A 452800-nucleotide genomic window follows, 5' to 3' on the forward strand; every position below is an offset into this window, starting at 1 on the left:
GATGCACCTGGCCCTGGGCACCAAGGCCCGCACCCGCCAGCTCGCCTACATCCGCGAGCTCATCGGTGGCTACCGCCACCAGGTGCTGATGGGCGACATGAACACCCATGCCAACGACCTGCTGCAGAACTCGCCCCTGCGTGACCTCGGGCTGCTCGCGCCACAGGTCGAGGCCACTTTCCCGAGCTGGCGCCCGCAGCGCTGCCTCGACCACATCCTGCTCAGCCCCAGCCTGACCCTGGAGCGCGTGCAGGTCCTCAGCCAACCCATCTCCGACCACCTGCCAGTGGCGGTGGACATCCGCCTGCCCACGTCCCTTACCGGGGATGCGTTGCCGGCCCTGGTGGACACTCCCGACGGATCACCTTCATGAGCGACGACGGCCAGCGCTGGAAAGAAAAGTACCTGCAGAGCCTCGAGCAGCAGGAGAAGCTGGAGCGTCGCTGGGACGCCCGCCTCGATCTCCTGCGCCGTGGCCTGGTGCGCAGCTCCCTCGCCGCCGAAGGCAGCGACAAGGCCGTCGACCAGTGCATGCAGGAGCTGCGCGAGATCATCCGTGGCGACCAGATAGACGCCGGCCTCTCCGCCCTGATCCCGCGCCTGGAAAAGGCCGTGCTGGATTCCGAGCAGCGTCGCCAGCAACGGATCGACCAGAACGTCGGCGCCCTCACCGGGCTGACCAACCAGCTGCTCAAGCTGGATGTGCCGCGTGACGTGCGCAAATCCCTCAAGCAGTTCGCCAAGCGCATCGACGAGCGCGCCAGCCAGGCGCGTGAGATGCCTGCCCTCCTCGGCGAGCTCAGCGGCCTGCAACAGCGTGCCCTCGACGAGATCGCCAACACCGACCCTGCCGCGCCCAAGCCCGGCCTGCTGCAGCGTCTGTTCGGCAGCCAGGGTGACGCCACCGAAGACGCCCAGCCCGCTGCCGCCGCGCTGCCGACAGGTGATGCCCTGGCTCCACCACCGGCCGTCCCGGCACCTGCCGCATTGCAGGCCGCGCCCCCGCTGGACGACGAGCCCGCACCGCCGGCCCAGGCGCTCGCTGCCGCCCCGGCTCCTGTCGTGCCAGCTCCCGACGTGCCGCCTACCGTTGAGCCGGCCCCCGTGGCTGCGGCTCCCGCTCCGGCGCCTGCCCCAGCTCCTGCCCAGGCCCCCGTACCTACCCCGGCAGCCGCCACCGAGCAGTCTGCCTCGGCCCAGGTGGTCGCCGAAGCGGCGCCGGTGGTTGCGCCCCTTGTGCCCGAGGTTGCTCCTGCCGCCCCGGTCGAGCCACTCGCTGCAGCCGCTCCGGCGCCTGTCACCGCGCTGGCCGATGGTGTCAGCCCAAGCCTGACGCCGCGCCTCGACAGCCTGCCATTGCCGGCGGCGCTGCTCACCGGCGAAGGCGACCCGGGCTACGCGCTGCCCACGCCGCCCGAACCCGGCTACAGCGCCGTCGCGCCCCACGTCGCCGCCAGCCTGCGCGGGCTGCTGGACGAGCTCGACCTGCCCGAGCGCCACAAGCCCCAGGGAGAAGCCCTTCGCGAGCGTCTGGTAGGTGGCCTGAACTGGTACGAACTGGTGCCCGTGCTGGACGACCTCGCCGTGCTGGTGCTGGCCGTCACCAACAGCGAGCACCGTGACTTCGCCATCTACCTCAAGCAGCTCAACGAGCGCCTGGTCGCCTTCGTCGCTTCCATTTCCGCCGCCCAGGAGGGTTACAGCGAGACCCTGGAAAGCGCGCGCGTGCTCGACGACCAATTGCGTGAGCAGGTCAGCGACCTGCAAAACAGTGTGCAGGACGCCACCGACCTGGACGACCTCAAGCGCGCCGTGGAAAAGCGCCTCGACGGCCTGCTCAGCACCATGAACGACTACCAGCGCCAGCGCGCTGCCCGCGAAGAAGAAGTCGGCGGGCGCCTCAAGGTGCTGGTGGATCGCGTCGCCACCATGGAACAGGAAGCCAGTTCCTTCCGCGACCACCTGGAAGAACAGCGGCAGAAAGCCCTCAGCGACCCGCTCACCGGCCTGCCCAACCGGGCCGCCTGGAGCGAGCGCCTGGAACTGGAAGTGGCGCGCTGGAAGCGCTATGGCGGCGAGCTGCTGCTGGCGGTGCTGGACATCGACCACTTCAAGCGCATCAACGACAACTACGGCCACCTGGCCGGCGACAAGGTGCTCAAGATCATCGCCGGCGAGATCGCCAAGCGCCTGCGCAAGACCGACTTCATCGCCCGCTTCGGTGGGGAGGAGTTCGTCCTGCTGCTCCCCGCCACGCCGCTGGAGGGTGGCCAGCAATTGCTCGACACCCTGCGCTCGGCCATCGAGCAATGCCCCTTTCACTTCAAGGGCGAGCCGGTGACCATCACGCTGTCGGGAGGGCTGGTGTCCTTCGTCGAGGGCGAGAAGGACGAGCAGGCGTTCGAACGCGCCGACCAGGCGCTCTACCGCGCCAAGCGCGAAGGTCGCAATCGTATCGAACTGGGCTGAGCCGCCTCAGGCGGCGTGGGTCAGGTAGGGCTTCCAGTCTTCCGGCACGTGCTCCAGGCGCGGGTAGTCCAGGGCGTCCAGCTGCAGGCGCGAGAGCTGGAAGGGTGTATGCCGCAACGCCTGGGGCAGCGCTCGCAGCTCTGGCAACCACAGGCTCACATAGGTCGCATCCGGGTCGTAATGCCGGGCCTGGCGCAGCGCGTTGAAGGCCTGGCTGCGCCGTGGATCGCTGGCCACGCCGGCCAGGTAGGCCCAGTTGCCCCAGTTGCTCGCCGGGTCGTAATCCAGCAGGTGTTCTTCGAACCAGGCGGCGCCATGGCGCCAGTCCTGCTCCAGGTCGTGCACCAGGTAGGCGGCCACCACCTGGCGGCCGCGGTTGGACATGAAGCCCGTGGCTGCCAGCTCGCGCATGCTGGCGTCCACCAGCGGCATGCCGGTGCGGCCCTGGCACCAGCGTTCGAAGCGTTCGTCCAGCTGCTGCGGTGCGCGCACCGTGGCCTTCAGGCCGCCGGCTTCGAACAGCGCGCGGCCATGGCGCAGCAGGGTCCAGCGGAAGTAGTCACGCCATAGCAATTGTTGCCACAGCTGGTGGGTGGAGGCGTTGGCGCCGTACTGCGCCTCGTGGCGGCGCAGCTCGGCGGCGACGCGGCGCGGCGAGAGGCTGCCGTTGGCCAGCCAGGGCGAGAACTTGGAGGAGTACTCGCTGCCCACCATGCCGTTGCGATTCTCCTGGTAGGTGCGGACGCCCTGGGTCGCCCACAGGTAATCGCGCAGTCGCGCCAGTGCCGCGACCTCGCCGCCGGAAAAGGGGAAGGCGCTGATGGGCAGGCCGACCGGCTCACCCAGACCCAGGCGGGTTGGCGTCGGCAGGGGTTCGAAGAGCGGCTCCACCGCTTCGGGCAGGGGCGGCAAGGCCGCCGGGGCCGAGCGTGGTTGATAGACGCTGGGGCGCTGCTCCACCTGCTCGCGGAACTGGCTGAACACCGCCGGCAGGTGCTCCACCGGGGTCGGCAGCTCCTCGCGGCGCAGCAGGCTGTTGCCGGCCAGCTCACGCAGCGGAATGTCGCCGAGTGCCTGACGCAGCTCCTCCACCAGGGTGCGTTCCTGGGGCGCCACCTCCTCCAGGGTCAGTACTTCGTTCAGGTCCAGGTGTTCCAGCAGCGCCGGGATCACCTGCGCGGCGTTGCCCTGCACCACCAGCAGGCGCGAGCCGCGCTGGCGCAGCTCGGCGTCCAGGGCGGTGAGGCTCTCCAGTTGGAAGCGCGCACGGTGCACGCCCATGCGGCGGATGCCGAGGTCGCCCGGGCGCAGCAGGGTCGGGTCGAAAACGAACAGCGGCAGGACGCAATCGGCCGCCAGCGCCGCTTGCACGGCGGGGTGATCATCGAGGCGCAGATCCTGTTTGAACCAGAGCAGAGTACGACGCATGACGTAAATCCTCGGCAGGCATTTCCCTATGCCAACTGATTCCGCTGGCTTCTAGACGTTATAGGCTTTTCGCCGGGCTTGAACAGTGCCGCCGGGAGGATGACCGGTGGCGTTGCTGCCGTCGGGCCGGGAGCTGCGTATAATCCGCCCCTTTTTTCGCGGGCCCTGCCTGCATTCACCTGTGGAGACATCGTCAATGCGTCTTTCCTTTTCCCGTATCGCCAGCTGGTTGGGTGGTTTTGCCCTGACCTTCGGCGCCGTTCAGGTCGCCGGCAACGAATTGCTGCACCTGCAGGACAGCAACCTGCAGTTCTCCACCCTGCCCTATTCCGCCGGCGAGAGCTTCCTCAGCTTCGCCACCGAGCGCCCGGCCTTCACCGCCGGCCTCTCGCCCAAGGCCCTGGCGGAGCTGCCCGGCCACACCCCGGCGCCCCTGCAGATGCGCCTCAGCGGTGCCCAGGCGGCCCCGGCGCCTGGCCAGGGCGGCAACCTGCTCGGCCCGGCCTTCGACCTGCAGGCCCCCGGCTTCGACTACCTGACCCTAAGCCTCTACGACCGCGACGACCAGGACGAACCCGGCCACAGCGTGCAGTTCAGCGGCGCCTGGGCCTATGCCTTCCGCCTCGGCGAGGCCAGCTGGATGCTCGATGGCGGCCTCGACTGGGCCGGTGCCGAAGGCGACCGCGAACAGGGCCTGAGCTTCAGCCCGCAGCTGAGCTTCGATGCCGGCGACTACTTCTTCGCCCAGGGTCGCCAGCTATTCCTCGGCATCCAGTACCTGCAGCAGAGCGGTGGCTACAGCGAGCTGGACGACGTGCGCGGCAACGCCTCCCGCGAGCAACGCGCGGTCAACGGCACGCTCAAGTACCACTTCTGACCCCGATCGGCACGGCGGCGAGACGTCGCCGCCAGCGCCCTTTACACTTCGTCCTTCAGTTGAGGAGCGCCCATGGAAATTCTCGGCATCGCCGTGCTGATCTTTCTGGTCACCGACCCATTCGGCAACATCGCCATCTTCCTCGCCGCCCTGAAGAACGTGGCGCCGGAGCGCCGGCTCAAGGTGGCCCTGCGTGAGCTGGTGTTCGCCCTCGGCCTGCTGCTGCTGTTCCTCACCTTCGGCGAAAACATCCTCAGTGGCCTCGGCCTGTCCCGCGAGGCGATCGCCATCGCCGGCGGCATCATTCTCTTCATCATCGCCCTGCGCCTGATCTTCCCGCGGCCCGAGGGCGTGCTCGGCGACCTGCCGGACGGCGAACCCATGCTGGTGCCCCTGGCCACCCCGGCAGTGGCCGGCCCCTCCGCGCTGGCGGTGCTGATGACCCTGCGCAACACCCACCAGGGCGAGCTCTGGGAGCTCTACATCGCCGTGCTGGTGGCCTGGGCCTGCACCGCCCTGATCCTGCTCCAGGCAGCCTTCCTGCAGCGCTTCCTCGGCCAGCGCGGGCTGATGGCGGTGGAGCGCCTGACCGGCATGTTGCTGATCATGCTCAGTGTCGACATGCTCCTGGACAACCTGCAAAGCGTGCTACACATCACCCCATGAAAACCCTAGCCCTCGGCCTGTTGCTGGCCCTGCTCGCCGGTTGCACCAGCGGCCCGCGCATCGATCGCAGCCAGACCTCGGTCAACCAGAACAGCCGCGTGCAATACGTCGTGCTGCACTACACCTCCACCGACCTGCCGCGCTCCCTGGCGCTGCTCACCCACGGCGAGGTCAGTGCGCACTACCTGATCGGCGCCCAGCCGCCGACCATTTACCAGTTGGTGGACGAGAACCGCCGCGCCTGGCACGCCGGACAGAGCGAGTGGCAGGGGCGCACCTGGTTGAATGCGAGCACCATCGGCATCGAACTGGTCAACGAGGGCTACGAGCAGACCCCCACCGGGCGCAACTGGCAGCCCTTCGACGACCAGCAGATCGACGCGCTCATCGTGCTGCTCAAGGACATCGTCAAACGCCACAACCTGCCCCTGGGCAGCATCATCGGCCACAGCGACATCGCCCCCCAGCGCAAGGTCGACCCGGGCCCACTGTTCCCCTGGAAACGCCTCGCCGAGGCCGGCCTGGTGCCCTGGCCGGAAGCCTCCGCCGTGGCGGCCGAGCAGGCGCGCTTCGCCCAGGCGCTGCCCACCGTCGGCTGGTTCCAGATGCAGCTGGCCCGCCAGGGTTATCCGGTGCCGCGCAACGGCCAGCTGGACGAGGCCACGCGCAATGTCATCGCCGCCTTCCAGATGAAGTACCGCCCCCACCTGTTCGACGGCCAGCCCGACGCCGAGACCGCCGCCCTGCTGCTGGTGCTCAACCGCATGCCGGGCGAGGCACTGCCGCTCCGTCCCGTTACGTTCTACTGACGCTCGAATCGCGCCTAGCACCGGTCGGTGGCTGGCGTGATGACGGTGGGCTTTACCTGAGTGATCTCGCTCGGACGCGACCCTCCTCATCGTGCAGCCCCCTTCGCCTGCTGGCGCCGCACCCTCTACCCGCCCCTGCCGCGACGAGGTGATGGGTTTCGCTTCGCTCTACCCATCCTCCAAATAGCGTTCAAGCCCGCCGCTAGAGCGGCAGCGCCAGGTAGAACTGCGCGCCTTCGCCGGGGCGCGAGTAGATGCCGATGCGGCCGCCGTGGAGCTGGACGATCTCCTTGCACAGCGCCAGGCCGAGGCCAACGCCGCCGCCGGTGTAGCTGCCCAGTTGCACGAAGGGCTCGAAGATGCGCGCCTGCTGGCTGTAGGGCACGCCTTCGCCGTTGTCCTCGACGCTGAGGATCACCCGCTCGCCATGGCGCCGCGACTGCAGGCGGATATGCCCGCCATTGGGCGTGTGGCGGATCGCGTTGCTCACCAGGTTGTCCAGCACCCGCTCCACCTGGGGGCGGTCGATGGGCACGCGGGGCAGCGGCTCCTGCAGGTCCAGCTCGATGCTGATGCCCTTGTTCTGCGCCGGCTCCTGGAAGCGCGTGCGCAGGGCGCCGAGCAGGTCGTCGATATCGCAGGGCGCCAGGGTCAGGGTCTGCATGCCGTTCTGATAGCGGGAGAAGTGCAGCAGGTCGTTGATCAGCCGCACCAGGCGCTGCATCTCCTCGTCCACCGTCAGCAGCAGGTCGGACTCGCGGGACTCCTCGGCGAAGACCAGGCGTTCGCGCAGCAGCCCGAAGGCCATCTGCATGCCGGTCACCGGGGTGCGCAGCTCGTGGGAGGCGCGCAGCACGAACTCGTTGCGCACCCGCTCGAAGGCGCGCTGCTCGGTGACATCGCGCAGCACCATCACCGCACCGAGGATGCGCTCCTCGTCCAGGCTCACCGGGGTCAGGCGCCAGCTCAGCAGGCGGCTCTCGCCCTCGACCTCGATGGCCAGGTCCGGCGGCACCTGCTCCAGAGGCTGGCCGCGCAGCACCTGCTGGGTAGGCGCCTCCATGGCCGGGTCGCCCAAGGCCTGGCTCAGGGGTTGGCCGAGCTGCTCGGTCTCCCAGGCCAGCTGGCGCTGGGCCACCGGGTTGGCGTGTTCGATGCGGCCCTGGCGGTCGAGGATCAGCAAGCCGTCGTCGATGCTGTCGAGCACCGCCTTCAGGCGGCGCTGCTCGGCCAGCAGCTTCTCGATATTGGTTTCCTTGAACAGCCGCAGGCCCTCGGCCATGAGGCCGAAGCGGCGGCTCAGGGAGGCCATCTCGCTGACCGTGGAAATCGGCAGGGTCACCTGGAAGTCACCCTGGCCGATGCGGTCGGCGGCGCGGGCCAGGGCCTCGATGGGCTGGCCGAAGCGCCGGGCGATGCCGTGGGCGGTGACGAAGCCGATCAGCAGTACGGCGATGCCCAGCAGGCCCAGCAGGGTGGCCACCAGGCCGGCGCGCTCGCGGGCCGACTGCTCGGCCTCGGCGGCGCTCTGCAAGGCGTGCTTCTGCAGCGCCAGCATGGCATTGCGGGTGTCGTTCAACGCCTGGCTGAAATCATCGTCGCGGCGGTCGGTGTTGCGTTCGCTGACCCGCAGGAACTCGCCGTAGCTGTCGGCGATGGCCTGGAAGCCCTGACGGGTCTGCTCGTCGCGGGCGTTCATCAGGCCCTGTTGCACCACGGCGAGGAAACGTTGCTGCGAGGTGAGCAGTGCCTGGATATCCGGCTGTTCGCGGGTCAGGTTCACCAACTGGTCGCCCAGGTGTGTGCGCAACTTTTCGCCCAGGTCGATGGTGGCGAAGTTGTAGGAGATCAGGCGTTCCTGGGAACGGGCCAGCTGCATGACGCTGGTCAGCCCCAGCAGCAGCCCCAGGAGGGCCACGGTGATCAGCGCCGAAATGCTGAGGAAAAGCCGCGTCCGCAGCTTCATCGGCAGCTTCATAGACCGTACTGCTTGCGTTTGCGATAGAGCGTCGAGGCGTCGATTCCGAGGGTCTTGGCGGCCTGGTCGAGGGTTTCGCTGGCCGCGAGCACGGCTGCGATATGGGCCTTCTCCAGGTCCTCCAGGCTCATGGAGGCTCCTACGCGCGGGGCGTTGTTGGACGGCGCTTCGCTCAGCCCCAGGTGGGCGATTTCCACCAGCTCCTGGCCGCAGATGATGCTGGCGCGCTCGATCACGTTGCGCAGCTCGCGCACGTTGCCGGGCCAGTGGTAGCCCAGCAGGGCACCCCGTGCCGCGTCGCTGAAACCGCGTGCCGGGCGCGCGTAGTCCTTGACGAAGCGGGCGAGGAAGCGCTCGGCCAGGCCGATCAGGTCCTCGGTGCGCTCGCGCAGGGGCGGCAGGTGCAGGGTGATGACGTTGAGGCGGTAGAGCAGGTCTTCGCGGAAGCGGCCCTCGCGGACCATTTCATCGAGGTTGAGGTTGGTGGCGGCGAGGATGCGCACATCGGCGCGGCGGGTCACCGCGTCGCCCACCCGCTCGTATTCCTTGTCCTGGATGAAGCGCAGCAATTTGGGTTGCAAGGTGAGGGGAAAGTCGCCGATCTCGTCGAGAAACAGCGTGCCGCCGTCGGCCTGGTTGACCCGACCCAGGGTGCTCTCGCTGGCCCCGGTGAAGGCGCCGCGGCTATGGCCGAACAGCTCGCTTTCCATCAGCTCCGCCGACAGCGACGGGCAGTTGATGGTCACGCAGGCCTTCTTCGCCCGCTTGCTCCAGCCGTGGATGGCCCGGGACAGCTCGCCCTTGCCGGTGCCGGACTCGCCGAGGATGAGGATGTTGGCGTCGGTGCCCGCCACCTGGCGAGCGGTTTCCAGCACCGCCATCATCGCCGGGCTCTGCGAATCCAGGCCGTCGCCCGGCTTGCGCACCTCGCCCTCCAGGGCCTCCAGGCGCGCGGTGAGCTGGCGCACTTCCAGCTGCTTGGCGGCTGAAAGGCGCAGCTGGTCGGGGCTGCAGGGTTTCACCAGGTAGTCGGCCGCGCCGGCCTGCATGGCGTCCACGGCGGTGTCCACGGCCGAGTGGGCGGTGACGATCACCACCCGCATCCAGGGGGCCTGCACGCGGATCTGCGCAAGCACATCCAGGCCGTTGTCATCGCCCAGGCGCAGGTCGAGGAAGCACAGGTCGAACACCTGGCGCTGCAGGATGGCCTCGGTCTGTGCCGCACTGCTGGCGGTGGCCACGCTGTAACCCTCGTCTTCCAGGCAATAACGGAAGGTGCGCAGGATCGCCGACTCATCGTCGACCAGCAGGATGCGTCCCTTGGTTTCCGTTGCTGATGCCATTTTGTCGCTCCGCATTGTTCAGTCGTATCGCTTAGTCCAGGAATTATCGTGCAAGTTGCAAGGTCCTTTCATACATGTATTGCAGCCTGCACGCAGCGGGTATTTGCACGTCTACAATAACCAATTGATTTTAAAGGAATAAACGCCACGAAAAGGCCTGGCACAGGCCTTGCGATAACCCCTGCATCTGGAGGCGCCGAGCGCCGAAGTGGACGACAGGAGGTTTCCATGCCGCACTTGCACAGCCTGGCGCTCGCCATGGCCGGTAGCGCCTTGCTGGGGTTGGTCGCCCTGCCGGCGGCCGCCGGGGACGGCTTCAGCGAACAGATTCGCGAAGCCCGCCAGGAAGGCAGCATCTGGACCGCCTTCGCCTTCAACCATCACCTCGGCCCCTTCTCCCTCAACGTCGATGTCGAGCATGGCCTGGCCACGCTCACCGGCACCGTGGCGAATGAAGTCAACCGCGAGCTGGCCGAGCAGGTCGCCCTTGGCGTCGAGGGTATCGACGCTGTGGATAACCTCATCCGGGTCGACCCGGGCGTTCGACCCCGTTTGCTGTCCATTGCCGCCGCCGACAGCCACCTCGACGACGCCACCGTCACCGCCAAGGTGAAGTCCAAGCTGCTGTGGAACACCACCACCCAAGGTCTCGACATCGGTGTGGAGACCTGCGAAGGCCTGGTCACCCTCAGTGGTCGCTCCGCCAGCGCCGAGGCCCGTGAGATGGCCGGCAAGCTGGCCGCCAGCACCGAGGGCGTCGAGCGGGTGGACAACGCCATTCACCTCAGCGCCGACCCCGGCACCGCCCAGCGCGACGGTGAACAACGGGCCGAGGCCGGCAGCCTACTGGGCGACGCCTGGATCACCGGCAAGGTGAAGACCCGCTTCCTCTCCAGCGACAACCTCGCCGCCCTGGATATCTCCGTGGAAACCGACGACGGCGTGGTGCGCCTCGCCGGCAACGTGGCCACGGCGGCAGAAAAGGCGCTGGCGGTGGAAACGGCCAGAAATGTTCGCGGCGTGCTCGATGTGCACGCCGCATCCCTCAAGGTCGCCGGCTGAACGCGCGACCCGTACCCCCAAGGAGAAACGCCATGACCAATACCACTGCGCAACTCAACGAGCTGATCGAGATCACCCGTGACGGCGAGCGCTTCTACCAGCACGCCATCGACGAAGTGAAGGACCCGGCCCTGCAGGGCCTGTTCCGCGACATGGCCCAGGCCAAGACCCAGGTCATCCAGGCCCTGGCGGTCCGGGTCGCGGCCAACCACGAAGACCCGTCCACCGGCGGCACCTTCGTCGGCAAGTTGCGCCAGGTCTATGCGGACACCCGCGCCACGCTCTCCAGCGACGAGAAGGCCACCTATGTGAGCCAGCTGGAGGAAGCCGAGGACCGCATCCTCCACGCCTTCGAAGACGCCCTGGAAAGCGCCGAGCCCGAGGTGCGCGGCCTGCTCGCCCAGGAAATGCCCCGGGTCAAGGCCTGCCATGACCGCATGCGCAGCCTGAAGCTGGCGATGAAGTGAGCCCGGATCGGACAGGGATGTCCGGCCATGCAAAACGCACGACGCAGCGCTGGCGATCATGCAAGTTGCCAGCAGATCCAGTGATCAATCAATTCGTAAGTTATTGAATTTAAATGGATTTAACTGATTAGAAAAACTGGCATGCGCTCTGCAACCAATACATCAGGAAAAGCAAATCGCCAGCCGGCGATGACCGCAAGGACAGGCAGGGGCGCTTCGGTTCCCTTGATCGATCAACAGCCCAGGAGGTGTTACAGGATGAACCGTCGTCATGCGCGTCTCGCCCTTGCGGGCAAGGTACTGCTGGCCTCCCTCGCCGTGGTGTTGATCCTCCTGGCCGAACACCAGCTGCGCCAGAGCCTGCGCAGCCACGAGCAGCAGCCCCCGCTGCCGGCCCGCCTGGATATCGCGCCCACCCCGGCCGCTTTCCATGCCAACGGCATGCTCCACGACGGTTCGCTGCAGAGCGTTGCCCAGCAGCGCTGGAACGATCAACCGCAGCAACCCCGCTGGGTGTTCTGAGTACATAAAGGAGATACGAAGATGTGGACCATCGCCCTGTTCCTGACCGCCCTCCTGATCCTCCCCGTATTGATGCTCGGCAGTGCCCTGGCGGTTGGCCAGGCGCTGCAGGACAGCAACGACTTCAGCGATATCGATTTCATCAATCCACCGGCGGACGAGGCCCTCGCCTCGCAGCCGGCTCAGCACGACCCGGCCTGGTCGCCGGCGCACTGAGAACCCGACAAACCGAAGCAGGAGAAACCATCATGCTCAGCTGGGCACTTACCTTCCTCGTCATCGCCATCGTCGCTGCCGTTCTGGGCTTCGGTGGTATCGCCGGCACCGCAGCAGGTATCGCGAAGATTCTCTTCGTGCTTTTCCTGGTCCTGTTCGTGGTGTCCTTCATCTTCGGTCGCCGCAGGGGCTAGGGAGGCAGCATGCGCATCCTGCGTGATCTCTGCGCCGCCGCCGCGTTCGGCTTCGCCAGCACCCTGGTGCTGGCGGCCGATACCGACGCGCAGCACAGGCTCAACGAACTGCTGGGCACTGACCCGCAGTACCGCGAGACCTGGCAGGCGCTGGTCAAGGACGAAAGCCGTCTGCCCGAATGGGTAATGAACCTGAGCGGGACGGCACCGCCGATGAAGGCGGTTGACCAGGACGGCGATAAATACCTGGTTGGCGAGTTGTGCGAACCGCATGCCTGCGCCAGCCAACGACTGCTCGTCGCCTTCAGCTGGGACAAGGACGACGCCTACGCCCTGCTGGTGCAAGTGCCGGAAGGCCTGCCCCAGGACAAATCACCGAGCCGCCACGCCAGCAAGCGCTGGCTGGGCGAACCGGATGACGAGGTGAAGGCGATTCTCGAGGACCAGCTGAAAAGCGATCCGAACTGGTACTGAAGCCATTCAGACCACAGGCCCCGCAGGCGGGGCCATGACCATGGGGCCGGGTTGTTCCGCGTCGGCAGAGCGGCATGACCTAGGGGTAAAGGGGTTACCTCCGCGAACGCGGGCCGGGTCAGGCGAAGCCGCCACCGGGAAGCTGTGATCCAGCTTCTCGGTGGTAGCGTTAAAAGCAGCTGGAAGAGAAAAGCAGCTGGAAGCTGGAAGACAAAAGCCGGGAGCTGGAGTCTTCTTCAAGCTTCAAGCAGTGACTCAATAGCCCCAGCTCGGGCGGACCTTGTCGCTGACCAGCAGGCCGTTCACATAGAGGCTGAGCGCGTGGATGGCGCCATCCACTGTCTGGGTGCCGTTCGCTTTCGACGGGTCCAGCAGATAGACCTGCTGATTCCCCGGTGCCCAACCGCCGTTGCCGGTGTGCAGCGTCCCGGCGCACCCTGCGAGCAGGGTGAGCCCGGCGAAGAGGGCCAGCGTCCTGCCGGCCTTGGTTATCTTCTTTCCCGTCATTGGAGTCGTGTCGCCAACTTGGCTACGTGTGCGCCCTGGAATCTGGCGAGCGCGAGTTCCTTGTCGGTCGGCGTGCGTGAGCCGTCGGCGCCGGCGAGGGTGGCGGCGCCGTAGGGCGAGCCGCCGCGCACGTCGCTGATGTCGGTCAGCTCGGGTGCCGCGTAGGGCAGGCCGACGATGAGCATGCCGTGGTGGGCCAGGGTGTTCCAGAACGAGGTGATGGTGGTTTCCGAGCCGCCGCCGGTGCCGGTGGAGGTGAACACGCTGCCGAACTTGCCCACCAGGGCGCCTTTCACCCAGAGGCCGCCGGTTTGGTCGAGGAAGGTGCGCATCTGCCCGGCCATGTTGCCGAAGCGGGTCGGGGTGCCGAAGAGGATGGCGTCGTAGTCCGCCAGCTCCTGGGGGCTGGCCACTGCGGCGGGTTGGTCGAGCTTGGCGCCGGCGTTGCGGGCGATGTCCTCGGGGATGGTCTCGGCGACGCGCTTGAGGGTCACCTCCACGCCCGGCACGCTGCGCGCGCCCTCGGCCACCGCTTCGGCCAGGCGTTCGATATGGCCGTACATGGAGTAATAGAGCACCAGGACCTTCTTCATCGTCATCTCCCAGGACAGAGGTCGTCATCGACCGACCCGGTTCAGCCTAGATGGCTTTCATGACATTGCCGGGGTGGCTTCCTGGCGCGCGCCGTGCCGCCGCCGCTATCATCCGCCCATCGTTTTCGGGGGGATCGTTCATGCTCAACGGCCTTTGGCTCGGCTTCTTCGTGGTGGCCGCGACCGCGGCGCTGGTGCGCTGGCTCGGCGGTGACCCGGGTGTCTGGGCCGCCATGGTGGAAAGCCTGTTCGCCATGGCCAAGCTTTCGGTCGAGGTGATGATCCTGCTGTTCGGCACCCTGACCCTGTGGATGGGGCTGCTGCGCATCGCCGAAAAGGCCGGGTTGGTGGAGGTGCTGGCGCGCCTGCTGGGCCCGCTGTTCGCCCGGCTGATGCCCGAGGTGCCTCGGGGCCATCCCGCGCTGGGGCTGATCACCCTCAACTTCGCCGCCAACGGCCTGGGCCTGGACAACGCCGCCACCCCCATCGGGCTCAGGGCCATGCGCGCGCTGCAGGAACTCAACCCCAGCAGCACCACGGCGAGCAATGCGCAGATCCTCTTCCTGGTGCTCAACGCCTCGTCCCTGACCCTGTTGCCGGTGTCCATCTTCATGTACCGCGCGCAACAGGGGGCCGCCGACCCGACCCTGGTGTTCCTGCCCATCCTCCTGGCCACCAGCGCTTCCACCCTGGTGGGCCTGCTGACGGTGGCCTTCATGCAACGCCTGAAACTGTGGGACCCGGTGGTGCTCGCCTACCTGGTACCCGGCGCCCTGCTGCTGGGCGGCTTCATGGCGCTGCTGGCCGGCCTCTCCGCCACGGCGCTGGCGGCCCTGTCGTCGCTGCTGGGCAACCTGGTGCTGTTCGGCCTGATCATGCTGTTCCTGCTGGTGGGCGCGTTGAAGAAGGTGCCGGTGTACGAAACCTTCGTTGACGGCGCCAAGGACGGATTCGATGTTGCCAAGAGTCTGCTGCCCTACCTGGTGGCCATGCTCTGCGCCGTGGGCGTGCTGCGTGCCTCCGGCGCCCTGGACTTCGGCCTCGATGGCATCCGCGCGCTGGTGGAATGGTCCGGCCTCGACACCCGCTTCGTCGACGCCTTGCCCACCGCCCTGGTCAAGCCATTCTCCGGCAGCGCCGCCCGCGCCATGCTCATCGAAACCATGCAGACCCAGGGCGTGGACAGCTTCCCCGCCCTGGTGGCCGCCACTATGCAGGGCAGCACCGAAACCACCTTCTACGTGCTGGCGGTGTACTTCGGTGCCGTGGGCATCCAGCGCGCCCGCCACGCGGTGGGCTGCGCCCTGCTGGCCGACCTCGCCGGCGTCATCGCCTCGATCCTGGTGTGCTACTGGTTCTTCGGCTGACCCCGGCCCCGGGCTGAAGCCCGGGCTACCGCCGGCGCTGAACCGGTGGGAGCGAATTCATTCGCGATCGGGGGTGGCGGGTTGTACCCGCCCTACGGCCCGCGTCCAACCCTGTAGGGGCGAATATTGGCTCTGTCTGCGTTAAGTGTTGCTAGAAGATTTGAGCCCAGCTGATTGCCGAGCTCTGATGATGTTTCTGGTTTCGCCCCCCCGGGCGAGTCCCTTTTAACAATCGTCGGGATGCCGAACCACAAAAAAGGAACCAAAAGGGCTTGCCCCATCATCCGGCCCCGGCTTCGCCGGGGTTCCCTCACTCCATCGTTGCTCTGGGGGCCGGCGCGATGGGCCATCCATGGCCTGGCGCGCCTCTCGCGGCATCCATGCCGCTCGTCCCCCGGCGCAGCGACTGCGTTCGGCCTCCTGGAGGGGCGTTGGCGGCTGCTCCAACTTTCTTCGTCCAGCGCATCACCACAGGTGCGCACAGGCTTTCGTAGGATGGTGTAGAGCGAAGCGAAACCCATGCGGTGGAGGTGGCACAAACCCTCAAGCGCCCGGAAAGTACGGTGCTTGAGCGCCTGCATTAAAACCACAACAGCTAACGCCGACAGAGCCAATTCATTCGCCCGGCACCGCCCGGGCTCAGAACCCGTTGGCCTTGGCGAAATCCAGCTTCGGGTCGCGTACGTTGGTGACGTTCACCGCCGCGCCGGACCAGCCGCCCTCCATCTCCTCGGTCATGTGATAGCGCAGCAGGTTGTACTGGATGGCGGTGCCGCCCAGCTGCTGGTGGCCGATTCGCGAGATCACCGTTTCCAGCAGGCTGGAGATCAGGTACTGCAGCGGCGTATCGGAGGTCTTCAGGGCCAGGCCATAGTCGAAGCGCGCGTTTTCGTTGGCCCGGAAGTTCGCATAGAACGCCTGCTTGCCGAGGTCGGTGTTCATCGCCTGGTTGAACGACTGGCGGCAGGCCTCGAGGTCTTCCGCTCCCGCATGGGGCAGCTGCAGGAAGTTGCTGAGGTTCTTCAGGCTCACGCAGCCCTGGGTGGCGATCACCTCCGGCATCAGCGTGATATCCAGCTCACCGGCGCTGTTGGGCACGTTGTGCCAGCGGTTCAGGCTTCCGCGCAGGTCCTCCAGGCTGTTCTCGGTATAGCCGCGGTAGCCGTAGACGTAGGTCGGCGGCAGTACCAGGCCCATGAGCGAGTTGTACTGGGGGATGGAGAGCTCCGTGTGCGGCTTGCCGAAAACGCGGGTGCTGTAGTCGTCCAGCGAGGCCTTGAGCAACGACGGCCGCAGGTTGCGCACCGACCTGCCGTTTTCCAGGGCTTCGACCAGGGACTTGTCGTTGAGCTGCGACTTGACCTCCACCGTGGCGACCACGCCTTCGATCAGGTACACGTCCGCCGAGCCGAAGGTGCGCAGGGTGGGGAAGTCGTTGCGATAGATGATCAGGTCGATCTGCTTGGAGATGCCGCCTTCGTTGTCGACGATCTGCCCCGAGCCGATGCTGATGTTGCTCGGCAGGAAGCGCTTGAGGACATCGCGGATGAAACTCTCGCGTGCATCGCCGAGTACGGTCGGGTGATTGGCGATGCTGCTGCTGACGCTGAAGCTGGTTTCCAGCACCCGGGCGATGGACTTCGCCCAGTTGTTGATGATGGCCATGGTTCTTCCTTGAGGGGGTTGAGCGTCCGCAATCTACAGGCACTGAGCCCGTGGGAGAGTTCATTCGCGACGCTCTTGCATCGGCGCGTCGAGGTACCTGTAGGGGCGACTTCAGTCGCCAAGCGGTGCGTAGCACCGCCAAAGGCTTCGCGAGCAGAGCTCGCTCCTACGGTCATGGCTCCGCTGCGCCAAGGTCAATGCGGCTTGGGCGACAGCGGGTCGTCGGTGACCTCGAAGCGCAGGGTGCCGATCATCTGCCCGGCTTCGGTGACCACGCGCACCTGCCAACGGCCCACCGGGTTGGCGGGGAAGTTCTGCTTGTGGGTCCAGGCGCGGTAGCCCTTGTCGCGGCCGCCGTGGATGTCCAGGGCGATGCGGTCCACTTCCTTCCCCTCGAAACGCCACAGGTGGTAGATGCGCTCGTTCAGCCCGCGCGGCGCGTTGATCGCGGTGTAGGCGTAGAGGCCATCGCTGCGCAGCTCGGCGGCGGTGACGGTTTCCACGCCCTTGCCCGGGGTGCGCTGGTGGTCGTCCAGTTCCGGGGTCACCGCCACTTCAGTCAGCCACAGGGTGGCCGGCGGCACCATCACCCGGGTCAGCCAGCCGGTGGCGCCCAGGGCCAGGGTCAGGCCGACCAGGGCCAGGCCCCGCCACCAGCGTTGCACGCGGATGGTGCTGTAGAGGCTGAGGAAGGACAGCAGCACGGCGATGCCGAGGGACCACTCGAAGCTTTGCGCGGTGGTCAGGTGGAGGATGATCGGCAGTGCCGTGAGCAGCACCGCGAACAGGGTCAGGGTGTGGTAGGCGAGGAACAGCCAGCGGTGCGGCGCGAGGAAGCGGTTGTACAGCGGGTCGACGATGGAGATCACCGCCGCCACCGCCAGCAGCCCGGTGAACAGCGACTGGCCGCTGTTCCAGCTGGTGGTGATGAGGAAGAAGGGCAGCACGAAGAACAGGCTTTCCTGGTGGATCAGCTGGGTCAGGAAGCGCGTCAGCGGCGGTGGCAGCTCGATCTTGAACAGGCGCTCGATGCTGCTGCGGAACAGGTTCTCCAGCAGCAGCCAGACCCAGCTCACCAGCATGACGATGGCGATCACCTTGGCCAGGCGCGCGCCGCGATCCACCAGCAGGAAGCTGCCGACGCCCGAGCAGAAGCCGTAGAGCGCGATGAGCCGCGGGTGGCGCTGGATCAGCGCGATCAGGGCGAGCAGGCGGTTTTTCCAGATCGACATGGGCACGTCGGCGAAAGCTGCGGGGGCCGCAGGATACTGCCCGCCCGCCGGCCTGAGAAGGCGCCAGGCGCCGCAGCCGACGGCCAGTGTCTCAGGCGGGCGCGGCGCGCGTGCCCGGGCGCCGGCCGCGCCACAGCAGGACGGCGAGCAGGGCCAGGCCCAGCAGGGCCGGCAGCAGCCAGGCCAACTGGTCGTAGCCCAGCAGGGGCTGCTCGATGCGGATGTAGCCCGGTTCGTGGAACAGCTCACGGGCAATGGCGTTGACCTGCTGCAGGGTCACCGCACGCAGGGCGTCGGCCTCGTTGCCGAAGCGGCCCTCCTGGTAGTCACCCAGGGAGTTCCAGTAGTAGTCGGCCAGCGCCGAGTTGCCCTGTGCCGCCCAGGCCTGACGGCTGATGGCGAGGTTCTTCAGGCGCTCGAAGCTGTCGCGGTCCAGCCCCTGGTCGCGCAGGCGCGTGGTGAGTGTGCGCAGCACCTGCAGCGCCGGTTCCACGTCGCTGCGCTCCAGGTCGGCGTTGAGGCTGAGGAAGGTTTCGCCGCCGAAGGCGCGGCGCTCGGTCCAGGGCCCGTAGGAGAGGCCGTTCTGGATGCGCAGCTGCTGGTAGAGCTCCCAGTCCAGGTAGTCCTTGAGCAGCTCCCAGGCGGCGTAGTCGGCGCCGTCTACCTCCGGCTCGCGGTAGATCCAGTGCAGCGTGGCGCTCTGGCCCACCAGGCCGCGGCGCAGGGTGCGGCGCTCGGTGGCGTTGTCGTTGCTTTCCGGCAGGGCCGGGTGCTCGCGTACTTCCACCGGCGCCAGGGCGCCGAAGCGCCGCTCGATGAAGGCCGGCAGCAGGCGGTCGAGGTCGCCGACCACGATCAGGCTCATGTTGTTGGGGGCGTACCAGTCGCGACGCAAGGCCTCCAGGGCCTCGCGCTGCAGGTGCTCCACCTGGGGGCGCTCGGCGCAGGCCAGGCCCAGTTCGACGGCAAGCTGGTCGTGGGCTTCGCGGCCGAGGTCCTGGCGGTCCAGCAGGCGTTCCAGGTGCGAGTAGTGGCCGCCGCCCTCGCGCTGCACCACCTGCTTGGCGGTGGCGATGCGGGCGTCGGTCAGTTGGGTGTCGTCGAGCACCTGCAGCAGCAGGTCGAGTACCTTGCGCTGGTTCTGCGCCGGCGCCTCGATGACGAAGGCGGTGTCGCTGGCGCTGGTGAAGGCGTTCCATTCGCCGCCCAGGGCCTGCATGCGCGCTTCCAGGTCCGCCTCGCCGGCGCCGCCCAGGCCGCTGAAGAACAGGTGTTCCAGCAGGTGCGGCAGCTCCTTGTCCGGGCAGGCGAAGTCGTCGAAACCGACACCCACCACCAGGCGGATGGCGACATGGCCGCGCTCGGGGGTGGGCTTGAGGATCACCTGCAAGCCGTTCTGCAGGTCGTAGCCCTCGACCCGGTCGCGGTCGAACGCCTGTGCCGAGGCACCGAGCAAAAGCAGCAGGCAGAGCAGGTAGCGCATGGCGAGGGTCTGGCTGGGAGGAAGCGCCGAGCATAGCGGATCGCCCCCGCCCTTGCGCAATCACCCCAGGCCGCGGCGGCTGCTCCAGAACTGCAGGGCCAGCTGGCGCAGGTCGGCGGCCAGGCCGGCCACCTCGCCAGCGCTGCGCTGGCTGCACAGGCCGCTGTTGGCGTTGTCGTCGGCGGCGCGGCGGATGGTGGCCAGGCTGCGCTGGATCTCCTCGCTGGCGGCGCTCTGCTGCTCCACCGCGCTGGCGATCTGCAGGCTCATGCCGTTGATGGCGCCGACCTGCTGGTTGATCCGCTCCAGGGACTCGGCCGCGCGCTGGGCCTGGGCCAGGCTGCTCTCGGCCTGGGCGCAGCTGCGCTGCATGGCCGCGACGGCCTGCTCGGCGCCGCTCTGCAGGCTGTTGATCATCTGGTTGATCTGCGCGGTGGACTGCTGGGTGCGCCCGGCCAGGGCGCGTACCTCGTCGGCGACCACGGCGAAGCCACGCCCGGCGTCACCGGCGCGCGCGGCCTCGATGGCGGCGTTCAGGGCCAGCAGGTTGGTCTGCTCGGCGACGCCCTGGATCACGTCCAGCACCTGGCCGATCGCGCTGCTGTGGTCCTGCAGCTCGCGCACCACGCGGGTGGCGTTGCGCACGTCCTCGTCCAGCTCGGCGATGCGGGCGCGGGTGGCGCTCACCTCGTGCTGGCCGATGCGCGCGGCGTCGTCGGTCTGGTCGGCGGCGCAGGCGCTCTGCTGGGCGCTGCGCGCCACTTCCTGGACGCTGCCGGCCATCTGCCCGACGGCGGTGGCCACCTGGTCGGTCTCCTGCTGCTGGCGGTGGCTGCCGGCACTGCCGTGGGCGACGGCGGTGGCCAGCTCCTCGGCGTGCTCGGCGAGCTGGCGCGAGGATTCGGCGATGCGCCCGACCAGCGCGCCGGTTTCCATCTCCAGCATCTGCAGGCAGAAGCCGAGCTGGCCGAATTCGTCGCTGCGCTGGCCGTATACCGCCTGGCTCAGCGGGTTGTCGGCGATGGCCCGGGCGTGGCGCAGCAGTGCACGCAGGGGGCGCAGCTGGCGGTGCAGGAACAGGCCCGCGCAGCCCAGGGCGACGACCCAGGACGCGGGCCCGGCAAAGGCACCCCAAGGGGCCAGCGCCTGGTACAGGAACAGGCCCAGCGCACTGCCCAGAGCGGGCCCGGCGAGCAGGCGCAGGTGCAGCGGCAACTGCGGCGCGCGCAGGCGGAGGGGCGTACGGCCGGCCTGCAGTTGCGCGTAGAGCTGTTCGGCGCGGTGGATCTGTTCGGCGTTGGGGCTGGTGCGCACGGATTGGTATTCCAGCACCTGGCCGTCGTGCACCACCGGGGTGACGAAGGCGCTGACCCAGTAGTGGTCGCCGTTCTTGCAGCGGTTCTTCACCAGGCCCATCCAGCTGCGCCCGGCCTTGAGCGTCTGCCACAGGTGGGCGAAGGCAGCGGCGGGCATGTCCGGGTGGCGCACCAGGTTGTGGCTGTGGCCGATCAGCTCCGGGCGGCTGAAGCCGCTGACGTCGACGAAGTCCTGGTTGACGTGGGTGATCACGCCCTTGAGGTCGGTGGTGGAGAGGATGTTGGCGTCGGCGGCGAAGGCGATGGCGCGGCCGCTGACCGGCAGGTTGCGTTTCATGAGGTCGCTCTCGTGGTGGCTTCGGGCAGCAGGCACCAGTGCCCGTCGAAACATTCTTCGCCGTTGAACAGGCGTTCCAGGGCCTGGGGCGGGCGCGGCCGGCTGAACCAGTAGCCCTGGGCGTAGTGGCAATCCTCGGTGGCGAGGAAGTCCAGGTGTGCGGGGTGCTCGACGCCTTCGGCGATCACTTCCAGGCCGAGGCTGGCGCCCAGGCCGATGATGGCGCGGGAGATGGCGCGCAGCTCGGGGTCTTCGGGGGCGCCGTCGATGAAGCTGCGGTCGACCTTGAGGATGTGCAGCGGGAAGCGCTTGAGGTAGCCCAGGGACGAGTAGCCGGTGCCGAAGTCGTCCAGCGCCAGGCGCACGCCCTGGCAGGCCAGCTCGCGCAGGCAGGCGAGGGTGTCGGCGCCGTCCTGCATGAGCAGGCTTTCGGTGATCTCCAGCACCAGGCTGGACGGTGCCAGGCCGGATTCCTGGAGTATCGCCTTAAGCCGCCCGGCGAAGCCCGGCTGGTGCAGCTGGCGGCTGGAGAGGTTGACCGAGCAGCGCAGGTGCTGCTGGCCGTCCAGCTGCCAGGCGCGGGTCTGGCGGCAGGCCTCGCGCAGCACCCAGTCGCCGACGGCGATGATCTCGCCGGATTCCTCCAGCGCCGGGATGAATTGCGCCGGCTGCACCAGGCGGTCGCCCTGGCGCCAGCGCAGCAGGGCTTCGACGCCTACCAGCAGCGGCGGGCCCTGGTCGATGCGGCAGATGGGCTGGTAATGCAGCTCGAACTCGTCGCGTGCCAGGGCCTGGGCCAGGGCGCTTTCCAGGTCGAGGCGGTTCTTCGCCGCGGCCTGCAGCTCGCTGCTGTAGCGGGCGATCTGCGCCTTGCCGGCTTCCTTGGCGCGGTACAGGGCGAGGTCGGCAGCCTGCAGGGCGTCGATGGTCTGGCCCTCGGCCTGGAGGCCGGTGATGCCGATGCTGGCGCTGACCACCAGGGTGCGCTCGTCGAGGTGCAGGGGCTGGTGCAGGCTGTCGAGCATGCGCTGGGCGACCACTTCGGCATCGCCCAGGCAGGCGAGGTCGTCCAGCAGCACGACGAACTCGTCGCCGCCGAAGCGTGCCAGGTGGTCGCCTGGGCGCAGGCAACGCTCCAGGCGGTGGGCCACTTCCACCAGCACGCGGTCGCCGACGGCGTGGCCGAGGCTGTCGTTGATCAGTTTGAAGCGGTCGAGGTCGATGAACAGCAGCGCCGCCTGGCGCGCGCCGGGTTTGAGCTGGCGCTGCAGGGCGTGCTGCAGCAGTTCGTCGAGGCGCAGGCGGTTGGCCAGGCCGGTGAGCGGGTCGTGGCGCGCGGCATGGTTGAGCTGGTGCTCGGTGGCCTTGCGCTGGCTGATGTCGGTCTGCGAGCCGGCCATGCGCTGGCCCTCGGCGACGCCGCGCACCAGCACCCAGAGGTAGCTGCCGTCCTGCTGGCGCATGCGGTACTCGTGGCTGAGCCAGGGGCTGTCGCCCCGCAGGTGGGTGTCGATGGCCTGGCGTAGGGCCGGCAGGTCGTCGGGGTGGACGCGGGCGAACCAGCCGGCGCTGCTCTCGCCGAAGGCATCGCGTGAGCGGCCGAGCATGCTCGCCCAGCGCTCGGAGATGTACAGCCGGTCGTGCTCCAGGTCCCAGTCCCAGAGGCCGTCGTTGGCACCGCGCAGGGCCCGGGCGAAGCGCGCCTCGCTGTCCTCCAGGGCTTGGTGCTGGGCGGCACTGTAGGTGTCGATGGCCAGGGCGATGTCGAAGAACACCACTTTCATGAGGCTGCCCAGGGTGCGGGTGGTTTCGCTGTCGCCGAGCAGGCCGGTGAGCATCTGGTCGAGGTACAGGCGGTAGGCGCCCAGGTACCACTTCAGCTCGACGCCCACGCGCTGGTGCACCAGGCCGACCTTGAGCCGGTGCAGGACGTAGTCGCGGTCATAGGGGCCCTTCCACAGGCGCTGGTAGTAGTCCAGCTGGCTGGCCTTCAGGCGCGCCAGGGTCGCCGGGTCGCGGAGGATGCTGGCGGTCGGCTCGAAGTGGTCGAGGTGCGCGTAGAGGCGCTCGACGAACACCTCATGCAGGGCCTCGACCGCCTCAGCCTGGCGGTTCAGGCGCGCGGCGTCGAGCGCCTGCCAGTCCAGGTAGCGGCAGCGCTGGTCGATTTCGCGACGGCCGAGGCCGATCCTGCCGAGCATCCCTTTGAGTTGTGTTTCCAGCCCCATCCCTCGTCCCCCGTGAAAACCTGCAGGCAATAAAAAAGGCGCCACGGGTGGCAGTTCTGGGTGAACTGCCACGCGTGGCGCCTTGTCTTGCAGGCCCTTGCGTCCTGCCCGGCAAAGCCGGTTCCCGCCCTTGGCGGAACCTTGCAGCGCGAGGTTGTACACCAGTCAGGCCGGGCCCGACAACTCTTCCAGCGCCTGTTCCAGGCGCCGGCGCAAGCGTCCGAGTTCACGGGACTTGAAGGCGTGGCGGGTGCGGTCGAGCACCGTCACCGTCTCGTCGAGGAGCATGCGCAATCGGGTCGTCTCGCTGAGGGGGGCGTCCTTGAGCCATCGGCACAGGGGGGCCCGTTGGCATTGGCCGGTCTCGGTGAGCACTTCGCAGACGACGCCCATGGCGGGCAGCATCTCGCGCAGCAGGCAGGCGAGCGCAGGATCGGTGATGGCGGCGATCGGCGGATCGGAGCTGTCCATGGTCGGGGGCTATGGCTGATGGCAATTGGCTATGAACTCTAGCCATCGCCCGGTTGGCGGGCATTGACCGGCGTCAGTCTGTCGCGAATCGCCACGCCGCCTGGCGGGCTCGGCCACTGCCGGTGCGCCGTGGCTGCCGCTAAAGTGGCGGCCATAACAAGAACCACGGGCGCCTTGCCATGAACTACGACGCGAACCAGCAGCTCATCCTCGGGCTGGTGCTGGCGGTAATGATCTTCGGTGTTTCCCTGGAACTGCGCATCGGCCAGTTCCTCGCCGTGCTGCGCCAGCCGCAGCCGGTGCTCGCCGGCATGCTCGGGCAGTGCCTGATCCTGCCCTGGGCCACCCTGGCGGTGACCCTGCTGGTGGACCTGCATCCCGGGCTGGAGCTGGGCCTGCTGCTGGTGGCCTGCTGCCCGGGGGGCAACCTGTCCAACGTGATGACTCACCTGGCGCGCGGCAACACCGCGCTGTCGATGAGCATGACGGCGCTCTCCAGCCTGCTGGCGCTGGTGCTGCTGCCGCTCAACTTCGCCCTCACCAGCGGCCTCAACCCGGAAGCCTCCGCCTACCTGGCCGGGCGCCTCAGCGCCTTGCAGATGGACCGCGGCAGCATTCTCGTCAGCGTAGTCCTGCTGCTGGGCCTGCCGCTGCTGGCGGGCATGCTGGTGGGCAACCTGTGGCCGCGCCTGGCCGAGCGGGTGATGCCCTGGTTCAAGCGCTTCTCGCTGCTGGCCTTCGTGGTCTTCGTCGGCGGCGCGGTGGCCAGTAACTGGCGCCTGTTCGTCGACAACCTCGGCCTGGTGTTCTTCATCGTGGTGCTGCACAACGCCAGCGCCATCGTCCTCGGCTGGGGCATGGCGAAGCTCGCCCGCCAGCGCGGCGCTAACCTGCGGGCCATGGTCATCGAGATCAGCATGCACAACTCCGGCCTCGCCCTGGGGCTGATCTTCGCCCAGTTCGGCGGTGAGCCGAACATGGCCCTGGTGGCGGCCTTCTGGGGCACCTGGCACCTGGTCAGCGGCCTGCTGCTGGTGGCCTTCTGGCGCAACCGGCCATTGCCCGTCGCCGAGGAGGGCGTGCCATGCGCGTCCTGATCACCGGCGCCGCCGGCTACATCGGCCATCAGTTGCTGGAGGCGCTGGCCGCCCGCCACCCCGACTGGCGCCTGGTGGCTGCGGACATCCGCCCGCTGCCGGCGTCCGCCCGCGCGGCGAACGTCGAGGAGGTGCAGCTGGACATCGCCCAGCCCGAGGCGGTGGACGCTTGCATCGCCCATTGGCAGCCCCAGGCCATCGTCCACCTGGCCTCGGTGGTGACGCCGCCGCCGGGCATGAGCGAGGCGACCCTGCACGCCATCGACGTCGAAGGCACCCGCGCGGTGGTCACGGCCGCCGCCGCCCACGGCGTCGGGCAACTGGTGGTGACCAGCTCCGGCGCCGCCTACGGCTACTACCCGGAAAACGCCGAATGGATCGACGAAGCCGACCCACTGCGCGGCCATGACGCCTTCGCCTATGCCCGCCACAAGCGCGAGGTGGAAGAGCTGCTAGCCGAGGCACGCGAACGCCACCCGCAGCTGCGCCAGCTGGTGCTGCGCCCGGGCACCATCCTCGGCCGGCGGGTGGACAACCAGATCACCGCGCTCTTCGACAAACCTTCGGTGATGGGCGTGCGCGGCCATGACAGCCGCTTCGTGTTCATCTGGGACCAGGACGTGGTGGCGATCATCCTCCAGGGCCTGGAGCGCGGTGCCGAAGGCATCTACAACCTGGCCGGCGACGGTGCGCTGAGCATGGCCGAGATCGCCGCCATCCTCGGCAAGCCCTACCGGCCACTGCCGGCGACGCTGATCCTCGCCACCCTGGCGCTGCTCAAGCCCCTCGGCCTGACCCGCTACGGCCCCGAGCAACTGGACTTCCTGCGCTACCGCCCGGTGCTCGACAACCGCCGCCTGAAGGAGGAGTTCGGCTACCAGCCGCAGTACTCCAGCCGCGAAGCCTTCCTGGCGTTCCTCGATGCGCGGGGCGTGTTGCCGCGTACCTGACTCCGGCGGCGCGCAGCGCTCCCTAGGTCCTGGCCGAATCAGCCACCAGCTGCTGGCGATATTCCCCCGGCGTCTTGCCGGTCCACTGGCGGAAGGCGCGGAAGAACACGCTGGGTTCGGAATAGCCCAGCAGCACGGCGATCTCGGCGATGGGCAGGCTGCCCTCCTGCAGGTGGCGCTCGGCCAGTTGCAGGCGGGTGTCGCTGAGCAGTTGCTGGTAGCTGCTGCCCTCCTCGGCCAGGCGCCGTTGCAGGGTGCGCTCGCTGAGGCCGAGGCCGGAGGCGAGGGCGCCGCGGTCCGGCTCGCCATGGGCCAGCTGGGCGCTCAGCAGGGCCACCACGCGGGCCCGCAGGCCTTCGCTGGGCAGCCGCGCGAGCAGGGCTTCGGCGTGCTGGCGCAGCAGCGCCTGGAGGGGCGGGTTGGCCTGGCGCAGGGCGGCGCCGCGCAGTTTCAGCGGCAGCACCAGGGCGTAGTCGGTGGCGTCGAACTCCAGCGGGCAGGCGAAGCAGTCTTCATAGGCGGCCAGGCTTTCCGGCTGCGAATGGATGAAGCAGGCGCGCAGCAGGCGGAAGTCATCCAGCAGCGGTTGCATCAGGCGCATCCAGAAGGCCATCAGCGCCAGCACCCGCGCGCGGGTGGCGGGCAGCTGCGGGTGCAGCGGGCGGTAGAGGGTCCAGAGTTCGTCGCCACGGTTTTCCACCGCCAGGGTGCCGCCCTCGCCCACCAGGCGCTGGTAGCGCAGTTCGGCCTCCAGGGCGTCCCCCAGGGTCGGGCTGCTCTGCAGCAGGTAGCCGAGCACGCTGAATTGGCCGGGCGCCAGGGCCTGGCCCAGCACCAGGCCGGGCTCGGGATGGGCGAGGCGCGATTCGATGGCGCTCCACAGCGCCTCCTGGGCGGGAAAGGGGATGCGCGCGTCGGGGTCGCGCAGCTGGGCGTCGTCCAGGCCGCTGGCGGCCAGCAGCTCGGCGCGTGGCAGGCCAAGGCTTTCGGCGGCGTGGAGGATGGCCTGGGTCAGGCTGGCGCTGACCGAGGCCTGGTCGGGTGCTGCGGCGGTTGGGCTCATGGGGGGGATTCTGCCCAAGCCGCCGTGACTCAGGAAGAGCCCTGTTCAGCGATGGGAGCCGACATCCGGCTGATAGTCCACATCGTCCTCCACCAGCGGCTCGACGCCACCGTCCTCCAGGGCCACCGGCGGCGCGTCGGGGTTGTCCAGCACCGCATAGGAGATGGCGCAGAACAGCGAGTTGAGGCGCTTCATGTCGCTGATCAGGCCCAGGTGCAGGGCGCTGGTCTCGATGCTCTGCACCACCTGGTGGTGCAGGCGCTCGACGTGGGCGTGGGACAGGCGCCGCTCGAGGATGCGGAAGCGCTGCTTGGCACGACGCAGGCGCTTGGCGTTCTCCAGGTCACCGTTGAGGAACACCGACAGGCTCAGGCGCAGGTTGTTCACCAGTTGCTGGTGCAGCTCGGCGATGTCCGCCAGGCCGGCTTCGGAGAAGGAGCGCTGCTGCGAGGTCTTCTTGTGCTGCACGTCGCCGACCATGCGCTCGATCAGGTCGCCGGCCTGCTCCAGGTTGATGGTCAGCTCGATGATCTCGGCCCAGCGGCGGCTGTCGCGCTCGCTCAGGTCTTCCCGGGGCATGCGCGCCAGGTACAGCTTGATGGCGGTGTAGAGGGCGTCGATGTCGTCGTCCAGGCGGTGGATCTCCTTGCCCAGCAGGGCGTCGCCGCCGCGCATCAGCGTGAGCAGGTGGTGCAGCATCTGCTCGACGATATCGCCCAGGCGCAGGGTCTCGCGCACGGCGTTGGCCAGGGCCAGGCTGGGCGTGTCCAGGGCGCTCTTGTCCAGGTGGCGGGGTTTGGCCACGTCCGTGGCCTGCTCGCGGTCCGGCAGCAGCCAGTCGCAGAAGCGCGCCATGTAGGGCGTCAGCGGCAGCATCAGCAGGCAGCGCGCGCTGTTGTAGAGAACGTGGAAGGCGATCACCAGCTCGGCGGTGGAGAAGCTCCAGCTGTCCAGCCACTCCGCCGCCGGCCCCACCACCGGCAGCACCAGCAGGCAGCCCACCAGCTTGAACAGCAGGCTGCCGAGGGCCACCCGGCGGCCGGCAGCGTTCTGCGAGGTGGCGCTGATCATGGCGAGGATGCCGCTGCCGACGTTGGCGCCGATCACCAGGCACAGGGCGACCTTGAGCGGGATGACCTTGGCCGCGGCCAGGGTCGCGCTGAGCAGCACGGCGGCCAGGCTGGAGTAGGTGACCATGGCGAACAGCGCGCCGGTCAGGGCGTCCAGCATCACGTCGCCCGTGAGTGAGGAGAACAGCACCTTCACGCCCTTGGCGGTGGTGATGGGCTCGGCGGCGGCGACGATCAGCTGCAACGCGAGGATGATCAGCCCCAGGCCGATGGCCACGCGGCCGAGCTGGCCGATGCGGGTCTGCTTGCGCGAGAGGAAGAACACCACCCCGAAGAAGATCAGCAGCGGCGACAGCCACGACAGGTCGAAGGTCAGCACCCGCGCCATCAGTGCCGTACCGACGTCGGCGCCGAGCATGATCGCCAGGCCCGAGGACAGCCCCATCAGCCCCTGGGCGACGAAGGAGGTGACCAGCAGGGCGGTGGCGTTGCTGCTCTGCACCAGGGCGGTGACGCCGATGCCGGCGGCGAAGGCCAGGGGCGCGCGCTTCATGCTGTGGCTGAGCCAGCGGCGCAGGTCGCTGCCGAAGACCCGGAGGATGCCGGTGCGAACGATATTGGTGCCCCACACGAGCAAGGCCACGGCGGAGAGCAGGTTGAGCAGTGTCAGCATCGGTTCCCTCCTTAAGGTAACGACATGAGCCGCTCCTGGAGGTGGGGCGGCTATCTGGGGGTGGGGTTGTAACATGTTCGTCATATTCTGACTTGCCAGCCCGCGTCCCGTTCACCCGTGCCCGTCACCTTTTCTACCTGCAAGTTAAGTCGTAAAACCGCAGCCTTGCCTTGCCCATCGCAGGCGACAGGCCCTGTCGCCCGCTGCCTGTAGCCTCGTCGAACTGATAACCTGTACCGACCCGGCGGACGCGACCTTTCGATGCTTAACCTCTACCACGCCAATGACCTGGAAAGCCTCGGCGAGCTGGCCTGCAGCCTGCTCGTGCAGCCCCAGCGCGACCCGCTGGCGCCGTCCCGCGTGGTGGTGCCGAGCCAGGGCATGGGGCGCTGGCTGACGCTGCAACTGGCCCGGCGCCAGGGCATCGCCATGCAGCTCGATATCCAGCTGCCGGCGCGCTTCATCTGGGACCTCACCCGCCAGGCCCTCGGCGAACTGCCACCGCAATCGGCGTTTAACCCGGTGACCCTGACCTGGCGCCTCTACGACTGGCTGTGCGAGCCGGACAATCTCGAACGTACCCCGCGTCTCGCCCAGTACCTGGAGGGCGGCGACGAGCGCCGGCGCCTGACCCTGGCGGCGCGCATCGCCGACGTGCTCGACCAGTACCTGCTGTACCGCGACGACTGGTTGGCCGCCTGGGAGCGCGGCGAGCTGCTCGGCCTGGGCAACGACGAACAGTGGCAGGCGCTGCTCTGGCGCGAACTGACCGCCGACGGCCACCCGCACCGCGCGCGCCTGCTCGGCGACCTGCTGGCGCGGCTGCACGACGACGCGCCCATCGAGGGGCTGCCGGAGCGCCTCATCGTTTTCGGCATCAGCAGCCTGCCGCCGCACCACATGCGCGTGCTCGAAGGGTTGGCGCGGCATTGCGAAGTCATCCTCTTCGCCCTCAACCCCTGCCGTGAGGCCTGGGGCGATATCCGCGACATCCGCGAGCTGGCCGCCCTGCCGGAGCCCGGCATCGACGACTGGTACCTCGACGTCGGCCACCCGCTGCTGGCCAGCCTGGGCAAGCAGGGGCGCGACTTCTTCGACGCCCTGTTCACCCTCGGCGGCCAGGAAGTCGGCATCTATGCCGAGAACGAAGACCTGGCCGACGGCAGCCTGCTGCAGGCCATCCAGAACGACATCCTGCGGTTGCGCACCCGCCACGCCGACGAGCGCCTGGCCCTGCGCGAGGACGACCGCTCCCTGGAAGTGCACGTCTGCCACTCGCCCCTGCGCGAAGTGGAGGTGCTGCACGACCAGCTGCTGGCGCGCTTCGCCGCCAACCCCGGGCTGACCCCCGACCAGGTGGTGGTGCTGACCCCCGACATCGAGCGCTACGCCCCCTACATCGAAGCGGTGTTCGCCCCCCGCGAGGGCGTGCCGCGCATCCCCTTCAGCCTCGCCGACCGCAGCCTGCGCGCCGAGCTGCCGCTGGTGGAAGCCTTCCTCGCCCTGCTCGACCTGGCCCAGAGCCGCTTCGCCGCCGAGGAACTGCTCGGCTGGCTGGAGCAGCCGGCCCTGGCCGTGCGCGCCGGCATCGAGGCCGAGGACCTGCCGCTGGTGCGCGACTGGCTGCGTGAGGCCGGCGTGCGCTGGGGCCGTGATGGCCGCCACCGCGCCCGCCTGGGCCTGCCGGAAGAGGACGCCTTCAGCTGGCGCCAGGGCCTGGAGCGCCTGGTGCTGGGTTTCGCCGCGCCGCCGCGACTGGCCGGCGATGCTCCGCCCCTGCTCGGCGACAGCTGGCCGCTGGATGCGCTGGAAGGCGCCCGTGCCCAGCTGCTCGGGCGCCTGGCCGGTTTCATCCAGCGCCTCGGCCATCTCGCCGACGACCTGGCCCGCCCGCGCCCGCTGGCGGACTGGGCCGAGACCCTGCAGGGCCTGATCGACCAGCTGTTCGACGAACGCGAAGCCGGCGACACCCTGCTGTTGCTGTCCCAGGCCTGCGGCGACCTGCGCAAGCAGGCCGAGGCGGCGGGCATCGAACGGCCCATCGACATGAGCCTGGTGCGCCAGCAACTGGTGGCCGCGCTGGACGCCGGCAGCGGCGCCTCGGGCTTCCTCACCGGCGCGGTGACCTTCTGCACCATGGTGCCCATGCGTAGCCTGCCGTTCCGCCTGGTGTGCCTGCTGGGCCTGGACGATGGCGCCTTCCCCCGGCGCACCCCGGCCGCCGGCTTCGACCTGATCACCCGCAAGCCGCGCCGGGGTGACCGCGCGCGGCGCCTCGACGACCGCTACCTGTTGCTGGAAACCCTGCAATCGGCGCGCGATGGCCTCTACCTCAGCTACGTGGGCCGCGACCCGCGCGACAACGCGCACCTGCCGCCCTCGGTGCTGATCAGCGAACTGCTGGAAACCATCGACCTCACCGCCACCGCCGGCGAGACCAAGGCCAGCCAGCGGGTGCTCATCAGCCACCCGCTGCAGCCCTTCGCCTCCGGCAACTTCGCCGGCGGAAGCCATGCCGGCTTCTCCGCCCCCTGGTTCCGCGCGGCCCAGCGCCTGGCGGAGGTGCCCCGGGAGCCGGATGCACCCTTCGCCCTGCCCTTGCCGGAACCGGACGCCGACTGGCTGACCCTGGAGCCGGCGCAACTGATCCAGTGCTTCCGCCACCCGGCGCGCTTCCTCCTCGAACAGCGCCTGGGCCTGCGCCTGGCCGAAGCCGAGGAGGCCCTGGCCAGCGACGAGCCCTTCGCCCTGGAAGGCCCTGCCTGGCGCGGCCTGCGCCAGCTGGCCCTGGACGCGGTGGAGCGCGGCTGGTCGGAGCTGGACGAACGCCGCATCGCCCGCGCCGCCGGCTGGCTGCCCACCGGCGAGCTGGGCCATGCGCTCTGGGGCCAGCTGCGCGGCCCGGTGCGTGCCTTCGCCCCGCGCCTGTTCGAGGCGCGCCCGGACAGCGCGCCGCAGCCGCTGCTGGTGGACGTCAGCCTGGCCGGCGTGCGTATCCACGGCTGGCTGGATGGCGTCACCGAGGACGGCCTGTTCGGCTGGCGCCTCAACCGCCTCGGCGAATGGGAGCTGGCGCCCTTCTGGCTGCGCCACATGCTGCTCAACCTTTCGGCCACCCCCGGCATCGCCCGTGAAAGCCGCCTGCTCTCGCCCGCCGGTGACTGGCAGGCCGGCCCCCTGGCCAATGCCGCCGCCCTCCTCGAACCTTGGCTGCATGCCTACCGCGAAGCCCTGTGCGAACCCCTGCCGCTGCTGACCAAGGCCAGCCACGGCTTCGCCTCCGGCTGGCGCAAGCCCGGGCGCAAGGAGCCCCTCGACGCCGCCCGCAGCAAGGCGCGCATCGCCTGGGACGGCATCGACTTCGGTCCCGTGGGCGAATCCCGCGACCCCTGGTACGCCCTCGCCTTCCGCGACCGTGATCCGCTGGACGAACGCTTCGAACGCCTCGCCGAAACCCTCCTCGGCCCGGCGCTGGATGCCCTGGCGAACGACGAGGAGGACGACGCATGAGCCGTGTTGATAGCGATGCGTTTGTGCATATCCCTATGCAGGTCAGACGCGACATGTATAGGAATCGGCCCTTTTCTATACGTATGTGTATTGATATGCCGGAAAATCGCGACTTCCTATGCATGAAGGGAGTCGGTCGTCATGACTGATCTGCGCGGGTTGCACGAACTCGATCCGCTCCGTTTCGAGTCTCGGTCGATACTTCGCAAGCTGACCACGGCCAGCCGAGCGTTGGCCGAGCTCAAGGGTGTCGCCTCTTCCATTCCCCACCAAGGCATCCTCATCAATACGCTGGGCATGCAGGAAGCGAAGGACAGCTCGGCCATCGAGAACATCGTCACTACCCACGACGATCTTTTCCGGGACGATGCATTTCCGGATGCCTCCAACAGCCCTGCTGCCAAGGAGGTCCTGCGCTATCGACAGGCACTCCATGTCGGCTATGCGTCCGTGCGCGATACCGGGCTGCTGACGACCAACCAGATCATCGATATCCAGGCTGAGCTGGAGCGCAACAACGCAGGGCTGCGTCGCCTCCCGGGGACCACGCTGAAGGACGGACTGGGAAGAGTGGTCTATACGCCGCCGCAAGATGCCGAGCGTGTAATCGAATTGATGCGGGACTTGGAGCGTTTCATCAACGACGATGAGCTGTTCGACGCCGATCCGCTGGTGAAGATGGCACTTATCCATCACCAGTTCGAAAGCATCCATCCTTTCTACGATGGCAATGGCAGGGCAGGTCGCATCGTCAATGTGCTCTACCTGCTCAAGTGCAAAATGCTCGACATCCCGGTGCTCTACCTGAGCCGCTACATCGTTCGCCACAAGGCCGAGTACTACCGCTTGCTGCAGGCGGTGCGTGATGAGGAGCAATGGGAGGACTGGGTGCTGTTCATGCTGGCTGCCGTCGAGGAAACCGCGCGCCAGACAATCGGCACCATTGAGGCGATCAAGGTGGCATTGCTCGATTACAAGCATCGGATAAGGGCGCAGCACAGGTTCTACAGCCAGGACCTGATCAACAACCTGTTCACTCATCCGTACACCAAGATCGAGTTCGTCATGCGCGACCTTGGGGTCTCTCGCCTCACCGCCACTCGTTACCTGCAGGAACTCGCCGATAGCGGTTTCCTTGAGAAGCGCCGAATCGGCCGCTCCAACTACTACAGCAATCTGGCGCTCAACGCGGTACTCACCGGCGACGATCTGAGGGATGGAGCATGAGCCTCGACCTGCTCAACGACCCCTTCACCGGGCGCAGCCTGATCGAGGCCAGCGCCGGCACCGGCAAGACCTGGACCCTCACCGCGCTCTACGCGCGGCTGCTGCTGGAGCGCAAGCTGGGCGTGGGGCAGATCCTGGTGGTGACCTACACCACCGCAGCCACGGCCGAGCTGCGCGAACGCATCCGCGCGCGACTGGCGGCGTTGCTGGCCATGTACGAAGGCGCGCCGGCGCCCGACCCGGTGCTGGCCGGCCTGCATGCGCAGTACCCGGGCGAGGACGCCCACCGCCGCCTGCTGCTGGCGGTGCACGGCTTCGACGAGGCGGCGATCTTCACCATCCACGGTTTCTGCCAGCGCGCCTTGCAGGACGCGGCGTTCGAGGCCGGTGGCGATTTCGACAGTGAGCTGACGGCAGACGACCGCGAGGTGCTCGACGGCCTGCTCGCCGACCTCTGGCGTGCCGAGCTGGCAGCCGCCGAGCCGGCCTGGGCGCGCTTCCTCGCGCAGAAGCGCCTCACCCCGCAGGTCCTGCGCCAGCGCCTGCGTTCGCACCTGGGCAAGCCCTACCTGCGTATCGAACCTCGGGAAACCGAGCTGGGCGACCTGGGCGCGGCCGGCGAGGCCTGGAACCACGCCCGGGATACCTGGCTGCGCGATGCCCAGGCCTGCCTCGCCGACCTGGCGGCCTTCGACGGGCTCAACAAGCGCAGCTACGACGCCGCCAAGTTCGCCCTCTGGCAGGGTGAGCTGGACGCCTATTTCGCCGACCCGGCGGCGCTGTTCGCGGCGCCCACAGGCCTGGAAAAGCTCGGCCGTGAGGCGCTGCTAAAGGCCTGCAAGAAGGGCTTCGAGCTGCCCGAGCACGCCCTCTGCGCTGCGCTGCAGGGGCTGTTCGATGCATTGGAAGAGGCCAAGCCCGCCGGTGAGGCGCGGCTGATCGACCTGCAGGTGCGCCTGCTCGACACCCTCAACCGCGAGCTGCCGGCGCGCAAGGCGGCGCAGCGCATGCTGGCCTTCGACGACCTGCTCAACCGCCTCGACCAATCGCTGCAGGGCCCCGCCGGCGAAACGCTGGCCGCCGCCCTGCGCGAGCGCTACCCGGTGGCGCTGATCGACGAATTCCAGGACACCGACCCGGTGCAGTACGCCATCTTCCGCTGCATCTACCCGGGCGGCGAGCAAGGCGGCGACCTGTGCTTCGTCGGCGACCCCAAGCAGGCGATCTACGCCTTCCGTGGCGCCGATCTGGCCACCTACCTCAAGGCCCGTGACGAGGCGGCGCGGCAGTACAGCCTGAACACCAACCACCGCTCGGTGCCGGCGCTGATCGCTGCGCTCAATCAGGTGTTCGACCGACCCCTGCCCTTTGCCGAGCCGGGGCTGACCTACCCGCCTGTGGGCGCCAGCGACAAGGCCCGCGCCCAGCTGGTACTGCCTGAAGCGGGGGCGCCGCTGGAGCTGGTGTGGCTGGGCGACGAACCCTTGGGCAAGGGCGAGGCCGGTAACGCCGTGGCCATCGACACCGCCCGACGTATCGCCGCCCTGCTGGCCGCCAGTGGCCGGGGCGAGGCCTATTTCGACGAGGCCGGCGTGCGTGCGCCCCTGCGCGGCGGCGACATCGCCGTGCTGGTGGCCAGCCACCGACAGGCTGGCGATGTGGCCGAGCAGCTGGCCGCGCGCGGCGTGCCCAGCGTGCGCCGTGGGCGTGACAGCGTCTGGCACAGCGCCGAGGCCGAGGAGCTGGCCGCCGTGCTCGCCGCCTACGCCGAGCCCGGCCGCGAAGGCGTGCTGCGCTATGCCCTGGCCACCCGCCTGCTGGGCCGCGACGCCCAGGCCCTGGCGCGCTGCCAGGACGACGAGCACGCCTGGGACCAGGAGCGCGAGGACGCCGAGCGCTACCACCAGTTCTGGCAGCAGCAGGGCTTCATGCGCGCCTTCCGCGCCTGGCTCGACGAGCAGCGCGTGGCCGAACGGCTGATCGCCCTGCCCGATGGCGAACGCCGCCTGACCAACCTCCTGCACCTCGCCGAGCTGTTGCAGGCCGAGAGCCTCCAGCGCCCCGGCCTGGAACCGCTGCTGGCCTGGTTCAACGCCCAGCGCGCGGCGGAGAGCCACGGCGACGACGCCCTGCTGCGCCTGGAAAGCGATGCCGAGCGGGTGCAGATCGTCACCGTGCACACCAGCAAGGGCCTGGAATACCCGCTGGTGTTCTGCCCCTACCTCTGGGACGGCGCGCTGCTGCGCCGCGACGAAGACATCACCTGCCACGCCGAGGACGGCACCCCGTTGCTGGACCTGGGCGGCGCCGACTACGACGACAACCGCGAGCGCGCCCGCCGCGAGCGCTTCGCCGAGCGCCTGCGCCTGGCCTATGTGGCGCTGACCCGCGCCCGCGACCGCCTGTGGCTGCACTGGGGCCCGGTGGCCCTGCCCAAGGCGAAGAAGGACGGTGAGCTGCCCGAGGACGGCCTGCACAGCAGCGCCCTCGCCTGGCTGCTGCACGGCCGCGAGCTGCCCGGCGATGCCCTGCTCAGCGAGCTGGGCAGCCACCTCGCCGCGCTGGATGGCGCCGGCCTGCGCCGCGAGCTGCAGGGCCTGGCCGATGCCAGCGAAGGCACCATCGCCCTGGTGGCCTGCCGCGAGGCCGAGGCCAGCGCCCAGGGCGAGACCCGCGCTGCGCCGCCGGCCGCCCTGGCGCACCTGCAGCGAGGCCTGCACAGCGCCTGGCGGGTGGGCAGCTTCTCCGGCCTGGCCGCCGGCATGCACATGGAGGCGCCAGACCGCGACGCCTTCTTCGTGCCCCCGGCCACCGACCCGGGAGCCGGCTTCTACGGCTTCCCCCGGGGCGCCCGTGCCGGTACCTGCCTGCACGCCATCCTCGAGGACTGGGTGCGCGGCGAGGGCGAGCTGGAGGACCTGGTGCCGCTGCACCTGCTGGGCCACGGCCTGCCCGAGGACTGGGCGACGATCGCCATCGAGCAGCTGCGCAAGGTGCTCGACGCCGACCTCGACGGCCAGGGCCTGAGCCTGGCCGCCCTGGAGCCGAGCCGGCGCCTGCCGGAGCTGGGCTTCACCTTCCCCGTGGCGCAGCTGGATATCCAGGGCCTGCGCGCGGTGTTGGCCGACCCCGCCCACGGCCTGCCGGAGCCCATGCGCCTGGCCGCCGAGCGCCTGGAATTCGATCAATTGAACGGTTTCATGAAGGGCTTCATCGACCTGACCTTCGAGCACCAGGGGCGCTGGTACATCGCCGACTACAAGTCCAACTGGCTCGGCCCGGACGCCAGCTACTACGGCGGCGAACGCCTGGAGCAGGCCATCGCCGCCGAGCACTATCACCTGCAGTACCTGATCTACCTGGTGGCGCTGCGGCGCTTCCTGCGCCTGCGTCTGGATGGCTTCGCCAGCGAGGGGCTGGGCGGCGCCTACTACCTGTTCCTGCGTGGCATGCCGGAGGCCGGCGTGTACTTCCACCGCCCCGACGACGCGCTGCTCGACGCCCTGGACCGCCTGTTCGAGGAGGGCCGCCCATGAAGCTCGCCGAATGGCCCCTGGGCCCGCTGGAGCGTTTCTTCGCCGAGAGCCTGCTGCGCCTCGACCCGGATGCCGGCGAGGCGGTCACCGCCGCCGCCGCGCTGTGCTGCCAGGCCCTGGCCAATGGCGACGTGTGCCTGCCCCTGGCGCGCCTGGCCGGGCAGCGGGTGTTCGACGAAGGCGCCGCCGGCCTCGACCTGCCAGCCCTGCCCACCTGGCTGGCCGCCCTGCGTGCCTCCCCCCTGGTGGCGGAGCCCGGCGGTTACGCGCCATTGACCCTGGATGGCGAACGCCTCTACCTCAGCCGCTACCATGCCTACGAGACGCGCCTGGCCGCCAGCCTGCTGGCCATGGCCGGCGCCCGCCCGCCGGTGGACGAGGCGCGCCTGGCGGAATCCCTGGCGCGGCTGTTCGCCCGCAACACCCAGCAGCCGGACTGGCAGCGCCTGGCCGCCGCCCAGGCGGTACGGCGCAACCTGGCGGTGATCTCCGGCGGCCCCGGCACCGGCAAGACCACCACCGTGGTCCGCCTGCTCGCCGCGCTGCTGGAACAGCCCGGTGGCGAGCGCCTGGCCATCGGCCTCGCCGCGCCCACCGGCAAGGCCGCCGCGCGCATGGCCGAGGCCATCCGCAATGCCAAGGCCGAGCTGCCGGTGGACGACGCCATCAAGGCCCTGCTGCCCGAGGAGGCGCGCACCCTGCACCGCCTGCTGGGCAGCCGCGGCGACAGCCCGCAGGTGCGCCACCACGCCGACAACCCGCTGCCGCTGGACGTGCTGGTGGTGGACGAGGCCTCGATGGTGGACCTGGCGCTGATGGCCAAGCTGCTCGACGCCCTGCCGCCGGGTGCACGCCTGGTGCTGTTGGGCGACAAGGACCAGCTCTCGGCGGTGGAGGCTGGCGCGGTGTTCGCCGAGCTCTGCGAAGGCCGTGGCCTGGACGCCGCCGCCAGTGCCGACCTGGAGCGCATCACCGGCCAGCGCGTGCCGGTGGAGCAGCCGCGCTCGCGCCTCGGCGATGCCGTGGTGCTGCTGACCCACAGCCACCGCTTCGCGGGCGACAGTGGCATCGGCGAGCTGGCGCGGCGCATCAACGCGGGCGACGCGCGCGGCACCCTGGAGTTGCTGCGCGAGGCGCGGCCCGATCTCGGCTGGAACCCCGGCCCGTTGCAGGGCCCGTTGCTGGAACGCCTGGACGCCGGCTACGCGCCCTTCATCGTCGCTGCGCGCACCGGTGACGCGGAGGCCGCCTTCGCCGCCTTCGCCGACTTCCGCGCCCTCACCGCCCAGCGCGAGGGGCCTTGGGGGGTGAACGGCATCAACGAGGCGCTGGAGGCGCGCATCAAGCGGCGCCTGGGTATCGCCAGCCGCGAGCGCTGGTACCCGGGCCGCGCGGTGATGGTGCGGCAGAACGACTACGCCCTGGGCCTGTTCAACGGCGACATCGGCATTTGCCTGCCCACGCCCCATGGCTTGCGGGTGTTCTTCGAGGGGGAAGGCGGCCACCGGCCCTTCGCCCCGGCGCGCCTGCCCAGCCATGACAGCGCCTTCGCCATGACGGTGCACAAGAGCCAGGGCTCGGAGTTCCGCGAGGTGCTGCTGGCGCTGCCGGAACAGCCGAGCCCGCTGCTCAGCCGCTCGCTGTTCTACACCGGCATCACCCGCGCCAAGCAGCGGGTGGAGATCTGGGGCCTGCCGCAGCGCCTGGGCGAGGCGGTGAATACCCGCGCCGAGCGCGCGGCCGGGCTGGCCGCGCGCCTGGCCAGCGCGGAGCCGGCACCCGTCATGGCGCCGCCACCCGCCGCACCGCCCGCGCCTCCGGCGGGTGGGCAGCTGGACCTGTTCTAACGGCCTCCTTCACAGGGTGACGAAACGCTGCAGGCCGCCAGCGAAGCTGGCCTGGATGTAGCTGTACACCGCCCCCGCGCGCTTGTAGCCGCCATGGTTGGAGACCACCTTCTTGCAGTTGGCGACGAACACCGTGCTGGTGGCCACTTCGATGTAGGTCTTGTCTTCGGGGCCGTAGAGGCCCAGGGCCAGGTCCTGCTCGGAGGAGGCGTAGGCGAAGCGCAGCACCTCGTCCCGCGAGGAGTGGAAGATGTACACCCGCTCGCAGGAGGGGATGGCGTCGGCGAACTCCTCGTCGCTTTCGAAGCATTCGTTATCCACAGCCGGCGCGGTGCAGAAGTAGTTGCGCACGATGCGCCCGGGCGAGCCCTTGAGGGCCTTGAGGGTGACCCGCGCGCCGAGGCTGTGGGACATCACGTCCACGGCGGCGGCATCCCCGTAGAGGTTGTCCAGCAGGAAGCGGAACATCCGCGCCACGGCATTGGCGCGCTTCTTCGCCTGCCACCAGTCGAGCTTCTGGTCGCCGCCGGGCCAGGAGTAGCCGAGCACCATGTCGTAGGCGTCGGCGAGGTGGACCATGGCCTGTTGCTCGATCACCTGGTAGGAGTCGAACACCTCGAACTGCTCGTTGTTGTAGCCGTGCACCAGCAGGAGCAGGCGCTTGCCCTTTACCAGGTGCAGCAGGTCCTTGAAGTCCAGCACCGCCGTGACCGTGTCGTTGGCCAGGTCCACCTCGCGTATCAGGTGGCCGGTCTCGGAGAGCTGGTCCGGGTTGGAGAAGTCCTTGCGTGAACTGATGATGATCATGAGCGACTCCGCGTTCCTTGCGGCGAGGGGCCGGCCACGGCCCGGCGATGTGCGGCCGTGACCGGAACCCGTGAGACACCGCAGCGTTGATGAGGGGGATTCAGCACGGGAGGCCGACGGCATCGCACGCCAGCGCCGGGGTTCAGGGACCAGGCGCAAGCGAAACGGCGGGTGCAGGTGAACTCTAGATCAGGGAAGGGCGGTCGGGGGGAGGTTGAGGTGGGGGATCGATGGAGAGCGGTGGGCTGAAGCGGAGCGCCGCCCGGCCCATCCTACGCCGCACCTACGCCCATCCTGTGCCCAGGCGGGAACGAGAACGGGGCCCGTGGGCCCCGTTGTTCGTAGCGAGTGGTGGATCAGTCGATGCTGACCACCTTGGCGAGGACGATCTTCGGACCCTTCATCTTCTTGACGATGATGCGCAGCCCTTCGGTCTCCAGCACTTCCTCTTCCTCGGGGACGCGGTTGAGGGTTTCGTAGATCAGGCCGGCGAGGGTGTCTGCCTCGACGTGGTCGAGGTCGATGCCCAGCAGGCGCTCGACCTTGAACAGCGGGGTGTCGCCGCGCACCAGCAGCTTGCCGGGCTGGTAGGCGAGGATGCCGCGTTCGGTCTTGCGGTGTTCGTCCTGGATGTCGCCGACCAGCACTTCGAGCACGTCTTCCATGGTCAGGAAGCCGACCACCTTGCCGTCGGCCTCCTCGACCAGGGCGAAGTGCGCGCCACCCTGGCGGAACTGCTCCAGCAGGCGCGACAGCGGCATGTGCTTGGTGACGCGCTCCACCGGGCGGGTCAGCTCGGCCAGGTCGAAGGACTCGGGCAGGCTGTCCAGGGCGGAGAGGGCCAGGAGCAGGTCCTTGATGTGCAGCACGCCGATGAACTCGCCGCTCTGGGCGTTGTGCACCGGGTAGCGGCTGTACTTGTGGCGACGGATCACGCTGAGGATGTCGGCCAGCGGGGCGTCGTGCTCCAGGTAGATCAGGTCTTCACGGGAGTTGGCCCAGTCGACCACCTCCAGTTCGCCCATCTCCACGGCGGAGGCGAGCACGCGCATGTCCTGGTCGCTGGGGTCGCGGGCACGGCTGGAGTGGAGGATCAGCTTGAGCTCGTCGCGGCTGTAGTGGTGCTCGTGGTGCGGGCCGGGCTCGCCCTGGCCGGCGATGCGCAGGATGGCGTTGGCGCTGGCGTTGAGCAGCCAGATGGCCGGGTACATCAGCCAGTAGAAGAGGTACAGCGGCACCGCCGTCCACAGCGACAGCAGCTCGGGTTTGCGGATGGCCCAGGACTTGGGCGCCAGCTCGCCGACCACGATGTGCAGGTAGGAAATGATGAAGAAGGCGGTGAAGAAGGAGATGCCGTGGGCCAGCTTCTCCGACTCGATGCCGAAGGCGCTGAGCAGCGGGCCGAGCAGGTGGGCGAAGGCCGGTTCGCCGACCCAGCCGAGGCCGAGGGAGGCCAGGGTGATGCCCAGCTGGCAGGCCGAGAGGTAGGCGTCCAGCTGGTTGTGCACGGTGCGCAGGATGCTGCCGCGCCAGCCGTGCTTGTCGGCGATGGCTTCGACGCGGGTGGCGCGCAGCTTGACCATGGCGAACTCGGCGGCCACGAAGAAACCGTTGAGCACGACGAGGAACAGGGCGAACAGAACGAGGCCGAAGTCGGCGAAATAGGAAGACAGTGAACTAGCGGGGGACGGGTCCATTGGGGGCTTTGGTCAGCGAATGATCGGCTAAGGGTGAGGGCTGGGACCGCAGTTTGCAAGACGCCGGGCCCTGCCCGGGCCCGGTGCCGCGTTCAAGCGCGCGGCGCGACCTGGCTGGGCGGGAAATGGCAGGTGAAGGTGCTGCCGTGGTTGAGCACCGAGCTGATGTCGAGGCGGCCGCGGTGGCGGATCAGCACGTGCTTGACGATGGCCAGGCCCAGGCCGGTGCCGCCGGTGTTGCTGGCGCGGCTGGAGTCGACCCGGTAGAAGCGCTCGGTCAGGCGCGGCAGGTGCTTGCTCTCGATGCCGATGCCGGAGTCCTGCACCGCCAGGTGCGCGCCCAGTTCGTCGCCCCACCAGCGGATGCGTACGTCGCCGCCATCGGGGGTGTATTTGACGGCGTTGAACACCAGGTTGGAGAAGGCGCTGCGCAACTCGGCCTCGCTGCCGCGCAGCTGATAGCTGGCGTCGGCTTCGAGGGTGATCCTGTGCTGGCGGCTGCCGGACAGGGCGACGGCGTCGTTGCGGATGGTCTGCAGCAGGGTGTCGACGGCGATGGGCTGGTTGTCCGAGGGGTAGTCGGTGGCTTCCAGCTTGGCCAGCAGCAGCAGGTCGTTGAGCAGGTTCTGCATGCGCCCGGCCTGGGAGTTCATCTGCTGCAGGGCACGGGTCCAGCGGGGGTTCACGTCCTCGACGTTGTCCAGCAGGGTTTCCAGGTAGCCGGCGATCACCGTCAGCGGGGTGCGCAGCTCGTGGGAGACGTTGGCGACGAAGTCCTTGCGCATCTGTTCCAGCTGGTGGATGCGGGTGACGTCGCGCACCAGCATCAGGTGCTCGCGGTTGCCGTACTGGGTGATGTGGAATTGCAGGCGCAGGCGGTCGTTGACCGGCGACGGCAGGTCGAGGGACTCGCGGTAGTTTTCCTGCTCGAAGTATTCCTTGAAGCGCGGGTGGCGGATCAGGTTGGTCACCGGCTGGCCGCTGTCCTGGGGCGTCTTCAGGCCCAGCAGGTTTTCCGCGGCGCGGTTCCACCAGTCGAGGTTGCCCTCGCTGTCGAGCATGACCACGGCGTCCTTGAGGGCGGCGGTGGATTCCTGCACGCGGTCGATCACCGCTTGCAGGCGGCCGCGCACGCGCTGATCACGGCGCTGCAGGTGATAGATGCTGTCGAACACTTCGCCCCAGAGGCCGTAGCCATCCGGCGGCGGCTCGTCGGGTTTGTGTTCCTTGAGCCACTTGTGCAGGCGCAGGAGCTGGCTGAGGGTCCAGCCGAGGTAGCCACCGAGGCCAACGGCCAGAGCCCAGCCGTATTCGCCGGAGAGGGCTCCGGCGATCAGGCAGACGGCTAGCAGGAGGAGCAAACGGCGGATTACGGCGCGACGCCAGTCCTGGTTCAACGGGTGCGTCCTTGTGCGGGGTCAGCCTTTGGTGGAGAAACGATAGCCGGTGCCGCGTACCGTCTGCACCAGGTTTTCGTAGGCATCGCCCAGCGCCTTGCGCAGGCGGCGGATGTGCACGTCGACGGTGCGCTCCTCGACATAGACGTTGCCGCCCCAGACCTGGTCCAGCAGCTGGCCACGGGTGTAGGCGCGCTCCTGGTGGGTCATGAAGAACTGCAGCAGGCGGTACTCGGTGGGGCCCATCTCGGCGGGCTTGCCGTCGATGGTCACGCGGTGGCTGATGGGGTCCAGCAGCAGGCCGCGGATTTCGATCGGCGCTTCGCTGTCGGTGGGGCCGGCGCGGCGCAGCACGGCCTTGAGGCGGGCCACCAGCTCGCGGGGCGAGAAGGGCTTGGTGATGTAGTCGTCGGCGCCGACTTCCAGGCCCTGGATCTTGTTGTCCTCTTCGCCCTTGGCGGTGAGCATGATGATCGGGATGTCGCCGGTCAGCTCATCGCGCTTCAGGCGCCGGGCCAGCTCGATGCCGGAGGTGCCGGGAAGCATCCAGTCGAGGAGGATCAGGTCGGGTTTGCGGTCGACGATGATGGCGTGCGCCTGCTGGGTGTTCTCCGCTTCCAGGCAATCGTAGCCGGCCATTTCCAGGGCTACCGCGATCATTTCGCGGATGGGCGCTTCGTCGTCGACTATCAGGATGTTCTTGCCAACCATGTATCCGCCTCGGGTCGCTTGTTCAGCTGGTTTGCGCGCATTAGATAACGGAATTATTGCAGCTATATGACACCGGCATGTAGCGGGAAGGCCTCGCCCGTGCAGCGACGGGCGGCGCGATGGCCTCGACTATGCTCAACGGGCCACCGGCGCACAGCCGGAGCCGGCCTGACGCGGTGCCCTGCCAGGGCACCGGCTGCCTGCCCGCCGCACCCCGTCCCGGGCCGGTGGTTGCCGGGCCGAAGCGGACCCTTGCGAGGAGAAATGCGATGAGCAGAACTTATCCACAGGCGCTGGCCCTGCTGGCCGGGGCATTGCTGTCCTGGCCGCTGCTGGCGGCGGAGCCGGCGATGGAGAAGGATGGCGTGCTGGTGGATCACCAAGGCATGACGCTGTACACCTTCGACAAGGACGCCATGGGCATGTCCCACTGCAGCGGCGAATGCGCGAAGAACTGGCCGCCGCTGATGGCCGAGGCCGGTGCCAAGGCCGAGGGCAAGTGGAGCCTGGTCAAGCGCGATGACGGCACCAGCCAGTGGGCCTACGACGGCAAGCCGCTCTACACCTTCGTCATGGACAAGCAGGCCGGCGACAAGACCGGCGACGGCAAGATGCAGGTCTGGCACCTGGCCAAGCCCTGAGCCTGGCCCTGCACCCGCGCCCCGCGTTGCGCTGGTTCAGCGCAGCGCGTAGTCGGCCACCAGGCCGATGAAGATCGCCATCCCCGCCCAGTGGTTGTGCAGGAAGGCCTTGAAGCAGGCCTGCGGGTCCCGCGTGCGCGTGCTCCAGGATTCCCAGGCGAAGCAGGCGGCGGCGCCGAGCAGGCCGAGGTGGAACCACAGGCCCAGCTCGAAGCGGCTGCCGGCCAGGAGCAGGCACAGCAGCGCCAGGCCCTGGAGGGTGGCGATGATGATGCGGTCGGCGTCGCCGAAGAGGATGGCGGTGGATTTCACCCCGATCTTCAGGTCGTCCTCGCGGTCGGTCATCGCGTAGTAGGTGTCGTAGGCCACGGTCCACAGCAGGTTGGCGATGTACAGCAGCCAGGCCGCTGCCGGCAGCTCGCCGGTCTCGGCGGTGAAGGCCATGGGCATGCCCCAGGAGAAGGCCGCGCCGAGCACCACCTGGGGGTAGAAGGTGTAGCGCTTCATGAAGGGGTAGCAGGCGGCCAGGGCCAGGCCGCCGAAGGACAGCCAGATGGTGGTGGCGTTGGTCAGCAGCACCAGGCCGAAACTGAGGGCCACCAGCACGGCGAAGAACACCAGTGCCTCGCGCGGCTTGATCGCGCCGCTGGCCAGGGGCCGGGCCTTGGTGCGGTTGACGTGGCCGTCGAAGTTGCGGTCGGCGTAGTCGTTGATCACGCAGCCGGCGGCGCGCATCAGCACCACGCCGACGACGAATACCAGCACGTTCTTCAGGCTCGGACGGCCCTCACCGGCGACCCACAGCGCCCAGAGGGTGGGCCAGAGCAGCAGGTAGATGCCGATGGGCTTGTCCATGCGCGTCAGCTGGATGAAGTCCCAGGCGCGGGGGTGCAGGCGGTTGAGCGATTGCAGGAGCTTGAGGTACATCGGCGGTCTCCGCTGGGCGTGGGCGGATTATAGGGTTTCGATGCCGGCGTGCTGCCACAGGGTTGGCAGGAATATCTCGGCCACCAGCACCGCCAGCTCGCCACGGCGGAAGCAGGAGCGACGCCCCCACAGGCGCTCGGCGCGCACCTCGGCGGGCAGCCAGGCAGCGGGATAGCGGGTGACCTCGATGGTGCCGCGGGCGAAGGCGCGGTCGCTGAACAGCAGCTCGCCCAGGGAGCGGCTGCCCAGCTCGCCCAGGGCCAGGCCGGAGCCTTCCAGGGCGCTGCGGGCCGCGACGCTGCGGGCGAATACCCAGGCTTCGCCGTGCCCGCGCAGGTAGACCTCACGGACCCAGCCCTGGCTGCCGTCGGGCACGCCGAGGGCGATGCATTCGTCGTTGCGCAGCACCTGCCAGCCTTCCACCAGCGGGGTGACGCTGAAGGCGTCGGCCGAGAGGGCGGTGAGGCGGCGGGTCAGCGAGCCCTGGTCGAACAGCCAGTCACGCAGGCCGGCGGGGGGCGCGGGATGCAGTTGCGTGGCGCTGAGCCAGCGGGGCGGATGGGCGAGGGCGGCGTCTGGCACGATGGTCCTGGCGGTTTGGGCGGCGCGGGAGTCTAACACGGCGCCAGGGGCGTTTCGTGGGGCGGCGGGTTGCCGCAGGCGGGCTTCATCCCGTCGCCCGGCGTCTTGGCGCTGTGCCGCGTTTGGTATAGGTTGCGCGCCAAACCGTGAGTTCCGCCGAGGACGATAATGAAAAAGTGGCAATGCGTGGTCTGTGGTCTGATCTATGACGAATCCCAGGGCTGGCCGGATGACGGCATCGCGCCGGGCACCCGTTGGGAAGACGTGCCGGCCGACTGGCTGTGCCCCGACTGTGGCGTCGGCAAGCTGGACTTCGAGATGATCGAAATCGGCTGATCCCTCCCGGGCCCCCTCGTCCTGTGGCGGGCCCGTATCCCCTGCTTCCGGCCCGTGCGACCGAATAGGCGCTCCAGGCCCTCGCCCTGCTTGCCCACCGCGAAGCCCTCGGGTTCATCGCCGTCCATGGTGTCTCCTTGCTCACCGCCACCCGAGCCCAACCTCCGTCGGGCGGGCCGCGCCAAGCCTTGGCGAGGGGTTCGCAATTGGAGTAGGGTCTCAACGGTTTTTCCGCCGGGCGGAGGTGCTTATGCGCAAGTGGCAATGCGTGGTTTGCGGCTTCATCTACGACGAGGCCCAGGGCCTGCCGGACGAGGGCATCGCCCCGGGCACGCGCTGGGAAGACATCCCGCCGGACTGGGTCTGCCCCGATTGCGGCGTGGGCAAGGTCGACTTCGAGATGATCGAGATCGCCTGATCCGCGACAACCCCCGATATTCAGCGACGGCCCGTGGGCCGTCGCGTCGTTTTGCAGCTGAGGAGTGAGTGATGAGTGCACCCGTGGTGATAGTCGGGACCGGCCTGGCCGGCTACAACCTGGCCAAGGAATTCCGCAAGCTGGACGGCGAAACCCCGCTGTTGCTGATCAGCGCCGACGACGGCCGCTCCTACTCCAAGCCGATGCTGTCCACCGGCTTCGGCAAGAACAAGGACGCCGACGGCCTGGCCATGGCCGAAGCCGGTGCCATGGCCGACCAACTGAAGGCCGAGATCCGCACCCACACCCGCATCACCGGCATCGACGCGGGCCACCGTCGCCTGTGGATAGGCGAGGAAGCGGTGGAGTACCGCGACCTGGTGCTGGCCTGGGGCGCCGAGGTGATCCGCGTGCCGGTGGAAGGCGACGCCGAAGACGCGGTGTTCCCGATCAACGACCTCGAAGACTACGCCCGCTTCCGCGTGGCGGCGGCGGGCAAGAAGCGCGTGCTGATCCTCGGTGCCGGCCTGATCGGTTGCGAGTTCGCCAACGACCTGACCCTGGGTGGCTTCGAAGTGGAGCTCGTGGCCCCCTGCGAGCAGGTCATGCCCGGCCTGCTGCACCCGGCGGCCGCAGCGGCGGTACAGGCCGGCCTCGAAGGCCTGGGCACGCGCTTCCACCTGGGCCCGGTGCTGGCCAGCCTCAACCACGCCGGTGACGGCCTGGACGCGCACCTGTCCGATGGCACCCGCATCGCCTGTGATCTGGTGATCTCGGCGGTCGGCCTGCGCCCGCGCATCGCCCTGGCCGCCGCGGCCGGGCTGGATGTGAATCGCGGGGTGATGGTGGACCGCCACCTGAAGACCTCCCACGCCAACGTCTACGCCCTGGGCGATTGCGCCGAAGTGGATGGCATCAACCTGCTTTATGTGATGCCGCTGATGGCCTGTGCCCGTGCCCTGGCGCAGACCCTGGCGGGCAATGCCACGGCGGTGAGCTACGGGCCGATGCCGGTGACGGTGAAGACCCCGGCCTGCCCCCTGGTGGTATCGCCGCCGCCCCGTGGCACGGAGGGGGCCTGGAGCGTGGAGGGCTCTGGCGCCGACATCAAGGCGCTGTGCCGCGATGCCGGCGGCCGCCTGCTGGGCTACGCCCTGACCGGCGCGGCGGTGCAGGAGAAGCTGGCCCTGAACCGGGAACTGCCTCCCCTGCTGGCGTGAATCGCCGTCCTTCTGTCGGATTAGCCCTCGGGTTCGCGCCCAAAACTGTCGGACAACACTGGCGCGGCCCTTTGCAGCATGCCATCCTCCCTCTGGTCTGCCGCAGCGCAGAGCTGTTGCGGCGCCTTGGGCGCTGTTCTGGATGAACAGCACGGACACAAAAACAACAAACCGTCAAAGAGGCATCTATGCGTAAACCGGAACTCGCCGCCGCCATCGCCGAAAAGGCCGATCTCACCAAGGATCAGGCCAATCGTGTACTCAACGCCGTTCTCGAAGAAATCACCAGCGCGCTGAACCGCAAGGACAGTGTGACCCTGGTCGGTTTCGGCACCTTCCTGCAGCGCCATCGCGGTGCTCGCACTGGCAAGAACCCCCAGACCGGTCAACCGGTCAAGATCAAGGCCAGCAACACCGTTGCCTTCAAACCGGGCAAGTCCCTGAAGGACGCGGTCAACTAAGGCCATGGACGCCCGGGGCCGCCAGGCTCCGGGCGTGATCTGACAGCCCTTTCACCCATCCCAAGTCTGGCTGTAGTCCCGCTCGCAAACCGCTACAATGCGCCGCCGTTCCATTTTCAGCCGAGGCTCGTGCGCATGAAATTCCGTCTTCTCCTCTGGATGCTGGGCCGCCTGATGGCCAAGGCCAGCCGTGACAACGCCGCTTTTCAGGAGCAGCTCGCCGGCAAGGACCTGGTGTTCCAGTTGCACACCCTGGACGGCAAGGTCGCGCGGCATTTCATCGTCAAGGACCAGCGCGTGACCAGCAAGCGTGGCACCGCCGAGGCTCCGGCCTTCGCCATCGGCTTCAAGGATGGTGCCTACGGTTTCGCCACCATGAACGCCAAGAACAAGCAGCTGGCTTTCATGCAGGGCATCCAGAACAAGGACATCCAGATCCAGGGCAACCCTGCGCTGGTGATCTGGTTCCAGGGCCTGACCAAGTACCTGGTGCCGAAGAAGAAGGCCGCCGCCAAAAAGGCTGCCTGATCCGCATTCGGTCGCTGCGCTGCTGGTCGGCGCGCGGCCCTTTCGCTAGGCTGATCCGTATGCGCCCTTCTCTGGCGAGGGCGCTCGTCCTGACGGAATCCAGTCCATGCGCGCCCTTCTCGCTCTTCCGCTGCTGCTTGGCAGCCTCGCCGCCTTTGCGGCCCCGAAACCCGATGATCTGACCAAGGCCTTCGAACTGGCCGGCGTGCGCCTGCTCTGCGAGCAGAGCGGGCCGCTGTTGCAGCGCAGCGCACCGGAGCGTTACCTGAAGCAGCTGAACAAGGCCTTCGAGGCCGATGCCCTGTGCCGTGACCTGGCCAGCGCCATTGCGCCGAAGGTGAGTGCCGAGCAGCTCGCCCAGGTGGAGGCGGCCCTCGACAGCCCCCTGGCGCAACGCTTCACCGCCGCCGAGCGCGACGTGGGTGAAGGCCTGGCCGCCTACCGCACCCAACTGGCCGACAAGCCGCCCCGGGCCGACCGGCTGGGGCTGGTACGCCGGCTCGACAAGGCCGCACGCACCACCGACCTGGCGTCCTTGCTGCGCTATGAGGTGGGCAAGACCCTGGCCATGCTGACCCTGCGCCAGCGTGGCGAGAAGATCAGCGAGAAGGCCCTGGCCGAGCAGACCGCCAAGCAGGCCGAAGGCATCCGCGCCAGCAGCGAGCAGGCGGTGGAGTCCTTCATGCTCTATGCCTATCGGCAGATGCCCAGCGACCAGGTACAGGCTTACGCGGAGCTCTACGAGCGCCCGGCGGTCAAGCAGCTGCTGGCATTGAGCCTGGAGGCCTTCCCCGGTGTCTTCGCCAAGCGCCGGGCGTTGTTGAAGTAGTGCGGGACGGGCTGCGGGGTGCAGCCATGGAACTGAACCCATGAAAAAGGGGCCGCGAGGCCCCTTTTCTACAACCGCTTCACGCCACTCAGTGGGGCGTGAACTGGGAAGCCAGTTCGCGCAGTGCGGCTTCGGCTTCCAGCACCTTGCTCACCGATTCCTCGGCCTTGTCGCGGGAGAGGCCCAGGCGCTCGAACAGCTCGTCAGGGATTTCCTCCACCGGGCCGGTGCCGATGCCACGGGAGCGCAGCAGGCTGACCGCCAGGCACACCAGGTTCGGGTAGGCGGCATGGTCGCCGTCGTAGTGCGGGTCGTGCTGGAAGCGCAGGCTGGTGGCCAGTTCTTCGGGCATGTCCCAGAAGCGCATCAGCCAGCTGCCGATCTGCTCGCGGGTGATGCCCAGCAGGTGCTGCTCGACATAGCCGTGGGCCAGGTGCGGGTTGACCTCCAGGTGACGGCAGATCAGCGAGAAGTGCGGCGGGAAGACGTGGGCCAGCACCAGGTAGCCGAAGTTGTGCAGCAGGCCGCCGAGGTAGGTCAGGCCGGCTTCGGGACGCTGGGCGCGGGGAATGGCGCGGGTCAGGCCTTCGATCACTGCAGCGGTGTAGATCGCCTGGTGCCAGTAGGGCGTGGCGTGCTGCGGCTGCTCGCGCGGCAGGCTGAGGGTCTTGCCCAGGGCCAGGCCGAGGGCCAGGTTGATCACCAGGTCGAAGCCCAGCACGCGGACGATGGCGTCTTCCACCGAGCGGATCTTGCCGGGGGCCGCGTAGTAGGGCGACGCGGCCCAGCTCACCACCTGGGCGGCCAGGGCCGGGTCGGTTTCGACCACGCCGGTGATGTCGTCGACGGTGGCGTTGGGATCGACCCGCAGCTTGATGATCTTCTGCGCGGTTTCCGGCAGCGGCGGAATCTCGATGGTCTCCTCGAGGCGCTGCTGGATGCGGCGGGCGGTGAAGGCCTGGACCGCCTGGGTGATTTCGGCGCGGTCGTCGTCAGGGCGATCGAGGTTGAGGCGGATGCTGCTCAGCGGCACGCCGAAACGGGCGGCGCTGGCCTTGCTGAGCAGCTGGCGGAAGTCTTCGGCGGCCAGTTCCAGCAACACGCCGGCGTGCCCGGACTCGATCAGCAGCAGCGGCTCCTGCAGCAGGCGCTCGTCGTACAGGCAGGGCGAGCTGGTCAGCGGCGGCAGGGCCGGCAGGGTGTTGAGGTCGTGCTTGCCGAGCATGCGCTCGAAGCGCTCCGGCTTCACGGCCACCAGCTTGCGCCCGGTCAGTTCGGCGAGGCGGTTGAGGTCCAGCAACTGGTTGCGCGGGTAGAACACCAGCAGGGTGCCGACGGCGTCTTCCAGCAGAACTGCCTGTACGCGGCGGGCCGGCTCCAGGGAGGGCTCTTCGAGGCGTATCTGGTAGGGCAGGCCCAGCTTGTCCAGCAATTGCAGGATCACCGACGGGGCTTGGGGTTCTGTATCTGGAGCGAGAGCGACTTCGGTCATGGGTAGCATCCAGCGAAAAAACGACTGCCCGGAGTATAACGAGCGGCCTGGGTGACTGATGGGTCAGGCGACCAGCGCAGTGTGCGCTGCGTCACACTTGACCGTATTGCTGGCCGTGTCGCAACCAGCGCTCCAATAACGGACTCACATGCTGCGGCCAGCGTTCCATCAAGGCTTGCGCGGCGTCGCGCACCGCCGGCAGCAGGTCGGCGTCGCGCATCAGGTCGGCAACCTTGAACTGCAGCAGCCCGGTCTGCCGGGTGCCGAGCATTTCGCCGGGGCCGCGCAGTTCCAGGTCCTTCTCGGCGATGACGAAGCCATCGCTGGTTTCACGCATGATGCCCAGGCGCTCGCGTCCGAGCTGTGACAGCGGCGGGTGATAGAGCAGTACGCAGTGGCTGGCGGCGCTGCCCCGCCCGACACGCCCGCGCAACTGGTGCAGCTGGGCGAGGCCGAGGCGCTCGGGGTTCTCGATGATCATCAGGCTGGAGTTGGGCACGTCGACGCCCACCTCGATGACGGTGGTGGCCACCAGCAGTTGCAGCTTGCCTTCCTTGAACTCGTTCATCACTGCCGCTTTTTCCGGTGCCTTCATGCGGCCGTGGATCAGCCCCACGCGCAGCTCGCCGAGGGCGGAAGACAGCTCTTCGAAGGTGGTTTCCGCCGCCTGGCAGGTGAGCTCTTCGGATTCTTCGATCAGGGTGCAGACCCAGTAGGCCTGGCGGCCTTCCTGGCAGGCGGCGCGAACGCGTTCGATCACTTCGATGCGGCGGTTGTCGGCCACCAGCACGGTGTTCACCGGCGTACGCCCGGGGGGCAGCTCGTCGAGGATCGAGGTGTCGAGGTCGGCGTAGGCGCTCATGGCCAGCGTTCGCGGGATGGGCGTGGCGGTCATGATCAGCTGGTGCGGGCTGAGGCGGCCGTCGATGCCCTTCTTGCGCAGGGCCAGGCGCTGCTGCACGCCGAAGCGGTGCTGTTCGTCGATGATCACCAGGGCCAGGCGCTTGAACTGCACCTCGTCCTGGAACAGCGCATGGGTGCCGACCACCATGGGGGTGCCGGCGGCGATCTGCTCCAGCGCGGCGGCGCGGGCCTTGCCCTTGAGCTTGCCGGCGAGCCAGGCGACTTCGATGCCCAGCGGCTGCAGCCACTTGCTGAAGTTGAGGAAGTGCTGCTCGGCGAGGATCTCGGTGGGCGCCATCAGGGCGACCTGGTAGCCGGCCTCCAGGGCCTGCAGGGCGGCCAGGGCCGCGACTACCGTCTTGCCGGCGCCGACGTCGCCCTGCACCAGGCGCAGCATGGGTTCGGGCTGGGCGAGGTCGTAGGCGATTTCGGCGCCGACCCGTTGCTGGGCGCCGGTGGGCGTGAAGCCGAGATTCGCCAGGTAGCGCTGCGGCAGCTTCTTCGCAGGCGGCAGTTGCGGTGCCTGCTGGGCGCGCTGGGTTTCCCGCAGGCGCTGCAGGGAGAGCTGGTGGGTGAGCAGCTCTTCGAAGGCGAGGCGGTGCTGGGCCCAGTGCTGGCCTTCGGCGAGTTCGTCGAGGTCGGCGTCCGGCGGCGGCCGGTGCAGGTAGCGGATGGCTTCGTCCAGCGGGCCCAGGCGGTAGTCGCGGGCCAGCTCCTCCGGCAGCCAGTCCGGTAGGCTCTCTGGCCCCAGGCGCGCCAGGGCCAGCTGGCTGAGCTGGCGCAGGCGCTGCTGGGTCAGGCCTTCGGTGGTCGGGTAGATGGGCGTCAGGGTCTGCTCCACCGGGGCCGGTTCCTCGCCATTCAGCGCGCGGTACTCGGGGTGGTAGATCTCCAGGCCCGAGGCGCCGGGGCGGGCTTCGCCGTAGCAGCGCAGCTGGGTGCCGCGCTTGAGGCCTTCCTTCTGCGCATTGCTGAAGTGGTAGAAGCGCAGGCTGAGCGCGCCGGTGCCGTCGTGCAGGCGTACCAGCAGGCTGCGGCGCTTGCCCATGACCACGTCGGCGCCGGTGACGGTTCCTTCGACCACCGCGTCCTGGCCCGGGCGCAGGGCGCCGATGGGCACCACGCGGGTGCGGTCCTGGTAGCGCAGCGGGAGGTGGAAGAGGATGTCCTGAAGGTTTTCCAGGCCGACCTTGGCGAGCTTTTCCGCCAGGGCGTCACCGACGCCCTTGAGCACGGTGACGGGAACTTGCGCGAGCTCGGTCATGCCGGTTGCGGTTCGGCCTGTGCCTGCTCCGGACGTGCGACCGAGCAGAGGCGGATGGAGTCGGCCAGCACTTCGATGGCGCGCGGACGCGGGAAGCTGGCGCGCCAGGCGATGGCGACGGTGCGGAACGGCACCGGCGGCGTCAGCGGGCGGATCTCGATCACGCCGGGGGCGTAGTGGTGGCTGTCGACGGCGGAGAACGGCAGGATCGAGACGCCGAGGCCGGAGGCGACCATGTGGCGGATGGTTTCCAGGGAGCTGGATTCGACCGTCGTGTGCTTGGCGCTGTCCTCGCCGCCCTTGCGCAGGGTGGGGCAGGCTTCCAGCACCTGGTCGCGGAAGCAGTGGCCTTCGCCGAGCAGCAGCAGGCTCTTGTCGTTGAGCAGCTCGCTGTCGATGGTCTTCTTCGCCGTCCAGGGGTGGTTAGCCGGCAGCAGCACGTAGAAGGGTTCGTCGTAGAGCGGTTTGGTCAGTACATCGGCTTCGGCGAAAGGCAGCGCGATGATGATGGCATCCAGCTCGCCGGTGCGCAGCTTGTCGCGTAGCACGTGGGTGAAGTTTTCTTCGATGTACAGCGGCATCTGTGGTGCGACGCGGTGCAGCTGGGGAATCAGGTGCGGGAACAGGTAGGGGCCGACGGTGTAGATGGCGCCGACCTTGAGCGGTGCGGTGAGCTGGTTCTTGCCAGCCTGGGCCAGTTCGCGGATGCCCTGGGCCTGTTCGAGGACCTTTTGTGCCTGGGTGACGATGCCCTCGCCGACCGGGGTCAGGCGCACGGCGCTCTTGCTGCGCTCGAAGATCAGCACGCCCAGCTCGTCCTCGAGCTTCTTCACACCCACCGACAGGGTCGGCTGGCTGACGTGGCAGCGTTCCGCTGCACGGCCGAAGTGCTGTTCCTGGGCGAGGGTGACGATGTAGCGCAGTTCGGTGAGGGTCATAGTCTTATTCCATTGGAGTGGCCCAAGCATAGCGGCTGCTCTCAATGGAACCAACAGCAGCCGCCCCCTTTGCGGGGGCGGATTCACTCAGCGGCGACGGTCCAGCGAGTAGACGAAGGGCGCCGTCACTTCCAGCACGCCGTTGGTCAGCAGCTCCGGCGGTGGCGGCGGCAGCGGCTGGGCGCGGCGGATCATTTCCAGGGTGGCGCGATCGAGCGAGGCGCTGCCCGACTTGCCGGTGATGCTGTAGGCGGTGACCTTGCCTTCGCCATCCACGGTGAAGCGCAGGCGGTTGACGCCTTCGAAGTTCCGGCGACGGGCGTCTTCCGGGTACTTCTTGAAGCGGGCCAGGTGAGCCATCAGCTTGCTCTGCCAGGTTTCCTTGGCCTGGGAGGGCGCGCTGGCCATGCTCTGCTGCGGTGCGGCCGGCTTGTCGTCACTGGGGGCGGCGGTGGTCGGCGCGGAGACCGTTTCCTTGACCGACTCCTGCTCCTGGGGCTTCTGCTCGGGCTTGGGCTCCGGGGGCTTGGGTTTCGGCGGCTTCGGCTTGGGTTTCGGCTTGGGTGCGATGGCGATGGTCGGCTTGGGCGCCTCGGCCAGCTTGGGCAGCGGGTCCGGCTCCGGCTCGACGCGCGGGGGCGGCGGCGGAGTGGGCATCGGGGCTGGTGCGGGCAGCGGCTCCAGCTCGATCATCATGGCCGCCGGCGGCAGTTCGATGGGTTCGACTGTGGCATGCCAGAACAGCGCCCACCAGAACACCAAGGCATGGATGCCAAGTATCACGAGGAAGCTGGTGGACCACGAGAGGGTGCGTTTGACCTCGCTCATTTACTTCCCGACCGTCTCGAGTCCCACCAGGCCGATTTTCAGGTAACCGGCGCCACGCATGGCGTCCATCACTTCCATCAGCTTGCCGTAATCAACCGACTTGTCGCCGCGGACGAAGATGGTCTTGTCCTTGTCGGCGTTGGTCAGCTTGTCGAGTTCGGCGCCCAGTCTTTCCTGCGGGACCTGGATGTTGTCCAGGTACAGGCTCTGGTCTTCCTTGATGCTCAGGTAGATCGGCTTGTCCGGACGGGGCGCGGGTTTGGCGGTGGAGGCCGGCAGGTCGACCTTGATGTCGACCGTGGCCAGGGGCGCCGCAACCATGAAGATGATCAGCAGCACCAGCATGACGTCGATGAATGGGGTGACATTGATCTCGTGGGTTTCCTGGAGATCGTCACCGCCTTCGTTCAGATGCAGGCCCATTGGATCAGCTCACCTTGACCATGTGCGGGGCCTGGCTGCGGTCGGCAGGCAGGTGGTCGAGGTCGCGGCTGACCAGCAGCAGGACCTGGGCGGACGCGTCGGCCACCTGGGCCTTGTAGCCGGCGATGGAGCGAGCGAAGACGTTGTAGATGACGACCGCGGGGATGGCCGCGACCAGACCCATGGCAGTGGCCAGCAGGGCCTCGGCGATACCGGGGGCGACCACGGCGAGGTTGGTGGTCTGGGATTTGGCGATGCCGATGAAGCTGTTCATGATGCCCCACACGGTGCCGAACAGGCCGACGAAGGGTGCGGTGGAGCCGATGGTGGCAAGCACGCCGGTGCCTTGGCTCATCTGGCGGCCGCTGGCGGCGACCAGGCGCTCCAGGCGGAAGCTGACGCGTTCCTTGATGCCTTCCTTCTCGCGGGTATTGGCCGAAAGCTTCATTTCTTCCAGGGCGTCGTGCACCAGGACACGCGACAGGCTGCCTTCGCGGCTGGCGCTTTCGGCGGCTTCCGGCAGGTTGCGGGCGGCCTTCAGGTTGGCCAGCTCCTGGCGCAGGCGACGCTTGGCGCCCAGCAGTTCGATGCCTTTGGCGACCCAGACAGTCCAGGTGAGGATCGAGGCCAGTGCCAGGCCGATCATCACGCCCTTAACCACCATGTCGGCGTTCTGGTACATGCCCCAGGGCGACAGGTCGTGGCCCAGGCCGTTGTCGGCTTCCTCGCCAGCCAGCGCGCCGTCCAGGGCACCGCCACTCAACGCGGCGGCCAGGTCCTGGCCGAGCTTCTCGCCTTCGGTGAGGCGGTCCATGGTGGTGGTGATTTCCTCGGGGGAGGCGCCACGTTCCTGCATCTTCTGGCGGGTCGCTTCGCGGATCTGCTCCGGGGTGGCCTGCGGGCCGAGGGTTTCGATCGACTCACGCAGGGCGGTCAGGCCGATGGACTCGGGGGCGGCAACCGGTTCGCCAGCCACCGGCGTGGCGACGGGTGATGCAGCGGGGGCCTGGGCTTCGGCAGCGGCCGGTGCCGGGGTGGTCGGCTCCTCTGCGAACGCCGCGCCAGCCGGGAGCAGCATCAGGCTGATCATCAGTGCCGCAACGGGGCGGGAAAAGCGGGAGACGATGGTGGGCTGGGCGAGGGATGCAATAGGTTTCATGGCCGGACCTGACGAGAAAATTGCGGTTTCGTCCGTATTCGATGGAGAGGTCACGGACAAAAGGGCGAACATTATTGCAAGTAATTCTTGTTTATAAAAGTGACAATGTAACTTTATTACCTTTGTTCGGCCGGGCGGCAGGGGTTTGGCGATTGGTCCGCCGGCCCCTATGCTCTGCACTTTTCCCTGGAGTACGCCCCCTATGTCCGCTTCTCCCTCCTTGCTGATCGCCGGTTGCGGCGATGTTGGCAGCCGTCTCGCCCTGCGGATGCTCGAGGCTGGCTGGCCGGTCCATGGGCTGCGACGAAATGCCTCGGCGTTGCCCGATGGCGTGCTGCCGGTGGCCGGTGACCTGGAGGTGCCCGAGCGCCCTACCGCCTGGCCCGAGGGGCAGCTGGATTACCTGGTGTACTGCGCCGCCGCCACCCAGCACGATGAGGCCGGCTATCGCTCCGCCTACGTCGAGGGCCTGCGCCATGTGCTGGCCTGGCTGGAGCAGTCCGGCCAGCGCCCGCGCCGCCTGTTCTTCGTTTCCAGCAGCGGCGTGTACGCGCAGAAGGATGGCGAGTGGGTCGACGAGACCTCGCCGGCCGAGGCCGAGGGCTATTCCGGTCGCATCATGCTGGATGCTGAGCGCCTGGCCCGCGAGAGCGGCATTCCGGCCACTGTGGTGCGCCTGACCGGCATCTACGGTCCCGGCCGCGAGTGGCTGCTGAAGCAGGTGCGCATGGGTTACCGCGTGGTCAGCGAGCCGCCGCTGTTCGCCAACCGCATCCATGCCGAGGACGCCGCCGGCCTGCTGGCCTTCCTGCTCCAGGCCGATGCCCGTGGCGTCGAACTGGCCGAGGACTACCTGGGCGTCGACGACGCACCGGCACCGCTGCACGAAGTGGTGGGCTGGTTGCGCGAGACCCTGGGCGTCACCGAGTGGGCGGAGGAATCCACCGTACGCCGCTCCGGCAGCAAGCGTTGCAGCAATGCCCGCGCCCGCGCCCTCGGCTGGGAGCCGCTCTACCCCAGCTACCGCGAAGGCTATGCCGCCGTGCTGAAAGGCGCCTGAGGCTGGACGCCAACCGCATGCTCGCCCGCCCCTGGCTGCCAGGGGTGGAGCTGTTCCATGCGGATTTCTCCGGGCAGCCCTTCGGCCGCCACAGCCATGATGCCTTCGCCATCGGCGCCATTCTCGAAGGCGTGGGTGGCTATCAGTGCCGGGGTGCCCGCCATGCGCTGGCCGCTGGCACGCTGTCGCTGATGAACCCCGAGGAGCCCCATACCGGGCACGCCATCAGCGAGCGCCTGGTCTACCGCATGCTCTACATCGAAGAGTCCCGGTTGCCGGCGTTGCTGGGGCGCAAGCGCCTGCCTACCGGTTTCACCACGCTCAACCCAGGGGACGATGGCGCCGTGGCGGCGGGGCTGGCGCGCCTGGCCGAGGAGTTCGGGCGCAATGACCCATTGGCCCTGGAGAGCGAGCTGCTGGCGCTGCTGGAGCGGGTCTTCGTGCGCCATGGCGGGCTGCGTGCGGCAGCGCCGGCAAGCCGGGATGGCGGCATGACCGCCTTCCTGCGGGACTATCTGGAGGCCCACCATGCCGAGGCGGTGAGCCTGGAGCAGCTGGCGGCCCTGGTGCAGCGCCACCCGCGCCACCTGATCGAGGCCTTCCGCCGCGCCTATGGCGTGCCGCCCCATACCTACCTGCTGCAACGCCGGGTGCGCGAAGCCAAGCGCCTGCTGCTGGGTGACCAGTCACCGCTGGAGGTGGCGCTCGGCCTCGGTTTTTACGACCAGGCGCATTTCTCCGGCACCTTCAAGCGTTTCACCGGCGTGACGCCGGGGCAGTTCCGTCGCGCCGCGCGCACCTGAGTTTTCTCCAAGACCGGGCCGCCACCGGGCCACGACACTGGCGCCTCGTTCCCTGGAGGCCCCGTCGATGTTCGCCCTGTTCCTGCTGGTTGCCGGCACCCATTTCGCCGCGTTGCTTTCCCCGGGCCCGGATTTCTTCCTGCTGCTGCGTGCGGCGCTGACCCGTGGCCGCCGCCATGCCGATGGCTGTGCGGCGGGCATCGCCCTGGCCAATCTGGCGAGCATGCTGCTGGTGCTGCTGGCGTTGAGCTTTCTACCGGCCGATGGCAGCTGGCTGTGGCGAGCCCTGCAGTTGCTGGGCGGCGCCTATTTTCTCTGGCTCGGCGGGCAGGCCCTGATGGCGCACCGGCGCCTGCAATTGCCGGAAGGCGGCGAGGCCGGGCACGAGGGTTGCTGGCGGCAGGGGCTGCTGGAGGGGCTGGCGGCGAGCAGCCTGAATCCCAAGCTGCCGATCTTCTATGCAGGGCTGTTCGGCGTGTTGCGCAACTCGGCCATGCCCGCGTGGGGGCTGGGGCTGTCCATGTTGTGGATGACCCTGGTGGTGCTGGGCTGGGACATGGGGTTGGTGCGCCTGCTGGGGCACTCGCGCTGGCGGCTGTGGCTGCAACGCCGGGTGGCGCTGCTGGACAGGGCCTGCGGGGCCTTGCTGGCGGCGCTGGGCGCCTGGCTGGTGGCCAGCGCCTTCTGAGTCGGCTGGTTACTGGCGTTCCAGCAACCAGGCGCGCTTGCCGGGGGCGTACTCGGGCATCTCGTCGATCTGTGCGCGGTTGCCGGCTTCGAGGATCTCCAGGCGATTGCCGTCGTGGACGAAGATCCACGGGCTGCCCTGGGTGCCCAGTTGCAGCCAGATGCTGTCGTTTTCGCCACTCATGGCCGCACAATCACCGGCTAGACACAGGGCGAAGCGGTCGGCGCCGGGCAGGCCTTCGAGGCTGCCGTCGGGGTGGAACAGCACCAGGCCACCCTGGCCCATGCCTTCGAGAATCTTCCAGGTTCCACCGAGGTAGGCCTCGTAGAGGGCGTACTCGAAGCTGCTGCCTTCGGGGGCATCGGCTGCGGCGGGCTTGGCCGGGTGGACGAAGCGCTGCTCGGGCAGGTTCTCGCTGGATTTCTGCACCAGCTCCTTGCCGTCGAGGCCGAGTTGTTCGTGGAATTCATCGCCATAGAAGTCGACGCGCCAGTTCGCCTTGCCCTGGCTGACCAGGCGGCCTTCGCCCAGCTCGAAACCGTTGCTGTAGTTGGCGGTGCCGGCCTTGGCGTCGATCTGCCATTCCAGGTTGGGGCCGTAGGCGAGAAGGGATTCGCGCAGCTTGCCTTCCTTCGCCGCTTCATCGATGGCGGCCTGGTTGATCCAGATGCCGCTGGGATCGGAGGGGGCGCTGGAGCAGCCGGCGAGTGCGGCTGCGGCGATCAGCAGGGCGAGGGTCGAGCGCATGACGGGTTCCTTCATGAAACGGTGGAGCGGCGGGGCCGGAGCCCCGCACGGGTGATCGTTATTCGATCACCAGGATGGCGTCCATTTCCACCTGCGAGCCGCGCGGCAGGGCGGCGACGCCGATGGCGGCACGGGCGGGATAGGGCTGTTCGAAGTAGCGGCCCATCACTTCGTTGACCTTGGCGAAGTGCGACAGGTCGGTGAGGAAGATGTTGAGCTTGACGATGTCCTTGAAGGAGCCGCCTGCGGCTTCGGCCACGGCCTTCAGGTTCTCGAAGACCTGAACGGTCTGGGCTTCGAAGCCTTCCACCAGTTCCATGGTCTTGGGGTCGAGGGGGATCTGCCCGGACATGTAGACGGTGTTGCCGGCCTTGATCGCCTGGGAGTAGGTGCCGATGGCGGCAGGGGCCTTGTCGCTGTTGATCACGGTCTTGCTCATGCGGAACTCCTTGGTCCTGAGGGTTCTGCTACGCGCGCACCCGGGTGATGCGGATCACCCCCTTCAGCGCACGCAGCTTCTTGATCACGCGGGCCAGATGCACGCGGTCGTGCACGCTGACCACCAGCTGGACGACGCTGATGCGGCCGTCGCGCTCGTCCATGCTGATCTTCTCGATGTTGCCGTCGGCGGCGTTGACGCTGCTGGCCAGCAGGGCGATCAGGCCGCGCTGGTGTTCCAGCTCGACGCGCAGTTCGACGTTGAATTCGCCCGCGACATCCTTGGCCCAGGAGAGCTGGATGCACTTCTCCGGGTTATGGCGGATGTCGCCAATGTTCTTGCAGCTTTCCAGGTGCACGACCATGCCCTTGCCGGCGGACAGGTGGCCGACGATGGGGTCGCCGGGGATCGGCGTGCAGCACTTGGCGTAGCTGAGCACCAGGCCCTCGGTGCCGCGGATGGCCAGCGGGCCTTCGGCGCTGGGCAGCTGCTCGCCTTCGCTGGCCAGCATGCGCCGGGCGACCACATAGGCCATGCGGTTGCCCAGGCCGATGTCTTCCAGCAGGTCCTCGATGACGTCGAGGCGGTACTCGGCGAGCACCGCCTGCACCCGTTCCGGAGCGATGCGGTCGAGGCCGCTCTCGAAGCCGGCCAGCACCTTGTTCAGCAGGCGCTCGCCGAGGCTGATGGACTCGGAGCGACGCTGCAGCTTGAGGGCGTGGCGGATGTGGGTGCGGGCCTTGCCGGTGACCACGAAGTTGAGCCAGGCCGGGTTCGGGCGCGCGCCGGGGGCGGTGACGATCTCCACCGTCTCGCCGCTCTGCAGCGGTTCGGACAGCGGCGCCAGGCGACGGTTGATGCGGCAGGCGATGCAGGTGTTGCCGACGTCGGTGTGAACCGCGTAGGCGAAGTCGACGGCCGTGGAGCCTTTGGGCAGCTCCATGATGCGGCCCTTGGGGGTGAAGATGTAGACCTCGTCCGGGAACAGGTCGATCTTCACGCTCTCGATGAATTCCAGGGAGTTGCCAGCACGTTGCTGCAGCTCCAGCACGCCTTTCACCCACTGGCGGGCGCGGGCGTGGGTGCCCTTGGGCTGGTCGTCCTCGGCGGACTTGTACAGCCAGTGGGCGGCGATGCCGTTGTTGGCCATCTCTTCCATCTCGCGGGTGCGGATCTGGATCTCGATGGGCACGCCGTGCATGCCGAACAGCGTGGTGTGCAACGACTGGTAGCCGTTGGCCTTGGGAATCGCGATGTAGTCCTTGAAGCGGCCGGGCAGCGGCTTGTACAGGTTGTGCACGGCGCCGAGCACGCGGTAGCAGGTATCGACCTTGTCGACGATGATGCGGAACGCGTAGACGTCCATGATCTCGTTGAAGGCTCGACGCTTGCCGCGCATCTTCTTGTAGATGCTGTAGAGGTGCTTCTCGCGGCCGATCACTTCGCCTTCCATGCCTTCGCGGGCCAGGCAATGGGTCAGCGACTCCTCGATCTTGTTGACGATTTCCTTGCGGTTGCCACGGGCGCGCCGGACCGCGGCGCGGATGCGCTCGGAGCGCATCGGGTGCATCGCCTTGAAGCCCAGGTCCTCGAACTCGATGCGCATGCTGTGCATGCCCAGGCGGTTGGCGATGGGGGCGTAGATCTCGAGGGTTTCCTTGGCGATGCGCCGACGCTTCTCGCCGGACAGCACTTCCAGGGTGCGCATGTTGTGCAGGCGGTCGGCCAGCTTGACCAGGATCACGCGGATGTCGCGCGCCATGGCCATGGCCATCTTCTGGAAGTTCTCGGCCTGGGCCTCGGCCTTGGTCTCGAAGTTCATCTGGGTCAGCTTGCTGACCCCGTCCACCAGCTCGGCGACTGTGTCGCCGAATTGCGCGGTGAGCGCTTCCTTGGCGATGCCGGTGTCCTCGATCACGTCGTGCAGCATCGCGGCCATCAGGCTCTGATGGTCCATGTGCATGTCGGCGAGGATGTTGGCGACGGCGAGCGGGTGGGTGACGTAGGCCTCGCCGCTGCGGCGGCGCTGCCCGTCATGGGCTTGCTCGGCGTAGAAATACGCTCGGCGGACCAGGTTGACCTGGTCGTTGCCGAGGTAGGTCGAAAGGCGTTCGGCGAAGGCCTCTATGCTCGGCAAGGCGTTACTCCTTCCCGGCTGCTGCGGCCCTGCGCCGTACGACGTCGACCCGGCATGGACTTAGAGGGCCTCGTTGGCCTCGTCATCGAATGCAGCGAACAGCGGCTCGTCTTCGACGATGTCGTCCTGGGCGATCACGTCATAGTCCACAAGGCCGGCAGCGATTTCACGCAGGGCCACAACGGTGGGCTTGTCGTTTTCCCAGGCTACGCGGGGCTCTTTGCCGCCGGTAGCGAGCTGACGGGAACGCTTGGTCGCGAGCATGACCAGCTCGAAGCGGTTATCGACGTTGTCCAGGCAGTCTTCAACGGTAACGCGGGCCATGGTGTTCCTCGTAGCACTAGATTGGGATGCGGAAGCTTTTGCCCGAGTGGGCGAGCGGACTGGATAGTCTAAAAAATCACCAGCATTTATGGAAGCGCTGATTTAACAGCGCTTCCAGGCGGTCAGTCCAGCAACTGCGCCAGCAGCGTGCCGTGGGCCAGCTGTTGCTGCGGCTGCTGCAGGCGGTTGGCGCGGAAGATCGCCTTGAGGTCTTCCAGGGCCACGGTGAAGTCGTCGTTGATCACCAGATAGTCGTACTCGACGTAGTGGCTCATCTCGCTGACGGCCTCGCGCATGCGCCGGTCGATGATCTCGGCGCTGTCCTGGCCACGGTTGTCCAGGCGCTGGCGCAGGGCTTCCTGGCTCGGCGGGAGGATGAACACGGACTTGGCCTGGGGCATCAGGTGGCGCACCTGCTGGGCACCCTGCCAGTCGATCTCGAGGATCAGGTCGAAACCTTCGGCGAGGGTCTTCTGCAGCCAGCGCTGGGAGGTGCCGTAGAGGTTGCCGAAGACCTCGGCGTGCTCGAGAAAGTCACCGTGCTCGAGCATCTGCACGAACTGTTCGCGGCTGACGAAGTGGTAGTTGACGCTGTCTACCTCGCCCGGGCGCATGTCGCGGGTGGTGTGGGAGACCGAGACGCGGATCTGCGGCTCGGCGTCGATCAGGGCCTTGACCAGGCTGGTCTTGCCGGCGCCGGAGGGCGCGGAAACGATGTAGAGGGTGCCGGGAGTGACGCTCATTTGTCTGTCTCTTACTCGATGTTCTGCACTTGTTCGCGCATCTGCTCGATCAACACCTTGAGGTTGACCGCTGCTTGGGTGGAGCGCGAGTCGAAGGCCTTGGAGCCCAGGGTGTTGGCTTCGCGATTGAGTTCCTGCATCAGGAAGTCCAGGCGACGGCCCGCCGCACCGCCTGCCTTGAGCACGCGACGGACTTCGCTGACGTGGGTGCTGAGGCGATCCAGCTCCTCGGCGACGTCGCTTTTCTGTGCCAGCAGCACCAGTTCCTGCTCCAGGCGTTGCGGGTCCAGCTCGGCCTTCATCTCGCCGAAGCGGTCGAGGATCTTCTGGCGCTGGGTGGTGAGCATCTGCGGCACCAGCTTGCGCAGGGCTTCGACCTCTTCGAGGATGCCGTCTAGCCGCTCATTGAGCAGGCGAGCCAGGTCGGCACCTTCACGGGCGCGGCCGTTGCGCAGTTCGTCGAGGGCCTTGGCGAAGAGCTCCAGGGCGGCGGCATTCAGTGCTTGCGGGTCGGCCGCATCGGCCACCAGCACGCCGGGCCAGGCGAGGATTTCCATGGGGTTGAGCGGTGCCGGCTGCTTGACCAGTGCGGCGACGGCTTCGGCGGCTTCGACCAGCTGGGCGGCGCGTTCGCGATCGACCTGCAGGGATTTGCCGGCGTTCTCTTCGGCGAAGCGCAGGGTGCACTCCACCTTGCCGCGGGAGAGGCCCTGACGCAGGGCTTCGCGCACCGCGCCTTCGAGGTCGCGGAAGGATTCGGGCAGGCGCAGGTGGGGCTCGAGGTAGCGGTGGTTGACCGAGCGCAGTTCCCAGCTCAGGGTGCCGTGGGTGCCGGCCTGCTCGACGCGGGCAAAGGCGGTCATGCTGTGCACCATGGGGTTTCCTCTCGGTGATGGCAGGTTCGAAGAGGGCGATTGTAGCCCAGAGCGGCGGCCCTCCCAACGCGGCGATGTCCCAGTGGCCGGCAGCCCTCTATAATGCCCGGCAGTTTTCCCCCTGACAGGTATACCCAGATGAAACGTCCCAGTGGCCGAGTGGCTGACCAGCTGCGTTCGATCCGCATCACCCGCAACTACACCAAGCATGCCGAAGGCTCGGTGCTGGTCGAATTCGGGGATACCAAGGTGATCTGCACCGCCAGCGTCGAATCCGGTGTCCCGCGTTTCCTCAAGGGCCAGGGCCAGGGTTGGTTGACCGCCGAGTACGGCATGCTGCCGCGCGCCACCGGCGAGCGTAACCAGCGCGAGGCCAGCCGTGGCAAGCAGGGTGGTCGCACTCTGGAGATCCAGCGCCTGATCGGCCGTTCGCTGCGCGCTGCGCTGGACATGAGCAAGCTGGGCGAGAACACCATCTACCTGGATTGCGATGTGATCCAGGCCGACGGTGGCACCCGCACTGCCTCCATCACGGGTGCCATGGTGGCCCTGATGGATGCGCTGAAGGTTCTGAAGAAGCGTGGCGCGCTGAAGGGCGAGCCGCTGAAGCAGATGGTTGCCGCCGTGTCCGTTGGCATCTACCAGGGCGAGCCGGTCCTGGACCTCGACTACCTGGAAGACTCCGCGGCCGAGACCGACCTGAACGTGGTCATGACCGATGCCGGCGGTTTCATCGAGGTACAGGGCACCGCCGAAGGCGCGCCCTTCCAGCCGGAAGAGCTGAACGCCATGCTGGCCCTGGCCAAGAAAGGCGTCACCGAGCTGTTCGAGCTGCAGCGCGCCGCGCTGGTCGACTGATCACCCACCCGAGGAAACCCGCATGAATGAGCCAACCCAAGTTCCACAGCCCAACCAGGAAGTTAGGCAATGGGCGATGTTCTGCCATTTCGCCGCTTTCCTCGGTGTGGTGCTGCCCTTCGGCAACCTGCTGGGCCCGCTGATCCTCTGGCAGGTGAAGAAGGACGTCGATCCCTTCATCGACCAGCAGGGCAAGGAAGCGCTGAACTTCCAGATCACCGTCACCCTCGCCGGCCTGGTGTGCATGCTGCTGATGCTGGTGCTGATCGGTTTCGTGCTGCTGCCCCTGGTGGGTCTGGTTGCGCTGGTGCTGACCATCATCGGTGGCATCAAGGCCAACGAAGGCCAGGCCTATCGCTATCCCTTCACCTGGCGTCCGGTGAAGTAGGAGCGCGAGAAACGAAAAAGCCGGCATCAGCCGGCTTTTTTACGGGTGCGACGTCTCAGATGCTCAGCAGCCAGTCGTAGTCGACGATCAGCGGCGCGTGCTGGGAGAAGCGCGGCTGGCGCGGCAGGCGAGCGCTGCGCACGGAGCGACGCATGCCCGGCGTGAGGATGTGGTAGTCGAAACGCCAGCCGAGGTTGAGCATGTCGGCCTGTTCACTGTCGGGCCACCAGCTGTACTGGTCGCCTTCGCGGCTGACTTCGCGCAGCGCGTCCACGTAACCCATGGTGCCGAACACTTCGTCCATCCAGGCGCGTTCGGGCGCGAGGAAGCCGGGCAGCTGCTGGCAGTCGCGCCAGTTCTTCACGTCCAGCTTCTGATGGGCGAGGTAAAGCGAACCACAATAGATGTACTCGCGGCGCTTGCGGCGCTGCTTGTTCAGATAGTGGGTGAAGTCGTCCATGAACTTGAACTTGTGGTTCAGGTTCTCATCGCCGCCCTGGCCCGAAGGCAGCAGCAGGGTAGCGATACTCACTTTGTCGAAATCCGCCTGCAGGTAGCGCCCATAACGATCACAGGTCTCGAAACCGAGACCCCAGATCACTGCCTTGGGTTGCAAACGCGAATAAAGCGCCACGCCGCCTTGGCTTGGCACTTCAGCATCGCTGGCATAGAGGAAATAGCCGTCCAGTTGGAAGGCTGGGTCGTCCAGATCAAAGGCAGAGGCACGGGTGTCTTGCAGGCAGATCACGTCGGCATTCTGTGCTTGCAACCAACTGAGGAGTCCTCGTTCGGCTGCGGCATGAATACCATTCACGTTCACACTGATGATCCGCATAAATGGCCCCCAAAAACTCGTGCGTGTATGATACCCGAGCTCTTTCTATTTAGCTAAATCCGTGCCGTCCGGGGCTTTTACATGCAGGCGTATCAACGCGATTTCATTCGCTTCGCCATCGAACGCGGTGTGCTGCGTTTCGGTGAGTTCACTCTCAAATCCGGGCGTACCAGCCCTTATTTCTTCAATGCCGGCCTGTTCAATAGCGGGCTCGCGCTGTCCCAACTGGGCCGCTTCTATGCGGCGGCAGTGGTCGACAGCGGCATTCCCTTCGATGTGCTCTTCGGGCCCGCCTACAAGGGCATCCCGCTGGCTGCGGCCACGGCCGTGGCTCTGGCCGAACATCACGCGATCGATATCCCCTGGTGCTTCAACCGCAAGGAAGCCAAGGACCATGGCGAGGGCGGCACCCTGGTGGGCGCGCCGCTGGCCGGCCGCGTGCTGATCATCGATGACGTGATCACCGCCGGTACCGCCATCCGCGAAGTCATGCAGATCATCCAGGGCCAGCAGGCCCAGGCCGCCGGCGTGCTCATCGCGCTGAACCGCCAGGAGCGCGGCAAGGGCGAGCTGTCGGCGATCCAGGAAGTCGAGCGTGACTTCGGCATGCCGGTGGTGAGCATCGTTTCCCTGGAACAGGTGCTGGAATATCTCGCAGGTGATGCTGAACTGAAGAAGTATCTGCCGGCAGTGGAAAGCTACCGCGCGAACTACGGAATCTGATTCGCCAACAACGACAGGGTGTCTTCATGCCGAAATCGGGTGCAGTCCGTTTTGCCTTGCTCATGGGTGTGCTGATGCCTGCTCTGGCGCAAGCCGAGCTCTATCGCTACACCAATGACAAGGGCGTGATTGTGCTCGATCGCCTTGGCGTGCCCTCGCAGTACATCGACAAGGGCTATGAAGTCCTCAACGACCAGGGCCGGGTGACCAAGACGGTACCGCCGGCGCCCACCCTGGAAGAGCGCAAGCGCATGCAGGAAGAGAAGGCCCGTGCCGGCTCCGACGCCCAGTTGCTGCGCCTGTACACCAGCGTCGAAGACGTCGACCGTGCCCTGCAGCGCAAGCTGGCGGAGCTCGACGGGGTGATCAGCGTCGCCCGTGGCAACCAGCAGTCCCTGCGTACCCAGCAGGCCAACCTGCAGGCCCAGGCCGCCGACAACGAGCGTGCCGGCCGCCAGGTTCCCGAGCATCTGGTGGCGCAGATCAGCGACCTGCGTGCCGAGCAGCAGCGCCTGGAGCAGGACATCGCCCGCTACCAGCAGGATCGCAAGAACGCCCAGGCCGGCTTCGCCGCCGACCGCGCCCGCCTGGCCCAGCTGCTGCAGCGCTGAGCTTCATTCCTCGGCGGGGTGCCGCTCGAATGCCCTGACTTTCTCCCGCAGCCAGTCCGGCAGCCGCTTGCTGCTGCGGCTCGCATCATCCGCGTGGACATAAACGATCTCGCCGGCCGTCAGCGCCGCTTCGCCGCGCCAGATGCCGATATTGAAGGTGAGGCTCGAGCCACCCAGCCGCCCTACCCTTACGCCGATGGAAAGCTCATCGTCGAAGCGCGCCGGCGCCAGGTATTCCAGCAGCGTGCGCACGGCGAAGAAGTCGCCACCGTCCTGCGCCAAGTCCTCCGGGTAGCGCACGCCCAGGGCGCGGAAGTACTCGGTGATGCCGACGTCGGCGTAGGTCAGGTAGTGGCCGTTGAAGACGATGCCTTGCGGGTCCACTTCAGCCCAGCGCACGCGCAGCGGCATGAAGAAGGTGAAGTCGTTCAGGGAGGGGGGTGCGGCCATCTCGTGCTCCTTGCCGTGAGCAGTCAGCTTCTGCGCAAGGAGGCGGGCCGGCAAGAGCGGTATGGCTGGATCGCGGATGTGAATAAGCCGGATCGCTCCGGCTTATTCGGGTACCGCCTGGGCCTGCTGAAGACTCAGTGACGCTTGCGGTTGCTGATCAGGGTGCCGACGCCGCTGTCGGTGAAGATCTCCAGCAGCACCGCGTTGGGCACGCGGCCATCGATGATGTGCGCGCTGGTCACGCCACCCTGCACCGCTTCGAGGGCGCAGCGGATCTTCGGCAGCATGCCGCCGTAGATGGTGCCGTCGGCGATCAGCTCGTTGACCTGCTCGGTGGAGAGCCCGGTGAGCACCTGGCCCTGCTTGTCCATCAGGCCGGCGATGTTGGTCAGCAACATCAGCTTCTCGGCTTTCAGCGCTTCCGCCACCTTGCCGGCCACCAGGTCGGCGTTGATGTTGTAGGACTCGCCTTCCGGGCCAACGCCGATGGGGGCGATGACCGGGATGAAGTTGCCCTTCACCAGCATGTTCAGCAGCTCGATATTGACCCCGGTGACCTCGCCCACGTGGCCGATGTCGATGATTTCCGGCTGGGTCATCTCCGGCGTCTTGCGGCTGACGGTGAGCTTCTTGGCGCGGATCAGCTCCGCGTCCTTGCCGGTCAGGCCGATGGCGCTGCCGCCATGGCGGTTGATCAGGTTGACGATGTCCTTGTTCACCTGGCCGCCGAGGACCATTTCCACGACGTCCATGGTCTGCGCGTCGGTGACGCGCATGCCGTCGATGAAGTGGCTCTCGATGGACAGGCGCTTGAGCAGATCGCCGATCTGCGGCCCGCCACCGTGCACGACCACCGGGTTGATGCCCACGGCCTTCATCAGGACCATGTCGCGGGCGAAGCCGGCTTTCAGCTCGTCGCTTTCCATGGCGTTGCCGCCGTATTTCACGACCAGGGTCTTGCCGACGAAGCGGCGAATGTACGGCAACGCTTCGGACAGGACCTGGGCGACTTGGGATGCGGCGTCACGGCTGAGGGTCATGCAGGGCTCCGGTGGATCAGAACGGCAGGTTGATATCGGGGGCTACGGTGTAGAGCTGGGCGCGGAACACTTCCTTGATGCGCTCGAGCTCCTCCTCGGTGTCCGCTTCGAAGCGCAGTACCAGCACCGGCGTGGTGTTGGAGGCGCGCACCAGGCCCCAGCCCTTGGGATAGTCGACGCGCACGCCGTCCAGGGTGGTGAGGTTGGCGTCGCCCCAGGTGCCGTCGCGCTGCAGGCGCTCGATCAGGCGGAACTTGCTCTCGTCGGTAACGGTGATGTTGATCTCCGGCGTCGAGATGTCGCTGGGGAAGGCGGAGAACACGTGCTCGGCGTCGCGCTTGTCCTGGCTGAGGATCTCCAGCAGACGGGCGGCACTGTAGATGCCGTCGTCGAAGCCGAACCAGCGCTCCTTGAAGAAGATGTGGCCGCTCATCTCGCCGGCCAGCAGTGCGCCGGTTTCCTTCATCTTTTTCTTGATCAGCGAATGGCCGGTCTTCCACATCACCGGGCGGCCGCCGTAGCCACTGATGAGGGCGGTCAGGCGGCGGGTGCATTTGACGTCGAAGATGATGTCGGCGCCCGGGTTGCGGGAAACCACGTCCTTGGCGAAGAGCATCAGCAGGCGGTCGGGGTAGATGATGGTGCCCTGGTTGGTCACCACGCCGACGCGGTCGCCGTCGCCGTCGAAGGCCAGGCCCAGGTCGGCCTTCTCTTCCTTCACCTTGGCGATCAGGTCGACCAGGTTCTCGGGCTTGCCCGGGTCCGGGTGGTGGTTGGGGAAGGTGCCGTCCACGTCGCAGTAGAGCGGGATGACGGTGCAGCCCAGGGCTTCGATCAGTTGCGGGGCGATCACGCCGGCCACGCCGTTGCCGCAGTCCACCACCACCTTCATGGGCTTGGCCATGGCGATGTCGTCGCGGATCTGCTTGAAGTAGCGGTCGAGGATTTCGACCTGCTCGACACTGCCGACGCCGCTGGCCAGGTCGTTTTCCTTGATGCGGGTGTGCAGCGCGGTGATCTGCTCGTTGGCCAGGGTCTCGCCGGCGACGACGATCTTGAAGCCGTTGTAGTCCGGCGGGTTGTGGCTGCCGGTGAGCATCACGCCGGATTTGCCGGCCAGCACGTTGGCGGCGTAGTAGAGCACCGGGGTCGGTACCATGCCGACGTCGGTGACCTGGCAGCCGCAGTCCAGCAGGCCCTGGATCAGTGCCTGCACCAGTTCGGGGCCGGACAGGCGGCCGTCACGGCCGACCGATACGGCGGGCTCGCCGCGGGCGAGGCTTTCGGAGCCAATGGCACGGCCTACCCAGTAGGCGGTTTCGGCGGTCAGGGTGTCGCCGACCACGCCACGGATGTCGTAGGCGCGGAAGATGCTGGCGGGCAGGTTGGGTGCGGCTTGCGGGGTGCTCATGACGGGGGCTTGCTCCAATCCCAGGAGGTCCTGGTCTTCGTCGAGGATGTCGATATCGAGGATGTCGGTATCTTGGAAAAGCGGATCGGCCAACACGGGTGGCTCGATCATCTTGGCCGGGGCAGGGGTAACCGCCTGGCCGGGTTGCCGATCGCCGTTAGCGCTGCCCGCCGCCGGCTCCGGCTTGCGCCGTGACTGCCGGGTGAGCGACTGGGCCAGGGCGTCAAGCGCCGACAGGCGCAGACTGAAGGCTTTGACGCTTTTGCCGCTGGAGAGTTCTTGCACCAGTTGGTTGAGCTGGATCACATCTGCATGCAGCTTGCGATTGAAGCCGCCACGCAGCAGGTACAGGCCAATCAGGGCGCCGGCCAGGGCCAGGAGCGCGGCCACCGCCAGCAGGAGGGGGGACATGCCCGAATCGCTCAGTTGCGGGCCGGGAATGAACGACAGCTTCCAGTTGGGGTTGCCGGTGTTCAGGGCGATGGGCACGCCTTCGGCCTGGGCGCCACGCAGGGTCAGGGTCTGGGCCGGGGCGTTGCCGAACTGCTGGGTGAACTGCAGCTGGCCGACACCGTCGGGCAGCGGTGCGAGGGCGCCGAGCAGGCGGTCGAGGTCGACCACCAGCAGCAGGGTGCCCTGGATCGGCGAACTGTCGGTCAGGCGCAGCGGTGCGGCGCTGTAGACCAGCCAGCGCTGGCCGACCCGGTAGGCTTCCGGCGCGGGCTTCTGGCCGGCTTCGACACGGCGCAGCATGTCCAGGGCGGCGAAGTTCATCGGTGCCGCGCGCTGGCTGTTCTGCTGGGCCTGGCCGGGCAGGTTGAGGTGGGCGTCGACCACGGCGTTCCAGTAGCCGAGGCCGCGCTCGGCCGCCTGCACCTGGGCGGTGTCGGCGCTGTTGAGCGCTTCGGCCAGCGCCGGGTTGCGGGCGGCGGCGGCGGTGTCGGCGACCAGTTGCGCCAGGGCCTGGCGCAGGGCGCTGGCCTGGCTTTCACCCCAGGCCTGGCTGAGCTGGTTGCGTTGGGTCTGCTGGGCGCCGTTGATCAGTGCGGCCCAGAGCAGCACGCCGGCGGCGGCCACGCCCAGTGCCGCAGCGATGGCGCCGGGCAGCAGGTCGCCCAGGCCCTTGTCACGGACAGGTTTGTTCTTTTCGGCAGGGCTGGCCAGGATCTCGGTGTCGGCATCCTTGGCGCTGCGCTTGAAGAGTTTCACTGAAGGTCTCCCCCGCGGATCATCCTGAAGTCGTTCCGGATCAGTGGCTGCCGGAGTGCCCGAAGCCGCCCGCGCCGCGCTGGCTCTCGTCGAACTCGTCGACCAGCTCGAAGTGCGCCTGCACGACTGGCACCAAGACTAGCTGAGCGATGCGCTCGCCGATGGCGATGGTGAAGGCGCTCTGGCCACGGTTCCAGCAGGAGACCATCAGCTCGCCCTGGTAGTCGGAGTCGATCAGGCCGACCAGGTTGCCCAGCACGATGCCGTGCTTGTGGCCCAGGCCCGAGCGCGGAAGGATCAGCGCGGCGAGGCCCGGGTCGGCGATGTAGATGGACAGGCCGGTGGGGATCAGCACGGTCTGGCCCGGTTCCAGGGTCAGGTCTTCCTTGAGCATGGCGCGCAGGTCGAGGCCGGCGGAGCCCGGCGTGGCGTACTGGGGCAGCGGGAAGTCGCGGCCGATGCGGGGGTCGAGGATCTTGGCTTGCAATGAGTGCATGGGGTCTCAGGCCTGGTTGAGGCGATCGGCGATGAAGGCGATCAGCTGGCGGGCGATCTTGCCCTTGCTGGTCTGGGCGAAGCTGTTCTGGTGCAGCGCGCGATCGATGATGGTGATCGCGTTTTCCTCGCTGTTGAAGCCGATGCTGGGGTTGGCCACATCGTTGGCGACGATCAGGTCGAGGTTCTTGTCCTTGAGCTTGCGCGAGGCGTACTCGAGCAGGTTCTCGGTCTCGGCGGCGAAGCCGACGCTGAAGGGGCGATCGGCGCGCCCGGCGAGGGTCGCGAGGATATCCGGGTTGCGCACCAGTTGCAGCAGCAGGCCTTCGCCGCTGGTGGGGTCCTTCTTCATTTTGTGCGCCGCGACCACTTCCGGGCGGTAGTCGGCCACGGCGGCCGCGGCGATCAGCAGGTCGCAGGGCATCGCCGCTTCGCAGGCCGCGAGCATGTCGCGGGCACTGACCACATCGATGCGGTTGACCCGGTCCGGCGTCGGCAGGTGCACGGGGCCGGTGATCAGGGTGACCTTGGCGCCCGCCTCCACCGCAGCTTCGGCGAGGGCGAAGCCCATCTTCCCGGAGCTGTGGTTGGTGATGTAGCGCACCGGGTCGATGTTTTCCTGGGTCGGGCCGGCGGTGATCAGCACGTGGCGGCCGGTCAGGGCCTTGTGCTGGAACAGGTCGGCGGCCAGCTGGGCGAGCTGGTCGGCTTCGAGCATGCGGCCGAGGCCGACGTCGCCACAGGCCTGGCTGCCGGATGCCGGCCCGAACAGGTGCAGGCCACGCTTGGCGAGGGCTTCGGCGTTGGCCTGGGTCGCCGGGTCGCGCCACATGGCCTGGTTCATCGCCGGGGCCAGGGCAACCGGTGCGTCGGTGGCCAGCACCAGGGTGGTCAGCAGGTCATCGGCCACGCCCTGGGTCAGGCGGGCCATGAGGTCGGCGGTGGCGGGGGCGATGAGCACCAGGTCGGCCCAGCGTGCCAGCTCGATATGGCCCATGGCCGCTTCGGCAGCGGTGTCGAGCAGGTCGAGGTGTACCGGGTGGCCGGAAAGGGCCTGGAGGGTCAGCGGGGTGATGAATTCGCGCCCGCCATGGGTCATCACGACCCGTACTTCCGCGCCCTGGTCGCGCAGGCGGCGAACCAGCTCCGCGCTCTTGTAGGCCGCAATGCCGCCGCCCACGCCCAGTACGATGCGTTTCCGATAGAGCCGCTGCATAGGCCTGCCTTATGGATGTTTAGATTGCGCAGCGGCGACGACGCCTCCCCAGGCCAATCGCCGCGCAAAAAAGGTGGATTAAGATAGCACAGCGACCGCATGGGAACAGCGGTGCGCTCAACCACGGAGGTGCCATGAGCATTCGTCACTGGCCTGCGGCGGAGCGGCCGCGGGAGAAGCTTCTAGAGCAGGGCGCGGCGGCCCTCACCGACGCCGAACTCCTCGCCATATTCCTGCGTATCGGGGTGGCCGGGCAGAGCGCGGTGGACCTCGCCCGCCATCTGCTCAATGACTTCGGTGGCCTGCGCCTGCTGCTGGAGGCGGACATCGATTCCTTCTGCAGCCGCCTCGGCCTCGGGCCGGCCAAATACGCCCAGCTGCAGGCCGTGCTGGAGATGTCGCGTCGGCACCTGGCCGAAGGGCTGCGCCGCAATTCGGTGTTGGAAAGTCCGCAGACGGTGCGCGATTACCTGAAGGCGCAGCTGCGCCATGAACCCCATGAGCTGTTCGGTTGCCTGTTCCTCGACTCGAAGCACCGGGTGCTGGCCTTCGAGGTGCTGTTCCATGGCTCCATCGACGGAGCCAGCGTCTATCCGCGCCAGGTGGTCAAGCGGGCCCTGGCGCACAACGCGGCCGCGCTGATCCTCACCCACAACCACCCTTCCGGGGTTGCCGAACCCAGCCAGGCGGATCGCCTGCTGACCCAGCGTCTGCAGGAGGCCCTGGCACTGGTCGAGGTGCGGGTGCTCGACCACTTCGTGGTGGGAGATGGCGAGCCGCTGTCGATGGCCGAGTACGGCTGGCTCTAGCGCGTGTCGTCGACCCGGCGCTGGATGGCGGCCAGCAAACGCCGGCGGATCAGTCCGCTGGCCGGGCGTATGGCCAGCCAGTAGGGCGTGAACAGCAGGCGGCTGCGCCGATCCGGGCAATAGACCCGGGTTTCGGTGTGCAGGGTCGTGCGGCCATCCGCGCCGGGGCTGCAGTGAAAGCTCAGAACCAGCTTGGCGACGCCGGGCTCGGCATAGGCGTCGAAGGCACTGGCGTCGCTGACCGGCTGCAAGCCGAAGTCGCTGCGCCAGAAGCGCCCGATGAGCCCATAGGCCAGGGCGCGATCGGCGTCCCGTTCCAGCAGGGTGAATTCGTGCAGGCCAAAGGTGGCGCGGCCCTTGAGGCTGTTGCGCCACCCAAGTGCGCCGGCCAGGCGTGCCGGCGCTTCGCGGATATACAGCAGGGTGCGCACCAGCGGGTCGTCATGCACGGCGAGTTCGCCGACCGCATCCAGTGCCTGGCGTGGCGTTGCCCGCAGTGGCAGCTGGTGCCGCTCGACGAACTGGAACTGCGGCAGGTAGCGCTGGCTCAGCTCCATCAGGGTTTCACGCTGACGTGGGAAAAGTCCTGGCGACCGAAGGGATTGGCCTGGTAGCCCTCGACGCCGGCGCGGGTCAGGGCGAAGGCGGTGGGATGGGCCAGCGGCAGCCACAGCGCCTGTTCCTGGATGATGCGCTGCGCCTTTATATAGAGGGTCGTGCGTTCGGCTTGGTCAGCGAGGCCCTTGCCGTCGCTGATCAGCTTGTCCAATTCGGCGTCGCAATAGCGTGCGAAGTTGAGCCCCGATTGCACCGAGGCGCAGGAAAACTGCGGGGTGAGGAAGTTGTCCGGGTCGCCGTTGTCGCCGGCCCAGCCCATGAACAGCAGATCATGCTCGCCGGCCTTGGCGCGGCGGATCAGCTCGCCCCATTCGATCACGCGGATCTCGGCCTGGATGCCCACCTTGCCCAGGTCCGCCTGCAGCAGCTGGGCGCCGAGGCTGGGGTTGGGGTTCAGCAGGCTGCCGGAAGGTCGGGTCCAGATCGTGGTCTTGAAACCATCCTTGAAGCCGGCCTCCGCGAGCAGCGCGCGTGCCTTCTCCGGGTCATGGGCGTAGCCGGGCAGGTCTTTGGCATAGCTCCAGGTATTGGGCGGATAGGGGGCGTTGGCGGCGCTCGCGCTGCCTTCGAACACGGCTTTGAGGTAGCTCTGCTTGTCGAAGGCCAGGTTGATGGCCTGGCGCACCTTGGTCTGGTCCAGCGGCGGGTGCTGGCTGTTGATGCCGATGAAGGCGGTCATGAAGGCCGATGTCTGCACCACCTTGAGCGCGGCGTCCTTGCTCGCCGCCTGGACATCCAGCGGCTTGGGCGACAGGGCGATCTGGCATTCACCGCGGCGCAGCTTCTGCAGGCGCACATTGGCGTCCGGGGTGATGGCGAAGATCAGGCCGTCCACCGCCGGCTTGCCGGCGAAATAGTCCGGGTTGGCGCTATAGCGCACCACGGCGTCCTTCTGGAAGCGCTTGAAGACGAAGGGGCCGGTGCCGATCGGCTGGGCGTTGAGCTTCTCCGGCGTGCCGGCCTTCATCAGTTGCTCGGCGTATTCGGCCGAATAGATGGAGGCGAAGCCCATGCTCAGGGTGGCGAGGAAGGTGGCGTCGGGCTTGTTCAGGGTGAAGCGCACCTGCAGTGGCGCGACCTTGTCGATGGACTTGATCAGTTGCGGCAGCTGCATCGACTGGGCGTGGGGGAAGCCGCTCTGGGCGACCTTGTGCCAGGGGTTGGCCGCATCGAGCATGCGCTGGAAGCTGAACAGCACGTCATCGACATCCAGCTCGCGGCCGGGCTTGAAGTACTCGGTGGCGTGGAAGCGTACACCGGGGCGCAGGGTGAAGGTGTAGGCCAGGCCGTCGGGGGAGACCTCCCAGCTCTGCGCCAGCCCGGGCACCAGCTCGCCACGCTGGGCATCGAACTCCACCAGGCGGTTCATCAGCACATCGGCGGATGCATTGGTGGTGGTCAGCGAGTTGTACTGCACCACGTCGAAGCCTTCGGGGCTGGCCTCGGTGCAGACGCTCAGGCTGGCCGCCTGGGCGAACAGCGGGGCGAGCAGCAGGGGAAGGGCGGCGAATCGCATGGGCAGGCTCCATTTGCGGTGGCCCTGGCCGGTGGCGGCGGGCGGAGGCCCTACGCTAGACCATGGCCAGGAGCGGGGCAATGCGCTTCTGGCGACGAGCGGTTATTTTCTGCGCGGCCCGCGTCGCTGCGGTTGCAGGCCCCTCGCGGTAGGGCACCGCTTTCGGCAAAGTGGTGCAGTCCTTGCTGCACTAGGGGGTTTCTGATATAAAGCAGCGCTCTTTTCTAGGGGCCCGGTCTTTCGCAGTCTGTGTGTGGCCGGTAAGACCCTGACGAGACGGGCGCTAAAACGCCCACAAGTGAGAGTTCAAGCGGCCAACCCATGCCGGGTTGGGCATGAGGTTTAGAGGGCTGAGGCATGTCTAGAGTCTGTCAAGTAACCGGTAAGGGTCCGGTTACCGGGAACAACGTTTCCCACGCTAACAACAAAACCCGTCGTCGTTTCCTGCCGAACCTGCAGCACCACCGCTTCTGGGTCGAGTCCGAGAAGCGCTTCGTGCGTCTGCGCGTTTCCGCCAAGGGCATGCGCATCATCGACAAGCGTGGTATCGACGTAGTCCTGTCCGAGCTGCGTGCTCGCGGCGAGAAGGTATAAGGAGCTAATCATGCGTGAACTGATCCGTTTGGTGTCCAGCGCCGGTACCGGCCACTTCTACACCACCGACAAGAACAAGCGCACTACTCCCGACAAGATCGAAATCAAGAAATTCGATCCGGTCGTGCGTAAGCACGTGATCTACAAGGAAGCCAAGATCAAGTAATTGATCCGGCCCTTGCCGAAGAAGCCCGCCTACATGGCGGGCTTTTTCATGCCCGCGATTTGTCGTCCGGCCTTTCCCGCGCCCATAAAAAAGCCCGCTTGCGCGGGCTCAAGGGGATTACGAGCTTCTGGAGGTGAAGCGGTGGATCATTTGGCCTGTTCGAAGATCACGTAGACCTTGCGGCAGGCCTCGAGCACTTCCCAGGTGCCGGAGAAGCCGGCGGGAATGACGAAGCGGTCACCGGCGCGAACGGTCTTGGCGTTGCCGTCGGCGTCACGCAGGACGGAAACGCCCTGGAGGATCTCGCAGTATTCGTGTTCGGTGTAGCTGACGGTCCAGTGGCCGACTGCGCCTTCCCAGATGCCCACGTTGAACTGCCCGCAGGGGCTGCCGTAGTGGTTGCGCACGCTCTGCTCCGGGTCGCCCTTGAGGACTTTCTCGGGGGCTGGGCGGTAGCGCTCGGCGGCGGCTGGGCTGTTGGCGAAGTCGACGATGGATTCGATGTTCATGGCGGTTCCGTTGCAGCTGGCGGGTGGTCCGCGCCCGGCGGACCTGTTTTTTATTCTGCCCGGTTGTCGGCAGCTTTCCCTCTCCCCTTGGGAAGCAAGGAAAACGCCAGGGCGATCCGATCCGCAGTCTATGTTTAATAAAACGAACATGACAAGGGCGTTTGCTGGAATTTTGTCAAAAATATTGAAAACCCAGGGCCCTCTGGTTTAGGGTTGCGATCAGGTTCGGCCGCATGCTGGCCTTGCAGAATTCTTGACAGTGCCGGAGCCAGGATCCGGCACTTTTCTACTAATAAGAGGAATGCCCCATGACCATCCTGACTCGTGCCGACTGGGAACAGCGCGCCAAGTCCCTGCAGATCGAAACCCGTGCCTTCGTCCATGGCGAGTACACCCACGCCGTCTCCGGCGCGACCTTCGACTGCATCAGCCCGGTGGATGGGCGCGTGCTGGGTCAGGTCGCCAGCTGTGACCTGGCCGATGCCGAGCTGGCGGTGAAGGACGCCCGCGCCGTCTTCGAGTCCGGTGTCTGGTCGCGCCTCGCGCCCACCGCGCGCAAGGAGGTGATGATCCGCTTCGCCGACCTGATCGACGCCCATGGCGAAGAGCTGGCGCTGCTGGAAACCCTGGACATGGGCAAGCCGATCAGCGACTCGCTGAACATCGACGTCTCCAGCGCTTCCCGCGCCATCCGCTGGAGCGGCGAGGCCATCGACAAGATCTACGACGAAGTCGCGGCCACCCCGCACAACGAGCTGGGCCTGGTGACCCGTGAGCCGGTCGGCGTGGTCGCCGCCATCGTGCCCTGGAACTTCCCCCTGCTGATGACCTGCTGGAAGCTCGGCCCGGCGCTGTCCACCGGCAACTCGGTGGTGCTCAAGCCGTCCGAGAAGTCGCCGCTGACCGCCATCCGCATCGCCCAGCTGGCCATCGAGGCCGGCATCCCCGCCGGCGTGTTCAACGTGCTGCCGGGTTTCGGCCACACCGTGGGCAAGGCCCTGGCCCTGCACATGGACGTCGACACCCTGGTGTTCACCGGCTCCACCAAGATCGCCAAGCAACTGATGATCTATGCCGGCGAATCCAACATGAAGCGCGTCTGGCTGGAAGCCGGCGGCAAGAGCCCGAACATCGTCTTCGCCGACGCGCCTGACCTGCAGGCCGCCGCCGAGGCCGCCGCGGGCGCCATCGCCTTCAACCAGGGCGAGGTCTGCACCGCTGGCTCGCGCCTGCTGGTGGAGCGTTCGATCAAGGACAAATTCGTGCCCATGGTGGTCGCGGCGATCAAGACCTGGAAGCCGGGCAACCCGCTGGACCCGGAAACCAACGTCGGTGCGCTGGTCGACACCACCCAGATGAACAACGTGCTGTCCTACATCCAGGCCGGCCATGACGACGGCGCCAAGCTGGTGGCCGGCGGCAAGCGCGTAATGGAAGAGACCGGCGGCACCTACGTCGAGCCGACCATCTTCGACGGCGTGGACAACGCCATGCGCATCGCCAAGGAAGAGATCTTCGGCCCGGTGCTTTCGGTCATCGCCTTCGACGACGTGGCGGATGCCATCGCCATCGCCAACGACACCGTCTACGGCCTGGCCGCTGCGGTCTGGACCAGCAACCTGTCCAAGGCCCACCTGACCGCCAAGGCGCTGCGTGCCGGCAGCGTCTGGGTCAACCAGTACGACGGTGGCGATATGACCGCGCCCTTCGGCGGCTTCAAGCAGTCGGGCAACGGCCGCGACAAGTCGCTGCACGCGTTCGACAAGTACACCGAGCTGAAATCCACCTGGATCAAGCTCTGAAAAAGGGCGGCATGACCGCCTGACAAGGTCCGCCTTCCTTCGGGAGGCCGGCTCCCCTGGAGCCACACCTGCGGCCGGGTTTCCTTCACAGGAGCCCGGCCGCTTTTGCTTTTCTGCCTGCCAGAATCCCCCGGGATGCTGGCCCATGGAACGGAGGACACCGCCATGCGTTGGGGGACCTACTTCGCCGTCTGCGGCGCGGTGATCAGCATCGGGCTCGCGCTGGGCGTGACCATGCCCCTGGTCTCGTTGCGCCTGGAAAGCTGGGGCTATGACGCCTTCGCCATCGGCGTGATGGCCGGCACCCCGGCGGTGGGCGTGCTGCTCGGCGCTTCCCTGGCCGGGCGCCTCGCCGCGCGCTTCGGCACCACTCCCCTGATGCAGCTGTGCCTGCTGGTCAGTGCCGTTTCGGTGGCGATGCTGGCGCTGGTGCAGAGCTACCCCATCTGGCTGGCCCTGCGCCTGTTCATCGGCGTGGCGCTGACGGTGGTGTTCATCCTCGGCGAGAGCTGGATCAACCAGTTGGCCGTGGAAAAGTGGCGCGGGCGCCTGGTGGCGCTCTACGGCACCGGCTACGCCCTGAGCCAGCTGTCCGGGCCGCTGCTGCTCAGCGTGCTGGGTACCGGCAACGACCTCGGCTTTTGGACAGGTACCGGCCTGCTGGTGGGCGGCTCGCTGTTGCTGCTGGGACGCACTGGTGCGCCCAGCGTGGACGCCCACAGCGCCTCGGGGCGCGGCCTGCTGACCTTCTGTGCACGGTTGCCGACCATTGCCTGGGCGGTGGTGCTGTTCGCCGCCTTCGAGGCGATGATGCTGACCCTGCTGCCCATCTACGGCCTGCGCCAGGGCTTCAACCAGGAAGTGGCGTTGCTGATGGCCAGCGTGGTGGTGGTCGGCGATGCCGCCTTGCAGCTGCCCATCGGCCTGCTGGCGGACCACATGTCGCGACGTACGCTGTTCCGCGGCTGCGGGCTGGCCCTGCTGCTGTCCAGCCTGAGTATTCCCCTGTTCCTGCACACGCCGCTGATCTGGCCGATCTGGGTGATATTCGGTGCCAGCGCGGGCGGGCTCTTCACCCTGGCGCTGATCCTTATCGGCGAGCGCTACCGGGATGACGAACTGGTCCGCGCCAACGCCCATGTCGCCCAGCTCTGGGGCATCGGCTGCCTGATCGGCCCGCTCGTCACCGGTGCCGCCAGCCAGTGGATCAGCGGCCATGCACTGCCGCTGATGATGGCCATAGGCGCAGCCGGTTTCGTCTGGCTGGCCTGGACCCGCGAGCTGTTCGACGACGAGGGTGGCGAGCCGGCCGTGACCGGCAACCCCTGATTCAGAGCATCCGCTCCAGGCCCACGCGCTCGGCGAACCAGGCGTTGAAATGCCGCCACAGGCTGCCCGGCTCGCGTCGCAGCACCTGCTGGCGGCCGCCCTCCTCCGTCACCCACTCCATGCCGCCATCCGGCCGCAGGCGCACCTGGTAGCTGCGCCCGGGGCTCATGCCCTCCAGGGCCAGGCGGCGCAGGTGTGCGCTCAGTTCCGGGCTGTCGATCAGCACACCGACCTCGGTGTTCCACAGCACCGAGCGCGGGTCGAAGTTGAAGGAGCCGATGAAGGCGTGGCGCTGGTCGAGGATCATCGCCTTGCTGTGCAGGCTGGAGTTGGAAGAGCCGCTGAAACTGTACTCGCCGCTGCCGGCGCCATCTCCGGCCTGGCGACGCAGCTCGAACAAGCGGACGCCATGCTCCAGCAGCCGCTGGCGATAGGGTGCGTAGCCGCCATGCACGGCGGGCACGTCGGTGGCCTCCAGGGCGTTGGTCAGCAGGCGGATATCGACGCCGGCGTCGGCCTTGCCGACGAGGTAGTCCATGCCCTCCCGGGCGGGCACGAAGTAGGCCGAGATCAGCACCAGGTCCTGCTTCACCCCGGCCAGCACCGGTTGCAACTGGTTGGCCAGCAGCAGATGTGGATCGGGCGTGCCGCTGGCCAGCACCTTGCTCGGCGCGTCCCACAGGGCGCTGGCCGGTGCCCAGATCAGTTCGCGCAGCCAGAGGTCGATGCGCGGGTCGTCACGGTAGGTATGCAGCCGGTCGTACAGGGTCTTCTGCTGTACTCGCGCTTCGGCCAGGTAGCCCCGCAGGCGCTGGCGCGCCTCGTCCAGCTCCTGGCGTTGCGGCTGGCGCCAGAGGAACTGCTGGATGGGCTTGCTCAGCGCGCTGTTCCAGTACTGGTCGAAGCTCTGCCCCAGCTGTTCCGCCACCGGGCCGATGGCCAGCAGGTCGATGTCGGTGAAGTGGAGGCTGGGCTCGGCGTCGAAGTACTCATCTCCCAGGTTGCGCCCGCCGACGATGGCCGCCGCGTTGTCGGCCAGCCACAGCTTGTTGTGCATGCGACGGTGCTGCTGGCCTAGGTCCAACGCCCGGCCGAGGGTCCGGGTGGCACCGGTGACGCGGCCAAGATGCAGGGGGTTGAACAGCCGCACCTGGATGTTCGGGTGCGCGGTCAGCAGCGCGATGCTGGCGTCGCGGCCGTCGCTGCTGGTGTCGTCGAGCAGCAGGCGCACACGCACGCCGCGGTCGGCAGCGCGTAGCAGTTCGTCGAACAGGGCGCGGGTGGAGAGGCCGTCATGGACGATGTAGTACTGCAGGTCGAGGCTGCTGCGGGACGAGCGGATCAGCTCGGCGCGGGCGCTGTACGCCTCGTTGCTGGCGGGCAGCAGGCGGAAGCCGGATTGCCCTGGGTGCGCTGCTGCCAGCGCTTGCAGGCGCTGGCCGAAGGGCGACTCGGCAGCGGCGATCGCCTGGCTGGGCGGTGCCGGGGGCGGGCTGGCGCAGCCGCCGAGTGCGGCCAGCAGGCAGATGAATAGCAGGGGGATGCGCACGTCGGCCTCCGACTCGCCGGGTCCTTGAGCTCAGACGCCAGCGCAGCCGGAAGATTCAGGCAGCCCGCGCGTAGCGCGGGCCGAGGGTCATTTGGCCAGGCTGTTGCCGACGCTTTCCTTGATCCGGTACCAGAGCATGCCGAGGGCCAGCAAGGGCGAGCGCAGCAGTTTGCCGCCGGGGAAGGTGATGTGCGGCACCTTGGCGAACACGTCGAAACCGTTGCTCTGCTCGCCGCTGATGGCTTCGGCCAGCAGCTTGCCCGCCAGGTGGGTGGCGTTGACCCCGTGGCCCGAGTACGCCTGGGCGAAGTAGACGTTGGGTTGGTCCGGCAGGCGGCCGATCTGCGGCAGGCGGTTGGCACCGATACCGATCATCCCGCCCCACTGGTAGTCGATGCGCACATCGGCCAGCTGGGGGAAGACGTCCAGCATCTTTGGCCGCATATAGGCGGCGATATCCGCGGGGTCGCGGCCGGAATAGTGGCAGGCGCCGCCGAACAGCAGGCGGTTGTCGGCGGAGAGGCGGTAATAGTCCAGGGCCACGCGCTGGTCGCACACCGCCATGTTCTGCGGCAGCAGCTGCCGGGTGAGCGCCTCGGGCAGTTGCTCGGTGGCAATCACGTAGCTGCCCGCCGGCAGCACCTTGCCGCCGAGTGTGGGGTTGAGGTCGTTGAGGTAGGCGTTGCAGCCGAGCACTAGGGTCTTCGCGCGGACCTGGCCCTGGGCGGTGTGCACCTTCACTTCCGGGCCGTAATTGATGCGCAGTACCGCCGAGTGCTCGAAGATGCGCACGCCCAGCGAGCTGGCGGCGGCGGCTTCGCCCAGGGCCAGGTTGAGCGGGTGCAGGTGGCCGGACCCCATGTCGATCAGGCCGCCGGCGTAGCGATCGGAGCCCACCACGCTGCGCATTTCGCCCGGTTGCAGCAGGCGCATTTCGTGGCGGTAGCCGAGGGTCTTCAGGTCTTCCAGGTCTTCGGCGAAGCCGGCAAGGTCACGGGCGGTGTTGGCCAGGTCGCAATAGCCCCAGGTCAGGTCGCAGTCGATGGCGAATTCTTCCACCCGTTGGCGCACCAGTTCCACCGCCTCCAGGCCCATCAGCTTGAGGGCGCGGACGCCGTCCTTGCCCACCACCGATTCGAAGTGCTCGACATCATGGCCGACCCCGCGGATCAGCTGGCCGCCGTTGCGCCCGCTGGCGCCCCAGCCGACCTTGTGCGCTTCCAGCAGCACCACCGAGAAGCCGCGTTTGGCCAGTTCGATAGCCGTGTTCAGCCCGGAGAAGCCACCGCCGACGACGCAGACGTCGGCCACCTCCTCGCCCGCCAGCGGCGGATGTTCGATACGACGGTTGGCGGTCGCGGCGTAGTAGGAGGGGGCGTGCTGGTCGCTGTGGACCGGATGGCGAACGCGGGCGTTCATGTGCGGAATCCTGATTATTGTGTTTGGAAAATTTGACGGAGGATAAGCACGAAGCACGCCAACCGCCAAGGGGCGCCCAGGAAAAATCCCTGTGCCTCGCAGGCAACTATCGGCAGGGGCGTCGGCGCCCCCGGCTTCACTCGGGAATGGGCAGGTTGAGGGATTCCTTGACCTCTTCCATCACGATGTAGGACTTCGACTCGCGCACGTGCGGCAGCTTCAACAGGATGTCGCCGAGCAGCTTGCGGTAGGAGGCCATTTCGTTGATCCGCGCCTTCACCAGGTAGTCGAAATCGCCGGAAACCAGGTGGCATTCGAGTACATGGGGCAGCTTCAGCACGGCGCGGCGGAAGTCCTCGAACGTATCGCCGGACTTGTAGTCTAGGCTGATCTCGACGAACACCAGCAGGCTCGCCTTGAGGTGCTGCGGGTTCAGCCGGGCGTTGTAGCCCATGATGATCCCCTCGCGCTCCAGGCGACGTACGCGTTCGGTGCAGGGAGTGGTGGACAGGCCGACCCGTTCGCCCAGCTCGGTGAAGGAGATACGTCCGTCTTCCTGGAGAATTCGTAAAATATTCCGGTCTATCTTGTCTAACTCACGACGCGATTGATGCTGGGTACGCATGGTGGATGCCCCTCCGCAAAAGCCGTATTGGCCAAGAATTATCGCCAAATATAGCTGGCTATATAGTGAATATCACTGGGGCGCTCTTCATATACTGCGCGGCATCTACGCTCAAAATAACAAACGCAGCGGTTACCCCGTTTGCGCTGGAGGCAGACATGCGAGTGATGGTGCTGGGCAGCGGTGTGATCGGTACGGCGAGTGCCTACTATCTGGCCCGGGAAGGCTTCGAAGTCGTGGTGGTCGATCGGCAGAGCGCCGTCGCCATGGAAACCTCCTTCGCCAACGCCGGCCAGGTCTCCCCCGGCTATGCCTCGCCCTGGGCCGCTCCCGGCGTGCCGCTGAAGGCCATCAAGTGGCTGCTGCAGAAGCACGCGCCCCTGGCCATCAAGGCCACTGGCGACATCGGCCAGTACCTGTGGATGGCGCAGATGCTGCGTAACTGCACCGCCGCCCGCTACGCGGTGAACAAGGAGCGCATGGTGCGCCTGTCCGAGTACAGCCGCGACTGCCTCGACGAACTCCGTGCCGAAACCGGCATCGCCTATGAAGGCCGCCAGCTCGGCACCACCCAGCTGTTCCGCACCCAGGCCCAGCTCGATGCCGCCGCCAAAGACATCGCCGTGCTGGAAAGCTCCGGCGTGCCCTATGAAGTGCTCGACCGTGCCGGCATCGCCCGTGCCGAGCCGGCCCTGGCCAAGGTCACCGAAAAGCTGGCCGGCGCCCTGCGCCTGCCCAACGACCAGACCGGCGACTGCCAGATGTTCACCACCCGCCTCGCCGAGATGGCCCGTGGCCTGGGCGTGGAATTCCGCTTCGGCCAGGACATCCAGCGCCTGGACTTCGCCGGTGATCGCATCAACGGCGTGTGGATCGACGGCAAGCTGGAGACCGCCGACCGCTACGTGCTGGCCCTCGGCAGCTACAGCCCGCAGCTGCTCAAACCGCTAGGCATCAAGGCGCCGGTGTACCCGCTCAAGGGTTACTCGTTGACCGTGCCCATCACCAACCCGGACATGGCGCCCGCCTCGACCATCCTCGACGAGACCTACAAGGTCGCCATCACCCGCTTCGACGACCGCATCCGCGTGGGCGGTATGGCCGAGATCGCCGGCTTCGACCTGTCGCTTAACCCGCGTCGCCGCGAAACCCTGGAAATGATCACCGCCGACCTCTACCCCCAGGGCGGCGACCTGACTCGCGCCGAGTTCTGGACCGGCCTGCGCCCGGCGACCCCGGACGGCACGCCGATCGTGGGCGCGACCCCGTTCCGCAACCTGTTCCTGAATACCGGACACGGTACCCTTGGCTGGACCATGGCCTGCGGTTCCGGCCGCCTGCTCGCCGACCTGATGGCGCGCAAGCGTCCGCAGATCAGCGCCGAAGGCCTGGACATCTTCCGTTATGGCAACACCAAGGAGAGCCAGAAACATGTCACTACAGCGCCTGCGCACTGAAGCCCGCTACAGCGAGATCGTCATCCACAACGGCACCGTCTACCTGGCGGGCCAGCTGGATGAAGCGCTTAACCCGGGCATCGAGCGCCAGACCCGCGAAACCCTGGATGCCGTCGACCGCATGCTCGCCGAAGCCGGCACCGACAAGAGCCGCATCCTCTCGGTGACCATCTACCTGAAGGACATCGACGCGGACTACGCCGGCATGAACGCCGTGTGGGACGCCTGGGTCGCCAAGGGCGCCGCCCCGGCCCGTGCCTGCGTCGAGGCGAAGATGTACTCGCCCGAGGTGCTGGTGGAAATGACCGTGGTCGCCGCCTTGCCCTGAACCCTTGCTCTGCCCGGCGTCCGCGCCGGGTTTTTCATATAACCAGAAGAAGCCTTTGCCATGCGTCCCGCCCGTGCCCTGATCGACCTCGAAGCGCTGCGCCACAACTACCGTCTCGCCCGCGAAACCACCGGTGCCAAGGCACTGGCCGTGGTCAAGGCGGATGCCTACGGGCATGGCGCGGTGCGGTGCGCCCAGGCGTTGCAGGCGGAAGCCGACGGTTTCGCCGTGGCCTGCATAGAGGAAGCACTGGAGCTGCGCGATGCCGGCATCGTCGGCCCCATCCTGCTGCTGGAGGGTTTCTTCGAAGCCGATGAGCTGTCGCTGATCGAGCGCTACGACCTCTGGTGCGTGGTGCATTCCACCTGGCAACTCGAGGCCATCGAGCGCGCCAGCCTGAGCCGCCCGTTGACGGTGTGGCTGAAGATGGATTCGGGCATGCACCGCGTGGGCCTGCACCCGGCGGAATACCGCGACGGTTACCAGCGCCTGATGGCCAGCGGCAAGGTCGGCAAGATCGTGCTCATGAGCCACTTCGCCCGTGCCGACGAACTGGACAGCGACAGCGCCGCCGAGCAGGTGGCGGTCTTCGAGCAGGCCCGTGCCGGCCTCGCCGCCGAGATCAGCCTGCGCAACTCGCCCGCCGTGCTCGGCTGGCCGCAGGTGCCGAGCGACTGGGTGCGCCCCGGCATCATGCTCTACGGCGCAACGCCCTTCGAGCAGGCCCATGAGCTGGCCTCGCGCCTGAAGCCGGTGATGACCCTGGAGTCCAAGGTCATCAGCGTGCGCGAACTGCCCGCCGGCCAACCGGTCGGCTACGGCGCGCGCTTCATCACCGAGCGCCCGACGCGCGTCGGCGTGGTCGCCATGGGTTATGCCGACGGCTATCCCCGCCATGCGCCCACCGGCACCCCGGTGGCCATCGACGGGCAGCTGTCGCGGCTGATTGGCCGAGTGTCCATGGACATGCTCACTGTCGACCTCACCGACCTGCCCCAGGCCGGGCTCGGCAGCCGGGTCGAGTTCTGGGGTGGCCAGGTCCTGGCCAGCGATGTCGCCATCCAGGCCGGCACCATTCCCTACCAGATCTTCTGCAACCTGCGCCGGGTGCCGTTGATCTACCGCTGAAGCGGCTCTGAAAGAGCCATCTACGCAGCTGATGATGGTTCAAATAATTGATTTTCCTCGGGGTTTTCCGGGGTGGTGAAAGTTTGCGCAGGATTTACGGCCGAAGTGTTGTAAATACTGAACGCTGGCCGCATCATACGGCCACCGTGACCACCCCCCTCAACAAGAATCCCAAGGAGGATCCCACCATTGGACGTCGGTGTTCGACTGCAATCCATCCGCAAGCTCAAAGGCCTCTCCCAGCGTGAACTCGCCAAACGTGCAGGCGTAACAAACAGCACGATTTCCATGATTGAAAAGAACAGCGTCAGCCCCTCCATCAGTTCGCTGAAGAAGGTGCTCGGGGGCATCCCCATGTCGCTGGTGGAATTCTTTTCCCTCGATCTGGAACAGGACAACCAGACCCAGGTGGTCTACCGGGCTTCCGAACTTACCGATATCTGCAGTGGTGCGATCACCATGAAGCTGGTGGGCAAGGCCCATCCGAGTCGCGCGATCGCCTTCCTCGACGAAACCTACCCGCCGGGCACCAACACCGGTGACGAGATGTATGCCCATGAGGGCGAAGAGGCCGGGATGCTGGTGGAGGGCCGTCTCGAGCTCACCGTCGGCAACGAGCTGTTCATCCTCGAACCGGGCGACAGCTACTACTTCGAAAGCAGCAAGCCGCACCGTTTCAGCAATCCCTTCGACGTTCCGGCCCGCCTGATCAGCGCGACCACGCCGGCCAACTTCTAGTCCGTTCCAACCTCCGGCGCGTGGCTTCGTGAGCCACTGCGCGGTCTTCACCCGAGCCGGTCATCGGACCGGCGCCGGCATGCTAGGTTTGCGCCCGCGTCGCCGGGCGGCGTGCTCATCCACTCAAGGCCGTGCCCAGCGCAACGGCGCATGACAAGGAAGGTCCCGTGGCTGCCTCGAACAAATGGTTGATGTCCTCGCTCGCCTATTACCTGGACTTCTTCACCGCTCCGTTATTCATCCTCATCGCCCTGTTCGTCGGCCCGATCCTGCCCTGGCAGCTGCTGGCCGGCCTGCTGCTCTGGTCGCTCATCGAGTACGGGGTGCATCGCTTTCTGTTCCACTCGCTGTATCGCCGTGAACACTGGACCCACCATCTCGACGTGCTGGCGTTCATCGGCATCTCCAGCTGGAAGACCAGTGCGGTCTATGCGCTGCTGCTGCCGTTGTGTGCCTACCTGGGTCTGGCTTCGCTGTTCGCCGGGCTGGTTGCCGGCTACTTTCTCTATATCTCGCTGCATTACGTGATGCACCGCCCCGGGCATTGGTTCTACCGTTTCATCCCTGGGCTGGTGTTCAACCATGACCTGCACCACCAGAAGGGCGTGGAGAAGAACTTCGGGGTTTCCTCGCCGCTCTGGGACCACGTCTTCGGCACCTATGTGCGTGCGGTCGAGAGGGCGAAGGTATCGGGCTGATCAGCCTCTGGTCGCAAGGCGCTCATGCTTTAGTCGTGCGACAAGTAGGGTTGTTTCAGCATGGCGGGCTAACCGTTATACTGGCGCCCGCCCGCGAAACCGTGGCCGCGGGCGTCACTAGCCAGGATGAGGGTGTAAGGGTGAACCTGATAAATAAGATGCTGGCAGCGCATGTTGCCGTATTGGCCCTTTGGGCTGTTAGCGCCCAGGCCGCGACCGATGACGCCATCGCCGAGCGTATCAAGCCGGTAGGCGAAGTCTGTGTCCAGGGCCAGGAGTGCAAGGGTGTGGAAGCTGTAGCAGCCTCCGCAGGCGGCGGCGCCAAGACGCCGGACGACATCATCGCCAAGCACTGTGGCGCCTGCCACACCGCCGGCGTTCTCGGCGCTCCGAAGATCGGCGACACCGCCGCCTGGAAAGAGCGTGCCGACCACCAGGGCGGCCTCGACGGCATCCTGGCCAAGGCCATCACCGGTATCAACGCAATGCCGCCGAAAGGCACCTGCGCCGACTGCACCGATGATGAGCTGAAAGCGACCATCAAGAAGATGTCCGGCCTGTAACAGGGACCCGGCATCAACGAAAAAGCCGCCCTCGGGCGGCTTTTTCGTGTCTGGCTGCTGCGGCTTATTGTCGCAGCGCCGGGCACTTAATCGATGAAGGTCACGGTGCCGTTGGCCAGGGATTGGACCCGCGCCAGGGACTCGACCCGGTAGCCTTCGCTTTCCAGCAGGGTGCGGCCTTCCTGGAACGACTTCTCGATGACGATGCCCATGCCGGCGATGCTCGCGCCTGCCTGGCCGATCAGGTCGATCAGGGCCTTGGCGGCGTGGCCGTTGGCGAGGAAGTCATCGATCACCAGCACGTGGTCGGATGCCGTCAGGTGCTTGGCGGAGATGGCGATGGTGCTCTCGGTCTGCTTGGTGAAGGAGAACACCTTGGAGATCAGCAGGTCGTTCTTCAGCGTCAGCGACTGGAACTTGCGGGCGAAGATCACCGGGATGCCCAGCTCAAGGCCGGCCATCACCGCGGGGGCGATACCCGAGGCTTCGATGGTGACGATCTTGGTGATGCCCTGGCCACGAAAGCGTTCGGCGAATTCATGGCCGATGTGCTTCATGAGCTGCGGGTCGATCTGGTGGTTGAGGAAGGCGTCTACCTTCAGCACCTGGTCGGAAAGCACGATGCCTTCGGAGAGGATCTTTTCTTTGAGAATGTTCACGGGAGGGGCTTCCTGCGAAGCTGCTGTCGCTGATGAAGCGCGGCATTCTACCTCGGCGCGGGGGCATCGCGCGATGCCCTTCTGACAGGTCGCGCCACGGCCCCCGGTTGCCTGTTGGCCAGCGGCCTCAGGGCTTCTTGAGCATGGCGCGGATGTCCGCCAGCGCCGTGTTGCCGCGCACCGCCTTGACCTCCACCGGCGTGTCTTCCATGCCTTCCCATTGCAGGTCTTCCTGGGGCAGTTCGTCGAGGAAGCGGCTCGGCGAGCAATCGATGATCTCGCCGTACTGCTTGCGCTTGGCGGCGAAGGTCATGGCCAGGTTCTGCCGGGCACGGGTGATGCCGACATAGGCCAGCCGGCGCTCCTCCTCGATGGTGTCGGCCTCGATGCTGGAGCGGTGCGGCAGGATGTCTTCCTCCACGCCCATGATGAACACGTAGGGGAATTCCAGGCCCTTGGACGCGTGCAGGGTCATCATCTGCACGCCGTCAGCGCCCTCCTCCTCTTCCTGCTGGCGCTCCAGCATGTCGCGTAGCACCAGCTTGGCGATGGCTTCCTCGATGGTCATCTCGCCTTCTTCGTCGCGCTCCAGGGTGTTCTTCAGGGCGTCGATGAGGAACCAGACGTTGCCCATGCGGAACTCGGCGACCTTGTCGCTGGAGGCGTTCTGGCGGATCCAGTTCTCGTAGTCGATGTCCATCACCATGCTGCGCAGGGCGGCGATGGGGTCGGTCTGCGCGCAGTCCTGGCGGACCTTGTCCATGAAGCGTTTGAAGCGCTGCAGGCGCTCGGTGTAGCGGCTGTCCAGGTGCTCGCCGAGGCCGATCTCGTCGGCGGCGGCGTACATCGAGATCTTGCGCTCGGTGGCGTAGTTGCCGAGCTTTTCCAGGGTGGTGGAGCCGATCTCGCGGCGCGGCACGTTGATCACCCGGAGGAAGGCGTTGTCGTCGTCCGGGTTCACCAGCAGGCGGAAGTAGGACATCAGGTCCTTCACTTCCTGGCGGCCGAAGAAGCTGGTGCCGCCCGACAACCGATAGGGGACCTGGTGGTGCTGCAGCTTCAGCTCCATCAGCTTGGCCTGGTGGTTGCCGCGGTAGAGGATGGCGAACTGGCTGTAGGGCCGCTCGGTCTTCAGGTGCAGCGTGAGGATCTCCATGGCGATGCGCTCGGCCTCGGCGTCCTCGTTGCGGCAGCGGATCACCCGGATCGGGTCGCCGACGCCCATCTCGCTCCACAGCTGCTTCTCGAACACGTGGGGGTTGTTGGCGATCAGCACGTTGGCGCACTTGAGGATGCGGCTGGTGGAGCGGTAGTTCTGCTCCAGCATCACCACCTTCAACGAGGGGAAGTCCTCCTTCAGCTGCATCAGGTTCTCCGGCCGCGCACCGCGCCAGGCGTAGATCGACTGGTCGTCGTCGCCCACCACTGTGAACTGCGCGCGGTGCTGCACCAGCATCTTCACCAGCAGGTACTGGCTGGCGTTGGTGTCCTGGTACTCGTCCACCAGCATGTAGCGCACGCGCTGCTGCCATTTTTCGAGGATGTCCGGGTTCTCCTGGAACAGCTTCACCGGCAGCAGGATCAGGTCGTCGAAGTCGACCGCGTTGTAGGCCTTGAGGGTGCGCTGGTAGTGCAGGTACACCACCGCCGCCGTCTGCTCCTTGGGGTTGCGCGCGTTGGCCAGCGCTTCCTCGGGCAGGATCAGGTCGTTCTTCCAGGAGCCGATGTAGTTCTTCACCTCGTCGGCGCCATCGTCCCCGGCGTACTCCTTCTGCATGATGTCCGTCAGCAGCGCCTTGATGTCAGTCTCGTCGAAGATCGAGAAGCCCGGCTTGTAGCCCAGCCGCGCGTGTTCCTTGCGGATGATGTTCAAGCCCAGGTTGTGGAAGGTGGACACCGTCAGCCCACGGCCTTCGGCGCCGTGCAGCAGGGTGCCGACGCGGGCCTTCATCTCGCGGGCGGCCTTGTTGGTGAAGGTCACGGCGACGATGTACTGGGCGCGGATGCCGCATTGCTGGACGAGGTAGGCGATCTTGCGGGTGATCACGCTGGTCTTGCCGGAGCCGGCACCGGCGAGCACCAGGAGCGGGCCGCCGACATAGTTCACGGCTTCCTGCTGCCGGGGATTGAGTCGGGACATGCGGGTCGATTTTTCGCGGGGGAATGGCCGCGCATTCTAACAGGCCGGCCCCGATCTGCCGATGCGCGCCGAACAGTGTGACGTAGCGCCCTTTGGTGAAGCTTGGCGCTTGGCTATTTCGAACCATCAAGTACGATTGTTCCGACACACACTGTTGATGGCTGTTCACATTTGGCGCAAAGTTCGCCAAGTCGCCTCAAAAGCACACCTAAAAGAACGACGTCGATCACGACGCGAATTGGGCCAATTGCCCACTGTTTTTGTGACCCCGGGGAGGTCATTTGTCCGCGCTTGCCGAGCCCATGCGCATGCTCCTGCTGGCGGAATCGCCTGGCTGGGCGGAATCCTTACGCGAGCTGCTCAGCTCGCTGGGCAGCCTTTCACCCCTGATCACCGCCCCCTCCTGGGAGGCCGCCAGCAGCCTGTTCGACGACAGCGAGGGCGGCTTGCTGCTCTGCACCCCGCAATTGCTGCCGGCCCCCGGCCGTTGCCACCTGCCCACCATCCTGCTGCTGGAACAGGAGCCCGATGAAGCGCCGGCCGGCGTCTGCGATTGGCTGGTGCGTGACCAACTGGGCCCCGACGTGCTGCGCCGCAGCCTGCGCTACATGCGCGAGCGCAGCGCCTTGCAGAACACCCTGCAAAGCCTCGCCGAGCAGGACCCGCTCACCGGCATCGCCAACCGCCAGGGCTTCCAGACCCTGCTGGCGGGGCGCCTGGCCGAATTCGCCGGGCGCGGCCTGGCCCTCGGCCACCTGGACCTGGACAATTTCCGCCACGCCAACGACGCCCTCGGCTACCAGGCCGGCGACCGCCTGATCCTCCAGGTGGTGGCGCGGCTCAAGGGCGAACTGGCTGCCGGCGACCAGCTGGCCCGCCTGGGCAGCGACGAGTTCGCCCTGCTGTTGGACACCCGCCGCGACCCGTCCCGTGCCGAGAAGGTCGCCGAACGCATCGCCGAAGCCCTCGGCGAGCCTTACTGGGTCGACGGCGAGAGCCTGCTCATCGGCTGCAGCCTGGGCATTGCCCATGCCCGCTCCGACGAAGGTGCCGACCCGCTGATGTGGCATGCACACATCGCCATGCAGCAGGCCAAGGCCGTGCAGGGTTGCACCTTCCATGTGTTCGACGAGCGTATCAACCGCAGTGCGCGCAGCCTCGCCGACCTGGAAAGCGAGTTGCGCCGCGCCCTGCGCCGCGACGAGCTGGAGCTGCACTACCAGCCGCGCCTGTGCCTGGAGACCGGCCGCATCGTCGGCCTCGAGGCTCTGGTGCGCTGGCGCCATGCCGAGCGTGGCCTGCTGTCGCCCAATGAATTCGTGCCCCTGGCCGAGGAAAGCGGGCTGATCGTCCCCCTCGGCTACTGGGTCATCTCCCGAGCCCTGCGCGACATGCAGTGGCTGCGCGGGCGCGGCCTGCCGGCCCTGCACATGGCGGTGAACCTGTCGTTCCGCCAGTTCCAGGACAGCCAGCTGCTGCCGACCCTGAACCGCCTCATCAGCGAGCGCGGGGTCGACGCCCAGTGGCTGGAGTTCGAGCTGACCGAGACGGCGGTGATGCGCCGCAGCGAACAGGTGCAGCAGACCATGCAGGCCCTGGGCAAGGTCGGCGTGCGCTTCTCCCTGGACGATTTCGGCACCGGCTTCTCGTCCTTCGTCCACCTCAACAGCCTGCCCATCACCCTGCTGAAGATCGACAAGAGCTTCGTCGGCGGCATGCAGGATCGCCCCGAGAACCGCCAGTTGGTACGCGCGATGATCAACCTCGCGCACAACCTCAACCTGGAGGTGGTGGCCGAAGGGGTGGAAACCGCCGAGCAACTGGCCCTGCTGCGCCAGTTCGGCTGTGACCAGGTGCAGGGCTACTGGATCAGCAAGCCGCTGCCCCTGGCCGACCTGGCGCGCTTCCTGGTATTCGGCGTGCGCCAACCGCTGTTCAGCAGCCAGCCCAACCTCTAGCGCACCCCGCTCAGCCCGCCTTGCAGGCGTCGCCGAGCGGTGCCTGCGGGCGCAACATGCGCAAGGTCTTCCACTCGAACCCCAGGGTCAGCCCGACTGCGGCGCAGGCCAGGCCCGATGCCAGGCCCCACCACACGCCCTGGGCGCCCATTCCCAGGGGGAAGGCCAGCAGCCAGGCCGTGGGCGCGCCCACCAGCCAATAGCAGCCGAGGCCGACGAGGAAGGTGGTCTTGGCGTCCTTGAGGCCGCGGATGGCGCCCATGGCGATGGTCTGGATGCCGTCGAACAGCTCGAACAGTGCGGCGATGGCCAGCAGGCTCACCGCCAGGGCGACCACCTCCTGGTACTCGCCGGCAGTGCGGTCGAGGAACAGGCCCACCACCCATTCCGGCGCCAGCCAGAACAGCGCGGCGAAGCTGAGCATGCAGCCGGCGCCCACGGCGATGCCCAGGCGCCCGGCGCGGCGTGCGTCTTCCAGGCGACCGGCGCCAAAGTGCTGGCCGATGCGGAAGGTCACCGCGTAGGAGATGCCCACCGGCACCATGAAGGCCACGTACACCGACATGATCGCGATCTGGTGCGCCGCCAGCGACAGGCTGCCCAGGGCGCCCATGCACAGCGCGGCGAAGGCGAAGAGGCCGGACTCCACCGCATAGGTGCCGCCGATGGGCAGGCCCAGGCGCAGCAGCTCGCGCAGGTCGTCCAGGCGCGGCTGGAACAGGCCCTGGCGCAGGGAATAGGCGGCGTAGGCCGGGTGGCGGGTGACGTGCCAGGCCAGCAGCAGCGCCATGACGTTCATCACCAGGGCGGTGACCAGGCCGATGCCGGCCAGGCCCAGCGACGGCAGGCCGAACCAGCCATGGATCAGCATGTAGTTGAGGGCGAAGTTGGCCAGCGCGCCGCCGATGCTGATGGCCATCACCGGGCCGGGGCGGCCGATGGCGCTGGTGAAGCCGCGCAGGGCCATGAAGCTCATGTAGCCGGGCAGGGCGAACACCAGGGTGGAGAGGAAGCGCATGCCGCCCTCGATGTTGTGGGCCTCCTGGCCGAACAGCGTCAGCAGCGGGCCTAGGTTCCACAACAGCAGCCCTGCGCCCAGGGCCAGGCCCCAGCCCAGCCACAGGCCGGCCTGGGTCAGGCGCGCGGCGCCGGCGATGTCCCCGGCGCCGTGGCGGATGGCGACCAGGTTGCCCACGGCGGCGATCACCCCGACGCAGAAGATAGACACGAATGAATAGCTCGCCGCGCCCAGGCCGCCGGCCGCCAGCTCCGCCGGGCCGAGCAGGCCCATCATCACCGTGTCGGTGAACACCATCAGCACGTTGGCCAACTGCGCCGCGATCAGCGGGCCGGCGAGGCGGAGGATGGCCAGGAGTTCAGAGCGGATCTGCTGTGGCATGAGTCTGGATCACTTGTCATGGCGGGCCCGAAAACGCATCGGGCCAGAGACGGTGGATTCTCCAGCGCTTGAATCCGCGCCACAAAGGGAAAAAAATGATGCCTTCCATGACTCTGACTCATGAATGGGCTCAACCATGACGCGTCGCCTGCCACCGCTTTACGCCCTGCGTGCCTTCGAAGCCGCGGCGCGCCATGCCTCCTTCACCCGTGCCGCCGAGGAGCTGGCCATCACCCAGAGCGCGGTGAGCCGGCATATCCGCACCCTGGAGGAGCATTTCGCCTGCCGCCTGTTCGAGCGCAAGGGGCGCAGCCTCCAGCTCACTGAGCCGGCGCGGATGATCCTGCCCGGCCTGCGCGAGGGCTTCGACTCCCTGGAGCGTGCCTGCGCCACGCTGCGGGTGGACGACAGCATCCTCTGCCTCAAGGCGCCCTCGACCTTGACCATGCGCTGGTTGCTGGCGCGGCTGTCGCGCTTCCGCCTGCAGAACCCGGACGTGGAGGTGCAGCTGACCAGCGCCTGGATGGATGTGGACAAGGTCGACTTCAACCACGAGCCCTTCGACTGCGCGGTGCTGCTGAGCAGCGGCGGCTTCAGCGATGAATGGGAGAGCGTCGAGCTGTTCGCCGAATGGCTGATCCCGGTCAGCGCGCCCTCGGCCGCCGCCGAGGGGCCTTGGGACCTGGCGCGACTGCGTGGCGCCGAGCTGCTGCACCCCACGCCGGATCGCCGCGACTGGCGGCGCTGGTTGCACGCCATGGGCCTGGAACAGGACGTGCCGCTCAAGGGCGGCCAGGTGTTCGACACCCTGGAGCTGGGCATAGTCGCGGCGACGCGGGGCTACGGCATCTCCATCGGCGACCTGGTGATGGTCGCCGAGGATGTGGAGGAAGGGCGCATCGGCCTGCCCTGGCCCAGCGCCGTACCCAGCGGCCAGAGTTACTACCTGGTGTGGCCGAAGGCACGCAGCGGCCAGGATCGCCTGCGTCGCCTGCGGGATTACCTGCTGGCCGAAGTAGCGGCGATGCGTTTGCCGCCGGTGAGCTTCAAGCGCTAGAGCGGCGTGGCCTGCGCTTACACAATTTTCCGGTGCTTTCGGCAGATGCGTCCTATACCTCAGTAAGGCGGTCAAGTATTCTCGCCGCCCGCCGAAGGAGCCCCAGAAGCTCCTCGTCAGCCCTGCCTGCAAAAAACTGGAGAAACCCCATGAACCCGCCCAGGTCTCGTATCGCCTGGCAGCTCGCCGCCGCCCTCGCCCTGATCCTCGTGTTGCTGATCAGTGGCAGCACGCTCTTCGCCCTGCGCTCCCTGGACCAGGCCAACCTGGCCACCCGCGAAGAGCACCTGGCCAGCGAGGCCCGCCTGCTCGCCGACCAGCTCAGCACCTTCCACGGCAGCCTGCGCGAAAGCACCCAGCGCCTCGCCAGTCTGTTCGAGCAGCGCTTCGCCAGCGGCCTCGCGCTGCACGCCGACGAGCGCGTGCCGGTCGCCGCACTGAGCCCGCCGGCCCTGTACCTCAACGGCCAGGTGCTGAACAACGATTTCACCCTGGTGGACGAGTTCCGCCACCTCACCGCCGGCGTGGCCACGGTGTTCGTCCGCGATGGCGCCGACTTCGTCCGCGTCACCACCTCGCTGAACAAGCAGGACGGCACCCGCGCCATCGGCACCGTGCTCGACCACGCCCACCCTGCCTACCAGCGCCTGCTGTCCGGGCAGAACTACGTGGGCCGCGCGCTGCTCTTCGACCGCTACTACATGACCCAGTACACGCCGGTGCGCGACAGCGGCGGCCAGGTCATCGCGGTGCTCTTCGTCGGCTTCGACTACACCGACGCGCAGAATGCCCAGTTCGCCAACCTGCAGCGCTTCCGCATCGGCAAGACCGGCTCCCTGGCGCTGATGGACGAGACCGGCAAGTGGCTGGTGACCCCGGCCGGCGTGCGCCGCCCGGAAGCCATCGGCGACACCCTCGCCGCGTTGGCCCGCGAGCCCGGCCATGGCCGTTTCTGGAGCGATGGCGAAGAGGATTTCTTCAGCGTTGCCGTGTCTTTCGCCGATGGCCCCTGGCAGGTGGTGGCGAGCATGCCCAAGGCGGAAATCCGCGAGGTGACCTGGAGCGTCGGCGGCCAGCTGGCCTTCGGCAGCCTGCTGGCCATGGTGCTGGCGGTAACCTCGGTGATCTGGCTGCTGCGCAAGCGCCTGCGTCCGCTGGGCGAACTGGTGGAACAGGCCCGGGCGCTGGGCGCGGGCGACCTTAGCGTGCGCCTGGATGTATCCAGCAACGATGAGATCGGCGAGCTGGCGCGCAGCTTCAACCAGATGGGCGAGGCGCTGTCGACCATGGTGGCGCACATCCGCAGCTCGGCGCAGCAGGTCGGCAGCCGCTCCCAGGTGCTGTCGGGTCTCTCCAGCGGTGCCTATGAAGGCATGGAGCAGCAGTCCGGCGAGATCAGCAGCATGGCCGGCGCGGTGGAGGAGTTCAGCGCCACCTCGCTGAACATCGCCGACAACATGCGTGCCACCGAGCGCATGGCCAGCGACAACGCCCAGCAGACCCGCATCGGCCAGAGCTCCATGGGCGAGGCCTCTGCGGCGCTGGAGCAGATATCCACAGCCCTCAACGGCACCGCCGAAGTGATCAACACCCTGGGCCAGCGCTCCCAGGAAATCGGCGGCATCGTCGGGGTCATCACCGCCATAGCCGACCAGACCAACCTGCTGGCACTCAACGCTGCCATCGAGGCGGCGCGTGCCGGCGAGCAGGGCCGGGGCTTCGCCGTGGTGGCCGACGAGGTGCGCAACCTCGCCGCCCGCACCCGCGAGGCGACCACCGAGATCTCCAGCATGATCGGCAGCATCCAGGATGAAACCGCCAGCGCCATCAGCACCATGGAGCACGGCAAGGCGCTGATGCAGGACGGCCTGGAGCGCAACGCCAAGGTCGCCGCCGCCCTGGCGCAGATCGCCCAGCAGAGCACCGCCGCCGGTGAGCAGTTCGCCGCCATCACCACCGCCACCCAGGAGCAGAGCAGCACCGCGACCCTGCTCAGCAGCAACCTGCAGAGCATCGCCCTGGCCAACAGCGAGCAGCGCGAAGTGGTCGCCAACCTGGCGCAGACCGCCCAGGAGCTGGACCGCCTGGCCGAGGAACTGCGCCAGGAAGTGGGGCGCTTCCGCTGAGTCCGGCCGTTCCGCTGCAATGAAAAAGGCGCCCCGATGGGCGCCTTTTCTTTGGGTCGCGTTCTGCCCGAGTGCTCTCTCGGTGGCTAAATTCTCTCTTGCTTGAACTGGCGCCGCCAAACCGCCAGCAACAATGTATCGATGGTCAGTTCGCTGAGCATCCATGGCTTCATCGACCATCCAAACACCTGACAGATCCTGCACCACCGCCAAGTACATCCAGCCTTCATAGGTACTTTGCTCGGCTCGCTAGCAGTGAACTGATGCCTCAAGCGATTGGGTAGTGCTGAAGGCGTACTTCAGCCAGACTCTTTGCAGAGTGCGCGGCGGCCTTTTTCAGGATGTCTCGCTCTTCGTACACCCGCTTGCATTCTTCGCGCAGACGGCGCAGCTCGGCTTGCTTATCACCCGCAAGCCGGGGCTTGCTGTAGCGCTGGATCCAGGCGTCCAGGCTATTCGCGGGCACGCTTGGTCACTTGCTGGACTGCTTCGGTTTTGAGTTCTTAAGAGTAACGCGGGTTGTTCGTCGCACCCCTGATGGGCCTTGGCATGAGGCTCGAAGGTGACTACGAAGCCAGGGGTGACTCAAAGCAAAACGGGCAGGATCCGGTTCAAGGGAGGCGTATACCCTGCCATTGCAGGTCGCGCGCTAAAAATTCCCACCTGTATGAAGTCTCTATAACTCATGTAGGTAGAGTGCCACAGGTGAAGCTCTCGCCTTGTAATATTGGAAAAGTTAAATAAATATCCAGTGAGGAAGCTAGCTGACACTTTATTAAATCAGTTAGCGCCAGTAGTTATTTTAATTTGCGGCGTCTCCAGTCTTGCGCCCAGACCTATCAGAAACGATGCGAAGCTAAAATTCATAGGAACTGAGCTTCTACCCACTGCAGCATTTCGCGGGTGGAACGAAAAGACAAGGACTCCCACGATGCCTCGTACCCTCGCCAGATCTGCAAGCACTAGCTCTATTTCTTGCCATTTGCAATGCACTCATGGCCAGGAGGACACGGTTCTCGAACTGTCAGTTGATTAGCTCTAATAAGGCTTTGCCCTGCTTTGCGAAGAGGGCTTGGTTGCCAATTATCACGAGCGATGGAGTTGCACTACTATGTTGGCGGAGTTGGGGCTTCACAATGTCGGTAATACCCGAATGCATCGGGTAATAAGCGCCAGTGCAAATGGTAATAAGATTTTTGCAAAATGCGAATTTATGAATCCAACAGGAAGCCATAAAGATAGAACATTTTTGCACATGGTTGCTGAACTTGAGTCCGCAGGAAAAATAGCTCCTGGAATGACCTTGGTCGACTGCTCCACAGGAAATGGGGGAGCTGCTCTGGCATGGGTTGGAAAGATGAAAGGGTACAACGTTGTAATTTTTATGCCTGAGGGAATGACCGAAGAGCGCAAGCGTCAAATTCGTGAGTTTGGTGCTGACATCATCGAGACAAACAGAAATGAGTTTCTCAATGGCTCGGTGCAGGCGGCAAGAGATTACGTAGCGGACAAGCCCTCCGATAAGTTTTATTTTTTGGATCAGGGCTCCAGTTTGCTAAATAAATCTGCATGGATCCAGTGTGGTAATGAAATCGCTGCTCAGCTAGAAGAGCAGAAAGAAATACCTGATTATTTTGTGTGTTCTATTGGGACTGGTGGGACCTTCTCTGGAATATCTGAGGTTCTAAAAGCTAAATACCCTAATATAAAAACTATAGGCATTGAGGTAGATAGGTCTGCGCCGCTTTACGCTAAAAAGAACAATTTGGAGTTTTGTCATAGGCCACACAATATGATGGGCCTTGGTGCAGGCGTGCTGTCTTGCAATACTAATGAGCAGGTCATCGATGAGGTGGTTGTCGTCGATGGGGCTTACTCGTGGAACCGAATGAAGAAATTCATCGAAGAAGAGCAGCTTGGTGTTGGGCCTACATGCGGAGCTAATCTGTATGTCTGTGAGCAGCTCTCTAGGGCGGTCACGGGTAAGACGATAGTTACCCTGTTCTTTGATTCTGCATGGAAGTATAAGAGTCGTTGGTCAGGGGTTTACCCGGAATACAATGGTGGCTAATCCATTTTTATTGAGCGCTAAGGAGAGACATATGCTTCTCAAGGACGTTTAAACATCTGCCAAAGTAGTAAGGTCAGGAAGCCATTTCACTACCGTCAACGAGTTCACGGATCAGTTGCCTGCACTTCGCCCCAAGGTCCTCTGGGAAGCGGCCTTAGCGGTGGTTAAGGCTGGCAATTTCACTGTGGATAAAATCGTGACAGAGGAGGATAAAGGTGCGCCATTGGCCACTTTGGTCTCTGTCATGACAAACACTCCGCTGGCTATTGCTCGCTGGTACCCCTATAGCTTAGGCACTCATAATGAGGTAAAGGTAAAAATTGATTCTGAGTACTTTCGCGGTGATTTGTACTTGAATGGTGTTCTCCCGGGCGACACAGTCGCAATTATTGATGACACTATAAGCACAGGCGGTGCTTTGATCGCTTTGATTAAAGCTATTCGTGAAGCTGGTGGAACTGTTGGTGAAGTCGTCTGCGTGGTAGAGAAGGTCGAAAACCGTGGAGTTGAGCGGGTTCTCAATGAGACCGGAATCGCCGTTAAAACGATAATGAAGATATCTGTAGCAGAGGCTGGTGTGGAGGTACTAGCCAATGAATGAGGTAGTTAGTAATTTTCGAGTTGTCAGTAGTGAGATCGACTCGGAACTCCAACGCCGTGCGGAGCAAGATAGGAAGGTGCAGTTAGTCGTAGTTTCAAAATTTCACGGTGTTGAGCGGATCCGCCCCTTGCTTGAAGATGGTCATCGCACCTTCGGTGAAAGCAGGTTGGAGGAGGCGCGGGAAAAGTGGTCAACCCTTGCTGCGGAATTTAATGACGTTAGCCTTCATTACATAGGAGCAATGCAGTCAAAGAAAATTAAAGATATCGTCAAAATTTTCGATGTGATTCAGTCTATAGATAAGCCAGAGACTGCAATGCGAGTCGCTAAAGAAATTGATCGGCAAAATAGAAGCGTGAGCTGTCTTATTCAAATAAATATCGGTCGGGAACCACAAAAATCCGGCGTGTCGCCGGAAGATTTTGAAAAATTATTCCGTCTGTCTACGGAGGAGTACTGCCTGAATATATCAGGGGTTATGTGTATTCCTCCCGCTGGAGTTGACGCGTCTCCATATTTCTTGCGTATGAAAAAAAATCAGAGATACCTATGGATTGCCTGAGCTTAGCATTGGCATGAGTGATGACTACGTGTGCGCAGTTTCGCATGGGGCAACTATGGTGCGGGTTGGAGCAAGAATTCTCGGGGCGAGAAATTAGCTCCTTGTACAAGCAAGCACATAGATGCATGGTGGGGTTATGCCGCAAAAAAATTACAAGACACCAATAATCGCCTATTTCTGCCTTGCTCTCTCAATGTGTATGGTCGGTAGTAATATCGGTATTGGTAAGATAGTTGTAGCAGAACTGCCGGTTTTTCTCTTCGCTGCGTTGCGCTTTCTAATTGCAACTCTCATTCTTGCCCCTGGTATGATCAGGCCCTCATTTCGACATGGGCTTAATTCGTCTAGCTGGGGTGGGCTTTTTATGCAGTCTTTCTTTGGCTGCTTTCTTTTTAGCCTCTTTATGCTCTATGGCGTGATCTACACTTCGGCGACAAGTGCCGGCATCATCACGAGCGCACTTCCGTCAGTCATAGCACTTTTAGCATGGCTATGGCTTCGTGAAAGAGTAGATGGCCGGGGTGCAACTGCTATCGCGCTTGCTGTGCTGGGCATCGCGTTGCTAAACGTGCACGACGCAAGCTCTTCTGAAAAGAGCAGCATGCTGGGTAATGTGCTGGTACTTTGTGCGGTTCTTGCTGAGGCGCTATTTGCGGTTTTCTCTCGTCGGCTTTCGTTATCTGTTCACCCGTGGGCTATGGCGTTTGGAGTTAACCTCATAGGTGCACTGCTTTTTCTTCCTCTCGCTATTCCCCAAGCAATTGCTTTTGACTGGAGCACGCCTAGTGTAGAGCTATGGTGTTGGGTTTTGCTGTACTCCATTACTGCTAGCGTGCTCTCCTTTCTTCTGTGGTACAGAGGTATCTCAGAGGTGCCAGCCAACGTAGCAGGCCTGTTCACTGGGGTTATGCCCGTCAGTGCAGCATTGATCGGCTTGCTAGTACTGGGGGAGTTGATGTCGACAGGTCACCTGATCGGCATGGGGCTGGTTCTGGCGTCAATTTTATTCGGCGCTAAGACGAGGCCAGATTCCTCGCGAGGTCACTCAGAAAGTGCGAGCGAGGTGTCCGAGTGAGCTGTTCCTGACGCTGGCGTTTACCTCCGGCCAGGGTTTAGAAGCTTCTAGTTGGGCTTTAGCTTCGGTAGTCATCCTTTGGAGCTTCTGCATCGGCAAGGTCTGCTCCCTGGCGTTGATGAGCGAAACCTCCCCCGAGTCCATTGACGACAATTTGGGCGGGTTTGCCCGCGAGCCCGACCATGGCCGCTTCTGGAATGACGGTGCGTAAGATTTCTTCAGCGTTGCCGTGCCCTCTGCCGACCGCCCAGGAGCTGGACCGCCTGGCCGAGGAACTGCGCCAGGAAGTGGGGCGCTTCCGCCGAGTCCGGCCGTTCCGCCGCAATGAAAAAGGCGCCCCGATGGGCGCCTTTTCTTTGGGTCGCGTTCTGCTCGGGCGCTCACTCGGTGGTCAGGCTCTCCAGCTCACGGCTGAGGCTGGCCCGGGATAGTTCGCCCATGTGGCTCTTCAGCATCCGCCCCTGGCCGTCGTAGAACAGTGTGGTCGGCAGGCCGTAGGAACCGGTCAGCGCGCCGAAGCGGTTGCCGCCGTCGATCAGCACGTCCTGCACCTCCAGGCCCTGCTCCTGCAGGAAGCGCTTCACGTGTTCGGCGTTCTCGCCCTGGTTGATCAGCACGAAGCGCAGGTCGGGGCGGGCCTGCTGGGCCGCTTGCAGGGCCGGCATCTCGCGGCGGCACGGCGGGCACCAAGTGGCCCAGAGGTTGATCACCAGCGGCCGACCATCCAGTTCACGGATATCCACAGGCTTGCCGTCGAGGTCGCTCAGCGCCACGTCCGGCAGTTGGCGGCCGCTCTCCAGGGCTGCCAGCAGCGCGCTGCCGCCGCCCCAGAGCGTGGCGCCCACCAGCAGGGCGATACCCAAGGGGCGGCGTACGGCTGGGTGGCGACGGACATGGAGAATGCCCACCAGTGCCGCCAGCGCCAGGCCGGGCAGGAGGAGGAAGCCGCCGTCGCGGATATCCAGCATGCGCCAGGGCTCGGTGCGGTACTCGGCGAAATAGAAAGCGACGAAGGTGAGACGCGCCGCCAGCACCCCGGCGACCAGCATGGCGAACAGGGCGCCTTCGGGGTTGGCGCCTCGTTTGCGCCCCAGCCACCAGCCACAGCCAAGAGCGACGAAGAAGCCCAGGTAGAAAAGCGCCTGGGAGGCGGAAAGGGCGACAGGGCCGATTTGCAGGCTGTTCATCGAGGTGGACCAGGTGGCTTGGCGGGTGGGGCCGCAGTATGCCATCGGCCCTGGCGTGGCCCGGCGGCGCAAGTGTTTCCCTGCTTTACGGGGCTCAGGGCTCAGGGCTCAGGGCTCGGTGGCCGGGCGGTACTGCAGTGCCTCGGCCAGGTGCTGGCGGGCAATGGTCGGGGTGCCGTCGAGATCGGCGAGGGTGCGGGCGACCTTGATGATGCGGTGTGCGGCGCGCAACGACAGGCCGAGGCGTTCGCAGGCGTTTTCCAGCCAGCGACGGTCCTCCACCACCAGCGGGCAGTGGCGACGCAGGCCCTGGAGGTCGAGAAACGCGTTGGCGCAGCCCTGGCGATCGAGCTGGCGCTGGCGGGCCTGGGCCACGGTTTTCGCGGCGCTGGCACTGTCCTGGCCACCGGGCTTGGGGTCGTCCAGGGAGGTGGCTTCGCGGGCGACGGTGAGGTGCAGGTCGATGCGGTCGAGCAGCGGGCCGGAGAGCTTGGCGCGGTAGCGCTGGATCTGTTCCGGGGTGCAACGGCACGGGTTGGTGACGTCACCCAGGTAGCCACAGGGGCAGGGGTTCATGGCGGCGACCAGTTGGAAGCGCGCCGGGAAGCGCACCCGGTCGTTGGCCCGGGCGATGACGATCTCTCCGTTCTCCAGGGGCTCGCGCAGGACTTCGAGGACCTTTCTGTCGAACTCCGGCAGCTCGTCGAGGAACAGCACGCCCTGGTGGGCCAGGGTGATTTCGCCAGGGCGGGGCTTGCTGCCGCCACCCACCAGGGCGGGCCCGGATGCACTGTGGTGCGGCTGGCGGAAGGGGCGTTGCGGCCAACTGTCCAGCGGGGTGTTGCTGGCCACCGAGTGGATGGCGGCGACTTCCAGTGCCTCCTGCTCCTGCAAGGGCGGCAGCAGGCCGGGCAGGCGGCTGGCGAGCAGCGTCTTGCCGGTGCCGGGTGGCCCGGAGAGCAGCAGGTTGTGGGCACCGGCGGCGGCCACCAGCAAGGCGCGCTTGGCGGCCACCTGGCCCTGTACTTCGGCAAGGTCCGGGTAGGCGTCGGCGCGGTTCGGCAGGCCGGCGGAGGCATAGGGTTCGAGGGGCGTTTGCCCGGTGAGGTGCGCGGCCAGTTCCAGCAGGTGGCCGACGGCGATCACCCGCAGGCCGCTGGCGAGGCTGGCTTCTTCGGCATTGTCCTTCGGCACCACCAGGGTGCGCCCTGCCGCGCGGGCGGCAAGGGCAGCGGGGAGGACGCCCTGGACCGGGCGCAGCGCGCCGGAGAGGGCCAGCTCACCGAGGCATTCCACCTCGGCCAGGCTGGCGACCGGCACCTGGCCGCTGGCGGCGAGGATGCCGAGGGCCACGGCCAGGTCGAAACGCCCGCCGTCCTTGGGCAGGTCGGCCGGTGCCAGGTTCAGGGTGATGCGCCGCAGCGGGAATTCGAAGCCGCTGGTGAGGATGGCGCTGCGCACGCGGTCCTTGCTTTCCTTGACCGCCGCTTCCGGCAGGCCGACCAGGGCCAGGGACGGCAGGCCGTTGGTGAGGTGCGCTTCCACGGTTACGGCAGGCGCTTCGACGCCTAGCTGAGCGCGGCTGTGAACGAGGGCCAGGGACATGATCGCTCCTTGATCGCGTCACCCGCCCGCCGGGTCACTCGTTCGGCGGAGGGGTGGGCGTGGCTTCCAGCTCGGCGACCTTGGCTTCCAGGGCCTCGAGGCGGGCGCGGGTACGGGCGAGGACGGCCATCTGGCTGTCGAATTCCTCGCGGCTTACCAGGTCGAGCTTGCTGAAGGCGCTCTGCAGCAGGGCTTTGAACTGGGTTTCGAATTCGGCGCGGGGCAGCGGGGTATCACCGCTGAACAAGCGGGAGGCGTGGGCGCCGAGGGCGTCTAGCAGGGCTTTGGGTGGCAGCATGATGGGCTTCCATAGTCAGGCGGCGGGCAGTCTACCACGCGGGGTGAATGGCCGATCCCGATGGGCGGCGCACAATTTTTGAGCAATGGTCATTCGTCAGATGCGCCATCTTGGTGCGCGATGCCGGGGCATCTTCCGGCGCCGAGGGGGCATACGGCCAGTATCTGCTTGAAAAACTGCGCTTTTGGTGGAGCTGGCAAGCTTTCTGCTTTAGGCCATACGACGCATGCACCGATGCAGTACCGGTGTGTCGGGCGAGGCGGGGGAGTGTTTCGCCGGAAGCGGTTGGTCTGCGTTCGAAGTGGCCGAGCCAGGGCGGTTCGACGCGTTACAAAGCCAGACACTGCGCTTAGACTTGAGCCGGGTTCGTTTTTCCTGGGGCAAGTCCACCAAATACGGGAGAGAGTTTCATGAAGCTAGTCACTGCCATCATCAAGCCGTTCAAACTCGATGACGTGCGCGAGTCGCTGTCCGAGATCGGCGTGCAGGGCATCACCGTTACTGAAGTCAAAGGCTTCGGTCGGCAGAAGGGTCATACCGAGCTGTACCGTGGCGCGGAATACGTGGTCGATTTCCTGCCCAAGGTGAAGATCGATGTCGCCATCGCCGACGATCAACTGGATCGTGTGATCGAGGCCATCACCAAGGCAGCCAACACCGGCAAGATCGGTGACGGCAAGATCTTCGTCGTCAATCTGGAACAGGCCATCCGCATCCGTACCGGCGAAACCGGCACAGACGCGATCTAAGCCTCCGAACCCCAACGCCCCAGGAGAAAACAACATGACTCTGCGTAAAGCCGCAGGGCTAGGAGCCCTTTTGTCCCTCGTTACCCCCGGCCTCGCCATGGCCGCTGACGAGGTCGTGCTGAACAGCGGTGATACCGCGTGGATGCTGACCGCTACCGCGCTGGTGCTGTTCATGACCATTCCCGGCCTGGCGCTGTTCTACGGCGGCATGGTGCGTTCCAAGAACATCCTCTCGGTGATGATGCAGTGCTTCGCCATCACCGGCCTGATCAGCATCCTCTGGGTCGTCTTCGGCTACAGCCTGGCCTTCGACACCACCGGGATGGAGCAGGGCGTCGTCAACTTCAACTCCTTCGTCGGTGGCTTCGGCAAGGCCTTCCTGTCCGGTCTGACCGTCGACAGCCTGACCGCTGCCTTCCCTGAAAGCGTGTTCATCACCTTCCAGATGACCTTCGCCATCATCACCCCGGCCCTGATCGTCGGTGCCTTCGCCGAGCGCATGAAGTTCTCCGCGATGCTGATCTTCATGGCCATCTGGTTCACCCTCGTCTATGCACCGATCGCCCACATGGTGTGGAGCGGCAACGGTGGCCTGATGTGGGACTGGGGCGTACTGGACTTCGCTGGCGGTACCGTGGTGCACATCAACGCCGGTGTCGCCGGCCTGGTGGCCTGCCTGGTACTGGGCAAGCGCAAGGGCTACCCGACCACTCCGATGGCCCCGCACAACCTGGGCTACACCCTGGTCGGCGCCGCCATGCTGTGGATCGGCTGGTTCGGCTTCAACGCCGGCTCCGCCGTTGCCGCCAACGGCACCGCCGGCATGGCCATGCTGGTCACCCAGATCGCCACGGCCGCCGCTGCCCTGGGCTGGATGTTCGCCGAGTGGCTGACCCACGGTAAGCCGAGCGCCCTGGGCATCGCTTCCGGCGTGGTCGCCGGCCTGGTCGCCATCACCCCGGCTGCCGGCACCGTCGGCCCGATGGGCGCCCTGATCATCGGCCTGGCCGCTGGCGTCCTGTGCTTCTTCAGCGCCACCAGCCTGAAGCGCAAGCTGGGCTACGACGACTCCCTGGACGCCTTCGGCGTACACGGCATCGGCGGCATCATCGGTGCCCTGCTGACCGGCGTGTTCGCGGCCCCGGCCCTGGGTGGCTTCGGCGCCGTCGAAGACATCGCCAGCCAGGTGTTCATCCAGTTCAAGGGCGTCGCCTTCACCGTGGTCTACACCGCCATCGTCACCTTCGTGATCCTCAAGGTACTGGACCTGGTGATGGGCCTGCGCGTCAGCGAAGAGGAAGAGACCGTAGGCCTCGACCTGGCTCAGCACAACGAGCGCGGCTACAACCTGTAAGCGCCATGGCCCGGCTCCGCGCCGGGCCCTGTCGAGGCGGCCATGGGCCGTCGTACCTGGGGCTCTGGCTCGCTCGAGGTCGCTGTCGCCGCAAGGCGTCTGCAGAAGATGCAACACGAGCCGCAAAGGGCGCCCGCAAGGCGCCCTTTGCTTTTTCTGGAGCCGCGCTAGAATGCGCGCCGACGAGTTCGAAGCGGGAGACGTGCATGTGGCAGCAGACCCTGATCAGCCTGCGCGCACGGCCACGCGGCTTTCATCTGGTGACCGATGAGCTGCTGGCGAATTTGCCGGAACTGCGACGCTGTCGCGTCGGTCTGTTGCACCTGTGGTTGCAGCACACATCGGCATCACTGACCGTCAATGAAAATGCCGACCCCTCGGTGAGGCGCGATTTCGAGCGATTCTTCAATCGCCTCGTGCCCCAGGGCGAGGGTGGCTACGAACATGACTATGAAGGCCCGGATGACCTTCCGGCGCATTTCAAGTCGAGCCTGCTGGGCTGCCAGCTGATGCTGCCGATACAGGAAGGGCGGCTCGCGCTGGGAACCTGGCAGGGGATTTACCTGGGCGAACACCGCGATCATGGCGGCGTGCGCCGGGTCGTCGCCACGCTCAACGGCGAGGCGATCTGATTTTTTTCCAGTGGCGTTAGCACGCTGGCGCGGCTGGGCTATAACTAACCTGCTTTGGCAAGACAAGAGGTAGAACATGAGCGACGAAGATCTGGAACAAGACGAGCTCGAGGCATCCGACGAGGATGAGGGCGAGGAGCTTGCGGCGGCCGAAGACAGCGATGACGGCGATAGCGAGAGTGACAGCGAATCCCCAGCGTCCGGCGGCAAGAGCAAGGGCAAGAAGGCGGCGGTAGAAGTCGAAGAACTACCCAGCATCGAAGCCAAGCAGAAGGAGCGCGATGCGCTCGCGCGGGCCATGGAAGATTTCCTGGCGCGCGGTGGCAAGGTGCAGGAAGTCGAGCCCAATGTGGTTGCCGACCCGCCCAAGAAGCCGGACAGCAAGTACGGCAGCCGCCCCATCTAAGGCTTGCCGTCACATGAAAAAGCCCGCTATCAGCGGGCTTTTTCATGGCTGGCGAACGCTCAGCCCGGGTTGTTCCAGCGGCCGAGCAGGGCCGGCAGCTCGGCCAGGTTGCGGATCTCCGCATCCGGCGCGCTTTCGCCATCCCAGGCCTTGCCCTGGGGGTTGAACCAGATGGCGCGCATGCCGGCGTTACGGGCGCCGTGGATGTCGTCGCTGGGGTGGTCGCCAATGTGCACCGCCTGCGCGGCTGCGACGCCTGCGCGTTTCAGCGCCTCCTCGAACGGGTGCGGGTCGGGTTTGCCGACGCCCAGCTCCTCGGCGCACAGGGCGAACTGGAAGTAGTCGGCCAGGCCCAGGCGGCGCACGTCGGCGTTGCCGTTGGTGATCACCGCCAGGCGATAGCGGTTGGCGAGTATCTCCAGGGTCGGGTGCACCTCGGGGAACAGGTCGATGCGGTGACGTGCGTCGAGGAAGACGTCGAAGCCCCGGGTGGCCAGGGTGCCCGCTTCGTCCCGGGGGTAGCCGGCCTCTTCCAGGGCATGGAACAGGATGCGCTGGCGCAGCTCACTGAGGCGGTGCTTGAGTGCCGGCTCGGCCGCCAGCAGGCGCGCGCGGATAGCCCACAGGTGCTCGATGGGCACCGGCCCGAGCTTCGGCGCCTGCAGGGCCAGCCACTCACGCAGGGCCGCTTCGGCGCCGTGCATCACGGTGGCGACGTCCCAGAGGGTGTCGTCGAGGTCGAAGGTGATCAGCTGGATGCTCATTCGTCGTTCGCCTTGTTGCGCTTGGCCCGTGGGTGGGCCTTGTCGTAGACCGCTGCCAGGTGCTGGAAATCCAGGTGGGTGTAGATCTGCGTGGTGGAGATGTCGGCGTGGCCGAGCAGCTCCTGCACCGCGCGCAGGTCCTGGGAGGATTCCAGCATGTGGCTGGCGAAGGAGTGGCGCAGCATGTGCGGGTGCAGGTGCTGGCCCAGTTCGCGGACCCCGGCGGCCCGCACCCGCAGCTGGATGGCGCGAGGCCCCAGGCGGCGGCCGGTGCGGCCGACGAATACCGCGCCGTCCTGTGGGTTGGCCAGGGCGCGCAGTGGCAGCCATTGCTCCAGTGCCTGCCGCGCCATGCGGCCCACCGGCAGTTCGCGCACCTTGTTGCCCTTGCCGTGCACGCGCACGCTGCCGTCGCTCAGGTCCAGGCCGTCTAGGTTTAGCCCCACCAGCTCCGACAGGCGCAGCCCTGAGGAATAGAAGAGTTCCAGGATGGCCTGGTCGCGGCGGGCGATGAAGTCATCTTCCACGGCGCCATCCAGCAGTTGCTGGGCGCGGTCGGCATCCAGGGTCTTGGGCAGGCGGCGCTCGCCTTTGGGGGCGCTAAGGCCGCTGGCCGGGTCGTGGCGGCAGACGCCTTCACGCACCAGGTAGCGGTAGAGCCCGCGTACCGCCGAGAGCAGGCGCGCCAAGCTGCGGCTTGACTGCCCCTGCTGGTGCAGGCGGGCGACCATGCTGCGCAGGGTGCGCGGGTCGAGGGCGGGCCAGTCGGCGATGGCGAAGGTCTCGCACAGGGCGACGACCTTGCCCAGGTCACGGCGGTAGCCGTCGAGGGTGTGGGGCGAGACCTGGCGTTCGCTGCGCAGGTGTTCGATGTAGCGGTCCAGATCGGCGTTCATCCGTCTACTCCTGCCGCTGTGCGTCGCCCGCCGCCTACCTCACGGAGCGCAGCGGGGAGGCGAAGAGGGGCAGCACGCGGGCCAGGACTTCGGCGATGTAGCCGAGGAACAGGGTGCCCAGCGAGCTCTTGTAGTGCTGCGGGTCGTGGCTGCCGATGGCGAGGACGCCATGCTGGCCCTGGTGGTTGAGGGACACCACGGCGGCGGAGCCGACCTTGGGGCCTTCGTCCTTGCCAAAGAGGAATTCCAGCTCGTGGGCGCGGAGCACCCCGCAGATGGTCTTGCCGGCCACCAGCAGGCCGCCGATGGCTTGCTGGGCCTCCACGCTGGTGACGCTGCGGCCGACCGGGAGGGTGCTGTCGCTGAACAGGATGAGGCTGACGAAGGGCACCTGGAACTCGTGGCGCAGGCTGTCTTCCACCGCGCTGACCACTTCTTCCAGGGTGCCGGCGTCGAGCAGGTCGAGCACCAGGCGACGGGTCTTGTCGAACAACCGGTCGTTGTCCCGGGCCACGTCCATCAGCTGCGACAGCCGATGGCGCATCTCGATGTTGCGCTCGCGCAGCAGCTTGACCTGGCGTTCCACCAGGGACACGGCTTCGCCCGGCTGGTGCGGGATGCGCAGTTCGGGAATCAGCTCTTCGTGGTCGACGAAGAACTCCGGGTGGTGCCGCAGGTAGGCGGCGACCGTTTCGGAGTCGAGGTGCTGAGGCGGTTCCTGGTGCTTGTCACTCATGCTCGCTGCTCGCTCATAGGCGGACCTGCCCTTCATACACGCGCACGGCGGGTCCGGTCATCATCACGGACTGGTCGGGGCCGGCCCATTCGATGGACAGCTTGCCACCCGGCAGCTCCAGTTGCACGGGCGAGTCCATCCAGCCCTGGCGGATGGCGGCCACGGCGGCGGCGCAGGCACCGGTACCGCAGGCCTGGGTTTCCCCGGCGCCACGCTCCCACACGCGCAGGCGCGCCTGGTTGCGGTCGATCACCTGGAGGAAGCCGACGTTGACCCGTTGCGGGAAGCGCGAGTGGTGTTCGATCTTCGGGCCCAGCTCGTGGACCGGCGCCTTGTCGATGTCCTCGACGCGCAGCACCGCATGGGGGTTGCCCATGGACAGGGCGGCCAGTTCGATCGGGCGGCCTTCGACCTCGACGCTGTAGTTCAGCGCCTCGCCTTCGGCGACGAAGGGAATCTGCTGGGGCGCCAGGCGTGGCGGGCCCATGTCGACGCGGACCTGGCCGTCGGCGCGGACGTCCAGCTCGATGATGCCGCTCTTGGTCTCGACGCGGATCTGCTTCTTCACCGTCAGGCGCTTGTCCAGCACGAAGCGGGCGAAGCAGCGCGCGCCGTTGCCGCACTGTTCGACCTCGGAGCCGTCGGAGTTGAAGATGCGGTAGCGGAAGTCGACGTCCGGGTTGGTCGGCGCTTCGACGATCAGCAACTGGTCGAAGCCGATGCCGGTGTTGCGATCGCCCCATTGCTTGGCGTGCTTGGGCTGAATGTGCGCGTGCTGGCTGACCAGGTCGAGGACCATGAAGTCGTTGCCCAGGCCGTGCATCTTGGTGAAACGCAGCAGCATGGGTTTACTCCGGTAGCAGGCTTTCGCCGGCGTAGAGTTCCTCGACGGTCTCGCGACGGCGGACCTCGTATGCCCGCTCGCCATCCACCAGCACCTCGGCGGCGCGGCCGCGGGTGTTGTAGTTGGAGCTCATGACGAAGCCGTAGGCACCAGCGGAACGCACCGCCAGCAGGTCACCTTCGGCCAGGGCCAGGTCGCGGTCCTTGGCGAGGAAGTCGCCGGTTTCGCAAATAGGGCCGACCAGGTCGTAACGGCGCTTCTCGCCTTCGCGGGGCTCCACCGGCACCACGTCCATCCACGCCTGGTACAGGGCCGGGCGGATCAGGTCGTTCATGGCCGCGTCGATGATCGCGAAGTCCTTGTGCTCGGTGTGCTTGAGGTACTCGACTTGGGTCAGCAGCACGCCGGCGTTGGCGACGATGTAGCGGCCCGGCTCGAAGACCAGCGCCAGCTTGCGCACGCCGATGCGCTCACGCACGGCCTTGATGTAGTCGCCGGCCAGCGGCGGCTCTTCATCCTTGTAGCGCACGCCGAGGCCGCCACCGAGGTCCAGGTGGCGGATGTGCACGCCCTGTTCGGCGAGGCGGTCGATCAGCGCCAGCAGGCGGTCGAGGGCATCGAGGAAGGGCGCCAGGGTGGTCAGCTGGGAGCCGATGTGGCAGTCGACGCCGACCACTTCCAGGTTCGGCAGCGAGGCGGCGTGCAGGTACACGGTTTCGGCAGCGGCGATGGCGATGCCGAACTTGTTTTCCTTGAGGCCGGTGGAAATGTACGGGTGGGTGCCGGCGTCGACGTCGGGGTTAACCCGCAGCGAGACCGGTGCCTTCATGTCCATTTCGGCGGCGACGACCTGCAGGCGCTCGAGCTCCTCGGTGGACTCGACGTTGAAGCAGTGCACGCCGACTTCCAGAGCGCGACGCATGTCGTCACGGCTCTTGCCGACGCCGGAGAAGACGATGCGGTCGGCCGCGCCGCCGGCGGCGAGCACACGCTCCAGCTCGCCGCTGGAGACGATGTCGAAGCCCGAGCCCAGGCGGGCCAGCAGGTTCAGCACGCCGAGGTTGGAGTTGGCCTTGACCGCGTAGCAGACCAGGTGCGGTACGCCTGCCAGGGCATCGGCGTAGGAGCGGTACTGGGCTTCGATGTGGCTGCGCGAGTAGACATAGGTGGGTGTGCCGAAGCGCGCGGCGATGGCGGACAATGCCACGCCCTCCGCGAAGAGCTCACCATCGCGGTAAGTGAAGGCGTCCATCAGCGCCCCCTTAGTGCGAATGTTCGGCGGAAGACGGCTTGGATTCGTCCGGCAGGTACAGCGGGCCCTTCTGGCCGCAACCGGCGAGCAGGCAGGCGACGGCGACGAGCGCGACGAGAGGGGTGAGCAGTCGCTTCATGGCGAAATCCTTGAAGAAAACGTGAATTGCCCGGGAGTATACCGACCGCCCGGCGCCTTGCCTATGCGCTGGAAAAGCCGCCGGACGTGGCTTTCGGCTAGCCAATCGAGCCTTCCGAAGCCTAGGATTGGCGCCCAAAAACGGAGGTCCGATGGAACCATCCACGCCCATGGCCAGCTCGGTTTCGGTGGCCTACCTGCAAGGCCTGGTCGACCACCTGGCACGCCAGGGAATCGAACCCGCCGAGCTGCTGGCGCACGTCCAGCTGACGCCCGCCATCCTCGGCCAGCGCGACCAGCGCATCGCCGCCAGTGCCTACCTGGAGCTGCTCGCCCAGGGCATCCGCCTGACCGGTGACACGCGCCTCGGCCTGCACCTGGGCGAAGCGGTGCGGCCCGGTTATTACGGTGTGCTCGGTTACCTGCTGATGAGCTGCGCGACCCTCGCCGATGCCTTGCACCGGCAGGCCCGCTATGCGGCGCTGGTGGGCAACCTGGGGCGGGTCGACCTGGCCGACGAGCCGGAGCGGCCCGGCCATGAACCGCTCGTCGTGCACAGCTGGGAGCCCTTGCTGCCCCAGCAGCGCGAGCAGGTGGCGGAGGAGTCCCTCGCCGGCTGGGTGACCTTCGGCCGCTGGATCAGTGGCCTGGACATCCCGCCCACCGAGGTGCGTTTCCAGCACCCGGCGCCGGCCGACCTCAGCGAGTACCAGCGGATCTTCCGTTGCCCGGTGCTGTTCGGCCAGGCCGACAATGCCCTGGTGTTCCCCCGCCGATTGCTGGCCACGCCGCTCGGCCAGTCCGATGCGCAGGTGCGGCAGATGCTCGATGCCTACGCCGACCGGCTGCTGGGCGAGATCAACCGGGGCAACAGCGTGCTCGACCGGGCCCGGGTGGTTCTCGCCGGCCAACTGTCGGAGCAGGGGCCGGACCTGGAGCGCCTGGCCGAGGCATTGGCGCTGAGTCCGCGTACACTGCAGCGTCGATTGCGCGAGGCTGGCCTATCGTTCAGCCAGTTGGTGGACGAGACGCGCCAGCAGCTGGTGCTGCATTATCTGCGCGACCCGGCGCTGGAACTCGCCGATATCGCCTTCCTTGTCGGCTTCAGCGAGCCCGGTTCGCTGGCCCGCGCGTTCCGCCGTTGGACCGGGCAGAGCCCCGGCGAATATCGGCGTCACCTGTCACCCTTTCCCTGAGGACCCCCCCAATGAGTTTGAGCGAAGCGCGTTTCCACGATCTGGTCGATGCCGCCCAGGAAGCCGTCGAAGACATCTTCGACAGCAGCGATCTGGACGTTGACCTGGAAAACAGCGCGGGCGTGCTGACCATCCGTTTCGAGAATGGCACCCAGGTCATCCTCAGCCGCCAGGAGCCCTTGCGCCAGCTGTGGGTGGCGGCCCGATCCGGTGGCTTCCATTTCGACTACGACCAGGCCAGCAGCCTGTGGATCTGCGACACCAGCGAAGAGCCTCTCGGCGAGCTGCTGGGCCGCGTAACCCGCGAGCAGGCGGGCGAAGACCTTGAGTTCGAAGAACTCTGAACCCCCTGCCCCTCCTTCCCCGGGCTCGCCCTGCATCCGCAGGTGCTGCCTGGATGACGCCGACGTCTGCGTCGGATGCGGTCGCACCCTGGGTGAGATCCTGGAATGGAACGAAGCAGGCGCGGATCGCCGCCGGCAGATCCTTGAGCAGGCCGCTCAGCGCGTGCGTTCCAGGCCGCGCTGACCGGTCGGTCTTGCCAACAGCGCATCCACTGACGTAGTGTCGGTCGGGCTGGTGCCGAATGCACCGGCCCACAATTCTGAAACCCCGCCTTCGGGCGGGGTTTCGCTTTTTCGAGCCAAGGATTCAGGAGTTCCGGATTTGCCATGAGCACTCAACCGTCAATCATCATCACCCGTCTCGACCTGCAGCGACTGGAGCGACTGCTCGATGAACTGGAGGATTTCGGTCCCGGTGCCCAGGCACTGGAGAGCGAGCTGGCGCGCGCCCAGGTGGTTGGTCATGACGAAGTGCCGCCGGGCGTGGTGACCATGAATACCCGCGTGCATTGCCGTGAAGAGGCCAGCGGCAAGGACTACCACCTGACCCTGGTCTATCCGAAGGACGCCGGTGGCGAAGGCACCGTCTCCATCCTCGCGCCCATCGGCAGCGCCCTGCTGGGCCTGTCCGTCGGCCAGCACATCGACTGGCCGGCGCCGGGTGGCAAGACCCTCAAGCTGCAACTGCTGGAAGTGGAGTACCAGCCCGAAGCGGCTGGCGAATACGACCGCTGATCCACGACCCTGACCGCCTCCCCGGCGGTCAGGCCTTGTTCAGGGCCTGGTTGAGCTGTTTCTCCAGCTCGGCCTTGTAGCGCAGGTAGTGCACCGTCTGCGCATGGCCCTCGCCGAGGACCCGCGACAGGTCCAGGTCGGTGATGTAGCAGGGGTAGCGTTCGGCCTCGCTGCGCTGGGCGAGGATGTGCCGGGCCACGGAGGCGAACAGCTCGCCGCCGTATTCCAGTTCCGAAAATTCCCGATGGTTGCAGTAGAGCGTGACATGGACGCGATCGGCGTCTGCCGGCTCGACGATCGCCTGCACGTCGTAGAACGGATGGCTCACCGGCGCCTGGGGCGCGGCGCGGCGTTCTACCTGCTGGGCACGCTGCGGCGGTGACGGCAACACTTCGTAATAGAGAATTTCCAGGTTGCTGGGTGGCGTCGGGCTGTCCAGCGGCAGCAACGCGTTGCGCCGGTAGAGCACCGACTGCAGGAAGCGTTGCAGCGGCGTGAGCAGGCTCTGCTGGTCGCGGAACGGCTGGCGCTGGCGCCAGAGCGCGTTGTGCTCGTCGAGCAGGGTCAGCTCGGCGCTGTCGCCCTCCTGACGGAAGAACACCTGGATGCAGTTCGGCCGGCCCAGCGGCAGGATCAGCGCCAGGTCCTCGCCTTCCAGGGCGTAGCGGTCGAGGAACAGCGGGCTGTAGGCCGGCAGGTCTTCGCCCAGGTGTTCCAGCAGCGTCGGCAGGTCGTCCAGGGCGGTGTGGCTGACCTGGCCGGGGAGCAGTTCGAGCACGTGGTATTGCTGGCGCACCTGCAACAGGTAGCGGGTGGTGTCCGGGCTGCCCAGGTGCGCCAGGGCGTCGCGGAACAGTTCCTCGATGCGCTGGGCGATGGCCTGGGCCCGGTTGCGGCAGAAGCAGCGCACGCGCAGGTTCGGCAACTGGTCCACGGGGGTGGCGTTGAGGAAGTCGCGCAGGCAATCCAGCGGCGCGAAGGGGCCGTCGTAGCGGGTCACCAGCAACTCGTTCCAGCTGTTCAGGGTGACCTGGTCGATGGTCAGCACCAGGTTGTCACGCACGCCGGAGTAGCCGAGGGAATCGGTGCGCTCGGTGGTCATGTGCACGTTCATCTGGCTGTGCTGCTTGAGCGGGTCGACACCGACGTTGATCAGCAGCAGCACTTCGCTGGGGGCGCTGGCGCGCAGCAGCGCCGCTTCGCCCACCGGCGGCAGTGGCAGCGGGATGCTTTGCTGCAGGCTGCTGATCAGGTTGGACAGCTCGAACTCGGTCAGGTCGCTGCTGCCGGGGTTCAGCGACAGCCGCGTACTGGGGTCGATCACGCCGTTGCGGTGGCACCAGGCGAGCAGCTCGATCAGCTCGCGGGCCCGCTTGATCGGCGCGAAGTCGCGCCATTCCTGGGCATTCAGGCTGCCGGGGAACAGCGCCCACTGGGTCTCGTTCGGTGCTTCCGGGCTGGGGTGCTGCACCAGGGTCAGGGTGTCTTCGGCCAGGTCCGGGGCGATGCCGGGGTTGATGAACTCCACCTTGCCGGCCTTGCGCTCGAAGGCGGCGTAGAGGCGCCGGCCAAGCACGCCGAGGTCGCGGCTGTTGAGGGAGCTGATCGCGTGCTGGCTGCGGCCGAACTCGGAGAGGAAGCGGTAGCTGTAGGTCAGCTCGTTGACCAGCGCGCGGCGCTCGGCGCCCACCTGGCGGACCTTCCACTGGCTGCGGCTGTCGAGCATGACCAGTTGGCGCGAATCCCATTGCCACTCCCGGGTCAGCCGCTCGAAGAGCAGGCGCTGCCAGCTCTTGCGGCGATTGCGCGGCGGTCGGCTGAGCTTCTTGTTGACCTTCAGGTACAGGCAGCGCCGGATCAGCTCCAGGCGCTCGCGGTCGCCGCGGGCGGTGAGGTATTCCTCCAGGCGGCGGTACACGACTATGTAGGGGTCGAGTTCATCGAGGTCCAGATGATTGGCGTAGACCGCCTGCTTGAAACGCAGCGACAGGCAATGCACCTGGGGATGCTCGCTGGCGTAGACCTCGGTGAGCAGCAGCTTGAGCACCGACTTGTAGGGCGACTCGATACCCTTGAACAGCTGCCACATGCCCGCACCGATGAACTCGCCTACAGGGATATGCGCCAGGTGCCCCAGGTCGAGCACTTCGTCGGCGCGGATGAAACGGCGCGACAGCAGTTTCTCGGTGTACTCGGCGTAGCGCCCTTCCTCATAGACCGGCACCAGCCACCACAGGGGCGTGCGCCCGGCCAGCCAGATGGCGGTGCGATAGAACTCGTCCAGCAACAGGTAGTGCTGGGTGGTGCCGCAATCGTCGGAGGTGAGCTGCGCCTCGCGGTCGCCGACCACGAAGCGCTTGGGGTCGATGAGGAAGAAGTGCGCCTCGGTGCCCAGGGTCGCCGCCCAGGCCTCCAGCAGCTCGCACTTGCGCCGCAGTTCGGCCACTTCGCTGGCGGAGAGGTCCGGTGCATGGCAGACCCACAGGTCCATGTCGCTCTGCTCGGCCTGCGCCACCGTGCCCAGGCTGCCCATGAGGAACAGGCCGTGGATGGGCATCGGCGGGTTGCCCCGGCGGGCCTTGTAGGCAAAGGAGCGGGTCAGCCGCTGGACTTCGGCCAGCTCGTTCTCATCCGGCTCGTAGTTGGCCAGGCCGGCCGGGGTCTGCCCCGAGACGTAGCCGGGCAGCAGCGGGTGGTTGACGTGGAACAGCAGCGGCAGCAGGCGCAGGACCAACTGCTGGCGCGTGGAAAGGCCCTGCATGGCGCGTTCCAGGCGACCGCTGTTGACCTTGAGGAAGCGCGCACGCAACTGCGCGAGGACCTTGCGGTCGATGCCGTCATCGATGTCGGGGCGGATTTCCTGGGTGCGCGTCATGGAGCTTCTGCCGGATGGATGGGCACAGCCTACCAGCCGGCGAAGCGGCCGGGCAGGGTTGTGCCCGGGTTATCGGCGCGGACGCGGTTCAGCTTGAGGTAACGGGTTCTGTGGTGAGGATGGTGAGCAGGCTTTGGGCGTGTTCGGCGGCATCCAGCCCCAGGCTGGTGAGGTAGCCGCCATCGGGCAGGGTGATCAGTTTTTTCTGGTGCAGGCGGGTGACCGCGCCTATGACCGCGGATGAGGCGGTGTTGTGCACCTTGAGTCCTTCCTGGGTGTTGTCCAGGTTGAACAGGGTCAGCAGTTCCAACTCGGCGATCAGCTCGGGGGTATACGACATGGTGACTCCTGGGCTTCTGGTGGGCCCGCCTTCGTGCGGGCGGGTGTGACGGATCAGTGTAGTCCGCCCGGCTCAGTCTGCCGGGTAGATCGGCTCGCCGTATTGCCAGCGGTCAAGGATTGCCTGGTAGCGGCCGTCTTCCTGGATGCGCTGCATGCCCTGGTCGAAGCGCTGCAGCAAGCGGTCGGCCCCCGGGGCCTGGCGCGAGAACGAGAGGAACAGCTCGGGCCGGTGCACGGTGCCCACGGCCTGGAAGGCGCCGACGAGCTCGGGGTATTCGCGCAGCAGCTCGGCGGTGGTGGCGCGATAGGCCACCACATAGTCGACACGCCCGTGCTGGAGCATGAGGAAGCCATTGATGTCCTTGCGCACCGGGACCCGCTCCAGGCCACGCAGGGCATCGAAGGGCGCGCCGTACTCGTAGCCGATGGTGACCGCCACCCGTGCGCCTTCCAGGCGCTGCAGGTCGTCCACCGGGGTGGCCTTGTCGACGCGGGACCAGAGCAGGATGTCATCGCGGAACAGCGGATGCCGGGGCAGCCGATAGGCCTCGGCGATGCGGGCGTCCGGTGCGGTATTGAAGCAGCCGGCCAGCTTGCCCTGGAGGGCCAGCTGCATGCAGCGGGAATAGGGATAGGGGACCAGCTCCACCGGCGTGTCGGCGGCAGCGAACGCGGCCTGGACGATCTCCACCGACATCCCCCGCACCGCACCGTCGCGGAAGGCGGTGAAGGGGTACCAATTGTCCTCGGCGCCGATCTGCAGCGTCTCGGCCAGGCTGGCTGCGGGCAGCAACAGCGCCAGGGCGAACAGCAAACGGCGGAGCGGTGGAGCGATGCGCAGCGGACTCGGGCTCATGGGGCTGGACCTCTACGGCGCTCGGGTGGTTGGCGCGATGCTAGTGCCTGTCGTAACGGCGGAACCCGGCGTGGATCAAGTTTCCTCTTCGTCGTCCGGCAGCTCGGGCAGCGCCCTCAGGGCGGCTTCGTACCAGGCCAGGTCGAAGGGTTGGTCCTGCTCCAGCCGGCTGATGGCCCGTGCCAGCACCAGTGCCATGAGCTGGACGCTCTCCTCGCGCTCGTAGCCCACCAGGGTCAGCTTGTTGAGGGTCGCCTGGGCCGCCGCCGGGTTGCCGGCCTCCAGCTGGTTCTCGATGGCCTGGATCAGGGTTTCCTCGGCGAAGGCTTCTTCGCTGTCGTCATGCTCGCTCATGGGGGTTCCTCGTTGTGCAGGCCCGCAGTTTGCCACGGCGTGCCGCTGCATTCACTGCCTTGATCCAGCTGGCGCTGGCCGGGTACCCGGGTCTATAACGACGGACGCCCACCCCGCACGGCCAGGAGGCCCCCGATGCTCAAGCTCCACGGATTTTCCGTCAGCAACTACTACAACATGGTCAAGTTGGCGCTGCTGACCAAAGGCATTCCCTTCGAAGAGGTGCTGGTCCACGGCAGCCAGGAGCCGGCCTTCCTCGCCATCAGCCCGCGCGGCAAGGTGCCGGTGCTGGAGACCGAGCAGGGTTTCATCAACGAGACCGGCGCCATCCTCGAATACCTGGAAGAACGCTTCCCCCAGCGCCCGCTGCTGCCGGCCGACCCCTACCAGCGTGGCGTGGTCCGTGCGCTGGTGCGCGAGATCGAGCTGTACATCGAGCTGCCGGCGCGCAGCTGTTATCCACAGGCGTTCTTCGGCATGCCGCTGCCAGAGGCGATCCGCGAGAAGGGCAAGGCCGAGCTGCTGGCCGGCGTCGCCGCCCTGGCGCGTCATGGCCGCTTCGCGCCCTATGTGGCGGGGGATGCGCTGAGCATCGCCGACCTGTACTTCCTCTACAGCATCGACCTGGCCGGCGAAGTGGCGCAGAAGCTGTTCGACACCGACCTGCTGGCCGAGCTGCCGAGCGCCCGCGCGCTGCTGGCGAAGCTGGGCGCCGAGCCGCACGTGCAGCGTATCGCCGCCGACAAGGCGCGGGAGATGCCGAGCTTCCTCGAGGCGGTCAAGGCCCGGGCACGGGGCTGAGGCTGCGTTTCAGCCGGGCAGTTGGTCCAGCCAGGCGTCGAGCTCCGCCCTAGAGCCGAGCCTGATGAAGCGGATGCCGGCGTTGGCCGGGTCCGCCCGCTCAGCGCCGAAGCGCTCGCGGTAGAGCGCATGGCGCGTCCAGGCCCAGAGGATGATCGAGCGCTCCGGGTCCAGGCTCAGCAGGTTGCGCAGGCTCTCGCGGTTGCCGTTCCAGAGCGCCTTGCGCAGCAGCAGGCGGCCCAGGGTGCGGGTGATGATCTGGCGCATCACCACCGGGCGCGGCAGGTCGAGCCAGATCACCGTGTCGGCGCGGGAAAGCGTCAGCGGGCGCACGGCCGAGTAGGCGCCTTCGACTATCCAGCGCGGCGCCTGCAGGGCCGTCTCGACCCGCTCGCGGAATTCGGCGCGGGGCAGAGGCTGCCAGCCGGGCTGGTGGAAGATGGCGTCGAGCTCGATGTGCGGGCAGCCCAGGCGCGCGGCCAGGTGCTGTGCCAGGCGCGTCTTGCCGGCGCCCGAGCAACCGACGATGGAAATGCGCTGGCCGACTTGCGTCGGCCAGTTATCGGGGGTGTGGTCCTGCATGGGCATCCCTGCCGGTCGCCGGGGCGACCCTGTAATCAGCGTGCGGCGAGCAGCGCCTTGCCACGGGTGACGGCGGCGCGGACCTGGTTCGGCGCGGTACCGCCGATGTGGTCGCGGGCGTTGACCGAGCCTTCCAGGGTCAGCACGGCGAAAACGTCGTCGTCGATCTGGTCGCTGAATGTGCGCAGCTCGTCGAGGCTCATCTCGGCCAGGTCCTTGCCGGACTCGACGCCGTACTTCACCGCATGGCCGACGATCTCGTGGCAGTCACGGAAGGGCAGGCCCTTGCGCACCAGGTAGTCGGCCAGGTCGGTGGCGGTGGAGAAGCCGCGGCGGGCCGCTTCACGCATCACCGCATGGCGCGGCTTGATCGCCGGGATCATGTCGGCGAAGGCGCGCAGGGAGTCCCGCAGGGTGTCGGCGGCGTCGAACAGCGGTTCCTTGTCTTCCTGGTTGTCCTTGTTATAGGCCAGCGGCTGGCCCTTCATCAGGGTCAGCAGGCCCATCAGCGCGCCGAACACGCGACCGGACTTGCCACGCACCAGCTCGGGTACGTCGGGGTTCTTCTTCTGCGGCATGATCGAGGAGCCGGTGCAGAAGCGGTCGGGCAGGTCGATGAACTGGAACTGGGCACTGGTCCAGAGCACGAGCTCTTCGGAGAAGCGCGACAGGTGCATCATCGCCAGGGAGGCGGCGGCGCAGAATTCGATGGCGAAGTCGCGGTCGGACACGCCGTCCAGGGAGTTGCCGCCGACGGCGTCGAAGCCCAGCAGGCGGCAGGTGACTTCGCGCTGGATCGGGTAGGTGGTGCCGGCCAGGGCAGCGCTGCCCAGGGGCATGCGGTTGACGCGCTTGCGGCAGTCCACCAGGCGCTCGTGGTCGCGGCTGAGCATTTCGAACCAGGCCAGCAGGTGGTGGCCGAAGGTCACCGGTTGCGCGGTCTGCAGGTGGGTGAAGCCGGGCATGATGGTGTCCGCTTCGCGCTCGGCCTGCTCCAGCAGGCCCTGCTGCAGGCGGGTGATCTCGCCGAGGATGATGTCGATCTCGTCGCGCAGCCAGAGGCGGATGTCGGTGGCCACCTGGTCGTTGCGCGAGCGGCCGGTGTGCAGCTTCTTGCCGGTGATGCCGATGCGGTCGGTCAGGCGTGCCTCGATGTTCATGTGCACGTCTTCCAGGTCGACGCGCCAGTCGAAGGTGCCGGCCTCGATCTCGGCCTGGATTTCCTTCAGGCCCTTCTCGATGGCGTCGCGCTCATCGCCGGTCAGCACCCCGGCTTCGGCCAGCATGGTGGCGTGGGCGATGGAGCCCATGATGTCGTGGCGATACAGGCGCTTGTCGAAGTCGACGGAGGCGGTGAAGCGGGCGACGAAGGCGTCGACGGGCTCGCTGAAGCGGCCACCCCAGGACTGGTTGGTCTTGTCGGTGCTCATGAGTGGGCTCGGTGTTGGCGGTGAAAGAAGGCCGATGGCCGAAAAATTACCGGCGATAATAACAGCGTTGCTCATAAAACCGGCGTGTCCCGTCCGACTGACCTGCCGGTCGGCGATTGTCGCCTGCTTCACAGTTTTTCATCGCCAACAGCATTTCAGTGCTTTATTTCGCCCGGCCGGAGCGCTCTGGCTTGCCGCCCGGCGGGCGCTTACGGAAACTGGCCGGATGCCTCCAGACAATCGCAACAAGGCGCGCGCCGCCGCGTCCATCGATGATTTCTTCCTGCCGGAGCTGTGCCTGCCCGAGGCGCTGCTGGGCCTCGTGCTGCTCGCCGAGCTGCTGGTGATGGTGCTGGTGCTGGCCGAGCCCATGCTGCCGAATTTCGACTGGATACGCCTGGCGCTGACGTCGCTCTTCGTGCAATGGATCGTGCTGCTTTCCGCCGCGCTGCTGTGCCAGCTGCGCCCCTTGCTGGCCCGTATCCGCGCGGCGCTGGCCGGGATCATCTGCTGCCTGATCGTGGTCGGGCTGACCCTGTCCTGCACCGCCGTGGCCGACTACTACGACCTGGGCGGGCCGTTGCCGCGCGCCGGCGAGGTCAACCTTTACCTGCGTCATGGGCTGATCAGCCTGATCATGTCGGCGCTGCTGCTGCGCTACTTCTTCCTGCAGAGCCAGTGGCGGCGGCAGCAGCAGGCCGAGCTGCGGGCGCGCATCGAATCGCTGCAGGCGCGCATCCGCCCGCACTTCCTGTTCAACAGCCTCAACAGCATCGCCAGCCTGGTGGTCATCGACCCCTACAAGGCCGAGCAGGCGGTGCTCGACCTTTCCGACCTGTTCCGCGCCAGCCTGGCCAAGCCCGGCACCCTGGTCAGCTGGGCCGAGGAGCTGGAGCTGTCGAAACGATATTTGTCGATCGAGCAATATCGTCTCGGAGAACGGCTACAGTTGGATTGGCAGGTTGATGATGTGCCCGATGATTTGCCGATTCCGCAACTGACCCTGCAACCCCTGTTGGAGAATGCCCTGATCTATGGCATTCAACCGCGTATAGAGGGTGGGCTGGTCAGGGTGGAAGCGGAGTACAGGGATGGTGTGTTCCTGCTCTGCGTGAGTAACCCCTTCGATGCGGGTGCGGAACCCCAGCCTTCACGCGGAACCCATCAGGCACTGACGAATATCGATGCTCGACTTACGGCACTTTTCGGCTCCAGAGCCAGTCTCAGCGTGGAGCGCCGTGACGGTCGCCACTTCACCTGTCTACGCTATCCTTGTGCGAGACTCACGCAGGAAGCCCGAGCAATATGAATGTCCTGATCGTCGATGACGAACCCCTTGCCCGAGAGCGTCTCAGCCGCCTGGTCTGCGACCTCGACGGATACCGAGTTCTGGAGCCCGCCGCCACCAACGGCGAAGAGGCTCTGACCCTGATCGACAGCCTGAAACCGGATGTCGTGCTGCTCGACATCCGCATGCCAGGGCTCGATGGCCTGCAGGTGGCCGCGCGGCTCTGTGAAAAGGAGGCACCGCCTGCGGTGATCTTCTGCACCGCCCATGACGAATTCGCCCTGGATGCCTTCCAGGTCAGCGCCGTGGGTTACCTGGTCAAGCCGGTGCGGCCGGAGTCCCTGGCCGAAGCCCTGAAGAAGGCCGAGCGCCCGAACCGGGTGCAACTGGCGGCGCTGACCCGTCCCGCTGCCGAAAGCGGCACCGGGCCCCGCTCCCACATCAGCGCGCGGACCCGCAAGGGCATCGAGCTGATCCCCTTGGACCAGGTGATCTACTTCATCGCCGACCACAAGTACGTGACCCTGCGTCACGAGCACGGCGAGGTGTTGCTGGATGAACCCCTGAAGGCGCTGGAAGACGAATTCGGCGACCGCTTCGTGCGCATCCACCGCAACGCCCTGGTCGCTCGCGAGCGCATCGAGCGTCTTCAGCGCACCCCGCTGGGGCACTTCCAGCTGTTCCTCAAGGGCCTCAACGGCGATGCCCTGACGGTGAGCCGCCGCCATGTCGCCGGCGTGCGCAAGCTGATGCACAACCTCTAGGACGGATAGCCGCAGGCGCCGGGTTTTCCACCCGCGCGCCGGCGGCTGTCTTGCCTGTTATCATTCCGGGCAGTCCTGCTTCCGGAAGTCATCATCCATGTCCCGCGAGATTCGCATCGCCACCCGCAAGAGTGCCCTGGCCCTGTGGCAGGCCGAGTTCGTCAAAGCCAGCCTGGAGAAGGCCCATCCCGGGCTCAAGGTCAGCCTGGTGCCCATGGTCAGCCGCGGCGACAAGCTGCTCGACGCGCCCCTGGCGAAAATCGGCGGCAAGGGCCTGTTCGTCAAGGAACTGGAAACCGCCCTGCTGGAGGACGAGGCCGATATCGCCGTGCACTCCATGAAGGACGTGCCCATGGACTTCCCCGATGGCCTTGGCCTGTTCTGCATCTGTGAGCGCGAAGACCCGCGCGACGCCTTCGTCTCCAACACCTTCGACAGCCTCGACGCGCTGCCCGCCGGTGCCGTGGTCGGCACCTCCAGCCTGCGTCGCCAGGCCCAGCTGCTGGCGCGCCGCCCGGACCTGAAGATCCAGTTTCTGCGGGGCAACGTGAACACCCGCCTGGCCAAGCTCGATGCCGGCGAATACGACGCCATTATCCTCGCTGCCGCCGGCCTGATCCGCCTCGGCTTCCAGGACCGCATCCGCTCCTCCATCAGCGTCGACGACAGCCTGCCGGCCGGTGGCCAGGGCGCGGTGGGCATCGAGTGCCGCACCGCCGACACTGAGATCCATGCCCTGCTGGCGCCGCTGCACCACCGCGATACCGCCCTGCGCGTCACCGCCGAGCGCGCCCTGAACAAGCGCCTCAATGGCGGCTGCCAGGTGCCCATCGCCTGCTACGCGATCCTCGAGGACGACCAGCTGTGGCTGCGCGGCCTGGTCGGCCAGCCCGACGGCGGCACCCTGCTGCGCGCCGAGTCCCGCGCGCTGGCCAGCGATGCCGAAAGCCTCGGCGTGCGCGTCGCCGAGGATCTGCTCGGCCAGGGCGCCGAAGCCATCCTCCAGGCTGTCTATGGTGAGGCCGGTCATCCGTGACCGGCTGGCGCCTGCTGCTGACGCGCCCCGCCGACGACAGCGCGGCATTGGGCGAGACCCTCGCCCAATGCGGCGTGCACAGCGCCAGCCTGCCGCTGCTGGACATCCAGCCGCTGGCTGAAACCCCCGAACAGCGCACCACCCTCCTCGGCCTCGACCGCTACGCTGCGGTCATCGTGGTCAGCAAGCCCGCTGCCCGCCTCGGCCTGGAACGTCTCGCCCAGCATTGGCCGCAGCCGCCTGCCGCCGTGCGCTGGTTCAGCGTCGGCGCCGCCACCGGCGAGCTGCTGGTAGCGGCCGGCCTCGGCACCCACTGGCCGGAAGGCGGCGATGACAGCGAGGCCCTGCTGGCGCTGCCAGCGTTCGCCGAGGCACTGGCCTCGCCGCGCAAGCGCGTGCTGATCATGCGGGGCGAGGGTGGCCGAGAATTCCTCGCCGAGCGTTTGCGCGGCCAAGGCGTTGCAGTGGACTATCTGGAACTCTACCGCCGCCGCCTGCCCGACTACCCGCCGCGCAGCCTGCAGCGGGTGATTCAAGCGGAACGCCTGAACGGGCTGGTGGTCAGCAGTGGGCAGGGTTTCGAGCACCTGAACACATTGGCCGGTGATGATTGGCCCGCCCTGGCCCGTCTACCCTTGTTCGTACCGAGCCCGCGCGTGGCCGAACTGGCCCGCGATGCGGGCGCGCAAATCGTTGTGGACTGCCGGGGCGCCAGCGCCTCGGCTTTGCTGGCGGCGCTGGAAAATCATCCGGCCCCGGCCCCCTGATGCAAAGGATGGATACGTGAGCGAAGCAGAACTGGCGAAAACCGAGCAGCAACCCCCGGCTTCCGAGCCCGTCATTCCTCCCACCGCCAAGCCGGTTTCCCGGGGTGGTGGCCTGGCCATCCTGGCGTTGCTGGTCGGCGCCGCCGGTGTTGCCGTCGCCGGCTGGAGCCTGTGGCAGATCCGCAGCCTCGAAGCCCGTGACCAGCAGCAGCTGAGCCTGGTCGAGGACGCCCGTGGCCAGGCCCAGTCGCTGCAGCAGCGCGAGAAGAAGCTCACCGAGCGCCTCGACCAGTTGCCCAGTGCCGAGGAACTGGATGAGCGCCGCCGCCTGCTGGGCAATCTGCAGGGCGACCAGCAGCGCCTCAGCCAGCGCCTGGAAACCGTGCTCGGTGCCAGCCGCAAGGACTGGCGCCTGGCCGAGGCCGAACACCTCTTGCGCCTGGCCAGCCTGCGCCTCTCCGCGCTGCAGGACATCACCAGCGCCAAGGCCCTGGTGGAAGCGGCCGATGACATCCTCCGCGACCAGGACGACCCCGCCGCCTTCGCCGCCCGCGAGCAACTCTCGCGCAGCCTCGAAGCGCTGCGCACCACGCCGCAGCCGGACCGCACCGGGCTGTTCCTGCAACTCGGCGCGCTGCGTGAGCAGGCGGCTCAGCTCAACCCCCTGGCCCCGGCCTTCGAAGACAAGGGCGGCGTGCTGCGCAACATGGCCGCCGAAGGCGATGGCGGCAGCTGGTGGGCCGAGTGGCTGGAGAAGCTCTCCCACTACTTCCGTATCCAGTTCGACGCCGATCAGAACATCAAGCCGCTGCTCGCCGGCCAGGGCCTGTCCCAGGTACGCCTGGCCCTGTCCCTCGCCCTCGAGCAGGCCCAGTGGGCTGCGCTGCATGGCCAGACCCAGGTCTATCGCCAGTCGCTGAAGCAGGCCCGCGAGGTGCTGGATTCGCAGTTCAACGCCGAGAACCCCGAAAGCCGTGCGCTGCTGGCGCGCATCGATGAACTCGCCACCCAGCCGGTGGAAGTGAAGACGCCCGACCTCGGCGCCTCCCTCGAAGCGCTCCAGGCCTATCTGCAACGCAGCCAGCGCCTCGCCGAGCCCAAGGCCGCCAAGGCCGCCGCCGAGCCCGAAGTCGATGCCTCCCAGGACCCTGAAGCCGCACCGCCGGTGGAGGGCCAGGGCCAATGAGACGCACCCTCCTGATCCTGTTGCTCCTGGCCGCCGCCGGCACCCTGATCGGCATGGCCGTCGTCCAACACCAGGGCTATGTCCTGTTCGCCTACAAGGGCTTCCGCTACGAATCCAGCCTCTGGGCTTTCCTCGCCCTGGTGGCCGTGGTCTGGCTGCTGCTGTGGCTGGTGCGCGCGCTGCTGACCCTGGTGTTCGTCTCCAGCGGCGTGGTCAACCCCTGGTCCCGGCGTAACGCCCGGCGCCGTGTGCGCCTGGCGTCCGAACAGGGCCTGCTGGACCTGGCCGAGGGCCGCTGGGCCCGCGCGCTGCGCCACCTGCGCCGTGCCGCCGAGGCCGATCCGCAACCCTTGATGTACTACCTCGGCGCCGCCCGGGCGGCCAACCGCATCGGCCAGTACGAGGAGAGCGACCAGATGCTCGAACGCGCCCTGGAGCGTCAGCCCCAGGCCGAGCTGGCTATCGCCCTGGCCCACGCCGAGCTGCAGCAGGAGCGCGGTGAAACCGACGCCGCGCTGGAAACGCTCAAGGTCATGCACGAGCGTCACCCGCGCCATCACCAGGTATTGCGCCAGCTGTTGCAGCTGCATCGCCAGCGTGGCGATTCGGCGGCCCTGGTGGGCCTGCTGCCGGAGCTGCGCAAGAACAAGGCGCTGCCTGAGTCCGAGCTCAACCAGCTGGAACTGAGTGTATGGAGTGATCGCCTGGTGCACGCCGGGCAGGCCGGTCTCAACGAGGGCGAGACCGCGCTCAATCCGTTGATCCAGGCCTGGCAGCATCTCTCGGCTGCGCAGCGTGCCGAGCCACGCCTGGTGCTGGCCTTCGCCAATCAGCTGCGCCAGCTGGGCGCCGAGCCCGAGGCCGAAGAGGCGGTACGCATCGCCCTCAAGCGGAGCTATGACGAATCCCTGGTGCGCTTCTACGGGCGCCTGCGTGGTGCCGATCCGGCCCGCCAGCTGCAGACCGCCGAGGCCTTCCTCAAGGACCATCCGACCGACCCGGCGCTGTTCCTCACCCTGGGCCGTTTGTGCCTGCAGAACAGCCTGTGGGGCAAGGCACGGGAGTATTTCGACACCGGCCTGAGCTTCTCCCGCGAGCCGGAACTCTGCGCCGAGCAGGCCCGCCTGCTGGCACAGATGGGCGAGATGGAACGCAGCAACCAGCTGTTCCAGGAAGGTCTGGTGCAGCACCTGCCGGCCCTGCCCCTCCCCGGCGAACGCGTCGCCTGATGCCGCGCCGCCGTCCTGGCGGCGCGTTTCTCACGAGCCCTGGTAGCTGATGCGGTAGATGGCTCCGGCCTGGTCGTCACTGACCAGCAACGAGCCATCCGGCGCTACCAGCACATCCGCCGGGCGCCCCCACACCTCGCCATTCTCCAGCCAGCCCTCGGCGAACACGCTCTGGCGCTTGAGGCTGCCGTCCTCGTTCAGCTCCACATGCTTGATGCGGTAGCCGATCTTCTCGCTGCGGTTCCACGAGCCGTGCTCGGCGATGAACAGGTTGTCGCGGTACTCGGCCGGGAACTGGCTGCCGGTGTAGAAGCGCAACCCCAGGGGTGCCACATGGGGGCCGAGCTTGGCCACCGGGGCGACGAATTCCTTGCACGGGCGCTTGCCGAACTCCGGGTCGGCGACGCTGCCGGCATGGCAGTACGGGAAGCCGAAATGCGGGTTGGGCCCGGTGATGCGGTTGAGCTCGCAGTCCGGGGTGTCGTCACCCAGCAGGTCGCGGCCGTTGTCGCTGAACCACAGCTCGCCGGTCTTCGGGTGCCAGTCGAAACCCACGGTGTTGCGGATGCCCCGGGCCACCAGCTCCAGGCCGCTGCCATCGGGGTTCATGCGGTGCAGCGCGGCGTAGGTGTCGGGGTCGCGCTCGCAGACGTTGCAGGGCGCGCCCACCGGCACGTAGAGCTTGCCGTCGGGGCCGAAGGCGATGAATTTCCAGCCGTGGTGGGTCTCGGCGGGGAAGGCCGGGCCCACCTGCTCGGGCTGGGGCGGCGCGTCCAGCTGCGACTCGATGTCGCGCAGGCGCAGGATGCGGCTGATCGCCGACACGTACAGGTCGCCCTCGTGGAAGGCCACGCCGACCGGCATCTTCAGGCCGCTGGCCAGGGTGCGGACCTTGCCGCTGCGGGTGTCCAGGGCATACACCTTGCCGGCGGCATTGCTGCCCACGAACAACGTGCCCTCGGCGCCCCAGGTCATTTCCCGGGCGCTGGGCACCTGGTCGCTGAGCACCTCGATACGGAACCCCGGAGGCAGGCGGATCTTCTCCAGGGGCGCTTGGGCAAGGGCGATGAGGGGCAGGAACAACAGCAGTGCCAGTAACCGACGCATGGCAGTCTTCTCCGGATGGGTACCCGCAGCAGACTAGCCGGTCGTCTTGAAAGGCCAAGGGGCTTCCTCTACCGTAGCGGCCTCTCATCACTCCTCGGAGCCGCCATGACCCTGGCCAGCCCGCGTTCCCTGTTCTTCGCCGCCTTCCTCGCCTGTGTCGCCGTCATGGGCGGTGCGCTCTACCTGGAGCACGCGATGGGCCTGGAGCCCTGCCCGCTGTGCATCGTGCAGCGGATCTTCATCATCCTCTTCGGCGTGGTCTGCCTGATCGCTGCGCTGCACGCCCCTCAGGCCCGTGGCCGTCGCGTCTACTCCGGGCTGGCGCTGCTGTTCGCCGCCGGTGGTGCCGCGACCGCTGGCCGCCAGGTGTGGTTGCAGGGCGTGCCCGCCGACCAGCTCCCGGCCTGCCTGCCGAGCCTGGAATACATGATGGATGCGCTGCCCTTCCAGGAAATCATCAAGCTGATGCTGCACGGCACCGCCGATTGCGCAGAAGTCACCTGGACCCTCTTCGGCATGAGCATTCCCGAGTGGAGCCTGCTGGCCTTCGCCGGCTGCATCCTCTTCTCGCTCTACCAGATGCTGCGCCGCAGCTGACCGCCTCCCGCGCCGCGCCCGGCTCCTGTCCGGGCGCGCGTCCTTGCCGCACCTCCCCGCCTCTGATGCAGAAGCCATGCCGGCTGCGGCGTGACGATTAAACGCTCGTATGAAATTTTCCCGACCAGGTGCCTTGCTGGCAAACAGTCACGGGCATAATCTGGCCCGCACGTGACGCCGGAAAGCTGCCGTTTCCGCGTCGCCTTCCCCGTTTTTGCACCGATCGACAAAAAACCGTCTCGGAGCAGACGAACAAGGCATTACCGAAAGGGAAGCGAGGACATCATGCTCGAGAGTTGCCAGAACGCTCAGGAACGTTGGGGTGGGGTGCACCAGTTGATCGATCGCTGGTTGCTGGAGCGCCAGGAACTGGTCCGGGTCTTCACCAGTGTCAACGACAGGCCACAAGCGCCTGCGGTGGAAGACCTGCAAGGATTCTGCGAAGTACTGGTCGACTACGTGTCGGCGGGCCACTTCGAGGTCTACGAACAGCTGCTCAACGAGGCCAAGGCCTTCGGTGATCAGCGCGGCCTGGATCTGGCCAAGCAGATCTACCCCCGCATCGAGGCCATCACCGAGGTCGCGCTGGGCTTCAACGATTGCTGCGATGGCAGCGACAGCCGCGAAGTCTGCCTGGCCACCGAACTCAAACGACTCGGCCCATTGCTGCACGAGCGCTTCGAACTGGAGGACTGCCTCATCGAAGTGCTGCACAACGCCCACCAGAACCAGGGCGCGCAGCTCGCGTGAGTCACCGGACCTCGAGCAATTCGAGGTCGAACACCAAGGGGGCGTAGGGCGGAATCAGATCCCCTGCGCCTTCTTCGCCATAGGCCTGGGATGATGGAATCACCAGGTGCCACTTGGCCCCCACCGGCATCTCCTGCAAGGCGCTTCGCCAACCGGCTATCACGCTGTCGAGGCGGAACCATTGGGGCTTTTCGCTCGCATCGAAAACGCTGCCGTCTGCCAGCTGCCCGCGGTAGTTGACCCGCACCTGCGAGTGCGCACCCGGCTTCGCTCCACTGCCGGCGCGCAACTCGGTCACCAGCACGCCGTCGGTCAGCTCGCGCACACCGTATTTGCCACGCTCCAGGGCGATGAAACGCTTCTCGGCGGCGATGGCTTTCTGGGGGGCTTGGCCGCTCTGTTCCATGCTCGCTTCATGGGCATCGAGCAGGTGCTCCATGCGCTGTGCATCCAGCTCCAGCTTCTCTCCGCGATAGGCCTGGGTAAGGCCCCGCAGCAAGGATTCGAGCTGCAGTTGCGGTGCTTCTTCGCGCAGCCGCTCGCCCAGTTTTACGCCCATGCTGTAGGCGAGATCCTTCTCTTCATCAGCGGCTTGGGCGGTGAGCGCAAGCAGGCACAGACACAGTGAAACGACAGCGCGCATCGGGCATTCTCCCAGGGTGAAATGCCGGCGAGTATGCCAGCCATGCAGTTTGGAATAACGGGGAACTAGCGACGGCTCAAACAGGCGACTAGTATGGGCGCAACCACGTCCGCCCGGAGGCGCACCATGTCGGCCAAGAAGAAGCCCGTAAGCACCCCGCTGCACCTGTTGCAGCAACTTTCCCACAGCCTGATCGAACACCTCGAAAACGCTTGCAGCCAAGCGTTGGTCGATGCCGAAAAACTGCTCACCAAACTGGAGAAGCAGCGCGGCAAGGCCCAGGAAAAACTCCACGGTGCACGGACCAAACTGCAGGACGCTGCCAAGGCCGGCAAGGCGAAAGCGCAGAACAAATCCAAGGAAGCCATCGCCGAGCTGGAAGGCTTGCTCGATGCGCTGAAGGCACGTCAGGCCGAAACCCGTGCCTACATCGCCGACCTCAAGCGTGATGCCCAGGAAAGCCTGAAGCTGGCCCAGGGCGTTGGCAAGGTGAAGGAAGCGGCCGCCAAGGCGCTGGTCACCCGTGAAGCCAAGGCCAAGGCCGCTGCTGCCAAACCGGTTGCCAAGCCTGCCGCCAAGCCGGCTGCCAAGGCCGCTCCGAAAGCGGCAGCCAAACCCGCTGCCAAGCCTGCTGCGAAAGCACCGGCCAAGGCGGCTGCCAGCAAGCCCGCCGCTGCCGCCAAATCGGCTGCCAAGCCCGCCGCCAAACCGGCTGCCGCCAAGGCCGCTCCGAAGGCTGCTGCCAAACCGGCTGCCAAGCCTGCCGCGAAAGCGCCGGCCAAAGCTGCCGCCAGCAAGCCTACCGCTGCCGCCAAGCCGGCTGCTAAACCGGCCGCCAAACCTGCTGCCAAGGCTCCGGCGAAAGCCGCTGCCAAACCCGCAGCCGCCAAGCCCGCCGCCGCCGCTAAACCGGCTGCCGCCAAGCCCGTCGCGGCCAAACCGGCTGCTGCGAAGCCGGCTGCCAAACCCGCTGCCAAGCCGGCACCCAAGGCCGCTGCCAAGCCTGCTGCGAAAGCGCCGGTCAAGGCGGCTGCCAAGCCCGCCGCCCCGGTGAACGCTCCGGCTGCCAAGCCTGCTGCACCGGCTCCGGCTGCCGCCCCCGCTGCTCCGGCGCCGTCGACCGCCAATGGCGCGGCCGCACCGACCACGCCGTCGGCTTAAGCCTCGATAGCCGCGGCGCGCAGCGATTGCAGCGCGTCGCGGTCTTCCCTCGCCGTTCCGGCGAGCACGTCCAGCCAGCTCCAATCCTGCCCATTGGCTTCCGGCCAGGGTGCAGCGATCTCTTCCAGACGCGCCAGCAGGCGTCGCTCTGCGTCCAGCTCCAAGCGCTTCACGCCGTCGCGCAGCTCGCACAATCCCGTATCCGTCGCCGCTGCTTCACGCCATGCCTGCCTGAGCCTGCGCAAGGGTTCCACCACATCCCGTTGCCAGGGGCCGGCGATGCCTTGCAGCTGTTCCGCGCAAACGGGGTCGTAGTGGACGCCGCGCCTTCCAAGCCAGGCTGCAGCCAGTAACAGGCACACATCGGCACCCTGTTCCTGCAGGCGCAGGCAGGCGTTTTCGACGCCGGGGCGGGCGTAGAGGTCGAGGGCGAAACTCCATAGATCGGGGGGCATGGCGCATACCGGGCGGTGGGGGAATGAAGCTGATAAACTCCGCCGCCATTATGATCCGACTCCAGAACCTCACACTACAGCGTGGTCCTCAGCGCCTGCTCGAAGGCGCCGAACTGACCCTGCACACCGGCCAGAAGGTCGGCCTCATCGGCGCCAACGGTGCCGGTAAATCCAGCCTCTTCGCCCTGCTGCGCGGCGAGCTCGGCCCTGACGCGGGCGACTGCTTCGTGCCGGCCGACTGGCGCATCGCGCACATGCGCCAGGAGGTGGACACTCTCGACCGCCTGGCGGTGGACTACGTCCTCGATGGCGACATGCACCTGCGTCGCGTGCAGGCCGAGCTGGCCGTGGCCGAGGCGGGCCATGACGGCACCGCCATCGCCCGCCTGCACATCGAACTGGACAGCGCCGACGGCTACACGGCCGATGCCCGCGCGCGCAAGCTGCTGGCCGGCCTCGGCTTCACCAGCGAGCAGATGGACCGCCGCGTCGGCGACTTCTCCGGCGGCTGGCGCATGCGCCTCAACCTGGCCCAGGCGCTGATGTGCCCGTCCGAACTGCTGCTGCTCGACGAGCCCACCAACCACCTCGACCTCGACGCCATCCTCTGGCTCGAAGAGTGGCTCAAGGGCTACCTGGGCACCCTGCTGCTGATTTCCCACGACCGCGACTTCCTCGATGCGGTGGTGGATAACGTCGCCCACCTCGAGCAACAGAAGCTGACCCTTTACCGGGGCGGTTACTCGGCCTTCGAGCGCACCCGTGCCGAGCGCCTGGCGCAGCAGCAACAGGCCTACGAGAAACAGCAGGCCCAGCGTGCGCACATGGAGAAGTACATCGCCCGCTTCAAGGCCCAGGCCACCAAGGCCCGCCAGGCCCAGAGCCGGATCAAGGCCCTGGAGCGCCTGGAGGAGCTGGCGCCCGCCCATGTGGATTCGCCCTTCGACTTCGTCTTCCGCGAGGCCGACAAGATCTCCAGCCCGCTGCTGGATGTCGCCGAAGGTCAGCTCGGCTATGGCGACAAGGTGGTGCTGCAGCAGGTCAAGCTGCAGCTTGTTCCCGGTGCGCGCATCGGCCTGCTCGGTCCCAACGGCGCGGGCAAGTCGACCCTGATCAAGACCCTTTCCGGTGAGCTGGCGCCTGTCGCCGGGCGCCTGTCCCGGGGCGAGAACCTCGCCATCGGTTACTTCGCCCAGCATCAGCTGGACTCCCTCGATCCCAAGGCCAGCCCGCTGCTGCACCTGCAGCGCCTGGCCCCGACCGAGCGCGAGCAGACCCTGCGCGACTTCCTCGGCGGCTTCGACTTCCGTGGCGACCGCTGCGACGAGCCGGTGCTGAATTTCTCCGGTGGCGAGAAGGCGCGCCTGGCCCTGGCGCTGATCGCCTGGCAGAAGCCCAACCTGCTGCTGCTCGACGAACCGACCAACCACCTGGACCTGGAAATGCGCCTGGCGCTGACCATGGCCCTGCAGGATTTCGCCGGCGCGGTGCTGGTGGTTTCCCACGATCGTCATTTGCTCAAGAGCACCACCGACGAATTCCTCCTGGTGGCGGACGGGCGCATCCAGCCCTTCGATGGCGACCTCGACGACTACGCCCGCTGGCTGGTGGACTACCGCGCCCGTCAGGCGCCGGTGAACAGCCAGGCCGGTGGCAGCGGTGCCGGCACCGACAAGCGTGCCCAGCGCCAGGCCGCTGCGGCGCTGCGCCAGCAACTGGCGCCGCACAAGCGCGAAGCCGAGAAGCTGGAGAAGGAACTGGGCACCCTGCACGAGAAACTCGCTGCCGTGGAAACCCGCCTGGGCGACGCCGGTGTCTACGAGGCCTCGCGCAAGGACGAGCTGCGCGACCTGCTCGCCGAGCAGGCGAAACTCAAGACCCGTGAGGCCGAGCTGGAAGAGAAATGGCTGGAGGCCCTCGAGCTTCTGGAAAACCTGCAGAGCCAGCTGGAGGCCAGTGACTGATGGAAGACCTGGTCCTGTTGACGGCCTGGAGCGAGCCGCTGATCCGTGCGGCGCAGGTGCTCCTGGTGCTGTTCCTCGCCTGGCTCGCGCAACGCGTTCTCACCCGGGGCATCACCCGCCTCGGCGCACGTTATCCACAGCTGCCCCAGGAGCTCCTGCTGCCCCTGCGCGGCCTGCTGCGCTGGCTGATCCTCGGCAGCGCCTTCATGCTGGTGCTGGAGCGCCTCGGCGTCTCGGCCGAAGTCCTGTGGGCGGCGCTGACCGGCTTCACCGCCGTCGCCGCAGTGGCGTTCTTCGCCATCTGGAGCGTGTTGTCCAACATGTTCTGCGCGGTGCTGATCTTCTCCCTCGGGCCGTTCCGCATGGGTGACGTGGTGGAGGTGGTGGAGAGCGCCGACAAGCCCGGTGTGAAGGGGCGCGTGGTGGCCATCAACCTCTTCTACACCACCCTGCAGGACCTCAGCGAGAACGCCGACGGCGCGCTGGTGCAGGTGCCCAACAGCCTGTTCTTCCAGAAGGCGGTACGCCGCTGGCGCTGAGGCGCCGGCCGGGGCTGTGCAGCGCTAAGCGCAGCGGGTAGTCTGCTGGCCCCCCTTCCGTATTTCCGAGGACCACGCCATGGCCATGCACACCTGGCTCGCATTCCTGGTCGCCTGCTGGGTGATCAGCCTTTCCCCTGGCGCCGGCGCCATCGCCTCCATGTCCTCGGGGCTGCAGTACGGCTTCCTGCGCGGCTACTGGAACGCCATCGGCCTGCAACTGGGCCTGGCCCTGCAGATCGCCATCGTCGCCGCCGGCGTCGGTGCCATCCTCGCCACCTCGGCCCTGGCCTTCAGCGCGATCAAGTGGTTCGGCGTCGTCTACCTCGTGTACCTGGCCGTGCGCCAATGGCGTGCGCTGCCCAGCGACCTGGCCGCCGACTCCGCCGAGCGCCCCCTGGGCCGGCCGCTGACCATGGTGCTGCGCGGCTTCCTGGTGAACGTCAGCAACCCCAAGGCGATCGTCTTCATGCTCGCCGTGCTGCCGCAGTTCATCGACCCGCACGCGCCGCTGGTGCAGCAGTACCTGGTGATGGGCGCGACCATGATCACCGTCGACCTGATCGTCATGGCCGGCTACACCGGGCTCGCCGCCAAGGTCCTGCGGGTGCTGCGCTCGCCGCGCCAGCAGCGCTCCATGAACCGTGGCTTCGCTGTGCTCTTCGTCGGCGCCGCCGCGCTGCTGGCCACGGTGCGCCGCGTCCCGGCGTGACCCAGTCGATGGCCTGAACGTGACCCGGCGCCGCGACAGCGCGGTGCATGGGCAATAGGCTGCCGGTCTTCCCACAAGGAGCATCGGCATGCCGCCATCCAACAGCCGGGACGGGGTCTACGGCGACTCGCCGGACCTCGCCATCGCACCCCTGCGTCACCCTCCGCTGGAGCAGGCCTTGAGCGCCGCCTGCAGCGAACTCGATATCCACGAAGCCTTTCTCGCCGCCCTGCGCGACCCCGCGCTCGGCCCGCAGCCGCGCTTGCTGCTGGGCGTTTCCGGCACCGATCTCGCCGGGCGCCGCCGCCTCGCTGCGCTGGTCGCCGAACTGCTGCCCGACGACCTCGAACTCGATCTCATCGAACTGGACGACGACAGCCTGTCCCGCGCGTTGCGCGAGCGCTGCGAGGCGTTCTACCAGCGCTGAGCCCAGGTTGCGGCAAAAGAAAAGCGGCCCGCAGGCCGCTTGGTTCAATGCAGTATCTTCGCCGGCTCATCCGGTGGCAGCGCGCCGTAGCGGCCCTTGCCGGTGACCGCTGCCGGGCCGACGCCGAGCTGTTCCTGCAGCTGTCGCGCGACGTCTTCGCCGAGGGCCTTCGACACCTCGCGCACCACGCGCCCGCGGTTGGGGGTGACGCGCCTGTCGTTGCCCTTCACCAGCTTCACGTCCTGGGCTTCGCCCATGGCGGTGAACGCCGCCTTCACCTCGTGGGTGCGGGTGTCGATGAGGCTGAAGTCGGCCACCAGGGTCAGGCCCAGCACCGTCGAGTAGCTGTCGGTGTTGTCGATGGCGTTGACGTCCTGGCGGAAGTCGGCGTCCGAGACCGAGCCGAACAATACATAGTCCGCGCCCTGGAACTGGCCCTGGGCGATGCGCCCGATCACGTCGTGCAGGCCTTCGTTGTCGCTGGCGAAGGGGCGGCCCTGGATCAACTGGAAGGTGCCGGACTTGAGGATCTCGCCCTTGATGTCGCCGGTGAATTTGCGCAGCTCGCCGCGTTCGATGTAGCTGTAGGTACCTTCTTCTTCCGCGTAGCTGCTGGAGGCGCTGCCGGAGAAGCCGCTCACCTGCGAGGCGCTCTGGGCGTTCACCGTGTGGATGTACTCGCGGACGCGTTCCTCGTAGGCGAGGTCGGTCACCGCCACCTTGGGGGCCGCCTGGCTGGCGAATGCCAGGCTGGCGACGAACAGGCCGATCAATGCGCGCATATCAACGCTCCGTGGTCTTGCGGATTTCTTTCTCGTCCATCCACTCGGCCAGGCCGCTTTCGACGTCGACCAGTTGCAGGCTGAATTTGTAGAAGACGTCCTTGTAGTCACTGCTGCGCTTGACGATTGAGCTGATGGAGCCCTCCAGGCGGTACTTGGCGGCGATCATGTTGCCGGTCTTGGCCACGGTGGAGTTCTTGTACAGCCCGCTCTGGTTCTGCAGCTTCAGCTGGTCGACCTGGCTCTGCATGTCGGTGTTGTCGCTGGCGAAGCGGGCGGTGCCGGTCTTCATCAGCTGGGTCTTGATCGAGGTGGTGATCTCGCGGGTATCGATGTACTCGCTGGTCTTGTTCTTCACGTCGTAGACCTGGACCACCGGGCGACCCTGGAGCACGCCGGACTGGGCCAGGGAGCGGGTCATGGATTCGGCGATCATCTGCAGGTCGGTGGAGCCGAACTCGTTGGTGATCAGTTCGACGGCCTTGCTGTCGCCGTAGCTGATGTTGCCGCCACCGAGCACCGGCGACGGGTTGTTGGAGCAGCCGGCGGCGGCCAGGGCCAGGGCGGCGATGCAAGTGGTGCGGACAAGGCGCATGGGAATACTCGCTTTCTCGTGATCAGTCGGGGGTGTTCATTTCCAGGCGGAAGTCGGTCGCCTTGGGCACCGGCGCGATGGCCGGCAGGTAGGTGGTCTGGGTGCCGTAGATGGGCAGGGCCTTCCAGCTTTCCTCGTCGGCGACGGGGAAACCGTCGCTGTCCAGCCAGGCGAAGCGGTAGTAGAGGGTGCGGTTATGGCTGGAGGTGTTGGTCAGCTTCACCTTGACGGTGAGGAAGCCGTTCTCGCGGGCGACCCGCATGGTGTCCACTTCGATGTCTTCCACATCGCCCATGGGCGCCACCTTGCTGGAGGCGGTTTCGCGGCTGGAGCAGCCGGCGAGCAGGGCCAGGGCGAGCCCGGCGACGAGCAGCTTGCGCATGTGTGTTCCTCAGGGAGTCTGGTTGCTGGCCAGGGTACGTGGGCCAGGTAGGGTCGGGGTGACGGCGCCTTGGGCGTAGACCTGGCCGGCCACCATCCGCAGCGGGACCACCTGGTGGGGCCGATCGATCTTCAGGGTGAATTCGCGCACGCCATAGGCGGTAGGCAGGGCCAGGCGGTGTTCGCCCATGGCCAGGCGCACCCGCGCGACGCTGATGCTGCCGGGCAGGGTGCGCCAGGTGCGTTCGTCGGCCCCTTCGCTGGCCACCGACATGATGCCCACGGCCAGGCTGGCCAGGGGGTTGCCGTTGTCGTTGAGCTGCTTCTGCAGGGCGCCCCGGGTCACCGCGCGGATGGTGGTGCGGAGGATGATGCCGGGCATGTCGTCGCGCAGGGCACGGTGCGACATGGCGCGCAGGCTGCTGAGTTCGGTGAGGGCGGCGGGCGCGCCATCCACCTCGATGAAGCCCGGTGTCAGGGTGCTGGTGTCGTCGCGCAGCAGCGGGAAGGACAGGGTGCTGATGATCATCCCGGAGTCCAGGGGCACCGGCAGCGGGATGCGCAGCGAGTCGCGGGCCGGCGCCAGGCCGCTCTGCAGCACCAGCAGCACGTCGCTGCCGGCGTCTGCGGCGGGCGTGGCGTCCAGGTCCAGCAGGGCCTGTTCCAGCAGCGGGGTGCCGGGGCGCAGTTCGGCGGCCTGGCGGTAGCCGGGAGCGGCCAGGCCCTTCTCGCCCAGGGCCTCGTAGACGAAGCCGGCGAGGTAGTGGCTGAAGGCGCTCTGGTAGCTGTTCTTCAGGTTGACCACCTCGGGGGCGTCGAGGGAGGCCACCGGGTAGCCGCGCAGGTCTTCGAAGCGGGTGCTGATGCCCTGGCGCTCGGCTTCCTCTTCGCTGTCGAGGTACTGCTGGTCGCGCAGTTCGGCGATCAGCGCTTCGCGTTCGTGGGTCTTACGGATCTCGGTGCGCGCGGCGTCGAAGTCGTTCAGCGCCAGGTCGTTGAGGGCCATCTGAGTGGTGAGCATCACCTTCTCGTAGTCGTAGCCCTGGTAGCGGCGGACCCGGTCGTTGGCCAGGTAGGCGCCGGCTTCGGCCAGGTAGCGGCCGGGGTCGGCCTTCATCGCCTCTTCCCACTGGAAGATGATGCCGTCGGCCTGGCGCCAGGCCTTCTGGCTGGCCGCCAGGTCACCCTTCGAGCGCAGCAGTTCGCCCTTCTCGAACCAGTAGAGAAGGTCCTTGTCGGCGCTGTCGTTGTTGGCTTCCAGCACGCCCAGTGCGGCATCGACTTCGCCGCGAGCGAGGTGCTGGCTGGTCTCGGTGAGTTCGTGTTCGTAGCTGCGGAAGGCCGAGCAGCCGGCAAGCTGCAGGGCGAAGCAGACCGCCAGGGCGGTAACGGCGCGGGATGCCATGTGTTCCTCGTCGAGTCCTTGATACTGCCAACCGTTTCCGGCTGATCCAGGCGTGCACTGGCATGTAGCGGCGTCCTGCCAATCCCCCGTGGGGCCTCCCTCGGGACCCGAAGGTGCGGGAAGGGCGGGCGATTATAGGGGGATTTCGGCGAAAATAGCTGGCGCAATGAGATCATTTTGACTTTGCCCAGGCTGCGGCATGGTGGCGCAGCGAGCGGGCCAGGATGGCGGCTGGCATACTGCGCGCCCGCCACTTTTCCGGAGCCCAAGCCCATGCGTGTGTGGATCGACGCCGACGCCTGCCCCCGTGCCGCCAAGGACCAGGTCATCAAGTTCGCCCTCAAGCGCAAGTTCGAGGTGGTGCTGGTGGCCGGGCAGAGCCAGGTGAAACCGGCCTTCGCCTGCGTGCGCCTGGTGGTGGTGCCGAGCGGGCCGGATGCGGCGGACGATCACCTGGTGGAGCAGGCCGAGCCCGGTGACCTGGTGATCTGCAGCGATGTGCCGCTGGCCGATCGCCTGGTGAAGAAGGGGGTGGCGGCGCTCGACCCCCGTGGCCGGGAGTTCGACGAGCGCAACATGGGTGAGCGGCTGGCGGTGCGCAACCTGTTCACCGACCTGCGCGACCAGGGGCAGATGGGCGGCGGCCAGGCGGCCTACAGCGAGAAGGACCGCCAGGCCTTCTCCAATTCGCTGGATCGGTTGCTCACTCGCCTCAGCCGGGGCTGAGGCCGGAATCCCTCAGCCGCAGAGGTAGGTGCCGGTGCCGACCGCCACCAGGGTGCCGTCGTCGGCGTGCAGTTCCGAACGCACCACCGCGACCTTGTTGCCCGAGCGCAGCAGCACCGCCGTGGCGGTGAAGGAGCGGCCCCGCCCCGGACGCAGGTAATCGATACGCAGGTCGATGGTGCCCAGCTTGGACAGGCGCTCCATGCGCTCACCCGTGGACAGGCCTTGATGCCGCTCGAAGGCGCCGATCAGCGCCATGGCGCCGCCGGTGACGTCCAGCAGCGAGGAGATGACCCCGCCGTGAAGGATGCCGTGGACGAAGTTGCCGATCAGTTCGTCTTTCATCGGCAGGTGCATGGTCACCTGCTCCTGCGACAGCTCGCCCAGCTGGATGCCGAGCACCTGGTTGAAGGGGATGCGTTCGAAGAAGCGTCGGACCGCCTGTTGCAGTTCCGGGGTCAGGACGAATTCGTTATCGCTCATGCTGCACCTGCATCTCGGTCGAAAAGGCGACGCTGACGCAGCGCGGGGCGCTTGAACAGGGGCGCGGCCCAAATGGCACGCGGATTGGCGGGAGCGGCTTGCAGAGGCGGGCGACCGGGGCCGCCCGCCTGCACCGTCAATGGTCGGCGTGGGTCAGTTCCAGCACGCGGTCGACCAGCTTGTAGATGCCCGAGGCGGCTTCGCTGATGGACTGGGCGAGCATGTAGGCGGGGGTGGTGACCAGCTTGCGCGGCTTGTCCTCGACTATCTCGCTGACCACGCACTCGACGTGTTCGGCGCCCATCTTCTGCAGCGCGCTGGCGGTGTCGGCGTCGTCGCCGATGGTGCAGATCACGCCTTCGCCGTAGATCTTCGCAGCCATGGCCGGGGCGATGCAGATCAGCCCCACCGGCTTGCCGGCGGCGGCGAAGCCCTGGGCGGCGGCCAGCACGTCGGGCTGCACGCTGCAGTCGGTGCCGTTGATGGCGAAGTCGGAGAGGTTCTTCGCCGCACCGAAACCGCCGGGGATGATCAGCGCATCGAAGTCCTCGGCCTTCAGCTCACGCACGTCCTTCACCGCGCCACGGGCGATGCGCGCGGATTCGGTGAGCACGTTGCGGCTCTCCGGCATCTCTTCGCCGGTGAGGTGGTTGATCACGTGGTGCTGGGCGATGTTGGGCGCGAAGCACTGCGCCTGTGCGCCCCGTTGGTCCAGGCGCAGCAGGGTGATCACGCTTTCGTGGATCTCCGCGCCGTCGTACACGCCACAGCCGGAAAGGATCACAGCAACTTTTTTGTTCATAGCGTTCTCCGCTTCACTGGGCCGCCTTCAGGGTCTCCTGGAGGAATGCCTGGGCATGCTGGTGGGCATCCTTGGCCAGCCTGGGTTGGTAGGTATTCAGGTCGCTGCGCTGATCGAAAACATGGTCGGCTCCGCCATATTGCACCAGTTGCAGTTGTTCGAAATCGAGCGCGTCCATAGCTGATAGACACTGAAGGTGGTCAGTGATTCTGTCCTTGCCACCGAGAAACATCAGCACCGGCAGGTCACGTCCCTTGCCCTGGCGCAGGTGCGCGGGGAACCCACAGTAAGGGTAGAAGGCGATGGCGCCGCGCACACCGTCCAGCGCCTGCTGGCCGATGCCGGGGAAACCGTGGCCGGCGGCGCCGTCGTAGGCCAGGGCGTCGAGGATGCTCCAGCCGCCGTGGGAGTAGCCGAGCAGGGCCATGCGCTGGTGGTCCAGCTGCGGCATGGCGCGGGCCAGGTCGAGGGCGGCGTAGACGTCCAGGGCGCGTTCGTTGCCCCACAGCCGCTTGCCGTCGCACACCGGGTGCCAGTCGTCGATGCCCCGGGCGGCCAGGCTGTCGACGAACAGCAGGGCAAAACCCTGGGGCAGCAGCCAGTCGCTGACGTTACGCACGAAGCCGGGGCTCTGCCCGCTGCAACCGTGGAACACCAGCACGGTGGGGAACGGGCCGTCACCCTCGGGGGTGAACAGGCTGACGTGGGGCGCCAGGCGGGTTTTCGCCGCCGCCAGGTCGTCGGCGGCCGGCAACAGCGCGGCGCGATAGGGATAGAGTCCCAGGAGGGCGGCTGCGGCGATCAGGATCAACAGGATGGAGAGCGTGCGTCTTGTGGTTATGCGCATGTGTCGTCATATGCCGGTTGGGCTGGCATGCGGCGCCAGGGGCTCCGGGGAGGCACGGGCGTAGCATCGAGCCTGGCAATCCTAGTCCCTTGATCGGCATAACGATACGGCTGACATCATGAATTACGTCCTCTACGCGGTCCCTTTCTTCTTCCTGCTGATCGGCATCGAGCTGTTGGCCGATCGCTGGCGCGGGGTGCGTACCTACCGCACCGCCGATGCCATCAACAGCCTCAGCGCCGGCGTGCTGTCCACCACCAGTGGGCTGCTGACCAAGGCGGTCGGGTTGCTCACCTACACCTATGCCTGGCAGCACCTGGCGCTGTTCGAGCTTCGCGCGGACAGCCTCTGGGTCTGGCTGTTCGCCTTCGTCTTCTACGACTTCTGCTACTACTGGAACCACCGCCTGGGCCATGAGCGCAACGTGCTCTGGGCCGCCCATTCGGTGCACCACCAGAGCGAGGAGTACAACCTCTCCACCGCCCTGCGCCAGACCAGCACCGGCTTCCTCTTCGGCTGGATCTTCTACCTGCCGATGGCGGTGGCCGGCGTGCCGCCGCTGGTGTTCCTGACCGTCGCCGCGCTGAACCTGCTCTATCAGTTCTGGGTGCACACCCGCCACGTGCCCAAGCTCGGCTGGTTCGAGTGGTTCTTCATCAGCCCGTCGAACCACCGCGTGCACCATGCGCAGAACGCGGTGTACATGGATCGCAACTACGGCGGCGTGTTCATCCTCTGGGACCGTCTGTTCGGCACCTTCCAGGAGGAGCTGGACGAGGAGCCGGTGGTGTTCGGCGTGACCACGCCACTGGCCAGCTGGAACCCGCTCTGGGCCAACCTGCAGTTCTACTCGGTGCTGTGGCAGGACGCGGTGCGCGCCGAGTCCTGGTGGGATCGCCTGCGCATCTGGTTCATGCGCACCGGCTGGCGCCCCGAGGACGTGGCGCGCAAATACCCCCAGGCGAAGCCGGACCTGAGCCGCTTCGCCAAGTTCGAGGTGCCGCTGTCAGGCGGTCGCACCCTGTATGCGGCGTTGCAGTTCGTCGGTTATGTGGTGGGCGGCAGCTACCTGCTGGGCGCGGGCGAAGGCATGCCTCTGGGTGCCGTGCTGCTGGGCTGGGGCTGGATGGCGTTCGGCCTGTTCGTCATTGGGGCCTGGCTGGAAAACCGCCCCTGGGCACTGCGCCTGGAGCTGGCGCGGCTGGCGCTGAACCTGCCGGTGCTCTGGCTGGCGGACGCCCTCGGCATGCTGCCGGCCAGCCCGTTGGCCTGGCTGGTGCTGGGTGTGTATGGTCTGGTCAGTGTGCTGGCGCTGGTCGCCCTGGGACGGCGGCAGGCAGCGCTGGCGGTCTGAAGCGGGGGTGTTTCCGGGCTGAGGCCCGGGTTACGGCTGCGGCGGTTGCTCGGCGTTCGCCTTGGCTTCGCGGCTGTTGCGCAGGCGGCGACGCAGCCAGAGCAGGCCGCCGATCACCACCAGCGCGCCAAGCACCATCAGCTCGTAGCGCTTGAGGTTGCCCAGCATGCCTTCGAGCACGGCGCCGAAGTGGAAGGCGGCGAAGCCCAGGGCCAGGGCCCAGACGATGGCGCCGATGCCGTTGAGGATCAGGTAGCGCAGCGGCGGGTAGCCCGACAGGCCGATGGCCACCGGCATCACGGTGCGCAGGCCGTAGACGAAGCGGAAGCTCAGCACCCAGATGTCGGGATGGCGGCGGATGTGCTCCAGGGCCTTGTCGCCCATGGCCTGCCAGCGCGGGCGCTTGGCCAGGATCTGGCGGCCCTTCTGGCGGCCGAGGTAGTACCACAGCTGGTCGCCGGCATAGCTGCCGAAGAACGCCGTCATCACCACCAGATTGATATCCATGTAGCCGCGGAACGCGAGAAAGCCGGCCAGGACCAGGATGGTCTCGCCCTCGAAGAAGGTGCCGAGGAAGAGGGCGAAATAGCCGAAGTCCTGGAGAAATTGTTGCAGCATCAGTTTGGCAGCGCGGCAAAAATGAACGCGAAGCCTAACCGGGTTGAACGCGCGGGAAAAGCTCTAAAGGGTGGCGAACCGCCAGTCGAGGGTCGACTGGTTCACGGCCAGCCCTAGTGGGGCCTCGGAAATTTCCTTTAACGCGACAGAGCGTCGCTGTCACGCATTGTTACCATTCGGTCATAATTGCCGCCTATAAATGTCGCACTGTGTCCTCCTTTGGACCCTGGAGTCTGTCGTGAGCTTTACCCCCGCCAATCGCCTGTTCCCCGCCACCCGCCTGCGCCGTAACCGCCGTGATGATTTCTCCCGCCGCCTGGTGCGTGAAAACACCCTGACCGTCGACGACCTGATCCTGCCGGTGTTCGTGCTGGACGGCGAGAACCGCCGCGAGGCGGTGCCGTCGATGCCGGGCGTCGAGCGCCTGTCCATCGACCTGCTGCTGGAAGCGGCGGCTGGCTGGGTGGCGCTGGGCATCCCCGCGCTGGCACTGTTCCCGGTGACCCCGCTGGAGAACAAATCCCTCGACGGCGCCGAGGCCTGGAACCCCGAAGGCATCGCCCAGCGCGCCATCCGCGCCCTGCGCGAGCGCTTCCCGGAGCTGGGCGTGATCAGCGACGTGGCCCTGGACCCCTTCACCACCCATGGCCAGGACGGCATCCTCGACGCCGACGGCTATGTGCAGAACGACATCACCGTGGACGCCCTGGTCAAGCAGGCGCTGTCCCACGCCGCCGCCGGTGCCCAGGTGGTGGCGCCCTCGGACATGATGGACGGCCGCATCCAGGCGATCCGCGAGGCCCTGGAGCTGGCCGACTTCCCCAACGTGCGGATCATGGCCTACTCGGCCAAGTACGCCAGCGCCTACTACGGCCCCTTCCGCGATGCGGTGGGCTCCGCCGCCAACCTCGGCAAGGCCAACAAGGCCAGCTACCAGATGGACCCGGCCAACGGCGACGAGGCCCTGCACGAAGTGGCGGCAGACCTCGCCGAAGGCGCCGACATGGTCATGGTCAAGCCGGGCATGCCCTACCTGGACATCGTCTGGCGCGTGAAGGAAGCCTTCCGCGTGCCGACCTTCGCCTACCAGGTCAGTGGCGAGTACGCCATGCACATGGCGGCCATCCAGAACGGCTGGCTGAGCGAGGCGGTCATACTCGAATCGCTGACCGCATTCAAACGTGCGGGCGCTGATGGCATCCTTACCTACTTCGCCGTGCGTGCCGCAGAAATGCTCAAAGCGGGAGCCTGACTCCCCAGCAGGAAACCAGATGAACACCGATGGTCTGAACCAAGCGTCGAACCCCGAACAAGAGCCCGTACCGGAGCAACCGGTCGCCGAGGCCCCCGCTCCGGCCCCCGTCGAAACGCCGCCGCCCGCCCCCGTGCCGGCGCCGGTGGTTCCGGGCCTGGATGACAGCAGCCTGTACATCCACCGGGAGCTGTCGCAGCTGCAGTTCAACATCCGTGTCCTGGAGCAGGCGCTCGACGAGTCCTACCCGCTGCTCGAGCGCCTGAAGTTCCTGCTGATCTTCTCCAGCAACCTGGACGAGTTCTTCGAGATCCGTGCCGCCGGGCTGAAGAAGCAGATCACCTTCGCCCGCGAGCAGGCCGGTGCCGACGGCCTGTTGCCGCACCAGGCCCTGGCGCGCATCAGCGAGCTGGTGCACGAGCAGGTGGCGCGCCAGTACAGCATCCTCAACGACGTGCTGCTGCCGGAGCTGGCCAAGCACCAGGTCAACTTCATCCGCCGCCGCTACTGGACGCCGAAGCTGAAGACCTGGGTGCGCCGTTACTTCCGCGACGAGATCGCGCCGATCATCAGCCCCATCGGCCTCGACCCGACGCACCCCTTCCCGCTGCTGGTGAACAAGAGCCTCAACTTCATCGTCGAGCTGGAGGGCGTCGATGCCTTCGGCCGCGACTCCGGCCTGGCGATCATCCCGGCGCCGCGCCTGCTGCCGCGGGTGATCCGCGTGCCGGAAGACATCAGCGGCCCCGGCGACAACTTCGTGTTCCTGTCGTCGATGATCCACGCCCACGCCGACGACCTGTTCCCAGGCATGAAGGTCAAGGGCTGCTACCAGTTCCGCCTGACCCGTAACGCCGACCTCTCGGTGGACACCGAGGACGTCGAGGACCTGGCCCGCGCCCTGCGCGGCGAGCTGTTCTCGCGCCGCTATGGCGATGCAGTGCGCCTGGAGGTGGCCGACACCTGCCCGAAACACCTGTCCGACTACCTGCTCAAGCAGTTCGGCCTGGCGGAGAGCGAGCTTTACCAGGTCAACGGTCCGGTCAACCTGACCCGCCTGTTCAGCATCACCGGCCTCGACAGCCACCCCGAGCTGCAGCACCCCACCTTCACCCCGGTGATCCCCAAGCTGCTGCAGAAGGCCGAGAACCTGTTCAACGTGGTGGGCAAGCAGGACATCCTGCTGCTGCACCCCTTCGAGTCCTTCACCCCGGTGATCGACTTCCTGCGCCAGGCGGCCAAGGACCCCAACGTCCTGGCCATCAAGCAGACCCTGTACCGCGCCGGTGCCAACTCGGAGATCGTCGACGCCCTGGTGGAAGCGGCGCGCAACGGCAAGGAGGTCACTGCGGTGATCGAGCTACGCGCGCGCTTCGACGAGGAATCCAACCTGCAGCTGGCCAGCCGCCTGCAGGCTGCCGGCGCCGTGGTGATCTACGGCGTGGTCGGCTTCAAGACCCACGCCAAGATGATGCTCATCCTGCGGCGCGAGGACGGCGAGCTGCGCCGCTACGCCCACCTGGGCACCGGCAACTACCACGCCGGCAACGCGCGCCTGTACACCGACTACAGCATGCTCACCGCCGACGACGCGCTCTGCGAGGACCTGCACAAGCTGTTCAACCAGCTCATCGGCATGGGCAAGACCCTGCGCATGAAGAAGCTGCTGCACGCGCCCTTCACCCTGAAGAAGTCGCTGCTGGACATGATCGCCAAGGAGGCCCAGCACGCCGCCGAGGGCAAGCCGGCGCACATCATGGCCAAGGTCAACTCGCTGACCGACCCGAAGATCATCCGCGCGTTGTACAAGGCCAGCCAGAGCGGCGTGAAGATCGACCTGGTGGTGCGTGGCATGTGCTGCCTGCGCCCGGGCATCCCCGGTGTTTCGCACAACATCCAGGTGCGTTCGATCATCGGCCGTTTTCTCGAGCACAGCCGCATCTACTACTTCCTCAACGAGGGCGACGAGCTGCTCTACCTCTCCAGCGCCGACTGGATGGAGCGCAACCTCGACATGCGCGTGGAGACCTGCTTCCCGGTGGAGGGCAAGAAGCTCATCACCCGGGTCAAGAAGGAGCTGGAAACCTACCTCGCCGACAACACCCACAGCTGGGCGCTGCAGGCCGACGGCCGTTACCTGCGCAACAGCCCCAGCGGCAACCAGAACCCGCGCAATGCGCAGGCCATCCTGCTGGACAAGCTGCTCAACCCGCCGATCAGCGCTCGCTGATCGGTCACGGGGCGGCGTGCTGCCGACAATACCGCCGCAATGAAAACGGGGCCCTTGAGGCCCCGTTTTCATGTCCGCTCGCCGCGTTGTGCTTCAGCTCACCTGCAGGCTGAAGTCGATGCGCTTGAGCCATTCGGCTTCCTGCTCGAAGTCGGCCTGGGTCAGCGGGTTGGCCGCCAGCCAGTCGTCGGGGAACTGCACGGCGAGGCTCTGCGGGCCGACCTTCAGCTGCACCGCCGGGGTCTCGTGGCTGGTGCGGATGTGGTGGAAGAGAATGGCGAAGCGCAGCAGCACGCAAAGGCGGATCAGCTTGACGCCTTCGTCGCCGAACTCGGCGAACTTGTCCTTGGGGATGTTGCGGCGGTGGCCGCGAACCAGCAGCGCCAGCATCTGCTGGTCCTGGCGGGAGAAGCCCGGCAGGTCGGAATGCTCGATCAGGTAGGCTCCGTGCTTGTGGTACTGGTAGTGGGCGATGTCCATGCCGATCTCGTGGACGCGGGCGCCCCAGACCAGCAGGTCGCGGTGCCACTCGTCATCCAGCTGCCAGTCGTCCGCCACCTGCTCCAGGGCCTCCAGGGCCTTGGCTTCGACCCGGGCGGCCTGCTCGGTGTCGGCGTGGCAGCGCTCCATCAGCGCGCTGAGGGTGCGCTCGCGCACGTCCTCGTGGTGGTGGCGGCCCAGCAGGTCGTAGAGCACGCCTTCGCGCAGGGCGCCTTCGGAGTGGGTCATGTGCTTGAGTTCGAGGGCGTCGAAGATCGCCTCGAGAATCGCCAGCCCGGCCGGGAAGATGGCGCGGCGGTCGGGCTTGATGCCGTCGAGGTCGAGTTTCTCCACCTCGCCCAGCTTGAACAGTTTGCGCTTGAGCCAGGCCAGGCCTTCCGGGTTGACCTCGCCGCTGCCCATGCCCGCCGCCTGGATCGCCAGGCCGACGGCGCGGATGGTGCCCGAGGCGCCCACCGCCTGCTGCCAGCCGAGGCGGCGCAGGCTGTATTCGATGCCCATCAGCTCCAGGCGCGCTGCGGTGTAGGCCTGGGCATAGCGGGCGGGGGTGATCTTGCCGTCGCGGAAGTAACGCTGGGTGTAGCTGACGCAGCCCATCTGCAGGCTTTCGCGCAGTTGGGATTCGAAGCGCTGGCCGATGATGAATTCGGTACTGCCACCGCCGATATCGGCCACCAGGCGCTTGCCGGGGGTGTCGGCGATGCTGTGGGACACGCCCAGGTAGATGAGGCGCGCTTCCTCGCGGCCGGAGATCACTTCCACCGGGTGGCCGAGAATGGCCTCGGCGCGGCGGATGAAGTCCGCGCGGTTGCGGGCCTCGCGCAGGGCGTTGGTGCCAACGACGCGCACGGCGCCTTCGGGCAGGCTGTTGGTCATCTGGGCGAAGCGACGCAGGCAGTCGAGGCCGCGTTGCATGGCCTCCTCGCTGAGCATGCGCTCGTCATCCAGGCCGGCGGCGAGCTGCACCTTGTCGCCGAGACGCTCGAGGATGCGGATCTCCCCGTGATCGGCCTTGGCCAGGACCATGTGGAAGCTGTTGGAGCCCAGGTCGATGGCTGCGATCAGGGAAGGTGTTTCGGCGCGACGGGTCGAGGGCATGGTCTTGGTGTCTCGTTTCTGAACGGCGCCATCCTGCCACGATCGTCACGTTGCGCCAACGCGAGTCGTGGAACGCTCGTGCAAGGGAAAGGAAGGCGGCTGCGCAGAATGCCACGGTGAAGTTTCCGCTTCATGACGGCCGCCTCCTTACTATAGGCGGCGTGCAGGCATCGGCGCAGGGGCATTCGCGATGGCTGCCGAGCGAGGCGATAAATGGCCGCGGCGGATTGACGCGGAACCGGTTATCCATCAGTTTTCCCGGGTGCGTCCATAGAAAGGCTCAATTGCCAGCGGCTTTCGGTCCGGGAAAAGCCGGGCTATGATGGCCGCCAATTTCCGCATCCGAACCCACGGAGAACATCCATGAGCGAACTCATCTCCCACGTTAGCGACGCCAGCTTCGAGCAGGACGTGCTCAAGGCCGAAGGCGCTGTGCTGGTCGATTACTGGGCCGAGTGGTGTGGCCCGTGCAAGATGATCGCCCCCGTCCTCGACGAGATCGCCAAGGACTATCAGGGCAAGCTGAAGATTTGCAAACTGAACATCGACGAGAACCAGGACACCCCGCCGAAATACGGCGTACGCGGTATCCCGACCCTGATGCTGTTCAAGAACGGCAACGTCGAAGCGACCAAGGTCGGCGCCCTGTCGAAGTCCCAGCTGGCGGCCTTCCTCGACGCCAACATCTGAGCCTGGCCGGGCCTCCGGCGAGCTTTCGGACAGTTTCGAGAAACCCCGCACTTTGCGGGGTTTTTTGATGAATCGGCACTAGACTCCCCCGAATGCTGGTGTTAAATTCGGGTCCGCAACGCTATTCCGTTGCCCTTCGCAAGCCGCCGCCGACGCATTCCAACTCGAATAAGCACAGCGATCCTGTCGCATCTCTGCGGCGCGGCCTCTAAAGCTCAACGCTTTCCTTCCTATCATTTCTGATACTTACGTCATTCCTATGAATCTGACCGAACTCAAGCAAAAGCCGATTGCCGATCTGCTGGAAATGGCCGAACAGATGGGCCTCGAGAACATGGCCCGTTCGCGCAAGCAGGACGTGATCTTCGCCCTGCTGAAAAAGCACTCGAAAGGCGGCGAGGAAATCTCCGGTGACGGCGTGCTGGAGATTCTCCAGGACGGTTTTGGCTTCCTGCGCTCCGCAGACTCTTCCTACCTGGCCGGCCCGGACGACATCTACGTCTCGCCCAGCCAGATCCGCCGCTTCAACCTGCGTACCGGCGACACCATCATCGGCAAGATCCGCCCGCCGAAAGAAGGCGAGCGTTACTTCGCCCTGCTCAAGGTGGACTCGATCAACTTCGATCGTCCGGAAAACGCCAAGAACAAGATCCTGTTCGAGAACCTGACGCCCCTGTTCCCGAACGAGCGCCTGAAGATGGAGGCCGGCAACGGCTCCACCGAAGACCTCACCGGCCGCGTGATCGACCTCTGCGCGCCGATCGGCAAGGGCCAGCGCGGCCTGATCGTCGCCCCGCCGAAAGCGGGCAAGACCATCATGCTGCAGAACATCGCGGCCAACATCACCCGCAACAACCCCGAGTGCCACCTGATCGTCCTGCTGATCGACGAGCGCCCGGAAGAAGTGACCGAGATGCAGCGCACCGTGCGCGGCGAAGTGGTTGCCTCCACCTTCGACGAACCGCCGACCCGCCACGTGCAGGTCGCCGAGATGGTGATCGAGAAGGCCAAGCGCCTGGTCGAGCACAAGAAGGACGTGGTCATCCTGCTGGACTCCATCACCCGCCTGGCGCGTGCCTACAACACCGTGATCCCGAGCTCCGGCAAGGTGCTGACCGGTGGTGTCGACGCCCATGCCCTGGAGAAGCCCAAGCGCTTCTTCGGTGCCGCCCGTAACATCGAGGAAGGCGGTTCGCTGACCATCATCGCCACCGCGCTGGTCGAGACCGGCTCGAAGATGGACGAGGTGATCTACGAGGAGTTCAAGGGCACCGGCAACATGGAGCTGCCGCTGGACCGCCGCATCGCCGAGAAGCGCGTGTTCCCCGCCATCAACATCAACAAGTCCGGTACCCGCCGCGAAGAGCTGCTGACTGCCGACGACGAGCTGCAGCGCATGTGGATCCTGCGCAAGCTGCTGCACCCGATGGACGAGATCGCCGCCATCGAGTTCCTGCTCGACAAGCTCAAGGACACCAAGACCAACGACGAATTCTTCATGTCCATGAAGCGCAAGTAACGTTTGGTTCGCAGCAAAAAGGCCGGGGAAACCCGGCCTTTGCGTTTGCGCGATTCGCCCGGCCTTCTGAATAACCCAGTTCGGCGCTAAACTTTGCGCCCCGACCTGCACGCCCCATGCGAGGCTCAAGCATGCAGTATCGCGATCTGCGCGACTTTATCCGTGGCCTGGAAGAGCGCGGCGAGCTGAAACGCATCGCCGCCCCGGTGTCCCCGGTGCTGGAGATGACCGAAATCTGCGACCGCACCCTGCGCAAGCAAGGCCCGGCGCTACTCTTCGAGAAGCCCACCGGCTACGACATCCCCGTGCTCGGCAACCTGTTCGGCACGCCGCGCCGCGTGGCCCTCGGCATGGGCGCGGACGACGTCTCCGAACTGCGCGAGATCGGCAAGCTGCTGGCCTTCCTCAAGGAGCCCGAGCCGCCCAAGGGCCTCAAGGACGCCTGGTCCAAGCTGCCGATCTTCAAGAAGGTCATCAGCATGGCGCCCAAGGTGCTCAAGGATGCCCCCTGCCACGAGGTGATCGAGGAAGGCGACGACGTCGACCTCGGCAAGCTGCCCATCCAGCACTGCTGGCCGGGCGACGTGGCACCGCTGATCACCTGGGGCCTGACCATCACCCGTGGTCCCAACAAGGAACGGCAGAACCTCGGCATCTACCGCCAGCAGGTGATTGGCCGCAACAAGGTCATCATGCGCTGGCTCAGCCACCGTGGCGGTGCGCTGGACTACCGCGAGTGGTGCGAGAAGCACCCCGGCCAGCCCTACCCGGTCTGCGTCGCCCTCGGTGCCGACCCGGCCACCATCCTCGGCGCGGTCACCCCGGTGCCGGACACCCTTTCCGAATACGCCTTTGCCGGCCTGCTGCGCGGCCACCGCACCGAACTGGTCAAGGCCATCGGCTCAGACCTGCAGGTGCCGGCCAGCGCCGAGATCGTCCTCGAAGGGGTGATCCACCCCGGCGAGATGGCCGATGAAGGCCCTTACGGCGACCACACCGGCTACTACAACGAGGTGGACCGCTTCCCGGTGTTCACCGTCGAGCGCATCACCCGCCGCCGCGACCCGATCTACCACAGCACCTACACCGGCCGCCCGCCGGACGAGCCGGCCATCCTCGGCGTGGCGCTCAACGAAGTCTTCGTGCCGATCCTGCAGAAGCAGTTCCCCGAGATCACCGACTTCTACCTGCCCCCCGAAGGCTGCTCCTACCGCATGGCGGTGGTGACCATGAAGAAGCAGTACCCCGGCCACGCCAAGCGCGTGATGCTCGGCGTCTGGTCCTTCCTGCGGCAGTTCATGTACACCAAGTTCGTCATCGTCACCGACGACGACATCAACGCCCGCGACTGGAACGACGTGATCTGGGCCATCACCACGCGCATGGACCCCAAGCGCGACACAGTGATGATCGACAACACGCCCATCGACTACCTCGACTTCGCCTCGCCGGTTTCCGGCCTGGGCTCGAAGATGGGCCTGGACGCCACCCACAAATGGCCGGGCGAGACCACCCGCGAGTGGGGTCGTGTCATCGTCAAGGACGAGGCGGTGACCCGTCGCGTGGACGAACTCTGGTCCAGCCTGGGTATCGACTGATGCGGGTCACGCTGCAACCATCCGGCGCGGTGCTGGAGATCCAGGCCGGCGAGAACATCCTCGCCGGCGCCCGTCGTCTCGGCTACGAATGCCCGCAGAGCTGCCGTAACGGCAACTGCCACATCTGTGCCGCCCTGCTGGTGGAAGGCCGGGTGCGCCAGGCCGGCGCCGAACTCGACCACGGCGAACTCTTCACCTGCCTGGCCGAGCCCCTGGAAGATTGCGTGCTGCACTGGGATGGCGTGCTCGCCCCGGGCGAGCTGCCGCTGCGCAAGCTCAATTGCCAGGTCAGTGCCTGCATCGACGCCGGTGGCGACGTCTGGCGCGTGCGCCTGCGTGCCCCGGCCGGCAAGCCGCCGCGCTACCACGCCGGGCAATACCTGCTGGTGGAGCGCGAGGGCGGCGAATCCTCGGCCTTCTCCCTGGCCTCGGCGCCCAGCGAAGGGCGCGACATCGAACTGCACATCCTTGCTCGCGAGCCCAGTGCCCTGGCCCTGCTGGAGCAGCTGCAGCGCACCGGCATCGCCCGGGTCCAGCTGCCCTTCGGCGATACCCACCTTGCCGAGCTGCCCGACGGCCCGCTGGTGCTGATCGCTGCCGGCACCGGCATGGCGCAGATGCACAGCCTGATCGAGCACTGCCGCGCCACGGGTTTCCCCCACCCGGTTCACCTGTATTGGGGCGCGCGGCGGCCGGAGGACTTCTACGAACTGCCGCACTGGGCGGACTGGCAAAGCCTGGCCAACCTCACCCTGCACCAGGTGGTCAGCGACCAATGTGGCTGGCAAGGCCGTTGCGGAATGCTGCACGAAGCGGTGAGCGAGGACTTCCCCGACCTCAAGCCGCTGCACGTCTACGCCAGCGGCTCGCCCGCCATGGTCTACGGCACCCTCGACGCCCTGGTGGCGGCGGGGATGGACGCCCACCAGATGCGCGCCGACGTCTTCGCCTACGCCCCGCGCTGAGGGCTGTGCGCCAGTTCCGGTACGGCAGTGCATGATCCGCAGTTGAGCCACACCGCCCGCGCCTGCCCCCGATAACGAGAGGCAGCGCACGGCGGTCGATGGTGTCGTCCCTAGAATCCGCGACTTTTTTCGTGGACTTCATCGGACGAGCCCCATGGCGTTACCCCTTCCTCCCCTGCGTCTTCCCCGCCACCTGCTGGCCATCGCCCTCGGCACCTGCATCAGCGCACCCGCCTGGGCCACGCCCTTGCCGCCGGTCGAACTGCCCGGGGCCATCCAGAACGAATTCGTGCGCCTCTACCAGCTGCCGGACGACATGCTGCGCCTGCAGTTGGAGCCGGCCCTGGAGATCTTCCCCGAGTACCGCGAGCAGTTGATCCGCTACCTGGGCGAGGAAGCCGGCCCCGAGCGCCAGTCCCTGCTGGGCGATATCGCCCACGCCACGCCCAAGGAGCGCCTGGCCTGGTTCCGCACCACCCCGGCCAAGGTGACCCTGGCCGTCGCTGCGGTGGGCGCCGTCGCCGTGGCCCGCTCCGGTGGTGGCGGAGGTGGTGGTGGTTCCAGTGCCCCGGCCAGTCCGCCTGCCCAGCAGCCGGCACCGCAGCCGCCGACCCAGCCGGTACAGCCTCCGGTCCAACCGCCTGTGCAGCCTCCAGTTCAACCACCGGTCCAGCCACCCGTGCAGCCTCCGGTTCAACCGCCGATCCAGCCACCTGTGCAGCCTCCGGTCCAACCACCGGTTCAACCTCCCGTCCAGCCAGAGCCTCCGGTACAGCCGCCCGTGCAACCGCCGGTCAACCCGGTGGACCCGGCGCAGTTCCGCACCGCCGAGTTCCGCGCCACCTGGGGCCTGGGCAGCATCAAGGCCGAGCACGCCTATGCCCGGGGCGCCACCGGTGACGGCGTGACCGTGGCTGTGGTGGACACGGGCGTGGATGTGGACCACCCCGAGCTGCGCGACCGCATCGTCGCCGGTGGTGATGGGGTGCGTGCCGGCGGCCCGCGCATGACCGACGGCAATGGCCATGGCACCCACGTCGCCGGCACCATCGCGGCCGCCCGGGACGGCCAGGGCATGCATGGCGTGGCGCCGGACGCCCGCATCCTGCCGGTGAAGTTCCTCGACGACGGTGTGCAGGGCAACGAGACCCTGGGCACCCGCGACGCCTTGCGCCGGCAGGTGGACCTCGGCGCCCGCGTCTCCAACAACAGCTGGGGCGAGCGGACCAACGTCGCCAGCGGTGGCTACCGTTCGCGCACCCTGGCCGACCTCGACGAGAGCCAGCGCGCCTACTACCGCGACACCCTTGCGCCGCTCTACCGCGAGGCACAGCGCGCCGGCCTGGTGTTCGTCTTCGCCGCCGGCAACAACGCCACCGGCGACACCGGCCTGGCCGCGCAGCCGAGCCTCTATGCCGCCCTGCCGATCCTCGCGCCGGATCTCCAGGGCCAGTGGCTGGCGGTGGTCAACATCCAGGACAACGGCAGCATCTCCGACGGCTCCCACCGCTGTGGTGACGCCCGCGCCTGGTGCCTGGCGGCGCCGGGCAGCTGGGTCTACTCCAGCGTGCCGGGGGGCGGCTACGGCCATATGAGCGGCACCTCCATGGCCGCGCCGCATGTTTCCGGCGCCCTGGCGCTGCTGATGGACCTGTTCCCCACCCTCAGTTCCGCCCAGGTCACCCAGCGCGTGCTGGTGTCGGCGGACAAGACCGGCCGATACGCCGACCAGGACGTCTATGGCCAGGGCCTGCTCGACCTCGACGCGGCCAGCAGCCCCATCGGCGGCTTGATGATCAACACCGCCAGCGGCGAGGTGATCGCCCTCGACCGCGCCGGCCTGGCGGAAAGCCCGGCCCTCGGCAACGCCCTGCGCCAGTCCCTGGCCAAGGTCGACCTGGTGCTCAAGGACAGCCTCGACGCGCCCTTCCTCGCCAGCGGCGCCCTGCTCGGCGAGCAAGACGGCAACCGCCAGGCGCGCCTGGACACCGACGCCTATCGCCAGCGCCTGGAGGACGAGTACCGCATGACCGAGGTCAGCGATGGTCGCGGCCTCAACCTGCGTTTCAGCGAAGGCACCGAGGGCAGCGGCATGCAGTCCCTCGGCCAGGTGCAGGCCTTGCAGCAGCTGGACGACCTAGCCATCAGCGCCAGCCTCAACACCGACCCGTCCTGGAGCCAGGGCCTGACCCGCCTCGACCGGCGCCTGGGCCAGGACGGCACCACCCGCGCCTTCGCCAACCCCTACCTGAGCCTGGAGCAGCAGGCCAGCGGCGCCGGCCTGCACTGGCAGGCGTCCTCCAACTGGAGCGGCGGCGTGCAGGTGCAGATGGCCGAGGCCGAGCAGCGCTTCGTCGATCGCTCCGACCATGCCCGCCAGCACAGCGTGCTGGGTGAATGGCGCTACCAGGGCGAGCAGGGCATCGGTCTCAGCCTGCAGGGCGGCGTGCTGAACGAGCAGCAGCGCCTGCTCGGCAGCCAGGGCGAGCAGTGGCTGGGCAAGGGCAATACCCGCACCTGGTTCAACGGCCTCAACCTGAGCTTGACGCTGAACGAGCAGTGGCAGCTGTTCGGCCGCTACAACACCGGCCTCAGCCAGGTCTCCGGCGGGCGCTGGCTGGAGTCGGCCAACCTGCGCAGCGACAGCTTCAGCCTTGGACTGGTGGGCCAGCCGGATCGCCAGTGGCAAGTGGGCGCGCTGGTCTACCAGCCCCTGCGCGTACGCGGCGGCGACGCCTCCATGCAGCTGCCCACCGGCCTCAATGCCGACAATAGCGTGGCCTGGCGTTCCACCAGCCTGGCGCTGGACGCCGAAGGGCGGCACATGGAATACGAGATGTTCTTCCGCTACGAACTGCCGCGCTGGCCGATGACCTTCAAGGGCAGCCTGCTGCACGTGCGCGACTACCAGAACCAGCCGGGCAACAACGACTCCATGGTGCTGATCAACACCAACCTGCGTTATTGATCTACAGGTCCCGCCTCTTGCGTTGCTCGTAGGATGGGTAGAGCGAAGCGAAACCCATGCGGTAAGCCCGGGCAGGGTGCTCGCCGGGAAGGCCGCTTGATGGGTTTCGTACCTCTACCCATCCTACGGTCAACCGGCCGGGGATCACGCCAGCTCGGGGAATTCCGCGCGCAACTCGGCCGCCAGCCAGCCGAGGAACCACTGGATATCGGCACTGACCTCTTCGGTCGACAGCAGCGCCTGGTAGCTCTCCAGCGGCGCCTGCCGCTGCACGGGGCGTACGAGGAGGCCGGCAGCCAGCTCCTGGCTCACCAGCACCTCGTTGGCCAGGGCGATGCCGTGGCCCTTCTCGGCCATGCTCAGGGCGTGGTCGTTGCTCACGTAGAGCACATCGGAACTGACCCGTACCTTGCAACCTACCGCGGCGAACCAGGCATTCCACCATTCGCCGTCGTCCACGTGGATCAGCTTGTGCCGCGCCAGTTCGTCCGGTCCGGCGATGGGGCCGTGGGCGGCGAGGTAGTCCGGCGAGCACACCGGGAACACATTGGGTTGCAGCAGGGTGGCCTGGCACTGCGGGTACTGCCCGGGCATGCCGTAGACGATGCCCAGGTCGGCACCCTGGCCGTCCACTGCGGTGAAGGTGGGGTTGGGTTCGATGGCGATCTTCAGCCCCGGCCGCAGCTGGCGCAGCGACTCCATGCGCGGCATCAGCCAGCGCTTGGCGAAGGCCGGCACGGCGAGAATGCGCAACCAGCGCGGGGCGTCGCTGGCCGCCACCTCGGCGCCGGCCTCGGCGATCTGCCGCAGCGCCCGCGACACCTTGGCGTGGTAGCGCCGCCCGGCCTCGGTGAGCACCACGCCACGCGGCGTGCGCTCCAGCAGCTGCACGCCCAGCCAGTCCTCCAGCAAGCGCACATGACGGCCGATGGCCGGCTGGGTGACATGCAGCGCCCGTGACGCGGCGACGTAGCTGCCGAGGCGTGCGGCCGCTTCGAAGGCGCGCAGGGCGTTGAGCGGCGGCAGGCGTGGTTCGGCCATCACGTGCTCCTGGCTGTTAATTTTCTTAACAGCCAATGTAAGGAAATTGAAGTTTCCTGTCGCGGGTATTTGGCCGAGTATCCGGCCCAGGCAGCGCCATAACGACAACCCGCGCGCCCGCTCCACCCGCTCGCCACGAGCCCTCAGTCCTGCCCAGAACAACGAGAAGTCCCGCCAGCGGACAACACGCGGCGAGGACACGGAGGTAAGGCCATGAACGCCCTGCATGCAGTGCAGACCGCAGCGGTATCCATCCGCGCGGTACGCAAGGTCTACGGCGATCCGCAATCCGGGCCCGTCGCCCTCAAGCACGTCGACCTGGAAATCCGCGACAACGAGTTCTTCACCCTTCTCGGCCCATCCGGCTGCGGCAAGACCACCCTGCTGCGGATGATCGCCGGCTTCGAATACCCCAGCGCCGGCAGCATCCACCTCTACGGCGAAGACATCGCCGACCTGCCGCCCTATGAGCGCCCGGTCAACACGGTGTTCCAGCACTACGCGCTGTTCCCCCACATGACCATCGCCGAGAACCTCGCCTTCGGCCTCGAATCCCGGCCGCTGGGCAAGAGCATGAGCCGCGCGCAGGTCGCCGAGCGCGTGGCCGAGATGCTCGCCCTGGTGCAGATGGAGCGCTTCGCCGACCGTCGCCCGACGCAGCTTTCCGGCGGCCAGCAGCAACGTGTGGCCCTGGCCCGCGCCCTGGCGCCGCATCCCCGCGTCCTGCTGCTGGACGAGCCGCTCTCGGCCCTCGACCTCAAGCTGCGCCAGGCGATGCGCGAGGAGCTCAAGGCGATCCAGGCCAATACCGGCATCACCTTCATCTTCGTCACCCACGACCAGGAAGAGGCCCTGACCCTGTCCGACCGCATCGCGGTGTTCTCGGAGGGCCAGGTGCAGCAGGTGGGCACCCCGCAGGAAATCTACGAGCGCCCACGCAACCGCTTCGTCGCCGACTTCATCGGCGAAACCAATTTCCTCGATGCCCAGGTGCTCAGCCTCGATGGCACCCGGGCGTTGTGCCAGGGGCCGGGCGGGCAACCGTTCCAGGCCGAATCCGTCGACGGCGTGCTGCCGGGCAGCCGGGTCAGCCTGTCGATCCGCCCCGAGCGCGTGCACCTGGGCGGCGTCGATACCGCCGGCGCGCTGCCCTGCCGGGTGGAGGCGCAGGTGTACCTGGGCACCGACCTGCAGTACCGGGTGAGCCTCGACGACGGCACCCGGCTGACCGTGCGCATGCCCAACAGCCTGGAGCGCCACCAGCGCTTCGGCGTCGGTGAACGGGCCGCGCTGCAGTTCGAGAACGGCAGCGCCAGCGTTCTGCTGGACTGAGCCCGGAGGCAGACATGCATCGATCGACACGCTCCGGCGCTGCCCTGCACGAGCGCCGGCAATCCCTGCGCAACCTGCTCGGCGTCAGCCCGGCACTCCTGGCCATCGGCCTGTTCCTGATCGTCCCCATCCTGCTGGTGGTCGGTTATTCGCTGATGGAGGCCAACCCCTACGGCGGGGTCGAGCCGGTGTTCAGCACCGAGGCCTACCTGTCGCTGCTGTTCGAGCGGCAACTGGACGACAGCCTGGCCTTCGTCGACGCCTACCTGCTGATCGCCCTGCGCTCCATCGGCATCGCCGCGGCAACCACGCTGGTGACCCTGCTGATCGGCTTCCCGGTGGCGGTGTGGCTGGCCATGCAGCCGCCGCACAAGCGCGGCCTGCTGATCTTCCTCATCACCGTGCCGTTCTGGGCCAACCTGCTGATCCGCACCTACGCCTGGATCCTGCTGCTGCGCGAAACCGGCGTGGTCAACGGCACGCTGGTGGGCCTGGGGCTGATCGACCAGCCGCTGCAGTTGCTCTACACCGACGGCGCGGTGCTGCTGGGGCTGGTGTACACCTACGCGCCCTTCGTGGTGCTGCCCATCTACGCGACCCTGGAGAAGATGGACATGCGCCTGCTGGAAGCGGCCCAGGACCTCTACGCCGGCCGCTGGCGCACCCTGCGCAAGGTGGTGCTACCCATCGCCCGGCCGGGCATCCTCGCCGGCGCCATCCTCACCTTCGTGCCCTGCCTCGGCGCCATGGTGGCCCCGGAGCTGCTCGGTGGCGGCACGCGGATGATGCTCGGCAACCTGATCTTCCGGCAGTTCAGCGACGCCCGTAACTGGCCCTTCGGCTCCGCCCTGGCGCTGGTGCTGATGGCCGCGGTGATGCTGGTGCTGACCCTCTACGCACTGCGCGCCGAGCGCGTGCGCATCGCCCGGGGAGGTGTGTGATGAACCTGTTCAAGCGCCGCCTCGGCGTCCACCACTTCCCTGGTTTCGGCGGCTTCAGCCTGCTGTTCTATCTCTACCTCTACGCGCCGATCCTGGTGCTGGTGGTGCTGTCGTTCAACGCCAACCAGTCGGCCACGGTCTGGAGCGGCTTCAGCCTCGACTGGTACCGCGCCGCCTTCGCCAACCAGGCGCTGCGCCAGGCCGCCGGCAACAGCCTGCTGATCGCCCTGTGCGCCAGCCTGATCGCCACCGTGATCGCCACCCTGGCGGCCCTGGCCACCTCGCGCGGCGCACGCTTCAAGGGCCTGCGCCTGTCGATGGGCACCATCATGCTGCCGCTGGTGCTGCCCGAGATCGTGGTCGGCGTCGCCACCCTGGCGCTGTTCTCCACCCTTGGCCTGTCCCTGGGCTACGGCAACCTGATCATCGCCCACACGGTATTCTGCATCCCCTTCGCCTACCTGCCGATCCGCGCCCGCCTCAACGACATGGACCTGTCCCTGGAGCAGGCCGCCGCGGACCTCTACGCCGGGCCCTGGCGCACCCTGCGCAAGGTCACCCTGCCGCTGCTGATGCCGGGGATCTTCTCCGGGCTGATGCTGGCCTTCATCGTCTCGCTGGATAACTTCGTGATCTCGATGATGGTCTCCCAGGCCGGCACCACCACGCTGCCGATCTTCATCTTCGGCCTGCTGCGCATGGGCGTGACGCCCGACGTGAACGCCGTGTCGACGCTGATCCTCGGCGTCTCCGTGCTCTTCGTGACCCTGTCCTACCTGCTTGGCAGGCAAAGAACCTGACCCTGGAGAATTGACGCATGAAAAAGCTGATCGCTGTTCTGGGCACCTCGCTGGGCCTCGCCCTGGCCGCCAATGTGCAGGCCGCCGGCACGCTCAACGTCATCAGTTGGAGCGGCTACTTCTCGCCGCAGATCCTGGAGAAGTTCGAGAAGGAAAGCGGCATCAAGGTCACGGTGGACTCCTACGATTCCAACGAGACGCTGCTGGCCAAGCTCAAGCAGGGCGGCGCCGGCTACGACGTCGCCATCCCCTCCCACCAGTTCGTGCCGATCCTCATCCAGGAGCAGTTGCTGGAGCGCTTCGAGCCCGGCAAGGAGGCCTACTACCAGGGCTTCACCGCCAACCTGCAGAAGCCCGCCTGGGACCCGCAGGGTGCCTACGCCGCGCCCTTCATCTGGGGCACCACCAGCGTGGTGGTCAACCGCGAGCGCTACCAGGGCGAGGCGGACAGCTACGCACTGCTGTTCAAGCCGCCGGCGGAGCTGCAGGGGCGCATCAACATGTTCGACTCGGTCAGCGAGGTGATCGACACCGCCAGCCTCTACCTGGGCATCCCGCTGTGCAGCGAGGACCCCAAGCAGATGCAGCAGGTGCTGGCGCTGCTCAAGGAGCAGAAGCCCCATGTGCGCACCTACAGCTCCAAGGCCGGTGCCATCCGCGAGAGCCTGGCGGCCGGCGAGCTGGACATGTCGATGTTCTGGGGCGGTTCCTCGCTGCGCGCACGGGAGATGAAGCCGAGCCTCGAATACCTGTACCCGAAGGAAGGCGTGATGACCTGGGTAGATAATCTGGTGATCCCCAAGGGCGCGCGCAACCTCGATAACGCCAAGGCCTTCATCGCCTTCCTCAGCCAGCCGGAGAACGCCGCGCTGACGCAGAACTTCCTCAAGCACCAGAGCCCGGTGCAGGGCGTCGAGCCCTACCTCGAGCCGGGCCTCAAGGACGCGCCGGAGCTGCACATCCCCGACGGCACCAAGGTGGTGTTCAGCCAGACCTGCGGCGCTGGCGCCATCCGCCTGGCCGACCGCCTGTGGACCAACCTGATGCGTTGATGAACACCGCCCCCGCCGGTGCGGGGGCGCATAACCAGAACGAGACGGAACGAGAACACTGCCCATGAGTCATGCAACCCCGATCAGCGAACTGGTGCGGCTGCCGGCCGCCGAGCTGGCCGAGCGCATCCGCACGCGCGATGTGTCCTGCCGCGAGGTGATGCTGGATTACCTGGCCCATATCGAGCGCTTCAACCCGGCGGTCAATGCGCTGGTCAGCCTGCAGCCGGCGGACGCGCTGCTGGCCCAGGCCGACGAGCGCGACGCCGAGCTGGCGCGTGGCACCCACTGGGGCTGGATGCACGGGCTGCCCCACGCGGTGAAGGACCTCTCGGCAGTCAAGGGCATCACCACCACCTACGGCTCGCCGCTGTTCCGCGACCATGTGCCGGCGCGTGACGGCATCATGGCCGAGCGCCTGCGCGCCGCTGGGGCGATCTTCATCGGCAAGAGCAACACGCCGGAATTCGGCCTCGGCTCACAGAGCTACAACCCGCTGTTCGGCGCCACCGGTTGCGCCTTCGACCCGAGCCGCACGGCCGGCGGCAGCAGCGGCGGCGCGGCGGCGGCCCTGGCGCTGCACCTGGTGCCGGTGGCCGATGGCAGCGACATGATGGGCTCGCTGCGTAACCCGGCGGCCTTCAACAACATCATCGGCTTCCGCCCGTCCCAGGGCCGCGTGCCCTTCGACGACAGCGCCGACCTGTTCTTCGACCAGCTCGGCTACGAGGGGCCGATGGGCCGCAGCGTGCGCGACGTGGCCCTGCTGCTCTCGGTGCAGGCGGGCGGCGATGCCCGTGCGCCGCTGTCCATCCCCGGCGATGGCGCGGCCTTCGCCGGCTCGTTGCAGCGCGACTTCAAGGGCGCGCGGCTGGGCTGGCTGGGCGACCTCGACGGCCAGTTGCCGATGCAGCGTGGCGTGCTGGAGCTGTGCCGCACCGCCCTGAAGGACTTCGAGGCGCTGGGCTGCGTGGTGGAGGAGACGAGCCTCGGCTTCCCCCGCGAGCGGCTCTGGGACACCTGGCTGACCCTGCGCCACTGGCTGGTGGCCGGCGGCCTGGGGGCGGCCTACGACGACCCGGCGACGCGCGCGCAGCTCAAGCCGGAGGCCTGCTGGGAAGTGGAGAACGGCCTGCGCCTGACCGGCCAGCAGGTCTACCGCGCCTCGGCGGCCCGCAGCGACTGGTACCGCGCCATCAGCCGGCTGTTCGAGCGCTTCGACTACCTGCTGCTGCCCAGCGCCCAGGTGTTCCCCTTCGACAAGACGCAGCACTGGCCGCAGGCGATCGAAGGTGTGGCGATGGACACCTACCACCGCTGGATGGAGGTGGTGATCCCCGGCACCCTGTCAGGCTGCCCGGTGGCCAATGTGCAGGCGGGGTTCAACGGCGACGGCCTGCCCATGGGGCTGCAGATCATCGGCCCGCACCAGAAGGACATGGCGGTGCTGCAACTGGCCCACGCCTATGAGCAGGCCAGCGACTGGTTCCGTCGTCGTCCGGCAACGCTGCTGGCGGCCGGGTAAGGCAACCGGAAAGAAAAGGGCCCGCCCCCGTTTCGTGGCGGGGGCGGGCCCAGTACTGCTCGTTTGACTAGCGGACCTTCACGACCACCTTGCCGACGGCCTTGCGCTGGCCGAGGGCGTTGATGGCGTCGGCGGATTTCTCCAGCGGGAACACCTGGGAGACCAGCGGCTTGAGCTTGCCTTCGGCGTGCCAGGCGAACAGTTGCTGGAAGTTGGCCAGGTTGTCCTGGGGCTGGCGCTGGGCGAAGGAGCCCCAGAACACGCCCACCACTGCGGCACCCTTGAGCAGGGTGAGGTTCACCGGCAGCTCGGGGATGCGGCCGCTGGCGAAGCCGACCACCAGCAGGCGGCCGTTCCAGGCGATGGAGCGGATGGCTTCGTCGAACAGGTCGCCGCCCACCGGGTCGTAGATCACGTCCGCGCCCTGGCCACCGGTGAGTTCCTTGACCTTCTCCTTGAGGCTCGACTCGCTGTAGTTGATCAGCTCGTCGGCGCCGGCGGCCTTGGCCACTGCCAGCTTCTCGGCGCTGCTGGCCGCGGCGATCACCTTGGCACCCATGGCCTTGCCGATCTCCACCGCCGCCAGGCCGACGCCACCGGAGGCGCCGAGCACCAGCAGGGTCTCGCCCGGCTGCAGGTTGGCGCGCTGCTTGAGGGCGTGCATGGAGGTGCCGTAGGTCATGCCGAAGGCGGCGGCGGAATTGAAGTCGATGCCCTTGGGGATCGGCATCACGTTGTAGCCGGGTACCGCCACCTGCTCGGCGAAGCTGCCCCAGCCGGTCAGCGCCATGACCCGGTCACCGGGCTTGAGGTGGGTGATCTTCTCGCCGACGGCGGCAACGGTGCCGGCGGCCTCGCCACCCGGGGAGAAGGGGAACGGCGGCTTGAACTGGTACTTGCCTTCGATGATCAGCGTATCGGGGAAGTTGACCCCGGCGGCATGCACGTCGATCAGCACTTCGTTCTTCTTCGGCTCGGGGCTGGCAACCTCTTCGAGCACCAGGGTTTCGGCTGGGCCGAAGGCTTTGCACAGGACGGCTTTCATGGACGCTTCCTCAACGTGGATGCCGGCGCGAAGGGCGCGGCAGGTTGGCCTGATGGCTTGGCAGTGTAGGTAGCCCGCCCGGTGGGTCAACGAGCATGGCCTGGCCTGATAGCCGTGCATAAGCGTCGGGCTTGGGCCGGCGAGCAGGTCTGGCTATGCTAGTCGCACGCTTATTCAGGAATCACACCCGTGAAAACCACCCTCGCACTGTTGCTGGCCCTGCTCATCCCCTTCGCCGCCCTGGCCAACGAGGAGAAGGAAGAACCCAAGGAGGGCGAAGCCCCGAAGATCGCCTACGTCGGCCTGACGCCAGCGCTGGTGGGCAATTACGGGGCGGGCCCCAAGCTGAAGTACTACAAGGCCGATATATCCCTGCAGGTGGCGGGCGCGGACGCGGCCAAGTCTGTGGAGTACCACGAGCCGCTGATCCGCAATCAGCTGGTGATGCTGTTCTCCCAGCAGACCGACGACAGCCTGGCCACGCCGGACAGCAAGGAGAAGCTGCGCCAGGAAGCGCTCAAGCAGGTGCAGCAGGTGCTGCAGCAGGAAGAAGGCAAGCCCCTGGTGGACGACCTGCTGTTCAACAACCTGATCATCCAGCCCTGAGCTGACCGGGCCTGGGCTCGCGCTCAGCGCAGCGTGAGCACCGCCTGCCATTCCTCGTCGCGCACCGGCATCACCGAGAGGCGCGACCCCTTCTGCACCAGCGGCATCGCTTCCAGTGCCGCTTGCGCCTTCAGCGTCGCCAGCGGGATGACCCTGGGGAACGCCTCGACAAACTCGACGTCCAGGGCGCTCCAGGGGTTCTTCTCGGGGCTGGCCTTGGCGTCGAAGTAGTGGCTTTGCGGGTCCAGGGCCGTCGGGTCCGGGTAGGTGGCGCCGACGATGCGGGCGATCCCGGCGATGCCCGGTTCCGGGCAGCTGGAGTGGTAGAAGAAGAACAATTCGCCCTCCTGCATGGCACGCATGAAGTTGCGCGCCTGGTAATTGCGCACCCCATCCCAGCGTGCACGACCCAGTCGTTGCAGGTCATGGATCGACAGTTCGTCGGGTTCCGATTTCATCAACCAATAAGGCATGAACTTTGCTCCTGCCGTCCGGTCCTTGTCGCGGACGAAAAATCACCAACGGGCCGACGGTCGGCTGGCGTCATAAATTGCGTGTTCTCCATCGTTGCCGGAGAATGCCGCACTTTAAAGCGGATGCCGCCAGGCAGCCCATAATTAAAAGCACCCGCCGCAAGTCATCGCGGCACGTTTGCCTTGAAGGGGGAGGCAATCCGATGAAACGCAAACCCGATCTTCTCTGGGTACTGGTCATACTCTTCGGCCTGGGCGTGGTTACCACGGGTTACACCCAGAGCCTGTGGGAACAGCGCCAAGGCGCGCCGGTCAGCATCCAGCAGCCCTGATTTCCGAGGGCGCCGCAAGGAACGCGGCGCCGCTTCAGTTTCCGCGATACCAGTCCCCGTCCGTCACCGTCGCCTGCAGGCGCACATCCCAGCTGGCCAACGGCAAGCGATCCACCTTCTGGCATTCATGGGCCAGCCCCAGCAGCGTCGGCTTCTGCCAATTTTTGCGCCGCGCGCGGTATGCCAGGCTGCGGTCATAGAAACCGCCCCCCATCCCCAGGCGCCCGCCTTCCTCGTCGAAACCCACCAGCGGCAGCAGCACCAGGTCGAGTGTCCAGACCGGCCGTTGCTGCGACTGATTGGCGCGGGGCTCAAGGATGCGGAAGCGGTTGCGCACCAGGCGCTCGCCCGGGCGCAGGCGCTGGAACACCATGCGCGTCGGCGGCCAGGCCTTGAGCACCGGCAGGTAGGTGGCCTTGCCGCGCTTCTGGGCCTCGCGCAGCAGCGGGCGCGGGTCGATCTCGCCGTCGGCCGGCAGGTACAGCGCCACATGGCGCGCACGGCGAAACAGCGGATGCTGGGCCAGTTGGCGATAGAGGGCGCGGGCGGCGCGTTGCTGTTCGAGGGGGGAAAGCGTGCGACGTGTCTGCCTGAGAAGGCGCCGCAGGGCCGGGCGGGAAAGAGTGCCGGCGCTGATCATGAAGGGTACGACTCCCCGGTTATGCCGCTGTCGGTTTAGCCCTTGAACCCGAAAGTTCAAGGTGGAGGTTGCAGGAGGCGTTAAGGCTTTCCGTCAGGCGGACATGCACACCGGCCCCACTTACAACCCCCGTGGTTGTGCGTATCGGCTCAGGGACATCACCGACTGGCAAACACACCAGGGAGCTGCCGGCGAGTATACCCCAACAGAAGGCTCTGGCGTCAGGCTTCGTGTCCATCCGGATCAGCGGCGAGCGCATGATCGACACGCTCCAGCAGGTCACGCACGCGTTCGCGGGTCGAGGTGGCTTCCTGGTCGAGGCGTTCCTGCTTGTGCAGCAGTTCGTGGGTGATGTTGAGAGCCGCCATCACGGCGACGCGGTCGGCGCCGATGACCTTGCCGCTGGTGCGGATCTCGCGCATCTTGCCGTCCAGATAGCGGGCTGCGCTCTCCAGGTTGGCGCGCTCGTCCGAGGGACAGGCGATGCAATATTCCTTGTCCATGATGTGGACAGTGACGGTATTCGGCTGGGTCATGAATCCTGCTCCAGGGCTTTCAGGCGCGAAATCATCGCTTCGACCTTCTGCCGGGCCATTTCGTTCTTTTCGATCAGATGGGCGCGTTCTTCTTTCCAGGCTTTTTCAGCCGCCTGCAGTTGCCGGTTTTGCGACTTGAGCTGCTCAACGCGCTGGATCAGGAGCTCCAGCTTGGCGGTGAGGGCTTGCAGTTCCGCGTCTTCCATGGGCTCTCTACTTGGGCGATGAAGGGTCGGACTATATAGGAACGGCCCGATCCAGGGTCAAACCCGTCGGCGGCGGTCGATGGTCTTGGCGCGCGTGCCGATGCTAGGATACGAGGCCGTCATTCTAGTGATTGCGCCGTCTGGCGCCTAGCCACCCATGCCCAGTTCCAATTCCCCGTATTCCGCCTTCGCCACCCTGCTCGCCACCAGCGGTCAGCCCGTCTCTCCCGCCGAGCTTCACGGCCTCCTGCTGGGGCGCAGCTGCGCCGGCGCGGGCTTCGAAGCCGAGCCCTGGCTGGAGGATGCCGCCGAGCTGCTCGGCAGCGCCCCGCAGGACAACCTGCGCCAGGCCCTGATCGGCCTGCAGGAGATGGTCAAGGACGAACTCACCGGCAGCGAGATGGCTGTCGTGCTGCTGCTGCCCGACGACGAAACGCCGCTGGCCGATCGCGCCGCCGCCCTTGGCCAGTGGTGCCAGGGCTTCCTCGGCGGCTTCGGCCTGACCGCTCGCGAAGGCGCGCTGTCCGGCGAGGCGGTCGAAGTGCTTCAGGACCTCGCGTCCATCGCCCAGGTGCAAAGCGCCCTGGAAGATTCCGAGGACGGCGAGACCGACTACATGGAAGTGATGGAGTACCTGCGCGTGGCGCCCCTGCTGTTGTTCAGCGAGTGTGCCCGCAAGCCCGCGCCGGTGGCTCCAGCGCCGAAAACCTCTCTGCATTGAACCCGCGTCACGGGCGCATGGGCGCCCCTTGGTAAGGAGCGCGCATGACCCGTATCCCGAAGTCCGAATTCGCCCGTCGCCGCAAGGCGCTGATGGCGCAGATGGTGCCCAACAGCATCGCCATCCTGCCTGCGGCGCCGGTTCACATCCGCAACCGTGACGTCGAGCACGTGTACCGCCAGGACAGCGACTTCCAGTACCTCAGCGGCTTCCCCGAGCCCGAGGCGGTGCTGGTGCTGATCCCCGGGCGCGAGCACGGCGAGTACGTGCTCTTCTGCCGTGAGCGTGATCCCGAGCGCGAGCTCTGGGACGGCCTGCGTGCCGGCCAGGACGGCGCTATCGGCGAGTACGGTGCCGACGACGCCTTCCCCATCGGCGATATCGACGACATCCTCCCCGGCCTCATCGAAGGCCGCGAGCGCGTCTACTACTCCATCGGCACCAACCCCGAGTTCGACCAGCACCTGATGGAGTGGGTCAACGTGATCCGCTCCAAGGCGCGCCAGGGTGCGCAGCCGCCGAACGAATTCGTCGCCCTCGACCACCTGCTGCACGACATGCGCCTGTACAAGTCGGCCGCCGAGGTCAAGGTCATGCGCGAGGCCGGCGAGGTCTCCGCCCGTGCCCATGTGCGTGCCATGCAGGCCGCCCGTGCCGGCCTCTACGAATACAGCCTGGAAGCCGAGCTGGAATATGAGTTCCGCAAGGGCGGCGCGAAGATGCCGGCCTACGGCTCCATCGTCGCCGCCGGCAAGAACGCCTGCATCCTTCACTACCGCGAGAACGACGCGCAGTTGAAGGACGGCGACCTGGTGCTGATCGACGCCGCCTGCGAGCTGGACTGCTACGCCAGCGACATCACCCGCACCTTCCCCGTCAGCGGCCGCTTCAGCCCCGAGCAGAAGGCCATCTACGAGCTGGTGCTGGCCTCCCAGGAAGCCGCCTTCCTCGAGATCGCCCCCGGCAAGCACTGGAACGAAGCCCATGAAGCCACCGTGCGGGTGATCACCGCCGGGCTGGTGGAGCTCGGCCTGCTCCAGGGCGATGTCGCCGAGCTGATCGCCAGCGAAGCCTACAAACCCTTCTACATGCACCGTGCCGGCCACTGGCTGGGCATGGACGTGCACGACGTCGGCGAATACAAGGTCGGCGGCGAGTGGCGCGTGCTCGAACCCGGCATGGCCATGACCGTCGAGCCTGGCATCTACATCGCCGTGGACAACCAGAACGTGGCGAAGAAGTGGCGCGGCATCGGCGTGCGCATCGAGGACGACGTGGTGGTGACCAAGAAGGGCTGCGAGATCCTCACCGGTGGCGTACCCAAGACGGTCGCCGAAATCGAGGCCCTGATGGCCGCCGCACGTACCGAGGCCGCATGATGCAACGCACCCAACTGGCAATCATCGGCGGCGGCCTCGTAGGCGCCAGCCTGGCCCTGGCCCTGCAGGAAGGCGCCAAGGCGCGTGGCTGGAAGATCACCCTGATCGAACCCTTCGCCCCGGGCGACAGCTACCAGCCGAGCTATGACGCCCGCTCTTCCGCACTGTCCTTCGGTACCCGGCAGATCTACGAGCGCCTCGGCCTCTGGCAGGCCATCGCCCGCCGCGCCGAGCCGATCCTGCAGATCCACGTGTCCGATCGCGGCCGCTTCGGCGCCGCGCGCCTGGCGGCCATCGAGGAGGGCGTCCCGGCGCTCGGCTACGTGGTGGAGAACGCCTGGCTCGGCCAGTGCCTGTGGCAGGCGCTGGATGCCGATGTGGTGACCTGGCAATGCCCCGCCGAGGTGGTGCGCATGGAGCCCCTGGCGGACGGCTATCGCCTCAGCCTCAACGATGACACCCAGCTCGATTGCGACCTGGCGGTGCTGGCCGATGGCGGCCGCTCCGGCCTGCGCGAGCAGCTGGGCATCGGCGTCAAGCGCAACCCCTATGGGCAGACCGCGCTGATCGCCAACGTCAGCCCCATGGAGGCCCATCGTGGCCAGGCCTTCGAACGCTTCACCGACGAAGGCCCGATGGCCATGCTGCCGGTGGCGGACAACCGCTGCGCGCTGGTCTGGACCCGCCCCGGCGCGGACGCCGAGCGCCTGTCGCGCCTCGACGACCGTGCCTTCCTCGCCGAGCTGCAGGAAGCCTTCGGCTACCGCCTGGGCGCCTTCAACCAGGTGGGTGCGCGGCACCTCTACCCGCTGACCCTGGTGGAAGCCGAGGAGCAGGTGCGCGCCAACCTGGTGGTGCTGGGCAACGCCGCCCACAGCCTGCACCCCATCGCCGGGCAGGGCTACAACCTGTCCCTGCGCGACACCGTGGCCCTGGCCGAGACGCTGCTGGCCAGCGAAGCGCCCCTGGGCGACTTCGCCACCCTGCAGCGCTACCTCGACAGCCAGCGCCTGGACCAGGACCTCACCGTCGGCTTCTCCGACCAGGTGACCCGCCTGTTCTCCAACAAGGAGCCGTTGCTGGCCAGCGGGCGCAACCTGGGGCTGCTCGGGCTCGACCTGCTGCCGCCCGCCAAGCGCTGGTTCGCTCGCCAGGCCATGGGCCTGGGCACCCGCCCCATCTGAGCCGCGTCATGCACGACCGTTCAATGGCGCGCAAGGCGCGCTTCCTGCGCTGGGCGCTGAACATCTACCCGCCCTACCTCGGGGCGGGTGTTCGCGTGCGGCAGATCAGCGCAGACTTCCGTCTGGTACGAGTCAAACTGGCGCTGGGCTGGTACAACCGCAACTACGTCGGCACCCAGTTCGGCGGCTCGCTCTACAGCATGACCGACCCCTTCTTCATGTTGATGCTGATGAACCTGCTCGGGCGCGATTACATCGTCTGGGACAAGGCCGCCAGCATCGACTTCGTCTCCCCCGGCAAAGGCCCGGTCTACGCCGAGTTCCGGGTCGACGACGGGTTGCTGGAGCGCATCCGCCAGCACACCGCTGACGGTGACAAATACCTGCCCGAGCTGCACGTCGATGTGCATGACGGCGAAGGCACCCTGGTCGCCAGGGTGCACAAGACACTCTATGTGCGGCTCAAGCCGCGCGCGCGGCAAGCCGCCTAAGGAATGCACATGCAAGCGGATCTGATCATCGTCGGTGCCGGCATGGTGGGCAGTGCCCTCGGCCTGGCGCTCAAGGACAGCGGCCTGGAGATCATCCTGATCGACGGCAGCCCCCTGAGCATCAAGCCCTTCGACGCCGAGGCCGCCTTCGAGCCCCGGGTCAGCGCCCTGTCCGTCGCCAGCCAGCGCATCCTTCAGCGCCTCGGTGCCTGGGACGGCGTCGCCGCGCGCCGCGCCAGCCCCTATGGCGAGATGCAGGTCTGGGACGGTTCCGGCACCGGCAACATCCACTTCTCCGCCGCCAGCGTGCATGCCGAGGTGCTCGGCCACATCGTCGAGAACCGGGTGATCCAGGAGGCCCTGCTGGAGCCCCTGCACGACAGCGGCGTCGGCCTGCTGCCCAATGCCCGCCTGGAAAACCTGCGCCGCTCCGGCGATGACTGGCTGCTGACCCTGGTGGACGGCCGCGAACTGCGCGCCCCGCTGGTGATCGCCGCCGACGGCGCCAACTCCGCCGTGCGCCGCCTGGCCGGCTGCGCCACCCGCGAGTGGGATTACCTGCACCACGCCATCGTCACCAGCGTGCGTTGCGAGCAACCGCACCGCCGCACCGCCTGGCAACGCTTCACCGACGACGGCCCGCTGGCCTTCCTGCCCCTGGACCGCCAGGGCGACGAGCACTGGTGCTCCATCGTCTGGTCCACCACGCCCGAGCAGGCCACGCGCCTCATGGCGCTGGACGACGAAGCCTTCCGCGTCGAACTGGGCAAGGCCTTCGAGCATCGCCTCGGGCGCATCGAGGCCGCCGACCCGCGCCTGTGCATCCCGCTGCGCCAGCGCCATGCCAAGCGCTACGTGGAACCGGGCCTGGCACTGGTCGGCGACGCCGCCCACACCATCCACCCGTTGGCCGGGCAGGGCGTCAACCTCGGCTTCCTCGACGCCGCCGTGCTGGCCGAGGTGCTGCTGCACGCCCATGGCCGTGGCGAGCGCCTGGCCGATGAACGTGTGCTCAGCCGCTTCGAGCGCCGCCGCATGCCGCACAACCTGGGGATGATGGCGGCGATGGAAGGCTTCCAGCGTCTGTTCCAGGCCGACCCGCTGCCCCTGCGCTGGTTGCGCAACGCCGGGCTGGGCCTGGTGGACGGCCTGCCCGAGGCCAAGGCGCTGTTCGTGCGCCAGGCCCTGGGCCTGTCCGGCGACCTGCCGGAACTCGCCCGCGTCTGATCGCGGGCCGCGCTCGCGGCCCGGGCGAAACACCTCGTCATACAAAGCGGAGCCGGATGCCAACTGAGGTTGATTATCATCTGGCTCCTTTTTGGCTACCGCGAGGCATTCGCAAATGAAGGCGCGCAACTCCCTGCTCACGCTCCTGGCCATCGGCCTGGGTGCCACCTCCGTCCAGGCGGCCGATGAAGTGGTGGTCTACTCGTCACGCATCGACGAACTGATCAAGCCGGTGTTCGACGCCTACACCGCGAAGACCGGCGTCCCCATCAGGTTCATCACCGACAAGGAAGCCCCGCTGATGCAGCGCATCAAGGCCGAGGGCGAGAACGGCGTGGCCGACCTGCTGCTCACCGTGGACGGCGGCAACCTCTGGCAGGCCGAACAGATGGGCATCCTGCAGCCCTTCAGCTCCCCCGCCATCAAGGCCAACATCCCCGCGCAATACCGCTCCGGCAGCGACAGCTGGACCGGCCTCTCGCTGCGCGCGCGCACCATCGTCTACTCCACCGACCGGGTGAAACCGGAAGAGCTCTCCACCTACGAGGCCCTGGCCGACGCCAACTGGGAAGGCCGCCTGTGCCTGCGCTCCTCGAAGAAGGTCTACAACCAGTCGCTGACCGCCACCCTGATCGAGGCGCGCGGTGCCGCCGAGGCGGAGAAGGTGCTCAAGGGCTGGGTCAACAACCTGGCCACCGACCCCTTCGCCGACGACAACGCGGTGATCCAGGCGGTGGACGCCGGCCAGTGCGACGTCGGCATCGTCAACACCTACTACTACGGGCGCCTGCACCAGCAGAACCCGCAGCTGCGCGCCAAGCTGTTCTGGCCCAACCAGGCCGACCGTGGCGTGCACGTCAACCTCTCCGGCATCGGCCTGACCCGCCATGCGCCCCATCCCGAAGCGGCCAAGGCGCTGGTGGAGTGGATGACCACCCCCGAGGCGCAGAGCCTGTTCGCCGGGGTCAACCAGGAATTCCCCGCCAACCCGGCGGTGAAGCCTTCGGCCGAAGTGGCCGCCTGGGGGGCCTTCAAGGCTGATGACGTACCGGTGGAAGTCACCGGCAAGCGCCAGGCCGAAGCCATCCGCATGATGGACCGGGTCGGCTGGCACTGACCCCTCCACGGGGCGCTCACCCGGGCGCCCCGTGTCATCCCCCTTCCCGCTCTGCCCGAGAGTTCCGCTTGAAGCGTCCCGCCCAGCGCCGCTGGTACCCCGCCACTTTCGCCATCGCCGCCCTGGTGCTGTTGCCGCTCTGCGTGCTGGTGCTGTCCTGGCACGAAGTGGACCGCGAGATCTGGGCGCACCTGTGGGACACCCAGCTGCCGCGCCTCCTGGGCAACAGCCTGGTGCTGGTGTTCGGCGTCGGCCTCGGGGTGACGCTGCTGGGCGTCAGCCTGGCCTGGCTCACCAGCCTCTGCGAGTTTCCCGGCCGGCGCTGGCTGGACTGGGCGCTGATGCTGCCCTTCGCCATCCCCGCCTACGTCCTGGCCTTCGTCTTCATCGGCCTGTTCGACTTCGCCGGGCCGGTGCAGAGCCTGCTGCGCGAGTGGTTCGGCAGCGGCGTGCGCCTGCCCCGGGTGCGCTCCACCGGCGGCGTGATCACCGTGCTGGTGCTGGTGTTCTATCCCTACGTCTACCTGCTGGCGCGCAGCGCCTTCCTGGCCCAGGGGCGCGGGTTGATGGAAGCTGCACGCACCCTCGGGCTCAGCCCCTGGCAGGCGTTCTGGCGCGTGGCCCTGCCCATGGCGCGGCCAGCCATCGGTGCCGGGCTGGCCCTGGCAATCATGGAGACCCTGGCCGATTTCGGTGCCGTCTCGGTGTTCAACTTCGACACCTTCACCACCGCCATCTACAAGACCTGGTACGGCTTCTTCAGCCTTGGCACCGCAGCCCAGCTGGCCAGCCTGCTGCTGCTCGGCGTGTGCCTGGTGCTCTACGGCGAACGCCGCGCCCGGGGCGTGACCCGGCCGGCCAGCGAACGGCCCCGTGGCGCCGCCCTGTATCACCTGCGCGGCGTCCGCGCCTGGGCGGCCAGCGCCTGGTGCGGCCTGGTGTTCGCCTGCGCCTTCGTCATCCCCCTGCTGCAGCTGCTCGCCTGGTGCTGGCAGCGTGGCCGTTTCGACCTCGACGAGCGCTACCTGGGCCTGGTCCTCCACAGCCTCTACCTGGGCGCCATGGCCGCGCTGATCACGGTCTCGGTGGCCTTGCTGCTGGTATTCGCCCGGCGCCTGGAGCCGACCCGGCCGATCCGTGCCGCCGTGGGCCTGGCCAACCTGGGCTACGCGCTGCCGGGCTCGGTGCTGGCGGTGGCCATCATGCTCGCCTTCAGCTGGCTCGACCGCGAGTTGGTGGTGCCGCTTTCCGGCTGGCTCGGTGGTGCCGGCAAGCCGCTGTTGCTGGGCAGTCTGACGGCGCTGCTGCTGGCCTATCTGGTGCGCTTCATGGCGGTGGCCCACGGGCCACTGGAGGGTGCCCTGGCGCGCATCCGCCCGTCGCTGCCGGAGGCTTCGCGCAGCCTCGGCGTGGGTGGCCCACGGCTGTTCCTGTGGGTCTACCTGCCGCTGCTGGTGCCCGGCGCCCTGAGTGCGGCGCTGCTGGTGTTCGTCGACGTGCTCAAGGAAATGCCCGCCACCCTGCTGATGCGCCCCTTCGGCTGGGACACGCTGGCGGTGCGCATCTTCGAGATGACCAGCGAAGGCGAATGGGCCCGCGCCTCGCTGCCGGCCCTGAGCCTGGTGCTGGTCGGGCTGCTGCCGGTCATCGGCCTGATCCGCCGTTCCGCCCGGGGCTTCGGGCGCTGAAACATGACGTGACCGCTGGGTCAGCCGTCGGGTGTCCAGTCTTCCGCCTTGCGGCTACAATGCGCGCCATTCGTTGCGGCGCGTCTGCTTGAAAGGGCGTCACGACCTGCCGTCGAGGCCACGGAAAGCCAGGCCCGACAAGGGTTCCAGCGCCCGTCCGCATCTTCGCCAAGCCCGGAAGGAGAAACCCATGGGACAGCGTACCCCCCTCTACGATCTGCACCTGGCGTTGGGGGCCAAGATGGTCGATTTCGGCGGCTGGGACATGCCGCTGCACTACGGCTCGCAAGTCGATGAGCACCATCAGGTGCGGACCGATTGCGGCGTCTTCGATGTGTCCCACATGACGGTGGTGGACGTAGCCGGCAGCCAGGCCCAGGCCTATCTCCAGCGCCTGCTGAGCAACGACGTCGAGCGCCTCAAGACCCCCGGCAAAGCCCTCTACAGCGCGATGCTCAACGAGCGTGGCGGCGTGGTCGACGACCTCATCGTCTACCTCACCACCAGCGGCTACCGCCTGGTGGTCAACGCCGCCACCCGCGACAAGGACCTGGCCTGGATGCACCAGCAGGCCGACGGCTTCGACGTGCGCCTCGACGAGCGCAGCGAACTGGCCATGCTTGCCATCCAGGGCCCCGCCGCCCGCCACCGCACCGCCGAGCTGGTGAGCAGCGCCCGCGCCTCCCTGATCCACGAACTCAAGCCCTTCCAGGGCCTGCCCGAGGGCGACTGGTTCATCGCCCGCACCGGCTACACCGGCGAGGATGGCCTGGAAATCATGCTGCCCCGTGACCAGGCGGCCGGTTTCCTCAACGAGCTGGTGGGTGCCGGTATCGCGCCCATCGGCCTCGGCGCCCGCGACACCCTGCGCCTGGAAGCGGGCCTGAACCTCTACGGCCAGGACATGGACGAAGACAATTCGCCCCTGGCCTCGAACCTGGCCTGGACCATCGCCTGGGAGCCCGCCGGCCGCGACTTCATCGGCCGTGACGTGCTGGAGGCCCAGCGCGCCGGTGGTGCCCTGCCCAAGCTGGTGGGCCTGGTGCTGGAGGAGCGCGGCGTGCTGCGCGCCCACCAGGTGGTGCGGGTGGAAGGCGTGGGCGACGGTGAAATCACCAGCGGCAGCTTCTCGCCCACCCTGGGCAAGTCCATCGCCCTGGCCCGCCTGCCGGCGGGGACCTGCGAGCGCGCCGAAGTGGAAATTCGCGGTAAGTGGTACCCGGTTCGCGTCGTCCAGCCGAACTTTGTACGCAATGGCAAAGCCTTGATCTAAATTTTCCTGGCGGGCCGACCGCCGCCGTCCTTGAGGAGCCTGAACAATGAGCAATATCCCCGCCGATCTGCGTTACGCCCCCAGCCACGAGTGGGCCCGCCTGGAAGCCGATGGCAGCGTTACCGTGGGCATTTCCGACCATGCCCAGGAAGCCCTGGGCGACGTGGTCTTCGTCGAGCTGCCGGATGTCGGCAAGACCCTGGCTGCGGGCCAGGAAGCCGGCGTGGTCGAGTCGGTGAAAGCCGCTTCCGACATCTACTCGCCGGTTTCCGGTGAGGTGATCGCCGTCAACCAGCTGCTGACCGACTCCCCCGAAGAGGTCAACAACGACCCCTACGGCGCCTGGTTCTTCAAGCTCAAGCCGGCCAACACCGCCGAGCTGGACAAGCTGCTGGACGCCGCCGCCTACAAGGCGTCCGCCGACTCCGACGCCTGACGCTACAGCGGCTCGCCGCCCCGCCCGGGGTGGTGACCGATGCCCCTCCGGCCGGTCCTCCGACCAGCCGGCCGGCCATCCTGGAAATGCTTGCCTAAGCTTATTGGGCCATTTCCAGAGGCCGATCCCATGTCGCACATCCCCCCGTTGTCCCAGCTGCAACAGCCTGACGCCTTCCTCCGCCGCCACCTGGGCCCGGACCCGGCCGAACAGCAGGCCATGCTCGAAGCCCTCGGCCTCGCCGACCGCGATGAGCTCATCGTGCAGACGGTGCCACCGGCGATCCGCCTCAACCGCCCCCTGGAATTGCCCGCCGCCCTGGACGAAGAGGCTGCCCTGGCGAAACTGCGCGCCCATGCCCAGCGCAACGAGGTGTGGACCAGCCTGATCGGCATGGGCTACCACGGCACCCTGACCCCGGCGGTGATCCTCCGCAACGTGCTGGAGAACCCCGGCTGGTACACCGCCTACACGCCCTACCAGCCGGAGATCGCCCAGGGCCGCCTAGAAGCGTTGCTGAATTTCCAGCAGATGACCATCGACCTCACCGGCCTGGAGCTGGCCAGCGCCTCGCTGCTGGATGAAGCCACCGCCGCCGCCGAGGCCATGGCCCTGGCCAAGCGCGTGGCCAAGGCCAGGAGCAACCTGTTCTTCGCCGACCAGAACTGCCACCCGCAGACCCTCTCCGTGGTGCGCACCCGCGCCGAGGCCTTCGGTTTCGAGCTGGTGGTGGACGCGGTGGAGAACCTGCCCTCGCACCAGGTGTTTGGTGCCTTGCTGCAATACCCGGACACCCACGGCGAGATCCGCGACCTGCGCCCGCTGATCGAGCACCTGCACAGCCAGCAGGCGCTGGCCTGCGTGGCTGCCGACCTGCTCGGCCTGCTGCTGCTGACGCCCCCCGGCGAGCTGGGTGCCGACGTGGTGTTCGGCTCGGCCCAGCGTTTCGGCGTGCCCATGGGCTACGGCGGCCCCCACGCGGCCTTCTTCGCCACCCGCGACGAATTCAAGCGCGCCATGCCCGGGCGCATCATCGGCGTCTCCAAGGACGCCCGTGGCAACCTCGCCCTGCGCATGGCCCTGCAGACCCGCGAGCAGCACATCCGCCGCGAGAAGGCCAACTCCAACATCTGCACGGCCCAGGTGCTGCTGGCCAACATCGCCGGCTTCTACGCCGTCTACCACGGCCCCGAAGGGCTCAAGCGCATCGCCCAGCGCGTGCACCGGCTCACCGCCATCCTCGCCGAGGGGCTGGCACGCAAGGGCATGCAGCGGCTCAACCAGCACTACTTCGACACCCTCACCCTGGAGGTGGGCGGCAGCCAGACGGCGATCATCGAATCGGCTAAGGCGGCGCGCATCAACCTGCGCATCCTCGGTCGTGGCCGGCTCGGGCTGAGCCTGGACGAGACCAGCAGCGCCGCCACCGTCGAGCAGCTGTGGAGCGTCTTCCTTGGCGCCGACCACGGCCTGTCGGTGGACGAACTGGACGCCGGGGTGCTGGTGCCTGGAATTCCCGCCGAGCTGGCACGCAGCTCGGCCGTGCTGCAGCACCCGGTGTTCAACACCCACCACAGCGAGACCGAGATGCTGCGCTACCTCAAGCAGCTGGAGAACAAGGACCTGGCGCTCAACCAGTCGATGATCCCCCTCGGCTCCTGCACCATGAAGCTCAACGCCACCAGCGAGATGATCCCCATCACCTGGCCGGAGTTCGCCGCCATCCACCCCTTCGCGCCGCTGGAGCAGACCCAGGGCTACCAGGCGATGATCGCCGAGCTGGAGGAATGGCTACGGGCGATCACCGGCTTCGACGCCATCTGCATGCAGCCCAACTCCGGCGCCCAGGGCGAATACGCGGGGCTGCTGGCGATCCGCAAGTACCATGAGAGCCGGGGCGAGGCGCACCGCAATATCTGCCTGATCCCCGCCTCGGCCCACGGCACCAACCCGGCCTCGGCGCAGATGGCGAGCATGCGCGTGGTGATAGTCGAGTGCGACAAGGCCGGCAACGTCGACCTCGACGACCTCAAGGCCCGGGCGGCGGAGGCGGGGACGCAGCTGTCCTGCCTGATGGCCACCTACCCCTCGACCCACGGCGTGTACGAGGAGGGCATCCGCGAGATCTGCGAGGTGATCCATGCCCAGGGCGGGCAGGTCTACATGGACGGCGCCAACCTCAACGCCCAGGTCGGCCTGGCGCGCCCGGCGGACATCGGCGCCGACGTCTCGCACATGAACCTGCACAAGACCTTCTGCATCCCCCACGGTGGTGGTGGCCCGGGCATGGGGCCGATCGGCGTGCGCGCGCACCTGGCGCCCTTCGTCGCCAACCACCCGGTGATCGAGCTCAAGGGGCCGAACCCGGAGAATGGCGCGGTCAGCGCGGCGCCCTGGGGCAGCGCCAGCATCCTGCCCATCAGCTGGATGTACATCGCCATGATGGGCCCGCAGCTGGCGGATGCTACCGAGCTGGCCATCCTCAACGCCAACTACCTGGCCAAGCGCCTGGGGAGCGCCTACCCGGTGCTCTACACCGGGCGCAACGAGCGGGTCGCCCACGAATGCATCCTCGACCTGCGCCCGCTCAAGGCGGAAACCGGCATCAGCGAGGAGGACGTGGCCAAGCGCCTGATGGACTACGGCTTCCATGCACCGACCATGTCGTTCCCGGTGCCGGGCACCCTGATGGTCGAGCCCACGGAGAGCGAGTCCAAGCACGAGCTGGACCGCTTCATCGAAGCCATGCTCGGCATCCGCGCAGAGATCGCCAAGGTGCAGGCCGGCGAGTGGCCGGCCGAGGACAACCCGCTCAAGCGCGCGCCGCACACCCTGGCCGATGTGGTGGGCCTCTGGGAGCGGCCCTACAGCATCGAGCAGGCGGTGACGCCCACCGCCCACACCCGGGTGCACAAGTACTGGCCGACGGTGAACCGCGTCGACAACGTCTACGGCGACCGCAACCTGTTCTGTGCTTGCGTGCCCCTGGAGGACTACCGCGAGTAGTGCATCTCTTTTAGAGGTGCCCAGCAGTCACTCCTGGGCGCGGAGTTCACTCGGCCTTGAGCTGCAGGCGCCCGAGCAGGCCGATCAGCAGTACGTTGAAGACGATCAGCAGCAGGCTGCTGGCCAGGCCGACGACGCTGATCAGCTTGGACGGGAGGAAATCGAAGACGCTGAAGTCGATCAGGGAAAGCACGCGCTCGCTGAACCAGAACAGGTCGATGACGATCATCAGGATCAGCACGATCTTCAGCGTGGGGATGGGGTTACCCATGGGGGACGTCCTTGTAGGTGAGAAGAAGGGGGCCGGTAGCGGTGACGCCGGCAGGAAGGTTGTGCCCGAGCGCCGGACTTCCCGCAAGCCCGGCGTTCACTGGATGCGGCCTGGGTAGCGCTTTCGAACCCCGGACAAGAAAGGGCCCCCAACCTGGCCGGGCTGGGGGCCCTCGATGCATTCCATGCCGCGCTGCAAGCGCCCGCGCCTGCGGGTTTCCCTTTATTCGTTGGCGAGGATGGCGGTCGCCAGTTCCTCGTCGCTGGCCTGGATGCCGGGGTTGTCGGCACGCACCTGCTTCAGCGCTGCTTCCAGGAAGGGGCCACGGATGGCGCCGTCGCTGGCGACGAAGCTGCTGGCATCTTCGCGGGCGGCGACGATCAGCTTGTGGTCCTTGAAGGTCACGTAGGTGGAGGCGGTGGTGGCGCCGGAGGACAGCACGTTGCGCCAGAAGGTATCCGCCATGGCCGAGCCAGCAGGGATGGCGGCCAGGGCGATGACAGCGGCAGCTACTGTGGTACGCATGGGATGACTCCAGGTTGTTGTGGGGGACCTGCAACTGAGATTCCGGGCGGCCCCGGGGAGTTCCGTATACAGGCCAAGTGGCCGCCGACCGGTCATGGCAGCTGGCCAGTGGTTCGGCCCGGCGGCCGCTATTCCCGCTTCAGCGCCGGGTCGTCGGGGTTGAGCTGCTCCAGCTCGGCGAGCAGGGCCTGCACCTTCTGGATCTGCCCCGCTTCGCGCCAGTAGCCGATCAGCGCCAGGCGTGCCTCGCGGTTGACGGGGTTGCTCTCCAGTACCAGCTCCAGGCGGCGGCAGGCTTCCTCCAGCTTGCCGTCATCGTGCAGCGCGGCCGCCAGGGCGTGGCCGTAGCGGGCGTTGCCGGGCTCCAGGCGCACCGCTTCGCGGAACGCGGCGATGGCGGCCTGGCGCTCCCCCTTGCGCAGGGCCGCCAGCCCCTGGGCGTGGTGCAGCAGGGCTGCCTCGGGGTGTTCGCGCAGCGCCTCGGCCAGCACCTTCTGGCCCTCTTCCCAGCGGTAGTTGGCGTCGAGCCATTGCACCAGGGCGACCCGCGCGGGGAGGAAGTTGGGGTCGCGTTCGATGGCGGTGCGCAGGCGCCCTTCTACCTGGTCGGCGCGGCCGTTGCCCTGGTAGAGGGACGCCAGGTTGAGGTTGGCTTCGGCGCGCTCGGCCAGGCTCAGTTGTACCGCCTCGTATTCGGCGATGGCTTTGTCCCAGGCCTTCTCGTAGTTGCCCAGGCCGGTGCTGCCCATGCCCAGCAGGCCACGGGCGGCGATGATGCGCACGGCCCGCACCGGGTCGGTGAGCAAGGGCGCCAGCAGGTCGCGGCGCTGCTCGGGCGGCAACAGGGCGTTGACCGCGCGCACCGCCGCTTCGCGTACCTGGGGCGCGGCGTGGTTGAGGTCGTTGGCGGCCAGGTTCAGCGCGCGCTCGCTGGGGTAGCCGGGCAGCTCGGCGAGAAGGGTGGCGCGGCGGATGGCCGGCAGGTCGCCACGCTCCAGTTGCTGGAACAAGGCCCGCGAGGCGCCCGGGCGGCCGTTGCGTATCAGCGCCAGGCTCTCGTCGTAGCGGGGGGCCGGGTCCTTGCCCTGGGCGTACCAGTGTTCGAACTGCTCGGCCACGGCCTGGCCGGCGACATCCTTGTGGCAGCCCAGGCAGGCATCGGGGGTGCCCAGCTTCAGCGCGCGGCTCGGGTTGGGCAGGCTGAAGCCGTGGTCGTGGCGGTAGTCGTTGCCCAGCAGCGTCTTGCCCGGCATGTGGCAGTCCACGCACTGGGAGCCGGGTTGCCCGGCGGTATGGTGCAGGTGTTCGGGGGCCTCGTAGTCGCGTGCCTTCAGGCCCCTGTCGTCGATGCCGGCCACGGTGCTCTTGCCGCTGGGGTTGTGGCACTGGGTGCAGAGGCCGTTGCCCTCCACCCGCACGCCGCCGCTGTGGGGGTCGTGGCAGGTGCTGCAGCTGAGCCCGCGCGCGTACATGCGGCTCTGGGTGAAGGAGCCGTACTCGTAGACCTGCTCCTTGAATTTGCCGTCCAGCTCGTACAGCTCGCGGGTCAGCGCGCTGGGCAGGTAGTCGTCCATCAGGCGCTTGCCGAAGGCGTGGTCACCATCCAGGGGGACGCGGCGGGCGTGGCAGCGGGCGCAGGTTTCCACCTGCAGGCGGTTGCTGGTGCGGGCCAGGTCCAGAGTGAAGCCGGCCTGGGAGTGCAGGCCCTTGAAACGCGCCCATTCCAGGTGCAGGGAGGCCGGGCCGTGGCAGGCCTGGCAGCCGACGCCGGGGGCGGCCCAGTGGCTGGCGTAGGTACCGGTGGCGTCGTCATAGCCACGGACGTAGCCGGTGCTATGGCAGTCGATGCACTGGAAGTTGGCGTTCTGCGACGGCTTGCTCCAGTGCTGCGGGTTGCGGAAGTCGATGCCCTGGCCGGAGGCGAGGTGGAACCAGGCCTTCTTCTGCGTATCCCAGGCGATGCCGAAGGCCTGCAGGCGCCCGCCGGGGAGCTCCAGCAGATACTGCTGCAGCGGCTCCACGCCAAAGGCGTAGGCCACCTTGAAGTCCGCCGGCTGGCCGTCGGGGCCGGGGGTGTTGACCCAGAAGCCGTCGTCCTTGCGGAAGAAGCGCGTGCTTTCCCCTTCGGCCTCGAAGCGGGCGTCGTCGAAGTCCCCCTGCACCGAGCGCGGCGAGGCGTCCTGCATCGCCAGCTGATGGTGCGAGCCCTTCCAGGCCTTCGCCTGGGGCGCGTGGCAGGTGCCGCATTGCTGCTCGTCGACCATCTGCGCCGGCCCCTGGTCCGCCAGGCTCGGCCCCGGACCCCGCGTCGGCACGTAGGGCTTGCCGCCCTGCACCCACAGCCAGCCGCCCAGGCCCACCAGCAACAGCAGCGCGGCGAGCACGGGCAGGACGTAACTGGGGCGGCTGGGCGGACTCGCGGGGGAATCGGGGGCGTTCGGGTGTTTCGGCATGCAGACGTCCGCTGTGGTGCATGGACTCACGGAAGCACGCAGCTTCCGTGAATGCGCCCGAAGCTGTCAAACCAGCGCCGCTTGGCGCCCTGCCTTCCTTGCCGGCCAGGGCGACGCTCAGTGGCAGAGGCCCAGCAGGTGCGGCCGGTAGTGGCTGCCGGGTTCTGCGCTGATGGTGCAGAGGAAACTCAGCGTGGCCGGGGCATTCAGCCAGGTCATCTGCTCGAACAGGCGGGGTTCGGCGGTCACCTGCTGCACCAGGTAGCCCCGATGCTGGTCACGCTCATCCTCGTTCTCAGGCTGCCTGGCGATGACCGCATAACACTGGTCCTGCCCCTCGACGACGTGACGATAGATACCGAGGCATAGAACGGTGAGTTGAAACTGCATGTCGCATCTCCTTATTGCGCGAGGGTGCCTTCGGGCACCTGCCCATCCGGGCCGATAGCACGTGAAAAACCTCCCCCCGCCCTGCGCGTCCATGTGGGGGCCATTGGACCGAGCCGACGGCCTGCGCTCTTCCTGGCGCTTGGCCGTTCTGGCGGCCGGGCCACAAGTGGATCATGGCCGCGCGCTCGGGCGGAGGGAGGGAAACCCGGGGCATCCCGCGAGCCACCGTCGGAGCGGCGTCCGAACGCTGGCGCAGAGAAGTGCCCTGGGGGCGCATACTACTATATAGTAATTACGTCCTATAGCCTGTATTACATTGGGTTACTGGCCGCCGGCAATACGGCGCGTAATGTCGCGCCCATGAAGAAATGGAACCTGCTGGCCAAGGCCAGGATGAAAGATCTCGGTGTCACCCAGGAGCAACTGGCCGAACGCCTGCACGTGACCCAGGGCGCCGTGGCGCACTGGCTGGGAGGGCGGCGGGAGCCCGGGTTGACCCGTATCAACCAGATACTCGGCGCGCTGCACATGCCTCCGCTGAGCATTGGCGGGCAGGCTGTGCAATCGTCCACGGCGCCCGACGATGGCAGGCAGGACGCAGACGCCCCGGATGGCGTGGCCCCTATGACCATCAGAGAATCGGATTCATCCCGCTACGAGTACGAGATCGAGCTTCCGCTGCTGCGCGAGGCCGAGGGCGATCCGGACCCGGCCACCGCGCTGGAGGAATTGGACTACTCGGGAATTCGCTTCAGCCGACATGCCTTGAAGCAGCGCCAGATAGAACCTGAACAGGTGGCCTGCGTCATCGTCAGCGGCGACAGCATGGAACCCGTCTTTCCCGACGGCGCGGTCCTCGGCATCGACCGTGGGCGTTGCGAGGTGGTGGATGGCAAGGTCTATGCCCTGGTCGACGAGGGCATGCTGAGGATCAAGGTCCTGCACCGCCTTCCGGCCGGGCAGATCCGCTTGCGCAGCTACAAGCGCGAGGAATACCCCGACGAAGAGCGCCCCCTGGCCGGAATCCTGGTGATCGGGCAGGTGTTCTGGTCCTCGGTGCTCTGGTAACCCGCCCGCCCATCCCGCGCAACCGCTGCGCCTCCCCCTGCGCCCCGGCCTGCCTCAGCGGGCGTGATCCAGCAGCGCGTCATTGCGTTTCTTCAGCCCCGGGATACTGACCTGCAGTTGGTGCTTCACCCAGTTGCTGAAGGCCTGCACGGCAGGCCGTTCGGCTTTCAGTGGGTCGGCCACCAGGTAATAGCCGCGGTGGGAGTCGATGCTGGTTTCGAAGGGGCGCACCAGCAGGCCACGGGCCAGGGCGTCGCCGCTGAGCAGGTTGTCGCCGATGGCCACGCCCTGGGCGGCGATGCAGGCCGACTGCGCGCAGTGGGCATCGGAGAAGACGATGCCGGTGGAGGCGTCGATGTTCGAGGCGCCCGCCGTGGCCAGCCAAACCCGCCAGTCGGTGTGATCGTTCATGTGCAGCAAGGGCAGGGCACCCAGCTCCTGGGGGCTCTTGAGCCCGCCCTGGGCGTTGATCAGGCGCGGGCTGCACACCGGGAAGAAGCGCAGCGCGACGATCTGCTCCACCCACTGGTCCGGCCAGTCGCCGATGCCGTAGGCGATGAACAGGTCGGCACTGGTGTTGCTGGTGTCGTCTGGCGCCCGGGGCGAGATCACCTGCAACTGCACCTGGGGGTATTGGCGGTGGAAGGCGCCGATGTGGTGGCACAGCCAGTAGGTGGCGAAGCCCGGGTTGCAGCTCACGCAGAGCCGGCCGGAGACCTGCTGCTCGTCGAGCCCCAGGGCCGCCTCCTGAAGCGTGGAGAGCGCCCGGTGCACTTCCCGGGCGTAGCGCACGCCCTGGTAGGTGAGGCCGATGCCGCGGCCGATGCGCTCGGTCAGGGCGAAGCCGAGGCTCTGCTCCAGGCTGCTGACCTGGTGGCTGATGGCGCTGCGGGTGAGGCTCAGCTCGCGGGCGGCGGCGGAGACGCTGCCCAGCCGGGCGATGGCGTCCAGCGCGCGAATGGCGGTCATCGAGGGGAAGCGCATGGGGTCTCCTTCCGGGAGCGTGGCCAGGGGTCTGAATGTTGAGCTGAATTGAACAATACGGCAAAAACAATTCGATTGTTGTAGCGCGATATTCACCAATACTGGGGGCCATTCCGCCGCGCCTTTTTGGCCCGGCTTGCCCTCCGGCCCTGCGTCGGGAGCCCATACCCATAACAAGAGGTGCTCGCATGACCAGTTGCGCCCAGGCGCTCGTCCAGTTGCTCGAAGGCTATGGCGTGGAGACCGTTTTCGGCATCCCCGGCGTGCACACGGTGGAGCTCTATCGCGGCCTCGACGGCAGTCGCCTGCGTCATATCAGCCCGCGCCACGAACAGGGCGCCGGCTTCATGGCCGACGGTTACGCCCGTGCCAGCGGCAAGCCGGGGGTGTGCTTCATCATTACCGGCCCGGGCATGACCAACATCCTCACCGCCATGGGCCAGGCCTATGCCGACTCGGTGCCGATGCTGGTGATCTCCACCACCAGCCGCCGCGAGCACCAGCGCCTGGGCCACGGCTTCCTCCACGAGCTGCCGGACCAGCGCGCCATGGTCGCCGGCGTCTGTGCCTTCAGCCACACCCTGCAGCGCCCTGCGGAGCTGCCGGAAGTGCTGGCCCGGGCCTTCGCCCTGTTCCGCTGCGCCCGGCCCCGCCCGGTGCATATCGAAATCCCCCTGGATGTACTGGAGCTGCCCGCCGACGGCCTCGACCTGCGCCCCCGCGCGCTGCCCCAGGCCGCCGCCCCGGCCCCCGCTGCCGTGGCCGAAGCCGCTGCCCTGCTGCAGCAGGCGCGCAAGCCACTGATCCTCGCCGGCGGTGGCGCGCGCGGTGCCGGCGATGCCCTGCGCACCCTGGCGGAGCGCCTGCAGGCACCGGTGGCGCTGACCACCAATGCCCGTGGCCTGCTGGCGCCGACCCACCCGCTGCTGCTCGACGGCGTGCAGTCATCCGCCCATGGCCGCGCCCTGTTCGCCGAGGCGGATGTGGTGCTGGCGGTGGGCACCGAACTGGGCGAGACCGACTACGACTTCTTCGGCCTCGGGCCCTTCTCGCTCGCTGTGCCGGTGATCCGCCTGGACATCGACCCGCTGCAGATCCTCGGTGTGCAGCGGGCCGAAGTCGGCCTGCTGGGGGATGCCGCTCTCGGCCTGCGCGCGCTGCTGGAGGCGCTGCCCGAAACCCTGCGCGACAGCGCTTGGGCCCTTGCCGGCGTGCGCCGGGTGAATGCCGCCGAACGGGAGGGCTGGAGCCCCCGGCAGCGGGCCATGCAAGCGCTGCTCGATACCCTGCGTGACAGCCTGTCGGCACCGGTGCTGGTGGGGGACTCCACCCAGCCGGTGTACCAGGGCGCGCTGGGTTACCGGGCCCCGGTCCCCGGCAGCTGGTTCAACGCCGGCACCGGCTACGGCACCCTCGGCTACGCCCTGCCGGCGGCCATCGGCGCCAAGCTGGCGCTGCCTGCGCGCCCGGTGCTGGCCCTGGCCGGCGATGGTGGCGTGCAGTTCTCCAGCGCCGAGCTGATCGCCGCCCGCGAAGCGGGGATCGGGGTGCTGCTGGTGCTGTGGAACAACCACTGCTACGGCGAAATCCGCGACTACATGGTGGCCCGCGAGGTGCCGCCCCTGGGCGTCGACATCCTCGCCCCGGACTTCCCCGCCCTGGCCCGGGCCTGCCACGTGCAGCACCACGCGGTGCGCAGCCTGGATGGCCTGCGCGAGTTGCTCGGCAGCCTGGCCGACACCCGCGAACCGCACCTGATCGAGCTCGACGCCGCCGACTTCCTGCCGGCCTGAGCCCGTCGCCCTGACAACGAGGATTCCGCCCATGCCCCACAAGCAGTTCGCCCTGGACTGGGTCGAGCGCCACGGCCAGCAGCTGTCCGACTGGCACCAGGTGATCTGGCATTTCGCCGAGCCGGCCTTCCGCGAGTACAAGTCCTGCGCCTGGTACGTCGAGAAGCTGCGCGAGGAAGGCTTCACCGTGGAAGAAGGCAGCGGCGGCATGCCCACCGCCTTCTGCGCCACCTTCAGCAATGGCGAGGGCCCGCTGCTGGCGACCTACGCCGAGTACGACGCGGTGCCGGGCAACTGCCAGGCCGCCACCACCCGGCAGATGCCCAGGGACGGCCTGTCGCGCTTCGCCCCCGGCCACACCGACCCGCATTCGGCGCTGGGCATCAGCGCCCTGGGTGGGGTCCTGGCGGCCAAGGCGGCGATGCTGGCGTTCGGCATCCAGGGCACCCTCCGCTTCTTCGGCGAGCCGGCGGAAAAGCTGCGCGCCTCCAAGCCGGTGCACGCCGCCAAGGGCTATTACGACGACCTCGACGCGGCCATCAGCTTCCACCCCACCTACATGCTGCCGCTGAACAACACCACCACCTGGGACACCCACTGCGGCATCGCCTACGCCTACATCTACAGCTTCACCTGCGCTGACCCGCAGAACTGGATCGCCGCCGACAGCTACAGCCCGATCCCGCAGAACCACCTGGCCGCGCGGGCGCCGGGCGCCAACGACGCGCTGGTGCACTTCTACACCCTGAACGAGAGCCTGCGCCGCTCGACCCTGCCGTTCACCGGCCTGTGGAGCTACAACGAGGCGATCCTCACCGCCGGCCAGGCCACCGCCGACAACCTGCCGCCGCACCTGGCGCAGATCCAGTACCTGCTGCGCTGCGATTCCATCGAGCAGGCCGAGACCGTCGCCAAGGTGATGGACAACAACGCCGCCGCTGCCGCGCTGGCCACCGGCTGCCAGTGGAAGAAGACCTGGGTGTGCAAGTCCCGTGGCGGCCTGGCCAACCACGTGCTGGCCCAGGCCACCTACGACAACCTGGCCGCCATCGGCGCGCCGCGCTGGGGCGAGGAGGCCATAGCCGTGGGCCGCGAGATCCAGGCCAACCTGGGCCTGGAGCCCATGGACCGGCCCTTCCTCCCGGCCACCGAGGAACTGATCGAGCCCCAGGAATGCGAACGCCAGCTGCGCCTGCAGATGCCGGCCTGGCAGCAGCACCTGACCTCGGACGACTACCCCGAATACACCTGGCATTGCCCCACCGTGCGCCTGCTGGTGGCCCGGCCGATGCTCTCGGCCCCTGCGGGCTACGTCTACCCGGACTGGGTCGCCAATGCCCTGGGCGGCATCCGCGAAACCATCGACCCGATGGTCCAGGTGGCCGCCAGCACCATCGCCGCGACCCTGGTCGACCTGTTCACCCGGCCCGAGCTGCTGGCGGCGGCCAGGGCCGAGTTCGAGCAGCGCACCGGCGGCGGCATCGGTGGCGAGCAGTGGCAGGCGCCGCTGCTGCCGAAGGACTTCCAGGCACCCCATCGCTTCCGCTGGCCGGAGTACATCCGCACGGTGCGGGGCGAAGAGTGGTGGATTCCCGCACGGGACGACGAATGATGGGGAACAACGAGATGAACCCGATACCTGCCGCCGCCGTGGCGCCGACCTCACCCGTGGTCGCCATCGACGACCTGCACAAGAGCTACGCCGAGCACCATGTGCTCAAGGGCATTTCCCTGGAGGCCCGCGAGGGCGACGTGGTGTCGTTGATCGGCGCCAGCGGCTCGGGCAAGAGCACCCTGCTGCGCTGCATCAACCTGCTGGAGATCCCGGATGCCGGCAGCCTGCACATCAACGGCGAGAAAGTGGCGCTCAAGCGTGACCGCGCCGGCCACGGCCGCATCGGCGACCCGCGCCAGGTGGAGCGCCTGCGCACCCGCCTGAGCATGGTGTTCCAGAACTTCAACCTGTGGCCGCACCGCACGGTGCTGGAGAACGTCATCGAGGCGCCGGTGCATGTGCTCGGCGAGAAACGCCAGGACGCCATCGGCCACGCCGAGCACCTGCTGGAGCGGGTCGGCCTGGCGGAGAAGCGCGACGTCTACCCGGCCTTCCTCTCCGGCGGCCAGCAGCAACGCGTGGCCATCGCCCGGGCGCTGGCGGTACGGCCGCAGGTGCTGCTCTTCGACGAGCCGACCTCGGCCCTCGACCCCGAGCTGGTGGGCGATGTGCTGCGGGTGATCCGGGGCATCGCCGAGGAGGGCCGGACCATGATCCTGGTCACCCACGAGATGGCCTTCGCCCGGGACGTTTCGAGCCAGGTGGTGTTCCTCCACCAGGGCCGCATCGAGGAACAGGGCCCGCCTTCCCAGGTGCTGCTGGACCCGCGCAGCGAGCGCTGCCGGCAGTTCGTGATGGCCCAGGACAACCGCTGAACCCTTAGCCAATACAAAAAACACAACGAGGGACCCCCCATGAAAAACAGCCTTCTCGCTTTTTTACAGGCCGCCTTGCTGGCCAGCGTCGCAAGTGCCGCCGTGGCCCAGGAAAAGATCGTCTTCGGCATCGCCCTGGAGCCCTACCCACCCTTCTCCTTCAAGAGCGGCAAGGGTGAGTGGAGCGGCTTCGAGCCGGAGCTGATCCGGGCCGTGTGCGAACGCCTGCAGGCGCAGTGCCCGCTCAACGAGATGGCCTGGGACGGCCTCATCCCCGCGCTCAAGGCGCAGCAGGTGGATGTGGTGCTGAACTCGCTGTCGATCACCCCCGAGCGGCGCCAGGTGGTGGACTTCAGCGAGCCCTATTTCTTCACGCCCGCCCTCTGGGTCGCCGACAGCAGCCTGGACGTGCAGCCCACCCCCGAAGGCCTGAAGGGCCTGATCATTGGCGTGCAGGGCTCGACCACCCACTCCGCCTACGCCAAGCAGTACTTTGGCAAGGACTCCACCGTGCGCTACTACAACGACCAGGACGACATCCTCGCCGACCTGCGCAGCGGCCGCATCGACATCATGCTCGCCGACCAGTTGGCCGTGGAGCCGCTGCTCGACCTGCCGGACAACGCGATGCTCGCCAGCAAGGGCGTGGCGCCCCATGACCCGCTGTTCGGCGAGGGCGTGGGCGCTGCGGTGCGCAAGGGCAACGACGCCCTGCGCGAGCGCCTGAACCAGGCCCTGCAGGCACTGCGCGACGACGGCACCTACGACGCCATTCGCGGGCGCTACTTCAAGGCCGACATCTCGGCCCGGCAGTGATGCGCACTCGGTCCTTTTCCTCGCAGGTGCATTCATGACCGCTATCGAAATCCAACGGCTGCTGTTCGCCGAAGGCTGGCTGCAGGCCCTGGCCCAGGGCGCCGTGAAGACCCTGGGCATCTCGGTCGGGGCCTTTGTGCTCGGCCTGTCCCTGGGCCTGGTCGTCGCCCTGGTCAAGCTCTGGGGGCCGCGCTGGCTGGTGATCTGGGCCAACTGCTACACCACGCTGTACCGCGCGGTGCCCGAGCTGCTGCTGATCCTGCTGCTGTACTACGCCGGCTCCGACCTGCTCAACCTGCTGATGGCCTCCATGGGCCAGCCGCCGGTGGAGGTCAATGGCTTCCTCGCCGCCATCGTGGTGCTGGGCATCGTCCAGGGCGCCTATTCGGCGGAGATCATCCGTGGCGCCATCGAGGCCATCCCCGTTGGCCAGATCGAGGCCGGGCGGGCCTATGGCATGAAGCCCTTCATGGTGCTGCGCCGGGTGCTGGTGCCGAGCATGCTGCCCCACGTGGTCGCCGGCCTGTCCAACCTGTGGCTGGTGCTGGTCAAGGACAGCGCGCTGATCAGCGTGGTGGGCTACAGCGAGCTGTTGGGCGCCGGTCGCCAGGCCGCCGCCTCGACCAAGCACTACCTGATGTTCTACCTGGCGGTGGCGGCCTTCTATTACCTCATCACGCTGGTCTCCAGCCTGGTGTTCCGGCGCTTCGAGGCACGCTTCGAACGCTGGATGCCCCGGCTCGCCTAGGAGGGCTCATGGACTTCACCTGGTTGAATGGCTTTACCGGTGAGCTGACGCGCGGCGCGGTGCTGACCCTGCAGTTGCTGCTGATCTCGGCCTTCTTCGGCTTCCTGCTGGCGATGGCCGTGGCCCTGGCACGGCTGTCGCGCAACCCGCTGTTGTCGGGTGGTGCGCGCTTCTACACCAGCGTGCTGCGGGGCACGCCGCTGCTGGTGCAAATCTACATCCTCTACTACGGCGTCGGCAGCGTCTTCGCCACCTTCCCGCTGATCCGCCACAGCCTGCTCTGGCCCTACCTGCGCGAGGGCTTCTGGTATGTCGCCTTCGCCCTGACCCTGAGCGTCGGCGCCTATGTCGGCGAGGTGTTGCGCGGCGGCCTGCGCGCGGTGCCCCGGGGCGAGTTGGAGGCGGCGCGGGCCTATGGCATGCGGCCCTGGCAGGTGCTGCGCCGGGTGTGGATGCCCCGCGCGCTGCAGATGCTGCGCCCGACCCTGGCTGGCGAGAGCGTGATGTTGCTCAAGTCCACCGCCCTGGCGTCCACCGTGGCGGTCACCGATCTGCTCGGCGCGGCCAACCTGGTGCGCTCGCAGACCTTGCGCGTCTACGAGCCGTTGCTGGTGGTGGCGGTGGTCTACATCGTCCTGGCCTTCCTTATCGAACAGGCTTTCGCGCGCGTCGGCAGGACGCCGCAGCGCCAGGCCTGAACCCCTTTGCACGCCGGCGCGAGCCGGCGAGGAGCACTGCATGAACTACTCATCCCTGGTCCAGCGCATCAGTGGCGAAACCGTCAGCGCCTGGGATATCCACTACGCCGCCTGCGAAGCCCAGGAGCGGGGCGAGGGCGCCATCGTGCTGAGCATCGGCGACCCGGACTTCGCCACCGCCGAGCCGATCTGCGCCGCCGCCGTCGAGGCCCTGGGCCAGGGCGACACCCACTACAGCGCGGTGATCGGCCGCACGCCGCTGCGCGAGGCGATCGCCGCCAAGCAACGCACGCTGTTGGGCATCCCCGTGGAAGTGGACAACGTCGCCGTGGTCGCCGGGGCGCAAAACGGCCTCTACGCCACCTCCATGTGCCTGTTCGAGGGCGGTGACGAGGTGCTGGTGCCGGAACCGATGTACCTGACCTACGCCGCCAGCATCCAGGCGTCCGGCGCGCGCCTGGTGAGCATCGCGCAGCCGGCGGAGGGGGACTTCCGCCTTACCGTCGAGGCGCTGGAGGCGGTGCTTAGCGAACGCACCCGGGGCATCGCCCTGGCGACGCCGAACAACCCCACCGGCAACGTCTACACCCTGGAGGAGCTGGAGGCGGTGGCGGAGGTCGCCCGGCGCCATGATCTCTGGGTGCTGTCCGACGAGGTCTACGGCCAGCTCACCTACGACCGCCCGCACCGCAGCATCGCCACCCTGGAGGGCATGGCCGAGCGCACCGTGGTGCTCAACAGCCTGTCGAAATCCCACGCCATGACCGGCTGGCGCGTGGGCTGGGTGGTGGCCCCCAGCGAGCTGATCGGCCACCTCGACAACCTGATGCTGTGCATGATCTACGGCCTGCCGGGCTTCATCCAGGCCGCCGCGCTGAAGGCCCTGGAGCTGGACGAGGAGATCGTCGGTGCGGCCCGCACGCTGTATCGCCGCCGCCGCGACCTGGTGGCCAGCGCGCTGGCCGATGTGCCGCTGCTGCACTGCAAGGTGCCGGAGGCCGGCATGTTCATGCTGGTGGACGTGCGCGGCACCGGCCTCTCGGGGATGGACTTCGCCTGGCAGCTGTTCCGCGAGACCGGGGTCTCGGTGCTCGACGCCGAAGCCTTCGGCGCCAGCTGCCGGGGCTTCGTGCGGCTCTCGTTCACCGTCTCCGATGCCGAACTGGAAGAGGCCTGCCGACGCATCGCCGGCTTCATCGAGCGCCTGCAACGCCAGCGCTGACCCACCGCAACCCCTGACCGAACCAGGCTCACGGCGCATTTCTGCGCCGGGCCTGGCCACGCCCGAAAATCACAAGGTGCCGCCATGACTGACGCCGACAACTTCACCTCGACCCATTCGGCCACTGGCCATTTTGCCGACCTGATCCTCGATAACGGTCGCATCTGCACCCTGGACCCGGCGCAGCCCTGGGCCGAGGCGGTGGCCATCCGCGATGGCCGCCTGCTCGCCGTGGGCAGCCGCGCCGCCGTGCAGGCCTACAAGGGACCGGCCACCCGCGTGCATGACCTCGGCGGCGCCTTCTGCATGCCCGGCCTGCACGACATGCACACCCACCCGGACCTGGCCCTGGCGCCGCGCTACAGCGATGACCTGGACGTCGGCATCGAAGACCCGACGCCCGCGCAACTGGAGGCGGCGATCCATGCCTACGCCGATTCCCACCCCGGTGATGGCTGGATCCACGGCCAGTACTGGGTGCGCTACACCTTCCGCGAGGCGGGGCTGGTGCCCGGGCGGGCCTGGCTCGACCAGGTGATGCCGGACCGCCCGGTGGCGCTGCTGGACCGCATGTGGGGCACCATGATGGTCAACTCCAAGGCCTTGCAGCTGGCCGGCATCGATCGCCACACCCCCGACCCGCGCAACGGCTACCTGGAGCGCGATGAGCTCACCGGCGAACCCACCGGCCTGATGATCGATGGCGCCTACGCGATGATCCACGCCGCCATGCCGCCGACCCCGGTGGCGGTGCTGCGCCAGGCCTACCGCGATGGCGTGCATTTCCAGAGCACGCGGGGGGTGACGGCGAGCAAGTACGTGCACGTCTGCGAGCACCGCCTGCAGGCGCTGAAGGAACTGGATGACGCCGGTGAGCTGACGGTGCGCATCGAGGCGGCGATCAGCTGGCAGGACGATATCTTCCCGGTGCGTCGGCGCTGGGAGCTGCTCAGCGGCGAGCGTCACTACTACCGCAGCGCCCGCCTCAGCGCCAACGCGGTGAAGTTCCACTTCGACGGCACCGTGGAGCCGCGCTCGTCCTTCCTGCTCACGCCCTGGCCCAACGAAGCGGACTGGCGCGGCAAGCTCAACCTCACCCCCGAGCACATCACCGACATGCTGGTGGACATGGACAGCCGCGGCATCCGCGTGATCGCCCACTGCACCGGCGATGGTGCCTCCGATGTGTTCCTCGATGCGGTGGCCGAGGCGCGCCGACGCAACGGTTTCAGTGGCGTGCGCCACCAGTGCGCCCACAGCACGCTGCTGCACCCCGGTAACCTCAAGCGCTTCCAGGAGCTGCAGGTGATCGCCGAGTTCTCGCCCGCCGCCTGGTACCCGACGCCCTTCGCCACCGGTGCACGTTCGGGCTATGGGCAGGAGCGCCTCAAGCGCATCTACGACTTCAAGGGCGTGCTGGAGGCGGGCGGCACGGCGGTGTTCGGCACCGACTGGCCGGTGGCGTCCATCGACCCCTGGCTGGCGCTGGAAACCATGGTCACCCGGCAGAACCCCTGGAACGACGACCCGGCCTGCTTCGGCGAGCCGATCACCCTGCAGCAGGCGCTGCGCGTGGCCACCCGCAACGGTGCCATCGCCATGGGCCTGGAGGGCAGCACCGGCAGCCTGGAAGCGGGCAAGGCGGCGGACCTGATCGTGCTCGACCGCGACCTGTTCGCCCAGCCGCCGCGCAACTACATCCACCGCACTCGGGTGCAGCTGACCTTCGTCGAGGGGCAGCTGGTCTATGATCGCGAGGAGGCGCTGGCCGGGCTTGGCCTGAAGGCGGTGTGGAGCGGTGAGCCACCGGTGATCGAGGCACAGCCATGATGGACGAGCGCATCGCGGTCACGGTGGTGGCGGGCTTTCTCGGTGCCGGCAAGACCACCTTGCTCAATCGCATGGTGCAGCGCGCGGGGGGCAGCCGGCTGGCAGTGATCGTCAACGACTTCGGCGCGCTGAACATCGATGCGGCGCTGGTGGCCGAGGTCACCGATGCGGTGTACAGCCTGCAGAACGGTTGCATCTGCTGCACGGTGCAGGAGGACCTGCTGGCCCAGCTCGCCAGCCTGGCGCGGTTGCAGCCGCGCCTGCAGCGCATCGTCATCGAGTGCAGCGGCGTCTCCGACCCGCAACGCATCGTGCAGACCCTGGCTTATCCACAGCTGCGCAGCCTGCTGCGGCTGGACCTGGTCATCACCCTGGTGGACGCCACCCGGCACCTGGAGCTGGACGGCGAATACGCGCGGCTGGCCCGCGCCCAGGTGGCGGCAGCCGATGTGCTGCTGCTGAACAAGACCGACCTGGTGGATGCGGAGGAACTGGAGCGTCTGCGCGAAGCACTGCCGGCGCGGGCGTTGCTGCATGTCGGGGTGCAGGCCGATCTGCCGGATGCGCTGTGGCTGGACGCTGGCGCGCCGAGCCGTACGCCCGGCGCACTGACGCCGGTGGCGACGGCGGACCATGGGCAGTTGTTCGAGTCCTGGGTCTGGGAAGGCGAGGGGCGCTTCGAGGCCCAGCGCCTGAGGGCCTGGCTGGCGGGCCTGCCGGATGCGCTGTTCCGCCTCAAGGGCTGGGTGCGCCTGGAGGCTGGCGAGGGGCCGCTGTGGTTGCAGCAGGTGGGCCGGCGCAGCCAGTTCAGCCCGGTGAGCGGGACGGTGGACGACGGCATGCGCCTGGTGTTCATCGCCCGGCGTGGGTTCGCCGGGCGCGAGGCGCTGGAGAGCGGCTTGCGCGCCTGCCTACGCTGACGGGTATCAGTGCCCGTCGCGGAAATCGGCCCAGACCTGGTCACGGGTGGCGCCGAGCTTGTCGGGCAGGGATTCCAAGGCGAACAGGCGGCGCTTGGTTTCCTTGTCCGGGTAGAGGCCGGGCTGGTCACGCAGGCCGGCGGCGAGGAATTCGCGGGCGTCGGCATTGCCGTTGGGGTAGAGGGTTTCAGTGGTGATCTGCGCGGCGACCTTGGGCTGCATCATGAAGTCGATGAAGCGGTGGGCGAGGTCGGCGCGGTTGGCGCTGGTGGGGATGGCGAGGTTGTCGATGAACAGCACCGAGCCCTCGTCGGGCACCACGAAGCGCACCGGCTGGCCGGCGGCCGCGGCGTTGAGAGCGTCGCCGACCCAGGCCATGGCGACGCACAGCTGGCCCTTGTTGAGGTCTTCGATGTAGCGCTCGCTGTCGATGTAGCGCAGGTTCGGGCGCAGGCCGGTGAGCAGCTCGGCGGAGCGCTTGAGGCGGCTGGGGGCGGTGCGGGCGAGGGTGCGGCCCTGGTAGGTCATGAGGATGGACAGGGCCTCGTCCGGGGCGTCGAGCACGCTCATGCCGCAGCTGGCCAGGCGCTTGCTCTGCTCCGGCTCGAAAAGCACGCTCCAGCTCGGCGGCAGCGGGCCGCCATAGGCCTTCTCGGCCTGGGGCGTGTTCACCGCGAGGCCCACGGCGCCCCAGAGATAGGGCACGGCGTGCTGGTTGTTGGGGTCGACGGCGGCGAGCTTGCTCAGCAGCTGCTTGTCCAGGTGCTGGCGGTTGGGCAGGCGGCTGAAGTCCAGGGCCTGCAGGCGCCCGGCCTTGATAAGTTCGGGGAGGTTGTTGTGGGAGGGCACGACGATGTCGATGGCCTCGCCGCTTGCCATGATCTTCTGCAGCTCTTCGGCGCTGGAGAAGGTGTGGTAGTCCACGCGGATGCCGGTCTGCTGCTCGAAGTCCTTGAGCACCTGGGGGGCGATGTAGTCGTTCCAGTTGTAGACGCGGATGGTGTCTTCAGCGCTGGCCAGGGTCGGCAGCAGCGCGAACAGCAGCGGTGCGAGGAAGCGGGGCATGGAGTCCTCCCTGATGGTTGACGCCGCATTATTGCGGCGCAAATGTTTCAGCAGGTTGATGCATGTCAGCGGCTGGGCCTCTCTGGAACGGGCCTTTGCGCGGTTCTCACAGCGCCCTTCCGAGATCGCGGGTGGGAGGAAGGGATGAATCGCAGACAAAAAAACGCCGGCCCTGGGGCCGGCGTCTTTCGACTCGCTTACACGGTATGCAGGTACCAGTTGTATTCGAGGTCGGAGATGGAGTGTTCGAACTCCTCCAGCTCGCTTTCCTTGCACGCGACGAAGATGTCGATGTAATCCGGGCTGATGTACTTGGCCAGGATTTCGCTGTCGTCCAACTCGCGCAGGGCATCACGCAGGTTGTTCGGCAGGCTCTGCTCCAACTGCTCGTACGAGTTGCCTTCGATGGGGGCGCCGGGTTCGATCTGGTTGGTCAGGCCGTGGTGCACGCCCGCCAGGATCGACGCCATCATCAGGTACGGGTTGGCATCGGCACCGGCTACGCGGTGTTCGATACGCACCGCATCCGCGCTGCCGGTGGGCACGCGCAGGGCGACGGTACGGTTGTCCAGGCCCCAGCTCGGTGCGTTCGGCACGTAGAACTGCGCACCGAAGCGACGGTAGGAGTTCACGTTCGGGCAGAGGAAGGCCATGGAGGCGGGCAGGGTCTCGAGCACACCGCCGAGCGCATGGCGCAATGCGGCGTTCTGCTCGGGATCCTCGCTGGCGAAGATGTTCTTGCCATGCTTGTCCAGCAGCGAGATGTGGACGTGCAGACCGTTGCCGGCCTGGCCCGGGTAGGGCTTGGCCATGAAGGTGGTGTCCATCTCGTGGTCGTACGCGATGTTCTTCACCAGGCGCTTGAGCAGCACGGCGTAGTCGCAGGCCTTGATGGGGTCCGCCACGTGGTGGAGGTTGACCTCGAACTGGGCCGGGGCGCTTTCCTTGACGATGGCGTCGGCCGGGATGCCCTGGACCCTGGCGCCTTCGAGGATGTCCTGCAGGCAGTCGGCGTACTCGTCGAGATCGTCGATCAGGTAGACCTGGGTGGACTGCGGACGCTTGCCGGAGATCGGGGAGCGCGGCGGCTGCGGACGGCCGTTCACGTTCTCCTGGTCGATCAGGTAGAACTCGAGCTCGAACGCGGCGCAGATGGTCAGGCCGAGATCGTCGAACTTCGCGACGACCTGGCGCAGCACTTCGCGCGGGTCGGCGAAGAAGGGCTCGCCTTCCATCTCGTGCATGGTCATCAGCAGTTGCGCGGTGGGGCGCTTCTGCCAGGGCTCGTCGCACAGGGTGCCGGGGATCGGGTAGCAGATACGATCGGCGTCGCCGATGTCCAGGCCGAGGCCGGTGCTTTCAACGGTAGAGCCGTTGATATCGAGGGCGAATAAGGAAGCGGGGAGGTTGATGCCTTTTTCGTAAACTTTGTGGAGGCTGGCGCGTTCGATTCGCTTGCCTCGGACTACTCCATTCATATCTGCGATCAGGAGGTCGACGAACTGGACCTCAGGATGTTCCTTAAGGAACTCGTTCGCTTCTTGAAGCTGAACGGCACGCGGGGGTACCGACATGATGCAACACCTTTCTTGTTAAAAATATCAATCACACGTTCGCTAGGGTGAGAGTCAATCGGAATCCCCTAACGATGTCAATAGCGCCCCATTTTGCCCTAAAACAGGGCCATATGGCCAATTTTGGGGCGTTTGAGGGGCATCTGACCCCTCTCGGGGCCATGGCGCACGCGGCGCTCAGCGAGGTGTGTTCGATTTTTTACAGCCCTATTGTGTAAAAAAATGAACAACGCTAAGCTCGGTCGCAACCCATAACAGCAATAAAACGGGTGTCTCATGTCTCGCCTGCCGTTCATCGGCGTCACCGCCTGCACCAAGCAGATCGGTCTGCATCCCTACCATATAGCGGGTGACAAGTATCTTCGTGCGGTAGCCCTTGGCGCCGGCGGGGTTCCGCTGATTATTCCGGCTCTCGGCGAGCTCCTCGACACGACATCCCTTCTGGCCAGTCTAGACGGCTTGCTGTTCACCGGTTCACCTTCCAACGTCGAACCCCATCTTTATTCAGGCCCGGCCAGCGAGCCCGGCACCCTCCACGACCCGCAGCGCGATGGCACCACGCTTGCGCTGATGCGCGCCGCCGTGGCCGCCGGTGTGCCCGTGCTCGGCATCTGCCGGGGCTTCCAGGAAATGAACGTGGCCTTCGGCGGCACCCTGCACCAGAAGGTGCATGCGGTCGTAGGCCTCATGGATCACCGCGAGCCGGCCGATGAGCCGCTCGACGTGCAGTATGCAACCCGCCACCCCGTGCAGATCCAGCCGGGTGGCATCCTCGCGGGCATCGGCTTGCCCGCGGAGATTCTCGTAAATTCCATTCATGGCCAGGGCGTTGAACGTCTGGCGCCGGGCCTTCACGTAGAAGCGCTGGCGCCTGACGGGTTGGTCGAATCCTGCTCGGTCGTCGGCGCGAAGAGTTTCGCGCTCGGAGTACAGTGGCACCCCGAGTGGCAGGTTCGTTCCAATCCCGATTATCTCGCCATCTTCCAGGCCTTTGGTGAGGCTTGCAGGAAGAGGGCGGGGCAACGCTGAGCTCAGCTATACCAGTTGCAGCTCTCACACCCTGAGGTCTTTATGACTACCAAGTTGGACCAGCTCACAAGCTGGTTGAAAGAACGCAAAATCACCGAAGTTGAATGCTTGATCAGCGATCTTACCGGCATTGCCCGGGGCAAGATTTCGCCGACCAACAAGTTCCTCGACGAGAAGGGCATGCGCCTCCCCGAGAGTGTGCTGCTGCAGACCGTCACCGGCGACTATGTCGAGGACGACGTTTATTACGAGCTGCTGGACCCTGCCGACATCGACATGGTCTGCCGCCCGGACGAGAACGCCGTGTTCCTCGTGCCCTGGGCGCTGGAACCCACCGCGATGGTGATCCACGACACCTTCGACAAGATGGGCAACCCCATCGAGCTGTCGCCGCGCAACATCCTCAAGAAAGTGCTCAAGCTCTACGCCGACAAGGGCTGGCGCCCGATCGTCGCGCCGGAGATGGAGTTCTACCTGACCAAGCGCAGCGACGACCCCGACTACCCGCTGCAGGCGCCGATCGGTCGTTCCGGCCGTCCGGAAACCGGCCGCCAGTCCTTCTCCATCGACGCGGCGAACGAATTCGACCCGCTGTTCGAGGACATGTACGACTGGTGCGAAGCCCAGGACCTGGATCTGGACACCCTCATCCACGAGGAAGGCCCGGCGCAGATGGAGATCAACTTCCGTCACGGCGAAGCCCTGTCCCTGGCCGACCAGATCACCGTGTTCAAGCGCACCATGCGCGAGGCCGCGCTGAAACATAACGTCGCCGCCACCTTCATGGCCAAGCCGATCACCGACCAGCCGGGCAGTGCCATGCACCTGCACCAGAGCGTGGTGGACATCAAGACCGGCAAGAACATCTTCTCCAATGAAGATGGCTCCATGAGCGAGCTGTTCCTGCACCACATCGGTGGCCTGCAGAAGTTCATCCCCGAGCTGCTGCCGCTGTTCGCCCCGAACGTGAACTCCTTCCGCCGCTTCCTGCCCGACACCTCGGCGCCGGTGAACGTGGAATGGGGCGAGGAGAACCGCACCGTGGGCCTGCGCGTCCCGGATGCCACCCCGCAGAACCGCCGCGTGGAGAACCGCCTGGCCGGTGCCGATGCCAACCCCTACCTGGCGATCGCCGCCAGCCTGCTGTGCGGCTATATAGGCATGGTCGAGCAGATCAAGCCGAGCGCACAGGTGAAGGGCCGTGGTTACGAGCGTCGCAACCTGCGTCTGCCGCTGACCCTCGAAGACGCCCTCGAGCGCCTGGAGAACTGCAAGCCCCTGGAGAAATTCCTGGGTGCCAAGTTCATCAGCGCCTACGTCGCGGTGAAGCGCGCCGAGCACGAGAACTTCAAGCGGGTCATCAGCTCCTGGGAGCGTGAATTCCTGCTGCTTTCCGTCTGATCCAAACGGCGTGCCGCGTTCGTGGCGCGGCACGCCAACCCAGATTTGCATAGAGGTGTAGATAATGAAGAGCCAAGTGACCAACCCCCAGACCCTTGAGTGGCAGGCACTCAGTCGCGACCACCACCTGCCGCCGTTCACCGACTATCAGGCGTTGAATGCCAAGGGCGCGCGGATCATCACCAAAGCCGACGGCGTCTACATCTGGGACAGCGAGGGCAACAAGATCCTCGATGCCATGGCCGGCCTGTGGTGCGTCAACGTCGGCTACGGCCGCGAGGAACTGGTGCAGGCGGCCACCCGCCAGATGCGCGAGCTGCCCTTCTACAACCTGTTCTTCCAGACCGCCCACCCGCCCGTCATCGAACTGGCCAAGGCCATTTCCGAGCTGGCGCCCGAGGGCATGAACCACGTGTTCTTCACCGGTTCCGGTTCCGAAGCCAACGACACCGTGCTGCGCATGGTCCGCCACTACTGGGCGACCAAGGGCCAGCCGAAGAAGAAAGTGGTCATCGGCCGCTGGAACGGCTACCACGGCTCCACCGTCGCCGGCGTCAGCCTCGGCGGCATGAAGGCGCTGCACGAGCAGGGCGACCTGCCGATCCCGGGGATCACCCACATCGCCCAGCCCTACTGGTTCGGCGAGGGTGGCGACATGGCCCCCGAGGAGTTCGGCGTCTGGGCCGCCGAGCAGCTGGAGAAGAAGATTCTCGAAGTCGGCGAAGAGAACGTTGCCGCTTTCATCGCCGAACCCATCCAGGGCGCGGGTGGCGTGATCGTGCCGCCGGAAACCTACTGGCCGAAGATCCGCGAGATCCTCGCCCGCTACGACATCCTGTTCATCGCCGACGAAGTCATCTGCGGCTTCGGCCGTACCGGCGAGTGGTTCGGCAGCCAGTACTACGGCAACGCCCCGGACCTGATGCCCATCGCCAAGGGCCTGACCTCCGGCTACATCCCCATGGGCGGCGTGATCGTCCGTGACGAGGTGGTCGAGGTGCTCAACCAGGGCGGCGAGTTCTACCACGGCTTCACCTACTCCGGTCACCCGGTTGCCGCCGCGGTGGCGCTGGAAAACATCCGCATCCTCCGCGAAGAAAAGATCGTCGAGAAAGTGAAGGCGGAAACGGCACCGTATTTGCAACAACGCTGGCAGGAGCTGGCTGACCATCCCCTGGTTGGCGAAGCGCGTGGGGTCGGCATGGTTGGCGCCCTGGAACTGGTCAAGAACAAGAAGACCCGTGAGCGTTTCACCGATCTGGGCGTGGGCATGCAGTGCCGCGAGCACTGCTTCCGCAATGGCCTGATCATGCGCGCGGTCGGGGACACTATGATTGTGTCGCCGCCGCTGGTGATCAGTAAGGACGAGATCGACGAACTGGTGACCAAGGCCCGCAAGTGCCTCGACCTCACCGCGAGTGCAGTTCTGGGTTGAGCAATTGGGCGAGTTTGCAAACAATCGCATCCCGCGAGCTGTTGTAAGCGCGCCCCTGACCTTGCCAGACTGCGCCAGTGCGTTGGCCAGGCTCACCGGGCGGTGGCGACGCCGCTCGGACACTTAAACAACAAATGGAGCTACCCGCATGTTCAAAACCTTCGGCAAGACCTTGCTCGCCATGACGCTCGCTGGCGCTGTGGCTGGTGTGGCGCAGGCAGAAGACAAGGTGCTGCACGTCTATAACTGGTCTGACTACATCGCCCCGGACACCGTCGAGAAGTTCACCAAGGAAACCGGGATCAAGGTCGTCTACGACGTCTTCGACTCCAACGAGACCCTGGAAGCCAAGCTGCTGGCCGGCAAATCCGGTTACGACATCGTGGTGCCGTCCAACAACTTCCTGGCCAAGCAGATCAAGGCCAAGGTCTATCAGCCGCTGGACAAGTCCAAGCTGCCGAACTGGAAGAACCTGGACCCGAACCTGCTGAAGACCGTCGAAGTCTCCGACCCGGGCAACCAGTACGCCTTCCCCTACATGTGGGGCTCCATCGGCATCGGCTACAACGTCGACAAGGTCAAGGCCGTGCTCGGCGACAAGGCCCCGGTGGATTCCTGGGACCTGCTGTTCAAGCCCGAGAACATCGAGAAGCTGAAATCCTGCGGTGTTTCCTTCCTCGATTCGCCGACCGAAATCCTGCCGATCGCCCTGCACTACCTGGGCTACAGCCCGGTCAGCCAGGACCCCAAGCAGCTCAAGGAAGCCGAGGCGCTGTTCCTCAAGATCCGTCCGCACGTGACCTACTTCCACTCCTCCAAGTACATCTCCGACCTGGCCAACGGCAACCTCTGCGTGGCCGTGGGCTACTCGGGTGACGTGTACCAGGCCAAGTCCCGTGCCGACGAGGCCAAGGCTGGCGTGAAGGTCGCGTACAACATTCCGAAGGAAGGTGCCGGCACCTTCTTCGACATGGTCGCGATCCCTGCCGACGCCGCCAACCCGGACGCCGCCTACGCCTTCATGAACTTCCTGATGAAGCCGGAAATCATGGCCGAGATCACCAACTTCGTGCAGTTCCCGAACGGTAACGCCGCCGCCACCCCGCTGGTGGACGAGGCGATCCGCACCGACCCGGGCATCTACCCGAGCAAGGAGACCATGGCCAAGCTCTACGCCTTCCCGGACCTGCCGGCCAAGGTGCAACGCGTAATGACCCGTACCTGGACCACCATCAAGTCGGGCAAGTAAGCCGCCACCCACCCTCCGGCGCTCGCCGGAGGGTGAACCACCCCAAGAGGACCTCCTCATGCGCAATCGCCCCTGGCTGTACGGGTTGCTGGCCAGTTTCTTCGTCGTGTCCATGACACAGGCGCAGGAGCGTGTCGTGCACGTGTACAACTGGTCCGATTACATCGCACCGGACACCCTGGAGAACTTCCAGAAGGAAACCGGGATCAAGGTGGTCTACGACGTCTTCGACTCCAACGAAACCCTCGATGGCAAGCTCGCCACCGGGCAATCCGGCTACGACGTGGTGGTCCCCACCAACCACTTCCTGGCCAAGCAGATCAAGGCCGGCACCTACCAGAAGCTGGACAAGTCCAAGCTGCCGAACCTCTCCCACCTGGACCCTGCCGTGCTGAAGAACCTCGCGGGCGGCGATCCGGGCAACGAATACTCCGTGCCCTACATGTGGGGCACCAACGGCATCGGCCTCAACGCCACCAAGGTGCGCGCCATCCTCGGTGCCGATGCCAAGCTCGACTCGTGGTCGCTGCTGTTCGACCCCGAGGTGGTCAAGCAGCTCACCCAGTGCGGCGTCGCCCTGATCGATTCCGGCGATGAAGTCATGCCGCAGATGGTCAACTACCTCGGCGGCTCGCCCCACACCCACGAGCGTGCCGACTACGACAAGGCCACCGCCCAGCTGCTCAAGGTGCGCCCGTACATCACCTACTTCCACTCCTCCAAATCCATCGGCGACCTGGCCAACGGCGACATCTGCATCGCCTTCGGCTACTCCGGCGACATGCTCCAGGCCGCCAGCCGCGCCGAAGAGGCCGGGCGCAAGGACGAGATCATCTACGTCATCCCCAAGGAAGGCACCGCCATGTGGGCGGACATGCTGGCCATCCCCCGGGACGCCAAGCACGTGGAAGAAGCGCATATCTTCATCAACTACCTGATGCGCCCGGATGTGATCGCCAAGATCAGCGACTACGTTTCCTATGCCAATGCCAACAAGGATGCGACCGCGCTGGTGGATGCCAGCGTGCGCGAGAACCCCGGCGTCTACCCCTCGCCGGAAGTGATGGCCAAGCTCTACGTGGCCCGGGAGCGCCCGCGCGATGTCCAGCGCTGGCTGACCCGTGATTGGACCCGGATAAAAAGCGGTCGTTGAAGCGACAACCCGATAAGAAACTCCGCAGCGCGCCCCGGTGCGCCAGCGGCCCGGCATATCAAGAGGATTAAAGTGTGCGAGTTTCCTTCTGCAAAACCCTGATCACCGCCGCCGTGCTGACCCTGGCTTCACAGGCCCATGCCGAGCAGACGGTGCACATCTACAACTGGTCCGACTACATCGGCGAGACCACCCTGGCGGACTTCCAGAAAGAGACCGGCATCAAGCCCGTCTATGACGTCTTCGACTCCAACGAAACCCTCGAAGGCAAGCTCCTGGCCGGTCGCACCGGGTATGACGTGGTGGTCCCCTCCAACCACTTCCTCGGCAAGCAGATCAAGGCCGGCGCCTTCCAGAAACTGGACCGCAGCCAGCTGAAGAACTGGGACAACCTCGATCCCGCGCTGCTCAAACGCCTGGAAGCCAACGACCCCGGCAACCAGTACGCCGTCCCCTACCTCTGGGGCACCAACGGCATCGGCTACAACGCCGAGAAGGTCAAGGCCGTGCTCGGCGTCGACAAGATCGACTCCTGGTCGGTGATCTTCGAACCCGAGAACATCAAGAAGCTCAGCCAGTGCGGCGTGGCCTTCCTCGACTCGGCCGACGAAATGATTCCGGCCATGCTCAATTACCTGGGCCTGAACCCCAACAGCAAGAACCCGGACGACTACAAGAAAGCCGAGGCCAAGCTGATGGAGGTTCGTCCCTACATCACCTACTTCCACTCCTCCAAGTACATCGGTGACCTGGCCAACGGCGACATCTGCGTCGCGGCGGGCTTCTCCGGTGACATCTTCCAGGCCGCCGCGCGCGCCGAGGAAGCCGGCAAGGGCGTGGAAATCGCCTACGCGATCCCCAAAGAGGGCGGCAACCTGTGGTTCGACATGGTCGCCGTGCCGGCCGATGCCGCCAACGCCAAGGAAGCCCACGCCTTCATCGATTACCTGCTGCGCCCCGAAGTCATCGCCAAGGTCAGCGACTACGTGGGCTACGCCAACCCGAACACCAAGTCGGGCGAATTCATGAATCAGGAAGTGCGTGACGACGCGTCCGTGTACCCGCCACAAGCGGTGCTGGACAAGCTGTATGTCTCGGAGGAACTGCCTCCGAAGGTGCAACGGCTGATGACCCGGAGCTGGACCAAGGTCAAGTCGGGCAAGTGATCGGGGGCGAGCCGCGCGGCCTGGGGTTGCGCGGCTTCGCACCAGAGCGGGCGACGAGCGGGTCTGGACGCGCGTCTCGCGCCTAACGAGCGATACTCAACGCAACCGGCCATAATGGCCGGCTAGCAAGAATTGGGAGTGTGGTAATGGCAATAGCCTCCGGTGCCTACAAGAAAGCCCTCGAGGGCAACCAGCAACCCAAAGAGGTGCTGGTCAAGATCGACCGGGTGACCAAGCAGTTCGACGAGACCCTTGCGGTGGACGACGTCTCGCTGACCATCAACAAGGGCGAGATCTTCGCCCTGCTGGGTGGTTCCGGCTCGGGCAAGTCGACCCTGCTGCGCATGCTGGCGGGTTTCGAACGTCCCACTGAAGGTCGCATCTTCCTCGACGGCGTCGATATCACCGACATGCCGCCCTACGAGCGGCCGATCAACATGATGTTCCAGTCCTATGCGCTCTTCCCGCATATGACTGTTGCGCAGAACATCGCCTTCGGACTCAAACAAGACCGTCTCTCCAGCACCGAGATCGATGAGCGTGTCAGCGAGATGCTCAAGCTGGTGCAGATGACCCAGTACGCCAAGCGCAAGCCGCACCAGCTCTCCGGTGGCCAGCGTCAGCGCGTGGCCCTGGCCCGTTCGCTGGCCAAGCGTCCCAAGCTGCTGCTGCTCGACGAGCCCATGGGCGCCCTGGACAAGAAGCTGCGTTCGCAGATGCAGCTGGAACTGGTGGAGATCATCGAGCGCGTCGGCGTGACCTGCGTCATGGTGACCCACGACCAGGAAGAGGCCATGACCATGGCCCAGCGCATCGCCATCATGCACCTGGGCTGCATCGAGCAGATCGGCAGCCCGGTGGACATCTACGAGACCCCCATCAGCCGCCTGGTGTGCGAGTTCATCGGCAACGTCAACCTGTTCGACGGCGAAGTGGTGGAGGACCTCGAGGCCCACGCCCTGATCGCCTGCCCCGAGCTGGAGCGCCCGATCTACGTCGGCCACGGCGTGACCACCTCGGTGCAGGACAAGCGCATCACCTACGCCCTGCGCCCCGAGAAGCTGCTGGTCACCACCGAGCAGCCCACCTGCGAGTACAACTGGTCGCGCGGCAAGATCCACGACATCGCCTACCTCGGCGGTCACTCGGTGTTCTACGTCAAGCTGCCCGGCGGCTCCATCGTCCAGTCCTTCGTCGCCAACGCCGAGCGTCGCGGCGCGCGTCCGACCTGGGACGATGAAGTCTTCGTATGGTGGGAGGACGACAGCGGGGTGGTGCTGCGCTCATGAAAATCTCCAGACTGAAGAAGCGCCTGCCCACGGGCCGGCACGCGGTGATCGGGATTCCCTTCGTCTGGCTGTTCCTGTTCTTCCTGCTGCCCTTCGCCATCGTGCTGAAGATCAGCTTCGCGGAAGCGGACGTGGCGATCCCGCCCTATACCGAAATCTACACCTGGGCTGAAAACCAGCTGCAGATCGCTCTCAACCTCGGCAACTACTTCATGCTGAGCGAGGACGAACTCTACCTGGCCGCCTACCTGGGCTCCCTGAAGATGGCCTTCTTCAGCACCCTGCTGTGCCTCTTGATCGGCTACCCGATGGCCTACGCCATTGCCCGTGCCGGCAAGGAAGCCCAGACCGTGCTGCTGCTGCTGATCATGATGCCGACCTGGACCGCCATCCTCATCCGCGTCTACGCCTGGATGGGCATCCTCAGCAACAACGGCCTGCTCAACAGCTTCCTGATGGGCATCGGCTTGATCAGCGAGCCGCTGCAGATCCTCAACACCAACACCGCGGTCTACATCGGCGTGGTCTATTCCTACCTGCCGTTCATGATCCTGCCGCTGTTCGCCAACCTGGTGAAGCACGACCAGAGCCTGCTGGAAGCCGCATCGGACCTCGGTTCGAGCAACTTCAACAGCTTCTGGAAGATCACCGTGCCGCTGTCCAAGAACGGCATCATCGCCGGCAGCATGCTGGTGTTCATCCCGGTGGTGGGCGAGTTCGTCATCCCCGAACTGCTCGGCGGCCCGGAGACCCTGATGATCGGCAAGGTGCTGTGGCAGGAGTTCTTCAACAACCGCGACTGGCCGGTGGCGTCCGCGCTGGCAGTGGTGATGCTGGCGATCCTCATCGTCCCGATCATCCTGTTCAACCGTAACCAAGCCAAGGAACTGGAGGGCAAGGTATGAAGCGCTTCAGTTTCTCCAACGTGATGCTCTGGGTCGGCCTGCTGTTCATCTACCTGCCGATGCTCATCCTGGTCATCTACTCGTTCAACGCCTCCAAGCTGGTCACGGTCTGGGGCGGTTGGTCGGTGAAGTGGTACGTCGGCCTGCTGGACAACTCCCAGCTGATGAACTCGGTGATGCGCTCCCTGGAGATCGCCTGCTACACCGCCATCGCGGCGGTGGCGCTGGGCACCCTGGCGGCCTTCGTCCTGACCCGCATCCCGCGCTTCCGTGGCCGCACGCTGTTCGGCGGCCTGGTCACCGCGCCGCTGGTCATGCCCGAGGTCATCACCGGTCTGTCGCTGCTGCTGCTGTTCGTGGCCATGGCGCAACTGATCGGCTGGCCCCAGGAGCGTGGCATCGTCACCATCTGGATCGCCCACACCACCTTCTGCTCGGCCTACGTGGCCATCGTGGTGTCGGCGCGCCTGCGCGAGCTGGACCTGTCCATCGAGGAGGCCGCCATGGACCTCGGGGCGCGTCCGTGGAAGGTGTTCATCCTGATCACCATCCCGATGATCGCGCCGTCGCTGGCAGCGGGCGGCATGATGTCCTTCGCCCTGTCCCTGGACGACCTGGTGCTGGCGAGCTTCGTTTCCGGCCCCGGTTCCACCACCCTGCCGATGGAAGTGTTCTCCGCCGTGCGCCTGGGTGTGAAACCGGAGATCAACGCCGTGGCCAGCCTGATCCTGCTGACCGTGTCGCTGTTCACCTTCTTCGCCTGGTACTTCAGCCGCCAGGCCGAAGAGCGCCGCAAGCGCGCCATCCAGGAAGCCATGGAGTCCATGGCCGCCGAAGCCGCGTCCAGCAACAAGCGCGGTGGGGCCAGCCAACCGGCCTGAGCCTCGCGGTAACGGAAAAGGCCACCCTCGGGTGGCCTTTTCATTTCCGTTCGCCGCGCCAGCCGTAGCACGGGCTTCAGCCCGGGAACCACCGGCACGGCCTAGACCGCCGCCAGCGCTACATCCTCCACGGCTTCCGCCTCGGCCTGCCCGCCCTGCAGGATCATCTGCGCGGCCTTCTCGCCGATCATGATGCACGGCGCATTGGTGTTGCCGCTGACCAGGGTCGGCATGATCGAGGCATCGGCCACGCGCAGGCCCCTCACGCCGCGCACCCGCAGCTGCGGGTCCACCACGCTCATGGCGTCCACGCCCATCTTGCAGGTGCCCACCGGGTGGAACACCGTGGCGGCGTGCTCACGGATGTACGCCAGCAACTGCTCGTCGCTCTGCACCTCGGCGCCGGGCAGCATCTCCTGGCCACGCAGGCCATCGAAGGCGGCACCGGCGAGGATGCGCCGCGCCAGGCGGATGCCCTCCACCAGCACCCGGGCGTCCTGGGGGGCGGCGAGGAAGTTGTAGTCGATCTCGATCTCCCCCCGCGCCTTCACCCGCAGCTCGCCGATGCTGCCGGGGCGCAGCACGCAGGTGTGCACCGCGTAGCCGTGGCCCCACTCGAACAGGCGGCCGCGGTGGCTGCGGTAGCCCGGCACGAAGTGGAACTGCACGTCCGGCAGCGCGCCGGCCAGGGGCGTGCGGGCGAAACCGCCGGCCTCCACGTAGTTGGTGGTCAGCCAGCCCTTCCGCTGCGCCAGGTACTTGAAGGGCGACAGCAGCACGCTGGGCAGCGAGCCCCAGGAGAAGCCCAGGGTTAGCGGGCTCGGCGAGCGCACGGTGACCAGGCCGTCGAGGTGGTCCTGCAGGTTCTTGCCGACGCCGGGCAGGTCGTGATGCACCTCGATGCCGGCGGCCTCCAGCTCCGCCCTGGGGCCGATGCCGGACGCCAGGAGCACCTGCGGCGAGCCGATGGCACCGGCGGCGAGTATCACCTCGCGCGCGCACTCCAGGCGCTGCTCCACGCCGTCACGTTCGATCAGCACGCCCTTGGCGGCGCCGTCTTCGAGCAGCAGCGACAGCACCTTGCAGCCGGTCAGCACCTGCAGGTTCGGCCGCTCGCGCACCGGCGCGACGAAGGCGCGGTAGCTGGACAGCCGCCGTGCCTCCTTCTGCGTCAGGTTGTAGATGCCGACGCCTTCCAGCTGGCCGCCGTTGAAGTCGTCGTTGCGTTTCAGGCCGATGGCTTCCGCCGCCTTGATGAACAACGACGACAGCGGGTTGGGATCGCGGGGGCGGTCCACCAGCAACTCGCCCCGGGTGCCGTGGTAGGCCAGGTCCTGGCCCAGGCGGTTGCCCTCGGACTTCCTGAACAACGGCAGCACCTCGCGCCAGCTCCAGCCGTCGCAGCCGAGTTCGGCCCAGCGGTCGTAGTCGGAGGCGTCGCCACGGATGTAGATCATCGAGTTCATCGAGCTGGAGCCGCCCAGTGCCTTGCCCCGTGGGCAGTGCAGCTGGCGGCCGTTGAGGCGTGGCTGGGGCGCGGAGAAGAAGTTCCAGCTGAAGCGCCGGCTCTTGTACAGGGTGATGGTGCCGGCCGGCGTCTGCACGCGCGGGCTGGCGTCGCTGCCGCCGGCCTCGATCAGGCAGACGCGCACGCCGGGGTCGGCGCTGAGGCGGTTGGCCAGGACGCAGCCGGCCGATCCGGCGCCGACCACCAGGTAGTCGTAACGCTGGGGGGATGGAGTCGAAGCGGGCATGGGGCCCTCCTTGCGATGGTGCCGGGGCGGGCGCGCCGCCCCCGGACGGTCAGTGCATCTCTTCGAGGTCGTCGTGGAGCAGGCCGAGGATCTCGCGCTTCATCTCGATGAAGGCGCGGTCCATCACCATGTCCAGCTCGCGCGGGCGGGGGATGGGCACGTCGAGCTCGCGCTTGATGTGGCCGGGGCGGGCGCCCATGACGTAGATGCGGTCGCCCAGCAGGATGGCTTCGTCGATGTCGTGGGTGACGAACACCACGGTCTTCTTGCTGTGCTCCCACACCCGCAGCAACAGCTTCTGCATCTGCATGCGGGTCTGGCTGTCGAGGGCGCCGAAGGGCTCGTCCATCAGCAGGATCTGCGGGTCGTTGGCCAGTGCGCGGGCGATGGCCACGCGCTGCATCATGCCGCCGGAGAGCTGCTTGGGGTAATGCCCGGCGAAGGGCGCCAGGCCCACTTCGGCCAGGTAGAAGTCGACGATCTCCTGGCGTTCGCCCTTGGGCATGCCCTTGCGCTTGAGGCCGAACTCGATGTTCTCGCGCACGTTGAGCCAGGGGAACAGGGTGTAGCCCTGGAACACCATGCCGCGATCGGCGCCGGGCCCGTCGACCCGCTTGCCGCCGACGTAGATCGCCCCCGAGGTGGGTTCGGCCAGGCCGGCGGTGAGGTACAGCAGGCTCGACTTGCCGCAGCCGGAGGGGCCCACGAGCACGGCGAACTGCTGGTCCGGCACGCTCAGGGAGACGTTCTCCAGCGCGGCGAAGGTCTTGCCGCCCGGGCTCTGGTAGCGCAGGCAGACGTTCTCCACCCGCAGGCGTTCAGTGGGGGTTGCGGCCGCAGCGGGGGCGGCCAGGGTCTGATCGTGCATGGCTGCTACTGCGCCCATGAGGCCACCTTCAGTCGGAGGAGTCGGAACAGTTGATCGGTCACCAGCCCGAGCAGGCCGATGATGGCGATGGCGAGGAAGATCACGTCCACCTGGAAGCCGCGCATGGCCTTCAGGCTGATGTAGCCCAGGCCGCTGCTGGCGGCCACCAGCTCGGCCACCACCAAGTAGGTCCACGCCCAGCCCATGGTCACCCGCAGGGTGTCCAGCACGCCGGGCAGGGAGGCCGGGCCGAGCACATGGAGCACCACGTCGCGGCGGCTCGAACCCAGGGTGTAGGAGGCGTTGATCAGGTCCCGCGAGACGCCCTTGGAAACGTCCGCGATCATCACCAGCTGCTGGAAGAACACGCCGAAGATGATCACCGTCACCCGCTGCTCCAGGCCGATGCCGATCCACAGGATGAACAGCGGCACGAAGGAGGTCACCGGCAGGTAGCGGACGAAGTTCACCAGCGGCTCGAGGAAGGCCTGGACGATGCGGAAGCTGCCCATCAGCAGCCCCAGCGGCACCGCCACCAGGGACGACACCGCGAAGCCGATGAGCACCACCTCGACACTCGCCAGCACGTGCTTGCCGAGGGTGCCGTCGCCGGCCAGCCGCGCGGCCGCCTCCAGCACCGCGCCGGGGGTGGGCAGGAACATCGCCGGCACCACGCCGCCGTAGGAAAGCCCGGCCCAGAGGCCGAGCACCAGCAGCCAGCCGAGGCTGCCCGCACCGAGTATCAGCTTCGCCGGCAGCTCGACCTTGGGGGTCAGGCAGCGGTTCAGCCAGGAGTGTCGAGAAGGCATGGTCGGCTCCCTTACTGGCTGACGAAGCGGGTGTCGACGAGGTCGTCGTAGCTGACCTCGTAGCGCTTGCCCTGCAGGGCACTCCAGGTCTCGTTGGCCAGGCGGATCACGCCCTTGATGTCACCGGGCTTGCCGGGCACGCCAAGCAGCTTCTCGCTCATGGCCTGGTCGTAGAAGCGCACGCCCTTGGCGGCGTTGGCCAGCTCCACCGGGTCGGCCAGGTAGCCGCCGACGCCCTTGGCCATGATCTCGTGGGCCTTCTCGGGGTTGTCCTGGGTGAACTGCACGGCCTTGTACAGGCCCTTGACCAGCGCCTTCACGTCCTCGGGCTGCTTGTCGATCACATCGCAGGACAGCGCCACCACGTCGACGATCACGCCGGGGGTCGTGCTGCTGTCCACCAGCACCTTGCCTTCGCCCTTCTGGCGCACCAGCGACAGGTGCGGCTCCCAGGTCACGGCGGCGGGCACGCGACCGGCGATGAAGGCAGTGGCGGCGTCGTCGGCCGTCATGTTCTGGATATCCAGGTCGGCCATGGTCATGCCGTTGTGCTTGAGCAGGTAGGACAGCCAGAACTGCGAGACCGAGCCCTCGTTCACCGCCACCGACTGGCCCTTGAGGTCCTTCAGGCTGGTGACCTCCTTGCCCACCAGCACGCCGTCGCCGCCGTAGCTCTCGTCCAGGGCGGCGACCGCCTTGAAGCAGAAATCCTTGGAGCGGTACTTGAGCACCTCGTCGATGGTGGAGGCGGAGCCGGACAGCTTCCCGGAGGCCTGGGCGGCCATGTACATCGAGGCTTCCTCGATGGTGGTCAGCTCCAGGTCCAGGCCCAGCTCCTTGAAGTAGCCCAGGTCGCGGGCCAGGTACAGCGTGCCGTAGCCGACCCAGGTGGTATGGCCGATGGACAGGGTGCCCGCCTGGGCGCCGGCGGCGCCGACCGCCAGCACAGTGCAGGTGAGGGGAAGGGTGAAGCGACGTAGCAAGGACTTGATCATGGAACACTCCCGCATTAGTTGTTGGAATTGCTGGGCAGTACGGGCCATTGGCCGAATTCGTTCCGCGCCCCGGGCCTGCGTGGGCTCGGGGTCCTGTTCTGCTGCGGCCCCTTCCATGGGCCCTGTGTCGTTGGGTGCGTCTGATGCGGCGCATCGCCGTGGAGCGGGACCGGGTCATCGCGGCGCCGGCCCCTTTTGGCCGCCACCTGCTCTGGTCTCTCTTCGTAGGGTGGGCTTCAGCCCACCGCCACCTCCTGCACCGGGGCCTGGATATGGCCCCGGTTCATCTGCTGCATCGCTGGTGGGCTGAAGCGGAGCGCCGCCCGGCCCACCCTACGGTGCTACCTACGGTGCTACCTGGAGGTCAGCCGCGGCCGATCTCCTGGGCCGTGCGCTCCACCGCGCGGCGGGTCTTGTCGATCAGCTCGTCGATGTCCGCGCGGGTCGCCACCAGGGCGGGCGCCATGATCATCCGGCCCAGGGTGGAACGGATGATCACGCCCTCCTCGAAGCCCAGGGTGCGGCAGCGCCAGGCGATGTCGTTCTCGTTGTCGAAGCGCTTGCGCGTGGCCTTGTCCTCGACGAACTGCAGGGCCGCCACCAGGCCGGTGCCCTGGATCTCGCCGATCAGCGGGTGCTTGCCGAACACCTCGCGCAGGCATTGCTGCAGGTAGGGGCCGGTGTCGTTCTTCACCTGGGTGACCACGCCCTCGTCGCGCAGCGCCTTGAGGTTGGCGATGGCCACGGCGGCGGCCACCGGGTGCCCGGAGTAGGTCAGGCCGTGGGCGAACACGCCGCCCTGTTCCACCAGCACCTCGGCGATGCGCTTGCCCAGCACCAGGCCGCCCATGGGGATGTAGCCGGAGGTCAGGCCCTTGGCGATGGACAGGGTGTCGGGCTGGAAGCCGAAGTGCTGGTGGGCGAACCATTCGCCGGTGCGGCCGAAGCCACCGATCACCTCGTCTGCGCACAGCAGCACGTCGTACTGGCGGCAGATGCGCTGGATCTCCGGCCAGTAGCTCTCCGGCGGGAAGATCATCCCGCCCGCGCCCTGGAAGGGCTCGGCGATGAAGCCGGCGACGTTGTCGGCACCCAGTTCGAGGATCTTCTCCTCCAGCTGGCGGGCGCAGCGCAGGCCGAACTCGGCCGGGGTCAGGTCGCCGCCCTGGGCGAACCAGTAGGGCTCGTCGATGTGGGCGACATCGGGAATCAGCCCGCCCATCTCGTGCATGAACTTCATCCCGCCCAGGGCGGTGGCCGCCAGGGTGGAGCCGTGGTAGCCGTTCCAGCGGCCGATCATCACCTTCTTCTGCGGCTTGCCGAGGATCTGCCAGTAGCGGCGCACGGTGCGGATCAGCACCTCGTTGGCCTCGGAACCGGAGTTGGTGTAGATGGCGTGGCTGTAGTGGGCCGGCAGCAGGCTGAAGAGCAGCTCGGAGAGCTCCACCACCGCCGGGTGGGTGGTGTGGAAGAACATGTTGTAGTACGGCAACTGCTCCAGCTGGGCGCTGGCGGCGGCGGCCAGGTCCTTGCGGCCGTAGCCCAGGTTGGTGCACCACAGGCCGGACATGCCGTCGAGGTAGCGCTTGCCGTCGTTGTCCCACAGGTGCAGGCCTTCGCCGCGCACCATCACGCGCGGGCCTTCGGCGTTCAGCGCCTTCTGGTCGAGGAAGGCGTGGATGTGGTGCGCGGCATCGGCTGCCTGGTAGTCCTGGGTGCTGCGCTGCGGGGTGATGGGAGCGGTCATGGTCTTCTCCTGCTCGTCAAAGGGGGTCGGGGGAAAGGGCGGCGCGGATGATTGGCGCCGGCTCGGAAGGGGTCAGCGGCTCGGGCACGAACAGCGGCTTGCGCATCACCCGCTTGATCCAGGCGATGGCGATCACCGAGATCAGGCCGAGCACCACGCCGGCGGTGCCGAAGATCTTCGTGGTCATCTCCGGGGCCGGGGAGACGTGGTAGATGGCAAAGAGCATGCCGACGATGCCGAGCACCTGGGTCCAGGGGTAGAAGGGCGAACGGAACGGCCGGGCCATGTGCGGGTAGCGGCGGCGCAGGGCGATCACGTCGACGTGCACGATGATGTAGGCCAGCAGCCAGGCCAGCGCGGCGGCCAGCAGCAACAGGCTGATGGAGTCCGGGTCCTGGCCCAGCAGGAGGATCGGCAGGCCGGTGATGCCGGCGATGAACAGCACTGCCACCCAGGGCGTGCGGGTGCGTTGGCTGAGGCGCTTGAACTGCGGGAAGGCCTGGCCGTTCTGGGCCATGCCGTAAAGCATGCGTGGCAGGGCGGCGAGGGAGGAGTTCACGGTGCTGCAGGTGGCGGTCACCGCAGCGGCCACCAGGAACAGCTTGCCGGCCTCGCCGAATACGGTGGTGGCGAAGAGGAAGTGTGGCAGCGGGTCGGCTGCCAGTTGCTCGCGGGGGATGCACAGCAGCGCGCCCAGGCAGTAGAGGATGATGATGCCGAAGATCAGGGTCAGGCCGATGATCATCGAGCGCGGGATGTTGCGCTCCGGGCGACGGGTTTCCTCCACCAGCGGGCAGACGAACTCGGCGCCGACGAAGCCCCAGATGGCCATGGCCGCCAGGGTCAGCGCGCCGGCTTCCAGCGGGTTCCAGCCCTGGTCCAGGGGCGTGGCCAGGGTGGCCATGTCGCTGCTGATGGCGCCCAGGCCGAGGGCCAGCAGGGTCACCACCATCACCAGGGCCAGGGCGCTCTGCAGGCGGGCGAAGACGTCGATGCCCAGCAGGTTGAAGACGGTGAACAGGGTGAGCACGCCGTAGGCCACCAGCATCGGCGGCAGCGCGCCGGGGTAGACCTTGCCGATGATCAGGTCGAGGAGCAGCAGTTCCGCCGAGAGGGCGAACATGGCCACCACCATGTAGCCGGAGAAGGTGGCGAGGATGGCCGGGAAGTGGCCGATGGCGACCTCGGTGTAGCTGCTCAGGCTGCCGGCGCGGGGGATCATCAGCGACAGTTCGGAGAACGACAGGGCATAGGTCAGCGCCAGCAGGTAGGCGATGCCCAGGGGAATGATGAAGCCCAGCCCGGCCAGGCCGGCCCCTTGCAGCATCAGCACCATCACGCCCTGGGACACCACCAGGCCGACGGCCACCGCCACCAGCGGGCCCAGCCCGAGAACGCGGCGCAGGCCGCTGGTTTGTCCCGTGGCAGGGATGGAAACACTCGCACTCATGATGCTCTCCCGATCTTCTTGTTATCCGCCGGCGGCTCAGGGGCCGCCGGCTGGTGTGACGGGGTGCACCCGTCGTTCAGCCCCGCCCGCGCACGGCTTTCCCGGCGCGGACGGAACCATGGCTCAGCGCGCCGCCCAGGCGTTGAAGCGTTCCTCCAGCTCCTCGCCGTGGTTGACCCAGAATTCCGCATCCACCAGCTGGGCTTCGGCCAGGTTCGCCGGTGCGGTGGGCAGTTGCGCCTGGGTGGCGGCGGGCAGCTGCGCCAGGGCGTCCTTGTGCACCGGGCCGTAGGGGATCTGGCTGGAGAAGCTCTTCTGCGGCTCGGCCTGGCTGGCGAAGGCGATGAAACGTTCGGCCAGGGCCTTGTTCGGGCTGCCACGGACGATGGCCCAGTGGTCCGGGTCGTAGAGGTTGCCGTTCCACACGATGGCGAGCTTGGAGCCCTCCTTCTGCGCGGCGGCGATGCGGCCGTTGTAGGCGGCGGACATCACCACGTCGCCGGCCGCCAGCCACTGCGGCGGCTGGGCACCGGCCTCCCACCACTGGATGTTCGGCTTGATCTGGTCGAGCTTGGCGAAGGCGCGGCTGACGCCCTCCGGGGTCGCCAGCACGGTGTAGAGGTCCTCGCGCTTCACCCCGTCGGCCAGCAGCGCGGCTTCCAGGGTGTACTTGGCGCCCTTGCGCAGGCCGCGCTTGCCGGGGAAGCGCTGCACGTCCCAGAAATCGGCCCAGGAGGTGGGCGCCGTCGCCAGCTTGCCGGCGTCGTAGGCCAGCACCATGGACCACACGTAGCTGGCCACGCCGCACTCGCTGAGGGTGCCGGGGATGAAGTGCGCGGCATCGCCGAGCAGGGCCGGGTCGATGGGCTCGAACAGGCCCTCCTCGCAACCGCGCAGCAGTTCGGGGCTTTCCACTTCCACCACGTCCCAGCTGACCTGGCCGATGTCGACCATGGCCTTCACCTTGGACAGCTCGCCGTTGTATTCGCCGGCCACCACCTTGGCTGCGCCGCTTTGTTCGAAGGGGCGGAAATAGGCCGCGTCCTGAGCGGCCTTGGTGGCGCCGCCGAAGGAGATCACGGTGAGCGTCCCGGGCTGGGCCTGGGCCGCGCCGATCGTGGCCAGCAGGGCGAGGCCGAGGGTGGCGGGCAGGGTGGTACGCAAGGATCTGGACATGAGAACTCCCTCACTACTTTTCAGTTGTGTTCAGTTGTCGAGGCAGTTGTGGCCTGGTGGCCGGGTATCCGCGCGTGCACGGGCGCGGATGGTTTTCTTGTCATGGCGGCCGCGCGGCGAGGCGCGGCCGGGTCGTCGTCGCGACCTCAGCGCAGCTGGAACCAGGTGGTCTTCAGCTGGCTGTACTTGTCGAAGGAATGCAGCGAGAGGTCGCGGCCGAAGCCCGACTGCCTGCCGCCGCCGAAGGGCACGGTGACGTCCAGCGCGTCCACGGTGTTCACCGATACGGTGCCCGCCTTGAGTGCACGGGCGACGCGGTGGGCGCGGTGCAGGTCGTCGCTCCACAGCGAGGCGGCCAGGCCGTAGACGCTGTCGTTGGCGAGGCGGATGGCTTCCTCCTCGCTGTCGAAGGCACTGATGGCCAGCACCGGGCCGAAGACTTCCTCGCGGGCCAGGGTCATGTCGCCGCGCACGTCGGCGAAGACGGTGGGCTCGACGAAGTTGCTCGAGCCGTTGAAGGTCAGGCGCCGGCCACCGGCCAGCAGGCGTGCGCCCTCGCCCTGGGCGCCTTCGATGAAGCCCATGACACGGCCGGTCTGCGCGGCGTCGACGATGGCGCCGGCTCGGCTGGCGGGGTCCAGCGGGTCGCCGGGCATCCAGTCGCGGGCCTTGGCCAGCAGGCGTTCGATGAATTCGTCCTGGATGGAGCGCTGCACGTAGAGGCGCGAGTTGGCGGAGCACACCTCACCCTGGTTGAAGAAGATGCCGAAGGCGGCCTTCTCGGCAGCGAGGTCGAGGTCGCGGCAATCCTCGAACACCAGGTTCGGGCTCTTGCCGCCGCACTCCAGCCACACCTGCTTGAGGTTGGACTGGGCCGAATAGCCCATGAAGTACTTGCCCACCTGGGTGGAGCCGGTGAACACCAGGCAGTCCACGTCCGGGTGCAGGCCCAGGGCCTTGCCGGCGCTTTCGCCCAGGCCCGGCACCACGTTGAGCACGCCCTCGGGGATGCCGGCCTCCAGGGCCAGCTCGCCCAGGCGCAGGGCGGAGAAGGGCGACTGCTCGGCGGGCTTGAGCACCACGCTGTTGCCGGCGGCCAGGGCCGGGGCCAGCTTCCAGGCGGCCATGTCGAGGGGGAAGTTCCAGGGCACCACGGCGGCGACCACGCCCAGCGCTTCGCGGGTGATGGTGGCCAGGCTGCCGGGGGCGGTGGGCGCCACCTGGTCGTAGAGCTTGTCCAGGGCCTCGCCGTACCAGGCGAAGACGTTGGCGGCGCCGGGCACGTCGATGGTGTAGGCGTCCATCACCGGCTTGCCCATGTCGAGGGAGTCCAGCAGGGCCAGCTCCTCGCGGTGGGCCATCATCAGCTCGGCGAGGCGCAGCAGCACCTTCTTGCGCTCCACCGGCGCCATGCGTGCCCAGGGGCCCTGGTCGAAGGCGCGGCGCGCGCTGCGCACGGCCAGGTCCACCTCGGCCTCGCCGCAGGCGGCGACGCGGGCCAGCAGCTGGTTGGTCGCGGGGTTGATGGAGTCGAAGGTGGCGCCGGATGCGGCCGAGACCTGATGGCCGCCGATCAGTGCCTTGTCGATGAATGCCTGCCGGGCAGCTCGCTGCTGCCAGTAATCGAGATCGAACACGCTGCACTCCCACTCGACCGTCTTCGCGGTCTGGTTGTTATTCGTGACTGGGCTTGATGGTGCGACAGAGTTCGGCTTAGGAAAATTATTAAAAATATGCTCGGTGGATAAGAAAAAGCTCGGTAGCGGAAGCACTCATGCAGCGCCCTCTCGCCCTCGGCTCCAGCCTGGGGCGGGGGGCCTGCAGGGTGCGCCATCGGGGTGCGGAAACACCGGGAAAAAAGCGCCCGGACGGGTGAATTCATTGGTTCTGTCTGCGTTAAGTGTTGCTAGAGGATTTGAGCCCAGCTGATTGCCGAGCTCTGATGGTGTTTCTGGTTTCACCCCCCCCCCCCCGGGGCGAGTCCCTTTTTTCAATCGTCGGGATGCCGAACCACAAAAAAGGAACCAAAAACGCTTGCCCCATCATCCGGCCCCGGCTTCGCCGGGGTTCCCTCAATCCATCGTCGTTACTCGCTACGCTCGCCCTTCGGGCCGCACTGAAGTGCGTTCGCCGCAAGCGTCGTCTGGGGGCCGGCGCGAAGGGCCATCCATGGCCAGTCGCGCCTCTCGTGGCATCCATGCCACTCGTCCCCCTGCGCAACGACTGCGTTCGGCCTCCTGGAGGGGCGTTGGCGGCTGCTCCAACTTTCTTCGCCCAGCGCGTCACGACGTGGTGCGCACGGCTTTTCGTAGGGTGGGTAGAGCGGAGCGAAACCCACGCGGTGGAGGTGGCTGATTCATTCGCCCGCAACCTACAGGCTGCACTGTGGGAGCGGATTCATCCGCGATGGGCTCGCCGGTGGGCTGAAGCCCACCCTACGGTTGCGGGTGCGTGAAAGTTGGATCAGCCCGGGTTCTCCAGGTAGTCGGCCAGGCGCAGAAGCATGGCGTCGCAGGCGTGGAGCTGTTCGAGGCTGATGAATTCGTCGGGCTTGTGCCCCTGGTCCATGCTGCCGGGCCCGCATACCACGGTGGGGATGCCGGCCTGGTCGAACAGCCCGCCCTCGGTGCCGAAGGCGACGGTGCCGAATGCGCTGGAGCCGGCGAGCCGCGCCAGCAGCCGCGCGGCGTCGCTGTCGGGTGGGGTGGCGAGGCCGGGGTAGGCGCTCAGGGGCTGCAGCTGGATGCCGGTGTCGGCCTGCACCGCCTGCATCTGCGGCAGCAGCTCGCCTTCGGCGTAGCGCTGCAGCTCGTCCGCCACCTGCTGGGCATCGAAGCCGGGCAGGGCGCGCACCTCGAAGTCGAACTCGCATTCCGCCGGGACGATGTTCAGTGCCCGGCCGCCCTTGATCACCCCGGTCTGCACCGTGGAGAAGGGTGGGTCGAAGCGCGGGTCGTGGTGCTCGACATGGGCCAGCCGCGTGCCGATATCGCCCAGCTTGCCGATCAGCCGCGCGGCGTATTCGATGGCGTTGACCCCATAGGGCGCATAGGCGGAATGGCAGGCGGCGCCGCGCACCTGGCAGCGCATGGCCAGCTTGCCCTTGTGACCGAGCACCGGCTTGAGCTCGGTGGGCTCGCCGATCAGGCACAGCAGCGGCTTGTGCGGGCGCTTTTCCAGCTCCGCTAGCATGGGCCGCACGCCGAGGCAGCCGATCTCCTCGTCATAGGAGAAGGCCAGGTGCAGCGGCAGCTTCAACGGGCGTTCGAGAAAGCGCGGCACCGCCGCCAGCACCGAGGCGATGAAGCCCTTCATGTCGGCGGTGCCGCGCCCGTACAGGCGGCCGTCGTGCTCGCTGAGGCGGAACGGCTCCACCGTCCAGGCCTGGCCGTCCACAGGCACCACGTCGGTGTGGCCGGACAGCACCACGCCGCCCCGGTCGCGGGGGCCGAGGGTGGCGAAGAGGTTGGCCTTGGTGCCTTCGGGGTTGTGGAACAGCTCGCTCTCTACCCCGTGCGCGGCCAGGTAGTCGCGGATGAAGGCGATCAGCTCCAGGTTGGAATCCCGGCTGACCGTGGCGAAGCCGATCAGCCGCTCCAGCAGGTCGCGGCTGTTCGTCTCATTCATCGCCGGGCACCCCGTAGCTGGGCGCTGCGGTGGGGTCCAGGGCGCGGGTTACGTAGTCCTGCATCTGCGGGCGGTAGGCCTGCCAGAGGCCGTCGAGCTGGCCGATGGGGTCTTCGTCGGCCCAGTCCACGCGCAGGTCGACGATGGGCCAGGTGAGGTCGTCCACCACCTTGAGCGCCGCCGAGTGCACCGGCCCGGCTTCGCCACCGGCGGCCATCGCCGCGTGCATGGCCGCCAGCAGGCGTTCGGCGAGCAGGCCCGGGGTCTGCTCGAAGGCGTGGACCATGGCGTCGATCACCTCGGTGCCGGAGAGCAGGTTGCCGGCCGCCACGCACTGCTCGCCGGCCACGGCGTTGTGCAGGCCGAGGGCCTCCTTGCCGCTGAACAGGGCGGTGCGCCCGGTGCCGTCGATCACCGTTACCTGGCGGTACTGGCTCCAGCCGTTGCTCCCGAGCGCCTTGCTCAGGGCCGCCTGCGGTTCCAGGTGCTGGTGCTCCAGCAGGTCGAGAATCTGCGGGCCCAGGGCCGGCAGGGTGATGTTCTGGGTGGCCACGGCGCCGACGCCGGCGCGCACCCAGGGGCAGCGCGCGCCGACGGCGATGCTGGAGGAGCTGATGGCGATACCCAGCTGCCCGGTTTCCGCGCAGCGGCCAACGATGGAGAAGGTCATGGTTCGCTCCTCAGCCCTTGGGCTGCCAGTCGTCCGGGATCACCGCGATCACATCGATCTCCATCAGCCACTGGGGCTGGCCCAGGGCCGAGACCACCAGGCCGGTGGAGATGGGGAACACGCCCTTCAGCCATTTGCCCACTTCCTGGTACACCGGCTCGCGGTAGCGCGGGTCGATCAGGTAGGTGGTGGTCTTGACGATGTGCGAGAGGTCGCTGCCGGCTTCCTCCAGCAGCTGCTTGAGGTTCTTCATGGCCTGCTCGGTCTGCGCGCGCGGGTCGCCCAGGCCCACCAGGTTGCCTTCGAAGTCGGTGCCGACCTGGCCGCGCACGTACACGGTGTTGCCGGCACGCACAGCCTGGCAGAGGTCGTTGTCCAGGGTCTGGTTGGGGTAGGTGTCCTTGGTGTTGAACATGCGGATGCGGGTATGGGTGGGCATCAGCTGACTCCCATGATGCTGGCTTTAGGGGTTTGCGGCTCGCGGTAGCCGTCCTGGCTGCTGCCGTTGAGGCCGGCATCTGCCTGGCGCTGCGAGGCGTCGCGGTAGTCGAGGTACTTGCGTTGCGTGGCGATGTGGCCAGCGATGTGCTTGGCGTCGTGCCACACGCCCCAGATGAAGGTGGAGCCACGGCGCGACAGCCAGGGCAGGCCGAGGAAGTACACCCCCGGCTCGCTGGAGACGCCGCGCTGGTGCTTGGGCTTGCCTTTGTCGTCGAAGGCGTTCACCTGCAGCCAGCTGAAGTCCACGGCGTAGCCGGTGGCCCAGATGATCGAGGTGATGCCGGCCTCGGCCAGGTCCAGTTCGAGGATCGGCCGGGTGATGCATTCCGGGTCCGGCAGCATGCGCCGTGCTTCCGGCTCTTCCGGCAGGTCGAGGCCGTTGCGGGCGATGTAGGCGTCGGCGGCGTCCAGCAGCGACAGGTAGTTTTCGTCGCCCCGGGCGATGTTCTCCGCCAGGTCCGCCTGGAAGCGCACCTTGCCGCCCGCGAAGGACTGGGTCAGGCCGACCAGGGTGATGCCTTGTTGGGCCAGGGCGCGGAAGTCCACGGTGTGGCCGCCGCGGGCACCGCTGACGGCGATGGTGACGTGCTCGCGACCCGGCTGCGCGGCTTCCGCGTCCCACAGGCCGAGCACCCCCAGCCACCAGCAGAAGTCGCGGTTGCGGTAGGAACGTGGCGGGCGGTCGTGGGCGCCCACCGAGAGGTAGACCTGGCGCCCGGCGCGCTGCAGCTCGTCGGCGATCTGCACGCCGGAGGAGCCGGCGCCCACCACCAGCACGGCGCCGGCGGGCAGCTGCTGCGGGTTGTAGTAGGCGGCCGAGTGGAGCTGGTGGATGCTGCCTTCCGCCGGTGCGATGGCGGGGATCACCGGGCGCTGGAAGGGGCCGGTGGCGGAGACCACGCGGTTGGCCTGGATCACGCCGATGGAGGTCTCGACGGTGAAACCGGGGCGGTCGGGGTTGCGCACCACCTTCTTCACCTCGACGCCGGTGCGGATCGGCGCGTTGATCTGCTGGGCATAGGCGACGAAGTAGTCCGCTACCTGCTCCTTGCCGGGGAAGTCGTCCGGGCCGACGTTGAATTCGCGCCCCGGAAAGCGGTCGTGCCAGGCCGGGCCGTTGGCCACCAGGGAATCCCAGCGGCCCGTGCGCCAGGCTTCGGCGATGCGCTTGCGCTCCAGCACCAGGTGCGGCACGCCGAGCTTGCCCAGGTGTTCGCTCATGGCCACGCCGGCCTGGCCCGCGCCAACCACGAGCGTATCGATTTCTATGGTTTCAACTGTCATGTCTCTGTCCTTCTGCAGGCGATTCGCGGTGGTCGGGTCGGTGCTGCGTGCACGCTGTTCAGTGCCGGAAGCGGGTTCGACGGTGACGCGGGCCGGGGGCGGGAGTAACGACGGGGCGCGGGTGGGGGCATGCTGCACGTCCTCGTCGACCGTCTGCGCGGTCCAGGCTTTGTGAGTCGAGTGCAGTGGATGGTGCGATAGAGCGGTGCCGAGGAAAATTATTAAAAATATGCTCGCTGGATAAGAAAAAGCTCGGCAGGGCAGACCCTTCCGCAGCGGCGCCTGGGGTATGTTTCACCGAGGGATTGCTCCCACCCATAAGAACCAGCCGCGCGGCCATGACCGAGGCGGCGAGCGACATGCCGAGGTGCCCCGTGGCGAACTACACCCTGCGACAACTCAAGTACTTCGTGACGACGGTGGAGTGCGGCAGCGTGGCCGAGGCCTCGCGCAAGCTGTACATCGCGCAGCCGTCCATCTCCACCGCCATCAAGGGGCTGGAGGAAAGCTTCGGCGTGCAGCTGTTCATCCGTCACCACGCCCAGGGTGTGTCGCTGACCCCCAGCGGCTCGCGCTTCTACCGCAAGGCCCAGGACCTGCTGCGCATGGCCTGGGAGTTCGAGCAGAACGCCCTGGCGGTGAACGACGTGGTGGCCGGGCAGATCGACATCGGCTGCTTCGAGACGGTGGCGCCGCTGTACCTGCCGGGGCTGATCGCGGGCTTCCGCGAGCGCTACCCGGGGGTGGAGATCCGCATCGGCGACGGCGAGCAGCAGGAGTTGGTGCAGGGGCTCACCGCCGGGCGCTTCGACCTGGCGATCCTCTACCAGCACGAACTCGACGCCACCATCGAGACCGACCCGCTGATGCCGCCGCAGCGGCCCTATGCGCTGCTGCCGGAGAACCACCGCTTCGCCCGCCAGGCCGAGGTTTCCCTGCGTGACCTGGTGCTGGAGCCGATGATCCTGCTGGACGTGCAGCCCAGCCGGACCTACTTCGTCAGCCTCTTCGAGGAGCTCGGCCTGACCCCGAATATCGGCTTCAGCTCGCCCTCCATCGAGATGGTGCGCGGCATGGTCGGCCAGGGTTTCGGCTTCTCGGTGCTGGTCACCCGGCCCCATTCCGAATGCACCTACGACGGCAAGAAGGTGGTGATGGTGGACATCGCCGAAGCCGTGACCGGCTCCGGCCTGGTGGCCGCCTGGCTCAAGCGCGCCCAGCTGACCAAGCCGGCGCAGATGTTCGTCGACTACTGCAAGGAACACCTGCCCGGCGGCAGCGCGCCGGTGCCCTCCCCGGGCTGAAGCCCGGGCTACCGGTTGACCATTGGTGGGAGCGAATTCATTCGCGAAAGCGGCGTCTTGCGGTTTGTAGGATGGGTAGAGCGAAGCGAAACCCATGCGGTTACGGGTCGCTCCGCATCGATGGGTTTCGTACCTCTACCCATCCTACGAAGAGCGCCGGTGCCTGGGGCTAGGCCTCAACCCGCCCCGCATCCTCCAGCAACGCCTTCAACCGCTCGCCGTCCAGCGCCGGGCAGATGCCTGCGGGCTTCTGCATCACCGCATCCTCGGCGGCGAGCATGGCGTTGAGGATGGCCTCGTCCGTGCTTTCCACCGCCGCCAGGTAGAGGGCGTCGATGTGCTCGTCGTTGAGGCATTCCAGGCTGAAGCGCCCACCGGGGGTGAGCTGGGGCAGGGCGCGCGGGTTGGCGACGCTGAAGGCGAGGAAGATGTCCCCTGAGTTGTTGCCCCCCGGGGTGCCGCCCAGGCCGACGCCGAGGCCGGCGCGCTGGGCCAGGCGGCGCAGCTGGTGGGGCAGCAGCGGGGCGTCGGTGGCGAGCACGACGATGATCGAGCCGCGCTCGCGGTCCAGCCCCCGGGGTTGTTCGCCCAGGGCCTTGCCCACCGGCACGCCGAGCACCTTGAGCCAGTCGCGCTGGCCGTGGTTGGCCTGCACCAGGGCGCCCAGGGTGTAGGCCTGGCCGTCGATCTCCAGCACCCGCGAGGCGGTGCCGGTGCCGCCCTTGAAGCCGTAGCAGATCATGCCGTTGCCGCCGCCGACGTTGCCCTCGGCGATGGCGCCGTCGCGGGCGTCGGCCAGGGCGGCCAGGGCATCGGCCTCGGTGACGTGCTGGCCGTTGATGTCGTTGATCACCCCGTCGTAGGTCTCGGCCACCACCGGCATCGCCCACAGGTGGTTGGCCTCCCAGGCGCCGGCGTAGTGGTCGATGGTCCAGCGTGCGGCGGCGTGGTGGACGATGCCGACGCTGTGGGAGTTGGTGATGCACAGCGGGCCGACGAAGTAGCCGCCGTGCTCGATCCAATGGGTGCCGGTCATCTCGCCGTTGCCGTTGAGGGCGTGGAAGCCGGCCCACACCGGCTGCGGTTCGGGCTCCAGGCCACGTGGGAGGATGGCGGTGACCCCGGTCTTGATGGGTTTGCCGTTGGCGGCGACGCCGTCGAGGGTGCGATAGCCGACGCGCACGCCGGGTACGTCGGTGATGGCGTTGTTGGGGCCGGGCCGGCCGGGGACGGCCAGCCCGAGTTCACGGGCGCGTGGTTTAGCCATGGGCATTCTCGGCAGGGGAAGTGGCGGGCTTGCGGTTGCGCAGGTAGAGCCCGAGGGAAGCGATGACCAGCGAGGCGATCAGCAGCAGGGTGGCGATGGCGTTGATCTCGGGCTTGATGCCGCGGCGGATCATTCCGTAGATGAAGACCGGCAAGGTGGTGGAGTCGACCCCGGAGATGAAGTAGGTGATCACCAGGTCGTCCATCGAGATGATGAAGGCCAGCAGCGCACCGCCGAGCACGCCGGGGAGGATCTGCGGCAGGGTGATGCGGCGGAAGGTGGTCCAGGGCGAGGCGCCGAGGTCGGCCGAGGCTTCTTCCAGGCGCGTGTCCATCCCCGCCAGGCGGGCGCTGACGATGAGGAACACGTAGCTGATGAGGAAGGTGCAGTGGCCGATGATGATCGACGTCTTGCCCAGGGGGATGCCGCTGTTGACGAAGAAGATCAGCAGGGCGATGCCGAGGACGATGTCCGGCATCAGCATCGGCAGGAACAGCAGCACCCGGTAGAAACCCTGCAGGCGGAAGCGGTAGCGCGCCAGGGCGAGGGCGGTGAGGGTGCCGAACAGGGTGGAGATCACCGTGGTGCTCAGGGCCACCGTGAGGCTGGTGCGCAGGGCGGCCACCAGTTGGTCGGTGGATTCCACGTAGAGCGCGTTCTCGTTCAGCGAGCTGGAGAAGCCGAACAGGGTGCGGTACCAGTCCAGGCTGGCGCCGCTCCAGATCATCATGTTCACCGGGTTGGCGTTGAACGAGTAGGCGACGATCAGGGCGATGGGCAGGTACAGGAAGGCGAAGAAGGCCAGGCTGTAGCCGCCGAGCAGGCCGCGCCCCAGGCGGGCGATGAGGGCATTCATACCAGCCCCTCCTTCACCTGGGCGCGTGACTGCCAGCGCACGTAGAGCAGCAGGAACACCAGCATCGCGGCCATGATCAGCATCGCCAGGGCGGCGCCGAAGGGCCAGTTGCGCGCGGCGAGGAACTGCTGCTCCACCAGGTTGCCGATCATCACCACCCGCGCGCCGCCCAGCAGCGAGGGCACGATGAAGTTACCCAGGCTGGGGATGAAGACGATGATCGAGCCGGCGGCGATGCCCGGCAGGGTCAGCGGGAAGACGATGCGCCAGAAACTCTGCCAGCGGCTGGCGCCGAGGTCGGCGGAGGCCTCCAGCAGCTTGCGGTCGAGCTTCTCCACGCTGGCGTAGATGGGCATGAACATGAAGGGGATGAAGATGTAGGTCATGCCGATCAGCACGGCGGTTTCGCTGTAGATCAGGTTCAGCGGCTGGTCGGCCAGGCCCAGGGCCTGCAGCGCCAGGTTGAGGAAGCCGGTGGGCCGCAGGATCAGCACCCAGGCGTAGAGCCGCACGATCAGGCTGGTGAAGAACGGCAGGGTGATGAGGAAGAGGAAGAAGTTGCGCCGCCGTTCCGGCTGCCGCGCCACCCAGAAGGCTGCCGGGTAGCAGACCGCGAGGGTGAGCACGACGGTCATCGCCGCCAGCTTGAACGAGCGCAGCAGGATCTCCAGGTAGACGATGTCGAACTCTTCGTTGCTGCCGTCGGCCCAGCCGAGGATGCGGCCGAAGTTGTCCGGGTAGAAGGACCATTCCACGCCGCCGTACATGCCCGGCTCCAGCAGGCTGTAGAGCGCCATGATGGCCATGGGCACGAGGAAGAAACCGACGATCACCAGGGTCGCCGGGCTGAGCAGGCCGACCAGGCGCAGGCGCGTGCGGGCCGCGAGGGAAAGCGAAGTCATGGGCGGTTCTCCTAGGCCAGCAGCAGGTGCGGGGCGTCGGTGGCGTACCACAGCTGCACCCGGGCACCGGCTTCGAGCGTGCCCATCAGCTCCCGCGAGGGTGCGCGCAGCACTGCCTTCACCGGGCTGCCGTGCTGGGTGCGCACGCTGAGTTCGAAGTCCTTGCCGATGAACACCTGTTGCAGCACGCGGCCCTCGAGGCAGGCATGGCGCGCCGGGTCGCCCGGACAGGTGAGGTGGAACTGCTCGGGGCGCAGCATGGCCTGGAGCTTCTGTCCCGGTGCCAGGTCGGCGCGGCGCAGGCGCAGGGTGTCGCCCTGGGCGGTGAGGAATTCCACGGCGTCGCCGTGGTGGCGGGTGACGCTGCCGTCGAACAGGTTGCTCTCGCCGATGAAACCGGCGACGAAGGCGTTGGCCGGGCGGTCGTAGATGTCTTCCGGGCTGCCCAGCTGCTGCACGTGGCCGCCGTTGAGCACGACGATGCGGTCGGACATGGTCAGCGCTTCTTCCTGGTCGTGGGTGACGAAGACGAAGGCGATGCCCAGCTCGCTCTGCAGGTTCTTCAGCTCGCGCTGCATGCTCTGGCGCAACTGGCGGTCGAGGGCCGAGAGCGGCTCGTCGAGCAGCAGCAGGGCGGGCTTGTTGACGATGGCGCGGGCCAGGGCGATGCGCTGCTGCTGGCCGCCGGAGAGCTGGCCGGGCTTGCGTTTCTCCAGCCCGGCCATGCCCACCAGCTCCAGGGCGTCGGCCACCTGGCGGTTGCGCTGGGCCTTGGCGACGCCACGGATGTCCAGCGCGTAGCCGACGTTGTCGCCGACGCTGAGGTGGGGGAACAGGGCGTAGTTCTGGAACACCGTGTGCACCGGGCGCAGGTGCGGGGGCACCTCGTTCATCAGTTGGCCCTGGATGCGCAGCTCGCCGCCGTCGAGAGCCTCGAAGCCGCTGATCACCCGCAGCAGGGTGGTCTTGCCGCAGCCGGAGGGGCCGAGCAGGGTGACGAATTCATTGCCGCCGACGCACAGGTCGACGCCATCGAGGGCGCGCACGGGGTGGCCCTCCGGGGCACGGTAATGCTTCACCGCAGCGGTGATCTGGACCACCGGTGCACTGTTGACGATGCAGGTCATGGAGAACTCCGGCGGACGCGGGCGCGTCCGCTCTCTTGCTGGCTCAGTTGGCGGTGCGCACGCGGGTCCAGGCGCGGTCGAATTTCTTCAGGTCCTTGCCCAGGTCATTGAAGATCTGCAGCTTGGCCATGACGTCGGCCGGCGGGTTGACCTGCGGGTTATCGCGCAGCTCGGCCGGCAGCAGTTTCAGGGCTTCGCGGTTGGGCGTGCCGTTCATCTGCTGGTGGGTGTTGAGGGCGGCGATCTCGGGGGTGAGGAAGAACTCCATGAAGCGCTTGGCGTTGGCCTTGTTCGGCGCGCTCTTGAGTACGCACATGTCTTCCTGGTACATCGTCGCGCCTTCCTTGGGGATAACGTAGGCGAGGTTTTTCGGGTCCTGCTTCACGTACATCATGGCGCCGACGAAGTAGTGTGCGGCGGCCACGTCGCCCGACTGCACCATGGGCACGCTGTCGTAGGTGAAGGCCGAGACCAGCGGCTTGCGCTCCAGCAGCCACTGCTCGGAGACCTTGAGGTCGGCGGCGTCCGTGGTGTTCACCGACTTGCCGTTGACGATCAGGCCGACGCCGAGGGTTTCGCGCATGTCGTCGAGCATGATGACCTTCTTGCCGGACTCGGCCAGGGCGAAGAAATCCGCCCAGGATTCGATCGGCCGATCCACCTTGGTCTTGTTGTAGAAGATGCCGACGGTGCCCCAGGCGTAGGGCAGGCACTGCTCGCCCTTGGGGTCGGACTTGGCGCGGAGGAAGGCCGGGTCGATGTTGGCGAAGGCCGGGCTGGCGCCGATGTCGGTCTTCTCCAGCAGGCCCAGCGCGGACAGGGTGTCGTGCATGTGCACCGAGGGGAATACGATGTCGTAGCCGGTGGCACCGGCCTGCAGCTTGGCGAGCATCTCCTCGTTGCTGCCATAGGTGTCCAGTGAGACCTTGACGCCGGTTTCGGCGGTGAAGCGCTTGAGGACTTCGGGGTTGATGTAGTCACCCCAGTTGTACAGGTGCAGTTCTTCGGCGGCTTGGCTGCTGCCGGCGGCCAGCAGCAGGGAGCCTGCGAGCAGGCGGGACGCGAGGCGTCGCAGGGGGTGGCGCGAGGTTGGAGCGGGCATGTTCCTGTTCTCCGTTCTGGGCCCTGCGCGGTTTGGCTCGGGCCTGGCTGGGGCAGCTCTTGCATGGCCTTGCGGCCGAAGTGAAAGCGGAAGAATCGGTGTTTTTATTTTTTGCCTCGCCGTGGAGCATAAAGTATGTTTCTTCCATTGATCAATACGTTGACATTAATCTTCCAATAATCGACAGGGAACCGGGCATGCTGGACAGCAAAGTGGAGCAGATTGACGGCAAGCTCACGCCGAACGAACGCACCCTGTGGGCCTATATCCAGGCGAACCTGGAGACCATCGCCTTCGAGAGCGGCGCCAGCCTGGCGGAGAAGAGCGGGGTCAGCCCCAACACCGTCAGCCGCTTCCTGCGGCGCCTCGGCTACAAGGGGCTGAAGAGCCTTAAGGAAGAGCTGCGCGACGACATCCGCGTGCAGTCGCTGCTCAACACCACGCTGATCGAGCGGGTGGAGAAGCAGCCGGACGACCTGCTCGCCCACCTCAACGAGGAGATCGATGCGCTGGTCAGCTTCGGCAGCCAGCTCAACAGCCAGCACTGGCAGGACATCGTCACCCGCGTGGCCGGCGCCGAGCGCGTGTTCGTCTGCGGCTTCCAGACCATCCGCGGCCTGGCCGAGGACTTCGCCAGCCGCCTGTCCCTGGTGCGTTCGGGGGTGGAGTTCCTCGACCTCTACCGCGGCGTGCTGGGCCAGTGGGTGGACAGCCGCGACGAGCGCTGCTGCGTGGTGCTGATCGATATCGCGCCCTATGCCGATGTCGGCATCGCCTTCGCCAACACCCTCAAGGAGGACACCGACCTGGTGGTGTTCACCGACGAATACGGCATCGCCCGGCACATCTCCACGCCCTGGATCGTCACCATGAAGACCAAGACGGGGCTGATCCTCGAATCCACCGGCGGCCTCACCAGTGCCCTCAACGTGCTGTTGCACTGCGTCGCCGCCCAGCGCAAGGGCGAGCTGAAGGAGCGCCTCGGCGCCTATCGCGCACGGGTGGAAAGCCTGCAGCTGTACCGCACCTGATCCCCCGGTTGCCCGAGCCGGGCACGGCTCACCCCGGCTGGCGCCCAGCCGGGTGTGGCTGCGCAAGTTGTCCGGAATTATCCCCTTTTGTCCGTTTATATCGTTCTGCCCCTTCGCCCCCGCTGACAGAATCAAAGGCGTCGAGGGCCTTTGCGCCATGCGAAAAAGCCCAATAAGAACAATCTCTTAGAGCTTGCGATAAGCATGTCCAGTGCGATTAGCATCGACCGTGTCTGCATGGAGTTCGGCGATCCGGGGCAGGGCGTCCGCGCCCTGGACGAGGTTTCCCTGGAAATCCGCGCCAACGAGTTCTTCACCCTTCTCGGCCCCTCCGGCTGCGGCAAGACCACCCTCCTGCGCCTGATCGCCGGCTTCGAGCAGCCCAGCTCCGGCGCCATCCGCCTGTACGGCGAGGAGATGCAGGGCCTGCCGCCCTTCCGCCGCCCGGTCAACACCGTGTTCCAGAGCTACGCGCTGTTCCCGCACATGACGGTGGCGCAGAACATCGGCTTCGGCCTGGAGATGCAGGGCCGCCCCAAGGCCGAGATCGAGGCGACGGTGCAGCGGATGCTGGAGCTGGTGAAGCTGCCGGACGTGGGCCGGCGCCGCGCCGACCAGCTCTCCGGCGGCCAGCAGCAGCGCATCGCCCTGGCCCGCGCCCTGGCCAGCCGGCCCAAGGTGCTGCTGCTGGACGAGTCCCTCTCGGCGCTGGACCAGAAGCTGCGCAAGGACATGCAGATCGAGCTCAAGCGCCTGCAGCACGAGACCGGCATCACCTTCATCTTCGTCACCCACGACCAGGAAGAAGCCCTGACCATGTCCGACCGCATCGCGGTGATGCACAAGGGGCGCATCCTCCAGGTCGGCAGCCCGACCGAGATCTACGAAGCACCGGTGGACCGCACCGTGGCCGACTTCATCGGCGAGACCAACTTCCTCGATGCCGAGGCGCTGGACAGCGGCGTGCGCCTGGCCGACGGGCAGGTGCTCGCCGCCCCCGGCGAGCGCCGTGGCCCGGTGACCCTGGCCATCCGCCCGGAGCGCATCGCCATCGACCTGGACGGCAACCTCGAAGGGGAGGTGGAGACGGTGGTCTACGTCGGTACCGACACCCTCTACCTGCTGCGCGTGGCCGGGCAGAGCGGCTTCCGCGTGCGCCGGCAGAACCGCGACGGCGCCGGTGGCTGCCTGGAGGCCGGCACCCGGGTGCGCCTGCAGGTGCCCGCCAGCGCGGTGCGGGTGCTGCCGCGATGAGCAGCCTGCGCGCCCAGGCCGAGGCCCGCCAGCTGCGCCGGCGCCTGCTGCTGGCCGCGCCGGCCATGTTCACCCTGGGCCTGTTCCTGCTGCTGCCCCTGGGCATCATGCTGCTGGTTTCGCTGCTGCAGTCGGGGGACTACGGCGGCGTGAAGTGGGGCCAGTACTCGCTGGAGGCCTACGTCAACTTCCTCTACGAGCGGGACCTGGACGACAGCCTGGTGTTCAACACCGATTACCTGCAGATCTTCCAGCGTTCCTTCTGGCTGTCGGTGATGACCACCGCCGGCTGCCTGCTGATCGGCTTCCCCACCGCGCTGTACCTGGCGCTGCAGAACGAGCGCAAGCGCAACCTGCTGCTGTTCCTGGTCACCGTGCCCTTCTGGACCAACCTGCTGGTGCGGGTCTACGCCTGGATCCTGTTGCTGCGCAACGGCGGCCTGGTGGACAGCGGCCTGCACGGGCTGGGGCTGACCGACAAGGCGCTGGGCATCCTCTACACCGACGGCGCGGTGATCATCGGCCTGCTCTACACCTTCCTGCCGTTCATGGTGCTGCCCATCTACACCAGCCTGGAGAAGCTCGACTGGCGCCTGGTGGAGGCGGCCTTCGACCTGGGCGCCAACCGCTTCCAGGCCTTGCGCCGGATCATCCTGCCGCTGGCGATGCCGGGGGTGATGGCCGGGGTGATCCTGGTGTTCATCCCCTCCCTGGGCAACTACATCATTCCCGAGCTGCTGGGGGGCGGTAAGTCGCTGATGATCGGCAACCTCATCCAGCTGCAGTTCGGCGCCTCGCACAACTGGCCGCTGGGCGCGGCGCTGTCCTTCGCCCTGCTCGGCTTCGTGCTGCTGGCGATGCTGCTCTACAGCCTGCGCTTCAAGCCGGGCACCGCCGGAGGCCACCCATGAACCTGCAAGGCCCGCTCTGGCGCTTCACCGGCGTACGCCCCACTGCCTGGCTGTTCTTCGCCTTCCTCTACGTGCCGATCCTGGTGCTGGTGGCGCTGAGCTTCAACGGCGGCCAGTCGGCGACCATCTGGGAGAGCTTCAGCCTCAAGTGGTACGCGGTGGTGGCCAACGACCCGGAGATCGTCCGCGCGGCGAAGAACTCGCTGCTGGTGGCCACCTTCGCCACCCTGATCGCCACCACCCTGGCCACCCTCGCCGCACTGGGCATGCGCGGCCGCGCCTTCCGTGGGCAGACCGCCATGAGCGGCGTGCTCGGCCTGCCGCTGCTGGTGCCGGAGATCGTCACCGCCGTGGCGACGTTGATGTTCTTCGCCTTCATCGGCCTGAAGCTGTCGCTGTTCACCATCCTCATCGCCCACGTGGTGTTCTGCATCCCCTTCGCCTACCTGCCGATCCGGGCGCGGCTGGAGGGCATGGACCCGCGCCTGGCCGAAGCCGCCGCCGACCTCTACGCCTCGCCCTGGAAGGCCTTCTGGAAGATCACCTTCCCCCTGCTGATGCCCGGCATTTTCTCGGGGGCAATGCTGGCGTTCATCATTTCCATGGATGACTTCGTCATCACCTACTTCGTCGCCGGGGCCGGCGCGACCACCCTGCCGGTGTACATCTTCAGCTCCATCAGGATGGGCATCTCGCCGAAGATCAATGCGATTTCCTCGATCATCCTGGTGATCTCCATAGCGTTCGTTGCGTTGTCCTACTACATCGGCCAGCGCAAGCGCTGAGCCCCAAGGAGCCCGTCATGACCCGCACCACACCGCTCGCGCTCTCCCTGTTGCTCGCCCTGGGGCTGTCCGGCACCGCCCAGGCCGCCGGCACCCTGCACCTGGCCAACTGGTCGGACTACTTCCCGCCGGAGCTGCTGAAGAAATTCGAGAAGGACACCGGCATCAAGGCCACCCTGGACGCCTACGACAGCAACGAGACGCTGCTGGCCAAGCTCAAGGCCGGCGGCGGCGCCTACGACGTGGTGGTGCCCTCGGACAGCTTCATCCAGATCATGGCCACCGACGGCCTGCTGCAGAAGTTCGACAAGGCCAAGCTGCCCAACCTGAAGAACCTCAAGGCCAACTTCCAGAACCTCGACTTCGACCCGGGCCACGACTACAGCGTGCCCTACCTCTGGGGCACCACCGGCTACAGCTACGACAGCAAGCAGGTGCCCGGCGGCAGCCTGGAGGAGAGCTGGAAGCCCTTCTTCGAACCGCCGGCCGAGCTCAAGGGCAAGGTGGTGGCGCTCAACTCCATCGAAGACCTGTACATCGCCGCGTCCCACTACCTGGCCATCGACCAGTGCACCGAGGACCCGAAGGACGCGAAGAAGATCCAGGACCTGCTGCTGGCGCAGAAACCGCTGCTGGCCATGTACAACAGCGACGGCACCATCGAGCGCATGGCCGCCGGCGAGGTGGCCATGCACATGCAGTGGAACGGCGCCTACCACCGCGCCCACGCCCAGCGCGACAGCCTGGTGTACGTCTACCCGAAGGAGGGCATCCACGTGTTCATCGACAACTTCGTGATCCCCAAGGACGCGGCCAACGTCGAGGAAGCCCACGCCTTCATCAACTGGATGATGCTGCCGGAGAACATCGCCGCGGCCTCCAACTTCGCCAAGTACAACAACGCCATCGAGGGCTCGGCCTCCTTCATGGAGAAGGAGCTGTTCGATGACCCGGCGATCAACACCCCGCAGGACAAGCTGGAGCGCCTGAAGACCTTCAAGCTCTGCTCGCCCAAGGCCCTGAGCCTGCGCAGCAAGGTATGGACCAAGCTGAAGAAATGACCGGCTTCCGGCCCGCCGCCGGGCGGGCCGGACCACCCCGAGCCCCCTGGCGCGTCGACGGGAGCGACGCGCCGGCCACCTGCGCCCTCCGGCGCCCATGCACAAGAACAAGAGAGTGAACCGCCATGCCCCGCATCACCTGCCTTAGCGCCATCCCCCGCAGCGGCCGCTTGCCCGCCAGCTGACCCGGGGCCGATACGGCCCGCCCCTCGACGCACGACGCGCCCGACGATCCACCCCTGAGCGCCTGCCTGGCAGGTGCCCGCGAGGTATTTCCATGAGCAAAGCCTTCGACGATTTCACCCACAGTGCCCAGGGCACCCACCTGCGGCGCATCCTCGGCCTGCCCGCCCTGGTGTTCTTCGGCCTGGTGTACATGGTGCCGCTGACGGTGTTCACCACCTATGGCGTGGTCACCGAGATCACTGGTGGGCGCACCGCGCTGGCCTACGTGGCCACCCTGGCGGCGATGATCTTCACCGCCTTCTCCTACAGCTTCATGGTGCGCAAGTACCCGGTGGCGGGTTCGGCGTATTCCTATGCCAGCCTGAGCTTCGGCCGGCGGTGGGCTTCCTGGCCGGCTGGTCGCTGCTGCTCGATTATCTGTTCCTGCCGATGATCAACTACCTGGTGATCGGCCTGTTCCTCAACATCGCCTTCCCCGCCGTGCCGGCCTGGGCCTTCGTGCTGGCGGCGGTGGCCCTGGTCACCCTGCTCAACCTGCGCGGCATCGGCTCGGTGTCGGGCATGAGCAACGCCATCGTCGGCGCGCAGCTGGTGTTCGTCGTGGTGTTCCTGGCGATGTCCGCGCGCAGCCTGGGCGGCGGCGAGGTGGACCTCATGGCGCCGCTGCTGGGCGATGGCACCCAGCCCGGCCTGGCGCCGCTGATGGCCGGCGCGGCGGTGCTGTGCCTGTCCTTCCTCGGCTTCGATGCGGTGTCCACCCTGGCCGAGGAGGCCCGCGACCCGCGCCGCGACATTCCCCGCGCCATCGTCGTGACCACCGTCACCGCCGGCCTGCTGTTCATCCTCCTGGCCCTGGTGAGCCAGCTGGTGTTCCCCGGCAGCGCCTTCAAGGACCCGGACGCAGCCGCCACCGAGGTGATGCTCAAGGCCGGCGGCAGCCTGCTCGAAGCTTTGTTCACCGCAGCCTACGTGGCCGGCGCCGCCGGTTCCGCCCTGGCGTCCCAGGCCTCGGTGTCGCGCATCCTGTTCAGCATGGGCCGCGACGGCATCCTCCCGCGCCGCGTGTTCGGCCGCCTCTCGCCGCGCTACCGCACGCCCGCCCTGTCGATCCTGCTGGTGTCCCTGGTTTCGCTGCTGGCCATCGTCATCGACCTCACCACCCTGGCCTCGATGATCAGCTTCGGCGCCCTGGTGGCCTTCTCGGTGGTGAACCTGGCGGTGATCCGCAGCCACCTGCTGGACGGCCAGCCCCACGGCCTCGGCGACAGGCTGCGCTACGGGCTGATGCCGCTGATCGGCTTCGGCCTGATCGCCTGGCTGTGGACCAGCCTCTCGGCGCTGACCCTGGGCATCGGCCTGGCCTGGTTCGCCGCCGGCTTCATCTACCTGGCCTGGCACACCGGCGGCTTCAGGCGGCCGGCACCCCAGGTGCAGTTCTCCGAACACTGATCGAATCGACCCTCCAACCAGCCTCCCAAGGAGCCGGACATGCTGACCCTCTACAGCGACGACCATCACCTGCACCACGGCAAGCACGAACTCATCGGCGGCCAGTTCACCCCCTGCTTCGAGAAGCCCAGCCGCGCCGACATGGTCCTGGACCGCGCCAAGGCCGTGCAGCTCGGCGCCATCCAGGCGCCGCAGGACTTCGGCCTGGCGCCGATCCTGCGGGTACACAGCGAAGGCTTCGTGCGCTTTTTGCAGAACGCCTGGGCCGACTGGCAGGCCAAGGGTCGCAGCCACGACATGCTGCCCATCGCCTGGCCGACCCGGCGCCTGCGCCAGGTGGAGCCCACCGACATCGACGGCCGCCTGGGCTACTACTCCTTCGACGCCGGTGCGCCCATCACCGCCGGCACCTGGCAGGCCATCATCAGCTCGGCCAATGTCGCCCTCAGCGGCCAGGCCGAACTGGCCAAGGGCGCGCGCGGGGTGTTCTCCCTGTGCCGCCCGCCGGGCCACCACGCCGCCGCCGACTACATGGGCGGCTACTGCTACCTGAACAACGCCGCCATCGCCGTGCAGGCCATGCTGGACAAGGGCGCCAAGCGCGTGGCGGTGCTCGATGTCGACTACCACCACGGCAACGGCACCCAGGACATCTTCTACGACCGTGCCGATGTGCTGTTCACCTCGATCCACGGCGACCCGCGCTTCGAGTACCCCTACTTCCTCGGCTTCGCCGACGAGAAGGGCGAGGGCGCGGGCAGGGGCTTCAACTTCAACTACCCGCTGGCCGAGGGCAGCGACTGGGCGGTGTGGAGCCAGGCCCTGGCCGACGCCTGCCGGCAGATCGCCGCCTTCGCCCCGGACGCGCTGGTGGTGTCCCTGGGTGTGGACACCTTCAAGGAGGACCCCATCTCGCAGTTCAAGCTCGACAGCCCGGACTACCTGCGCATGGGCGAGATCATCGGCCAGCTCGGCCTGCAGACCCTGTTCGTGATGGAGGGGGGTTATGCGGTGGAGGAGATCGGCATCAACGCGATCAATGTGCTGCAGGGGTTCGATGGGGTGGCGTGAGGGCGTCGCGGCTAGGGCCCCGGATGACCGCTTTCGTAGGATGGCGTAGAGCGAAGCGAAACCCATCATGCACAGGCACGTTGGGTCCTACCCGGCATGCGCCTCCTCTTTCGCAACAGCAAATCCCCAACGAAAAACGGCCCCGCAATGGGGCCGTTTGGAGGGCGGGGGTTGGATCAGTTGACCCGCTCGACGAACTCGACGTCGATCTCGCGGCCCATCAGGTCGCGGTCCACTTCACCGGTGAGCTTGACCTGGGCCTTGTCGTCGATGGCGTGGGGCGGCCAGTCTTCGTCGTCGATCTCGACCTTGATGGTGCCGGTGGCGTCCTTGAATTCGTAGATATCGCCCTTGATGCGTTTGACGATCTGGCCCTGGAGCACCACGGCGGCGTCGTCGGCGGCTTCCATGGCGGCGGCCACGGTGGTGACCTGGGGCGTGGAGCCGGGGCCGGTGTAGCTGGAGGCCAGGGCGGCGGTGGAGAACAGCGGGGCGATGAGCAGGGCGAGGTACTTGGCGTTCATGGGGTTGATCCCGTTCGATGTGGTTGACGGGATCAGGCTATGGCGCGGCGCTGAAGCCAGGCTTAAAACAGCCTTAAGCGAAGCTGAATGCCGTTAGCCACGCTCAGGAGCGTCGGCGTTGTCGGCCTTGCGGAACACGTAGAAGAGGTTGGGCTCGCTGACCATGTAGATGTCGCCGCGCTCGTCCATGGCCACGCCTTCGGCCCGGGGGATGCGCTTGGCCAGGCCATTGAGCCCACCCAGCAGGCTGATGAAGCTCACCGGCTCGCCGGTCTCGTCCAGCTCCAGCAGCAGGTTCGATTGCGCCGAGAGCACCAGCAGGTGGCCGGTGCGCGGGTCGACGCTGAGGGCCGAGAGGTTGCGCATGCCCAGGCCGTAGCCGGGGAGCGGGCGCAGGGCGCCTTCCAGGCGACGGCTGCCGTCGCTGTTCAAGCTGAACATCTCCGGCGTGCGTTCCTTGCCCAGCAGCAGGCGGCTTTGCGCCGGGTCCCAGGCGATGCCTTCGAAGCCCTTGTTGCCGGAATCCGGGAAGCCCAGGTCGAACTCGTCGCCCTGGGTCACGTCCAGCTCGCGGGTCAACGGGTCGAGGCGGAAGATCGACAGGCTGCGGCGGCGCTCGTCGGTCACCGCGACGTTGCCGTTCTCCAGCACCGCCACGCCTTCGGGGTTGGAGAAACCCTTGAGCGGAATGCGCCGCAGCACGTCGCCTTCGCGGGTCAGCTCCACCAGTTGCGGCACCTTGCCGGTGACGGTGAACAGGGTGCCGGTGACCGGGTTGTAGGCCAGGTCGGAGGTTTCGTCGTTCTCCAGACCCGCCAGGGGCTTGCCCTGCAGCACCGCCTTGTAGCCCGGCAGCCAGATGCTGGCGGCGCGCTCGCCCTTGCTCAGGTTGCGTTCGCTGAGCCAGAGGGAGGCGCGATCGTCGAGGTGCAGATAGCGGATGGAGGCGACGCAGGCCGCGAACAGGACCAGAAGGGTGCAGGTGCGGAGATTGGGGCGGGGAAAGGTCATGGCCATTGGCTACGGCTTCGGCTGGTGGCGGTAAGATCGTCTGCCACCGCCGAAGTTCCCTGGCGGCTTCAGATGACGCCGCTGTCGAACGAAGAATGACCGACCAGTTCCAGCACCAGGGCATCGCCCTTGTTCAGCGGGCCGACGCCCACCGGGGTGCCGGTCAGCACCACGTCGCCCGGCTGCAGGCTGAAGTGCTGGCTGATGGCCTGGAGCAGCGGCAGCACCGGGTTGAGCATGTCGCTGCTGTTGCCGTCCTGGCGCACTTCACCATTGATGGTCAGGCGGATGCCGATGTCGCTCAGCTCCTCGATGGCATCTCCCGGCACGAAGGGCGCCAGCACGCAGGCGCCGTCGAAGGCCTTGGCGACTTCCCAGGGCCAGCCCTTCTCCTTGAGCTTGGCCTGCACGTCGCGCAGGGTCAGGTCCAGGGCCGGGGCGAAGCCGGAGATGGCGTCACGGGCCTCTTCCAGGCTGGGGTTGCGCGACAGCGGCTTGCCGATCAGCACGGCGATCTCCGCTTCGTAATGCACCACGCCACGGTCCTCGGGAATGGAGAAGCCGCCTTCGATGGGCACCACGCTGGAGGCCGGCTTGATGAACAGCAGCGGCTCGGTGGGCACCGGGTTGTTCAGTTCCTTGGCGTGCTCGGCGTAGTTGCGGCCGATGCACACGACCTTGCCGAGGGGGAAATGGATGCGGGTGCCGTCGACGTACTGGTGCTGGTAACTCATTTACCGACTCCTTGAGAATACGGACCTGAAAGCGTCACGAGCGCAGTAGCTTTCAGTTGAAGATTTTGCCGGGGTTCATGATCCCGTTGGGATCAAACACCGCCTTGATGGCCTTCATCACAGCGATCTCGGGCTCCGAGCGGCTGTAGGTGAGGTAGTCGCGCTTGGTCATGCCCACGCCGTGTTCGGCGGAGATCGAGCCGTTGTACTTCTGCACGGTCTCGAACACCCACTTGTTGACGGTCGTGCACTTGGCGAAGAACTCGTCCTTGGACAGGGCGTCCGGCTTGAGGATGTTCAGGTGCAGGTTGCCGTCGCCGATGTGGCCGAACCAGACCACTTCGAAGTCCGGGTAGTTGGCTTCGACGATGGTGTCGATGTCCTTGAGGAAGGCCGGCACCTTGGAAACGGTCACCGAGATGTCGTTCTTGTAGGGCGTCCAGTGGGAGATGGTCTCGGAGATGTACTCGCGCAGCTTCCACAGGTTCTGCAGCTGTTGCTCGCTCTGGCTCATTACGCCGTCCAGCACCCAGCCCTTCTCCACGCAGTGCTCGAAGGTGGCCAGGGCATCGTTGGCCACTTCCTCGGTGGTGGCTTCGAACTCCAGCAGCGCATAGAAGGGGCATTCGGTCTCGAAGGCCGCCGGCACGTCGCCACGGGCCATGATCTTGGCCAGGGCCTTGTCGGAGAAGAATTCGAAGGCGGTGAGGTCCAGCTTGCTCTGGAAGGTGTGCAGCACCGGCATGATCGAATCGAAATCGGGGGTGCCGAGGACCATCGCGGTGAGGTTCTTCGGCGCGCGATCCAGGCGCATGGTGGCCTCGACCACGAAGCCCAGGGTGCCTTCGGCGCCGATGAACAGCTGGCGCAGGTCGTAGCCGGTGGCGTTCTTGATCAGGTCCTTGTTCAGCTCCAGCAGCTCGCCGGTGCCGGTGACGACCTTGAGGCCGGCGACCCAGTTACGGGTCATGCCGTAGCGAATAACCTTGATCCCACCGGCATTGGTGCCGATGTTGCCGCCAAGTTGGCTGGAACCTGCGGATGCGAAGTCCACCGGGTAGTACAGGCCCTTGTCCTCGGCGAAATTCTGCAGCTGCTCGGTGATCACACCCGGCTGGCACACGGCGGTGCGGTCGAATTCGTTGAATTCGAGGATCTGGTTCATGTAGTCGAAGGCCACGACCACCTCGCCATTGGCGGCGACGGCGGCAGCGGAGAGGCCGGTACGGCCGCCCGAGGGCACCAGGGCGACCTTGTGCTGGTTGGCCCAGCGGACGATGGCCTGCACCTGCTCGGTGGTCTTGGGGAAGACGATGGCGGTAGGCGCTGGCGCGAAGTGCTTGGTCCAGTCCTTGCCGTAGGCGTTCAGGGAATCAGCGTCGGTCAGCACCTTGCCAGGCTCAACCAGGGTCTTCAGCTCTTCGATCAGGGCAACATTGGTCATCAAGGGAACTCTCGAATCATTCATGGTCGCCCTGAGAACGTTTCAGGTCGCAACCGAGCAAGGAAAAAGGAGAACATGCTAGCATACGCACCCCGTGAATCATGCCTTACAGGCGTTTTGCGGGGTAGCTGCAGCACAGCCTTCTGAACTTTTCTACCGGGACAAATAGGTACGCAGATGAGCAAGACCTCCCTCGACAAGAGCAAGATCAAGTTCCTTCTCCTCGAAGGCGTCCACCAGAACGCCGTGGACACCCTGAAGGCCGCCGGCTACAGCAACATCGAGTACCTCAAGGGCGCGCTCTCGGACGACGAACTGAAGGAAAAGATCGCTGATGCCCATTTCATCGGCATCCGCTCCCGCACCCAGCTGACCGAGGAAGTGTTCGACTGCGCCAAGAAGCTCATCGCCGTGGGCTGCTTCTGCATCGGTACCAACCAGGTCGATCTGAACGCCGCCCGCGAACGCGGTATCGCCGTGTTCAACGCCCCCTATTCCAACACCCGCTCGGTCGCCGAGCTGGTTCTGGCCGAAGCCATCCTGCTGCTGCGCGGCATCCCGGAGAAGAACGCCTCCTGCCACCGTGGTGGCTGGATCAAGTCGGCGGCCAACTCCTTCGAGATCCGTGGCAAGAAGCTCGGCATCGTCGGTTACGGCTCCATCGGCACCCAGCTCTCGGTACTGGCCGAGGCCCTGGGCATGCAGGTGTTCTTCTACGACACCCTGACCAAGCTGCCGCTGGGCAACGCCACCCAGATCGGTAACCTGCACGAGCTGCTGGGCATGTCCGACATCGTCTCCCTGCACGTTCCCGAGCTGCCCTCCACCCAGTGGATGATCGGCGAGAAGGAAATCCGCGCCATCAAGAAGGGCGGCATCCTGATCAACGCCGCGCGCGGCACCGTGGTCGAGCTGGACCACCTGGCCGCCGCCATCAAGGACGAGCACCTGATCGGCGCCGCCATCGACGTGTTCCCGGTCGAGCCGAAGTCCAACGACGAAGAGTTCGAAAGCCCGCTGCGTGGCCTGGATCGCGTGATCCTGACCCCGCACATCGGTGGTTCCACCGCCGAGGCCCAGGCCAACATCGGCCTGGAAGTGGCCGAGAAGCTGGTCAAGTACAGCGACAACGGCACCTCCGTGTCCTCGGTCAACTTCCCCGAAGTGGCCCTGCCGTCGCACCCCGGCAAGCACCGCCTGCTGCACATCCACGCCAACGTTCCCGGCGTGATGAGCGAAATCAACAAGGTGTTCGCCGACAATGGCATCAACATCTCCGGCCAGTACCTGCAGACCAATGCCAAGGTCGGCTATGTGGTGATCGACGTCGACGCCGAGTACTCGGACCTGGCGCTGGAGAAGCTGCAGCACGTCAACGGCACCATTCGCAGCCGCGTCCTCTTCTAACCCAGGGCTGCTGCGCGTCGGCGATACGGCGTTGGGAACAGCCTCGAAGTGCTCATTCACAGATGTGAATTCCGCGCTTCTCGGCCATTCCCGCCTTGTCTCGCTCTAGCTCGCGAGCCTTGATGACGGAGCTGGACAGTAAAAAGGGAGGCCTTGGCCTCCCTTTTTCATGCCTGGGATTTCAGGTTCATCTGGCGATTCGTGCTGAGGCTCATGCTGTAGGGCGTGCCTTGCGCGTCGGCGATACGGCGTTGGGAGCGGACTCGAAGTGCTCATTCACAGATGTGAACGCCGCGCTTCTCGGCCATTCCCGCCTTGTCTCGCTCTAGCTCGCGAGCCCTGACGACGGAGCTGGACACTGAAAAGGGAGGCCTCGGCCTCCCTTTTTCATGCCTGCGATTTCACGATCATTTCACGGTGACGGTGATCTTCTCGGAGATGACCGGCGGGTCCAGCGGCACGTGGTTCTTGTCGCCCACCAGCAGCTGCAGGGTGTGCTTGCCCGGCGGCAGGGTGACCTGGGTTTCCGTCTGGCCCTTGCCGAAGTGCTTGAGGTTGTCGGTCATCGGCAGCGGCATGTTCATCGCCGGCTCCTTGTCGACATCGATCAGCAGGTGGTGGTGGCCGGTGGCGGGGGCATCGACCCCGGCGGGTGCGACACCCATGCCCTGCAAACCGAACTTGACGCTAAACGTCTTGTCCACAGTGGCGCCGTCGGCGGGCTCGATGAAATAGACCTTGGCGCCTTCGGGGGCCGGGGTGCGTGGCATCTCGGCGAACGACGCGGTGGAAACCACCGCCAGCAGGGCCGCAAGGCCCAGGGGAGCGTACGCAAGCTTCATGACTGACTCCTTGTTGGTAAGCAACACACAGACCCTGCATGGGGGGTTAGGTTCAGCGGCCGACGTTGCCGGTTGTGTCTACGCTGAACCCACCGTCCCGGGTCATCGATCAAGAAGAACCAGAGGTTTACCTGAAATGCGCCTGTTGCACTGCCTGCTCGCCCTCATTCCCCTGGTCGCCGCGCCGCTGGCCCGGGCCGACCTGATCGACGATGTCTGGGAGCGTGGCAGCCTGCGGATTGCCCTGGTTGACGACGCGCCGCCCTACAGCTTCCGCCAGGACGACAAGCTCACCGGCTACGAGGTGGAGCTTGGCCACGCCCTGGCCGATGAGCTCAACGTCAAGGCGGACTTCATCCCCGTGCCGCGCGACAAGCTGCTCGATGGCCTGCGCAGTGGCAGTGTAGACATCGTGCTCAGCCGCGAGGCCCAGGCCGCCCGTGATGATCAGCAACTGGAGTTCAGCGAGCCCTATGGCGTCGGTGGCGGCCAGCAGATCGCCGGTGGCACCGACAGCGGCGGGCTGACCCAGTCGCTGGCGCCCAGCCAGGCCCAGGACAAGAGCGCGGAGGGCAGCGAGAAGGGCCCGCAGGAGCAGGCGATCCCCTTCCTCAAGGAGAACCCGGCGTTCCGCAGTGCCCTCAACAATGCCCTGAACAAGCTCAAGAGCAGCGGGCGCCTGGACGAACTGTCGCGCAAATGGCTGGAGGGCCAGGCGCCTTCCCAGGCGGCGTCGGAGGGCGAGAAGCCGCAGCCATCGCCCCAGCCCGAATCCAAGCCCGAAGCAGACCCCGAGCAGCCCTAACCGGCTGCTGCGGCTTCCCGCGCCGCCAGCCAGGCGGCTGCGGCCTCAAGCTGCGTTTCATTGAACACCCGCACGCCTTCGGCGCGCAGCAGCGCCGCCGTCACGCCTTCGCCGGGCACGCGGGTGCCGCTGAAGGTGCCGTCATAGGCTTCCTCGTTGCCGCAGGAGGGGCTGCGTGCCTTGAGCACCGCAACGCCGATGCCATGGCGACGCACCAGCTCCAGGGCGATGCCCGCGCCGGCGACGAACTCGGCGGTGACGTCCTCGCCGCTATCGGTCAGCACCGCTACTCGCCCTTCCAGCACCTGCGTGCCCTGGCCGCCCGGAATCTCCGCCGGCGCCCTGGGCGTGGGCAGGCCGCCGGCGACTTCCGGGCAAACCGGCACGATGCGCCCCTCGTCCTGCCAGCGTTGCAGCAGGTCATAGGGGCCGTGGGCGCCGCCGTCGTATCGCACCCGTTGCCCCAGCAGGCAGCGGCTGACCAGAATCTTCTGCATGAATCACTCCTCGAAGGCTGCCAGCCTACTCCGCGTCGCTGCCAGGGTCACCGCGCGTAACACCCGTGAAGTTCCTCGCGCCGCACCAGTCTTTGGCTGGCCCATCCTTAGGCGGGAAGCGGCGAGGGGCACTGGCGCAGCGGCAAGGGGCTCCCCAGACTGCGGCGGCCAACCCGCGAAGGACAGCCGCCATGCCCATAACAAGAACGATCCCGCTCCTCGCCTGCACCGCCCTGCTGTTCTGCGCCTCCAGCCAGGCAGCCATGGAAACACTCGATAACCAGCAGCTTTCCGACGTCACCGGCCAGGCCGGCATCAGCATCCGCCTGGACGTGATGGCGCGCATCGACAAGCTCAGCTGGACCGACAGCGGCAACAGCGTCTCGCTGCGCAATATCCGCATCGACAACGGCTGCGACAGCCCCAGCGCCTGCCCCAATGGCGCCGGCGGCAGTTTCGCCCTGGGCCCGGCGCAGCTCGGCCTGACCTTGCCGATCTTCAACATCGACCAGCCGACCCTGATGGTCGATGTGGTGAAGAACGCCAGCGGCAAGGACCAGCTGGTCCTCACCCTGCCGGACCTGACCACCATCAACGACCAGCTGATCCAGTCGGGCCTGCCCGCGCAGCGCATCCGCATGCGGGTGAGCAGCGACATGTACGTGGGCGACAGCAGCCTGGGCAATATCGAGATTCGCGACATCGTCGACCTGCGCGGCACCATCAAGGTCTGGGGCCACTAAGGCCCCGGGCGGCTCAGAGCGGGCCGTCACCGCGGCGGCGGAACCAGCCGGTGAGGGAGAGGCGCTCGCGGCTGGCCGGCAGCACCTCGTGGGGCAGGTCGCCGGAGAGGAACACCACCAGGGTGCCGGCTTCGGGGAGTACGTCGTGGGTGGCGCCGTCGGCCAGGTACAGGCGCAGTTCGCCGCCTTCGCCGGGCTGCCAGTCGGGGTTGAGGTAGAGCACCACCGAGACCGCGCGGCGATCGTCGTCGCGGAAGCGGTCCAGGTGCTTCTGGTAGAACGCCCCCGGCGGATAGAGGGCGAAATGCGCCTCGAAATCCTCCAGCCCCAGGAACAGCTCGCGGTTCAGCCGCAGGCGCAGCTCGTCCATCAGTTCCAGGTAGTGGTCGCAGGGCGCGGCCTGGCCGGGTTCCAGCCAATCGATGCGGTCGCCACGGATGCCTTCGCGCACCTGCTGGCCATCGCCCCGGCCGATGCCCGCCGGGCTCAGCTCGCCGGCCGCCGCGCGGGCGCGGCATTCCCGCGCCAGGGCGGCGACCAGGTCGGCCGCGATGGCGCCGGGCTGCAACGACCAGCCGCGCTGGGCAACGTCGTCGCTGATGGGCTCGAAGGGGATGAACGCGTCGGGATTCGGCATGATCGGCGCATTCTAATCAGGCCGCAGAATGCCGCCTACAGCGTTCGGTTAAATTTATGACGAGGCCTTCTCAGCTCCTCGACAAGCCCGCCCGCCAGCACGGAGAATAGCCCCCGCGCCACCATGGCCGGAGCCCCAGCCGCCGTGCCCTCCGCCCATGCAGCCCGCACCCCGACCGAACCGAACCCGCAGCCCCGGGTCTAGAACAACACCGGATCGCGCCCTCCAGGAGTCACCATGCGCCTGCTTCTTGCCGTCACCTTCCTGCTCATCGGTCTGCCGGCGCTGGCCGACGACCACGCCAGCCTGTACCAGGCGGCGGGCTGGCCGGAACAGCGGGCGCACTTCAACGACGCCCTGTCGGCGGCCCAGCAGCGCTACCAGAAGACCCTGCCGCCGGCCGTGTACCAGGCCCTGGTGAACAACAGCAACCAGCGTTTCCAGGCCGAGGCCATCGACCAGCGTGCCCAGGCCGCCCTGCGTAACGCGCTGAGCGACCCGCGCCCGGCCCTGGGTTTCTTCCAGTCGCCGCTGGGGCGCAAGATCATCGCCGCCGAAGTGCTCGCCACCCGTCGCGACCAGCTGGCGAAGAACGCCAATGGCCTGCCGCGCATCGACGCCAGCGCCACCCGCCGCCTGCAGGTGCGCCACCTGGCCCAGGCGCTGCCGGCCAAGGAAGCCGGCGCCGAGGTCAGCCTGGCCCTGGCGGGCGTGGCGGCCGACAGCCTCAGCCAGATGCTCCCCGGCCTGCTCGGTGGCGGCCAGGCCCAGGGCCTGCTCGACAGCCAGCGCCAGCGGGTGATGGAGCAGATCAGCAACGATCTCGACAACACCCTGCTGTATGTCTATCGCGACCTGTCCGATCCGGAATTGGAAGAGTTCGTCACCTTCGCCGAGTCCGGCGAGGGCAAGGCCTATTATCAGGCCGCCCTGGCCGCCGTGCGTGCGGGCCTCGCCGTGGGCCAGGATGCCGCGAGCCTGGCGCCCGCGCAGCAGAGCTACTAGCCCGCCGCTGCGGGCCTGGCTCAGTACCCCAGGCGTTCCCGCAGGAAGGCGAAGTAACGCTCCCGATAGGCCGGTGCCTCGTTCACCAGGTGGTGCCCGGCCCCCTCCAGCATCAGCACCTCGGGCTGGGCGAACTTGTCGTCCAGCACCTTGAGGTTGTGCCGCCAGTCCACCGTCATGTCGCCATCGCCCTGGATCACCAGCGGGCGGCGCGTCGAGCGTGGCGCGGCCTCGATATGCGGCACCCAGCGCGACAGCGCGCCAACCCAGGCGGTGGGCAGGTTCTGCGGCTGCAGCGGGTCGTGGTGGTGGACGAAGTCGATGAACTCGGCATCGCTGGAGTTGACGCTGAAGCGCCTCGGGATGCTTTCGACGAAGGGCTTGAGCATGCGGTAGCTGAATTTCGACCAGCCCCAGGCGCGCGGGCGTACCAGGGGGGCGAACAGCAGGGTCTCGCCGATGCAGGCCTCGGGGGCGCCGGTCAGCAGGTAGTCGAGGATGATCGCGCCGCCGGTGCTCTGCCCGGCCAGGTGCCAGGGCTGCGGCAGGTCCAGCGTCCGCGCCTCGGCCAGCAGGCCGCGCAGGGTCGCCTGGTATTCGGCGAAGTCGAGGATGCTGGCGCGGGCGCCGCTGGACAGCCCATGCCCCGGCAGGTCGCAGGCGATCACCGCCAGGCCCAGCCCCAGCGCCCACTCGATCACGTGGCGGTACAGGCCCATGTGGTCGTAGTAGCCGTGCAGCAGCACCAGGGTCGCGCGCGGCTGCGCCGGCCACCAGGCCTGGGTGGCCAGGGTGTAGGACTCCACCTGCATCACCCCCAGGCGCGTCTGCACGCCGGGAATCCGCGCCGAGAAGTCCAGCCCGTAGAAGGCCCGGTAGAGGCCGGCCAACTGCAGGTCGGGTGCCGCTGCGGCCAAGGGTCGCAGGAGCGAGCGCAGTTGATCGGGCTGGAAGGCATCTGGCATCGGGGGTATCCATTCGAACGGGGCAGTGGCCGGGGGCCGGGCGGCCGGCGATAAAGGTTGCCGATATTCAGCTGCGGGGCGCGCCGTGGCAAGCTACGCGTCCTGCAAAAGGTCTCTCCCCATGCGCTCGCCTTCCCGTAGAACACTGTTCGCCAGCCTGCTCGTCATCGCCTGGATCATCGCCATGGTCGCCGCCTACCGCTGGTACGACGCGCGCTTCGTCCGCCCGTTCAGCGAGCGCACCACGCTGTTCTCCGGCGATGGCCTGCAATTGCCCGCTGAACTGGCCGGGCCGGGGCCGATCCGCCTGGTGCATTTCTTCGACCCCGCCTGCCCCTGCAACGTCGGCAACCAGCAGCACCTGGGCGAGCTGATCGAGCGCTTCGCCGACCGGGGCGTGGCCTTCTATGCCGTGCAGAAACCGGGGAGCAAGGGCCAGCTGCCGCAGAACCTGCAACGCATGACCCTGCTCGCCGAGCTGCCCGGTGCCGCGGCCATCCCAGCCACGCCCGCCGTCGGCATCTGGGACCGCGAAGGCCGCCTGGCCTACTTCGGCCCCTACAGCGAAGGGGCGGTGTGCAACTCGGCCAACAGCTTCATCGAACCCATCCTCGAGGCGCTGCAGGATGGCCGCCCGGTGGACGCCACCCACACCCTGGCGGTGGGTTGCTACTGCGACTGGGCGCCGGCGGGCTGAGCACTTAGCGCGGACGGTTGGAAGCGGCGGAAGATGGCCTCGGCCTCGCCGCTGTCACGCAGGGTCTGCAACTCCCGGTCGAGCGCCTGGCTCAACGACGCCCCCCGTGGCGAACCCTTGCTCACCAGCAGGTAGAAGGCCTTGCTCGCCGGCAGCTCGAGATGGCGCAGCGTTTCGTCGCCCTGGTAGGCCCCCAGGGACAGCCCGCCGTAGAGCGGTTCGATCTCGCTGGGGAAGAAGTCGCAGCGTTGCAGCTGCAGCAACCCCAGGTTCTGCTGCACGCTTTTCACCCGCAGGACGTCCTGGGTGATGCCATAGGGCGCGTAGTTGTAGCCGATGACCCCGCACACCCGGTAGTTGGCCAGGCTGGTGGCGTCGGTGACCGCCGGTGCCTCGGCGAAGCGCCGGGTGGAATAGAACAGGCCCAGGCGCGTGCGGTAGAGCGGCTCGCTGTAGTGGGCGAAGGTTGCGCGCTCCTCGGTGTAGCTGGCGTCCCAGGTCACCTCGCAGTGACCGGAGCGGGCGAAGTCGGCCAGCTCCTGCTGCACCCGCGCCCAGGGCAGGTAGTGCAGCTCATAGGGCAGGTCGAGGCGTTGCAGTGCCGTCAGCACCAGGGTGGTCGCCGAGCCGCTGAGGCGGGTGTGGTCGATTTTGCCGTCATGGCGCTCCCAGTAGGTATAGGGCGGCCACTCGTTGCCATCGCCGAGACAAATCTTCACGGGCTCCGCCGCTTCCACCCCGCAGCATCCTGCCAGCAGGCACCCCGCAATGATTCTGTTCATCGCACCTCCAGGCCCTCCCCAAGGCTAGATCAGCCGTGGCGAATCGCACGGGTTCAGGTGCCGGTCGTGCCCTGCAGCCGCTGCCGATAGGTTTCCGGCGTCATCTCGTGCCAGCGGCGGAAGGCCCGGTAGAAGGGCGACAGCTCGGCGAAGCCGCAGGCCCGTGCCACCTCGCGGATCGGCATGCCCCCGGCCAGCAGTTCCAGCGAGCGGGACTGGCGCACCGCATCGCGCGCCTTGCGCAGGCTGCTGCCCTGTTCGGCCAGGGCCCGCTGCAGGGCGCCGGGGGCCAGCCCCAGCTCCGCCGCGCAGGCGGCCAGGGAGCAGTCCGCCTGGCCCAGGCGCACGCCCAGCAGGTAGTGCAGGCGGTTGAGCAGCTGGTTTTCCGCCAGCTCGCCCAGCTGCGCCTCGGCGTGCTGCCAGAGCAGCGCATGCATCTGCGGGTTGGCGGTGCGCGAGGGGCGTCGCAACAGGCTGCTGGGGAACAGCAGCGCATCGTGCGGGCAGCCGAAGGTGGGTTGCAGCCCGAACAGGCGGCGGTGCTCCACCAGCCGGCGTGGCTGGGCATGGCGGAACTCCAGGGCGTCGACCTTGAACTCGTCGTCGGTGATCGACTTCATCAGCTTGATGAACAGCAGCGCCAGGCACTCCATCTGCTGGCGCAGCGGCGCGACGCCGGTGTAGTTGAGGTCGATCACCAGGCGCGCCTGCTCGCCTCGCACGTCCAGCTGGGCGACGAAACCGCCGGAGAGGATGTGCTGGAAGCGCACGAAGCTGTCCAGTGCCTCGCGCAGGTCGCGGCTGGCCAGCAGCAGGTAGCCGACCACGTCGAGCATGCGTGGTTTCATCTGCTCGCCCAGGTGCAGGCCGATGTCGCGGTCGCCGGTAATCACTTCGGCGGCCTCCCAGAACAGCGGTGCATCGTCGTGCTTGAGGCGCCCGTCGGCGGGCATGAACAGATGCCGGCGGTGCTGGAATACGCGGCGGTAGATATCGGCGGGGTCCAGCCCGAGATCGCCCAGCGCCTCGTAGAGCAGGCGGCGCAGGGTGGGGGAATGGGTCAGGGGCAGCGCGGTGGCGGAGTCGGCGTCGGGCGTGGGCATCGGGAGTTTCTCTGAATTGACCGAAGACTTTCAGCTCTGCGGTATTTGGTCAATGCCGAGTTCCATGGCGCTGAGGAAAATGCCAGGCACTAGAACAAGGAGAATCCCTTCATGAAACGCACCCTGACTGTCCTTGCCGTGGTGGTTGCCGCCGTGGCCGCCGGTGGCGCCTGGTACGCCCAGAGCAAGAAACCCCTGCGCGACGGCGAACTGGCCATCGCCCACCTGCAGGCCCCGGTCAGCGTCCGCTATGACGAGCGTGGCGTGCCCCACATCCAGGCCGCCAACGAGGCCGACATGTACCGCGCCCTGGGCTTCGTGCATGCCCAGGACCGCCTGTTCCAGATGGAAATGCTGCGCCGCCTGGCCCGTGGCGAGCTGGCCGAGGTGCTGGGTGCCCGCCTGGTGGACACCGACCGCCTGTTCCGCACCCTGGAGCTGCGCCAGCACGCCGCCGTCTACGCGAAGAAGATGGGCATGGACAGCCCCTCCGCCAAGGCGCTGGCCGCCTACCTGGATGGCATCAACCAGTACCAGGACAGCCGCCCGGCGCCGGTGGAGTTCGACCTGCTGGGCATCCCCAAGCGCCCCTTCACGGTGGAAGACACCCTCTCGGTCGCCGGCTACATGGCCTACAGCTTTGCCGCTGCCTTCCGCACCGAGCCGGTGCTGACCTATGTGCGTGACGAACTGGGCGCCGATTACCTCAAGGTCTTCGACCTCGACTGGCACCCCGAGGGCGTGGTCGGGCAGAAGCTCGCCGCCAGCGACTGGCAGGCCCTCAACGGCCTCGCCCGCCTCAGCCACCAGGCCCTGGTGGAAGCCGGCCTGCCGCAGTTCGAGGGCAGCAACGCCTGGGCCGTGTCCGGCAGCCGCACCGCCAGCGGCAAGCCCCTGCTGGCCGGCGACCCGCACATCCGCTTCGCCGTGCCGGCGGTGTGGTACGAGGCCCAGGCCTCCTACCCCGGCTTCGAGCTCTACGGTCACTACCAGGCGCTCAACCCCACCGCGTCCCTGGGGCACAACGGGCAGTTCGCCTGGAGCCTGACCATGTTCCAGAACGACGACCTCGACCTGGTCGCCGAGAAGGTCAACCCGGACAACCCCAACCAGGTCTGGTACCAGGGCCAGTGGGTCGACATGCAGAGCCGCGAGGAGACCATCCAGGTCAAGGACGCCGAGCCGGTGAAGCTGACCCTGCGCCGTTCGCCCCATGGCCCCATCGTCAACGACGCCCTCGGTGCCACCCCCGGCAAGACGCCCATCGCCATGTGGTGGGCCTTCCTCGAAACCGAGAACCCCATCCTCGACGCCTTCTACCAGCTGAACCGCGCCGACACCCTGGACAAGGCCCGCAGCGCTGCCGAGAAGATCCACGCCCCCGGCCTCAACGTGGTCTGGGCCAACGCCGCCGGCGACATCGGCTGGTGGGCCTCGGCCAAGCTGCCGCAGCGCCCGGACGGGGTTAACCCCGCCTTCATCCTCGACGGCAGCAGCGCCGAGGCGGACAAGCCCGGCTACCTGCCCTTCAGCGCCAACCCCCATGAGGAGAACCCGGAGCGCGGCTACATCGTCTCGGCCAACTTCCAGCCGCTGTCGCCCACCGGTGTCGCCATCCCCGGCTACTACAACCTGCCGGACCGCGGCCAGCGCCTGGACCAGTTGCTGGCGCAGAAGGACGTGAAGTGGGACCAGGACAACAGCCGCGCGCTGCAGCTGGAAACCGCCACCGGCTACGGCCCGCGCCTGCTCGCCCCGCTGCTGGGCGACCTGCGGGCCGCCGCGGCGGACGATGCCGAGCGTGCCCTGGTGGACCAGCTCGCCGCCTGGCAGGGTGACCACCCGCTGGACTCCACCGCCGCCACCGTCGCCGAACAGCTGGTCTACGAGCTGGCCCGCAGCGCCTTCCATGACGAGCTGGGCGATGCCTTCTTCGATAGCCTGCTGTCCACCCGCGTGCTCGACGTGGCCCTGCCGCGCCTGGCCGCCGACGCCGACTCGCCCTGGTGGGACGACCGCAGCACCGATGCCCGCGAAACCCGCGCCGACACCGTCAAGGCTGCCTGGCAGGCGAGCCTCGCCCACCTGAAGAAGACCCTCGGCGACGACAGCGCCAAATGGGCCTGGGGCCGCGCTCACACGCTCACCCACGGGCACCCGCTGGGCATGCAGAAGCCCCTGGACAAGCTGTTCAACGTCGGCCCCTTCGCCGCCCCCGGTGGCCACGAGGTGCCCAACAACCTGTCCAACCGTGTTGGCCCGGCACCCTGGGAAGTGGCCTATGGCCCCTCGACCCGCCGCCTGATCGACATGGCCGACCCGGCCCACGGCATCGGCATCAACCCGGTGGGGCAGAGCGGCGTGGTCTTCGACCGCCATTACGACGACCAGGCCAAGCGCTACGTCGAGGGCGAGTACGTGCCCATGCACATGAGCGAAGAGGATGTGAACGCCAACACCCAGGGCACGCTGAAGCTGGTACCCAGGCCCTGATGCAAACCGTGCCGGTCCTGGGGCCTGCACGGTGCAAGCGAACCACGGAGAAGGATTTCCCCATGTACAGACTGTTGCTGCTCCTGTTGCTGGCGGCGGGGCCCGCCCTGGCCGGCGAAACCGTCAACGACGTCACCGGCCTCAACCCCATCGAGGTGGAGCGGGTGCTGGCGCCCACCACCCTGGACGAGATCAGCCGCGCCGTGCGTGAACACGATGGCCCCATCGCCATTGGCGGCGGGCGCTTCAGCATGGGCGGGCAGACCGCCACCGAACGTGCGCTGCAACTGGACATGCGCAGCTTCAACCGGGTGCTCGCCTTCGATCCCCAGCAGAAGACCCTTCGCGTGCAGGCGGGCATCACCTGGCGGCAGGTGCTCGAGTACATCGACCCCCACGGCCTGTCGCCGCAGATCATGCAGTCCTACGCCAACTTCACCGTGGGCGGCTCCCTGAGCGTCAACGCCCATGGCCGCTATGTCGGCCAGGGGCCGCTGGTGCTGGCGGTGAAGTCCATCCTGCTGGTGCTGGCCGACGGCAGCATGGTGGAGGCCAGCCCCACGCAGAACAGCGAGCTTTTCTATGGCGCCATCGGTGGCTATGGCGGTATCGGCGTGATCGCCGAAGCGACCCTGGCGCTGACCGAGAACACCCGCCTGGCGCGCCGCACCGAGGTGATGCCGGTGGAGCAATACCGGCGCTTCTTCGCCGAGCAGGTGCGGGGCAACCCGGACATGGTCATGCACAACGGCATCCTCTACACCGACGACTACAGGACGGTGCGCGCGGTTTCCTACCTGCGCACCGATGCGCCGCTCACGGTGGAAGAACGGCTGGTGGATGCCGGGCGCAACTACAAGGTCATGCGCGCCGCGCTCGGTGCGGCCTCCAGCAAGAGCGGCGCCGTCTTGCGCGAGGCGGTGCTCGACCCGCTGAACTTCCGGGGCGAGCAGGTGCAGTGGCGCAACCACGAGGCCAGCCTCGATGTGCGCGAGCTGCAACCCATCTCCGGGGCCGACTACAGCTATGTGCTGCAGGAATACTTCGTGCCCGAGGCTCAGCTGGAGGTGTTCATCGCCCGGATGCGCGACGTGCTGCAGAAGCACGGGGTGAAGGTGGCGAACATCTCCATCCGCCATGCCAAGGCGGACCCGGGCACGCTGCTGGCCTGGTCCCGGGGGGACACCTTCGCCCTGGTGCTCTATTACCGCCAGGGCACCTCGGAGGAGGCGCGCGCGGCGGTGGGCACCTGGACGCGGGAGCTGATCGACGCGGCCCTGGCCAGCGACGGCACCTACTACCTGCCGTACCAGATCCACGCCACCCGCGAGCAGTTCCTCGCCGCCTACCCGCGGGCGCCGGAGTATTTCGCCCTCAAGCAGCGGGTGGACCCGACCGGCAAGTTCCGCAACAAGCTGTGGGACGCCTACTACCGCTGAAGCGCTCGGTTCAGCGCCGGTACTGGCTCGGCGGCTGGCCGCTCCAGCGCTGGAAGGCGTGGCGGAAGCTGGCGGTCTCGGCGTAGCCGAGCTGCTCGGCGATCAGGTAGATGGGCAGGTCGGTCTGCAGCAGCAACTGGCGCGCCTTGTCGTAGCGCACCTCGTCCAGCAGGCGCTGGTAGCTGGTGTTGAGGCGCTGCAGGTGGCGGCGCAGGGTGCGCTCGGAGCGGTGCAGGCTGCGGGCCACGCGATCCAGGTTGCTGGCCTCGCTCAGGTGCCCGGCCAGGTGCTCGCGGATCTGGTCGAGCACGTCGTGGCGGCTGGTCAGCTGGGCATCGAGCTTCTGGCACTGCTGCAGGCCGTGGTGGCAGGTCACCGGGTCGGCCAGGGGCAGGGGGCGGTCGAGCAGTGCGGCGTTGAAGCAGAGGGCCGTGCGCGAATCGCCGAAATCCACCGGACAGCCCAGCTTCTCCGTGTAGGCCGCCGCGTGCAGGGGCGGCCGGTAGGGCAGGCGTACCCGGCGCGGGCGCACGGCTTCGCCGAGCAGGTCCTGGATCACGGTGAGCAGCGAGGTCAGGCACAGCTCGCTGTTGAACACCATCAGCTCCGGCGCGTAGCGGTAGCCGGTGGCGACCAGGCGGGCCTCGGCGCCGTCCTCTTCCAGGGTAAGGGTGAAGTAGCTGCCCAGCAGCGAGGCGTTGGCCAGGGCGATGTTCAGTGCATCGCGCAGGGTGCGGCTGGCGAGCATGGTGTAGCCGAGGATGCCGTAGGCCGAGACGTGCATGCGCAGGCCCAGGGACAGGCCCAGCGCCGGGTCGCGGGTGCAGCTCAGGGCGTTGGCGAACACCCGCAGCTCCTGGGCGTGGCTGATGAGCTTGTCCGGGGTGTCGAGGTCGCTGCAGGCCACGCCGCTGCCGTCGAGCAGGCGCGGGCGCGGTACTTCCTCGGCCAGGCTCTCCACCGCCAGGGCGATGGTGTGCAGGGTGGTCATGACCCGTTCGGGTAGCAATGGCGCCGCCATGGTTCGTCCCCTTTGGTAACGGTGGGGTGCCGGGAGAATGCATGGGCCTGTGCATTAAGTTTCGATTCAGGCATCAGAATGGCGCACTCTTGTATTCTCGGCGCGCCCCTGAATCCCAGAGTTTGACCCGATGCGATCCTTCCTGACTCCCCGTTGGCTGGTTTCCGGCCTGTTGTTCTGTGTGCTGCTGGTGCTCGGCATCGCCGCACAGGAGTTCCGCCTGTTCGAGCGTGGCTGGTTCATAGTGCAAGAATGGCGCCACGCCTCGGAATGGCGCGAACGTTCGATCTGGCTGCCGGACTACCGGGTAACCCTCGAGGCGCAGCCCATCGAGGGGCTGGACGACGATGTCTCGGCCCTCACCTATGACCCGGACCGCCACAGCCTGCTGACGGTCACCAACCAGCGCCCGCAGATCATCGAAATGTCCCTGGACGGCCATATAGTCCGGCGCATCGACCTGCAGGGCTTCGGCGACCCGGAAGCCATCGAGTACGTCAGCAAGGGCGTCTACGTCATCACCGACGAGCGCCTACAACGCCTGGTCAAGGTGCGCCTGGAAGAGGACACCCAACAGCTGGACGCCAGCGAATCGCAGCAACTGTCCCTGGGCATCGGTCTGAACGGCAACAAGGGTTTCGAGGGCCTGGCCTACGACCCTGCCGGCCAGCGCCTGTTCGTGGCCAAGGAGCGCGACCCGGTGCGCATCTACGAGATCCACGGCTTCCCCCACAGCAACCCGGACAAGCCCTTCGCGGTGCACGTGGTGGACGACCCCGAGCGTGATGCCGGGCTCTTCGTCCGCGACCTCTCCAGCCTGCAATACGATGACCGCAGCGGCCACCTGCTGGCGCTGTCCGACGAGTCACGCTTGGTGCTGGAGATCAACGCCGACGGCAAGCCCATCAGCAGCCTGTCGCTGCTGCGCGGCATGCACGGCCTGAAACGCAGCGTGCCCCAGGCCGAGGGCGTGGCGATGGATAACGAGGGGAATCTGTACCTGGTCAGCGAGCCGAACCTGTTCTACAGGTTCAGCAAGCCGGCGGGGGAGTGAGCGGCCCGCGAACGGGGCCGCCCGAGGGTCAGGCCTTCAGCGTCTTCACGCCTTCCGCAGTGCCGAGCAGCAGCAGGTCGGCGGGGCGGGCGGCGAAGAGGCCGTTGGTGACCACGCCGACGATGGCGTTGATCTGCGCCTCCAGTGTCACCGGGTCGGTGATCGAGAGGTTGTACACATCGAGGATGATGTTGCCGTTGTCGGTGACCACGCCTTCGCGGTAGACCGGGTCGCCGCCCAGCTTCACCAGCTGGCGCGCCACGTGGCTGCGGGCCATGGGGATGACTTCCACCGGCAGCGGGAAGGCGCCGAGCACCTGCACCAGCTTGCTGCCGTCGGCGATGCAGATGAAGGTGCGTGCCACGGCGGCGACGATCTTCTCGCGGGTCAGGGCGGCACCGCCGCCCTTGATCAGGTTCAGGTGCGCGTCGCTCTCGTCGGCGCCGTCGACGTAGAACTCCAGGGCGTCCACCGCGTTCAGGTCATAGACCGGAATGCCGTGGCCCTTGAGGCGCTGGGCGGTGGCTTCGGAGCTGGCGACCGCGCCGTCGAAGGCCATCTTGTGCTGAGCCAGGGCGTCGATGAAGAAGTTGGCGGTCGAGCCGGTGCCGACGCCGACGACGCTCTTGCTGTCGAGCAGCGGGAGTATATGGTCGACTGCGGCCTGGGCGACTGCCTGCTTGAGCTGGTCCTGGGTCATGCTGGTGGTCCACGTATGAAAGGAAATGCGAGGGCGCGGATTATAGCCGTTCAGCGCGGCAAAACCCCGCATTCTCTGTGGTCGGGCGACGAAGCCCTGGGGTAGACTCGCCCATCCCCGCAAGCCCCGCCAGTGAAGCCGTGATGCTCGAAGACTACGTGAAGAAGACCCTCACCTCGCGCGTTTATGACGTGGCGGTGGAAACCCCCTTGCAACCCGCGCTGCGCCTGTCCGAACGCCTCGGCAACCAGGTGCTGCTCAAGCGCGAGGACCTGCAGCCGGTGTTCTCCTTCAAGATTCGCGGCGCCTATAACAAGCTGGCGCAGCTCAGCGCCGAGGAACTGGCGCGCGGCGTGGTCACCGCCTCGGCCGGCAACCACGCCCAGGGCCTGGCCCTGGCGGCCCGCGAGCTGGGCATCAAGGCGACCATCGTGATGCCGCGCACCACCCCCGAGCTCAAGGTCCAGGGCGTGCGCGCCCGGGGCGGCAAGGTGGTGCTGCACGGCGACGCCTTCCCCGAGGCGCTGGCCTATTCGCTGAAGCTGGTGGACGAGAAGGGCTTCGTCTACATCCACCCCTACGATGACCCGCACGTGATCGCCGGCCAGGGCACCGTGGCCATGGAGATCCTGCGCCAGCACCCGGGGCGCCTGGACGCCATCTTCGTGCCGGTGGGCGGCGGCGGCCTGATCGCCGGCATCGCCGCCTACGTGAAGTACCTGCGCCCCGAGGTGAAGGTGATCGGCGTCGAGCCGGACGACTCCAACTGCCTGCAGGCCGCCATGGCCGCTGGCGAGCGCGTGGTGCTGGGCCAGGTCGGGCTGTTCGCCGACGGCGTGGCCGTGGCGCAGATCGGCCAGCACACCTTCGACATCTGCCGCAAGCACGTGGACGAGGTGATCACCGTCAGCACCGACGAGATCTGCGCGGCGATCAAGGACATCTACGACGACACCCGCTCCATCACCGAGCCCGCCGGCGCCCTGGCCGTGGCCGGGATCAAGAAGTACGTGGAGCGCGAAGGCAGCAGCGGGCAGACCCTGGTGGCCATCGATTCCGGCGCCAACATCAACTTCGACCGCCTGCGCCATGTGGCCGAGCGTGCCGAACTGGGCGAGAAGCGCGAGGCGATCATCGCCGTGACCATCCCCGAGCGCCCGGGCAGCTTCAAGGCCTTCTGCGAGGCCATCGGCAAGCGCCAGATCACCGAATTCAACTACCGCTACAACACCGATGCCGAGGCGCACATCTTCGTCGGCGTGCAGACCCACCCGGAGAACGACCCGCGCGAGGTGCTGGTGCAGAGCCTGCGCGACCAGGGCTTCCCGGTGCTGGACCTGACCGACAACGAACTGGCCAAGCTGCACATCCGCCATATGGTCGGCGGCCACGCGGCGCGGGTGGAGGACGAGTCGGTCTTCCGCTTCGAATTCCCCGAGCGCCCCGGCGCGCTGTTCAACTTCCTCAACAAGCTGGGCGGGCGCTGGAACATCACCCTGTTCCACTACCGCAACCACGGCGCCGCCGACGGTCGCGTGGTGGCCGGGCTGCAGGTGCCGGCGGACGAGCGCCACCTGATCCCCGCGGCGCTGGAAGAGATCGGCTACCCCTATTGGGACGAGAGCGACAACCCGGCCTATCGGCTGTTCCTCGGTTGACGGCGGCGGCCGCCCGCGATGGCGGCCATCTACACTCTGCTCGTCGCCCGGATGGAGTGAAAAGGAATGGATGACTACCTGATGCTGCAGATACTTCACGGCTTGCTGACCTTCCTCCTGTTCGTCGTCGCCGGCGGCTTGCTGTGGTTCGTGCTGCGTGCCTGGCACGGCGGCCTGCGTGGCTGGGCACCGAGCCTGCGCCAGTCCGTGCTGTTCGGCGTGCCGGCGCTGCTGGCCCTGGGCGTGGCCCTGCCGATCACCGGCTGGTGGCTGCTGGCCCTGGCGGAGATTCCCTTCGGCCTGACCTGGGTGCTGGGCAGCGCCATCCTCTACCTGCTGGCCGGCATCGCCTGGCTGGCCTTCACCCGGCGCCTGCTGGTGCTGCATGCCGGGGATGCGCCCAGCGCGGCCCCGCGCAGCCGCTTCCTTGGTTTCAGCCTGGGCTACGGCGCGGTCGGCTTCCTGTTGCTGCTGATCATCCTCGTGCTGACCCTGGCCAAGCCGGCCTGAGCTTGGCCAGGCGTATCCTGCTGGTCGGTGCCAGCGGCTTTATCGGTCGTCACCTTCTGCGAGCCCTGTCTGCCGGCGGCCACAGCCTGGTCGCCACCTCCCGCTCGGGCACCGGGCCGCAGCTGCCCGGCGTCGTCTGGCAGCCGCTGGACCTGGAGCGCCTGGCTGAAAAGCCCGAGCTCTTCCCCTGGCCCGATGGCATCGACCTGGTGATCAACGCCGCCGGCGTGCTGGACAGCGACCTGGCGCGCCAGGCCCGTGTGCAGGCCGATGGCGCCTGTGCCCTGTTCGACCTTGCCGCCCGCCACGGCGCGGCGGTGCTGCAGCTTTCCGCCCTCGGGGCCGGGGACTGCGAGGTGCCCTTCCTCGCCAGCAAGGCACGGGCGGACGCTCACCTGCTGGCCCTGGGCAGTCCCGCCGTGGTGCTGCGACCCTCCCTGGTGCTGGGCGAAGGCGGGGCCAGCAGCGCCTGGCTGGAGCGACTCGCGCCCCTGCCGCTGGCGCCCCTGCTGGACACCCGCGCGCGAAGCATGCCGCTGCATGTGGACGACCTGGTCGGTGCGGTGCTGGCATTGCTGCGGCGCTGGCCGGAACAGCCGCAGGTGCTGGAGCTGGTCGGGCCCGAGGCGCTGACCCAGGGCGAGTTGCTCGACCGCCTGCGCGCGGGCCTGGGCTGGGGCCCGGCGCGCTACCTCCAGCTACCGGGAGCGCTGGCGGGCGTCGCCGCGCGCCTGCACCTGCTCGATCCGCAATTGCTGGAGCTGGCACAGCGGGACAACCTGGGCGACGCCGCGCCGCTGGAGCAGCTCGGCGGCTATCGCCCGGCGCGGCTCGACCAGCGCCTGGATTCGACCTGGCCGCAGAAGGCCCGTGCCGTGAACGGCTGGCTGCACCCCTCGATGATCATCGTCCTGGCCTTGATCTGGCTGGGCACCGCGCTGGTCTGCCTCGGCCCCGGTTTCGACTGGGGGCTGAGGATCATGGCGGAAATGGGCGTGCACGGCCTGCTGGCCAAGCTGGCAGTGGTCGGGGGCGCGCTGCTGGATGGGCTGCTGGGCATCGGCCTGCTGCTGCGGCGTTGGCGGCGCCACGCGCTGCTCGCGCAGCTGGGCCTGATGCTGGCCTATACGCTGCTGATCAGCCTGCTGCTTCCGCACTACTGGGCCGACCCTTATGCTGCGGTCGGCAAGAACCTCGTGCTCATGGTCGCCACCCTCTGGGTGCTGTGGCTGGAGCCCTCGCAACGGAAAACCGGATGAGCCTGTACCTGCTGCTGAAGACCTTGCACATCATGTCCTCCACCCTGCTGTTCGGCACCGGGCTGGGCTCGGCCTACTACGCCCTGCGCGCCTGGCGCAGCCAGCGGCTGGAGGTGATCGCCGTGACCTTCCGCCACCTGGTCACCGCCGATTGGCTGTTCATCGCCACCACCGCGGTGTTCCAGCCGTTCAGCGGCCTGGCCCTGGCCAAGCTGGCGGGCTGGCCGTTGAACCAGGTCTGGTTGCTGTGGAGCGTGGGCCTGTACGTGTTCGCCGGGCTCTGCTGGTTGCCGGTGGTGTGGCTGCAGATCCGCGTGCGCGACATGGCGCGCGATGCGCTGGCCGACGGCGGGGAGCTGCCGGCCAGGGCGCACCTTTATATGAAGGTCTGGTTCATCCTGGGCTGGCCGGCCTTCATCGCCTTCGTCGGCATCTTCTTCCTGATGGTGGCCAAGCCGCTCTCGCTCTGAGGCGGCTCAGCGCAGGGAGATCACCGGCCAGCCGCGACGCTCGGCCTCGGCGCGCAGCTTGGGGTCGGGGTCGACCGCCACCGGGCGGGTCACCCGCTCCAGCAGCGGCAGGTCGTTGAGCGAATCACTGTAGAAGCTGGCACCTTCCAGGCTCAGGCCGGTTTCGGCGAGCCAGCGCTCCAGGCGGGTGACCTTGCCGTCGCGGAAGCAGGGCACGTCGGTGGTGCGCCCGGTGTAGCGGCCGTTCTCCATCTCGCATTCGGTGGCCAGCAGGGTCTCGACCCCCAGGCGTGCGGCGATGGGGCCGGTGACGAAGCGGTTGGTGGCGGTGATGATCACCAGCTTGTCGCCTGCGGCGCGATGCTCGGCCAGCAGGGCCTCGCCCTTGGCCAGGATGATCGGCTCGACGCAATCACGCATGAACTCGCGGTGCCACTGCTCCAGCTGGGCCATCTCGGTGCGGCCGAGGATTTCCAGGCTGAAGTTCAGGTAGTCGGTGATGTTCAGGCGGCCGGCGAGGTAATCCTGGTAGAACTCGTCGTTGCGGCTCTTGTAGGCATCGCCGTCGAGAATGCCGCGTTCGCACAGGTAGTCGCCCCAGGCGTGATCGCTGTCGCCGCCGAGGAGGGTGTTGTCGAGATCGAAAAGGGCCAGGCGCACGTCTTTTACCTTGAATCGAAACTACGGAGGGCGGCCAGAATAACCACTTTTCCCCGGCCTGCCCATTGCGCTAAAAGCCCGCATTGCCGCGTTTACAGGCTTTATGGAACAATGCCGGAACATGCGTATGCGAGGTTGTTCGCCGTGATCGATCCCGATGGTTTTCGCCCCAATGTCGGCATCATTCTCGCCAATGAGGTCGGGCAGGTGCTGTGGGCTCGGCGTATCAATCAGGACGCCTGGCAGTTCCCCCAGGGGGGCATCAACCCCCGTGAGACGCCGGAAGAGGCGCTGTACCGCGAGCTGAACGAAGAGGTCGGGCTCGAGGAACGGGATGTGAAAATACTTGCATGCACCCGGGGCTGGTTGCGCTATCGTCTGCCGCAGCGTCTGGTGCGGACCCATAGCCAACCCCTGTGTATCGGGCAGAAGCAGAAGTGGTTCCTGCTGCGCCTGCAATCGGACGAGAACCGGGTTCGCATGGACCTGACCGGCAAGCCTGAGTTCGACGGCTGGCGCTGGGTCAGCTACTGGTACCCGCTGGGACAGGTCGTGACCTTCAAGCGAGAAGTCTACCGCCGTGCCCTCAAGGAATTAGCCCCGCGCCTGCTGGCGCAAGACTGACCCGGAGAAAGGCTACAAGGCCATGCTCAATACGCTGCGCAAGATCGTCCAGGAAGTGAACGCCGCCAAGGATCTGAAGGCGGCGTTGGCGATCATCGTGCTGCGGGTCAAGGAAGCCATGGGCAGCCAGGTCTGCTCCGTCTACCTGCTGGACCCCGAGTCCAACCGGTTCGTGCTGATGGCCACCGAGGGCCTGAACAAGCGCTCCATCGGCAAGGTCAGCATGGCCCCCAACGAGGGCCTGGTCGGTCTGGTCGGCACCCGCGAGGAGCCGCTCAACCTCGAACACGCCGCCGACCACCCCCGCTATCGCTATTTCGCCGAAACCGGCGAGGAACGCTACGCCTCCTTCCTCGGCGCACCGATCATCCACCACCGCCGGGTGATGGGCGTTCTGGTGGTGCAGCAGAAGGAGCGCCGCCAGTTCGACGAGGGCGAGGAAGCTTTCCTCGTCACCATGAGCGCCCAGCTCGCGGGCGTCATCGCCCATGCCGAGGCCACCGGTTCGATCCGTGGCCTGGGCCGCCAGGGCAAGGGCATCCAGGAAGCCAAGTTCGTCGGCGTGCCCGGTGCGCCGGGCGCTGCCGTGGGTACCGCCGTGGTGGTGCTGCCGCCGGCCGACCTGGAAGTGGTGCCCGACCGCGCCGTCGATGACATCGAGGCCGAGGTCGAACGCTTCAAGCAGGCCCTGGAAGCCGTGCGCGAAGACATGCGCCGCCTGTCCAGCAAGCTGGCCAGCCAGCTGCGCCCCGAGGAGCGGGCGCTGTTCGACGTCTACCTGATGATGCTCGACGACGCCTCCATCGGCCTGGAAGTAAAGAAGGTCATCCGCTCCGGCCAGTGGGCCCAGGGTGCCCTGCGCCAGGTGGTGATGGAGCACGTCAAGCGCTTCGAACTGATGGACGACGCCTACCTGCGCGAGCGCGCCTCCGACGTCAAGGACCTCGGTCGCCGCCTGCTCGCCTACCTGCAGGAAGAGCGCAAGCAGAACCTGGTGTACCAGGACAACACCATCCTGGTCAGTGAAGAACTGTCCCCGGCCATGCTCGGCGAAGTGCCCGAAGGCAAGCTGGTGGGACTGATTTCGGTACTCGGCTCCGGCAACTCCCACGTCGCCATCCTCGCTCGCGCCATGGGTGTGCCCACGGTCATGGGCGTGGTCGACCTGCCGTACTCGAAGGTCGACGGCATCGAGCTGATCGTCGACGGCTACCACGGTGAAGTCTTCACCAACCCCTCCGCCGAGCTGCGTAAGCAGTACAGCGAAGTGGTCGAGGAGGAGCGCCAGCTGGTCAAGGGCCTCGACGCCCTGCGCAGCCTGCCCTGCGAAACCCTGGACGGCCACCGCATGCCGCTGTGGGTCAACACCGGCCTGCTGGCCGACGTGACCCGCGCCCAGGAGCGCGGCGCCGAAGGCGTCGGCCTGTACCGCACCGAAGTGCCGTTCATGATCAACGAGCGCTTCCCCAGCGAAAAGGAGCAGCTCGCCATCTACCGCGAGCAGCTCGCCGCCTTCCATCCGCTGCCGGTGACCATGCGCACCCTGGACATCGGTGGCGACAAGGCGCTGTCGTATTTCCCGATCAAGGAAAGCAACCCCTTCCTCGGCTGGCGCGGCATCCGCGTCACCCTCGACCACCCGGAAATCTTCCTGGTGCAGGTGCGCGCCATGCTCAAGGCCAGCGAAGGCCTGAACAACCTGCGCATCCTCCTGCCGATGATCTCCGGCGTGCAGGAGCTGGAAGAATCCCTGCACCTGATCCACCGCGCCTGGGGCGAGGTGCGTGACGAGGGCGTCGACATTCCCATGCCCCCGGTGGGCGTGATGATCGAGATCCCCGCGGCCGTGTACCAGACCCGCGAGCTGGCGCGCCAGGTGGACTTCCTCTCGGTGGGCTCCAACGACCTCACCCAGTACCTGCTGGCGGTGGACCGCAACAACCCGCGCGTCGCCGACCTCTACGACTACTTGCACCCGGCGGTGCTGCAGGCGCTGGTCAAGGTGGTCAACGACGCCCACGCCGAAGGCAAGCCGGTGAGCATCTGCGGCGAGATGGCCGGTGATCCCGCCGCGGCCGTCCTGCTGCTGGCCATGGGCTTCGACAGCCTGTCGATGAACGCCACCAACCTGCCCAAGGTGAAGTGGCTGCTGCGCCAGGTCAGCATCAGCAAGGCGCGCGAGCTGCTGGAGCAGCTGATGGGCATCGACAACCCGCAGGTTATCCACAGCTCCCTGCACCTGGCCCTACGCAACCTGGGCCTGGGCCGCGTGATCAACCCGGCCGCGACCATCCAGGCCTGAGCCCCGGTTCCGGGGCTTGGCCACGCTGCATCTCGTTTTCCTTCCCATGGCAGCACCCGCGATCAACCCGCGCGGGTGCCTTGCTGTGCCGTGGGCATCCCCGGCGCACGGCAGGGGTCTGCCCTAGAGCACCATCTCCACCTGCCCCAGTTGCTCACCGTGGGGGCCGTAGCTGCGCTCCACCAGTTCGCGGCGGCCGTTGGCATGAACGATCAGCGCCGTGCTGGCGCGGGTGCCGTAGGTGCGGGTGGCGATGAACACCGGGGACAGCATGCGCTCGGTGTTCAGGCCCACGCCGGTATCGGGAAGGATCGCGTCCGGCGCCGCCTCGGGGTCGTGCATCAGGTTGAGCAGGGTGTCGGTGGTGACGCCTTGCAGGCACTCCGCCAGGGCCGCCTTGGCCCGCTCGACCTTTGGCCATGGCGTGTCGAGGTCGGCGTTGGACAGCCCGTAGATGCCGGCGGCCAGCGTTCTCGGCCCGCCGCTGCGGGGGTTGAGGAAGCACAGCTCGCGGCTGTCGCCCACCAGCAGGTTGAAGCCGGCGTAGTCGGCGGCGCGGCGCTGGGCGTCGGCGAGGAACTCGGCCGGGCCCAGCGTGCCGTTGAGGAACTGCACGCACAGCTCGCCACGGGAGCGCCCCACCGGGGGCAGGCGCGGGTCGCGGATATTGGTCAGGGCGGCGAAGCGGCCGTCGGGGCCGAGGCCCAGCCAGGTGCCGCCGGCTTCGAGGTCGCGGCCGGCGTAGAGGCCGGGGGCGTCTGGCCAGTGGGCCAGGGGTTGGGTGGGGCGGGCGTAGAACTCGTCACGGTTGGCAGCCAGTACCAGCGGGACTTCCTGTCCGGGTTGCCAGGCGAATGCGATGAGGCACATCTGGAGTCGTCTCCTTTTTGTTGTCGCGAGTCTAGCAGCCGCTCGGCGGCTCGCCATCGAGTCGTTGGAGCCTCGGGCGGGCTTCCGTTAACATGCCGCTTTGTTTTCGGGGGTGTCGATGGAATTCCTGCTCTACCTGGTACTCGGCGCCTGCGCCGGCGTGCTCGCCGGTCTGTTCGGCGTCGGTGGCGGCATGATCATCGTGCCGGTGCTGGTTTTCAGTTTCACTGCCCAGGGATTCGACCCCAGCATCCTGACCCACCTCGCCGTCGGTACCTCCCTGGCGACCATCATCTTCACCTCGATCAACGCCGTACGCGAGCACCATCGCAAGGGTGCGGTGCGTTGGCACATCTTCGCCTGGATGACCCTCGGCATCCTCCTCGGCGCGGCGCTGGGTTCGCTGACCGCCAAGGCGATCCAGGGGCCCATGCTGCAGAAGATCATCGGCTGCTTCGCCATTTTCGTTTCCCTGCAGATGGCCCTGGACCTCAAGCCCAAGGCCAGCCGCGACGTGCCCGGCAAGCCGGGGCTGACCGTCGCCGGTGCCTTCATCGGCTGGGCCTCGGCGATCTTCGGCATCGGCGGCGGCTCGCTGACCGTGCCCTTCCTCACCTGGCGCAGCGTGCCCATGCAGCAGGCGGTGGCCACGTCCTCCGCCTGTGGGCTGCCCATCGCCCTGGCCAGCGCCCTGTCGTTCATGGTGCTGGGCTGGAACGAGCCGCACCTGCCGCAGTGGAGCTTCGGTTTCGTCTATCTGCCCGCGCTGGCCGGCATCGCGCTGACCAGCATGTTCTTCGCCCGCTTCGGCGCCCGCCTGGCTCACCGCCTGTCGCCGCGTCTGCTCAAGCGCCTGTTCGCCCTGCTGCTGTTCTCGGTCGGGCTGAGTTTTCTGATCTAAGGAGTCGTGATGCTGGCTTATCCCCAGATCGATCCGGTGGCCCTGAGCCTCGGACCCCTGAAAATCCACTGGTACGGCCTGATGTACCTGATCGGCATCGGCGGTGCCTGGTGGCTGGCCTCGCGCCGCCTCAAGGCCTTCGACCCGACCTGGAGCCGCGAGAAGCTCTCCGACCTGGTGTTCTGGGTCGCCCTCGGCGTGATCGCCGGTGGCCGCCTCGGCTACGTGCTGTTCTATGACCTGTCGGCCTACCTCGCCAACCCGCTGCTGATCCTCGAGGTGTGGAAGGGCGGCATGTCGTTCCACGGCGGCCTGATCGGCGTGATGCTGGCGACCCTGTGGTTCGGCCGGCGCAACGGCAAGAGCTTCTTCCAGCTGATGGACTTCATCGCCCCGCTGGTGCCCATCGGCCTGGGCGCCGGGCGCATCGGCAACTTCATCAACTCCGAGCTCTGGGGCAAGGTCACCGACGTGCCCTGGGCGATGATCTTCCCCAATGGCGGCCCGCTGCCGCGTCACCCGTCGCAGCTGTACCAGTTCGCCCTCGAAGGCGTGGCGCTGTTCGCCATCCTCTGGTTCTACTCGCGCAAGCCGCGCCCGACCATGGCCGTCTCCGGCATGTTCGCGCTGTGCTACGGCATCTTCCGCTTCATCGTCGAGTTCGTCCGCGTACCGGATGCCCAGCTCGGTTACCTGGCCTTCGGCTGGCTGACCATGGGCCAGGTGCTCTGCGTGCCGATGATCCTCGGCGGCATCGGCTTGATCGTCTGGGCCTACCGTCGCCAGCCCGTCCAAGGAGTCGCCTCGTGAAACAGTACCTCGACCTGATGCGCCTGGTGCGCGAGACCGGCACCTTCAAGAGCGACCGCACCGGCACCGGCACCTACAGCGTGTTCGGCCACCAGATGCGCTTCAACCTGGCCGATGGCTTCCCCTTGGTGACCACCAAGAAGTGCCACCTGAAGTCCATCGTTCACGAGCTGCTGTGGTTCCTCCAGGGCGACACCAACATCCGTTACCTGAAGGAAAACGGCGTCTCCATCTGGGACGAATGGGCCGACGAGAACGGCGACCTGGGCCCGGTCTACGGCTACCAGTGGCGCAGCTGGCCGGCGCCCAATGGCGAGTCGATCGACCAGATCGGCAAGCTGATCGAGATGATCCGCAAGAACCCGGATTCGCGCCGCCTGATCGTCTCCGCCTGGAACCCGGCCCTGGTGGATCAGATGGCCCTGCCGCCCTGCCACGCGCTGTTCCAGTTCTACGTGGCCGACGGCAAGCTCAGCTGCCAGCTGTACCAGCGTTCGGCGGACATCTTCCTCGGCGTGCCCTTCAACATCGCCAGCTACGCCCTGCTGACGCTGATGGTGGCGCAGGTCTGCGGCCTGGAGCCCGGCGACTTCGTCTGGACCGGCGGCGACTGCCACCTCTATGCCAACCACATCGAGCAGACCGACCTGCAGCTCACCCGCGAGCCGCTGCCCCTGCCGACCATGAAGCTCAACCCCGAGGTGAAGGACCTGCTGGCCTTCAAGTTCGAGGACTTCGAGCTGGTGGGCTACCAGTCGCACCCGCACATCAAGGCGCCGGTCGCGGTCTGACCCGCTCGGGTTCCCACAGGCGCCCCCAGGACCCCCCTGTGGGCACCCGCCGGGTGGGAGCGGACTCATTCGCGAAATAGCTACTCCGATCCCCGGGCTGAAGCCCGGGCTACGCGCTGCGTGGCGACCGCTTTCGTAGAATGGGTAGAGCGACGCGAAACCCATCACGCGGAGCCTCAGGCATTCTTCGCCATGCCTGCCCAAATCACCCCAACTCCGCCGCCAGCGCCTTCACCTGCTCCTGCCGCTCCGCCTGTTCCAGCTCCGCGCCGGGGTTGAGCGACGACCATTCCGGGTGCGCCCGTGCCTTGCCTAATGCCGGGGGCAGCTTGCCCTGGCGCCATTGCTTCTCCTCCGGCGCCGTCATGCGGATGGCGTCGACGGCGGCGTGCCCGCGTGCGTCCAGGGCTTGCAGCAGCTGGCGCTGACGCAGGGCGAGCAGGCGCAGGATGGCGTCGTCCACGGTCAGCTCGCGCTGGCCACGGATCTTGCCCAGCAGGCGTTCGCCGTAGTGGCCGACGGTCTGCCAGGCGCCGCCGGCGATGGCGCCCAGGGCTGCTGCGGCGCCCAGGGTCAGGCCGCCCACCAGCAGGTCGACACCGGCCCCGGCGGCGGCACCGGCCGCCATGCCGCTGCCCAGGCGCACGCCGAGCTGCTTGAGGGTTTCGGGGTTGAACAGGTCATCGCCCCAGCGCCCGTCCAGCAGCGGCAGGTCACCGGCGGCGGCATCCTCCGGGCGGAAGGCGTGCAGGCGCAGCAGGGCATCGACGCAGGCTTGCTCGCGGGCACGCACCTGTTGGCGTAGGGCCTCGGTGGCCCGGGCCAGGCTGGCCTCGTCGGCGGGTACGCTGCGGCGGCAGGCGGCGACATCCAGCAGCAGCTCGGCGATCAGGCGTGCCCCGGCCCGCTGGCGCAGGCCGCGCTGGGCTTCGTGGTCTTCGATCAGTCGTTGCAACTGCGGCCGCGCCCGTTCCAGCAGCAGGGCCAGGCTTTCATAGAGGCGGCGCTCGCCATCCAGGGGCGGCGCCACGCTGTCGAAGCGCACCAGCGCGTGCAGGCCCAGGCGCGCCAGGGCTTCTCGCCATTCGGCTTCGCGGTGGTCGTTCACCGCGACGAAGTTCAGCACCGGCAGCAGCGGTCGGCCGCACATGGCCAGCACCGCCAGCTCGTCGCGGTACTTGGCCAGCACCGGCTCGCGGGCGTCGATCACATAGAGGCCGGCATCGGAGGCCAGCAGCTGGCGCAGCACCTTGGCCTCCTGCTCGAAGCGCTGGCGTGCCTCGCTGCCGTCGAGGAAGCGCGCCAGCCGCGCCGGGCCGTCCATGCGCTCGCCGGGGCGTTCCAGGCGTTCCAGGTAGTCGAGCAGGGCGATGGCGTCTTCCAGGCCGGGGGTGTCGTAGAGCTCCAGCAGCGGCTGGCCGTCCACCGACAGGCGCGCGCCCTCGACATGGCGGGTGGTGCTGGGGCGGTGGGACACCTCGCCGAAGCCGCGATCACGCAGCAGGGTGCGCAGCAGCGAGGTCTTGCCGACGTTGGTGTGGCCGACCACGGCCAGTTTCAGTGCGTCAGTCATGGCCCTTCTCCAGCCAGGCGAGGGGCGAGCTGTCGGCGTGTTCCAGCTCCAGGCGCGACAGGGCCTGGTGCCATTCGCCCAGGCGCAGGCTGTCCAGCGCCGCGCCCGGTGGGGCCGGCAGCAGCCAGATGCGCGTGGCGGCGGCGCAGCGCGCCAGTTCGCCGATCAGCGCCAGGGTGCCGCGGTCCGGCGAGCGGCGTGGGTCGCAGGCAATCGCCAGGCGTTGCGGCGGGAAGCGGGTGAGCTGCTCCAGCAGGCGCTGGCGCTGCTCGCGGCTGTCGAGGATGCCGGCATCGCCCACGCCGCGTGGCAGGGTCGGTGGCCAGGGACGGCTGTCGTCCAGTTCGATGGCCACCAGCAAGGCACCGCTGCCGCTGTCAGGGTGGGCCTGGGCGGCGTCGGCCGGGGCCAGGCCGGGGTCGGCGTCGAGCACGCCAAGGCGTTCGCTGGCCGGTTGCAGGCGCTCGCGCAGCAGGCCGTAGCCGGGCAGGGCGAGGTCCAGGTCGAGCCGTTCGCGGCCGCTGCGCCAGCGCCACAGGCACAGCAGCGTCAGTGCCAGGCGCGGCAGCAGGCCGTAGACCAGGCACACCCCCAGCAGCCAGCCGGACCAGGCCTGGCGCGCATCGGCGGCGGCCACCACGTCGCTGCTGGCGCGGATGGTGTCGGCGTCCGGCAGGGCGAAGCCGAGCAGGGCGGGCAGGGCGCCCAGGGCCTGGGTCAGGGCGACGAAGGTGTCGCTGCCGAGGATGGTGGTTTCCCAGACGAAGCCGTAGCGCCGGGTGGCCAGTAGCGCCAGCAGGCAGAGCAGTGCGGTGCCCAGGCTGAGGCTCCAGAGCCCGTTGACCAGTGCGCCCAGGCCCCAGCGGGCGAGACGGCGACGTTGCAGCAGCACCAGCAGCGCCGGGCCCAGTTGCGCGGCGGCGGCGTCCCGGGCGAGCTTGCCGCTGAGCCACCACCAGAGGCGGCCGAGGACGCTGGCTTGGCCGCCGAAGGCCAGGCCCAGCAGCCAGCCGAGCAGCATCAACAGGTGCAGGCCGAGCAGGCTGCCCAAGGCCCAGAACACATTGACCGGGCGCTGGCCGTCACCCAGTGCGGCCACTGCCATGGCGCTGCCGGCGGCGAGGGCCACCAGCAACAATGCGGCGAAGGCCAGGCGTGCGCCCTGCAACCAGTGCAGCAGGGCGGCCAGCTGGCCGTCGCGTTCGGCGAGCCACAGGGCGCGGGTCTGGATGCGCTGGGCGAGGTCGCCGCCAGCGGCATTGGCGCGGCGGTTGGCTTCGCCGTCTTCCAGCGGGCCGGCGTGTTCTTCGCGCAGGCGCACGGCCTCGGTCAGCCAGAGGCGTTGCAGGGGAGTGAGGTTCGGCGGTGGGCTCTCGGTCACGCGGGTTCTCTTCCGGTGGGACGAGGCAGAAGCATAACCGCTGAACGGCGGGAAGGTGGAACCCCGGCCGTCTGGGCCGGGGTGTCGCGGCGTGCGGGTCAGTGGGTGGCCCGCTGCTCCCTGACGCGCACGGCGATGTCCGGTTGGTCGATGAACAGGCCGTCGATACCGGCGTCGAGGAAGGCGTTGATCTCCGCCTCGACATCACCGCGCACCTGCGGGTCGCTGCCGTTGCGCAGGTTGGTGGGGAGGAAGGCGTTCTCCGCGCGGAAGGTGTAGGGGTGCACCTTGAGCCCGGCGGCGTGGGCGTCGGCGACGAAGCGCGTGGGCTGGCCCAGGTTGCCGGCGGCGTCGCGGGGGATCACGTAGGCCTTGTCCGGGCCGACGCCGGCGGCATAGCGGGCGACGGTCTTGAGGCCGGCGGCGCTGGCCATCTTGGCGTAGGTCAGGCCAGTGCCCAGCACCTGCTGGTCATAGGGCTGGCCGGCGCCGTAGAGCTGGATCAGGCGGATGCTGCTCTGCCGGGCGATGCGCTGCAGGTTGTCCACCTCGAAGGACTGGATGTACACCGCCGAGCGGCGGTCGGTGTAGCCGTTGCGCTGCAGGGTGCGCAGCAGCGGTTTCTCCATGGCCAGGCCGAGCTGCTGGAAGTGGGTGGGGTGCTTGGTCTCGATATACAGGCCGATGCGCCGCTGCTGGCTGAGCTGCAGGCTCTTCACCAGGTCGATGATCTCCTGCAGGGTGGGGATCTCGAAGGCACCGTCCAGCCGTGCGTTGCCCGGGCGCACCTGGGGGATGCGCTCGATGGCCTTGAGGGTCTTCAGCTCGGCCAGGGTGAAGTCTTCGCTGAACCAGCCGGTGAGCGCTACGCCGTCGATGTTCTGGGTGCGCTTGCGGTCGGCGAACTCGGGGTGCTTGCCGACGTCGGTGGTCAGCCCCAGTTCGTTGTCGTGGCGGGCCACCAGTTGGCCGTCGCGGGTCATCACCAGGTCCGGCTCGACGAAGTCGGCGCCTTGCAGGGCGGCCAGGGCGTAGGAGGCCAGGGTGTGCTCCGGCACGTAGCCGCTGGCGCCGCGATGGCCGACCACCAGCGGCGTGCCCTCGCCCTGGGCATGGCCCTTGGCGGCGCGGGGCTGCTGGGCGGCCCAGTCGATGGCGGATTGCACCGGGTCCGGCGCGGCGAATGAACAGAGGGGCAACGTCAGGCTGCAGACCGCCAGCCAATGCCGCAGGGTAGAAGTGGATGCCATGGGGCGTCTCCTTGCGGTGGGGGAAGCGCAAGCCTGCCGCAGGATAGATGACGGTTTGTGGTGCGCCGCGCGGCAAGTGTTGCGAGGCGTGACCGGCCCGACGGACAGAAAGAAAGGCCGGCTGGCCTGGCCGCTTCGCTCTGGTATTCTCGCCGCCATGAAAAAGACCCTGCCCCTCTCCCTGATCGCCGCCCTCGCGCAGAACCGCGTGATCGGCCGTGACAACCAACTGCCCTGGCACCTGCCGGCGGACCTCAAGCACTTCAAGGCCCTGACCCTGGGCAAGCCCATCATCATGGGCCGCAAGACCTGGGACTCCCTGGGCCGCCCGCTGCCGGGGCGCCTCAACCTGGTGGTCAGCCGCCAGGCCGGCCTGCAGCTGGAGGGCGCCGAGGTGTTCGCCAGCCTGGAAGAGGCCGTGGTGCGCGCCGAAGCCTGGGCCCGCGAGGAAGAGGCCGAGGAAGTGATGCTGATCGGCGGTGCCCAGCTCTACACCCAGGGCCTGGAGCACGGCGACCGCCTCTACCTGACCCGCGTCGAACTGGCCCCGGAAGGCGACGCCTTCTTCCCGGAAGTGTCGGATGCCGATTGGCACCTGGCTTCCAGCATCGAGCATGAGGCCGGCGATGCCACCCCCGCCTATGCCTTCCAGGTGTGGGAGCGGCGCTAAGGCCGCTTCAGCGCTCTTCTCCGCGCAATAGCTTGAGGAGCGCTTCGGCGTCCAGCCGGGCACTCATCTCGCCGCCTTCCAGCAGGCTGTCCGCCAGGGCGCGCTTCTTCTGGTGCAGGGCGACGATCTGTTCCTCGATGGTCTGTTCCGTCATCAACCGGTAGACGGTGACGGGCCGTTGCTGCCCCATACGGTGTGCCCGATCGCTGGCCTGGTCCTCTACGGCCGGGTTCCACCAGGGGTCGAGGTGGATCACGTAGTCGGCCGCCGTCAGATTGAGGCCAGTGCCCCCCGCCTTCAGGCTGATGAGGAAGAGTTCACCCTCTCCGGCCTGGAACGCATCGACCCGGGTACGACGATCCTTGGCCGGGGTTGAGCCATCCAGATACTGGTAGCCGATGCCGTTCTGCTCGACCCATGCCCGGACGATCTGCAGGTGATCGACGAACTGGCTGAACACCAGCGCGCGGTGCCCGTTGGCCAGCAGCTCCTCGGTGATCTCGGCGAAGGCCTGTAGCTTGCTGCCCTCCAGCGTGCTGCCCGGTACCGACAGTGAGGGGTGGCAGCAGAAGCGCCGCAGGCGGGTGATTTCCGCCAGTACCTGGACGGGGTTGGCGTTGCCGCTTGCCGAAGGCTCGAGATTGCTCAGCGCCTGCTGGCGCAAGGCTTCGTAGAGGTGGGCTTCTTCCGAGGACAGGGGCACGCGGTAGGTGATCTCGGTGCGCGGCGGCAGCTCCTCCAGCACCTGGCTTTTCAGGCGGCGCAGCAGGAAGGGCTGGATCAGTTTGCGCAAGGTGCGGCGGGCAGCACCGTCGCCCCGTTCGATGGGGATGGCGAAGCGCGCGTTGAAGCTCTCCTGGCCGCCGAGCAGGCCGGGGTTGATGAAGCGGAACAGGTTCCATAACTCGCCCAGGTGGTTTTCCAGCGGGGTGCCGGTGGCCACGGCGCGGAAGTCGGCCTGCAGGGCCATTGCAGCCTGGGAGCGCTTGGTCTGGGCATTCTTGATGGCTTGTGCCTCGTCCAGCACCGCGCTGGTCCAGCGCTGGGCCGCGAAGGCCTCGCTGTCCTGGTGCAGGAGGCCGTAGCTGACGATCACCAGATCGCAGGGGCCAAGCGCGTCCAGACGGCGATCTTCATGGTAGAGGCGGGTCTTCAGGCTGGGGGCGAAGCGGGCGCATTCGGCCTGCCAGTTCAGGGTGACCGTCGTGGGTGCGACCACCAGTTGTGGTCCCTGCCCGGCTCTCTCAAGCAACAGCGCGAGCAACTGCACCGTTTTGCCCAGGCCCATGTCGTCGGCCAGGCAGGCCCCTACGCCCCAGTGTGCGAGGCGGGACAGCCAGCAGAACCCCTCGTGCTGATAGTCGCGCAGCTGCGCGAGCAGGGTCCTGGGGGGCGTCGGCTGGTGGGCCCGCATGCTCGCGAGTCGCTCAAGGTAGCCTTGCCAGTGGTGATCGGCCTTGAAGTCGGCGACCTCCTCGGCCAGCGCTTCCAGCAGGGGGGCGCTGAGGGATGTGAGCTGCAGGCCTGTGTCGGAGGAACGCTCGGCCAGGTGCTGCAGTTCTTCCAACTGACGCCGCAGGCGCTCGTCCAGGACCAGCCAGTCGCGCTCGCCCAGGTGGACGAAACGGCCTGGCGAGGCCTGCTGCAGGTCGAGCAGGCGGCGCAGTTCCACGACCTTGCCATCGTCCAGCGTGAGCTGGCCCTGCAGGAGCAGCCAATCGCCCTGCTGCTTGAGCCCCAGGCGCATTTGCCCGAAGCCGACACGGCCCTTGTGGTGGATGTGCCCGCCTTCGGGCCAGACGCACTGTAAGCCTTGCCCTTCCAGCGCCTTTAATTCATCGAGTACCTGCAGCGCATCCTGTGGGTCGACCAGGCTCCACTCCATGCCATCGGTGTCGCCCTGGGCCAGTCCGGGGCAGCCGTCCAGCACCCGTTGCTGGGCCTTGCGCTCGGCGTCGAGGTCCCGCCGGGCCTGGATCGTCTGTCCGGACTGCTCGCCCAGGATGTTGGCGCTGCCCTGCCCGGGGCGCAGCCAACTGCCATCCGGCAGCGGGCGTACCAGCAGTTGCAGGCGCAGCCCCTGTTCCAGCGGCACCAGGTGTGCGTAGAGCGTGCCATCCGCCTCCACCGCAGGGATCTGCGCGGTCAGCTCCGGCAGGTCGGAGTGGATCGGTAGCAGCGGCGCGAGATTGCCGATGGCGTCCAGCAACTGTGGCTTGGCCGTCATCGGCATGACGAGGCCCGTGCTGATGATCGCGGCCACCTGGCGGATACCCGGGCTGATCGGATACACCACCACCCGGGTCGGCGTTTCCTCCTCGATCACCACGCGGTTGTGGGTATCCACCTCCCAGGGGCTGAGGCGCAGATGCAGGCGCCCGTCGTTGCCGACGTCCAGGTGCAGGGCGGGCTGGCCGAGGACCAGGTCGAGGCGCAGGTCGGGCTGCTCGGCGCGGTACAGGGCCGGGTGGCCGACCAGGGCAGGCAGCGCTTCGTGCACCGGCAACTCATAGCGTTCACGGCCGTAGTAGTCGGTCGTGATCTGGATATGGCCTATGGCCTGACGGTCCTGATCATTGAGGAAGTCCAGGCTGCCAAGCTCGGTCACCAGGCGCTGCAGGGCGACGGCTCGCCCCTTGCTCCACTGGCCCTTGGCGTTGAGCTTCTGCTCCCGTGGCTCGACCTGGTCGTAGTAGCCGCCCAGGCTGATCAACCAGGCCAGGCGAGTTGTTCTTGGCGAGGGCTTGCCTTGCCCATTGGGGGTCTTCAGTTGCAGCAGTGCCTGCAGGGCCAGTTGCCAGGATTCCTGGCGCTGATAAGACTCCACCAGGGGGCGTAGCCCCGCCTCCTGGTGGACCCAGGTGAGCTGGCGGATTTGTCCGAACTGCTTTTCCAACAGGGCATCGAACTCAGCCGCCAGCCACAGATAGCCCGCCTCGGTGAGGGACTGACGGTAGTCGCTCAGTGTCTGCCGCCATGTGGAGGTGTTGGATTCATCCAACCAGTAGAGCCCCAGCGCCAGCATCAGGCCGTCCAGGCCCTCGGGGGCGGCGGGACGGTAGATGCTGTGCTTGGGGGTTGTGCCTTGCAGGCGTTCGTGGAGCACCCGGAGCACCAGGTAGGCCTGGCCGCAATCTTCCTTCTCGTTCTGGACTAGCGCCTGCTTGAGGGCGGTGCGCCGGGACGGCTCATAGTTGCTGATCAGTGCGAGGCTGTAGAGACCATTCAACACCGGGTGCCACAACGGGTTGCGCTGGCCGGTCTGTTTGCGCAGATGGGCGCGCCAGGTTTCCAGATGACTCAGCGCTGCGGGCGTCTCTCCCTTGATGCAGTGGGTGATGACCTTCTCGAACATCACGAGCGTGGGCTGGCGGAGGTGAGCCAGGCTGGACCAGTGACCGCGCCAGAGGGCTTGCAGCAGGAGTTCCAGGGCCAGTTCGTCGTCGCGCTGCTGGCGGGCCAGAGCCAGGCCCTGCTCATAGGCTGTCGTGGCCGGGGCGAGGCGGAGATTGGTCTGCTGCAGATAGTGGGTCAGCAAGCAGCGCTGTATGGGGTCGGGTAGCAGCTGGAACAGTTGCTTGCCGGCTTCGTCGGTTTCCAGCAACTGGTGGGTCGGATGCATGTGCAGCATGCCGGACGAATAGGTGTGGTGCGGGTAACGGGTGAAGAGGCGCTTGAGTTCATCCGGGTTGCCGTCGAGCAGGGTGCACCACAGGGCTTGCAGAATGAACTCCGGTTTCGGGTCATACCAGATGTTAAGCGTTGCGAGGTGGTGTTGGGTCAGGCCGAGGCAGAGGGGCGCTTCCGGCGCATTGAACAGGTGCAACAGCACGTTGTTGCGCCGGGTGAGCTCAAGCCGGTTGGTCCGCCCGCGTGAGGTCTGCTCGCGCGTCAGCCAATGTGATCGTTCGAGGCTATCCAGCCAGGCGTCCACTTCATCGACCGAGAGGGCCCGGGATTCGGTGCGGGCGAAAGGGCACTGTTGCAGGTGCTTATGCAAAGCGGTCCGACCCCGGCCTTCGGGGCACAGCGCCAACTGGTAGAGAATCGCCCGGGCAGTGGCGGGCAGGTCCTCCAGGGGCACGGCAGGATTCATGGGCGTCGTATCGGTGGTGGGTGGGTGACGGCGTTATTCTGCATCAGTACGTGGCCTCAGGTACTCAGGGTTCGCAGCTCCGCCCGCACCCCATCGTCCCCTATCAACAGCAACCCCACCGATATCGGCAGCTTGAAGCGCCGAGGCCCGGCGCTGCCCGGGTTGATGTGGAGGATGCCGTCGCGGTGGGTGATCAGCGGCTTGTGGGAGTGGCCGGTGATGATGGCGTCGATGCCGCGCGTGGCGAGGTCGGCGGGGATGTCCGCCTGGTCGTGGACCAGATAGAGGCAGGTGCCGCCGGAGCGCAGGGTGGCGTCGTGAGGGATGCGTTGCGCCCAGTGCTCGGTGTCGTTGTTGCCGCGTACCACGGTCAGGGGTGCCAGGCGGCGCAAGGCGTCGAGGATCTCGGGCTTGCCGATGTCGCCGGCGTGGAGGATGTGGTCACAGCCTTGCAGGGCGGCCAGCGCCTGGGGCCGCAGGAGGCCGTGGGTGTCGGCGATCAGGCCGATGCGCAGGGTCATGGAAGGGGCCTCGTTGGAATGCGAGGCCCATTCTGCATCACTCGGCGGGGCGCGGGGATTCCGGCAGGAACCAGTTCAGCAGCAGCGCGCAGATGCCGCCGGTGGCGACACCGGATTCCAGCACGTTGCGCAGCGCCGCCGGCATGTGCGCGAGGAACTCCGGCACCTGCGATACACCCAGGCCCAGGGCCAGGGACACGGCGATGATCAGCAGTGCGCGGCGGTCCAGCTCGATGCCGGCGAGGATGTTGATGCCCGAGGCGGCCACCGCGCCGAACATCACCATGGCCGCGCCGCCGAGCACCGGCTCGGGCACCGCCTGGATCACGCCGGCCACCGCCGGGAACAGGCCGAGGATCACCAGCACCACGGCGATCCACAGGCCGACGTGGCGGCTGGCGATGCCGGTGAGCTGGATCACGCCGTTGTTCTGCGCGAACACCGAGCTGGGGAAGGTGTTGAACACGCCGGCCAGCAGCGAGTTGGCGCCGTTCACCAGTACGCCGCCCTTGATGCGCTGCATCCACAGCGGGCCTTCCACCGGCTGGCGCGAGACCTTGCTGGTGGCGGTGACGTCGCCGATGGCTTCCAGCGAGGTGACCAGGTAGATCACCAGCATCGGGATGAACAGGCTCCAGGAGAAGCCCAGGCCGAAGTGCAGCGGCATCGGCACCTGGAACAGCTCGGCCTGGTGCATGCCGGTGAAGTCCAGGCGGCCCAGGTAGCCGGCCAGGGCGTAGCCCACGGCCAGGGCGATGACGATGGCGCAGCTGCGCATCCACACCACGGGAATGCGGTTGAGCACCACGATGATCGCCAGCACGGTGCCGGACAGCAGCAGGTTCTCGCCATTGGCGAAGGTGCCGTTGGCCATGGCGCCGAAGCCGCCGCCCATGCTGATCAGGCCGACCTTGATCAGGGTCAGGCCGATCATCAGCACCACGATGCCGGTCACCAGCGGGGTGATCAGGCGTTTGACGAAGGGCAGGATGCGCGAGATGCCCATCTCCACGAAGGAGCCGGCGATCACCACGCCGAAGATGGCGGCCATCACCGCTTCCACCGGGGTGCCCTGCTTGACCATCAGCGCACCGCCGGCGATCAGCGGGCCGACGAAGTTGAAGCTGGTGCCCTGGACGATCAGCAGCCCGGCGCCGAAAGGGCCGAAGCGCTTGCACTGGACGAAGGTGGCGATGCCGGAGATCACCAGCGACATGGAGACGATCAGGTTGGTGTCGCGCGCCGAGACGCCGATGGCCTGGCAGATCAGCAGACCGGGGGTGACGATGGGCACGATGATCGCCAGCAGGTGCTGCAGTGCGGCGAGCAGCGCCACCAGCGGGCGCGGCTTGTCGTCGAGGCCGTAGACCAGCTCGTTGCGGGAGGTGGAAGTGGCCGGGTTTTCCAGTGAACTCATGGCGATGGTCCGCAAAAAAGCGGCGATTCTACCTGAATGGCCGGGGGCGCCGGTCAGATGTTTGGCGGGTGCTGGAGCGTATGGGTAGGAGCGAGCTTTGCTCGCGAAGTGCCTGCTTTGGAAGCGTTTGTGTAGGGGCGAATTCATTCGCCCGCTTCTGGCCGCGCATGGGGCCGCTACGCGGCCCTTGGCGACTGAAGTCGCCCCTACATGACAGGTGCACCCTAAGGAGCACTGATGGCGCGAATAATCAGGCTCGCGTCGACATTGATCGAGCGCTGACAGCGGTTCAGCGTGTCGATCATGCGTTGTAGCGTGGGTTGCAGGTCGATACCGAGTTCTGTGAGGGCATCGAGCTCGTCGAAGCTTTCCAGAACCTCTTTCAACTCTGCGCTGATGGGCAGGGTCGTGAGGGTGTTGCGGAATACGGGGCGGCCCAGGGACCAGATGCCGGTCTCGGCAGTCAGGGCGCCGCTCTTGATGCCTTCGAGAATTCCCCTCGCAAGCGAGGCGATGTAGAACTCGGCGGCACTCTCTTCGAATTCGAGCTTCAGGCTTTGCATGAAGTCTGGCGAGCTCCTATGAGCAGCGTGTAGGTCGGGTGCAACCCGACGTTTGCGGTGTCTGCGTGGGGCGGTGATGGGTTTCGCTGCGCTCTACGCCATCCTACGGTGTGTGCGGGTGAAGCTGCCGAGCTGACGGAGCATTCAATAAAAAGCCCGGCACATGGCCGGGCTTTTTCGTTCGCGGGTAGCGCTTACAGGTCTTCCAGCATCGCCTTGTTGCGCACGGCGCCCTTGTCGGCGCTGGTGGCGAGCAGGGCGTAGGCCTTGAGGGCGGTGGTCACCTTGCGGGTACGCGGGGCGGCGGGTTTCCAGCCTTTCTTGTCCTGCGCGGCGCGGCGGGTGGCCAGTTCTTCATCGGAAACCAGCAGGTTGATGCTGCGGTTGGGGATGTCGATCAGCACCTTGTCGCCGTCCTGCACCAGGCCGATGGCGCCACCGGCGGCGGCTTCCGGAGAAGCGTGGCCGATGGACAGGCCCGAGGTGCCGCCGGAGAAGCGGCCGTCGGTGAGCAGGGCGCATTGCTTGCCCAGGCCCTTGGACTTCAGGTAGCTGGTGGGGTACAGCATTTCCTGCATGCCCGGGCCGCCTTTCGGGCCTTCGTAGCGGATGATGACGATGTCGCCGGCCTTCACTTCGTCGGCGAGGATGCCCTTCACGGCGCTGTCCTGGCTTTCGAAGATCTTCGCGGTGCCTTCGAACACGTGGATGGATTCGTCCACGCCCGCGGTTTTCACCACGCAGCCGTCCAGGGCGATGTTGCCGTAGAGCACGGCCAGGCCGCCCTCCTGGGAGTAGGCGTGCTCGACGCTGCGGATGCAGCCTTCGGCGCGGTCGTCGTCCAGGGTGTCCCAACGGGTGCTCTGGCTGAAGGCGACCTGGGTCGGGATGCCGGCCGGGCCCGCCTTGAAGAAGGTGTGCACGGCTTCGTCAGCGGTCTGGGTGATGTCCCACTGGGCGATGGCGTCGCTCATGCTCGGGCTGTGCACGGTGGGCACATCGGTGTGCAGCAGGCCGCCACGGGCCAGCTCGCCGAGGATGCTGAAGATGCCGCCGGCGCGGTGCACGTCTTCCATGTGGTACTTCTGGATGTTCGGCGCCACCTTGCACAGCTGCGGCACCTTGCGCGACAGGCGATCGATGTCGCGCAGGTCGAAGGCGATTTCCGCCTCCTGGGCGGCGGCCAGCAGGTGCAGGATGGTGTTGGTGGAACCGCCCATGGCGATGTCCAGGGTCATGGCGTTCTCGAACGCCTTGAAGCTGGCGACGTTGCGCGGCAGCACGGACTCGTCGCCTTCGCCGTAGTAGCGCTGGCACAGCTCGACGGCCAGGCGGCCGGCACGCAGGAACAGCTGCTCGCGGTCCGAGTGGGTGGCCAGGGTGGAGCCGTTGCCCGGCAGGCCGAGGCCCAGGGCTTCGACCAGGCAGTTCATCGAGTTGGCGGTGAACATGCCGGAGCAGGAACCGCAGGTGGGGCAGGCGCTGCGCTCGTACTCGGCGACCTTCTCGTCGGAGCAGGAGTCGTCGGCGGCGACCACCATGGCGTCCACCAGGTCCAGGCCGTGGTTGGCGAGCTTGGTCTTGCCGGCTTCCATCGGGCCGCCGGAGACGAACACCACCGGGATGTTCAGGCGCAGGGCGGCCATCAGCATGCCGGGGGTGATCTTGTCGCAGTTGGAGATGCAGACGATGGCGTCGGCGCAGTGGGCGTTGACCATGTATTCCACGGAGTCGGCGATGATTTCGCGGCTCGGCAGGGAATAGAGCATGCCGTCATGGCCCATGGCGATGCCGTCGTCGACCGCGATGGTGTTGAATTCCTTGGCCACGCCACCGTTCTTTTCGATCTCGCGGGCGACCAGTTGGCCCAGGTCCTTCAGGTGCACGTGGCCGGGCACGAACTGGGTGAAGGAGTTGGCGATGGCGATGATCGGCTTCTTGAAGTCTTCGTCCTTCATCCCGGTGGCGCGCCAGAGGGCGCGGGCGCCGGCCATGTTGCGGCCGTGGGTGGAGGTCTTCGAGCGGTAATCAGGCATGTCTTCTGTCCTGCAGGCTGATCAGGTTATAGGTCGTATCGTGAGCGCGGTGGGTGCCGTTGGCAAACGGATGTGGTCGTTGCGTCCGGGGGTGGCGTGAGGGCATCGCGGGATCACCGCGCGCTCGGCCGGGGCTCACTGGCCCGCCTGAGGGTGTGGCAGGGAAGAGGGGATTCTAATCCCAGGTGCGCTCCGGGCGGAAGGCCGGGGGCCGAGCGGTCGGCGCGCACCTGGGTGACCGGGGGTCAGTCGACGCGGAAGTTCAGCTCATCGGCGAAGGGGAAGCCGGCGCCGCTGCCCTTCTCGAAGCGCAGCTCCACCTCCACCGAGGTAGCGCCGGCCGGCACCGTGCCATAGAGGTTGCGGGCCAGCGGCTGGCCGTTGCGCTCGGCGGCGGTCAGGGCGGGCGTGGCGAAGGCGGTGCCCGCTTCGACGAAGCCGGTCAGGCCCGGCCAGGTGGCGCCGTCCACGGGGCGCGGGTAGCCGCTCTCGGCCTTGTCGGTGATCAGGTTGTAGCGCACGTACTCGCCGCCGTTGAACAGGTAGGCGATGGAGCTGTTGCGCTTGACCGCCGCGTCCAGGCCCAGGGGCCACTGCTGCACGCCGGACCAGGTTGCGCCGGAGACGTCCAGCGGGTAGTTCTTGTCCGCCTTGTCGCCGGTGGTCAGGTTGTAGCGGATGTACTGGCTGCCCTTGAAGAAGTACAGCTTGGAGCCGCTGACCTCGAGCACGTCGTCGATGTCGCGGGCGCCGCCGCTGAAGCGTTCCAGGCCGGCCCAGTTACCGGCGATGGGCTTGGGATAACCGGGGTCGACGCGGTCGCTGGCGATGTCGAAGCGCACGTACTGGGTGCCCTTGAAGAAGTACGCCTTGCCGTTGCCGGCGTTGAAGCCGGCGTCGATATCCCGTGCGCCGCCCTCGAAGCCTTCGAAGCCGATCCAGTTGCCGGCGATGGGTTGTGGATAACCGGCGTCGACCTTGTCGTCGCGGTAGTTGTAGCGGTAGTAGCGGTCGCCGGCGAAGAAGTAGCCGGTGTCGTCGTTCCAGTACACCGAGCTGCGTTTCTCAGCGGTGTGGAAGCGCACCAGCACACGGGCGTCATGGCTGCTGCCGGCGCTGGCGCCGAGCAGGGCGTCGAGCTGGAAGGGACGGCCGGCGGCTTCCGGCGGCAGCTCGATGCGCTGGGTCAGGGAACCCTTGCCCTGGCCGACGAAGAGCTGGCCCTGGCCGGCGGGCAGTTCGCTGCGGGCGCCGTAGCGCATCACCGTCTGCAGGCCGCCCTTGGTCCAGCCGGCGATGTCCGGGTCGTAGGCCAGGTCGGTGTGGGCCGCGCCGTACTCGGCGCCGGGGTTGGCCAGTATGTTCTGGCCGAAGGCGAAGGTGCGGGCCACCGGGTGCAGGCGCGAGCGGCCGTCCAGGGCCAGGCCCTGGGTGGAGACGCCCAGGTGCTCGAACAGGGTGGGCACCACGTCCACCTGGCGCAGCGGGGTGGCCAGGCGGTTGCGGCCGAGGGCGGGAATGCCGGCGCCGCTGAGCACCACCGCCACCTTGCGGTGTTCGGGGCGGTTGGCGCCGTGGCCGGTGCTGCTGCCGCCGTGGTCGGTGCTGACCACGATCAGCCAGTTCTCCTGGGCGTAGGTGGGGCGCGACTTGATCGCCTGCAGCAGGCGGCCGAGGGCGGCGTCGGCCTGGCCCATGGCCTGGACGTATTGCGGGGTGTCGGAGTGGAAGCCGTGGCTGTGGCCGGCTTCGTCGACGCCGTAGTAGTAGGCGCTGAGCACGTCGAGGTCGGCGCGGTTGCGCAGCCAGTCCTCGGCCTGGGCGATCAGCACCGGGTCATTGGCTTCGGGGCCGTCGAACTTGAGGTCGGCCTGGGGCTTCATCTGCGCGTAGAGCGGCGACCAGTTGTAGGCATAGGCGGTCACCAGCTGGGGCTTGCGCTGTTCCAGCAGGGCGAGGAAGTGCGGGTACTGGGCGTAGTTCTGCCCGGTGAAGTTGTTGTCGCGCACGCCGTGCTTGTCGCGCTCGACACCCATGAACAGGGTCGACCAGCCGGGGCCGCTCATGGAGGTGTCCGGCGACCAGCCACCGTCGGTGTAGACGCCGCTGGCGATCAGTTGCTCGAGGTTGACCATGTTGCCGGCGGGAATGGCATCGGCCTTGAAGCCGTCGATACCGAAGAACAGCACCTTGTTGGTGCCGGCCTGGGCCTGCAAGGCGAGCAGCGAGGCGGTAGCGAGGGCCAGCAGGCGCCCCGCGCGTTTCATTGTTGTCATGACGCATCCTTGATTGTTGTGGTTGCAGCGATGCGATGCAGACGACGGGCTTGCCTCGCGGTGGTCTATACCAGCGTGGCCGAGTTGCGGGGGAATGACAGCGGGGCGGGAGGGGATGAAGTTTTGGTGAAAGGTTTGCGGCAGGCGGATGACGGGCGCCCCGGCACCAGGGCCGGGGCGCCGTCGGATCAGAAGCGGCAGGCCTGTATCAGGTCGTCGGCGCAGTGCAGGAGCGCGCCGTAGTGGCCGAGCTCAGGCAGCCAGTTCAGCGTGGTGCTGCGCAGGTGCTGCTGGAGCCCGCGGGCCATCCCGGGTGGTGCCCAGCGATCATCCTCGCCGTGCCAGAGCGTGACCGGCCCTTCGACGGCTGCCAGCTCATCGGCCCAGGGTTGGCAATAGAGCAGGAGATCTCTCAGGTAGGCTGCCGGACCGTCTGCAAAAGCGCTGGCCAGCAGCCGCTTCAGGTGCGGCCGCTGCTGCCGTGCGAAGCGGCGCTCTTGGGCGCCGATGCCTTGGAACAGCAGGCTGGTCAGTAGTCCGGGAAACTGCCGGGCGAGCGCGCCCTGGAAGCGCGCTATCCGCGCCAGGCGCTGGGGATGGCGCTGGGCGAGCTGGAAGGTGTGGCGGCCGGCACCCATGCCCTCCCAGCTTTGCGGCCATTCAAGCGGTGCGGCGGCGGATACCAGCAGGCATTGGCAGCTGGGGCCTAGCGCCCGAGCGACCCGCAGGGCGACATGTGCGCCGATGGAGAACCCCACGAGGGCTGCCGGCTGCCCGTCCGCCATGCGTACCGTCCATTCGGCCAGGGCCTGGAGATAGGCATCTCCTTCCAGGCCTGGCGCCAGGCTGGCGCGTTCGAGGGCGACAAGACGGATGCCATGGCGTTGTGCGGCGGCGTGCAGCCATTGCGCTTCCAGGGCACCGCCGGGGGTGCCGTGGAAGTAAAGCGCCAGGGGCCCTTCGGTGGCGCCGAAGGCCCGGACCTGCGGGGTGGTCATGCTCAGCTGTTGGGCAGCAGGCGGCAGGTGATGCTCTTGATGTAGCGGGTTTCCGGGATGGCCGGGTGCACCGGGTGGTCCGGGCCCTGGCCGCCGCGTTCCAGCAGCTGGATGTTGCGGTCCAGGTGGCGGGCGCTGCCGAGCAGGATGTTCTGCAGGTCGTCCTCGGGCAGGTGCATGGAGCAGGAGGCGCTGACCAGGATGCCGTCCTTGTTGAGCAGGCGCATGGCCTGTTCGTTGAGGCGGCGGTAGGCGGCTTCGCCGTTCTTCAGGTCCTTCTTGCGCTTGATGAAGGCGGGCGGGTCGGCCACCACCACGTCGAAGCGCTCTTCGGAGGCTTTCAGTTCCTTGAGGGCTTCGAAGACGTCGCCTTCGACACAGGTGACCTGCTCGGCCACGCCGTTTAGGGTGGCGTTGCGCTCGACGCCGTCGAGGGCGAAGCCGCTGGCATCGACGCAGAACACTTCACTGGCGCCGAAGGCCGCGGCCTGCACGCCCCAGCCGCCGATGTAGCTGAACAGGTCGAGCACGCGCTTGCCCTTGACGTAGGGCGCCAGGCGCGCGCGGTTCATGCGGTGGTCGTAGAACCAGCCGGTCTTCTGGCCTTCCAGTACCGGGGCTTCGAACTTCACGCCGTTCTCTTCCAGGGCGACCCACTCGGGCACCACGCCGAAGGCGGTGTCCACGTAGCGCTCCAGGCCTTCGGCGTCACGGGCGGCGGAGTCGTTCTTCCACAGCACGCCACGGGGCTTGAGCACCTGCACCAGGGCTTCGAGCACGGCGTCCTTGTTGCGCTCCATGGCGGCGGAGGCCAGTTGCACCACGATATGGTCGCCGAAACGGTCCACCACCAGGCCCGGAAGCAGGTCGGAGTCGCCGTAGACCAGGCGGTAGTAGGGCTTGTCGAACAGGCGCTCGCGCAGGCTCAGGGCCACGTTGATGCGGTGCACCAGCAGCGACTTGTCGAGGCTGTGCTTGACGTCGCGGGACACCAGGCGCGCGCAGATGAGGTTGTTCGGGCTCAGCGCGACCACGCCCAGGGCCTTGCCGCCAGCGGCTTCGAGGATGGCCTGGTCGCCGGGCTGGAAGGCGTTCAGCGGAGTGGCGACCACGTCGATCTCGTTGCTGTAGACCCACAGGTGGCCGGCGCGCAGGCGTCGATCGGCGTTGGCTTTGAGGCGCAGGCTGGGCAGGGACATGGGTCGCTCTCCGGAAAAAAGAGCGGGATTATAACCGAAGGCGCCCGCCGAACCTGCTACCGGCGGGCGTTCTCCGCACCACCCGCGAGTGCTTTTCCCGGTGCTGGCACAGCAGTGCCGACGCAGTCGCGAATCGGTCGCTTTCCGAGCCGACCGTTAGGCGAAAGTTCAGCTAAAACGCTGGCCAGTTCGCCGCTGCCTGGGGTTAGACTGTCAGCCTTATTTTCCGTCCCAGTCTCGCTGTCATGGCCCAAGAACTCTCTGCTGAACAGATCCGTCATTTCCTCCAGGGCATCAGCGTGCCGCCCCAGCCGCAGATCATGGTCGACCTGCAGATGGAGCAGGTCATGCCCAGCCCTGACCTGCGCACCATCGCCAAGCTCATCAGCCAGGACCCGGGCCTGTCGGGCGCGCTGCTGAAGATCGTCAACTCGCCGTTCTACGGGCTGACCAACCGCATCGCCTCGATCCAGCAGGCGGTCAACCTGCTGGGCTGCAACACGGTGATCAACCTGATCAACGCGCAGTCGATCAAGGGCGAGATGACCGACGAGACCATCGTCACCCTGAACCGCTTCTGGGACACCGCCCAGGACGTGGCCATGACCTGCCTGACCCTGGCCAAGCGCATCGGCCACCAGCAGGCCGATGAGGCCTATGCGCTGGGGTTGTTCCACAACTGCGGCATCCCGCTGATGCTCAAGCGCTTCCCCGACTACATGACGGTGCTGGAGGAGGCCTATGCCAGCGCCAGCGTCGAGCGCCGCATCGTCGACACCGAGAACCGCCTGCTCAACACCAACCATGCGGTGGTGGGCTACTTCACCGCGCGCTCCTGGCGCCTGCCGGAGCACCTCTGCGAGGCCATTGCCAACCACCACAACGCGCTGTCGATCTTCAGCGACGACTCCGGCCGCGATGCGCCGTTGAAGACGCTGCTGGCGATCCTGAAGATGGCCGAGCACGTCTGCGCCTCGCACCTGGTGCTGGGCAACCAGGCCGACGACCACGAGTGGAACAGCATCCGCGCGCTGGTGCTCGACTATGTCGGCCTGTCGGAGTACGACTTCGAGAACCTCAAGGAAAGCATCCGCGAACTGGGCGCCCACTGATCGCCTGCAGCGCTTCACGCCGAGACACCCATGCCTGAATTACCTGAAGTTGAAACCACGCGGCGGGGCATCGCGCCCTACCTCGAAGGCCAGCGCGTGAGCCGCGTGGTGGTGCGTGAGCGCCGCCTGCGCTGGCCCATCCCCGAAGACCTCGACGTGCGCCTCTCCGGCCAGCGTTTCGTGGTCGTCGAACGCCGCGCCAAGTACCTGCTGCTGCAGGCCGAGGCGGGCACGCTGATCAGCCACCTGGGGATGTCCGGCAACCTGCGCCTGGTGGAAACGGGTACGGCGGCGGCCAAGCACGAGCATGTGGATATCGAGCTGGAGTCGGGCCTTTCGCTGCGCTACACCGACCCGCGCCGCTTCGGTGCCATGCTCTGGAGCCAGGACCCGCACAACCATGAATTGCTGCGCAACCTGGGCCCCGAGCCGCTGACCGGGCTGTTCGATGGCGAGCGCCTGTACCAGCTGTCCCGCGGGCGCAGCATGGCGGTGAAGCCCTTCATCATGGATAACGCCGTGGTGGTGGGCGTGGGCAACATCTACGCCACCGAGGCGCTGTTCGCTGCCGGCATCGACCCGCGCCGCGAGGCGGGCACGGTGTCGCGGGCGCGCTACCTGAAGCTCGCCGAGGAGATCAAGCGCATCCTCGCCCACGCCATCGAGCGTGGCGGCACCACCCTGCGCGACTTCGTCGGCGGCGACGGCCAGCCGGGCTACTTCCAGCAGGAGCTGTTCGCCTATGGGCGCGGCGGCGAGTTCTGCAAGACCTGTGGCTCCACCCTGCGCGAGGTGAAGCTGGGGCAGCGGGCCAGCGTCTACTGCCCGCGCTGCCAGCGCTAAGCCGGCGAGGCCCTGTCGGCCTGCGGTCGCGAACGTCGAGAAATGCCGAGAACAATAAGAAGAGGTGAAGGATGTCCGGCAACTACCTGCCCCGCAACGCGGTTGCGGAGGCCATCGGCCATGGGGTCTTCCGGCTCATGGGCTGGCGCATCGAGGGGCAGTTGCCGCCCCTCGACAAGTTCGTGGTGATCGGCGCGCACCACACGTCCAACTGGGATTTCGTGCTGTTCATCGCCGCCAAGTTCATCCTCCGCCTGAATGCCCGCTGGTTCGGCAAGCACAGCATCTTCCGCTGGCCCTTCGCCGGGCTGATGCGGCGCTGGGGCGGCATTCCCATCCAGCGCCACCTCACGCTCAACCAGGTGGAGCAGGCCGTGCAGGCCTTCGGCGAGAACCGTGAATTCATCCTGGTGCTGTCGCCGGAGGGCACGCGCAAGCGGGTAGAGCGCTGGAAGATGGGCTTCTATCACATCGCCCGGGGCGCGGGCGTTCCGGTGGTGCCGGCGGCGCTGGATTACCGCAATCGGCGCATCGTCATCGGCGAGCCGTTCCACACCACCGGCGATGCCACGGCCGACCTGCGCCGGCTGCTGGCGTTCTACCTGCCGTACGAGCCGAAAAAACCCGACTACGCTTTTAACGGCGATTGAAGGCCGTCACGCTGAAAAGCGCACGAGCACTGTTATAGTTAGCCGCATTACTCCTCTAATAGCCGAAGGATTGCATCATGAACCTGTTCCGCACTTCCGCTGCTGTCTTGGCGCTGACCTCTGGCCTCATGGCGCTGCCGACGCAGGCTGAGGTTGTGCAGCAGAACTCCAGTGGCGACCCGATGTACACCGCCGATGCGCCGCCTGCGTACTCCATGGTCGGCGACCTGCTGATCGCCCGCCCGCTGCTGATCGGCGCCACCGTCGTCGGTGCCGGCCTGTTCGTGGTGAGCCTGCCCTTCAGCGCCCTGGGCGGCAATGTCGGCGCCGCCGGCAAGGCCCTGGTGGTCGATCCGGGCAAAGAAGCCTTCGTGCGTTGCCTGGGCTGCACCACCAGCGGTTACCAGAAAGACTGATCGCGCTATTCTCGGCTCCTCGAGCCGGAAACGGCCCCTTGCCCAGTGATGAGCAAGGGGCCGTTTGCATTTGGGGCGCCCTTTTTGGTGCCCGCCAGGGAAGGGGGATGACGTGAAAGGCTTTCCATTGATCGCGCTGGTGGCGCTGGCGGCGGCCGGGTTGGCCGGGAGCTTCTGGATGAGCGCGGGCTGGTTGCAGCTCTGCGCGGGGCTGGCGCTGTTCCTCTTTGGCATGCAGTGCCTGGAGGAAGGGCTGCGCGACCTGGCCGGCGGCAAGCTGGAGCAACTGCTGGGGCGCAGCACCGCGACGCCGTTCAAGGGCCTGATGTTCGGTGTGTGCGGCACTCTGCTGCTGCAATCCAGCACCCTGGTATCCCTGCTCACCATCGCCTTCATCAGCACCGGGCTGATCCAGCTGGCCGGTGGCATCGCCATTCTGTTCGGCGCCAACCTGGGCGCCACCAGCGGTATCTGGCTGCTGGCCATGGCCGGGCAGAACCTCAGCCTCTCGCCTTTGGCCCTGCCGCTGCTGGTGTTCGGCGTGCTTGCCGGCTTCGTCGGTCCGCGCAGCAAGGCCGCCGGGCGCATCGTGCTGGGCATTGCCTTCGTGTTCCTTGGCATCGACCAGATCAAGGACGGCTTTTCGACCTTTGACGATGGCTTCGACATGACCGGCCTGCAGGTCGATGGCCTGCTCGGCAGCCTGCTGTTCGTGGCGGTGGGGATGTTGGTGACCGTGGTGCTGCAGTCCAGCCACGCTGCCCTGATGCTGACCCTCGCGGCCCTGGCCAGCGGCCAGCTGGAGCTGGGCCAGAGCCTGGCGATCGCCATCGGCTCCAACGTCGGCAGTAGCGTCACTACGGCCTTCGTCGGCTCCCTCGGCGGTAACCGCAGCGGCCAGCGCCTGGCCTTGGCCCATGTGTTGTTCAACGTCGTCACCGGGGTGCTCGCCTTCATCCTGCTCGGGCCCTTGACCTGGCTGGTGCATGCCCTGGCGGAGCCGATGGGCCTGGGCGGCAACCCGCTGATCCAGCTGGCGATGTTCCACACCCTGTTCAACGCCTTTGGCGTGGCGCTGTTCTGGCCCTGGCAGGGGCGCCTGGCGACCCTGCTGGTGCGCTGGCTCCCCGAGCGCAGCGAGCCCCAGGTGCTGATCACCGAGCTGGCGGCCGGGCCGGCGGAACCGGAACGGGTGCGCGCGCGCTACCTCAGCGAGCGTGCCCTGGATTCCGCCGATGCAGCGGCCAGCGCGGTGGTGCAGGAGCTGCGCCACCTGGGGCGCCTGAGCCTGGAGGTGATCTGCCACGCGCTGTTCCTGCCGGTGGACCTGCTGAGCAAGGACCGCCCCGACGAGGCCGCCTTGCAGGCGCCGCCGGTGCGTCATCACCTGGATGCCGAGACGCTCTACCAGCGCCACATCAAGGGCGTGTACGGCGACCTGCTGAGCTTCATGGGGCGCCTGGAAGTGACGCTGGACGAGGCGCACCAGCAGTTCTGGGTCAGTTGCCAGGTGGCGGCGCTGCAACTGGTGGATGCGGTGAAGGATGCCAAGCACCTGCAGAAGAACCTCGGCCACTACCTGGAAGGCGGGCCGTCGGCTACGCGGGATGCCTACGTGGAGCTGCGCCGCCACCTGCTGGCGACCCTGCACCAGGTGCGCGAGCTGAGCCGCTCGGAGCTGCCGGACGAAGTCTGGTCACAGCACCTGCAATGGCTGGACGAGAAGGCGGCGGATTTCGATGGCGACTTCCGCAATCGCCTGTTCGCGGCGGTACGCAGCGGCCAGCTGGATGGTTTGCAGATGAGCTCGCTGATGAACGACCTGGGCTATGCCAGCCGCATCATCCAGAGCCTGCGCAACGTGTTGATGATCGGCCAGGGCCAGGGGATGTTCCGCAAGGACCTGGCGCAGGAAGACGAAGGGCTGATCGAGCTGTCCTGAGCCACTGCGTGGCTCAGCGCTGCTCTTGCAGGGGCTTGGCCAGGCCCACGCCGCGCGGGTCGCTGGCGGCTTCGACGCGGCCGCCGTCCTTGTCCCAGAACAGCACCTGCTGGTTGCCATAGCCGCGCTCGATGCGCTTGAGGCTGTAGCCGCGTGCTTGCAGGGCGGCGATCTCGGCGTCACTGAAGGTGCTCGGCTCGTGCTCGATGACGTCGGGCAGGTACTGGTGGTGATAGCGCGGCACCGCCGGCCAGCGGGCCACGGGCTGGCCATCGAGGTATTCCAGGATCGACAGCAGCACCATGCTGGGGATGCGGCTGCCGCCCGGGGTGCCGAAGGCGGTGAATTCCTTCGCACTCTCGATGAAGGTGGGGCTCATGCTCGACAGCGGGCGCTTGCCGGCGGCCACTGCGTTGGCCTGGCTGCCCGCCAGGCCGTAGGCGTTGGCACCGTGGGTATCGGCGGCGAAGTCGTCCATCTCGTCGTTGAGCAGCACGCCGGTGCCGGGGGCGACGAAGGCGGCGCCGAAGGGCAGGTTGACCGAGAGCGTGGCGGCGACGGCGTTGCCGTCCTTGTCGATCACCGCGAAGTGGGTGGTGTGGTCGCCTTCGCGCCAGGCGGGGGCGGGCGGCAGGCTGGCGCTCGGGGTGGCGCGCTGCGGGTCGATGCCGGCGGCCAGGTGCTTGAGGTAGGCCGGGGCGAGCAACTGGCTCACCGGGTTGGCGACGAAGTCGGGGTCGCCCAGCAGGCCGCGGTCACGGTAGGCGCGGCGCAGTACTTCCACCACATAGTGGGTGCGCTGCAGTTTGTCGCCCTCGCGCCAGGGCAGCTGCTGCAGCATCGCCAGGCTCTGGGCCAGGGCCACGCCACCGGCGGAGGGCGGCGGTGCGCCGATCAGCTCACGGCCATCGGCCAGGGCGTAGCGCAGCGGCTGGCGTTCCACCACCCGGTAGCTGTCCAGGTCCTGCTGGGTCCAGATGCCGCCGGCGGCGCGTACGCCCTTGACCAGCTTGTCGGCGGTCTCGCCGGCATAGAAGCCGGCCTTGCCGTAGCGGGCGATGCGTTCCAGGGTGCGCGCCAGGTCGGGCTGGCGCAGCAGGCTGAATTCGTCGGGCACCTCGCCCTTGTCGTCGAGGAAGATGCGCGCGGTCTCGGGGTCGTCGCGCATGGCGGCGATGCGGAAGCCGGCGCGCTCGATGTACACGCGGTCGACCGAGATGCCGTCACGGGCCAGGCGGATGGCCGGGGCCAGGGAGTCACCCAGGGGCAGGCGGCCGTGGTGCTGGGCCAGGTCCACCAGCGCGGCGGGCAGCCCGGGAATCGCGGCGGCCAGCGGGCCGTTGATGGAGAGCTGCGGCTGCACCTTGCCGTCGCGGACGTAGAGGTCGGGGTGGGCGGCCAGGGGCGCGCGTTCGCGGGCATCGAGGAACAGGTAGGTGGGTTGCTTGTCGCCGGCCTTGCGCAGGAGGAAGAAGCCGCCGCCACCGAGGCCGGAGCCGTGGGGCTCGGCCACTGCCAGGGCGGCGCTGATGGCCACTGCGGCGTCGAAGGCGTTGCCGCCCATGGCCAGGGTTTCCAGGCCAGCGACCGTGGCCGAGGGTTGCGCGCTGGCTACCGCAGCCTGCTGGGGAGGCGCCGCCCGTAGCGCGACGCTGAACAGCAGCAGCGCCGCGAGCAGGGCGGGGCGCCAGGCCGTGTCACGGAGCTGGCGGCCCATGGCGTCAGGCCTTGCCCGTGAGCTTGAGGTACTTGTCCATCAGCTGGTCGCGGGTTTCGACGCGGGCGTCGTCCAGGGGGATGCAGTCCACCGGGCAGACCTGCTGGCACTGGGGCTCGTCGTAGTGGCCGACGCACTCGGTGCACAGGTTCGGGTCGATGATGTAGATCTCTTCGCCCTGGGAGATGGCGCCGTTGGGGCACTCGGGTTCGCAGACGTCGCAGTTGATGCAGTCGTCGGTGATCTTGAGGGACATGGAACAACTCCTACCGTCGCCGTGCGGCGGCGGTGTTCAGCAGACAATGGCGGAATTGTGCCGGAATGGCGCGATCGGCGCACCTTTTGCGCGCGCCGACCGCCGTATCGCGGGGCTCAGCGCTTGAAGCGCTCGGCCAGGGCGTCGGCCACCGCGGGGTGGACGAACTTGGTGATGTCCCCGCCCAGGGCCGCTATTTCGCGCACCAGGGTGGAGGAGATGAAGGAGTACTTTTCCGACGGGGTGAGGAACATGCTCTCCACGTCCGGCGCCAGCTGGCGGTTCATGTTGGCCAGCTGGAACTCGTATTCGAAGTCGGAGACCGCGCGCAGGCCACGGAGGAAGACATTGGCCTTCTGCTCCTTGACGAAGTGCGCCAGCAGGGTGGAGAAGCCCACCACCTCGACGTTGGGCAGGTGCTTGGTGACTTCCCGGGCCAGCTCGACGCGTTGCTCCAGGGAGAACAGGGGGTTCTTCTTGGGGCTGGCGGCGACCGCGATGATCACGCTATCGAACAGGCGGGAGGCACGTTCGATCAGATCGCCGTGGCCTTTGGTGATCGGGTCGAAGGTACCCGGATACAACACTCGGTTCATCGCTACGTCCTGGCAGGGGTCCGTAAGGGAATCGGATGGTAGCGCAGCATGCTCCAGCGGCCAAGACGCCGGAGCATGCCGGTTTATCTCGCTCAGGCGCTCTTGAGGCGCTCGGCGAGTGCGCTGGAAAGCTGCGAGGTCAGGCCATAGACCGACAGCTGCGGGTTGGCGCCGATGCTGGTGGGGAACAGCGAGCCGTCGTGGATCGAGAGGTTGGTCAGCTGATGGTGCCGCCCGAGGCTGTCGGTGACCGCCTGCTTCGGGTCCTCGCCCATGGCGCAGCCGCCCATGACGTGGGCGCTGCCGAGGCGGGTGCGGTAGAGCTCCAGCGACAGGCCGTCGATCAGCGTGCGGGCCTCGGCGGCGGTTTTCACGTAGCCGGCGTCCGCGTGCAGCGGCAGCACGGCCTTCGCCCCGGCGGCGAACTGGATCTCGGCCATCACCTGGAAGGCGCGGCGCACGCCGTCCCAGGTGTAGTCGGTCATGCGGTAGTCGAGCACCGGGCTGCCGTCGCCGCGCAGCTCCACCGTGCCTTCGGCGCTGTCCGGGTGGAAGCCGTCGCGCAGCAGGGCGAGCATCACGTTGGTGTGGGGCAGCTGTTCCATGCGCAGGGCGTTGTCGATGCCGAAGCGGCCGAGCAGGGTGGCGGTGAGCGCGGGCTGCAGCGGCGGCACTTCGAGCTTGTAGGACATGCGCCCGGTGGTGCCGTCGTCCCATTGGTAATGGTCGGAGTAGATGGACTGCGGCGCGCCGTAGAAGGGGTTGATCACCTGGTCGAACTGCGCGGCGGAGAAATTCACCAGGTGCAGGAAGGTGCGCTTGCCGGTGCGGCCGTGGGGGTCGGGTGCGTCGGAGCGCAGCAGCAGGCCGGGGGTGTTGATGCCGCCGCCGGCCAGCACGTAGTGCCGCGCCTTGACGGTGATGGTGCGGCCGGTGGGCGCCACGCAGCGCTCGTCCATGCCCTGGCATTCGATGCCTGTGACCTTGTCGCCGTCGATCAGCAGGCGGTGGGCGCGGGCGAGGTAGAGCAACTCGCCGCCCTTCTCGAGGGTGGCGGGGATGGTGGTGACCAGCATCGACTGCTTGGCGTTGGTCGGGCAGCCCATGCCGCAATAGCCGAGGTTCCAGCAGCCCCGCACGTTGCGCGGGATGACCTTCCAGTGCAGGCCGAGCTTCTCGCAGCCGCTGCGCAGCACGTCGTTGTTGGGGTTCGGCGGGATGGCCCAGGGCGCGACGCCGAGACGCTGCTCCATCTTCTCGAACCAGGGCGCCATCTCGGCTGGGCTGTGGCCCTTGACGCCATGTTCCTTGGCCCAGTGTTCCAGGGTCGGATCGGGGGTGCGGAAGCTGGAGGTCCAGTTGATCAGGGTGGTGCCGCCCACGGCGCGGCCCTGGAGGACGGTCACCGCGCCATCCTTGGTCATGCGGCCGATGCCTTCCTGGTAGAGCGAGGGGTAGGCCTCGGCTTCCTGCATCTTGAAGTCGCTGCTGGTCTTCAGCGGGCCTTCCTCGATGATCAGCACCTTGTAGCCGGCGGCGCTGAGGATTTCGGCGGTGGTGCCGCCGCCCGCGCCGGAGCCGACGATGGCGACGTCGGCCTCCAGGGTCAGGTCCTGCTCGAGTCGCGAGCCATTGTGGGTTTTCCAGCCGCGGGCCATGCCTTCGGCGAACAGATCGGGTACGGGCATCAGTCAATCCTCGGTCTCGCCGACAGCGGCCGGTGATGGCCGGCGCCGGGTCGAGTGGTGTTTCTTGTCGTTGTGGTGGGCGCGGTCAGACGGTCGGCGGACCGGGGTAGCCGCAATGCGCCCAGGCTTCCTGCCTGCTGTACCAGGCCATCATCACCAGCTGCAGCAGGGAGGCGTGCCCCATCTTCAGCAGGCCGATGAAGCTGTTCTGCCAGCGGTGGAGGAAGTTGCTCACGTCCTCGGCGCTGGCGTTTTCCCAGCTGCCCCAGACGCCGGTGAGCGGCCCCCGAGTGATGGGCAGGGCAAGCACGTCGAAGAGCTGCACGGTGAGCTTGAGCATCTCCGGGGACAGCCGGTCCAGGGCGTAGTCCAGGCTCTGGATGGTGCCGGCCACGGCTTGCGGCATCTGTTCGGCGCTGACCGCGCCATCGAGCATCACCGGGATCAGGGCGCGCAGGAACGGCAGGTCGGAGTCCCGCAGGATCGCCAGGCCGTTGGCCGGGACGCTGGCGGAGCAGCCGGAAAGGGTGGCGGTGACGCCGGCCGTGGCGAGGAAGGCAGAGCCGAACAGGCCGACTTTGAGCAGGCTGCGCCGGGAAAGTCCCGGCGCGTTCAGGGTGGTCTCGGTCATTGTTGTTATGTACCCGTCTAATCCTTAGGGGGGCTTTAGCGCACGAAAAGCTTGTAGACCAGTTTCTGGATCGATTTGCCGTAGGGCGGGTAGATCATCCGGGCGGCGTTGAAGCGCTGCTTGATGAACACGCCCTTGGCCTTGCTGAAGGTGAGGAACCCTTCATGCCCGTGGTAGTGGCCCATGCCCGAGGGGCCGACGCCGCCGAAGGGCATGTCGTCCTGGGCCACGTGCAGCAGGGTGTCGTTGAGGCACACGCCGCCGGAGTGGGTTTCATGCAGCACGCGCTGCTGCTCGCGCTTGTCGTAACCGAAGTAGTAGAGCGCCAGCGGGCGGGGGCGCTGGTTGATGTAAGCGAAGGCCTGGTCGAGGCGCTCGTAGGGGACGATGGGCAGCAGCGGGCCGAAGATCTCGTCCTGCATCAGCTTCATGTCGTCCTTCACGTTGAGGACCACGGTGTGCGGCAGGCGCCGGCCCTGGGCTTCGGGGAACAGCGGGACCAGGCGCGCGCCCTTGGCTTCGGCGTCCTGCAGGTAGCCGTTGAGGCGCTGCACCTGGCGCTCGTTGATGATCGCGGTGTAGTCCGGGTTGTTCTGCAGCTGCGGGTAGAAGGATTTCACCGCGGCGCGATAGGCCTCGACGAAGCCCTCGACGCGGTCCTTGGGCACCAGCACGTAGTCGGGGGCGACGCAGGTCTGCCCGGCGTTCATGGTCTTGCCGAAGGCGATGCGCTCGGCGGCGTGGTCCAGGGGCACGTCCTGGGAGACGATGGCCGGCGACTTGCCGCCCAGCTCCAGGGTCACCGGGGTGAGGTTCTCGGCGGCGGCGCGCATCACATGGCGGCCGATGCTGGTGGCGCCGGTGAACAGCAGGTGGTCGAAGGGCAGCTTGGAGAAGGCGACGCCGACATCGGCCTCGCCCAGGCACACGGCGACCAGGTCCTCGGGGAAGATGCGCGCCATCAGCTCCTTGAACAGCTGGGAGGTGGCGGGGGTGGACTCGCTCATCTTCACCATCACCCGGTTGCCGGCGGCCAGCGCGCCCACCAGGGGGCCGAGGGCGAGGAACAGCGGGTAGTTCCAGGGGACGATGACGCCGACCACGCCCAGGGGCTGGTAGATGACCTTGGCGGAGGCCGGCTGGAAGGCCATGCCGACGGAGCGGCGCGAGGGCTTCATCCAGCGGCGCACGCGGTTCTTGGCGTAATGGATGCCGTGCAGGCTGGGCATGATCTCGGCCAGCAGGGTTTCGTCCGCCGAGCGGTTGCTGAAGTCCTGGCTGATGGCACGGATCAGCGCGTCCTGCTCGTTGAAGATCAGGTCACGCAGGGATTTGAGCCACTGGATGCGCTGGTCGGCGCTGGGCATCGGATTGTCGCCATAGGCGGCACGTTGGCGGGCGAACAGCTCTTCGAGCTGGTTGATCTGCTGCTGGGCCTGCTGCAGATAAGCTACGTCGGCGACCATGAGCGACACCTCTCTAGTTATTGTTGAGAACCGGTGCTGGATTTTTAGAGTAATTGCTCTAGTGTGTCAAATAGCATGCCGCGACATGGCCGGCCTGCCTACCAAACGAAAAGTTGGGCTGACCTCCAGACGGCCTGGGCACGGGGCGCGGAGACCACACAAACAGGGCGCGAAACGGCACGCGGAACGCTGCAGGAGTACTGTCTGTTCCGGGACTCTGTGTAGTTTTGTTACCCTCGCCGACTTCCGGCAGCAGTGAGACCGATCCGCGCATGGCCCCACGTATCAAGACCCGCGAGCGAATCGTGCAATCCAGCCTGGAGCTGTTCAACGCCCAGGGGGAGCGCAACGTCACCACCAACCACATCGCCGCGCACCTGGGGATGTCGCCGGGCAACCTCTATTACCACTTCCGTAACAAGCAGGTGATCATCGCCGAGCTGTTCGCCGAGTACGAATCACGGGTCGACGCCTTCCTGCGCCTGCCCCAGGACCGCGCCCTGACGGTGGAGGACAAGACCTTCTACCTGGAGGCGCTGCTGGCGGCGATGTGGCATTACCGCTTCCTGCACCGCGACCTCGAGCACCTGCTGGAGTCCGACGCCGAGCTGGCGGCGCGCTACCGGGTCTTCGCCCAGCGCTGCCTGGGGCATGCCCAGGCCATCTACCGGGGGTTCGTCGAGGTCGGCATCCTGCTGATGAACGACGCGCAGATCGAGGCCCTAGCCCTGAACAGCTGGATCATCATGACCTCCTGGGTGCGCTTCCTCTGCACCACGCGGGGCGACCCGGGCGACCTCAATGAAGAGATGCTGCGCCGTGGCATCTACCAGGTGCTGGCGCTGGAGGGGGGCTATATCGCCGCCGAGGCGCAGGAGGCGGTGGCGGCTCTCTACGAGAAGCTCTACGTGCCCCTCGACCTGGTGGTGCAGGGCTAGCGGGCCAGCCCCGCCAGCCACTGCGGGATGCGCCGTTCCAGGTAGTAGTCGGGCGTGCCCGGCGTACCGCCGATGAAGCCGACATGGCCCCCTTTCTCATGCAACTCCAGGCGCGTGCTGGCGGACAGCTCATGGGCCTCGGGGATGCTGTGGCGGAACACGAAGGGGTCGTCGGCGGCCTGGATCAGTAGTGCCGGCACGCGGATTTCACCGAGGAAGTAGCGGCTGGAGGCGCGGCGGTAGTAGTCGTCGGCGTCGGCGTAGCCGTGCAGGGGCGCGGTGATGCGGCCGTCGAAATCCCAGAAGGTGCGCATGCCGTCCAGCGGGCCGAGCTTCTCCAGCACCGAGAGGCGGTCGGCCTGGCCCTGGTGGGCGAACAGGCGCTGCTTGTCGCGCACGTAGGCGACCATCTCGCGCATGAAGTGGCGCTGGTAGACCCGCGAGAAACCGGCGCCGATGCGGTCGGCGCACTGGTCCAGACGGAAGGGCACCGAGACCGCGACGGCACCGCTCAGGGTGCAGCCTTCGCCACTTTCACCCAGGTACTTGAGCAGCACGTTGCCGCCCAGGGAGTAGCCGACGGCGTACAGCGGTGCCAGCGGCCGCACGCGGCGCAGGTGTTCGACGGTGGCGGCGAGGTCTTCGCTGGCCCCGGAGTGGTAGCCCCGGGGCAGCAGGTTGGGCTCGCCCGAACAGCCGCGCCAGTTGATCGCCACGCTGGACCAGCCGCGCGCGGCGAGCTGCTGCTGCAGGCCGAGCACGTAGAGCGAACTGGACGAGCCGGTGAGGCCGTGGAGCACCAGCACCAGCGGCGCCTCGGCGTCGTGGGGGCCGTGCCAGTCGAGGTCGAGGAAGTCACCATCCTCCAGCCACAGGCGCTCGCGCCGGCGTTCCAGCTGCGGGGGCTTGCGGCAGAAGGGCGACCAGAGGGTCTGCAGGTGTGGGCCCGGCAGCCACCAGGCGGGGTTGAAGTCGCTCACGCCTGGCGATGCCACAGGGCGTAGTGCACGGTGCTGGCCTTCTTCTCCCGGTGCAGGCGCCAGTTGCCGGGCAGGCCCAGGCTGGACGGCGCGCTCTCGCTCTCGGTGTAGATCCAGGCGTCGGCGGCCAGCCAGCCGTTCTCCTCCAGCAGCGCGCAGGCCGGCTGCAGCAGGTTGAGGTTGAAGGGCGGGTCGAGGAACACCAGGTCGTAGGGGCGTGGCGTCTGGGTGGCCAGGTAGCGCAAGGCGTCGGCCTGCAGCAGTTGGCCGGCACCGCAACCGAGGGTGTCCAGGGTGGTGCGCAGGGCAGCGACCGAGTCGGGGTTGAGGTCCAGGGCCAGGGCTTCCTGGGCGCCGCGGGACAGCGCCTCCAGGTACAGCGCGCCGCTGCCGGTGAAGGGGTCGAGCACCCGCGCACCTTCCACATAGGGGGCGAGCCAGTTGAACAGGGTTTCGCGCACCCGGTCCGGCGTCGGACGCAGGCCCGGGCCGTCGGGGAAGGCGAAGCGGCGCGAACGCCACTCGCCACCGATGATGCGTAACTGGCCCTGGCCCCCGTGGGGGGCTGGGGCTTTCTTCGGCGAACGTGCGGCCATCAGTGCTCCGGGATGCCAAAGCTGGGTTTGAAACGCTTCTCGGTCGGTGCCGGCAGTTCCTTCTGGGGAACGGTCGGGCCGGCGGTGACGATGACGAAGCTGTCCGGGTTCAGGTGCTTGTCCATGGCGGCCTTGACCTGTTCGACATCGAGCCCCTGCACCTGTTTCATGAAGTCTTCCAGGTAGGTCAGCGGCAGGCCGTAGAAGCCGATGGCGCCGAGCTGGCCGACGATGTCGGCGTTGCTCGCGGTGGACAGCGGGAAGCTGCCGGCCAGTTCGCGCTTGGCGTCGTCCAGTTCCTTCTGCGTCGGGCCCTTGGCCAGGTAATCGCGGACGATGTCCTTGACCAGCTTGAGGGTGCCGTCGCTCAGCTCGGCGCGGGTTTGCAGGCCGATCATGAAGGGGCCGGCGACCTGCATGGCGGTGAAGCCGGAGCTGACGCCGTAGGTCAGGCCGCGCTTCTCGCGCACCTCTTCCATCAGCCGGGTGCCGAAGCCGCCGCCGCCGAGGATCTGGTTGCCCAGGTAGAGCGCGGCGTAGTCGGGCTCGTTACGGTCGATGCCGAGCTGGGCCAGCATCAGGTGGGTCTGCGCCGAGGGGAACTCGATGTGCGTGGTGCCCGGCTTGGGCGTTTCGGGCGTGGCCACCTTGGCCAGCTTCGGTCCTTTCGGCAGGGCTTCGGACACACGCTTGGCGATGGCTTCGGCTTCCGCGCGGGAGAGGTCGCCGACCAAGGCGATCACCACGTTGCCGGCGGCGTAGGCTTTCTTGTGGAAGGCCTGCAGCTGGGCGATGCCGATGCCGGGGATGGACTTCTCGTCACCCTCGCTGGAGTGGGCGTAGGGGTGCTTGCCGTAGAGCTTGTCGAACAGCGCCAGGCCCGCGAGCTTGCCAGGGTTCTGCTTCTGGTACTCGAAGCCGGCGAGCATCTGGTTCTTGATCCGCGCGAGGGAGTCCTCGGGGAAGGTCGGCGCGCCGATGACCTGGGTGAACAGCTCCAGGGCCGGGTCACGCAGTTTCGGGTCGGTCAGGCTGCGCAGGCCGGCCACGGCCATGTCGCGGTAGGCACCATTGCTGAAGTCGGCGCCGAGGCCTTCGAAGCCCTCGGCGATGGCGGTGACGTCCTTGCCCTTCACGCCTTCGTTGAGCATGGCGTTGGTCAGGGTGGCGAGGCCGGGGGTGTCGCCGTCCTGGCTGCTGCCGGCGGCGAAGGTCAGGCGCAGGTCGAACATCGGCAACTCGGGGGCGGCGACGAAGAGCACCTTGGCGCCTTCGGCGGTTTCCCAGGTCTGGATGTCCAGGTCACGGCGGGCCGGGGCCTTGCCGTCCAGCTCGGCGATGGATTCGAGCTTCGGCGGCTCATCGGCCTCGGCGGCCAGGGCCGGCGGGGTGCGGTCGACGACGATGAACAGCAGGACGCCCAGCAGGGCGATCAGGGCCAGGCCGAGCAGGCCGTATCGCAGGCCGTATCGCAGGCCGTTGCGCTCACTCATGGCTAGCCTCCTCGGGCAGGACGTGGGCGACGCTGAGGCGGTCGCGGGTGAAGAAGGTCTTGGCGGCGGCCTGGATGTCGGCCGGGGTGACGGCTTCCAGGGCGGCGAGGTCCTGGTCGATTAGTTTCCAGGACAGGCCGACGGTTTCCAGCTGGCCGATGGTGGTTGCCTGGCTGGTGATGGAGTCGCGCTCGTAAACCAGCCCGGCGATCACCTGGGCCCGTACGCGCTTGAGTTCCTCGTCGCTCGGCGGGTTGTTCTTCAGGTCGTCCAGCTCCTTCCACAGGCCGGCTTCGGTCTGCTCCAGGGTCTTGCCCTTCTGCACGTTGGGCATGGCGCTGAGCATGAACAGGCTGTCGCCGCGCGGGTAGCCGTCGTAGTTGGCGGAGGCGCCGCTCACCAGCTCCTCGCCACGCTCCAGGCGGCTGGGCAGGCGGGCGCTGTAGCCGCCGTCGAGCAGCGCGGAGATCAGGCGCAGGGCATGCACCTGGCGCGGCTCCTTGGCGGTGGCGAGACCGGGAACGTTGAAGCCCATGATCAGGCTCGGCAGTTGGGTCTTCACGTGCAGGACGATGCGGCGCTCGCCGGGGGCGGCCAGCTCCAGGGGCTTCTTGGAGGGCGGCACGGCGCGGCTGGGGATGCCACCGAACCAGCGCTGGGCCAGGGCCTTGACCTCTTCGCCCTTGACGTCGCCGACCACCACCAGGGTGGCGTTGTTGGGCACGTACCAGGATTCGTACCAGTGGCGCAGCTCCTCGACCTTCATGCGGTCCAGGTCGGCCATCCAGCCGATGGTGGGGGTGTGGTAGCCGCTGGCGGGATAGGCCATGGCCTTGAAGCGTTCGAAGGCCTTGGCGGTGGGGCGGTCGTCGGTGCGCAGGCGGCGCTCCTCCTTGATCACCTCGATCTCGCGCTCGAACTCTTCCGGCGGCAGGCGCAGGCTGGCCATGCGGTCGGCTTCCAGTTCGAAGGCGACGCTCAGGCGGTCACGGGCCAGGACCTGGTAATAGGCGGTGTAGTCGTCGCTGGTGAAGGCGTTTTCCTCGGCGCCGAGGTCGCGCAGCACCAGGGAAGCCTCGCCCGGGCCGAGCTTGCGGCTGCCCTTGAACATCATGTGTTCGAGGGCGTGGGAGAGGCCGGTCTGGCCGGGCGTCTCGTAGCTGGAGCCGACCTTGTACCAGAGCTGGGAAACTACCACCGGGGCTCTGTGGTCTTCTCTGACGACAATTTTCAGGCCGTTTTCGAGGGTGTATTCATGGGTGGGTTGAGCTTCTGCGGCATGAACAGCCATCGGCAGACAAAGGGCGCCGAACAGCAGGCCGGCGGCGTGGCGGGCAATCGCTTTCATCGATGATTTTGACCTTTCGGACGGCCCCGGCGGACGTACCGCCTGCGGGCGAAGAGGTGCTAGGATACTCCATCCCTTTCCGGCACGGCGACGCTACCGGGCCAGGCCCAGAGCGGCCGCTCCTTGAGATACAAGCTACCCATGTTTGGTTCCAACGACGACAAGAAGACGCCGGCCGAGGCCGCTGAGAAAAAATCCCTGTTCGGCTGGCTGCGCAAGAAACCGCAGGAAGCGGCCCCCGTGCCGCCCGCAGAACCCACCCAGCCTGAGCTGCCCGCTGCCGAGGCGCAGCCGGTTGCGCCTGCACCGGTGGTCGAGCCCGTTGCCGAGGTCGCACCGGTCGCTGCCCCAGCGTCAGAGCCGCAGCCCCAGCCGACACCCGCTGCGCCGCAAGCGCCGGTTGACGTGGCGCCGGCTCCCGCCGAGCCTGCTGCACCTGCACCTGCACCTGCACCTGCACCTGCACCTGCACCTGCACCCGCACCCGCACCTGCGGCGCCGGTCGAGGCGGTCGCCAGCGCACCCGCACCCATCGTCGAAGCGCCCGCTCCGGCACCGGTGGTCGAAGTGCCTGTTCCTGCTGCGGTTGCCGAACCCACTCCTGAGCTCATTCCTGAGCCCGTAGTCGAAGCCCCCGTCGCCGCGCCGGCTCAGCCGCAACCGGTGACCGAGGCCGCCAAGGCCGGCTTCTTCGCCCGCCTCAAGCAGGGCCTGTCGAAGACCAGCGCCAGCCTGGGCGAAGGCATGGCCAGCCTGTTCCTCGGGCGCAAGGCCATCGATGACGACCTGCTGGATGAGATCGAGACCCGCCTGCTCACCGCCGACGTCGGCGTCGAGGCCACCACCGCCATCGTCCAGAGCCTGACCCAGAAGGTCGCGCGCAAGCAGCTGGCCGACAGCGATGCCCTGTACAAAGCCCTGCAGGACGAACTCGCCGCGCTGCTCAAGCCGGTGGAGCAGCCCCTGCGGATCGATGCCGAGAAGCGCCCCTACGTGATCCTCGTGGTCGGCGTGAACGGCGTCGGCAAGACCACCACCATCGGCAAGCTGGCCAAGAAGCTGCAGCTGGAGGGCAAGAAGGTCATGCTCGCTGCGGGCGACACCTTCCGTGCCGCTGCCGTGGAGCAGCTGCAGGTCTGGGGTGAGCGCAACAATATCTCCGTGATCGCCCAGCACACCGGTGCCGATTCCGCCTCCGTGATCTTCGATGCCGTGCAGGCCGCCAAGGCCCGTGGCATCGACGTGCTGATCGCCGACACCGCCGGCCGCCTGCACACCAAGGACAACCTGATGGAGGAGCTGAAGAAGGTGCGCCGCGTGATCGGCAAGCTGGACGAAAGCGCTCCCCACGAGGTGCTGCTGGTGCTGGACGCCGGCACCGGCCAGAACGCCATCAACCAGGCCAAGCAGTTCCACCAGGCGGTCAACCTCTCCGGCCTGGCGCTGACCAAGCTCGACGGCACCGCCAAGGGCGGGGTGATCTTCGCCCTGGCCAAGCAGTTCGCCTTGCCGATCCGCTATATCGGCGTTGGCGAGGGCATCGACGACCTGCGCGACTTCGAAGCCGAGTCCTTCGTGCGTGCGCTGTTCGCGGAGCGGGAGCGCGCATGATCCGTTTCGAGCAGGTGGGCAAGCGCTATCCCAATGGCCACGTCGGCCTGCATGAACTGAGCTTCCGCGTGCGTCGCGGCGAGTTCCTCTTCGTCACCGGCCACTCCGGCGCCGGCAAGAGCACCCTGCTGCGCCTGCTGCTGGCCATGGAACGCCCGACCACCGGCAAGCTGCTACTGGCCGGCCAGGACCTGTCGCAGATCACCACCTCGCAGATCCCCTTCCTGCGCCGGCAGATCGGCGTGGTGTTCCAGAACCACCAGTTGTTGTTCGACCGCACCGTGTTCGACAACGTCGCCCTGCCGCTGCAGATCCTCGGCCTGGCCAAGCCCGAGATCGCCAAGCGCGTCGGCGTGGCGCTGGAGCGGGTGTCCCTGGCCGACAAGGCCGAGTTGTACCCGGCCGACCTTTCCACGGGCCAGCAGCAACGCGTCGGCATCGCCCGCGCGGTGGTGCATCGCCCGGCCCTGCTGCTGGCGGACGAACCCACCGGCAACCTCGACCCGCGCCTGGCGGCCGAGATCATGGGCGTCTTCGAGGACATCAACCGCTTGGGCACCACGGTTCTGATCGCCAGCCACGACCTGGCACTGATCGCGCGCATGCGTCACCGCATGCTCACCCTGCAACGTGGCCGCCTGATCGGCGACGGGGAGGCCGGCTGATGAGTGCCACCCGCATGCCGCCGCCCAAACCCGCCGAGCGCGTGGGCGCCACCGCCAAGCCGACCGAACCGCAGAAAGACGGCGAGGAAGGCCCGGATTTCAGTGCCTTACTGCACGCCTGGCTGGAAGCGCACCGCGCCAGCCTGGTGGACAGCCTGCGCCGCCTGGGCCGCCAGCCCATCGGCAGTTTCTTTACCAGCCTGGTGATGGCCATCGCCCTGAGCCTGCCCATGGGCCTGTCTTTGCTGCTCAACAATGTCGAGCGCCTGGGTGGCTCCTGGCAGCGCGCCGCACAGATCTCGCTGTTCCTGCAGATGGACGCCGGCGAAGCCGACGGCCAGAGGCTGCGCGAAGAAATCACCGGTATGGCGGATGTCGCCGAGGTCGAATGGATCAGCCGTGAACAGGCGCTGGACGAGTTCCAGCAGCAGTCCGGTCTGGGCCAGGCGCTCAAGGAGCTGCCGGAGAACCCACTGCCCGGGGTGATCCTGGTGACGCCCAAGGAAGTCGATAAGACCACCCTCGAAGCCCTGCGCCTGCGCCTGGCCGAGCTGCCCAAGGTGCAGCAGGCCCAGCTCGACCTGGTCTGGGTGGAGCGCCTGTCGGCGATCCTCAAGCTGGGCGAGCGTTTCGTCTTCGGTCTGACCCTGCTGCTGGTGTCGGCGCTGCTGCTGGTGATCGGCAACACCATCCGCCTGCACATCGAGAACCGCCGCACCGAGATCGAAGTCATCAAGCTGGTCGGTGGAACCGATGCCTACGTGCGGCGTCCCTTCCTTTATATGGGCGCGCTCTATGGCATCGGCGCCGGGCTGCTGTCCTGGCTGGTGCTGGCCTTCGGCCTGAATTGGCTGAACGATGCAGTGGTCCGCCTGGCCGGCCTGTACGGCAGCGACTTCGCCCTGGGCGGCGTGCCATTAGCCGATGGTCTATCCCTGCTTCTGGGGGCCGTGCTGCTGGGATACATTGGCGCCTGGCTGGCCGTGGCGCGTCATCTCAGCGAATTGGCGCCGCGCTAGAAACCCCTTGTAAAAGGCTGCCCATGGATGGGGTGTAACGAAACTTTTACGCCCCCTTGCAGTCATAAAAGCCAGTGCTAAACTGCGCGAGCTTAGTGAATCGGAGGATTCGCATGACCACTTCCCTGCAACCTGTCTATGCCCTGGCTCCCGGTGCGAACCTGGATGCCTATGTGCATGCGGTCAACGGCATTCCGCTGCTGACCCCCGAGCAGGAGCGCGAATTGGCCGAACGCCTCTTCTACCAACAGGATCTGGAAGCGGCGCGGCAAATGGTGTTGGCGCACCTGCGCTTCGTTGTACATATCGCCAAGAGCTATTCCGGCTATGGTCTGGCACAGGCCGACCTGATCCAGGAAGGCAACGTCGGCCTGATGAAGGCCGTGAAACGCTTCAACCCGGAAATGGGCGTTCGTCTGGTGTCCTTCGCGGTGCACTGGATCAAGGCTGAGATCCACGAGTTCATCCTGCGCAACTGGCGCATCGTCAAGGTCGCCACCACCAAGGCGCAGCGCAAGCTGTTCTTCAACCTGCGCAGCCAGAAGAAGCGTCTGGCCTGGCTGAACAATGACGAAGTCCATGCCGTGGCCGAGAGCCTGGGTGTGGAACCGCGTGAAGTGCGGGAGATGGAAAGCAGGCTGACCGGCCATGACATGGCGTTCGACCCGGCGGCGGATGCCGACGACGATGCCGCCTACCAGTCGCCGGCCCATTACCTGGAAGACCATCGCTACGACCCGGCTCGCCAGCTGGAGGAAGCGGACTGGAGCGACAGCTCCACCGCCAGCCTGCACGAAGCGCTGGAAGGCCTGGACGAGCGCAGCCGTGACATCCTCCAGCAGCGTTGGCTGGCCGAGGACAAGGCGACGCTGCATGACCTGGCCGCCAAGTACAACGTCTCCGCCGAGCGTATCCGCCAGTTGGAGAAGAATGCGATGAACAAGCTCAAGGGCTTCATCCAGGCGTAAGCCAGCGACCCATCCGAAGCCGCCCTCACGGGCGGCTTTTTTCTGCCCGGAGCAAACCATGCCGATGCCCGCCTTCCGCCCGAAACACTGGCTGCTGTTCACCGCCGTGGCGCTGCTGTTCTTCTCCCTGGCGCTGTGGTTGCAGCGCAGCACCGGCCCGGCGGAGCCCCTGGGTTGGGTCGCGGCCTGGCAGCAACCGCTGCTGGAGCCCATGGCCGAGGGCAACCTGACCCTGGGCGCCCTGAACGGCCAGGCTCCGGGTGAGCTGTGGCTGCAGTCGGCCAGTACCGGGCCGCGCCTGCTGTTCCGCAGTACGGGGGCGGGTGCCGATGCCTGCAACCTGGAAGCCGAGCTGGCGCTGGATGAGGGCGAGCGGGAAAGCCTGCTCAAGGCGCTGGGCGATGGCGGCAACCAGGGCGAACAGCCCCTGAGCCCGAAGCTGCTGGAGCAGCTGGCCGGCCATCGCATCGCCGCCCTGGAGCTACGCCCGCAGCAGCCTCCGGCGGCGGAGCGCCTCGCCGCCAGCATCGGCCAGCCGCGCCTGCGCCTGCAGTTGGGGGAGGGGGAAGCCTGGGTCTATCCGACCGAGGGGCTGACCGCCCATGTGCTGGACGAACAGCTGCATCTGGTCCGCGTGGTGCCCCGCAGCGCGATGAAACACTGACTCAGATCGGCGTGGCCGGCTTGAGCTGCTCCAGGTAGTGAGTGCCGCCCAGCTGGGCCATCTGCCGGCGGATCCAGCCGGCACGGCGGGCGACGTAGCCCCCCGGGCGGCCGGCATTCCATTCGCGGGGGTTGGGCAGCACGGCGGCCAGCAGGCTCGACTGCTGGCGTGACAGGTAGGGTGCGGCGATGCCGAAGTGGTGCTTGGCCGCGGCTTCGGCGCCGAACACGCCGTTGCCCCATTCCGCGCTGTTGAGATAGACCTCGAGAATCCGCTGCTTCGACCAGAGCAGTTCGATCAGCCCGGTGAACCAGGCTTCCAGGCCCTTGCGCAGCCAGCTGCGGCCGGACCAGAGGAAGACGTTCTTGGCCACCTGCTGGCTCAGGGTGCTAGCGCCGCGCAGCGAGCCGCCGCGTTCGTTATGGGCCAGGGCGGCGCGGATGGCCGGGACGTCGAAGCCCCAGTGCTCGGCGAACTTCTGGTCCTCGGCGGCGATCACCGCGATCTTCAGGTCGTCCGGCAGTTCCTTCCAGGGGCGCCAGGTGCGCTGCAGGTCGATGGGCTGGCCGTCGACCCAGGACTCGATCTTGCGCTCCACCATCAGCATGGTTCCCGGTGGCGGCACCCAGCGGAAAACCAGCACCAGCAGCACCGAGCCGGCGGCGAACCAGAGCAGCAGTTTGAACAGGCGACGGCTGAGGGATCGGAACATGCGTGGGCTGGCCGGGGACTGGTTTGCGCGCCATTATAGCGGGCGCTTCCTACTTGTCTGGAGTCTTCGATGGCCCGATTGTTCCTGCTGTTTTCCGCCTTCGCCGGGTTCACTGGCGTCGCCCTCGGCGCTTTCGCCGCCCATGGCCTCAAGGCCCGCCTCAGCCCCGAGCACCTGGCGGTATTCCAGACCGGTACCCATTACCAGCTGATCCACGCCCTTGCACTGTTCGGCGTCGGGCTGCTGTCTCTGCACCTGCCGGGGCGCCTGGTCAACGCAGCCGGCGGGCTGTTCGCCCTCGGCATCCTGCTGTTCTCCGGCAGCCTCTATGTGCTCACCCTCACCGGTGTCAGCAAGCTCGGCATCATCACGCCCTTCGGCGGCGTGGCCTTCCTCGGCGGCTGGCTGTGCCTGGGTCTGGCGGCTTGGCAACTGTCGGCACGCTGATCGTCCCAAGTCTGACCCTGGCGTCAAAAATGAGGACGAATGGCGCCATTCAGCCTTGGTCATCGGCATGGATCGGGCTAGAATGCCGACCCCTCAAGTTGTGACCGCATCGTCATGCACATTCAGTTGAACGGCGAACCCTTCGAGCTGCCCGACGGCCAGACCGTCGCGGACCTGATCGTGCGCCTGGACCTGACTGGCCGCCGCGTCGCGGTCGAACTCAACCTCGATATCGTGCCGCGCAGCCAGCATGCCGCCACCGCGCTCAGCGAAGGCGACCAGGTCGAAGTGGTACACGCCATCGGTGGCGGCTAGGCCGCCCGCTAGGAGTCCTCATGAGCCAAACGCCGATCGACAAGCCTTTCACCCTGGCGGGTCGTACCTATGAGTCGCGCCTGCTGGTCGGCACCGGCAAGTACAAGGACCTCGACGAGACCCGCCGCGCCATCGAAGCCTCGGGCGCCGAGATCGTCACCGTGGCGGTGCGCCGCACCAACATCGGCCAGAACCCCGGCGAGCCCAACCTGCTCGACGTGATCCCGCCGAGCCGCTACACCATCCTGCCGAACACCGCCGGTTGCTATGACGCCGTGGAAGCCGTGCGCACCTGCCGCCTGGCCCGTGAGCTGCTCGACGGCCACAACCTGGTGAAGCTGGAAGTGCTGGCTGACCAGAAGACCCTCTTCCCCAACGTGATCGAAACCCTCAAGGCCGCCGAAGTGCTGGTCAAGGAAGGCTTCGACGTGATGGTCTACACCAGCGATGACCCCATCATCGCCCGCCAGCTGGCCGAGATCGGCTGCATCGCGGTGATGCCCCTGGCCGGCCTGATCGGCTCGGGCCTGGGCATCTGCAACCCCTACAACCTGCGCATCATCCTCGAGGAAGCCAAGGTTCCCGTGCTGGTGGATGCCGGTGTGGGCACCGCCTCCGATGCCACCATCGCCATGGAACTGGGGTGCGAGGCCGTGTTGATGAACACCGCCATCGCCCATGCCCAGGACCCGGTGATGATGGGCGAGGCCATGAAGCACGCCATCGTCGCCGGCCGCCTCGCCTACCTGGCAGGGCGCATGCCGCGCAAGCTCTACGCCAGCGCCTCGTCGCCGCTGGATGGTCTGATCCGCTGAGATAAACCATGACTGAACAGCAGGACTCGCCGGCAGAAGCCGGCGAAGTGCGTCACCGCACCATCAAGAGTTTCGTGATGCGCGCCGGGCGCATGACCGAAGGCCAGCAACGCGGGCTCGACCAGGGCTGGCCGAAATTCGGCCTCGAGTTGGCCGACGGCCCCCGTGATTTCGATGCCCTGTTCGGCCGTACTGCGCCGCGCACCTTCGAGATCGGTTTCGGCATGGGCCACGCCACCCTGGAGATGGCCGCCGCCGCGCCGGAGCAGGACTTCATCGGCGTCGAGGTGCATCGCCCCGGCGTCGGCGCGCTGCTCAACGGCGCCATGACCCAGAACCTGAACAACATCCGCGTCTACAGCTGCGACGCCCTGGAAGTGCTGCGCGACTGCGTGGCCGACGCCAGCCTCGAGCGTGTGCTGCTGTTCTTCCCGGATCCCTGGCACAAGTCGCGCCACCACAAGCGCCGTATCGTCCAGCCGGCATTCGCCGAGCTGGTGCGCAGCAAGCTGCGGATCGGTGGCGTGCTGCACATGGCCACCGATTGGGAGCACTATGCTGAACACATGCTGGAGGTGATGAACGTCGCCCCCGGCTACCGCAATCTGGCGGAGGATGGGCGTTATGTGCCACGCCCCGAAGAGCGCCCGATCACCAAGTTCGAACGTCGTGGCGAGCGTCTCGGCCATGGCGTGTGGGACCTGAAGTTCCAACGCGTCGACTGATCCACCCTTCGCGGCCCTGGCCGCGAATGCCACGGACGAGCACAACCATAGACCGGGACCACCCGGCGCCAGGACGGCACCCTCACCTGATCCGACGGAAATAAAGAGCCCCGCCTATAGTGGTGGTGGCACAAGAACAATAGCGGCGCGACCCGAGCGCGCCGCGAGGAGAAGGCTGTGTTGAGAAAGTTTGCAATTCTGCTTCTGGCCTCCTGTGCCCTGCAGGCGCAGGCCAAGGTCGGTGCTGACGATGCTGCGCGCCTGGGCGGGGAGCTCACGCCGCTGGGCGGCGAGCGTGCGGGCAATGCCGAGGGTTCGATTCCGGCCTGGGACGGCGGCCTGGCGACTCCGCCGGCCAGCTACCAGCCCGGCATGCACCACCCCGATCCCTTCGCTGGCGAAGCGCCCAAGTACATCATCACCAGCAAGAACGCCGGCCAGTATGCGGCGCAGATGCCGGCAGGCCTCAAGGCGCTGGTGGAGACCTACCCGGATTACTCCGTGCGCGTCTTCCCCACCCACCGCAGCGCCGCCGCCCCGCAGCGCATCTATGAGGCGACCCGTGCCAATGCCGTCAACGGCGAGCTGATCGCCGGCGGCAACGGCGTACAGGGCGTAGCGGCGGGCATTCCGTTCCCGATCCCCTCCAGCGGCCTGGAAGTCATCTGGAACCACATCCTGCGTTACCGTGGCGACCAGATCCATTTCGTCACCAACCAGGCGGCGGTACTGGCCAACGGCAGCTACAACCTGCAGAAGCTGGATCGCAACATCTACTTCGTCTACGGCCGTGATGGCGTAGAGCCGAAGGACCTGGAAAACACCATCTTCTACTACAAGTACGCGGTCGTGGCCCCGGCCAAGCTGGCCGGTTCCGCGCTGGTGGTGCAGGAGACCCTCGACCAGGTGCTGTCGATCCGCAAGGCCTGGCGCTTCAACCGTGGCGAACGCCGCGTGCGCCGCCTGCCGATGCTGGCCTATGACACCCTGCAGCCGGATACCAACGGCATGGCCACCGCCGACGTCGTTGACTCCTACAACGGTGCGCCGGAACGCTACGAGTGGAAGCTGGTGGGCAAGCAGGAGACCCTGGTCCCCTACAACAGCTATGCCGTGCACCAGAAAGGCATCCCCTACGATCAGATCCTCAAGACCAAGTTCGTCAACCCGGACCTGCTGCGCTACGAGCTGCACCGCACCTGGGTGGTCGAGGCGAACCTGCGCAAGGGCTTCTCCCACCCGTACGCCAAGCGCCGCTTCTACATCGACGAGGACAGCTGGCAGATCCTTGCGGTGGACCTGTACGACAAGGACGGTCAGTTGATCGGCCTGCAGGAAAGCCACCCGATCAGCTACTACGATGTACCGATGTTCGGCAGCACCCTGGAAACCATCTACGACTTCAAGGGCGGCCGCTACTTCGCCGATGGCCTCGACAACAACGAGCCCATGTACGACTTCAACGCCCCGCTGGGCCCGCGCGACTTCACGCCGCAGGCGCTGCGCCGCGAAGGCAACTGATATTCCGGCCTGCCTGGCCACTCCAGCCGCCCTTCGGGGCGGCTTTTTATTGGGCGCGGGAAAAGCGTCGGCCGGGTGGCATGTGCGTCGAGGTGATGGGTTTCGCTTCGCTCTACCCATCCTACGATGCGGGTAGGGGTGGGCCCTTTCTAGTTGATCATTTCCGCGCCGAGGATGGTCTGCTCCGGCAGGGCCGGCGGTGCGGGGCTGATCTGCATGTACTTGATGCTTTCGCGGGGGATGAGCAGCAGGTCGCCGTCCACCTCGATGCTGACGAAGGCCGATTCCATCTGCTTGCGCAGGCCGCGCGCGACCTCCACCGGGTCGCTGGACTGCTGGGGAAAGCGCAGCGCCAGGCGCTGGCCGTCCTGGAAGTGCATGTAGAGGTGCTTGATCGGCTTCATGGCGTGCTCCTTGTCGATGACGTGGCGGCCAGTGGCCGCCGGAGCGGGCCTGGGCCTCAGTTGCGGTCGGCGAGGACGCCGATCAGGAAGAAGACTAGTAGCAGGACGGGGGCCAGGGTGTAGTTGTTGAAGTAGCCCAGGCCCTTGGCCAGCCAGGGGGTGAGGAAGATCATCGCCAGGCCGTAGCCCAGGGCGCAGAGGGCGACGAACAGCAGGGTGCGGAAAAGGAAGTTGAGGCCGCCGATGCGCTGCTGGACCCAGGCGTTGATGCCGGGGCCGAGCAAGACCAGCAGGGTTGCCATGATCGCCAGGGAGATGTCGTAGAGGTGGCTGCGGCTCCAGCGGGAGAGGGTCGCGACCAGGTCCAGAAGCAGGTCCATCCGTTGTCCTTAGCCCTCAGGGCAGGAAGTGTTGCAGCAGGTCGTTGAGGAACAGCTGGCCTTCCCGGGTCGCCACCAGGCGCGCTGGGTCGGTATCGAGCAGGCCGCGGGCCTGGGCCTCGCTGCGCGCCTCGGCGAGGCCGGAAAGCGGCATGCCGGTGCGCGAGGTGAACAGCTCGGCCTGCACGCCATCGGTGAGGCGCAGCACGTTCATGAGGAACTCGAAGGGCAGCTCGCCCGCATCCAGCACCCGCTCGCCGGCCTGGAAGGGTTTGGCCGCATCCAGGTAATCCTTGGGCAGGCGGGTCTTCCAGGTGCGCACGATGTGCCCGGCCGGGTCGCTGAGCTTGGCATGGGCGCCGGCACCGATGCCGAGGAAGTCGCCGAAGGTCCAGTAGTTGAGGTTGTGCCGCGCACGCCGGCCTTCGCGGGCATAGGCGGAGACCTCGTACTGGGCGTAACCGTGCTCGGCCAGCAGTGCCTGCCCGGCTTCCTGGATGTCCCAGAGGATGTCGTCCTCGGGCAGCTCCGGCGGCTGGGTCCAGAACACCGTGTTCGGCTCCATGGTCAGCTGGTACCAGGACAGGTGCGTCGGTCCCTGGTCGATGGCGATGCGCAGGTCACCCAGGGCGTCTTCGATGGACTGGTCCGGCAAGCCGTGCATCAGGTCCAGGTTGAAATTGTCGAAGCCGGCCTGGCGGGCCATGTCGGCGGCGCGGATCGCTTCGCTACCGTCATGGATGCGTCCCAGGGCCTTGAGCTTGGCTTCCTGGAAACTCTGCACGCCGATGGACAGGCGGTTGATGCCCAGCTGCCGGTAGGCGGAGAACTTGGCCTGCTCGAAGGTGCCCGGGTTGGCTTCCAGGGTGATCTCGATGTCACGGGCGAAGGGCACGCGCCGCTCGACGCCTTCCAGCAAGCGGCCGAGGGCCTTGGCGCTGAACAGGCTGGGGGTGCCGCCACCGAAGAAGATCGAGGTCAGCTCGCGGCCATGGACGTGGTGCAGGTCGGCGTCCAGGTCCGCCAGCAAGGCATCGACATAGGCCTCTTCGGGCAGCTCGGGGCCGGCAGCATGGGAGTTGAAGTCGCAGTACGGGCATTTGCGCACGCACCACGGAATGTGGATGTAGGCCGCCAGAGGCGGCAGCTGGAAGCTTGAAGCTGCAAGCGGCAAGTTCGGAGCTTCTTTGCTTGTGGCTTGCAGCTCGTGGCTTGCAGCTTCCTTCTTCATATCCCCAACCGCTGCTTCAGCAGGGCCATGGCGCGGGCGCGATGGCTGAAGCGGTTCTTCTCGGCGGGCGGCATCTCGGCGCTGGAGCAGTCACCTTCCGGCACCCAGAACAGCGGGTCGTAGCCGAAGCCGTGCTCGCCACGGGCCTCGAAGAGGATGCGGCCGCGCCAGGCGCCTTCGCAGAGGATCGGCAGCGGGTCGTCGGCGTGGCGCATCAGCGCCAGGGAGCAGATGAACTGCGCGCCGCGCTGGGCTTCCGGCACGTCCTTGAGGGCGGCCAGCAGCTTGGCGTTGTTGGCTGCGTCACCCTGGCCGTCGGCATAGCGCGCCGAGTAGATGCCGGGGGCGCCGCCGAGGAAGTCCACCGCCAGGCCGGAGTCGTCGGCCAGGGCCGGCAGGCCGGACACGCGGGCGGCGTTGCGGGCCTTGAGGATGGCGTTCTCGACGAAGGTCAGGCCGGTTTCCTCGGGTTCGACGTCGCTGAACTCGCCGATCGAGCGCACACGCACGCTGTCGCCGAGCATGGCCTGGAGTTCCTTGAGCTTGCCGGCGTTGTGGCTGGCCAGCACCAGTTCTTTGAAGGGCATCATTCGTCTGGGAAGAATTCCTGGTCGAAGTTGAAGGTATTCGGCGCGTTGTCGCCCTGCTGCACCGTCAGGGTGAAGTTGAGCATTTCGCGCTGGCTGAAGGGGAACTGCGCCAGGTAGTAGATGGCGCCGCCTTCGTTGACCTGCTTGAAGGCCAGCGGGGTGACCTTGCCGAGCAGGTCCTTCACCTGGCCGCTGACCTGGGCGGTGCTGGCCTTGCCGGCCTTGAGCACGGCGACGTTGACCACGCCCTGGGTCTTGCTGCGCACCAGGCCGACGGCGGCGGCGACGTCCGGCTGCAGGAAGCCGGAGTTGAACGCGCTGTAGTGCACGTCGAGGTCACCGAAGGTCTGCTTGCGTTCGGCCACGGCCGGCAGGGCCAGGCACAGGGCGAAGAGGAAAAGGGTCAGGCGGCGCATGGTGGGGGTCCTCTGGTTCAGTTCGCGATACGGCTTTCCAGCACGCTGGGGCCGCTGACGCGATAGATGCCGATCTCTCCTAGAAGATTAGGCCATACGCGGCTACCCAGGTTGTGGCGGTGCTCGTGGTCGACCGCCAGGCGGTCGAGCACCTTCATCTTCATCTCCCGGCACAGGGCTTCGAAGTCCTTGAAGGTGCAGAAGTGGATGTTCGGCGTGTTGTACCAGGTGTAGGGCAGGAACTCGGACACCGGCATGCGGCCGTTGCGCGCGAGGTACCAGCGGCAGCGCCAGTGGCCGAAGTTGGGGAAGGTGATGATGCACTGGCGGCCGACGCGCAGCATCTCTTCGAGGATGCGGTCGGGGTAGTGCACGGCCTGCAGCGCCTGGGTCATCACCACCACGTCGAAGCTGTTGCTGGCGAAGTTGCCCAGACCCTTGTCCAGGTCCTGCTCGATGACGTTGACGCCCTTGCTGACGCATTGGGCGATGTTGTCCGGGTCGATCTCCAGGCCGTAGCCGGTGACCTGCTTGTTGTCACGCAGCCAGGCCAGCAGTTCGCCGTCGCCGCAACCGAGGTCGAGCACGCGGCTGCCGGCGGGGATCCAGTCCTGGATGATTTCGAGGTCGGCGCGCACGGTGGCTCCCTTAGACGGCGATGCGGTTCATGTAACCGCTGAAGGCTTGCAGGTAACGCGGGATCGGCATCAGGAAGGCGTCGTGGCCCTGGGGCGCGTCGATTTCCAGGTAGCAGACGTTCTTCCGCGCGGCGGTGAGGGCGTCGACGATCTCCCGCGAGCGGGCCGGGGAGAAGCGCCAGTCGGTGGTGAAGGACATCACGCAGAAGTCCGCCGTGGCACCGGCCAGGGTCTTGGCCAGGTCGCCGTTGTGGGCGGCCGCCGGGTCGTAGTAATCCAGCGCCTTGGTCATCAGCAGGTAGGTGTTGGCGTCGAAGCGGCCGGAGAACTCCTCGCCCTGGTAGCGCAGGTAGCTCTCCACCTGGAACTCGACGCTGTGGAAGTCGTAGTTGAGCTTCTCGCTCTTCAGGCCGCGGCCGAATTTCTCGCCCATGGCGTCATCGGACAGGTAGGTGATGTGGCCGACCATGCGCGCCAGCATCAGGCCGCGCTTGGGGATCACGCCCTGGTTCTGGAAGTGGCCGCCGTGGAATTCCGGGTCGGTGAGGATGGCCTGGCGTGCCACTTCGTTGAAGGCGATGTTCTGGGCCGAGAGCTTGGGCGCCGAGGCGATGGCCAGGCAGTGGCGCACGCGCTCGGGGTAGCTGATGGTCCACTGCAGCGCCTGCATGCCGCCGAGGCTGCCGCCGACCACCGCGGCCCATTGGCTGATGCCCAGGACATCGGCCAGGCGGGCCTGGCTGTGCACCCAGTCTTCCACCGTCATCACCGGGAAGTCGGCGCCGAAGGGCTTGCCGGTGGCCGGGTTGATGCTGGAGGGGCCGGTGGAACCGTTGCAGCCGCCGAGGTTGTTGAGGCTGACGACGAAGAAGCGGCGGGTGTCGATGGCCTTGCCGGGGCCGATGCAGCTGTCCCACCAGCCGGGCTTGCGGTCTTCCATGCTGTGGAAGCCGGCGGCGTGGTGGTGGCCGGACAGGGCGTGGCAGATCAGCACGGCGTTGCTGTGGTCGGCGTTCAGCTCGCCGTAGGTCTCATAGACCAGGTCGTACTCGGCCAGGCTGCGGCCGCAGGCCAACGGCAGCGGCTCGCTGAAGTGCTGCACCTGGGGCGTGATCAGGCCGACGGAATCTTCGGGGATGACGGTGGGCATCGCGGCCGCTGCTCTTTATCTGGGAAGGGCGCCAGTCTAAAGAGCACCGTCCCCCCCGGCAACAGGCGGAACGGTGGCCAAACCCTTGAATGGAAAGGCTCAGGCTTCGTGTTGCTGACGCACCAGCCCGGGCAGGCTGACCACCTTGCCCTGGCGCTGGATGGGCGCCGGGCGACGCAGCACGCGGAGCATGTCGTTGGCCTGGGCCAGCTGCTTTTCCAGCTCGTCGGTGTAGCGCGACAGCTGCAGCACGCGCTGACGCGCCTGCTGGGTGTCCTGGGCCAGGGCCTTGAGGCGCAGCATGTGGGTTTCCAGCAGCTGCTTGTGCTCCAGGGTGTTCTGCATCAGCGGCATCAGCGCTTCGTTGGCCCACTGTGCGGCATCCTGGCGCAGGCGCTGGTGCATGCCGATCACCTCCTGCACCAGGGTGGCGAAGAAGCGGCGGGTCAGCAGGCGCTGCTCGGTGAGCAGGGTCTTCAGGTGCAGGCGGAACTGGTCGGCCTTGCCCCGCAGCTGGCGCAGCTCGCGCTGGTAGCGGGTGACATCGAACTGCGGGGCGTCGACGCCCTGCAGCGGGTTTTCCTCGTTGTGCCGGCGGTAGACGGCCGAGACCATCTTGTTGGCCGTGTCCGCCTCGTGTTCGAGGCTGTGCAGGTCCGCTTCCACCGAGCGGAAGAAGTGCAGGATGGCCTGGTTGATGCCCACCGTGGTCCAGCTGCTGGTGAGGTTGCGGCGCACCCGGGCCAGGTGTTCTTCCAGGCGTTCGGGGCGGGCGGCGGCGCGGAGCATGTCGCCCTGGCGCTTGAGCAGGCGCTGGTTGGTCTTCAGGCCGAGGAGCCGGCGATGGTGGCGGGCGTGGTCTTCCTTGGTGCGAGCGGTCAGCTCGAAGAGCATCTGGCCGTTGTCCTGCTGGTGGTTGCTGAGCAGTTCCTGCTGCTCGCGCACCTTCTCCAGGCGCAGGTTGAGCACGTGCTGGCTGTTCTGCAGCAGGGCCAGCACCTGGTTGACCACGCGGGTCTGCAGCAGGCGTTCCTTCTGCGCGACGATGCGCTCGCAGAGCAGGGTCTCGAGGTTGGCCATCTGGCTGCGTTCCAGCAGCTCGTGGTCCTTGCGCACCTTGGCCAGCAGGGCCTGCTTGGCCGACAGCGGCAGCACGTCTTCGCGGCGGATGCCGAGCTGGCGGGCGGTGGATTCCTGGATCTGGCGGATGGCGTTCTGCACGAAGGTCTCGCCGGCGAGGTCGTCCCAGAGCACGTCGACCTTGTTCAGTACGGCGAACAGGCTGGTCTGGGTGTCTTCGTCGAGCTGGCGGATGTGCTGCTGCCAGATGTCCATGTCGCTGGCGGTGACGCCGGTGTCGGCGGCCAGCAGGAAGATGATCGCCTGGGCGCTGGGCAGCATCGACAGGGTCAGTTCCGGCTCGCTACCCAGGGCGTTCAGGCCCGGGGTGTCGAGGATGCGCAGGCCCTGGCGCAGCAGCGGGTGGTCGAAGTTGACCATGGCGTGGCGCCAGGCCGGCACCAACACCATGCCGGGGCGGCCGGCGGATTCCAGGGTGTCGGGGTGGAAGCCGAGCTGGATGGCCTGCTCCACCGGCATCGGCTTGGTCTTGGCCACCTGGGTGAAGGCCTGGACCATGTTGTCCGGGTCGCTGATATCCAGCGGGATGTTCACCCAGTGCCGGGGGATGCGCTTGAACTGCGCGACGCTGGCCGAGGCGGTGCGCGTTTCGATCGGCAGCAGGCGGATGTAGGAACGCTCCGAGCGCGGGTCGAAGAACAGCTCGGTGGGGCACATGGTGGTGCGGCCGGCGTGGGACGGCAGCATGCGCTGGCCGAACTCGGAGAAGAACAGGCTGTTGATCAGCTCGGTCTTGCCCCGTGAGAACTCGCCGACGAAAGCCAGGGTGATGTGGTCGGTGCGCAGCAGGCGCAGGGTGCGCTCGAGCTTGTCCTGCACCGCATTGGAATTGAGGCGGTTGTGTTCCAGCCAGCTGCGATAGCGGGTGATCTCGCGCATCAGCTCGCGTTTCCAGGCGACGTAGGCATCGACCTGTTGACTGAGACGTTCCATGCTCATCCTGGCTCTCCTTCCGGTAGCGCGTCCTGCGTACAGAAATGTGGGAACTCGACATCGATGCGACGGCGACCTGGCGGCTGCCGTTTGCCCTGGCCGGGCGGGCCCGCCGCCTGTGGTGGCGCGAGCGGAGGAATGGCTCGCATTATCCGGGGCCCAACGGCGCCGTCAATCGGCCCGCTCGGCGGTCCCGCCTTAAGGTCTGTCAGGGCGACCGAGCGGTCAGTCCGGGGAGCTCCGGGAGCTTCTGCGGGGCGCGGATGCGCACGCGTTTCTGCCGGTTCAGCTCGCCGCTCTCCAGGCTCACCAGGCTCTTGGCGACGCCGAAGGCCTGGCCGAGGAAGGCCAGCAGGTGCGCATTGGCCTTGCCTTCCACCGGGGGCGCGGTGAGGCGGATCTTCAGGCGCTCGCCATGCAGCCCGGCGAACTCGTCGCGGCTCGCCTTGGGCTGCAGGTGGACGTCGAGAATCAGGTCCTCGCCGTCCCAGCGGAAGAAGCTCATTACATGAAGGGGCTGAGGATCTTCGGCATCCCGGTCATCACCGCCAGGTTGCCGATCACCAGCATGTCGATCAGGCGCAGGGCGATGAAGGCGAAGATCGGCGAGATATCCAGGCCGCCGAGGTTGGGCAGCAGCTTGCGGAAGGGCGCCAGCAGCGGCTCGCAGATCTGGTTCACCAGCTGGGCGCCGGGGTTGTAGCTGTTGGGGGCGACCCAGGAGAGGATCACGCTGATGATCATGGCGAAGAAGAACACCTTGATGAACAGCGAGGTCACGGCGATCAGCGCCCACACCAGCAGTTGCAGCAGGTAGCCACCGACGCCGTAGCCCATGAGGACCAGGGTGACGATCATCAGCAGCAGCTGGATGAGGATGGCCAGCACCAGGGACGCCACGTCCAGTCCGGCGAAGCCGGGGATGATCTTGCGCAGCGGGTTCAGCAGCGGCTTGGTGGCGCGCACGATGAACTGGCTGAGCGGGTTGTAGAAGTCGGCGCGCACCAGCTGCAGGATGAAACGCAGCAGCACGATCAGCAGGTAGAGGCTGCCAAGGGTCTGGATGACGTAGATGGCGGCGGTGGAAAGTCCGGTCATTAGGCGTTCCTTGTGGGCGTTGGGACCCCGGGCGCGAGGTCGGGGCTCGCTACGGGGCGCTTGGCGCGGTCGGCGGGCGACGGCGTTGCGTGGAGATAATGTAGGGAATTCATGGCGCGCGGTCGCGGAAATCTGTTGCGGGCTGTATGCACGGTGGTTTCCTCAGCGCCTGGCCATCAGGTCCGGGCCCTGGCAGGCCGGGTCGGCGGCATCGCTCACCGACAGCAGGGTGAAGCCACCGGGCTCCTGGCGGATCGCCAGGTAGCGATGGGTGCCGCCTTCCAGAGGCTGTTCGCTGGTCAGCTCCAGTTCCACCTGGAAACGCTCCGGCGCGGCCTGGCAGCCGCGCACGGCGCCGTAGTTCAGGGTCACGTCGCGGCGGGCTTCGAGGGCCAGCAGGTGCTCGCGGGCGAGCAGGGATTCGCTGGCGTTGTCCGGCTCGCTCCATTCGCGGGCGGTGTCGGCGCCGACCTGCAGCCACTCGTCGACGAAGTCGCGGCCGCTCTTGGCGGCGGGCTGCACGCGGTGCAGCGCCTCGCCATCCAGGCGGTACCGCAGGATGCCGGGACGGGTGAGGATGTCCACATCCAGCATGCCGACTTCGGTGCGCAGCTCGAAACCGTCCGGGCTGGGCTTGAGGCGGGTTTCCACTTCGTCACGCACATAGCCGTGCTCGACATGGTCGAGTACGCGCTGGGGCTGGTCGCCTTGGCGTGGCTGCACGATGTCGATGCTCAGGCGGCTCCAGCGCGAGGTGCACCAAGGGGTGCCATGGGCAATCACCAACTGTCCACCGGGCAGGCGCAGGTGGCGGAAGAAGTCGCCGTTGGCGCCGGATATCTCGCTGTAGCCGTTGCTGCGCCAGTCCAGGCTGCGCACCCAGTGGCCGTTCTCGCGGCTGTAGCCGAGCAGCAGGTTGTCGTCGCCACAGGGGATGTCGAAGCCGGCGTTGACCAACAGCATGGGATCGGGGGTGTCCTCGCGGCGCACCACCAGGCGGAGGCTGTCGTCGCCGTCTTCGCGGGTGCCATTGCTCGGCGCCAGGTGCGCGGCCAGCGTCGCCTGCAGCGCGTCGGCAGCGACGGCTTCGTCGCTGCACGCCAGCTGTGCGTCGATGGCGGCGGCGAGGCTTTCCTTATAGGCATCCAGCGCTGCCACCAGAGGCGGGGCGAGGCTGTCGTCCATCTCGCCGGTGCGTTCGTCGAGGCGACGCTGCAACTCCTGCTGCGCGCTGGCCACCGCGTGCTCCAGGGTCACCGGAGCAGGGCATTCGGCCGCCCGGGCAGCGCTGCCGGCGAGGATGAGGGCAAGCAGGGTGGCGCCCGCAGCGAAGCGCTCCAGCGAGGAGCGCGGGCAACGCGTCGGCGACGGGCGCATGGCGGTCACTGGCCCAGCTGTTCCGCCAGTTCGGCGGAGCGGTTGTCGGCGGCTTGCAGCGCCTGCTCCACCAGGGACTCGAAGGCGTTGCCCTGGAAGGACTTGATGGCCGCTTCGGTGGTGCCGTTGGGCGAGGTCACACGACGGCGCAGCTCGTCCGGGCCGACATCGCTGGCCACTGCCATGCGCGCCGCACCGAGGGCGGTCTGCAGGGTCAGGCGGGCGGCGACGTCCGGGGCCAGGCCGAGCTTCTCGCCGGCGGCGGTCATGGCCTCCATGAGCAGGAAGAAGTAGGCCGGACCGCTGCCGGAAACGGCGGTCACGGCGTCGATCTGCTTTTCCTCGTCCAGCCACAGGGCGATGCCCACGGCGCTGAGCAGCTGCTCGGCCTGCTGGCGCTGCTCGGCGCTGACCGCCGCGGTGGCGTACAGGCCGCTGGCGCCTTCGCCCAGCAGCGCCGGGGTGTTGGGCATGCAGCGCACGATGGAGTCGACGCCCAGCCAGCGCGCGAGGCTGGCGCTGGGGATGCCGGCGGCGATGGAAACGATCAGCTGGCCGGCGGACAGGCTCGGCGCCAGCGCCTCGCACACGGCCTTCATCACCTGGGGCTTGGTGGCCAGCACCACCACGTCGGCGTCACGCACCGCCTCGGCGTTGCTTTCCACCACCTCGATGCCGTGCTCGGCGGCCACCTTGGCGCGCTGCTCGGCGCCGGGGTCGCTGGCGCGGATGTGGCTGGCCGGTACGCCCTGGGCGCGCAGGCCGCCGATCAGGCTGGCGGCCATGTTGCCGGCGCCGATGAACGCGATGCGGGTAGTGCTCATGAATGCTTCCTTCTTATTGCTGTGCGGGCTGGCCGTAGTCGCGGGCGCCGAACAGGGCCGTACCGATGCGGACCCAGGTGGCGCCCTCGGCGATGGCCGCTTCGAGATCGTGGCTCATGCCCATGGACAGGGTGTCCAGCGGCAGGTTCAGTGAATGGGACAGTTGCTGGAGGCGGGCGAAGGCAGCGTGCTGCTCGGCGCGGTCCTCGGTGGGTTCGGGAATGGCCATCAGCCCGCGCAGGTGCAGGTTGGGCAGGGCCGCCACGGCAGCGGCCAGGGCCGGCAGCTCCTCAGGGGCGCAGCCGGACTTGCTCGCCTCGCCGCTGACGTTCACCTGCAGGCAGATGTTCAGCGGCGGCAGGTGGGTGGGGCGCTGGGCGGAGAGGCGTTCGGCGATCTTCAGGCGGTCCACCGAGTGCACCCAGTGGAAGTGTTCGGCGATGGGCTTGGTCTTGTTCGACTGGATGGGGCCGATGAAATGCCAGGTCAGCGGCAGGTCGGCCAGTTCCTGCTGCTTGGCCAGGGCCTCCTGCAGGTAGTTCTCGCCGAAGTCGACCACGCCACAGGCATGGGCCTCGCGGATCGCGGCCGCCGGTTTGGTCTTGCTCACGGCCAGCAGGCCGATGGCGGAAAAATCACGCTCCGAGGCTTGCGCCGCCTCACGGATACGCGCGCGAACCTTTGCAATATTCTCTGCTATCGTGGACATTACCTGCGCTCTACAGCCCGGCCTGAGTGGGTCTGCGGCATTCTAACCGCTTGGAATTGGGGAGTCCCATGGATATTACTGAGCTGCTTGCCTTCAGCGCGAAGCAGGGCGCGTCGGACCTGCATCTCTCTGCTGGCCTGCCGCCGATGATCCGCGTCGACGGTGACGTGCGCCGCATCAACCTGCCGGCCATGGACCACAAGCAGGTGCACGCGCTGATCTACGACATCATGAACGACAAGCAGCGCAAGGACTACGAGGAGTTCCTCGAGACCGACTTCTCCTTCGAAGTGCCCGGCGTAGCGCGTTTCCGGGTCAACGCCTTCAACCAGAACCGTGGCGCCGGCGCCGTGTTCCGTACCATTCCCTCGAAGGTACTGAGCATGGAAGACCTGGGCATGGGCGATATCTTCAAGAAGATCTCCGACGTGCCGCGCGGCCTGGTGCTGGTGACCGGCCCCACCGGCTCGGGCAAGTCCACCACCCTGGCGGCGATGCTCGACTACCTCAACGGCACCAAGTACCACCACATCCTCACGGTCGAAGACCCCATTGAATTCGTTCACGAATCGAAGAAGTGCCTGATCAACCAGCGCGAAGTGCACCGCGACACCCTCGGCTTCAACGAAGCCCTGCGCTCGGCACTGCGGGAAGACCCGGACATCATCCTGGTGGGTGAGATGCGCGACCTGGAGACCATCCGCCTGGCGCTGACCGCCGCGGAAACCGGTCACCTGGTGTTCGGCACCCTGCACACCACCTCCGCCGCCAAGACCATCGACCGCGTGGTCGACGTGTTCCCGGCCGAGGAAAAGTCCATGGTCCGTTCGATGCTCTCCGAATCCCTGCAGTCGGTCATTTCCCAGACCCTGCTGAAGAAGATCGGCGGCGGTCGCGTGGCGGCCCACGAGATCATGATCGGCACCCCGGCCATCCGTAACCTGATCCGCGAGGACAAGGTGGCGCAGATGTATTCCGCCATCCAGACCGGCGGCGGCCTCGGCATGCAGACCCTGGACAGCTGCCTCAAGGGGCTGGTGGCCAAGGGCCTGGTGAGCCGCGAAAGCGCGCGCGAAAAGGCCAAGAGCCCGGAAAACTTCTAACCAGCGGCGGGTGCCCCGGTCGGGGTGCCCGTTTCGCCGTAGCGCGGCGCCATGCCGCGACGGCAACCCCGGTCATCGGGGCTTTCGGCGTCGCCCCAGGCGACCGGCACGTTCACTGCGAGAAAGACCATGGAATTCGAGAAACTGTTGCGCCTGATGGTCGAGAAGGGCGGCTCCGACCTGTTCATCACCGCCGGCGTCCCCCCGTCGATGAAGGTCAACGGCAAGATCATGCCCGTGACCAAGAACGCCATGTCCCCGGAGCAGACCCGTGAAACCGTTCTCGCGGTGATGAACGAGCAGCAGCGCCGTGACTTCGCCGAGAACCACGAGTGCAACTTCGCCATCAGCGCCCGGGGCATCGGCCGTTTCCGCGTCAGTGCCTTCTACCAGCGCAACCTGGTGGGCATGGTGCTGCGCCGCATCGAGACCAACATCCCCACCCTGGATGACCTCAAGCTGCCGGAAATCCTCAAGAAGCTGGCACTGACCAAGCGCGGCCTGGTGCTCTTCGTCGGCGCCACCGGTACCGGCAAGTCCACTTCCCTGGCGGCGATGATCGGCTACCGCAACAAGAACAGCAGCGGCCACATCATCTCCATCGAGGACCCGATCGAGTACATCCACCAGCACCAGAGCTGCATCGTCACCCAGCGTGAAGTGGGCATCGACACCGAGTCCTTCGAGGTGGCGCTGAAGAACACCCTGCGCCAGGCGCCGGACGTGATCCTCATCGGTGAGGTGCGGACCCGCGAAACCATGGACCATGCCGTGGCCTTCGCCGAAACCGGCCACCTGTGCCTGGCCACCCTGCACGCCAACAACGCCAACCAGGCGCTGGACCGGATCATCAACTTCTTCCCTGCCGACCGTCAGCAGCAGGTGTGGATGGACCTGTCCCTCAACCTCAAGGCCATCGTCGCTCAGCAACTGGTGCCGACCCCGGACGGCAAGGGTCGCCGCGCGGTGATCGAGGTGCTGATCAACACCCCGCTGGCCGCCGACCTGATCCGCAAGGGCGAGGTCCACGAGCTCAAGCCGCTGATGAAGCGCTCCACCGAACAGGGCATGCAGACCTTCGACCAGGCGCTGTACACCCTCTACTCCCAGGGCGAGATCACCTACGAAGACGCGCTGCTCTACGCTGACTCGGCGAACGACCTGCGCCTGATGATCAAGCTCGGTTCCGAAACCGACGGCGACCACCTCACGAGCATGAGCGGTGGCCTGTCGCTGGAAGTGTCCGAGGAAGACCCGGGCCGTCGCTTCCGCTGACCGCCCCTTCGCCCTGCTGCGCCTGCCGCAGGGCGTCCACCAGCTCCCGGTAGAGCTGCTCGCCGCTGTCGCGGTTGCGCAGCACCGCCGCCGGGTGCGGTGCCACTGAAATCCACCGGCCTTCATGACGCAGCGGCTTGCCGAGGTAATCGGCCAGGCGGATGCGCTGTGGGTCATGCAGGCCCAGCAGCGAAGCCAGCGCGGTGCGCCCCAGGGCCACCACCCATTGCGGCTGGCGCTCCTCCAGTTCACGGGCCAGCCAGGGGTGGCAGGCGCGGATCTCCGCCGGCTTGGGCGTGGCGTGCCAGCGCGTCGCCGCGCGGCCCAGTGCGCCGCCCCGGGGCTCCCACTTGAAGTGTTTCACCGCGTTGGTCAGGTAGACCGCCTGGCGTGACAGCCCGGCTTCTGCCAGGGCGCGCTGCAGCACCTGCCCGGCGGGGCCGAGGAAGGGGCGCCCGGCCAGGTCCTCCTGGTCACCCGGCTGTTCGCCCACCAGCATGATCCGGGCCTGCGCCGGACCTTCGCCCGGCACGGCGCAGGTCGCGTTGCGCCAGATATCGCAGCGCCGGCACTGGTCCAGGCGGGTGTCGGGTGCCCGTTCCGGTTGCGCGGCGTCGCTGGCGATCAGCACCTCCTTGCCCTGGCGGGCGCCCACCTCCGGCGCCTGGGCCAGGCGCTGCCGGCCGGTGCGGGCGTCGGCCACCAGTTCGGGGATCAGCGCGCCTTCCGCCAGGTGCTTCCAGAAGCGTGCCGGCATATGGCTGCGCATCACCTCGGGGTTCAGGCGGGACGGGTTGAAGGTGCTGCGGTAATAGGCCGTCCACAGGGATTCGCTCGGGTCGTGGTGACCTTCGATGGCCTCGCGCAGGCCAGGCGGGCAGGGCGACTGGTAGGCCAGGTGCTCGCCGTCGAAGTGGGCGAGCCCTTCCGGCGTGCCGATCAGCCAGCTGTGGCGGCCCATGCGCGGCACGAAGTGCTCGGCGCCCAGGTCCAGCACGTCGTGGGCGGGTTCGTGCCAGGCCAGGTAATCCGGGGCGCCTTGCCCCTTGTCGCCAGGGCGGAAGCGCAGGAAGGCGTGCATGTGGTGGGCTTCGCGGCGCACCGCCTTGATCCGCCGCTGCAGTTCGGAACCGTCGCGGTCGCCGGCGAGCATGGCGCTGCGGTCCCCCTGGGCCACGCGCCACAGTACCTGGTAGAGCAAGGCCCAGCGGTCGTGGGCGCGGAAGCGTGCGGCGTCGGCCAACAGCGCCGGCAGCTCCCGGGGGATGGGCACGCTGGTGGCGCCGGCGGGAGAGGGCGCTGCGTCGTCGCCATCGAACAGCCCGGGCGTCCAGTCCACGGCCTGGGGCTCGATGCCCGCCAGCAGCAGCTGCCGGGCCTGGTCACGCCAGCCGGCGAAGCTGCCGTCGAAGCGGATGGCGCGCATCACCAGAGGGCCATCTGCTGGACCGGGGCATCCCCCAGGCGCTGGCGCAGCACGGTGGATTCCAGGGTGGCGTCACGGGGGCGGTAGTCCTGGGTGACGATGAAGGGCTTGGCCTTTTCCATCGCGCAGCGCAGGCGCGCCACGTCGGCGTAGCGGATACGTCGCTGGCGGCGCAGCTCCACCAGGCGGTTGGCGCTGAGCACGCCGATGCCGGGCACGCGGGCGATCATCGCCGGCTCGGCGCGGTTCAGGTCGAGGGGGAATTGCGCGCGGTTGGCCAGGGCCCAGGCCAGCTTGGGGTCGATGTCCAAGGGCAGGTTGCCGGGAGTGGCGATCAGCTCGCTCACCGCGAAGCCGTAGCCGCGCAGGAGGAAGTCGGCCTGGTACAGGCGGTGTTCGCGCAGCAGCGGCGGCGCTTCGAAGGGCACGGTCTTCGGGCTCTGCGGGATGGGGCTGAAGGCGGAGTAGTAGACGCGCTTGAGGCGATAGGCGCCGTACAGCGTCTGCGCGGTGTCGAGGATGGTGCGGTCGTCGGTGTCGTCGGCGCCGACGATCATCTGCGTGCTCTGCCCGGCGGGGGCGAAGGCCGGCGCGCGTTTCTCCGCGCTGGCCTCTTCCACGCCCAGGCGGATGCGGCCCATGGCGCGGCGGATCGGCGCGCCGCGCTTCTCCGGGGCCAGGCGGGTGAGGCCGTCCTCGGTGGGCAGCTCGATGTTGACGCTGAGGCGGTCGGCGTAGCGCCCGGCTTCGGCGATCAGCTCCGGCGCCGCGTCGGGGATGGTCTTCAGGTGGATGTAGCCGCGGAACTGGTGCTCCTCGCGCAGCAGGCGGGCCACGCGGATCAACTGCTCCATGGTGTAGTCGGAGGAGCGGATGATGCCGGAGCTGAGGAACAGCCCGCTGATGCAGTTGCGCCGGTAGAAATCCAGGGTCAGGGTCACCACCTCCTCGGGGGTGAAGCGCGCCCGGGGCACGTCGCTGGAGCGGCGGTTGACGCAGTACTGGCAGTCGTAGAGGCAGAAGTTGGTCAGCAGGATCTTCAGCAGTGCCACACAGCGGCCATCGGGTGTGAAGCTGTGGCAGATGCCCATGCCGTTGGTGGCGCCGACACCGGCCTTGCCCGCCGAGCTGCGTTTGGGGGCGGCGCTGCTGGCGCAGGAAACGTCATACTTGGCGGCGTCGGCCAGCACGGTTAGTTTGTCGATGAGTTCCATGGAAAGGGCTGCGAATGGCTGTATGTGCATACAGTATTTGTCGCCCCTGAAGCCTGCGCAAGTCCGTCGTCGACGGATGGTCGCGATCTGAAGGAGTACGCATGCAACGCCCTGACACCCACAACATGCTGATCGGCTACCTGCTGTGGATATTCGGTTTCCTCGGCGCCCACCGCTTCTACTACGGCAAGCCGGTGAGTGGCACCCTCTGGTTCTTCACCTTCGGCCTGTTCTTCATCGGCTGGATCATCGACCTGTTCCTCATCCCGTCCATGGACCGCGGCCTCGCTGCGCTTCAACGCCGGCTCCCATGACTACACCGTCGCCTGGATCCTGCTCACCTTCCTCGGCGTCTTCGGCGTGCACCGCATGTACCAGGGCAAGTGGATCACCGGCATCCTCTACCTGTTCACCGGCGGCTTCTTCCTGCTGGGCGTGCTCTACGACTTCTGGACCCTGAACACCCAGGTCTCGGTGCTCAACGCCCGCGGCTGAGCCTGCGGCCAGGCATGAAAAAGCCCGCCATCTGGCGGGCTTTTTCGTTACCGGGCGGCTCAGGCCTGATAGGTGATGTGCCCGTCCATCAGGGTGTAGCGCACCTTGCCGGGCAGGTCCTGGCCGAGGAAGGGGCTGTTGCGCCCCTTGGACAGCCATTGCTCGCCGGCGCGGGTGCGGGCTTGCGGGTCGAACAGCACCAGGTCGGCCGGGGCGCCCACAGCGAGGCGACCCACCGGCAGGCGCAGGGCGCGGGCCGGGCCGGCGGTGAGGCGGGCGAGCAGGGTCGGCAGGTCGAGCAGGCCGTCTTCCACCAGGCTCAGGGCCAACGGCAGCAACAGCTCGACGCTGCTGATACCCGGCTCGGTGGCGGCGAAGGGGGCCAGCTTGGCGTCCGCTTCGTGGGGCTGGTGGTGGCTGGCGATGGCGCCGATCACGCCACTCTTCACCGCTTCACGCAGGCCGTCGCGGTCGGCGCGGGTGCGCAGAGGCGGTTGCACGTGGTAGAGGCTGGAGAAGTCGATCAGCGCCTCGTCGGTGAGCAGCAGTTGGTACAGCGCCACGTCGGCGGTCACCGGCAGGCCACGGGCCTGCGCTTCGGCGATCATCTGTGCGCCCCGGGCACTGGTGAGCTGGCTGAAGTGCGCGCGCACGCCGCTCTGCTCCACCAGCAGCAGGTCACGGGCCAGGGCCACGGTCTCCGCGCTCTCGGGAATGCCGGCCAGGCCGAGGAAGCCGGCGGTGGCGCCCTCGTGGGCCATGCCGCCGTCCGCGAGCGAAGCGTCCTGGGCGTGGAAGATCAGCGTCAGGTTGAAGGTGGCCGCGTATTCCATGGCGCGGCGCAGGGTGCGGTTGCTGTCGAAACTGGCCAGGCCGTTGGAGAAGGCGACGCAGCCGGTGTCGCGCAGGGCGACCAGCTCGGCCAGTTGCTCGCCGGCCAGGCCCTTGCTCAGGGCGCCGACGGGGAAGACCTTGGTGTGGCCGGCTTCGCGGGCGCGGTCGAGGATCAGCTCGGCCACGGCCGGGGTGTCCAGCACCGGGCGGGTCAGCGGCGGGCAGCACAGGCTGGTGACGCCACCGGCGGCGGCGGCGCGGGTTTCGCTGTCGATGCTGCCCTTGCGGCTGTAGCCCGGCTCGCGCAGGGCGGCGTTGAGGTCCACCAGGCCGGGCGCGGCCACCAGGCCCTTGGCGTCGATGCTGTGTTCGGCTTCGTAGCCGGCGGGCGCCTGGCCGATGGCGGCCACCTTGCCGGCTTCCAGGTACAGGTCGGTGACCTGGTCGGTGCCGCTGGCGGGGTCGATAAGGCGGGCGCCGATGATGTGGGTACGCATCAGTTCTGCACCTCGGCTTCCTGGTTGATCTGGCGTTGGGTGTTCTGGCCGCTCATGGCCATGGACAGCACGGCCATGCGGATGGCGATGCCGTAGGTGACCTGGTTGAGGATCACCGAGTGGGCGCCGTCGGCCACCGCCGATTCGATCTCCACGCCACGGTTGATCGGGCCAGGGTGCATGACGATGGCATCGGGCTTGGCCAGCGCCAGGCGCTGGGTGCTGAGGCCGTAGAGGCGGTAGAACTCGCCTTCGCTGGGCAGCAGGCCGCCCTGCATGCGCTCGCGCTGCAGGCGCAGCATGATCACCACGTCGACGTCCTTGAGGCCTTCGGCCAGGTCGGTGTAGACGCTGACGCCGTACTGCTCGATGCCGATGGGCAGCAGGGTCTTGGGCGCGATCACGCGGATGTCCGGGCAGCCCAGCGCCTTCAGCGCGAGCATGTTCGAGCGCGCCACGCGGGAGTGCAGGATGTCGCCGACGATGGCCACCGAGAGGTTCTCGAAACCACCCTTGTGGCGGCGGATGGTGAGCATGTCGAGCATGCCCTGGGTCGGGTGCGCGTGGCGCCCGTCACCGCCGTTGATGATGGCCACGTCCGGGCATACGTGCTCGGCGATGAAGTGGGCGGCGCCGGAGTCGGCGTGGCGCACCACGAACATGTCGGCGGCCATGGCCTCCAGGTTGCGCAGGGTGTCGAACAGCGTCTCGCCCTTGCTGGTGGAGGAGGTGGAGACGTTGAGGGTGATCACGTCCGCGGACAGCCGCTGGGCCGCCAGTTCGAAGGTGGTACGGGTGCGCGTGGAGTTCTCGAAGAACACGTTGCACACGGTCTTGCCGCGCAGCAGCGGGACCTTCTTCACGGCGCGGGCGCCGACTTCGAGGAAGGAGTCGGCGGTGTCGAGGATTTCCGTCAGCAGCTCGCGGGGCAGGCCGTCGAGCGAGAGGAAGTGGCGCAGCTGGCCCTGATCGTTGAGCTGCAGCGGGCGCTTGGCGTCTGTCGGCATGGGGCAGGCCCTGGGGGTCGGGAGTTTCAGGAAGCGGGGGTGAGGACCTGGCGCTCGAGGGCGAGCGGCGCGGGGCCGAGCAATTTTACCCGTTCATCGGCGGCGAGCGACAGGGTGGCGCCGACCACGTCGGGGCGGATCGGCAGCTCGCGGGCGTTGAGGTCCAGCAGGCTGACCAGGGTCACGCTGGCCGGGCGGCCGTAGTCGAACAGCTCGTTCATGGCTGCGCGCACGGTGCGGCCGCTCATCAGCACGTCGTCGATGAGGATCAGGTGCTGGCCTTCGATCTCGAACGGCAGCTCGGAGGGGCGCACCTGCGGGTGCAGGCCGTTCTGGGTGAAGTCGTCGCGGTAGAAGGAAACGTCCAGGGTGCCCAGGGGCTCTTCGCTGCCCAGCTCCGCCAGCAGGGCCTGGGCGACCCAGACACCGCCGGTGCGGATGCCGATGAAACGGGGGTTGGCGATGCCGCGCGCGGCCAGGTGGGCGTTCAGCGCGCTGGCCATCTGCGGCAGCAGTTCGGCCGGGTTGGGCAGGGTCATGTGCGTTCCTCGCTATTCGTGTCCGGGGTGTTCCGCCAGCCAGCCTTCCAGCAGGAGGGCGGCAGCCAGGGCGTCGACGGGGTTGTCGCGGTAACCACCGCGCTGGCCCTGGGCGAGCCGCTGGCCCTTGGCTTCGAAGGTGGTCAGGCGTTCGTCATGGGTGAAGACCGGCAGGTTGAAGCGACCGTTGAGGCGCCGCGCGAACTTCTCCGCACGCTCGCTCATGTCGCTGGGGGTGCCGTCCATGTTCAGGGGCAGGCCGACGACGATGGCGTCCGGCTGCCATTCCTTGAGCAGGGCCTCGACCTTCTGCCAGTCCGGTACGCCGTTTTGTGCCTTGAGCACGCAGAGTTCGCGGGCCTGGCCGGTGACGGCCTGGCCGACGGCGACGCCGATCTGCTTGGTGCCGTAGTCGAAGCCCAGCAGCAGGCGCAGTGGCTTGGCGGCCATCAGGCGTGCCCGGCCTGGGTGGTGAGCAGGTTGAGGTTGATCCCGAGGCGCGCGGCGGCAGCGGCGAGGCGCTGGTCGGCGGCGGTGTCGAAGAGGATGGCCGGGTCGGCCGGGCAGGTGAGCCAGGCGTTGTCCACCAGCTCGGCTTCCAACTGGCCGGCATCCCAGCCTGCATAGCCGAGGGTGATCAGGCTTTTTTCCGGGCCCTGGCCTTCGGCGATGGCGAAGAGCACGTCCTGGGAAGTGGAAAGCGCCAGGTCGCCCAGCTCTAGGGTGGCCTGGAAGGTCAGGCCGCTGGGGTGGAGGACGAAGCCGCGGTCGGTCTGCACCGGGCCGCCGGCGTAGATCGGCAGGGTCTGGCAGCGGGCGGGTGGGTCGATCTCCGGGCGCAGCTGCTCGAGCACATCGCTGAGGTTGAGGCCGTTGGGGCGGTTGATCACCAGGCCCATGGCGCCCTGCTCGTTGTGTTCGACGAGGTAGGTGACGGTCTGGGCGAAATTGGGATCGTCCATGTGCGGCATGGCGATCAGGAAGTGGTGCTTGAGGTAGGTGGGCGCGGTGCTTTTCATGGGCGCTAGTTTCGACCTTCGCGCCGCAAGCTTCAAGCGCGGTTGCGCCGCACCCGCCCGGTCAGTTGCTCGACAGGCGGTCGCCGCGCTCGAAACGCCAGGTGCGGATGATTTCCAGGCGGTCGATGTCGGCCAGGTCGCCGGTGAAGGGGGCGAAGGGGGCGGCGAGGCGGACGATGCGCATGGCGGCCTGGTCCAGCACCGGTTGGCCGGAGGATTCCAGGAGCTGCACTTCATAGAGGGTGCCGTCACGGTTGATCGACACCAGCAGGCGCAGGCTGCCGTAGAGGCGCTGGCGGCGGGCTTCCTCGGGGTAGTTGAGGTTGCCGACGCGCTCGATCTTCTTGCGCCAGTCGTCCTTGTACCAGGCGCCCTTGTCGCGCATGGTCGAGGCGGCGTTGAGGCGGTGGATGCGCGGGCGCTTGGCGTAGAGCTGGCGCTCCTGGGATAGCTCGGCCTCCAGGCTGGCGATCTCCGAGGACAGCTGGGTGCTGTCGAACACCGGTGCCGGGCGGGCTTCGGGTTCGGGCTTGGCTTCCTCGTGCTTGACCGTGGTCTTCTGCACCTTGGGCGCGGTGGTGGCGACGGCGGCCTTGGGGGCTTCCTGGCGCGCAGCCTGCTGCGGCGCGGCCGGCGGCGTGACCTTCTTGATCTCCTGGTCCTGGAACGGCGCCTGCTCGGTGGTCTTGGGCTTGTCCTTGTGTTCCAGGGTGCCGCTGCCCTGCTGGTTCATCTGCGCCAGGTAGTCGGCCTTCTCGGGCTTCTTGTCGCTCTTGAAGCTGGCGAGGGTGACTTCCAGGGTCTTACTGATCTGGCTGGGGTCGGCAAAGGTGAAGCCGACCCCGAGGATGAAGGCAACGTGCAGCACGGCCGCGAGGAACAGGGTGAAACCCAGCCGGTCCGCCGGGCGTACGCCGGAGGAGGGGAAGTCGGAAAAATCAGCGGCTGCGTTCATCGCACATCGGGTCTGCTCAGGATGGCGCGCAGTCTGCCGAACTGGGGCGGCAGGCTGCAAGTTGCATGTCCAAAGCTGTTAGCTGCATCAAGCTTGGGGCTTGCGCCCGTTCTCGGCGAGCTTGGTCTGGATGGCGTCCATGAGGCGATCACCGATGCGCGTGTCATAGGCGGCGTCGATCTCGCGGATGCAGGTCGGGCTGGTGACGTTGATTTCGGTGAGGCTGTCGCCGATCACGTCCAGGCCGACGAACAGCAGGCCGCGCTCGCGCAGGGCCGGGCCGACGGTGGCGGCGATCTCGCGGTCGCGCTCGGACAGCGGTCGCGCCTCGCCACGGCCGCCGGCCGCCAGGTTGCCCCGGGTCTCGCCAGCGGCGGGAATGCGCGCCAGGCAGTAGGGTACCGGTTCACCGTCTATCATCAGAATGCGCTTGTCGCCGTCCTTGATCGCGGGCAGGTAACGCTGGGCCATGATCTGCTCGGCGCCGTGACGGGTCAGGGTCTCGAGAATGACGGAAAGGTTCGGATCGCCCTCGCGGTGGCGAAAAATCATCGATCCGCCCATGCCATCAAGGGGTTTGAGAATGATGTCACGCTGCTCTTTCGCAAACTCGCGCAGAATATCAGCCCTGCGACTGACCAGTGTCGGTGGGGTCAGTTGAGGGAACAGGGTGGCGAAGTACTTCTCGTTGCAGTCGCGAAGGCTCTGCGGGCGGTTAACCACCAGCACGCCGGCGCGTTCGGCCTGTTCCAGCAGGTAGGTCGAATAGACGAACTCGTTGTCGAAGGGCGGATCCTTGCGCATCAGGATCACATCCAGCTCGGCCAGCGGGGCGTCGCTCTCGTCTTCCAGCTCGTACCAGCGTTGAGGATCGGCGAACACTTTCAGCGGCCGCATGCGGGCGCGGGCTTCGCCGGCCTTCTGGTACAGGTCCTGCTGCTCCATATAGTAGAGGGACCATCCGCGGGCCTGGGCTGCCAGCAGCATGGCCAGGGAGCTGTCCTTCTTGAAGGAGATGTGCGCAATGGGGTCCATGACGATCCCGAGGCGAACGCTCATGGGTGTGTTCTCCGCGACTGTTTAATAGAGAAGGGCACTGGAGAATTCCGGGCCCGGTAACGAGGCGCTCAGGTTGGCGCTGGAGGTTGTCGCGGTCAAGGGAAACCTCGCCGCATGGACTAGGATTCCCGGAGGCTGGCGCTTTGTAGCTTGCGTCCGGAGAGTGTGCTAAAAAGGCCCGACGATTGGGTCGTAGCCCGTCGCTGACAGGGCCTCAGGCGCACTGAACTAAGCAAAATAACGACTCACCGAGGCGATGGTAGGGCGAACATGGAACAGCATTCCGAGGGTTTGAAGGTCATGGTGATCGACGATTCGAAAACGATTCGTCGCACCGCTGAAACTCTGCTGAAGAAGGTGGGTTGCGAGGTCATTACGGCCGTCGACGGCTTCGACGCATTGGCCAAGATCGCCGATACTCACCCCAATATCATTTTCGTCGACATCATGATGCCGCGGCTCGATGGCTATCAGACCTGCGCCCTGATCAAAAACAACAGTGCTTTCAAATCCACCCCGGTGATCATGCTGTCCTCGAAGGACGGCCTGTTCGATAAGGCCAAGGGTCGCATCGTTGGTTCCGATCAATACCTCACCAAGCCTTTCAGCAAGGAAGAGTTGCTCGGCGCGATCAAGACTCACGTGCCTGATTTCACCCCGGTGGAACAAGCCTCCTGAAGTCCGGCCTCCCATGGCCGGTGATGCCTTTCCGTTTTGGGGACAAACATGGCTCGTATTCTGATTGTTGATGACTCGCCGACCGAGATGTACAAACTGACCGCCATGCTCGAGAAGCACGGCCACCAGGTACTCAAGGCCGAGAATGGCGCCGATGGCGTTGCCCTGGCTCGCCAGGAAAAACCCGACGCCGTGCTGATGGACATCGTCATGCCCGGCCTGAACGGCTTCCAGGCAACGCGTCAGCTGACCAAGGACGCCGAGACCAGCCACATTCCGGTGATCATCGTCACCACCAAGGACCAGGAAACCGACAAGGTCTGGGGCAAGCGTCAGGGCGCGAAAGACTACCTGACCAAGCCGATCGACGAAGACACCCTGCTGAAAACCCTCAACGCAGTACTGGCCGGCTGATGCCGGAACAGTCCGTCGATAACTAGAAGAAAGAAGGCCCTGGCCGGCATGTCGGACGCGCAGACCCCTTTCCAGCTTCTCCTTGAGATCGACCAGCGCTGCCGTGCGCTGGCGGCGGGCCTCCCTGCGCAGCAGGAAACCGTACAGACCTGGAGCGGCATCGGCTTCCGCATGGGCGAGCGTCTGTTCGTGGCGCCCATGGGCGAGGTTGGCGAGGTGCTTCACGAGCCGCGGCACACGCTGCTGCCGGGCGTGAAGTCCTGGGTCAAGGGCGTGGCCAACGTACGTGGCCGGCTGTTGCCGATCATGGACCTGTGCGGGTTCTTCGGTGGTGAACTGTCGCCCCTGCGCAAGCAGCGCCGGGTGCTGGTGGTGGACCACCAGGAAATCTTCGCCGGGCTGATCGTCGACGAGGTCTACGGCATGCAGCATTTCCCGGTGGATTCGTTCTCCGAGGAACTGCCTCCCCTGGAGGCGGCGATCCAGCCGTTCATCCACGGTGTGTTCCAGCGCGAGCAACCCTGGCTGGTTTTCAGCCCTCACGTGCTGGCGCAGCACCAGGTGTTCCTCGACGTGGCGGTATAGCTTTATCCGCATCAGGCCTCAGGGCCGGGTGCGGCGGGCCGTTTCCGGGAGGGGCGGTTCAGCGTGGCGGGGCGATTCCCCGGCACGCACGCGGCGCCGGTGGTGCCGTTGATTCAAGGTTGGGCCGGTTCATGCCGGCCCTTTGGCGTTACATGGAAATCGTTGTGTTGTTGGTCCAGGCGGGGGCCCGATAATGAAAAAACTTAACGCAGGCAATCTACTTGCGGGAACGCGCAGTAGTACGTTGATCGCAGGGCTGTTCGTGGTCCTGATCGTGTCCATCGTGCTGTTGTTCGCCAACTTCGCATACCTGAACACCCAGGCGAACTACGACAAGGAATACCTCAGCCACTCCGGTGAGCTGCGCGTACTGTCCCAGCGTATCGCCAAGAACGCCACCGAAGCGGCGGCGGGCAAGGCCGAGGCCTTCGCCCTGTTGAAAGACGCCCGTAACGACTTCGAGAAGCGCTGGAACATCCTTGTCAATGGCGACGAGAACACCGGTCTGCCGCCCGCTCCGGAAGGCGTGAAGGCCGAGATGGACGCCGTGCAGGCCGACTGGAACAGCCTGCGGCAGAACTCCGACGCCATCCTTGCCAGCGAACAGACCGTTCTCTCCCTGCACCAGGTAGCCGCGACCCTGGCGGAAACCATTCCGCAGCTGCAGGTCGAGTACGAGGAAGTGGTCGACATCCTGTTGGAAAGCGGCGCGCCCGCCGACCAGGTCTCGGTAGCCCAGCGCCAGTCGCTGCTGGCCGAACGTATCCTCGGCTCGGTGAACAAGGTACTGGCCGGTGACGAAGACTCCGTACAGGCCGCCGACATGTTCGGCCGCGACGCCAGCCTCTTCGGCCGTGTACTGAACGCGATGCTGGAAGGCAACGCGGCGATGGAAATCTCCAAGGTGACCGACAACGAAGCCCTGGAGCGCCTGCAAGAGATTTCCGAGCTGTTCGAATTCGTTTCCGGTTCCGTGGACGAGATTCTCGAAACCTCGCCCGAACTGTTCCAGGTCCGTGAATCCGCCAACACCATCTTCACCGGTTCGCAGACCCTGCTGGACAAAGCCTCCACCCTGGCCGGCGGCTTCGAGAAGCAGGCCGAAGGCCGTAGCTTCAACACCCTCGCCGGTTACCTGCTGGGCGCCCTGGCCCTGGGGTCGATCATCCTGATCGGCCTGGTCATGGTTCAGACCACCCGCAGCCGACTGGCCGAGACCGCCGAGAAGAACGAACGTAACCAGGCGGCGATTCTGCGACTGCTCGACGAAATCGCCGACCTTGCGGACGGTGACTTGACAGTGGCCGCGACCGTAACCGAGGACTTCACCGGTGCGATCGCGGACTCCATCAACTACTCGATCGACCAGCTCCGCGACCTCGTAGAGACCATCAACCTGACAGCCGTGCAGGTAGCGGCGGCGGCCCAGGAAACCCAGGCCACTGCAATGCACCTCGCCGAAGCGTCCGAGCACCAGGCGCAGGAAATCGCCGGCGCCTCGGCGGCCATCAACGAGATGGCGGTGTCGATTGACCAGGTATCAGCGAACGCCTCGGAATCCTCCGCGGTAGCGGAACGTTCCGTAGCCATCGCCAACAAGGGCAACGAAGTGGTGCACAACACCATCACCGGCATGGATAACATCCGTGAGCAGATCCAGGACACCTCGAAGCGGATCAAACGCCTCGGTGAATCGTCCCAGGAGATCGGTGACATCGTTAGCCTGATTAACGACATTGCCGACCAGACCAACATCCTCGCACTGAACGCCGCGATCCAGGCGTCCATGGCCGGTGACGCGGGCCGCGGCTTCGCCGTGGTAGCGGACGAGGTCCAGCGACTCGCGGAACGCTCCTCCGCCGCGACCAAGCAGATCGAGGCCCTGGTAAAAACCATTCAGACCGACACCAACGAAGCGGTTATCTCCATGGAACAGACCACCTCCGAGGTGGTACGTGGTGCGCGTCTGGCGCAGGACGCCGGTGTGGCACTGGAAGAGATCGAGAAGGTATCCAAGACCCTCGCGGCCCTTATCCAGAACATCTCCAACGCCGCTCGTCAGCAAGCGTCCTCGGCGGGCCACATCTCCAACACCATGAACGTGATCCAGGAGATCACCTCGCAGACCTCCGCAGGTACCACTGCTACCGCCAAGAGCATTGGTAACCTGGCCAAGATGGCCAGCGAGATGCGCAAATCGGTATCCGGCTTCAACCTGCCGGACGCTCCGGAACAGGCCTGACCAAGGGAGATGCCGCGGCTTGACGCCGCGGCGCAGCGGCCATGAGCGAGAGGCACGACAGCATGCAGCCAAGCGGCGTGTGGGCCTTGAAACCCCTGGCCGACATGACGCCCGCGCAGTTCCACGACTGGCAGTCGCTGCTCGAGGAACGCACGGGTGTGGTGATCAACGAACAGCGTCGCGCCTTCCTGCAGACCAATCTCACTGCACGGATGCGCGAACTGGGCGTTGACGACTACAGCATCTACTACCGCCAGGTCACAGACGGCCCGCGTGGTGCTGTGGAATGGTCCACGCTGCTGGACCGCCTCACCGTTCAGGAAACCCGGTTCTTTCGCCATCGCCCCTCCTTCGACCTGCTCGACGCCTACTTGCGTGAGCGGGTCGCTGCGGGCCTGGACAGCCCTTTGGCGCTCTGGAGCGTCGGCTGTTCCAGCGGCGAGGAGCCTTATTCGCTGGCGATTGCCGCCGCCGAGGCGCTGCAGGACAGCGACCGGCCGGAATTCTTCGGTGTGACCGGTACCGACATCAGCCTCAGCGCCCTGAACAAGGCGCGGGAAGGGGTGTACGGGGCACGCCGCCTGGAACAGCTGGATGCTGACCAGGGCGAACGTTATTTCCAGGTCATGGACGATGGCCGCTTCAAAGTTGTTGAGAGCCTGGCCGCGCGCGTTTGCTGCGCCCGGCTCAATGTGCTGGAACTGGCGAAGGCGCCAATGTCCGGCATGGACGTAATCTTCTGTCAGAACCTGTTGATCTATTTTCGCCGCTGGCGTCGCCGTGAAATCCTCAACCGCCTGGCCGAGCGCCTGGCGCCGGGAGGCCTGATGGTGGTGGGCGTGGGCGAAGTAGTGGGTTGGCACCATCCGGACCTGGTTCCGGTGGCCAACGATCAGGTTCTGGCATTCACCCGGAAGGGATAGCAGACGGCTATGAGTGATCGGCACGATTATGTCGCCCTTGAGTGGGTCAAGGGCGAGATCGCGGAAACCCTGAAGCAGGCGCGACAGGCTCTGGAGGCGTTCGTCGAGAACACCCAGGACCCGACGCGCATGCGTTTCTGCCTGACCTACGTGCACCAGGTCCACGGCACCCTGCAGATGGTCGAATTCTACGGCGCGGCTTTGCTCGCCGAAGAAATGGAACAGCTTGCCCAGGCGCTGATGGAAGGTCGCGTGACCAACCAGGGCGAAGCCCTGGAAGTGCTGATGCAGGCCATCCTGCAGCTGCCGGTCTACCTCGACCGCATCCAGAGTGCGCGCCGCGACCTGCCCATGGTGGTGCTGCCGCTGCTCAACGACCTGCGCGCGGCGCGGGGCGAGAAACTGCTGTCGGAAACCAGCCTGTTCTCCCCGGACCTCTCCAGCCGCCTGCCCGCGCTGTCCATGGACGCCCTGGCGCAGATGCGCACCGCCGAACTGCCGGTGCTGCTGCGCAAGCTGCGGCAGATGCTGCAGCTGGCCCTGGTGGGGATCATCCGCAACCAGGACCTGGCCACCAACCTCGGCTACATGGCGCGCGTCTTCGCCCGCCTCGAATCCCTGTGCAAGGAAGCGCCCCTCGGCACGCTCTGGCCCATCGCCTCCGGCATGGTCGAAGGCCTGGCCAATGGCAGCGTGGTCAACGGCACCTCCGTGCGCACCCTGCTGCGGCAGATCGACAAGGAACTCAAGCGCCTGCTTGACCAGGGCGCCGACGGCATCAACCAGCCGGCTCCCGAGGAGCTAGTCAAGAACCTGCTGTTCTACATCGCCAAGGCCCCTGCCCAGTCGCCGCGTATCCGCGCCCTGAAGGAACAGTACCGCCTCGACGAAGCGCTGCCCGACACCGACGTGGTGGACGAGGAGCGTGCCCGCCTCGCCGGCCCCGACCGCGACGCCATGCGCTCGGTGGTCACCGCCCTCTGCGAGGAGCTGGTACGGGTCAAGGACAGCCTGGACATCTTCGTGCGCAGCGATCGCCGCGGCGTCGCCGAGCTGGATTCCCTGCTGGCCCCCCTCAAGCAGATCGCCGACACCCTCGCCGTGCTGGGCTTCGGCCAGCCGCGTCGGGTCATCCTCGACCAGATCGACGTGGTCCACAGCCTGTCCCTCGGCCAGCGCGAACCCAATGACGCCGTGCTGATGGACGTCGCCGGTGCGCTGCTCTATGTCGAAGCCACCCTCAATGGCATGGTCGGCCCGGCCGATGACCGCCGCGCCGAAGAAAGCCACCTGCCCACCACCGACGTGGCGCAGATCCACCAGTTGGTGATCAAGGAAGCGCGCAATGGCCTGGAACAGGCCAAGGACGCGATCATCGAGTTCATCGCCTCGCAGTGGAACCACGAGCACCTGGCTCGCGTCCCCGAGCTGCTGACCCAGGTCCGTGGTGGCCTGGCGATGATCCCGCTGAGCCGTGCCGCGACCCTGCTGGAAGCCTGCAACCGCTACATCCAGGAGCAGCTCCTGGCGCGCAAGGCCGTGCCCAACTGGCAGAGCCTGGACACCCTCGCCGACGCCATCACCAGCGTCGAGTACTACCTCGAACGTCTCTCCGAAGACCACGCGACCCAGGGCGACCTGATTCTCGACGTGGCCGAGGAAAGCCTGGAGGCGCTGGGCTACCCGCTGAAGGAAAAGCCCTCGATCCTCGACCGCATCGAGCCGGAAGAAGAACCGCTGCCTCTGGCCGACCCGCTGCAGGAAATCGAAGTGCTGGCCGCCGAGGAATCGGAGCTGGTCGAGCCGCTGGACCTGGAGCCCTTGAGCGAGGGTGACGACCTGCTGGTCGCCGCCGAATTCGCCGAGCCGGTCGCCGCCGAGAGCACCGAGGAAACACCGCCGGCCGCCCTCGACGCACTGCCGGAACTCGAACCGCTGCCCGAGCTTGAACCCCTTGCCGAGCTGGAACCGGCCATCGACGCCGAGCCCGAGCGGGTTGCTGAACCCGTCGCCAGCTTCGACGAACTGCCGGACCTCGACCCGCTGCCCGAACTGGACGCGCTGACCGAGCCCGCCGCCCTGGGCGAACTGGACGCCCTGCCGGCCCTGGACGAGCTGAGCCTCGAAGCGCCCGCTGCCGACAGCGCCGAGCTGCTGGTCTCCGACGACAACTGGAACCTCGGCGAGCTGCCGACCGAAGCGCCCGAAGTCATCGACTTCAGCCTCGATGTGCCGCTGGAGCTGCATGCCGCCCAGGAACCCCAGGACAACCTGGAGCCCCTGCAGAGCTTCGATCTGGACGACCTGGAGCCGCTGCCGGACGCCACGCCGCTGGAAAGCCTCGAACCGCTCGAAGGCGAAGTCCTCAGCCTGGAACCGCTGCCCGAGTCCACGATGAGCTGGGACGACATGGAGCTCACCGGCCTCGACCTCCCCGAGGTCGAGCTGCCCACTGCCCCCATCGAGCCACAGGCACCTGTTGTCGAAGAGCACAAGCCGCTGTCCATGGCCGATGTCATGGCCGCGCCCACCCAGGCCATCAACCCGCCTGCCGGCGACGTGCCGCCCAGCCTGCTGCCGCCGCCTGCCGACGAAGAGCCGGTGGATGACGAGTTGCTGGAAGTCTTCATCGAAGAGGCCGGCGAAGTCCTGGAGACCATCGGTGACTTCCTGCCCCAGTGGCTGGCCGACACCGACAACAAGGAAGCCCTGACCGAAATCCGCCGCGCCTTCCACACCCTCAAGGGCAGTGGTCGCATGGTGCGCGCGCTGGTCATCGGCGAACTCTCCTGGTCCATCGAGAACCTGCTCAACCGCGTGCTGGATCGAAGCATCCAGCCCGACGAAGACGTCCGTGGCGTAATCCAGGACGTGGTCGCCCTGCTGCCGCAACTGGTCGACGAATTCGCCGCCAAGGCCCAGCGCCAGCGCGACGATGTCGACCACCTGGCCGCCGAGGCACACGCCCTGGCGAAGGGGCAGCGACTCCCAAAATCTGAAGCCCCGGACTCAGCACAGGCAGTCGAGCCCGAGGGCGAGCCGGAAGCACCGGTCGTCGCGGAGCCAACCGTCATCGCGGACGCCCCCGTCGCCGTCGAAAGCGACGAAGAGCCGCTCGACCCGCAGTTGCTGGAGATCTTCCGCAACGAGGCCGAGACGCACCTCGACAGCCTGGTGGGCTTCCTCGCCGACTGCGCCCAGTCCCTGCCGCAGCCGGTCACCGACAGCCTCCAGCGTGCCCTGCACACCCTCAAGGGCAGTGCGCACATGGCGGGCATCCTGCCGATCGCCGAGATCGCCACGCCCCTGGAAAAGCTGGCCAAGGAATACAAGACCAACCTGGTGCAGATGGACCTGGCCGAGGCCGAGCTGCTGCGCGACGCCGAACACCTGTTCCGCGCCGGGCTGGAGCAACTGGAAACCACGCCGCTGGCGGGGATCCCCGGCACCGCCGAGTTCCTCGAGCGTGTGCAGCAGCTGCATCAGGATCGTCTCGGCGCCGCCGAAGCCGCGCGCCTGGGTGAGCGGGGCGAGGCGGTACGCGACCCGCAGTTGATCTCCATATTCCTCGCTGAAGGCATGGACATCCTGCTGGATGCCGAAGACCTGCTGCGCCGCTGGCGCGAGCACCCGTCCGAGCGCCAGGAACTGGGTGCCCTGCTGGAAGAACTGAACACCCTCGGCCGCGGTGCCGAGATGGCCGAGCTGCCGCAGATCGAAGAGCTCTGCGAAGCCCTGCTCGACACCTACGGTTCCGTGGAAGAAGGCAGCCTCGCCGTCAGCGAGCGCTTCTTCGCCGAAGCCGAGCGTGCCCACGAAGCGCTGATCGGCATGATGGACCAGGTGGCTGCGGCCCTTCAGGTCACGCCCCAGCCCGAGCGCGTGCAGGCCCTGCGCGAGCTGCTGCAGGAAGCGGTCGACCCCGCTGCCCTGGCGCTGCTCGATCCCAAGCTGACCACCGGGCTGACCATCGAGGAACTCGATGAGACGGACCTGGAAGGCCTGATCGACTGGAACGCCACCGACGCCGAGCTGCCGCCCCTGGCGGAGCTGATGGAAGAGCCTGCGCAGTTCGACGAGGTGACCCTGCCCGAGCTGACCGCTGCCGGCCTGGAGGAGGACCTGTCCTCGCCGATCGTCGAGCCGGAGCCGGTGGTCGAGGCCCCTGCGGCCCACACGCCCAGCGTCTATGAATCCCTCGACGAGGAAATGGTCGCCATCTTCCTCGAAGAGGCGGTGGATATCCTGGAAAGCGCCGGGCAATCCCTCGACCGTTGGTTGGGCGAACCCGACAACCATGGCTCGCTGCTGTCGCTGCAGCGTGACCTGCACACCCTCAAGGGTGGTGCGCGCATGGCCGAGATCGCCCCCATCGGTGATCTCGCCCATGAACTCGAATCCCTTTACGAAGGCCTGGTGGATCGCCGCTTCAGCTACTCGCCGGCCCTCGGCGGCCTGCTGCAGCAGAGCCACGACAGCCTCGCCGTGCTGCTCGACCAGCTGCAGGCACGCATGCCGCTGAACGACCCGCAGGCGCTGATCCATGCCATCCGCACCTTTCGCCAGAACGGTGGGCTGAGCCTTTCCGCAGCAGCGGTTGCGCTACCGCTCGACGACATCGAAGACCTCGCCGAGGTCGAAGCGATCGAGCCAGCTGACGACGCCCCAAGCGCCGAGCTTGGTGAGAGCATCGTCATCGACGAAGAACAGCCGCCCCTGGCGTTGATCGACGAAGCCGACCCGCTGGACACCCAGGCGGCCATCGACGCCATCGACGCGGTGGTGGAGGAGCTGCCGGCGGAAGCCGTGGCCGAGCTGCTGCCCGATGCCCCTGCGGACGTCGACCCCGAATTGCACGTGCTGCACGCCGAACCGGTGAGCGACGACGAGCCCGAGCTCGACCAGTGGCTGGTTGACGAGGCCCAGGAAAGCGCGCCGGCCGAAGCCGAAGCCGAAGCCGAAGCCGAGCTTGAAGCCGAGCTTGAAGCTGAGCCCGTGATCGAGCTGCACGCCGAGCCGGAAGTGCTGGACCTGTCTGAGGTCGAAGTGCCTGCTGCCATCGAGCCCGAGCCCGAGCCCGAGCCCGAGCCCGCACCGGTGATCGAAGCACCCCGCGCCGTCGAGCCCGTCTCCAGTGCCTTCGATGATCGCGATCCGGAACTGGTGGAAATCTTCCTCGAGGAAGGTTTCGACATCATCGACAGCGCCGGCGCTTCGCTGCAGCGCTGGATGGACGACGTCAACAACATCCTCGAAGTCGAAGCCCTGCAACGTGACCTGCACACCCTCAAGGGTGGTGCGCGCATGGCCGAGATCCGCGAGATCGGCGACCTCGCCCACGAACTCGAATTCCTTTATGAAGGCCTCTGCGGCGGGCGCCTGCGCGCCAGCCCGGGCCTGTTCGCCCTGCTCCAGGCCTGCCATGACCGCCTCGCCGAGATGCTCGAAGCGGTGCGTGACAAGCGTGGCGTGCCCAGCGGCGATGCCCTGATCGACGCCATCAAGCGCTTCCGGGCCAACCCGGACGAGCAGCTGAGCATGCCCTCCAGCGTGCACCTGCAGCCCGCCGCCGACGTGGTCGAGGACGATGCCAGCGAAAGCGACGACATCCTCGACATCTTCCTCGAAGAGGCCGATGACCTGCTCGAAGCCATGGAGCGCACCATCGGTCGTTGGGAAGAGCAGCGCGAGGACGGTGCCCAGATCGACGAACTGCTGCGCCTGCTGCACACCCTCAAGGGTGGTGCGCGCCTGGCCGGGCAGAAACGCTTGGGCGACCTCAGCCACGACCTTGAACAGCACCTGACCGAAGCGCAACAGCAAGGCGCGCCCTGGCCGGACAGCCTGTTCCTCGATGTGCAATCCGGTTTCGAGGGCCTGCAGGCCGAGCTCGACCAGCTGCGCGAGCGCCTGAACGCGGTGCTTGCCGAAGAGGCCCAGGAACCGGAAGCCCCCGAGCCGACCCCGGTCGCGCAGGCCCCCGTGCCCACCCTGGCCGCGCCCATTGTCGCTGCCAGCGCCGTGCCGCAGGTGGTGGCCGAGAACAAGGTCCTGCCCTTCGTCCGCAAGGCCCAGGAAGCCGCACTGGACGCCGCCTCCCGCCGTGCACCCCAGGAGCTGGTCAAGGTACCGGCAGACCTGCTCGAAGGCCTGGTCAACCTGGCCGGTGAAACCTCGATCTTCCGTGGCCGTGTCGAACAGCAGGTGAGCGACTTCAGCTTCACCCTGAGCGAGATGGAAGCCACCATCGAACGGGTCCGCGACCAGCTGCGCCGCCTCGACACCGAGACCCAGGCGCAGATCCTCAGCCGCTACCAGGCCGAGGCCGAGCGTGCCGGCTACGAGGACTTCGACCCGCTGGAGATGGACCGCCACTCGCAGCTGCAGCAGCTGTCCCGTGCGCTGTTCGAGTCCGCGTCCGACTTGCTGGACCTCAAGGAAACCCTGGCGGCGCGTAACCGCGACGCCGAAACCCTGCTGCTGCAACAGGCACGGGTCAACACCGAGCTGCAGGAAGGCCTGATGCGTACGCGCATGGTGCCCTTCGACCGCCTGGTGCCGCGTCTGCGCCGGATCGTCCGCCAGGTGGCGAGCGAACTGGGCAAGCAGGTGGAATTCGTCGTCGGCAACGCCGAAGGCGAGATGGACCGTACCGTCCTCGAACGCATCGTCGCGCCGCTGGAGCACATGCTGCGCAACGCCGTGGACCATGGCATCGAATCCGTCGACGCACGCCGCGCCGCCGGCAAGTCGGAAACCGGCACCATCCGCCTGACCCTGGGCCGCGAGGGTGGCGATATCGTCCTCGCCCTGGCCGACGACGGCGGTGGCATCCGTCTCGACGCCGTGCGCCGCAAGGCCATCGAGCGCGGGATGATGGACGCCGATTCCGACCTCTCCGACTACGAGGTGCTGCAGTTCATCCTCGAAGCCGGCTTCTCCACCGCCGAGAAGGTCACGCAGATCTCCGGCCGTGGCGTGGGCATGGACGTGGTGCACTCCGAGGTGAAACAGCTCGGCGGCTCCATGAGCATCGACTCGACGCCGGGCGAGGGCACCCGCTTCCTCATCCGCCTGCCGTTCACCGTATCGGTGAACCGCGCGCTGATGGTGCTCTCCGGCGAAGACCTCTACGCCATCCCGCTGAACACCATCGAAGGTATCGTGCGGGTCTCCCCGTACGAGCTGGAGGCTTACTACCAGCCCGATGCCCCGCGCTTCGAGTACGCCGGCCAGGCCTACGAACTGAAGTACCTGGGCGACCTGCTGAACAACGGCCAGCAACCCAAGCTGGTGGGCCAGAGCCTGCCGCTGCCGGTGATCCTGGTGCGCTCCACCGAGCACGCCGTGGCGGTCCAGGTGGACTCCCTGGCAGGCTCCCGCGAGATCGTGGTGAAGAGCCTCGGCCCGCAGTTCTCCGGGGTGCACGGCATCTCCGGCGCCACCATCCTCGGTGACGGCCGCGTGGTGGTGATCCTTGACCTGCTGGCGACCATCCGCGCCATGCACGCACACCTGGTGCAGATGCTGCCGCGCTCCGCCACCCAGGCGGCGCTGCCGGCGGAACTCGATCACGACCGTCCGCCGCTGGTGATGGTGGTGGACGACTCGGTCACCGTGCGCAAGGTCACCAGCCGCCTGCTGGAACGCAACGGCATGAACGTGCTCACCGCCAAGGATGGGGTGGACGCGATCTCGCAACTGCAGGAACACCGCCCGGACATCATGCTGCTGGACATCGAGATGCCGCGCATGGACGGTTTCGAAGTGGCCACCCTGGTGCGCCACGATGAGCGACTGAAAGACCTGCCGATCATCATGATCACCTCGCGTACCGGTGAGAAACACCGTGAGCGGGCCATGACCATCGGCGTCAACGACTACCTGGGCAAGCCGTACCAGGAGTCCCTGCTGCTTGAAACCATCCAGCGACTGGTCAAGGGAAATGACTGAGAAAACCTCTGCGCGTATCGCCGTCATCGCCGACACCTCGCTGCAGCGCCATGTGCTGCAGCAGGCGCTGGCGGGCAACGGTTACCAGGTGGTGCTCAACAGCGATCCGGCACGGCTGGATGAGGAAACCCTGAGCGCCTGCGAAGTGGACCTGTGGTTGGTGGACCTGGCGCAGTCGGACGACTCGCCCCTGGTCGACAACCTGATGGAACGCGCCAGCGCACCGGTGCTGTTCGGCGAGGGCCATGCCCCCGAGCGCCACTCGGAGAATTACCCGCGCTGGGAGCGTCGCCTGTTCGGCAAGCTCAAGCGCCTGGTGGGCGACCCGGCCGTGGCCGTCGGTCCCAGCCTCGAAGCCCTGCTCAGCGATGCGCAGCGCCCGGCGCGCCTGGACCTGCCCCGCGCCCTGGCCGACACGCCGCTGGTAGCCGGTGAGCCGGCACGCCAGGTGTGGCTGCTGGCGGCGTCCCTCGGTGGCCCGGCTGCGGTGAAGGCCTTCCTTGATGCCTTGCCCGGCGGCCTGCCCGTTGGCTTCATCTATGCCCAGCACATCGACCCGACCTTCGAAACGGCGCTGCCCCAGGCCGTCGGCCGTCACAGCCAGTGGCCGGTCAACCTGGCCCGCCCCGGTGATGCGGTGCGTGCCGGTGAAGTGGTGGTGGTGCCCATCAGCCATGAACTCAGCTTTGCCGAAGACGGCGCCATGCTGGTGGGCGAACGCCCGTGGCCGGAGCCCTACAGCCCGTCCATCGACCAGGTGATGCTCAACCTCGCCCAGCACTACGGTGCCCAGTGCGGGGTCATTGCCTTCAGCGGCATGGGCAGCGACGGCAGTGCAGCCGCCGCCTATGTACGCCGCCAGGGCGCGCCGATCTGGACCCAGCGTGGCGACAGCTGCGCCTGCGCCAGCATGCCCGACAGCCTGCGCGAGGGTGGCTACAGCACCTTCAGCGCCGATCCCCGCGAGCTGGCCCAGGCGCTGGTGAACCACCTGGCGGAGCAGTGCGCCTGAGGCCCGAGGGCCCAGGGCGACAACGCCGGGAATGAAGAATCGTTGAAGGAAGAACCATGAGCCAAGCCGTCACCAACCCGAACAGCGCCAACAGCCTCACCGGCCTGCTGGTGCCGCTGTCCGACCGCACCCTGCTGGTGCCCAACGTGGCGGTGGCCGAGCTGATCCCCTATCGCGCGCCGCAGGTATCGGCGGGCATGCCGGCCTGGTTCCTCGGCCAGGTGGCCTGGCGTGACCTGCGCTTGCCGCTGCTGTCCTTCGAAGCCGCCTCCGACGGCCAGCCCCAGACCGGCGCCGGCGCCCGCGTGGTGGTGCTCAACGCCCTGGGCGGCCGTGGTCACGTCAAGTTCATCGCCCTGCTGGTGCAGGGCATCCCGCGCTCGCTCAAGGTCGACTCAGACCTCCCCCGCGCCGCCGTCCCCCTCGCTCCCCTGGAGCTGGACGCCGTACAACTGGGCAACGACATCGCGCGCATCCCCGACCTCATTGCACTCGAGCAGATGCTCGAGGATGCGGGGATTATCTAGCCGGAAGCCGGAAGCCGGAAGCCGGAAGCCGGAAGCCGGAAGCCGGAAGCCGGAAGCCGGAAGCCGGAAGCGGTGCCTTGGCTTTTGCTTCCAGCTTCAAGCTAAAAACGCTTCCAGCTAAAAGTCACCCCATAACTGCTGCGCCACGCTGAGCGCCACCACCGGCGCTGTCTCCGTCCTCAACACCCTGGGTCCCAGGCGTGCCGAATGGAAGCCGGCGGTTTGCGCCTGGGCGACTTCGGCGTCGCTGAGGCCGCCTTCGGGGCCGATGAGGAAGGCCAGGGTGCCGGGCTTGGCGTGGCTGGCCAGGGGTTCGGCCACCGGGTGCAGCACCAGCTTGAGGTCGGCGTCGACCTGCTTCAGCCAGTCGGCGAGGCTGACGGGGGCGTGGATCACCGGCAGCACCGAGCGGCCGCATTGCTCGCAGGCGCTGATCGCCACCTGGCGCCAGTGGGCCAGGCGCTTGTCGGCGCGCTCATCTTTAAGCCGCACTTCGCAGCGCTCGCTGACGATGGGGGTGATCTCGGCGGCGCCCAGTTCGGTGGCTTTCTGGATCGCCCAGTCCATGCGCTCGCCCCGCGACAGCCCCTGGCCCAGGTGCACCCGCAACGGCGACTCGGCCTGGCCGGCGAAGGCCTCACGCAGCTCGACGCGCACATTCTTCTTGCCCACCTCCACCAGCTCGCCGAGGTACTCCTGGCCGGAGCCGTCGAACAGCTGCACGGCATCGCCCACGGCCAGGCGCAGCACGCGACCGATGTAATGGGCCTGGGTTTCCGGCAGCTCGTGCTGGCCGATGGAAAGGGGGGCGTCGATGAAGAAGCGGGAAAGGCGCATGGGAGCTGGAAGCCTGAAGCTGAAAGCCTGAAGTCTACCCGTGCGGCGCTTCCAGCTTCCAGCTTCCGGCTGCTCCTCTAGCCCGGATCCCTGTGATTGGGATGCAGGTCGCTGGCGACGCTGACGCTCACCGAGTCGCGGGTGGCGATGTCGATGCCTTCGCTGGCCACTTCGGCGAGGAAGTCGATCTGCTCCGGGGTGATCACGTAGGGCGGCAGGAAGTACACCACGTTGCCCAGCGGGCGCAGCAGCGCGCCGCGTTCCAGAGCGTGCTGGAAGACCTTGAGGCCACGGCGCTCCTGCCAGGGGTAGGGCGCGCGGCTGGCCTTGTCCTGGACCATCTCGATGGCCAGCACCATGCCGGTCTGGCGCACTTCGGCGACATGGGGGTGATCCACCAGGTGGGCGGTGGATTGCGCCATGCGCACCGACAGAGCGCGGTTGGCCTCGATCACCTTGTCCTGCTCGAAGATGTCCAGGGTCGCCAGGGCGGCAGCGCAGGCCAGCGGGTTGCCGGTGTAGGTGTGCGAGTGGAGGAAGGCGCGCAGGGTCTGGTAGTCGTCGTAGAAGCCCTGGTAGACGGCCTCGCTGGTGAGTACCGCGGCCATGGGCAGGTAGCCGCCGGTGAGGGCCTTGGACAGGCAGAGGAAGTCCGGTGCGATGCCGGCCTGTTCGCAGGCGAACATCGTGCCGGTGCGGCCGAAGCCGACGGCGATCTCGTCGTGGATCAGGTGCACGCCGTAGCGGTCGCAGGCCTCGCGCAGCAGCTTGAGGTACACCGGGTGGTACATGCGCATGCCGCCGGCACCCTGGATCAGCGGCTCGACGATGACGGCGGCGACCTCCCCGTGGTGCTCGGCGAGGGTGCGCTCCATGTGGGCGAACATGGTGCGCGAGTGTTCTTCCCAGCACATGCCTTCGGGGCGCAGGTAGCAGTCGGGGCTGGGCACCTTGAGGGTGTCCATCAGCAGGGATTTGTAGGTCTCGGTGAACAGCGCCACGTCGCCCACCGACATCGCCGCGATGGTCTCGCCGTGGTAGCTGTTGGTCAGGGTGATGAAGCGCGTCTTGCCCTCGCGGCCCTGGTTGCGCCAGAAGTGGTAGCTCATCTTCAGCGCCACCTCGATGCCCGAGGAGCCGTTGTCGGCGTAGAACACGCGGTCCAGCCCCGCGGGCGTGAGCTTCACCAGGCGCTCGGAGAGTTCGATCACCGGCTGGTGGCTGAAGCCCGCGAGGATCACGTGTTCGAGCTGGTCGACCTGGTCCTTGATGCGCTGGTTGATGCGCGGGTTGGCGTGGCCGAAGACGTTGACCCACCAGGAGCTGACGGCATCCAGGTAGCGCTTGCCTTCGAAATCCTCCAGCCAGACGCCTTCGCCACGGCGGATGGGCACCACCGGCAGGCGTTCGTGGTCTTTCATCTGGGTGCAGGGATGCCAGAGCACGTCGAGGTCGCGCTTCATCCAGTCGGCGTTGAGGCCCATGGGGTGGTCTCCGGAAAGGGTCGGGGAAGACTATGCAATAGGGGTGAGATGGACAAGCGCGCCGCGCCGGCACAATGGCCGGCGCCGACGGGCATCTCTGGTGGCTGCCGGGTGCCTGGCGTATCCTGCGCGCCATTCAAGAAATACGACCGTTCCTCGGGGGAATCCAATGTCTGCTGCCTGGCTGCGCACCTGTGCGTTTGTTGTGTTGGGAGTGCTCAGTGCCGTTGCGCAGGGCAAGGAAAAGCAACCGGCCGCCATCGTGGTCGGCGGTGGCATGGCCGGCCTCACGGCGGCCTATGAGCTGCAGCAGCAAGGCTGGCAGGTGACCCTGCTGGAGGCCAAGCCGAGCATCGGCGGGCGCTCCGGCCTGGCCAGCACCGAGTGGATCGGCTCCGACAAGCTGCAGCCGACCCTGAATGCCTACCTCAAGGGGTTCAAGCTGGCGACCGTGGCCGCGCCCGAGTACGTGCGCACCCCGGGCTACCTGATCGCCGGGCGCTACTTCAACGAGGCGGACCTGCTCAAGGAAGCGCCCAGCACTGTCGAGGGGCTGAAGCGCTTCGACAAGAGCCTGGATGATCTCGCCGCCTCCATCGAGGATCCGCTGCAGCCGCTGGTCAACCACACCCTGCAGACCCTGGACTCCATCAGCGTGGCGCGCTGGCTCGACAAGCTGGCGCTGCCGCCCACCTCCCGCGCCCTGGTGGACCAGCGCATCCGTTCGCGCTACGACGAGCCCTCGCGCCTGTCGCTGCTCTACCTCGCCCAGCAGGGCCGGGTCTATCGCGGCCTGCCGGAAGGCGACCTGCGCGCTGCCCGCCTGCCGGGTGGCAGTGCGGCCCTGGCCCAGGCCTTCGCCAAGAAGATCAAGACCATCAAGACCAATGCGCGGGTCTCCGCCATCGTCCAGGACAAGGACAGCGTCACCGTGAAAGTGGGCGGCGCCGGCTACAGCGCCGACTACGTGGTGCTCGCCGTGCCGCTGCCGGCGCTGGACAAAATCAGCCTCACCCCGTCGCTGTCTGCCCTGCAGCTGCGCTCGCTGAAGGACATCAACTACGGTTGGCGCGACCAGATGCTGCTCAAGTTCAAGAAGCCCGTGTGGGGCAAGTCGCGCCTCTCCGGTGAGGTCTATAGCGACCAGGGCCTGGGCATGATGTGGGTCGAGCCCGCGCTCAAGGGCGGTGCCAACCTGCTGGTGAATATCTCCGGCGACAACGCGCGCCTGCTGCAGGCCTTCGGTGACCGGCAGATGGTCGACCAGGTGCTGATCCGCTTCGACAAGCTGTTCCCCGGCGCCCGCGAGCAGTTCACCGGCTACGAGCTGCGCCGCTACGGCAAGGACTCCCTGGTGGGCGGCGCCTACCTGGCCTATGGCCCGGGCGAAATCAGCCTCTACTGGCGCATGTGGGAGAAGCCCCTGGGCCGGGTGATCTTCGCCGGCGAGCACACCGACGCGCTCTACCCGGGCACCTTGGAAGGCGCCCTGCGCAGTGGCCAGCGCGCCGCCAGCCAGGCCCGTGACCTGTTCGCCGGCAAGAGCCTGGAACCGGTCGAGCAGGTTGCTGCCGCCGCCCCGGCTCCGGCCAAGGCCGATGCCAAGGAAGAAAAGAAGGGCTTCTTCTCCCGCCTGTTCAACTGATGGCGCCACGGGCGCAATGCCCGTGACCTCCAGTCGCCTCCGGGGTGCCGTTCGTGCACCTCGGACAGAACTTAAAGCCCCTTCCCACGCCTAATTCCCGCTCGGGCCAATTCGTCCTACCTATCGTATTGCCCGATATTTCAAAGCGACATTTTCTACTTTTCTTCGATATTTTTGCCGCTAGGCTTGGCCCATCCGTTTTTCAAGGAAACCTCCTGATGCAGTGGCGCAATACTCCCAACCGCTTCGGCCTCGTCAGCATCGTCCTGCACTGGGGCGTTGCCCTGGTCGTCTTCGGCCTGTTCGGGCTGGGGCTGTGGATGGTCGGCCTCGACTACTACAGCGGCTGGTACAAGACCGCCCCTGACATCCACAAGGGCATCGGCATCCTGCTGTTCCTAGTCATGCTCGCTCGCGTGCTCTGGCGCTTCGTCAGCCCGCCGCCGCCGGCCCTGCCCAACCACGGCCAGCTCACCCGCCTGGGCTCCAAACTGGGTCACCTGGCGCTCTACCTGGGCCTGTTCGCCATCATGGTTTCCGGTTACCTGATTTCCACCGCCGACGGTCGCGGCATTGCCGTGTTCGGCCTGTTCGAAGTGCCGGCGACCCTGACCAGCATTCCCGACCAGGAAGACGTCGCCGGCGTCATTCACGAATACCTCGCCTGGGGCCTGGTGATCTTCGCGGGCGTCCATGCGCTCGCTGCGCTCAAGCACCACTTCATCGATCGCGACGCCACCCTGACCCGCATGTTCGGGCGCGCCGCCAAATAAGCTGCACCCTCACAAGGAGAAATACCGATGCTGAAGAAATCCCTCGCCGCGCTGACCCTCGGTGCCGCCCTGTTCGCCGGCCAGGCCATGGCCGCCGACTACGCCATCGACAAAGAAGGCCAGCACGCCTTCGTCAACTTCAAGATCAGCCACCTGGGCTACAGCTGGCTGTACGGCACCTTCAAGGACTTCGACGGCTCCTTCAGCTTCGACGCCAAGGCGCCGGAAGCGAGCAAGATCAAGGTCACCCTGCAGACCGCCAGTGTCGACACCAACCACGCCGAGCGCGACAAGCACATCAAGAGCGGCGACTTCCTCAATGTGAGCAAGAACCCGACCGCCACCTTCGAGTCCACTGGCGTGAAATCCACCGGCAACGGCACCGCCGACGTAACCGGCAACCTGACCCTGAACGGCGTGACAAAGCCGGTCGTGGTCAAGGCCAAGTTCATCGGTGAAGGCGACGACCCGTGGGGCGGCTACCGTGCCGGCTTCGAAGGCACCACCACCCTGAAGCTGAAGGACTTCGACATCCAGAAGGACCTCGGCCCGGCTTCCCAGGAAGTCGAGCTGATCATCTCCTTCGAGGGTGTGCGCAAGTAAGATTGCGCGGATGACGAAGAACGCCGGCTGATGCCGGCGTTTTTCATTTCCGGCACAACGCAGTGCCGTGTCGGAACTGGGTGCCTCTTCCCGGGCTACGATGCGGTGCTCCGAGGCACAAATGAAAACGCCGGCCCTGGGGCCGGCGTTTTTCATGGCGTTGCAGCTCAGCGGTTGCGGGTCAGCAGCGCCGGCTTCTCGCCACGGGGGCGGTTGCTGTTGGACAGTTGGTCCAACTGCTCCGCGGTGGGGAAGCGATCACCCTTGGATTCCTTGTGGATGATCTTCGGCTGCGGCTTGCGCGGTTCCTGCACGGCAGGCTCCTCGCGGCCGCGGGAGGCGCGGGGCTCGTCACGGCGGGCCTGGCCACCGTTGCTGCGACCCTGGCCACCACCGCTACGGCGCTGACCGTTGCCAGCACCCTGGCCGCCACCGCCGCCACCGCTGCGGCTCTTGCCCTGGCCCTGGCCTTGACCCTGGCCACGTGCACCGGCGCCTTGGCCCTGACCCTGGCTTCTGCCCTGGTTCTGGCCTTGACCCTGGCCCTGACCGCCACGGCGGTTGCGGCTCTGGGTCTTGTCCGGGTAGGGGCTGACGTAATCGGCGCGGTTGCCGAAGTTGTCCACGTCGTCGTCGAGGAACTCTTCCGGGTCGCGATCACGCGCGGGCTGCGGCGGACGCTGTGGGCGAGCCTGCTGCTGGTTGTTGTTGGCGGAGGCGGTGGCTTGGGCGTTCTCGCCGTCCTTGCCTTTGCCCTTGCCGCGACGGTTGCGGCTCTTACGCGGCTTGCCTTCGCCATCGGCGGCGGCCGGGGTGGCCGCTTCGCGCTTCGGACGGTCGGCGCGGGGCTGGCGGGCCGGCTGCGGCGGGCGTACTTCGGGGCGCTCGGCCTCGACGGCGGAGGCGTCGAAGCCCTGCATGTCGCCATCGGGAATGCGCTGCTTGGTCAGGCGCTCGATGGCCTTGAGCAGCTTCTCTTCGTCCGGGGCGACCAGGGAGATGGCTTCGCCGCTACGACCGGCACGACCGGTACGGCCGATGCGGTGCACGTAGTCTTCCTCGACGTTGGGCAGCTCGTAGTTGACCACGTGGGGCAACTGGTCGATGTCCAGGCCGCGGGCGGCGATGTCGGTGGCGACCAGGATGCGCACGCTGTTGGCCTTGAAGTCGGCCAGGGCCTTGGTGCGCGCGTTCTGGCTCTTGTTGCCGTGGATCGCGGCGGCCGGCAGGCCATGCTTGTCGAGGTATTCGGCAAGGCGGTTGGCGCCGTGCTTGGTGCGGGTGAACACCAGGACCTGTTCCCAGGCGCCGACGGTGACCAGGTGGGCCAGCAGCGCGCGCTTGTGGTTGGCCGGGAGGCGGAACACCCGCTGCTCGATGCGCTCGACCGTGGTGTTCGGCGGCGTCACTTCGATGCGTTCGGGGTTGTGCAGCAGCTTGCCGGCGAGGTCGGTGATGTCTTTGGAGAAGGTCGCCGAGAACAGCAGGTTCTGGCGTTTCGCCGGGAGGCGGGCGAGGACCTTCTTCACATCGTGGATGAAGCCCATGTCGAGCATGCGGTCGGCTTCGTCGAGTACCAGGATCTCCACGTGGGAGAGGTCGATGCTGCCCTGGCCTATCAGGTCCAGCAGGCGACCGGGGCAGGCGACCAGGACGTCGACGCCCTTGGACATGGCCTGGACCTGCGGGTTCATGCCGACACCGCCGAAGATGCAGGCGCTGGCCAGCGGCAGGTCACGGGCATAGACCTTGAAGCTGTCGTGGACCTGGGCGGCGAGCTCGCGGGTCGGGGTCAGGACCAGGACGCGGGCCTGGCGTGGGCCATGGCGATGCGACTTGTCCGGGTGACCATTGGGGAACAGGCGCTCGAGAACCGGGAGGGCGAAGCCGCCGGTCTTGCCAGTGCCAGTCTGTGCCGCAACCATCAGATCGCGACCTTGCAACACGGCGGGAATGGCCCGCTGTTGCACCGGAGTGGGCTGGTTATAGCCGGCTGCTTCCACAGCGCCGACTAAAGCCTCGGAGAGACCGAGGGAGGCAAAGGACATGGGAAATCCTGTCTAGTTAGGGCTTGGCCCGGGGGAGTGTCTGCCTGGCTAGAAAATCGCAGCGGGGAGGCGCGATTCCCGTCCGGTCCTGCTGGCTTGGGGGGCCAACATCCGGGCGTATACCTGGCGGGAGCCGGGAGTATAACAGAGCATTTCCGGCGTGCAGCCTATCGACTGCTCAACGGTGTGCTGCGATCCAGGCCGTCGGCCCAGGCCTGTTCGCGTACCGGGTAGCGCGCCTGCAGCGTGGCGTAGGCCGGCTCCCGCTTGAAGCGGCGCAGTTCCTCGGCGAAGCGCTGGGCCAACTCGCCCAGTTCGGGGGTGCGGCGGAAGGCCAGGTAGAGCGGGTCTTCGCCCACCGGACGGGGGTGGTGGGCGACCTGTTCGGCGAGCCCCAGGTGCTGCGCCAGCCACAGCCCGGCGCGGCGGTCGTTGACCACCAGGTCGACGCGGTCGCGCACCAGCTTGCCGAGGTTGGCTTCGTGACTCGGCGCCGGCTCGCGGGTGAACAGCTCGGAGGTGCGGAAGTCGCTGTCGCTGTACCAGTAGCCCGGTGAGGTGCCGACCTTCAGGCCCTGGAGGTCGGTCAGGCGGTTGAAGGGATAGGCGCGGGCGCGGTCATAGAAGAGCACGAACTCGGCGCTGGACAGCGGCTCGTCGGCGAAATGCAGGCGGGGACGGCGCTCTTCGGTCATGAAGATATCCAGCACGGCGTCGGCCTGGCCGTTCTCCATCTCGATCAGGCAGCGCTTCCAGGGCATGAAGTCCCAGTGCACCTCCACGCCCAGGCGCTTGAACACCTCGACGCTGGCGTCATAGTCCAGGCCGCGTGCCTGGCCGTTCTCCACGAAGACATAGGGCGCCCAGGGATCGGTGACGATGCGCAGCGGCCCCGCGTGGGCGAAGGCGCCGAGGCAGGTGAACAGCAACAGGACGAAGAGGCGGCGGGATGCTGGCATAGGGCCAGAATACGCGGGGGCCCCCACGCTGGGAAGTGACCCGGCGTGCCGTTCGGCTGGTCAGGGATTGAGCAGGAACACCACGTAGCCGCGGAACCAGGGGCTGTCTTCCAGGTAGTCCGGTGGCTCCCACTCGCCGTTCTGCACCAGGCCGATGCGATAGGGCAGTTGCAGCTTCGCGACCCGTGGCAGGTAGCGGGCGTTGTCGGGAATGCTGTGGCGCCCCTGGTAGGTCTGCACCACCACCTCGTCGAGCACCTTGCCCAGGCGGTTGAGCACCGCCGGGTCGCCGTTGCTGCCCCAGTCCAGCAGCCCGGTGATGCCGAGGCGGTATTGCCGGGGCAGGCGCTGGCGCAGCTGTTCGAGGAAGTCGGCGTAGCCGTCCAGGTGCAGGGTGCGGGCATCGAAATCGATCTGCACGCCGACCACCGGGTTGCCCGCGCGGCGCCAGCGTTCCAGCTGGGCGAGCAGGGTGGCGTAGATGGGCTCGGTCCAGCGCAGGGTATGGGCGCGGTAGACCACCCAGACTTCACCCTTGGACAGGCGCGGCACTGCCATGCCCTGGGCGATGAAGCGCGCCTGCGGGTCACCGGGCTGGCGTGGCCCGTCGATCTGGCCCTGGAGGATGTACAGTGTGCGGGCTTCGGCCAGCACCGCCTGGGAGCGCACGCCGCTCCAGACCCAGAAGGCGTCGTAGTCGGCAGCATCCACCCGCTCCCCGGCGATACCGGGGAGGCTCGCCAGGGCCAGCAGCAGGGCCAGTGCCCTGGCGATCACGCGTCGCTTACCAGTAGTACTTGAGCTTCTGCGCCCAGGGGTTGCCCGGGTAGTCCTTCTTCAGGTCCTGGAACCACTGCTTGCGCTGGGCCTTGTCGATGTCCTGGCCGTCGCAGGTGTTGTAGCCGGCGGGGGCGAAGCAGTTCACCGCGCGGAACAGCGCGTAGGCCATCTCGTCGGCGCTGGCGTGAGGGTCGTCGATGGTCCGCTGGTAGCCGACCAGGCGCGACCAGGGCTGGCCGGGGAAGTCGGTGGTCGAGCCGCCCAGTTCGTCTGCCGGTGGCTGGCTGTTGAGGCTGAAACCGTCCAGGCCGTTGGTACGGACGAAGTCGCCCAGGCAGTTCAGGGCCAGGCCATCACCGTCGTTTTCCTCCAGCCGTTCGGCCACCTTGGCCAGCGGCGGGCAGGCGTACTCGCCGGGAGCGGACTGGCCGGCCCAGGCGAAGCGTCCCACTGCCCAGGTATCGCCTTCTTCCACCTTGGGCGCCGGGTTCGGCAGTAGGGCGAGGTCTTGCCGGAAGTGGGCGTAGTCGCTGAACAGCAGCTCCTTGTAGAGCAGGGTGAACAGGGCGTTGTCACGTTCGGCGGCGGGGGCGGCGCTGTCCTTGGCCTGCTGGCGCAGCAGGTCGGCGGAGGCGAGGTTGCGTAGGACGATCTCGCGGATGGGCGCGGTGCGGATTGGCGAGTCGGCGGCGAAGATCTCGGCCACCTTGCCGTTGCGCGAGAGGTTCAGGGCCAGGGCCAGTTCCAACTGGCCGCGTTGCAGCGCGGAAGGCTGGCGGGCCAGCAGCTGCTGCCAGAGCTCGCGTGCCGCATCGGGCTTGCCGGTGGCTTCCAGCGCCAGGCCGCGCAGGGTTTCCTGGCTGAACACCAGCAGGCCCATGGGGGCCTGGGTGTCGCCGGCGGGCAGGGCGGCCAGGGCCTTGGCGGCATCGCCACCGCGGTAGAAGTGCCAGGAGGCGACGAGGTAGTCGTGCAGGCCGGGTTGGCTGGCGAAGCGTTGTTTCTGTGCCTGCAGCTGTTCCAGGGTGATGGTCGGGCTGAGGTCGCTGCCGGGTTTGCGCAGGCGTATCAGGTCCATCACCGCGAGCAGGGTCGGGTCCTGGACATCGTCGGGCTTGAGCGCCGGCAGCAGCTTGACGTCGAGCTCCTCGATCAGTGCGCGGCCGCTCATGTTGCGCTGGTCGCTGTCCTCGTCCTGGGCGAACTGCCAGGCGTACTCGGCGGCGAACTTGCGCGGGTCGTCCAGCAGCCAGTAGACCTTGCGCAGCAGGCCACGGGCGGAGGCGCGGTAAAGCCCTTCCGGGTACGCCTGCAGGTAGGCCTTGAGGCCTGACTCGGCGCTGGTCATGGCGTTGCGGTCGATCTTCGCCAGGTCGGGAATGCCGTACTCGTCGAAGGCGTCCTGCTGGGCCTGGTTCAGCGCGACGCGCGCCTGCATGTACAGGGCGGTTTCCTTGAGCCAGGGCTGGTCGCTGGAGGCGAGGCCGGCGAACTGCTGGCCGGCACCGGCGAAGTCGCCGCGGTAGAAGGCGTCGGCACCGGTCAGGTAGGCGCCGAAGGCCTGGGCCACCGGGGAGGTGAGGGCGCCAGCGGCGGGCAGCACGTCCTCGGGTTGCGGGTCGCCTTCACCACAGATGGTCATCAGGTTGACCCGGGCATCGGCCAGGGCCTTGCGCTCGGTGGCTGAGAGCGCCTCGGTGCCGGCCAGCTGGTCGACGAAGGCCTGGGTGCTGTCGAGGTCGTTGGTGCGGCAGCGGTTGCCCTCACCTTCGGCGAAGTAGTGTTCGGCCAGGCCGTTCTCTTCCAGTTGCACGCCTACCTGCTCGAGAGCCAGGGTGAGGTTCTCCTTGCGCGGGTCCTTCTGCTCGGCCTCGGTGTTCTCGGCATTGCTCTCTTCGCCTTCGCCGTTGCCCTCGCTGGCGGCTGCCTCGGCATTGGCCGGGTCGAGCATCTCCAGGGTGAAGGGCACCTGGGCGTAGCCGTCCTCGTAGCCGCTGGTGGACTTCAGCGTTTCCGGCAGGCGCAGGCGGCCGGCATCGGCCAGCAGCAGCTGCAGGTTGGCGCGGCTGTCGTTGCCGGGGCTGAGGAAGGGCAGGTTGCTGCAACCCAGCAGGCGGTCGCCGGCGATGGCCCAGGTGGGGCTGCAGACGAAGTCGAAGCTGGCGAAGGCGCTGGGGCTGGCGAAGCCGATGAGCAGGGCGAGCGGAGCGAGGCGTGGCGTGATCGTCATGGTCTCTTCCTTGAGTGAAGGGGCCGGCGCATCCTGCCGCCGGCCCTTCGCCTCAACGTGGCAGTTTGAGGTTGTTCCAGATGGCCAGGCTGGGTTCGGCCTGGTTCAGGGTGTAGAAGTGCAGACCCGGGGCGCCGCCCTGGAGCAGGCGTTCGCACATCTCGGTCACCACCTGCTCGCCGAAGGCCTGGATGCTGTCCAGGTCGTCGCCGTAGGCTTCCAGCTGCTTGCGGATCCAGCGCGGGATCTCGGCGCCGCAGGCGTCGGAGAAGCGTGCCAGCTTGCTGTAGTTGGTGATCGGCATGATGCCCGGGACGATCGGCAGGTCAACGCCCAGCTTGCGTACGCGGTCGACGAAGTAGAAGTAGCAGTCGGCGCTGAAGAAGTACTGGGTGATGGCGCTGTTGGCACCGGCCTTGGCCTTGCGGGCGAAGTTGGCCAGGTCGTCCTCGAAGTTGCGCGCCTGCGGATGGATTTCCGGGTAGGCGGCGATTTCGATGTGGAAGTGGTCGCCGGTCTCGGCGCGGATGAACTCCACCAGCTCGTTGGCGTGGCGCAGCTCGCCGCTGGCCATGCCCATGCCGGACGGCAGGTCGCCACGCAGCGCGACGATGCGCTTGATGCCGGCGGCCTGGTACTGCTCGAGCAGGCTGCGCAGGTCGGCCTTGCTGTCGCCGACGCAGGAGAGGTGCGGCGCGGTCGGCACCTTCACGTCGCCATCGAGTTGCAGCACGGTGTTGAGGGTCCGGTCACGGGTCGAGCCGCCGGCACCGTAGGTGCAGGAGAAGAAGTCCGGCTTGTAGGCAGCCAGCTGACGCGCGTTGTTCAGCAGTTTTTCATGCCCGGCTTCGGTCTTGGTGGGGAAGAACTCGAAGCTGTAGCGGCGTTCTTGAGACATGGAGAAGGGTTCCTTCTCAGCTGCAAGCCGTAAGCTTCAAGCTGCAAGCGAGACGTGCCCGCTTGCAGCTTGCGGCTTGAAGCTTGCCGCTGCTGGTTAGTAGCGATAGCTGTCCGGCTTGAACGGGCCTTCGACGGTGACGCCGATGTAGTCGGCCTGCTGCTTGGTCAGCTGGGTGACGACGCCACCGAAGCCCTTGACCATTTCCAGGGCCACTTCCTCGTCCAGTTTCTTCGGCAGTACTTCGACGGTCAGGCGCTCGGCTTTCTTCTCGGCGGAGAGGTCGGCGTACTTCTGCTCGAACAGGAAGATCTGCGCCAGTACCTGGTTGGCGAAGGAGCCGTCCATGATGCGGCTGGGGTGGCCGGTGGCGTTGCCCAGGTTCACCAGGCGGCCTTCGGCCAGCAGGATCAGGTAGTCGTCGTTGGCCGGGTCGAAGGAACCGGCGCCGGTGCGGTGGATCTTGTGCACCTGCGGCTTGACCTCTTCCCAGGCCCAGTTCTTGCGCATGAAGGCGGTGTCGATCTCGTTGTCGAAGTGGCCGATGTTGCAGACCACGGCGCGCTTCTTCAGGGCCTTGAGCATGCCGGCGTCGCAGACGTTGACGTTGCCGGTGGTGGTGACGATCAGGTCGATCTTGCCCAGCAGGGCGGCGTCGACGCTGGCTTCGGTGCCGTCATTGAGGCCGTTCTTGTAGGGGGAGACCAGCTCGAAGCCGTCCATGCAGGCCTGCATGGCGCAGATCGGGTCGACTTCGGACACCTTGACGATCATGCCTTCCTGGCGCAGGGACTGGGCGGAGCCCTTGCCCACGTCGCCGTAGCCGATCACCAGGGCCTGCTTGCCCGACAGCAGGTGGTCGGTGCCGCGCTTGATGGCGTCGTTGAGGCTGTGACGGCAGCCGTACTTGTTGTCGTTCTTGCTCTTGGTCACGGCGTCGTTGACGTTGATCGCCGGTACTTTCAGGGTGCCGGCCTTGAGCATGTCCAGCAGGCGGTGCACGCCGGTGGTGGTCTCTTCGGTGACACCGTGGATGCGCTCGAGCATCTGCGGGTATTTCTTGTGCAGGATCTCGGTCAGGTCACCGCCGTCGTCCAGCACCATGTTGGCGTCCCAGGGCTGGCCGTCCTTGAGGATGGTCTGCTCGATGCACCACTCGTACTCCTGCTCGGTCTCGCCTTTCCAGGCGAATACCGGGGTCCCGGCGGCGGCGATGGCGGCAGCGGCCTGGTCCTGGGTGGAGAAGATGTTGCAGGAGGACCAGCGCACTTCGGCGCCCAGGGCGGTCAGCGTCTCGATCAGCACGCCGGTCTGGATGGTCATGTGGATGCAGCCGAGGATCTTCGCGCCTTTCAGCGGTTGGCTGGCGGCGTACTTGCGGCGCAGGCCCATCAGGGCGGGCATTTCGGATTCGGCGATGATCAGTTCGCGACGGCCCCAGGCAGCGAGGGAAATGTCGGCGACTTTGTAATCGTTGAAATCGGCAGGCGTGATAACAGCGCTCATGCGAACTCTCCATTCGTTGTGTGCGAATGGGCGCCGTTGATGCGTTTGGGTAACGCCCCATCCGAGCCTGACAAACCCTTTCTGGAACAGGTCTGCTGCAGCGCCCCTCGGACAGGTGGCGGGCGCGGCCATGAAGCCGCGTGAAACCGGAGGATTATAGCCGTGTGAGGCGATCTGCCCAAGGCTTTCCGTCGCGCGGCGAGCACGCTATCGACGCGATTGATTCCGCTGCCGGGACAGCGCAATGGGGCTCTGCCATCATCCTTCGCGTCAACGAAGCGAGGAGAACGACAGATGAATTTCCATACGCGCAAATGGGTCAAGCCCGAGGACCTGAACCCCAACGGCACCCTCTTCGGCGGCAGCCTGCTGAAGTGGATCGACGAGGAGGCGGCGATCTACGCCATCATCCAGCTCGGCAGCCAGCGCGTGGTGACCAAGCTGATGTCGGAGATCAACTTCGTCAGCTCGGCGCGCCAGAGCGACATCATCGAACTGGGCATCACCGCCACCGAATTCGGCCGCACCTCCCTGACCATGCGCTGCGAAGTGCGCAACAAGATCACCCGCAAGAGCATCCTCACCATCGACCGCATGGTCTTCGTCAACCTCGGCGAGGACGGCAAGCCCGCCCCCCACGGCAAGACCGAGATCAGCTACATCCGCGATCAGTTCAAGGATTGATGGCTACCAGCGCCCGGAGGCTCCGCCGCCGCCGCTGGAACCGCCGCCCCCGCTGAAGCCTCCGCCGGAGCTGCTGGACGAGCTGCTGGACGAGCTGCTCGAGTCGCTGCTCGACGAGTAGCCGGACGAGCTGCTCGAGCCGCTGCTGACCTTCCAGGTGGACAGCGGCGCGAGGATGAAAATGAACACGAACAGGCTGATGAAGCCCGCCGTGAGGGTGAAGAACAGCAGCAGGTCGAGCGCCGTGCCGGTTGTCAGGCAGTAGATCAAGGTGGCGACGGTCACCAGGCCGATGCAGGAAAAGTAGCGACGGCCACTGTGTTGACGTGCCCAGGGTCTGGGGATGCGTTTCACCAGTGCCGGCACGATGAAGAACTGAGCGAAGAACAGGCACAGGCTGAACAGGTTGATGGTGTCCGGCTGGGGCTCCCGTGCACTGGGCTCCGGCAGCGGTTCGCCACGCACCAGGCCCGAGAGGGCGTCGGTGCCGGCCTGGATGCCGCCGAAGAAATCGCCCTCGCGGAAGGCCGGGGTGATGCGCTCGCGGATGATGCGCGCGGCCTGTACATCGGTCACCGCGCCTTCCAGGCCGTAGCCCACCTCGATGCGCAACGCGCGGTCGTCCTTGGCCACCAGCAGCAGGATGCCGTCGTCCACGCCCTTGCGCCCCAGCTTCCATTGCTCGAACGCGCGCGTGGCATAGGCCTCGATGCTGTCCGCGCCGGTGCTGGCGACGATCAGCACGGCGACCTGTGCACCTTTCTCCGCCTCCAGGGCCGCGAGCTGTGCGTCGAGGGCTGCGCTCTGGCTGGCGTCCAGCGTGGCGGTGAGGTCGGTGACCCGCTGCTTGAGGGCGGGTACCGGTTGGTCGGCGTTGGCGCAGAGGCAGGCCAGCGACAGCAGCAGGGCAACCAGGCGGGCGCGCATGGTCAGCCCTCCCGGTGCGGAGCGGTGTTGAAGTCCACCTTGGGTGCCACCGACACCTCGGCCTCGTTGGCGACGCTGAAATTGGCCTTGGGCTGGTAACCGAAGGCCATGGCGGTGAGGTTGCCGGGGAACTGGCGGACCAGCACGTTATAGGCCTGCACGGCCTTGACGTAGCGCGAGCGCGCCACGGTGATGCGGTTCTCGGTGCCTTCGAGCTGCGCCAGCAGGTCCTGGAACAGGCTGTCCGCCTTCAGCTGCGGGTAGTTCTCGCTGACCGCCAGCAGGCGCGACAGCGCGGAACTGAGCTGGCCCTGGGCGTTCTGGAAGTTCTTCACCGCCTGCTCGTCCGTGAGCTGGCCAGCGTCGAGCCGAACGCTGCCGACCTGGGCGCGGGCCTCGGCCACCTGGGCGAGCACGGCCTGTTCGTGGGCGGCGTAACCCTTCACCGTGCTGACCAGGTTGGGGATCAGGTCGGCGCGGCGCTGGTACTGGTTGACCACCTCGGACCAGTCGGCCTTGACCTGTTCGTCGGCACTTTGCATGGCGTTATAGCCGCAGCCGCTGAGCAGCAGGGTGGTGAGCAGGAGGATGGCAAGGCGGGGCATGGGCTTTTCTCGTCCTTGAAAAAGGGGTGATTAGAACAGGCGACCTCGTCGACGGACAGTCGTGGCCATTGGCCGATGTGCCGATCGGCACGTTTTTATCGGCCATGGACGACGAACGGTACCTGGCGCAGCCTCGGGGCTTTCCCTGTCCCCTTGGAGCCTTCAATGACCCTAGCCTACTGGTGCGTGCTGGTCGCGCTGTTTCTGCCCTACCTGTCCACTGCCGCGGCGAAGTTCACCGGAGGGGATTTCGGCCCCCGGCAGAACCATGACCCGCGCACCTTCCTCGCGGGCCTGGAGGGCTGGCGCAAGCGCGCCAACAACGCCCAGCTGAATGCCTTCGAAGTCACCCCGGCATTCGGCATCGCCGTGGTCATCGGCCACCTCGCCGGCGGTGCCCAGCAAGGCACCCTGGATACCCTGGCCATGGCCTTCGTCGCCAGTCGCATCGCTTATTTCGTCTGCTACCTGGCCGACTGGGCGGCGCTGCGCTCGCTGGTCTGGTTCGCCGGCATGGGGCTGATCGCCAGCTTCTTCTTCGTCTCCGCCTGAGGCGGGTGCTGGGCTCAGCGCTGCAGTTCCGCCTCGGTGGCGCTGAGTTCCCGGCGCGCTTCGGCCAGCTTGGCCTCGCGCTTGGCGATCTTCCCGGCATCGCCCTTGGCCTGGGCTTCGCGCAGGTCGGCTTCGCGCTCCTGCACCTCGGCGCGGCGCTTGGTGATGTCGTCCTCGCGCTGCTGGCGCAGGCCGGCGTCGGTGCAGTGGGCCTTCACTTCGTCCAGGGCTTTCTGCAGGCCGGCGACCTGTGCATCGTTGCCGTGGGTGCGGGCCTGTTCGATGCGTGATTCGATGGCCTGGCGCTTGGCCGCGCAGCCGGTGAGTGGGCTTTCTGCGGCAGCGGCGTTGCCTGCCAGCGCGAGGCCGGCAGTGGCTAGAAGCAGGGTGGGCAGGTGCATGGAATCGCCTCGCTCGGGTGGTTTCGGTTGGTTGTCATTGTGGTTGCGGATGGGCACTCGCGCCCGGCTTATCAGCCTTGCAATGATCTGCGACAAACTGTCGCCACCCTTGGTATTTGCCAGGCATCTACCGATACTGTGCGCCCCGCCCGCCGTAGTACCCCGTGATTCGCCATGAAAAGAACGACTGTCCTGATCCTGCTATCCGCCTGCCTGACGCTCGCCGCTTGCGGCGGTGTCGACCCCAATTCGCCCCTGGGCAAACGCCAGGCGATCTTCAAGCAGATGCTGCACACCAGTGAAGACATGGGCGGCATGCTGCGTGGCCGTGTCGACTTCAACGAGCAGAAATTCGCCGAGAACGCGGTGAAGCTCGACCAGCTGTCCCACCAGCCTTGGCAGCACTTCCCCAAGGTGCGTGATGAAGGCGACAGCGACGCCCGTGACGAAGTCTGGCAGCGCCAGGAGCGTTTCCAGACCCTGGCCCGCGAACTGGAAGCCGCCACCGGCCAGCTCGCTGCCGCCAGCGCGGCCCGCCCGCTGAATCCGGACGCCATGGCGCCGTTGGTGCAGAAGGCCGAGGACGCCTGCGAGGCGTGCCACAAGGAATTCCGCGCCTACTGAGGCGGAGCGAAGCCCTCGACGCCCGCCGCTGCCAGGCGCTCGCGCAGGGCCTGCACCTCCGGGTGGCGGAAGAAGGCCTCCAGCTGCTGTGCGCGGGCCGGTCCCAGGCCCGGGGTGGCTTGCCACTCGGCCTGGGTGCGGCGCGCCAATCGCTCCCAGCCACCCTCCAGGCGTGCATCGCCGCTGGGGGGCAGGCCCAACGCCTTGAGCCAGCGCTGGAAACCCTGGCGTTTCGCCGTGGCGCTCGCCTGGCTGAAGCGCGAGGCGTTGCGCTGGGCAAACCCGGGGATGCCCTGCAACTCCTCTTCCTCCAGTTCCAGCCAATCCAGCAGGCCTTCCAGCTTGCCGGCTGTCAGCAGACGCTCCCAGGTTCCCGGGCCGACGCCGCGCATGGCCAGGCCGCCGCGGCCGGACAGCCATTCCAGCCGGGCGAGGAATTGCGCCTGGCAACCCGGTGTCGGCCGCCAGCAGCTGAGTGCGTGCAGGGCCGTCTGGTCCGGCACCTCCAGCGCCACGCGTTCGCTGGCGCGCAGCACCACCGACTCCAGGCGTGGAATGGTCAGCCCGGCCAGGGCGATGGCGACCTGGTCGCCGGGGCGGATATCCAGTTCACGCCAATGCTCCAGTGAACCCAGGCTGACGCGCTGGATGCGCCGATCATCCAGGGTCACCGCTGACAGCAGCAGGCGTGGGGTAACGCGGCCGGTGCGGCCGACGAGGAACTCCACCCGCCGTACCTCGGCCAGGGCCTGGGCGAAGGGGTATTTCCAGGCGATGGCCCAGTGCGGAGGTCGCGCCTGCCAGGTGTGTGCGGCAGGCGCCACGCCCTGGCGGATCACCACGCCGTCGCTGGCGAAGGGCAGGGCGCTGCGGTACCAGCGTTCGCGCCATTGGGCCACCTGCTCGGCGTCCCGTACCGGCAGGGTGTGGCGCTGGGTATCGGTGAAGCCCAAGCGCGCCAGGCCGTCCAGGCGCTGCAGCATGCCCTCCGGCCCACCGGGCCAGTCCCAGATGAACAGGCCGATGCCCCGGGCCTCCTCCGCGCCCAGGTTGTGCCTGGCCATGAGCCCGGCAACCGTGCCGCGTGCGCCTCGGCTGCCGGCCTGGGCCTGGATGTGCCCGGGGAGCTGCCAGTAGAGCTCGCCTTGCAACAACAGGTCGCTGGAGGTGGCGAGGCGCTCGGGAATGGCGGGGATGCGCCGGGCGTTGGCGGTCCAGTCCTCGCCGCGCTCGCCGTCGCCCCGGCTGATGGCCTGCTGCAGGCGCCCGGCCCGGTAGACCAGGGTGACCGCCACGCCGTCCACCTTGGGCTGCACCCACAGGTCGTTGCGGGTGCGCATCCAGTCCTGCAGGGCTTTGGCATCTGCAAGCTTGTCGAGGCCGGTCTGGGCCACGGGGTGTAGGTGCTTGCCGTCGACGGAGCTCAGGGGCTGCGTGTCTTCCACGACGGCAGCGGGGAAGCACTGGCGCAGTTCGGCGAAGCGCGCACGCACCTGGTCGTAGATTTCGTCGGGGATGGGTGACAGGCGGTCGCGGTGGTAGCTGTGTTCCCAGCCGGTCAATTGTTTGTGCAGGGCAAGCAGTTCGCGCTCGGCGCGGGCATCGCTCCAGACTGGGCAATCAGCGAGGGCGAAGACGGGCAGGCAAAGGATCAGGGTGAGCAGGCGGGTGGGCAGGGGAGTGGGCATGTGGGCCTCCGTGCGGGTGGGACGGGCTCCATGCCCGAAAGGAGGTAGCAGAACATCCTTGGCGGCTTCGCTTTGGGCGAGTGCCTGGGCGGCAGGCGGGGGTGTGTTGAGCCACGGAAGGCGGCAGGGCGCCTGGATGGGAACAAAACTGGCGGGACTGGAGCCGGCTACCGTGATGGGCGGCGGCATAGGGCGGGGCGCTAAAGCGGCGGATCCGAGCGGTGGGCGTTGCGTCGGGGAAGGTGGGCGTGGGGCGCTGGCTGACAGGAAGGGCCGACTCGCGCCGGCCCCCGCGACTCAGCCTTTCTGGGCTTCGTCGAGTTTCTCGCAGCCTTCGGACAGTTGCTTCTCGGCCTTGTCGGCCACCGAGCCGAGCAGGCTGGAACCCAGGCCGCTTTGTTCTTTCTTGGCCTCATCCAGCTTGGCCTGTGCTTCCGCGCTCTTTTCCTCGCAGCCCTTGCTGAGCTTGTCGCCCAGGGGGTTGCCCAGGTCGACGGCCTGCGCCTGGGCGGCGAACAGGGCTGCGAACAGGGCGGCGGGAAGAATGGACGTGATGCGCATGGGTATCTCCTTGGGCTCCAGCGCCAATGCTTGCTCGCCCCGGGCGCTTGAGTCATCCGTGAGGGAGGGGCGAGAGGGCGCGGATTCTAGCAACAGAGCAGCGAAATGAAAGCTGCATTGCTTCACGGCTCTGGGTGCAGATGGGGTCGAAGGTGAGTGAAACCCTGGATTGAAGTCCGGGCTACGCAGACAGGGCGCGCGCTGGTAGGATCGCCGCTCTTTCTCACAGGGAGTGGCAAATGGCTACGGTAGGCTTTTTCATCGCGTTGGCGGGTTGGATCTGGTCAGTGGCGCGCGGCATCCAGGTTTCCATGCTGTGCGCAGTCTTCAACTTCATCTTCCCGCCGATCTCGCAGGTCATCTTCGCGGCCAACGAGCCGGTGCAGCGTTCTCCGCTGCTGGTCCTGGCAGCCGGCCTGGGTCTCATGTACCTCGGGGGCGGCCTGAAGATTTCCTGATTTTCGCCAGTGCCGGTACAGCAAAGAAAAAGCCCCGCAAATGCGGGGCTTTTTCATGTCGCGAAGCCTTACAGGCCGGCGGCGGCACGCAGGGCGTCGACCTTGTCGGTCTTCTCCCAGGTGAAGGTGCTGAAGCTGTCGTTGCCGACGGTCTTCTGCTCCGGGGTGCGGCCGAAGTGGCCGTAGGCCGCGGTTTCGCGGTACATCGGATGCAGCAGGTCGAGCATCTTGGTGATGGCGTAGGGACGCAGGTCGAACACTTCGCGCACCAGCTGGATGATCTTCTCTTCGGCGATCTTGTGGGTGCCGAAGGTGTTGATCGAGATGGAGGTGGGCAGTGCCACGCCGATGGCGTAGGAGACCTGGATCTCGCAGCGCTCGGCCAGGCCGGCCGCAACGATGTTCTTGGCGACGTAGCGGCCGGCGTAGGCAGCGGAGCGGTCGACCTTGGACGGGTCCTTGCCGGAGAAGGCGCCGCCACCGTGACGGGCCATGCCGCCGTAGGAGTCGACGATGATCTTGCGACCGGTCAGGCCGCAGTCGCCCACCGGGCCGCCGATCACGAAGTTGCCGGTCGGGTTGATGTGGAACTGGGTGTCCTTGTGCAGCAGCTCGGCGGGCAGGGCGTGCTTGATGATCAGCTCCATCACCGCTTCGCGCAGGTCGGACAGCGAGACTTCCGGGTTGTGCTGGGTGGACAGCACCACGGCGTCGATGCCGACCACTTTGCCGTTCGCGTACTGGCAAGTGACCTGGGACTTGGCGTCCGGACGCAGCCACGGCAGCAGGCCGGACTTGCGGGCTTCGGCCTGGCGCTCGACCAAGGCGTGGGAGAAGCGGATCGGGGCCGGCATCAGCACGTCGGTTTCGTTGCTGGCGTAGCCGAACATCAGGCCCTGGTCACCGGCGCCCTGGTCTTCCGGCTTGGCGCGGTCGACGCCCTGGTTGATGTCCGGGGACTGCTTGCCAATGATGTTCATCACGCCGCAGGTGGCGCCGTCGAAGCCGACGTCGGAGCTGGTGTAGCCGATGTCGCAGATGACGTCGCGGACGATCTGCTCGAGGTCGACCCAGGCGCTGGTGGTGACTTCACCGGCGACGATGGCAACACCGGTCTTGACCAGGGTTTCCACAGCCACGCGGGCGTGCTTGTCCTGCTCGATGATGGCGTCGAGGACGGCATCGGAAATCTGGTCGGCAATCTTGTCCGGATGGCCTTCAGAGACGGATTCGGAGGTAAAGAGGGAGTATTCGCTCATCTAACGGTTCCTTTAATACCGGTGGGTGAGGTCGCTTCTCGAAGCCGGCTTGGCGAAGTGCCGCACCTGAATCTGAAAGCCGTTTCTTAAACCAATGTAGAGGCTCTCGCCGGGCGTCAGCCCCGCGGCGCCGGCCCACTGGGCCAGGTCGTCCTGTTCGAAGCCGAGCCAGAGGTCGCCGCAGGCCTCCCTGGCCCAGCTCTGGTTGTGGCTGCACAACTCGGTGATCAGCAGGCTGCCCCCCGGAAGGAGGTGGTGAGCCAGCTGCTTCAGGGCCTCGGCCGGGGCGGCGAAATGGTGCAGGACCATGTTCAGCACCACGCAGTCGGCGGCCTCGTGTTCGTCATCCAGGGCGTCGGCGAGCTTGAGCTCGACGTTGCCCAATCCTTCGGTGGCGCAACGGCTGCGCGCCAGTTCCAGCATCGCCGGGCTGTTGTCCAGCGCGGTGACGCGGGCAAAGCGTCGGGCCAGGTCGGGAAGGAAGCCCCCGTCGCCCGGGCCCACTTCCAGGGCGCAGGCGCTGGCCGGCAGGTTCAGTGCATCCAGCAGGGCCAGCACGCTGTCGCGGTACTGCGGCAGGCCGGCGATCAGGTCCTGCTGGGCCTGGAATTTCTCCGCCGAGCGGGCGAAGAACTCGCGGCTCACCGCCTCGCGCTGGGCATGCACCTCGGCGATCCGCGCCAGTACGTCCAGGGGCAGCTGCAGGCTGTCCACCTCGTCCAGCAGCGCCCCGTGCAGGGTGCCGCCGAAGCGCTCGCCCCGGGCGATGGCGCGGCGGTAGAAGATTGCGTTGCCTTCGCGGCGCGTGGCCACCAGCCCTGCCTGGGACAGCACCTTGAGGTGATGGCTCATGCCGGACTGGCCGGTGGCGAAGATCTGCGCCAGCTCCAGCACCCCGAACGAGTCGTTGGCCAGGGCGCGCAGCACGTTCAGGCGCAGGGGGTCGCCCCCGGCCTTGCACAGTGCGGCCAGCTCATCGCAGTCGTCGTGGCGGATCTGGGGTACGCGCAGGTTCATAGGGAGCGCAGTCTAGTCCCCGCTCCAACCGCTCGCAACGGCAATATCAAAAAGTTTTGATATTGCCGATAGGTGGTTATTTTTTGTCCAGGATCGCCGCCAGGAACGCCGCTGGTGCGGGGCTCAGGGTGCGGGTCGGGTGCCACAGCAGGTGCAGTTCGCGCTCGATGCGCAGGTCTTCCACCTCAAGGGCGACCAGGCGACCGGCAGCGAGGTCGTCGTCGATGACCCGCTGGGACAGCCAGGCGATGCCCTGGCCGTCGCGCACCAGGCGCTTCAGCGCTTCGGTGCTGGCGATGGCCATGCACGCCCGCACCTCCAGGCCTTGTTGGGCATAGGCCTGCTCGATGCTGGCGCGGGTGCCCGAGCCCTCCTCGCGCAGGTACAACGCCTGGCCGGCCAGCTCGGCCGCGGCCAGGCGGCCTCGGTCCGCCAGGGCGTGGGTGGGGCAGCAGACCGGGAGCAGGCGATCGCGTTCCAGCAGCTGGAAAGCATGGGTGGTGCGATCGAAGTCGCCCTCGACGAAGCCCAGGGCGATGCGTTCGTCGGCCAGCGCCTGGGTGATCTCGCGGGTGTTGCTGACCTGCAGATCCACGCGGATTTCCGGGTGCCGGGCATGGAAGCGGGCGATCAGGTCGGGCAACAGATAGCTGCCCAGGGTGGCGCTGGCGCCCAGGCGTAGTTCGCCGTCGTCGAGGCCGGCGAAGCTGCGCAGGTCCGCCTCGGCGGCCTGTTCCAAGGCGAAGATGCGTTGCGCATAGCGGTGCAGGCGCAGGCCGCCTTCGGTCAGGGTCACGCCGCGGGGCTGACGGTCGAAGAGGGTGATCCCAAGGCGGGCTTCCAGTTCACGCACTTCACGGGTGACCGCCGGCTGGCTGATGTGCAGGCGCTCGGCACCGCCGCTGATGCTGCCGCTCTCGGCCACGGCGAGGAAAACCTTGAGGTGATGGAGATTCATAAATAAAAGGCATTCCGTGCATATCAAGGATGTATTTTTCGTATAGCACATGGCGGATTTACCGTGGAGACATCTTCTGCAACGGGACCACCCGACCGGAGCCACCATGCCTCGCCCAATGACCCGCCTCACCGACCCTCGCGCCCTGGTGCGCCATTTCATCCCCGGCTGGTTCGCCGTGACCATGGGCACCGGTGTGCTGGCCCTGGTGCTGGGCACGCTGCCCTGGCAGGTGCCGCTGCTGCACCGCCTCGGCGAGGCGCTGTGGTTGTTCAATGCCCTGCTGTTCGCCACCTGTGCCGGGCTGTTCCTGGCGCGCCTGCTGCTGCACCCGGACACCATCGAGCCGATGCTGGCGCACCCGGTGCAGTCGATGTTCCTCGGCGCCATTCCCATGGGCCTGGCCACCTTGGTCAACGGCCTGGTGCTCTATGGTGGCCCGCACTGGGGCGCCACCGCCTATGCCGTGGCCCATGGCCTCTGGTGGCTGGACGTGGCGCTGGCCCTGGGCGCGGCGCTGCTGGTGCCCTACCTGATGTTCACCCGCCAGGAGCATGCGCTGGAGAAGCTCACCGCCGTCTGGCTGCTGCCCATCGTCGCGCCCGAGGTGGCTGCCGCCAGCGCGGGCGTCATCGCCCCGCACCTGGACGCCGCCGACGCGCGCCTGCTGCTGGTGATGGGCTACTTGCTGTGGGGGCTGTCGATGACCCTGGCCTTCTCGCTGATCACCCTGGTGCTGCTGCGCCTGGCCCTGCACAAGCTGCCGGACACCGATTTCGCCGCCACCAGCTGGCTGCCTTTGGGCCCCCTGGCCACCGGCTGCCTGGGCCTGCTGGCACTGGGGCATGCGGCGCCGGGTGCCCTCTCCGGTTCGCCCTTGCAGGGCCTGGCTGACCTGCTGCCGGGCATCGGCCTGGTGGGCGGGCTGGCGCTCTGGGGCGCAGGGTTCTGGTGGTGGGTGACGGCCTGCTTGTTCACCCGCCGCTACATCCGCCAGCGCATGGCCTTCAACCTGGGCTGGTGGGGCTTCACCTTCCCGCTGGGCGTGTTCGCCCTGGCCACCTTCGAGCTGCAGCGGCAGACCGGCCTGGTGTTCTTCGGCGCCGTCGGTGCCCTGCTGGCGCTGCAACTGGCCGCCGTCTGGCTGCTGGTGATGCGTCGCACCCTGGCCGGTGCCTGGCATGGCGAGCTGTTCCGCGCCCCCTGCCTGTGCCCGCTGACGGGCCCGGCGCGGGGCTGAAAGGACAAGGAGGCGCATCTTCGACCATCTGTCATTGCCCGATGCCTGCCCGCTGGGCGAAAATAGCCGCCTTTTTTCGTTCAGCGTCTTTTCAGACCCGCAGGAGATCAGCGATGCCCAGCCGTCGTGAGCGTGCCAATGCCATTCGTGCCCTCAGCATGGATGCGGTGCAGAAAGCCAACAGCGGCCACCCCGGCGCCCCCATGGGCATGGCCGATATCGCCGAAGTGCTGTGGCGGGATTACCTGCAGCACAACCCGAACAACCCGCAGTGGGCCGACCGCGACCGTTTCGTGCTGTCCAACGGCCACGGCTCGATGCTGATCTACTCGCTGCTGCACCTCAGCGGCTATGACGTCACCGTCGACGACCTGAAGAACTTCCGCCAGCTGCACAGCCGCACCCCGGGCCACCCGGAATACGGCTACACCGCCGGCGTCGAGACCACCACCGGCCCGCTGGGCCAGGGCATCGCCAACGCCGTGGGCTTCGCCCTCGCCGAGAAGGTGCTGGGTGCGCAGTTCAACCGCGAAGGCCACGAGATCGTCAACCACTTCACCTACGCCTTCCTCGGCGACGGCTGCATGATGGAAGGCATCTCCCACGAGGTCTGCTCCCTGGCCGGCACCCTGGGCCTGGGCAAGCTGATCGCCTTCTACGACGACAACGGCATCTCCATCGATGGCGAAGTCCATGGCTGGTTCACCGACGACACCCCGAAGCGTTTCGAAGCCTACGGCTGGCAGGTGATCCGCAATGTCGACGGCCATGACGCCGACGAGATCCGCACCGCCATCGAGACCGCTCGCAAGAGCGCGCAGCCGACCCTGATCTGCTGCAAGACCATCATCGGCTTCGGCTCGCCCAACAAGCAGGGCAAGGAAGAGTGCCACGGCGCTGCCCTGGGCAACGACGAGATCGCCCTGACCCGCGCCAACCTGGGCTGGAACCACGCGCCCTTCGAAATCCCGGCCGACATCTACGCCGAGTGGAGCGCCAAGGAAGCCGGCGCCGCCCGTGAAGCCGCCTGGAACGAGCGCTTCGCCGCCTACGCCGCCGCCCACCCCGAGCTGGCCGCTGAATTCCAGCGCCGCGTGAAGGGCGAGCTGCCCGCCGACTTCGCCACCCAGGCTGCCGCCTACATCGCCGAAGTCGCCACCAAGGGCGAGACCATCGCCAGCCGCAAGGCCAGCCAGAACGCCCTGAACGCCTTCGGCCCGCTGCTGCCCGAGTTCCTCGGCGGCTCCGCTGACCTGGCCGGCTCCAACCTGACCCTGTGGAAAGGCTGCAAGGGCGTTTCCGCCGAAGACGCCGCCGGCAACTACATGTTCTACGGCGTGCGTGAGTTCGGCATGAGCGCCATCATGAACGGCGTTGCCCTGCACGGCGGTTTCATCCCCTACGGCGCGACCTTCCTGATCTTCATGGAATACGCCCGCAACGCCGTGCGCATGTCCGCCCTGATGAAGCAGCGCGTGCTCTACGTCTTCACCCACGACTCCATCGGCCTGGGCGAAGACGGCCCGACCCACCAGCCGATCGAGCAGCTGACCAGCCTGCGCAGCACCCCGAACCTGGACACCTGGCGCCCCGCCGACGCGGTGGAATCCGCCGTGGCCTGGAAGGCTGCCATCGAACGCAAGGACGGCCCGAGCGCGCTGATCTTCTCCCGCCAGAACCTGCCCCACCAGGCACGCGATGCGGCACAGCTGGCCAACGTCGCCCGTGGCGGCTACGTGCTCAAGGACTGCGACGGCGAGCCGGAGCTGATCCTCATCGCCACCGGCTCGGAAGTCGGCCTGGCCGTGCAGGCCTTCGACCAACTGACCGCCGCTGGCCGCAAGGTCCGCGTCGTCTCCATGCCGTCCACCAGCCTGTTCGACCAGCAGGACGCCGCCTACAAGCAGTCCGTGCTGCCGCTGGAAGTCGGTGCGCGCATCGCCATCGAAGCCGCCCACGCCGACTACTGGTACAAGTACGTGGGCCTGGAAGGCCGCGTGATCGGCATGACCAGCTTCGGCGAATCCGCCCCGGCCCCGGCCCTGTTCGAGCACTTCGGCTTCACCGTCGAGAACGTCGTCGCCACTGCCGAAGAACTGTTGGAGGACTGAGCCGGAAGCCGAGAGCCGGAAGCTGGAAGCTGGAGTGCCCCGTGTGCTCTTCTTCCGGCTTCAAGCTTCCGGCTTCAAGCTCTTCGCGATCAGATGCCCAGCACTCCCTTCCGCGTTGCCCTGAACGGCTACGGCCGTATCGGTCGTTGCGTCCTGCGTGCCCTGCATGAGCGCGGCGGGCGTGATGGCTTCGAGATCGTCGCCCTCAATGACCTGGCCGACCAGGCCAGCATCGAGTACCTGACGCGCTTCGACTCCACCCACGGCCGCTTCCCAGGTGACGTGAAGGTCGATGGCGACTGCCTGCACATCAACGGCGACTGCGTGAAGGTGCTGCGCAACCCATCGCCCGAGGGGATCGACTGGGCGGCGCTGGGCGTCGACCTGGTGCTCGAGTGCTCCGGCCAGTACACCAACCGTGCCCAGGCCGAGCGCTTCCTGCGGGCCGGCGCGCCCCGGGTGCTGTTCTCCCAGCCCATGGCCAGCGAGGCGGATATCGACGCCACCATCGTCTATGGCGTCAACCAGGACAGCCTGGTCGGCACCGAGACCCTGGTCTCCAACGCCTCCTGCACCACCAACTGCGGTGTGCCCCTGCTGAAACTTCTCGATGAGTCGGTGGGTCTGGAGTACGTCTCCATCACCACCATTCACTCCGCGATGAACGACCAGCCCGTAATCGACGCCTATCACCACGAAGACCTGCGCCGCACGCGTTCGGCCTTCCAGTCGGTGATCCCGGTCTCCACCGGCCTGGCCCGGGGGATCGAGCGCCTGCTGCCGGAACTGACCGGGCGCATCCAGGCCAAGGCCATCCGCGTGCCGACGGTGAACGTGTCCTGCCTCGACATCACCCTGCAGACCGCACGGGACACCAGTGCCGCCGAGATCAACCGCGTGCTGCGCGAGGCCGCCGAAAGCGGCCCGCTCAAGGGCCTGCTGGCCTACACCGAGCTGCCCCACGCCAGCTGTGATTTCAACCACGACCCCCATTCCGCCATCGTCGACGGCAGCCAGACCCGCGTGTCCGGCCCGCGCCTGGTCAACCTGCTGGCCTGGTTCGACAACGAATGGGGCTTCGCCAACCGCATGCTCGACACCGCAGGCCACTACCTGCGGGTTTCCGCTGCTTCCACAACATCCAGCCCCGTGAAGGACTGACCCCCATGACCGTGTTGAAAATGACCGACCTCGACCTCCAGGGTAAGCGCGTACTGATTCGCGAAGACCTCAACGTCCCGGTGAAGGACGGTGTCGTGAAGAGCGATGCGCGCATCCTCGCCTCCCTGCCGACCATCAAGCTGGCACTGGAGAAGGGCGCGGCGGTAATGGTCTGCTCGCACCTGGGTCGTCCCACCGAAGGCGAGTTCTCCGCAGAGAACAGCCTCGCGCCGGTGGCCGAGTACCTGGCCAAGGCCCTGGGCCGTGACGTGCCCCTGGTGGCCGACTACCTGGACGGCGTCGATGTCGCCCCCGGCCAGGTGGTGCTGTTCGAGAACGTGCGCTTCAACAAGGGCGAGAAGAAAAGCGCCGACGAGCTGGCGCAGAAGTACGCCGCCCTGTGCGACGTCTTCGTGATGGACGCCTTCGGCACCGCCCACCGCGCCGAGGGCTCGACCCACGGCGTGGCCAAGTTCGCCAAGGTCGCCGCTGCCGGCCCGCTGCTGGCCGCCGAACTGGAAGCCCTGGGCCTGGCCCTGGGCAACCCGGCCCGCCCGATGGCTGCCATCGTCGCCGGCTCCAAGGTCTCCACCAAGCTCGACGTGCTCAACTCGCTGAGCCAGATCTGCGACCAGTTGATCGTCGGTGGCGGCATCGCCAACACCTTCCTCGCCGCTGCCGGCTACAAGGTGGGCAAGTCCCTGCACGAAGCCGACCTGCTGGAAACCGCCCGCGCCATCGCCGCCAAGGTCAGCGTGCCGCTGCCGGTTGACGTGGTGGTGGCCAAGGAATTCGCCGAGACCGCCGAGGCCACCGTCAAGGCCATCGCCGACGTCGCCGATGACGACATGATCCTCGACATCGGCCCGCAGACCGCCGCCCAGTTCGCCGAGCTGCTGAAGTCGTCGAAGACCATCCTCTGGAACGGCCCGGTGGGCGTGTTCGAGTTCGACCAGTTCGGCAACGGCACCCAGGTACTGGCCCAGGCCATCGCCGAGAGCCCGGCCTTCTCCATCGCTGGCGGTGGCGACACCCTGGCCGCCATCGACAAGTACGGCGTGGGCGAGCGCATCTCCTATATTTCCACTGGCGGTGGTGCGTTCCTCGAGTTCGTCGAGGGCAAGGTGCTGCCGGCCGTTGAAGTGCTGGAACAACGCGCCAAGGCCTGAATCAGGGCCTGAAATAGCGGCTAAACCATGGCGGTGGCCCGTGGTCCCTTGAACAGGACCCGAGAAAAGGAGTTGCCGCCATGCGTACCAACCTGATCCTGCTGTCGTTGTTCGCGATGCTCGCCGGCTGTGCGGGCGGTGCTTCCGCGCCGTCCACCTGCGAGGTGATGAGCCCGCCCCAGGTCATCCTGCCGCAATCCCAGGACGACCAGCGTGTGGAGGCCCAGAGCAGCGGAGACCCCACCGTCAACGGCAGCCAGGAGCAGCACTGTCCATGACCCGTTGCGGGTGAACGGCCTTCTGGCCAAGGGAGTGAAAGGATGAAAGGCATGTTCGCCCTCGCGGCGCTGTTGGCGCTGGGCGGCTGTGCGGGCGCCCAGGCGCCGGCCGACGAGTGGACCCGCTGGGTCTGCGACAGCCAGGCCGAGGTGCTGTGGCGCTTCGCCGATGCCAACCAGGAGCAGGTGGACCTGCGCCTGGGCGGTGGCGATATCGTCTACCGCCTGACGCAAGAACCTTCGGGGTCCGGCGTGCTCTATAGCGACAGCCGCCTGGCCTTCCACACCAAGGGTGACGAAGGGCTGGTCTACTGGGTCGCCACCGATGACCTGATCGGCCGCGGCTGCAAGGCGCCCTGAATCGGCGCCGATGATTTCACCGGGCCGGCTTCAGCGCCGGCCGGCTTTTACGGGAGGACGTTCGCCGTCCTTCATGGAACTTGAACATGGCCTGCCCCTGCGGCAGGCTTCGCATTTCGAATGCCCACCCACTCGGGAGACTGAAACACCATGGCACTCATCAGCATGCGCCAGATGCTGGACCACGCCGCCGAATTCGGCTACGGCGTCCCGGCCTTCAACGTCAACAACCTGGAACAGATGCGCGCCATCATGGAAGCGGCCGACAAGACCGATTCCCCGGTGATCGTCCAGGCCTCCGCCGGTGCCCGCAAATACGCCGGCGCGCCCTTCCTGCGCCACCTGATCCTCGCGGCCATCGAAGAATTCCCGCACATCCCGGTGTGCATGCACCAGGACCACGGCACCAGCCCGGACGTGTGCCAGCGCTCCATCCAGCTGGGCTTTTCCTCGGTGATGATGGACGGCTCCCTGCGTGAAGACGGCAAGACCCCGGCCGACTACGACTACAACGTCCGCGTGACTCAGCAGACCGTAGCCTTCGCCCACGCCTGCGGCGTGTCCGTGGAAGGCGAACTGGGTTGCCTGGGCAGCCTGGAAACCGGCATGGCCGGCGAAGAAGACGGCGTCGGCGCCGAGGGCGTGCTGGATCACAGCCAGCTGCTGACCGATCCGGAAGAAGCCGCGGACTTCGTCAAGAAGACCCAGGTCGATGCCCTGGCCATCGCCATCGGCACCAGCCACGGCGCCTACAAGTTCACCAAGCCGCCGACCGGCGACGTGCTCTCCATCGAGCGCATCAAGGAAATCCACAAGCGCATCCCCAACACCCACCTGGTGATGCATGGCTCCTCCTCGGTGCCGCAAGAGTGGCTGAAAGTGATCAACGAGTTCGGCGGCGACATCAAGGAAACCTACGGCGTGCCGGTCGAGGAAATCGTCGAAGGCATCAAGCACGGCGTGCGCAAGGTCAACATCGACACCGACCTGCGCCTGGCTTCCACCGGTGCCATCCGCCGCATGATGGCCGAGCAGCCGAGCGAGTTCGACCCGCGCAAGTTCTTCGCCAAGACCATCGTCGCCATGCGTGACATCTGCATCGCCCGCTACGAAGCCTTCGGCACCGCCGGTAACGCCTCGAAGATCAAGCCGATCTCCCTGGAAGGCATGTACCAGCGCTACGCCAAGGGTGAGCTGACCGCCAAGGTCAACTGAGTCTCCCCTTCGCTGTAAACGGAAAGCCCCGCATTCGCGGGGCTTTCTGCTTTTCGGGGCCTGGAACCCACATGCTGTTTCCTTACTGGGCGGTGGTCGCCAGGGCCCGGTGTTCCAGCTTCAGGTTGTAGAAGGTGGCGCTGCCGGCTTCGCTGGCGTCGCCGACGTTGTCCTGGGCATAGACCCCGGCCTTGAAGTACAGCGGCTTGGGCGCCCAGCTGGAAGCCAGTTGCTGGGTGAACAGGGTGCTGTTGACCAGGATGCTCAGCTGCCCGGTGGGCGACATGTTGATGACGTAGGTGAAACGCTGGTTGAGCTTCACGCCGCTGAGCAGGGTGACCACTGCGCCGTCCTCGTCGGTGGGGGTGTTGCGCACCTTGGCGACGATGTTGCCGGTGCCGGTCTTGGTCTTGAACTGGTACTCCAGCTTGAGCAGGGGGCTGGTGCTGCCGTAGGCGTGGATCTGGCCGATGACGATCTTGCCCGTGGACGGGACCTGGCCGACCGCCAGGTTGGCGCTCATGTAGTTGTCGGCGGCGCCATAGGTCCAGTTGCGCAGCTTGCCGTCGGCGTAGGTCTCGCGCAGCTCGCTGCGCGGGTAGACGGCATTGGAGGTGGCGCTGCCGTTCACCGGGGTCCAGAAGAACAGGGTGCCGTTGGCCGCCTTGAAGTAGTTGTCCTGATAGCCACCCATCAGGGCGGGGGTTTCGATGGTCACCGAAGGGCTACCGACGGGGATGGTGAGGTTCCAGGTTCCGAGATCGATCATTTTGACTGAGTTCTCTAAGAGAACTTTCAGTCGGGTGCTATCTCATCCACGAGACGTAATCACTTACTGCGGCATCCGGCCAACTGCACACGAACTAAAAGTGAAAGCTAGGGAGTGGCAGGGGGCTGCCGTGTCCGTCCGAAGGCATTTACGCCGTCTCGCGGAACGCTTTATAGGGTTGCGCAAGCCCCTTGTTAATCACCGATCGTCGCCGTCGGGCCTGTCAAAAAGCCGTCTGGAACGGGCTTTGCCATCAAGGTGCAATCGCAAAAACTAACCGGATGGTTCATGTCCGGAATGCCGCCTTCAGGTGGAATGCGGCTTGCGCCGAATCATTGGCGTCATTTTTTTGTAAGCGCAGCGGCAGCCTCGTTTCGCTGGGGCCGGGCAGGGGCTTCGAGGGCATCCGATGAACGGTCGCCGGGCGCCTGCCGCTGCGCTGACAGGCTGCGTCGCATAGTGTCACCGGCGGTAGAATGTCGGCTTTCTTTCTGCCGCTTCGATCTGCCATGAACCCGCTTCGCTACATCCAGTCCTACCCCGCCCATTTGCAGGACCAGGTGCGCCTGATGGTCGAGCAGCGCCGCCTGGGCGACTACCTCGCCAAGCGCTACCCGGAGCGGCATGAGGTGCAGAGCGACAAGGCGCTCTACGGCTACACCAATGCCCTGCGCCAGGAGCACCTGCGCAACGCGCCGGCCATCGACAAGGTGATCTACGACAACAAGCTGGATATCGTGCAGAAGGCCCTCGGGCTGCACACCGCGATCTCCCGCGTGCAGGGCGGCAAGCTCAAGGCGAAGAAGGAGATCCGCGTGGCCTCGTTGTTCAAGGAGGCGGCGCCTGAGTTCCTGCGGATGATCGTGGTGCACGAGCTGGCGCACCTGCGCGAGCGCGACCACAACAAGGCCTTCTACCAGTTGTGTGAACACATGCTGCCGGGTTACCACCAGCTGGAGTTCGATCTGCGGCTCTACCTGATCTGGCGCGAGCTGGGCGAGGGGAATTGAGAGAGTAAGGAGGGAGGGGGTCATGCCCAACCCCAGCTGTGGAGGGCTGCAGGATAAGCGCAGTCCTGAGGCGGGCATGACGGGACCGACTATAGCCCCGGCTCCAGGGTGCATCTGTAGGCGGTGTCCCAAAGGCCCTGGCGAATGCTCCGGTCGGCCCTCCGCAGCCCCGCTTTGCCGGCTCACCTGGCGCAGAAAAAGCCTGCTAGGCTCAAGCCCCATTCCTGTCGTCGAGTATTCGCGGGCATGAGCCGCTACCTACGGATGCTGTGTCCAGTGCTGCTGTGCCTGGTGGTCGTGCCGTTCGCGTCGGCCCGCGAATGGCTGGCCGTGGGAGCCGAGTTCCCGCGCCTGTTCGGGCCGACCCTGGATGGCCGTTTCATCGGCCTCGGCCCTGATGTGTTGCGCGAGGTGGCGCAGCGCATGGGCGACACGGTGCGCTTCGAGGTCTACCCCTGGGCGCGGGCGCAGAAGATGGTGGCGCAGGGGCGCGCGGACATCCTGATCGGCCCCTACCGCACGCCGGAGCGCGAGCAGCGTTTCCTCTTCAGCCAGCACGCCTTCTATCGCGATCGCATCGTGTTCTATGCCCGTGATGGCGTGGATGTCGATTGGAAGGGGGACTACGCCACGCTGGCCGGCCGGCGTGTCGGCATCATCCGTGGCTGGACCTACGGCCCCCACTTCGACGAAGGCCGCGAGGCGATGGACCTGCACAGCATCGAGAGCGTCGACAACGCCCTGCGCATGCTGGTGCTGGGGCGCATCGACCTGCTGGCCAGCAACGAGCGCAACACCCGACCGCGCATCGAAGCCCTGGAGCGCGGCACCGTGCACCAGTTGCTCCCGATCATCGACATCCAGGATGGCTACTTCGCCTTCCCGCAGAGCGAGGACCACGCTGCCCTGCGTGCCGATTTCGACCGCGCCTTCGCCAGCCTGATCAGCGACGGCCGGCTGGATGAAATGGCGACCCGGCACGGCGTCACCATCCCCTGAGGCGGTTCAGGGGTGGGTGCGGATGAACTGCTCGTCGATATCGCGTTTCAGGCGTTGCACCAGGTGCAGCGCCTCGGCCTTGCCGCAGGTGGCGGAGAAGGGGATGCCGGCGGTCTCGAGGATGGTCTTGCGGGTGCGTTGGTCGTAGATCAGCACGTGCAGGCTGCGGTCGCTGTCCATGTGGCCGGAAAAGCCCAGGGGAAGTAGCTGCGTGCGCATGAAGTTCAGGGTCTTGGACAGTCGTTCGGTTTCCACGGAAGGGCCTCTGCGCATCGGAATGGGGAGCGGGATGGTGTTCGCCACTTGAGTGGAGCCTGGCGGCCCGGGTTCGGTTCCCCGCGCCCGCATGTCGCTCGTCGGCAGAGCGTCGCGGCACTGTTTGCCGACCTTGGCGATGGCTACACTGGCACAAGGCCATGTGGGGACTGTCGTGAGTACTGAAGAGTCGGGTTATTCGATCTATAGGCGTCTGGTTTCACAGTTGATGAGCGGTGAAGAGCAGCTCCCCAGCCTCCCCATGATCACCCTGGAAATTCGCCGCGTGCTGGCCAATCCGGATGCCAGCACCGCTACCCTGGCGCGGGTCATCAACAAGGACCCCGCCCTCAGCGCCACCCTGGTCAAGCACGCGGCGAGCACGCGCCTGCGCACCGCGCCGCCGCCCAAGACCCTGGATGATGTGATCCGCACCCTTGGCATGTTGGAGGTGGACCGCATCACCATGGTCCACAGCATCAAGAGCCTGTTCACCCTGCACAGCGCCGCGCACAAGAAGCTCTTCGTCGACACCTGGGGCCGCCTGGCCCGGCGCGGCAGCATCAGCGCCGTGCTCGCGCGGCTGATCGGCCACGCCTCGTCCGACCATGTGCTGCTGGCCAGCGTGCTCAGCGACATTGGCGCCCTGGCCATCCTCTCGGCGTTCAAGGATGCCCAGCAGATCCCATCCCCCGAGCTCTACACCCGCCTCTGCCGGGAATACGGCAAATCCCTCGGGGTGATCGTGCTGAAGAAGTGGTCGGTGGATGAAAGTTACATCTCCGTGGTGCGCAACCTGGGCGCCTGGGACGAGTCCTCCGGTCCGGGCGTCGAACTGGCCGACCTGATCAACCTTGGCCTGTTCCACGCCCTGCGTGATGCCGGCCCTACCGCTCTGCTGCCACCGCTGGTGGATCTTGTCGCCTATCGTAAGTTGCAGGCCCCCCTGAATGCCCTGGACCCCAGCGGCAATGGCCTGGCCCTCGTGGCCAGCCAGCGCGCCGAGATCCAGCGGGTGGAGTCGCTGCTTCAGTAGTCGCACCGTTCTGGTGCAATGCCTTCCCGTCGCAGGGCCGCTGCGGGGTTCCGCTGGCCGGAGTGCCTCGCCATGCGTCGTGCAGCACCCCGGGGTGCTGCCGGCGACAAAGGGGTAACCCCCAGGTTCGGCTTTTGCATGGGGCTTGTTTTCGGCCTCCTGGCCGATCCGGGTCCAATGAGGTGTCGTCATGACAGCATTACTCACGCCGGGCGTGCGTCTGCTCGAAGGGTTCAGCTTCGCGCGGAAATTCCAGCTGCTCTTCCTTCTGTTCATCCTGCCCCTGGGCTATGCCCTGTGGGTGATCACCACCTCCTACCTGGACCGCCTCGGCCTGGTGGAGGGCGAGCTCAGTGGCATGCGGGTGATCGCCACGCTGGCCGATGCCCAGCATGAGGTCGGCACCCAGCGTCTGCTGCTGGCCCGCTGGAAGGGCACCGAGGATGCCGCCAAGTCCCTGCTCGAGCAGCGCAGCGGCCGCCTGCAGGAAGCCCTGGCCAAGGTCGATGCACAGCTGAAGACGGAGCAGCTCGGCGAGCAGAGCCGCAAGCTGTTCGAGGAAGCCCGTTCGCGCAGCGAGCGCATCAGCTTCCAGGCCCTGGCGCCGCTGGCGCTGCCGGATGCACTGGAGCGTTTCCAGGACGTACTGCAGAGCCTGCAATCCTTGCGTGAGCAGGTGGCCACCGAGACCGGGCTGATCCTCGATCCGGGCATGGACACCTACCTGATGATGGAGCAGCTCACCTACGTGCAGCCGCGCGCCCAGGAGCTGCTCGGCAGTTTCGCCGCCAACGCCCATGGCGCGGTGGTGTCGCAGCACTTCACCCTGCAGAGCCGGGTCGCCGTGCGTGACCTGCGCCGTGCCCTGGATGACACCGAGCGGCAACTGCGCAAGGCCCAGGACGCCATCGCCCAGGCATCCGACGTCAATGCTGCGCTGGATGCCCCGTTCCGTCAGGCCGACCAGGCCATGAACGACTTCCTCGCCCGGGTCGACAAGGGCATGTTCGAGGCCAACCCCTTCACCCTTGGCACCGCCGAGTTCATCCAGCAGGTGGAGCGCCTCGACGGCCAACTGGTGGCCCTGCAACAGGCATTGACCGAGCGCTTCCAGGCGCGCCTGGGGGATTTCCGCACCCAGGCCCTGCGCAGCATGGTCCAGGTGATCGGTGGCTTCAGCCTGCTTACCCTGCTGGCCCTGTACATGCTGCTGTGCCTCAATGCGGCCATTCGCCGGGGTACCGCCGCCATCACCGAAGCCGCCGAAGGCCTGCGTGCCGGTGACCTGCGCGTGGCCGCCACCGTGCATGGCAGCGACGACCTGGCGCAGATCGCCGAAGCCCTGAACGCCGCGCTGGCGCAGCTGCGCAGTTCGCTGGAGGGCGTGAACCTCGAGAGCGGCCAACTGGGTGGCACCGTGCAGCAACTCAATGCCCAGGCCCAGGACACCCTCACCTCGGTGGAGCAGCAGCAGGGCCAGGTCAGCCAGATCGCCGCCGCCGCGCACCAGTTGGCGGCCACCGCCCAGAGCGTGGCCGAGAGTTGCGAGGGCGCCGCCCAGGATGCCCAGCAGACCCGCGAGATCGCCATGCAGAGCAACCAGCGCAGCGCCCGCACCGGGGCCAGCATGCGCGAGCTGAGCACGCGCCTGGGGGACACCGTCTCCTCGTTGCAGCAACTGCGCGACCAGGCCCAGCAGATCAACCGCGTGGTGGATGTGATCAAGGGCATCGCCGAGCAGACCAACCTGCTGGCGCTCAACGCCGCCATCGAAGCCGCGCGCGCGGGCGAGCAGGGCCGTGGTTTTGCCGTGGTCGCCGACGAGGTGCGCAGCCTGTCCCAGCGCACCCAGGACTCGACCAAGGAGATCGGCGACACCGTCGCCAGCCTGCAAGGGGTGGTCGGCCAGGCCGTGGCGTTGATGGAGGCCGCGTTCAAGCAGGCCGAGGGTGATGTGGGCAGTGTGCTGAGCATGGGCGACGACCTCTCCGGCATCGCCGATGCGGTACAGCGGGTCAGTGATCGCCTGGCGCAGATCGCCACCGCCGCCGAAGAACAGGCCGCCACGGCGGACGAGGTCAGCGGCAATATCCAGCAGGTGGACCAGGCTGCCAGCCTGTTGCTGCATGGTGCCCAGTCGGTGCAGGCCGCCGCCGAGCAACTGCATCGCGGCAGCCAGGCGCTGAACCAGAACACCGCGCGCTTCCGCCTGTCCTGATCGCCGGACAACCGGCCGCCTGCGGGCGGCCGGCCTTCCTCACAGCTTCCAGAACGGCTTCAGCGCCTCTTCCAGGGCCTGTTCGCGGGTCAGCCCGATATCGCGCAGCGCCTGCTCGTCCAGGTCCAGCAGCGCCTTGCGGGTGTGCAGGCGGCGCCAGAAGCGATGCCAGCGGCCGTCTTCGGCGAAGCTGGCATTGGCGCGGGCGCACAGGTGCTCCAGCTCCAGTTCTTTCCCGTGGAGGCTCAGCCGCGTATCGCTCAGGCCGTTCATGTCGTTCTCCTCATGCTGGGGTGCAGGTGTATGGAGAACATGATGAATGGGCGACGAAAAGCATTACAGATTCAAGCTGTGGATATTTTTTTCATACAGATTGCGCGGCTGCGCGTCTGAATCCACAATTTACCCGTCATCTGTACCGGTCTGTGCGCAACCCGCCCTGCGCAAGGGGAACTGTCATGAAGCTCTACACCCAGCTCGCCGAAACCCTCGCCGAGCGCATCGAGCAGGGCTACTACCGCCCTGGCGACCGCCTGCCCTCGGTGCGCGCCCTGAGCCAGGAGCACGGCGTCAGCCTCAGTACCGTGCAGCAGGCCTACCGCCTGCTGGAGGATGGCGGCCTCGCCGTGCCACGGCCGAAGTCCGGTTACTTCGTACCGCCCCGCCGCGAGGCCCCGGCGCTGCCGGCCATGACCCGCGCAGCGCAGCGCCCGGTGGACGTGTCGCAGTGGAGCGACGTGCTGGAGCTGGTCAAGCGCGGTGCCCGCGACGGCCTGGTGCAACTGGGCCGCGGCATGCCCGACGTCTCCAGCCCCACCTTGCGGCCGCTGCTGCGCAGCCTCGCGCAGGTCGCCCGGCGCCCGGACCTGGGGGGCCTCTACTACGACGCCATCCAGGGCTCGCTGCCGCTGCGCGAGCAGGTTTCGCGGCTGCTGGTGGATGCGGGCTGCCAGATTCCCGCGAGTGACCTGATCATCACCACCGGCTGCCACGAGGCGCTGTCCGCCTCCATCCGCGCCATCTGCCAGCCGGGCGACATAGTCGCGGTGGATTCGCCCAGCTTCCACGGCGCCATGCAGGCGCTGAAGGGCTTCGGCATGAAGGCCCTGGAACTGCCCACCGACCCGATCAACGGCATCAGTCTGGAGGCCCTGGAAATGGCCCTGGAGCAGTGGCCGATCAAGCTCATCCAGCTCACCCCCAACTGCAACAACCCCCTCGGCTACATCATGCCGGAGGCCCGTAAGCGCGCCCTGCTGACCCTGGCCCAACGCTACGACGTGGCGATCATCGAAGACGACGTCTACGGCGACCTGGCCTATCGCTACCCGCGCCCGCGCACCATCAAGTCCTTCGACGAGGATGGCCGCGTGCTGCTGTGCAGCTCCTTCTCCAAGACCGTGGCGCCGGGCATCCGCATCGGCTGGATCGCCCCCGGCCGCTACTTCGACCGGCTGCTGCACATGAAGTACATCTCCACCGGCGCCACCGCCACCCAGCCGCAGATCGCCCTGGCCGAATTCCTCGCCAGCGGCGCCTACGAGCCGCACGTGCGGCGCATGCGCAGCCAGTACCAGCACGGCCGCGACCAGATGATCGACTGGGTGATGAAGTACTTCCCCGAAGGCACCCGCGCCAGCCGGCCCCAGGGCGGCTTCATGCTTTGGGTGGAGCTGGACGAGGGCTTCGACACCCTGCGCCTGAACCGCGCCCTGCTCGACAAGGGCGTACAGATCGCCTCCGGCAGCCTGTTCTCCGCCTCCGGCAAGTACCGCAGCTGCCTGCGCATGAACTACTCGCGCAAGCCCGACGCCGAGCAGGAAGCCGCCGTACGCAAGGTGGGCGAGACGGTGAAGGCGTTGATGGCGGAGATGGCGGCGGAGACGGCCGTGGGAGCGAATTCATTCGCGATGCTTTGAACTCGGCGGTCTTCGGCTACCCATAGACCGGCGTTTTCCTAGGCACGCTCGCGCGGCCATGCTTGCCACCGCTGGTTAGAGTCCCTGCTTCCCATGGAAGGAGGGCAGGCTCATGGGCAGTCGCGATCTGCGCAAAGGGCGCGTTTCCGAACTCGGCAGGGTTTATCTCATCACTGCGACCACGGCCGAGCGGCGCCCGCTCTTCGCCGACTTTGCACGTGCCCGGTTGTTGGTCGACGAGCTGAGGCGCCTGGAGCAGAACAACCTGGCGCAGTCACTGGCCTGGGTGGTGATGCCCGATCATTTCCACTGGCTGATGCGGCTCAGCGGGCCAATGCCTTTGTCATCAGTGGTCAAGGCGCTGAAGGGCCGCACTGCAAGACGCCTGGGTCCGTTGCCGGACGCTGGAGGGAAGGTCTGGCAGCCGGGGTTCCATGACCGGGCGCTGAGGCACGAGGATGAATTGCTGCCGATTGCGCGCTATGTGGTCGCCAACCCGCTGAGGGCAGGGCTGGTGCAGCGCCTGGGTGATTACCCGCATTGGGACGCGGTGTGGCTGTGAGCGGGTGGCAGTCCTGCGGCCTGCTTCGCGAATGAATTCGCTCCCACGGGGCACCGTGTTTTCTGTGGGAGATTCTATGTCAACCAGCCGTAGCGTCCCGGTGTCGGTACGGCTGTTGGCTGGTCATCAGGGCAAAGGCGATTCTGGCCAGTTTCCGGGCGAGGATCGTTAGGGCCTCGGTCTTCTTCAAACCCCGCTGCAAATAAGCTTGATAGCGTTCCTTCCAGGCGGCTGTGCGACTGGCGGCCATGGCGGCGTTATGCAGTAGCCGTCGTATCTCCGGATCCCCCTGCTTGGTCAGCTTGCGCCGGCCGATGTAGCGCCCCGATTCCCTGACCCGGACATCCAGCCCGAGAAAGGCGATGAACGCATCGCTACTGCGGAAGGTGCCCCGCAGGAAGGCCAGGTTCAGCGCGGCAGCGGTGATCGGGCCAACCCCTTCGATCTCCTGGCAACGTTGTGCCTGCGCGCTCAAACCGGCCTCTTTCAGCGTGGATTGCAGCGCTGCGTTAAGCGTCCGCTCCAGGTCTTTCATCTGCTGCAGGACGGGCTTCAATGCCTCCGCCAATTGGCGATCCTGGGCGAAGCTCAGGCGCAGAGCCGTCGTTACTCGCACCAGGGTGGCGCGACGGTGCAACAGGGCCTGCAGCTTGCGGTACAGGCGGCTCGGCGGCGCCCAGGGGTGCAACTGCTTCTGTTCATGAGCCAGGTAGCGGGCCAGCAGACGGGCATCGCTCAGGTCGTTCTTGACCCGGCCACCGATGCCTTTGCGGTAGTTGCTCAGGCGGTAACCATCGATCACGTAGACCCTGTGGCCACGTTTGTGCGCCAGCGTGGCGACGGCAACGTGGTAGGTGTTGGTGGCTTCGATGGCCAGGCTGCAACCTGCAGGCAGGCTCTTGAGCCAGGTGGCGATAGCGTGCGGCTCATTGATGAGCTCTCTGGCCTGCTCCAGATCTGCTCGATACAGACTCAGACTGTCTTTAGCGACATCGATACCGATTACGGTGCTCTGCATTGTCATGACGAACTCCCAGGGCCAAGATGGAATGACCTGTCGGGGGCTCACGATGGCGCAGGCTTGCAGATATGGTCGGTCTCGGGGGCGGACCTGAGCCGATGGATTCCTTATCGGCGCTTGCAGTGAGGTGAGGGGCGGGAGAAATCTCCCACGGTCTGGCTTGCAGAAGCGATTTCGCTCCCTCCGCCCCCCGACAGGTTCCACCCTAGGACATACAAGCGAATTCATTCGCGATTGTCCGAGCGCAGGGTTCCTTGGGCGGCAGGGGCCCTCACTCCACCTTCTTCCCGCTCGCCAGGTGCGCGGCCAGGGTGCGCAGGGCGCCGAGCTGGCGGCAGATCAGGCTGAGCTCGGTCTGCACCAGGCGGGCGCGTTCGTCCATGTCCTCGGGCAGTTGCTCCAGTTCCTTGGCCAGGGCTTCTTCCGGGTCGCTGTGGATGGTCACCGGCTTGCGCGCGGCGAGGTCGGTGGCGATTTCTTCCAGGGCGGTGGCGATGCGTTCGGCAGCGTCGCCCAGCAGGTTGCCTTCCAGGGCCATGGGCTCGCTGGAGCGGTGGGCACCGAGGGCGGAGAGGTAGCTGAGCAGGGTGTGGGAGAGCACCAGGAAGCGGAAGCCGATGTCCGCTTCCTTACGGAAGTGCCCCGGCTCCATGAGCATGTTGGCCAGGGTCGTGGACAGCGCCGCGTCGGCGTTGTGGGCGTTGCGCCGGGCCAGGCGGTAGGCCAGGTCGTCGCGCTTGCCGCCGCTGTACTGCTGCACCAGTTGGCGCAGGTAGCGGGCGTTGCAGGCCAGGGTGTTGGCGACCACGCGGTGCAGGCCGCGGCCCTGCCAGTCGGGGAGGATGAAGATCACCGCCAGGGCGGCGATCAGGCTGCCCAGCAGGGTATCCACCAGGCGCGGCACGAACAGGCCGTAGCTGTCGCCGATCTGGTTGAAGCAGAACAGCACCATCAGGGTGATCGCCGCCGTCGCCAGGGTGTAGCGGGTGGCGCGGTTGGCGAAGAAGATCACCCCGGCGACCACGGCGAACAGCGATTGCACCAGGGCGCTGGGGAACAGGTCGAACAGCGCCCAGCCCAGGGCCAGGCCGATGACGGTGCCGATGATCCGCTGCACCAGCTTGCGCCGGGTGGCGCCGAAGTTGGGCTGGCAGACGAATACGGTGGTGAGCAGGATCCAGTAGCCCTGGCTGGGGTGGATCAGGTGCAGCACGCCGTAGCCGGTGGACAGGGCGATGGCCATGCGCAGGGCGTGGCGGAACACCAGGGAGGTGGGGGTGAAGTTCTGTTTGAGGCGCTCCCAGACGTCCTTCAGGCCCTTGGGCGATCGGTCCAGCAGGCTGCTGTCCTGGGCTTCGGCGAGGGCGTCGGGGTTGCTGGCGTCGGTCAGCAGGCGGTCGAGGGTGGAGAGGTTGCCGGCCAGGGCGTTGAGCGAGCGCAACAGGCCGCGCCAGGCCGGGTTGCTCTGGATGCGCAGGTGCTCCAGGGAGCGGTGCAGGTCGTCCAGGGCCTGGGTGCCGTCGTTGTAGTCGAAGGGCTGGCGCATCTGGATGGCCTGGCCCAGGGCCTGGCAGGCACCGCCCTGCTGGCGCAGCAGGCGCTGGCAGCGGAACAGCACGTCGCTGTGGAAGAAGGCCTCGGCCAGCTGGTTGTAGGGGTAGTGCGAGGAGCTGGCGCGCTCGTGGATGTCCTGGGCGAGGAAGTACAGCTTCAGGTAGCGGCTCACCTTGGGGCCGGGGCGGCCATTGCCGACGCGGTGCAGGATGATTTCCTTGGCCGCGTTCAGCGCCGCCACCACCTTGCCGTTCTGCTGCGCCAGTTCCAGGCGCTTGGCTTCCACGTCCAGCTCGCGCAGCGGCTCGAAGAGGTTGGCCTTGAGCTTGAGGTAGCGCCCCAGCTCGCGGTACAGCCGGGCCAGGCTCTGCTGCACCGGCTGGTGGGTGAACAGCGCCTGCCAGATCACCGAGAGCAGCCCGTACCAGGCCGCGCCGCCCACCAGCAGCGCCGGCTCGCGCCACAGGTCATGGCCGATGCCGTCACGCTGGTCGACGCCGATCATGCTGTAGATCGACAGGATCAGCGTCGCCGAGGCGATGGTGGCGTAGCGCTCGCCCAGGGCGCCGAGCATGGTCAGGCCGAAGGCCGCCAGCGCCAGGGCGGAGACGAACAGCCAGGGGTAGGGGAACAGCAGTTCCACCGAGAAGGAGGCGACGCTGAAGCAGCCCAGGGTCACCAGCAGGGCGTTGAGGCGGCCCTGCCAGCTGTCATCGGTTTCGGCCAGGGCGCTGGCGATGATGCCGAGGAACAGCGGGATCAGCAGGTCCATGCGGTCCTGCTGCCAGCAGAGCGCCATGCTCCCGGTGAGGGCGACGAACACCCGCAGGCTGTAGCTGAACTTGTCCTGGGCCCAGAGGCGGCGCAGGGAATGACGGAGCGAGGTCGATGACATGGCGGCCTTGTGGGCGTGCGTTCCAGGGGCTCGGCCCGCGCGGGTGTGCGGGGGCCGATCGGCAAGAGGTTACCGCTTGGATGCCGCCCGGGCGAGGCGGGTTACACCCGCTGGCGGGAATGCACAGGTGTTGCCGCCCTCAGGCATGCCCCGGGCTCAGACGAACTGCGCGGCGGCGTGGGCCGAGGCCCAGGCCCACTGGAAGTTGAAGCCGCCGAGGTGGCCGGTGATGTCCAGCACTTCGCCGATGAAGTACAGCCCGGGGGACTTCTGCGATTCCATGGTCTTGGACGACACCTCGTGGGTGCTGACCCCGCCCAGGGTGACTTCGGCGGTGCGGTAGCCCTCGGTGCCCGATGGCGTGAGCTGCCAGTCGGTGAGGGCTTCGGCGATGGCCTGCAACTCGGCCAGGCTGTACTGCTTCATCGGCCGCGAGGCGAACCATCGCTCCGCCAGCAGGGTGGCGAACTTGCGGGTGAAGAGTTCACCCAGCAGGGTCTTCAGCTCGGCATTGGGGCGTTCGCCCTGCTGCTGCACCAGCCAGGCGGGCACGTCGAGATGGGGCAGCAGGTTGATCGAGATCGCCTCGCCGGGGTTCCAGTAGGAGGAGATCTGCAGGATGGCGGGGCCACTGAGGCCGCGGTGGGTGAACAGGATGTTCTCGCGGAAGCTGGCGCCGTTGCAGCTCACCAGGGCGTCCACCGAGGTGCCGGAGAGTTCGGTGCACATCGCCTTGAGCTGGTCGGTGATGGTGAAGGGCACCAGGCCGGCGCGGGTCGGCAGTACCTCGTGGCCGAACTGGCGGGCCACCTGGTAGCCGAAGCCGGTGGCGCCCAGGGTGGGAATCGACAGGCCGCCGGTGGCGATCACCAGGGATTGGCAGCGCACCGGACCGATGGCGGTCTGCAGCGCGTAGCCGGCCTCGTCGCGGGCGATGGCGCTGACGGCGGTGTCCAGGCGCAGGTCGACGCCGTGCTCGTCGCACTCGGCCAGGAGCATGGCGAGGATGTCGCTGGCCTTGTGGTCGCAGAACAGCTGGCCGAGCTTCTTCTCGTGGTAGGCGACACCGTGCTTGTTGACCAGCTCGAGGAAGTCCCACTGGGTGTAGCGGGCCAGGGCCGACTTGCAGAAGTGGGCGTTGGCGGAGAGGAAGTTGGCCGGCTCGGTGTAGAGGTTGGTGAAGTTGCAGCGGCCGCCGCCGGACATGAGGATCTTCTTGCCGGCCTTGTTCGCGTGATCGAGCAGCAGCACCTTGCGACCGCGCGCGGCGGCCTTGGAGGCGCACAACAAACCGGCGGCGCCGGCCCCGATAATCACCACATCAGTCACGAACAAGAAACCACCCTCAGAAGTCGAATCGGCCAAGGCGCGCGCCGGTGGCGAAGTCTACCCTATGGAGGTGCCGCGACCAGCGCTCTCCGCTGGCTGGCAAGGGAAATGCGTGCAGTCCGGTGATTCCGACCGTCCCAGCCCCAGTGGAAGCCATGGATGAAAAAGATCTGCAGTTGTTTGCTGTTGCTCGTTCTGCTTTGCACGGGGGCTGCACGCGCCGAGCACCTGCGGCTGGTGGCCAACACCTGGCCGCCGTTCACCGACGCCAACCTGCCCCAGGGTGGCCTGGCGGTGGACCTGGTGGTGACCGCGCTGCAACGCGCCGGGCACACCTCCGAGTATGTGGAGGTGCCCTGGGCACGTGCCCTGCGCGGGCTGGAGGTGGGCGACTACGACGTGGTGGTCAACGCCTGGTACGACCAGGCCCGCGCTGTCTACGGCCTGTATTCGAAGCCCTACCTGGTCAACCGCGTGCGCTTCCTTCGTCATCGCGGCGCGAAGGTGAATTTCGAGACCCTGGCCGACCTGCGCCCCTACAGCATCGCCGTCGTGCGGGGCTATGCCTACTCCGCCGAGTTCGACCATGACTCGACCCTGGACCGGGTGCCGGTGATGGGCTTCGAGATGGGCGCGCGCATGCTCGCCGCCGGGCGCGTGCAACTGACCCTGGAGGACGAACTGGTGGCGCGCTATCACCTCAATCGCGAACTCAAGGAGTTGAAGGGGCAACTGGAGTTCCTGCCACGGCCGCTGAGCGAGAACGACCTTGCGATCCTGGTACGGCGCAGCCACCCACGGCACCGCCAGCTGGTGGCGGATTTCGATCGGGCGATGCAGGCGATGCGCGACGACGGGACCTACCAGCGCATCTTCGAGCGCCACGGCTTCTAGCGGTTGGCGATTGTCCGCCCACGGCCTTCGTGCTTGGCCTGGTAGAGGCGCTGGTCGGCTTCGTGGAGCAGGCTTTCCAGGTCTTCCGGCGGTCCCTGGTAGATGCCGGCGCTGAATGACAGCGGCGGTGCATCGGCGGCGTACTTGAGGCGGGCGCAGTTGCGTCGCAACTGGTCGAGGGTGGCCTTGAGGGTGGTCGCGTCGCTCTTGCTGACCACGGCGAACTCTTCACCGCCGAGGCGGCCCAGCAGGGCGTCGGGCAGGGCATGGGCCAGCACCCGGGAGAACATCACCAGGGCTGTGTCGCCGCTGGCGTGGCCGAACTTGTCGTTGATCAGCTTGAAGAAGTCCAGGTCGAGCATCGCCACGCTCAGCTCCTGGCCGGCGCGCTGGGCCTGCTGGAACAGCTGCAGGCCCTGTTCGTAGAAGGCGCGGCGGTTGTAGAGGTTGGTCAGCGAGTCGAACAGCGCCGCCTGCTTCAGTGCGCGCATCAGGTCGCGGCGCTCCAGGGTCGACATCACCCGGCAATTGAGCTCCTCGGTGCAGAAGGGCTTGCGCAGGAAGTCGTCGGCGCCGTGCTTGATGAACATGGCGCTGAGCGAGCCTTTCTGGTCTGCCGAGAGGCCGAGGATGATCAGCTCGGTGCGGTGCAGCTTCTGTCGCAGCATCTTCACCAGGTCGAAGCCGCTGATGCCGGGCATGCCGTGGTCCACCAGCAGCAGGTCGATGTCCGGCTGCTCCTGGAGAATGTGCAGGGCCTCGTCGCCGTCGCGGGCCTCGATGATCTGGTAGAGGTGCGGGGTCAGCACCCGGCGTACGAAGTTGCGGGTGGCCTCGGAGTCCTCGGCGACGAGGATCTTCACCCCGCAGTTGCGCACCAGGCGGTGCAGCAGGCGGAAGACGTATTCGTAGGAGTGCTGGCTTTCCTTGAGCACGTAGTCGACCACGCCCTTGAGCAAGAGCTCGTCGCGGCGCTGCTCCTTGTAGGAGCCGGAGAGGACGACGCAGGGCAGTTCGTAGCGCAGCACCAGGTCGACGATCTCGCCGTCGGGCGCGTCAGGCAGGTTGAGGTCGACGATGGCGGCGAAGAACAAGGCGGCGGAGGTTTCCAGCAGCACCTCGGCCTCGGCGCAGGAGGCGCAGAACACGGGCTGCAGGTCCGGCTCCTGGCGGAACAGGTGTTCGAGGATCTTCAGGACCAGCGGGCTGTCTTCGACGACCAGAATATTGCGCACGACCTACTCCATTGCTGCGTGGCGGGGGTCTCCCGCCAACGCTGTCATACAGGGCGAACCTTTCCGGGGCGTTACTAGAGGGCGCGCACCTTGAACGAGCGGCCCTTGATCTTGCCGTCACTCAGGCGTTTCAAGGCCTGTTTGACGATGTTCCTGTCCACGGCCACGAAAGCCTGGAAATCGAAGATGGCTATCTTGCCAACCTGTGCACCCGGAATGCCAGCTTCACCTGTCAGCGCGCCGAGGATGTCGCCAGGGCGCACCTTCTCTTTGCGTCCACCGTTGATACACAGCGTAGCCATTGGCGGCAGCAGCGGGTCACGGTTCTTCAATACCAGTTCATCCAGGCGCTGCCAGTTCAGCGGGGCCTTCTGCAGGTCCTCGATGGCCTGGGCGCGGCTGGCCTCGGCGGGCGCCACCAGGCTCAGGGCCAGGCCCTTCTCGCCGGCACGGCCACTGCGGCCGACGCGGTGCACATGGATTTCCGGGTCGCGGGACAGCTCGACGTTGATCACCGCTTCCAGGCCGGCGATGTCCAGGCCGCGTGCGGCGACGTCGGTGGCCACCAGCACGCTGCAGCTGCGGTTGGCGAACATGGTCAGCACCTGGTCGCGGTCGCGCTGTTCGAGTTCGCCGTGCAGGGTCTGTGCCGAGATGCGGTTGGCCTGCAGGTGTTCCACCAGTTCCTGGCACTGCTGGCGGGTGTGGCAGAAGGCGACGCTGGACTGCGGGCGATGGTGCAGCAGCAGGTGGACCACGGCGTCCATGCGCTGGTTGGGGTCGATCTCGTAGAAGCGCTGCTCGATCTGGCTGTCGTCGTGCAGGGCCTCGACCTTCACCTGCTGCGGGTTGCGCAGGAAGCGCCCGGCCAGTTCGGCGATGCCCTTGGGGTAGGTGGCGGAGAACAGCAGGGTCTGCCGCTTGGCCGGAGTCTGCTCGATGATGTCGGCGATGCTGTCGTAGAAGCCCATGTCGAGCATGCGGTCGGCTTCGTCCAGCACCAGGGTGTTGAGCCCGTCGAGCTTCAGGGTGCCCTTGCGCAGGTGTTCCTGGATGCGCCCCGGGGTGCCGACGATGATGTGCGCGCCGTGCTCCAGGGAGCCGATCTGCGGGCCGAAGGGCACGCCGCCGCAGAGGGTCAGCACCTTGATGTTGTCGGCAGCACGGGCCAGGCGGCGGATTTCCTTGGCCACCTGGTCGGCCAGTTCGCGGGTCGGGCACAGCACCAGGGCCTGGCAGCCGAAGAAGCGCGGGTTGAGCGGGTCGAGCAGGCCGATGCCGAAGGCGGCGGTCTTGCCGCTGCCGGTCTTGGCCTGGGCGATCAGGTCCTGGCCCTTGAGGATCACCGGCAGGCCCAGGGCCTGGATGGGCGTCATCTCGTGGTAGCCGAGGGCGTCGAGGTTGGCCAGCATGGCGGCGGACAGGGGCAGGGCGGAAAAGGCGTTGGTGGTCACGGGCGGGGCCTGGCAATCGGATAGGCGCGCAGTTTAGCAGGATGGCGCCGGGCCACCTTGCCGTCCCGGTGTCGCAGCGGCGTATCAGTGGTCGATATCGCCGGGTACCCGACGCACGGCGCGACCGCTGTCCGGCGGCAACTGGAAGAAGATCGCCGCCGCCAGCAGGGTGAGGGTGCCGACGCACAGGTAGGTGGCCTGGAAGGCCGCCAGCACCGAGGGCGCGTCGGGCTTGCCGAAGCCGCCGAGCAAGGCGGCGGCCACCGCCACGCCGAGGCTCATGGACAGCTGCATGACCACCGAGAGCAGGCTGTTGCCGCTGCTGGCCTGGTGGTCGTCGAGGTCGAGCAGGGTGACGGTGTTCATCGCGGTGAACTGCATGGAGTTCACCGCGCCCAGGGCGGCCAGGTGCAGGAGCAGCAGCGGGTAGGGCGTGTCGGCGTCGATCAGCGCCAGGCTGGCGATCATGCCGCCGAGCAGCAGGGTGTTGCCCAGCAACAGGCGGCGGTAGCCGAGGCGGTCGAGCAGTGGCTTGGCCAGGGGCTTGGCGATCATCGCCGAGAGCGCCAGCGGGATCATGGTCATCCCCGCCTGGGCCGGCGGAAAGCCCAGCGCCACCTGCAGCAACAGGGGCGTGAGGAAGGGCAGGGCGCCGCTGCCCAGGCGCGAGAACAGGTTGCCGAGGATGCCGGCGGCGAAGGTGCGGGTGCGGAACAGCGAGGGGGCGAACAGCGGCTGTTCCACCTGCACCGCGTGCAGCCAATAGGCGGCCAGGCAGGCGAGGCCGCCGAGCAGCAGGAGCATCACCCGCACATGGGGCAGGTGCAGTTCGCCCAGGCCCTCCAGGGCGATGGTGATCAGCACCATGGCGGTGCCGAACAGCAGAAAACCGTAGACGTCCAGGCGCACCGGGCCGCTGGAGCGCAGGTCGGGCATGAAGCGCCAGGCGGCCCAGCCGCCGATCAGGCCGACGGGCAGGTTGATGAGGAAGATCCAGTGCCAGGTGGCGTATTCCACCAGCCAGCCGCCGAGGGTGGGGCCGATCAGCGGGCCGAACAGGCCGGGCAGGGTGATGAAGCTCATGATCCGCACCAGCTCGGTACGTGGGTAGGCGCGCAGCACCACCAGGCGCCCCACCGGCATCATCAGCGCACCGCCCAGGCCTTGCACCACGCGGGCGGCGACCAGCTGCGGCAAGGTGGCGGAGAGGGCGCAGAACAACGAGCCCAGGCTGAACAGGACGATGGCGCCGAAGAATATCCGGCGGGTGCCGAAGCGGTCGGCGATCCAGCCGGAAGCGGGAATCAACAGGGCCACCGTGAGCATGTAGGCGATGATCACCGACTGCATGCGCAGCGGGTCTTCGGCCAGGTCGCGGGCCATGGCCGGCAGGGCGGTGTTGAGGATGGTGCCGTCCAGGGCCTGCATGAAGAAGGCAACGGCCACCAGCCAGGGCAGCAGGCGGGCGGTGCGGGCGTCGAGGCTGGGCAGATCGGCCATGGGATTCCTTGGGCGTGCGACCTTGCGGACTTTAGGCGCCGCCGGCCGGGCTGTCATCCCGCCGCGAGCGGCGACGGCTGCTAGGCTTGGTTCACTCCCCCCTCGCGTTTGCTGCGGAATGGCCCCTATGCGGATCTGCTGTGCGCTGCTGCTTTCCCTGTTGGTCCTGGCGCCCTGCCATGGGGCGCAGTGGTTCCCGGTACCGGTGATCGCCGACGGGCAGGCCCGCGACTATGTCCCCCTCGACCATGCCAGCCGGCCCTGGCGCATCTGCACCCTGCTGCCCCATGGCATCGACCGCTATTGGTGGGGCGTCGCCTGGGGGCTGGACGAGGAAGCCCGGCGCCAGGGCGTGCAGCTGGGCATCTACGAAGCCGGCGGCTACCAGTTCCCGGCCATGCAGCGCGCCCAGCTGGCCCGCTGCATCCAGCTCGGTGCCGACGCCTTCGTCATCGGCGCCATCGAGGCCCGTGGCCTGTGCCACGAGATCGAGCAGTTGAAAAGACACGGCACGCCGGTGATCGACCTGGTGAACGGCATCGACTGCGATGGCGTGACCGCGCACGCGCGGGTGGATTTCGCCGATATGGCGCGCGAGGCCCTGGGCTACATCAGTGAGCGGGTGGGGGGCGGGCCGATCAACCTCGGCTGGCTGCCGGGCCCCAGGGACGCGGGCTGGGTGCTGGACGCCGAGCGCGGCTTGCGCACGGCCATGGACGGCACGTCGGTGCGCCTGGCCGATGGCGGCTACGGGCCGGTGGACCGCTCGACCCAGGCGGCGCTGGTGCGCGGGCTGCTGGGGCGTGAGTCACGCCTGGACTACCTGCTGGCCAATGCCGAAGCGGCCGCCTTCGCCGCGCAACTGGTCAAGGGGTCGCCGTCGCGCTTCCAGACCCAGGTGGTCTCGCTGTATGCCACCGAGCGGGTGGTGGAAGACATTCGCCAGGGGCTGGTGCTGGCGGCACCGACGGATTCGCCGGTGATCCAGGCGCGCATCGCCATCGACCTGGCGGTGCGGGCGCTGGAGGGCAAGGGTGAGGCGCGCTGGGTCAGCCCGCGCATCCAGATGCTGGACCGGCAAAGCCTGGAGCACTTCGACATCAGCCGGCTGATGCCGCCGGACGGGCACTGGATGATCCGTCAGGAGCTGCCGGAGTAGGGCGGGGCTCCCGGGCCGGAGCCCGGGTTGCGGGAATGAAGGGGCGGTACTGGCCGCCCCTGGGGTTCAGCCGGCCTTGCGCTGCGGCTGGGTGCGTACCGGGGCGTCGCCGGCGACGTAGTAGCTGGCGGTGCTGCGGGGCAGCGGCTGGCGGCCACGGATCCGGTCGGCGATCTTCTCGGCGATCATGATGGTGGTGGCGTTGAGGTTGCCGGTGATGATCTCCGGCATGATCGACGCATCCACCACGCGCAGCCCTTGCATGCCGTGCACGCGGCCCTGGCCGTCGACCACCGCCATCTCGTCGCTGCCCATCTTGCAGGAGCAGGAAGGGTGGAACGCGGTTTCGGCGTGGTTGCGGATGAAGTCGTCCAACTCGGCGTCGGTCTGCACCTGGGCACCGGGGCTCAGCTCGCGGCCGCGGTACTTGTCCAGGGCCGGCTGCGCCATGATCTCGCGGGTGATGCGGATGCCGTCGCGGAACTCCTGCCAGTCCTGCTCGGACGCCATGTAGTTGAACAGGATGCTCGGGTGCTGGCGCGGGTCGCGGGACTTGAGGCGGATGCGGCCGCGGCTAGGCGAGCGCATGGAGCCCATGTGCGCCTGGAAGCCGTGCTCCTGCACGCCCTTGCTGCCGTTGTAGTTAATCGCCACCGGCAGGAAGTGGTACTGGATGTTGGGCCAGGCGAATTCGGGGCGGGTGCGGATGAAGCCGCCGGCCTCGAACTGGTTGCTGGCGCCCAGGCCTTTGCCGCGGAACAGCCAGTTGGCGCCGATGGCGGGCTGGTTCCACCACTTGGTGGCCGGGTAGATGGACACCGGCTCCTTGCAGGCGTACTGCAGGTAAAGCTCGAGGTGGTCCTGCAGGTTCTCGCCGACGCCGGGCAGGTCGTGCACCAGGGGGATCTCGAACTCGCGCAGCAGGGCGCTCGGGCCGACGCCGGAGCGCTGGAGGATCTGCGGCGAGGCGATGGCACCGGCGCACAGCAGCACTTCGCGGCGGGCGTTGACGATGATCGGCTCGTTGCCGTCGCCGTGCAGGTAGGCGACGCCGCTGGCGCGCTTGCCGGTGAAGAGGATGCGGTCGGTGGTGGCGTGGGTGACGATGGTCAGGTTGGGCCGGCCACGGGCCTGGTCCAGGTAGCCGCGACCGGTGGCGGCGCGACGGCCTTCCGGGGTCACGGTGCGGTCCATCGGGCCGAAGCCTTCCTGCTGGTAGCCGTTGAGGTCTTCGGTACGCGGGAAGCCGGCCTGTACGCCGGCCTCGACCATGGCGTGGAACAGCGGGTTGTTGCCGTTCTTGGGCGTGGTGACGCTCACCGGGCCGTCGCCGCCGTGGTAATCGTTGGGGCCGATGTCGCGGGTCTCGGCCTTGCGGAAGTAGGGCAGGCAGTCGAGGTAGGTCCAGTCTTCCAGGCCGGGCGCCTTGGCCCAGTTGTCGAAGTCTAGGGCGTTGCCGCGGATGTAGCACATGCCGTTGATCAGCGAGGAGCCGCCCAGGCCCTTGCCGCGCCCGCATTCCATGCGGCGGTTGTTCATGTGCGGCTCGGGGTCGGTCTCGTAGGCCCAGTTGTAGCGGCGGCCCTGCAGCGGATAGGCGAGGGCGGCGGGCATCTGGGTGCGGAAGTCCAGGCGGTAGTCGGGGCCGCCGGCTTCGAGCAGCAGGACGCTGGTGCCGGCGTCCTCGGTCAGGCGGGTGGCCAGTACGTTACCGGCTGAGCCGGCACCGATGATGATGTAGTCGAATTCTTGAGACATGAGGCTCTCTCTTTAAATGGCTGGGGGCTGGAAGCCAGGGCGCTCGAGGCTCCTGGCTTCCCGCTTCGGGTTGCCGTTTAGAAGACGGAGAAGTAGTCGCCGAGCTCGACCTGCACCGACTTGATGCGGGTGTAGTGGGCGAGGGTGGTGAGGCCGTTCTCGCGGCCGACGCCGGACTGCTTGTAGCCGCCGACGGGCATCTCGGCGGGCGACTCGCCCCAGGTGTTGATCCAGCAGATGCCGGCTTCCAGCTTGTGGATAACCCGGTGGGCGCGGGCCAGGTCGCGGGTGACGATGCCGGCGGCCAGGCCATAGTCGGTGTCGTTGGCGCGGCGGATGGCTTCTTCTTCGGTGTCGTAGACGAGGATGCTCATCACCGGGCCGAAGATTTCCTCGCGGACGATGGTCATCTCGTCCGTGCAGTCGGTGAACACGGTCGGGGCCACGTAGGCGCCCTTGGCGTAGTCGCCGTCGGTGACGCGCTCGCCGCCGATCAGCAGGCGCGCGCCTTCCTTGCGGCCGGACTCGATGTAGCCGAGCACGCTTTCCATGTGCGGGAAGCTGGTGAGCGGGCCGAAGTTGGTGTTCTCGTCCTGCGGGCTGCCCAGGCGGATGCGCTTGACGCGCTCGACCACCTTGGCCTCGAAGCGGGCCTGCAGCACGCGCGGGATGAACACGCGGGTGCCGTTGGTGCAGACCTGGCCGGAGCTGAAGAAGTTGGCCATGACGGCGATGTCGGCGGCGCGGTCGAGGTCGGCGTCCTCGAAGATGATCAGCGGCGACTTGCCGCCCAGTTCCATGGTCACTTCCTTGAGGGAGGAGCTGGAGGCGCTGGCCATTACCTTCTTGCCGGTGGCGGTGCCGCCGGTGAAGGAGATCTTCTCGATCTGCGGGTGCTCGGTCAGCCACTGGCCAACTTCGCGACCGCTGCCGGTGAGAACGTTGAACACGCCGTCCGGCACGCCGGCTTCGGTGTAGATCTCGGCCAGCTTGAGGGCGGTCAGCGGGGTCACTTCGCTGGGCTTGAAGATCATCGCGTTGCCGGCGGCCAGGGCCGGGGCGGATTTCCACATGGCGATCTGGATCGGGTAGTTCCAGGCGCCGATGCCGGCGACCACGCCCAGGGGTTCGCGGCGGGTGTATACGAAGCTGGTTTCGCGCAGGGGGATCTGCTCGCCCTCGATGGCGGGCACGAGGCCTGCGTAGTACTCGATCACGTCGGCGCCGGTGACGATGTCCACGGCGCGGGTCTCGGCCAGGGGCTTGCCGGTGTCCAGGGTCTCCAGGGCGGCCAGCTCGTCGTTGCGCTCGCGGAGAATCTCCACGGCGCGGCGCAGGATGCGCGAGCGCTGCATGGCGGTCATCGCCGCCCACACCTTCTGCCCTTCGATGGCGCTGGCGACGGCGCGCTCGACGTCTTCCTTGCCGGCGCGCTGGACGTTGGCGAGGACCTCACCGTTGGCCGGGTTGATGCTCTCGAAGGTGGCGCCGCTGGTGGAGTCGACGTAGCGACCGCCGATGTAGAGCTTCTGGTCTTCGAATCGGGCCATGGGGTTCGTCCTCTCAGGTCTCGTTTGCGCAAGGCGGGCCGCGCTCGGGGCGGGCCCTTTGTCGGAATCCCGGGCACGGCGAAGGTGCCCGGAAGCGTGAAAACGAGCCTACTTTATTTTTATTGAACGTTCAAACAACAAAGAATAAGCTGCGCTCCATGAACGGGGCTGCGGCAGTTCGCCGCACCTCTTCAGGCCGCATTGCAGAGGCTTCGCCGGGTTACATGAGCGGGTCGGCAGGGCGGCGCGGGTCTGTCGTTGCGCCGTCAGGCGCGTGCTTTCACTGCCCTGGAGCTCTTCTCCACATGAGTACCGCTTCCCTTGCGCTGCATCCCGAGTCGCGTGCGCGGCTCAACCCCGTGGTGTTCTTCGGTTCCACCGCGTTGATCCTGATCCTCACCGTCGCCTTGATCCTCTTCCCCGAAGGGGCCGGGCTCTGGCTGAACAAGGCGCAGAGCTGGCTCTCGCGCAGCTTTGGCTGGTACTACATGCTGGCCATCGGGGCCTACCTGTTCTTCGTGCTCTACGTGGCCTTCTCCCGCTATGGCAACCTGCGCCTGGGGGCGGACGGCGACCGGCCGGACTTCAGCTACGGCGCCTGGGCGGGGATGCTGTTCTCCTCGGGCATCGGCATCTCGCTGCTGTATTTCGCCGCCTCCGAGCCCATCGACCACCTGTACAACCCGCCGGAAGGCGAGGCGGGCACCGAGCACGCGGCGCGCCAGGCGTTGCAGCTGACCTTCCTCCACTGGGGCGTGCACGGCTGGGCCATCTACGCGCTGGTGGGCCTTGCCGTGGGCTACTTCGCCTACCGCCACAAGCAGCCGCTGGCGCTGCGCTCGGCGCTCTACCCGCTGTTTGGCGAGCGCCTGATGAAGGGCTCGGTGGGCAACGCGGTGGATTGCTTCGGCATCTTCGTTACCCTGCTGGGCCTGGTGACCAACCTCGGCATCGGCTCGCTGCAGGTCTCCTCGGGCCTGGAGTACCTGTTCGGCTATCCCCACAGCCAGGGCGCGCTGCTGACGGTGATCCTGGTGATGAGCGCGGTGGCGACCCTGGCCGCGGTGTCGGGGATCGAGAAAGGCATCCGCCGCCTGTCGAACCTCAACATCATCCTGTTCAGCGGCCTGCTGCTGTTCGTGCTGCTGGCCGGCGACACCCTGCACCTGCTCAACGGCCTGGTGCAGAACCTCGGCGACTACCTCAACGGCCTGGTGCTGAAGACCTTCGACCTTTACGTCTACACCGGCCAGTCCGGCAAGAGCGAGGCGTGGATGGGCCTGTGGACCCTGTTCTACTGGGCCTGGTGGATTTCCTGGGCGCCCTTCGTCGGCATGTTTATCGCCCGCATCTCCCGCGGCCGCACGGTGCGCGAGCTGGTCTGCGGCGTGCTGCTGATCCCTCTGGGCTTCACCCTGGCGTGGCTGTCGATCTTCGGCAACAGCGCCCTGGACCTGGTGATGGACCAGAACGCGGCCGAGCTGGGCAAGGCGGCGCTGGAGCAGCCGGCGATGTCCATCTACCTGCTGCTGGAGCACTACCCCTGGGCCAAGGCGGTGATCGGCCTGTCGATCTGCGTGGGCTTCGTGCTGTTCCTGACCCCGGCGGATTCCGGCTCGGTGATGCTCGCCAACCTGTCGCGCAAGGGGGGCGAGCTGGACGAGGACGCGCCCAACTGGCTGCGCATCTTCTGGTCGGTGCTGATCACCCTGGTGACCATCGGCCTGCTATTCGCCGGCAACTTCACCGCCATGCAGACGGTGGTGGTGCTGGCCGGCCTGCCGTTCTCGGTGGTGCTGCTGCTCTACATGTTCGCCCTGCTCAAGGCCATGCGCACCGACTTGGAGGCGCAGGAGATGAACCGGCACTCACCGGTGATCGCGCCCGGCCCCGTCTGACCGGCCCGCAATGAGCAACGCCCCGGGGGGAAACCCCGGGGCGTTTTCGTTTATGGCGGATGGCTCCGTCCGTAGGGCGGGTGAAACCCGCGAAAGCCCTGTGCCGCCGATGTCGGGTTGCACCCGACCTACATGCCCCGCCATGGCCAATGTAGGGGCGATTTCAATGGCTCTGTCTGCGTTAAGTGTTGCTAGAGGATTTGAGTCCAGCTGATTGCCGAGCTCTGGTGAAATTTCTGGTTTCGCCCACCCGGGCGAGTCCCTTTTCTCAGTCGTCGGGATGCCGAACCACTTAAAAGGAACCAAAAGCGCTCGCCCCTGCATACGGGTCTGGCTTCGCCAGACTCCCCTCGCTCCATCATCGTTACTCGCTACGCTCGCACTTCGGGCCGCACTGAAGTGCGTTCGCCGCAAGCGTCGTCTGGGGCCGGCGCGATGGGCCATCCATGGCCTGGCGCGCCTCTCGCGGCATCCATGCCGCTCGTCCCCCGGCGCAACGACTGCGTTCGGCCTCCTGGAGGGGCGTTGGCGGCTGCTCCAACTTTCTTCGCTCGAACCCTCACATTGATGTGCGCAGTAACCCAGCGCACGTTCGTAGGATGGCGTAGAGCGAAGCGAAACCCATGCGGTGGAGGTGGCACGAATCCTTGGGCGCCCGGAAAGTGCCGTGCTTGAGCGCCTGCATTAAAACCACAAAGCTAACGCCGACAGCGCCATTTCAATCGCCAAGCGGCGCGTCGCGCCGCCATTACGCGCGTCAGCCGGTCGCCTTGGCCAGCTGCAGGTCGAGGTAGTCGTAGGCGATCTGCAGCGCCTGCCGGGCGTTGAAGGTGGTGCCGGTGAGGGCGCTGCGCAGCCACAGGCCGTCGATCAGCGCGGCCAGGCCACGGGCGGCGGCGCGGGCGGGTTCCTGGGGCAGCACGCGGCGGAATTCGCAGCACAGGTTGGAGTAGAGGCGGTGGTCGTTGACCCGTTGCAGGCGGCGCAGGGCGGGCTGGTGCATGCTGGTGGCCCAGAACGCCAGCCAGGTCTTCATGGCCGGGCCGTTGACCTGGCTGTCGTCGAAGTTGCCGTCGATGATGGCGCGCAGGTGCGCCCGTGCGGAGTCGTCGCCCAGGGCCGCGCGACGTTCGCGCACGGCCGTGCTCAGGGCCTGCATCAGGTGGCGCATGGTGGCTTCGAGCAGGCCGTTCTTGTCCTTGAAATAGTGGCTGATAATGCCGTTGGAGACACCGGCGAGGCGGGCGATGTAGGCGATGCTGGCATCGCCCATGCCGACCTGGTCGACGGCTTCGAGGGTCGCGTTGATCAGTTGCGAACGGCGGATCGGCTGCATTCCGACCTTGGGCATCAGGCACTCCAGACGACGAATTCGGACGAAGGAAAGCGCGCAGTCTAGGGCGTATCAAATTGATCGATCAATCAAGAAGGTCGCTTCAAGGATGACCCGTCGGTCAAAGGCATGCGCCGTGAAGCGTTGGAAAAGGCGGGAGGCATAACGAAAAACGGCGATGCGCACCGGGGGCACGCATCGCCGTCGAGAGGTTGCCAGCGCTTACTTAAGCCATTCGGCCACGCGCTCGGGGTTCTTGGCGATCCAGGCCTTGGCGGCCTCTTCGGGCTTGGCGCCCTCGCGGATGGCCAGCATCACGGCGCCCACTTCCTCGCCGTTCCAGGAGAATTTCTTGAGGAAAGCGGTGGCTTCCGGCGCCTTGGCTTCCAGGCCCGGGTTGACCACGGTGTCGACGTGTTCGTCGTCGCCGAAGACCTTCTTCGGGTCTTCGAGGAAGCGCAGTTTCCACTTGGCGAACATCCAGTGCGGAATCCAGCCGGTGACGACGATGGGCTTCTGCGCCTTCTCGGCGCGGGTCAGGGCGGTGGCCATGGCCGGGCCGGAGCTGGGCATCAGCTTGATGTCGAGGTTGTACTGCTTGATGGCGTCTTCGGTGCGGCGCATCACGCCAGCGCCGGCGTCGATGCCGGTGATCTTGCCGTCGAAGTCCTTGCTGTATTTGTTCAGGTCTTCGATGGATTTGGCTTGCACGTAGTCGGGCACGATCAGGCCGATCTTGGCGCCCTTGTAGTTGGAGCCGAGGACCACGACCTTGTCTTTCAGCTTCTCGAAGTATTCGCCGTGGGTGGCGGGCAGCCAGGCGGAGAGGGTGCCATCCAGGTCGCCGCGGGCGATGCCCTGCCACATGATGGCGGGCTCCACCGGCTTGAGCTCGACGCCGTAGCCGAGTTTCTCCTTGAGTATCTCGCCGGCGACGTGGGTGGCCGCGACGCTGTCGTCCCAGCCGTTGACGTAACCGATCTTCAGGGTGGGTTTGTCAGCGGCGTGGGCGCCGAGGCCAATGGCCAGGGCGGCGATGCCGATGGATTGCAGACACAGGGACTTCAGCTTTCGCATACGTAATGCTCCATCAGGTGGGATTGGCAGCTAGCTACGTTGGATGCCACGGGCCCGTTCTCGGGCGGGCTGGGTGGCGCTGCACGCCACGGCCCGACGGGGCCGTGGCGGCAGGAGACGGGAAGCGGAAAATCAGAGGCCGACGTGTTTCTTGACGGCGGCGGCGCCGTCCTGGCCATCGAGGGTGGTGACGCCGGCCAGCCACTTGTCGAGGATCGCCGGGTTGGCCTTGATCCAGTCCTTGGCGACCACGACCGGGTCTTCCTTCTTGAGGACGCGGTCCATCAGCTGGCTTTCGATCTCGACGCTGAACTGCAGGTTGTTCAGCAGCTTGCCGACGTTGCCGCAGCGCGCCTCGTAATCCGGCGGTACCACGGTGTAGACCTTGGCGGCGCCGAAGTCCGGGCCGAACACGTCATCGCCACCGGCGAGGTAGGTGAGGTCGAACTGGGTGTTCATCGGGTGCGGGGCCCAGCCGAGGAAGACCACCGGCTCCTTCTTCTTCACCGCGCGCTGCACCTGGACCAGCATGCCGGCCTCGCTGGACTCGACCATGCGGAAGCCGCCGAGACCGAACTGGTCGCCCTTGATCATCTTGTCGATCAGCAGGTTGCCGTCGTTGCCCGGCTCGATGCCGTAGATCTTGCCGCCCAGCTGGTCCTTGAACTTGGCGATGTCCTGGAAGCTCTTCAGGCCCGCTTCGGCGGCGTAGGTGGGCACGGCCAGGGTGTACTTGGCGCCTTCGAGGTTGGCGGTCGGCAGCACCTTCACGCCGTTGCCCTTGGTGAAAGGCTCGATCACGGCGTCCATGGAGGGCGCCCAGTAGCCGAGGAACACGTCGATCTGCTTGTTCTTCACGCCGGTGAAGGCGATCGGTACCGAAGCCATGATCTTGCGCGGGGTATAGCCCAGGCCCTCGGTGAGGACCATGGCGACGCCGGTGGTGGCGGAGATGTCGGCCCAGCCGATCTCGGCGAAACGCACCTGTTTGCAGCTCTCCGGGTCCTGTGCCCACGCGCCTTGCACCAGCGCGCAGGCCAGCAAACCGGCACCCGCGATCTTCTTCATGTTCATCATCTGCAACTCCCTGCTACTGGAAAGTGATGGCTTCTGTTTTCTAGGTATACGTTATTGCCGTTGCAGCCTGGCCCGCGCGCTCAGCCAGCCGAACAGACGGCCGCGGGAAGCGGTTTGCGGGGTGCCGAAGCTTTCGGTGATGCGGTCGAGGATGATCGCCAGCAGCACCACGGCCATGCCGCTTTCGAAGCCCAGGCCGATGTCCAGGCGCTGGATACTGGCGAGCACGTCGTTGCCCAGGCCGCCAGCGCCCACCATCGAGGCGATGATCACCATCGACAGCGCCATCATGATGGTCTGGTTGACCCCGGCCATGATCGACGGCATCGCGTTCGGCAGCTGCACCTTGTATAGCAGCTGCCAGCTGGTGCAGCCGAAGGATTGCCCGGCCTCGACTATTTCCTTGTTCACCTGGCGGATGCCGAGGCTGGTGAGGCGCACCGCCGGCGGCATGGCGAAGATCACCGTGGCGATGATCCCGGGCACGCGGCCGAGGCCGAAGAGCATGGCGGCGGGGATCAGGTAGACGAACGCCGGCATGGTCTGCATGAAGTCGAGGATGGGACGGATGATGTAGGCGACCCGTTCGCTCTTCGCCGCCCAGATGCCCAGGGGCACGCCCAGCAACAGGCTGATCAGGGTGGAGGAGAAGGTCAGCCCGAGGGTGACCACCGTCTGTTCCCAGAAGCCGGTGAGCACGATGAGCACGAAGGCGGCGGCGGTGAACAGGGCGAACTTGACGCCGATGCGCCACAGCCCGAGGCCGACGAAGACGGCGATCACCAGCCAGGCCGGTGGCCACATGAGGAAGCGTTCGATCAGCTCGGAGAAGCCGCTGACCACCGCGCCGATGTTCTCGAAGGCGCCGCTGTAGTTGTCCAGCAGGTGCTGGACGACGTCGTTGACCCAGCTGCCCAGATCCAGTTTCTCGCTCATGGTCATTCTCCCTGCAGACGGCTAAGCAGGCGGCCCTTGCTGATGGCGCCGCAGTAATGGCCGTCCTGATCGACGACAGGGATGGGGCCTTCGTTGTCCACCAGGCGTTCGATCACCTGTTCCAGCGGAAGGTCCTCGGGTACCGGCACGATGTGCTTGAGCAGTTCAGGCTCCAGGCACTTGTTCTGGCCTTCTTCCACCAGCAGGGCGATCTTCTCCAGGCTGATGGAGCCGCGGAACTTGTTGTCCTCGTCGACGATGAAGGCGTAGTGCTTGTCCAGCGCCTGCAGCTCCTGGCACACCTGCTGGGCGTTGGGTGCCTTGCCGTTGTGCACGTAGAGCGGGACGCTATCGGCCTTGAGCTGGCCGGCGGTGAGGTAGCGGCTGGTGTCGACGGTGTCGAAGAAGTTGCGCACGTAGTCGTTGGCGGGCTTCTCGATCAGCTCCTGCGGGGTGCCGACCTGGACCAGCTTGCCGCCTTCCATGATGCCGATGCGGGTGCCGATGCGCATGGCCTCCTCGATATCGTGGGAGACGAAGATGATGGTGCGGCGGTGGGTCTTCTGCAGCGCCAGGAGGACGTCCTGCATCTCGCGGCGCTTGAGCGGGTCGAGGGCCGAGAAGGCCTCGTCCATGATGATCATCGAGGGGTCGACCGCCAGGGCGCGGGCCAGGCCTACGCGCTGCTGCATGCCGCCGGACAGCTCGTGAGGGTACTTCTGCGCGAAGGGCGCCAGGCCCACCTGCTCCAGCACTTCCATGGCGCGCTGCTCGCGTTCCTTCTTGCCCTTGCCGGCCACTTCGAGGCCGAAGGCGGCGTTGTCCAGCACGGTGCGCGAAGGCATCAGGGCGAAGGACTGGAAGACCATGCTCATGTCGCGGCGACGCAGGTCGATCAGTTGCGCCTTGGGCAGCTTGGCGACGTTCTGGCCGTCGATGAACACGTCACCGGCGGTGGGCTCGATCAGCCGGTTGATCAGGCGGATGAGCGTGGACTTGCCCGAACCGGAGAGGCCCATGAGCACGAATATCTCGCCTTCCTCGACGCTGAACGACACGTCGCTGACGCCGATCACCGCGCCACGTTCGGCGAGGATCCTTTCCTTGCTCCAGCCTTGCTTGAGCAAGTCGATGGCTTCTTGTGGCTGTTGGCCGAAAACCTTGTAGAGGTTCTGGACAACGATTTTTCCAGACTGCATGGGATGGTTCCCCTTCAGTAGACATCCAGATCAGCTACACGGGACCGGACGGGCGCCACGGGGACGCGCCGACAGGCGATGCCGACTGTTATTGCCTGTGTGGGTTTACTGGTTCCAGGGCTTGGCAGGAGAATCGCGCGACCGGCGGAGCGGGCTAGGCACTGCACGGATTCGAGGATTCGCCATGACACCTGGGGTGTATGGACGAGCGTTCGATTCCTTGAGTTCCTAACCATCATTCCGCTGTTTTGCAAACCGCTTTCCAAACCCTCTGGCAGTGCTACGAAACCCTGTCCTTGGGTCGATCAACACCTCGTCCTGAGGTGTGCGTACATCCGAAATTTCTTGTAGGGCGGGCGCCTTAGACATTGGCTCCGCCGTTTTCTGTTCTTCGGTCCAGGGCTGAGGGCCCAGGTCTGTCAGTTCAGGCTTGAAAGGACAGCGACGAAATCGGCTGAGTCAACGATATAGCCTCGGTAGCCGGGCAATTGTCGGTTTACGACCCTGACGTGTTGGGCGACGACACAAGGCCGGTTGCCGAAAAAAACCATAACAGAAATTTTTCACCTGTTGGGGATGCTGAAACCCGCGCAGGGCGCGGGTTTCAGGGGTTGACACGGCCTCAGGCAAGAGCTGCCGGGGGCTACAGCGGATTCGAGAAAAAGCGAAATTCATGGCGCTGCGGCGAGCCCGAGGGCGGCATTCGCCATTTTCCCGTCGCGGGTGGTGACGCCCACCAGCCACTTCTCCAATTGCTCCGGATGCGCCTTCAGCCAGGCCTTGGCTTCGCGCCGGCGGTTGGTGCTCTGGTTGAGGATGGCCCCCATCAGGTGGTTCTCCATATCCAGGCTGAACTCCAGGTTGCCCAGCAGGCGCCCGAGGTTGGGGCATTCCTTGGCCAGACCGGCGCGGGTGTTGGTGTAGACAGTGGCGCCGCCGAAGTCGGGGCCGAAGTAATCGTCGCCGCCAGCCAGGTAATGCATCTGGAACTGGTTGTTCATCGGGTGCGGCTCCCAGCCGAGGAACACCACCCATTGCTTGAGGTGTTCGGCGCGCTTCACCTGGGCCAGCATGCCACTCTCGCTGGACTCCACCAGCTTGAAGTCGGCGAGGCCGAACGCCTTGTCGTCGATCATCTTCTGGATCAACTTGTTCCCATCGTTGCCAGGCTCGATGCCGTAGAGCTTGCCGCCCAGTTCCTTCTTGAACTTTGCCAGGTCGGCGAAGCTTTTCAGGCCGCCGTCATAGGCGGCCTGGTTGACCGCCAGGGTGTACTTGGCGCCCTTGAGGTTGGCACCGAGGGTGTCCACGCTGCCGTTCTCTCGGTAGGGCGCGATGTCGTTTTCCATGCTCGGCATCCAGTTGCCGAGGAACACGTCGATCTTCTTTTCCGACAGCGCCTTGTAGGTGTCGGGCACCGAGAGCCGCTTGACCTGGGTGCTGTAGCCGAGCTCGGCGAGCACGTAGCGGGTGACGGCGGTGGTGACGGTGATATCGGTCCATCCGACATCGGCGAAACGGACGGTCTTGCAGGATTCCGGTTCAACGGCGGCCTGTGCCAGCAGCGGGGTGCAGAGCGCTACGGCCAGGAACCGGGGGATCAATGGGTTCATGGGGACTTCCACAGCAGAGTCGAGGGGATGGCGATCGCCTGTCCGCGCGGCGAACGGACTGCTGCTGGCCGGTGCGGGTGCGCCCGGATCATGTGACGAAGTCGTGCGGGCTTCTACGAAGCAGGTCGCAAGCAGGAAGGTGCTGTCGCTTTTTCATCCACGACGCCGCGGCGTATTTGGACACGAGCGGGTCGGTGTGGGACGCCGGCTCGCGGTGGAAATGCAGATGATGTCGGCCACGCCCCATCACCCGTCGCGGAGACCATCGTGGCTATCAGCGTGTTCGACCTGTTCAAGATCGGTATCGGTCCCTCCAGTTCCCATACCGTCGGCCCCATGCGCGCTGCGGTGCTCTTCGTCGGCGCTCTGCGTGAGCGCCAGCTGCTGGAGCGGGTGACGCGCCTGGAGGTGAACCTCTACGGCTCGCTTTCCGCTACCGGCATCGGCCATGGCACCGACCGTGCCGTGATCATGGGCCTGATGGGCGAGTGGCCGGACCGCATCGACCCCAAGCAGATTGCCCCGCGTATCGCCGAGCTGCTCGCCAGCGGCACCTTGCCGCTGGATGGTCGCCTGCCGGTGCCCTTCGACTGGCAGCGTGACATGCGCCTGCTCGACGAGAACCTGCCCTACCACCCCAACGCCATGACCCTGGTGGCCTTCGGTGAGAGCGGCGAGCTGCACCGCGACACCTACTATTCCGTCGGCGGAGGTTTCGTCGTCGACGCCGAGCAGGCCGCCGCCGGCCAGCTCGACCAGGATCACACCCGGCTGCCCTACGACTTCTCCAGCGCCGAGGAGCTGTTGCAGCTGTGCAAGCGCCATGGCTTGCGGGTTTCCGAACTGATGCTGGCCAACGAGAAGGCCTGGCGCAGCGAGGCGGATATCCGCGCCGGGCTGCTGCGCCTGTGGGACGCCATGCGCGAATGCGTGGACAACGGCCTGAGCCAGGAAGGCATCCTGCCCGGCGGCCTCAATGTGCGTCGCCGCGCCGCCAGGCTGCACCGCAGCCTGCAGGAACTGGGCAAACCCAACGTCATCGGCTCGACCATGAGCGCCATGGAGTGGGTCAACCTCTTCGCCCTGGCGGTGAACGAGGAGAATGCCGCCGGCGGGCGCATGGTCACCGCGCCCACCAATGGCGCGGCGGGCATCATCCCGGCGGTGCTGCACTACTACATGAAGTTCAACCCCGAGGCCTCCGACGGCGACGTGGTGGACTACCTGCTGGGCGCCGCCGCCGTGGGCATCCTGTGCAAGAAGAACGCGTCCATCTCCGGCGCCGAGGTGGGCTGCCAGGGCGAGGTCGGCTCGGCCTGCGCCATGGCCGCCGCCGGCCTGGCCGAAGTGCTCGGTGCTACCCCGGAACAGCTGGAGAACGCCGCCGAGATCGGCCTGGAGCACAATCTCGGGCTCACCTGCGACCCGGTGGGCGGGCTGGTGCAGGTGCCCTGCATCGAGCGCAATGCCATCGCAGCGGTGAAGGCCATCAACGCGGCACAGATGGCCTTGCGCGGCGACGGCGAGCACTTCATCTCCCTCGACCAGGTGATCCGCACCATGCGCGATACCGGCGCGGACATGCACGACAAGTACAAGGAAACCTCGCGCGGCGGCCTGGCCGTCAGCGCCATCGAATGCTGACCCGCTTTCGCTCCCCGGCGCGTCGCCTTGCCAGCTTTTGGTGCGACGCTCCGGGCCGCTGCCAGCGCTCCGCGTGACCATTCGGTCACCCGCGCTGCCGTCCGTCTGTTACGCCCGGTATTCCTGGATGTAGCGGGGTGACAACGGCACCACCAGCGGGTGCTACCTAATGCCCCAGGCCCCAGGAGTCACGCGGCCTGGCGGTCGTTAACAGAATATTTCTGTCGCTCTCGCCTAGCCCCGCTGGCATGGGGTTTGGATGCGCTTATGCATTTTTATTGAACGGCTGAACAATTTAGGCATGACCTTTGCCTCGTATCAGGGGCAACCGTCTGGGTCAGTCGCCGTACCAGAACCATAAGAAGAGAACCTCGCAACGAAGGTTCACAGCGTGTTTAGCGTGAGGGTTTTCAGATGTCACAGTCCAACCAGGGCTCCCAGCCCCAGAACCGCGCACCCCAATCCATCGGCTTCCTGCTGCTGGACAACTTCACCCTGATCTCCCTGGCCTCGGCAGTGGAACCGCTGCGCATGGCCAACCAGCTGTCCGGCAAGGAGCTCTACCGCTGGTTCACCCTGACCCAGACGGGCCTGCCGGTAAGCGCCAGCGATGGCTTGCAGATCACTCCCGATGCGGGCCTGGAGAACGCCCCGGCACTGGATGCGGTGATCGTCTGCGGCGGCGTCGATATCCAGCACAGCGTTACCCGTGAACACCTGCAGTGGCTGCAATCCCAGGCGCGCCAGGGCCGCCAACTCGGCGCCGTGTGCACCGGCAGCTGGGCGCTGGCCAAGGCCGGCCTGCTCGATGGCTACGACTGCAGCGTGCACTGGGAATGCCTGGCGGCGATGCAGGAGGCCTTCCCCCGCGCCGCCATCACCACCCGCCTGTTCTCCATCGACCGCAACCGCAACACCTCCTCCGGCGGCACCGCGCCGATGGACATGATGTTGCACCTGATCGCCCGCGAGCACGGCCGCGAACTGGCGGCGGCGATATCCGAGATGTTCATCTACGAGCGCATCCGCAACGAGCAGGACCACCAGCGCGTGCCGCTCAAGCACATGCTCGGCACCAACCAGCCGAAGCTGCAGGAAATCGTCGCGCTGATGGAGGCCAACCTCGAGGAGCCCATCGACCTGGACGAACTGGCCTGCTACGTCGACGTGTCCCGCCGCCAGCTGGAGCGCCTGTTCCAGAAGTACCTGCACTGCTCGCCGTCGCGCTACTACCTGAAGCTGCGCCTGATCCGCGCGCGCCAGCTGCTCAAGCAGACGGCGATGTCGATCATCGAAGTGGCCTCGGTGTGCGGCTTCGTCTCTACGCCGCACTTCTCCAAGTGCTACCGCGAGTACTTCGGCATCCCGCCGCGTGACGAGCGCGCCAACCAGAACGCCAACGTGGTCGCCCTGGTGCCCATGCCCGAGGACCTGATGCGGCCTTCGTCCTCCACCGCCATGGCGGCCCTCACCCGCGCCCAGGGTGAGTCCACCTTCGCCAGCGTGCGGTTGTAAAGCACTCCCCGGGGCCGCTTTGCGGCCCCGGTCATTTCAATCTCACCGCCGTGCCGCGGTTCTTCGCGGTTGAAACCGCTCCCACAACGACGCCAATGCATTGTTGCGGGCTCCATTCCTGTGGGAGATTCTATGTCAACCAGCCGTAGCGTCCCGGTGTCGGTACGGCTGTTGGCTGGTCATCAGGGCAAAGGCGATTCTGGCCAGTTTCCGGGCGAGGATCGTTAGGGCCTCGGTCTTCTTCAAACCCCGCTGCAAATAAGCTTGATAGCGTTCCTTCCAGGCGGCTGTGCGACTGGCGGCCATGGCGGCGTTATGCAGTAGCCGTCGTATCTCCGGATCCCCTGCTTGGTCAGCTTGCGCCGGCCGATGTAGCGCCCCGACTCCCTGACCCGGACATCCAGCCCGAGGAAGGCGATGAATGCATCGCTACTGCGGAAGGTACCCCGCAGGAAGGCCAGGTTCAGCGCAGCAGCGGTGATCGGGCCAACCCCTTCGATCTCCTGGCAACGTTGTGCCTGCGCGCTCAAACTGGCCTCTTTCAGCGTGGATTGCAGCGCCCTGTTGAGTGTCCGCTCCAGGTCTTTCATCTGCTGCAGGACGGGCTTCAATGCCTCCGCCAGTTGGCGATCCTGGGCGAAGCTCAGGCGCAGAGCCGTCGTTACTCGCACCAGGGTGGCGCGACGGTGCAACAGGGCCTGCAGCTTGCGGTACAGGCGGCTCGGCGGCGCCCAGGGGTGCAACTGCTTCTGCTCATGGGCCAGGTAGCGGGCCAGCAGGCGGGCATCGCTCAGGTCGTTCTTGACCCGGCCACCGATGCCTTTGCGGTAGTTGCTCAGGCGGTAACCATCGATCACGTAGACCCTGTGGCCACGTTTGTGCGCCAGCGTGGCGACGGCAACGTGGTAGGTGTTGGTGGCTTCGATGGCCAGGCTGCAACCTGCAGGCAGGCTCTTGAGCCAGGTGGCGATAGCGTGCGGCTCATTGATGAGCTCTCTGGCCTGCTCCAGATCTGCTCGATACAGACTCAGACTGTCTTTAGCGACATCGATACCGATTACGGTGCTCTGCATTGTCATGACGAACTCCCAGGGCCAAGATGGAATGACCTGTCGGGGGCTCACGATGGCGCAGGCTTGCAGATATGGTCGGTCTCGGGGGCGGACCTGAGCCGATGGATTCCTTATCGGCGCTTGCAGTGAGGTGAGGGGCGGGAGAAATCTCCCACGGTCTGGCTTGCAGAAGCGATTTCGCTCCCTCCGCCCCCCGACAGGTTCCACCCTAGGACATACAAGCGAATTCATTCGCGATGCTTTTCGAGCAGCCCGGCCAGCGCCAGGGTCATGTCTGTGCCCGAGAGTGATGGGTTTCGCTTCGCTCTACGCCATCCTACGGGGCTGTGTGCACGGGCATGAAAAAGGGCGCCATCGGCGCCCTTTTTGGTGGCGGGTGGATCAGCGCGGTACTAGCGCCGGCAGCAGGGTACGGGAGATGGCCTCGCGCACGTTGGGCAGCAGGGTGGCGCGGCCTCCCAGCAGTTCCTCCACCAGGCGCCGCAGGGCCACGGCGCGTTCGGGGCTGAGGCCGCTTACGGCGTGTTCGCAGGCCTGTTCGGCGCTCACCCCCGAGGGAATGGCCAGCCCCAGCGCCACCAGGCGCTCGCGGAAATCTTCCTGGTCGATCAGATCGGCATGCATCATGGCCTGTCTCCTCCGGTCATCGGGCTGCGCGTCAGCGCAGCACTCCTTCTTCCATCAACAGCTTGAAGATAGCCTCGGCACCCTCGTCTGGCGACAGGTCCTTGAGCACCTTGCCGCCCCCGCCTGAAGCCTTGGCCGTGGCCGCCTTCATGCGCTCGGCGCCGGTCTTGGCCTTGATCACCTTGAGGCGCTTGGGCCTGGGCCGGGCCGGCTGCAAGCGTGCCTCGGCCAGCAGCACGTCTTCAACCACCTCGACGTCGCAGGCCTTGAGCGTGCCGCGTCGCGCCGGGCCGAAGGCACTCTGGCGTCCCACCGGGGCGGCGTTGTCGACGCTGGCGAGAAACGGCAGGCGCACCCGCAGGCGGCGCCGTTGGCCACGGGGCAGGGCTTGCAGCACCTGGGCCACGCCGTTCTCCACCTTCTCCACTTCGGCCAGGCCCACCACCAGCGGCCAGCCGAGCCGCTCGGCCAGCAGGAAGGGCAGCATGCCCGAGCCTTCGCCGGTTTCCGCCTGGCTGCCGGTGAGCACCAGTTGCGCGCCGGCATCGGCGAGGTAATCGGCCAGGGCGGGTAGCGCATCGGCCTGGGCGGGTTGTTCGAGCACGGCGATCTGCGCCAGGCCCATGCCCAGGTAGGCGCGCAGGGCCTCCTCGCGAGGGTTGCCGGCGTGCAGCACCTGCAGGCGTTCGCCACCCAGGCGCAGGCCGAGTTCCACGGCCCGCGCGTCCTGTTCCGCACGCCGTGGGCGGCCGGAGGTGGGGTGAGCGCCGACCGAGACCAGGGCGACGATGTTCAGTGCGTCATGCGGCATCGCGTGCACCTCCCTGACGGTGTGCGGTGATCCGTTCGATCAGTGCGGCGAGGATGGCGCCGGAGTCGCCGATCACCGAGAGATCGGCGCGTTTGATCATGTCGCAGCCCGGGTCCATGTTCACCGCGATCACCTTGTCGCAGGCGCCTATGCCCTGCAGGTGCTGGATGGCGCCGGAAATGCCCACGGCCATATACACCCGCGCGGTGACCCAGGTGCCGGTCGCACCGACCTGGCGGTTGCGCGGCATGTGGCCGTCGTCCACCGCGACGCGGGAGGCACCCTCGGTGGCGCCCAGTACCTTGGCCGCTTCGTGGAACTGCGCCCAGTCCTTCACGCCGTTGCCGCCGGACAGGATGAATTCGGCCTCGGCCATGGGAATCTGCGCCGGGTCCACGGCCACTGCGCCGAGGTCCTCGATGCGCGGCAGGCTGCGGGCGATGCTGGCCTGCAGCTCGATGGGGCTGGCTTCGTGGCGGGTCTCGCTGACCGGCTCGGCGCACTCGGCGGCGGCCAGGATCAGCCGCGGCGTGGCGCGCACCAGGTCCTCGCGACCGGCACCGGCGCGACCGCTGCAGTGCTCGCCATCCACCTGCCAGACGCGGGTGGCGGGGCGCTCGCCGAGCTTGGCGGCCAGGCGCCGACCCAGTTCGCCACCGCCGCTGCGGCTGTCGGGCAGCAGCCAGTGGCGGGGGGCGAGCTGGCTTTCCACCGCGCTCAGGGCCAGTACCCGCGCTTCCGGCGCGTAGCCGTCGAAGGCCTCGCCCTGGATGCGCAGGATGCGGTCGATGCCGGCGCTGTCGAAGGCGGTTTCCTTGTCGTCGCCGAACAGCACCGCGACCACCGCGCCGTCCGGGCCTGCGAGCTTGCTGGCCAGGCCGAGCAGGTCCTTGTCGTGGCTGCCGAGTCGGCCGCCGACCATGTCCGGCACCACGGCGATGTAGAACGCCGGTTGCGCCACCACATGCAGCGGCAGTTGCACCGCCTCGCTGGCACCGCTGCGCTTGCCGATGGTGCCCTGCTGGGCGCCGCTGCGGTCTATGCGCTTGATGCCGGCGGGGCCGATGAAGCCGGCGGCGATGGCGTGGGGGTTCTTGCGGATGACGCCGTTGGGCCCCATCCAGCGGGTCTGGCCCTGCTGCTGCATTGCGGCATGCAGGGGGTGCAGGCGATTGCGGGCGATACGCTCGGCACGCGGGTCGCGGCGGATGATGTCGCTCATCGTTGTATCTCCGTGCGGGAGGGGCGCAGGTGGGCAAGGTGTTGCATCAATGCACCTCCGCCACTGCTTCGCGTTTCGCCGCTGCCGGCTTCTTCGCTTCTGCCGGGGCCTCGACCAGCACCTCGGCCACCAGCTCGGCGATGTCCTTGATCTCCGGGCGCGGCGCGACCACGCCTTCGAGCATCGCGGTGCATTGCGGGCAACCCACGGCCACCACCTCGGCGCCGGTCTCCTTGATGTCGACCATGCGCATGTCGGGGATGCGTTGCTTGCCGGGGATGTCGGTGATCGGTGCGCCGCCGCCGCCGCCACAGCAACGGGAGCGGAAGCCGGAGCGGGCCATTTCCTTCACCTCGATGCCGATGGCCTTGAGCACTGCGCGTGGGGCTTCGTACTCGCCGTTGTAGCGGCCCAGGTAGCAGGGGTCGTGGTAGGTCACGGCACCGGCCTTGCTCTGGCCGAGGTTCAGCGCGCCGCCCTGTACCAGTTCGTCGATGAAGGTGCTGTGGTGCAGCACCTGGTAGTGACCGCCGAGGGCGCCGTATTCGTTCTTCAGCACGTGGAAGCTGTGGGGGTCGCAGCTGACGATGCGCGTGAAGCGGTACTGCGAAAGCGTGGCGATGTTGCGCCGGGCCAGCTGCTGGAAGGTGGCTTCGTCGCCCAGGCGCCGGGCCACGTCGCCGCTGTCGCGCTCTTCCAGGCCGAGCACCGCGAAGTCGACGTCGGCGGCCTTGAGGATCTTCACGAAGGCCCGCAGGGTGCGCTGGTTGCGCATGTCGAAGGCGCCGTCGCCGACCCAGAACAGCACGTCGGCCTGTTTCTTCTCGCTCATCAGCGGCAGGTTCAGGTCCGCCGCCCAGTTGAGCCGCCCGCCGGGGGCGAAGCCGCCGGGGTTGTCGGTGGCGATGAGGTTTTCCAGCACCTCGGCGCCCTTGTTCGGGGTGGCGCCCTTTTCCAGGGTGAGGTGGCGGCGCATGTCGACGATGGCGTCGACGTGCTCGATCATCATCGGGCACTCCTCGACGCAGGCGCGGCAGGTGGTGCAGGACCAGAGCGTTTCGGCGTCCACCAGGGCTTTGCCCTGCAGGGCGACGATGGGCTGGTGCGGGCCGCCGCTGTGTTCGCCCAGGGGCTTGCCTGGGTAGGGGCTGCCGGCGAAGTTGGCGTCATTGCCGCCGGCCAGGCCGATGACCATGTCCTGGATCAGCTTCTTCGGGTTCAGCGGCTGGCCGGCGGCGAAGGCCGGGCACATGGCCTCGCACTTGCCGCACTGCACGCAGGCGTCGAAGCCGAGCAGCTGGTTCCAGGTGAAGTCGGTGGGCTTTTCCACGCCCAGGGGCGCGCTCGGGTCGGCCAGGTCCAGGGCTTTGAGGCCGGTGGAACGGCCGCCGCCGAAGCGTTCGGCGCGGCGGTGCCAGGCCAGGTGCAGGGCACCGGCGAAGGCGTGCTTCATCGGCCCGCCCCAGGTCATGCCGAAGAACAGCTCGGACACGCTCCAGGCCACGCCCACGGCGAGGATGGCCGCGAGGAACCAGCCGCCGAAGCCGGCCGGCAGGATGCCGGCCACCGGCAGGGTGGCGATGAAGAAGCTCGCGGCGAACATCAGCAGGCTCTTGGGCAGGCGCATCCAGGGGCCTTTCGACAGCCGCGAGGGCGGGTCGAGGCGGCGCTTGGCGACGAACAGCGCGCCGACGAACATCAGCGCCGTGGCACCCAGCAGGGCGAAGCCGAGGATGCGGCTGTGCAGCCCGAAGCCATGCACGAGGATCGCCAGCAGCGCCGCCAGGACGAAGCCGCCGGCCGTGGCCACGTGGGTCTTGGACATGTACGTGTCGCGCTCGACCACGTGGTGCAGGTCCACCAGGTAGCGGCGCGGCATGGCCAGCAGGCCACCCAGCCAGTCGACCTTCGCCGGCCGGCCCCGGCGCCACATGAGGAAGCGCTTGGCGGCGCCGAGTACGGCCAGTGCCAGGGCGGTGAAAAGAAGGATCGGAAGCAATGTGCTCAACATGGATAACCACCTTGGCCGCAGCGGCAAGCGACAAGCTTCAAGCTGCAAGCAAGAGCCGAGTCCCGCTCCGGCTCCTGCTTGCGGCTTACCCCTTGCCGCTTGTGGCTGCTTTTAAAAGTCCTTGCACAACCGCAGGGCGTCGTAGATCGCCGCGTGCACGTTGCGCGGTGCGCCGCAGTCGCCGATGCGGAACAGCAGGTAGCCGTCGCCGGTTTCGGCCAGGCAGGGCTGCGGGCGGATCTCGAACAGTGCGTCGACGTCGATCTGGCCCTTGTTGCGCGAGCCCTGCTTGAGCGCGTAGTACAGGCTCTCGTCGGGGCGCACGCCGTTTTCGATGACGACCTGGTCGACTACGCGTTCCTCGCGGGCGCCGGTGTATTCGTTCTCCAACAGCGCCACCAGCTTGTCGCCCTCGCGGTAGACCTTCTCCAGCACCAGGTCGCCGGTCATGATCACTTCCTTGGGGTACATGCTGCGGTAGTAGGTGGGGAAGGTGGTGCCGCCCATGGCGACGCCGGGCTTGGTGTCGTCGGTGACGATCTCGACCTGGGAGCCCTTCTCGGAAAGATAGTCCGCCGCCGACATGCCGCCGAATTCGCAGATGGTGTCGTAGACCAGCACGTTGCGGCCGGGCGCGACCTTGCCGTCGAGGATGTCCCAGGCGCTGACCACCAGGCCTTCCGCTGCGCCCCAGTGTTCGTTCTGCTCGATGAAGGGATGGCCGCCGTTGGCCAGGACGACGATGTCCGGGCGCAGATCGAGGATGGTATCCACATCGGCACCGGTGCCCAGGCGCAGGTCGACGCCGAGGCGGGCGATCTCCAGCTGGTACCAGCGGGTGATGCCGGCGATCTGGTCGCGCTGCGGTGCCTTGGCGGCGATGCTGATCTGCCCGCCGAGCTGGTCCTTCTTCTCGAACAGGGTCACGTCGTGGCCGCGTTCGGCGGCGACGCGTGCCGCTTCCATGCCGGCCGGGCCGCCCCCGACGATGACCACCTTGCGCTTCTTGCCGGTGGTCTTCTCGATGATGTGCGGCAGGCCCATGTACTCACGGGTGGTGGCGGCGTTCTGGATGCACAGCACGTCCAGGCCCTGGTACTGGCGGTCGATGCAGTAGTTGGCGCCGACGCACTGCTTGATCTGGTCCACCTGGCCCATCTTGATCTTGGCGATCAGGTGCGGGTCGGCGATGTGGGCGCGGGTCATGCCGACCATGTCGACGTAGCCGCCTTCGAGGATGCGCGTGGCCTGGTTCGGGTCCTTGATGTTCTGCGCGTGCAGCACCGGGACGTTGACCACTTCCTTGATGCCGGCCGCCAGGTGCAGGAAGGGCTCCGGCGGGAAGCTCATGTTGGGGATGACGTTGGCCAGGGTGTTGTGGGTGTCGGCGCCGGAGCCGACCACGCCGATGAAGTCGAGCATGCCGGTGTCGCAGTAGTACTTGGCGATCTGCTTCATGTCCTCGTGGGACAGGCCGTCCGGGTGGAATTCGTCACCGGAGATGCGCAGGCCCACGCAGAAGTCGGGGCCGACTTCCTCGCGCACCGCCTTGAGCACTTCCAGGCCGAACTTCATGCGGCCTTCGAAGGTGCCACCCCATTCGTCGGTACGCTTGTTGACGCGCGGGCTCCAGAACTGGTCGATCATGTGCTGGTGCACGGCGGAGAGCTCGACGCCGTCCAGGCCGCCGGCCTTGGCGCGGCGCGCAGCCTGGGCGAAGTCGCCGATGACGCGCCAGATCTCTTCGATCTCGATGGTCTTGCAGGTGGCGCGGTGCACGGGCTCACGGATACCGGAAGGCGACATCAGGGTCGGCCAGTTGAAGCCGTCCCAGCGCGAACGCCGGCCCATGTGGGTTATCTGGATCATGATCTTGGCGCCGTGCTTGTGCATGGCGTCGGCGAGGTTCTGGAAGTGCGGGATGATGCGGTCGGTGGAGAGGTTCACCGAACTCCACCATTGCTGCGGGCTGTCGCTGGACACCACCGACGAGCCGCCGCAGATGGCCAGGCCGATGCCGCCCTTGGCCTTCTCCTCGTAGTACTTCACGTAGCGCTCGGTGGTCATGCCGCCATCGGTGGCGATGACCTCGGCGTGGGCGGTACTGAGCACGCGGTTGCGGATGGTCAGTTTGCCGATCTGGATCGGCTGGAACATTGCTTCGAACGCCATGATGCCGTGCCTCGCCTCAGAGGGGTTTGACGATGAACAGGCCATCGTCGTGGCCTGCTTCCGAGCCGCTGTAGACCTGCTCGGCGACGGTGCGGATGCTGCTGCCGCGCGCGGCCAGGATCTGGTCCATGGCCCCGGCGAACCAGCCGGTGAACATGTAGTCGACCTTGCGCCCGACCTTGCCGTACACGTAGACGAAGGCGGAGTGCTCGAGCTTGACGCTGGCGGTGCCCTTGTCGAGGTCGATGTCCTGGATCTTGAACAGGCCCCAGCCGCGCTGGGAAAGGCGCTTCATGTAGTGCTCGAACACCGCGACGCCTTCCAGGCCGTGGCATTCGGCTTCTTTCTCGCACCAGTGCCAGGCGGACTTGTAGCCGGCCTTGTAGAGGATCTCGGCGTAGCGCGCAGGGCCCAGCTCGGACTCGATGCCCATGTGGTTGTTGACGAAGAAGTGGCGCGGCACATAGAGCATCGGCAGGGCGTCGGTGGTCCAGACGCCGGTCTCGCTGTCGACTTCGATGGGCAGTTCAGGGGCGTGTTTGGCCATGTGGATAACTCCGAATTCAGGTCAGGTATCGGGCGGATGGCGCTTCAGTCATCCGCCGCAGAGATGAGCCACCGCGCGGTGGGCTGGTGGATGAAAAGAGCGTCATCCACCCTACGTTCGTGTTCGGTTCGGGCCGGCGTCATTCGCCCCAGACGTCCTTGAGGACATTCACCCAGTTCTCGCCCATGATCTTGCGCACCACGCGTTCGCTGTGGCCGCGCCCCAGCAGGGTTTCGGTGAGGTTGGGGAATTCGCCCACGGTGCGGATGCCCAGCGGGTTGATGATCTTGCCGAAGTTGGTCAGGCGGCGGGCGTAGCCCTTGTCGTGGGTCAGGTATTCGAAGAAGTCCTGGCCGTGGCCCTGGGTGAAGTCGGTGCCGATGCCGATGGCGTCCTCGCCGACGATGTTCATCACGTACTTGATGGCTTCGGCGTAGTCGTCGATGGTGGAGTCGATGCCCTTGGCCAGGAACGGCGCGAACATGGTCACGCCGACGAAGCCGCCGTGGTCGGCGATGAACTTCAGCTCTTCATCGGACTTGTTGCGCGGGTGTTGCTTGAGGCCCGACGGCAGGCAGTGGGAGTAGCAGACCGGCTTCTTCGATTCGAGGATGACTTCCTCGGAGGTCTTGGAGCCGACGTGGGAGAGGTCGCACATGACGCCGACGCGGTTCATCTCGGCGACGATCTCGCGACCGAAGCCGGAGAGCCCTCCATCGCGCTCGTAGCAGCCGGTGCCCACGAGGTTCTGGGTGTTGTAGCACATCTGCACGATGCCCACGCCGAGCTGCTTGAACACCTCCACGTAGCCGATCTGGTCCTCGAACGCGTGGGCGTTCTGGAAGCCGAAGAGGATGCCGGTCTTGCCCTGTTCCTTGGCCTTGCGGATATCGGCCGTGGTACGCACGGGCATCACCAGGTCGCTGTTCTCGCGGATCAGTTTCTGGCTGGCGGCGATGTTGTTGACCGTGGCCTGGAAGCCCTCCCAAACGGAAACGGTGCAGTTGGCCGCAGTCAGGCCGCCCTTGCGCATGTCCTCGAAGAGTTCGCGGTTCCACTTGGCGATGATCAGGCCATCGATGACGATGCTGTCGGCGTGCAGTTCGGCTGGGCTCATCAGGCTGTCCCCTTTGATTCTTGGTGCGCCGAATCTTCTGCCGGCGCTTTGAACCGAGCATATCGCCGGGGCTTTCGGCGCTATCGCGCAAAAGCGACGGGGGGATTGCCGAAAGCGTCAATGCGGGGTCGTGGATGGACAAGCCGGGTGGCAGCGGGGCTGGCCGATGCGCTTGGATGCGATGGGGAGTGCGAGGTGAACGGCGCCGATCTGCGCTCAGATGCGCTGATCCGTCGTTGATCGTGTCGGGCGTTGCGTGCGCGTGCCGGGTGGCGTCGCTTCGCTGGCCGGGTGTTCGTGGCGGTCCTGGCTGGGACAGGCGGCGAAGCGGTTGCGGTAGCAGCGGGAGAAATAGGACGAGGATTCGAAGCCGCAGGCGAGGCCGATCTCCAGCACGCCCATGTCGGTCTGGCGCAGCAGCTGGCGGGCCTTCTCTAGGCGCAGGGCCAGGTAGAAGCCGGACGGCGTGTCGTCCAGGTGCAGGCGGAACAGGCGCTCCAGCTGGCGCGGGGTCACGCCCACCAGGGCGGCCAGTTCGGCGGAGCCCAGGGGCTGCTCGCTGTGGCGCTCCATCTCGCCGATCACCTGTACCAGCTTGCGGTTGTGCACGCCGTAGCGGCGGGTGATCTGCATGCGCTGGTGATCCTGGCGGGTGCGGATGCGACCGAGGACGAACTGCTCGGAGACCTCCACCGCCAGTTCGTCGCCGTGGTCGCGGCCGATCAGGGTGAGCATCAGGTCGAGGGTGGCGGTGCCGCCGGCGCTGGTGATGCGACGGCCATCGATTTCGAACAGCTCCTGGGTCGGCAAAAGGCCGGGGTAGCGTTCCTGGAAGGCGTCGATGGCTTCCCAGTGCAGGGTCAGGCGCTGGCGGGCGAAGAGGCCGGCCTCGGCGAGTACGAAGCTGCCGGTGTCGATGCCGCCGAGGGTGGCGCCGTCGAGGTCGGCGCGCTTGAGCCAGTGGGCCAGGCGCGGGGTGAAGCTGGCCAGGGGTTCGAAGCCGGCCACCACGAACAGGCTGTCGCTGGCGCCGGGACGCTCCAGCCCCGCATCGACGTTGAGGGACATGCCGTTGCTGCCTTCCACCGCGCCGCCGTCCACACTCAGCAGGCGCCAGCGGTAGAGTTCGCCACGGAAGCGGTTGGCCACGCGCAGGGGCTCGATGGCGGACATCAGGCCCATCATGGAAAAACCGGGCAGCAGGAGGAACCACAGGGTCTGGGGCATCGGGGCGACCTGTCGGGGCGTTGTCACACTAAAAGGCAGGACGGCGGACAAGGCAATGCAGGAGGTCGTTCCCGTTCAACATTCGGTCGTTTTAGTTCGATTTGGCCGGTTTGGCGTTGCGTAATCTGGCTGCCACGGGTGCAACAGGGCCCGCGAACGGCGGGGCGCCAAGAGCCCCGGCACAACAACAGACGGGCCGCGTGGCCCGATAACCGTATGGCTGTAGGGGAGCATTCGATGAAAGGTCTCAACGCACTCGCGGGTTGCTGTCTTCTCACCCTGTTCAGTTCCACCCTGCTGGCGGCGGACGACGCCAGTTGCCAGAAGATCCGCATCGGCGCGGTCGGCTGGACCGACGTGGTCGCCACCACCGCCGTGGCCTCCGAGCTGCTGGCCGGCCTCGGCTACGAAACCACCCAGACCCAGGCGTCGCAGCAGATCATCTTCGCCGGCATCCAGAAGAAGCAGGTGGATGTGTTCCTCGGCTACTGGAAGCCGATCATGGACGACAACATCCAGCCCTTCCTCGACAGCGCCTCGGTGAAGGTGGCGCCCAAGCCGTCCCTGGAGGATGCCGTGGCCGTGCTCGCGGTGCCCACCTACACGGCGGAAGAAGGGCTGAAGACCTTCGCCGACATCGCCCGCTACAAGGACCAGCTGGACGGCAAGATCTACGGCATCGAATCCGGTTCCGGGGCCAACATGGCGATCAAGAAGATGATCGACGAGAACCAGTTCGGCCTCGGCGGCTTCAAGCTGGTGGAGTCCAGCGAGGCGGCCATGCTCACCGCCGTGTCGCGGGCGGTGAAGAACCACAAGCCGGTGGTGTTCTTCGGCTGGAAGCCGCACCCGATGAACATCCAGATGCCGATCACCTACCTCACCGGCAGCCATGACGTGTTCGGCCCCAACGACGGCGCCGCCACCGTCTCCACCGTCACCGCGCCGGACTTCGCCCAGCGCTGCCCCAACGCCGACCGCCTGCTCACCAACCTGCGCTTCACCAGCGAGCAGGAGAGCCGCCTGATGCAGCCGATCATGGAGCGCGAGGCGCCGGCCAAGGTCGCCCGCGAATGGATCAAGGCCAACCCTGAAGTGGTCAAGGCTTGGCTCGCCGGGGTGACCACCTTCGACGGCAAGAACGGCGCCGAGACGGCCATCGCCTCGCTCAAGTAGCTCCTGCAGCTTCGCTGCCGTTACCAACGCTTCGCTTCCTCCCGTGCGCGGTTCGCCGCGCACGGCACCCGATCGCCTCCAAGAAAGGATGTTGCAACCGTGAACCATGAAGTCATCGTCACCTGTGCGGTAACCGGCGCCGGCGATACCATCGGCAAGCACCCGGCCATCCCGGTCACGCCGAAGGAGATCGCCGCCGCCGCCATCGAAGCGGCCAAGGCCGGCGCCACGGTCGCCCACTGCCACGTGCGCGACCCGCGCACCGGCAAGCCCAGCCGCGACGTGGCGCTCTACCGCGAGCTGGTGGAGCGCATCCGCGAAAGCGACACCGACGTGATCATCAACCTCACCGCCGGCATGGGCGGCGACCTGGAGATCGGCAAGGGCGAGCAGCCCCTGGAGTTCGGCGCCGGCACCGACCTGGTGGGCCCGCTGGAGCGGCTCAAGCATGTGGAAGAGCTGCTGCCGGAGATCTGCACCCTGGACTGCGGCACGCTCAACTTCGGCGATGGCGACTTCATCTACGTCTCCACCCCCGCGCAACTGCGCGCCGGCGCCAAGCGCATCACCGAGCTGGGGGTGAAGGCCGAGCTGGAAATCTTCGACACCGGGCACCTGTGGTTCGCCAAGCAGATGCTCAAGGAAGGCCTGCTGGACGACCCGCTGTTCCAGATCTGCCTGGGCATCCCCTGGGGCGCCCCGGCGGACACCACCACCATGAAAGCCATGGCCGATAACCTGCCGGCGGGCGCCACCTGGGCCGGCTTCGGCATCGGCCGTTCGCAGATGCCCATGGTCGCCCAGGCCATGCTGCTGGGCGGCAACGTGCGCGTCGGCCTGGAGGACAACATCTGGCTCGACCGTGGCGTGCACGCCAGCAACGGCCAGCTGGTGGAGCGGGCGGTGGAAATCATCGAGCGCCTTGGTGGCCGTGCCCTGAGCCCGGCCGAGGGCCGCGAGAAGATGAACCTCAAGCGCCGCGGCTGACGTTTCTCCCCTAGCCCGGGCTTCAGCCCGGGAACCCCCCATATCGGACACAGGACCAGGAGCCACCATGGCCTTCATCACCCACATCAAGACCTTCGCCGCCCTCGGCAGCGGCGTCATCGGCAGCGGCTGGGTCGCCCGCGCCCTGGCCCACGGCCTCGACGTCGTCGCCTGGGACCCGGCGCCCGGTGCCGAAGCCGCCCTGCGCACCCGCATCGCCAACGCCTGGCCGGCGCTGCAGAAGCAGGGCCTGGCGCCGGGCGCCTCCCAGGAGCGCCTGCGCTTCGTCGAGACGGTCGAGGAGTGCGTGCGCGACGCCGACTTCATCCAGGAAAGCGCGCCCGAGCGGCTCGACCTGAAGCTCGACCTGCACGCCCGCATCAGCGCGGCGGCGCGCCCGGAGGCGATCATCGGCTCCAGCACCTCGGGCCTGCTGCCCAGCGAGTTCTACGCCGACGCCGTGCACCCGGAACGTTGCGTGGTGGGCCACCCGTTCAACCCGGTCTACCTGCTGCCGCTGGTGGAAGTGGTGGGCGGCGAGAAGACCGCGCCGGAGGCCGTGCAGGCGGCGATAAAAATCTACACCGCGCTGGGCATGCGCCCCCTGCACGTGCGCAAGGAAGTGCCCGGCTTCATCGCCGACCGCCTGCTGGAAGCGCTGTGGCGCGAGGCGTTGCACCTGGTCAACGACGGCGTTGCCAGCACTGGCGAGATCGACGATGCGATCCGCTTTGGTGCGGGGCTGCGCTGGTCCTTCATGGGCACCTTCCTCACTTACACCCTGGCGGGTGGCAATGCCGGCATGCGCCACTTCATGGCGCAGTTCGGCCCGGCGCTGCAGCTGCCCTGGACCTACCTGCCGGCCCCGGAGCTGACCGAGACGCTGATCGACAGCGTGGTGGAAGGCACCAGCGAGCAGCAGGGCTCGCGCAGCATCGCCGAGCTGGAGCGCTATCGTGATGACTGCCTGCTGGCGGTACTCGACGCGGTGAAGGCGACCAAGGAGAAGCACGGCTTCGCCTTCGCCGACTGACGCCCCACGGACCTCCCGCTACTTCGAAGCGGCCCTCTCCCTGGGAGAGGGCCATCGCCAGGAATCGCCATGAGCCAAGCCCTCACCACCTACCGCACCGCCATTCCCGCCGAATGGGTGGACTACAACGGCCACCTGCGCGACGCGTTCTACCTGCTGATCTTCAGCTACGCCACCGATGCGCTGATGGACCATATCGGCCTGGACGAGGCGGGGCGTGCGAGCAGCGGTCACACCCTCTACACGCTGGAGTGCCACCTCAACTTTCTCGCCGAGGTGAAGCTCGGTGCCGGGGTGGAGGTGTGCACCCAGGTGCTCGCCCACGACGCCAAGCGCCTGCACATCCATCACGGGCTGTACCCCGAGGGCGGCGATGATTTGCTGGCGGCCAGTGAGCAGATGCTGATGAACGTGGACAGTGCGAGTGCGCGCTCGACGCCGTTCGCCAGCACGGTCGCCGAGAGGGTCGGCGGGCTGGCGGCGGCGCATCGGCAGCTGCCGCCACCCGTGCATGTGGCACGGGTGATCGGCCTGCCGCCCGCGCGAGCGGCGGGGTGAGCGGTCAGGGCGTGGGCAGGGCGTAGCGGCGGGCGAAGTCGATCAGGTCGACCAGGTTACGGGTCTTGAGTTTGTCCATCAGGCGCGACTTGTAGGTGCTCACCGTCTTGTGGCTGATGAACAGCTGCTCGGCGATTTCCTTGTTGTTCTTGCCATTGGCCAGGTTCTGCAGCACCGCCAGTTCACGGTCGGAGAGGCTGTCCAGCAACTGGGTGTCTTCGCCGGCCTGGGACGGCACCGGCAGGTGCACGGTGCTGGGGAACAGGCTGTAGCCGGAGAGCACCGACTTGGTCGCGGCGATCAGGCTGACCGCCTGCTCCTGCTTGGACAGATAGCCCGTGGCGCCGGCCTGCAGGCAGCGGTTGGCGTAGAGCGCGGCGGGCAGCGAAGTCAGTACCAGCAGCTTGAGGTTGACGTCCATGGCGGCGAGGCGGGTCAGCACTTCCATGCCGTCGAGCTTGGGGATGGCGATGTCGAGGATGACCAGGTCCGGCTTGAGCGAGCGGGCCAGGCTCAGCCCTTCCACACCGTTCTCGGTCTCGCCGACCATGTCGTAGCCCTCGCGCTCCAGCAGCACGCGGGTGGCGAAGCGGATCATCGGTTGGTTGTCGATAAGCAGAATCTTACTCATCTATTCAGTACTCCTTAGCGAGTTTCCCAATGGTCTACGGCGCGCACGCAAAGCCGTTCGATTAAAGGGCAAGTTTTCGTGGTGAGTGTTTGCGCAATTGCCGGTGGGCGCAGCGCAAACAAGTTACCCAAGGCGGATCAATAACCGCTGTAGGTCGATCCGACGCTATGGGATATTTCTTCGGAAGTTATGTTGAAGTCTTTCAGACAATTCCTAATATTCCTGACGTGATCCCAGTGGGTCACGCCAGCGGCCACGGGTCTTTTGGCCGTGGCGCCTGGGGAGTTGGCTGAATACGTGAGGCGGGAAGTATATTCGCGGTGAAGGCCGGGTCCGGGTGTTTGGGAAGTTTCCTACAGCCTATGTAGGCAGTTTTAAATGCACTCAGACGATTAACGACCTGCCGCTCTTCAACTAATGTTCCTTTCATCCAACGCCTAGAAACAGGTCGGCCCGGTGTTCCGTCATATTTCACTCCGCGTACTTGTGCAGTACTTCTGCCTGAACCTCTGGCTGTTGCCGCTCGCCCTGTCGGCACGGGCCGCCTCCCAGGAAACCATCCCCCTGCGCCTGGCCAGCCAGCTGCGGGTGGACCAGCAGGAACTCACCCTTGGCGAAAGCGATTGGCACTGGCTGCGGCAGAAGCGCGAGCTGGTGCTGGGGGTGGCGGGCGACATCGAGGCGCCCTTGGCGATGCTGCAGCGCGATGGCAGTTTCGAGGGCATGACGGCGGATGTGGTGGCGCTGGTCGGCCAGATGCTCGGCATGCGCGTCGTCCTGCGCAGGCTGCCCGACCAGGCCGCCGTGGCCCGGGCGCTGGAGGAGGGCGAGATCGATATGGCCAGCGCATCCAGTCACGGCCTGCATGGGGCTGCCGTGGCGCGCAGCCAGCCGTTCGCCATCGAGCACGCCGCGCTGTTCCGCCGCCAGGAGGATGGCCGCGAATTCCCAGCCGACATGGCCGGGCTGACCATCGCCACCACCACCGAATACCTCACCGATCCCGCGTTGCGCCAGGGCTTCCCCGGCGCGCACCTGGTGGCGGCGGGCTCGGTGGATGAGGCACTGGCCGCGGTGGCCTTCGGCAAGGCCGATCTGTACCTGGGCGACGTGCTGACCGCTTACTACCGGATCAACCGGGGTTTCTATGGTCTGGTGCGCTTCGAGCGCTTCGCCGAGCTCCAGGCCGATGGCGTGGCCTTCATCGTTCGCCCTGGGGACCCGCAATTGCTTCGCGGCTTGGATGCGGCCCTGCGCGCTCTGGGCCGCTCGCGCCTGGAGGGCATCGCCAAGCGCTGGGTGGGCAGCGGCGTGATGCCGGCGCTGGAGCCGTTGCCGCTGACGGCGGAGGAGCGGCGCTGGGTGGAGCGCCATCCGCGCGTGCGCCTGGTGATCGACGACGACATGGCGCCGATGGCGTTTTTCGATGCCCAGGGCCAGTTCCGCGGCATCGCCGCCGACCTGCTGGAGATGGTGTCCCTGCGCACCGGCCTGCAGTTCGAGGCGGTCAGTCGCCGGGGCAGCCTTGCCGACCAGATGGAGAGCTTGCGCCAGGGGCGTTTCGATCTGGCCATTCTCACCCAGGGACGCGAACGTGAAAGCGCGCTGCGCTTCACCCGGCCGGTGGTCACCAATCCCTTCGTACTGGTGGCGAGAAGGGCGCAAGACGGCCTTGCCGAGCCGCTCGACGGCCTCGATGGCAAGCGCCTGGCCATCGCCGCTGGGCATGTGGCGACCGAGGAGGCCCGCGGCATCTACCCAGGCGCGGAGCTGCTGGCGGCGGCCTCGTCGCTGGATGCCATGAACCTGGTCTACAGCGGCGACGCCGATGCGGCGCTGGTGTCGTTACCCACTGCCCGCTATTACGTGGTGCGGCTGTTCCGCAATCGGCTGGCGGTGTCGTCCCTGGTGCCCATCGACCCGGCCACCGCGAACTTTGCGATGCGCCGCGGCGATGTCGAGTTGCAGTCGATCCTCGACAAGGCACTCGGCAGCCTGGCGCCGGATGAGCTGAATGCCGCCGCCAATCGTTGGCGCGGCAGCCCGGCCATGAGCGCGCAGACCTGGCGCGACTACAACCAGCTGATCCTGCAGATCGTCATCGGTGCCCTGGTGTTGCTGGGGCTGGTGCTCGCCTGGGGGCTGCGCCTGCGTCGTGAGGTGCGCAAGCGGCGGGCAGCGGAGCGGCAGCTCAACGACGAGTTGCGCTTCATCGAAACCCTGATCGACAGCATGCCGCCCCCTGTCTATGTGCGTGACACGGCTGGCCGGATGCTGTCCTGCAACCGCAGCTACCTGCAGACCCTTGGCCTGGAGCGGGAGCAGGTGCTGGGCTGCACGGTGGCGGAGCTGCCACTGACCTTCGAGGCCGCGCCGCTCTTCCACGAGAGCTACCTCCAGGCTATGGAGGGCGGGGGTCTGATCCAGGGCACGCACGAACTGGAGCTGGGTGGTCGGCGGCTGTGGATCGAGCATTGGATCCAGCCCTTCCAGGACTCCACCGGCGCGATAAAGGGTGTGATTGGCGGCTGGCTGGACATTACCGAGCACCATCACCTGGTCCGCGAGCTAGAGGCTGCGAAGCGCCAGGCCGACGACGCCAGCCGCGCCAAGACGGCATTCCTCGCCACCATGAGCCACGAGATCCGCACGCCGATGAACGCGGTGATCGGCATCCTCGAGCTGGCCCTGAAACGCGCCGAGAGCGGGCCCATCGACCCGGCCGGCATCCAGGTCGCCTACGGCTCCGCCAGGAGCCTGCTGACGCTGATCGGCGACATCCTCGATATCGCGCGCATCGAGTCGGGGCGGCTCAGCCTTGCGCCCGGGCGCGCCAACCTGCGCGAACTGGTCGAGTCGGTGGCCCGGGTGTTCGATGGCCTGGCGCGCCAGAAGCGCCTGGAGCTGGCGCTGGAGATCGACGGCAGCATCCAGGGTGATGTGCTGGTGGATGGGCAGCGTTTCAAGCAGATCCTGTCCAACCTCGTGAGCAACGCCATCAAGTTCACCACCCATGGGCGGGTCAGCGTTCGCGTTGACGGAGATACCTCGGAGGCGGGGATGCTCAGGGTCAGCCTGAGCATCGAGGACAGCGGCATCGGCATCTCGCCAGCGGACCAGGCGCGCCTGTTCCGGCCCTTCTCCCGCATCGAGCGGGCAGGCCAGCCGGTGGACGGTACCGGGCTGGGCCTGGTCATCTGCCGCTCGCTCTGCGAAATGATGGGCGGGCGTCTGAGCCTCGACAGCGTCCCGGGGCGCGGTACTCGGGTGGATGTGAGCTTGCGCCTGCACCGCCTGGACCCCGTACCGCCAATGGAGCCGGCGCCGGTCGCTGCAGTGGTGGCCTCACGGCGGTTGCGCGTACTGGTGGTGGACGATCACCCGGTGAACCGGCAGATCCTGCAGCAGCAATTGGTCTTCCTCGGCCATGAGGTGGAGGAAGCGGGCGATGGCGAAGATGCCTTGCAGCGCTGGCGCGAAGGGCACTTCGATACCGTGGCCACCGACTGCCACATGCCGCGCATGAGCGGTGCCGAGCTGGCGGCTGCCATACGCCTGGAGGAACGCGAGCGGGGCCTGGCGGCGGTGTGCATCATCGGGCTGACCGCCGACGCCCAGCCCGAGGAGATCGAGCGGGGCCTGGCCGCCGGCATGGATGAATGCCTGATCAAACCCATCGGCCTGGATGCCCTGCAGCGGGCGCTTGGGGTCCTTGCCCGGGAGCGCCAGCAGGGCGCGGAACCGTTGGATGAGGGGGCGTTGTTCGACCTGGCCCCCCTGCAGCCACTCACCGGGGGCGATGAAGCGCTGGTGAGAAACCTGCTGGGTGAGTTGCTGGCGACCAACCGCAAGGATCTCGTGGCCCTGGCCCCGTTGCTGGAGGCGGGCGATGCCGAGGGGCTTGCCGAGCTGGCTCACCGGCTGATCGGCGCGGCGCGGGTCGTCAAGGCGGCGGGGGTGATAGCGGCCTGCCGGCAATTGATGGCGGCCACTGCCGATGCGCCGCCCGATGGGGCTCGGCTGCGGCAGGCGGGCGATGCGCTTGCGCGGGCGCTGACAGAGCTGGAGAGCGGGCTGCGCGAGCACCTGCAGGAGGCTTGAGCTGCGCTGCAGCGCGGTTCATCGTTGCGCGATATGGCGCTTCAAGGCGGCGCCGTCCATGGGGCGGGCGAAGAGAAACCCTTGCGCCAGGGAGCAGCCCAGTTCCAGCAGGCGCGTCTTCTGCTCCTTGCTTTCTACCCCTTCCACCACCAGGGAAATGTCCATCGTGCTAGCCAGGGCTACAGCGCTTCTGACCACCGCGGCGCAACGTGGGTGGCTCTGCAGCTTGCGCACGAACGAAGAGTCGAGCTTGATCTGGCTGAAGGGCAGTTCGCACAAGCGGTCGAGCGAGGAGTAGCCAGCGCCGAAGTCATCCATGGCCAGGCCGCAGCCCATCAGGCGCAACCTGACGAGGTTTTCAAGGCTGGCAGCGGGTGCCCGCAGCAGGCCCGTTTCGGTCACTTCGAAGTTCAACCCATCGGCGGGCAGGCCACTTTCCTGCAGGCGGCGGGCGATACGTTCGACCATTTTCTGGTCGCTCAACTGGCTGGGCTGGATGTTGAACGCCAACTCGATGCGCTGCCCCACGATGGCCAGGTCACGCTGTAGTGTCAGGCCCTGCTCGAAGAGCTGCCAGAACAGGCGGTCGATGAGGCCATTGCTTTCGACCTGGGCCAGGAAGTGCGCCGGGCTGAGGACGCCGTATTGCGGGTGGCGCCAGCGGGCGAGCAGCTCCGCACCTTGCAGTGCACCACTGCGCATATCGAACTTTGGCTGGAACCAGGCTTCGAACTCGCCGCGCTCGAAGCCGTCGAGCAAGTCGCTCAGGGAGGGGATCTCAACCACCTCCGGTTTACCGGGTGGCAGTTCTACGGCGGGATCGAAGGCGCGCAGCAACTGGTTGGCGCGACCGATATCGAAGGGCTTGCCAAGGTCGCCGAGGAACTCCAGACCCAGGCAGCGGATCATCGAGATGGTGGCCTGGCGCAGCACCGGCTCCACCGCGCTGCTCAGTACTACAGCGCGTGCCAGGCCCCGTTGGCTGGCGTGGCGCAGGAAGGCCAGGCCGTCCATGCCGGCCATGCGCAGGTCGCAAAGCACGATATCGACGCCACCGCGTTCCTGAAGCATGGCCAGTGCTTCGGTGCCGTCCCCGGCGCCGCAGATGTCCTTCAGGCCGAGCTTTTTCAAGGCGGCCATGGCCAACAGACGCTGGAAGGGTTCGTCTTCCAGAACCAGAATGCTTATGTTCTTCATCGGTTTTACTCGGCAGAATCGCGTGGCCGATTACGTTACTTAGGGGGGCGGTCGCCGAGCTAGGCGAACCTTCCCCTTGGCTTGTAGGAAAGTTCATCAACGCCAGCGCGCAGCCCCACCTGCCGTGCCTTGGCGTTGTGCCCGTGTCCCTCGGAAGATATCGACATGAGAAGTGCCCTGATAGTCGACGATCATCCCGTCATCCGCCTCGCCGTGCGCATGCTGCTGGAACGCAATGGCATCCAGGTACTTGCGGAGACGGACAACGGTGTCGATGCGCTGCAACTGATTCGCCAGCACGAGCCCGACATCGTCATCCTCGATATCGGCATTCCGCGCCTGGACGGGCTCAAGGTGATCGCCCGCATCCGCGCCCTGGAGCTCGACAGCCATGTGCTGGTGCTCACGTCGCAACCCGCCGAGAGCTTCTGCCAGCGCTGCATGCAGGCGGGCGCCAAGGGATTCGTCAGCAAGGAAGAGGACCTGCAGAACCTCGTCATCGCGATCAACTCGATCAGCGCGGGGTTTTCCTTCTACCCGGCCGATGCGTTGCAGGCGGGCCAGACCGCCCTTACCAGCGAGGCCGAGCTGGTCGCACGTCTGTCCAACCAAGAGCTGATGGTGCTGCAGTACCTGGCGTCGGGTCTCTCCAACAAGCAGATCGGCGACCTGATGCTGCTCAGCAACAAGACCGTCAGTACCTACAAGAGTCGCATCCAGCAGAAGCTCAACCTCGGCTCGTTGCTGGAGCTGATCGAATTCGCCCGGCGTAACGACCTGGCCAACAGCACCGCTTCCTAGCCGGGGTCCTTCCCTGGTGAAGGGCTTCCCCTGCGTACTCCCGCGCTCTGACTTTGCGCGTCCGCTGATTCGACCCCTGCCTCATTTTTGCAGTTGACGGCTTTTTCCTGGCTTTTTAAGGACTTTTCCTACGGTTTTCCCTGGTGCTCGAAGCCGGATGGCGGGTGTGTCGCTCGATATCATCCTCCCCCGGGAAAAGGCACGCCGCCACTGCGGCCTTCGTTCCCGCCTTCCCCGCCACGAATCAGGACCAATCGCCACCCGCCCGGCCCGCCCCGGGCGGCGGCCATTCAGGAAAAACCGATGCATCCCACTGCAAGGATCACCCGATTGATCGCCGCACTCTTCATCGCCACCTTCCTGCCGAGCGTGCAGGCCGGCATGGTGGTGAACGGCACCCGTTTCATCTATCCCGCCAAGCAGCAGGAAATCAGCGTACGGGTGAGCAACGACGGTACGGAGCCTTCCCTGGTGCAGGCCTGGATCGATCGCGGCGACCCGTCGAGCAAGCCGGACCAGGCCGATGCGCCTTTTCTGCTCACGCCGCCGATCTTCCGCCTCGATCCGGGCAAGGGGCAGAGCCTGCGCCTGGCGTTCACGGGCGAGGCACTGCCCACTGACCGCGAGACGGTGTTCTGGCTCAACCTCCTGGATGTCCCGCCACAACCCACGGCGGACAGCGGCAACTCCATGCAGTTCGCCATCCGCACCCGCCTGAAACTCTTCTATCGGCCGTCCGGCTTGCCGGGTAGCGCGTCCGGAGCGGCCCAGCAGATCAGCTGGCGGCTGGTGCAGAACGGCGCGGAAAGCGTGCTGCGAGCGAGCAACCCCAGCGCCTTCCATGTGTCGTTCAGCGACGTCTCGCTGAATGTCGGCGGGCGGGCGCACGAGGCCGGCGATGGGATGGTGCCGCCGCTCGGGAGCCGCGACTTCCCCCTGCCGGGTGCGGTGCAGCGGGGATCGGCCGCCACGGTGGTGACGAAGTGGATCAACGACTACGGCTCATCCATTGGGCACGAGGCGAGGCTGGAGCCGTGAGCCGGCGGCTCGTGCGCGCAAGGCGCTGATGCCGCTCGATCGTTCGCGCGCCATTCATCGATGCGCCAGGTACGACTATGAAAGCTCTTTCAGACAGGTATCCGGGATCGGCCACGCGCGGCACCCGCAGGGTGCGTCTCGCGCGCCGTAGTGGACGGCTCAAGGTCACGGCCGTGGTCCTTGCCGCCTCCCTGGCGCTCAGCGACTGGAGCCAGGTGGACGCGGACGAAGGCGTTTCCCCGGCCCGTTATGCCGTCTTCAACCCGGCGTTCTTCGGTAGCGGTGCGGAAGAGGCCGTCGACCTGTCACGCTTCGCCAACGCAAACGTCCTGCCTCCCGGCACCTATCTCCTGGATATCTACGTCAACCAGGCCTGGAAGGGGCGGCACGAGTTGCGGGTGCTCAGCGAGGGCGAGGGCGCTGCGGTCATCCAGCGCTACTGCTTCAAGCCCGAGCACGTCGGCACCTTCGGCATCGAGCTGGCGAACCTGCCGGACCCCCAGGCCGCACGGCAGTCGATTATGGACAACGAGGCTTGTGTCGAACTCGATCGCCTGGTGCCTCAGGCGCAGGTCGAGGTTGATCTGTCCGAGCTGCGCGCCCAACTGAGCATCCCGCAGGCGTACCTGGGGCGACAGGCACGCGGGCACGTGGACCCCCGTGACTGGGATGCCGGCGTCACGGCCGGATTCATCGGCTACAACGCCAGCGGCTACCGCAGCCACAGCGGTGGCGTCGGTTCGAACCAGCTGTCCCTGGGGCTCAACAACGGTCTCAATATCGGTGAGTGGCGCCTGCGCTCCAACGGCTACTACAACCGCTCCAGCCAGGATGGCGGCCCTACCCGCAGCCACTACAGCAACGCCAGCACCTATGCCCAGCGCGACCTCACCGGTCTGCGCTCGCAACTCACGGTCGGTGACTACTACACGCCCGGCGAGCTGTTCGAGAGCGTGCCTTTCAGAGGTGTGCAGATCAGTTCCGACGACCGCATGCTCCCCGACTCCCAGCGCGGTTTCGCCCCCGTGATCCGGGGCGTTGCGGAAACCAACGCCAAGGTCACCGTGCGCCAGGGGCAATCGGTGCTTTACGAGGCGACGGTGGCACCCGGGCCCTTCAGCATCGACGACCTCTACGACTCGGGTTACTCCGGTGACATCGAGGTGACGGTGACCGAGGCCGACGGCCGCCAGCGTTCCTTCGTCGTGCCCTATGCCTCGGTGGCGCAGTTGCTGCGCCCCGGTGTATCCCGTTTCAGCGTGACTGCCGGCGAGTACCGGGACCGCAGCCTGGACGCATCGCCGAAGTTCGTCATGGGTACCTACCAGCGCGGAGTGACCAACGCCTTCACCGGCTACCTGGGCAGCATCGTGGCCGAGAAGTACATGGCCGCCCAGGGTGGTGTCGCGATCAGTACCGGGCTGGGGGCCGTCGCGTTCGATGTCACCCGCTCGCATGTCGCCGAGCGTCCCGTCGCCGACTCCGCCCCCAGGAGCGGCCAGAGCTACCGGGTCACCTACAGCAAGCTGCTGGACAGCACCCAGACCAACTTCACCCTGGCTGCCTACCGCTTCTCCAGCGAGGGATATCTCGAGTTCGGCGACTACGCGCAGTCCGTCGGCAACCCCGATAGCCGCCTCTACCGCCAGCGCAGCCGATTGCAGGCCAACATCAGTCAGCCCCTGGGGTCGAACTTCGGCAGCCTTTACCTGAGCGGTTCGGCACAGAACTACTGGAACGCCGGACAGCGTAGCGACATGACCTTCCAGGCCGGCTACTCCAACGGCTTCAACTGGGGAACCATGAGCACCTCGGCCGGCAGGACGCGCATGGGCTCGGGATACGAGAACCAGTACCTGCTGTCCTTCAGCGTGCCCCTGGGGCGCGATGTGCGCTCGCCCTTCCTCAGTAGCTCGGTCAGCCAGTCCGGGAAGCGCAGCAACACCCAGGCCAGCCTCAGCGGCGTCGCGGGCGAGCGCTCGCAGATGAACTACAGCCTCTACGGCTCGCGCAGCAGCGACCAGGGCGACCGGTCGAGCAACGCCGGCGGCAGCGTCCACTACTTCGCACCGGCGGCGTCGCTCAACGCCAGCTACAGCGAAGGCACCGGTTACCGCCAGCAGAGCGTCGGCATTGGTGGCAGCCTGGTGGCCCACCCGGGTGGGATCAACTTCACCCAGAGCCAGAGCGAAACCTTTGCCGTCGTCGAGGCCAAGGGGGCGGAAGGGGCCTATGTCAGCAACGACATGAACGCCCGTGTCGGCAGCAACGGTTACGCGGTGGTCGGCGGCCTCGCCCCCTATCGCCACAACCAGGTGGCGATCGACCCGATCGGCACCCTGCGCAACGTCGAGTTGCAGATCACCGAGCAGGCGGTGGCCCCGCGCCATGGTGCCGTGGTGATGCTCAGCTACCCGACCATCACCGGCGTGCCGGTGTTGCTGCGCATCCTTCGCGAGGACGGCCAGATCGCGCCGCTGGGCTCCGACGTCATCGATGCCCAGGGCGTTTCCCTGGCCATGGTGGGGCAGGGGGGGCGGGCATTCCTGCGCGGGCTGCCTCGTGAGGGTGTGCTGATCGTCCGTTGGGGCGAAGGGCCGGACAAGGCCTGTCGAGTCGACTACCAACTGCCGGAACAGGATCCGGACGACCCCAGCTACCAGCAGGTCGAGGTGCGCTGCGTTGCGCTCGGCGGGCGGACGGAGATCGCGTTTGCCGAATGATTCCGCCGGCCGTGCGGCTCGCCATGCATGTACGCGGGCGCTCGGACCGGTGCTGATGCGTCCGTGGTCGGCACGCGATCCAGGGTTCCGAGTCAGCGGACTCGCCGCTCGATCGCAGGCTCGCCAGCCTTCATCGCGCCTCCTGGACCATCCACCGCGCGGTCTTGACCGATGTGCAAGCAGGCTTGCCCCAGCAGGTCGATGGCCGCGGACTCCGGCTGTCGCGCCAGCAACTTGCTGATCGATCGAGCGAATCCTTCCCGCCTTGCCGCCATGCACGACCCCGTGCGATGGCGGCTCGCAGTGCCGCGTACCGGATCGGCGTTCGCGGTGTGCTCGGCATACGGCCTCAGTTGTAGATCACCGTGATGATCCCGGCGTCGCCCGTGCGGGAGGCGATGCTGGTCATGCTCACCGAGCTGGTTTCACCCAGGCCTGCGCAATGGCCGCGCCCGCTGGGCTCTGATCGGCCGATGGGGCTGAGGCCGCTGCGGCGTCCTACATGTTCGAGCCAGGTGCTTGTAGGGGTATCGCAAAGGTCCTTGCAGATGCTTCCCACGAAAGTGATCTGTCCTAGGGCCGGTGACGCGTTTTCCGCGTGGGCCAGGCCGGCGACGCAGATGAGGGCGAGGAGGGGAATATTCAGTAGTCGTTTCATCTCAGCACTCCTTACAGGCTGAACTGAGTAAAAATCAGATGGCTCCTACGATCCACACTTTGGCGATCCGGATTTTTTGTAGGTCCTAACTGTAGGAACCTGATGGTTTCGCATTATCCCGGTCCTTTGGCGTCAGGCTGTGAACCCGGTCCGGTTCGGTGGTAAGTCGGACTAATCCGACCTACAAACTTCCTCGTGACACGTGGGATACTCCTCCATCCGCCTCGCAGAAATTTCCGTCGGGCTTCCGGTCTTTCTGCGCATCCACGCCTCGTTTACCGCCTGCTTTTCGCGGGTGTCTTCACCCGAAGTACGGACCGGATCCTCCTGCCGCGGCGAATAGACCGGGAATCTTCCCCGGAAAGCCCTGTTCCAACGTTCTGCGTGAGGCAGATATCGCCAAGGGCGCCTAACGTTAGATACAGGCGCGCTCTCGTGTGGGGGCCGGCCATGTCTGGCGCCCTTCTTGCTTTGGTTACGAGGGTTTTCGTGACCGTTCCGGTCTTTCAACGCAGTGGCAGGGGGTGAGCAGATGGGCAGGGCAATCAAAGAACGGGCGACCGTCATCTGCCGCCTGGAAGACAAGATCCTCTTCGTGCGCAAACCCAAGTCGAAGTGGACGTTGCCAGGCGGCCGGATCGAGGCGGATGAAGCGCCTGGGCAGGCGGCGTTCCGCGAACTGGTGGAGGAGACCGGGCTCGCGGTCGAGACCCTCGACTACATTGCGCCCCTGGAGCTGTACACGACCCTTCACTACGTTTTCGAAGCGCCGATGCCGGAGTCCCAGCAGCCCACGCCGCTGAACGAGATCGCCGACTGCCGCTGGTTCTCAGTCGAAGACCTGGGCAAGCGCAGCATCAACAAGGCAATCCGACGCCTGCTCAAGACCTGCCAGCGCCCAGGCGCATAGGCTCACGCCATTCGGGAAGGCCCCTCGAACCCTGCTCCGTGTCGGTTTCCCGGGCTGAGGCCTGGGCCGTCGGGGTCTGTTGGCCTGGCGTCGGGCGCGGGAGGCCTGTGCAAAAAAGCCCCCACCAGGGCCGACGTCCTGACGGGGGCGAGGGGTGTCCCTTGCGGGACCTCAGTGTGTTGCCTCTCAGCGCCGGCCTTTGCGGCAGGCCAGGGCTGCGTAGAGGGTGAGCAGCAGGATGAACCCGAGGCTCAGGCTCATGGCCCTATTCGCCGACCTGGCGCAGGCGGGTAGCCGGGACGTCGCCCAGGTTGTTGAGCATCCGCTCGCTGTACCAGTCGAGGAAGTTGATCACGCCGAACTCGTAGGTCTTGGAGTAGGGGCCCGGCTGGTAGGCGGTGGAGTTGATGCCGCGCTGGTTTTCCTCGGCGAGGCGGCGGTCCTGGTCGTTGGTCGCGTCCCAGACTTCGCGCAGGCGCGCCACGTCGTAGTCCACGCCTTCCACCGCGTCCTTGTGCACCAGCCACTTGGTGGTGACCACGGTTTCCTGGGCGCTGATGGGCCACACGGTGAAGACGATCATGTGATCGCCCATGCAGTGGTTCCAGGAATGCGGCAGGTGGAGGATGCGCATGGAGCCCAGGTCCGGGTTCTGGATGCGGCCCATGAGTTTCTTGCTGCCCTGCTTGCCGTCCATGGTCATGGACACGGTGCCCTGCAGCAGCGGCATGCGCACGATGCGGTTGCGCAGGCCGAAGCTGGCGTGGGCATAGGGGATTTTCTCGGCATCCCAGGCAGTGGTACAGGCCGCCACCTGGTCCTTGAACGCCTGGCTGGCGCGGGGGTCGGTGACGTCGTCCCACTCCAGCAGGGTGTTGAGCAGTTCGGGGTGCGAGCCGTTGCAGTGGTAGCACTCGCGGTTGTTCTCGAGCACCAGCTTCCAGTTGGCCTTCTCCCGCAGCGTGGTCTGCACCGCGACCTTGGTGTTCTCCATGTCGTAAGGCTCCATGTAATGGGCCAGGGTGGAGAGGAAGTCGTCGATGGCCGGCGGGTTCTCGGCCAGGGAGATGAAGATGTAGCCGCCGGCGGTCTTCACCTTCACCGGCTTGAGGCTGTAGTCCTTGAGGTCGAAGTCGGCACCCATCTCGGTGCCGGCGAACAGCAGGCGCCCGTCCAGCTCATAGGTCCACTGGTGGTAGGGGCAGACCAGCTTGGCGACCTTGCCCTTTTCGCTGACACACAGGCGCGAGCCACGGTGGCGGCAGACGTTGTGGAAGGCATGCACCTGCCCTTCGGCGCCGCGCAGCACGATGACCGGGTTATCGCCGATCTGCAGGGTCAGGTAGTTGCCCTTGGCGGGGATCTCGCAGGTCATCCCGGCGATCAGCCACTCCTTGTGGAAGATCTCCTGCATGTCGATCTGGAACAGGCGCTCGTCGTTGTAGAAGGGTTGCGGCAGCGAGAAGCTGTGGTCGCGCTCGCGCAGCATCTCTGCGGTCGCCTTGCGCGCCGGTTCCAGCGGGTCGCCCAGACTCAGGGTGGAAGTGATATCCATCGTTGACTCCTCAATGGCGGGGCGCCCTGGGCGGCCGCCGCGAAATATGGCTTTCGGTCATGACGCAAGGCGGCTTCACCTCCCCTTCCGACGCTGCCGATAGCGCGCTGATAGAGGGGGGAATGTCGCTCGATTGCTTGTGTTCGGCTGGGGCTGAGTGTGGCGTCGGGGCCTGACCCGACCTTATCCATGGGCGACACGGCCACATCCGTTTCCGACTCCGCAGCCCTTGGTGCTGCTGGCAGGTCGCGATGAGCATGTGAATGTCGCAGCTAGGTAAGTGGGCGTTTTTTCGCTTACGCAGAATCCGCTTCATATGGGGCCGACGTCCGGCCGCGCGGAGATGCGTATGAGCAGCAACAGCTTCCTGAATCCGGTGACGACACAGACCTGGGCCAACGGCCGTCATCTGGTGCGCTGCGTAAAGGTCGTCCAGGAGACCTGGGACGTGCGCACCTTCTGCTTCATGGCCGACCAGCCCATGGTGTTCTTCTTCAAGCCGGGGCAGTTCGTGACCCTGGAGCTGGAGATCGACGGCCTGCCGATCATGCGCTCCTACACCATCTCCAGCTCGCCCTCGGTGCCCTACAGCTTCTCCATCACCATCAAGCGTGTGCCGGGCGGCAAGGTCTCCAACTGGCTGCACGACAACCTCAAGGAAGGCGACGTCATCCCGGTGCACGGCCCGGTGGGCCTGTTCAATGCCATCGACTTCCCCGCCGACAAGGTGCTCTACCTGTCCGGCGGCGTCGGCATCACCCCGGTGATGTCCATGGCACGCTGGTTCTTCGACACCAGTGCCAACGTCGACATGGTCTTCGTCCACAGCGCGCGCACGCCGAAGGACATCATCTACCACCGCGAGCTGCGCCACATGGCCTCGCGCATCAACAACTTCAAGCTGCACCTGGTCTGCGAGAAGTACGACATCGGCGAAACCTGGTCCGGCTACCGCGGCTACCTCAGCCAGCCGATGCTGCAGCTGATCGCCCCCGACTTCATGGAGCGCGAGATCTTCTGCTGCGGCCCTACGCCCTACATGAGCGCGATCAAGCGACTGCTGGAAGCCAATGGTTTCGACATGCGGCGCTACCACGAGGAAGCCTTCGGCCCCACGCCGCCGGAAATCCGCGAGGAAGTGAAGGAGCTGGCGGCCGAAGCAGCGGACGCGCCGCCCGTACCCGCAGCCGATCTGCATCAGGTGGACTTCACCAGCACCGGCAAGAGCATTCGCGTGGCGCCCGGTGAAACCGTGCACGCGGCGGCGGCCAAGCTCGGGCTGCATATTCCCAAGGCCTGCGGCATGGGCATCTGCGGCACTTGCAAGGTGATGAAGACCGCCGGTGAGGTGGAGATGGAGCACAACGGCGGCATCACCGACGAAGACGTCGCCGAGGGCTACATCCTGTCCTGCTGCAGCGTGCCCAAGGGCGACGTGGCCATCGACTACTGAGCAGAAAACGTACGATCCTCGCCAGGCCCCACCCTGCGGGGCTCCTGGCGCTCGGTGAACAGCTTGTCCACAGGCTGGTACAGCGAATCTGTGGGTTGTTCAGCTGGATGAAGGCCCCGCCCGGCAAGGGCTGCAGCGACTCTTCGAGGTGCACGGCGTGCTGGTTACGGATTGATCTAACGCCTGTATCCACCGCAGCCCGTGGCCTGCAAGGAGTTATGCACAGGCTGGTCACAGCTCCTTGCACAGCAGCTGTGCACAAGGTTGCTCCCAACCCCCTGAAATCGTTCGATAAATAGGCTGAAGTACGCATGCCTTGCGGGCTGGCGCCTGTAGCGAACGCCGCACAGCTTGTCCACAGAGGCATCCACTGCAGCAGGGGACAACCTGTTCTGCTCACTGCCTGCTGGGCACCGCTCGCAGAAACCCGGCTCCAGGCAACATGGGGCTTTCAGGGCTGATTAGAAAACGATCGATGGTCTGTAGGTCACGTGGTTATTGGCCTGCAGCATTCTATCCACAGCTTGCGTACAGAGTGCCGCACAGAAACTGTGTGCCGAATTTACATAACTGATTGAATTTGCTCACGAAGTGAGCGATTGCCCAGGGGCGCCGTACCGCCAGTGCCGTGGCGGTCGCTCTACAGCTTGTCCACAGGGTGATGCACCGGAATCGAGGATAAGCGCGCAGCGGGGGATATCTCCCCCGTGCTGTGCCTGGAGGTTCGCGCCGCCGGGGGAGGGGCGTCGGCCCGGAGATTCCGGGCCGGAGAGGATCAGGTATTGGCCATGGCCGCGCGGATATCGGCAGCGAGCTCGCGCACGCGCTCCTTCTCGGTGTCCCAGGAGCACATGAAGCGAGCGCCGCCGGCACCGATGAAGGTGTAGAAGCGCCAGTTGCGGGCGCGCAGGTAGTCCAGCGCCGGTTCCGACATCTGCAGGAACACGCCGTTGGCTTCCACCGGGAACATCAGGCTGACGCCCGGCACGTCCGCCACCAGCTCGGCCAGCAACTGGGCGCAGCTGTTGGCGTGGTTGGCGTAATGCAGCCAGGCGTCGTCCTGCAGCAGGCCTACCCAGGGGGCGGAGAGGAAGCGCATCTTCGAGGCCAGCTGGCCGGCCTGCTTGCAGCGGTAGTCGAAATCCTCGGCCAGTTCATGGTTGAAGAAGAGGATGGCCTCGCCCACCGCCATGCCGTTCTTGGTGCCGCCGAAGCACAGCACATCGACGCCGGCCTTCCAGGTCAGGTCCGCCGGGGAGCAGCCGAGGAAGGCGCAGGCATTGGAGAAGCGCGCGCCGTCCATGTGCAGGCGCAGGCCCAGTTCCTTGCACACGTCGCTGATGGCGCGAATCTCTTCCGGGCGGTAGAGAGTGCCTACTTCGGTGGCCTGGGTGAGGGTGACCACGCGCGGCTTTGGGTAGTGGATGTCCTGGCGCTTGAGGGCGATCTCGCGGACCGCCTCCGGGGTCATCTTGCCCTGCTCGGTGCGGGCCAGCAGCAGCTTGGACCCGTTGGAGAAGAACTCCGGCGCGCCGCACTCGTCGGTCTCGACGTGGGCGGTCTCGGAACAGATCACGCTGTGGTAGCTCTGGCACATCGAGGCCAGGGCCAGGGAGTTGGCGGCGGTGCCGTTGAAGGCGAAGAACACTTCGCAGTCGGTCTCGAATAGGCGGCGGAAATGGTCGGCGGCGCGGGCCGTCCACTGGTCGTCGCCGTAGGCGCGGTCGTGGCCGTGGTTGGCCTCGGCCATGGCGGCCCAGACTTCGGGGCAGATGCCCGAGTAGTTGTCGCTGGCGAATTGCTGGGTCTGGTCGGTCATCTCGGGTCCTTGGTCCGGTCGCCGCATGCCCCGGGCGGGGAGGGCGTATGGGAGCTAACTTTACGCCAGGATGGACGACGGAATATGGCTTCAGGCGACATCCTTTTTAGACCAGGCGCTGTTCCCGCTGCGGCCGTGCCCGCGCTGGGAGGAACTCACCGGGGCCTTTGCCGCTCACAACATAACCGTGCCTGCACGGGGACGGACCTTGCCATCAATGAGGAGTGACACCGATGCGCTATCCCTACCTGCTTGCTCTCGCCGCGCCGCTGTTGGTCAGCCTGTCGGCCAATGCCGCCGAATGGGCACCGGGCGAACGCGACCACTTCGTCAAGGAGTGCGCGGCGGGAGCCCAGGCCCAGGTCAGCCCGGACAAGCTGCAGAAGTACTGCGGTTGTGCGGCCGACAAGGTCAGTGCCGAGTTCAGCCAGGCCGAGCTGAACGAGCTGAAAGCCCAGAAGACGCCCCTGCCGAAAGCCACCCACGAGCGGCTGCTGAGCGTCACCAACCAGTGCCTCACCCAGCTGAACTGATCCGCCGGGCCCTCGGGGCCTGATCAGAAAAGAGCCAGGCGGCGCCATCCGGCGCCGTGCCTGGTGCCGCGCGTTCGCCGCACAGCTTATCCACAGGGTGGTCCACGGTCTTTGTGGGCGGATTGCTGCGTGGCGTAGCCCGGGCTTCAGCCCGGGAACGAGGCCGCGATCAGCTGAATACCGGGCGGAAGAAGCTGCGCTCGTAGCTGAGGATGCAGCGGGTTTCCTCGGCGTAGCCAAAGGCCGCGATGCATTCGGCGTCGGCCATGGAGCGGATGCGGTAGTCCTCGTAGAGCGCCAGGCTGGGGAAGCTGAACATCGCCAGGGCGACATTGTTGGCGCCTTCGGAAGGCAGGAAGTAGCCGTGGTGGGTGCCGCCGAACTTCTCCACCAGGGGAATCCAAAGTTTTCCGTAGTGTTCGAATTCGGCCAGTTTGTACGGATCGATGATGTAGCGCAGGTAGCAGGTGATCATGGAATCGCTCGTCCAGGCGCATGCGGAATGCTGCGGGGGCGTCGAAATTATCCACTGCCAGCGGGCCTGTCCAGGCATGTCGCTGTGGGCAATTCCGCCTGTGCCGGGCTGGTCGGTTCGCGTACAGCCGGCCAGGAGCACTGCCGTTGCTGGTCCTGGCGCATCCATTCACAGCTTGTCCACAGATCGTTGCACAGCTTCTGTGTGTAACGCTTTCGCTAACTGACTGATATCGCTCAAAAAACCGTCACTTCCCTGCAGGGCCCGACGCACCTGGCCGCTAGCCGGGGGTGTACAGCTTATCCACAGCTTGGTCCACGGAAACTGTGGGTGATCGACGCCCGTTGCGCGGATGTTCGATTGCGACCCTTTGCATGTCGCAAACGCATTCTCCCGTGGCGTCCGTAGGCATCTGGCAAGGCAGGCCGAGTCATACCATCGCTGCAAACGGGGAAACCCCCGTACCCAACGACAGGCGCCAACCGATGGCGCGGCAGGAGATCAGCGATGTTCAGCAAGCACGACCAGATCCAGGGCTACGACGACGAACTCTTCAGTGCGATGCAGGAAGAAGAACAGCGCCAGGAAGACCACATCGAGCTGATCGCCTCCGAGAACTACACCAGCCAGCGGGTGATGGAAGCCCAGGGCAGCGGCCTGACCAACAAGTACGCCGAGGGCTACCCGGGCAAGCGCTACTACGGTGGCTGCGAGTACGTCGACAAGGTGGAGCAGCTGGCCATCGACCGCGCCAAGGAGCTGTTCGGCGCCGACTACGCCAACGTCCAGCCGCACTCCGGTTCCTCCGCCAACTCCGCCGTCTACTTGGCCCTGCTCAATGCCGGCGACACCATCCTCGGCATGAGCCTGGCCCATGGCGGCCACCTGACCCACGGCGCCAAGGTGTCGTCCTCCGGCAAGCTGTACAACGCCGTGCAGTACGGCCTCGACACCCGCACCGGGCTGATCGACTACGACGAAGTCGAGCGCCTGGCCGTGGAACACAAGCCGAAGATGATCGTCGCCGGCTTCTCCGCCTATTCGAAGACCCTCGACTTCCCGCGCTTCCGCGCCATCGCCGACAAGGTCGGGGCGCTGCTGTTCGTCGACATGGCCCACGTCGCCGGCCTGGTCGCCGCCGGTCTCTACCCCAGCCCGCTGCCCTACGCCGACGTGGTCACCACCACCACCCACAAGACCCTGCGCGGCCCGCGCGGCGGCCTGATCCTCGCCCGCAAGAACGAGGAGATCGAGAAGAAGCTCAACTCCGCCGTATTCCCCGGTGCCCAGGGTGGCCCGCTGATGCACGTGATCGCCGGCAAGGCGGTGTGCTTCAAGGAAGCGCTGGAACCCGGCTTCAAGACCTACCAGGCGCAGGTGATCAAGAACGCCCAGGCGATGGCCGGGGTGTTCATCGAGCGCGGCTTCGACGTGGTCTCCGGCGGCACCGACAACCACCTGTTCCTGGTCAGCCTGATCAAGCAGGGCCTGACCGGCAAGGACGCCGACGCCGCCCTGGGCCGCGCCGGCATCACCGTGAACAAGAACGCCGTGCCCAACGACCCGCAATCGCCCTTCGTCACCTCCGGCGTGCGCATCGGCACCCCGGCCATCACCACCCGTGGCTTCAAGGAAGAGCAGAGCGTCGCGCTGGCCGGCTGGATCTGCGACATCCTCGACCACCTCGGTGACGCCGATGTCGAGGCCCAGGTCGCCAGGCAGGTGGCTGGCCTGTGCGCCGATTTCCCCGTGTACCGCTGATCCAGGAGCACGCGCATGCAACGTTATTCCGGCTTCGGCCTGTTCAAGCATTCCCTGAGCCACCACGAGAACTGGCAGCGCATGTGGCGCAACCCCACGCCCAAGCCGGTCTATGACGTGATCGTGGTCGGCGGCGGCGGTCATGGCCTGGCCACGGCCTACTACCTGGCTAAGGAATTCGGCGTGAAGAACGTCGCAGTGGTCGAGAAGGGCTGGCTGGGCGGCGGCAACACCGCGCGCAACACCACCATCGTCCGCTCCAACTACCTGTGGGACGAGTCGGCGCACCTCTACGAGCATGCGATGAAGCTCTGGGAGAACCTCTCCCAGGACCTCAACTACAACGTCATGTATTCCGCCCGTGGCGTCTACAACCTCTGCCACACCCTGCAGGACCTGCGCGACTCCGAGCGCCGCGTGAGCGCCAACCGCCTCAACGGCATCGATGGCGAGCTGCTGGACGCCAGGCAGGTGGCCGAGGAGATTCCCTA

Annotated in this window: 412 protein-coding genes, 1 other RNA gene, 7 pseudogenes and 1 riboswitch (2 of these 421 only partly in view); of the genes and pseudogenes, 209 read left to right on the forward strand and 211 right to left on the reverse strand. The window is 67.0% G+C overall.

Translation table 11 applies throughout. The features are described 5' to 3' along the window. A protein-coding gene (locus tag PI990_RS00550) for an endonuclease/exonuclease/phosphatase family protein (RefSeq protein ID WP_271659554.1) crosses the window boundary here: on the forward strand, window positions 1-373 show its 3' portion. It extends 506 nt beyond the left edge of the window; 373 of the gene's 879 nt are visible here — the last part of the coding sequence; its start codon lies off the left edge, out of view; it ends in the stop codon at window positions 371-373. After that, window positions 370-2469 (forward strand): GGDEF domain-containing protein, encoded by a 2100-nt coding sequence (locus tag PI990_RS00555; RefSeq protein ID WP_271659555.1) that lies wholly within the window; start codon window positions 370-372, stop codon window positions 2467-2469. The genes PI990_RS00550 and PI990_RS00555 overlap by 4 nt, the downstream gene beginning before the upstream one ends. Before the next feature lie 6 nt (window positions 2470-2475). On the opposite strand, the gene PI990_RS00560 is transcribed toward PI990_RS00555, so the two are convergent. Beyond that, a complete protein-coding gene (locus PI990_RS00560) occupies window positions 2476-3897 on the reverse strand; it encodes a DASH family cryptochrome (protein WP_271659556.1) in 1422 nt (473 codons plus the stop codon). Between the two features lie 196 nt (window positions 3898-4093). Between PI990_RS00560 and PI990_RS00565 the strand changes: the two genes are divergently transcribed. The 3 genes from PI990_RS00565 to PI990_RS00575 all read left to right on the forward strand — a co-directional run bounded on the left by PI990_RS00565 (window position 4094) and on the right by PI990_RS00575 (window position 6249). After that, complete coding sequence (locus PI990_RS00565; protein WP_043243839.1) at window positions 4094-4774, forward strand: hypothetical protein; 681 nt, start codon at window positions 4094-4096, stop codon at window positions 4772-4774. A gap of 72 nt (window positions 4775-4846) precedes the next feature. After that, on the forward strand, window positions 4847-5440 hold the full coding sequence (locus tag PI990_RS00570) for a MarC family protein (RefSeq protein WP_271659557.1): 594 nt from the start codon (window positions 4847-4849) through the stop codon (window positions 5438-5440). Beyond that, on the forward strand, window positions 5437-6249 hold the full coding sequence (locus tag PI990_RS00575; RefSeq protein WP_271659558.1) for an N-acetylmuramoyl-L-alanine amidase: 813 nt from the start codon (window positions 5437-5439) through the stop codon (window positions 6247-6249). The genes PI990_RS00570 and PI990_RS00575 overlap by 4 nt, the downstream gene beginning before the upstream one ends. Window positions 6250-6451: 202 nt before the next feature. On the opposite strand, the gene PI990_RS00580 is transcribed toward PI990_RS00575, so the two are convergent. Continuing rightward, window positions 6452-8227 (reverse strand): ATP-binding protein, encoded by a 1776-nt coding sequence (locus PI990_RS00580; protein ID WP_043243836.1) that lies wholly within the window; start codon window positions 8225-8227, stop codon window positions 6452-6454. Then, window positions 8224-9570, reverse strand: coding sequence for a sigma-54-dependent response regulator transcription factor AlgB (algB, locus tag PI990_RS00585; RefSeq protein ID WP_021218837.1), 1347 nt, complete (start codon window positions 9568-9570; stop codon window positions 8224-8226). The genes PI990_RS00580 and algB overlap by 4 nt, the downstream gene beginning before the upstream one ends. 228 nt (window positions 9571-9798) lie before the next feature. Here algB and PI990_RS00590 point away from each other — a divergent pair, with 228 nt between their 5' ends. The 6 genes from PI990_RS00590 to PI990_RS00615 all read left to right on the forward strand — a co-directional run bounded on the left by PI990_RS00590 (window position 9799) and on the right by PI990_RS00615 (window position 12505). Further along, on the forward strand, window positions 9799-10632 hold the full coding sequence (locus PI990_RS00590; protein ID WP_271659559.1) for a BON domain-containing protein: 834 nt from the start codon (window positions 9799-9801) through the stop codon (window positions 10630-10632). Window positions 10633-10664: 32 nt separating this feature from the next. Further along, window positions 10665-11099, forward strand: a complete 435-nt coding sequence (locus PI990_RS00595) for a ferritin-like domain-containing protein (protein ID WP_021218839.1) — start codon at window positions 10665-10667, stop codon at window positions 11097-11099. A 258-nt stretch (window positions 11100-11357) separates the two neighbouring features. Next, the gene (locus PI990_RS00600; RefSeq protein WP_184488227.1) at window positions 11358-11621 is read left to right on the forward strand and encodes a hypothetical protein; all 264 of its coding nucleotides are present in this window, start codon (window positions 11358-11360) and stop codon (window positions 11619-11621) included. A 21-nt stretch (window positions 11622-11642) separates the two neighbouring features. After that, window positions 11643-11837, forward strand: coding sequence for a hypothetical protein (locus PI990_RS00605; protein ID WP_021218841.1), 195 nt, complete (start codon window positions 11643-11645; stop codon window positions 11835-11837). A gap of 32 nt (window positions 11838-11869) precedes the next feature. Then, entirely contained in the window at window positions 11870-12031 is a 162-nt protein-coding gene (locus tag PI990_RS00610) for a DUF1328 domain-containing protein (protein WP_021218842.1), read from the forward strand. 9 nt (window positions 12032-12040) lie between these two features. Further along, window positions 12041-12505, forward strand: a complete 465-nt coding sequence (locus tag PI990_RS00615) for an inhibitor of vertebrate lysozyme family protein (protein WP_184488228.1) — start codon at window positions 12041-12043, stop codon at window positions 12503-12505. A gap of 255 nt (window positions 12506-12760) precedes the next feature. On the opposite strand, the gene PI990_RS00620 is transcribed toward PI990_RS00615, so the two are convergent. Next, on the reverse strand, window positions 12761-13012 hold the full coding sequence (locus PI990_RS00620; RefSeq protein WP_271659560.1) for a hypothetical protein: 252 nt from the start codon (window positions 13010-13012) through the stop codon (window positions 12761-12763). After that, window positions 13009-13605, reverse strand: coding sequence for an NAD(P)H:quinone oxidoreductase (gene wrbA / locus PI990_RS00625; RefSeq protein ID WP_271659561.1), 597 nt, complete (start codon window positions 13603-13605; stop codon window positions 13009-13011). The genes PI990_RS00620 and wrbA overlap by 4 nt, the downstream gene beginning before the upstream one ends. A gap of 140 nt (window positions 13606-13745) precedes the next feature. On the opposite strand from wrbA, the gene PI990_RS00630 reads away from it, so the two are divergent. Beyond that, window positions 13746-14972, forward strand: a complete 1227-nt coding sequence (locus PI990_RS00630; RefSeq protein ID WP_043243834.1) for a nucleoside recognition domain-containing protein — start codon at window positions 13746-13748, stop codon at window positions 14970-14972. A 639-nt stretch (window positions 14973-15611) separates the two neighbouring features. Here PI990_RS00630 and PI990_RS00635 read toward each other — a convergent pair. From PI990_RS00635 to PI990_RS00660, 6 genes are all read right to left on the reverse strand, one after another. After that, the gene (locus PI990_RS00635) at window positions 15612-16637 is read right to left on the reverse strand and encodes a DUF6602 domain-containing protein (protein ID WP_271659562.1); all 1026 of its coding nucleotides are present in this window, start codon (window positions 16635-16637) and stop codon (window positions 15612-15614) included. 194 nt (window positions 16638-16831) lie between these two features. Continuing rightward, entirely contained in the window at window positions 16832-17869 is a 1038-nt protein-coding gene (locus PI990_RS00640; protein WP_271659563.1) for a DUF5924 family protein, read from the reverse strand. 91 nt (window positions 17870-17960) lie between these two features. After that, window positions 17961-19352 (reverse strand): M16 family metallopeptidase, encoded by a 1392-nt coding sequence (locus tag PI990_RS00645; protein ID WP_271659564.1) that lies wholly within the window; start codon window positions 19350-19352, stop codon window positions 17961-17963. A gap of 60 nt (window positions 19353-19412) precedes the next feature. After that, entirely contained in the window at window positions 19413-21005 is a 1593-nt protein-coding gene (locus tag PI990_RS00650) for a methyl-accepting chemotaxis protein (RefSeq protein ID WP_271659565.1), read from the reverse strand. Then, window positions 21002-23233 (reverse strand): putative bifunctional diguanylate cyclase/phosphodiesterase, encoded by a 2232-nt coding sequence (locus PI990_RS00655; RefSeq protein WP_271659566.1) that lies wholly within the window; start codon window positions 23231-23233, stop codon window positions 21002-21004. The genes PI990_RS00650 and PI990_RS00655 overlap by 4 nt, the downstream gene beginning before the upstream one ends. A 165-nt stretch (window positions 23234-23398) precedes the next feature. Further along, window positions 23399-23704 carry a hypothetical protein gene (locus PI990_RS00660; RefSeq protein ID WP_263400295.1) on the reverse strand — a complete coding sequence of 102 codons (306 nt, stop codon included), beginning with the start codon at window positions 23702-23704 and terminating at the stop codon, window positions 23399-23401. 179 nt (window positions 23705-23883) lie between these two features. On the opposite strand from PI990_RS00660, the gene PI990_RS00665 reads away from it, so the two are divergent. Both PI990_RS00665 and PI990_RS00670 read left to right on the forward strand, forming a co-directional pair. Continuing rightward, complete coding sequence (locus PI990_RS00665; protein WP_271659567.1) at window positions 23884-24801, forward strand: bile acid:sodium symporter family protein; 918 nt, start codon at window positions 23884-23886, stop codon at window positions 24799-24801. Continuing rightward, window positions 24789-25751 carry an NAD-dependent epimerase/dehydratase family protein gene (locus tag PI990_RS00670; protein WP_043243829.1) on the forward strand — a complete coding sequence of 321 codons (963 nt, stop codon included), beginning with the start codon at window positions 24789-24791 and terminating at the stop codon, window positions 25749-25751. The genes PI990_RS00665 and PI990_RS00670 overlap by 13 nt, the downstream gene beginning before the upstream one ends. A gap of 22 nt (window positions 25752-25773) precedes the next feature. Here the strand turns inward: PI990_RS00670 and PI990_RS00675 are convergent, their stop codons facing one another. Both PI990_RS00675 and PI990_RS00680 read right to left on the reverse strand, forming a co-directional pair. Then, entirely contained in the window at window positions 25774-26814 is a 1041-nt protein-coding gene (locus tag PI990_RS00675) for an AraC family transcriptional regulator (protein WP_271659568.1), read from the reverse strand. 45 nt (window positions 26815-26859) lie between these two features. Beyond that, a complete protein-coding gene (locus PI990_RS00680) occupies window positions 26860-28557 on the reverse strand; it encodes a Na/Pi cotransporter family protein (protein WP_043243827.1) in 1698 nt (565 codons plus the stop codon). A gap of 261 nt (window positions 28558-28818) precedes the next feature. Here PI990_RS00680 and recC point away from each other — a divergent pair, with 261 nt between their 5' ends. From recC to recD, 4 genes are all read left to right on the forward strand, one after another. Beyond that, window positions 28819-32067: an exodeoxyribonuclease V subunit gamma gene (gene recC, locus PI990_RS00685; RefSeq protein ID WP_271659569.1), complete on the forward strand. Its 3249-nt coding sequence runs from the start codon at window positions 28819-28821 to the stop codon at window positions 32065-32067. Window positions 32068-32208: 141 nt separating this feature from the next. Next, window positions 32209-33294 carry a Fic family protein gene (locus tag PI990_RS00690; protein WP_271659570.1) on the forward strand — a complete coding sequence of 362 codons (1086 nt, stop codon included), beginning with the start codon at window positions 32209-32211 and terminating at the stop codon, window positions 33292-33294. Continuing rightward, window positions 33291-36830 (forward strand): exodeoxyribonuclease V subunit beta, encoded by a 3540-nt coding sequence (recB, locus tag PI990_RS00695; protein WP_271659571.1) that lies wholly within the window; start codon window positions 33291-33293, stop codon window positions 36828-36830. The genes PI990_RS00690 and recB overlap by 4 nt, the downstream gene beginning before the upstream one ends. Beyond that, the gene (recD, locus tag PI990_RS00700) at window positions 36827-38677 is read left to right on the forward strand and encodes an exodeoxyribonuclease V subunit alpha (protein ID WP_271659572.1); all 1851 of its coding nucleotides are present in this window, start codon (window positions 36827-36829) and stop codon (window positions 38675-38677) included. The genes recB and recD overlap by 4 nt, the downstream gene beginning before the upstream one ends. 9 nt (window positions 38678-38686) lie before the next feature. On the opposite strand, the gene PI990_RS00705 is transcribed toward recD, so the two are convergent. From PI990_RS00705 to phoB, 4 genes are all read right to left on the reverse strand, one after another. After that, a complete protein-coding gene (locus PI990_RS00705; protein WP_271659573.1) occupies window positions 38687-39484 on the reverse strand; it encodes an alpha/beta hydrolase in 798 nt (265 codons plus the stop codon). A 356-nt stretch (window positions 39485-39840) separates the two neighbouring features. Then, window positions 39841-41181: a hemolysin family protein gene (locus PI990_RS00710; RefSeq protein WP_021218861.1), complete on the reverse strand. Its 1341-nt coding sequence runs from the start codon at window positions 41179-41181 to the stop codon at window positions 39841-39843. A 92-nt stretch (window positions 41182-41273) separates the two neighbouring features. Then, window positions 41274-42578, reverse strand: coding sequence for a phosphate regulon sensor histidine kinase PhoR (gene phoR, locus PI990_RS00715; protein ID WP_271659574.1), 1305 nt, complete (start codon window positions 42576-42578; stop codon window positions 41274-41276). Window positions 42579-42599: 21 nt separating this feature from the next. Next, on the reverse strand, window positions 42600-43289 hold the full coding sequence (gene phoB / locus PI990_RS00720; RefSeq protein ID WP_271659575.1) for a phosphate regulon transcriptional regulator PhoB: 690 nt from the start codon (window positions 43287-43289) through the stop codon (window positions 42600-42602). Between the two features lie 269 nt (window positions 43290-43558). Between phoB and PI990_RS00725 the strand changes: the two genes are divergently transcribed. Beyond that, window positions 43559-43930 (forward strand): COG4315 family predicted lipoprotein, encoded by a 372-nt coding sequence (locus tag PI990_RS00725; RefSeq protein WP_184488245.1) that lies wholly within the window; start codon window positions 43559-43561, stop codon window positions 43928-43930. A 36-nt stretch (window positions 43931-43966) separates the two neighbouring features. Here the strand turns inward: PI990_RS00725 and ubiA are convergent, their stop codons facing one another. Further along, window positions 43967-44857, reverse strand: coding sequence for a 4-hydroxybenzoate octaprenyltransferase (ubiA, locus tag PI990_RS00730; RefSeq protein ID WP_021218865.1), 891 nt, complete (start codon window positions 44855-44857; stop codon window positions 43967-43969). A gap of 27 nt (window positions 44858-44884) precedes the next feature. Continuing rightward, window positions 44885-45439, reverse strand: a complete 555-nt coding sequence (locus PI990_RS00735; RefSeq protein WP_043240947.1) for a chorismate--pyruvate lyase family protein — start codon at window positions 45437-45439, stop codon at window positions 44885-44887. A gap of 168 nt (window positions 45440-45607) precedes the next feature. Between PI990_RS00735 and PI990_RS00740 the strand changes: the two genes are divergently transcribed. The 6 genes from PI990_RS00740 to PI990_RS00765 all read left to right on the forward strand — a co-directional run bounded on the left by PI990_RS00740 (window position 45608) and on the right by PI990_RS00765 (window position 49231). After that, complete coding sequence (locus PI990_RS00740; RefSeq protein WP_021218867.1) at window positions 45608-45775, forward strand: rubredoxin; 168 nt, start codon at window positions 45608-45610, stop codon at window positions 45773-45775. Between the two features lie 250 nt (window positions 45776-46025). Beyond that, window positions 46026-46193 carry a rubredoxin gene (locus PI990_RS00745; RefSeq protein ID WP_021218868.1) on the forward strand — a complete coding sequence of 56 codons (168 nt, stop codon included), beginning with the start codon at window positions 46026-46028 and terminating at the stop codon, window positions 46191-46193. A gap of 71 nt (window positions 46194-46264) precedes the next feature. After that, a complete protein-coding gene (locus PI990_RS00750; protein ID WP_021218869.1) occupies window positions 46265-47413 on the forward strand; it encodes an NAD(P)/FAD-dependent oxidoreductase in 1149 nt (382 codons plus the stop codon). A gap of 188 nt (window positions 47414-47601) precedes the next feature. Further along, window positions 47602-47874 carry an HU family DNA-binding protein gene (locus PI990_RS00755; protein ID WP_021218870.1) on the forward strand — a complete coding sequence of 91 codons (273 nt, stop codon included), beginning with the start codon at window positions 47602-47604 and terminating at the stop codon, window positions 47872-47874. 135 nt (window positions 47875-48009) lie between these two features. Beyond that, window positions 48010-48402 (forward strand): hypothetical protein, encoded by a 393-nt coding sequence (locus PI990_RS00760; protein ID WP_031287521.1) that lies wholly within the window; start codon window positions 48010-48012, stop codon window positions 48400-48402. 106 nt (window positions 48403-48508) lie between these two features. Beyond that, window positions 48509-49231, forward strand: a complete 723-nt coding sequence (locus PI990_RS00765) for a hypothetical protein (protein ID WP_043240956.1) — start codon at window positions 48509-48511, stop codon at window positions 49229-49231. A gap of 88 nt (window positions 49232-49319) precedes the next feature. Here the strand turns inward: PI990_RS00765 and PI990_RS00770 are convergent, their stop codons facing one another. The 6 genes from PI990_RS00770 to exbB all read right to left on the reverse strand — a co-directional run bounded on the left by PI990_RS00770 (window position 49320) and on the right by exbB (window position 56238). Then, window positions 49320-50723: an aminoacyl-tRNA deacylase and HDOD domain-containing protein gene (locus PI990_RS00770; protein WP_184488248.1), complete on the reverse strand. Its 1404-nt coding sequence runs from the start codon at window positions 50721-50723 to the stop codon at window positions 49320-49322. A gap of 91 nt (window positions 50724-50814) precedes the next feature. After that, window positions 50815-52890, reverse strand: a complete 2076-nt coding sequence (gene recG, locus PI990_RS00775) for an ATP-dependent DNA helicase RecG (protein ID WP_043240961.1) — start codon at window positions 52888-52890, stop codon at window positions 50815-50817. Next, on the reverse strand, window positions 52887-53828 hold the full coding sequence (locus PI990_RS00780) for a hydrogen peroxide-inducible genes activator (protein WP_021218904.1): 942 nt from the start codon (window positions 53826-53828) through the stop codon (window positions 52887-52889). Before PI990_RS00780 ends, recG begins: the two co-directional genes overlap by 4 nt. Window positions 53829-53915: 87 nt before the next feature. Continuing rightward, the gene (locus PI990_RS00785; protein ID WP_021218905.1) at window positions 53916-54656 is read right to left on the reverse strand and encodes an energy transducer TonB; all 741 of its coding nucleotides are present in this window, start codon (window positions 54654-54656) and stop codon (window positions 53916-53918) included. Continuing rightward, window positions 54657-55079, reverse strand: coding sequence for a TonB system transport protein ExbD (gene exbD / locus PI990_RS00790; protein WP_021218906.1), 423 nt, complete (start codon window positions 55077-55079; stop codon window positions 54657-54659). Window positions 55080-55083: 4 nt separating this feature from the next. Next, window positions 55084-56238 carry a tonB-system energizer ExbB gene (gene exbB, locus PI990_RS00795; protein WP_271659576.1) on the reverse strand — a complete coding sequence of 385 codons (1155 nt, stop codon included), beginning with the start codon at window positions 56236-56238 and terminating at the stop codon, window positions 55084-55086. Between the two features lie 202 nt (window positions 56239-56440). Between exbB and PI990_RS00800 the strand changes: the two genes are divergently transcribed. The 3 genes from PI990_RS00800 to PI990_RS00810 all read left to right on the forward strand — a co-directional run bounded on the left by PI990_RS00800 (window position 56441) and on the right by PI990_RS00810 (window position 58789). Further along, a complete protein-coding gene (locus PI990_RS00800) occupies window positions 56441-57298 on the forward strand; it encodes an NAD-dependent epimerase/dehydratase family protein (RefSeq protein WP_271659577.1) in 858 nt (285 codons plus the stop codon). A gap of 2 nt (window positions 57299-57300) precedes the next feature. Further along, window positions 57301-58101 carry a helix-turn-helix transcriptional regulator gene (locus PI990_RS00805; protein WP_031287550.1) on the forward strand — a complete coding sequence of 267 codons (801 nt, stop codon included), beginning with the start codon at window positions 57301-57303 and terminating at the stop codon, window positions 58099-58101. Between the two features lie 67 nt (window positions 58102-58168). Then, window positions 58169-58789 (forward strand): LysE family translocator, encoded by a 621-nt coding sequence (locus PI990_RS00810; protein ID WP_271659578.1) that lies wholly within the window; start codon window positions 58169-58171, stop codon window positions 58787-58789. Between the two features lie 9 nt (window positions 58790-58798). On the opposite strand, the gene PI990_RS00815 is transcribed toward PI990_RS00810, so the two are convergent. From PI990_RS00815 to PI990_RS00840, 6 genes are all read right to left on the reverse strand, one after another. Then, the gene (locus PI990_RS00815) at window positions 58799-59536 is read right to left on the reverse strand and encodes a hypothetical protein (protein WP_271659579.1); all 738 of its coding nucleotides are present in this window, start codon (window positions 59534-59536) and stop codon (window positions 58799-58801) included. Between the two features lie 58 nt (window positions 59537-59594). After that, entirely contained in the window at window positions 59595-59975 is a 381-nt protein-coding gene (locus tag PI990_RS00820) for a RidA family protein (RefSeq protein ID WP_021218912.1), read from the reverse strand. 28 nt (window positions 59976-60003) lie between these two features. After that, a complete protein-coding gene (spoT, locus tag PI990_RS00825; protein ID WP_021218913.1) occupies window positions 60004-62112 on the reverse strand; it encodes a bifunctional GTP diphosphokinase/guanosine-3',5'-bis pyrophosphate 3'-pyrophosphohydrolase in 2109 nt (702 codons plus the stop codon). Window positions 62113-62172: 60 nt separating this feature from the next. Further along, on the reverse strand, window positions 62173-62436 hold the full coding sequence (gene rpoZ, locus PI990_RS00830) for a DNA-directed RNA polymerase subunit omega (protein WP_021218914.1): 264 nt from the start codon (window positions 62434-62436) through the stop codon (window positions 62173-62175). 122 nt (window positions 62437-62558) lie between these two features. Continuing rightward, window positions 62559-63179, reverse strand: a complete 621-nt coding sequence (gene gmk / locus PI990_RS00835) for a guanylate kinase (protein WP_021218915.1) — start codon at window positions 63177-63179, stop codon at window positions 62559-62561. Between the two features lie 11 nt (window positions 63180-63190). Further along, window positions 63191-64054 carry a YicC/YloC family endoribonuclease gene (locus tag PI990_RS00840; protein WP_271659580.1) on the reverse strand — a complete coding sequence of 288 codons (864 nt, stop codon included), beginning with the start codon at window positions 64052-64054 and terminating at the stop codon, window positions 63191-63193. Between the two features lie 138 nt (window positions 64055-64192). Between PI990_RS00840 and rph the strand changes: the two genes are divergently transcribed. Both rph and PI990_RS00850 read left to right on the forward strand, forming a co-directional pair. Next, a complete protein-coding gene (rph, locus tag PI990_RS00845) occupies window positions 64193-64912 on the forward strand; it encodes a ribonuclease PH (protein WP_021218917.1) in 720 nt (239 codons plus the stop codon). Between the two features lie 22 nt (window positions 64913-64934). Continuing rightward, the gene (locus PI990_RS00850; RefSeq protein WP_031287525.1) at window positions 64935-65300 is read left to right on the forward strand and encodes a DUF4870 domain-containing protein; all 366 of its coding nucleotides are present in this window, start codon (window positions 64935-64937) and stop codon (window positions 65298-65300) included. A 55-nt stretch (window positions 65301-65355) separates the two neighbouring features. On the opposite strand, the gene PI990_RS00855 is transcribed toward PI990_RS00850, so the two are convergent. Then, the gene (locus PI990_RS00855) at window positions 65356-66135 is read right to left on the reverse strand and encodes an exodeoxyribonuclease III (RefSeq protein WP_031287526.1); all 780 of its coding nucleotides are present in this window, start codon (window positions 66133-66135) and stop codon (window positions 65356-65358) included. A gap of 81 nt (window positions 66136-66216) precedes the next feature. Here PI990_RS00855 and pyrE point away from each other — a divergent pair, with 81 nt between their 5' ends. Both pyrE and PI990_RS00865 read left to right on the forward strand, forming a co-directional pair. Next, a complete protein-coding gene (gene pyrE, locus PI990_RS00860; RefSeq protein WP_021218920.1) occupies window positions 66217-66858 on the forward strand; it encodes an orotate phosphoribosyltransferase in 642 nt (213 codons plus the stop codon). A 26-nt stretch (window positions 66859-66884) separates the two neighbouring features. Continuing rightward, window positions 66885-67469: a hypothetical protein gene (locus PI990_RS00865; RefSeq protein WP_043240978.1), complete on the forward strand. Its 585-nt coding sequence runs from the start codon at window positions 66885-66887 to the stop codon at window positions 67467-67469. A 3-nt stretch (window positions 67470-67472) separates the two neighbouring features. On the opposite strand, the gene PI990_RS00870 is transcribed toward PI990_RS00865, so the two are convergent. The 5 genes from PI990_RS00870 to coaBC form a co-directional block, all read right to left on the reverse strand. Then, complete coding sequence (locus PI990_RS00870; protein ID WP_271659581.1) at window positions 67473-67919, reverse strand: acyl-CoA thioesterase; 447 nt, start codon at window positions 67917-67919, stop codon at window positions 67473-67475. 134 nt (window positions 67920-68053) lie between these two features. Beyond that, entirely contained in the window at window positions 68054-68959 is a 906-nt protein-coding gene (gene argB, locus PI990_RS00875) for an acetylglutamate kinase (RefSeq protein ID WP_021218923.1), read from the reverse strand. A 16-nt stretch (window positions 68960-68975) separates the two neighbouring features. Further along, window positions 68976-71579, reverse strand: coding sequence for a phosphomannomutase/phosphoglucomutase (locus PI990_RS31475; RefSeq protein WP_442969310.1), 2604 nt, complete (start codon window positions 71577-71579; stop codon window positions 68976-68978). A 40-nt stretch (window positions 71580-71619) separates the two neighbouring features. Further along, the gene (gene dut, locus PI990_RS00885; protein ID WP_021218925.1) at window positions 71620-72075 is read right to left on the reverse strand and encodes a dUTP diphosphatase; all 456 of its coding nucleotides are present in this window, start codon (window positions 72073-72075) and stop codon (window positions 71620-71622) included. Window positions 72076-72081: 6 nt separating this feature from the next. Then, window positions 72082-73290, reverse strand: a complete 1209-nt coding sequence (gene coaBC, locus PI990_RS00890) for a bifunctional phosphopantothenoylcysteine decarboxylase/phosphopantothenate--cysteine ligase CoaBC (protein WP_021218926.1) — start codon at window positions 73288-73290, stop codon at window positions 72082-72084. Between the two features lie 134 nt (window positions 73291-73424). On the opposite strand from coaBC, the gene radC reads away from it, so the two are divergent. After that, complete coding sequence (gene radC / locus PI990_RS00895) at window positions 73425-74099, forward strand: RadC family protein (protein WP_021218927.1); 675 nt, start codon at window positions 73425-73427, stop codon at window positions 74097-74099. Here radC and PI990_RS00900 read toward each other — a convergent pair. Together PI990_RS00900 and PI990_RS00905 are read right to left on the reverse strand one after the other, a co-directional pair. After that, entirely contained in the window at window positions 74096-74656 is a 561-nt protein-coding gene (locus PI990_RS00900; RefSeq protein ID WP_271659582.1) for a DUF2867 domain-containing protein, read from the reverse strand. The genes radC and PI990_RS00900 overlap by 4 nt on opposite strands. Then, the gene (locus PI990_RS00905; RefSeq protein ID WP_271659583.1) at window positions 74656-76233 is read right to left on the reverse strand and encodes an ABC transporter substrate-binding protein; all 1578 of its coding nucleotides are present in this window, start codon (window positions 76231-76233) and stop codon (window positions 74656-74658) included. The genes PI990_RS00900 and PI990_RS00905 overlap by 1 nt, the downstream gene beginning before the upstream one ends. A 357-nt stretch (window positions 76234-76590) precedes the next feature. On the opposite strand from PI990_RS00905, the gene rpmB reads away from it, so the two are divergent. Both rpmB and rpmG read left to right on the forward strand, forming a co-directional pair. Next, window positions 76591-76827 (forward strand): 50S ribosomal protein L28, encoded by a 237-nt coding sequence (gene rpmB, locus PI990_RS00910; RefSeq protein ID WP_021702024.1) that lies wholly within the window; start codon window positions 76591-76593, stop codon window positions 76825-76827. Between the two features lie 10 nt (window positions 76828-76837). Next, a complete protein-coding gene (gene rpmG / locus PI990_RS00915; RefSeq protein ID WP_003457707.1) occupies window positions 76838-76993 on the forward strand; it encodes a 50S ribosomal protein L33 in 156 nt (51 codons plus the stop codon). Between the two features lie 146 nt (window positions 76994-77139). Here rpmG and PI990_RS00920 read toward each other — a convergent pair whose 3' ends face one another. Further along, the gene (locus tag PI990_RS00920) at window positions 77140-77502 is read right to left on the reverse strand and encodes a cupin domain-containing protein (protein ID WP_271659584.1); all 363 of its coding nucleotides are present in this window, start codon (window positions 77500-77502) and stop codon (window positions 77140-77142) included. Window positions 77503-77810: 308 nt separating this feature from the next. On the opposite strand from PI990_RS00920, the gene PI990_RS00925 reads away from it, so the two are divergent. Both PI990_RS00925 and PI990_RS00930 read left to right on the forward strand, forming a co-directional pair. Beyond that, a complete protein-coding gene (locus PI990_RS00925; protein ID WP_271659585.1) occupies window positions 77811-79304 on the forward strand; it encodes an aldehyde dehydrogenase in 1494 nt (497 codons plus the stop codon). Between the two features lie 165 nt (window positions 79305-79469). Further along, window positions 79470-80633, forward strand: a complete 1164-nt coding sequence (locus PI990_RS00930) for an MFS transporter (protein ID WP_037021609.1) — start codon at window positions 79470-79472, stop codon at window positions 80631-80633. A gap of 1 nt (window position 80634) precedes the next feature. Here PI990_RS00930 and PI990_RS00935 read toward each other — a convergent pair whose 3' ends face one another. From PI990_RS00935 to PI990_RS00945, 3 genes are all read right to left on the reverse strand, one after another. Further along, entirely contained in the window at window positions 80635-82182 is a 1548-nt protein-coding gene (locus tag PI990_RS00935; RefSeq protein ID WP_271659586.1) for a phospholipase D family protein, read from the reverse strand. Between the two features lie 87 nt (window positions 82183-82269). After that, the gene (locus PI990_RS00940; protein WP_271659587.1) at window positions 82270-83601 is read right to left on the reverse strand and encodes an NAD(P)/FAD-dependent oxidoreductase; all 1332 of its coding nucleotides are present in this window, start codon (window positions 83599-83601) and stop codon (window positions 82270-82272) included. A 136-nt stretch (window positions 83602-83737) separates the two neighbouring features. Then, window positions 83738-84226, reverse strand: a complete 489-nt coding sequence (locus PI990_RS00945) for an Lrp/AsnC ligand binding domain-containing protein (RefSeq protein WP_031287530.1) — start codon at window positions 84224-84226, stop codon at window positions 83738-83740. 158 nt (window positions 84227-84384) lie between these two features. On the opposite strand from PI990_RS00945, the gene dadA reads away from it, so the two are divergent. From dadA to PI990_RS00975, 6 genes are all read left to right on the forward strand, one after another. Next, a complete protein-coding gene (gene dadA, locus PI990_RS00950; RefSeq protein ID WP_271659588.1) occupies window positions 84385-85683 on the forward strand; it encodes a D-amino acid dehydrogenase in 1299 nt (432 codons plus the stop codon). Then, window positions 85658-86011 carry a RidA family protein gene (locus PI990_RS00955; protein ID WP_184488262.1) on the forward strand — a complete coding sequence of 118 codons (354 nt, stop codon included), beginning with the start codon at window positions 85658-85660 and terminating at the stop codon, window positions 86009-86011. Before dadA ends, PI990_RS00955 begins: the two co-directional genes overlap by 26 nt. Window positions 86012-86071: 60 nt before the next feature. Then, window positions 86072-87139 carry an alanine racemase gene (alr, locus tag PI990_RS00960; protein WP_184488263.1) on the forward strand — a complete coding sequence of 356 codons (1068 nt, stop codon included), beginning with the start codon at window positions 86072-86074 and terminating at the stop codon, window positions 87137-87139. A 189-nt stretch (window positions 87140-87328) separates the two neighbouring features. Beyond that, on the forward strand, window positions 87329-87877 hold the full coding sequence (locus tag PI990_RS00965) for a cupin domain-containing protein (RefSeq protein WP_021218943.1): 549 nt from the start codon (window positions 87329-87331) through the stop codon (window positions 87875-87877). A 167-nt stretch (window positions 87878-88044) separates the two neighbouring features. Then, window positions 88045-88575 carry a sterol desaturase family protein gene (locus PI990_RS00970; RefSeq protein ID WP_031287531.1) on the forward strand — a complete coding sequence of 177 codons (531 nt, stop codon included), beginning with the start codon at window positions 88045-88047 and terminating at the stop codon, window positions 88573-88575. 140 nt (window positions 88576-88715) lie between these two features. Beyond that, window positions 88716-89138 (forward strand): c-type cytochrome, encoded by a 423-nt coding sequence (locus PI990_RS00975; protein ID WP_263400337.1) that lies wholly within the window; start codon window positions 88716-88718, stop codon window positions 89136-89138. Window positions 89139-89224: 86 nt separating this feature from the next. Here the strand turns inward: PI990_RS00975 and PI990_RS00980 are convergent, their stop codons facing one another. After that, window positions 89225-89797 carry a xanthine phosphoribosyltransferase gene (locus PI990_RS00980; RefSeq protein WP_021218946.1) on the reverse strand — a complete coding sequence of 191 codons (573 nt, stop codon included), beginning with the start codon at window positions 89795-89797 and terminating at the stop codon, window positions 89225-89227. A gap of 127 nt (window positions 89798-89924) precedes the next feature. Beyond that, on the reverse strand, window positions 89925-91937 hold the full coding sequence (rep, locus tag PI990_RS00985; RefSeq protein ID WP_184488265.1) for a DNA helicase Rep: 2013 nt from the start codon (window positions 91935-91937) through the stop codon (window positions 89925-89927). Between the two features lie 281 nt (window positions 91938-92218). Between rep and PI990_RS00990 the strand changes: the two genes are divergently transcribed. Further along, a complete protein-coding gene (locus PI990_RS00990; RefSeq protein WP_031287534.1) occupies window positions 92219-93895 on the forward strand; it encodes a putative bifunctional diguanylate cyclase/phosphodiesterase in 1677 nt (558 codons plus the stop codon). A gap of 10 nt (window positions 93896-93905) precedes the next feature. Here PI990_RS00990 and PI990_RS00995 read toward each other — a convergent pair whose 3' ends face one another. After that, entirely contained in the window at window positions 93906-95294 is a 1389-nt protein-coding gene (locus PI990_RS00995) for a NorM family multidrug efflux MATE transporter (protein ID WP_271659589.1), read from the reverse strand. Between the two features lie 136 nt (window positions 95295-95430). On the opposite strand from PI990_RS00995, the gene PI990_RS01000 reads away from it, so the two are divergent. From PI990_RS01000 to PI990_RS31485, 3 genes and pseudogenes are all read left to right on the forward strand, one after another. Then, window positions 95431-96351 (forward strand): LysR substrate-binding domain-containing protein, encoded by a 921-nt coding sequence (locus PI990_RS01000; protein ID WP_043241005.1) that lies wholly within the window; start codon window positions 95431-95433, stop codon window positions 96349-96351. A 149-nt stretch (window positions 96352-96500) separates the two neighbouring features. Then, window positions 96501-97574 (forward strand): annotated as a pseudogene (locus PI990_RS31480) (Cache 3/Cache 2 fusion domain-containing protein); the annotation flags it as partial. Window positions 97575-97754: 180 nt separating this feature from the next. After that, entirely contained in the window at window positions 97755-98477 is a 723-nt protein-coding gene (locus tag PI990_RS31485; RefSeq protein WP_371877126.1) for a methyl-accepting chemotaxis protein, read from the forward strand. A 95-nt stretch (window positions 98478-98572) separates the two neighbouring features. On the opposite strand, the pseudogene PI990_RS31490 reads toward PI990_RS31485, so the two are convergent. Continuing rightward, window positions 98573-98711: pseudogene (locus PI990_RS31490) on the reverse strand (IS3 family transposase); the annotation flags it as partial. Window positions 98712-99588: 877 nt separating this feature from the next. Between PI990_RS31490 and PI990_RS01015 the strand changes: the two are divergent. The 4 genes from PI990_RS01015 to PI990_RS01030 all read left to right on the forward strand — a co-directional run bounded on the left by PI990_RS01015 (window position 99589) and on the right by PI990_RS01030 (window position 102786). Next, window positions 99589-100548 (forward strand): cysteine synthase family protein, encoded by a 960-nt coding sequence (locus PI990_RS01015; RefSeq protein WP_081672166.1) that lies wholly within the window; start codon window positions 99589-99591, stop codon window positions 100546-100548. Window positions 100549-100663: 115 nt separating this feature from the next. Continuing rightward, window positions 100664-101149 (forward strand): phosphoribosyltransferase family protein, encoded by a 486-nt coding sequence (locus tag PI990_RS01020; protein WP_271659591.1) that lies wholly within the window; start codon window positions 100664-100666, stop codon window positions 101147-101149. Further along, window positions 101142-101711 carry a YggS family pyridoxal phosphate-dependent enzyme gene (locus tag PI990_RS01025; RefSeq protein ID WP_271659592.1) on the forward strand — a complete coding sequence of 190 codons (570 nt, stop codon included), beginning with the start codon at window positions 101142-101144 and terminating at the stop codon, window positions 101709-101711. The genes PI990_RS01020 and PI990_RS01025 overlap by 8 nt, the downstream gene beginning before the upstream one ends. A gap of 136 nt (window positions 101712-101847) precedes the next feature. Then, complete coding sequence (locus tag PI990_RS01030) at window positions 101848-102786, forward strand: DMT family transporter (protein ID WP_271659593.1); 939 nt, start codon at window positions 101848-101850, stop codon at window positions 102784-102786. A 380-nt stretch (window positions 102787-103166) separates the two neighbouring features. Here the strand turns inward: PI990_RS01030 and PI990_RS01035 are convergent, their stop codons facing one another. The 3 genes from PI990_RS01035 to PI990_RS01045 form a co-directional block, all read right to left on the reverse strand. Continuing rightward, a complete protein-coding gene (locus PI990_RS01035) occupies window positions 103167-103973 on the reverse strand; it encodes a TlpA disulfide reductase family protein (protein ID WP_271659594.1) in 807 nt (268 codons plus the stop codon). 108 nt (window positions 103974-104081) lie between these two features. After that, the gene (locus PI990_RS01040; protein WP_271659595.1) at window positions 104082-105578 is read right to left on the reverse strand and encodes a YifB family Mg chelatase-like AAA ATPase; all 1497 of its coding nucleotides are present in this window, start codon (window positions 105576-105578) and stop codon (window positions 104082-104084) included. 34 nt (window positions 105579-105612) lie between these two features. After that, entirely contained in the window at window positions 105613-105876 is a 264-nt protein-coding gene (locus PI990_RS01045) for an accessory factor UbiK family protein (protein WP_021218955.1), read from the reverse strand. A 410-nt stretch (window positions 105877-106286) separates the two neighbouring features. Here PI990_RS01045 and glnK point away from each other — a divergent pair, with 410 nt between their 5' ends. The 4 genes from glnK (at window position 106287) to sutA (ending at window position 109017) form a co-directional block, all read left to right on the forward strand. Beyond that, window positions 106287-106625, forward strand: a complete 339-nt coding sequence (gene glnK, locus PI990_RS01050; RefSeq protein WP_003457590.1) for a P-II family nitrogen regulator — start codon at window positions 106287-106289, stop codon at window positions 106623-106625. A gap of 34 nt (window positions 106626-106659) precedes the next feature. Further along, entirely contained in the window at window positions 106660-107979 is a 1320-nt protein-coding gene (locus PI990_RS01055; RefSeq protein ID WP_271659596.1) for an ammonium transporter, read from the forward strand. 206 nt (window positions 107980-108185) lie between these two features. Beyond that, entirely contained in the window at window positions 108186-108611 is a 426-nt protein-coding gene (locus tag PI990_RS01060) for a secondary thiamine-phosphate synthase enzyme YjbQ (protein ID WP_043241100.1), read from the forward strand. A 76-nt stretch (window positions 108612-108687) separates the two neighbouring features. Continuing rightward, on the forward strand, window positions 108688-109017 hold the full coding sequence (sutA, locus tag PI990_RS01065) for a transcriptional regulator SutA (RefSeq protein ID WP_043241102.1): 330 nt from the start codon (window positions 108688-108690) through the stop codon (window positions 109015-109017). A 59-nt stretch (window positions 109018-109076) separates the two neighbouring features. Here sutA and PI990_RS01070 read toward each other — a convergent pair whose 3' ends face one another. Genes PI990_RS01070 through lptM form a run of 6 tightly spaced genes read right to left on the reverse strand, consistent with a single transcriptional unit; the run spans window position 109077 to window position 113648 of the window. Then, complete coding sequence (locus PI990_RS01070; protein ID WP_043241104.1) at window positions 109077-109781, reverse strand: HAD family hydrolase; 705 nt, start codon at window positions 109779-109781, stop codon at window positions 109077-109079. Then, window positions 109778-110677, reverse strand: coding sequence for a tyrosine recombinase XerC (xerC, locus tag PI990_RS01075; protein ID WP_043241106.1), 900 nt, complete (start codon window positions 110675-110677; stop codon window positions 109778-109780). Before xerC ends, PI990_RS01070 begins: the two co-directional genes overlap by 4 nt. A gap of 34 nt (window positions 110678-110711) precedes the next feature. Further along, window positions 110712-111413 carry a DUF484 family protein gene (locus tag PI990_RS01080; RefSeq protein ID WP_021218961.1) on the reverse strand — a complete coding sequence of 234 codons (702 nt, stop codon included), beginning with the start codon at window positions 111411-111413 and terminating at the stop codon, window positions 110712-110714. A gap of 13 nt (window positions 111414-111426) precedes the next feature. Beyond that, window positions 111427-112257, reverse strand: coding sequence for a diaminopimelate epimerase (dapF, locus tag PI990_RS01085; RefSeq protein WP_021218962.1), 831 nt, complete (start codon window positions 112255-112257; stop codon window positions 111427-111429). A 4-nt stretch (window positions 112258-112261) separates the two neighbouring features. Further along, window positions 112262-113509: a diaminopimelate decarboxylase gene (lysA, locus tag PI990_RS01090; protein ID WP_271659597.1), complete on the reverse strand. Its 1248-nt coding sequence runs from the start codon at window positions 113507-113509 to the stop codon at window positions 112262-112264. A 10-nt stretch (window positions 113510-113519) separates the two neighbouring features. Then, window positions 113520-113648: an LPS translocon maturation chaperone LptM gene (gene lptM, locus PI990_RS01095; protein ID WP_021218964.1), complete on the reverse strand. Its 129-nt coding sequence runs from the start codon at window positions 113646-113648 to the stop codon at window positions 113520-113522. 151 nt (window positions 113649-113799) lie between these two features. Here lptM and PI990_RS01100 point away from each other — a divergent pair, with 151 nt between their 5' ends. The 4 genes from PI990_RS01100 (at window position 113800) to rnk (ending at window position 115922) form a co-directional block, all read left to right on the forward strand. Continuing rightward, on the forward strand, window positions 113800-114843 hold the full coding sequence (locus PI990_RS01100) for an AraC family transcriptional regulator (protein ID WP_271659598.1): 1044 nt from the start codon (window positions 113800-113802) through the stop codon (window positions 114841-114843). Between the two features lie 11 nt (window positions 114844-114854). Next, entirely contained in the window at window positions 114855-115187 is a 333-nt protein-coding gene (cyaY, locus tag PI990_RS01105) for an iron donor protein CyaY (protein ID WP_184488275.1), read from the forward strand. Continuing rightward, window positions 115168-115371: a DUF1289 domain-containing protein gene (locus PI990_RS01110; RefSeq protein WP_271659599.1), complete on the forward strand. Its 204-nt coding sequence runs from the start codon at window positions 115168-115170 to the stop codon at window positions 115369-115371. Before cyaY ends, PI990_RS01110 begins: the two co-directional genes overlap by 20 nt. A gap of 143 nt (window positions 115372-115514) precedes the next feature. Next, entirely contained in the window at window positions 115515-115922 is a 408-nt protein-coding gene (gene rnk, locus PI990_RS01115) for a nucleoside diphosphate kinase regulator (protein WP_021218967.1), read from the forward strand. Window positions 115923-115950: 28 nt separating this feature from the next. On the opposite strand, the gene PI990_RS01120 is transcribed toward rnk, so the two are convergent. The 4 genes from PI990_RS01120 to PI990_RS01135 form a co-directional block, all read right to left on the reverse strand. Beyond that, window positions 115951-118797, reverse strand: coding sequence for a class I adenylate cyclase (locus PI990_RS01120; RefSeq protein ID WP_021218968.1), 2847 nt, complete (start codon window positions 118795-118797; stop codon window positions 115951-115953). An 88-nt stretch (window positions 118798-118885) separates the two neighbouring features. Beyond that, complete coding sequence (locus tag PI990_RS01125) at window positions 118886-119137, reverse strand: TIGR02647 family protein (RefSeq protein WP_021218969.1); 252 nt, start codon at window positions 119135-119137, stop codon at window positions 118886-118888. A 72-nt stretch (window positions 119138-119209) separates the two neighbouring features. Next, window positions 119210-119995: a substrate-binding periplasmic protein gene (locus PI990_RS01130; RefSeq protein WP_271659600.1), complete on the reverse strand. Its 786-nt coding sequence runs from the start codon at window positions 119993-119995 to the stop codon at window positions 119210-119212. Between the two features lie 75 nt (window positions 119996-120070). Beyond that, window positions 120071-120349 (reverse strand): hypothetical protein, encoded by a 279-nt coding sequence (locus tag PI990_RS01135; RefSeq protein ID WP_271659601.1) that lies wholly within the window; start codon window positions 120347-120349, stop codon window positions 120071-120073. 135 nt (window positions 120350-120484) lie between these two features. Here PI990_RS01135 and PI990_RS01140 point away from each other — a divergent pair, with 135 nt between their 5' ends. Beyond that, window positions 120485-121150, forward strand: coding sequence for a glutathione S-transferase family protein (locus PI990_RS01140; RefSeq protein ID WP_021218972.1), 666 nt, complete (start codon window positions 120485-120487; stop codon window positions 121148-121150). 9 nt (window positions 121151-121159) lie between these two features. On the opposite strand, the gene PI990_RS01145 is transcribed toward PI990_RS01140, so the two are convergent. Further along, complete coding sequence (locus tag PI990_RS01145) at window positions 121160-121732, reverse strand: adenylate kinase (protein WP_271659602.1); 573 nt, start codon at window positions 121730-121732, stop codon at window positions 121160-121162. 35 nt (window positions 121733-121767) lie between these two features. Then, window positions 121768-123162, reverse strand: a complete 1395-nt coding sequence (argH, locus tag PI990_RS01150) for an argininosuccinate lyase (RefSeq protein WP_021218974.1) — start codon at window positions 123160-123162, stop codon at window positions 121768-121770. A 226-nt stretch (window positions 123163-123388) separates the two neighbouring features. On the opposite strand from argH, the gene PI990_RS01155 reads away from it, so the two are divergent. The 6 genes from PI990_RS01155 to PI990_RS01180 all read left to right on the forward strand — a co-directional run bounded on the left by PI990_RS01155 (window position 123389) and on the right by PI990_RS01180 (window position 129432). Continuing rightward, on the forward strand, window positions 123389-124471 hold the full coding sequence (locus PI990_RS01155; RefSeq protein ID WP_184488280.1) for a sensor histidine kinase: 1083 nt from the start codon (window positions 123389-123391) through the stop codon (window positions 124469-124471). Continuing rightward, window positions 124468-125214, forward strand: coding sequence for a LytR/AlgR family response regulator transcription factor (locus tag PI990_RS01160; RefSeq protein WP_021218976.1), 747 nt, complete (start codon window positions 124468-124470; stop codon window positions 125212-125214). The genes PI990_RS01155 and PI990_RS01160 overlap by 4 nt, the downstream gene beginning before the upstream one ends. A gap of 97 nt (window positions 125215-125311) precedes the next feature. Beyond that, window positions 125312-126250 carry a hydroxymethylbilane synthase gene (hemC, locus tag PI990_RS01165; RefSeq protein ID WP_021218977.1) on the forward strand — a complete coding sequence of 313 codons (939 nt, stop codon included), beginning with the start codon at window positions 125312-125314 and terminating at the stop codon, window positions 126248-126250. Continuing rightward, window positions 126247-127017, forward strand: a complete 771-nt coding sequence (locus PI990_RS01170; RefSeq protein WP_271659603.1) for a uroporphyrinogen-III synthase — start codon at window positions 126247-126249, stop codon at window positions 127015-127017. The genes hemC and PI990_RS01170 overlap by 4 nt, the downstream gene beginning before the upstream one ends. Window positions 127018-127033: 16 nt before the next feature. Then, a complete protein-coding gene (locus tag PI990_RS01175; RefSeq protein WP_021218979.1) occupies window positions 127034-128203 on the forward strand; it encodes a uroporphyrinogen-III C-methyltransferase in 1170 nt (389 codons plus the stop codon). Next, on the forward strand, window positions 128200-129432 hold the full coding sequence (locus PI990_RS01180) for a heme biosynthesis HemY N-terminal domain-containing protein (RefSeq protein ID WP_271659604.1): 1233 nt from the start codon (window positions 128200-128202) through the stop codon (window positions 129430-129432). The genes PI990_RS01175 and PI990_RS01180 overlap by 4 nt, the downstream gene beginning before the upstream one ends. 30 nt (window positions 129433-129462) lie before the next feature. Here PI990_RS01180 and PI990_RS01185 read toward each other — a convergent pair whose 3' ends face one another. After that, a complete protein-coding gene (locus PI990_RS01185; protein ID WP_271659605.1) occupies window positions 129463-130539 on the reverse strand; it encodes a PQQ-dependent sugar dehydrogenase in 1077 nt (358 codons plus the stop codon). A 105-nt stretch (window positions 130540-130644) separates the two neighbouring features. On the opposite strand from PI990_RS01185, the gene PI990_RS01190 reads away from it, so the two are divergent. Together PI990_RS01190 and PI990_RS01195 are read left to right on the forward strand one after the other, a co-directional pair. Next, window positions 130645-131136: a disulfide bond formation protein B gene (locus PI990_RS01190; RefSeq protein ID WP_021218982.1), complete on the forward strand. Its 492-nt coding sequence runs from the start codon at window positions 130645-130647 to the stop codon at window positions 131134-131136. A gap of 285 nt (window positions 131137-131421) precedes the next feature. Further along, entirely contained in the window at window positions 131422-131886 is a 465-nt protein-coding gene (locus tag PI990_RS01195) for an Rsd/AlgQ family anti-sigma factor (RefSeq protein ID WP_031287543.1), read from the forward strand. A 1-nt stretch (window position 131887) separates the two neighbouring features. On the opposite strand, the gene PI990_RS01200 is transcribed toward PI990_RS01195, so the two are convergent. Next, window positions 131888-132529 carry an FKBP-type peptidyl-prolyl cis-trans isomerase gene (locus tag PI990_RS01200; RefSeq protein ID WP_271659606.1) on the reverse strand — a complete coding sequence of 214 codons (642 nt, stop codon included), beginning with the start codon at window positions 132527-132529 and terminating at the stop codon, window positions 131888-131890. Window positions 132530-132655: 126 nt separating this feature from the next. Here PI990_RS01200 and PI990_RS01205 point away from each other — a divergent pair, with 126 nt between their 5' ends. Beyond that, a complete protein-coding gene (locus tag PI990_RS01205) occupies window positions 132656-133690 on the forward strand; it encodes an AlgP family protein (RefSeq protein WP_271659607.1) in 1035 nt (344 codons plus the stop codon). Here PI990_RS01205 and PI990_RS01210 read toward each other — a convergent pair. Further along, window positions 133687-134145: a TIGR02444 family protein gene (locus PI990_RS01210; RefSeq protein ID WP_271659608.1), complete on the reverse strand. Its 459-nt coding sequence runs from the start codon at window positions 134143-134145 to the stop codon at window positions 133687-133689. The two genes, PI990_RS01205 and PI990_RS01210, sit on opposite strands and share 4 nt — an antisense overlap. A 50-nt stretch (window positions 134146-134195) precedes the next feature. On the opposite strand from PI990_RS01210, the gene PI990_RS01215 reads away from it, so the two are divergent. From PI990_RS01215 to PI990_RS01230, 4 genes are all read left to right on the forward strand, one after another. Then, on the forward strand, window positions 134196-136109 hold the full coding sequence (locus tag PI990_RS01215) for an ATP-binding cassette domain-containing protein (RefSeq protein ID WP_271661387.1): 1914 nt from the start codon (window positions 134196-134198) through the stop codon (window positions 136107-136109). Further along, the gene (locus PI990_RS01220) at window positions 136109-136648 is read left to right on the forward strand and encodes a mechanosensitive ion channel family protein (RefSeq protein WP_184488287.1); all 540 of its coding nucleotides are present in this window, start codon (window positions 136109-136111) and stop codon (window positions 136646-136648) included. The genes PI990_RS01215 and PI990_RS01220 overlap by 1 nt, the downstream gene beginning before the upstream one ends. A 79-nt stretch (window positions 136649-136727) precedes the next feature. Then, window positions 136728-137360, forward strand: coding sequence for a homoserine/homoserine lactone efflux protein (rhtB, locus tag PI990_RS01225; protein ID WP_043244249.1), 633 nt, complete (start codon window positions 136728-136730; stop codon window positions 137358-137360). An 88-nt stretch (window positions 137361-137448) separates the two neighbouring features. Next, window positions 137449-137787 carry an enhanced serine sensitivity protein SseB C-terminal domain-containing protein gene (locus tag PI990_RS01230; protein WP_021218184.1) on the forward strand — a complete coding sequence of 113 codons (339 nt, stop codon included), beginning with the start codon at window positions 137449-137451 and terminating at the stop codon, window positions 137785-137787. Between the two features lie 44 nt (window positions 137788-137831). Here PI990_RS01230 and PI990_RS01235 read toward each other — a convergent pair whose 3' ends face one another. The 4 genes from PI990_RS01235 to PI990_RS01250 are packed head-to-tail and all read right to left on the reverse strand — an operon-like array spanning window position 137832 to window position 140950. Beyond that, a complete protein-coding gene (locus tag PI990_RS01235; protein ID WP_271659609.1) occupies window positions 137832-138569 on the reverse strand; it encodes a penicillin-binding protein activator LpoB in 738 nt (245 codons plus the stop codon). Between the two features lies 1 nt (window position 138570). Further along, window positions 138571-139164: a penicillin-binding protein activator LpoB gene (lpoB, locus tag PI990_RS01240; protein ID WP_021218186.1), complete on the reverse strand. Its 594-nt coding sequence runs from the start codon at window positions 139162-139164 to the stop codon at window positions 138571-138573. Between the two features lie 22 nt (window positions 139165-139186). Beyond that, window positions 139187-139546 (reverse strand): YcfL family protein, encoded by a 360-nt coding sequence (locus PI990_RS01245; protein ID WP_021218187.1) that lies wholly within the window; start codon window positions 139544-139546, stop codon window positions 139187-139189. 9 nt (window positions 139547-139555) lie between these two features. Then, window positions 139556-140950 (reverse strand): COG3014 family protein, encoded by a 1395-nt coding sequence (locus PI990_RS01250; RefSeq protein WP_021218188.1) that lies wholly within the window; start codon window positions 140948-140950, stop codon window positions 139556-139558. Window positions 140951-141223: 273 nt separating this feature from the next. Between PI990_RS01250 and PI990_RS01255 the strand changes: the two genes are divergently transcribed. Next, window positions 141224-141676 (forward strand): YaiI/YqxD family protein, encoded by a 453-nt coding sequence (locus PI990_RS01255; RefSeq protein WP_021218189.1) that lies wholly within the window; start codon window positions 141224-141226, stop codon window positions 141674-141676. A gap of 12 nt (window positions 141677-141688) precedes the next feature. Here PI990_RS01255 and PI990_RS01260 read toward each other — a convergent pair whose 3' ends face one another. The 3 genes from PI990_RS01260 to PI990_RS01270 all read right to left on the reverse strand — a co-directional run bounded on the left by PI990_RS01260 (window position 141689) and on the right by PI990_RS01270 (window position 143808). After that, a complete protein-coding gene (locus PI990_RS01260; RefSeq protein ID WP_021218190.1) occupies window positions 141689-142159 on the reverse strand; it encodes a thioesterase family protein in 471 nt (156 codons plus the stop codon). 136 nt (window positions 142160-142295) lie between these two features. After that, window positions 142296-142961 carry an isoprenoid biosynthesis glyoxalase ElbB gene (gene elbB, locus PI990_RS01265; RefSeq protein WP_271659610.1) on the reverse strand — a complete coding sequence of 222 codons (666 nt, stop codon included), beginning with the start codon at window positions 142959-142961 and terminating at the stop codon, window positions 142296-142298. A 13-nt stretch (window positions 142962-142974) separates the two neighbouring features. Beyond that, complete coding sequence (locus PI990_RS01270) at window positions 142975-143808, reverse strand: dienelactone hydrolase family protein (protein ID WP_271659611.1); 834 nt, start codon at window positions 143806-143808, stop codon at window positions 142975-142977. Window positions 143809-143926: 118 nt separating this feature from the next. Between PI990_RS01270 and PI990_RS01275 the strand changes: the two genes are divergently transcribed. Then, window positions 143927-145162 (forward strand): sterol desaturase family protein, encoded by a 1236-nt coding sequence (locus PI990_RS01275; protein WP_271659612.1) that lies wholly within the window; start codon window positions 143927-143929, stop codon window positions 145160-145162. A gap of 30 nt (window positions 145163-145192) precedes the next feature. On the opposite strand, the gene PI990_RS01280 is transcribed toward PI990_RS01275, so the two are convergent. After that, entirely contained in the window at window positions 145193-145783 is a 591-nt protein-coding gene (locus PI990_RS01280; protein ID WP_162164732.1) for a DedA family protein, read from the reverse strand. A 235-nt stretch (window positions 145784-146018) separates the two neighbouring features. On the opposite strand from PI990_RS01280, the gene hemB reads away from it, so the two are divergent. Next, the gene (gene hemB / locus PI990_RS01285; protein WP_021218195.1) at window positions 146019-147032 is read left to right on the forward strand and encodes a porphobilinogen synthase; all 1014 of its coding nucleotides are present in this window, start codon (window positions 146019-146021) and stop codon (window positions 147030-147032) included. Between the two features lie 19 nt (window positions 147033-147051). Beyond that, window positions 147052-149262: a polyphosphate kinase 1 gene (gene ppk1 / locus PI990_RS01290; RefSeq protein WP_271659613.1), complete on the forward strand. Its 2211-nt coding sequence runs from the start codon at window positions 147052-147054 to the stop codon at window positions 149260-149262. A 93-nt stretch (window positions 149263-149355) separates the two neighbouring features. Here ppk1 and ppx read toward each other — a convergent pair whose 3' ends face one another. Further along, entirely contained in the window at window positions 149356-150861 is a 1506-nt protein-coding gene (ppx, locus tag PI990_RS01295; protein ID WP_021218197.1) for an exopolyphosphatase, read from the reverse strand. A gap of 363 nt (window positions 150862-151224) precedes the next feature. On the opposite strand from ppx, the gene trxA reads away from it, so the two are divergent. The 5 genes from trxA to PI990_RS01320 all read left to right on the forward strand — a co-directional run bounded on the left by trxA (window position 151225) and on the right by PI990_RS01320 (window position 158601). Further along, the gene (gene trxA, locus PI990_RS01300; protein ID WP_021218198.1) at window positions 151225-151551 is read left to right on the forward strand and encodes a thioredoxin TrxA; all 327 of its coding nucleotides are present in this window, start codon (window positions 151225-151227) and stop codon (window positions 151549-151551) included. A gap of 259 nt (window positions 151552-151810) precedes the next feature. Then, window positions 151811-153070 carry a transcription termination factor Rho gene (gene rho / locus PI990_RS01305; RefSeq protein WP_021218199.1) on the forward strand — a complete coding sequence of 420 codons (1260 nt, stop codon included), beginning with the start codon at window positions 151811-151813 and terminating at the stop codon, window positions 153068-153070. A 131-nt stretch (window positions 153071-153201) separates the two neighbouring features. Further along, a complete protein-coding gene (gene ubiD, locus PI990_RS01310; RefSeq protein ID WP_184488293.1) occupies window positions 153202-154668 on the forward strand; it encodes a 4-hydroxy-3-polyprenylbenzoate decarboxylase in 1467 nt (488 codons plus the stop codon). Next, window positions 154668-155633 (forward strand): CDP-6-deoxy-delta-3,4-glucoseen reductase, encoded by a 966-nt coding sequence (locus tag PI990_RS01315; RefSeq protein WP_271659614.1) that lies wholly within the window; start codon window positions 154668-154670, stop codon window positions 155631-155633. Before ubiD ends, PI990_RS01315 begins: the two co-directional genes overlap by 1 nt. A 154-nt stretch (window positions 155634-155787) precedes the next feature. Beyond that, on the forward strand, window positions 155788-158601 hold the full coding sequence (locus PI990_RS01320; protein ID WP_271659615.1) for a S8 family serine peptidase: 2814 nt from the start codon (window positions 155788-155790) through the stop codon (window positions 158599-158601). Between the two features lie 144 nt (window positions 158602-158745). On the opposite strand, the gene PI990_RS01325 is transcribed toward PI990_RS01320, so the two are convergent. Then, window positions 158746-159642 carry a LysR substrate-binding domain-containing protein gene (locus PI990_RS01325; protein ID WP_271659616.1) on the reverse strand — a complete coding sequence of 299 codons (897 nt, stop codon included), beginning with the start codon at window positions 159640-159642 and terminating at the stop codon, window positions 158746-158748. Between the two features lie 213 nt (window positions 159643-159855). Between PI990_RS01325 and PI990_RS01330 the strand changes: the two genes are divergently transcribed. The 5 genes from PI990_RS01330 (at window position 159856) to PI990_RS01350 (ending at window position 165292) form a co-directional block, all read left to right on the forward strand. After that, window positions 159856-160974, forward strand: a complete 1119-nt coding sequence (locus tag PI990_RS01330; protein WP_271659617.1) for an ABC transporter ATP-binding protein — start codon at window positions 159856-159858, stop codon at window positions 160972-160974. Window positions 160975-160988: 14 nt separating this feature from the next. Continuing rightward, window positions 160989-161915 carry an ABC transporter permease gene (locus PI990_RS01335; RefSeq protein WP_271659618.1) on the forward strand — a complete coding sequence of 309 codons (927 nt, stop codon included), beginning with the start codon at window positions 160989-160991 and terminating at the stop codon, window positions 161913-161915. After that, entirely contained in the window at window positions 161915-162715 is an 801-nt protein-coding gene (locus PI990_RS01340; protein ID WP_021218206.1) for an ABC transporter permease, read from the forward strand. The genes PI990_RS01335 and PI990_RS01340 overlap by 1 nt, the downstream gene beginning before the upstream one ends. 17 nt (window positions 162716-162732) lie before the next feature. Beyond that, window positions 162733-163767, forward strand: coding sequence for an ABC transporter substrate-binding protein (locus tag PI990_RS01345; protein WP_271659619.1), 1035 nt, complete (start codon window positions 162733-162735; stop codon window positions 163765-163767). Window positions 163768-163831: 64 nt separating this feature from the next. Further along, window positions 163832-165292 (forward strand): amidase, encoded by a 1461-nt coding sequence (locus tag PI990_RS01350; protein ID WP_271659620.1) that lies wholly within the window; start codon window positions 163832-163834, stop codon window positions 165290-165292. A gap of 67 nt (window positions 165293-165359) precedes the next feature. On the opposite strand, the gene PI990_RS01355 is transcribed toward PI990_RS01350, so the two are convergent. Then, on the reverse strand, window positions 165360-166337 hold the full coding sequence (locus tag PI990_RS01355; protein ID WP_021218209.1) for an NADPH:quinone oxidoreductase family protein: 978 nt from the start codon (window positions 166335-166337) through the stop codon (window positions 165360-165362). 189 nt (window positions 166338-166526) lie between these two features. Between PI990_RS01355 and PI990_RS01360 the strand changes: the two genes are divergently transcribed. After that, the gene (locus PI990_RS01360) at window positions 166527-166943 is read left to right on the forward strand and encodes a flagellar basal body-associated FliL family protein (protein WP_021218210.1); all 417 of its coding nucleotides are present in this window, start codon (window positions 166527-166529) and stop codon (window positions 166941-166943) included. 23 nt (window positions 166944-166966) lie between these two features. Here PI990_RS01360 and PI990_RS01365 read toward each other — a convergent pair whose 3' ends face one another. Further along, the gene (locus PI990_RS01365; protein WP_271659621.1) at window positions 166967-167416 is read right to left on the reverse strand and encodes an EVE domain-containing protein; all 450 of its coding nucleotides are present in this window, start codon (window positions 167414-167416) and stop codon (window positions 166967-166969) included. Between the two features lie 203 nt (window positions 167417-167619). On the opposite strand from PI990_RS01365, the gene PI990_RS01370 reads away from it, so the two are divergent. Next, entirely contained in the window at window positions 167620-167748 is a 129-nt protein-coding gene (locus tag PI990_RS01370; protein WP_021218212.1) for a hypothetical protein, read from the forward strand. Window positions 167749-167782: 34 nt separating this feature from the next. On the opposite strand, the gene PI990_RS01375 is transcribed toward PI990_RS01370, so the two are convergent. The 4 genes from PI990_RS01375 to PI990_RS01390 all read right to left on the reverse strand — a co-directional run bounded on the left by PI990_RS01375 (window position 167783) and on the right by PI990_RS01390 (window position 169130). Continuing rightward, a complete protein-coding gene (locus tag PI990_RS01375; RefSeq protein WP_021218213.1) occupies window positions 167783-168388 on the reverse strand; it encodes a 5-formyltetrahydrofolate cyclo-ligase in 606 nt (201 codons plus the stop codon). Between the two features lie 8 nt (window positions 168389-168396). Continuing rightward, window positions 168397-168575: non-coding RNA, 6S RNA (gene ssrS / locus PI990_RS01380), on the reverse strand. A gap of 34 nt (window positions 168576-168609) precedes the next feature. Next, on the reverse strand, window positions 168610-168924 hold the full coding sequence (locus tag PI990_RS01385; RefSeq protein ID WP_021218214.1) for a cell division protein ZapA: 315 nt from the start codon (window positions 168922-168924) through the stop codon (window positions 168610-168612). Further along, window positions 168921-169130 carry a TIGR02449 family protein gene (locus tag PI990_RS01390; protein ID WP_021218215.1) on the reverse strand — a complete coding sequence of 70 codons (210 nt, stop codon included), beginning with the start codon at window positions 169128-169130 and terminating at the stop codon, window positions 168921-168923. Before PI990_RS01390 ends, PI990_RS01385 begins: the two co-directional genes overlap by 4 nt. 157 nt (window positions 169131-169287) lie before the next feature. Here PI990_RS01390 and PI990_RS01395 point away from each other — a divergent pair, with 157 nt between their 5' ends. The 10 genes from PI990_RS01395 (at window position 169288) to gcvP (ending at window position 181652) form a co-directional block, all read left to right on the forward strand. Next, entirely contained in the window at window positions 169288-169851 is a 564-nt protein-coding gene (locus PI990_RS01395) for a YecA/YgfB family protein (protein WP_043244232.1), read from the forward strand. Window positions 169852-169895: 44 nt separating this feature from the next. After that, window positions 169896-171230 (forward strand): Xaa-Pro aminopeptidase, encoded by a 1335-nt coding sequence (gene pepP / locus PI990_RS01400; protein ID WP_271659622.1) that lies wholly within the window; start codon window positions 169896-169898, stop codon window positions 171228-171230. After that, complete coding sequence (ubiH, locus tag PI990_RS01405) at window positions 171230-172414, forward strand: 2-octaprenyl-6-methoxyphenyl hydroxylase (RefSeq protein ID WP_184488343.1); 1185 nt, start codon at window positions 171230-171232, stop codon at window positions 172412-172414. Before pepP ends, ubiH begins: the two co-directional genes overlap by 1 nt. A gap of 8 nt (window positions 172415-172422) precedes the next feature. Further along, window positions 172423-172905, forward strand: coding sequence for a DUF4442 domain-containing protein (locus PI990_RS01410; RefSeq protein ID WP_184488304.1), 483 nt, complete (start codon window positions 172423-172425; stop codon window positions 172903-172905). 9 nt (window positions 172906-172914) lie between these two features. Beyond that, window positions 172915-174132 (forward strand): 2-octaprenyl-3-methyl-6-methoxy-1,4-benzoquinol hydroxylase, encoded by a 1218-nt coding sequence (locus PI990_RS01415; RefSeq protein WP_043244231.1) that lies wholly within the window; start codon window positions 172915-172917, stop codon window positions 174130-174132. A gap of 115 nt (window positions 174133-174247) precedes the next feature. Continuing rightward, a complete protein-coding gene (locus PI990_RS01420; RefSeq protein WP_184488306.1) occupies window positions 174248-175249 on the forward strand; it encodes an extracellular solute-binding protein in 1002 nt (333 codons plus the stop codon). Window positions 175250-175317: 68 nt separating this feature from the next. After that, a complete protein-coding gene (locus PI990_RS01425; RefSeq protein ID WP_271659623.1) occupies window positions 175318-176937 on the forward strand; it encodes an ABC transporter permease in 1620 nt (539 codons plus the stop codon). Window positions 176938-177127: 190 nt separating this feature from the next. Beyond that, window positions 177128-178210 carry a glycine cleavage system aminomethyltransferase GcvT gene (gcvT, locus tag PI990_RS01430; protein WP_271659624.1) on the forward strand — a complete coding sequence of 361 codons (1083 nt, stop codon included), beginning with the start codon at window positions 177128-177130 and terminating at the stop codon, window positions 178208-178210. 46 nt (window positions 178211-178256) lie between these two features. Then, window positions 178257-178646, forward strand: a complete 390-nt coding sequence (gene gcvH, locus PI990_RS01435; protein ID WP_021218224.1) for a glycine cleavage system protein GcvH — start codon at window positions 178257-178259, stop codon at window positions 178644-178646. Between the two features lie 129 nt (window positions 178647-178775). After that, window positions 178776-181652 (forward strand): aminomethyl-transferring glycine dehydrogenase, encoded by a 2877-nt coding sequence (gene gcvP, locus PI990_RS01440; protein ID WP_271659625.1) that lies wholly within the window; start codon window positions 178776-178778, stop codon window positions 181650-181652. A 46-nt stretch (window positions 181653-181698) separates the two neighbouring features. Here the strand turns inward: gcvP and PI990_RS01445 are convergent, their stop codons facing one another. From PI990_RS01445 to PI990_RS01460, 4 genes are all read right to left on the reverse strand, one after another. Then, the gene (locus tag PI990_RS01445) at window positions 181699-181923 is read right to left on the reverse strand and encodes a hypothetical protein (RefSeq protein ID WP_021218226.1); all 225 of its coding nucleotides are present in this window, start codon (window positions 181921-181923) and stop codon (window positions 181699-181701) included. Between the two features lie 222 nt (window positions 181924-182145). Next, the gene (locus PI990_RS01450; RefSeq protein WP_021218227.1) at window positions 182146-182448 is read right to left on the reverse strand and encodes a DUF2388 domain-containing protein; all 303 of its coding nucleotides are present in this window, start codon (window positions 182446-182448) and stop codon (window positions 182146-182148) included. A 128-nt stretch (window positions 182449-182576) separates the two neighbouring features. Beyond that, window positions 182577-184901: a multiheme c-type cytochrome gene (locus PI990_RS01455; protein ID WP_271659626.1), complete on the reverse strand. Its 2325-nt coding sequence runs from the start codon at window positions 184899-184901 to the stop codon at window positions 182577-182579. A gap of 117 nt (window positions 184902-185018) precedes the next feature. Continuing rightward, complete coding sequence (locus PI990_RS01460; RefSeq protein ID WP_021218229.1) at window positions 185019-185291, reverse strand: hypothetical protein; 273 nt, start codon at window positions 185289-185291, stop codon at window positions 185019-185021. Window positions 185292-185651: 360 nt separating this feature from the next. Between PI990_RS01460 and PI990_RS01465 the strand changes: the two genes are divergently transcribed. Beyond that, a complete protein-coding gene (locus PI990_RS01465; protein ID WP_271659627.1) occupies window positions 185652-186359 on the forward strand; it encodes an XRE family transcriptional regulator in 708 nt (235 codons plus the stop codon). Window positions 186360-186413: 54 nt separating this feature from the next. Here PI990_RS01465 and PI990_RS01470 read toward each other — a convergent pair whose 3' ends face one another. After that, a complete protein-coding gene (locus PI990_RS01470; protein WP_021218231.1) occupies window positions 186414-187343 on the reverse strand; it encodes a LysR substrate-binding domain-containing protein in 930 nt (309 codons plus the stop codon). A 188-nt stretch (window positions 187344-187531) separates the two neighbouring features. Between PI990_RS01470 and PI990_RS01475 the strand changes: the two genes are divergently transcribed. The 9 genes from PI990_RS01475 to PI990_RS01515 all read left to right on the forward strand — a co-directional run bounded on the left by PI990_RS01475 (window position 187532) and on the right by PI990_RS01515 (window position 197800). Then, window positions 187532-189136 (forward strand): 5-guanidino-2-oxopentanoate decarboxylase, encoded by a 1605-nt coding sequence (locus PI990_RS01475; RefSeq protein WP_271659628.1) that lies wholly within the window; start codon window positions 187532-187534, stop codon window positions 189134-189136. A 31-nt stretch (window positions 189137-189167) separates the two neighbouring features. Then, the gene (locus PI990_RS01480; RefSeq protein ID WP_271659629.1) at window positions 189168-190748 is read left to right on the forward strand and encodes an amidohydrolase; all 1581 of its coding nucleotides are present in this window, start codon (window positions 189168-189170) and stop codon (window positions 190746-190748) included. 14 nt (window positions 190749-190762) lie between these two features. Continuing rightward, window positions 190763-191566, forward strand: a complete 804-nt coding sequence (locus PI990_RS01485; RefSeq protein WP_271659630.1) for an ABC transporter ATP-binding protein — start codon at window positions 190763-190765, stop codon at window positions 191564-191566. 39 nt (window positions 191567-191605) lie between these two features. After that, a complete protein-coding gene (locus tag PI990_RS01490; protein ID WP_271659631.1) occupies window positions 191606-192382 on the forward strand; it encodes a transporter substrate-binding domain-containing protein in 777 nt (258 codons plus the stop codon). A 34-nt stretch (window positions 192383-192416) separates the two neighbouring features. Next, window positions 192417-193130, forward strand: coding sequence for an ABC transporter permease (locus tag PI990_RS01495; protein WP_271659632.1), 714 nt, complete (start codon window positions 192417-192419; stop codon window positions 193128-193130). An 8-nt stretch (window positions 193131-193138) separates the two neighbouring features. Next, on the forward strand, window positions 193139-193828 hold the full coding sequence (locus PI990_RS01500) for an ABC transporter permease (RefSeq protein ID WP_271659633.1): 690 nt from the start codon (window positions 193139-193141) through the stop codon (window positions 193826-193828). A gap of 40 nt (window positions 193829-193868) precedes the next feature. Continuing rightward, window positions 193869-195050: a pyridoxal phosphate-dependent aminotransferase gene (locus PI990_RS01505; protein WP_271659634.1), complete on the forward strand. Its 1182-nt coding sequence runs from the start codon at window positions 193869-193871 to the stop codon at window positions 195048-195050. A gap of 84 nt (window positions 195051-195134) precedes the next feature. Beyond that, window positions 195135-196880 carry an amidohydrolase gene (locus PI990_RS01510; protein ID WP_271659635.1) on the forward strand — a complete coding sequence of 582 codons (1746 nt, stop codon included), beginning with the start codon at window positions 195135-195137 and terminating at the stop codon, window positions 196878-196880. Then, window positions 196877-197800 carry a CobW family GTP-binding protein gene (locus tag PI990_RS01515; RefSeq protein ID WP_271659636.1) on the forward strand — a complete coding sequence of 308 codons (924 nt, stop codon included), beginning with the start codon at window positions 196877-196879 and terminating at the stop codon, window positions 197798-197800. The genes PI990_RS01510 and PI990_RS01515 overlap by 4 nt, the downstream gene beginning before the upstream one ends. 6 nt (window positions 197801-197806) lie before the next feature. On the opposite strand, the gene PI990_RS01520 is transcribed toward PI990_RS01515, so the two are convergent. Then, window positions 197807-198865 carry a polyamine ABC transporter substrate-binding protein gene (locus tag PI990_RS01520; RefSeq protein WP_184488322.1) on the reverse strand — a complete coding sequence of 353 codons (1059 nt, stop codon included), beginning with the start codon at window positions 198863-198865 and terminating at the stop codon, window positions 197807-197809. 197 nt (window positions 198866-199062) lie between these two features. Further along, a complete protein-coding gene (locus PI990_RS01525) occupies window positions 199063-200439 on the reverse strand; it encodes a glutamine synthetase family protein (RefSeq protein WP_021218243.1) in 1377 nt (458 codons plus the stop codon). Between the two features lie 276 nt (window positions 200440-200715). Between PI990_RS01525 and PI990_RS01530 the strand changes: the two genes are divergently transcribed. From PI990_RS01530 to PI990_RS01570, 9 genes are all read left to right on the forward strand, one after another. Continuing rightward, complete coding sequence (locus tag PI990_RS01530) at window positions 200716-201468, forward strand: gamma-glutamyl-gamma-aminobutyrate hydrolase family protein (protein WP_271659637.1); 753 nt, start codon at window positions 200716-200718, stop codon at window positions 201466-201468. 42 nt (window positions 201469-201510) lie between these two features. Continuing rightward, window positions 201511-202869 carry a glutamine synthetase family protein gene (locus PI990_RS01535; protein WP_021218246.1) on the forward strand — a complete coding sequence of 453 codons (1359 nt, stop codon included), beginning with the start codon at window positions 201511-201513 and terminating at the stop codon, window positions 202867-202869. Between the two features lie 64 nt (window positions 202870-202933). Continuing rightward, window positions 202934-204304, forward strand: a complete 1371-nt coding sequence (locus PI990_RS01540) for an aspartate aminotransferase family protein (protein ID WP_021218247.1) — start codon at window positions 202934-202936, stop codon at window positions 204302-204304. 148 nt (window positions 204305-204452) lie between these two features. After that, window positions 204453-205553 (forward strand): polyamine ABC transporter substrate-binding protein, encoded by a 1101-nt coding sequence (locus tag PI990_RS01545; protein WP_271659638.1) that lies wholly within the window; start codon window positions 204453-204455, stop codon window positions 205551-205553. 112 nt (window positions 205554-205665) lie between these two features. Then, entirely contained in the window at window positions 205666-206706 is a 1041-nt protein-coding gene (locus tag PI990_RS01550; RefSeq protein WP_043244913.1) for a polyamine ABC transporter substrate-binding protein, read from the forward strand. Window positions 206707-206780: 74 nt separating this feature from the next. Further along, window positions 206781-207872, forward strand: a complete 1092-nt coding sequence (locus PI990_RS01555) for a polyamine ABC transporter substrate-binding protein (protein WP_271659639.1) — start codon at window positions 206781-206783, stop codon at window positions 207870-207872. Between the two features lie 146 nt (window positions 207873-208018). After that, window positions 208019-209161 (forward strand): polyamine ABC transporter ATP-binding protein, encoded by a 1143-nt coding sequence (gene potA, locus PI990_RS01560; RefSeq protein ID WP_271659640.1) that lies wholly within the window; start codon window positions 208019-208021, stop codon window positions 209159-209161. Window positions 209162-209184: 23 nt separating this feature from the next. Further along, a complete protein-coding gene (locus PI990_RS01565) occupies window positions 209185-210066 on the forward strand; it encodes an ABC transporter permease subunit (RefSeq protein WP_162164734.1) in 882 nt (293 codons plus the stop codon). Next, window positions 210063-210947: an ABC transporter permease subunit gene (locus PI990_RS01570; RefSeq protein ID WP_021218253.1), complete on the forward strand. Its 885-nt coding sequence runs from the start codon at window positions 210063-210065 to the stop codon at window positions 210945-210947. The genes PI990_RS01565 and PI990_RS01570 overlap by 4 nt, the downstream gene beginning before the upstream one ends. A 101-nt stretch (window positions 210948-211048) precedes the next feature. On the opposite strand, the gene PI990_RS01575 is transcribed toward PI990_RS01570, so the two are convergent. The 12 genes from PI990_RS01575 to PI990_RS01630 form a co-directional block, all read right to left on the reverse strand. Then, on the reverse strand, window positions 211049-212701 hold the full coding sequence (locus tag PI990_RS01575; protein ID WP_271659641.1) for a GMC family oxidoreductase: 1653 nt from the start codon (window positions 212699-212701) through the stop codon (window positions 211049-211051). Window positions 212702-212750: 49 nt separating this feature from the next. Then, entirely contained in the window at window positions 212751-213587 is an 837-nt protein-coding gene (locus PI990_RS01580; RefSeq protein ID WP_271659642.1) for an ABC transporter ATP-binding protein, read from the reverse strand. After that, entirely contained in the window at window positions 213575-214378 is an 804-nt protein-coding gene (locus PI990_RS01585; protein ID WP_021218256.1) for an ABC transporter permease, read from the reverse strand. Before PI990_RS01585 ends, PI990_RS01580 begins: the two co-directional genes overlap by 13 nt. 11 nt (window positions 214379-214389) lie before the next feature. Next, complete coding sequence (locus tag PI990_RS01590) at window positions 214390-215373, reverse strand: ABC transporter substrate-binding protein (RefSeq protein ID WP_271659643.1); 984 nt, start codon at window positions 215371-215373, stop codon at window positions 214390-214392. A 364-nt stretch (window positions 215374-215737) separates the two neighbouring features. Then, complete coding sequence (locus PI990_RS01595) at window positions 215738-217120, reverse strand: aspartate aminotransferase family protein (RefSeq protein WP_271659644.1); 1383 nt, start codon at window positions 217118-217120, stop codon at window positions 215738-215740. 16 nt (window positions 217121-217136) lie between these two features. Further along, the gene (locus PI990_RS01600; protein WP_271659645.1) at window positions 217137-218570 is read right to left on the reverse strand and encodes an APC family permease; all 1434 of its coding nucleotides are present in this window, start codon (window positions 218568-218570) and stop codon (window positions 217137-217139) included. 123 nt (window positions 218571-218693) lie between these two features. Then, window positions 218694-219746, reverse strand: coding sequence for an ABC transporter substrate-binding protein (locus PI990_RS01605; protein WP_271659646.1), 1053 nt, complete (start codon window positions 219744-219746; stop codon window positions 218694-218696). Between the two features lie 146 nt (window positions 219747-219892). Beyond that, window positions 219893-221383: an aldehyde dehydrogenase gene (locus tag PI990_RS01610; RefSeq protein ID WP_271659647.1), complete on the reverse strand. Its 1491-nt coding sequence runs from the start codon at window positions 221381-221383 to the stop codon at window positions 219893-219895. 826 nt (window positions 221384-222209) lie between these two features. Next, window positions 222210-223373, reverse strand: a complete 1164-nt coding sequence (gene argE / locus PI990_RS01615; protein ID WP_271659648.1) for an acetylornithine deacetylase — start codon at window positions 223371-223373, stop codon at window positions 222210-222212. Beyond that, window positions 223366-224043 carry a DUF1028 domain-containing protein gene (locus tag PI990_RS01620; protein ID WP_265170243.1) on the reverse strand — a complete coding sequence of 226 codons (678 nt, stop codon included), beginning with the start codon at window positions 224041-224043 and terminating at the stop codon, window positions 223366-223368. The genes argE and PI990_RS01620 overlap by 8 nt, the downstream gene beginning before the upstream one ends. A gap of 10 nt (window positions 224044-224053) precedes the next feature. After that, window positions 224054-224482, reverse strand: coding sequence for a RidA family protein (locus tag PI990_RS01625; protein WP_021218265.1), 429 nt, complete (start codon window positions 224480-224482; stop codon window positions 224054-224056). Continuing rightward, complete coding sequence (locus PI990_RS01630; RefSeq protein WP_271659649.1) at window positions 224482-225828, reverse strand: flavin-containing monooxygenase; 1347 nt, start codon at window positions 225826-225828, stop codon at window positions 224482-224484. The genes PI990_RS01625 and PI990_RS01630 overlap by 1 nt, the downstream gene beginning before the upstream one ends. A gap of 374 nt (window positions 225829-226202) precedes the next feature. Between PI990_RS01630 and PI990_RS01635 the strand changes: the two genes are divergently transcribed. Next, window positions 226203-227132 (forward strand): LysR substrate-binding domain-containing protein, encoded by a 930-nt coding sequence (locus PI990_RS01635; protein ID WP_271659650.1) that lies wholly within the window; start codon window positions 226203-226205, stop codon window positions 227130-227132. A 169-nt stretch (window positions 227133-227301) separates the two neighbouring features. On the opposite strand, the gene PI990_RS01640 is transcribed toward PI990_RS01635, so the two are convergent. The 5 genes from PI990_RS01640 to PI990_RS01660 are packed head-to-tail and all read right to left on the reverse strand — an operon-like array spanning window position 227302 to window position 232386. Next, window positions 227302-228399: a DmpA family aminopeptidase gene (locus PI990_RS01640; protein WP_271659651.1), complete on the reverse strand. Its 1098-nt coding sequence runs from the start codon at window positions 228397-228399 to the stop codon at window positions 227302-227304. Continuing rightward, window positions 228392-229255, reverse strand: a complete 864-nt coding sequence (locus tag PI990_RS01645; RefSeq protein WP_271659652.1) for an ABC transporter permease — start codon at window positions 229253-229255, stop codon at window positions 228392-228394. The genes PI990_RS01640 and PI990_RS01645 overlap by 8 nt, the downstream gene beginning before the upstream one ends. Beyond that, on the reverse strand, window positions 229252-230157 hold the full coding sequence (locus tag PI990_RS01650) for an ABC transporter permease (protein WP_263400427.1): 906 nt from the start codon (window positions 230155-230157) through the stop codon (window positions 229252-229254). The genes PI990_RS01645 and PI990_RS01650 overlap by 4 nt, the downstream gene beginning before the upstream one ends. Window positions 230158-230168: 11 nt before the next feature. Next, a complete protein-coding gene (locus PI990_RS01655) occupies window positions 230169-231284 on the reverse strand; it encodes an ABC transporter ATP-binding protein (protein WP_271659653.1) in 1116 nt (371 codons plus the stop codon). Window positions 231285-231327: 43 nt separating this feature from the next. Further along, on the reverse strand, window positions 231328-232386 hold the full coding sequence (locus tag PI990_RS01660) for a polyamine ABC transporter substrate-binding protein (RefSeq protein ID WP_271659654.1): 1059 nt from the start codon (window positions 232384-232386) through the stop codon (window positions 231328-231330). Window positions 232387-232583: 197 nt separating this feature from the next. Here PI990_RS01660 and PI990_RS01665 point away from each other — a divergent pair, with 197 nt between their 5' ends. The 7 genes and pseudogenes from PI990_RS01665 to PI990_RS01695 all read left to right on the forward strand — a co-directional run bounded on the left by PI990_RS01665 (window position 232584) and on the right by PI990_RS01695 (window position 240134). Continuing rightward, window positions 232584-233417, forward strand: a complete 834-nt coding sequence (locus PI990_RS01665; RefSeq protein WP_021218273.1) for a MurR/RpiR family transcriptional regulator — start codon at window positions 232584-232586, stop codon at window positions 233415-233417. A 204-nt stretch (window positions 233418-233621) separates the two neighbouring features. Continuing rightward, window positions 233622-234671, forward strand: a complete 1050-nt coding sequence (locus PI990_RS01670; RefSeq protein WP_271659655.1) for an ABC transporter ATP-binding protein — start codon at window positions 233622-233624, stop codon at window positions 234669-234671. Further along, a complete protein-coding gene (locus tag PI990_RS01675) occupies window positions 234668-235582 on the forward strand; it encodes an ABC transporter permease (protein ID WP_184488352.1) in 915 nt (304 codons plus the stop codon). Before PI990_RS01670 ends, PI990_RS01675 begins: the two co-directional genes overlap by 4 nt. Further along, window positions 235579-236367, forward strand: a complete 789-nt coding sequence (locus PI990_RS01680) for an ABC transporter permease (protein ID WP_021218276.1) — start codon at window positions 235579-235581, stop codon at window positions 236365-236367. Before PI990_RS01675 ends, PI990_RS01680 begins: the two co-directional genes overlap by 4 nt. A 17-nt stretch (window positions 236368-236384) precedes the next feature. After that, a complete protein-coding gene (locus tag PI990_RS01685) occupies window positions 236385-237428 on the forward strand; it encodes an ABC transporter substrate-binding protein (protein WP_184488354.1) in 1044 nt (347 codons plus the stop codon). Between the two features lie 277 nt (window positions 237429-237705). After that, a pseudogene (locus PI990_RS01690) lies at window positions 237706-239063 on the forward strand (APC family permease). 39 nt (window positions 239064-239102) lie between these two features. Then, a complete protein-coding gene (locus PI990_RS01695) occupies window positions 239103-240134 on the forward strand; it encodes a histone deacetylase family protein (protein ID WP_271659656.1) in 1032 nt (343 codons plus the stop codon). A 176-nt stretch (window positions 240135-240310) separates the two neighbouring features. Here the strand turns inward: PI990_RS01695 and PI990_RS01700 are convergent, their stop codons facing one another. The 4 genes from PI990_RS01700 to PI990_RS01715 all read right to left on the reverse strand — a co-directional run bounded on the left by PI990_RS01700 (window position 240311) and on the right by PI990_RS01715 (window position 243847). Then, on the reverse strand, window positions 240311-240658 hold the full coding sequence (locus tag PI990_RS01700) for a NirD/YgiW/YdeI family stress tolerance protein (RefSeq protein WP_021218280.1): 348 nt from the start codon (window positions 240656-240658) through the stop codon (window positions 240311-240313). A gap of 93 nt (window positions 240659-240751) precedes the next feature. Further along, the gene (locus PI990_RS01705) at window positions 240752-241669 is read right to left on the reverse strand and encodes an SdiA-regulated domain-containing protein (protein WP_169708372.1); all 918 of its coding nucleotides are present in this window, start codon (window positions 241667-241669) and stop codon (window positions 240752-240754) included. Between the two features lie 68 nt (window positions 241670-241737). Then, entirely contained in the window at window positions 241738-242403 is a 666-nt protein-coding gene (locus PI990_RS01710; RefSeq protein WP_021218282.1) for a fumarylacetoacetate hydrolase family protein, read from the reverse strand. Window positions 242404-242455: 52 nt separating this feature from the next. After that, entirely contained in the window at window positions 242456-243847 is a 1392-nt protein-coding gene (locus PI990_RS01715; RefSeq protein ID WP_271659657.1) for an FAD-binding oxidoreductase, read from the reverse strand. 177 nt (window positions 243848-244024) lie between these two features. Between PI990_RS01715 and serA the strand changes: the two genes are divergently transcribed. Continuing rightward, entirely contained in the window at window positions 244025-245254 is a 1230-nt protein-coding gene (gene serA / locus PI990_RS01720; RefSeq protein ID WP_021218284.1) for a phosphoglycerate dehydrogenase, read from the forward strand. Between the two features lie 407 nt (window positions 245255-245661). Here the strand turns inward: serA and PI990_RS01725 are convergent, their stop codons facing one another. Continuing rightward, window positions 245662-246096 (reverse strand): DUF4399 domain-containing protein, encoded by a 435-nt coding sequence (locus tag PI990_RS01725; RefSeq protein ID WP_271659658.1) that lies wholly within the window; start codon window positions 246094-246096, stop codon window positions 245662-245664. Window positions 246097-246232: 136 nt separating this feature from the next. Between PI990_RS01725 and PI990_RS01730 the strand changes: the two genes are divergently transcribed. Then, the gene (locus PI990_RS01730) at window positions 246233-246901 is read left to right on the forward strand and encodes a transporter substrate-binding domain-containing protein (RefSeq protein WP_158545626.1); all 669 of its coding nucleotides are present in this window, start codon (window positions 246233-246235) and stop codon (window positions 246899-246901) included. Here PI990_RS01730 and PI990_RS01735 read toward each other — a convergent pair. Beyond that, the gene (locus PI990_RS01735; RefSeq protein WP_271659659.1) at window positions 246898-247398 is read right to left on the reverse strand and encodes a DUF523 domain-containing protein; all 501 of its coding nucleotides are present in this window, start codon (window positions 247396-247398) and stop codon (window positions 246898-246900) included. The two genes, PI990_RS01730 and PI990_RS01735, sit on opposite strands and share 4 nt — an antisense overlap. A gap of 191 nt (window positions 247399-247589) precedes the next feature. Here PI990_RS01735 and PI990_RS01740 point away from each other — a divergent pair, with 191 nt between their 5' ends. Next, window positions 247590-248141: a DUF6160 family protein gene (locus PI990_RS01740; protein ID WP_271659660.1), complete on the forward strand. Its 552-nt coding sequence runs from the start codon at window positions 247590-247592 to the stop codon at window positions 248139-248141. A 13-nt stretch (window positions 248142-248154) separates the two neighbouring features. On the opposite strand, the gene PI990_RS01745 is transcribed toward PI990_RS01740, so the two are convergent. After that, window positions 248155-248778, reverse strand: coding sequence for a 2OG-Fe(II) oxygenase (locus PI990_RS01745; protein ID WP_271659661.1), 624 nt, complete (start codon window positions 248776-248778; stop codon window positions 248155-248157). A gap of 237 nt (window positions 248779-249015) precedes the next feature. Here PI990_RS01745 and PI990_RS01750 point away from each other — a divergent pair, with 237 nt between their 5' ends. Further along, complete coding sequence (locus tag PI990_RS01750; RefSeq protein WP_271659662.1) at window positions 249016-249783, forward strand: hypothetical protein; 768 nt, start codon at window positions 249016-249018, stop codon at window positions 249781-249783. A gap of 20 nt (window positions 249784-249803) precedes the next feature. Here the strand turns inward: PI990_RS01750 and PI990_RS01755 are convergent, their stop codons facing one another. Continuing rightward, window positions 249804-250748, reverse strand: a complete 945-nt coding sequence (locus PI990_RS01755) for an alpha/beta hydrolase (protein ID WP_271659663.1) — start codon at window positions 250746-250748, stop codon at window positions 249804-249806. A gap of 121 nt (window positions 250749-250869) precedes the next feature. Here PI990_RS01755 and PI990_RS01760 point away from each other — a divergent pair, with 121 nt between their 5' ends. Continuing rightward, window positions 250870-251445 (forward strand): DUF6436 domain-containing protein, encoded by a 576-nt coding sequence (locus tag PI990_RS01760; RefSeq protein ID WP_271659664.1) that lies wholly within the window; start codon window positions 250870-250872, stop codon window positions 251443-251445. Here PI990_RS01760 and PI990_RS01765 read toward each other — a convergent pair. Beyond that, window positions 251418-252227, reverse strand: a complete 810-nt coding sequence (locus PI990_RS01765; RefSeq protein WP_271659665.1) for a substrate-binding periplasmic protein — start codon at window positions 252225-252227, stop codon at window positions 251418-251420. The two genes, PI990_RS01760 and PI990_RS01765, sit on opposite strands and share 28 nt — an antisense overlap. Before the next feature lie 53 nt (window positions 252228-252280). Beyond that, on the reverse strand, window positions 252281-253330 hold the full coding sequence (locus PI990_RS01770; protein WP_271659666.1) for an AraC family transcriptional regulator: 1050 nt from the start codon (window positions 253328-253330) through the stop codon (window positions 252281-252283). Between the two features lie 111 nt (window positions 253331-253441). Here PI990_RS01770 and PI990_RS01775 point away from each other — a divergent pair, with 111 nt between their 5' ends. Both PI990_RS01775 and PI990_RS01780 read left to right on the forward strand, forming a co-directional pair. Continuing rightward, entirely contained in the window at window positions 253442-255823 is a 2382-nt protein-coding gene (locus PI990_RS01775) for a penicillin acylase family protein (RefSeq protein ID WP_271659667.1), read from the forward strand. Between the two features lie 62 nt (window positions 255824-255885). Beyond that, window positions 255886-257262 (forward strand): FAD-binding protein, encoded by a 1377-nt coding sequence (locus PI990_RS01780; protein WP_271659668.1) that lies wholly within the window; start codon window positions 255886-255888, stop codon window positions 257260-257262. 10 nt (window positions 257263-257272) lie between these two features. Here the strand turns inward: PI990_RS01780 and PI990_RS01785 are convergent, their stop codons facing one another. Continuing rightward, window positions 257273-258253 carry an AraC family transcriptional regulator gene (locus PI990_RS01785; protein WP_021218297.1) on the reverse strand — a complete coding sequence of 327 codons (981 nt, stop codon included), beginning with the start codon at window positions 258251-258253 and terminating at the stop codon, window positions 257273-257275. A 160-nt stretch (window positions 258254-258413) separates the two neighbouring features. On the opposite strand from PI990_RS01785, the gene PI990_RS01790 reads away from it, so the two are divergent. Beyond that, window positions 258414-259337 carry an SdiA-regulated domain-containing protein gene (locus PI990_RS01790; RefSeq protein WP_043245807.1) on the forward strand — a complete coding sequence of 308 codons (924 nt, stop codon included), beginning with the start codon at window positions 258414-258416 and terminating at the stop codon, window positions 259335-259337. A 28-nt stretch (window positions 259338-259365) separates the two neighbouring features. Here the strand turns inward: PI990_RS01790 and rpiA are convergent, their stop codons facing one another. Then, window positions 259366-260037, reverse strand: coding sequence for a ribose-5-phosphate isomerase RpiA (rpiA, locus tag PI990_RS01795; RefSeq protein ID WP_271659669.1), 672 nt, complete (start codon window positions 260035-260037; stop codon window positions 259366-259368). Between the two features lie 143 nt (window positions 260038-260180). Here rpiA and ilvA point away from each other — a divergent pair, with 143 nt between their 5' ends. The 4 genes from ilvA to PI990_RS01815 all read left to right on the forward strand — a co-directional run bounded on the left by ilvA (window position 260181) and on the right by PI990_RS01815 (window position 263934). Next, on the forward strand, window positions 260181-261695 hold the full coding sequence (ilvA, locus tag PI990_RS01800) for a threonine ammonia-lyase, biosynthetic (RefSeq protein WP_271659670.1): 1515 nt from the start codon (window positions 260181-260183) through the stop codon (window positions 261693-261695). 66 nt (window positions 261696-261761) lie between these two features. Beyond that, complete coding sequence (locus PI990_RS01805; RefSeq protein WP_271659671.1) at window positions 261762-262205, forward strand: DUF2269 family protein; 444 nt, start codon at window positions 261762-261764, stop codon at window positions 262203-262205. A gap of 2 nt (window positions 262206-262207) precedes the next feature. Continuing rightward, a complete protein-coding gene (locus PI990_RS01810; RefSeq protein ID WP_271659672.1) occupies window positions 262208-263464 on the forward strand; it encodes an SDR family oxidoreductase in 1257 nt (418 codons plus the stop codon). Beyond that, window positions 263461-263934 (forward strand): DUF2269 family protein, encoded by a 474-nt coding sequence (locus tag PI990_RS01815; RefSeq protein ID WP_021218303.1) that lies wholly within the window; start codon window positions 263461-263463, stop codon window positions 263932-263934. The genes PI990_RS01810 and PI990_RS01815 overlap by 4 nt, the downstream gene beginning before the upstream one ends. 6 nt (window positions 263935-263940) lie before the next feature. On the opposite strand, the gene PI990_RS01820 is transcribed toward PI990_RS01815, so the two are convergent. Continuing rightward, window positions 263941-264594: an HAD family hydrolase gene (locus PI990_RS01820; protein ID WP_021218304.1), complete on the reverse strand. Its 654-nt coding sequence runs from the start codon at window positions 264592-264594 to the stop codon at window positions 263941-263943. A 144-nt stretch (window positions 264595-264738) separates the two neighbouring features. On the opposite strand from PI990_RS01820, the gene PI990_RS01825 reads away from it, so the two are divergent. Both PI990_RS01825 and ptsP read left to right on the forward strand, forming a co-directional pair. After that, on the forward strand, window positions 264739-265218 hold the full coding sequence (locus PI990_RS01825) for an RNA pyrophosphohydrolase (protein ID WP_081672122.1): 480 nt from the start codon (window positions 264739-264741) through the stop codon (window positions 265216-265218). A gap of 22 nt (window positions 265219-265240) precedes the next feature. Further along, window positions 265241-267520 (forward strand): phosphoenolpyruvate--protein phosphotransferase, encoded by a 2280-nt coding sequence (gene ptsP, locus PI990_RS01830; RefSeq protein ID WP_263401620.1) that lies wholly within the window; start codon window positions 265241-265243, stop codon window positions 267518-267520. A gap of 123 nt (window positions 267521-267643) precedes the next feature. Here the strand turns inward: ptsP and PI990_RS01835 are convergent, their stop codons facing one another. Next, a complete protein-coding gene (locus tag PI990_RS01835; RefSeq protein WP_271659673.1) occupies window positions 267644-268390 on the reverse strand; it encodes an NRDE family protein in 747 nt (248 codons plus the stop codon). 118 nt (window positions 268391-268508) lie between these two features. Between PI990_RS01835 and PI990_RS01840 the strand changes: the two genes are divergently transcribed. Genes PI990_RS01840 through PI990_RS01850 form a run of 3 tightly spaced genes read left to right on the forward strand, consistent with a single transcriptional unit; the run spans window position 268509 to window position 270892 of the window. Next, complete coding sequence (locus PI990_RS01840) at window positions 268509-269291, forward strand: sulfite exporter TauE/SafE family protein (RefSeq protein ID WP_021218308.1); 783 nt, start codon at window positions 268509-268511, stop codon at window positions 269289-269291. 9 nt (window positions 269292-269300) lie between these two features. Then, a complete protein-coding gene (lgt, locus tag PI990_RS01845; protein WP_021218309.1) occupies window positions 269301-270101 on the forward strand; it encodes a prolipoprotein diacylglyceryl transferase in 801 nt (266 codons plus the stop codon). Beyond that, the gene (locus PI990_RS01850) at window positions 270098-270892 is read left to right on the forward strand and encodes a thymidylate synthase (protein WP_021218310.1); all 795 of its coding nucleotides are present in this window, start codon (window positions 270098-270100) and stop codon (window positions 270890-270892) included. Before lgt ends, PI990_RS01850 begins: the two co-directional genes overlap by 4 nt. A 205-nt stretch (window positions 270893-271097) precedes the next feature. On the opposite strand, the gene PI990_RS01855 is transcribed toward PI990_RS01850, so the two are convergent. From PI990_RS01855 to PI990_RS01865, 3 genes are all read right to left on the reverse strand, one after another. After that, window positions 271098-272465: a GTPase/DUF3482 domain-containing protein gene (locus PI990_RS01855; RefSeq protein WP_271659674.1), complete on the reverse strand. Its 1368-nt coding sequence runs from the start codon at window positions 272463-272465 to the stop codon at window positions 271098-271100. Beyond that, entirely contained in the window at window positions 272458-273846 is a 1389-nt protein-coding gene (locus tag PI990_RS01860) for a DUF2868 domain-containing protein (RefSeq protein ID WP_271659675.1), read from the reverse strand. Before PI990_RS01860 ends, PI990_RS01855 begins: the two co-directional genes overlap by 8 nt. A 98-nt stretch (window positions 273847-273944) precedes the next feature. Continuing rightward, window positions 273945-275096, reverse strand: coding sequence for a glycerophosphodiester phosphodiesterase (locus tag PI990_RS01865; protein ID WP_271659676.1), 1152 nt, complete (start codon window positions 275094-275096; stop codon window positions 273945-273947). Window positions 275097-275253: 157 nt separating this feature from the next. Here PI990_RS01865 and PI990_RS01870 point away from each other — a divergent pair, with 157 nt between their 5' ends. Continuing rightward, complete coding sequence (locus tag PI990_RS01870) at window positions 275254-275766, forward strand: dihydrofolate reductase (RefSeq protein ID WP_271659677.1); 513 nt, start codon at window positions 275254-275256, stop codon at window positions 275764-275766. Window positions 275767-275773: 7 nt separating this feature from the next. Here the strand turns inward: PI990_RS01870 and PI990_RS01875 are convergent, their stop codons facing one another. The 8 genes from PI990_RS01875 to PI990_RS01910 all read right to left on the reverse strand — a co-directional run bounded on the left by PI990_RS01875 (window position 275774) and on the right by PI990_RS01910 (window position 288872). After that, complete coding sequence (locus PI990_RS01875) at window positions 275774-279862, reverse strand: DEAD/DEAH box helicase (protein WP_271659678.1); 4089 nt, start codon at window positions 279860-279862, stop codon at window positions 275774-275776. A 56-nt stretch (window positions 279863-279918) separates the two neighbouring features. Continuing rightward, window positions 279919-280383, reverse strand: a complete 465-nt coding sequence (locus PI990_RS01880; protein ID WP_271659679.1) for a metallophosphoesterase family protein — start codon at window positions 280381-280383, stop codon at window positions 279919-279921. Window positions 280384-280420: 37 nt separating this feature from the next. Next, a complete protein-coding gene (locus PI990_RS01885; RefSeq protein ID WP_043247332.1) occupies window positions 280421-281800 on the reverse strand; it encodes a nucleobase:cation symporter-2 family protein in 1380 nt (459 codons plus the stop codon). Window positions 281801-282024: 224 nt separating this feature from the next. Then, the gene (locus PI990_RS01890) at window positions 282025-282363 is read right to left on the reverse strand and encodes a hypothetical protein (RefSeq protein ID WP_271659680.1); all 339 of its coding nucleotides are present in this window, start codon (window positions 282361-282363) and stop codon (window positions 282025-282027) included. 194 nt (window positions 282364-282557) lie between these two features. Then, complete coding sequence (ilvD, locus tag PI990_RS01895; protein WP_271659681.1) at window positions 282558-284399, reverse strand: dihydroxy-acid dehydratase; 1842 nt, start codon at window positions 284397-284399, stop codon at window positions 282558-282560. Between the two features lie 245 nt (window positions 284400-284644). Beyond that, complete coding sequence (locus tag PI990_RS01900; RefSeq protein WP_271659682.1) at window positions 284645-286675, reverse strand: hemopexin repeat-containing protein; 2031 nt, start codon at window positions 286673-286675, stop codon at window positions 284645-284647. 188 nt (window positions 286676-286863) lie between these two features. Continuing rightward, complete coding sequence (locus tag PI990_RS01905) at window positions 286864-287673, reverse strand: alpha/beta fold hydrolase (RefSeq protein WP_271659683.1); 810 nt, start codon at window positions 287671-287673, stop codon at window positions 286864-286866. A 2-nt stretch (window positions 287674-287675) separates the two neighbouring features. Continuing rightward, a complete protein-coding gene (locus tag PI990_RS01910) occupies window positions 287676-288872 on the reverse strand; it encodes a class I SAM-dependent rRNA methyltransferase (RefSeq protein ID WP_021218320.1) in 1197 nt (398 codons plus the stop codon). 299 nt (window positions 288873-289171) lie between these two features. Between PI990_RS01910 and PI990_RS01915 the strand changes: the two genes are divergently transcribed. From PI990_RS01915 to PI990_RS01935, 5 genes are all read left to right on the forward strand, one after another. Continuing rightward, on the forward strand, window positions 289172-289984 hold the full coding sequence (locus PI990_RS01915) for an HDOD domain-containing protein (protein ID WP_162164706.1): 813 nt from the start codon (window positions 289172-289174) through the stop codon (window positions 289982-289984). Between the two features lie 30 nt (window positions 289985-290014). Further along, window positions 290015-290827, forward strand: a complete 813-nt coding sequence (gene mutM, locus PI990_RS01920) for a bifunctional DNA-formamidopyrimidine glycosylase/DNA-(apurinic or apyrimidinic site) lyase (protein ID WP_021218322.1) — start codon at window positions 290015-290017, stop codon at window positions 290825-290827. 71 nt (window positions 290828-290898) lie between these two features. Further along, window positions 290899-291477 (forward strand): lysophospholipid acyltransferase family protein, encoded by a 579-nt coding sequence (locus PI990_RS01925; RefSeq protein WP_271659684.1) that lies wholly within the window; start codon window positions 290899-290901, stop codon window positions 291475-291477. 77 nt (window positions 291478-291554) lie between these two features. Beyond that, window positions 291555-291893 carry a multidrug transporter gene (locus tag PI990_RS01930; protein ID WP_271659685.1) on the forward strand — a complete coding sequence of 113 codons (339 nt, stop codon included), beginning with the start codon at window positions 291555-291557 and terminating at the stop codon, window positions 291891-291893. A 112-nt stretch (window positions 291894-292005) separates the two neighbouring features. Beyond that, entirely contained in the window at window positions 292006-293835 is a 1830-nt protein-coding gene (locus tag PI990_RS01935) for a Na/Pi cotransporter family protein (RefSeq protein ID WP_271659686.1), read from the forward strand. A gap of 13 nt (window positions 293836-293848) precedes the next feature. Here the strand turns inward: PI990_RS01935 and ggt are convergent, their stop codons facing one another. The 6 genes from ggt to PI990_RS01965 all read right to left on the reverse strand — a co-directional run bounded on the left by ggt (window position 293849) and on the right by PI990_RS01965 (window position 300189). Next, a complete protein-coding gene (ggt, locus tag PI990_RS01940) occupies window positions 293849-295552 on the reverse strand; it encodes a gamma-glutamyltransferase (protein WP_271659687.1) in 1704 nt (567 codons plus the stop codon). Window positions 295553-295556: 4 nt separating this feature from the next. Further along, the gene (locus PI990_RS01945; protein WP_021218327.1) at window positions 295557-295808 is read right to left on the reverse strand and encodes a YfhL family 4Fe-4S dicluster ferredoxin; all 252 of its coding nucleotides are present in this window, start codon (window positions 295806-295808) and stop codon (window positions 295557-295559) included. Window positions 295809-295924: 116 nt separating this feature from the next. After that, window positions 295925-296404, reverse strand: a complete 480-nt coding sequence (gene coaD / locus PI990_RS01950) for a pantetheine-phosphate adenylyltransferase (protein ID WP_021218328.1) — start codon at window positions 296402-296404, stop codon at window positions 295925-295927. A gap of 92 nt (window positions 296405-296496) precedes the next feature. After that, the gene (locus PI990_RS01955) at window positions 296497-298092 is read right to left on the reverse strand and encodes a GMC family oxidoreductase (RefSeq protein WP_271659688.1); all 1596 of its coding nucleotides are present in this window, start codon (window positions 298090-298092) and stop codon (window positions 296497-296499) included. 85 nt (window positions 298093-298177) lie between these two features. Beyond that, the gene (locus PI990_RS01960) at window positions 298178-298723 is read right to left on the reverse strand and encodes a hypothetical protein (RefSeq protein ID WP_021218330.1); all 546 of its coding nucleotides are present in this window, start codon (window positions 298721-298723) and stop codon (window positions 298178-298180) included. 35 nt (window positions 298724-298758) lie between these two features. Then, window positions 298759-300189, reverse strand: coding sequence for a coniferyl aldehyde dehydrogenase (locus tag PI990_RS01965; RefSeq protein ID WP_021218331.1), 1431 nt, complete (start codon window positions 300187-300189; stop codon window positions 298759-298761). Between the two features lie 272 nt (window positions 300190-300461). Between PI990_RS01965 and PI990_RS01970 the strand changes: the two genes are divergently transcribed. After that, window positions 300462-301127 carry a TetR/AcrR family transcriptional regulator gene (locus PI990_RS01970; RefSeq protein WP_021218332.1) on the forward strand — a complete coding sequence of 222 codons (666 nt, stop codon included), beginning with the start codon at window positions 300462-300464 and terminating at the stop codon, window positions 301125-301127. Here PI990_RS01970 and PI990_RS01975 read toward each other — a convergent pair. The 4 genes and pseudogenes from PI990_RS01975 to PI990_RS01990 form a co-directional block, all read right to left on the reverse strand. Continuing rightward, entirely contained in the window at window positions 301124-302107 is a 984-nt protein-coding gene (locus PI990_RS01975; RefSeq protein ID WP_271659689.1) for a hydrolase, read from the reverse strand. The two genes, PI990_RS01970 and PI990_RS01975, sit on opposite strands and share 4 nt — an antisense overlap. Then, window positions 302104-302703, reverse strand: coding sequence for a 16S rRNA (guanine(966)-N(2))-methyltransferase RsmD (rsmD, locus tag PI990_RS01980; protein ID WP_021218334.1), 600 nt, complete (start codon window positions 302701-302703; stop codon window positions 302104-302106). The genes PI990_RS01975 and rsmD overlap by 4 nt, the downstream gene beginning before the upstream one ends. Further along, complete coding sequence (locus tag PI990_RS01985) at window positions 302703-304196, reverse strand: M16 family metallopeptidase (RefSeq protein WP_271659690.1); 1494 nt, start codon at window positions 304194-304196, stop codon at window positions 302703-302705. Before PI990_RS01985 ends, rsmD begins: the two co-directional genes overlap by 1 nt. Then, window positions 304189-305617: pseudogene (locus PI990_RS01990) on the reverse strand (M16 family metallopeptidase). Before PI990_RS01990 ends, PI990_RS01985 begins: the two are co-directional and overlap by 8 nt. A gap of 68 nt (window positions 305618-305685) precedes the next feature. Between PI990_RS01990 and ftsY the strand changes: the two are divergent. The 5 genes from ftsY (at window position 305686) to PI990_RS02015 (ending at window position 310471) form a co-directional block, all read left to right on the forward strand. Then, on the forward strand, window positions 305686-307155 hold the full coding sequence (gene ftsY, locus PI990_RS01995; protein ID WP_271659691.1) for a signal recognition particle-docking protein FtsY: 1470 nt from the start codon (window positions 305686-305688) through the stop codon (window positions 307153-307155). After that, window positions 307152-307820, forward strand: coding sequence for a cell division ATP-binding protein FtsE (gene ftsE / locus PI990_RS02000; protein ID WP_021218338.1), 669 nt, complete (start codon window positions 307152-307154; stop codon window positions 307818-307820). The genes ftsY and ftsE overlap by 4 nt, the downstream gene beginning before the upstream one ends. After that, window positions 307820-308839, forward strand: a complete 1020-nt coding sequence (gene ftsX, locus PI990_RS02005; RefSeq protein ID WP_021218339.1) for a permease-like cell division protein FtsX — start codon at window positions 307820-307822, stop codon at window positions 308837-308839. The genes ftsE and ftsX overlap by 1 nt, the downstream gene beginning before the upstream one ends. A gap of 113 nt (window positions 308840-308952) precedes the next feature. Beyond that, entirely contained in the window at window positions 308953-309807 is an 855-nt protein-coding gene (gene rpoH, locus PI990_RS02010) for an RNA polymerase sigma factor RpoH (protein WP_021218340.1), read from the forward strand. Window positions 309808-309865: 58 nt separating this feature from the next. After that, window positions 309866-310471, forward strand: coding sequence for a hypothetical protein (locus PI990_RS02015; RefSeq protein ID WP_271659692.1), 606 nt, complete (start codon window positions 309866-309868; stop codon window positions 310469-310471). A 1-nt stretch (window position 310472) separates the two neighbouring features. Here the strand turns inward: PI990_RS02015 and mtgA are convergent, their stop codons facing one another. Beyond that, complete coding sequence (gene mtgA, locus PI990_RS02020; RefSeq protein WP_271659693.1) at window positions 310473-311183, reverse strand: monofunctional biosynthetic peptidoglycan transglycosylase; 711 nt, start codon at window positions 311181-311183, stop codon at window positions 310473-310475. A gap of 69 nt (window positions 311184-311252) precedes the next feature. On the opposite strand from mtgA, the gene PI990_RS02025 reads away from it, so the two are divergent. The 5 genes from PI990_RS02025 to PI990_RS02045 all read left to right on the forward strand — a co-directional run bounded on the left by PI990_RS02025 (window position 311253) and on the right by PI990_RS02045 (window position 315006). Next, window positions 311253-311630, forward strand: coding sequence for a DUF423 domain-containing protein (locus PI990_RS02025; protein ID WP_021218343.1), 378 nt, complete (start codon window positions 311253-311255; stop codon window positions 311628-311630). A 114-nt stretch (window positions 311631-311744) separates the two neighbouring features. Next, window positions 311745-311945, forward strand: coding sequence for a sulfur carrier protein ThiS (gene thiS / locus PI990_RS02030; RefSeq protein WP_043240875.1), 201 nt, complete (start codon window positions 311745-311747; stop codon window positions 311943-311945). Window positions 311946-311965: 20 nt separating this feature from the next. Beyond that, on the forward strand, window positions 311966-312760 hold the full coding sequence (locus tag PI990_RS02035) for a thiazole synthase (protein ID WP_043240872.1): 795 nt from the start codon (window positions 311966-311968) through the stop codon (window positions 312758-312760). A gap of 8 nt (window positions 312761-312768) precedes the next feature. Then, window positions 312769-313485, forward strand: a complete 717-nt coding sequence (trmB, locus tag PI990_RS02040) for a tRNA (guanosine(46)-N7)-methyltransferase TrmB (protein WP_271659694.1) — start codon at window positions 312769-312771, stop codon at window positions 313483-313485. 177 nt (window positions 313486-313662) lie between these two features. Beyond that, window positions 313663-315006 carry a DUF1329 domain-containing protein gene (locus PI990_RS02045; protein WP_263401643.1) on the forward strand — a complete coding sequence of 448 codons (1344 nt, stop codon included), beginning with the start codon at window positions 313663-313665 and terminating at the stop codon, window positions 315004-315006. 149 nt (window positions 315007-315155) lie between these two features. Here PI990_RS02045 and PI990_RS02050 read toward each other — a convergent pair whose 3' ends face one another. From PI990_RS02050 to PI990_RS02110, 13 genes are all read right to left on the reverse strand, one after another. Continuing rightward, window positions 315156-315410, reverse strand: coding sequence for a hypothetical protein (locus PI990_RS02050; protein ID WP_111262611.1), 255 nt, complete (start codon window positions 315408-315410; stop codon window positions 315156-315158). Between the two features lie 56 nt (window positions 315411-315466). Next, the gene (locus PI990_RS02055) at window positions 315467-315790 is read right to left on the reverse strand and encodes a DUF3392 domain-containing protein (protein WP_021218349.1); all 324 of its coding nucleotides are present in this window, start codon (window positions 315788-315790) and stop codon (window positions 315467-315469) included. A gap of 16 nt (window positions 315791-315806) precedes the next feature. Further along, a complete protein-coding gene (hemW, locus tag PI990_RS02060; protein ID WP_442969311.1) occupies window positions 315807-317021 on the reverse strand; it encodes a radical SAM family heme chaperone HemW in 1215 nt (404 codons plus the stop codon). Next, window positions 317018-317611 carry an RdgB/HAM1 family non-canonical purine NTP pyrophosphatase gene (rdgB, locus tag PI990_RS02065; RefSeq protein WP_043240865.1) on the reverse strand — a complete coding sequence of 198 codons (594 nt, stop codon included), beginning with the start codon at window positions 317609-317611 and terminating at the stop codon, window positions 317018-317020. Before rdgB ends, hemW begins: the two co-directional genes overlap by 4 nt. Beyond that, a complete protein-coding gene (locus PI990_RS02070) occupies window positions 317608-318027 on the reverse strand; it encodes a DUF4426 domain-containing protein (RefSeq protein WP_184488407.1) in 420 nt (139 codons plus the stop codon). The genes rdgB and PI990_RS02070 overlap by 4 nt, the downstream gene beginning before the upstream one ends. Window positions 318028-318044: 17 nt before the next feature. Then, complete coding sequence (gene metW, locus PI990_RS02075) at window positions 318045-318665, reverse strand: methionine biosynthesis protein MetW (protein WP_021218353.1); 621 nt, start codon at window positions 318663-318665, stop codon at window positions 318045-318047. 10 nt (window positions 318666-318675) lie between these two features. Next, window positions 318676-319815 (reverse strand): homoserine O-succinyltransferase MetX, encoded by a 1140-nt coding sequence (metX, locus tag PI990_RS02080; protein WP_271659696.1) that lies wholly within the window; start codon window positions 319813-319815, stop codon window positions 318676-318678. 99 nt (window positions 319816-319914) lie between these two features. After that, a complete protein-coding gene (locus PI990_RS02085; protein WP_271659697.1) occupies window positions 319915-321894 on the reverse strand; it encodes a dynamin-like GTPase family protein in 1980 nt (659 codons plus the stop codon). 202 nt (window positions 321895-322096) lie between these two features. Next, window positions 322097-322393, reverse strand: coding sequence for a DUF167 domain-containing protein (locus tag PI990_RS02090; RefSeq protein WP_021218356.1), 297 nt, complete (start codon window positions 322391-322393; stop codon window positions 322097-322099). Next, on the reverse strand, window positions 322393-322986 hold the full coding sequence (locus PI990_RS02095; protein WP_184488410.1) for a YggT family protein: 594 nt from the start codon (window positions 322984-322986) through the stop codon (window positions 322393-322395). The genes PI990_RS02090 and PI990_RS02095 overlap by 1 nt, the downstream gene beginning before the upstream one ends. Before the next feature lie 162 nt (window positions 322987-323148). Next, the gene (locus tag PI990_RS02100; protein WP_271659698.1) at window positions 323149-324363 is read right to left on the reverse strand and encodes a hypothetical protein; all 1215 of its coding nucleotides are present in this window, start codon (window positions 324361-324363) and stop codon (window positions 323149-323151) included. Window positions 324364-324368: 5 nt separating this feature from the next. Further along, entirely contained in the window at window positions 324369-325187 is an 819-nt protein-coding gene (proC, locus tag PI990_RS02105) for a pyrroline-5-carboxylate reductase (protein WP_021218359.1), read from the reverse strand. 13 nt (window positions 325188-325200) lie between these two features. Next, the gene (locus tag PI990_RS02110) at window positions 325201-325896 is read right to left on the reverse strand and encodes a YggS family pyridoxal phosphate-dependent enzyme (RefSeq protein ID WP_271659699.1); all 696 of its coding nucleotides are present in this window, start codon (window positions 325894-325896) and stop codon (window positions 325201-325203) included. A gap of 68 nt (window positions 325897-325964) precedes the next feature. On the opposite strand from PI990_RS02110, the gene PI990_RS02115 reads away from it, so the two are divergent. Further along, window positions 325965-326999, forward strand: coding sequence for a type IV pilus twitching motility protein PilT (locus tag PI990_RS02115; RefSeq protein WP_021218361.1), 1035 nt, complete (start codon window positions 325965-325967; stop codon window positions 326997-326999). Window positions 327000-327128: 129 nt separating this feature from the next. Beyond that, window positions 327129-328274: a PilT/PilU family type 4a pilus ATPase gene (locus tag PI990_RS02120; RefSeq protein ID WP_021218362.1), complete on the forward strand. Its 1146-nt coding sequence runs from the start codon at window positions 327129-327131 to the stop codon at window positions 328272-328274. Here PI990_RS02120 and PI990_RS02125 read toward each other — a convergent pair. Both PI990_RS02125 and PI990_RS02130 read right to left on the reverse strand, forming a co-directional pair. After that, window positions 328207-329700 carry a UdgX family uracil-DNA binding protein gene (locus PI990_RS02125; RefSeq protein ID WP_271659700.1) on the reverse strand — a complete coding sequence of 498 codons (1494 nt, stop codon included), beginning with the start codon at window positions 329698-329700 and terminating at the stop codon, window positions 328207-328209. The genes PI990_RS02120 and PI990_RS02125 overlap by 68 nt on opposite strands. After that, the gene (locus PI990_RS02130; protein WP_263401653.1) at window positions 329700-330914 is read right to left on the reverse strand and encodes a putative DNA modification/repair radical SAM protein; all 1215 of its coding nucleotides are present in this window, start codon (window positions 330912-330914) and stop codon (window positions 329700-329702) included. Before PI990_RS02130 ends, PI990_RS02125 begins: the two co-directional genes overlap by 1 nt. Window positions 330915-331015: 101 nt before the next feature. Between PI990_RS02130 and PI990_RS02135 the strand changes: the two are divergent. Next, window positions 331016-331409 (forward strand): annotated as a pseudogene (locus PI990_RS02135) (NINE protein). 59 nt (window positions 331410-331468) lie between these two features. Here PI990_RS02135 and PI990_RS02140 read toward each other — a convergent pair. The 7 genes from PI990_RS02140 to gshB all read right to left on the reverse strand — a co-directional run bounded on the left by PI990_RS02140 (window position 331469) and on the right by gshB (window position 337319). After that, complete coding sequence (locus PI990_RS02140) at window positions 331469-332740, reverse strand: dihydroorotase (protein ID WP_265170288.1); 1272 nt, start codon at window positions 332738-332740, stop codon at window positions 331469-331471. Continuing rightward, window positions 332740-333747, reverse strand: coding sequence for an aspartate carbamoyltransferase catalytic subunit (locus PI990_RS02145; protein ID WP_021218367.1), 1008 nt, complete (start codon window positions 333745-333747; stop codon window positions 332740-332742). The genes PI990_RS02140 and PI990_RS02145 overlap by 1 nt, the downstream gene beginning before the upstream one ends. Before the next feature lie 26 nt (window positions 333748-333773). Next, a complete protein-coding gene (gene pyrR, locus PI990_RS02150; protein ID WP_021218368.1) occupies window positions 333774-334286 on the reverse strand; it encodes a bifunctional pyr operon transcriptional regulator/uracil phosphoribosyltransferase PyrR in 513 nt (170 codons plus the stop codon). Window positions 334287-334298: 12 nt separating this feature from the next. Further along, entirely contained in the window at window positions 334299-334739 is a 441-nt protein-coding gene (gene ruvX / locus PI990_RS02155; protein WP_031287348.1) for a Holliday junction resolvase RuvX, read from the reverse strand. Continuing rightward, on the reverse strand, window positions 334736-335305 hold the full coding sequence (locus tag PI990_RS02160) for a YqgE/AlgH family protein (RefSeq protein ID WP_021218370.1): 570 nt from the start codon (window positions 335303-335305) through the stop codon (window positions 334736-334738). The genes ruvX and PI990_RS02160 overlap by 4 nt, the downstream gene beginning before the upstream one ends. Window positions 335306-335366: 61 nt before the next feature. Further along, complete coding sequence (locus tag PI990_RS02165; RefSeq protein WP_271659701.1) at window positions 335367-336260, reverse strand: energy transducer TonB; 894 nt, start codon at window positions 336258-336260, stop codon at window positions 335367-335369. 87 nt (window positions 336261-336347) lie between these two features. Further along, window positions 336348-337319 carry a glutathione synthase gene (gene gshB / locus PI990_RS02170; RefSeq protein ID WP_271659702.1) on the reverse strand — a complete coding sequence of 324 codons (972 nt, stop codon included), beginning with the start codon at window positions 337317-337319 and terminating at the stop codon, window positions 336348-336350. A 270-nt stretch (window positions 337320-337589) separates the two neighbouring features. Between gshB and pilG the strand changes: the two genes are divergently transcribed. The 8 genes from pilG (at window position 337590) to PI990_RS02210 (ending at window position 351653) form a co-directional block, all read left to right on the forward strand. Next, window positions 337590-337997: a twitching motility response regulator PilG gene (gene pilG, locus PI990_RS02175; RefSeq protein WP_021218373.1), complete on the forward strand. Its 408-nt coding sequence runs from the start codon at window positions 337590-337592 to the stop codon at window positions 337995-337997. A gap of 48 nt (window positions 337998-338045) precedes the next feature. Beyond that, window positions 338046-338411 (forward strand): twitching motility response regulator PilH, encoded by a 366-nt coding sequence (gene pilH, locus PI990_RS02180; RefSeq protein ID WP_003458790.1) that lies wholly within the window; start codon window positions 338046-338048, stop codon window positions 338409-338411. Window positions 338412-338459: 48 nt separating this feature from the next. Then, on the forward strand, window positions 338460-338996 hold the full coding sequence (locus PI990_RS02185) for a chemotaxis protein CheW (protein WP_021218374.1): 537 nt from the start codon (window positions 338460-338462) through the stop codon (window positions 338994-338996). 193 nt (window positions 338997-339189) lie between these two features. Continuing rightward, window positions 339190-341238: a methyl-accepting chemotaxis protein gene (locus tag PI990_RS02190; protein ID WP_031287349.1), complete on the forward strand. Its 2049-nt coding sequence runs from the start codon at window positions 339190-339192 to the stop codon at window positions 341236-341238. A 62-nt stretch (window positions 341239-341300) separates the two neighbouring features. Further along, window positions 341301-342161, forward strand: a complete 861-nt coding sequence (locus tag PI990_RS02195; RefSeq protein WP_031287350.1) for a CheR family methyltransferase — start codon at window positions 341301-341303, stop codon at window positions 342159-342161. Window positions 342162-342170: 9 nt separating this feature from the next. Continuing rightward, window positions 342171-350114: an Hpt domain-containing protein gene (locus PI990_RS02200; RefSeq protein ID WP_271659703.1), complete on the forward strand. Its 7944-nt coding sequence runs from the start codon at window positions 342171-342173 to the stop codon at window positions 350112-350114. Continuing rightward, window positions 350107-351126, forward strand: a complete 1020-nt coding sequence (locus PI990_RS02205; RefSeq protein WP_021218378.1) for a chemotaxis protein CheB — start codon at window positions 350107-350109, stop codon at window positions 351124-351126. Before PI990_RS02200 ends, PI990_RS02205 begins: the two co-directional genes overlap by 8 nt. Before the next feature lie 56 nt (window positions 351127-351182). Then, window positions 351183-351653 carry a chemotaxis protein CheW gene (locus tag PI990_RS02210; RefSeq protein ID WP_021218379.1) on the forward strand — a complete coding sequence of 157 codons (471 nt, stop codon included), beginning with the start codon at window positions 351183-351185 and terminating at the stop codon, window positions 351651-351653. Window positions 351654-351770: 117 nt separating this feature from the next. Here PI990_RS02210 and PI990_RS02215 read toward each other — a convergent pair whose 3' ends face one another. Both PI990_RS02215 and PI990_RS02220 read right to left on the reverse strand, forming a co-directional pair. Further along, the gene (locus PI990_RS02215) at window positions 351771-352490 is read right to left on the reverse strand and encodes a 16S rRNA (uracil(1498)-N(3))-methyltransferase (RefSeq protein ID WP_021218380.1); all 720 of its coding nucleotides are present in this window, start codon (window positions 352488-352490) and stop codon (window positions 351771-351773) included. Window positions 352491-352567: 77 nt separating this feature from the next. Continuing rightward, window positions 352568-353974, reverse strand: a complete 1407-nt coding sequence (locus PI990_RS02220; RefSeq protein WP_021218381.1) for an adenosylmethionine--8-amino-7-oxononanoate transaminase — start codon at window positions 353972-353974, stop codon at window positions 352568-352570. A 169-nt stretch (window positions 353975-354143) separates the two neighbouring features. Between PI990_RS02220 and PI990_RS02225 the strand changes: the two are divergent. From PI990_RS02225 to PI990_RS02235, 3 genes and pseudogenes are all read left to right on the forward strand, one after another. Beyond that, a pseudogene (locus PI990_RS02225) lies at window positions 354144-355613 on the forward strand (FAD-dependent oxidoreductase); the annotation flags it as partial. A gap of 224 nt (window positions 355614-355837) precedes the next feature. Continuing rightward, window positions 355838-356392 (forward strand): cytochrome b, encoded by a 555-nt coding sequence (locus tag PI990_RS02230; protein ID WP_021218383.1) that lies wholly within the window; start codon window positions 355838-355840, stop codon window positions 356390-356392. 27 nt (window positions 356393-356419) lie between these two features. After that, on the forward strand, window positions 356420-356995 hold the full coding sequence (locus tag PI990_RS02235; protein ID WP_271659704.1) for a YceI family protein: 576 nt from the start codon (window positions 356420-356422) through the stop codon (window positions 356993-356995). A gap of 167 nt (window positions 356996-357162) precedes the next feature. Here PI990_RS02235 and PI990_RS02240 read toward each other — a convergent pair whose 3' ends face one another. The 6 genes from PI990_RS02240 to ahcY form a co-directional block, all read right to left on the reverse strand. Then, the gene (locus PI990_RS02240) at window positions 357163-359043 is read right to left on the reverse strand and encodes a DEAD/DEAH box helicase (protein ID WP_271659705.1); all 1881 of its coding nucleotides are present in this window, start codon (window positions 359041-359043) and stop codon (window positions 357163-357165) included. 167 nt (window positions 359044-359210) lie between these two features. Further along, window positions 359211-360002 carry a substrate-binding periplasmic protein gene (locus PI990_RS02245; RefSeq protein ID WP_271659706.1) on the reverse strand — a complete coding sequence of 264 codons (792 nt, stop codon included), beginning with the start codon at window positions 360000-360002 and terminating at the stop codon, window positions 359211-359213. 60 nt (window positions 360003-360062) lie between these two features. After that, on the reverse strand, window positions 360063-360776 hold the full coding sequence (locus PI990_RS02250) for a DUF3142 domain-containing protein (RefSeq protein ID WP_431483541.1): 714 nt from the start codon (window positions 360774-360776) through the stop codon (window positions 360063-360065). Window positions 360777-360786: 10 nt separating this feature from the next. Further along, a complete protein-coding gene (locus PI990_RS02255) occupies window positions 360787-363012 on the reverse strand; it encodes a hypothetical protein (protein ID WP_271659707.1) in 2226 nt (741 codons plus the stop codon). Between the two features lie 52 nt (window positions 363013-363064). Beyond that, window positions 363065-363910 carry a methylenetetrahydrofolate reductase [NAD(P)H] gene (metF, locus tag PI990_RS02260; RefSeq protein ID WP_184488430.1) on the reverse strand — a complete coding sequence of 282 codons (846 nt, stop codon included), beginning with the start codon at window positions 363908-363910 and terminating at the stop codon, window positions 363065-363067. A 96-nt stretch (window positions 363911-364006) separates the two neighbouring features. Beyond that, complete coding sequence (ahcY, locus tag PI990_RS02265; RefSeq protein WP_021218390.1) at window positions 364007-365416, reverse strand: adenosylhomocysteinase; 1410 nt, start codon at window positions 365414-365416, stop codon at window positions 364007-364009. 21 nt (window positions 365417-365437) lie between these two features. Next, a riboswitch (S-adenosyl-L-homocysteine riboswitch) is annotated at window positions 365438-365531 on the reverse strand. 179 nt (window positions 365532-365710) lie between these two features. Between ahcY and PI990_RS02270 the strand changes: the two genes are divergently transcribed. Continuing rightward, window positions 365711-366100 (forward strand): acyl-CoA thioesterase, encoded by a 390-nt coding sequence (locus PI990_RS02270; RefSeq protein ID WP_021218391.1) that lies wholly within the window; start codon window positions 365711-365713, stop codon window positions 366098-366100. A gap of 3 nt (window positions 366101-366103) precedes the next feature. Here the strand turns inward: PI990_RS02270 and PI990_RS31495 are convergent, their stop codons facing one another. Beyond that, window positions 366104-367027 (reverse strand): TPM domain-containing protein, encoded by a 924-nt coding sequence (locus PI990_RS31495; RefSeq protein WP_271659708.1) that lies wholly within the window; start codon window positions 367025-367027, stop codon window positions 366104-366106. A gap of 2 nt (window positions 367028-367029) precedes the next feature. Continuing rightward, on the reverse strand, window positions 367030-367632 hold the full coding sequence (locus tag PI990_RS02280) for a LemA family protein (protein WP_271659709.1): 603 nt from the start codon (window positions 367630-367632) through the stop codon (window positions 367030-367032). Window positions 367633-367797: 165 nt separating this feature from the next. Here PI990_RS02280 and PI990_RS02285 point away from each other — a divergent pair, with 165 nt between their 5' ends. Further along, window positions 367798-368184: an MAPEG family protein gene (locus tag PI990_RS02285; protein ID WP_271659710.1), complete on the forward strand. Its 387-nt coding sequence runs from the start codon at window positions 367798-367800 to the stop codon at window positions 368182-368184. A gap of 14 nt (window positions 368185-368198) precedes the next feature. Here the strand turns inward: PI990_RS02285 and PI990_RS02290 are convergent, their stop codons facing one another. Then, window positions 368199-368585, reverse strand: a complete 387-nt coding sequence (locus tag PI990_RS02290) for a DUF1090 domain-containing protein (RefSeq protein ID WP_271659711.1) — start codon at window positions 368583-368585, stop codon at window positions 368199-368201. 174 nt (window positions 368586-368759) lie between these two features. Between PI990_RS02290 and PI990_RS02295 the strand changes: the two genes are divergently transcribed. Then, window positions 368760-369209, forward strand: a complete 450-nt coding sequence (locus PI990_RS02295) for a c-type cytochrome (protein WP_021218396.1) — start codon at window positions 368760-368762, stop codon at window positions 369207-369209. Here PI990_RS02295 and ligB read toward each other — a convergent pair. Further along, window positions 369203-370897 (reverse strand): NAD-dependent DNA ligase LigB, encoded by a 1695-nt coding sequence (gene ligB / locus PI990_RS02300; protein ID WP_410478739.1) that lies wholly within the window; start codon window positions 370895-370897, stop codon window positions 369203-369205. The genes PI990_RS02295 and ligB overlap by 7 nt on opposite strands. A 297-nt stretch (window positions 370898-371194) precedes the next feature. Next, window positions 371195-371458: a hypothetical protein gene (locus PI990_RS02305; RefSeq protein WP_021218398.1), complete on the reverse strand. Its 264-nt coding sequence runs from the start codon at window positions 371456-371458 to the stop codon at window positions 371195-371197. A 239-nt stretch (window positions 371459-371697) separates the two neighbouring features. Here PI990_RS02305 and PI990_RS02310 point away from each other — a divergent pair, with 239 nt between their 5' ends. Beyond that, window positions 371698-371916, forward strand: a complete 219-nt coding sequence (locus PI990_RS02310) for a hypothetical protein (RefSeq protein WP_043240802.1) — start codon at window positions 371698-371700, stop codon at window positions 371914-371916. Between the two features lie 68 nt (window positions 371917-371984). Here the strand turns inward: PI990_RS02310 and metK are convergent, their stop codons facing one another. The 3 genes from metK to PI990_RS02325 all read right to left on the reverse strand — a co-directional run bounded on the left by metK (window position 371985) and on the right by PI990_RS02325 (window position 375150). Then, on the reverse strand, window positions 371985-373175 hold the full coding sequence (gene metK / locus PI990_RS02315) for a methionine adenosyltransferase (protein WP_184488437.1): 1191 nt from the start codon (window positions 373173-373175) through the stop codon (window positions 371985-371987). Window positions 373176-373187: 12 nt separating this feature from the next. Further along, window positions 373188-374192, reverse strand: a complete 1005-nt coding sequence (locus PI990_RS02320) for an ArsR/SmtB family transcription factor (protein WP_184488438.1) — start codon at window positions 374190-374192, stop codon at window positions 373188-373190. A gap of 76 nt (window positions 374193-374268) precedes the next feature. After that, window positions 374269-375150 (reverse strand): LysR family transcriptional regulator, encoded by an 882-nt coding sequence (locus tag PI990_RS02325; protein ID WP_271659712.1) that lies wholly within the window; start codon window positions 375148-375150, stop codon window positions 374269-374271. Between the two features lie 106 nt (window positions 375151-375256). Between PI990_RS02325 and PI990_RS02330 the strand changes: the two genes are divergently transcribed. From PI990_RS02330 to fba, 7 genes are all read left to right on the forward strand, one after another. Continuing rightward, window positions 375257-376390 carry a TDT family transporter gene (locus PI990_RS02330; RefSeq protein ID WP_271659713.1) on the forward strand — a complete coding sequence of 378 codons (1134 nt, stop codon included), beginning with the start codon at window positions 375257-375259 and terminating at the stop codon, window positions 376388-376390. A 113-nt stretch (window positions 376391-376503) separates the two neighbouring features. Further along, on the forward strand, window positions 376504-378501 hold the full coding sequence (tkt, locus tag PI990_RS02335) for a transketolase (protein WP_265170300.1): 1998 nt from the start codon (window positions 376504-376506) through the stop codon (window positions 378499-378501). Between the two features lie 93 nt (window positions 378502-378594). Beyond that, entirely contained in the window at window positions 378595-379662 is a 1068-nt protein-coding gene (gene epd / locus PI990_RS02340) for an erythrose-4-phosphate dehydrogenase (RefSeq protein ID WP_021222610.1), read from the forward strand. 5 nt (window positions 379663-379667) lie between these two features. Then, on the forward strand, window positions 379668-380831 hold the full coding sequence (locus PI990_RS02345; RefSeq protein ID WP_271659714.1) for a phosphoglycerate kinase: 1164 nt from the start codon (window positions 379668-379670) through the stop codon (window positions 380829-380831). Window positions 380832-380911: 80 nt separating this feature from the next. Further along, a complete protein-coding gene (locus PI990_RS02350; protein ID WP_021222608.1) occupies window positions 380912-381109 on the forward strand; it encodes a hypothetical protein in 198 nt (65 codons plus the stop codon). Window positions 381110-381151: 42 nt separating this feature from the next. Next, complete coding sequence (locus tag PI990_RS02355; RefSeq protein ID WP_021222607.1) at window positions 381152-381469, forward strand: MliC family protein; 318 nt, start codon at window positions 381152-381154, stop codon at window positions 381467-381469. Between the two features lie 150 nt (window positions 381470-381619). Continuing rightward, the gene (gene fba / locus PI990_RS02360; protein WP_021222606.1) at window positions 381620-382684 is read left to right on the forward strand and encodes a class II fructose-bisphosphate aldolase; all 1065 of its coding nucleotides are present in this window, start codon (window positions 381620-381622) and stop codon (window positions 382682-382684) included. 82 nt (window positions 382685-382766) lie between these two features. Here the strand turns inward: fba and PI990_RS02365 are convergent, their stop codons facing one another. Continuing rightward, a complete protein-coding gene (locus tag PI990_RS02365; RefSeq protein WP_271659715.1) occupies window positions 382767-383453 on the reverse strand; it encodes a polysaccharide lyase family 7 protein in 687 nt (228 codons plus the stop codon). Window positions 383454-383962: 509 nt separating this feature from the next. On the opposite strand from PI990_RS02365, the gene PI990_RS02370 reads away from it, so the two are divergent. Next, window positions 383963-384463, forward strand: a complete 501-nt coding sequence (locus PI990_RS02370; protein ID WP_184488445.1) for a YgjP-like metallopeptidase domain-containing protein — start codon at window positions 383963-383965, stop codon at window positions 384461-384463. Between the two features lie 246 nt (window positions 384464-384709). After that, window positions 384710-385462, forward strand: a complete 753-nt coding sequence (locus PI990_RS02375; RefSeq protein ID WP_271659716.1) for a substrate-binding periplasmic protein — start codon at window positions 384710-384712, stop codon at window positions 385460-385462. A 6-nt stretch (window positions 385463-385468) separates the two neighbouring features. Here PI990_RS02375 and PI990_RS02380 read toward each other — a convergent pair whose 3' ends face one another. After that, window positions 385469-385717 carry a DUF1652 domain-containing protein gene (locus tag PI990_RS02380; protein ID WP_021222602.1) on the reverse strand — a complete coding sequence of 83 codons (249 nt, stop codon included), beginning with the start codon at window positions 385715-385717 and terminating at the stop codon, window positions 385469-385471. A 262-nt stretch (window positions 385718-385979) separates the two neighbouring features. On the opposite strand from PI990_RS02380, the gene PI990_RS02385 reads away from it, so the two are divergent. Both PI990_RS02385 and PI990_RS02390 read left to right on the forward strand, forming a co-directional pair. Further along, window positions 385980-386753: an HDOD domain-containing protein gene (locus tag PI990_RS02385; RefSeq protein ID WP_271659717.1), complete on the forward strand. Its 774-nt coding sequence runs from the start codon at window positions 385980-385982 to the stop codon at window positions 386751-386753. A gap of 190 nt (window positions 386754-386943) precedes the next feature. Continuing rightward, the gene (locus PI990_RS02390) at window positions 386944-388971 is read left to right on the forward strand and encodes a methyl-accepting chemotaxis protein (RefSeq protein WP_271659718.1); all 2028 of its coding nucleotides are present in this window, start codon (window positions 386944-386946) and stop codon (window positions 388969-388971) included. Between the two features lie 39 nt (window positions 388972-389010). On the opposite strand, the gene PI990_RS02395 is transcribed toward PI990_RS02390, so the two are convergent. Then, window positions 389011-389244, reverse strand: coding sequence for a DUF1127 domain-containing protein (locus PI990_RS02395; RefSeq protein ID WP_271659719.1), 234 nt, complete (start codon window positions 389242-389244; stop codon window positions 389011-389013). A gap of 185 nt (window positions 389245-389429) precedes the next feature. On the opposite strand from PI990_RS02395, the gene PI990_RS02400 reads away from it, so the two are divergent. Together PI990_RS02400 and PI990_RS02405 are read left to right on the forward strand one after the other, a co-directional pair. Beyond that, on the forward strand, window positions 389430-390890 hold the full coding sequence (locus tag PI990_RS02400; protein ID WP_271659720.1) for an aminotransferase-like domain-containing protein: 1461 nt from the start codon (window positions 389430-389432) through the stop codon (window positions 390888-390890). A gap of 112 nt (window positions 390891-391002) precedes the next feature. Continuing rightward, window positions 391003-391452, forward strand: coding sequence for an REP-associated tyrosine transposase (locus PI990_RS02405; RefSeq protein ID WP_271659721.1), 450 nt, complete (start codon window positions 391003-391005; stop codon window positions 391450-391452). Between the two features lie 79 nt (window positions 391453-391531). On the opposite strand, the gene PI990_RS02410 is transcribed toward PI990_RS02405, so the two are convergent. The 3 genes from PI990_RS02410 to PI990_RS02420 all read right to left on the reverse strand — a co-directional run bounded on the left by PI990_RS02410 (window position 391532) and on the right by PI990_RS02420 (window position 396257). Beyond that, window positions 391532-392476: a transposase gene (locus PI990_RS02410; RefSeq protein ID WP_271657778.1), complete on the reverse strand. Its 945-nt coding sequence runs from the start codon at window positions 392474-392476 to the stop codon at window positions 391532-391534. 268 nt (window positions 392477-392744) lie between these two features. Next, window positions 392745-394922, reverse strand: coding sequence for a YccS family putative transporter (gene yccS / locus PI990_RS02415; RefSeq protein ID WP_271659722.1), 2178 nt, complete (start codon window positions 394920-394922; stop codon window positions 392745-392747). 156 nt (window positions 394923-395078) lie between these two features. Continuing rightward, window positions 395079-396257, reverse strand: a complete 1179-nt coding sequence (locus PI990_RS02420) for an NAD(P)/FAD-dependent oxidoreductase (protein WP_184488450.1) — start codon at window positions 396255-396257, stop codon at window positions 395079-395081. Window positions 396258-396410: 153 nt separating this feature from the next. Here PI990_RS02420 and PI990_RS02425 point away from each other — a divergent pair, with 153 nt between their 5' ends. Further along, entirely contained in the window at window positions 396411-397145 is a 735-nt protein-coding gene (locus tag PI990_RS02425; RefSeq protein ID WP_271659723.1) for a substrate-binding periplasmic protein, read from the forward strand. Here the strand turns inward: PI990_RS02425 and PI990_RS02430 are convergent. The 3 genes from PI990_RS02430 to mdtD all read right to left on the reverse strand — a co-directional run bounded on the left by PI990_RS02430 (window position 397142) and on the right by mdtD (window position 401334). Then, a complete protein-coding gene (locus tag PI990_RS02430; protein ID WP_021222593.1) occupies window positions 397142-398380 on the reverse strand; it encodes a diguanylate cyclase in 1239 nt (412 codons plus the stop codon). The two genes, PI990_RS02425 and PI990_RS02430, sit on opposite strands and share 4 nt — an antisense overlap. 74 nt (window positions 398381-398454) lie before the next feature. After that, on the reverse strand, window positions 398455-399834 hold the full coding sequence (dbpA, locus tag PI990_RS02435) for an ATP-dependent RNA helicase DbpA (RefSeq protein ID WP_021222592.1): 1380 nt from the start codon (window positions 399832-399834) through the stop codon (window positions 398455-398457). 84 nt (window positions 399835-399918) lie between these two features. Continuing rightward, the gene (mdtD, locus tag PI990_RS02440; RefSeq protein ID WP_021222591.1) at window positions 399919-401334 is read right to left on the reverse strand and encodes a multidrug transporter subunit MdtD; all 1416 of its coding nucleotides are present in this window, start codon (window positions 401332-401334) and stop codon (window positions 399919-399921) included. A gap of 127 nt (window positions 401335-401461) precedes the next feature. On the opposite strand from mdtD, the gene torT reads away from it, so the two are divergent. Next, window positions 401462-402493, forward strand: coding sequence for a TMAO reductase system periplasmic protein TorT (torT, locus tag PI990_RS02445; RefSeq protein WP_271659724.1), 1032 nt, complete (start codon window positions 401462-401464; stop codon window positions 402491-402493). A 66-nt stretch (window positions 402494-402559) separates the two neighbouring features. On the opposite strand, the gene betA is transcribed toward torT, so the two are convergent. Both betA and betB read right to left on the reverse strand, forming a co-directional pair. Then, window positions 402560-404251 carry a choline dehydrogenase gene (betA, locus tag PI990_RS02450; protein ID WP_271659725.1) on the reverse strand — a complete coding sequence of 564 codons (1692 nt, stop codon included), beginning with the start codon at window positions 404249-404251 and terminating at the stop codon, window positions 402560-402562. 77 nt (window positions 404252-404328) lie between these two features. Further along, window positions 404329-405801 carry a betaine-aldehyde dehydrogenase gene (gene betB / locus PI990_RS02455; protein ID WP_184488456.1) on the reverse strand — a complete coding sequence of 491 codons (1473 nt, stop codon included), beginning with the start codon at window positions 405799-405801 and terminating at the stop codon, window positions 404329-404331. 362 nt (window positions 405802-406163) lie between these two features. Between betB and PI990_RS02460 the strand changes: the two genes are divergently transcribed. Next, entirely contained in the window at window positions 406164-407699 is a 1536-nt protein-coding gene (locus PI990_RS02460) for a BCCT family transporter (protein ID WP_184488570.1), read from the forward strand. A 757-nt stretch (window positions 407700-408456) separates the two neighbouring features. Here the strand turns inward: PI990_RS02460 and betI are convergent. The 6 genes from betI to PI990_RS02490 form a co-directional block, all read right to left on the reverse strand. Continuing rightward, window positions 408457-409050, reverse strand: coding sequence for a transcriptional regulator BetI (gene betI, locus PI990_RS02465; RefSeq protein WP_021218177.1), 594 nt, complete (start codon window positions 409048-409050; stop codon window positions 408457-408459). A gap of 204 nt (window positions 409051-409254) precedes the next feature. Then, on the reverse strand, window positions 409255-410109 hold the full coding sequence (locus tag PI990_RS02470) for a glycine betaine ABC transporter substrate-binding protein (protein WP_021218176.1): 855 nt from the start codon (window positions 410107-410109) through the stop codon (window positions 409255-409257). A gap of 132 nt (window positions 410110-410241) precedes the next feature. Then, window positions 410242-411186, reverse strand: a complete 945-nt coding sequence (locus PI990_RS02475) for a choline ABC transporter substrate-binding protein (RefSeq protein WP_021218175.1) — start codon at window positions 411184-411186, stop codon at window positions 410242-410244. Between the two features lie 51 nt (window positions 411187-411237). Next, the gene (locus PI990_RS02480) at window positions 411238-412122 is read right to left on the reverse strand and encodes an ABC transporter permease (RefSeq protein WP_271659726.1); all 885 of its coding nucleotides are present in this window, start codon (window positions 412120-412122) and stop codon (window positions 411238-411240) included. Window positions 412123-412124: 2 nt separating this feature from the next. Next, window positions 412125-413321 (reverse strand): quaternary amine ABC transporter ATP-binding protein, encoded by a 1197-nt coding sequence (locus tag PI990_RS02485; RefSeq protein WP_271659727.1) that lies wholly within the window; start codon window positions 413319-413321, stop codon window positions 412125-412127. A 671-nt stretch (window positions 413322-413992) separates the two neighbouring features. After that, entirely contained in the window at window positions 413993-414934 is a 942-nt protein-coding gene (locus PI990_RS02490; protein ID WP_043240749.1) for a choline ABC transporter substrate-binding protein, read from the reverse strand. Window positions 414935-415201: 267 nt separating this feature from the next. Between PI990_RS02490 and PI990_RS02495 the strand changes: the two genes are divergently transcribed. Both PI990_RS02495 and PI990_RS02500 read left to right on the forward strand, forming a co-directional pair. Beyond that, complete coding sequence (locus tag PI990_RS02495) at window positions 415202-416578, forward strand: L-serine ammonia-lyase (protein ID WP_043240747.1); 1377 nt, start codon at window positions 415202-415204, stop codon at window positions 416576-416578. A 414-nt stretch (window positions 416579-416992) separates the two neighbouring features. Next, on the forward strand, window positions 416993-418093 hold the full coding sequence (locus PI990_RS02500; RefSeq protein ID WP_021218170.1) for a GlxA family transcriptional regulator: 1101 nt from the start codon (window positions 416993-416995) through the stop codon (window positions 418091-418093). A gap of 135 nt (window positions 418094-418228) precedes the next feature. Here the strand turns inward: PI990_RS02500 and PI990_RS02505 are convergent. The 9 genes and pseudogenes from PI990_RS02505 to PI990_RS02545 form a co-directional block, all read right to left on the reverse strand. After that, window positions 418229-419172, reverse strand: a pseudogene (locus tag PI990_RS02505) (IS110 family transposase). A gap of 375 nt (window positions 419173-419547) precedes the next feature. Then, entirely contained in the window at window positions 419548-419793 is a 246-nt protein-coding gene (locus PI990_RS02510) for a hypothetical protein (protein ID WP_021218169.1), read from the reverse strand. 31 nt (window positions 419794-419824) lie between these two features. Continuing rightward, window positions 419825-420604, reverse strand: a complete 780-nt coding sequence (gene etfB, locus PI990_RS02515; protein ID WP_271659728.1) for an electron transfer flavoprotein subunit beta — start codon at window positions 420602-420604, stop codon at window positions 419825-419827. Further along, window positions 420594-421826: an electron transfer flavoprotein subunit alpha gene (gene etfA, locus PI990_RS02520; RefSeq protein WP_271659729.1), complete on the reverse strand. Its 1233-nt coding sequence runs from the start codon at window positions 421824-421826 to the stop codon at window positions 420594-420596. The genes etfB and etfA overlap by 11 nt, the downstream gene beginning before the upstream one ends. 46 nt (window positions 421827-421872) lie before the next feature. Beyond that, window positions 421873-423837 (reverse strand): dimethylglycine demethylation protein DgcB, encoded by a 1965-nt coding sequence (gene dgcB, locus PI990_RS02525; RefSeq protein ID WP_271659730.1) that lies wholly within the window; start codon window positions 423835-423837, stop codon window positions 421873-421875. A gap of 111 nt (window positions 423838-423948) precedes the next feature. Beyond that, window positions 423949-426009, reverse strand: coding sequence for a dimethylglycine demethylation protein DgcA (gene dgcA / locus PI990_RS02530; RefSeq protein WP_031287283.1), 2061 nt, complete (start codon window positions 426007-426009; stop codon window positions 423949-423951). Between the two features lie 16 nt (window positions 426010-426025). Next, on the reverse strand, window positions 426026-426556 hold the full coding sequence (locus PI990_RS02535; RefSeq protein WP_271659731.1) for a DUF5943 domain-containing protein: 531 nt from the start codon (window positions 426554-426556) through the stop codon (window positions 426026-426028). Window positions 426557-426695: 139 nt separating this feature from the next. After that, window positions 426696-427673 (reverse strand): dipeptidase, encoded by a 978-nt coding sequence (locus PI990_RS02540; protein ID WP_271659732.1) that lies wholly within the window; start codon window positions 427671-427673, stop codon window positions 426696-426698. 216 nt (window positions 427674-427889) lie between these two features. Beyond that, window positions 427890-428900 (reverse strand): GlxA family transcriptional regulator, encoded by a 1011-nt coding sequence (locus PI990_RS02545; protein ID WP_271659733.1) that lies wholly within the window; start codon window positions 428898-428900, stop codon window positions 427890-427892. A 237-nt stretch (window positions 428901-429137) separates the two neighbouring features. On the opposite strand from PI990_RS02545, the gene choX reads away from it, so the two are divergent. The 4 genes from choX to PI990_RS02565 all read left to right on the forward strand — a co-directional run bounded on the left by choX (window position 429138) and on the right by PI990_RS02565 (window position 432654). Next, window positions 429138-430076 (forward strand): choline ABC transporter substrate-binding protein, encoded by a 939-nt coding sequence (gene choX, locus PI990_RS02550; RefSeq protein ID WP_271659734.1) that lies wholly within the window; start codon window positions 429138-429140, stop codon window positions 430074-430076. A gap of 99 nt (window positions 430077-430175) precedes the next feature. Then, window positions 430176-431063, forward strand: coding sequence for a 3-keto-5-aminohexanoate cleavage protein (locus PI990_RS02555; protein ID WP_271659735.1), 888 nt, complete (start codon window positions 430176-430178; stop codon window positions 431061-431063). Between the two features lie 67 nt (window positions 431064-431130). Further along, window positions 431131-432096: an L-carnitine dehydrogenase gene (locus PI990_RS02560; protein WP_021218159.1), complete on the forward strand. Its 966-nt coding sequence runs from the start codon at window positions 431131-431133 to the stop codon at window positions 432094-432096. Window positions 432097-432165: 69 nt separating this feature from the next. Continuing rightward, window positions 432166-432654 carry a thioesterase family protein gene (locus tag PI990_RS02565; protein WP_271659736.1) on the forward strand — a complete coding sequence of 163 codons (489 nt, stop codon included), beginning with the start codon at window positions 432166-432168 and terminating at the stop codon, window positions 432652-432654. Between the two features lie 4 nt (window positions 432655-432658). Here PI990_RS02565 and PI990_RS02570 read toward each other — a convergent pair whose 3' ends face one another. Continuing rightward, complete coding sequence (locus tag PI990_RS02570) at window positions 432659-433285, reverse strand: response regulator transcription factor (protein WP_021218157.1); 627 nt, start codon at window positions 433283-433285, stop codon at window positions 432659-432661. 468 nt (window positions 433286-433753) lie between these two features. On the opposite strand from PI990_RS02570, the gene PI990_RS02575 reads away from it, so the two are divergent. Beyond that, a complete protein-coding gene (locus PI990_RS02575) occupies window positions 433754-437386 on the forward strand; it encodes a transporter substrate-binding domain-containing protein (protein WP_442969331.1) in 3633 nt (1210 codons plus the stop codon). An 18-nt stretch (window positions 437387-437404) separates the two neighbouring features. Here PI990_RS02575 and PI990_RS02580 read toward each other — a convergent pair whose 3' ends face one another. Next, window positions 437405-438583: an EAL domain-containing response regulator gene (locus PI990_RS02580; RefSeq protein ID WP_021218155.1), complete on the reverse strand. Its 1179-nt coding sequence runs from the start codon at window positions 438581-438583 to the stop codon at window positions 437405-437407. 165 nt (window positions 438584-438748) lie between these two features. On the opposite strand from PI990_RS02580, the gene PI990_RS02585 reads away from it, so the two are divergent. The 3 genes from PI990_RS02585 to PI990_RS02595 all read left to right on the forward strand — a co-directional run bounded on the left by PI990_RS02585 (window position 438749) and on the right by PI990_RS02595 (window position 443145). After that, window positions 438749-439384 carry a response regulator gene (locus PI990_RS02585; RefSeq protein WP_021218154.1) on the forward strand — a complete coding sequence of 212 codons (636 nt, stop codon included), beginning with the start codon at window positions 438749-438751 and terminating at the stop codon, window positions 439382-439384. A 330-nt stretch (window positions 439385-439714) separates the two neighbouring features. Beyond that, window positions 439715-440422, forward strand: coding sequence for a fimbrial biogenesis chaperone (locus PI990_RS02590; protein ID WP_271659738.1), 708 nt, complete (start codon window positions 439715-439717; stop codon window positions 440420-440422). 173 nt (window positions 440423-440595) lie between these two features. Next, window positions 440596-443145, forward strand: coding sequence for a fimbria/pilus outer membrane usher protein (locus PI990_RS02595; protein ID WP_271659739.1), 2550 nt, complete (start codon window positions 440596-440598; stop codon window positions 443143-443145). 349 nt (window positions 443146-443494) lie between these two features. Here the strand turns inward: PI990_RS02595 and PI990_RS02600 are convergent, their stop codons facing one another. After that, window positions 443495-443803: a hypothetical protein gene (locus tag PI990_RS02600; RefSeq protein ID WP_265170320.1), complete on the reverse strand. Its 309-nt coding sequence runs from the start codon at window positions 443801-443803 to the stop codon at window positions 443495-443497. A 532-nt stretch (window positions 443804-444335) separates the two neighbouring features. On the opposite strand from PI990_RS02600, the gene PI990_RS02605 reads away from it, so the two are divergent. After that, a complete protein-coding gene (locus PI990_RS02605; RefSeq protein ID WP_265170321.1) occupies window positions 444336-444713 on the forward strand; it encodes an NUDIX hydrolase in 378 nt (125 codons plus the stop codon). A 265-nt stretch (window positions 444714-444978) separates the two neighbouring features. Here PI990_RS02605 and gbcA read toward each other — a convergent pair whose 3' ends face one another. Further along, window positions 444979-446268 carry a glycine-betaine demethylase subunit GbcA gene (gene gbcA / locus PI990_RS02610; RefSeq protein WP_021218149.1) on the reverse strand — a complete coding sequence of 430 codons (1290 nt, stop codon included), beginning with the start codon at window positions 446266-446268 and terminating at the stop codon, window positions 444979-444981. 349 nt (window positions 446269-446617) lie between these two features. Here gbcA and gbcB point away from each other — a divergent pair, with 349 nt between their 5' ends. Continuing rightward, window positions 446618-447721, forward strand: a complete 1104-nt coding sequence (gene gbcB, locus PI990_RS02615) for a glycine-betaine demethylase subunit GbcB (RefSeq protein ID WP_043240720.1) — start codon at window positions 446618-446620, stop codon at window positions 447719-447721. Window positions 447722-448496: 775 nt separating this feature from the next. Here gbcB and PI990_RS02620 read toward each other — a convergent pair. Continuing rightward, window positions 448497-449540, reverse strand: a complete 1044-nt coding sequence (locus tag PI990_RS02620) for a threonine aldolase family protein (RefSeq protein ID WP_021218147.1) — start codon at window positions 449538-449540, stop codon at window positions 448497-448499. A gap of 233 nt (window positions 449541-449773) precedes the next feature. Between PI990_RS02620 and PI990_RS02625 the strand changes: the two genes are divergently transcribed. After that, entirely contained in the window at window positions 449774-450073 is a 300-nt protein-coding gene (locus PI990_RS02625; RefSeq protein WP_271659740.1) for a hypothetical protein, read from the forward strand. A 169-nt stretch (window positions 450074-450242) separates the two neighbouring features. Here PI990_RS02625 and PI990_RS02630 read toward each other — a convergent pair whose 3' ends face one another. After that, complete coding sequence (locus PI990_RS02630) at window positions 450243-450548, reverse strand: NIPSNAP family protein (protein WP_021218145.1); 306 nt, start codon at window positions 450546-450548, stop codon at window positions 450243-450245. A gap of 507 nt (window positions 450549-451055) precedes the next feature. Here PI990_RS02630 and glyA point away from each other — a divergent pair. Beyond that, the gene (gene glyA, locus PI990_RS02635) at window positions 451056-452309 is read left to right on the forward strand and encodes a serine hydroxymethyltransferase (protein ID WP_271659741.1); all 1254 of its coding nucleotides are present in this window, start codon (window positions 451056-451058) and stop codon (window positions 452307-452309) included. 15 nt (window positions 452310-452324) lie between these two features. Further along, window positions 452325-452800, forward strand: partial view of a sarcosine oxidase subunit beta family protein gene (locus PI990_RS02640; protein ID WP_271659742.1) — the beginning only. The gene runs 775 nt beyond the window's last position; 476 of the gene's 1251 nt are visible here — the first part of the coding sequence; the start codon lies at window positions 452325-452327; its stop codon lies off the right edge, out of view.

It is taken from the genome of Pseudomonas sp. TUM22785, from assembly GCF_028198105.1.
In the GTDB taxonomy this organism is placed as follows: Bacteria; Pseudomonadota; Gammaproteobacteria; order Pseudomonadales; family Pseudomonadaceae; genus Metapseudomonas; species Metapseudomonas solani.

Coding starts and splice junctions, on each gene's coding strand:
- PI990_RS01570 (WP_021218253.1), top strand. CDS start 210,063: ATGAAGCGCTTCAGTTTCTCCAACGTGATGCTCTGGGTCGGCCTGCTG.
- pyrR (WP_021218368.1), bottom strand. CDS start 334,286: ATGACCCTGCCCAACCCGGCCGAACTGCTGCCGCAGATGGCCAGCGCG.
- PI990_RS01385 (WP_021218214.1), bottom strand. CDS start 168,924: ATGACCCAGCCGAATACCGTCACTGTCCACATCATGGACAAGGAATAT.
- rpmG (WP_003457707.1), top strand. CDS start 76,838: ATGCGTGAACTGATCCGTTTGGTGTCCAGCGCCGGTACCGGCCACTTC.
- proC (WP_021218359.1), bottom strand. CDS start 325,187: ATGAGCACTACCCGCATCGCGTTCATCGGCGCCGGCAACATGGCCGCC.
- PI990_RS02570 (WP_021218157.1), bottom strand. CDS start 433,285: ATGAGTAAGATTCTGCTTATCGACAACCAACCGATGATCCGCTTCGCC.
- PI990_RS02200 (WP_271659703.1), top strand. CDS start 342,171: ATGAGTGATCGGCACGATTATGTCGCCCTTGAGTGGGTCAAGGGCGAG.
- ubiH (WP_184488343.1), top strand. CDS start 171,230: ATGCAACGCACCCAACTGGCAATCATCGGCGGCGGCCTCGTAGGCGCC.
- PI990_RS02355 (WP_021222607.1), top strand. CDS start 381,152: ATGAAAGGCATGTTCGCCCTCGCGGCGCTGTTGGCGCTGGGCGGCTGT.
- PI990_RS00555 (WP_271659555.1), top strand. CDS start 370: ATGAGCGACGACGGCCAGCGCTGGAAAGAAAAGTACCTGCAGAGCCTC.
- PI990_RS01900 (WP_271659682.1), bottom strand. CDS start 286,675: ATGACAACAATGAAACGCGCGGGGCGCCTGCTGGCCCTCGCTACCGCC.
- PI990_RS01125 (WP_021218969.1), bottom strand. CDS start 119,137: ATGTCGTATACCCCCGAGCTGATCGCCGAGTTGGAACTGCTGACCCTG.
- PI990_RS02395 (WP_271659719.1), bottom strand. CDS start 389,244: ATGAACGGCCTGAGCGATACGCGGCTGAGCCTCCACGGGAAAGAACTG.
- mutM (WP_021218322.1), top strand. CDS start 290,015: ATGCCTGAATTACCTGAAGTTGAAACCACGCGGCGGGGCATCGCGCCC.
- PI990_RS01345 (WP_271659619.1), top strand. CDS start 162,733: ATGAAAAAGCTGATCGCTGTTCTGGGCACCTCGCTGGGCCTCGCCCTG.
- ggt (WP_271659687.1), bottom strand. CDS start 295,552: ATGGGCCGCCAGCTCCGTGACACGGCCTGGCGCCCCGCCCTGCTCGCG.
- elbB (WP_271659610.1), bottom strand. CDS start 142,961: ATGAACAAAAAAGTTGCTGTGATCCTTTCCGGCTGTGGCGTGTACGAC.
- PI990_RS01325 (WP_271659616.1), bottom strand. CDS start 159,642: ATGGCCGAACCACGCCTGCCGCCGCTCAACGCCCTGCGCGCCTTCGAA.
- PI990_RS00820 (WP_021218912.1), bottom strand. CDS start 59,975: ATGAGCAAGACCGTGATCAACAGCGACAAGGCCCCTGCCGCCATCGGC.
- PI990_RS01620 (WP_265170243.1), bottom strand. CDS start 224,043: ATGACCTTCTCCATCGTTGGCCGCTGCGCGGAAACCGGGCAGCTGGGT.
- gcvP (WP_271659625.1), top strand. CDS start 178,776: ATGTCGCACATCCCCCCGTTGTCCCAGCTGCAACAGCCTGACGCCTTC.
- hemW (WP_442969311.1), bottom strand. CDS start 317,021: ATGAAGAAGGAAGCTGCAAGCCACGAGCTGCAAGCCACAAGCAAAGAA.
- PI990_RS01015 (WP_081672166.1), top strand. CDS start 99,589: ATGTTGGCGGAGTTGGGGCTTCACAATGTCGGTAATACCCGAATGCAT.
- PI990_RS02345 (WP_271659714.1), top strand. CDS start 379,668: ATGACCGTGTTGAAAATGACCGACCTCGACCTCCAGGGTAAGCGCGTA.
- PI990_RS01255 (WP_021218189.1), top strand. CDS start 141,224: ATGCGTGTGTGGATCGACGCCGACGCCTGCCCCCGTGCCGCCAAGGAC.
- dapF (WP_021218962.1), bottom strand. CDS start 112,257: ATGCTGCTGCGTTTCACCAAGATGCACGGCCTGGGCAACGACTTCATG.
- PI990_RS02290 (WP_271659711.1), bottom strand. CDS start 368,585: ATGCACCTGCCCACCCTGCTTCTAGCCACTGCCGGCCTCGCGCTGGCA.
- PI990_RS02110 (WP_271659699.1), bottom strand. CDS start 325,896: ATGTCCACGATAGCAGAGAATATTGCAAAGGTTCGCGCGCGTATCCGT.
- metX (WP_271659696.1), bottom strand. CDS start 319,815: ATGCCCACCGTCATCCCCGAAGATTCCGTCGGCCTGATCACGCCCCAG.
- PI990_RS01660 (WP_271659654.1), bottom strand. CDS start 232,386: ATGCCCGCTCCAACCTCGCGCCACCCCCTGCGACGCCTCGCGTCCCGC.
- PI990_RS00635 (WP_271659562.1), bottom strand. CDS start 16,637: ATGGCCATCATCAACAACTGGGCGAAGTCCATCGCCCGGGTGCTGGAA.
- PI990_RS00800 (WP_271659577.1), top strand. CDS start 56,441: ATGTCCGCTTCTCCCTCCTTGCTGATCGCCGGTTGCGGCGATGTTGGC.
- PI990_RS00610 (WP_021218842.1), top strand. CDS start 11,870: ATGCTCAGCTGGGCACTTACCTTCCTCGTCATCGCCATCGTCGCTGCC.
- PI990_RS00650 (WP_271659565.1), bottom strand. CDS start 21,005: ATGAAACGCAACCTGCCGGTCAGCGGCCGCGCCATCGCCTTCGCCGCC.
- gbcA (WP_021218149.1), bottom strand. CDS start 446,268: ATGGATATCACTTCCACCCTGAGTCTGGGCGACCCGCTGGAACCGGCG.
- rpoZ (WP_021218914.1), bottom strand. CDS start 62,436: ATGGCCCGCGTTACCGTTGAAGACTGCCTGGACAACGTCGATAACCGC.
- PI990_RS01655 (WP_271659653.1), bottom strand. CDS start 231,284: ATGACCTGCATCGTCAACAGTGCACCGGTGGTCCAGATCACCGCTGCG.
- PI990_RS01045 (WP_021218955.1), bottom strand. CDS start 105,876: ATGCTGCCACCCAAAGCCCTGCTAGACGCCCTCGGCGCCCACGCCTCC.
- torT (WP_271659724.1), top strand. CDS start 401,462: ATGCGGATCTGCTGTGCGCTGCTGCTTTCCCTGTTGGTCCTGGCGCCC.
- PI990_RS01485 (WP_271659630.1), top strand. CDS start 190,763: ATGAACCCGATACCTGCCGCCGCCGTGGCGCCGACCTCACCCGTGGTC.
- PI990_RS01645 (WP_271659652.1), bottom strand. CDS start 229,255: ATGAATGCCCTCATCGCCCGCCTGGGGCGCGGCCTGCTCGGCGGCTAC.
- PI990_RS02325 (WP_271659712.1), bottom strand. CDS start 375,150: ATGAATCTCCATCACCTCAAGGTTTTCCTCGCCGTGGCCGAGAGCGGC.
- PI990_RS02210 (WP_021218379.1), top strand. CDS start 351,183: ATGAGCCAAGCCGTCACCAACCCGAACAGCGCCAACAGCCTCACCGGC.
- PI990_RS02280 (WP_271659709.1), bottom strand. CDS start 367,632: ATGCCCCGCCTTGCCATCCTCCTGCTCACCACCCTGCTGCTCAGCGGC.
- PI990_RS02425 (WP_271659723.1), top strand. CDS start 396,411: ATGAAAAAGATCTGCAGTTGTTTGCTGTTGCTCGTTCTGCTTTGCACG.
- phoB (WP_271659575.1), bottom strand. CDS start 43,289: ATGGTTGGCAAGAACATCCTGATAGTCGACGACGAAGCGCCCATCCGC.
- PI990_RS02090 (WP_021218356.1), bottom strand. CDS start 322,393: ATGAGCTTCTTCCGCTGGGACGGCGAGGACCTGATTCTCGACGTCCAC.
- PI990_RS01220 (WP_184488287.1), top strand. CDS start 136,109: ATGGAAGACCTGGTCCTGTTGACGGCCTGGAGCGAGCCGCTGATCCGT.
- PI990_RS01200 (WP_271659606.1), bottom strand. CDS start 132,529: ATGCGCGCTGTCGTTTCACTGTGTCTGTGCCTGCTTGCGCTCACCGCC.
- recB (WP_271659571.1), top strand. CDS start 33,291: ATGAGCCTCGACCTGCTCAACGACCCCTTCACCGGGCGCAGCCTGATC.
- PI990_RS31485 (WP_371877126.1), top strand. CDS start 97,755: ATGGCCGGCGCGGTGGAGGAGTTCAGCGCCACCTCGCTGAACATCGCC.
- PI990_RS31495 (WP_271659708.1), bottom strand. CDS start 367,027: ATGCGCGCCCGCCTGGTTGCCCTGCTGCTGTCGCTGGCCTGCCTCTGC.
- ahcY (WP_021218390.1), bottom strand. CDS start 365,416: ATGAGCGCTGTTATCACGCCTGCCGATTTCAACGATTACAAAGTCGCC.
- PI990_RS00580 (WP_043243836.1), bottom strand. CDS start 8,227: ATGAAGCTGCCGATGAAGCTGCGGACGCGGCTTTTCCTCAGCATTTCG.
- PI990_RS01025 (WP_271659592.1), top strand. CDS start 101,142: ATGAATGAGGTAGTTAGTAATTTTCGAGTTGTCAGTAGTGAGATCGAC.
- PI990_RS01355 (WP_021218209.1), bottom strand. CDS start 166,337: ATGAAAGCCGTCCTGTGCAAAGCCTTCGGCCCAGCCGAAACCCTGGTG.
- PI990_RS00600 (WP_184488227.1), top strand. CDS start 11,358: ATGAACCGTCGTCATGCGCGTCTCGCCCTTGCGGGCAAGGTACTGCTG.
- recD (WP_271659572.1), top strand. CDS start 36,827: ATGAAGCTCGCCGAATGGCCCCTGGGCCCGCTGGAGCGTTTCTTCGCC.
- mtgA (WP_271659693.1), bottom strand. CDS start 311,183: ATGTTCCGATCCCTCAGCCGTCGCCTGTTCAAACTGCTGCTCTGGTTC.
- fba (WP_021222606.1), top strand. CDS start 381,620: ATGGCACTCATCAGCATGCGCCAGATGCTGGACCACGCCGCCGAATTC.
- metF (WP_184488430.1), bottom strand. CDS start 363,910: ATGTCTCAAGAACGCCGCTACAGCTTCGAGTTCTTCCCCACCAAGACC.
- PI990_RS02630 (WP_021218145.1), bottom strand. CDS start 450,548: ATGATCACCTGCTACCTGCGCTACATCATCGATCCGTACAAACTGGCC.
- PI990_RS01650 (WP_263400427.1), bottom strand. CDS start 230,157: ATGACTTCGCTTTCCCTCGCGGCCCGCACGCGCCTGCGCCTGGTCGGC.
- trmB (WP_271659694.1), top strand. CDS start 312,769: ATGACTGAACAGCAGGACTCGCCGGCAGAAGCCGGCGAAGTGCGTCAC.
- PI990_RS01595 (WP_271659644.1), bottom strand. CDS start 217,120: ATGACCGCTCCCATCACCCCGCAGCGCAGCACCCAGGACTACCAGGCA.
- PI990_RS01805 (WP_271659671.1), top strand. CDS start 261,762: ATGGATGACTACCTGATGCTGCAGATACTTCACGGCTTGCTGACCTTC.
- PI990_RS01315 (WP_271659614.1), top strand. CDS start 154,668: ATGCGGGTCACGCTGCAACCATCCGGCGCGGTGCTGGAGATCCAGGCC.
- PI990_RS02255 (WP_271659707.1), bottom strand. CDS start 363,012: ATGACGATCACGCCACGCCTCGCTCCGCTCGCCCTGCTCATCGGCTTC.
- glnK (WP_003457590.1), top strand. CDS start 106,287: ATGAAGCTAGTCACTGCCATCATCAAGCCGTTCAAACTCGATGACGTG.
- PI990_RS00605 (WP_021218841.1), top strand. CDS start 11,643: ATGTGGACCATCGCCCTGTTCCTGACCGCCCTCCTGATCCTCCCCGTA.
- PI990_RS01760 (WP_271659664.1), top strand. CDS start 250,870: ATGCGCTCGCCTTCCCGTAGAACACTGTTCGCCAGCCTGCTCGTCATC.
- PI990_RS01260 (WP_021218190.1), bottom strand. CDS start 142,159: ATGAGCGATAACGAATTCGTCCTGACCCCGGAACTGCAACAGGCGGTC.
- PI990_RS01130 (WP_271659600.1), bottom strand. CDS start 119,995: ATGAGCCCGAGTCCGCTGCGCATCGCTCCACCGCTCCGCCGTTTGCTG.
- argH (WP_021218974.1), bottom strand. CDS start 123,162: ATGAGCACCGACAAGACCAACCAGTCCTGGGGTGGCCGCTTCAGCGAG.
- PI990_RS01320 (WP_271659615.1), top strand. CDS start 155,788: ATGGCGTTACCCCTTCCTCCCCTGCGTCTTCCCCGCCACCTGCTGGCC.
- PI990_RS00850 (WP_031287525.1), top strand. CDS start 64,935: ATGAATGAGCCAACCCAAGTTCCACAGCCCAACCAGGAAGTTAGGCAA.
- PI990_RS01350 (WP_271659620.1), top strand. CDS start 163,832: ATGAGTCATGCAACCCCGATCAGCGAACTGGTGCGGCTGCCGGCCGCC.
- PI990_RS01725 (WP_271659658.1), bottom strand. CDS start 246,096: ATGAAGCTTGCGTACGCTCCCCTGGGCCTTGCGGCCCTGCTGGCGGTG.
- PI990_RS02470 (WP_021218176.1), bottom strand. CDS start 410,109: ATGCGAAAGCTGAAGTCCCTGTGTCTGCAATCCATCGGCATCGCCGCC.
- rnk (WP_021218967.1), top strand. CDS start 115,515: ATGAGCACTCAACCGTCAATCATCATCACCCGTCTCGACCTGCAGCGA.
- PI990_RS01190 (WP_021218982.1), top strand. CDS start 130,645: ATGACCCTGGCCAGCCCGCGTTCCCTGTTCTTCGCCGCCTTCCTCGCC.
- PI990_RS01465 (WP_271659627.1), top strand. CDS start 185,652: ATGAAGAAATGGAACCTGCTGGCCAAGGCCAGGATGAAAGATCTCGGT.
- PI990_RS02205 (WP_021218378.1), top strand. CDS start 350,107: ATGACTGAGAAAACCTCTGCGCGTATCGCCGTCATCGCCGACACCTCG.
- gmk (WP_021218915.1), bottom strand. CDS start 63,179: ATGAGCGTCACTCCCGGCACCCTCTACATCGTTTCCGCGCCCTCCGGC.
- PI990_RS01185 (WP_271659605.1), bottom strand. CDS start 130,539: ATGCGTCGGTTACTGGCACTGCTGTTGTTCCTGCCCCTCATCGCCCTT.
- PI990_RS01515 (WP_271659636.1), top strand. CDS start 196,877: ATGATGGACGAGCGCATCGCGGTCACGGTGGTGGCGGGCTTTCTCGGT.
- PI990_RS01210 (WP_271659608.1), bottom strand. CDS start 134,145: ATGCCCCCCGATCTATGGAGTTTCGCCCTCGACCTCTACGCCCGCCCC.
- PI990_RS02120 (WP_021218362.1), top strand. CDS start 327,129: ATGGAATTCGAGAAACTGTTGCGCCTGATGGTCGAGAAGGGCGGCTCC.
- recC (WP_271659569.1), top strand. CDS start 28,819: ATGCTTAACCTCTACCACGCCAATGACCTGGAAAGCCTCGGCGAGCTG.
- thiS (WP_043240875.1), top strand. CDS start 311,745: ATGCACATTCAGTTGAACGGCGAACCCTTCGAGCTGCCCGACGGCCAG.
- ftsE (WP_021218338.1), top strand. CDS start 307,152: ATGATCCGTTTCGAGCAGGTGGGCAAGCGCTATCCCAATGGCCACGTC.
- recG (WP_043240961.1), bottom strand. CDS start 52,890: ATGACCGAGCTCGCGCAAGTTCCCGTCACCGTGCTCAAGGGCGTCGGT.
- PI990_RS01475 (WP_271659628.1), top strand. CDS start 187,532: ATGACCAGTTGCGCCCAGGCGCTCGTCCAGTTGCTCGAAGGCTATGGC.
- trxA (WP_021218198.1), top strand. CDS start 151,225: ATGAGCGAACTCATCTCCCACGTTAGCGACGCCAGCTTCGAGCAGGAC.
- PI990_RS00765 (WP_043240956.1), top strand. CDS start 48,509: ATGCGCGCCCTTCTCGCTCTTCCGCTGCTGCTTGGCAGCCTCGCCGCC.
- PI990_RS01865 (WP_271659676.1), bottom strand. CDS start 275,096: ATGGCATCCACTTCTACCCTGCGGCATTGGCTGGCGGTCTGCAGCCTG.
- PI990_RS01335 (WP_271659618.1), top strand. CDS start 160,989: ATGCATCGATCGACACGCTCCGGCGCTGCCCTGCACGAGCGCCGGCAA.
- rpoH (WP_021218340.1), top strand. CDS start 308,953: ATGACCACTTCCCTGCAACCTGTCTATGCCCTGGCTCCCGGTGCGAAC.
- PI990_RS01960 (WP_021218330.1), bottom strand. CDS start 298,723: ATGACCGAGACCACCCTGAACGCGCCGGGACTTTCCCGGCGCAGCCTG.
- etfA (WP_271659729.1), bottom strand. CDS start 421,826: ATGAGCGACATCATCCGCCGCGACCCGCGTGCCGAGCGTATCGCCCGC.
- PI990_RS01985 (WP_271659690.1), bottom strand. CDS start 304,196: ATGAGTGAGCGCAACGGCCTGCGATACGGCCTGCGATACGGCCTGCTC.
- PI990_RS02035 (WP_043240872.1), top strand. CDS start 311,966: ATGAGCCAAACGCCGATCGACAAGCCTTTCACCCTGGCGGGTCGTACC.
- betI (WP_021218177.1), bottom strand. CDS start 409,050: ATGCCCAAGGTCGGAATGCAGCCGATCCGCCGTTCGCAACTGATCAAC.
- PI990_RS02310 (WP_043240802.1), top strand. CDS start 371,698: ATGGCTACGGTAGGCTTTTTCATCGCGTTGGCGGGTTGGATCTGGTCA.
- PI990_RS00740 (WP_021218867.1), top strand. CDS start 45,608: ATGAAAAAGTGGCAATGCGTGGTCTGTGGTCTGATCTATGACGAATCC.
- rsmD (WP_021218334.1), bottom strand. CDS start 302,703: ATGGCCGCACGTTCGCCGAAGAAAGCCCCAGCCCCCCACGGGGGCCAG.
- PI990_RS01205 (WP_271659607.1), top strand. CDS start 132,656: ATGTCGGCCAAGAAGAAGCCCGTAAGCACCCCGCTGCACCTGTTGCAG.
- PI990_RS02305 (WP_021218398.1), bottom strand. CDS start 371,458: ATGCGCATCACGTCCATTCTTCCCGCCGCCCTGTTCGCAGCCCTGTTC.
- PI990_RS01525 (WP_021218243.1), bottom strand. CDS start 200,439: ATGTCGGTACCCCCGCGTGCCGTTCAGCTTCAAGAAGCGAACGAGTTC.
- PI990_RS02585 (WP_021218154.1), top strand. CDS start 438,749: ATGAGAAGTGCCCTGATAGTCGACGATCATCCCGTCATCCGCCTCGCC.
- PI990_RS01870 (WP_271659677.1), top strand. CDS start 275,254: ATGAAAAAGACCCTGCCCCTCTCCCTGATCGCCGCCCTCGCGCAGAAC.
- coaD (WP_021218328.1), bottom strand. CDS start 296,404: ATGAACCGAGTGTTGTATCCGGGTACCTTCGACCCGATCACCAAAGGC.
- PI990_RS01030 (WP_271659593.1), top strand. CDS start 101,848: ATGCCGCAAAAAAATTACAAGACACCAATAATCGCCTATTTCTGCCTT.
- PI990_RS01535 (WP_021218246.1), top strand. CDS start 201,511: ATGACTACCAAGTTGGACCAGCTCACAAGCTGGTTGAAAGAACGCAAA.
- PI990_RS02190 (WP_031287349.1), top strand. CDS start 339,190: ATGAAAAAACTTAACGCAGGCAATCTACTTGCGGGAACGCGCAGTAGT.
- ppk1 (WP_271659613.1), top strand. CDS start 147,052: ATGAACACCGATGGTCTGAACCAAGCGTCGAACCCCGAACAAGAGCCC.
- PI990_RS01880 (WP_271659679.1), bottom strand. CDS start 280,383: ATGACCCTGCGCATCGGCCTGATCGCCGACACCCACGGCCTCCTGCGG.
- PI990_RS02545 (WP_271659733.1), bottom strand. CDS start 428,900: ATGCCCCAGACCCTGTGGTTCCTCCTGCTGCCCGGTTTTTCCATGATG.
- PI990_RS01730 (WP_158545626.1), top strand. CDS start 246,233: ATGCGCCTGTTGCACTGCCTGCTCGCCCTCATTCCCCTGGTCGCCGCG.
- PI990_RS02480 (WP_271659726.1), bottom strand. CDS start 412,122: ATGAGCGAGAAACTGGATCTGGGCAGCTGGGTCAACGACGTCGTCCAG.
- PI990_RS00725 (WP_184488245.1), top strand. CDS start 43,559: ATGAGCAGAACTTATCCACAGGCGCTGGCCCTGCTGGCCGGGGCATTG.
- PI990_RS02270 (WP_021218391.1), top strand. CDS start 365,711: ATGAATTTCCATACGCGCAAATGGGTCAAGCCCGAGGACCTGAACCCC.
- PI990_RS00615 (WP_184488228.1), top strand. CDS start 12,041: ATGCGCATCCTGCGTGATCTCTGCGCCGCCGCCGCGTTCGGCTTCGCC.
- PI990_RS01245 (WP_021218187.1), bottom strand. CDS start 139,546: ATGCGCAAGCTGCTCGTCGCCGGGCTCGCCCTGGCCCTGCTCGCCGGC.
- PI990_RS01955 (WP_271659688.1), bottom strand. CDS start 298,092: ATGCCCGTACCCGATCTGTTCGCCGAAGGCATGGCCCGCGGCTGGAAA.
- PI990_RS02365 (WP_271659715.1), bottom strand. CDS start 383,453: ATGATCGATCTCGGAACCTGGAACCTCACCATCCCCGTCGGTAGCCCT.
- PI990_RS00690 (WP_271659570.1), top strand. CDS start 32,209: ATGACTGATCTGCGCGGGTTGCACGAACTCGATCCGCTCCGTTTCGAG.
- gshB (WP_271659702.1), bottom strand. CDS start 337,319: ATGAGCGTTCGCCTCGGGATCGTCATGGACCCCATTGCGCACATCTCC.
- PI990_RS01370 (WP_021218212.1), top strand. CDS start 167,620: ATGAAACGCAAACCCGATCTTCTCTGGGTACTGGTCATACTCTTCGGC.
- exbB (WP_271659576.1), bottom strand. CDS start 56,238: ATGAAACCTATTGCATCCCTCGCCCAGCCCACCATCGTCTCCCGCTTT.
- PI990_RS00925 (WP_271659585.1), top strand. CDS start 77,811: ATGACCATCCTGACTCGTGCCGACTGGGAACAGCGCGCCAAGTCCCTG.
- PI990_RS02220 (WP_021218381.1), bottom strand. CDS start 353,974: ATGGGCCTCAACGCCGACTGGATGAAGCGCGACCTCGACGTGCTCTGG.
- tkt (WP_265170300.1), top strand. CDS start 376,504: ATGCCCAGCCGTCGTGAGCGTGCCAATGCCATTCGTGCCCTCAGCATG.
- PI990_RS01875 (WP_271659678.1), bottom strand. CDS start 279,862: ATGAATCCTGCCGTGCCCCTGGAGGACCTGCCCGCCACTGCCCGGGCG.
- PI990_RS01275 (WP_271659612.1), top strand. CDS start 143,927: ATGAATTACGTCCTCTACGCGGTCCCTTTCTTCTTCCTGCTGATCGGC.
- PI990_RS01835 (WP_271659673.1), bottom strand. CDS start 268,390: ATGTGCCTCATCGCATTCGCCTGGCAACCCGGACAGGAAGTCCCGCTG.
- PI990_RS01490 (WP_271659631.1), top strand. CDS start 191,606: ATGAAAAACAGCCTTCTCGCTTTTTTACAGGCCGCCTTGCTGGCCAGC.
- PI990_RS01145 (WP_271659602.1), bottom strand. CDS start 121,732: ATGCAGGACCACACCCCCGATAACTGGCCGACGCAAGTCGGCCAGCGC.
- rpiA (WP_271659669.1), bottom strand. CDS start 260,037: ATGACCCAGGACCAGCTCAAGCAGGCAGTCGCCCAGGCCGCAGTCGAC.
- PI990_RS00920 (WP_271659584.1), bottom strand. CDS start 77,502: ATGAACATCGAATCCATCGTCGACTTCGCCAACAGCCCAGCCGCCGCC.
- PI990_RS01665 (WP_021218273.1), top strand. CDS start 232,584: ATGCTGGACAGCAAAGTGGAGCAGATTGACGGCAAGCTCACGCCGAAC.
- PI990_RS00680 (WP_043243827.1), bottom strand. CDS start 28,557: ATGCTGACACTGCTCAACCTGCTCTCCGCCGTGGCCTTGCTCGTGTGG.
- PI990_RS01445 (WP_021218226.1), bottom strand. CDS start 181,923: ATGGGTAACCCCATCCCCACGCTGAAGATCGTGCTGATCCTGATGATC.
- exbD (WP_021218906.1), bottom strand. CDS start 55,079: ATGGGCCTGCATCTGAACGAAGGCGGTGACGATCTCCAGGAAACCCAC.
- epd (WP_021222610.1), top strand. CDS start 378,595: ATGCCCAGCACTCCCTTCCGCGTTGCCCTGAACGGCTACGGCCGTATC.
- PI990_RS02245 (WP_271659706.1), bottom strand. CDS start 360,002: ATGCCAGCATCCCGCCGCCTCTTCGTCCTGTTGCTGTTCACCTGCCTC.
- xerC (WP_043241106.1), bottom strand. CDS start 110,677: ATGAACGCCGATCTGGACCGCTACATCGAACACCTGCGCAGCGAACGC.
- ftsX (WP_021218339.1), top strand. CDS start 307,820: ATGAGTGCCACCCGCATGCCGCCGCCCAAACCCGCCGAGCGCGTGGGC.
- PI990_RS00640 (WP_271659563.1), bottom strand. CDS start 17,869: ATGTCGATCTGGAAAAACCGCCTGCTCGCCCTGATCGCGCTGATCCAG.
- PI990_RS00595 (WP_021218839.1), top strand. CDS start 10,665: ATGACCAATACCACTGCGCAACTCAACGAGCTGATCGAGATCACCCGT.
- PI990_RS02330 (WP_271659713.1), top strand. CDS start 375,257: ATGCCTCGCCCAATGACCCGCCTCACCGACCCTCGCGCCCTGGTGCGC.
- PI990_RS02390 (WP_271659718.1), top strand. CDS start 386,944: ATGACAGCATTACTCACGCCGGGCGTGCGTCTGCTCGAAGGGTTCAGC.
- PI990_RS02125 (WP_271659700.1), bottom strand. CDS start 329,700: ATGCGCGCCATCCGCTTCGACGGCAGCTTCGCCGGCTGGCGTGACCAG.
- lptM (WP_021218964.1), bottom strand. CDS start 113,648: ATGAAGCGACTGCTCACCCCTCTCGTCGCGCTCGTCGCCGTCGCCTGC.
- PI990_RS01460 (WP_021218229.1), bottom strand. CDS start 185,291: ATGCAGTTTCAACTCACCGTTCTATGCCTCGGTATCTATCGTCACGTC.
- dgcB (WP_271659730.1), bottom strand. CDS start 423,837: ATGTTGAGCACATTGCTTCCGATCCTTCTTTTCACCGCCCTGGCACTG.
- PI990_RS02095 (WP_184488410.1), bottom strand. CDS start 322,986: ATGACCGGACTTTCCACCGCCGCCATCTACGTCATCCAGACCCTTGGC.
- PI990_RS01790 (WP_043245807.1), top strand. CDS start 258,414: ATGCGATCCTTCCTGACTCCCCGTTGGCTGGTTTCCGGCCTGTTGTTC.
- PI990_RS01965 (WP_021218331.1), bottom strand. CDS start 300,189: ATGGTCGCCGACGTAGCTTATCTGCAGCAGGCCCAGCAGCAGATCAAC.
- PI990_RS01885 (WP_043247332.1), bottom strand. CDS start 281,800: ATGAGTTCACTGGAAAACCCGGCCACTTCCACCTCCCGCAACGAGCTG.
- PI990_RS02145 (WP_021218367.1), bottom strand. CDS start 333,747: ATGCCGACAGACGCCAAGCGCCCGCTGCAGCTCAACGATCAGGGCCAG.
- PI990_RS00785 (WP_021218905.1), bottom strand. CDS start 54,656: ATGAGCGAGGTCAAACGCACCCTCTCGTGGTCCACCAGCTTCCTCGTG.
- argB (WP_021218923.1), bottom strand. CDS start 68,959: ATGACCCTCAGCCGTGACGCCGCATCCCAAGTCGCCCAGGTCCTGTCC.
- PI990_RS00815 (WP_271659579.1), bottom strand. CDS start 59,536: ATGCGCTCGACCCTCGCCCTGCTGATCGCCGCAGCCGCACTCGCCGGC.
- PI990_RS00810 (WP_271659578.1), top strand. CDS start 58,169: ATGTTCGCCCTGTTCCTGCTGGTTGCCGGCACCCATTTCGCCGCGTTG.
- hemC (WP_021218977.1), top strand. CDS start 125,312: ATGTCCCGCGAGATTCGCATCGCCACCCGCAAGAGTGCCCTGGCCCTG.
- PI990_RS00575 (WP_271659558.1), top strand. CDS start 5,437: ATGAAAACCCTAGCCCTCGGCCTGTTGCTGGCCCTGCTCGCCGGTTGC.
- PI990_RS01890 (WP_271659680.1), bottom strand. CDS start 282,363: ATGCAAAGCCTGAAGCTCGAATTCGAAGAGAGTGCCGCCGAGTTCTAC.
- PI990_RS01195 (WP_031287543.1), top strand. CDS start 131,422: ATGCTCGAGAGTTGCCAGAACGCTCAGGAACGTTGGGGTGGGGTGCAC.
- PI990_RS01600 (WP_271659645.1), bottom strand. CDS start 218,570: ATGAGTGCGAGTGTTTCCATCCCTGCCACGGGACAAACCAGCGGCCTG.
- PI990_RS02370 (WP_184488445.1), top strand. CDS start 383,963: ATGAACCCGCTTCGCTACATCCAGTCCTACCCCGCCCATTTGCAGGAC.
- PI990_RS01855 (WP_271659674.1), bottom strand. CDS start 272,465: ATGACTGACGCACTGAAACTGGCCGTGGTCGGCCACACCAACGTCGGC.
- PI990_RS01505 (WP_271659634.1), top strand. CDS start 193,869: ATGAACTACTCATCCCTGGTCCAGCGCATCAGTGGCGAAACCGTCAGC.
- sutA (WP_043241102.1), top strand. CDS start 108,688: ATGAGCGACGAAGATCTGGAACAAGACGAGCTCGAGGCATCCGACGAG.
- PI990_RS01575 (WP_271659641.1), bottom strand. CDS start 212,701: ATGCCCGCTTCGACTCCATCCCCCCAGCGTTACGACTACCTGGTGGTC.
- PI990_RS01070 (WP_043241104.1), bottom strand. CDS start 109,781: ATGAGCATCCAGCTGATCACCTTCGACCTCGACGACACCCTCTGGGAC.
- PI990_RS02485 (WP_271659727.1), bottom strand. CDS start 413,321: ATGCAGTCTGGAAAAATCGTTGTCCAGAACCTCTACAAGGTTTTCGGC.
- PI990_RS02475 (WP_021218175.1), bottom strand. CDS start 411,186: ATGATGAACATGAAGAAGATCGCGGGTGCCGGTTTGCTGGCCTGCGCG.
- rph (WP_021218917.1), top strand. CDS start 64,193: ATGAAACGTCCCAGTGGCCGAGTGGCTGACCAGCTGCGTTCGATCCGC.
- PI990_RS02115 (WP_021218361.1), top strand. CDS start 325,965: ATGGATATTACTGAGCTGCTTGCCTTCAGCGCGAAGCAGGGCGCGTCG.
- lgt (WP_021218309.1), top strand. CDS start 269,301: ATGCTGGCTTATCCCCAGATCGATCCGGTGGCCCTGAGCCTCGGACCC.
- PI990_RS02490 (WP_043240749.1), bottom strand. CDS start 414,934: ATGAACCCATTGATCCCCCGGTTCCTGGCCGTAGCGCTCTGCACCCCG.
- PI990_RS01930 (WP_271659685.1), top strand. CDS start 291,555: ATGAACCTGTTCCGCACTTCCGCTGCTGTCTTGGCGCTGACCTCTGGC.
- cyaY (WP_184488275.1), top strand. CDS start 114,855: ATGAGTTTGAGCGAAGCGCGTTTCCACGATCTGGTCGATGCCGCCCAG.
- PI990_RS01680 (WP_021218276.1), top strand. CDS start 235,579: ATGAACCTGCAAGGCCCGCTCTGGCGCTTCACCGGCGTACGCCCCACT.
- PI990_RS02195 (WP_031287350.1), top strand. CDS start 341,301: ATGCAGCCAAGCGGCGTGTGGGCCTTGAAACCCCTGGCCGACATGACG.
- PI990_RS01780 (WP_271659668.1), top strand. CDS start 255,886: ATGTACAGACTGTTGCTGCTCCTGTTGCTGGCGGCGGGGCCCGCCCTG.
- potA (WP_271659640.1), top strand. CDS start 208,019: ATGGCAATAGCCTCCGGTGCCTACAAGAAAGCCCTCGAGGGCAACCAG.
- PI990_RS01055 (WP_271659596.1), top strand. CDS start 106,660: ATGACTCTGCGTAAAGCCGCAGGGCTAGGAGCCCTTTTGTCCCTCGTT.
- PI990_RS01180 (WP_271659604.1), top strand. CDS start 128,200: ATGAGACGCACCCTCCTGATCCTGTTGCTCCTGGCCGCCGCCGGCACC.
- PI990_RS00655 (WP_271659566.1), bottom strand. CDS start 23,233: ATGGGGCTGGAAACACAACTCAAAGGGATGCTCGGCAGGATCGGCCTC.
- PI990_RS00570 (WP_271659557.1), top strand. CDS start 4,847: ATGGAAATTCTCGGCATCGCCGTGCTGATCTTTCTGGTCACCGACCCA.
- PI990_RS02140 (WP_265170288.1), bottom strand. CDS start 332,740: ATGCGTACCCACATCATCGGCGCCCGCCTTATCGACCCCGCCAGCGGC.
- PI990_RS00995 (WP_271659589.1), bottom strand. CDS start 95,294: ATGCCACAGCAGATCCGCTCTGAACTCCTGGCCATCCTCCGCCTCGCC.
- PI990_RS00780 (WP_021218904.1), bottom strand. CDS start 53,828: ATGACCCTCACCGAACTGCGCTACATCGTCACCCTCGCCCAGGAACAG.
- dut (WP_021218925.1), bottom strand. CDS start 72,075: ATGCACTCATTGCAAGCCAAGATCCTCGACCCCCGCATCGGCCGCGAC.
- PI990_RS01550 (WP_043244913.1), top strand. CDS start 205,666: ATGACACAGGCGCAGGAGCGTGTCGTGCACGTGTACAACTGGTCCGAT.
- PI990_RS01135 (WP_271659601.1), bottom strand. CDS start 120,349: ATGAGCGAGCATGACGACAGCGAAGAAGCCTTCGCCGAGGAAACCCTG.
- algB (WP_021218837.1), bottom strand. CDS start 9,570: ATGGCATCAGCAACGGAAACCAAGGGACGCATCCTGCTGGTCGACGAT.
- PI990_RS01390 (WP_021218215.1), bottom strand. CDS start 169,130: ATGGAAGACGCGGAACTGCAAGCCCTCACCGCCAAGCTGGAGCTCCTG.
- PI990_RS02085 (WP_271659697.1), bottom strand. CDS start 321,894: ATGAGCATGGAACGTCTCAGTCAACAGGTCGATGCCTACGTCGCCTGG.
- PI990_RS01510 (WP_271659635.1), top strand. CDS start 195,135: ATGACTGACGCCGACAACTTCACCTCGACCCATTCGGCCACTGGCCAT.
- PI990_RS02625 (WP_271659740.1), top strand. CDS start 449,774: ATGCGCTATCCCTACCTGCTTGCTCTCGCCGCGCCGCTGTTGGTCAGC.
- PI990_RS00945 (WP_031287530.1), bottom strand. CDS start 84,226: ATGCGTACCCAGCATCAATCGCGTCGTGAGTTAGACAAGATAGACCGG.
- PI990_RS02350 (WP_021222608.1), top strand. CDS start 380,912: ATGCGTACCAACCTGATCCTGCTGTCGTTGTTCGCGATGCTCGCCGGC.
- choX (WP_271659734.1), top strand. CDS start 429,138: ATGAAAGGTCTCAACGCACTCGCGGGTTGCTGTCTTCTCACCCTGTTC.
- dgcA (WP_031287283.1), bottom strand. CDS start 426,009: ATGGCGTTCGAAGCAATGTTCCAGCCGATCCAGATCGGCAAACTGACC.
- PI990_RS01695 (WP_271659656.1), top strand. CDS start 239,103: ATGCTGACCCTCTACAGCGACGACCATCACCTGCACCACGGCAAGCAC.
- PI990_RS01375 (WP_021218213.1), bottom strand. CDS start 168,388: ATGATCAGCGCCGGCACTCTTTCCCGCCCGGCCCTGCGGCGCCTTCTC.
- alr (WP_184488263.1), top strand. CDS start 86,072: ATGCGTCCCGCCCGTGCCCTGATCGACCTCGAAGCGCTGCGCCACAAC.
- PI990_RS02410 (WP_271657778.1), bottom strand. CDS start 392,476: ATGACAATGCAGAGCACCGTAATCGGTATCGATGTCGCTAAAGACAGT.
- PI990_RS00645 (WP_271659564.1), bottom strand. CDS start 19,352: ATGCGCTACCTGCTCTGCCTGCTGCTTTTGCTCGGTGCCTCGGCACAG.
- PI990_RS01540 (WP_021218247.1), top strand. CDS start 202,934: ATGAAGAGCCAAGTGACCAACCCCCAGACCCTTGAGTGGCAGGCACTC.
- PI990_RS01640 (WP_271659651.1), bottom strand. CDS start 228,399: ATGGCTAAACCACGCGCCCGTGAACTCGGGCTGGCCGTCCCCGGCCGG.
- PI990_RS01230 (WP_021218184.1), top strand. CDS start 137,449: ATGCCGCCATCCAACAGCCGGGACGGGGTCTACGGCGACTCGCCGGAC.
- PI990_RS02185 (WP_021218374.1), top strand. CDS start 338,460: ATGTCGGACGCGCAGACCCCTTTCCAGCTTCTCCTTGAGATCGACCAG.
- PI990_RS02405 (WP_271659721.1), top strand. CDS start 391,003: ATGGGCAGTCGCGATCTGCGCAAAGGGCGCGTTTCCGAACTCGGCAGG.
- PI990_RS02235 (WP_271659704.1), top strand. CDS start 356,420: ATGCTGAAGAAATCCCTCGCCGCGCTGACCCTCGGTGCCGCCCTGTTC.
- PI990_RS02050 (WP_111262611.1), bottom strand. CDS start 315,410: ATGAAGCCGATCAAGCACCTCTACATGCACTTCCAGGACGGCCAGCGC.
- PI990_RS02560 (WP_021218159.1), top strand. CDS start 431,131: ATGGCCTTCATCACCCACATCAAGACCTTCGCCGCCCTCGGCAGCGGC.
- PI990_RS00560 (WP_271659556.1), bottom strand. CDS start 3,897: ATGCGTCGTACTCTGCTCTGGTTCAAACAGGATCTGCGCCTCGATGAT.
- PI990_RS01750 (WP_271659662.1), top strand. CDS start 249,016: ATGCGCCTGCTTCTTGCCGTCACCTTCCTGCTCATCGGTCTGCCGGCG.
- PI990_RS01270 (WP_271659611.1), bottom strand. CDS start 143,808: ATGCGCATAACCACAAGACGCACGCTCTCCATCCTGTTGATCCTGATC.
- ilvD (WP_271659681.1), bottom strand. CDS start 284,399: ATGCCTGATTACCGCTCGAAGACCTCCACCCACGGCCGCAACATGGCC.
- PI990_RS00675 (WP_271659568.1), bottom strand. CDS start 26,814: ATGAGCCCAACCGCCGCAGCACCCGACCAGGCCTCGGTCAGCGCCAGC.
- PI990_RS01395 (WP_043244232.1), top strand. CDS start 169,288: ATGCCCAGTTCCAATTCCCCGTATTCCGCCTTCGCCACCCTGCTCGCC.
- lysA (WP_271659597.1), bottom strand. CDS start 113,509: ATGGACGCCTTCACTTACCGCGATGGTGAGCTCTTCGCGGAGGGCGTG.
- rpmB (WP_021702024.1), top strand. CDS start 76,591: ATGTCTAGAGTCTGTCAAGTAACCGGTAAGGGTCCGGTTACCGGGAAC.
- PI990_RS02580 (WP_021218155.1), bottom strand. CDS start 438,583: ATGAAGAACATAAGCATTCTGGTTCTGGAAGACGAACCCTTCCAGCGT.
- yccS (WP_271659722.1), bottom strand. CDS start 394,922: ATGTCATCGACCTCGCTCCGTCATTCCCTGCGCCGCCTCTGGGCCCAG.
- PI990_RS01625 (WP_021218265.1), bottom strand. CDS start 224,482: ATGCCCACCCATACCCGCATCCGCATGTTCAACACCAAGGACACCTAC.
- pilG (WP_021218373.1), top strand. CDS start 337,590: ATGGAACAGCATTCCGAGGGTTTGAAGGTCATGGTGATCGACGATTCG.
- PI990_RS01770 (WP_271659666.1), bottom strand. CDS start 253,330: ATGCCCACGCCCGACGCCGACTCCGCCACCGCGCTGCCCCTGACCCAT.
- PI990_RS01520 (WP_184488322.1), bottom strand. CDS start 198,865: ATGCCCCGCTTCCTCGCACCGCTGCTGTTCGCGCTGCTGCCGACCCTG.
- ilvA (WP_271659670.1), top strand. CDS start 260,181: ATGCTCGAAGACTACGTGAAGAAGACCCTCACCTCGCGCGTTTATGAC.
- PI990_RS01755 (WP_271659663.1), bottom strand. CDS start 250,748: ATGCCAGATGCCTTCCAGCCCGATCAACTGCGCTCGCTCCTGCGACCC.
- PI990_RS00955 (WP_184488262.1), top strand. CDS start 85,658: ATGTCACTACAGCGCCTGCGCACTGAAGCCCGCTACAGCGAGATCGTC.
- rep (WP_184488265.1), bottom strand. CDS start 91,937: ATGTCCCGACTCAATCCCCGGCAGCAGGAAGCCGTGAACTATGTCGGC.
- PI990_RS01330 (WP_271659617.1), top strand. CDS start 159,856: ATGAACGCCCTGCATGCAGTGCAGACCGCAGCGGTATCCATCCGCGCG.
- PI990_RS01365 (WP_271659621.1), bottom strand. CDS start 167,416: ATGCCTTATTGGTTGATGAAATCGGAACCCGACGAACTGTCGATCCAT.
- PI990_RS01470 (WP_021218231.1), bottom strand. CDS start 187,343: ATGCGCTTCCCCTCGATGACCGCCATTCGCGCGCTGGACGCCATCGCC.
- gcvH (WP_021218224.1), top strand. CDS start 178,257: ATGAGCAATATCCCCGCCGATCTGCGTTACGCCCCCAGCCACGAGTGG.
- PI990_RS01715 (WP_271659657.1), bottom strand. CDS start 243,847: ATGACCAATGTTGCCCTGATCGAAGAGCTGAAGACCCTGGTTGAGCCT.
- PI990_RS02375 (WP_271659716.1), top strand. CDS start 384,710: ATGAGCCGCTACCTACGGATGCTGTGTCCAGTGCTGCTGTGCCTGGTG.
- ftsY (WP_271659691.1), top strand. CDS start 305,686: ATGTTTGGTTCCAACGACGACAAGAAGACGCCGGCCGAGGCCGCTGAG.
- ppx (WP_021218197.1), bottom strand. CDS start 150,861: ATGCCCTCGACCCGTCGCGCCGAAACACCTTCCCTGATCGCAGCCATC.
- rdgB (WP_043240865.1), bottom strand. CDS start 317,611: ATGATGCCCTTCAAAGAACTGGTGCTGGCCAGCCACAACGCCGGCAAG.
- argE (WP_271659648.1), bottom strand. CDS start 223,373: ATGAATGAGACGAACAGCCGCGACCTGCTGGAGCGGCTGATCGGCTTC.
- PI990_RS02565 (WP_271659736.1), top strand. CDS start 432,166: ATGAGCCAAGCCCTCACCACCTACCGCACCGCCATTCCCGCCGAATGG.
- PI990_RS00940 (WP_271659587.1), bottom strand. CDS start 83,601: ATGAACGCCCGCGTTCGCCATCCGGTCCACAGCGACCAGCACGCCCCC.
- PI990_RS00745 (WP_021218868.1), top strand. CDS start 46,026: ATGCGCAAGTGGCAATGCGTGGTTTGCGGCTTCATCTACGACGAGGCC.
- PI990_RS02600 (WP_265170320.1), bottom strand. CDS start 443,803: ATGAAACGACTACTGAATATTCCCCTCCTCGCCCTCATCTGCGTCGCC.
- gcvT (WP_271659624.1), top strand. CDS start 177,128: ATGGGACAGCGTACCCCCCTCTACGATCTGCACCTGGCGTTGGGGGCC.
- PI990_RS01785 (WP_021218297.1), bottom strand. CDS start 258,253: ATGACCACCCTGCACACCATCGCCCTGGCGGTGGAGAGCCTGGCCGAG.
- betB (WP_184488456.1), bottom strand. CDS start 405,801: ATGGCCCGATTCGAAGACCAGAAGCTCTACATCGGCGGTCGCTACGTC.
- PI990_RS02055 (WP_021218349.1), bottom strand. CDS start 315,790: ATGGACCTGCTTCTGGACCTGGTCGCGACCCTCTCCCGCTGGAGCCGC.
- PI990_RS02015 (WP_271659692.1), top strand. CDS start 309,866: ATGCCGATGCCCGCCTTCCGCCCGAAACACTGGCTGCTGTTCACCGCC.
- radC (WP_021218927.1), top strand. CDS start 73,425: ATGAGCATTCGTCACTGGCCTGCGGCGGAGCGGCCGCGGGAGAAGCTT.
- PI990_RS01000 (WP_043241005.1), top strand. CDS start 95,431: ATGACGCGTCGCCTGCCACCGCTTTACGCCCTGCGTGCCTTCGAAGCC.
- PI990_RS02165 (WP_271659701.1), bottom strand. CDS start 336,260: ATGAACGCAGCCGCTGATTTTTCCGACTTCCCCTCCTCCGGCGTACGC.
- PI990_RS01905 (WP_271659683.1), bottom strand. CDS start 287,673: ATGACCACCCCGCAGGTCCGGGCCTTCGGCGCCACCGAAGGGCCCCTG.
- PI990_RS01970 (WP_021218332.1), top strand. CDS start 300,462: ATGGCCCCACGTATCAAGACCCGCGAGCGAATCGTGCAATCCAGCCTG.
- PI990_RS02070 (WP_184488407.1), bottom strand. CDS start 318,027: ATGCGCCGCCTGACCCTTTTCCTCTTCGCCCTGTGCCTGGCCCTGCCG.
- PI990_RS01700 (WP_021218280.1), bottom strand. CDS start 240,658: ATGAACGCCAAGTACCTCGCCCTGCTCATCGCCCCGCTGTTCTCCACC.
- PI990_RS01500 (WP_271659633.1), top strand. CDS start 193,139: ATGGACTTCACCTGGTTGAATGGCTTTACCGGTGAGCTGACGCGCGGC.
- PI990_RS01630 (WP_271659649.1), bottom strand. CDS start 225,828: ATGACAGTTGAAACCATAGAAATCGATACGCTCGTGGTTGGCGCGGGC.
- PI990_RS01410 (WP_184488304.1), top strand. CDS start 172,423: ATGCACGACCGTTCAATGGCGCGCAAGGCGCGCTTCCTGCGCTGGGCG.
- PI990_RS01675 (WP_184488352.1), top strand. CDS start 234,668: ATGAGCAGCCTGCGCGCCCAGGCCGAGGCCCGCCAGCTGCGCCGGCGC.
- PI990_RS02215 (WP_021218380.1), bottom strand. CDS start 352,490: ATGCGCCTTTCCCGCTTCTTCATCGACGCCCCCCTTTCCATCGGCCAG.
- PI990_RS02385 (WP_271659717.1), top strand. CDS start 385,980: ATGATCACCCTGGAAATTCGCCGCGTGCTGGCCAATCCGGATGCCAGC.
- PI990_RS01840 (WP_021218308.1), top strand. CDS start 268,509: ATGGAATTCCTGCTCTACCTGGTACTCGGCGCCTGCGCCGGCGTGCTC.
- PI990_RS02500 (WP_021218170.1), top strand. CDS start 416,993: ATGTCACAGTCCAACCAGGGCTCCCAGCCCCAGAACCGCGCACCCCAA.
- PI990_RS00630 (WP_043243834.1), top strand. CDS start 13,746: ATGCTCAACGGCCTTTGGCTCGGCTTCTTCGTGGTGGCCGCGACCGCG.
- PI990_RS01415 (WP_043244231.1), top strand. CDS start 172,915: ATGCAAGCGGATCTGATCATCGTCGGTGCCGGCATGGTGGGCAGTGCC.
- PI990_RS01340 (WP_021218206.1), top strand. CDS start 161,915: ATGAACCTGTTCAAGCGCCGCCTCGGCGTCCACCACTTCCCTGGTTTC.
- PI990_RS00750 (WP_021218869.1), top strand. CDS start 46,265: ATGAGTGCACCCGTGGTGATAGTCGGGACCGGCCTGGCCGGCTACAAC.
- PI990_RS01775 (WP_271659667.1), top strand. CDS start 253,442: ATGAAACGCACCCTGACTGTCCTTGCCGTGGTGGTTGCCGCCGTGGCC.
- PI990_RS01530 (WP_271659637.1), top strand. CDS start 200,716: ATGTCTCGCCTGCCGTTCATCGGCGTCACCGCCTGCACCAAGCAGATC.
- PI990_RS02605 (WP_265170321.1), top strand. CDS start 444,336: ATGGGCAGGGCAATCAAAGAACGGGCGACCGTCATCTGCCGCCTGGAA.
- PI990_RS02240 (WP_271659705.1), bottom strand. CDS start 359,043: ATGTCCTTTGCCTCCCTCGGTCTCTCCGAGGCTTTAGTCGGCGCTGTG.
- PI990_RS00900 (WP_271659582.1), bottom strand. CDS start 74,656: ATGGAGCTGAGCCAGCGCTACCTGCCGCAGTTCCAGTTCGTCGAGCGG.
- PI990_RS02540 (WP_271659732.1), bottom strand. CDS start 427,673: ATGAGCCCAGCCGAACTGCACGCCGACAGCATCGTCATCGATGGCCTG.
- PI990_RS00855 (WP_031287526.1), bottom strand. CDS start 66,135: ATGCGGATCATCAGTGTGAACGTGAATGGTATTCATGCCGCAGCCGAA.
- PI990_RS01100 (WP_271659598.1), top strand. CDS start 113,800: ATGGAACCATCCACGCCCATGGCCAGCTCGGTTTCGGTGGCCTACCTG.
- PI990_RS01080 (WP_021218961.1), bottom strand. CDS start 111,413: ATGAGTGACAAGCACCAGGAACCGCCTCAGCACCTCGACTCCGAAACG.
- PI990_RS00770 (WP_184488248.1), bottom strand. CDS start 50,723: ATGACCGAAGTCGCTCTCGCTCCAGATACAGAACCCCAAGCCCCGTCG.
- ubiA (WP_021218865.1), bottom strand. CDS start 44,857: ATGTACCTCAAGCTCCTGCAATCGCTCAACCGCCTGCACCCCCGCGCC.
- PI990_RS01420 (WP_184488306.1), top strand. CDS start 174,248: ATGAAGGCGCGCAACTCCCTGCTCACGCTCCTGGCCATCGGCCTGGGT.
- PI990_RS00705 (WP_271659573.1), bottom strand. CDS start 39,484: ATGATCATCATCAGTTCACGCAAGGACTTCTCCAACCCGGACCAGCTC.
- PI990_RS01745 (WP_271659661.1), bottom strand. CDS start 248,778: ATGCCGAATCCCGACGCGTTCATCCCCTTCGAGCCCATCAGCGACGAC.
- PI990_RS01910 (WP_021218320.1), bottom strand. CDS start 288,872: ATGTCCCTGCCCAGCCTGCGCCTCAAAGCCAACGCCGATCGACGCCTG.
- PI990_RS00665 (WP_271659567.1), top strand. CDS start 23,884: ATGAACTACGACGCGAACCAGCAGCTCATCCTCGGGCTGGTGCTGGCG.
- PI990_RS01925 (WP_271659684.1), top strand. CDS start 290,899: ATGTCCGGCAACTACCTGCCCCGCAACGCGGTTGCGGAGGCCATCGGC.
- pilH (WP_003458790.1), top strand. CDS start 338,046: ATGGCTCGTATTCTGATTGTTGATGACTCGCCGACCGAGATGTACAAA.
- PI990_RS01545 (WP_271659638.1), top strand. CDS start 204,453: ATGTTCAAAACCTTCGGCAAGACCTTGCTCGCCATGACGCTCGCTGGC.
- wrbA (WP_271659561.1), bottom strand. CDS start 13,605: ATGAAGAAGGTCCTGGTGCTCTATTACTCCATGTACGGCCATATCGAA.
- PI990_RS01035 (WP_271659594.1), bottom strand. CDS start 103,973: ATGAACAGCCTGCAAATCGGCCCTGTCGCCCTTTCCGCCTCCCAGGCG.
- rho (WP_021218199.1), top strand. CDS start 151,811: ATGAATCTGACCGAACTCAAGCAAAAGCCGATTGCCGATCTGCTGGAA.
- etfB (WP_271659728.1), bottom strand. CDS start 420,604: ATGCCGCATGACGCACTGAACATCGTCGCCCTGGTCTCGGTCGGCGCT.
- PI990_RS00905 (WP_271659583.1), bottom strand. CDS start 76,233: ATGCGATTCGCCGCCCTTCCCCTGCTGCTCGCCCCGCTGTTCGCCCAG.
- PI990_RS01740 (WP_271659660.1), top strand. CDS start 247,590: ATGCCCATAACAAGAACGATCCCGCTCCTCGCCTGCACCGCCCTGCTG.
- PI990_RS00660 (WP_263400295.1), bottom strand. CDS start 23,704: ATGGACAGCTCCGATCCGCCGATCGCCGCCATCACCGATCCTGCGCTC.
- PI990_RS00840 (WP_271659580.1), bottom strand. CDS start 64,054: ATGGTGCACAGCATGACCGCCTTTGCCCGCGTCGAGCAGGCCGGCACC.
- serA (WP_021218284.1), top strand. CDS start 244,025: ATGAGCAAGACCTCCCTCGACAAGAGCAAGATCAAGTTCCTTCTCCTC.
- PI990_RS00670 (WP_043243829.1), top strand. CDS start 24,789: ATGCGCGTCCTGATCACCGGCGCCGCCGGCTACATCGGCCATCAGTTG.
- PI990_RS01710 (WP_021218282.1), bottom strand. CDS start 242,403: ATGAGTTACCAGCACCAGTACGTCGACGGCACCCGCATCCATTTCCCC.
- PI990_RS02025 (WP_021218343.1), top strand. CDS start 311,253: ATGGCCCGATTGTTCCTGCTGTTTTCCGCCTTCGCCGGGTTCACTGGC.
- mdtD (WP_021222591.1), bottom strand. CDS start 401,334: ATGGCCGATCTGCCCAGCCTCGACGCCCGCACCGCCCGCCTGCTGCCC.
- PI990_RS02400 (WP_271659720.1), top strand. CDS start 389,430: ATGAAGCTCTACACCCAGCTCGCCGAAACCCTCGCCGAGCGCATCGAG.
- PI990_RS01670 (WP_271659655.1), top strand. CDS start 233,622: ATGTCCAGTGCGATTAGCATCGACCGTGTCTGCATGGAGTTCGGCGAT.
- PI990_RS01040 (WP_271659595.1), bottom strand. CDS start 105,578: ATGTCCCTGGCCCTCGTTCACAGCCGCGCTCAGCTAGGCGTCGAAGCG.
- PI990_RS01580 (WP_271659642.1), bottom strand. CDS start 213,587: ATGGGCGCAGTAGCAGCCATGCACGATCAGACCCTGGCCGCCCCCGCT.
- PI990_RS01060 (WP_043241100.1), top strand. CDS start 108,186: ATGTGGCAGCAGACCCTGATCAGCCTGCGCGCACGGCCACGCGGCTTT.
- PI990_RS01585 (WP_021218256.1), bottom strand. CDS start 214,378: ATGCCTTCTCGACACTCCTGGCTGAACCGCTGCCTGACCCCCAAGGTC.
- PI990_RS00930 (WP_037021609.1), top strand. CDS start 79,470: ATGCGTTGGGGGACCTACTTCGCCGTCTGCGGCGCGGTGATCAGCATC.
- PI990_RS01250 (WP_021218188.1), bottom strand. CDS start 140,950: ATGGCATCCCGCGCCGTTACCGCCCTGGCGGTCTGCTTCGCCCTGCAG.
- pepP (WP_271659622.1), top strand. CDS start 169,896: ATGACCCGTATCCCGAAGTCCGAATTCGCCCGTCGCCGCAAGGCGCTG.
- PI990_RS00870 (WP_271659581.1), bottom strand. CDS start 67,919: ATGGCCGCACCCCCCTCCCTGAACGACTTCACCTTCTTCATGCCGCTG.
- PI990_RS01590 (WP_271659643.1), bottom strand. CDS start 215,373: ATGATCAAGTCCTTGCTACGTCGCTTCACCCTTCCCCTCACCTGCACT.
- PI990_RS02160 (WP_021218370.1), bottom strand. CDS start 335,305: ATGAAAAGCACCGCGCCCACCTACCTCAAGCACCACTTCCTGATCGCC.
- PI990_RS02285 (WP_271659710.1), top strand. CDS start 367,798: ATGACCCTAGCCTACTGGTGCGTGCTGGTCGCGCTGTTTCTGCCCTAC.
- ptsP (WP_263401620.1), top strand. CDS start 265,241: ATGCTCAATACGCTGCGCAAGATCGTCCAGGAAGTGAACGCCGCCAAG.
- PI990_RS01765 (WP_271659665.1), bottom strand. CDS start 252,227: ATGAACAGAATCATTGCGGGGTGCCTGCTGGCAGGATGCTGCGGGGTG.
- rhtB (WP_043244249.1), top strand. CDS start 136,728: ATGGCCATGCACACCTGGCTCGCATTCCTGGTCGCCTGCTGGGTGATC.
- PI990_RS01945 (WP_021218327.1), bottom strand. CDS start 295,808: ATGTCCCTCAAGATCACCGACGACTGCATCAACTGCGACGTCTGCGAA.
- PI990_RS01480 (WP_271659629.1), top strand. CDS start 189,168: ATGCCCCACAAGCAGTTCGCCCTGGACTGGGTCGAGCGCCACGGCCAG.
- lpoB (WP_021218186.1), bottom strand. CDS start 139,164: ATGCGCCTTGTCCGCACCACTTGCATCGCCGCCCTGGCCCTGGCCGCC.
- PI990_RS01605 (WP_271659646.1), bottom strand. CDS start 219,746: ATGTCCAGATCCTTGCGTACCACCCTGCCCGCCACCCTCGGCCTCGCC.
- PI990_RS02535 (WP_271659731.1), bottom strand. CDS start 426,556: ATGGCCAAACACGCCCCTGAACTGCCCATCGAAGTCGACAGCGAGACC.
- PI990_RS01705 (WP_169708372.1), bottom strand. CDS start 241,669: ATGACCTTTCCCCGCCCCAATCTCCGCACCTGCACCCTTCTGGTCCTG.
- dadA (WP_271659588.1), top strand. CDS start 84,385: ATGCGAGTGATGGTGCTGGGCAGCGGTGTGATCGGTACGGCGAGTGCC.
- metK (WP_184488437.1), bottom strand. CDS start 373,175: ATGAGCGAATACTCCCTCTTTACCTCCGAATCCGTCTCTGAAGGCCAT.
- PI990_RS00620 (WP_271659560.1), bottom strand. CDS start 13,012: ATGACGGGAAAGAAGATAACCAAGGCCGGCAGGACGCTGGCCCTCTTC.
- betA (WP_271659725.1), bottom strand. CDS start 404,251: ATGTCTCAAGAATTCGACTACATCATCATCGGTGCCGGCTCAGCCGGT.
- PI990_RS01140 (WP_021218972.1), top strand. CDS start 120,485: ATGCTCAAGCTCCACGGATTTTCCGTCAGCAACTACTACAACATGGTC.
- PI990_RS02620 (WP_021218147.1), bottom strand. CDS start 449,540: ATGACCGACCAGACCCAGCAATTCGCCAGCGACAACTACTCGGGCATC.
- PI990_RS02295 (WP_021218396.1), top strand. CDS start 368,760: ATGAAAAGAACGACTGTCCTGATCCTGCTATCCGCCTGCCTGACGCTC.
- PI990_RS00710 (WP_021218861.1), bottom strand. CDS start 41,181: ATGGACCCGTCCCCCGCTAGTTCACTGTCTTCCTATTTCGCCGACTTC.
- coaBC (WP_021218926.1), bottom strand. CDS start 73,290: ATGCAGCGGCTCTATCGGAAACGCATCGTACTGGGCGTGGGCGGCGGC.
- PI990_RS00755 (WP_021218870.1), top strand. CDS start 47,602: ATGCGTAAACCGGAACTCGCCGCCGCCATCGCCGAAAAGGCCGATCTC.
- PI990_RS01815 (WP_021218303.1), top strand. CDS start 263,461: ATGAGCCTGTACCTGCTGCTGAAGACCTTGCACATCATGTCCTCCACC.
- PI990_RS00590 (WP_271659559.1), top strand. CDS start 9,799: ATGCCGCACTTGCACAGCCTGGCGCTCGCCATGGCCGGTAGCGCCTTG.
- PI990_RS01450 (WP_021218227.1), bottom strand. CDS start 182,448: ATGCGTACCACAGTAGCTGCCGCTGTCATCGCCCTGGCCGCCATCCCT.
- PI990_RS02320 (WP_184488438.1), bottom strand. CDS start 374,192: ATGAACCTGCGCGTACCCCAGATCCGCCACGACGACTGCGATGAGCTG.
- gbcB (WP_043240720.1), top strand. CDS start 446,618: ATGAGCAGCAACAGCTTCCTGAATCCGGTGACGACACAGACCTGGGCC.
- PI990_RS00565 (WP_043243839.1), top strand. CDS start 4,094: ATGCGTCTTTCCTTTTCCCGTATCGCCAGCTGGTTGGGTGGTTTTGCC.
- PI990_RS02230 (WP_021218383.1), top strand. CDS start 355,838: ATGCAGTGGCGCAATACTCCCAACCGCTTCGGCCTCGTCAGCATCGTC.
- PI990_RS00760 (WP_031287521.1), top strand. CDS start 48,010: ATGAAATTCCGTCTTCTCCTCTGGATGCTGGGCCGCCTGATGGCCAAG.
- glyA (WP_271659741.1), top strand. CDS start 451,056: ATGTTCAGCAAGCACGACCAGATCCAGGGCTACGACGACGAACTCTTC.
- PI990_RS02510 (WP_021218169.1), bottom strand. CDS start 419,793: ATGATGCATGCCGATCTGATCGACCAGGAAGATTTCCGCGAGCGCCTG.
- PI990_RS01120 (WP_021218968.1), bottom strand. CDS start 118,797: ATGACGCGCACCCAGGAAATCCGCCCCGACATCGATGACGGCATCGAC.
- ligB (WP_410478739.1), bottom strand. CDS start 370,897: ATGCCCACTCCCCTGCCCACCCGCCTGCTCACCCTGATCCTTTGCCTG.
- PI990_RS01155 (WP_184488280.1), top strand. CDS start 123,389: ATGCCTCCAGACAATCGCAACAAGGCGCGCGCCGCCGCGTCCATCGAT.
- PI990_RS01215 (WP_271661387.1), top strand. CDS start 134,196: ATGATCCGACTCCAGAACCTCACACTACAGCGTGGTCCTCAGCGCCTG.
- pyrE (WP_021218920.1), top strand. CDS start 66,217: ATGCAGGCGTATCAACGCGATTTCATTCGCTTCGCCATCGAACGCGGT.
- PI990_RS01455 (WP_271659626.1), bottom strand. CDS start 184,901: ATGCCGAAACACCCGAACGCCCCCGATTCCCCCGCGAGTCCGCCCAGC.
- PI990_RS01735 (WP_271659659.1), bottom strand. CDS start 247,398: ATGCAGAAGATTCTGGTCAGCCGCTGCCTGCTGGGGCAACGGGTGCGA.
- PI990_RS02130 (WP_263401653.1), bottom strand. CDS start 330,914: ATGGAACTCATCGACAAACTAACCGTGCTGGCCGACGCCGCCAAGTAT.
- PI990_RS01160 (WP_021218976.1), top strand. CDS start 124,468: ATGAATGTCCTGATCGTCGATGACGAACCCCTTGCCCGAGAGCGTCTC.
- PI990_RS01235 (WP_271659609.1), bottom strand. CDS start 138,569: ATGCGCGCATTGATCGGCCTGTTCGTCGCCAGCCTGGCATTCGCCAGC.
- PI990_RS00865 (WP_043240978.1), top strand. CDS start 66,885: ATGCCGAAATCGGGTGCAGTCCGTTTTGCCTTGCTCATGGGTGTGCTG.
- PI990_RS02100 (WP_271659698.1), bottom strand. CDS start 324,363: ATGCGCCCGTCGCCGACGCGTTGCCCGCGCTCCTCGCTGGAGCGCTTC.
- ubiD (WP_184488293.1), top strand. CDS start 153,202: ATGCAGTATCGCGATCTGCGCGACTTTATCCGTGGCCTGGAAGAGCGC.
- PI990_RS01685 (WP_184488354.1), top strand. CDS start 236,385: ATGACCCGCACCACACCGCTCGCGCTCTCCCTGTTGCTCGCCCTGGGG.
- PI990_RS01495 (WP_271659632.1), top strand. CDS start 192,417: ATGACCGCTATCGAAATCCAACGGCTGCTGTTCGCCGAAGGCTGGCTG.